Annotated in this window: 431 protein-coding genes, 5 tRNA genes, 1 other RNA gene and 2 pseudogenes (1 of these 439 running past the window's edge); 210 read left to right on the top strand and 229 right to left on the bottom strand. The window is 37.6% G+C overall.

All coding sequences use genetic code 11. The features are described from left to right. Nucleotides 1–96: 96 nt before the first annotated feature. From ND811_RS02750 to ND811_RS02735, 4 genes are all read right to left on the bottom strand, one after another. Nucleotides 97–705 (bottom strand): beta-class carbonic anhydrase, encoded by a 609-nt coding sequence (locus ND811_RS02750; protein ID WP_265365510.1) that lies wholly within the window; start codon nt 703–705, stop codon nt 97–99. A 321-nt stretch (nt 706–1,026) separates the two neighbouring features. Beyond that, the gene (locus tag ND811_RS02745; RefSeq protein ID WP_265350475.1) at nt 1,027–2,103 is read right to left on the bottom strand and encodes an alkene reductase; all 1,077 of its coding nucleotides are present in this window, start codon (nt 2,101–2,103) and stop codon (nt 1,027–1,029) included. A 96-nt stretch (nt 2,104–2,199) separates the two neighbouring features. Continuing rightward, nucleotides 2,200–4,236 (bottom strand): 7TM diverse intracellular signaling domain-containing protein, encoded by a 2,037-nt coding sequence (locus ND811_RS02740; RefSeq protein ID WP_265350476.1) that lies wholly within the window; start codon nt 4,234–4,236, stop codon nt 2,200–2,202. Then, nucleotides 4,237–5,988, bottom strand: a complete 1,752-nt coding sequence (locus tag ND811_RS02735) for a hypothetical protein (protein WP_265350477.1) — start codon at nt 5,986–5,988, stop codon at nt 4,237–4,239. Between the two features lie 131 nt (nt 5,989–6,119). Here ND811_RS02735 and ND811_RS02730 point away from each other — a divergent pair, with 131 nt between their 5' ends. From ND811_RS02730 to ND811_RS02720, 3 genes are all read left to right on the top strand, one after another. Then, on the top strand, nt 6,120–7,388 hold the full coding sequence (locus ND811_RS02730; RefSeq protein ID WP_265350478.1) for a PAS domain-containing sensor histidine kinase: 1,269 nt from the start codon (nt 6,120–6,122) through the stop codon (nt 7,386–7,388). A gap of 75 nt (nt 7,389–7,463) precedes the next feature. Further along, nucleotides 7,464–8,603 (top strand): hypothetical protein, encoded by a 1,140-nt coding sequence (locus ND811_RS02725; protein WP_265350479.1) that lies wholly within the window; start codon nt 7,464–7,466, stop codon nt 8,601–8,603. 55 nt (nt 8,604–8,658) lie between these two features. Then, nucleotides 8,659–9,675, top strand: a complete 1,017-nt coding sequence (locus ND811_RS02720; protein ID WP_265350480.1) for a pirin family protein — start codon at nt 8,659–8,661, stop codon at nt 9,673–9,675. A gap of 25 nt (nt 9,676–9,700) precedes the next feature. Here ND811_RS02720 and ilvD read toward each other — a convergent pair whose 3' ends face one another. From ilvD to ND811_RS02700, 4 genes are all read right to left on the bottom strand, one after another. Further along, nucleotides 9,701–11,377, bottom strand: coding sequence for a dihydroxy-acid dehydratase (ilvD, locus tag ND811_RS02715; RefSeq protein WP_265350481.1), 1,677 nt, complete (start codon nt 11,375–11,377; stop codon nt 9,701–9,703). Nucleotides 11,378–11,446: 69 nt separating this feature from the next. Further along, nucleotides 11,447–12,094: a hypothetical protein gene (locus ND811_RS02710; RefSeq protein WP_265350482.1), complete on the bottom strand. Its 648-nt coding sequence runs from the start codon at nt 12,092–12,094 to the stop codon at nt 11,447–11,449. Beyond that, nucleotides 12,091–14,751 carry a TonB-dependent receptor plug domain-containing protein gene (locus ND811_RS02705; RefSeq protein ID WP_265350483.1) on the bottom strand — a complete coding sequence of 887 codons (2,661 nt, stop codon included), beginning with the start codon at nt 14,749–14,751 and terminating at the stop codon, nt 12,091–12,093. The genes ND811_RS02710 and ND811_RS02705 overlap by 4 nt, the downstream gene beginning before the upstream one ends. Continuing rightward, nucleotides 14,748–15,329, bottom strand: a complete 582-nt coding sequence (locus ND811_RS02700) for a TetR/AcrR family transcriptional regulator (RefSeq protein ID WP_265350484.1) — start codon at nt 15,327–15,329, stop codon at nt 14,748–14,750. Before ND811_RS02700 ends, ND811_RS02705 begins: the two co-directional genes overlap by 4 nt. Before the next feature lie 116 nt (nt 15,330–15,445). Here ND811_RS02700 and ND811_RS02695 point away from each other — a divergent pair, with 116 nt between their 5' ends. The 3 genes from ND811_RS02695 to ND811_RS02685 all read left to right on the top strand — a co-directional run bounded on the left by ND811_RS02695 (nt 15,446) and on the right by ND811_RS02685 (nt 18,317). Continuing rightward, a complete protein-coding gene (locus tag ND811_RS02695; protein WP_265350485.1) occupies nt 15,446–16,138 on the top strand; it encodes a nitroreductase in 693 nt (230 codons plus the stop codon). Between the two features lie 69 nt (nt 16,139–16,207). After that, nucleotides 16,208–16,810 (top strand): class I SAM-dependent methyltransferase, encoded by a 603-nt coding sequence (locus ND811_RS02690; RefSeq protein ID WP_265350486.1) that lies wholly within the window; start codon nt 16,208–16,210, stop codon nt 16,808–16,810. Nucleotides 16,811–16,877: 67 nt separating this feature from the next. After that, the gene (locus ND811_RS02685; protein WP_265350487.1) at nt 16,878–18,317 is read left to right on the top strand and encodes a M20/M25/M40 family metallo-hydrolase; all 1,440 of its coding nucleotides are present in this window, start codon (nt 16,878–16,880) and stop codon (nt 18,315–18,317) included. 101 nt (nt 18,318–18,418) lie between these two features. Here ND811_RS02685 and ND811_RS02680 read toward each other — a convergent pair whose 3' ends face one another. Next, nucleotides 18,419–18,916 (bottom strand): ankyrin repeat domain-containing protein, encoded by a 498-nt coding sequence (locus ND811_RS02680; RefSeq protein ID WP_265350488.1) that lies wholly within the window; start codon nt 18,914–18,916, stop codon nt 18,419–18,421. Between the two features lie 24 nt (nt 18,917–18,940). Between ND811_RS02680 and ND811_RS02675 the strand changes: the two genes are divergently transcribed. Next, nucleotides 18,941–19,771: a prohibitin family protein gene (locus tag ND811_RS02675; RefSeq protein WP_265350489.1), complete on the top strand. Its 831-nt coding sequence runs from the start codon at nt 18,941–18,943 to the stop codon at nt 19,769–19,771. Between the two features lie 187 nt (nt 19,772–19,958). Here ND811_RS02675 and ND811_RS02670 read toward each other — a convergent pair whose 3' ends face one another. The 6 genes from ND811_RS02670 to ND811_RS02645 all read right to left on the bottom strand — a co-directional run bounded on the left by ND811_RS02670 (nt 19,959) and on the right by ND811_RS02645 (nt 27,576). Next, entirely contained in the window at nt 19,959–22,934 is a 2,976-nt protein-coding gene (locus ND811_RS02670; protein ID WP_265350490.1) for a TonB-dependent receptor, read from the bottom strand. Between the two features lie 107 nt (nt 22,935–23,041). Next, nucleotides 23,042–23,446, bottom strand: a complete 405-nt coding sequence (locus tag ND811_RS02665; protein WP_265365509.1) for a hypothetical protein — start codon at nt 23,444–23,446, stop codon at nt 23,042–23,044. 239 nt (nt 23,447–23,685) lie between these two features. Then, complete coding sequence (locus tag ND811_RS02660) at nt 23,686–24,957, bottom strand: hypothetical protein (protein WP_265350492.1); 1,272 nt, start codon at nt 24,955–24,957, stop codon at nt 23,686–23,688. Nucleotides 24,958–25,117: 160 nt separating this feature from the next. Continuing rightward, nucleotides 25,118–25,375 (bottom strand): hypothetical protein, encoded by a 258-nt coding sequence (locus tag ND811_RS02655; RefSeq protein WP_238735193.1) that lies wholly within the window; start codon nt 25,373–25,375, stop codon nt 25,118–25,120. Nucleotides 25,376–25,422: 47 nt separating this feature from the next. Continuing rightward, nucleotides 25,423–26,445 carry an endolytic transglycosylase MltG gene (mltG, locus tag ND811_RS02650; RefSeq protein ID WP_265350493.1) on the bottom strand — a complete coding sequence of 341 codons (1,023 nt, stop codon included), beginning with the start codon at nt 26,443–26,445 and terminating at the stop codon, nt 25,423–25,425. Nucleotides 26,446–26,490: 45 nt separating this feature from the next. After that, a complete protein-coding gene (locus ND811_RS02645; protein ID WP_265350494.1) occupies nt 26,491–27,576 on the bottom strand; it encodes a UDP-N-acetylmuramate dehydrogenase in 1,086 nt (361 codons plus the stop codon). Nucleotides 27,577–27,626: 50 nt separating this feature from the next. Between ND811_RS02645 and ND811_RS02640 the strand changes: the two genes are divergently transcribed. Next, nucleotides 27,627–27,989 (top strand): Spx/MgsR family RNA polymerase-binding regulatory protein, encoded by a 363-nt coding sequence (locus ND811_RS02640; protein ID WP_265350495.1) that lies wholly within the window; start codon nt 27,627–27,629, stop codon nt 27,987–27,989. A 169-nt stretch (nt 27,990–28,158) separates the two neighbouring features. Here the strand turns inward: ND811_RS02640 and ND811_RS02635 are convergent, their stop codons facing one another. The 16 genes from ND811_RS02635 to ND811_RS02560 form a co-directional block, all read right to left on the bottom strand. Next, nucleotides 28,159–31,374 (bottom strand): efflux RND transporter permease subunit, encoded by a 3,216-nt coding sequence (locus ND811_RS02635; protein ID WP_265350496.1) that lies wholly within the window; start codon nt 31,372–31,374, stop codon nt 28,159–28,161. A gap of 108 nt (nt 31,375–31,482) precedes the next feature. Next, nucleotides 31,483–32,364 (bottom strand): transglutaminase family protein, encoded by an 882-nt coding sequence (locus ND811_RS02630; RefSeq protein ID WP_265350497.1) that lies wholly within the window; start codon nt 32,362–32,364, stop codon nt 31,483–31,485. Beyond that, nucleotides 32,357–34,891, bottom strand: coding sequence for a circularly permuted type 2 ATP-grasp protein (locus tag ND811_RS02625; RefSeq protein WP_265350498.1), 2,535 nt, complete (start codon nt 34,889–34,891; stop codon nt 32,357–32,359). Before ND811_RS02625 ends, ND811_RS02630 begins: the two co-directional genes overlap by 8 nt. Beyond that, nucleotides 34,892–38,149: a transglutaminase family protein gene (locus tag ND811_RS02620; RefSeq protein ID WP_265350499.1), complete on the bottom strand. Its 3,258-nt coding sequence runs from the start codon at nt 38,147–38,149 to the stop codon at nt 34,892–34,894. 2 nt (nt 38,150–38,151) lie between these two features. Then, nucleotides 38,152–39,120, bottom strand: coding sequence for an alpha-E domain-containing protein (locus ND811_RS02615; protein ID WP_265350500.1), 969 nt, complete (start codon nt 39,118–39,120; stop codon nt 38,152–38,154). A gap of 9 nt (nt 39,121–39,129) precedes the next feature. After that, complete coding sequence (locus ND811_RS02610) at nt 39,130–40,554, bottom strand: circularly permuted type 2 ATP-grasp protein (protein ID WP_265350501.1); 1,425 nt, start codon at nt 40,552–40,554, stop codon at nt 39,130–39,132. Nucleotides 40,555–40,737: 183 nt separating this feature from the next. Next, a complete protein-coding gene (locus ND811_RS02605) occupies nt 40,738–41,481 on the bottom strand; it encodes an SDR family NAD(P)-dependent oxidoreductase (protein WP_265350502.1) in 744 nt (247 codons plus the stop codon). A gap of 21 nt (nt 41,482–41,502) precedes the next feature. After that, on the bottom strand, nt 41,503–42,069 hold the full coding sequence (locus tag ND811_RS02600) for a YqgE/AlgH family protein (RefSeq protein ID WP_265350503.1): 567 nt from the start codon (nt 42,067–42,069) through the stop codon (nt 41,503–41,505). After that, complete coding sequence (locus tag ND811_RS02595) at nt 42,069–43,031, bottom strand: Gfo/Idh/MocA family protein (RefSeq protein ID WP_265350504.1); 963 nt, start codon at nt 43,029–43,031, stop codon at nt 42,069–42,071. The genes ND811_RS02600 and ND811_RS02595 overlap by 1 nt, the downstream gene beginning before the upstream one ends. 24 nt (nt 43,032–43,055) lie before the next feature. Further along, nucleotides 43,056–44,183, bottom strand: coding sequence for a molecular chaperone DnaJ (gene dnaJ / locus ND811_RS02590; RefSeq protein WP_265350505.1), 1,128 nt, complete (start codon nt 44,181–44,183; stop codon nt 43,056–43,058). A gap of 22 nt (nt 44,184–44,205) precedes the next feature. After that, nucleotides 44,206–46,140 (bottom strand): molecular chaperone DnaK, encoded by a 1,935-nt coding sequence (gene dnaK / locus ND811_RS02585; protein WP_265350506.1) that lies wholly within the window; start codon nt 46,138–46,140, stop codon nt 44,206–44,208. A 22-nt stretch (nt 46,141–46,162) separates the two neighbouring features. Further along, nucleotides 46,163–46,735 (bottom strand): nucleotide exchange factor GrpE, encoded by a 573-nt coding sequence (grpE, locus tag ND811_RS02580; RefSeq protein ID WP_135745272.1) that lies wholly within the window; start codon nt 46,733–46,735, stop codon nt 46,163–46,165. Nucleotides 46,736–46,746: 11 nt separating this feature from the next. Then, a complete protein-coding gene (gene hrcA, locus ND811_RS02575) occupies nt 46,747–47,778 on the bottom strand; it encodes a heat-inducible transcriptional repressor HrcA (RefSeq protein WP_135745271.1) in 1,032 nt (343 codons plus the stop codon). Between the two features lie 147 nt (nt 47,779–47,925). Beyond that, nucleotides 47,926–48,843, bottom strand: coding sequence for a sensor domain-containing diguanylate cyclase (locus tag ND811_RS02570; RefSeq protein ID WP_265350507.1), 918 nt, complete (start codon nt 48,841–48,843; stop codon nt 47,926–47,928). Then, nucleotides 48,836–50,071: a glycoside hydrolase family 172 protein gene (locus ND811_RS02565; protein WP_265350508.1), complete on the bottom strand. Its 1,236-nt coding sequence runs from the start codon at nt 50,069–50,071 to the stop codon at nt 48,836–48,838. Before ND811_RS02565 ends, ND811_RS02570 begins: the two co-directional genes overlap by 8 nt. An 88-nt stretch (nt 50,072–50,159) precedes the next feature. Further along, nucleotides 50,160–50,642: a hypothetical protein gene (locus ND811_RS02560; protein WP_265350509.1), complete on the bottom strand. Its 483-nt coding sequence runs from the start codon at nt 50,640–50,642 to the stop codon at nt 50,160–50,162. A 38-nt stretch (nt 50,643–50,680) separates the two neighbouring features. Between ND811_RS02560 and ND811_RS02555 the strand changes: the two genes are divergently transcribed. The 6 genes from ND811_RS02555 to ND811_RS02530 all read left to right on the top strand — a co-directional run bounded on the left by ND811_RS02555 (nt 50,681) and on the right by ND811_RS02530 (nt 61,195). Next, entirely contained in the window at nt 50,681–53,233 is a 2,553-nt protein-coding gene (locus tag ND811_RS02555; protein ID WP_265350510.1) for a [protein-PII] uridylyltransferase family protein, read from the top strand. A 1-nt stretch (nt 53,234) separates the two neighbouring features. Continuing rightward, entirely contained in the window at nt 53,235–54,863 is a 1,629-nt protein-coding gene (locus ND811_RS02550; RefSeq protein ID WP_265350511.1) for a glycoside hydrolase family 13 protein, read from the top strand. A 126-nt stretch (nt 54,864–54,989) separates the two neighbouring features. Then, the gene (locus ND811_RS02545) at nt 54,990–55,343 is read left to right on the top strand and encodes a hypothetical protein (RefSeq protein ID WP_265350512.1); all 354 of its coding nucleotides are present in this window, start codon (nt 54,990–54,992) and stop codon (nt 55,341–55,343) included. A 35-nt stretch (nt 55,344–55,378) separates the two neighbouring features. Then, nucleotides 55,379–56,554 carry an efflux RND transporter periplasmic adaptor subunit gene (locus ND811_RS02540; RefSeq protein WP_265350513.1) on the top strand — a complete coding sequence of 392 codons (1,176 nt, stop codon included), beginning with the start codon at nt 55,379–55,381 and terminating at the stop codon, nt 56,552–56,554. A gap of 11 nt (nt 56,555–56,565) precedes the next feature. Further along, nucleotides 56,566–59,766 carry an efflux RND transporter permease subunit gene (locus ND811_RS02535; RefSeq protein ID WP_265350514.1) on the top strand — a complete coding sequence of 1,067 codons (3,201 nt, stop codon included), beginning with the start codon at nt 56,566–56,568 and terminating at the stop codon, nt 59,764–59,766. Nucleotide 59,767: 1 nt separating this feature from the next. Continuing rightward, nucleotides 59,768–61,195, top strand: coding sequence for a TolC family protein (locus tag ND811_RS02530; protein ID WP_265350515.1), 1,428 nt, complete (start codon nt 59,768–59,770; stop codon nt 61,193–61,195). A gap of 256 nt (nt 61,196–61,451) precedes the next feature. Here ND811_RS02530 and ND811_RS02525 read toward each other — a convergent pair whose 3' ends face one another. From ND811_RS02525 to aroC, 10 genes and pseudogenes are all read right to left on the bottom strand, one after another. Beyond that, nucleotides 61,452–61,889, bottom strand: coding sequence for a hypothetical protein (locus ND811_RS02525; RefSeq protein ID WP_265350516.1), 438 nt, complete (start codon nt 61,887–61,889; stop codon nt 61,452–61,454). Between the two features lie 25 nt (nt 61,890–61,914). Continuing rightward, nucleotides 61,915–62,373, bottom strand: coding sequence for a hypothetical protein (locus tag ND811_RS02520; protein ID WP_265350517.1), 459 nt, complete (start codon nt 62,371–62,373; stop codon nt 61,915–61,917). Between the two features lie 99 nt (nt 62,374–62,472). After that, nucleotides 62,473–62,808, bottom strand: coding sequence for a Zn-ribbon domain-containing OB-fold protein (locus tag ND811_RS02515; RefSeq protein WP_265350518.1), 336 nt, complete (start codon nt 62,806–62,808; stop codon nt 62,473–62,475). Nucleotides 62,809–62,971: 163 nt separating this feature from the next. After that, nucleotides 62,972–63,244, bottom strand: a pseudogene (locus ND811_RS02510) (antitoxin). A gap of 590 nt (nt 63,245–63,834) precedes the next feature. After that, on the bottom strand, nt 63,835–65,049 hold the full coding sequence (locus ND811_RS02505) for an acetyl-CoA C-acetyltransferase (protein ID WP_265350519.1): 1,215 nt from the start codon (nt 65,047–65,049) through the stop codon (nt 63,835–63,837). A 71-nt stretch (nt 65,050–65,120) separates the two neighbouring features. Then, complete coding sequence (locus ND811_RS02500) at nt 65,121–66,098, bottom strand: hypothetical protein (protein WP_322113437.1); 978 nt, start codon at nt 66,096–66,098, stop codon at nt 65,121–65,123. Nucleotides 66,099–66,294: 196 nt separating this feature from the next. Further along, nucleotides 66,295–66,822 carry a NuoI/complex I 23 kDa subunit family protein gene (locus tag ND811_RS02495; protein WP_265350521.1) on the bottom strand — a complete coding sequence of 176 codons (528 nt, stop codon included), beginning with the start codon at nt 66,820–66,822 and terminating at the stop codon, nt 66,295–66,297. After that, a complete protein-coding gene (locus ND811_RS02490) occupies nt 66,809–68,257 on the bottom strand; it encodes an NADH-quinone oxidoreductase subunit G (RefSeq protein WP_265350522.1) in 1,449 nt (482 codons plus the stop codon). Before ND811_RS02490 ends, ND811_RS02495 begins: the two co-directional genes overlap by 14 nt. A 53-nt stretch (nt 68,258–68,310) precedes the next feature. After that, nucleotides 68,311–69,051 carry a response regulator gene (locus ND811_RS02485; RefSeq protein ID WP_265350523.1) on the bottom strand — a complete coding sequence of 247 codons (741 nt, stop codon included), beginning with the start codon at nt 69,049–69,051 and terminating at the stop codon, nt 68,311–68,313. Between the two features lie 16 nt (nt 69,052–69,067). Beyond that, nucleotides 69,068–70,204 carry a chorismate synthase gene (gene aroC, locus ND811_RS02480; protein WP_265350524.1) on the bottom strand — a complete coding sequence of 379 codons (1,137 nt, stop codon included), beginning with the start codon at nt 70,202–70,204 and terminating at the stop codon, nt 69,068–69,070. Here aroC and ND811_RS02475 point away from each other — a divergent pair. The 4 genes from ND811_RS02475 to ND811_RS02460 are packed head-to-tail and all read left to right on the top strand — an operon-like array spanning nt 70,195 to nt 72,981. Next, entirely contained in the window at nt 70,195–70,761 is a 567-nt protein-coding gene (locus ND811_RS02475; RefSeq protein WP_265350525.1) for an LIC_10042 family TonB-like protein, read from the top strand. The two genes, aroC and ND811_RS02475, sit on opposite strands and share 10 nt — an antisense overlap. Then, nucleotides 70,748–71,287 carry a UpxY family transcription antiterminator gene (locus ND811_RS02470; protein WP_265350526.1) on the top strand — a complete coding sequence of 180 codons (540 nt, stop codon included), beginning with the start codon at nt 70,748–70,750 and terminating at the stop codon, nt 71,285–71,287. Before ND811_RS02475 ends, ND811_RS02470 begins: the two co-directional genes overlap by 14 nt. Then, nucleotides 71,284–72,258: a KpsF/GutQ family sugar-phosphate isomerase gene (locus ND811_RS02465; RefSeq protein ID WP_265350527.1), complete on the top strand. Its 975-nt coding sequence runs from the start codon at nt 71,284–71,286 to the stop codon at nt 72,256–72,258. The genes ND811_RS02470 and ND811_RS02465 overlap by 4 nt, the downstream gene beginning before the upstream one ends. A gap of 6 nt (nt 72,259–72,264) precedes the next feature. Further along, complete coding sequence (locus ND811_RS02460) at nt 72,265–72,981, top strand: type I 3-dehydroquinate dehydratase (protein ID WP_265350528.1); 717 nt, start codon at nt 72,265–72,267, stop codon at nt 72,979–72,981. Nucleotides 72,982–73,062: 81 nt separating this feature from the next. Here ND811_RS02460 and ND811_RS02455 read toward each other — a convergent pair whose 3' ends face one another. The 3 genes from ND811_RS02455 to ND811_RS02445 are packed head-to-tail and all read right to left on the bottom strand — an operon-like array spanning nt 73,063 to nt 76,809. Further along, nucleotides 73,063–74,640, bottom strand: a complete 1,578-nt coding sequence (locus tag ND811_RS02455; RefSeq protein WP_265350529.1) for a tetratricopeptide repeat protein — start codon at nt 74,638–74,640, stop codon at nt 73,063–73,065. Between the two features lie 44 nt (nt 74,641–74,684). Further along, nucleotides 74,685–76,292, bottom strand: coding sequence for a GMC family oxidoreductase N-terminal domain-containing protein (locus tag ND811_RS02450; protein ID WP_265350530.1), 1,608 nt, complete (start codon nt 76,290–76,292; stop codon nt 74,685–74,687). 10 nt (nt 76,293–76,302) lie between these two features. Beyond that, a complete protein-coding gene (locus ND811_RS02445) occupies nt 76,303–76,809 on the bottom strand; it encodes a hypothetical protein (RefSeq protein ID WP_265350531.1) in 507 nt (168 codons plus the stop codon). On the opposite strand from ND811_RS02445, the gene ND811_RS02440 reads away from it, so the two are divergent. The 4 genes from ND811_RS02440 to ND811_RS02425 are packed head-to-tail and all read left to right on the top strand — an operon-like array spanning nt 76,751 to nt 81,524. Next, nucleotides 76,751–78,175: a peptidoglycan recognition protein family protein gene (locus tag ND811_RS02440; protein WP_322113427.1), complete on the top strand. Its 1,425-nt coding sequence runs from the start codon at nt 76,751–76,753 to the stop codon at nt 78,173–78,175. The two genes, ND811_RS02445 and ND811_RS02440, sit on opposite strands and share 59 nt — an antisense overlap. Nucleotides 78,176–78,198: 23 nt before the next feature. Further along, a complete protein-coding gene (pepN, locus tag ND811_RS02435; protein ID WP_265350533.1) occupies nt 78,199–80,841 on the top strand; it encodes an aminopeptidase N in 2,643 nt (880 codons plus the stop codon). Between the two features lie 9 nt (nt 80,842–80,850). Beyond that, nucleotides 80,851–81,174 carry a TRL-like family protein gene (locus ND811_RS02430; RefSeq protein WP_265350534.1) on the top strand — a complete coding sequence of 108 codons (324 nt, stop codon included), beginning with the start codon at nt 80,851–80,853 and terminating at the stop codon, nt 81,172–81,174. Then, nucleotides 81,171–81,524 carry a TRL domain-containing protein gene (locus ND811_RS02425; RefSeq protein ID WP_265350535.1) on the top strand — a complete coding sequence of 118 codons (354 nt, stop codon included), beginning with the start codon at nt 81,171–81,173 and terminating at the stop codon, nt 81,522–81,524. Before ND811_RS02430 ends, ND811_RS02425 begins: the two co-directional genes overlap by 4 nt. Here ND811_RS02425 and ND811_RS02420 read toward each other — a convergent pair. Then, nucleotides 81,521–82,474, bottom strand: a complete 954-nt coding sequence (locus ND811_RS02420; protein WP_265350536.1) for a glycerophosphodiester phosphodiesterase — start codon at nt 82,472–82,474, stop codon at nt 81,521–81,523. The two genes, ND811_RS02425 and ND811_RS02420, sit on opposite strands and share 4 nt — an antisense overlap. Before the next feature lie 387 nt (nt 82,475–82,861). Between ND811_RS02420 and ND811_RS02415 the strand changes: the two genes are divergently transcribed. Further along, nucleotides 82,862–83,356, top strand: coding sequence for a helix-turn-helix domain-containing protein (locus ND811_RS02415; RefSeq protein WP_265350537.1), 495 nt, complete (start codon nt 82,862–82,864; stop codon nt 83,354–83,356). 57 nt (nt 83,357–83,413) lie between these two features. On the opposite strand, the gene fliG is transcribed toward ND811_RS02415, so the two are convergent. Further along, nucleotides 83,414–84,427 (bottom strand): flagellar motor switch protein FliG, encoded by a 1,014-nt coding sequence (gene fliG, locus ND811_RS02410; RefSeq protein WP_004785217.1) that lies wholly within the window; start codon nt 84,425–84,427, stop codon nt 83,414–83,416. Between the two features lie 210 nt (nt 84,428–84,637). On the opposite strand from fliG, the gene ND811_RS02405 reads away from it, so the two are divergent. The 3 genes from ND811_RS02405 (at nt 84,638) to ND811_RS02395 (ending at nt 86,555) form a co-directional block, all read left to right on the top strand. Further along, complete coding sequence (locus ND811_RS02405) at nt 84,638–85,213, top strand: TetR/AcrR family transcriptional regulator (RefSeq protein ID WP_265350538.1); 576 nt, start codon at nt 84,638–84,640, stop codon at nt 85,211–85,213. Nucleotides 85,214–85,233: 20 nt separating this feature from the next. Then, nucleotides 85,234–86,202: an MBL fold metallo-hydrolase gene (locus ND811_RS02400; RefSeq protein ID WP_265350539.1), complete on the top strand. Its 969-nt coding sequence runs from the start codon at nt 85,234–85,236 to the stop codon at nt 86,200–86,202. A gap of 68 nt (nt 86,203–86,270) precedes the next feature. Further along, complete coding sequence (locus ND811_RS02395) at nt 86,271–86,555, top strand: hypothetical protein (RefSeq protein ID WP_265350540.1); 285 nt, start codon at nt 86,271–86,273, stop codon at nt 86,553–86,555. A 61-nt stretch (nt 86,556–86,616) separates the two neighbouring features. On the opposite strand, the gene ND811_RS02390 is transcribed toward ND811_RS02395, so the two are convergent. Beyond that, nucleotides 86,617–87,228 (bottom strand): hypothetical protein, encoded by a 612-nt coding sequence (locus tag ND811_RS02390; RefSeq protein ID WP_265350541.1) that lies wholly within the window; start codon nt 87,226–87,228, stop codon nt 86,617–86,619. Here ND811_RS02390 and ND811_RS02385 point away from each other — a divergent pair. Beyond that, nucleotides 87,227–88,282: a hypothetical protein gene (locus tag ND811_RS02385; RefSeq protein WP_265350542.1), complete on the top strand. Its 1,056-nt coding sequence runs from the start codon at nt 87,227–87,229 to the stop codon at nt 88,280–88,282. The genes ND811_RS02390 and ND811_RS02385 overlap by 2 nt on opposite strands. Here ND811_RS02385 and ND811_RS02380 read toward each other — a convergent pair. Beyond that, nucleotides 88,247–89,215 (bottom strand): M23 family metallopeptidase, encoded by a 969-nt coding sequence (locus ND811_RS02380; RefSeq protein ID WP_265350543.1) that lies wholly within the window; start codon nt 89,213–89,215, stop codon nt 88,247–88,249. The genes ND811_RS02385 and ND811_RS02380 overlap by 36 nt on opposite strands. A 15-nt stretch (nt 89,216–89,230) precedes the next feature. Then, nucleotides 89,231–91,687 carry a sensor domain-containing protein gene (locus ND811_RS02375; protein ID WP_265350544.1) on the bottom strand — a complete coding sequence of 819 codons (2,457 nt, stop codon included), beginning with the start codon at nt 91,685–91,687 and terminating at the stop codon, nt 89,231–89,233. 238 nt (nt 91,688–91,925) lie between these two features. Here ND811_RS02375 and ND811_RS02370 point away from each other — a divergent pair, with 238 nt between their 5' ends. Genes ND811_RS02370 through ND811_RS02355 form a run of 4 tightly spaced genes read left to right on the top strand, consistent with a single transcriptional unit; the run spans nt 91,926 to nt 95,949 of the window. After that, nucleotides 91,926–92,474 carry a hypothetical protein gene (locus tag ND811_RS02370; protein WP_265350545.1) on the top strand — a complete coding sequence of 183 codons (549 nt, stop codon included), beginning with the start codon at nt 91,926–91,928 and terminating at the stop codon, nt 92,472–92,474. 19 nt (nt 92,475–92,493) lie between these two features. Continuing rightward, on the top strand, nt 92,494–93,153 hold the full coding sequence (locus ND811_RS02365; RefSeq protein WP_265350546.1) for an HmuY family protein: 660 nt from the start codon (nt 92,494–92,496) through the stop codon (nt 93,151–93,153). Continuing rightward, nucleotides 93,153–95,330 (top strand): TonB-dependent receptor plug domain-containing protein, encoded by a 2,178-nt coding sequence (locus ND811_RS02360; protein WP_265350547.1) that lies wholly within the window; start codon nt 93,153–93,155, stop codon nt 95,328–95,330. The genes ND811_RS02365 and ND811_RS02360 overlap by 1 nt, the downstream gene beginning before the upstream one ends. Further along, nucleotides 95,305–95,949 (top strand): hypothetical protein, encoded by a 645-nt coding sequence (locus ND811_RS02355; protein ID WP_265350548.1) that lies wholly within the window; start codon nt 95,305–95,307, stop codon nt 95,947–95,949. Before ND811_RS02360 ends, ND811_RS02355 begins: the two co-directional genes overlap by 26 nt. Before the next feature lie 2 nt (nt 95,950–95,951). Here ND811_RS02355 and ND811_RS02350 read toward each other — a convergent pair whose 3' ends face one another. Together ND811_RS02350 and ND811_RS02345 are read right to left on the bottom strand one after the other, a co-directional pair. Then, a complete protein-coding gene (locus tag ND811_RS02350; protein ID WP_265350549.1) occupies nt 95,952–96,476 on the bottom strand; it encodes a DUF3015 domain-containing protein in 525 nt (174 codons plus the stop codon). A gap of 13 nt (nt 96,477–96,489) precedes the next feature. Then, entirely contained in the window at nt 96,490–96,711 is a 222-nt protein-coding gene (locus tag ND811_RS02345; RefSeq protein ID WP_265350550.1) for a hypothetical protein, read from the bottom strand. Between the two features lie 188 nt (nt 96,712–96,899). On the opposite strand from ND811_RS02345, the gene ND811_RS02340 reads away from it, so the two are divergent. Both ND811_RS02340 and ND811_RS02335 read left to right on the top strand, forming a co-directional pair. Continuing rightward, nucleotides 96,900–97,823: an FAD-binding oxidoreductase gene (locus tag ND811_RS02340; RefSeq protein ID WP_265350551.1), complete on the top strand. Its 924-nt coding sequence runs from the start codon at nt 96,900–96,902 to the stop codon at nt 97,821–97,823. A 1-nt stretch (nt 97,824) separates the two neighbouring features. Continuing rightward, entirely contained in the window at nt 97,825–98,046 is a 222-nt protein-coding gene (locus tag ND811_RS02335) for a transcriptional coactivator p15/PC4 family protein (protein ID WP_265350552.1), read from the top strand. Nucleotides 98,047–98,051: 5 nt separating this feature from the next. Here ND811_RS02335 and ND811_RS02330 read toward each other — a convergent pair whose 3' ends face one another. After that, entirely contained in the window at nt 98,052–99,704 is a 1,653-nt protein-coding gene (locus tag ND811_RS02330; protein ID WP_265350553.1) for an anti-sigma factor antagonist, read from the bottom strand. A gap of 71 nt (nt 99,705–99,775) precedes the next feature. On the opposite strand from ND811_RS02330, the gene ND811_RS02325 reads away from it, so the two are divergent. From ND811_RS02325 to ND811_RS02285, 9 genes are read left to right on the top strand one after another with little or no spacing between them, the layout of a single operon-like run. Then, nucleotides 99,776–100,486 (top strand): 7-carboxy-7-deazaguanine synthase QueE, encoded by a 711-nt coding sequence (locus ND811_RS02325; protein WP_265350554.1) that lies wholly within the window; start codon nt 99,776–99,778, stop codon nt 100,484–100,486. Beyond that, a complete protein-coding gene (locus ND811_RS02320; protein ID WP_265350555.1) occupies nt 100,486–103,329 on the top strand; it encodes a DEAD/DEAH box helicase in 2,844 nt (947 codons plus the stop codon). Before ND811_RS02325 ends, ND811_RS02320 begins: the two co-directional genes overlap by 1 nt. A gap of 38 nt (nt 103,330–103,367) precedes the next feature. Next, the gene (locus tag ND811_RS02315) at nt 103,368–104,633 is read left to right on the top strand and encodes a dicarboxylate/amino acid:cation symporter (RefSeq protein WP_265350556.1); all 1,266 of its coding nucleotides are present in this window, start codon (nt 103,368–103,370) and stop codon (nt 104,631–104,633) included. Next, nucleotides 104,620–105,471, top strand: coding sequence for an SGNH/GDSL hydrolase family protein (locus ND811_RS02310; RefSeq protein ID WP_265350557.1), 852 nt, complete (start codon nt 104,620–104,622; stop codon nt 105,469–105,471). Before ND811_RS02315 ends, ND811_RS02310 begins: the two co-directional genes overlap by 14 nt. A 1-nt stretch (nt 105,472) precedes the next feature. After that, on the top strand, nt 105,473–106,291 hold the full coding sequence (locus tag ND811_RS02305) for a hypothetical protein (protein ID WP_265350558.1): 819 nt from the start codon (nt 105,473–105,475) through the stop codon (nt 106,289–106,291). A gap of 25 nt (nt 106,292–106,316) precedes the next feature. Next, nucleotides 106,317–106,610, top strand: coding sequence for a TRL domain-containing protein (locus ND811_RS02300; RefSeq protein ID WP_265350559.1), 294 nt, complete (start codon nt 106,317–106,319; stop codon nt 106,608–106,610). Next, on the top strand, nt 106,607–106,852 hold the full coding sequence (locus ND811_RS02295) for a hypothetical protein (RefSeq protein WP_265350560.1): 246 nt from the start codon (nt 106,607–106,609) through the stop codon (nt 106,850–106,852). The genes ND811_RS02300 and ND811_RS02295 overlap by 4 nt, the downstream gene beginning before the upstream one ends. After that, a complete protein-coding gene (locus ND811_RS02290; RefSeq protein WP_265350561.1) occupies nt 106,788–107,177 on the top strand; it encodes a TRL-like family protein in 390 nt (129 codons plus the stop codon). The genes ND811_RS02295 and ND811_RS02290 overlap by 65 nt, the downstream gene beginning before the upstream one ends. A gap of 20 nt (nt 107,178–107,197) precedes the next feature. Further along, the gene (locus ND811_RS02285) at nt 107,198–107,620 is read left to right on the top strand and encodes an Ig-like domain-containing domain (protein ID WP_265350562.1); all 423 of its coding nucleotides are present in this window, start codon (nt 107,198–107,200) and stop codon (nt 107,618–107,620) included. A gap of 162 nt (nt 107,621–107,782) precedes the next feature. Here the strand turns inward: ND811_RS02285 and ND811_RS02280 are convergent, their stop codons facing one another. Then, nucleotides 107,783–109,930 (bottom strand): sodium-translocating pyrophosphatase, encoded by a 2,148-nt coding sequence (locus ND811_RS02280; protein WP_265350563.1) that lies wholly within the window; start codon nt 109,928–109,930, stop codon nt 107,783–107,785. Between the two features lie 70 nt (nt 109,931–110,000). Here ND811_RS02280 and ND811_RS02275 point away from each other — a divergent pair, with 70 nt between their 5' ends. Next, nucleotides 110,001–111,170, top strand: a complete 1,170-nt coding sequence (locus ND811_RS02275) for a tetratricopeptide repeat protein (protein ID WP_322113428.1) — start codon at nt 110,001–110,003, stop codon at nt 111,168–111,170. A 5-nt stretch (nt 111,171–111,175) separates the two neighbouring features. Here ND811_RS02275 and acs read toward each other — a convergent pair whose 3' ends face one another. Continuing rightward, the gene (gene acs, locus ND811_RS02270) at nt 111,176–113,140 is read right to left on the bottom strand and encodes an acetate--CoA ligase (protein WP_265350565.1); all 1,965 of its coding nucleotides are present in this window, start codon (nt 113,138–113,140) and stop codon (nt 111,176–111,178) included. Between the two features lie 83 nt (nt 113,141–113,223). Then, entirely contained in the window at nt 113,224–113,775 is a 552-nt protein-coding gene (gene folE, locus ND811_RS02265) for a GTP cyclohydrolase I FolE (protein WP_004787276.1), read from the bottom strand. Between the two features lie 151 nt (nt 113,776–113,926). On the opposite strand from folE, the gene ND811_RS02260 reads away from it, so the two are divergent. The 6 genes from ND811_RS02260 to ND811_RS02235 all read left to right on the top strand — a co-directional run bounded on the left by ND811_RS02260 (nt 113,927) and on the right by ND811_RS02235 (nt 117,901). Next, nucleotides 113,927–115,036 carry a glycosyltransferase family 4 protein gene (locus ND811_RS02260; RefSeq protein ID WP_265350566.1) on the top strand — a complete coding sequence of 370 codons (1,110 nt, stop codon included), beginning with the start codon at nt 113,927–113,929 and terminating at the stop codon, nt 115,034–115,036. Between the two features lie 102 nt (nt 115,037–115,138). After that, complete coding sequence (locus ND811_RS02255; RefSeq protein ID WP_004786795.1) at nt 115,139–115,330, top strand: (2Fe-2S)-binding protein; 192 nt, start codon at nt 115,139–115,141, stop codon at nt 115,328–115,330. Further along, entirely contained in the window at nt 115,308–115,781 is a 474-nt protein-coding gene (locus tag ND811_RS02250) for a WbuC family cupin fold metalloprotein (RefSeq protein ID WP_265350567.1), read from the top strand. The genes ND811_RS02255 and ND811_RS02250 overlap by 23 nt, the downstream gene beginning before the upstream one ends. Further along, nucleotides 115,778–116,794 carry a CE1 family esterase gene (locus tag ND811_RS02245; protein ID WP_265350568.1) on the top strand — a complete coding sequence of 339 codons (1,017 nt, stop codon included), beginning with the start codon at nt 115,778–115,780 and terminating at the stop codon, nt 116,792–116,794. The genes ND811_RS02250 and ND811_RS02245 overlap by 4 nt, the downstream gene beginning before the upstream one ends. Then, a complete protein-coding gene (locus ND811_RS02240) occupies nt 116,775–117,653 on the top strand; it encodes an alpha/beta fold hydrolase (RefSeq protein ID WP_265350569.1) in 879 nt (292 codons plus the stop codon). The genes ND811_RS02245 and ND811_RS02240 overlap by 20 nt, the downstream gene beginning before the upstream one ends. 47 nt (nt 117,654–117,700) lie before the next feature. Beyond that, complete coding sequence (locus ND811_RS02235) at nt 117,701–117,901, top strand: YgaP family membrane protein (protein ID WP_265350570.1); 201 nt, start codon at nt 117,701–117,703, stop codon at nt 117,899–117,901. A 57-nt stretch (nt 117,902–117,958) separates the two neighbouring features. On the opposite strand, the gene ND811_RS02230 is transcribed toward ND811_RS02235, so the two are convergent. Then, on the bottom strand, nt 117,959–119,074 hold the full coding sequence (locus ND811_RS02230; RefSeq protein ID WP_265350571.1) for a class I SAM-dependent RNA methyltransferase: 1,116 nt from the start codon (nt 119,072–119,074) through the stop codon (nt 117,959–117,961). A gap of 70 nt (nt 119,075–119,144) precedes the next feature. On the opposite strand from ND811_RS02230, the gene ND811_RS02225 reads away from it, so the two are divergent. The 8 genes from ND811_RS02225 (at nt 119,145) to recR (ending at nt 123,071) form a co-directional block, all read left to right on the top strand. Next, nucleotides 119,145–119,228, top strand: a tRNA-Ser gene (locus ND811_RS02225). A 7-nt stretch (nt 119,229–119,235) separates the two neighbouring features. Beyond that, nucleotides 119,236–119,322 (top strand) — tRNA-Ser (locus tag ND811_RS02220). 392 nt (nt 119,323–119,714) lie between these two features. Next, nucleotides 119,715–119,788: transfer RNA gene (locus tag ND811_RS02215), tRNA-Arg, on the top strand. A gap of 1 nt (nt 119,789) precedes the next feature. Beyond that, a complete protein-coding gene (locus tag ND811_RS02210) occupies nt 119,790–120,230 on the top strand; it encodes a nucleoside deaminase (protein ID WP_265350572.1) in 441 nt (146 codons plus the stop codon). 45 nt (nt 120,231–120,275) lie between these two features. Then, nucleotides 120,276–120,362: transfer RNA gene (locus tag ND811_RS02205), tRNA-Ser, on the top strand. 228 nt (nt 120,363–120,590) lie between these two features. Continuing rightward, nucleotides 120,591–122,099: a DNA polymerase III subunit gamma/tau gene (gene dnaX / locus ND811_RS02200; RefSeq protein WP_265350573.1), complete on the top strand. Its 1,509-nt coding sequence runs from the start codon at nt 120,591–120,593 to the stop codon at nt 122,097–122,099. A 20-nt stretch (nt 122,100–122,119) separates the two neighbouring features. After that, nucleotides 122,120–122,485, top strand: a complete 366-nt coding sequence (locus ND811_RS02195) for a YbaB/EbfC family nucleoid-associated protein (protein WP_265350974.1) — start codon at nt 122,120–122,122, stop codon at nt 122,483–122,485. Continuing rightward, the gene (recR, locus tag ND811_RS02190; RefSeq protein WP_265350574.1) at nt 122,406–123,071 is read left to right on the top strand and encodes a recombination mediator RecR; all 666 of its coding nucleotides are present in this window, start codon (nt 122,406–122,408) and stop codon (nt 123,069–123,071) included. The genes ND811_RS02195 and recR overlap by 80 nt, the downstream gene beginning before the upstream one ends. A 95-nt stretch (nt 123,072–123,166) precedes the next feature. On the opposite strand, the gene ND811_RS02185 is transcribed toward recR, so the two are convergent. Genes ND811_RS02185 through ND811_RS02165 form a run of 5 tightly spaced genes read right to left on the bottom strand, consistent with a single transcriptional unit; the run spans nt 123,167 to nt 129,291 of the window. Next, nucleotides 123,167–124,717 (bottom strand): alginate export family protein, encoded by a 1,551-nt coding sequence (locus ND811_RS02185; RefSeq protein WP_265350575.1) that lies wholly within the window; start codon nt 124,715–124,717, stop codon nt 123,167–123,169. A gap of 5 nt (nt 124,718–124,722) precedes the next feature. After that, nucleotides 124,723–125,580 (bottom strand): substrate-binding periplasmic protein, encoded by an 858-nt coding sequence (locus tag ND811_RS02180; RefSeq protein WP_265350576.1) that lies wholly within the window; start codon nt 125,578–125,580, stop codon nt 124,723–124,725. 42 nt (nt 125,581–125,622) lie between these two features. Beyond that, nucleotides 125,623–127,203: an OmpA family protein gene (locus ND811_RS02175; RefSeq protein WP_265350577.1), complete on the bottom strand. Its 1,581-nt coding sequence runs from the start codon at nt 127,201–127,203 to the stop codon at nt 125,623–125,625. Nucleotides 127,204–127,232: 29 nt separating this feature from the next. After that, nucleotides 127,233–128,489, bottom strand: a complete 1,257-nt coding sequence (gene serS / locus ND811_RS02170) for a serine--tRNA ligase (RefSeq protein ID WP_265350578.1) — start codon at nt 128,487–128,489, stop codon at nt 127,233–127,235. Next, entirely contained in the window at nt 128,482–129,291 is an 810-nt protein-coding gene (locus ND811_RS02165; RefSeq protein ID WP_265350579.1) for a TatD family hydrolase, read from the bottom strand. The genes serS and ND811_RS02165 overlap by 8 nt, the downstream gene beginning before the upstream one ends. Nucleotides 129,292–129,397: 106 nt before the next feature. Here ND811_RS02165 and ND811_RS02160 point away from each other — a divergent pair, with 106 nt between their 5' ends. Genes ND811_RS02160 through ND811_RS02145 form a run of 4 tightly spaced genes read left to right on the top strand, consistent with a single transcriptional unit; the run spans nt 129,398 to nt 133,050 of the window. Continuing rightward, a complete protein-coding gene (locus ND811_RS02160) occupies nt 129,398–130,387 on the top strand; it encodes a M23 family metallopeptidase (protein WP_265350580.1) in 990 nt (329 codons plus the stop codon). Further along, nucleotides 130,387–130,740 (top strand): bactofilin family protein, encoded by a 354-nt coding sequence (locus tag ND811_RS02155; RefSeq protein WP_002972551.1) that lies wholly within the window; start codon nt 130,387–130,389, stop codon nt 130,738–130,740. Before ND811_RS02160 ends, ND811_RS02155 begins: the two co-directional genes overlap by 1 nt. 8 nt (nt 130,741–130,748) lie before the next feature. Continuing rightward, nucleotides 130,749–131,219: a YaaR family protein gene (locus tag ND811_RS02150; RefSeq protein ID WP_265350581.1), complete on the top strand. Its 471-nt coding sequence runs from the start codon at nt 130,749–130,751 to the stop codon at nt 131,217–131,219. 4 nt (nt 131,220–131,223) lie between these two features. Continuing rightward, nucleotides 131,224–133,050, top strand: a complete 1,827-nt coding sequence (locus tag ND811_RS02145) for an ABC transporter transmembrane domain-containing protein (protein WP_265350582.1) — start codon at nt 131,224–131,226, stop codon at nt 133,048–133,050. On the opposite strand, the gene ND811_RS02140 is transcribed toward ND811_RS02145, so the two are convergent. From ND811_RS02140 to ND811_RS02130, 3 genes are read right to left on the bottom strand one after another with little or no spacing between them, the layout of a single operon-like run. Next, entirely contained in the window at nt 133,024–133,920 is an 897-nt protein-coding gene (locus tag ND811_RS02140; protein WP_265350583.1) for a ParB/RepB/Spo0J family partition protein, read from the bottom strand. The genes ND811_RS02145 and ND811_RS02140 overlap by 27 nt on opposite strands. A gap of 4 nt (nt 133,921–133,924) precedes the next feature. Continuing rightward, nucleotides 133,925–134,686 (bottom strand): ParA family protein, encoded by a 762-nt coding sequence (locus tag ND811_RS02135; RefSeq protein WP_004786472.1) that lies wholly within the window; start codon nt 134,684–134,686, stop codon nt 133,925–133,927. Continuing rightward, nucleotides 134,679–135,422 (bottom strand): RsmG family class I SAM-dependent methyltransferase, encoded by a 744-nt coding sequence (locus ND811_RS02130; protein ID WP_265350584.1) that lies wholly within the window; start codon nt 135,420–135,422, stop codon nt 134,679–134,681. Before ND811_RS02130 ends, ND811_RS02135 begins: the two co-directional genes overlap by 8 nt. A 58-nt stretch (nt 135,423–135,480) precedes the next feature. Here ND811_RS02130 and ND811_RS02125 point away from each other — a divergent pair, with 58 nt between their 5' ends. Further along, complete coding sequence (locus ND811_RS02125; RefSeq protein ID WP_265350585.1) at nt 135,481–136,206, top strand: hypothetical protein; 726 nt, start codon at nt 135,481–135,483, stop codon at nt 136,204–136,206. A gap of 330 nt (nt 136,207–136,536) precedes the next feature. On the opposite strand, the gene mnmG is transcribed toward ND811_RS02125, so the two are convergent. Then, nucleotides 136,537–138,411, bottom strand: coding sequence for a tRNA uridine-5-carboxymethylaminomethyl(34) synthesis enzyme MnmG (mnmG, locus tag ND811_RS02120; RefSeq protein ID WP_265350586.1), 1,875 nt, complete (start codon nt 138,409–138,411; stop codon nt 136,537–136,539). 169 nt (nt 138,412–138,580) lie between these two features. Here mnmG and ND811_RS02115 point away from each other — a divergent pair, with 169 nt between their 5' ends. From ND811_RS02115 to ND811_RS02070, 10 genes are all read left to right on the top strand, one after another. Further along, a complete protein-coding gene (locus ND811_RS02115; RefSeq protein ID WP_135745196.1) occupies nt 138,581–139,504 on the top strand; it encodes a branched-chain amino acid transaminase in 924 nt (307 codons plus the stop codon). Nucleotides 139,505–139,510: 6 nt separating this feature from the next. Further along, on the top strand, nt 139,511–140,443 hold the full coding sequence (locus tag ND811_RS02110) for a hypothetical protein (RefSeq protein WP_135745195.1): 933 nt from the start codon (nt 139,511–139,513) through the stop codon (nt 140,441–140,443). A gap of 217 nt (nt 140,444–140,660) precedes the next feature. After that, nucleotides 140,661–141,986 carry a chromosomal replication initiator protein DnaA gene (gene dnaA / locus ND811_RS02105; protein WP_265350587.1) on the top strand — a complete coding sequence of 442 codons (1,326 nt, stop codon included), beginning with the start codon at nt 140,661–140,663 and terminating at the stop codon, nt 141,984–141,986. A gap of 246 nt (nt 141,987–142,232) precedes the next feature. After that, entirely contained in the window at nt 142,233–143,351 is a 1,119-nt protein-coding gene (gene dnaN, locus ND811_RS02100) for a DNA polymerase III subunit beta (protein WP_004786738.1), read from the top strand. After that, a complete protein-coding gene (recF, locus tag ND811_RS02095; RefSeq protein WP_265350588.1) occupies nt 143,351–144,454 on the top strand; it encodes a DNA replication/repair protein RecF in 1,104 nt (367 codons plus the stop codon). Before dnaN ends, recF begins: the two co-directional genes overlap by 1 nt. Beyond that, complete coding sequence (locus ND811_RS02090) at nt 144,451–144,774, top strand: DciA family protein (RefSeq protein WP_265350589.1); 324 nt, start codon at nt 144,451–144,453, stop codon at nt 144,772–144,774. Before recF ends, ND811_RS02090 begins: the two co-directional genes overlap by 4 nt. Before the next feature lie 78 nt (nt 144,775–144,852). Beyond that, nucleotides 144,853–146,772: a DNA topoisomerase (ATP-hydrolyzing) subunit B gene (gene gyrB / locus ND811_RS02085; RefSeq protein ID WP_265350590.1), complete on the top strand. Its 1,920-nt coding sequence runs from the start codon at nt 144,853–144,855 to the stop codon at nt 146,770–146,772. Nucleotides 146,773–146,791: 19 nt separating this feature from the next. Continuing rightward, complete coding sequence (gyrA, locus tag ND811_RS02080; protein ID WP_265350591.1) at nt 146,792–149,317, top strand: DNA gyrase subunit A; 2,526 nt, start codon at nt 146,792–146,794, stop codon at nt 149,315–149,317. A 9-nt stretch (nt 149,318–149,326) separates the two neighbouring features. After that, nucleotides 149,327–150,340: a tRNA dihydrouridine synthase gene (locus ND811_RS02075; protein ID WP_265350592.1), complete on the top strand. Its 1,014-nt coding sequence runs from the start codon at nt 149,327–149,329 to the stop codon at nt 150,338–150,340. An 11-nt stretch (nt 150,341–150,351) separates the two neighbouring features. Then, nucleotides 150,352–150,735, top strand: coding sequence for a PilZ domain-containing protein (locus tag ND811_RS02070; RefSeq protein ID WP_265350593.1), 384 nt, complete (start codon nt 150,352–150,354; stop codon nt 150,733–150,735). A 71-nt stretch (nt 150,736–150,806) separates the two neighbouring features. On the opposite strand, the gene ND811_RS02065 is transcribed toward ND811_RS02070, so the two are convergent. Then, on the bottom strand, nt 150,807–151,388 hold the full coding sequence (locus ND811_RS02065) for a lipoprotein LipL21 (RefSeq protein WP_135745187.1): 582 nt from the start codon (nt 151,386–151,388) through the stop codon (nt 150,807–150,809). Between the two features lie 129 nt (nt 151,389–151,517). Here ND811_RS02065 and ND811_RS02060 point away from each other — a divergent pair, with 129 nt between their 5' ends. Together ND811_RS02060 and ND811_RS02055 are read left to right on the top strand one after the other, a co-directional pair. Continuing rightward, nucleotides 151,518–153,095, top strand: coding sequence for an LIC10012 family protein (locus ND811_RS02060; protein ID WP_322113429.1), 1,578 nt, complete (start codon nt 151,518–151,520; stop codon nt 153,093–153,095). Then, nucleotides 153,076–153,963: a helix-turn-helix domain-containing protein gene (locus ND811_RS02055; protein ID WP_265350595.1), complete on the top strand. Its 888-nt coding sequence runs from the start codon at nt 153,076–153,078 to the stop codon at nt 153,961–153,963. The genes ND811_RS02060 and ND811_RS02055 overlap by 20 nt, the downstream gene beginning before the upstream one ends. Here ND811_RS02055 and holA read toward each other — a convergent pair. Continuing rightward, on the bottom strand, nt 153,942–155,051 hold the full coding sequence (gene holA / locus ND811_RS02050; RefSeq protein ID WP_265350596.1) for a DNA polymerase III subunit delta: 1,110 nt from the start codon (nt 155,049–155,051) through the stop codon (nt 153,942–153,944). The two genes, ND811_RS02055 and holA, sit on opposite strands and share 22 nt — an antisense overlap. A 51-nt stretch (nt 155,052–155,102) precedes the next feature. Between holA and ND811_RS02045 the strand changes: the two genes are divergently transcribed. After that, nucleotides 155,103–155,333: a hypothetical protein gene (locus ND811_RS02045; RefSeq protein ID WP_265350597.1), complete on the top strand. Its 231-nt coding sequence runs from the start codon at nt 155,103–155,105 to the stop codon at nt 155,331–155,333. Here ND811_RS02045 and ND811_RS02040 read toward each other — a convergent pair. Further along, entirely contained in the window at nt 155,317–155,892 is a 576-nt protein-coding gene (locus tag ND811_RS02040) for a Maf family protein (RefSeq protein WP_265350598.1), read from the bottom strand. The two genes, ND811_RS02045 and ND811_RS02040, sit on opposite strands and share 17 nt — an antisense overlap. Before the next feature lie 39 nt (nt 155,893–155,931). On the opposite strand from ND811_RS02040, the gene ND811_RS02035 reads away from it, so the two are divergent. The 3 genes from ND811_RS02035 to ND811_RS02025 are packed head-to-tail and all read left to right on the top strand — an operon-like array spanning nt 155,932 to nt 157,553. Then, nucleotides 155,932–156,174, top strand: coding sequence for a hypothetical protein (locus tag ND811_RS02035; RefSeq protein WP_265377407.1), 243 nt, complete (start codon nt 155,932–155,934; stop codon nt 156,172–156,174). Beyond that, on the top strand, nt 156,171–156,908 hold the full coding sequence (locus ND811_RS02030; protein WP_265350600.1) for an SDR family NAD(P)-dependent oxidoreductase: 738 nt from the start codon (nt 156,171–156,173) through the stop codon (nt 156,906–156,908). The genes ND811_RS02035 and ND811_RS02030 overlap by 4 nt, the downstream gene beginning before the upstream one ends. Before the next feature lie 18 nt (nt 156,909–156,926). Further along, the gene (locus ND811_RS02025; protein ID WP_265350601.1) at nt 156,927–157,553 is read left to right on the top strand and encodes an L-threonylcarbamoyladenylate synthase; all 627 of its coding nucleotides are present in this window, start codon (nt 156,927–156,929) and stop codon (nt 157,551–157,553) included. Between the two features lie 117 nt (nt 157,554–157,670). On the opposite strand, the gene ND811_RS02020 is transcribed toward ND811_RS02025, so the two are convergent. Further along, on the bottom strand, nt 157,671–158,738 hold the full coding sequence (locus ND811_RS02020; protein ID WP_265350602.1) for a CapA family protein: 1,068 nt from the start codon (nt 158,736–158,738) through the stop codon (nt 157,671–157,673). Between ND811_RS02020 and ND811_RS02015 the strand changes: the two genes are divergently transcribed. Continuing rightward, complete coding sequence (locus ND811_RS02015; protein WP_265350603.1) at nt 158,719–160,425, top strand: alkaline phosphatase family protein; 1,707 nt, start codon at nt 158,719–158,721, stop codon at nt 160,423–160,425. The genes ND811_RS02020 and ND811_RS02015 overlap by 20 nt on opposite strands. A gap of 20 nt (nt 160,426–160,445) precedes the next feature. On the opposite strand, the gene ND811_RS02010 is transcribed toward ND811_RS02015, so the two are convergent. Genes ND811_RS02010 through hslO form a run of 4 tightly spaced genes read right to left on the bottom strand, consistent with a single transcriptional unit; the run spans nt 160,446 to nt 164,662 of the window. After that, nucleotides 160,446–162,638 carry a ribonuclease R family protein gene (locus tag ND811_RS02010; protein WP_265350604.1) on the bottom strand — a complete coding sequence of 731 codons (2,193 nt, stop codon included), beginning with the start codon at nt 162,636–162,638 and terminating at the stop codon, nt 160,446–160,448. 4 nt (nt 162,639–162,642) lie between these two features. Beyond that, nucleotides 162,643–163,314 carry a tRNA (adenosine(37)-N6)-threonylcarbamoyltransferase complex dimerization subunit type 1 TsaB gene (tsaB, locus tag ND811_RS02005; RefSeq protein ID WP_265350605.1) on the bottom strand — a complete coding sequence of 224 codons (672 nt, stop codon included), beginning with the start codon at nt 163,312–163,314 and terminating at the stop codon, nt 162,643–162,645. Next, nucleotides 163,311–163,769, bottom strand: a complete 459-nt coding sequence (gene tsaE / locus ND811_RS02000) for a tRNA (adenosine(37)-N6)-threonylcarbamoyltransferase complex ATPase subunit type 1 TsaE (RefSeq protein ID WP_265350606.1) — start codon at nt 163,767–163,769, stop codon at nt 163,311–163,313. Before tsaE ends, tsaB begins: the two co-directional genes overlap by 4 nt. Then, the gene (hslO, locus tag ND811_RS01995; RefSeq protein ID WP_265350607.1) at nt 163,766–164,662 is read right to left on the bottom strand and encodes an Hsp33 family molecular chaperone HslO; all 897 of its coding nucleotides are present in this window, start codon (nt 164,660–164,662) and stop codon (nt 163,766–163,768) included. Before hslO ends, tsaE begins: the two co-directional genes overlap by 4 nt. 33 nt (nt 164,663–164,695) lie before the next feature. Between hslO and ND811_RS01990 the strand changes: the two genes are divergently transcribed. The 6 genes from ND811_RS01990 (at nt 164,696) to ND811_RS01965 (ending at nt 171,290) form a co-directional block, all read left to right on the top strand. Continuing rightward, nucleotides 164,696–166,678, top strand: a complete 1,983-nt coding sequence (locus tag ND811_RS01990) for a beta-galactosidase (RefSeq protein WP_265350608.1) — start codon at nt 164,696–164,698, stop codon at nt 166,676–166,678. A 24-nt stretch (nt 166,679–166,702) separates the two neighbouring features. Further along, entirely contained in the window at nt 166,703–167,593 is an 891-nt protein-coding gene (locus ND811_RS01985) for an LIC_10030 family protein (protein ID WP_265350609.1), read from the top strand. An 11-nt stretch (nt 167,594–167,604) separates the two neighbouring features. Beyond that, entirely contained in the window at nt 167,605–168,447 is an 843-nt protein-coding gene (locus tag ND811_RS01980; protein ID WP_135572680.1) for an inositol monophosphatase family protein, read from the top strand. Between the two features lie 108 nt (nt 168,448–168,555). Next, nucleotides 168,556–169,131, top strand: a complete 576-nt coding sequence (locus ND811_RS01975; RefSeq protein ID WP_004787680.1) for a superoxide dismutase — start codon at nt 168,556–168,558, stop codon at nt 169,129–169,131. A 110-nt stretch (nt 169,132–169,241) separates the two neighbouring features. Next, nucleotides 169,242–170,624 (top strand): anthranilate synthase component I family protein, encoded by a 1,383-nt coding sequence (locus tag ND811_RS01970; RefSeq protein ID WP_265350610.1) that lies wholly within the window; start codon nt 169,242–169,244, stop codon nt 170,622–170,624. Between the two features lie 60 nt (nt 170,625–170,684). Continuing rightward, nucleotides 170,685–171,290 carry an anthranilate synthase component II gene (locus tag ND811_RS01965; RefSeq protein ID WP_265350611.1) on the top strand — a complete coding sequence of 202 codons (606 nt, stop codon included), beginning with the start codon at nt 170,685–170,687 and terminating at the stop codon, nt 171,288–171,290. Nucleotides 171,291–171,354: 64 nt separating this feature from the next. On the opposite strand, the gene ND811_RS01960 is transcribed toward ND811_RS01965, so the two are convergent. Then, the gene (locus tag ND811_RS01960) at nt 171,355–172,578 is read right to left on the bottom strand and encodes an LIC10025 family lipoprotein (protein ID WP_265350975.1); all 1,224 of its coding nucleotides are present in this window, start codon (nt 172,576–172,578) and stop codon (nt 171,355–171,357) included. Continuing rightward, on the bottom strand, nt 172,553–173,050 hold the full coding sequence (locus ND811_RS01955) for a hypothetical protein (RefSeq protein WP_265350612.1): 498 nt from the start codon (nt 173,048–173,050) through the stop codon (nt 172,553–172,555). Before ND811_RS01955 ends, ND811_RS01960 begins: the two co-directional genes overlap by 26 nt. On the opposite strand from ND811_RS01955, the gene ND811_RS01950 reads away from it, so the two are divergent. After that, a complete protein-coding gene (locus ND811_RS01950) occupies nt 173,028–173,894 on the top strand; it encodes an SHOCT domain-containing protein (protein ID WP_265361107.1) in 867 nt (288 codons plus the stop codon). The genes ND811_RS01955 and ND811_RS01950 overlap by 23 nt on opposite strands. On the opposite strand, the gene cysE is transcribed toward ND811_RS01950, so the two are convergent. Next, nucleotides 173,891–174,607, bottom strand: coding sequence for a serine O-acetyltransferase (gene cysE, locus ND811_RS01945; protein WP_265350614.1), 717 nt, complete (start codon nt 174,605–174,607; stop codon nt 173,891–173,893). The genes ND811_RS01950 and cysE overlap by 4 nt on opposite strands. Nucleotides 174,608–174,965: 358 nt before the next feature. Here cysE and ND811_RS01940 point away from each other — a divergent pair, with 358 nt between their 5' ends. The 3 genes from ND811_RS01940 to ND811_RS01930 are packed head-to-tail and all read left to right on the top strand — an operon-like array spanning nt 174,966 to nt 178,067. Next, nucleotides 174,966–175,892, top strand: coding sequence for a site-2 protease family protein (locus ND811_RS01940; protein WP_265350615.1), 927 nt, complete (start codon nt 174,966–174,968; stop codon nt 175,890–175,892). Beyond that, a complete protein-coding gene (locus tag ND811_RS01935) occupies nt 175,892–177,292 on the top strand; it encodes an NHL repeat-containing protein (protein WP_265350616.1) in 1,401 nt (466 codons plus the stop codon). Before ND811_RS01940 ends, ND811_RS01935 begins: the two co-directional genes overlap by 1 nt. A 55-nt stretch (nt 177,293–177,347) precedes the next feature. Next, nucleotides 177,348–178,067, top strand: coding sequence for a hypothetical protein (locus ND811_RS01930; RefSeq protein WP_265350617.1), 720 nt, complete (start codon nt 177,348–177,350; stop codon nt 178,065–178,067). A 5-nt stretch (nt 178,068–178,072) separates the two neighbouring features. On the opposite strand, the gene ND811_RS01925 is transcribed toward ND811_RS01930, so the two are convergent. Next, entirely contained in the window at nt 178,073–179,266 is a 1,194-nt protein-coding gene (locus ND811_RS01925) for a DegT/DnrJ/EryC1/StrS family aminotransferase (RefSeq protein WP_265350976.1), read from the bottom strand. A 156-nt stretch (nt 179,267–179,422) separates the two neighbouring features. Here ND811_RS01925 and add point away from each other — a divergent pair, with 156 nt between their 5' ends. Further along, nucleotides 179,423–180,775 carry an adenosine deaminase gene (add, locus tag ND811_RS01920; RefSeq protein WP_265350618.1) on the top strand — a complete coding sequence of 451 codons (1,353 nt, stop codon included), beginning with the start codon at nt 179,423–179,425 and terminating at the stop codon, nt 180,773–180,775. Between the two features lie 38 nt (nt 180,776–180,813). Here add and ND811_RS01915 read toward each other — a convergent pair whose 3' ends face one another. From ND811_RS01915 to ND811_RS01895, 5 genes are all read right to left on the bottom strand, one after another. Beyond that, on the bottom strand, nt 180,814–181,479 hold the full coding sequence (locus ND811_RS01915; protein WP_265350619.1) for a YdcF family protein: 666 nt from the start codon (nt 181,477–181,479) through the stop codon (nt 180,814–180,816). Between the two features lie 10 nt (nt 181,480–181,489). After that, nucleotides 181,490–182,005 carry a VOC family protein gene (locus ND811_RS01910; protein WP_265350620.1) on the bottom strand — a complete coding sequence of 172 codons (516 nt, stop codon included), beginning with the start codon at nt 182,003–182,005 and terminating at the stop codon, nt 181,490–181,492. 191 nt (nt 182,006–182,196) lie between these two features. Further along, nucleotides 182,197–182,559, bottom strand: a complete 363-nt coding sequence (locus tag ND811_RS01905) for a nuclear transport factor 2 family protein (RefSeq protein ID WP_265350621.1) — start codon at nt 182,557–182,559, stop codon at nt 182,197–182,199. 60 nt (nt 182,560–182,619) lie between these two features. Further along, nucleotides 182,620–183,216, bottom strand: coding sequence for a YdcF family protein (locus ND811_RS01900; RefSeq protein ID WP_265350622.1), 597 nt, complete (start codon nt 183,214–183,216; stop codon nt 182,620–182,622). Between the two features lie 29 nt (nt 183,217–183,245). Next, nucleotides 183,246–183,656, bottom strand: a complete 411-nt coding sequence (locus tag ND811_RS01895; RefSeq protein WP_265350623.1) for an ester cyclase — start codon at nt 183,654–183,656, stop codon at nt 183,246–183,248. 163 nt (nt 183,657–183,819) lie between these two features. On the opposite strand from ND811_RS01895, the gene ygiD reads away from it, so the two are divergent. Continuing rightward, nucleotides 183,820–184,647 (top strand): 4,5-DOPA-extradiol-dioxygenase, encoded by an 828-nt coding sequence (ygiD, locus tag ND811_RS01890; RefSeq protein WP_265350624.1) that lies wholly within the window; start codon nt 183,820–183,822, stop codon nt 184,645–184,647. A 31-nt stretch (nt 184,648–184,678) separates the two neighbouring features. Continuing rightward, complete coding sequence (locus ND811_RS01885) at nt 184,679–185,338, top strand: alpha/beta hydrolase (protein WP_265350625.1); 660 nt, start codon at nt 184,679–184,681, stop codon at nt 185,336–185,338. A 459-nt stretch (nt 185,339–185,797) separates the two neighbouring features. On the opposite strand, the gene purB is transcribed toward ND811_RS01885, so the two are convergent. Then, nucleotides 185,798–187,102 (bottom strand): adenylosuccinate lyase, encoded by a 1,305-nt coding sequence (gene purB / locus ND811_RS01880; protein ID WP_135740240.1) that lies wholly within the window; start codon nt 187,100–187,102, stop codon nt 185,798–185,800. 108 nt (nt 187,103–187,210) lie between these two features. Between purB and ND811_RS01875 the strand changes: the two genes are divergently transcribed. After that, nucleotides 187,211–187,978: a glucose 1-dehydrogenase gene (locus ND811_RS01875; RefSeq protein WP_265350626.1), complete on the top strand. Its 768-nt coding sequence runs from the start codon at nt 187,211–187,213 to the stop codon at nt 187,976–187,978. Here ND811_RS01875 and ND811_RS01870 read toward each other — a convergent pair. The 4 genes from ND811_RS01870 to ND811_RS01855 form a co-directional block, all read right to left on the bottom strand. After that, complete coding sequence (locus ND811_RS01870) at nt 187,965–189,929, bottom strand: M23 family metallopeptidase (protein ID WP_265350627.1); 1,965 nt, start codon at nt 189,927–189,929, stop codon at nt 187,965–187,967. The genes ND811_RS01875 and ND811_RS01870 overlap by 14 nt on opposite strands. An 89-nt stretch (nt 189,930–190,018) precedes the next feature. After that, the gene (locus ND811_RS01865) at nt 190,019–190,801 is read right to left on the bottom strand and encodes an enoyl-CoA hydratase/isomerase family protein (protein ID WP_265350628.1); all 783 of its coding nucleotides are present in this window, start codon (nt 190,799–190,801) and stop codon (nt 190,019–190,021) included. Nucleotides 190,802–190,831: 30 nt separating this feature from the next. Then, complete coding sequence (locus ND811_RS01860) at nt 190,832–191,788, bottom strand: response regulator (RefSeq protein ID WP_265350629.1); 957 nt, start codon at nt 191,786–191,788, stop codon at nt 190,832–190,834. An 8-nt stretch (nt 191,789–191,796) separates the two neighbouring features. Beyond that, nucleotides 191,797–193,146 (bottom strand): EAL domain-containing protein, encoded by a 1,350-nt coding sequence (locus tag ND811_RS01855; RefSeq protein ID WP_135745156.1) that lies wholly within the window; start codon nt 193,144–193,146, stop codon nt 191,797–191,799. A gap of 88 nt (nt 193,147–193,234) precedes the next feature. Between ND811_RS01855 and ND811_RS01850 the strand changes: the two genes are divergently transcribed. Continuing rightward, the gene (locus ND811_RS01850) at nt 193,235–193,480 is read left to right on the top strand and encodes a GlsB/YeaQ/YmgE family stress response membrane protein (protein ID WP_100743621.1); all 246 of its coding nucleotides are present in this window, start codon (nt 193,235–193,237) and stop codon (nt 193,478–193,480) included. Nucleotides 193,481–193,586: 106 nt separating this feature from the next. Here the strand turns inward: ND811_RS01850 and ND811_RS01845 are convergent, their stop codons facing one another. Continuing rightward, nucleotides 193,587–194,330, bottom strand: coding sequence for a YebC/PmpR family DNA-binding transcriptional regulator (locus tag ND811_RS01845; RefSeq protein ID WP_135745155.1), 744 nt, complete (start codon nt 194,328–194,330; stop codon nt 193,587–193,589). A 123-nt stretch (nt 194,331–194,453) separates the two neighbouring features. On the opposite strand from ND811_RS01845, the gene ND811_RS01840 reads away from it, so the two are divergent. Genes ND811_RS01840 through ND811_RS01825 form a run of 4 tightly spaced genes read left to right on the top strand, consistent with a single transcriptional unit; the run spans nt 194,454 to nt 198,535 of the window. After that, nucleotides 194,454–195,620: an acyl-CoA dehydrogenase family protein gene (locus ND811_RS01840; RefSeq protein ID WP_135745154.1), complete on the top strand. Its 1,167-nt coding sequence runs from the start codon at nt 194,454–194,456 to the stop codon at nt 195,618–195,620. Between the two features lie 55 nt (nt 195,621–195,675). Beyond that, on the top strand, nt 195,676–196,245 hold the full coding sequence (locus ND811_RS01835; RefSeq protein ID WP_265350630.1) for an anthranilate synthase component II: 570 nt from the start codon (nt 195,676–195,678) through the stop codon (nt 196,243–196,245). Further along, nucleotides 196,242–198,137, top strand: a complete 1,896-nt coding sequence (locus ND811_RS01830) for an ABC transporter ATP-binding protein (protein ID WP_265350631.1) — start codon at nt 196,242–196,244, stop codon at nt 198,135–198,137. The genes ND811_RS01835 and ND811_RS01830 overlap by 4 nt, the downstream gene beginning before the upstream one ends. Next, nucleotides 198,134–198,535, top strand: coding sequence for a response regulator (locus tag ND811_RS01825; protein WP_265350632.1), 402 nt, complete (start codon nt 198,134–198,136; stop codon nt 198,533–198,535). Before ND811_RS01830 ends, ND811_RS01825 begins: the two co-directional genes overlap by 4 nt. On the opposite strand, the gene ND811_RS01820 is transcribed toward ND811_RS01825, so the two are convergent. Next, entirely contained in the window at nt 198,522–200,399 is a 1,878-nt protein-coding gene (locus ND811_RS01820) for a HEAT repeat domain-containing protein (RefSeq protein ID WP_238734948.1), read from the bottom strand. The two genes, ND811_RS01825 and ND811_RS01820, sit on opposite strands and share 14 nt — an antisense overlap. Nucleotides 200,400–200,542: 143 nt before the next feature. On the opposite strand from ND811_RS01820, the gene hflX reads away from it, so the two are divergent. Further along, nucleotides 200,543–202,105, top strand: a complete 1,563-nt coding sequence (hflX, locus tag ND811_RS01815; protein WP_265350633.1) for a GTPase HflX — start codon at nt 200,543–200,545, stop codon at nt 202,103–202,105. Here the strand turns inward: hflX and ND811_RS01810 are convergent. Both ND811_RS01810 and ND811_RS01805 read right to left on the bottom strand, forming a co-directional pair. Continuing rightward, entirely contained in the window at nt 202,092–202,460 is a 369-nt protein-coding gene (locus ND811_RS01810) for an STAS domain-containing protein (protein ID WP_265350634.1), read from the bottom strand. The genes hflX and ND811_RS01810 overlap by 14 nt on opposite strands. 6 nt (nt 202,461–202,466) lie before the next feature. Continuing rightward, entirely contained in the window at nt 202,467–203,750 is a 1,284-nt protein-coding gene (locus tag ND811_RS01805; RefSeq protein ID WP_265350635.1) for a homoserine dehydrogenase, read from the bottom strand. Nucleotides 203,751–203,894: 144 nt separating this feature from the next. Here ND811_RS01805 and ND811_RS01800 point away from each other — a divergent pair, with 144 nt between their 5' ends. Further along, nucleotides 203,895–204,542 carry a hypothetical protein gene (locus tag ND811_RS01800; protein ID WP_265350636.1) on the top strand — a complete coding sequence of 216 codons (648 nt, stop codon included), beginning with the start codon at nt 203,895–203,897 and terminating at the stop codon, nt 204,540–204,542. A gap of 3 nt (nt 204,543–204,545) precedes the next feature. Here the strand turns inward: ND811_RS01800 and ND811_RS01795 are convergent, their stop codons facing one another. Beyond that, nucleotides 204,546–205,157: a hypothetical protein gene (locus tag ND811_RS01795; RefSeq protein ID WP_265350637.1), complete on the bottom strand. Its 612-nt coding sequence runs from the start codon at nt 205,155–205,157 to the stop codon at nt 204,546–204,548. 93 nt (nt 205,158–205,250) lie between these two features. Between ND811_RS01795 and ND811_RS01790 the strand changes: the two genes are divergently transcribed. Beyond that, entirely contained in the window at nt 205,251–206,519 is a 1,269-nt protein-coding gene (locus ND811_RS01790; RefSeq protein ID WP_265350638.1) for a formylglycine-generating enzyme family protein, read from the top strand. A 1-nt stretch (nt 206,520) separates the two neighbouring features. Here ND811_RS01790 and ND811_RS01785 read toward each other — a convergent pair whose 3' ends face one another. From ND811_RS01785 to ND811_RS01775, 3 genes are read right to left on the bottom strand one after another with little or no spacing between them, the layout of a single operon-like run. Then, nucleotides 206,521–206,982 (bottom strand): MarR family winged helix-turn-helix transcriptional regulator, encoded by a 462-nt coding sequence (locus ND811_RS01785; protein WP_265350639.1) that lies wholly within the window; start codon nt 206,980–206,982, stop codon nt 206,521–206,523. A gap of 37 nt (nt 206,983–207,019) precedes the next feature. Further along, the gene (locus ND811_RS01780; protein ID WP_265350640.1) at nt 207,020–208,606 is read right to left on the bottom strand and encodes a phytoene desaturase family protein; all 1,587 of its coding nucleotides are present in this window, start codon (nt 208,604–208,606) and stop codon (nt 207,020–207,022) included. Then, nucleotides 208,606–210,039 (bottom strand): DUF4139 domain-containing protein, encoded by a 1,434-nt coding sequence (locus ND811_RS01775; RefSeq protein ID WP_265350641.1) that lies wholly within the window; start codon nt 210,037–210,039, stop codon nt 208,606–208,608. The genes ND811_RS01780 and ND811_RS01775 overlap by 1 nt, the downstream gene beginning before the upstream one ends. Before the next feature lie 92 nt (nt 210,040–210,131). Here ND811_RS01775 and mtnP point away from each other — a divergent pair, with 92 nt between their 5' ends. Further along, nucleotides 210,132–210,995, top strand: coding sequence for an S-methyl-5'-thioadenosine phosphorylase (gene mtnP, locus ND811_RS01770; RefSeq protein ID WP_004786461.1), 864 nt, complete (start codon nt 210,132–210,134; stop codon nt 210,993–210,995). On the opposite strand, the gene ND811_RS01765 is transcribed toward mtnP, so the two are convergent. After that, nucleotides 210,992–211,384: an STAS domain-containing protein gene (locus tag ND811_RS01765; RefSeq protein WP_265350642.1), complete on the bottom strand. Its 393-nt coding sequence runs from the start codon at nt 211,382–211,384 to the stop codon at nt 210,992–210,994. The two genes, mtnP and ND811_RS01765, sit on opposite strands and share 4 nt — an antisense overlap. Next, entirely contained in the window at nt 211,381–212,550 is a 1,170-nt protein-coding gene (gene galK, locus ND811_RS01760; RefSeq protein ID WP_265350977.1) for a galactokinase, read from the bottom strand. The genes ND811_RS01765 and galK overlap by 4 nt, the downstream gene beginning before the upstream one ends. A 43-nt stretch (nt 212,551–212,593) precedes the next feature. Here galK and ND811_RS01755 point away from each other — a divergent pair, with 43 nt between their 5' ends. Then, nucleotides 212,594–213,937, top strand: a complete 1,344-nt coding sequence (locus tag ND811_RS01755) for a glucose-6-phosphate isomerase (RefSeq protein ID WP_265350643.1) — start codon at nt 212,594–212,596, stop codon at nt 213,935–213,937. Here the strand turns inward: ND811_RS01755 and ND811_RS01750 are convergent. Genes ND811_RS01750 through ND811_RS01735 form a run of 4 tightly spaced genes read right to left on the bottom strand, consistent with a single transcriptional unit; the run spans nt 213,923 to nt 218,926 of the window. Beyond that, a complete protein-coding gene (locus ND811_RS01750) occupies nt 213,923–214,645 on the bottom strand; it encodes an NTP transferase domain-containing protein (protein WP_265350644.1) in 723 nt (240 codons plus the stop codon). The two genes, ND811_RS01755 and ND811_RS01750, sit on opposite strands and share 15 nt — an antisense overlap. After that, nucleotides 214,642–215,625 (bottom strand): phosphotransferase, encoded by a 984-nt coding sequence (locus ND811_RS01745; RefSeq protein WP_265350645.1) that lies wholly within the window; start codon nt 215,623–215,625, stop codon nt 214,642–214,644. Before ND811_RS01745 ends, ND811_RS01750 begins: the two co-directional genes overlap by 4 nt. A 6-nt stretch (nt 215,626–215,631) precedes the next feature. Continuing rightward, nucleotides 215,632–217,143 (bottom strand): hybrid sensor histidine kinase/response regulator, encoded by a 1,512-nt coding sequence (locus tag ND811_RS01740; protein WP_265350646.1) that lies wholly within the window; start codon nt 217,141–217,143, stop codon nt 215,632–215,634. Beyond that, entirely contained in the window at nt 217,136–218,926 is a 1,791-nt protein-coding gene (locus tag ND811_RS01735; RefSeq protein ID WP_265350647.1) for an ATP-binding protein, read from the bottom strand. Before ND811_RS01735 ends, ND811_RS01740 begins: the two co-directional genes overlap by 8 nt. Nucleotides 218,927–218,987: 61 nt before the next feature. Between ND811_RS01735 and ND811_RS01730 the strand changes: the two genes are divergently transcribed. Beyond that, nucleotides 218,988–219,797: an alpha/beta fold hydrolase gene (locus tag ND811_RS01730; RefSeq protein WP_265350648.1), complete on the top strand. Its 810-nt coding sequence runs from the start codon at nt 218,988–218,990 to the stop codon at nt 219,795–219,797. Here ND811_RS01730 and ND811_RS01725 read toward each other — a convergent pair whose 3' ends face one another. Continuing rightward, nucleotides 219,798–220,031: a ferredoxin gene (locus tag ND811_RS01725; RefSeq protein ID WP_265350649.1), complete on the bottom strand. Its 234-nt coding sequence runs from the start codon at nt 220,029–220,031 to the stop codon at nt 219,798–219,800. Between the two features lie 49 nt (nt 220,032–220,080). On the opposite strand from ND811_RS01725, the gene ND811_RS01720 reads away from it, so the two are divergent. Continuing rightward, nucleotides 220,081–220,446 carry a response regulator gene (locus tag ND811_RS01720; RefSeq protein ID WP_265350650.1) on the top strand — a complete coding sequence of 122 codons (366 nt, stop codon included), beginning with the start codon at nt 220,081–220,083 and terminating at the stop codon, nt 220,444–220,446. A gap of 11 nt (nt 220,447–220,457) precedes the next feature. On the opposite strand, the gene ND811_RS01715 is transcribed toward ND811_RS01720, so the two are convergent. Genes ND811_RS01715 through ND811_RS01690 form a run of 6 tightly spaced genes read right to left on the bottom strand, consistent with a single transcriptional unit; the run spans nt 220,458 to nt 226,456 of the window. Next, nucleotides 220,458–221,225 (bottom strand): TlyA family RNA methyltransferase, encoded by a 768-nt coding sequence (locus tag ND811_RS01715; protein WP_265350651.1) that lies wholly within the window; start codon nt 221,223–221,225, stop codon nt 220,458–220,460. After that, nucleotides 221,206–222,129 (bottom strand): polyprenyl synthetase family protein, encoded by a 924-nt coding sequence (locus tag ND811_RS01710; RefSeq protein WP_265350652.1) that lies wholly within the window; start codon nt 222,127–222,129, stop codon nt 221,206–221,208. The genes ND811_RS01715 and ND811_RS01710 overlap by 20 nt, the downstream gene beginning before the upstream one ends. A gap of 52 nt (nt 222,130–222,181) precedes the next feature. Then, entirely contained in the window at nt 222,182–222,595 is a 414-nt protein-coding gene (locus tag ND811_RS01705) for a nucleoside-diphosphate kinase (RefSeq protein ID WP_265350653.1), read from the bottom strand. Nucleotides 222,596–222,637: 42 nt separating this feature from the next. Beyond that, on the bottom strand, nt 222,638–224,746 hold the full coding sequence (locus ND811_RS01700; protein WP_265350654.1) for a cation:proton antiporter domain-containing protein: 2,109 nt from the start codon (nt 224,744–224,746) through the stop codon (nt 222,638–222,640). Nucleotides 224,747–224,763: 17 nt separating this feature from the next. Further along, complete coding sequence (gene coaD, locus ND811_RS01695; protein WP_135745128.1) at nt 224,764–225,246, bottom strand: pantetheine-phosphate adenylyltransferase; 483 nt, start codon at nt 225,244–225,246, stop codon at nt 224,764–224,766. A 1-nt stretch (nt 225,247) separates the two neighbouring features. Next, nucleotides 225,248–226,456: an argininosuccinate synthase gene (locus tag ND811_RS01690; RefSeq protein ID WP_265350655.1), complete on the bottom strand. Its 1,209-nt coding sequence runs from the start codon at nt 226,454–226,456 to the stop codon at nt 225,248–225,250. Nucleotides 226,457–226,537: 81 nt separating this feature from the next. Here ND811_RS01690 and ND811_RS01685 point away from each other — a divergent pair, with 81 nt between their 5' ends. From ND811_RS01685 to ND811_RS01675, 3 genes are read left to right on the top strand one after another with little or no spacing between them, the layout of a single operon-like run. Then, entirely contained in the window at nt 226,538–227,686 is a 1,149-nt protein-coding gene (locus ND811_RS01685; RefSeq protein ID WP_265350656.1) for a nitrilase-related carbon-nitrogen hydrolase, read from the top strand. After that, nucleotides 227,670–228,197, top strand: a complete 528-nt coding sequence (locus ND811_RS01680) for a hypothetical protein (RefSeq protein WP_265350657.1) — start codon at nt 227,670–227,672, stop codon at nt 228,195–228,197. The genes ND811_RS01685 and ND811_RS01680 overlap by 17 nt, the downstream gene beginning before the upstream one ends. Before the next feature lies 1 nt (nt 228,198). Continuing rightward, the gene (locus ND811_RS01675; RefSeq protein WP_265350658.1) at nt 228,199–229,752 is read left to right on the top strand and encodes an FAD-dependent oxidoreductase; all 1,554 of its coding nucleotides are present in this window, start codon (nt 228,199–228,201) and stop codon (nt 229,750–229,752) included. Here ND811_RS01675 and rlmD read toward each other — a convergent pair. Both rlmD and ND811_RS01665 read right to left on the bottom strand, forming a co-directional pair. Next, nucleotides 229,745–230,941 carry a 23S rRNA (uracil(1939)-C(5))-methyltransferase RlmD gene (gene rlmD, locus ND811_RS01670; RefSeq protein WP_265350659.1) on the bottom strand — a complete coding sequence of 399 codons (1,197 nt, stop codon included), beginning with the start codon at nt 230,939–230,941 and terminating at the stop codon, nt 229,745–229,747. The genes ND811_RS01675 and rlmD overlap by 8 nt on opposite strands. After that, nucleotides 230,941–232,011 (bottom strand): quinone-dependent dihydroorotate dehydrogenase, encoded by a 1,071-nt coding sequence (locus ND811_RS01665; protein WP_265350660.1) that lies wholly within the window; start codon nt 232,009–232,011, stop codon nt 230,941–230,943. Before ND811_RS01665 ends, rlmD begins: the two co-directional genes overlap by 1 nt. A gap of 100 nt (nt 232,012–232,111) precedes the next feature. Between ND811_RS01665 and ND811_RS01660 the strand changes: the two genes are divergently transcribed. Further along, complete coding sequence (locus ND811_RS01660) at nt 232,112–233,728, top strand: sensor histidine kinase (protein ID WP_265350661.1); 1,617 nt, start codon at nt 232,112–232,114, stop codon at nt 233,726–233,728. Continuing rightward, nucleotides 233,725–234,654: a response regulator gene (locus tag ND811_RS01655; protein WP_265350662.1), complete on the top strand. Its 930-nt coding sequence runs from the start codon at nt 233,725–233,727 to the stop codon at nt 234,652–234,654. The genes ND811_RS01660 and ND811_RS01655 overlap by 4 nt, the downstream gene beginning before the upstream one ends. Before the next feature lie 7 nt (nt 234,655–234,661). On the opposite strand, the gene ND811_RS01650 is transcribed toward ND811_RS01655, so the two are convergent. After that, complete coding sequence (locus tag ND811_RS01650; protein ID WP_265350663.1) at nt 234,662–235,303, bottom strand: HAD family hydrolase; 642 nt, start codon at nt 235,301–235,303, stop codon at nt 234,662–234,664. Beyond that, a complete protein-coding gene (locus tag ND811_RS01645; protein ID WP_265350664.1) occupies nt 235,293–236,006 on the bottom strand; it encodes an RluA family pseudouridine synthase in 714 nt (237 codons plus the stop codon). Before ND811_RS01645 ends, ND811_RS01650 begins: the two co-directional genes overlap by 11 nt. A gap of 179 nt (nt 236,007–236,185) precedes the next feature. Here ND811_RS01645 and ND811_RS01640 point away from each other — a divergent pair, with 179 nt between their 5' ends. Beyond that, a complete protein-coding gene (locus tag ND811_RS01640; protein WP_265350665.1) occupies nt 236,186–237,388 on the top strand; it encodes an EAL domain-containing protein in 1,203 nt (400 codons plus the stop codon). 9 nt (nt 237,389–237,397) lie between these two features. On the opposite strand, the gene ND811_RS01635 is transcribed toward ND811_RS01640, so the two are convergent. Next, a complete protein-coding gene (locus ND811_RS01635) occupies nt 237,398–237,976 on the bottom strand; it encodes a TetR/AcrR family transcriptional regulator (RefSeq protein WP_265350666.1) in 579 nt (192 codons plus the stop codon). A 124-nt stretch (nt 237,977–238,100) separates the two neighbouring features. Between ND811_RS01635 and ND811_RS01630 the strand changes: the two genes are divergently transcribed. The 10 genes from ND811_RS01630 to ND811_RS01585 are packed head-to-tail and all read left to right on the top strand — an operon-like array spanning nt 238,101 to nt 249,628. Then, nucleotides 238,101–238,712, top strand: coding sequence for a hypothetical protein (locus ND811_RS01630; protein ID WP_265350667.1), 612 nt, complete (start codon nt 238,101–238,103; stop codon nt 238,710–238,712). Continuing rightward, nucleotides 238,705–240,246 (top strand): GMC family oxidoreductase, encoded by a 1,542-nt coding sequence (locus tag ND811_RS01625; RefSeq protein ID WP_265350668.1) that lies wholly within the window; start codon nt 238,705–238,707, stop codon nt 240,244–240,246. The genes ND811_RS01630 and ND811_RS01625 overlap by 8 nt, the downstream gene beginning before the upstream one ends. 4 nt (nt 240,247–240,250) lie before the next feature. Next, nucleotides 240,251–241,132 carry a bile acid:sodium symporter gene (locus ND811_RS01620; RefSeq protein WP_265350669.1) on the top strand — a complete coding sequence of 294 codons (882 nt, stop codon included), beginning with the start codon at nt 240,251–240,253 and terminating at the stop codon, nt 241,130–241,132. Continuing rightward, nucleotides 241,027–242,256 carry an acyl-CoA dehydrogenase family protein gene (locus tag ND811_RS01615; protein ID WP_265350670.1) on the top strand — a complete coding sequence of 410 codons (1,230 nt, stop codon included), beginning with the start codon at nt 241,027–241,029 and terminating at the stop codon, nt 242,254–242,256. Before ND811_RS01620 ends, ND811_RS01615 begins: the two co-directional genes overlap by 106 nt. Before the next feature lies 1 nt (nt 242,257). After that, nucleotides 242,258–243,220 carry an NAD-dependent epimerase/dehydratase family protein gene (locus ND811_RS01610; protein ID WP_265350671.1) on the top strand — a complete coding sequence of 321 codons (963 nt, stop codon included), beginning with the start codon at nt 242,258–242,260 and terminating at the stop codon, nt 243,218–243,220. 22 nt (nt 243,221–243,242) lie between these two features. Next, a complete protein-coding gene (locus ND811_RS01605) occupies nt 243,243–244,073 on the top strand; it encodes an SDR family NAD(P)-dependent oxidoreductase (protein WP_265350672.1) in 831 nt (276 codons plus the stop codon). 8 nt (nt 244,074–244,081) lie between these two features. Beyond that, nucleotides 244,082–246,007: an AMP-dependent synthetase/ligase gene (locus ND811_RS01600; protein WP_265350673.1), complete on the top strand. Its 1,926-nt coding sequence runs from the start codon at nt 244,082–244,084 to the stop codon at nt 246,005–246,007. A gap of 11 nt (nt 246,008–246,018) precedes the next feature. Continuing rightward, nucleotides 246,019–246,804: an enoyl-CoA hydratase/isomerase family protein gene (locus ND811_RS01595; protein ID WP_265350674.1), complete on the top strand. Its 786-nt coding sequence runs from the start codon at nt 246,019–246,021 to the stop codon at nt 246,802–246,804. Nucleotides 246,805–246,806: 2 nt separating this feature from the next. Continuing rightward, nucleotides 246,807–248,369 (top strand): methyl-accepting chemotaxis protein, encoded by a 1,563-nt coding sequence (locus tag ND811_RS01590; RefSeq protein ID WP_265350675.1) that lies wholly within the window; start codon nt 246,807–246,809, stop codon nt 248,367–248,369. A gap of 29 nt (nt 248,370–248,398) precedes the next feature. Beyond that, on the top strand, nt 248,399–249,628 hold the full coding sequence (locus tag ND811_RS01585; RefSeq protein ID WP_265350676.1) for a DUF2804 domain-containing protein: 1,230 nt from the start codon (nt 248,399–248,401) through the stop codon (nt 249,626–249,628). A gap of 1 nt (nt 249,629) precedes the next feature. Here the strand turns inward: ND811_RS01585 and ND811_RS01580 are convergent, their stop codons facing one another. The 8 genes and pseudogenes from ND811_RS01580 to ND811_RS01540 all read right to left on the bottom strand — a co-directional run bounded on the left by ND811_RS01580 (nt 249,630) and on the right by ND811_RS01540 (nt 259,803). Next, the gene (locus ND811_RS01580; RefSeq protein ID WP_265350677.1) at nt 249,630–250,829 is read right to left on the bottom strand and encodes an MFS transporter; all 1,200 of its coding nucleotides are present in this window, start codon (nt 250,827–250,829) and stop codon (nt 249,630–249,632) included. Further along, nucleotides 250,826–252,607 carry a Vgb family protein gene (locus ND811_RS01575; protein WP_265350678.1) on the bottom strand — a complete coding sequence of 594 codons (1,782 nt, stop codon included), beginning with the start codon at nt 252,605–252,607 and terminating at the stop codon, nt 250,826–250,828. The genes ND811_RS01580 and ND811_RS01575 overlap by 4 nt, the downstream gene beginning before the upstream one ends. After that, entirely contained in the window at nt 252,597–253,562 is a 966-nt protein-coding gene (locus tag ND811_RS01570; RefSeq protein WP_265350679.1) for an NAD-dependent epimerase/dehydratase family protein, read from the bottom strand. The genes ND811_RS01575 and ND811_RS01570 overlap by 11 nt, the downstream gene beginning before the upstream one ends. Nucleotide 253,563: 1 nt before the next feature. Next, nucleotides 253,564–254,457, bottom strand: a complete 894-nt coding sequence (locus ND811_RS01565) for a bile acid:sodium symporter family protein (RefSeq protein ID WP_265350680.1) — start codon at nt 254,455–254,457, stop codon at nt 253,564–253,566. Between the two features lie 274 nt (nt 254,458–254,731). After that, the gene (locus tag ND811_RS01560; RefSeq protein ID WP_265350681.1) at nt 254,732–255,205 is read right to left on the bottom strand and encodes an LA_3150 family lipoprotein; all 474 of its coding nucleotides are present in this window, start codon (nt 255,203–255,205) and stop codon (nt 254,732–254,734) included. A 12-nt stretch (nt 255,206–255,217) separates the two neighbouring features. After that, complete coding sequence (locus tag ND811_RS01555; protein WP_265350682.1) at nt 255,218–256,918, bottom strand: porin; 1,701 nt, start codon at nt 256,916–256,918, stop codon at nt 255,218–255,220. A 365-nt stretch (nt 256,919–257,283) separates the two neighbouring features. Continuing rightward, nucleotides 257,284–259,274 (bottom strand): annotated as a pseudogene (locus tag ND811_RS01550) (methyl-accepting chemotaxis protein). 118 nt (nt 259,275–259,392) lie between these two features. Next, nucleotides 259,393–259,803: a DUF3052 domain-containing protein gene (locus ND811_RS01540; protein WP_265350685.1), complete on the bottom strand. Its 411-nt coding sequence runs from the start codon at nt 259,801–259,803 to the stop codon at nt 259,393–259,395. A gap of 295 nt (nt 259,804–260,098) precedes the next feature. On the opposite strand from ND811_RS01540, the gene ND811_RS01535 reads away from it, so the two are divergent. Next, nucleotides 260,099–261,664 (top strand): methyl-accepting chemotaxis protein, encoded by a 1,566-nt coding sequence (locus tag ND811_RS01535; RefSeq protein ID WP_265350686.1) that lies wholly within the window; start codon nt 260,099–260,101, stop codon nt 261,662–261,664. Between the two features lie 99 nt (nt 261,665–261,763). Here ND811_RS01535 and ND811_RS01530 read toward each other — a convergent pair whose 3' ends face one another. Both ND811_RS01530 and ND811_RS01525 read right to left on the bottom strand, forming a co-directional pair. Beyond that, a complete protein-coding gene (locus ND811_RS01530) occupies nt 261,764–262,630 on the bottom strand; it encodes an alpha/beta hydrolase (protein WP_265350687.1) in 867 nt (288 codons plus the stop codon). A 42-nt stretch (nt 262,631–262,672) separates the two neighbouring features. Further along, on the bottom strand, nt 262,673–263,269 hold the full coding sequence (locus ND811_RS01525) for a TetR/AcrR family transcriptional regulator (RefSeq protein WP_265350688.1): 597 nt from the start codon (nt 263,267–263,269) through the stop codon (nt 262,673–262,675). 245 nt (nt 263,270–263,514) lie between these two features. On the opposite strand from ND811_RS01525, the gene ND811_RS19565 reads away from it, so the two are divergent. Then, nucleotides 263,515–264,831 (top strand): AAA family ATPase, encoded by a 1,317-nt coding sequence (locus tag ND811_RS19565; protein ID WP_322113430.1) that lies wholly within the window; start codon nt 263,515–263,517, stop codon nt 264,829–264,831. 91 nt (nt 264,832–264,922) lie between these two features. Then, nucleotides 264,923–265,501 carry an LURP-one-related family protein gene (locus ND811_RS01510; protein WP_265350689.1) on the top strand — a complete coding sequence of 193 codons (579 nt, stop codon included), beginning with the start codon at nt 264,923–264,925 and terminating at the stop codon, nt 265,499–265,501. A gap of 30 nt (nt 265,502–265,531) precedes the next feature. Here the strand turns inward: ND811_RS01510 and ND811_RS01505 are convergent, their stop codons facing one another. Next, nucleotides 265,532–266,032, bottom strand: coding sequence for a DUF1579 domain-containing protein (locus tag ND811_RS01505; protein ID WP_265350690.1), 501 nt, complete (start codon nt 266,030–266,032; stop codon nt 265,532–265,534). Between the two features lie 47 nt (nt 266,033–266,079). Then, a complete protein-coding gene (locus ND811_RS01500) occupies nt 266,080–266,631 on the bottom strand; it encodes a dihydrofolate reductase family protein (protein WP_265350691.1) in 552 nt (183 codons plus the stop codon). Between the two features lie 378 nt (nt 266,632–267,009). On the opposite strand from ND811_RS01500, the gene ND811_RS01495 reads away from it, so the two are divergent. Then, nucleotides 267,010–267,486 (top strand): GyrI-like domain-containing protein, encoded by a 477-nt coding sequence (locus ND811_RS01495; protein WP_265350692.1) that lies wholly within the window; start codon nt 267,010–267,012, stop codon nt 267,484–267,486. Between the two features lie 147 nt (nt 267,487–267,633). Next, on the top strand, nt 267,634–268,302 hold the full coding sequence (locus tag ND811_RS01490; RefSeq protein WP_265350693.1) for a DUF1554 domain-containing protein: 669 nt from the start codon (nt 267,634–267,636) through the stop codon (nt 268,300–268,302). Nucleotides 268,303–268,384: 82 nt separating this feature from the next. Here ND811_RS01490 and ND811_RS01485 read toward each other — a convergent pair whose 3' ends face one another. From ND811_RS01485 to bufA2, 3 genes are read right to left on the bottom strand one after another with little or no spacing between them, the layout of a single operon-like run. Then, nucleotides 268,385–269,149 (bottom strand): HvfC/BufC family peptide modification chaperone, encoded by a 765-nt coding sequence (locus ND811_RS01485; RefSeq protein ID WP_265350694.1) that lies wholly within the window; start codon nt 269,147–269,149, stop codon nt 268,385–268,387. Next, nucleotides 269,115–269,975, bottom strand: coding sequence for an MNIO family bufferin maturase (gene bufB, locus ND811_RS01480; protein ID WP_265350695.1), 861 nt, complete (start codon nt 269,973–269,975; stop codon nt 269,115–269,117). The genes ND811_RS01485 and bufB overlap by 35 nt, the downstream gene beginning before the upstream one ends. A gap of 5 nt (nt 269,976–269,980) precedes the next feature. Beyond that, on the bottom strand, nt 269,981–270,235 hold the full coding sequence (gene bufA2 / locus ND811_RS01475) for a BufA2 family periplasmic bufferin-type metallophore (protein WP_265350696.1): 255 nt from the start codon (nt 270,233–270,235) through the stop codon (nt 269,981–269,983). A 125-nt stretch (nt 270,236–270,360) separates the two neighbouring features. Between bufA2 and ND811_RS01470 the strand changes: the two genes are divergently transcribed. Next, nucleotides 270,361–270,918, top strand: a complete 558-nt coding sequence (locus ND811_RS01470; protein WP_265350697.1) for a sigma-70 family RNA polymerase sigma factor — start codon at nt 270,361–270,363, stop codon at nt 270,916–270,918. After that, nucleotides 270,915–271,559 (top strand): NrsF family protein, encoded by a 645-nt coding sequence (locus ND811_RS01465; protein ID WP_265350698.1) that lies wholly within the window; start codon nt 270,915–270,917, stop codon nt 271,557–271,559. Before ND811_RS01470 ends, ND811_RS01465 begins: the two co-directional genes overlap by 4 nt. A 374-nt stretch (nt 271,560–271,933) precedes the next feature. On the opposite strand, the gene ssrA is transcribed toward ND811_RS01465, so the two are convergent. Beyond that, nucleotides 271,934–272,283: a transfer-messenger RNA gene (gene ssrA / locus ND811_RS01460) on the bottom strand. Nucleotides 272,284–272,380: 97 nt separating this feature from the next. Here ssrA and ND811_RS01455 point away from each other — a divergent pair. The 4 genes from ND811_RS01455 to ND811_RS01440 are packed head-to-tail and all read left to right on the top strand — an operon-like array spanning nt 272,381 to nt 275,562. After that, complete coding sequence (locus tag ND811_RS01455) at nt 272,381–273,523, top strand: LIC13341 family surface-exposed protein (protein ID WP_265350699.1); 1,143 nt, start codon at nt 272,381–272,383, stop codon at nt 273,521–273,523. Nucleotides 273,524–273,529: 6 nt separating this feature from the next. Then, a complete protein-coding gene (locus tag ND811_RS01450; protein WP_265350700.1) occupies nt 273,530–274,183 on the top strand; it encodes an FFLEELY motif protein in 654 nt (217 codons plus the stop codon). Further along, nucleotides 274,180–274,917: an OmpA/MotB family protein gene (locus ND811_RS01445; RefSeq protein ID WP_265350701.1), complete on the top strand. Its 738-nt coding sequence runs from the start codon at nt 274,180–274,182 to the stop codon at nt 274,915–274,917. Before ND811_RS01450 ends, ND811_RS01445 begins: the two co-directional genes overlap by 4 nt. Nucleotides 274,918–274,941: 24 nt before the next feature. Continuing rightward, nucleotides 274,942–275,562: an LA_2478/LA_2722/LA_4182 family protein gene (locus ND811_RS01440; protein ID WP_265350702.1), complete on the top strand. Its 621-nt coding sequence runs from the start codon at nt 274,942–274,944 to the stop codon at nt 275,560–275,562. 286 nt (nt 275,563–275,848) lie between these two features. Here ND811_RS01440 and ND811_RS01435 read toward each other — a convergent pair whose 3' ends face one another. The 3 genes from ND811_RS01435 to ND811_RS01425 all read right to left on the bottom strand — a co-directional run bounded on the left by ND811_RS01435 (nt 275,849) and on the right by ND811_RS01425 (nt 278,047). Further along, the gene (locus tag ND811_RS01435; RefSeq protein WP_265350703.1) at nt 275,849–276,316 is read right to left on the bottom strand and encodes a hypothetical protein; all 468 of its coding nucleotides are present in this window, start codon (nt 276,314–276,316) and stop codon (nt 275,849–275,851) included. Beyond that, a complete protein-coding gene (locus ND811_RS01430) occupies nt 276,313–276,933 on the bottom strand; it encodes a hypothetical protein (RefSeq protein ID WP_265350704.1) in 621 nt (206 codons plus the stop codon). Before ND811_RS01430 ends, ND811_RS01435 begins: the two co-directional genes overlap by 4 nt. Before the next feature lie 397 nt (nt 276,934–277,330). After that, entirely contained in the window at nt 277,331–278,047 is a 717-nt protein-coding gene (locus ND811_RS01425) for an MIP/aquaporin family protein (RefSeq protein WP_265350705.1), read from the bottom strand. A 134-nt stretch (nt 278,048–278,181) separates the two neighbouring features. On the opposite strand from ND811_RS01425, the gene ND811_RS01420 reads away from it, so the two are divergent. After that, nucleotides 278,182–279,483 (top strand): malic enzyme-like NAD(P)-binding protein, encoded by a 1,302-nt coding sequence (locus tag ND811_RS01420; RefSeq protein WP_265350706.1) that lies wholly within the window; start codon nt 278,182–278,184, stop codon nt 279,481–279,483. Between the two features lie 141 nt (nt 279,484–279,624). On the opposite strand, the gene ND811_RS01415 is transcribed toward ND811_RS01420, so the two are convergent. Further along, nucleotides 279,625–280,074 (bottom strand): DoxX family protein, encoded by a 450-nt coding sequence (locus tag ND811_RS01415; RefSeq protein WP_004786447.1) that lies wholly within the window; start codon nt 280,072–280,074, stop codon nt 279,625–279,627. Nucleotides 280,075–280,148: 74 nt separating this feature from the next. After that, the gene (locus ND811_RS01410) at nt 280,149–281,027 is read right to left on the bottom strand and encodes an AraC family transcriptional regulator (protein ID WP_265350707.1); all 879 of its coding nucleotides are present in this window, start codon (nt 281,025–281,027) and stop codon (nt 280,149–280,151) included. Nucleotides 281,028–281,186: 159 nt separating this feature from the next. Here ND811_RS01410 and ND811_RS01405 point away from each other — a divergent pair, with 159 nt between their 5' ends. From ND811_RS01405 to ND811_RS01395, 3 genes are all read left to right on the top strand, one after another. Beyond that, nucleotides 281,187–281,558 carry a phasin-related domain-containing protein gene (locus ND811_RS01405; RefSeq protein ID WP_004785689.1) on the top strand — a complete coding sequence of 124 codons (372 nt, stop codon included), beginning with the start codon at nt 281,187–281,189 and terminating at the stop codon, nt 281,556–281,558. 200 nt (nt 281,559–281,758) lie between these two features. Beyond that, the gene (locus ND811_RS01400; RefSeq protein ID WP_265350708.1) at nt 281,759–282,595 is read left to right on the top strand and encodes an LBF_0142 family lipoprotein; all 837 of its coding nucleotides are present in this window, start codon (nt 281,759–281,761) and stop codon (nt 282,593–282,595) included. A gap of 48 nt (nt 282,596–282,643) precedes the next feature. Continuing rightward, on the top strand, nt 282,644–283,339 hold the full coding sequence (locus tag ND811_RS01395; protein WP_265350709.1) for a hypothetical protein: 696 nt from the start codon (nt 282,644–282,646) through the stop codon (nt 283,337–283,339). Between the two features lie 97 nt (nt 283,340–283,436). Here the strand turns inward: ND811_RS01395 and ND811_RS01390 are convergent, their stop codons facing one another. Together ND811_RS01390 and ND811_RS01385 are read right to left on the bottom strand one after the other, a co-directional pair. Next, nucleotides 283,437–283,823: a PIN domain-containing protein gene (locus tag ND811_RS01390; RefSeq protein ID WP_265350710.1), complete on the bottom strand. Its 387-nt coding sequence runs from the start codon at nt 283,821–283,823 to the stop codon at nt 283,437–283,439. Next, entirely contained in the window at nt 283,820–284,011 is a 192-nt protein-coding gene (locus ND811_RS01385) for a type II toxin-antitoxin system VapB family antitoxin (RefSeq protein ID WP_135745073.1), read from the bottom strand. Before ND811_RS01385 ends, ND811_RS01390 begins: the two co-directional genes overlap by 4 nt. A 231-nt stretch (nt 284,012–284,242) precedes the next feature. Here ND811_RS01385 and ND811_RS01380 point away from each other — a divergent pair, with 231 nt between their 5' ends. Together ND811_RS01380 and ND811_RS01375 are read left to right on the top strand one after the other, a co-directional pair. After that, nucleotides 284,243–284,482, top strand: coding sequence for an AbrB/MazE/SpoVT family DNA-binding domain-containing protein (locus ND811_RS01380; RefSeq protein WP_100719865.1), 240 nt, complete (start codon nt 284,243–284,245; stop codon nt 284,480–284,482). Beyond that, on the top strand, nt 284,479–284,874 hold the full coding sequence (locus tag ND811_RS01375; RefSeq protein ID WP_135634820.1) for a type II toxin-antitoxin system death-on-curing family toxin: 396 nt from the start codon (nt 284,479–284,481) through the stop codon (nt 284,872–284,874). The genes ND811_RS01380 and ND811_RS01375 overlap by 4 nt, the downstream gene beginning before the upstream one ends. A 169-nt stretch (nt 284,875–285,043) precedes the next feature. Here the strand turns inward: ND811_RS01375 and ND811_RS01370 are convergent, their stop codons facing one another. The 9 genes from ND811_RS01370 to ND811_RS01330 form a co-directional block, all read right to left on the bottom strand. Then, nucleotides 285,044–285,640, bottom strand: a complete 597-nt coding sequence (locus ND811_RS01370) for an energy transducer TonB (protein WP_135572450.1) — start codon at nt 285,638–285,640, stop codon at nt 285,044–285,046. A gap of 1 nt (nt 285,641) precedes the next feature. Next, nucleotides 285,642–286,064, bottom strand: a complete 423-nt coding sequence (locus ND811_RS01365; protein WP_015677138.1) for an ExbD/TolR family protein — start codon at nt 286,062–286,064, stop codon at nt 285,642–285,644. 1 nt (nt 286,065) lies between these two features. Next, nucleotides 286,066–286,485, bottom strand: coding sequence for an ExbD/TolR family protein (locus tag ND811_RS01360; RefSeq protein WP_004787714.1), 420 nt, complete (start codon nt 286,483–286,485; stop codon nt 286,066–286,068). A 20-nt stretch (nt 286,486–286,505) separates the two neighbouring features. Continuing rightward, complete coding sequence (locus tag ND811_RS01355) at nt 286,506–287,345, bottom strand: MotA/TolQ/ExbB proton channel family protein (protein ID WP_135745070.1); 840 nt, start codon at nt 287,343–287,345, stop codon at nt 286,506–286,508. Between the two features lie 85 nt (nt 287,346–287,430). Continuing rightward, nucleotides 287,431–288,207, bottom strand: coding sequence for a cobalamin-binding protein (locus tag ND811_RS01350; RefSeq protein ID WP_265350711.1), 777 nt, complete (start codon nt 288,205–288,207; stop codon nt 287,431–287,433). Nucleotides 288,208–288,209: 2 nt separating this feature from the next. Continuing rightward, nucleotides 288,210–288,905, bottom strand: a complete 696-nt coding sequence (locus ND811_RS01345; protein WP_265350712.1) for a potassium channel family protein — start codon at nt 288,903–288,905, stop codon at nt 288,210–288,212. Between the two features lie 7 nt (nt 288,906–288,912). Further along, entirely contained in the window at nt 288,913–290,730 is a 1,818-nt protein-coding gene (locus ND811_RS01340; protein ID WP_322113431.1) for a TrkH family potassium uptake protein, read from the bottom strand. After that, nucleotides 290,727–291,413, bottom strand: coding sequence for a hypothetical protein (locus ND811_RS01335; protein WP_265350714.1), 687 nt, complete (start codon nt 291,411–291,413; stop codon nt 290,727–290,729). Before ND811_RS01335 ends, ND811_RS01340 begins: the two co-directional genes overlap by 4 nt. 30 nt (nt 291,414–291,443) lie before the next feature. Next, entirely contained in the window at nt 291,444–292,754 is a 1,311-nt protein-coding gene (locus tag ND811_RS01330; protein ID WP_265350715.1) for an amidohydrolase family protein, read from the bottom strand. Nucleotides 292,755–292,810: 56 nt separating this feature from the next. On the opposite strand from ND811_RS01330, the gene ND811_RS01325 reads away from it, so the two are divergent. After that, complete coding sequence (locus ND811_RS01325) at nt 292,811–294,127, top strand: MATE family efflux transporter (RefSeq protein WP_265350716.1); 1,317 nt, start codon at nt 292,811–292,813, stop codon at nt 294,125–294,127. 15 nt (nt 294,128–294,142) lie between these two features. Beyond that, nucleotides 294,143–295,894, top strand: a complete 1,752-nt coding sequence (locus ND811_RS01320; protein ID WP_004785586.1) for a patatin-like phospholipase family protein — start codon at nt 294,143–294,145, stop codon at nt 295,892–295,894. A 17-nt stretch (nt 295,895–295,911) separates the two neighbouring features. Here ND811_RS01320 and ND811_RS01315 read toward each other — a convergent pair whose 3' ends face one another. The 5 genes from ND811_RS01315 to ND811_RS01295 all read right to left on the bottom strand — a co-directional run bounded on the left by ND811_RS01315 (nt 295,912) and on the right by ND811_RS01295 (nt 299,382). Then, nucleotides 295,912–296,367: a PIN domain-containing protein gene (locus tag ND811_RS01315; protein WP_265350717.1), complete on the bottom strand. Its 456-nt coding sequence runs from the start codon at nt 296,365–296,367 to the stop codon at nt 295,912–295,914. Then, nucleotides 296,357–296,575 (bottom strand): antitoxin, encoded by a 219-nt coding sequence (locus ND811_RS01310; RefSeq protein ID WP_265350718.1) that lies wholly within the window; start codon nt 296,573–296,575, stop codon nt 296,357–296,359. Before ND811_RS01310 ends, ND811_RS01315 begins: the two co-directional genes overlap by 11 nt. Nucleotides 296,576–296,768: 193 nt before the next feature. Then, complete coding sequence (locus tag ND811_RS01305) at nt 296,769–297,764, bottom strand: SPFH domain-containing protein (RefSeq protein WP_265350719.1); 996 nt, start codon at nt 297,762–297,764, stop codon at nt 296,769–296,771. A gap of 15 nt (nt 297,765–297,779) precedes the next feature. After that, nucleotides 297,780–298,310, bottom strand: a complete 531-nt coding sequence (locus ND811_RS01300) for an LIMLP_15305 family protein (protein WP_265350720.1) — start codon at nt 298,308–298,310, stop codon at nt 297,780–297,782. Between the two features lies 1 nt (nt 298,311). Next, a complete protein-coding gene (locus ND811_RS01295) occupies nt 298,312–299,382 on the bottom strand; it encodes a zinc ribbon domain-containing protein (RefSeq protein ID WP_322113432.1) in 1,071 nt (356 codons plus the stop codon). A gap of 76 nt (nt 299,383–299,458) precedes the next feature. On the opposite strand from ND811_RS01295, the gene ND811_RS01290 reads away from it, so the two are divergent. Continuing rightward, entirely contained in the window at nt 299,459–301,306 is a 1,848-nt protein-coding gene (locus ND811_RS01290) for a DUF1553 domain-containing protein (RefSeq protein ID WP_265350722.1), read from the top strand. A gap of 9 nt (nt 301,307–301,315) precedes the next feature. After that, nucleotides 301,316–302,602, top strand: a complete 1,287-nt coding sequence (locus tag ND811_RS01285) for a DUF1501 domain-containing protein (RefSeq protein ID WP_265350723.1) — start codon at nt 301,316–301,318, stop codon at nt 302,600–302,602. Here ND811_RS01285 and ND811_RS01280 read toward each other — a convergent pair. Together ND811_RS01280 and ND811_RS01275 are read right to left on the bottom strand one after the other, a co-directional pair. After that, nucleotides 302,599–303,126: a hypothetical protein gene (locus tag ND811_RS01280; RefSeq protein ID WP_265350724.1), complete on the bottom strand. Its 528-nt coding sequence runs from the start codon at nt 303,124–303,126 to the stop codon at nt 302,599–302,601. The genes ND811_RS01285 and ND811_RS01280 overlap by 4 nt on opposite strands. Nucleotide 303,127: 1 nt before the next feature. Continuing rightward, a complete protein-coding gene (locus ND811_RS01275; protein WP_265365506.1) occupies nt 303,128–304,438 on the bottom strand; it encodes a porin in 1,311 nt (436 codons plus the stop codon). Nucleotides 304,439–304,584: 146 nt separating this feature from the next. Here ND811_RS01275 and gmd point away from each other — a divergent pair, with 146 nt between their 5' ends. Beyond that, nucleotides 304,585–305,601, top strand: a complete 1,017-nt coding sequence (gene gmd / locus ND811_RS01270) for a GDP-mannose 4,6-dehydratase (RefSeq protein WP_265350726.1) — start codon at nt 304,585–304,587, stop codon at nt 305,599–305,601. Between the two features lie 291 nt (nt 305,602–305,892). Here gmd and ND811_RS01265 read toward each other — a convergent pair whose 3' ends face one another. From ND811_RS01265 to ND811_RS01240, 6 genes are all read right to left on the bottom strand, one after another. After that, a complete protein-coding gene (locus ND811_RS01265) occupies nt 305,893–306,198 on the bottom strand; it encodes an STAS domain-containing protein (protein ID WP_002972217.1) in 306 nt (101 codons plus the stop codon). Nucleotides 306,199–306,246: 48 nt separating this feature from the next. Beyond that, nucleotides 306,247–307,458 carry a Crp/Fnr family transcriptional regulator gene (locus tag ND811_RS01260; RefSeq protein WP_135745053.1) on the bottom strand — a complete coding sequence of 404 codons (1,212 nt, stop codon included), beginning with the start codon at nt 307,456–307,458 and terminating at the stop codon, nt 306,247–306,249. Between the two features lie 78 nt (nt 307,459–307,536). Further along, nucleotides 307,537–308,067, bottom strand: a complete 531-nt coding sequence (locus ND811_RS01255; protein ID WP_265350727.1) for a tetratricopeptide repeat protein — start codon at nt 308,065–308,067, stop codon at nt 307,537–307,539. 29 nt (nt 308,068–308,096) lie between these two features. Further along, entirely contained in the window at nt 308,097–309,170 is a 1,074-nt protein-coding gene (locus ND811_RS01250; protein WP_265350728.1) for a vWA domain-containing protein, read from the bottom strand. Nucleotides 309,171–309,202: 32 nt separating this feature from the next. Continuing rightward, entirely contained in the window at nt 309,203–309,826 is a 624-nt protein-coding gene (locus ND811_RS01245) for an NUDIX hydrolase (RefSeq protein WP_407658856.1), read from the bottom strand. Continuing rightward, nucleotides 309,823–311,043 carry a ribonuclease D gene (locus tag ND811_RS01240; protein WP_265350730.1) on the bottom strand — a complete coding sequence of 407 codons (1,221 nt, stop codon included), beginning with the start codon at nt 311,041–311,043 and terminating at the stop codon, nt 309,823–309,825. The genes ND811_RS01245 and ND811_RS01240 overlap by 4 nt, the downstream gene beginning before the upstream one ends. A 41-nt stretch (nt 311,044–311,084) precedes the next feature. Here ND811_RS01240 and purF point away from each other — a divergent pair, with 41 nt between their 5' ends. The 5 genes from purF to ND811_RS01215 all read left to right on the top strand — a co-directional run bounded on the left by purF (nt 311,085) and on the right by ND811_RS01215 (nt 316,512). Further along, the gene (gene purF, locus ND811_RS01235; protein WP_265350731.1) at nt 311,085–312,512 is read left to right on the top strand and encodes an amidophosphoribosyltransferase; all 1,428 of its coding nucleotides are present in this window, start codon (nt 311,085–311,087) and stop codon (nt 312,510–312,512) included. Next, entirely contained in the window at nt 312,512–312,886 is a 375-nt protein-coding gene (gene queD, locus ND811_RS01230; protein WP_265350732.1) for a 6-carboxytetrahydropterin synthase QueD, read from the top strand. The genes purF and queD overlap by 1 nt, the downstream gene beginning before the upstream one ends. Then, nucleotides 312,887–313,642, top strand: a complete 756-nt coding sequence (gene queC / locus ND811_RS01225) for a 7-cyano-7-deazaguanine synthase QueC (protein ID WP_265350733.1) — start codon at nt 312,887–312,889, stop codon at nt 313,640–313,642. Nucleotides 313,643–313,658: 16 nt separating this feature from the next. Continuing rightward, a complete protein-coding gene (locus ND811_RS01220; protein WP_265350734.1) occupies nt 313,659–315,080 on the top strand; it encodes an SBBP repeat-containing protein in 1,422 nt (473 codons plus the stop codon). A 127-nt stretch (nt 315,081–315,207) separates the two neighbouring features. Further along, nucleotides 315,208–316,512, top strand: a complete 1,305-nt coding sequence (locus ND811_RS01215; RefSeq protein WP_265350735.1) for an SBBP repeat-containing protein — start codon at nt 315,208–315,210, stop codon at nt 316,510–316,512. Between the two features lie 246 nt (nt 316,513–316,758). On the opposite strand, the gene ND811_RS01210 is transcribed toward ND811_RS01215, so the two are convergent. From ND811_RS01210 to ND811_RS01200, 3 genes are all read right to left on the bottom strand, one after another. Beyond that, nucleotides 316,759–317,406 carry an NAD(P)-dependent oxidoreductase gene (locus ND811_RS01210; RefSeq protein ID WP_265350736.1) on the bottom strand — a complete coding sequence of 216 codons (648 nt, stop codon included), beginning with the start codon at nt 317,404–317,406 and terminating at the stop codon, nt 316,759–316,761. A gap of 69 nt (nt 317,407–317,475) precedes the next feature. Further along, on the bottom strand, nt 317,476–317,925 hold the full coding sequence (locus ND811_RS01205; RefSeq protein WP_265350737.1) for an Rrf2 family transcriptional regulator: 450 nt from the start codon (nt 317,923–317,925) through the stop codon (nt 317,476–317,478). 58 nt (nt 317,926–317,983) lie between these two features. Next, complete coding sequence (locus ND811_RS01200; protein ID WP_265350738.1) at nt 317,984–319,711, bottom strand: hypothetical protein; 1,728 nt, start codon at nt 319,709–319,711, stop codon at nt 317,984–317,986. 175 nt (nt 319,712–319,886) lie between these two features. On the opposite strand from ND811_RS01200, the gene ND811_RS01195 reads away from it, so the two are divergent. Genes ND811_RS01195 through ND811_RS01185 form a run of 3 tightly spaced genes read left to right on the top strand, consistent with a single transcriptional unit; the run spans nt 319,887 to nt 322,257 of the window. Next, the gene (locus ND811_RS01195; RefSeq protein ID WP_265350739.1) at nt 319,887–320,177 is read left to right on the top strand and encodes an NAD(P) transhydrogenase subunit alpha part 2; all 291 of its coding nucleotides are present in this window, start codon (nt 319,887–319,889) and stop codon (nt 320,175–320,177) included. Continuing rightward, on the top strand, nt 320,177–321,574 hold the full coding sequence (locus ND811_RS01190) for an NAD(P)(+) transhydrogenase (Re/Si-specific) subunit beta (protein WP_265350740.1): 1,398 nt from the start codon (nt 320,177–320,179) through the stop codon (nt 321,572–321,574). Before ND811_RS01195 ends, ND811_RS01190 begins: the two co-directional genes overlap by 1 nt. Before the next feature lie 11 nt (nt 321,575–321,585). Then, nucleotides 321,586–322,257: a response regulator transcription factor gene (locus ND811_RS01185; RefSeq protein WP_135609247.1), complete on the top strand. Its 672-nt coding sequence runs from the start codon at nt 321,586–321,588 to the stop codon at nt 322,255–322,257. Between the two features lies 1 nt (nt 322,258). Here the strand turns inward: ND811_RS01185 and ND811_RS01180 are convergent, their stop codons facing one another. Genes ND811_RS01180 through ND811_RS01160 form a run of 5 tightly spaced genes read right to left on the bottom strand, consistent with a single transcriptional unit; the run spans nt 322,259 to nt 328,676 of the window. Further along, nucleotides 322,259–323,272, bottom strand: a complete 1,014-nt coding sequence (locus ND811_RS01180; protein ID WP_265350741.1) for a tetratricopeptide repeat protein — start codon at nt 323,270–323,272, stop codon at nt 322,259–322,261. After that, entirely contained in the window at nt 323,262–324,872 is a 1,611-nt protein-coding gene (locus tag ND811_RS01175; RefSeq protein ID WP_265350742.1) for a cytidylyltransferase domain-containing protein, read from the bottom strand. The genes ND811_RS01180 and ND811_RS01175 overlap by 11 nt, the downstream gene beginning before the upstream one ends. After that, entirely contained in the window at nt 324,847–326,397 is a 1,551-nt protein-coding gene (locus tag ND811_RS01170) for a spiro-SPASM protein (protein ID WP_265350743.1), read from the bottom strand. The genes ND811_RS01175 and ND811_RS01170 overlap by 26 nt, the downstream gene beginning before the upstream one ends. Further along, entirely contained in the window at nt 326,397–327,449 is a 1,053-nt protein-coding gene (locus ND811_RS01165; RefSeq protein ID WP_265350744.1) for a putative peptidyl-prolyl cis-trans isomerase, read from the bottom strand. Before ND811_RS01165 ends, ND811_RS01170 begins: the two co-directional genes overlap by 1 nt. Before the next feature lie 12 nt (nt 327,450–327,461). Next, entirely contained in the window at nt 327,462–328,676 is a 1,215-nt protein-coding gene (locus ND811_RS01160) for an aspartate kinase (protein WP_265350745.1), read from the bottom strand. Between the two features lie 104 nt (nt 328,677–328,780). Here ND811_RS01160 and ND811_RS01155 point away from each other — a divergent pair, with 104 nt between their 5' ends. After that, the gene (locus ND811_RS01155; protein WP_265350746.1) at nt 328,781–329,713 is read left to right on the top strand and encodes an acyl-CoA desaturase; all 933 of its coding nucleotides are present in this window, start codon (nt 328,781–328,783) and stop codon (nt 329,711–329,713) included. Nucleotides 329,714–329,717: 4 nt separating this feature from the next. Here ND811_RS01155 and ND811_RS01150 read toward each other — a convergent pair whose 3' ends face one another. The 4 genes from ND811_RS01150 to ND811_RS01135 are packed head-to-tail and all read right to left on the bottom strand — an operon-like array spanning nt 329,718 to nt 332,035. Next, nucleotides 329,718–330,227, bottom strand: coding sequence for a hypothetical protein (locus tag ND811_RS01150; RefSeq protein ID WP_265350747.1), 510 nt, complete (start codon nt 330,225–330,227; stop codon nt 329,718–329,720). Nucleotides 330,228–330,229: 2 nt separating this feature from the next. After that, on the bottom strand, nt 330,230–330,538 hold the full coding sequence (locus ND811_RS01145; RefSeq protein WP_265350748.1) for an LIC13255 family lipoprotein: 309 nt from the start codon (nt 330,536–330,538) through the stop codon (nt 330,230–330,232). Next, nucleotides 330,535–331,065 (bottom strand): hypothetical protein, encoded by a 531-nt coding sequence (locus ND811_RS01140; RefSeq protein WP_265350749.1) that lies wholly within the window; start codon nt 331,063–331,065, stop codon nt 330,535–330,537. The genes ND811_RS01145 and ND811_RS01140 overlap by 4 nt, the downstream gene beginning before the upstream one ends. Continuing rightward, nucleotides 331,055–332,035, bottom strand: a complete 981-nt coding sequence (locus ND811_RS01135; protein WP_265350750.1) for a zinc-binding dehydrogenase — start codon at nt 332,033–332,035, stop codon at nt 331,055–331,057. The genes ND811_RS01140 and ND811_RS01135 overlap by 11 nt, the downstream gene beginning before the upstream one ends. Before the next feature lie 70 nt (nt 332,036–332,105). Here ND811_RS01135 and ND811_RS01130 point away from each other — a divergent pair, with 70 nt between their 5' ends. The 7 genes from ND811_RS01130 to kdsB are packed head-to-tail and all read left to right on the top strand — an operon-like array spanning nt 332,106 to nt 337,125. Beyond that, nucleotides 332,106–332,900, top strand: coding sequence for an MlaD family protein (locus ND811_RS01130; RefSeq protein WP_265350751.1), 795 nt, complete (start codon nt 332,106–332,108; stop codon nt 332,898–332,900). Continuing rightward, nucleotides 332,900–333,979 (top strand): glycosyltransferase, encoded by a 1,080-nt coding sequence (locus ND811_RS01125; protein ID WP_020776274.1) that lies wholly within the window; start codon nt 332,900–332,902, stop codon nt 333,977–333,979. The genes ND811_RS01130 and ND811_RS01125 overlap by 1 nt, the downstream gene beginning before the upstream one ends. A 21-nt stretch (nt 333,980–334,000) precedes the next feature. Next, nucleotides 334,001–334,219, top strand: coding sequence for a flagellar FlbD family protein (locus ND811_RS01120; RefSeq protein ID WP_265350752.1), 219 nt, complete (start codon nt 334,001–334,003; stop codon nt 334,217–334,219). A 3-nt stretch (nt 334,220–334,222) separates the two neighbouring features. Then, the gene (locus tag ND811_RS01115) at nt 334,223–335,005 is read left to right on the top strand and encodes a motility protein A (protein WP_004784282.1); all 783 of its coding nucleotides are present in this window, start codon (nt 334,223–334,225) and stop codon (nt 335,003–335,005) included. Nucleotides 335,006–335,015: 10 nt separating this feature from the next. Next, nucleotides 335,016–335,849: a flagellar motor protein MotB gene (gene motB / locus ND811_RS01110; protein ID WP_265350753.1), complete on the top strand. Its 834-nt coding sequence runs from the start codon at nt 335,016–335,018 to the stop codon at nt 335,847–335,849. A 1-nt stretch (nt 335,850) separates the two neighbouring features. Beyond that, a complete protein-coding gene (locus ND811_RS01105) occupies nt 335,851–336,378 on the top strand; it encodes a flagellar basal body-associated FliL family protein (RefSeq protein ID WP_004786009.1) in 528 nt (175 codons plus the stop codon). A gap of 6 nt (nt 336,379–336,384) precedes the next feature. Further along, complete coding sequence (kdsB, locus tag ND811_RS01100) at nt 336,385–337,125, top strand: 3-deoxy-manno-octulosonate cytidylyltransferase (protein WP_265350754.1); 741 nt, start codon at nt 336,385–336,387, stop codon at nt 337,123–337,125. Between the two features lie 130 nt (nt 337,126–337,255). On the opposite strand, the gene ND811_RS01095 is transcribed toward kdsB, so the two are convergent. The 4 genes from ND811_RS01095 to ND811_RS01080 form a co-directional block, all read right to left on the bottom strand. Continuing rightward, a complete protein-coding gene (locus tag ND811_RS01095; RefSeq protein ID WP_265350755.1) occupies nt 337,256–338,962 on the bottom strand; it encodes a cation:proton antiporter in 1,707 nt (568 codons plus the stop codon). A gap of 77 nt (nt 338,963–339,039) precedes the next feature. Next, entirely contained in the window at nt 339,040–340,536 is a 1,497-nt protein-coding gene (locus tag ND811_RS01090) for a TolC family protein (RefSeq protein WP_265350756.1), read from the bottom strand. Beyond that, on the bottom strand, nt 340,533–341,870 hold the full coding sequence (locus tag ND811_RS01085; RefSeq protein ID WP_322113438.1) for an HlyD family secretion protein: 1,338 nt from the start codon (nt 341,868–341,870) through the stop codon (nt 340,533–340,535). Before ND811_RS01085 ends, ND811_RS01090 begins: the two co-directional genes overlap by 4 nt. 21 nt (nt 341,871–341,891) lie before the next feature. Then, complete coding sequence (locus ND811_RS01080; protein ID WP_265350758.1) at nt 341,892–344,120, bottom strand: ABC transporter transmembrane domain-containing protein; 2,229 nt, start codon at nt 344,118–344,120, stop codon at nt 341,892–341,894. 77 nt (nt 344,121–344,197) lie between these two features. On the opposite strand from ND811_RS01080, the gene ND811_RS01075 reads away from it, so the two are divergent. Both ND811_RS01075 and ND811_RS01070 read left to right on the top strand, forming a co-directional pair. Next, nucleotides 344,198–344,803, top strand: a complete 606-nt coding sequence (locus tag ND811_RS01075) for a YceI family protein (RefSeq protein WP_265350759.1) — start codon at nt 344,198–344,200, stop codon at nt 344,801–344,803. Nucleotides 344,804–345,574: 771 nt separating this feature from the next. Continuing rightward, nucleotides 345,575–345,940, top strand: a complete 366-nt coding sequence (locus ND811_RS01070) for a hypothetical protein (RefSeq protein WP_265350760.1) — start codon at nt 345,575–345,577, stop codon at nt 345,938–345,940. 928 nt (nt 345,941–346,868) lie between these two features. Here ND811_RS01070 and ligA read toward each other — a convergent pair. Continuing rightward, on the bottom strand, nt 346,869–348,875 hold the full coding sequence (ligA, locus tag ND811_RS01065) for an NAD-dependent DNA ligase LigA (RefSeq protein ID WP_265350761.1): 2,007 nt from the start codon (nt 348,873–348,875) through the stop codon (nt 346,869–346,871). Then, nucleotides 348,876–349,889, bottom strand: coding sequence for a M23 family metallopeptidase (locus ND811_RS01060; protein ID WP_265350762.1), 1,014 nt, complete (start codon nt 349,887–349,889; stop codon nt 348,876–348,878). On the opposite strand from ND811_RS01060, the gene ND811_RS01055 reads away from it, so the two are divergent. Further along, nucleotides 349,888–350,625: a SanA/YdcF family protein gene (locus ND811_RS01055; RefSeq protein WP_265350763.1), complete on the top strand. Its 738-nt coding sequence runs from the start codon at nt 349,888–349,890 to the stop codon at nt 350,623–350,625. The two genes, ND811_RS01060 and ND811_RS01055, sit on opposite strands and share 2 nt — an antisense overlap. 165 nt (nt 350,626–350,790) lie before the next feature. Further along, entirely contained in the window at nt 350,791–351,336 is a 546-nt protein-coding gene (locus ND811_RS01050) for a YceI family protein (protein ID WP_265350764.1), read from the top strand. 43 nt (nt 351,337–351,379) lie between these two features. Here the strand turns inward: ND811_RS01050 and ND811_RS01045 are convergent, their stop codons facing one another. After that, nucleotides 351,380–352,252, bottom strand: a complete 873-nt coding sequence (locus ND811_RS01045) for a molecular chaperone DnaJ (protein ID WP_265350765.1) — start codon at nt 352,250–352,252, stop codon at nt 351,380–351,382. An 81-nt stretch (nt 352,253–352,333) separates the two neighbouring features. On the opposite strand from ND811_RS01045, the gene ND811_RS01040 reads away from it, so the two are divergent. From ND811_RS01040 to ND811_RS01025, 4 genes are read left to right on the top strand one after another with little or no spacing between them, the layout of a single operon-like run. Beyond that, nucleotides 352,334–354,049, top strand: coding sequence for an acyl-CoA dehydrogenase family protein (locus ND811_RS01040; RefSeq protein WP_265350766.1), 1,716 nt, complete (start codon nt 352,334–352,336; stop codon nt 354,047–354,049). A gap of 45 nt (nt 354,050–354,094) precedes the next feature. Next, nucleotides 354,095–354,961, top strand: coding sequence for an AEC family transporter (locus tag ND811_RS01035; RefSeq protein WP_265350767.1), 867 nt, complete (start codon nt 354,095–354,097; stop codon nt 354,959–354,961). Beyond that, on the top strand, nt 354,958–355,851 hold the full coding sequence (locus ND811_RS01030; protein ID WP_265350768.1) for a DMT family transporter: 894 nt from the start codon (nt 354,958–354,960) through the stop codon (nt 355,849–355,851). Before ND811_RS01035 ends, ND811_RS01030 begins: the two co-directional genes overlap by 4 nt. After that, nucleotides 355,848–356,330, top strand: a complete 483-nt coding sequence (locus tag ND811_RS01025) for a DUF4442 domain-containing protein (protein WP_265350769.1) — start codon at nt 355,848–355,850, stop codon at nt 356,328–356,330. The genes ND811_RS01030 and ND811_RS01025 overlap by 4 nt, the downstream gene beginning before the upstream one ends. A 54-nt stretch (nt 356,331–356,384) precedes the next feature. On the opposite strand, the gene ND811_RS01020 is transcribed toward ND811_RS01025, so the two are convergent. After that, nucleotides 356,385–358,805, bottom strand: coding sequence for a 1-acyl-sn-glycerol-3-phosphate acyltransferase (locus ND811_RS01020; protein ID WP_265350770.1), 2,421 nt, complete (start codon nt 358,803–358,805; stop codon nt 356,385–356,387). Nucleotides 358,806–358,912: 107 nt separating this feature from the next. Between ND811_RS01020 and ND811_RS01015 the strand changes: the two genes are divergently transcribed. From ND811_RS01015 to ND811_RS00995, 5 genes are all read left to right on the top strand, one after another. After that, complete coding sequence (locus tag ND811_RS01015; RefSeq protein ID WP_265350771.1) at nt 358,913–360,298, top strand: SLC13 family permease; 1,386 nt, start codon at nt 358,913–358,915, stop codon at nt 360,296–360,298. A gap of 120 nt (nt 360,299–360,418) precedes the next feature. Then, entirely contained in the window at nt 360,419–360,919 is a 501-nt protein-coding gene (locus ND811_RS01010; protein WP_265350772.1) for a hypothetical protein, read from the top strand. Between the two features lie 8 nt (nt 360,920–360,927). Further along, on the top strand, nt 360,928–361,770 hold the full coding sequence (locus tag ND811_RS01005) for a CAP domain-containing protein (protein ID WP_265350773.1): 843 nt from the start codon (nt 360,928–360,930) through the stop codon (nt 361,768–361,770). Between the two features lie 117 nt (nt 361,771–361,887). Beyond that, nucleotides 361,888–363,921 (top strand): PAS domain S-box protein, encoded by a 2,034-nt coding sequence (locus tag ND811_RS01000; RefSeq protein WP_265350774.1) that lies wholly within the window; start codon nt 361,888–361,890, stop codon nt 363,919–363,921. Continuing rightward, the gene (locus ND811_RS00995) at nt 363,918–364,313 is read left to right on the top strand and encodes a response regulator (protein ID WP_265350775.1); all 396 of its coding nucleotides are present in this window, start codon (nt 363,918–363,920) and stop codon (nt 364,311–364,313) included. Before ND811_RS01000 ends, ND811_RS00995 begins: the two co-directional genes overlap by 4 nt. A gap of 6 nt (nt 364,314–364,319) precedes the next feature. Here the strand turns inward: ND811_RS00995 and ND811_RS00990 are convergent, their stop codons facing one another. The 10 genes from ND811_RS00990 to ND811_RS00945 form a co-directional block, all read right to left on the bottom strand. Continuing rightward, on the bottom strand, nt 364,320–364,775 hold the full coding sequence (locus ND811_RS00990; protein ID WP_265350776.1) for an EVE domain-containing protein: 456 nt from the start codon (nt 364,773–364,775) through the stop codon (nt 364,320–364,322). A gap of 9 nt (nt 364,776–364,784) precedes the next feature. Continuing rightward, nucleotides 364,785–366,737 carry an ATP-dependent zinc metalloprotease FtsH gene (gene ftsH / locus ND811_RS00985; protein WP_265350777.1) on the bottom strand — a complete coding sequence of 651 codons (1,953 nt, stop codon included), beginning with the start codon at nt 366,735–366,737 and terminating at the stop codon, nt 364,785–364,787. A 29-nt stretch (nt 366,738–366,766) separates the two neighbouring features. Then, the gene (pth, locus tag ND811_RS00980; protein ID WP_265350778.1) at nt 366,767–367,330 is read right to left on the bottom strand and encodes an aminoacyl-tRNA hydrolase; all 564 of its coding nucleotides are present in this window, start codon (nt 367,328–367,330) and stop codon (nt 366,767–366,769) included. 18 nt (nt 367,331–367,348) lie between these two features. Then, complete coding sequence (locus ND811_RS00975) at nt 367,349–367,981, bottom strand: 50S ribosomal protein L25/general stress protein Ctc (RefSeq protein ID WP_265350779.1); 633 nt, start codon at nt 367,979–367,981, stop codon at nt 367,349–367,351. 17 nt (nt 367,982–367,998) lie between these two features. Further along, entirely contained in the window at nt 367,999–368,940 is a 942-nt protein-coding gene (locus ND811_RS00970) for a ribose-phosphate pyrophosphokinase (protein WP_265350780.1), read from the bottom strand. After that, complete coding sequence (locus ND811_RS00965) at nt 368,937–369,698, bottom strand: sugar phosphate nucleotidyltransferase (RefSeq protein WP_265350781.1); 762 nt, start codon at nt 369,696–369,698, stop codon at nt 368,937–368,939. The genes ND811_RS00970 and ND811_RS00965 overlap by 4 nt, the downstream gene beginning before the upstream one ends. Before the next feature lie 27 nt (nt 369,699–369,725). Next, nucleotides 369,726–369,801 (bottom strand) — tRNA-Gln (locus ND811_RS00960). 4 nt (nt 369,802–369,805) lie between these two features. After that, nucleotides 369,806–370,717, bottom strand: a complete 912-nt coding sequence (locus ND811_RS00955; RefSeq protein ID WP_265350782.1) for a 4-(cytidine 5'-diphospho)-2-C-methyl-D-erythritol kinase — start codon at nt 370,715–370,717, stop codon at nt 369,806–369,808. 9 nt (nt 370,718–370,726) lie between these two features. Then, complete coding sequence (locus ND811_RS00950) at nt 370,727–371,680, bottom strand: WYL domain-containing protein (RefSeq protein WP_265350783.1); 954 nt, start codon at nt 371,678–371,680, stop codon at nt 370,727–370,729. Then, entirely contained in the window at nt 371,680–372,852 is a 1,173-nt protein-coding gene (locus ND811_RS00945; RefSeq protein WP_265350784.1) for an ACP S-malonyltransferase, read from the bottom strand. The genes ND811_RS00950 and ND811_RS00945 overlap by 1 nt, the downstream gene beginning before the upstream one ends. Nucleotides 372,853–373,364: 512 nt before the next feature. Here ND811_RS00945 and ND811_RS00940 point away from each other — a divergent pair. Further along, nucleotides 373,365–374,957, top strand: coding sequence for a sodium:solute symporter family protein (locus ND811_RS00940; protein ID WP_265350785.1), 1,593 nt, complete (start codon nt 373,365–373,367; stop codon nt 374,955–374,957). Nucleotides 374,958–375,036: 79 nt separating this feature from the next. Further along, the gene (locus tag ND811_RS00935) at nt 375,037–375,348 is read left to right on the top strand and encodes a hypothetical protein (RefSeq protein WP_265350786.1); all 312 of its coding nucleotides are present in this window, start codon (nt 375,037–375,039) and stop codon (nt 375,346–375,348) included. Between the two features lie 23 nt (nt 375,349–375,371). Here the strand turns inward: ND811_RS00935 and ND811_RS00930 are convergent, their stop codons facing one another. The 5 genes from ND811_RS00930 to ND811_RS00910 form a co-directional block, all read right to left on the bottom strand. Then, nucleotides 375,372–376,151, bottom strand: a complete 780-nt coding sequence (locus ND811_RS00930) for a M23 family metallopeptidase (protein ID WP_265350787.1) — start codon at nt 376,149–376,151, stop codon at nt 375,372–375,374. Next, complete coding sequence (locus ND811_RS00925) at nt 376,096–377,526, bottom strand: flavin-containing monooxygenase (protein WP_265350788.1); 1,431 nt, start codon at nt 377,524–377,526, stop codon at nt 376,096–376,098. Before ND811_RS00925 ends, ND811_RS00930 begins: the two co-directional genes overlap by 56 nt. 125 nt (nt 377,527–377,651) lie before the next feature. After that, nucleotides 377,652–378,230, bottom strand: coding sequence for a hypothetical protein (locus tag ND811_RS00920; protein ID WP_265350789.1), 579 nt, complete (start codon nt 378,228–378,230; stop codon nt 377,652–377,654). Nucleotides 378,231–378,262: 32 nt separating this feature from the next. Then, nucleotides 378,263–378,709: a thioredoxin family protein gene (locus ND811_RS00915; protein WP_265350790.1), complete on the bottom strand. Its 447-nt coding sequence runs from the start codon at nt 378,707–378,709 to the stop codon at nt 378,263–378,265. 31 nt (nt 378,710–378,740) lie between these two features. Then, nucleotides 378,741–378,890: a hypothetical protein gene (locus ND811_RS00910; RefSeq protein ID WP_002972862.1), complete on the bottom strand. Its 150-nt coding sequence runs from the start codon at nt 378,888–378,890 to the stop codon at nt 378,741–378,743. 116 nt (nt 378,891–379,006) lie between these two features. Here ND811_RS00910 and ND811_RS00905 point away from each other — a divergent pair, with 116 nt between their 5' ends. From ND811_RS00905 to ND811_RS00880, 6 genes are all read left to right on the top strand, one after another. Then, entirely contained in the window at nt 379,007–381,691 is a 2,685-nt protein-coding gene (locus ND811_RS00905; RefSeq protein ID WP_265350791.1) for a valine--tRNA ligase, read from the top strand. Continuing rightward, on the top strand, nt 381,681–382,958 hold the full coding sequence (gene purD, locus ND811_RS00900) for a phosphoribosylamine--glycine ligase (protein WP_265350792.1): 1,278 nt from the start codon (nt 381,681–381,683) through the stop codon (nt 382,956–382,958). Before ND811_RS00905 ends, purD begins: the two co-directional genes overlap by 11 nt. Further along, on the top strand, nt 382,958–383,797 hold the full coding sequence (locus ND811_RS00895; RefSeq protein WP_265350793.1) for a hypothetical protein: 840 nt from the start codon (nt 382,958–382,960) through the stop codon (nt 383,795–383,797). Before purD ends, ND811_RS00895 begins: the two co-directional genes overlap by 1 nt. Nucleotides 383,798–383,822: 25 nt before the next feature. Further along, the gene (prfB, locus tag ND811_RS00890) at nt 383,823–384,950 is read left to right on the top strand and encodes a peptide chain release factor 2 (RefSeq protein ID WP_265350794.1); all 1,128 of its coding nucleotides are present in this window, start codon (nt 383,823–383,825) and stop codon (nt 384,948–384,950) included. A 4-nt stretch (nt 384,951–384,954) separates the two neighbouring features. After that, entirely contained in the window at nt 384,955–386,451 is a 1,497-nt protein-coding gene (locus ND811_RS00885) for a sigma 54-interacting transcriptional regulator (RefSeq protein WP_265350795.1), read from the top strand. Nucleotides 386,452–386,513: 62 nt separating this feature from the next. After that, nucleotides 386,514–387,569 carry an OmpA family protein gene (locus ND811_RS00880; protein WP_265350796.1) on the top strand — a complete coding sequence of 352 codons (1,056 nt, stop codon included), beginning with the start codon at nt 386,514–386,516 and terminating at the stop codon, nt 387,567–387,569. 9 nt (nt 387,570–387,578) lie between these two features. On the opposite strand, the gene ND811_RS00875 is transcribed toward ND811_RS00880, so the two are convergent. From ND811_RS00875 to lepB, 3 genes are read right to left on the bottom strand one after another with little or no spacing between them, the layout of a single operon-like run. Further along, nucleotides 387,579–389,483 carry a motility associated factor glycosyltransferase family protein gene (locus ND811_RS00875; RefSeq protein ID WP_265350797.1) on the bottom strand — a complete coding sequence of 635 codons (1,905 nt, stop codon included), beginning with the start codon at nt 389,481–389,483 and terminating at the stop codon, nt 387,579–387,581. After that, on the bottom strand, nt 389,484–391,295 hold the full coding sequence (locus ND811_RS00870; protein WP_265350798.1) for a penicillin-binding protein: 1,812 nt from the start codon (nt 391,293–391,295) through the stop codon (nt 389,484–389,486). 2 nt (nt 391,296–391,297) lie between these two features. Continuing rightward, a complete protein-coding gene (lepB, locus tag ND811_RS00865; protein ID WP_265350799.1) occupies nt 391,298–391,897 on the bottom strand; it encodes a signal peptidase I in 600 nt (199 codons plus the stop codon). A gap of 95 nt (nt 391,898–391,992) precedes the next feature. Between lepB and thrC the strand changes: the two genes are divergently transcribed. From thrC to ND811_RS00850, 3 genes are read left to right on the top strand one after another with little or no spacing between them, the layout of a single operon-like run. After that, on the top strand, nt 391,993–393,339 hold the full coding sequence (gene thrC / locus ND811_RS00860; protein WP_265350800.1) for a threonine synthase: 1,347 nt from the start codon (nt 391,993–391,995) through the stop codon (nt 393,337–393,339). A 53-nt stretch (nt 393,340–393,392) separates the two neighbouring features. Further along, a complete protein-coding gene (locus ND811_RS00855) occupies nt 393,393–394,103 on the top strand; it encodes a hypothetical protein (protein WP_265350801.1) in 711 nt (236 codons plus the stop codon). Next, entirely contained in the window at nt 394,103–395,263 is a 1,161-nt protein-coding gene (locus ND811_RS00850) for an LIC10486 family protein (RefSeq protein ID WP_265350802.1), read from the top strand. The genes ND811_RS00855 and ND811_RS00850 overlap by 1 nt, the downstream gene beginning before the upstream one ends. 4 nt (nt 395,264–395,267) lie before the next feature. Here the strand turns inward: ND811_RS00850 and leuS are convergent, their stop codons facing one another. Next, nucleotides 395,268–397,871 (bottom strand): leucine--tRNA ligase, encoded by a 2,604-nt coding sequence (leuS, locus tag ND811_RS00845; RefSeq protein ID WP_265350803.1) that lies wholly within the window; start codon nt 397,869–397,871, stop codon nt 395,268–395,270. 552 nt (nt 397,872–398,423) lie between these two features. Here leuS and ND811_RS00840 point away from each other — a divergent pair. Both ND811_RS00840 and ND811_RS00835 read left to right on the top strand, forming a co-directional pair. Continuing rightward, on the top strand, nt 398,424–399,200 hold the full coding sequence (locus ND811_RS00840) for an ABC transporter ATP-binding protein (RefSeq protein ID WP_265350804.1): 777 nt from the start codon (nt 398,424–398,426) through the stop codon (nt 399,198–399,200). After that, nucleotides 399,197–401,740 (top strand): ABC transporter permease, encoded by a 2,544-nt coding sequence (locus ND811_RS00835; RefSeq protein ID WP_265350805.1) that lies wholly within the window; start codon nt 399,197–399,199, stop codon nt 401,738–401,740. The genes ND811_RS00840 and ND811_RS00835 overlap by 4 nt, the downstream gene beginning before the upstream one ends. A 167-nt stretch (nt 401,741–401,907) precedes the next feature. Here ND811_RS00835 and fcpA read toward each other — a convergent pair whose 3' ends face one another. Beyond that, on the bottom strand, nt 401,908–402,810 hold the full coding sequence (gene fcpA / locus ND811_RS00830; RefSeq protein WP_265350806.1) for a flagellar coiling protein FcpA: 903 nt from the start codon (nt 402,808–402,810) through the stop codon (nt 401,908–401,910). Nucleotides 402,811–403,043: 233 nt separating this feature from the next. Here fcpA and ND811_RS00825 point away from each other — a divergent pair, with 233 nt between their 5' ends. Genes ND811_RS00825 through panB form a run of 3 tightly spaced genes read left to right on the top strand, consistent with a single transcriptional unit; the run spans nt 403,044 to nt 405,166 of the window. After that, nucleotides 403,044–403,907: an ATP-binding protein gene (locus ND811_RS00825; RefSeq protein ID WP_265350807.1), complete on the top strand. Its 864-nt coding sequence runs from the start codon at nt 403,044–403,046 to the stop codon at nt 403,905–403,907. 4 nt (nt 403,908–403,911) lie between these two features. Continuing rightward, nucleotides 403,912–404,385 carry a 2-amino-4-hydroxy-6-hydroxymethyldihydropteridine diphosphokinase gene (gene folK, locus ND811_RS00820; protein WP_265350808.1) on the top strand — a complete coding sequence of 158 codons (474 nt, stop codon included), beginning with the start codon at nt 403,912–403,914 and terminating at the stop codon, nt 404,383–404,385. Then, a complete protein-coding gene (panB, locus tag ND811_RS00815; RefSeq protein WP_265350809.1) occupies nt 404,360–405,166 on the top strand; it encodes a 3-methyl-2-oxobutanoate hydroxymethyltransferase in 807 nt (268 codons plus the stop codon). Before folK ends, panB begins: the two co-directional genes overlap by 26 nt. Nucleotides 405,167–405,169: 3 nt before the next feature. Here the strand turns inward: panB and ND811_RS00810 are convergent, their stop codons facing one another. Genes ND811_RS00810 through ND811_RS00795 form a run of 4 tightly spaced genes read right to left on the bottom strand, consistent with a single transcriptional unit; the run spans nt 405,170 to nt 408,713 of the window. Beyond that, nucleotides 405,170–406,219, bottom strand: coding sequence for a 3-deoxy-7-phosphoheptulonate synthase (locus ND811_RS00810; RefSeq protein WP_265350810.1), 1,050 nt, complete (start codon nt 406,217–406,219; stop codon nt 405,170–405,172). A gap of 2 nt (nt 406,220–406,221) precedes the next feature. Beyond that, nucleotides 406,222–406,563: a rhodanese-like domain-containing protein gene (locus ND811_RS00805; RefSeq protein ID WP_265350811.1), complete on the bottom strand. Its 342-nt coding sequence runs from the start codon at nt 406,561–406,563 to the stop codon at nt 406,222–406,224. After that, a complete protein-coding gene (locus tag ND811_RS00800) occupies nt 406,563–408,503 on the bottom strand; it encodes an ABC-F family ATP-binding cassette domain-containing protein (protein ID WP_265350812.1) in 1,941 nt (646 codons plus the stop codon). The genes ND811_RS00805 and ND811_RS00800 overlap by 1 nt, the downstream gene beginning before the upstream one ends. Before the next feature lie 48 nt (nt 408,504–408,551). After that, complete coding sequence (locus ND811_RS00795; RefSeq protein ID WP_004786402.1) at nt 408,552–408,713, bottom strand: hypothetical protein; 162 nt, start codon at nt 408,711–408,713, stop codon at nt 408,552–408,554. A 110-nt stretch (nt 408,714–408,823) separates the two neighbouring features. Between ND811_RS00795 and ND811_RS00790 the strand changes: the two genes are divergently transcribed. After that, a complete protein-coding gene (locus ND811_RS00790) occupies nt 408,824–409,660 on the top strand; it encodes a YihY/virulence factor BrkB family protein (RefSeq protein ID WP_265350813.1) in 837 nt (278 codons plus the stop codon). Here ND811_RS00790 and ND811_RS00785 read toward each other — a convergent pair. Beyond that, the gene (locus tag ND811_RS00785; RefSeq protein ID WP_265350814.1) at nt 409,645–410,058 is read right to left on the bottom strand and encodes a hypothetical protein; all 414 of its coding nucleotides are present in this window, start codon (nt 410,056–410,058) and stop codon (nt 409,645–409,647) included. The two genes, ND811_RS00790 and ND811_RS00785, sit on opposite strands and share 16 nt — an antisense overlap. A 150-nt stretch (nt 410,059–410,208) precedes the next feature. Here ND811_RS00785 and ND811_RS00780 point away from each other — a divergent pair, with 150 nt between their 5' ends. Genes ND811_RS00780 through ND811_RS00765 form a run of 4 tightly spaced genes read left to right on the top strand, consistent with a single transcriptional unit; the run spans nt 410,209 to nt 413,036 of the window. Further along, a complete protein-coding gene (locus ND811_RS00780) occupies nt 410,209–410,649 on the top strand; it encodes a hypothetical protein (RefSeq protein ID WP_265350815.1) in 441 nt (146 codons plus the stop codon). Next, a complete protein-coding gene (locus tag ND811_RS00775; protein WP_265350816.1) occupies nt 410,630–411,202 on the top strand; it encodes an LIC12231 family lipoprotein in 573 nt (190 codons plus the stop codon). Before ND811_RS00780 ends, ND811_RS00775 begins: the two co-directional genes overlap by 20 nt. Before the next feature lie 5 nt (nt 411,203–411,207). Then, a complete protein-coding gene (locus ND811_RS00770) occupies nt 411,208–412,182 on the top strand; it encodes a sulfite exporter TauE/SafE family protein (protein ID WP_265350817.1) in 975 nt (324 codons plus the stop codon). 53 nt (nt 412,183–412,235) lie between these two features. Continuing rightward, nucleotides 412,236–413,036 (top strand): EAL domain-containing protein, encoded by an 801-nt coding sequence (locus ND811_RS00765; RefSeq protein ID WP_265350818.1) that lies wholly within the window; start codon nt 412,236–412,238, stop codon nt 413,034–413,036. Here the strand turns inward: ND811_RS00765 and ND811_RS00760 are convergent. Together ND811_RS00760 and ND811_RS00755 are read right to left on the bottom strand one after the other, a co-directional pair. Next, nucleotides 413,033–413,704, bottom strand: coding sequence for a hypothetical protein (locus ND811_RS00760; protein WP_265350819.1), 672 nt, complete (start codon nt 413,702–413,704; stop codon nt 413,033–413,035). The two genes, ND811_RS00765 and ND811_RS00760, sit on opposite strands and share 4 nt — an antisense overlap. Before the next feature lie 71 nt (nt 413,705–413,775). Then, the gene (locus tag ND811_RS00755; protein ID WP_265350820.1) at nt 413,776–414,216 is read right to left on the bottom strand and encodes a hypothetical protein; all 441 of its coding nucleotides are present in this window, start codon (nt 414,214–414,216) and stop codon (nt 413,776–413,778) included. Nucleotides 414,217–414,268: 52 nt separating this feature from the next. Here ND811_RS00755 and ND811_RS00750 point away from each other — a divergent pair, with 52 nt between their 5' ends. Then, nucleotides 414,269–414,943: a DsbA family oxidoreductase gene (locus tag ND811_RS00750; protein ID WP_265350821.1), complete on the top strand. Its 675-nt coding sequence runs from the start codon at nt 414,269–414,271 to the stop codon at nt 414,941–414,943. A 63-nt stretch (nt 414,944–415,006) separates the two neighbouring features. After that, the gene (locus ND811_RS00745) at nt 415,007–418,093 is read left to right on the top strand and encodes an efflux RND transporter permease subunit (protein ID WP_265350822.1); all 3,087 of its coding nucleotides are present in this window, start codon (nt 415,007–415,009) and stop codon (nt 418,091–418,093) included. 8 nt (nt 418,094–418,101) lie between these two features. On the opposite strand, the gene ND811_RS00740 is transcribed toward ND811_RS00745, so the two are convergent. Next, nucleotides 418,102–419,133, bottom strand: a complete 1,032-nt coding sequence (locus tag ND811_RS00740) for a DUF2804 domain-containing protein (protein WP_265350823.1) — start codon at nt 419,131–419,133, stop codon at nt 418,102–418,104. 132 nt (nt 419,134–419,265) lie between these two features. Between ND811_RS00740 and ND811_RS00735 the strand changes: the two genes are divergently transcribed. Both ND811_RS00735 and ND811_RS00730 read left to right on the top strand, forming a co-directional pair. Beyond that, on the top strand, nt 419,266–421,014 hold the full coding sequence (locus tag ND811_RS00735) for a GMC oxidoreductase (RefSeq protein ID WP_265350824.1): 1,749 nt from the start codon (nt 419,266–419,268) through the stop codon (nt 421,012–421,014). 5 nt (nt 421,015–421,019) lie between these two features. After that, entirely contained in the window at nt 421,020–421,931 is a 912-nt protein-coding gene (locus ND811_RS00730) for an ankyrin repeat domain-containing protein (RefSeq protein WP_265350825.1), read from the top strand. A 38-nt stretch (nt 421,932–421,969) separates the two neighbouring features. On the opposite strand, the gene ND811_RS00725 is transcribed toward ND811_RS00730, so the two are convergent. From ND811_RS00725 to rpmH, 8 genes are all read right to left on the bottom strand, one after another. Then, nucleotides 421,970–423,601 (bottom strand): hypothetical protein, encoded by a 1,632-nt coding sequence (locus ND811_RS00725; protein WP_265350826.1) that lies wholly within the window; start codon nt 423,599–423,601, stop codon nt 421,970–421,972. Nucleotides 423,602–423,664: 63 nt separating this feature from the next. Continuing rightward, a complete protein-coding gene (locus ND811_RS00720) occupies nt 423,665–423,916 on the bottom strand; it encodes a hypothetical protein (protein WP_265350827.1) in 252 nt (83 codons plus the stop codon). An 80-nt stretch (nt 423,917–423,996) separates the two neighbouring features. After that, on the bottom strand, nt 423,997–425,382 hold the full coding sequence (mnmE, locus tag ND811_RS00715; RefSeq protein WP_265350828.1) for a tRNA uridine-5-carboxymethylaminomethyl(34) synthesis GTPase MnmE: 1,386 nt from the start codon (nt 425,380–425,382) through the stop codon (nt 423,997–423,999). Beyond that, nucleotides 425,375–426,106, bottom strand: coding sequence for an RNA-binding cell elongation regulator Jag/EloR (jag, locus tag ND811_RS00710; protein WP_135610591.1), 732 nt, complete (start codon nt 426,104–426,106; stop codon nt 425,375–425,377). The genes mnmE and jag overlap by 8 nt, the downstream gene beginning before the upstream one ends. 28 nt (nt 426,107–426,134) lie before the next feature. Next, the gene (gene yidC, locus ND811_RS00705; protein WP_265350829.1) at nt 426,135–428,072 is read right to left on the bottom strand and encodes a membrane protein insertase YidC; all 1,938 of its coding nucleotides are present in this window, start codon (nt 428,070–428,072) and stop codon (nt 426,135–426,137) included. Nucleotides 428,073–428,075: 3 nt separating this feature from the next. Further along, on the bottom strand, nt 428,076–428,303 hold the full coding sequence (yidD, locus tag ND811_RS00700; protein WP_020776531.1) for a membrane protein insertion efficiency factor YidD: 228 nt from the start codon (nt 428,301–428,303) through the stop codon (nt 428,076–428,078). Continuing rightward, complete coding sequence (locus ND811_RS00695; protein ID WP_265350830.1) at nt 428,300–428,560, bottom strand: ribonuclease P protein component; 261 nt, start codon at nt 428,558–428,560, stop codon at nt 428,300–428,302. Before ND811_RS00695 ends, yidD begins: the two co-directional genes overlap by 4 nt. 71 nt (nt 428,561–428,631) lie before the next feature. Next, entirely contained in the window at nt 428,632–428,793 is a 162-nt protein-coding gene (rpmH, locus tag ND811_RS00690; protein WP_135635095.1) for a 50S ribosomal protein L34, read from the bottom strand. Nucleotides 428,794–429,035: 242 nt separating this feature from the next. Between rpmH and ND811_RS00685 the strand changes: the two genes are divergently transcribed. Continuing rightward, nucleotides 429,036–430,232, top strand: a complete 1,197-nt coding sequence (locus ND811_RS00685; RefSeq protein ID WP_265350831.1) for an MltA domain-containing protein — start codon at nt 429,036–429,038, stop codon at nt 430,230–430,232. Nucleotides 430,233–430,294: 62 nt separating this feature from the next. Here the strand turns inward: ND811_RS00685 and ND811_RS00680 are convergent, their stop codons facing one another. Then, nucleotides 430,295–430,951 (bottom strand): TetR/AcrR family transcriptional regulator, encoded by a 657-nt coding sequence (locus tag ND811_RS00680; RefSeq protein ID WP_265350832.1) that lies wholly within the window; start codon nt 430,949–430,951, stop codon nt 430,295–430,297. A 128-nt stretch (nt 430,952–431,079) separates the two neighbouring features. On the opposite strand from ND811_RS00680, the gene ND811_RS00675 reads away from it, so the two are divergent. After that, complete coding sequence (locus ND811_RS00675; protein ID WP_265350833.1) at nt 431,080–431,736, top strand: DAPG hydrolase family protein; 657 nt, start codon at nt 431,080–431,082, stop codon at nt 431,734–431,736. A gap of 10 nt (nt 431,737–431,746) precedes the next feature. Here the strand turns inward: ND811_RS00675 and ND811_RS00670 are convergent, their stop codons facing one another. Both ND811_RS00670 and ND811_RS00665 read right to left on the bottom strand, forming a co-directional pair. Further along, a complete protein-coding gene (locus ND811_RS00670; RefSeq protein WP_265350834.1) occupies nt 431,747–432,673 on the bottom strand; it encodes a cation diffusion facilitator family transporter in 927 nt (308 codons plus the stop codon). Between the two features lie 82 nt (nt 432,674–432,755). Next, nucleotides 432,756–434,648, bottom strand: coding sequence for a putative bifunctional diguanylate cyclase/phosphodiesterase (locus ND811_RS00665; RefSeq protein ID WP_265377410.1), 1,893 nt, complete (start codon nt 434,646–434,648; stop codon nt 432,756–432,758). Nucleotides 434,649–434,735: 87 nt separating this feature from the next. Here ND811_RS00665 and ND811_RS00660 point away from each other — a divergent pair, with 87 nt between their 5' ends. Further along, on the top strand, nt 434,736–435,245 hold the full coding sequence (locus ND811_RS00660) for an acyl-CoA thioesterase (protein ID WP_265350978.1): 510 nt from the start codon (nt 434,736–434,738) through the stop codon (nt 435,243–435,245). Between the two features lie 215 nt (nt 435,246–435,460). On the opposite strand, the gene ND811_RS00655 is transcribed toward ND811_RS00660, so the two are convergent. The 8 genes from ND811_RS00655 to ND811_RS00620 all read right to left on the bottom strand — a co-directional run bounded on the left by ND811_RS00655 (nt 435,461) and on the right by ND811_RS00620 (nt 447,514). Next, the gene (locus tag ND811_RS00655; protein ID WP_265350836.1) at nt 435,461–435,790 is read right to left on the bottom strand and encodes a DUF1330 domain-containing protein; all 330 of its coding nucleotides are present in this window, start codon (nt 435,788–435,790) and stop codon (nt 435,461–435,463) included. A gap of 69 nt (nt 435,791–435,859) precedes the next feature. Beyond that, nucleotides 435,860–437,086: an MFS transporter gene (locus ND811_RS00650; RefSeq protein WP_265350837.1), complete on the bottom strand. Its 1,227-nt coding sequence runs from the start codon at nt 437,084–437,086 to the stop codon at nt 435,860–435,862. Nucleotides 437,087–437,132: 46 nt separating this feature from the next. Further along, nucleotides 437,133–437,690 carry a gamma carbonic anhydrase family protein gene (locus ND811_RS00645; protein ID WP_407658862.1) on the bottom strand — a complete coding sequence of 186 codons (558 nt, stop codon included), beginning with the start codon at nt 437,688–437,690 and terminating at the stop codon, nt 437,133–437,135. A gap of 25 nt (nt 437,691–437,715) precedes the next feature. Continuing rightward, a complete protein-coding gene (locus ND811_RS00640) occupies nt 437,716–439,677 on the bottom strand; it encodes a 7TM diverse intracellular signaling domain-containing protein (protein ID WP_265350839.1) in 1,962 nt (653 codons plus the stop codon). Between the two features lie 47 nt (nt 439,678–439,724). Continuing rightward, complete coding sequence (pheT, locus tag ND811_RS00635; protein WP_265350840.1) at nt 439,725–442,124, bottom strand: phenylalanine--tRNA ligase subunit beta; 2,400 nt, start codon at nt 442,122–442,124, stop codon at nt 439,725–439,727. Between the two features lie 42 nt (nt 442,125–442,166). Next, nucleotides 442,167–444,251, bottom strand: coding sequence for a sensor domain-containing protein (locus tag ND811_RS00630; RefSeq protein WP_265350841.1), 2,085 nt, complete (start codon nt 444,249–444,251; stop codon nt 442,167–442,169). Further along, nucleotides 444,241–445,485, bottom strand: coding sequence for an amidohydrolase family protein (locus ND811_RS00625; RefSeq protein ID WP_238734667.1), 1,245 nt, complete (start codon nt 445,483–445,485; stop codon nt 444,241–444,243). Before ND811_RS00625 ends, ND811_RS00630 begins: the two co-directional genes overlap by 11 nt. Before the next feature lie 121 nt (nt 445,486–445,606). Then, nucleotides 445,607–447,514, bottom strand: coding sequence for a RecQ family ATP-dependent DNA helicase (locus ND811_RS00620; protein ID WP_265350842.1), 1,908 nt, complete (start codon nt 447,512–447,514; stop codon nt 445,607–445,609). Between the two features lie 59 nt (nt 447,515–447,573). Between ND811_RS00620 and ND811_RS00615 the strand changes: the two genes are divergently transcribed. The 7 genes from ND811_RS00615 (at nt 447,574) to ftsZ (ending at nt 456,115) form a co-directional block, all read left to right on the top strand. Continuing rightward, the gene (locus ND811_RS00615) at nt 447,574–449,130 is read left to right on the top strand and encodes an MBOAT family O-acyltransferase (RefSeq protein ID WP_265350843.1); all 1,557 of its coding nucleotides are present in this window, start codon (nt 447,574–447,576) and stop codon (nt 449,128–449,130) included. After that, nucleotides 449,120–450,397, top strand: coding sequence for a DUF1574 family protein (locus tag ND811_RS00610; RefSeq protein WP_265350844.1), 1,278 nt, complete (start codon nt 449,120–449,122; stop codon nt 450,395–450,397). The genes ND811_RS00615 and ND811_RS00610 overlap by 11 nt, the downstream gene beginning before the upstream one ends. Before the next feature lie 59 nt (nt 450,398–450,456). After that, nucleotides 450,457–452,166, top strand: coding sequence for a caspase family protein (locus ND811_RS00605; RefSeq protein ID WP_265350845.1), 1,710 nt, complete (start codon nt 450,457–450,459; stop codon nt 452,164–452,166). A 296-nt stretch (nt 452,167–452,462) separates the two neighbouring features. Continuing rightward, nucleotides 452,463–452,828: an LIC_10421 family protein gene (locus ND811_RS00600; RefSeq protein ID WP_135744940.1), complete on the top strand. Its 366-nt coding sequence runs from the start codon at nt 452,463–452,465 to the stop codon at nt 452,826–452,828. A gap of 114 nt (nt 452,829–452,942) precedes the next feature. After that, a complete protein-coding gene (locus ND811_RS00595) occupies nt 452,943–453,674 on the top strand; it encodes a cell division protein FtsQ/DivIB (protein WP_265350846.1) in 732 nt (243 codons plus the stop codon). A gap of 1 nt (nt 453,675) precedes the next feature. Next, a complete protein-coding gene (gene ftsA / locus ND811_RS00590) occupies nt 453,676–454,914 on the top strand; it encodes a cell division protein FtsA (protein ID WP_135744938.1) in 1,239 nt (412 codons plus the stop codon). Nucleotides 454,915–454,924: 10 nt separating this feature from the next. Beyond that, nucleotides 454,925–456,115, top strand: a complete 1,191-nt coding sequence (ftsZ, locus tag ND811_RS00585; protein WP_265350847.1) for a cell division protein FtsZ — start codon at nt 454,925–454,927, stop codon at nt 456,113–456,115. A 37-nt stretch (nt 456,116–456,152) separates the two neighbouring features. Here the strand turns inward: ftsZ and ND811_RS00580 are convergent, their stop codons facing one another. Genes ND811_RS00580 through ND811_RS00570 form a run of 3 tightly spaced genes read right to left on the bottom strand, consistent with a single transcriptional unit; the run spans nt 456,153 to nt 458,950 of the window. Next, entirely contained in the window at nt 456,153–457,559 is a 1,407-nt protein-coding gene (locus ND811_RS00580) for a COG3014 family protein (protein ID WP_265350848.1), read from the bottom strand. Nucleotides 457,560–457,577: 18 nt separating this feature from the next. Continuing rightward, the gene (locus ND811_RS00575) at nt 457,578–458,156 is read right to left on the bottom strand and encodes a penicillin-binding protein activator LpoB (RefSeq protein WP_100741693.1); all 579 of its coding nucleotides are present in this window, start codon (nt 458,154–458,156) and stop codon (nt 457,578–457,580) included. 35 nt (nt 458,157–458,191) lie between these two features. Next, nucleotides 458,192–458,950, bottom strand: coding sequence for a hypothetical protein (locus ND811_RS00570; protein ID WP_265350849.1), 759 nt, complete (start codon nt 458,948–458,950; stop codon nt 458,192–458,194). On the opposite strand from ND811_RS00570, the gene ND811_RS00565 reads away from it, so the two are divergent. Genes ND811_RS00565 through ispF form a run of 3 tightly spaced genes read left to right on the top strand, consistent with a single transcriptional unit; the run spans nt 458,925 to nt 460,922 of the window. After that, nucleotides 458,925–459,425 (top strand): hypothetical protein, encoded by a 501-nt coding sequence (locus ND811_RS00565; protein WP_265350850.1) that lies wholly within the window; start codon nt 458,925–458,927, stop codon nt 459,423–459,425. The genes ND811_RS00570 and ND811_RS00565 overlap by 26 nt on opposite strands. Nucleotides 459,426–459,444: 19 nt before the next feature. Next, a complete protein-coding gene (nadA, locus tag ND811_RS00560) occupies nt 459,445–460,431 on the top strand; it encodes a quinolinate synthase NadA (RefSeq protein ID WP_265350851.1) in 987 nt (328 codons plus the stop codon). 5 nt (nt 460,432–460,436) lie between these two features. Next, nucleotides 460,437–460,922 carry a 2-C-methyl-D-erythritol 2,4-cyclodiphosphate synthase gene (gene ispF, locus ND811_RS00555; RefSeq protein ID WP_265350852.1) on the top strand — a complete coding sequence of 162 codons (486 nt, stop codon included), beginning with the start codon at nt 460,437–460,439 and terminating at the stop codon, nt 460,920–460,922. Between the two features lie 5 nt (nt 460,923–460,927). Here ispF and ND811_RS00550 read toward each other — a convergent pair whose 3' ends face one another. Next, nucleotides 460,928–461,373: the 3' portion of a hypothetical protein gene (locus ND811_RS00550; protein ID WP_265350853.1), read on the bottom strand. 10 nt of this gene lie beyond the right edge of the window; only the last 446 of its 456 coding nucleotides appear in the window; its start codon lies beyond the right edge, outside the window; the stop codon is at nt 460,928–460,930.

Raw genomic sequence — 461,373 nt, 5'->3', positions numbered from 1 at the left:
TTGGTTTATCTCTTTTTCTTCATTAGTGATAAACCAACTTTCTATTAGGTAAGATTACTAAAGATTCTTATAAAACAAAGATCTATAGGAATTTGATTATGATGCTCTTCCAATTTTGCTAGCTTCAGGAACTTCTACGAGTCTCCCTGTTTTTACATCATAATAATATCCATACACTGGAATGTCTTTAGGAATCAATGGATGGTTTCGAATTCTTTTTACATCATCGATTACACTTTGTTCTAAATTTTCAAAGGTGAGGAAAGGAATGAACTTTGCTTCTTCCGAACCACCAGACTCTTCCACATTCCGCCAGCCGTTTGAATCAATGGTTGCTGTTTTTAAACTTTTAGAAAGAAGATTACGAATGATCGGATCAGTGAAAAGTTGCATCCCGCAATCAGAGTGATGGATTACAAAAAATTCTTTGGTTCCTAGCAGTTTATAAGAGATCACGAGCGAACGGATGGCATCATCGCTAGCACGACCGCCTGCGTTACGAATCACATGAGCATCCCCTTCTGCTAAACCTGCATATTTAGCAGGATCGAGTCTAGCATCCATACAGGTTAGGATGGTAAAACTTCTCGCGGGAGGAAGAGCCAATTCTCCTTTTTTACCAAAATCCGATGCATATTTTTCATTGGCGACGATGACTTCTTTATGGACTTTACTTGATTCTTGTTGTATGAGTGTATTTGACATAATAGATAAAAAATCCACTATAACAGAAATGACAAGAAAACCATCCTTCGGTTGTCTATTTCCTTTCAAATCCTGTGCATTGCATTTAACAAATGACTAAAAGATTGGAAATCGATTTAGCTCAAGTTACCAATTTTGGTTTAGGGATTCAATCCTGTGCCAGGGATCCGAAGGGCTTGGTCACCTACCAACGCTAGGTGGTAGGTGACGGGAGCGATTGCGGACCCCGTAGGAGCCCGGTCATTGCTACTAATAAATCTTAATTTTAGTAAACATTGAGGCACCAAAAAAAATGGTGACTAAAATATTTTCTAACAATAGTTAGCTTGACAATGGATAATCAGTATACCCTTTTTCACCAGGAGTATAAAGAGTGGTTTGGTCAAAGGAAGCTAAAGGAATGTTCTTTTGGAACCGAGTGACAAGATCGGGATTGGCTAGGAATGGTTTGCCAAAAGCAACAAGATCGGCAATCCCAGAACTCAGGTCTTTTTCGGCGCGCTCAACATCATATCCTCCACTGAGAATAAGAGTTCCTTTGAACGCTTTTCGGATATTCTCAACTGTCTTTGGTTCTACTTTTGGTGCACCCATTGAAGAATGATCCACCAAATGAACGTAAACAATTCCTATTTCATTTAGTTTTTCAGCTAACAAAGAATATTCGTCATGTGTTTCTGGAAAAGGAAAAAGATCATTAAAAGCACCGTAAGGAGATAAACGAATTGCTGTTTTATCTTTACCTATCGCATCACTGACTGCTTTCGTTACTTCTATAATGAATCGAATACGGTTTTCGATAGATCCACCATATTCATCGGTTCTTTGGTTTGAAGTGGGATGTAAAAACTGTTCCAATAAATATCCGTTGGCTGCGTGTAATTCGACTCCATCAAAACCAGCCTTAATTGCATTTTTAGATGCATTAACGAATTCTTCTTTGGTTTGTTTTAATTCTTCTTTGGACATTTCCTTCGGTGTAGGATGATCTTTCATTCCTTCTGTATCTGTCCACATTTGGCCCTTTGCAAGGATTGCTGATGGTCCCAAAACTTTTGCACCTTTTGGTAAATTCAGTTCGTGTCCGATACGGCCGGTGTGCATCAATTGCACAAAAATTTTGCTTCCTTTGGCATGGACTTTATCAGTTACTTTTTTCCAAGCTTTGGTTTGTTCTTCCGAAAAAATTCCAGGAATTCTCGCATAACCAAGACCATTCGGGGAAGGTGAAGTTCCCTCAGTTACAATAAGTCCTGCTTCTGCCCTTTGTTCATAATACGCAGCAACAATTTCACCTGGCACGTTGTCTATGGAACGGGAACGGGTCATGGGAGCCATCACCACTTTATTTTTTAAGGTAAGATTTCCTAATTTCGCTTCTGAAAATAATGATTTCACAAGGTTCTCCAATTAATTTACTTTTGAAAAATAGACTACAATATGAAACGATTTGATGTTATATTTATTTGATATTAAACTATTTTAGAAAAAAATTTAAAAATCAATTCCAAGGATCGTCAGGTCGTCCTGGCGATCCTGATCATTTAGAAAGCTTTGTAGCGTTTTTAACAGGTAATCCTCTACTTCGGCAAGACTCAGATTTCGAGTGTTTTGGAACAAGTGGTAGAGTGATTCCTCTCCAAATTCCTCCTCTTTTGAGTTAAATGCCTCAAAAACTCCATCGGTGAACACAAAGAGCCGGTCGTTTGGTCCGAAAGTAAGCTCGGATTGACCGTAATGAATTTGTTTTTTCAGCCCGATCATCTTACCAGTTTTTGTTAACAACTGGATTTGGTCATTTTGCAGAAGCACTGCTGCGGGGTGACCTGCGGATGCATATTGAATTTTTTTCTCCTGAAGGTCTATGTCTATAATCATTGCGGTGAGAAGGCTATTGAGAGAAACAAAGTTATCCATAAATTCTTCATTAAAAATTTCCATTACCTTCGAAGGAGGTAATTCAAAAGTTTTAACATTATCGTACAATCCTTTGGTTGCCATAGAGATCATCGCTGCCTGTACTCCGTGGCCGGTGGCATCGGCAATGAGCACTCTATACTTCGATTCTTTTAATAGTGAAATGTCTAAAAAATCTCCTCCTACTTCAGATACTGGAAGATAACGATATTCTAAATTCAAATCTTTGATTAGTTTAGAATCGGTAATGAGAGAATTTTCCTGAATTTTTTTGGCAACGAAGAGATCTCTTTTCATTGCATTTAATGTTTTGTTTAATTTATCAGTTCGTTCTTTTACCTTTACCTCTAAATCTAGATTGGATTTTTCTAAATTGAATTTAATTTGTGCTTCCGCTGCTTCTTTTTCTTTGATGATCATATTGTATCTATCTGCTAAAGCAAAAGCCAATAACATCATTTCGGCTGCCGATCCGTATTGTGGTCCATCTATTGTAAATGAATTAGTTGGAATTAATCCTAATGCTCGTAATGTCGAAACAATCAAAGCTAAAAACAAAAAAGAAAATGATAATAAGAAAAAATAAGCAATTCTTTCTTTCTTAAAAGAACATATTATACCAACGAGTAATATCCAAAAAGAAGTTAAGGTATGGCTTAAGACTATGCCTTTAACAAAGGAATCAAAGGATAAAATATAGCAAATTGGAAAGATGATTTGCAAAATGATAAAACCTAAACTGATTCGGTCGAACCTAGGAATTAGTTGTTTGGTATTTAACAACCTTCGCATAAAAATTAAAAACAAAACCAAAACAATAGAAATAAACAAATTTACTGAATATTGATCCATCCAAGGAGAGTTTGGCCAAAAATATTCCGAGGATATACCATTATGCGAAGCAATGGTAAAAGCTGTGCTTAACACCACTAAAACATATAAGAAATAATTAGAATCTTTTAGTATAAAAAATAAAAATAAATTAAAAAGAACCATAGCCAAAGCAATTCCAAAATACAATGCTTGGATGACATGGTCATTGATTTCATATCTATCATACAAATTAGTATTCCAAAGTTGAATGGGAATGTTTATAGAATTGGGTGATTCTACTTTAAGATACACCGTGGCATCGGTATTTTCTGGGAACAAAATAGGAAAAACAAAAAAACGACTTTGGTAGGGACGCTCCGACATAGGAACAGAATAACCAGATTTTAACTTTTTAATCTCCCTAGAACTTTGAAAATATAAATCTAATGTTTTTAACCTTGGATAAGAAATAACAAATGTTACCTCTTTTGCAGAAGGTTCTGGATTTTTTAATTGGACCTTTAACCAATATGTAGATTTTGAATACGAAAAGTTAAATGCCTCTTTCGAGGAAGAAACTTTAACAAATTTGTTTTTAAAATCGGTAGCACGAATTGAATCAAAATCCAATTGGTTCGAAAGGTCTTCATAAACTAAGATGGATTTAGCAAGATAAATTGGTGAGTGATCGATATTTTGGATATCAATGGTTTCAGAAACGACTTCTTCTGCAGAAATCGGAAAAATTCCAAAAACCAAAAAGGTTAGAATAACAAACCATGTTTTTGTTTTCCTTTTCATCTATAATGAATCATCCTCAGCAAATAAATCGATAGCAAACATTTGATTATGCTCTGAGAAGATACAAATACCATCAAAACTTACTGACAAACCTTTCGGCTCAGTAAGTATTTTTTGGGCTAAGATTTCTCCTTTTGGTGTCAGTAAAAGTAATTCTGTTTGGATTTTATTACTATAATCATCATGAAAGGAAAGAAGCACGATTGTGTGTTTTCCATCAAATGTAAATACGGATAAAACTTCCGACGAAATCGATTTTTCCAATAGAACATTTCCCGAAAAATCAATCATATAAATTCCTGAAAAATCATTTGTGATAATGATTCTATCTTCCGTTACGATGGTCGGAGTTTTGGTTATTCCGAAAGAATGTGGGCCAAGTGTATCTGTCGCTGTAAAGGGAAAATTCTTAATGATTTCCATTTCGGAATTCAAAAGAAGGGATCCATCAAAAGAAAATGATAAATAAATGCCTCCCGGAAATTCTACCGGTAAAGAAGCCAACTCACGAACCAAAGATATCCCTGATTCTGTTGTTTGTTTCAATGTTTTTTTCTCACCAGTATTTGCGGATTCTATAATGGCATAATAATAGTACATTTGGAACTGTGAATCTATAAAAACTGGATGGTAAGACGATAAGTATTGAAAAATAATTGCACCAGATGAATTGATTCCCAAAATTCCTTTTAAGGTATGAAAGAGAATATTTTCAGATTCGGATTTGAAAGCTTTTCCCGAAAAAATTTCACCTGCTGGCATTTTAATCGTTTTGTTTAATTTTCCTGATTTCAAATCATAAACTTGAATTTTCGTTTGATACGGAAGAAACAATAGATCATCAAATATCGTAAAATTGAAGTTATGCGAAATTCTATTTTCGGAAACATCTCGCTCTTCTGTGGAAAGAACTTCATAACAGTTAAATGCAAGTGGGAGTGAAAGGATAAGATTTCCAAATAAATCATAAATACAAAGAGTATTTGGTCTATTTAGTTTTGGATAATATTCAGATCCCTTTTGATAACCTTGGTAAGAACAAAGATAGCCCGATTGGTAAAAAAGAATTGGGATTGATAATCCTTCTAAAAAGGGTTTACGGATAGAAATTTTCCAAAGGATTTTTTGATCGGTTAGGTCATAGGACTGCAAAAAGAACTTATCTTTTTTTGAAGTAATAAAGGCAAATTGTTCCTTAGCAATAAACTCAGAAACAACTACAAATTCATCTTCCTCCAATGTTAAAAGTAAATTGGCAGAAGATGGAAATCCTTGTTTTTGAATTGTTTGGAATTCTAATGGAAAGTGTTTTTGAAACCATTGGAGAAGCCATCTTTTAACGTTCGCTGGTAGACTAGGTTCTCTTTCGTAGTATAAAGTTTTAAGTTCTTCCGATTTTGTTTCTTTTAGAATCTCTAAAACTTCTTCAAAAAAACTATAAGGAAAGGATAAATCCTTATTTTTTAGGATTCCAGAAATAGACGGATTACGGATTAATTCAGAACGATGATCATCAATTAGCAGAGCGGTTTGTTCATAAAACTCTGGATAGGTGGACCTTGGATCTCCGGTCCCACGTGTTTTAATCCACCAAATGCTGTGACAGTCTTTACATTCATAAATTTCAGTAAACGGATTCAGGGAATTTCCCACGATGTCTTCTGTAGGAAAGATATGAGTTTGCCTTTCATCCACTACCGGCTCTAATCGGGAAAAATGGGAAGTTCCTTTCTGACAAAATAAACAAGACATATAGTTTCGGGAGTTCAGATTTATATAGGAAAACTACTTAAGTCAAGTCCGTTTCTAATCATTCTAAATCGGCCAATCCATTCACTAAGTTCTTGGCATTTTTTTCGAAAATTATATTCTAAGATTAATCCATGTCACTTAAACCAAAGTCATATGAATCCTTACTGGCTGACCTAAAACGTTTGGAAAAAGAAAATCAAACGTTAAGACAAACCCGTGACGACATTGCCAATAAACAGTCAGATCTAATTCATGCACTCCAGTTCACTCAGTTTTCTATTGACACCATATCCGAAGCAATCGTTTGGCTTGATGAAGATGGAAATTACGTTTTTGTAAATGATGCCGCTTGCAAAAATTATGGATATACCAAAGATGAATTACTTTCGATGCAAATGTTTCAAGTCGATCCTTTGTTTAGTAAAGAACGATGGAATGCACATTGGCAAGAAATTTTAGATCGCAAATCTTTCACAATAGAAACAATTAATAAGAGAAAAGATGGGACTCCTGTACCCATTGAAGTAACCGTAAATTTAGTAGAATATGAAGGTAAACAATACAACTGTGCTATTATACGCGACATTACCGAACAAAAATTATCCGAAGAAAAACTAAAACAATCTGCTATCCGCTTAGCCGAACTCAATGCCACAAAGGATAAATTTTTTTCAATTATCGCTCATGACTTACGGGGCCCTCTAGGAACACAAAGGGAATTCACCAAAATCCTTAATGAAAAAGATTCGAAATTTTCGGACATAGAAAGGACTACTAATCTGAAGATGTTGGAAGAATCTTCCGACCAAGTGTATTCTTTATTGGAAAATTTATTGGATTGGGCTAGATCTCAAACCGGAAATATTATTTTTAAACCAACTTCTATTCCGTTCTTCGATCTCGTTCAAAGAGTGATAGACTTATTAAAACTTTCAGCTAACAAAAAAGATGTGACCATAATAAATCAAATCCCAAAAGATAAAATAATTTTTGGCGATTTATTTATGATTGAAACCGTACTAAGAAATTTAATTTCTAATGCCATCAAATATAGTAAGACTGAATCCGAAGTGACCGTAGGAATTCTAAAGTTCGATTACGATGAACATCCAAAAACTAAATTAGAAGATAAAAATTTACATTTTACTTCGCCGACGGATTCCACAGTTTTCTTTGTAAAAGATACAGGAATCGGAATGGAAAAGGATCAGATTAAAAATCTCTTTCGATTAGATAAAAAATTTTCAACGAAAGGTACTGCAGAAGAATCTGGAACTGGACTTGGACTCATTCTATGCAAGGAATTTATTGATAAACACCAAGGCAACATTTGGGTAGAAAGTAAACCCGGATTCGGTTCTACTTTTTTTATCAGATTAGGACAAAACACAATTTCTTGACTAATATCCTTTACTTCATCCAAAGATTTTATTTTTTTTAAGAATCAGTTTTATATCATTCGTATATAAATTTATATGTTACGATTTGGTAAAAAAATATTTCTTTGTTTTGTAGTATTCGCATATCCTATTTTTGCACAGAATCAAACGAATGAACCAGAAGTTAATCCCGAAGTGTCGAAACAATCAGGCACATCATTACGTTCAAGGCTTAAAGTCTTGGAACTTGCAGGTGAGTTTTTACAAACACCTTCGGAAGGTGGCCCACAGTCTGTCTCTAGTATTTTAAATTCCGCACGCGTTGCTGCCAGTTTTGCAAATACAAATACAGCAAACAATATAAACCCACCAGGGATCATTACTGAAAGTGCGGAATCAAGACCAACTTCGACTGTATCGCCAAGGATCAAGTATTCACACCAAATCTCAGAAGACTTTTTTATTGGATTTGTTTATGCAAAAGGAGAACACTACAACGATACAAGGACCAGTTTTAGTACCAATGGACTTTATTTAAATGACCGGGTGCGTTCGGGAGTCAATGAAGTTGGTTTTAGAATTGGGGTAGGACCTTTAAACTATTTAACCAATACAAGCTCCAATGAATTCAGTTTTTCCTATTCTGAATTATCTTCCAGAGGGCCATTCCAATCGTTTCAATTGAAATTTCCGTATTTAAGAACAGGCGAACAATCAGTAACAGAAGGTTATGCACTTTCCACTGGAACAGTCGAATTCAAAACTAAAAATTATGGAATGAGTTTTGGATTTGTTGCCTCTTTAACCGATTGGCTCAACTTATATATGATAGGTGATCTAACCGTTTTTGCTGGACAACTAAAACTTGCCTCTTATGGAATCGAAACCTCGTCCACAGGAACTTTGGATTCGAACAAACAATTAGTTTTTAGTACACCGGTCAGTAAAACAGATTTAACTATGTTTCAATCCAAAGAAGGATTAACCCGCGGACTTGGAGGTGCTTCCCTAACGTATGAATTAGGACTTGTTTGGAAGTTTTTTGAGACCTTTGGTTTAAAGTATGGAGGATTCTACCAAATATCTTCCTTCAGTATCTCCGAAGTGAGTGGATACAATTGGGGGCCGGGCAAAACACCTGTTGAACTTAGTTCCGTTCCAAACATCAATTCTTCCCAAAGTGCCAAGGAATTTGGATCATTCGGTGCGAATGTTTCTATTGTAAAAAACTTTTGAATCTTATCTGATGTCTTATTAGTAGCGGTACAATTCGCGAAATTAGGACAATTTGATGAAACACAAATCCATATTATACGCCCAAAAACTCGATTTCCAATGGCCAACATCAGATCCGTTTTTGTTTTGTGTTCACCACGAAGATTTTTATCCCAAAGGAAATGGAAAGTTTGGCCCGGAAGCTTCCTTACAAGGTAGACAAATTGGCCAGGACTTTGCAGGTAAAGATGGTTGGAGAATGTACCACGGGGAAACCATTCCTGGATTTCCAGGTCATCCACACCGTGGGTTTGAAACAGTCACTGTGGTTCAAAGAGGTCTGGTTGACCATGCCGATTCCCAAGGGGCTGCAGGAAGGTATGGAGATGGGGATGTACAGTGGATGACAGCAGGGGCTGGCATCCAACATTCCGAAATGTTTCCTTTGGTGAATGAATCGAGTGAAAATACTTTGGAACTTTTTCAGATTTGGTTAAATCTTCCTGCTAAAAATAAATTTGTGGATCCCCATTTCAAAATGTTTTGGAACGAAGACATTCCTGTGAAAGTCTTAAACGATGCCTCTGGCAATAAAATAAAAATCAAAACAGTCGCAGGATCTTTGTTTGGCGAAACACCGCTAGATCCTCCACCAGACTCTTGGGCAGGAGATCCAAAAAATGAAGTAGGAATTTATATTTTAGATATAGATCCTGGAGTCAGTTATGTACTTCCTGGTAGTTCCCCAGGTAACAATAGAAATTTATATTACTTTCGTGGAGAAGGCCTTGTCATCGATGAGGTGGTGGTTCCAGGAAAACATATGTACAATCTCAAATCAGATGTATCTATAGAATTAAAAAACGGATCGGAAGCGGCCCGTATTTTGATTTTAGAAGGAAAACCCATTGCAGAACCTGTGGTGCAGTATGGACCCTTTGTGATGAACAAACAAGAAGAGATCCAACAAGCATTTGATGACTATCGTAAAACACAGTTTGGCGGCTGGCCTTGGGATTCTTATGATCCGGTTCATGTCGGCAAAGGTAGATTTGCCAGACATGCCGACGGCAAAGAAGAAATTCCTACTTAAAAGAGTAGGAATTTCCATAAAGCGCCTAACGGTCTGTTAGGCAACCAGTACTTGCGTCTTTTACCATCTGAATGTACTTCCAAAGATATCCAGTGGTAATGCGGTAAGGTGGTTTTTTCCAGGCCGCTCTTCTTTTTTCTATTTCTTCTGGCGATACGATTAACTCAAGTTTGTTGGTTCGCGCATCAATGAGGATTTTATCTCCATCTTGGACAAAAGCGATTTCGCCTCCTTCCATTGCTTCCGGGGTGATATGACCTACTACAAATCCATGACTTCCACCGGAAAACCTACCATCGGTAATGAGAGCTACATTATCGCCAAGACCTGCTCCAATGATAGCTGAAGTGGGTTTTAACATTTCCGGCATTCCTGGGCCACCTTTCGGGCCTACATAGCGAATCACAACCACGTGACCTGGTTTGACTTTTCCATCGCGAATCCCAGCATTGGCTTCTACTTCCGAATCAAAGCAGATGGCTTTTCCTTCAAACATCTCCCCTTCATGACCTGTGATTTTTGCCACAGCCCCTTTTTTGGCGATATTGCCATAAAGAACCTGGATATGACCTTCTTTTTTAATGGGATTACTGACTGGGCGAAGTAAGTCTTGGTCACTCGGAAGATCAGGAAGACCTTCTAAGTTTTCTGCAATGGTTTTCCCTGTTACAGTCAAACAAGATCCGTCAATGAGACCCTCGCGTAACATAAATTTCATGATTGCAGGTGTTCCTCCAATGGCATGAAGGTCTTCCATAAGATACTTTCCACTTGGTTTCATATCCGCAAGGAGTGGAGTTGTATCGGTTACTTTTTGAATTTGTTCCAAATCGAGTGGAATACCCATTGTCCTTGCAATGGCGATCATATGCAAAGCTGCGTTAGTCGAGCCGCCCAGAATGGTAACCACACGAAGAGCATTTAAAATAGATTTAGGAGTGATGATGTCAGAAGGTTTGATATCTTTTTCTAAAAGATTGTACATATACTTTCCAATATTCATACATTCTTTCTTTTTTTCTTCACTGCGCGCAGGAGAAGAAGAACTATAAGGCAAACTCATTCCCATGACTTCAATGGCCGTTGCCATAGTGTTTGCGGTGTACATTCCCCCACATGCTCCAGGGCCCGGGCAAGAATTTTTGATCACTTCTTTAAAATCATCTTCTGTGATTTTGCCGTTAATTTTTTTTCCATAAGCTTCAAAGGCAGATACAATATTTAATTTTTCACCTTTGTAGTTTCCACCATTGATGGTACCACCATAAACCATAATGGATGGACGATTGAGTCTTGCCATTGCCATGATGGCGCCTGGCAAATTTTTATCGCAACCGGCAGTAAAGAGAATTCCATCATAATAATGAGCACCGGCAATGGTTTCAATGGAATCAGCTATGATCTCTCTAGATGGTAATGAATAACGCATCCCATCATTTCCATTGGTAATTCCATCACTCACACCAATCGTATTAAATAATAAACCCACCATTTGTTTCGTATCTAAGACACTTTTCTTTTGTAAGGCCGATAGAGTGGTTAAGTGCATGTTACAAGGATTTCCATCAAACCCCGTGCTTCCAATTCCTATGAATGGCTTGTTTAAATCTTCATAAGGAACTCCTGATCCAATGATCATGGCTTGTGAAGCTGGGAGGGATTCATCTTGGGTAAGAGTGCGGCTGTAACGATTCAAAGTCATAAAATTCAATTTCCTTTGGATTAAAGACAAAATGACAGATGGCGAGGTTTAGGAAAGCGGATTTTGAATTTAGGGAGGATTGATTTCGACCAAGATTTTATTTTCAAGATTTCCTTGTGCGAGATCTTTTTCCCAATCCTTAAACTCTAAATTCAAACAGCTGTTAGCGCGATCACGGTTTACTTGGGGAAGAAATCCATTGTTTGCGATGGTTTTTGCAGCTTTGGCAATTTTCCCACGCACAGATTCTAACCATTGGATTTCAGAAAAATTCGCTAATCTTTTTCCGCTAGATACCTGGAATCCTTCAAACTCACAAGAATCTACAACACGGAAACTAAACCGAGATTTTAGAATCTCTGTCTCATTTGCCGTTGTTACTTTCAAAACTAGTATCCCTGATTGGAGGATGGATTCTTGGCAATCGGTGGTCCTATTTTGAATGGTTCTCATTTCATTTAACATGACATTTAATTCATTTTGTGTAAGAACCAGTTGGTTAACCGAACAGACTCCTAGTGGCCGCCTGCTGCAGAATTGATTGTTGTTTGCCAGTGTAGAATCTGTTTTAATACAATTTCCCGATTGCCTGACCAAGTACAAAGTTGTCAGGAACAAAGTTTGTTTGTATTCTTCTTTATTCTCTTTTTCGACTCCACTTTCAAAACAAGAGGCAAATAAAAGTATTAAATAAAAACTAACAACGATTCTTTTCAAAATCTCACCTCGATACCGATATTCACAAGAGGAATGATCGCCATTTTTCCATTAGGTGTTTGCGAAACGATGTAGGGAGAATTGACTGTATCATATGTCGGTGCGGGGTTTTGGTTTCTTTGGAAGTTTTTTGTATTATCAAAGTCAAAACCCGCTTGGTTCCTTCGGCCATAAAAATTAACAAATTCAATATAGGTATTCACATATCCCCAAGAATAGTTTTCAATTCGATCGATCCGCAAATCAAACTGATGGAATGGCAAAAACCTGTCGCTGTTATAATTTCCAGAATAATTCGGAAAATATAAATTTACTCCGAAAGTGGCCGCTTGGTTTGCCCGTGTAGCACTCGTAATAGGAGTGTATGGAGTTCCAGAAAAATACCGAAACCTTCCACCCACCATCCATTCTGGATTAAACTTATAACCAAATACAATATTTAAAATATGAGTCCTGTCTAAATCATAAAGTTGTTCTTTGTCATTATTATAAATTACTTCTAAATTGTTATCATCGTAATAATTGATATAGTTGGTTCCTAATTTAGTTTGTGCAAGTAGCGTTCTTGAATTATTGAGTAAGGTTCTAGTCCTAGATTCATCACTATTTAACCTGGACTGGTTATTGATTCGTTTGGTGATAGAATTTGTGTACGAAATCCAACCAAATAGTCCCGATTGTTCTCTAGGATCTTTTGTTTTTTTAATAAAAATTTCAACACCTTCCGAATGCCCATAACCTGCGTTGGAATAATTTAAGTTTTTAGGTGTGACCGGATTTGCGAGAACTTTGGCTGTTTCATTTACAAATACACGAGGGTCATTGTTCAATGCATACGGATCTACAATATAAGCATCAGGAACTATAATGTTTTGGAAGATATTACGAAATCCTTCAATTTTGATTTGCCAGTGGTTTGCCAATTCTTGGCTAACACCAATTGAATTGTGTTCCGCTCGTTCCATAAACAAATTAGGATTCCCTGACTTGGATGAGAGTGCTTCGATTGATACTGGTGCATTATAATGAATTCCATGCCCGGCCATAATTCCAGTTTTTGTGGATTCAAAAAGATAACCACCCGTGAGCCTAGGTGCCAAATTGGTTTCGTTACTACCCGAATATTGATCGACCCGTGCACCAGGTGTTAGGCGAAAACCAGCATATTTAAAAGGAAGTTCCGCATAAGCAGATTTTTCCTGATACCGAATTCTATCTCCATCAATTACGGATCGAAATGCTGCATTCGAATTTAAGAGATCATTGAATATATTATAAAATAGTCGGTTATAGGAGGAAATATTTTCTCCCTTTAGAGTCGTCTCTCGAAAGCGACCTTGTACACCGGCTTCCAACTTGAGATGTTCTTCCCAAACTTCCCATTCAAAGGCATTGTGGATATAGGTAATGGTGTCAGAAGTTCGGTTCTGTAATCCAAAAATATTTTCTGCCGTCAGTGGATTGGTAAACCTGAGTTCAAAAAATTCGTTAAAAGAGGTGCGAGAATAAGAAATAGTATTTCGAAACGTTTTGCCTTTCCATACATAACGAATCGCATCGGTACGAAACATACGATCAAGGCCTGTGGGTGGTCTTGGATCTCCTCCTCCTCTTTCTAAATCTGCTTGGGCTTTCGTGTATGCTTGTCGATCTCTAGTTCCAAAAGTTTGTACTGTCAATCTATGTTCGCTGTTAATGTCCCAAATGAGTTTCCATTGATAGTCTTGGTATTCAGCAAATTTTGCATCTTCAGGAATTCCTTGGGGATAAGCTTGCAATAGAACTAGGTTAGGATAATTTTTACGGCCAGAACTGATCATGGCAAGTCCTGGTAGGATTTTGGACTGGTTATAGATATCTGATAAAAATAAATTAGTATTGATGACAGTTTTATTTTCATCGACCCTATCTGTGCCTTCAATAGCAATGATTCCACCATTCGCATAACCATATTTAGCTGGAAATGCTCCCGAAAATACATCAAAAGACTTAATTAGGTTATTATTTAAAACAGAAGATTGATTTCCCAAATGGAATGGATAGGGAAGAGGAAATCCATCAAAGTAATATTGGTTTTGTCTTGTGCCTCCTCCTCGTAAAGAAAGGTCCCCTCTTTCACTATTACTATATGGATTTCCTGTCAGTAAATTAGAGCCAATGTTGGTAAAGACAGACGGTAATATTCCAACGGGTGCCCCAATCACAACGCCAGGAACCGTTTGGAGTGCCTTTAAGGAATCACCAGATACTCCTGGAAGGCGTTTGATTTCCTCTTGGACAAGACCATACCGAGAAAGGGGAGTTTTATCCCTCTCTCCACTTACCAAAATTCCAGCTAAGTTGGATTCAGATATAGTGACAAGGATCACCTGACCTTTAAAACGGACCTCTCGAAAAACTGATTCAGTTTTTTCTGCCGTAGATATTTTTATTTCATAATATCCTGGTTCGGGAAATCGAAGTTTGGCGATTCCTTCCTCATTTGATATTGCACTTGATTTTCCTTTTTTTGAAATGACTACGGCATTGGTTACTGGTTTTCCAGAATTTGATTTTACAATTTGAAATATAACTTCTATATTTCCTTCTGCATAACTTGGCGAAACCCAAACAAAAGTTAGAAGAATGATTAATAACTGTAATCCATTTTGTTTCATTTAAAATTTGGTATTAAACATTCTGCAATACGATATAGTTCATCCAATGATCTTTTATCATCAAGCAAACGGTATCCTTGCAAAACCCCCTCATAAACAAAAAATAGATGTTTGGCGAGTAATCGACAATCGACTTTAGAATTAAAGTGACCGTTTTGAGCCGACTCTTCCAAATACTCCGCTAAACAATCGATAGTTCTATTGGCAATTTCTTCAATTTCTTTCCTAATTTCCAATTCATTTGCTGTAATTTGAGCGCGGAAATTTGCCATCCCACATCCATAAAGTTGCGATTCCCTCGCTTCTCTCGAAAGGATACGCACCCAAGCTTTGATAAAATCCAATGGTTTTGGATTTCTTTTCATCAAAGATTTAAGTAATGTTAAATTTTCTTCAGAATAGATCCGAAGCACTTCCTTACCCAAAATTTCTTTGGAAGAAAAATGCTGGTAAAGACTTGCTTTTACCGTTTTGGCCTCTTCTACAATTTGATTGAGGCCGGTCTCTGAATATCCCTGTTTTAAAAATAAATTACGGCTGACTTGGAGAAGTCTGACTCGGGTTGGTTCCTTTTTCATATCTCCTCCAAAATCCTTAAATTACAAATTCAGGCAAATAATATACCAACTGGTATGTATGAAAAATTCTTGCCAATACATACCGACTGGTATGTATGTGTTTTAGGAGAATTCAAATGAACTCTGAATCGATTTCCATTCATGAAAAAGCTGCCTCTATCACAGAAGCATTAGTAACCAGGCATAGTATCCGAGAATACACGTCTCAACCTATTCCCGAAGAAGTCCTGAAACGAATTTTCGAAAAAGCCTTACGTTCCCCCAGTTGGAAAAACTCTCAACCTTGGAAGGTTCATATTGCGAGTGGAGATAAAAAAGACCATTTAGCAGAAGCGCTTACAAAAGCAGCAATGGAGTCTACTCCACGGCCAGAAACCAGTTGGCCAGAATCTTACCCAAGTGATGCTAAAAAACGAATGTTTGATTTAGGTATGAAAATTTATGCAGTCGCAGGAATTGATAGAAAAGACAAAGAAGCAAGAGACAAGTTTATGCTTCGAAACTTTGAATTCTTTGGAGCTCCGACTGCCATCTTTATCACATCTAAGTTCGATCTAAACTTTTTTGTTGGCATTGATTTAGGATGTTTTCTCCAATCTGTTTTGTTGTTAGCCAGAGAGGAAGGTTTAGGCACCTGCCCTCAAGCAGCCCTTGGTGCCTTTCCCGATGTAGTAAGAAGTGCTCTTCAGTTACCCAAAGAGGAAAAAGTGATTTTGGGATTGAGCATGGGATATCCAAATCCAGATTCAGAGCTCAATAGGTTTCACACTCCAAGAGAATCCGCAAAAGATTTACTGCATTTCTATTGAAAAAGGATTTCTGATTCTGAAAATTTAGTATATGCTGATCTAACTAAAAAAATCAAACAGCAGGTCAGTATGTATTCTAAAACTTTTTGGAATGAACGTTATGCGAGCGAAGAATATGTCTACGGAAAAGATCCAAATGATTTTTTACGTACTCGTTTACCAAATTTAAAAAAAGGAAGAATCCTTTTTCCTTGTGAAGGTGAAGGACGAAATGCTGTTTTTGCTGCAGGTCTTGGTTGGGATGTTTTTGCATTTGATCAATCAGAATCTGGAAAAGAAAAGGCAACTGCCCTTGCTAAAGAAAAAAACGTAAGTTTTCATTATGAAATTTCAGATGCTTTGAATTATCCTTATGCTCCTGATCAAATGGATATGGTTGCTTTGATTTACTGCCATTTTCATAAATCAATTCGCACTACCATTCACAGGAATTGTGTTCGCACATTGAAACCTGGTGGTATATTGTTACTGGAAGCATTTTCGCCTGACCAATTGCAATATACATCAGGTGGTCCCAAAGATCCTGATATGCTCTACCATTTAAAAGATTTACGGATGGATTTTTCAGAAATGAGTGTTGAATATGAAGAAGCCTTGGAGATTGAACTGAATGAAAGTCCGTTCCATAGAGGAAAGGCCGCCATTGTGAGATTGGTTTTACGAAAAATTTAACTCAGTTTTTTCTTTCAAGTTTGGAAATCCATGATTCTCTTCTTTTCGGAAGAAGGGGAAAAGTTTCATGAAATTTTTCATTTCGTTTTTAATGGGGATCGGTTTCTTATTACAATGTTCGTTCGGTCAAAAAGTTAAATATGCAGAACTGAAACAATCTTACCCGAAAGTAAATTGGGAAGCCCGTAGAACCGAGGCTGTCAAACTTTTGTCTGATCTTCTAAAGATCCCTTCCGTACGGGGAAACGAAATCCAAGTGGCAAAATACATCCAAGGAATCCTTACCAAAGAAGAAATCCCTTCTCGTTTTGTCTATGATCCCAAATACCCCACACGACCCAATTTAATTGCGGAATTACCAGCCACGGTTCCCAATCCAGAGCCAGGAATTATCCTAGCAAACCATTTGGATACAGTCGAATTTGATCCTCGTGAATGGAAAATGGCACCTCTTTCCGGCACTGTAAACGATGGGCGAGTTTGGGGACGAGGTGCTATAGATATGAAAGGAATGGCGGTTATGGAATTACTTGCCTTTCTGGAAATCAAACGATCAGGAATTCCAAGAACCAGAAAAATTATGTATTTGGCATTGGCCGATGAAGAATCTGGATCGGAGTTAGGTGGAAAGTATATGACTTCCAAACAAAAACAAGTTTTTGAGGGATATGAATATGCCATCAATGAAGGCGGAGTCGCCACAAGGGACATTGTAATTCCTGGTTCCACAATCTTTAACATTCAATATGCGGAAAAAGGAAATATTTGGTTAAGAGCAAAAATTAAGGGAACCAGTGGACACGGGTCTTCTCCCCCTACACAATATCCAGCTTTATCCTTAATTCAATTTTTTAATGAAGTGAGAGAACTCGAATCTGATATTCGTATCACAGAAGAAACTGATGCGTTCTTTTACCAACTAGGAACAATCAGTTCTTTTCCAAAATCATTCTTTTTGAAAAATGCAAGAAACCCAATCATTAAACCTTTGTTACATGGAACCATACGAAGCAATCGCCACCTGACTGCCATGACTACGAATACAAAGTCTATTACAGGATTTCGCACCACAGAAGGTGAAGGTGGAGAGAATGTCATAGCAGGCGAAGCTTCAGGAAGATTGGACATTCGCACTCTACCTGGTGTCAATATTGAGGAATTTGCCAATCAGGTAAAAACCATCGCTGCCAAATACAATGCTGAGATTACATTTACTGATATCAATCCTACAGATGTATCACCCATCAATACTCGCTTTTTTAGCACCTTGGCAGCGGTTTCCGTAAATAAATTTCCAAATAGTACGGTAACTCCCTTTCTTTCACCTGGAAAAACTGATAATTCCTATTTAAGACGTGTAGGGATCAAAGCATACGGTCTGATTCCTGCAGTTCTCAAGTCGGAAGACATTGATGGAATGCATGGAAAAAATGAAAATATGACAGTTGATAATTTGGAACTTGGGACTAAGATCCTTTTTGAGACCTTGGTGGAAATGAATCGGTAGAAAAACTTAACTTGTCCATACAACTTCAGTTGCGAAATAGCAGCTGAAGTCGAAGGTCAGAGTAATGGGGAAATTCTAGTAAACCAAATCGTTTCATCTAATTATTTTTTCAAAGAACTTAAATATTGTAAGATTCCCTCTTCTCCTCGTTCGTCAGCAAGTTCGGAAAGACTTACTCCACCGACGGTTTTCACTTTGGTTTCTGCACCAGCTTTTACTAAGAGTTTTACTAAATCCAAATTTCCACGATACACCGCGCGGTAGAGTGCGGTTTCTCCTGTCGTATTACGTAGGTTGACATTAGCACCTTTTTCGATTAAGAACTTTGCCATGTCTAAATCCTCTTCGTCAGCGGCTTTGATAAGAGGGGAATTGCCTAAGGAGTCCTTAGCATTGATCGAAATTCCCTCAGCCAAAAGTTCTTTTACTAATTCTAAGTTTCCTTTTTCTACAGCGAGGAAAAGCCGATGTTCTCGGCTCATTGGGGATTTGACAACGGTTTCATCCTCCATACAGAATACACCAAAATGGACGATTGCCAAAAAAATGATAAAGAACTTCACAGGAATAAAAAATCGACTGGATAGAAATGGTAACATCTGTTTTAGTCTAATGGTTTAACTATGAAACGTCGATCCATTTTTCCAAACAGTTTCCAGTTCCTTGTTTTTTTGGGTGTGAGCCTTTCTTCATTTGTATCTTGTTTGTCTATCATCAGTCCAGGAGAGGTAGGACTCATGTGGAGACCCTATAGCACAGGACTTAGCCAGAAACCTCTGGAATCCAGGGTGCAAACTTACATGCCTTGGAATAGCGTATACGTATACTCCATCCAATGGACGAGTCACCAAGAAAAGGTAGAAGTATTAACTCGAGATGATTTAACCATCACCGTTAGTGCAGCGATCATCATCCGACCGATCCAAAATGAAATCTACGAACTAGAAATGGAGATTGGCAGAGATTATTATGAAAAGGTAGTTAAACCTCAGTTTCGAACTGCAATACGAAATATTTTATCTGCTTACAATATGGTTTCGATTTCCAAAGAAACACCTAACGTTTCTGCACAGATCAAAAAATCTCTTGCAGAGAAACTAAAAGACAAACATGTCGAAATCGATGATGTCATTATTGATGATGTGGAGTATAGCCCTTCCATTTTAAAAGCGATTGAAAGTAAACTCACCAAACAACAAGAACAAGAACAAATGAAGTTCGAAATCAATATTGCAAAACGAGACGCTGAAATCCAACAGATCTCGGCAGATGGTAGAGCCAAGGCCGTACTCATTGAAGCGGAAGCACAAGCCAAAGCGCAACGAATGATTTCTGAATCCTTAACACCAAAATACATTCAATTGAAAGCGATGGAGAATCCGAATAATAAATTGATATTTGTTCCAAACGGAAAAGATGGATTACCGATTATCGTAAATCCAGAGGGGAAATAGGGCGTAACCCCGCAGATGCGGGGTTTGGTGGCTGGAATTAAAATATATAATTTCAAAAGGTTCATAAATAAAAAGCCCCACCTTTTGGGTAGGGCTTTTAGGAAAAAATTTGTTTAAGAATGTTTAAAACTTATAACTAGCTGACATAGAGAAAGAAACCCCGCAAAAGCGAGGTTAGAAGAAAAACTTAGAAAAATTTATAAGTTGCCGCTACTGTGAAAGTTACACCCATTCTATATGAATAGAAGAGTAAATCTTCTCCAGTAAGTTCACTTCTTTGGTATACTTTAAATCTAGTATCAAAAATATTTTTAGCTGCAGCTTTGAAATCTAATCGATCATCATGTTTAAATGTATACACGATATCCGTCAAACCCACACCTTTTTCAATAGCATCGGGATTTCCATCTGTTCCCACGGAGTAGATTCGGTCTCCGAAGAAATTATAATAAACACCCAATGTTTGATTCTTTTTCGAAGTTAAGAAATAATCAAATTTCAAATTAAAGACATAGTCAGATTGACCTTGCAATCGCCGAGAAATATTTGTTGGGTCATAAGTTGCAGTCTGATTTAGTCTATCAACTATACCAGCCCTAATAAAAGTAATATTTTCCCAAGGAATTACTTGAACATGTGACTTAATTAAGAACACATTTGTTTCTACTCTGAACTTATCAAAAAATTCTTTCCTATAATCGAATTCGACTCCTTCAATAGTTGCTTCCTTTGCATTTGTATAAGAAAAATTAAAACTAATCCCACCAGCTCGTGGTAAGCCCACCATTTCAATCGGGTTAGACATATGCTTATAAAACGCGCCAATCCCGAAATAATCTGTATTAGTTATATAATATTCATACCTTACATCATAATTATGAATATAACTACGTCTTAGATTCGGGTTACCAAAAATACGGTCTGCGCCAAAATAAGGGGTAAATCCAAAAGGAGATAATTCTCTTAAATCTGGTCTAGTCAATGTCTGAGTATAACCAAATCTAAGATTCATATCTTTGTGCATTTCCCAAACCATATTGGCAGAAGGAAGTCGATCTTGGTTTCTGAGAACACCTATTCCGTTATTGTCTTGGTTACATACATTTGATCGGATTAGTGCTACTCTAACATCTTCATTTTGAATGTCGCAGCCATAATCTACGTTTGAAAGTGACGCGGTATCTCGCGTTCTGAAAGTTTTTACTTTTTGAAATGAATCCTCAAACCGAACACCACCAACAAATCTTAATTTTGGCATAAGTGGCATATCCACTTGCGCAAATTGTGCATGGAGTTTTTGTTCGGCGTCGTAGGCATTTTGTTCGATTTGCCGCTCTGAGAATGTTTTATTGGCGACACCAGTTGAATTACGAATGTACTGAGTAGGATTATAACCAATTTCTCCTGGAACTGGCCAATAATCAGCGGTCTGTGTACCAATATTTGATTTATTTCCAAATTCCCTAAAAGAAAAACTTTTGAAACGATCTAAGGCCATTCCACCGACTTTCAATTCGGACTTCAATCCATTCCATTGTTCGAACGGTATTGTGTACTTCAAATTTGCCTGACGAACTGTATCTTCTGATGTTGAGAAAAAACGAGTACCATCAGGATTGTTACCTAATTTGAAATATGGTTCTGTAAAATTTGCTGGGTTAGCCCTTCTCCAAACTTGTTGAGTTAAATTTGGTTCGTCTCTATTTGCCAAAGCATACGCAAGATTCCATTCAATTTTATGAGGCCTTGCCATACTTCCAAATTGGAGAGCATGATCTCCTCCGAGCACTGTATTGAATAATCCTCTAGAAGTAACCATTCCTGTTTGAGAAATAAAATCAAAGCTATCAATGAAATTTTGCCCAAATGAATCTCTTACCATCGTATCGGAAGCAATAGTATACAAATTCTTTAAATATATTTGTTGTCCTTTTGTTAATTCATAACTGAGGTTCAAATTTGTTGCAAAATTTGTATCTTTATTGTATATTTTTGAGTCTTGGGTTTGGATCGATTGCAGATAGGTAGTTTCTTTTAATTCAACTCCACCAATGTTGTTTCTTATGTAACGTCCTGATTTTTCATCTTTAAATCTATATTCCTCACTTTTCATCACTCCGAAAAGTATACCCAATCTTTGTCCCGATTCAGTTAATTTGAAAGTATTACCAACAGAAAAGTTAACATTTTTATCATAACCAGCTTTTCCCGTATCTGGTGTCCATTGTTGATTAAAAGATGTGGCGGCTAAATTAACAAAATCCGGTGGCAAACCACCAAAACGATTACCAGGCTCTAACGGCATAGTGGATGGAAGTGAATTTACAATACCAGGAAGTTTATAATCTGAATTAGGACGACCTAAAAAATCAACTGCGTCCAGGGTTTTAAACTCTTTTCCAGTTGTATTCATATTTCGACCGATACCAAGGCCAGCACTCATTTGAAAAGAATCTGGGTATTCTTGCGTTTCAATTTTAACAAGTCCTCCTGAAAATTCCGCAGGATCTTCGGGTACAAAAGTTTTTAGGACTCTAATATTTTTAATCATCGTAGAAGGAAATATATCGAGGGGAACTACCCTTTTATCAGGTTCTGTGGAAGGAATTAACACTTCGTTTAAAACTGTATTTGAATACCTCTCTCCTAACCCACGAACAAATACATACTTCCCTCCGACGAGTGTAATACCTGTTACCCTTCTAACAACATCTCCTGCATTCGAGTCAGGGCTTTTTTTAATTGCCTCTTGAGATATTCCATCAGAAACTCCAGCTGATTTTCTTTGCAAAGCCAACATGGCTGACTCCGTGTTATTGAGAGACCTATCTTTTACTTCGACGGTCTCTAATGTTTGAGCACCAAAGGTTACATTGACTGATTGGTTTTTACCTGCTGACACAGTAATATTACGTCTTTGGGGGCCATAACCATACATTTGAAATTCTACGTCATAAGATCCTGGAGGTAATGCTAAGGAATACTTGCCGTCAAAATCCGTTTTTGCGAATTTTTTCTCTGAGCGGACTACGATCGTAGCTCCAAAAACTGCTTCCCCATTTTCAGAATCGATAATGACACCACTGATTGAGCCAGTGGCCTGGGCAGTTAGAGTTGTAGAAATTAAAATAGTACCCAGCAAAAAAGTGATAAAATGTTTCATAAATGAATCTCTGAGGAGAGAATTATTTATGAGGTCTGTAGGTAAATTTAAAGAGGAATCAATTCCATTACATGAAGTTTAATTTTATGTTACGAAATTGTAATAATTCAAGGAGAGATAATTGCCACTTTAAAACGCCCATTCAATTCAATTACACTTTTAATTTCCGTAATTTCAATTTCACCTCCCTCTGTTTTTAACGTAATTAAACCTACTTTATGAAAATTTGCCTTACCATATGGTTTTACACTTTTCGTAAAAATTTTTAAACTTTTGAAGTCAGACTTTTTGATTTTCAAGTTGGAAAGTTTTTGAATCGCTAGATTTTCAAAGGAATGAATCAATTTGTCATAATCCTCTAATGGTGTTACATCTAACGATGTCCCACTTCCATATATATTTGGATATAGGATAAAATCCTTTTCTTTTTGACTCAAAATTGATTTGAGATTGGAATGATTTTTTTTCTGAATACAAACTTCATCTAGCATATTAATAACTGCTTCATTCAAAGTCTTAAATCCAGAAAGTTCCGTGTTTAAGGTTCTCCTAAATTCAATAGTCTTTTTGCTTTCAACTAATCGAGGGTTTGTTTCTGATTTTGGAAAATCTGAATGTTTCGCAGATTCCTTTTTACAATGAACATTGAAAAGAATACTAGTAATGATGAATATAATTGATAATTGGTTCATAAATAAAAAGACTCTGGTAATCTACCAGAGTCTCAAGTGAAATAATTGTCCTTTGGTTACTATTTACTTCTGTAAACAGTCCAACCGTCCCACCATTTTCCTTCTGCAACCGATCCACCACCGAGGGAACCATCGCCGAAAGAAGTTGTGAAATCAGGTTTATCACCAGTTCCGCAATTAGCTATACTTCCAATGGAAACAACTGGAACTGAAGTTAACTCTGCGTTGTCGACCATTGCACCACAAACGGTCAAGGAACCCTTTCCGGCTTGGCCTTTAATATTTGTCCAAGAACCTGTGGCTCCGGCTGTTGTGCATTCAAAGTTTGCAGTTGGATAACCGTAAACTAATCCACTAGAAAAATTTCCTGTATGTCGGTCTCTCACTGTTAAACCTTTACTTCCAGCAATCTCTTGCCCTATGGAAGTAAATTTTGAAATTGTCGGATTAGAAGGAGTTCCTGGATTTCCAGCAGCAGCGTTACCATCTAACTCAAATCCTCTGGGGTCAGACGAAAATGTTCCACCACAAGAAGTTGGATATTTAGCTCCTATTAGGTGAGTGAGTGATCCTTGGAATCCTTCGTCCACATCAAAGTCATCATCCAGTCCACCAGTTACCATTAAATGAGTTGCATTTATATTTCCACCCCAGTATTCAAATCCATCATCTAATGGTCTGTGAATTTGAACATAATCGTAACTACTATCTTGGGTAACCGCATAGCTTGAAACTCCATTCAGCTCATCACCCGGTGCCACTTCGTTTCCAGCAAATTCAACTACTACATATTTTAACTTTGCAACACCATTTAATGTCCCAGGATAAGTCTGCTTAGTGGTACCTTCAGTTTTAGTATTACCACCGTTGGCAATAACGTTACTATTACCTATAACAACAATCCCACCCCAATCGCCGGGTGCTCTTTGACCAACAACGGACGCCGAAGTGAAACAAATTGGTTGTGAAGCAGTTCCTTCCGCTTTTAAAGTTCCGCCCTCAAAAATGAAAAGAGAAGATCCTCTTTCACCGTAGATCACGGATTTTGGTAAAACCGTTAAGGAACCGCCATTAGTTACGTTCACAGTCCCTTTTAAGATGGCTGAACCGCTAACAGTCACCGCAGTAGAAATAGTTCCTTGAAGCACTTGCGTGGGAGCAGGAACACCAACACCGTCACAAAGGTCAGAACCAGCAATTCCTTGGTTTGCAAATAACAATGCAGCAAGTAAAAGTGTGTCATCTTTCTTTTCTTTCGTACAATTGACTGCTATTACACCCATCATTGCAATGAGAGCCAACACCAGGCCTTTATTGATAATTTTTTTCATTTGAAATCCTCTTTCGAAAAACTCGAATTTGTTTCGCTAGCGGGCCTTCCCGAAAGGGATTCGCAAAACTTCTCCCTCTAGCTAGAGGTAAATATGCATCTTATTTGTTACAGTGGAATGACAAGCTGGTGAAGGTTCTATGAAGGTTTGGTTAAAGACGTTATTTCTTGATTCGATTTAAAATTTTTACTAAGTTACTTTTAATACGTCGAATTTGGTCTGAAGTTAGTTGGAGTTCTCCATTCTCAGCTTTTTCTATAACTAATTCTGCTTTTGTGATAAACGTTACGGCCTCTTCGTCGATAGCTTCTTTACGTTTTTGTTTTTCTCGGTAGGCATCTAAGGCCTTTTGCACATCCAAAAGTTCCTTAGAAATCCCACCTATTGCAATATTGAGTTCAACTATGTTTTCATCCATTAGTTAGATAACCAAATCCATAACAAAACTAAAATGAGATTTATACTTTATTGATATAAAACATCTATAAATTTCTTTTTTGCCTCTAAATGTTCCTTGAAAGTGGAAGAAAAATAGTGAGAGCCATCAGGTTTTAAAAGGAAAAACAACTTATCCGATTTCATTGGTTTGAAAGCTGCTTCTAACGCTGGTAAGCCTGGATTTGAAATTGGTCCCGGTGGCCATCCACCATTGATATAAGTATTGTATGGCGATACAATCTTAAGGTCAGATTCAAATAGCCTTTTTTTAGGTTTATCAAATAGATATTGAATTGTAGCGCAAGATTCTAAATTAATATTTTTTTCAATTCGAGTTAAGAATACACCTGCCATCATAGGTCTTTCTTCTTTTCTCACAGCTTCTCTTTCCACTATGGAAGCCAGGACTACTCTAAAATGAAGATCCGCAGGTTTAATATCTTTTGCCTCGGGAATGGTTTCTATTTTTTTATAGAAACGTTTGATCATCATTTCAGTGATTCGTTCCAAAGGATAATTCAAAGGAACCGAATAGGTTTCAGGAAATAAATAACCTTCTAAAGTTTTTGCAGGAATGTTATATTTTGTAAGCAAAGCAGGACTTTGTGCTACTTTCAAAAATTCTTCTCGTGAAATAGCGAGTTTCTTTGAAACCAATAAATCTCCAATCTGACGATTGTTATATCCTTCTGGCACGGTGAAAGTAATTAGTTTTACTTTTCCAGAAATGATAACGTCTAGAATTTTACGAGAACTCATACCGTCATTGATGTCATAGACACCTTGTTTAATTTTGTTTCCGGCCCTCGTGAATTTCATTAGGTAATTGAAATATACCGATGACTTAATCATACCTGCAGCAGCTAACTCACGTACCACACTCGATGAAGGTTCACCTGGATCAATAATCAGTTCGTATTTATTTTGACCATCGCCGACGGCTCCTCCTTTAATTTCATCAACTACGAAAAAACCAATCAAGGCCAAAACTAATAGTAAGGAAATACTTAATCCCGATAAAACCAGGTATTTTTTAAGTTTCGAGTTCATTTCATCCCCATTCTCTTTGTAATATCGACAATTACCAAATCTTTTTTATGGTATTAGGACAGGTTCCATTTCCAATCGAACAAAAAATGTTTCTAATACGCGCTGTCTAACAGATTCTGCCATCTCCAGGAGTGCTGAAGTTGAACCCTCTATATTGATTAGACCTAAACAATGTTTATCTGAGATACCGACCCCGCCAGGATATTTGGTACCTTTTTGAATACCGGAGTTTTCGATTAGCCAAGCCGCCGAGAGTTTTTTATACCCTGGTGATTCCGAATATATTGGCGGATTTTCAAAACCCTGTTTTTTGGCATTTTCTAAGAATTGTTCGGCTTCAGAATCCGAAAGGATAGGATTTGTGAAAAAAGATCCCGCAGAACGAGTGTTTGGATCATTTTTATCTAGTACCATTGACTTTTTTTTTCTAAGTTGGATTACCAAATTTCTAACCATTTCCATTTGTTGGATTCTTGATTCTTGATTAGATTTTTCATTTTTAAAATTAAGTGGGTTAGCTTTTTCCCATGCATACAGCAGTTCCGGATAACGTAAACAGGGTGGTGCGGATTTGGAAAATTGAAATGTAACCGATATTACAATAAAGTCTTTATAGATACCGGATTTAAACTCACTATTTCGATAGCGAAATAGACAATTTTTATTACTGATGGTTATGATCTCACCGGAAGATTTCATACACTCTACTTCTAAAATTGAATCTTTGACTTCTTGACCGTAAGCTCCAATATTTTGAATCGGGGAGGCACCTACAGAGCCAGGGATTCCAGACAGGCACTCAATTCCAGCTAATCCCTGTTTTACTGAAAAATCCACAAATTCGTCCCAAATTACGCCAGCACCAACTTGAAAGATGCTATAATCATCGTTTGAATCTAGACAACGTATGCCAGGGATTTGCATTTTCATAATAACCCCAGGGAATCCAGAATCCCGAAATATTGTATTCGATCCACCACCTAAAATACAAAAAGGTAAATTTCCTTTTTTGCAAAAATCTAAGCTTTGCGTAAGATCTTCGATTGTCTTTATAGAAATGAAGTACTTCGCCTCGCCACCCAATTGCAAAGTTGTGTGCGGTGCCAAGCGAACATTATTTTGGACAAACATAATCCCAATAAAAAGTTTCCGCAAAAATCGTAAGTAAGAAAATCAGTCTTATGAGTCGCTCCAACCCTAAAGTTTACGAATATTCCGGATGTAGTACCTGCCGCAATGCCCTTAAATATTTAAAATCAAAAAAAGTGGATTTTCAACAAGTCCCTATCCGAGACAATCCCCCTTCGGTCATAGAACTCAAGAAAGCAAAACAATACTTAGGTGATATTAAAAAACTTTTTAATACATCAGGAAAAGATTATCGTGAAGGAAATTGGAAAGAAAAATTAACCACATTCACGGAAGATCAAATTTATAAAGAGCTTTCTAACAACGGTAATTTGGTGAAACGGCCATTTGTTGTAGGCGATGGTTGGTATTTAGTAGGATTTAAAGAAGAAGAATGGAAGGAAAAAATAGGGTAAAGTAGGAAACTGCGAATATTAGTATCCCCGCCCGATAGAGGGAGGGGAACTGAACCCGCCTCCCAATGCATTCCTCTTACCACATGGGGGCAAAATCACAATCGATTTCTTGAAAAGCCCTTTTTTTTGAATCAAAAGTTCATATTTCTAACCAGTCCCTAAACTAGTTTCACTTTTTATTCCGTGGAGTTTTTGGATGTAATTCTAATTCTTCATCATCTTCTCCAATATCGATTTGAATTAGTTTAGAACTTCGACTGATTCGATTTTGTTCTTTCACCAATTTTCTTTTTTCATCCAATTTCAACAGAGATTCCATAACAAAAGGTAAAACTAATCTTGAGAGCGCAGTGGCAACTAACACACCAAAGATGACAACTGTAGCAAGAGGTCTTTGCACTTCTGCCCCTGCCATAGTTGATAAGGCCATTGGCAAAAAACCAATCGCTGCGATAAACTCTGTAGTGAGAACGGGACGTAATGATAGAATTCCTGCTGTAACAACTGCTTTCTCAACATTGGCTCCTGTTTTAATCTCATCCTTTAAAGTCGAAGCATACACCACTCCGTTCAAAACGGCTATCCCACTCACTGCAATAAAACCAACTGCAGCTGGAATACTAAATGGAAGTCCACGGATTAATAAACCTAATATACCTCCTGCCGCTGCAAGAGGTACTACAGAAAACACGCCCAAAGCATAATACACACTTTCAAAAGCGACGATTAACATAAAAAATATGATTGCTAGAGCTACTGGAACAACTATCACGAGCCGATCACGTGCTCGTTGAAAATTATCAAACTGACCGCCCCATTCAATTTCATAACCTTCCGGCAATGTATTTTGAATGGATTCTGTTTTCTTTTTGGCCTCATTGATATACCCAACGAGATCGCGCCCTCGAATATTTACTTCTACAAAAATTCTTCTTCTTAACCCTTCTCGATAAATAGCTGAAGCAGAATCTAGAATTTCAATATCAGCTACTTGCGCAAGTGGAACTGTAGTGCCTCGAGAAGTCATGATAGGGATATTTCGAACTGTATCGATGTCTTTAGCCTGTAAATCTAATCTCAAAACCAAATCATATCGCCTAGCACCTTCAAATATTTTACCTGCAGTTGAACCAACTCTCATCATTTCAACAGTTCGCAAAATTTCAGAGGCGGTAACTCCATAACGAGCCATGTGATCATAGTTAGTATTTATCTGTAACATTGGAAGGCCTAATAACCGTTGTACCCGTATATCTCCTGTTCCTTCTATTTTTGTCAGAATAGTGGCCATCTTATCTGCTTGCGTTTTTAATATTTGCAGGTCACCACCATAAATTTTTAGAACCACATCTGCTTTCGAACCAGTAAGCAGTGCATTCACCCGATTTTCAATGGGTTGTGACATGCTAAAATATGTGGATGGGATCGAAGATATTAATTTGTCTTTCAAAACATTCATTAACGCTTCTCGCGAACTTGCATTGACCCAATTTTTTTTTGGTGAAAGTTTTACCATTACAGAAGTTTCTTCAGTACCCAAAGGCTCTGCTGCAGACTCTCCCCGACCAACACGAGATACCACACTTGATATTTCAGGAAATGGTTTTAAAACTCTTTCAATTTCTTTGTTTAAATCTTTGGAATAATCAATTGCAGTAGATGGCAGACGCTTCGCATCAATTTCAATTTCTCCTTCATCAATTCTTGGTAAGAATTCCGAACCAAGAAAAGTTCCCAAAAAAAATGACCCGATGACTAAAACCAAAGAGAATAATAAAATCTTTTGTTTTCTTTGGCTCCCCCAGCTCAGAAGTAGAACATATTGTTTTTCAATTTTCTCCCAAGCATGGGCCTTATGAATAAAAGGTCTTTTATAAAAAATAGCAAGACTTGCAGGAAATACTGTAATAGAAAATACAAGTGCACTAGCAAGAGCTAAAGCAACGGTGATTGCCATTGGACGAAACATTCGTCCTTCTACCCCTTCAAGAACCATCAAGGGTAAATAAACTAACATAATAATAGCGACTGAAAATGCTGCGGCTTTAGCTACTTTTTGACTTCTTTCTAGAATGATTTCATCGGTAATTTTTTTTATTTCATCTTCATTCATCGGCCGGTTAAATCTTTTTCTACCTATATAAAAACCTGCCAAAACAGATTCTAACATTACGATGGAACCATCCACTAACAATCCAAAATCCAAAGCTCCTAATGACATTAAATTTCCAACAACACCAATATATTTCATAAATATAACAGCTATTAGCATAGAAACTGGAATTGCTAAAGCAACAAGTATACCTCCTTTAGCAGTTCCAAGAGTTAATATTAAAGCAAAAAAAACTAAAACGGCACCTTCTGTTAAATTAATAAAAACTGTTTTTAAAGCACGATTGATAAACTCAGACCTGTCATAAAATGCTTCGATTTTCATTCCTTCAGGAAGTGTTGAGCGAATCTCTTCTATTCTTTGTTTAACATCTCCAACAACTTTACGAGAGTTTTGACCGAGGAGCATAATGACTGTTGCTGCAACCACTTCTTTTCCATTCTTTGTTGCAATTCCAAAACGTAATGCTGGACCCTCTTTTACCGTTGCTATTTGACCAAGCAAAAGTGGAATTCCATCGTTTGCAGTTCTTACTGCGACTCTTTTGATTTCGTCAATTCCTTCGAACTGACCTTCGCCTCTAATCACAAGTTGTTCATAGTCTTTTTGAACATATCCTCCACCTGTGTTAAAGTTTGCAGTTTTTAGATTATCTAATATTTCAGATATAGTTAAATTATGTACCTGTAATCTTTTAGGATCGATTAATATCTGGTATTGTTTAAGAGAACCACCTAGAGTATTTACTTCGATGACTCCAGGGACACTTTTTATTTTTTTAGAAAGATCCCAATCAATATAACTGCGTAACTCTGTTTCATCATGCTTTTCTGATGTTAAAATAAATTCATAAATATCACCCAAAGCAGTAGCTACAGGAGCTAATTCAGGTTTTCCATATTCAGGAGGGATTTCCGCATCTACTAACTTCAATCGTTCGTTCACGATTTGTCTTGCAAACCAAATATCTGTTCCATCTTCAAAGATTACAGAGACAGAACTTACGCCTGCACGAGAGATGGATCTAATTTCCGTTGCACCAGGAATTCCATTTAATTTTAATTCAATGGGATAGGTAATAAACTGCTCCACCTCAAAGGGTGTCAAGGCTGGCGAAGATGTAACGGCCGTAACCTGAACATTTGTAACATCAGGTACAGCGTCAATAGGTAAATGAAAGGCATTGATGATTCCGACCAAACAAAAAATCAAAGTTACACCCATAACCTTAAATTTATTTTTGATTGAAAATGCTACAATGGATTCTATCATAAAGTTTACCTTATGATAGAATATCACAGCTGGTTTTTCTGGCTAGTGAAACTTATGAAGATTTAAATTCTAATCCTAATTGGATAAATCACTTAAAATCACAATGATTCATATTGGTTCGCGAATCACATCTACTTCCACTTTCAACTTATGTTTTCCGCCTCCAAATAAAATTCCTTTTAAGGGGGAAACATCAGCATAATCTCGACCAACCGCTGTGATAATATATTCCTCAGTTATGATTTTTCCATTTGTTGGATCAAAATCCAACCATCCAAAAATAGGGCAATAAACAGAAACCCATGCATGTGTTGCATCACTTCCTTGTAACTTTTGCATACCAGGTGGAGGTAACGTTTCTAAATATCCACTTACGTAACGAGTTGGAATTCGTAGAGAACGTAATGCTGCTATCATTAAATGAGAAAAATCTTGGCATACACCTTTTCTCTCATTAAGGACTTGATAAATAGGAGTATTAATACTAGTTGCTTTTGGGTCATATTGAAATGTCTGATAGATATACGTAGTCATCTCTAAAGCAGCGACAAAAACAGGTTTTCCATCAGTAAAAAACATACGAGCAAACTCTGAATAACTTTCTTTAGCTGCAATAAACGCTGAAGGTTGAATATATTCAATTGACAAAAGATCAGCATCTAATGTTGATTCATGAATCAATGAGTATATATTTTCCCAAGGAGTCGATTTAGATAAATCAATTCCAAGTGACTGGTGGGTTCTTACTGTCGATTCAACTATTACTTCTAAAGAACGATGAGGATCCTCTACTGAAAATAAAAAAACTTGGTTCCCAAAATAATCTCTTCGAAAGGAAGATACCACGGGTTTAGGATTTACGGTGACGTGTGTTCTAAAACAATCTTGATGCGATGATGTCAAAGGATACATATGAGCCATATTATGGCAATAGGCAACAGTATCTTCATAACTATATTTAGTTTTGTGAATTACTTTAAAATCAGCCATTGCCATCTCCGATTCTAGTTTGTTCTTCCGTATAATTGAAATACCGTGAAGAAAGAGATTCGGACAATAGTTTTAAATAAGTATGTAACTCCTCCAGCCAAATGGAAACGGACTCTAATGGATTTTCACTCGCAAAAAATAGGGAAATATCTTTCATTTTAAAATGAGTGTATAGCTGAAGTGCGGCTCGATCTTCCGAATACACAGCCTTTTCGTCTTTCCCTGGTAAAAATTTTATATCTGAATTGATTTGTTCTAATTGATAAGCAAAAGACCGTGGATTTGTTGTATCAAATAAAAGAATATCTAATACCGATTCCTGATCTATTTTACCACTGTAACGTCTATTGTAAGTAAGTCGAATATCATTAATCCTTAAAAATGTTTCAAAAGAAGATTTGTCGCGAAAACTATCCCAACGAATCATACCTTGCAACATCAAAATCATATTAATTGATCTTTCTATGCGACGACCTAGATTTAAAAAATACCATCCAGCTTCTCGACTCATATTTTCAAAGGACAAACCAGTGAGTGATGACAGGTTTACTACTATTTTTTGCAAATAGTCGATAATTTGATCGTAAGATTCAATTTCATGATTAGTTTGATCTTCTAAATGTAAGAGTATCTTTTTCATATCTTCCGAAAGTCGATCCCTAACTGATTTAGAAGCAGTTACTAAACTTTTTAAATGAAATGCTAAACTTCCAACTATGTGACGATCTGTTGTCAAACGTTGCAGTTCTGGAAATGGATTTAAAAATAATTCACCAGCGTCATCACCAATAAATCCAGGATAACTGTTAGTAACATGAGTAACCAATTTTAAAGAATTTTCTAATGATTCTCTTTCATACCCATCTTCAACTTGTAAAATCTTATAAGTTGCTTCTCGTATGACGCGCGTTTGATTTTCCGATCTTTCTAAATATCTTGCTAACCAAAATAAGTTATCAGCAACACGACTGGGAACTCCTGCACTTTTTCTTGAAATTAAGACCTGATCGGATTTTGAAACTAATAGTGATTCTTCTTTTTGAGTTTCAGTTGCGAGAACCCAAAGATCTTTGCTCCAAGCTCCTCTTTGGCTTGTAATGAAAAAATCATCCAAAGAAGGAGAAACTCTCACGAGACCCCCTGCCATTGTTTGGTATCCTGATCCAGAGGAAGAAACAAATGTTCTCATGATTGCGCGACCTGGACGAAAACCATTATCACCAAGCACTGGAACGGTAGCAGAAGCAATCATTTCTTGCGCAATAAATCGATTTGGTAATAATTTCAATTTTTGCAGAAATGAATCCTTTCTTTCTCCACTAAGCTCAATAAATGTTACAGGTTTTTCCTCATCAGTACGAGATACTGTTTTAAAAACATATTTTTCTGGATTCTGAATTACGTATTGGAAGTGATCAGGTGTTCCCATCCAATAAGTAGGTGCCATTGGCAGAATCAAATCTTCGCCTAAATAAAAACGACATAGATCTGAGTAAAAAGGCAATAAAGCACGATTCTCCAAAAAACCAGTTCCAATAGGATTTGCAATCTTTACATGTCCAGAGCGAACTGATTCCAAAAGTCCAGGAACTCCCAAAAGAGAATCTCCTCTTAGTTCCAATGGATCCATAAAATCATCATCTACTCTTCGCAAAATCAAATCTATTTGTTGCAAACCTTCCACAGTCTTCATATAGACTTTATTTTTTCTAACCGTTAAATCTTCGCCTTGGACAAGAGTATAACCTAAATAACCAGCAAGATATGCATGCTCAAAATAAGTTTCATTGGATGGACCTGGAGTCAAAAGAACTATGACTGGTTCTCGCCCAGTAACACCTGCAAGTTGAGTCAATGATTTTCGAAGAGAACGAAAGTAAACAGCAACACGGTGAACCATTGCATCGCGGTACATACTTGGGAAAATTCGAGACAATACAATTCTATTTTCTAATGAATACCCTGAGCCGGATGGTGCTTGTACTCGATCATTTAAAACGTAAAAATTTCCATCAGCAGCTCTGATTAAATCGCAAACAAAAAATAGAAGGGCAGGATTTTTTGTTAGAAAATGATTGGAATCATACATTCCATCACAAGCGCGCAAAAAAGAAGATTCATTAAATAAAATTTCGGGAGGAATTTTTTTTTCGTATAACAGACGTCTTTTGGAGTATACATCTCTGACAAGGGCATCTAGTAAATCGGCTCGTTGGTTTAATCCTCTTTCTAAGACACGCCACTCTTCACTTTCCATTACCAAAGGAAATAAATCTAAATCCCAAGGTCTTTCCTTAGCTTCTGGTGAGTCTGATTGGTATAAATTATAAGTAACACCATTTTCTCTAAGGATCCGATCTGTATCACGCCTACGGTTCAATAACTCCGCAGGTCCTAATTCTTGGAATGACTTAACTAAGAACTTATATTTGTTCCGGATTTGACCTTCTGCATCGTAGAGCTCATCATAAACTCCAGGGATGGTTCTATAATTTCCGATTAAATGAAAAGGGTCTTGAGTCATCATCTATTTGAATGTTACCATCCTAAGATCCAATGTTGATGGGAAGGCTTTATTTTCTAAACGAACTGGTGGTAGACTTTTTCCTATTTTGTGCCCATGAGTCCAAAAGCGGGAAATCCTTCTTGATTCAGCTTCATATCCATTGATAGGGATCGTTTGATATGACAATCCTCCCGGATGTGAAACATGATATGTGCAGCCACCCAGTGCTCTATGATTCCAAGTGTCATAAACATCAAACACTAATGATTGCTGTGCAGGGAGTTGTGGATGTAAAGTAAAAACAGGCGACCATGCTTTAAACCGAACCCCAGCAACAAATTCATTTTGTACCGATGTTGGTTGTAGTGGAACTTCGTAACCATTGCAACTTAATCGATATCGCTCTAGATGAAATCCTTTTACTTTGACTTGCACTCTCTCTGTTGCAGAATCTACTCCGCGTGAAGTTCCCTGTGCAGTATTTTCTTCACCAAGTACATTCCAAGGTTCTAAGGCCATTCGTAATTCAATTTCCATACCATCCAAATAACAAATACCATATTGAGGGAATCTGAATTCAAAAAATGGATCAAAGTCTTTTGACAAGAATCCAAAACCACTATTTTGCAAATCTTGAATCACTTCTTTAAAATCACGATAAACAAAGTATGGTAACATAAATCTATCATGTAATTCAGTATTCCAATTAATGGGATTACCATAATAAGGTTCTTCCCAGAATTTACAAATAATGGCCATCATAAATGCTTGTTGGATAACACTCATCTGATAATGGGGAGGCATTTCAAACGCACGCATTTCAATTAACCCCAAACGGCCGGTAGATGAGCCAGGGTCAAATAGTTTGTCGATGGATATTTCTGTCCGATGTGTATTTCCAGTAATATCAATTAAAATATTTCTTAAAATTCTATCTAACATCCAAGGCGGTGTGTGCCTACTAGAATCTATTTGTTGGAATGCTATTTTTAATTCGTGTAATGAATCATTTCTTGCTTCATCGATTCGCGGTGATTGAGAAGTAGGTCCTATAAACATTCCAGAAAAAAGATAAGAAAGTCCGGGATGATTTTGCCAATATGCCACCAAACTTCGTAAAAGTGAAGGTTTTCTTAAAAATGGGCTATCAGTAACAGTAGCACCACCTAACGTGATATGATTTCCTCCACCGGTTCCCGAGTGACGACCGTCGATTAAAAATTTCTCTGCTGTTAACCGAAGTTGGTAGGCCTCGTCATACAAAACTTTTGTTTTTTCTACGATTTCTCCAAAAGAAGTAGAAGGATGAAAGTTTACCTCGATCACGCCGGGATCTGGTGTAATTTTGAAACGATTTAATCTTGAGTCATATGGGGCTTCATAACCTTCCAATACAATTGGTATATCCGTTTCAAGAGCCGTTTGTTCGATCGCATAAATGAGTCTGAGCCAACCTTCGAGTGATTGAATTGGAGGTAAAAATACTCTAATATTTCCATTTCTTGGTTCTACACAGAGTGCAGTTCTTGTATGCAAACCACCAATCGAATAACTATAGTTCGTTGAAAATAATTGCGATTGACTCAATTCCTTTGCTTTTGGCAAGGAAGGTTTGGCAGCGGCCGGATCCTCTGGGTAAGGATAATACGATTTTCCACCTAATGAATGCAAAGGAAGCCTGAGTCCAATTGGTGAATCGCCAGGAATTAAAAACATCTTGCCGCGTCTAAAAGTCCATTCATCTGTTATCCAAGAATGACTGAACGCATCATAATCAAGTGGGATTGTATAACCTACTTCACGATGTATACCAGAATCGATCACCTTTAAAACTCGTTCTCGTTCCATTCTATCATAGGTATTTAAACCATCTAACATTAATTCTACTTCACTTGGCAAATTTGCTTCTTGCCAAAGATAATATAAATTATCCTCATAAGCTGAATGAATTGATTTGGATGGTATGTTTAAATGAATTCCAAGAATACTTATAAATCTTCTTGCATCATCTGTAGTTGCAGAACCAGTATAACGATCATCTGCTAATAAATATGGGTGGGTCCAGATAGGTTCACCATCTTTTCGCCAATAAGAAATCATCGCCCAACGAGGAATCGGTTCACCAGGATACCATTTTCCTTGGCTGTATTGAAGTATACCTCCCGGAGCAAAGTGTTTTCCTAAGCGCTTTATAAGTTGTTCTGATTTAGAATATTTTTCAAATCCTAAAGCATCAAAATTCCATTCCGGAGCTTCCCGATTTTCTGTGGATACAAAAGTAGGTTCTCCACCAATGGTAAGTCTTATATCATTTTTTCTAATTCGTTTGTCAATGGAATCGCCTAATCGAACGATGCGATCCCATTCTTCGTCCTGGTATGGTAAGGTAACACGTGGTGTTTCCAAAACTCTTTCTACGTTCATGTGGAAAGAAAATTCGGTTTTGGCTTTCTCTGCAAAACCTTGAATTGGGCCCGCAGACTCTGGCTCTGGAGTTGCGGCAAGAGGAATATGACCCTCACCAGCAAAAAGACCGGAAGTCGGATCAAGTCCTACCCAACCAGCACCGGGAATATATACCTCTGCCCATGCATGTAAATCCGTAAAATCAGATTCAGTACCCGATGGACCATCGAGAGATTTTACGTCCGCTTTTAATTGTATCAAATATCCTGATACAAATCTGGCTGCAAGACCCATATGTCTCAAAATTTGAACTAACAAATAAGCGGAATCTCTACAAGAACCCATACGCGATGATAGTGTAAATTCGGTCGTTTGGATTCCAGGTTCCATTCTGATCACATAACCAATGTCAGAGTAAACTTTTGCATTGAGTGCAACCAAAAATTCTACAATTCTTCTTGGTTCTACATTGATCGTTTTGAGGTACGATGTGAGAAGTTTTCCAGGTTTTTTAACTTTTAAATATGGTGTTAATTCTTTTTTTAAAATTTTATCATAAGTAAATGGAAACTTCTCTGCATACTCTTCCACAAAAAAATCAAATGGATTGATAACTTTTAAGTCGGTAACCAAATCTACAGCTACTTGTAGTATATTTGTTTTTTCCGGAAAAACTAAACGAGCTAAATAATTGCCAAATGGATCTTGCTGCCAATTAAGAAACTTCTGTTCAGGCAGAATATTCAGTGAATAAGAAACGATGTGATTCTTAGTATGTGGTGCAGGTCTTAATCTAATTACATGCGGAGAGAGCCGAATTGACTTATCATATTGATAAGTTGTAATATGGGAAAGTGCTACTCGTATACTCATAGTTAGTTTGTAAAAAAACGTTCCACAATTTTGGAACCTATATGATTAAGCTCTATTTGAATATCATCCAAATATTCATGTAGACCTTTATCAAAAATGGAATTGATATTTTCTGATCGCAGACGATTCAAATAAACTGTAGTTGCATCTTGCGCTAAATTCCTAGGTAAACCTTCCTTAATTCCAGAGATTTTTTCCAAAGCCTCTTGCATCTCTTGAATACAAAAGAAAATGGATCTAGGAAAGGTTTCATCTAGAATTAAAAACTCAGCAATATCTTTAGGATTGACTCGTTTGTATTTTTGATTATACATCTCATGTGCTGATGCTGATTTTAACAAAGACAACCACTGCAGTAAGTCTAAAGTAGAGCCTACATCATGAACAGAAGGTAGAAGAATGAAATACTTCATATCTAGAATTCTCGTAGTTTTATCCGCACGTTCTAAAAATCTTCCAAGCAAAGAAAAATTCCAGACTTCGTCATGTGAGATGGTAGCATCGGAACATCCATAAAAACTTTGGCAACTTTTACGAACTGTACTCAAAAATTCAGAAAACCCCATAGAAAGTGTGTCTCCATGTAGATCAGCACTTTCCAAATGCACTTTTCGATAATCTTTCACAAAGAGGTAAAACTCATTTAACACTTCCCACATGGAAGTAGAAATATTTTCGCGAATCGTACGAGCATTCTCCCTTGCTCTTGACAAACATTGAAAAATTGAATTGGGATTTTCCTCATCAAAAGTCATAAAACGTATGACGTTGACAGGACTCGGGCTAGAATACCTTTTCTCAAACAATTCAATGTCACCAGTTGTATGAACAAGCGGTAACCATTGGTTAGGAACCTCTTCATTCAAATCCAAAGACAACTGATGATTCACATCAATAAACCTCGAGTAGTTTTCTGCTCTCTCGATATATCGATTCATCCAAAAAACTGATTCAGCAACTCGGCTTAACATATAAATACCTTATCCTAGGACCCAGGTGTCTTTTGAACCGCCTCCCTGGGATGAATTGACCACAAGTGATCCTTTACGAAGAGCAACACGAGTTAACCCACCTGGCATCACATAAATGTCTTTGCCGTACAAAATGAACGGTCGTAAGTCAACGTGTCTTGATTCGATTTTATCAGCTATAAGCGTAGGAACCGTAGAAAGATTCAATACAGGTTGAGCAATATAATTTCTAGGATCTGCTTTAACCAGTTCTTTAAAATCTTCTTGTTCTTGTTTACTTGCCTTGGGTCCTATGATCATTCCATATCCACCAGCACCATTGGCCGCCTTTACTACCAAATTATGAATATTATCCAAAACATATTTTAAGTCGGCTTCTTCAGAACAAAGATATGTAGGAACATTTGGTATGATCGGATCTTCACCTAAGTAGTATTTTATGATCTTAGGAACATAAGAATAAATCACTTTATCATCTGCGACTCCTGTTCCTGGAGCATTGGCAAGTGCCACATTTCCTCTTTTGAATGCTTCAAAGATTCCCTTTACACCGAGCAAAGAGTCAGGTCTAAATGTAGATTGATCCATGAAAGTATCATCGATTCTTCGATAAATCACATCCACCTTACGGAGACCCTTTGTTGTTTTCATAAATACTTTATGATTTTCAACAACGAGATCTGATCCTTCAACAAGATACACACCCATCTTTTGCGCTAAAAAGCTGTGTTCATAATAAGCTGAATTAAAAACACCAGGAGTCCATACGGCAATCACCGGATCTACCACATCAGTCAAATTTTCCAACATAGATCTTAGGTGATATGGATAATCATAAACTTGGCGAATATTTAACTTTTCAAAAAGTTCAGGGAAGGTTCGTTTCATTACCTCACGATTTTCCAATACGTAAGATACACCGGAAGGACAACGTAAATTGTCTTCTAACACATAAAAGGCGCCTGCACCATCTCGAACCAAATCTGTCCCAGTGATATGAATCCAAATATCCTTTGGCGGTTTTAATCCAATACATTGTTTGAGATATCCAGAACTTGACTCAATCAATTCGCGAGGAATGATTTTATCTTTTAGAATCTTACCTTCCCCATAAATATCAGTTAAAAATAAATTGAGAGCTTGGATTCTTTGTTTCAGTCCTTTTTCCAAACTGATCCATTCTTCGCTTGGAACTATACGGGGAATGACATCAAAAGGCATAATCCTTTCTTGTTCCCCACCATCACCATACAAAGTAAAGGTGATTCCGAGCGACATGAGAGCTCTCTCGGCAGAACTGCTACGTTTTACGAGTTCGATCCCACCTAAACTTTCCATTTTAGTTTTTACAAAATCATAACTTTTGCGCGGATAACCTTCGTTAGAAAACATCTCATCGTAAATATTTTTGGCACTATAGTCGGCGATAAACATGGGAATACCCTCTGCTTACTTAGTTAGCAATATTTGTACCAAATGGAAAATATGACCGAAAAGGATGGATAGCAAAGCAATCCGACATAAGTCAGAAATGTGTCGTTTTTTTTCTGTATATAAAATGAGCAGTGGGAAAATTCAGAGGGGCGAGTGTTTACAAAGAGTACGAAATGACTAGTTTTAAGTAGATGGATTCCCATCATTGGTAGAAATTTTTTTCTTTTTCTCCTGTTTCAGGCGAAAACCGTAAGCTAAAGTTCGAAAAAAAGATAAAAAGGGGAAAATTTTGAGAAAAAACCGATTCCCCCATTGTGAAAAATGCTCAAATCTTTTCTTTTTCGGGCGCACCACTGAACTCAATACCGACCTTGCCACCCTCTTTGGGTCAGATTGTTTTGGGTCGAGAGCGATGACTCGAGAAAACCGAAACTCTCTACCCACCTGTTTCCGAAAGGAATCCCAAAAATAATCGAATGCAGATTTTGACGATCCATACAATCCAAATCCCGGTGTTGGGCCTTTTGTTAAATCAGAACTAACAACAATAATATGGAGACCCACTGAAATCAGATTAGTCAATCGTTGAACAGTTCGAATAGGAGCAAGAGTGTTCGAGTGAAATAATGATTTTAGTTTATTCCAATCATCATTCTCATCTTCAGCATAACTAATTTGTTCTGAGTTTAGAATGAATACATCAATTTTGTCTAAGGTTTCAATTGCGGATTCTATCAGCCTTTCCATTTGATCAGGCTTCGATGGATCAATTTTATATTTTTGAAGATTGGGATGATTAGGAATTTCTTCTGGATTGACATCACCAACCACAACGAGTGCACCTTCAGTAAGTAACATCGGTAAAAGTTCTTTTCCAACAGGGGAAGAACCTGAACTAAGAACAATCTTTTTTGATGAAAGTTTCATATAGGTGCCAGATAAAGTGGATCAATTGAGAGATGGATCTTTTGTGTGGTCAACAAAGTATTTGTAAATTCCACCTTTGTTACGAAGGGCATCTCGCCAGATTACTTCAGGATCATCTTCTCGAAAGACAATGGAATCATCTACTTGATCAGAGACTACCCAAGATAACCTCTCAAATTCACTTTCTAATTGTCCTGCTGACCAGCCGGCATATCCTTGCAAAACACGAAATTGAATCTGATCAGAAGATAAAACTTCAATCATTGTATCAAAACTTCGTGCCATATAGATTCCTGGAACAATTTCTACACCCGGATCTTCTGTTTGTTTTCCATTATGAAGAATAGACACAAACATATTATCAACAGGACCACCGGAAAACACCTGTTTGCTGGAATGTACAGTTTCTGGAAGATTTTTAATCAATGATTCCATTGTTTGATCAGTTGGTTTGTTTAAAACCAGACCAAAAGCCCCGTCGTCGTCATGATCTACCATAAGGACAACGGATTTATGAAAAAAATCCTGAATCACACTAGAATTGGAAATGAGTAACTTTCCTCGAGTTGAATCAGGATGATCTGTCATTATTTTTTGCCGTGAATCTCTTCCAAGATACGATATGCAACTTCTAATGTTTTAATATCGGAATCACCTTTTACCATCGGCTCGGATTCTCCTTTGATACATTTAACGAAGTGCTCATGTTCTTGTTTCAGTGGATTATCTTTATGAACAAAGATTTTTTCCACAATAGATTCTTGTCTATATTTGATTTCTCCACTGCCTAGTTGCGTTGTTGAACTTGCTTGTCTATGTAACTCAATCTCTTGATTGGTAAAATCCAAAAATACATAGGAATCTTTTTGAGAAATATTTAGAGTTCTTATTTTTGCTTGGGAGGAACGTGATGCATTGAGTGATGCGACACAACCGTTTGCAAATTTTAAAACCACACTAGCAATATCTTCGTGATTAGAAACAACGGAAGACCCAACAGCTTTCACTTCCTTCACGTCAGACTTCACTAGGTTCAATACGATATCGATATCATGAATCATCATATCGAGAACCACACCAACATCAGTGATACGACTATTGTAAGGTGCAATCCTTCTAGATTCAATGAGGATTGGGTGTTCGGCAATTTTACCTAACTCTAAAACAGCACCATTAAATCTTTCCACATGACCAACTTGCAAAATCAAATTGTTTTGTTTTGCTAAGTTTACGAGTTCTTTCGCTTCTTCCACTGTTTGAGAAATTGGTTTTTCAACCAAAACATGTTTTTTCTCAGTAAGCGCCTGTTTTGCGATTTTATGATGTAAGAAAGTTGGCGCTGCAATGATGATTGCATCCGTTTCTTTCAATAAATCTTCTATCGTACCAAATGCTTTTGTTTTGTGTTTTTCAGCAATTTGTGTGGCACGTTCTGCGTTGGCATCAAATATCCCGATGAGCTCAGCATCGGATAATTGTTTAGCCACGTTTACGTGGTACTGACCCATGTGGCCAGTACCGATGACTCCGAGTCGGACTTTTTTATCCATAGATGCTCTCAATAATCCAAAACTTCAGCGGAAAAACAACTTCGATTTTCCGCCGCTGCCAACCTTTTCGCCGGACTCACGGGCAAATTCTTCCAGTAGCTCTCTTTGTTTTTTAGAAAGTTTCTTAGGAATTTCGACTTTTATGATCACATGTTGGTCCCCTTTTCCATAAGAACCAAGGTATGGAATTCCATGTCCTTTCAATCGGAAGATCTGTCCGCTTTCTGTACCTTCAGGAATTTTTAAGTTAATCGTTTTTCCATCAATCGAAGGCACTTCAATTTCACCACCGAGGCAAGCCATCGATAAAGAAATCGTTTTTTGAACAATTAAATCGTTTCCTTGGCGTTCAAAGGTTGGGTGTTTTTTGATATGAGTGACAACATATAAATCGCCACTTGGACCACCATTGGGACCAGATTCCCCTTCCCCAGAAACCTTAAGTCGGCTACCAGATTCAACACCTGCAGGAATTTTAATATGAATAGTTCGTCTTTTCTCTGTTAGTCCCTCACCCTTACAAGTTTTACAAGGATTGGAAATAACTTTTCCTTTTCCCTTACAACGTGGACAAGTTGTTGTTACACTAAAAAATCCTTGGGTTCTTCTTACTTGGCCTGTTCCCGAACAATCAGGACAAACTGTTGGGGATGATCCTTTCGATGCTCCCGATCCAGAACAATCCACACAAGTTTCCAGTCGTGGGATTTCTATTTTGTATTCTTTACCTAAGGCCGCATCTTCTAAACTAACTTCTAAATTATAACGGAGATCCGATCCCCTTTGAGGACCGGACCTTCTTCCACCACCGCGGCTACCGCCACCACCTCCGCCTCCGAAAAATTCACTGAAGATGTCGCCGAAGTCGCCAAAGATATCAGAGAAGTCTGTATAAGCTCCCGCTCCGTATCCTCCACCGGCTCCAGCATTTACTCCTGCTTTACCGAACTGATCGTATGCCGCACGTTTTTGTGCGTCACGTAACACTTCATAGGCTTCCGTTGCCTCTTTGAATTTTTCTTCCGCTTCTTTATCTCCCTTATTTTTATCAGGGTGATATTTGATGGCTAACTTACGATAGGCGCTCTTGATCTCATCATCAGAGGCACCTTTCGAAACGCCTAATACTTCGTAGTAACCACGGTCGCTCATAGTTTTACTTCTTTTTCTCTATTTATTTTTTATCTTCATCAACTACGGTATAATCCGCATCAACGACCTTTTCGCCACCGGCAGAAGACTCACTTGCACCTTGACCTGCAGCACCTGCTTGGTCCGCACCCGGAGCTCCTGCTTCAGGGCCAGCTTGTGAATAAATCTTTTGTCCAATTTGCATTGCGACTTCTTGGATAGAATCACGAGAAGCTTTCATTCTTTCTACGTCACCAGATTCCATAGCTTCACGGCCGCGTTTGATTTCGTCCTGTGCTCTTTGTTTTTCTGATTCGTCGAGTTTGTCAGCAGATTCACCAACGGTTTTTTCTAATTGGTAAACAATGGCTTCCAATTCGTTTTTAGTATCAGCAGCTTCGCGAAGTTTTTTATCTTCTTCCGCATGAGCTTCTGCATCTTTTACCATCTTTTTGATTTCTTCTTCAGAGAGTCCCGAAGAAGATTCAATACGAATCTTTTGTTCTTTTCCTGTTCCTAAATCTTTCGCAGATACATGGACAATACCGTTTGCGTCGATATCAAATGTTACTTCGATTTGAGGTACTCCTCTTGGTGCCGATGGAATTCCCACTAAGTCAAAACGACCAAGTGTTCTATTGGCACTAGCCATCTCACGTTCCCCTTGTAATACATGAACCGAAACTGTTGTTTGGCTGTCGGCAGCAGTAGAGAACACTTGTGACTTTCTTGTAGGAATGGTTGTGTTTCTTTCGATGAGTTTTGTCATCACACCACCAAGAGTCTCAATCCCAAGAGATAATGGAGTTACATCGAGTAACAATACATCTGTCACATCACCGGCAAGAACTCCCCCTTGGATGGCAGCACCAACAGCTACTACTTCATCAGGGTTTACCGATTTGTTTGGTTCTTTACCAAAAATTTCTTTTACAAGAGCTTGCACCGCAGGGATACGAATGGATCCACCCACAAGGATGACTTCATCGATTTCGCTCGCACTTAATCCTGCATCTTTTAATGCATTTAAACAAGGAATACGAGTCCTTTCTACAAGAGATCTTGTAATCTCATCAAACTTTGCTTTGGTGAGTGTCATATCCAAGTGTTTTGGACCAGAAGCATCCGCTGTGATGAATGGAAGGTTGATTTGAGTGGAAGAGGTCCCAGACAACTCGATTTTAGCTTTTTCAGCTGCTTCTTTCAAACGTTGTACTGTGTTTTTATCTCCAGAAATATCAATCCCTGTTTGTTTTTTGAATTCATCGATCATCCATTGCATGACAACGTTATCAAAGTCGTCACCACCAAGATGAGTGTCCCCATTTGTGGATTTTACTTCAAAAACTCCGTCACCAAGTTCGAGGATAGAAACGTCAAAAGTTCCACCACCTAAGTCATATACGGCGATCTTTGCACTGGTTTTTTTCTTATCAAAACCATAAGCAAGAGCTGCTGCAGTTGGTTCGTTGATGATACGTTCTACTTCAAGCCCTGCAATGCGACCTGCGTCTTTTGTTGCTTGTCTTTGTTCGTCATTGAAGTAAGCAGGAACAGTTACGACTGCTTTTTTTACTTCGTGGCCTAGAAAGTCTTCTGCAGTTTTCTTCATTTTTTGAAGAACACGAGCCGCAATTTCTTGTGGAGTGAATTCACCAGAAACGGTTTCAAATTTCACACCATCATTTCCAGCACGGATCACTTTGTAAGATACCATCTTTGCTTCGTCACCAGCTTCGTTAAAACGACGGCCGATAAAACGTTTCGCAGAACGAATTGTATTTACCGCGTTTGTGATCGCTTGGTTTTTTGCAAATTGACCCACAATGGTTTCACCCTTTGCGGTAAAAGCAACAATCGAAGGAGTGGTTCTTGCCCCTTCAGAGTTTTGAATGACAACAGGATCTCCACCTTCCATAACCGCCACACAAGAGTTAGTGGTTCCTAAATCGATACCTATAATTTTTTCCTTAGACATAAACTTCTCCTTCTTACTAATATTAACTTTGTGGTTTCCCCACTTTTACACGTGCAGGACGAATCGATTGTTTGTTTTCACCTTCTTCATGGTAATAACCAGCTTGGTAAGTTTCCACTACAGTCTCTTCCGTAAACTCTGCACTTTCCTCAGAAGCAATTGCTTCCATAAGCATTGGATCAAACGGCATTCCTTTCGGATCTAATCGTTTGATTCCTTCTTTTTCCAATACGGAATAAAATTCCTTTTGAACCATTATGATTCCTTCTACGAAAGCCATTACTTCGGGTGTTTGGTTCGGAACATTAGAAACACGTTCCAAATTGTCCAAAGCACCTGTCAGTCCTTCCGCAAACTTTTTGATAGATTCTTTTCTAGCATTTAACAAGTCGTTTGCGGTTCTACGTTTGTAGTTTTGAAATTCCGCACGTTCTCTTAACCAAGAATCTTTTAAAGTTTCGATTTCCTTTTTAGCGTTATCGAGTTCTTTCTCAGCACCTTCTACCGCTTGTTCAATGGCTTCATCCGAGATGGCCTGTCCTTCTTCGACCGACACATTTTGTTCATCTACGGACCCGTTTGTTTCTTCTGCCATTTTTCCTCCTACTATCTACTCAATTTCGTTATCATTTCTGAAACTAACTTTGAAGTGAATTCAATCAAAGGTAATGCCTTGTTGTAATTCATCCTCTGAGGACCAATGATTCCCATAGAACCGATCCTCTTTTCACCCATGCGGTAATTAGTTGCGATGATGGTTACACCACCTAACTTTTCATTACCATCTTTTCCTATAATGGTATAAACACCATCCATAGGAACATAATCGCTAAAAAAGTCTTTGAGGAACTGTTTTTCATCAAATAGATGCAGGATGTTTTCTAATTGTTCCTCTTCATCCTTAAAGTTTTCATAAAGGTTTTTCAATCCATCGATATATAAATTATCTACAGATTGGTTATCTGCTCCCATTGCTCTCGCAATTGATGGTGCAAATAAAGAAAATCCTTCCGGACCTTCCTTTTTCAACATCATCTGAGGGATCAGATTACTTTGAATTTCATGAACATCAAAACCTTTGACGTTATCATTCAAATATCTTGAAATTTGGTACAAAGTCTCTTGAGAGATGTGGTAATCGAAAAATATATTCCGATTGAGCACAGTACCCGACCGCATCACAAGGATCATAAGAACTTCTCCACCATTTACATGGATGAGTTCAATATGTTTGAGTGTGTCAAGAGACCCTTCAGGTCCTAGAACCACACTCGCTGACTGCGAAAGGGAAGCTAAAACTTTGGATGTTGCGATAAGAACTTGGTCCAATCGAAATTGCATCCGAAGATACTCTTCCTGGATTCTTTGTTTCTCCCGCATGGTTAACTCAAATAAAGTCACCAAACTATCTACATACAAACGGTAACCACGTTCTGTGGGAACGCGCCCACCCGAAGTATGTCTTGCCACAATAAAACCCATCTCTTCTAGTTCTGCGAGGCAGGACCGAATGGTAGCGGGTGAGACTCCGATATCGTATTTTTCAGAAAGGGTTTTGGATCCGACCGGTTTGTTGTCCGATACAAATTCTTCAACCAGAGCTTTCAAAATAGATCGATGTCTAGGGGATAGATCCATTTCCTTCTTAGCACTTCCTTTAGCACTCTGATGATTAGAGTGCTAATCTATGCTTAAAGTTTACGGATTTGCGTTTTTTTCGTCAAGCAGGAAGAAGATTAGAGCCTGGAATTTTAGCAGAGTTTGCAAGAATCTGCTAAAATTATGTCACACCGGATAAACTTGGATGCGATTTCTGCCGTGGTTCTTGGCTTGGTAGAGGGCTATGTCCGCCAACTTCAAAATTTCCTCAGGTTTTTGGAGAGGGTGCACCTTGGTGTAACCAATGCTTAGGGTGATATTGAGGTAATAGTTATCAAAAATAAAAAAACGATGGTTTTCTACGGATTCGCGAAGTCGATCTAGGACAATAGTCGCCCCCTCTGTAGTTGTGTCGGGAAGGATACAACCAAACTCCTCTCCCCCAATCCTTCCCACTGTGTCTTCTTCCCGGAGACAATCTACAAAGATATTGGCCATTTTTTTGAGAACCAAATCTCCAATGTCATGACCATAGGTATCGTTGATGACTTTAAAATGATCGATGTCAAGAACTGCCAGAACCGATTCCCGATTGCGTCGTTTGACCGTAGCGACTGTCTTTTGTAAACTTTCGGAAAAGGAACGCCGGTTCGGTAACATGGTAAGTTCATCCATATAAGCCAAACGTTTCAAACTATTGATTAGAACATTTTTTTGTTCCTCCAACCTTCTACGTTCGCGAACGTCACGAATGATGGCCGCATAATACATTTCATGATCATTGCGAATGGTGAAGGCGCGGATCTCTACGGGAATGGTTCCTTTGGGTTTGGTGACAAGCTCCAGTTCTTTTAAAAATCCAGCTATATAATGTGAATCCTTAGAACTAACAAAGGTTTCTATTGAGTTTTGTTCTCCTTTTTCATTTGGAGGAAAAAGAAAGGAAAATGTTTTTTGATATAATTCGTCTTTGGAATAACCAGTTAACGATTGTAATGCTAAATTGCTAAATAGTATTTTACTATCTGTATCTAAAACGACGATAGCATCGATGGATTGTGAGACAATTTCTCTCGCAAACACATCTGTATTGATCTCACTCATGACCCCAAATTTCCCCATAACCTTTTTCGCTTCGGAATGAATCCCGCCACTTGTGGATATGACGAAAATTAATTTCCGGTTTGTTGGTTCGGAATTCTTTTTTCGGCAAAACCTTCATTGGTTTTGGATTCAGACCTTGATACCAATAAGCGACAGAGATTAAATCTAAGGTCAAGGAATTTGCATGTCCATGTTCCAATAAGAATAGGAAATTTTTTTCAAAACGAATAGGGGATTCCACCCAAAACCGATACAAATGGGTTCTCCCCAACCAACCGACTGAATCAGATACGCGCGGATATCCGAAATAGGGATGCATAAAGATTTCTTTTGGTGACCAAGCTGTGTTAAAAACATCTTCGGTTCCTGTTCCCTTTAGATTGGCTTCTGTTTGGTTTCCATCAATGAAAATCAAATCATCCCCTTCTCCATACCAAAGCGGTGTGGGAGAATCCACATACAAATTGAGTCCAATAAACTGTCCTTTGCCTTCTGTTTCGAGGACTGAGAAGTAATTTTCTTTTTTAAAAACAGTTTTTTCTGTTTCGCCGAGAAGAGCCCACTCGTTTTCTTTCCCATTCGTTGTATTAGGTTTTGTTGTATTTCGATTCCACTGCGCATGGAAACGCAAATTGGAATTTAAGGGTTCTTTCCACTCTTCGTAATCAATATAAAAATAGAAATTACTGATATCTTCCTCAGATTCATTTTCAATTTCTATCTTTGCCCCCGATTCAAAAGGCATAGGAAAGTAGGAATTCATAGATTTACCTTTTTTAGGTGCCGCCACAAGTGGTGCGGAATTCATTATATATTCTTCTCCCCAACCTTGTCCAAAAAATTCACCTAACGGAACTTCTACGGAAGGATGAGGATGATTGTCCCAATACATACGAATCACAGCATTTTTTCTGGCCATTGCATCTTTACTGGCAAGGGTCATCCAAATATGTTTGATCACTCCTCTTGTTTTGATCTCTGCGATGGTGACAGTTTTTTTCTTTGGAATTTTAATAAAGTCATCATTACCGTTTGTGGGGTCTGTACTCGAAATTCTTTGGTTACGATATGTTTTTTCCCTCCAAAGAGAAGACTCCCATCCATCTGCAAACATAGTGTTGGCAGTTAGGTAAAAGATTCCGATAAAGAAAATTAAAATTCGTTTTTTGCAAATACAAAGTAATTTTTTAGTTAAAGCATTTAAAAATGAAAGATGATGAATGTTCATAAGATAAGTTCTCGTATTCATTTATGGTTTTTATAATTTTATATTTCAGAATATCATTTTATTTTTTATTTTGATGACGTTTGCCATTCTATGTGGTTTGTTTCCCGCGGTTCACTAATGTAAGAAAAATCCCAGCTTGCACAAGTGACTGCAAAAAGATTTCGAAAACCACATAAAGATGGATGGAGAGAGAAATTTCTGGAATCAAAAATACCATTCCTTCCAAACTACCGACAGCCGGAGAGATTGAAGCAAGACCTCCCAATACCGTCCTCATCCAAACAAGAACAAACATCTGTTTGCCGAAGGTCTGCAAACGAAACCAATCCCAAATCACAATCAAAAAACATACTATCAAGATAGCTTGGATGAGCAGCGCCGGAAACAACCAAGTCATTGCCCTGGACCAAGCAGCACCATCGTTTGCTGTAATGAGAAACAAGGGAAAAACTGCATTTTGCCCTTCATAATAATCTTTCATTACTAATTGGAAATATGGGATGGAAACCAGTAGATAGGCAGAAAGATGGCTGAAAATAAACTGAATTGTGATTTTAATCTTCGGATTCATGTTAAAGTTGTCCAATAAGGTAGGAATCCCATCTTAACATGATGAAATCAGAACTCAAGGCAAAACTACAACGGACATTTCCAAAAGCCAAAACTGTTTCCTCTGGAAGGCTTTTTACACGCCAATTGAGTAACCTCGTCGATGAGTCGATCCGCACCCTTTTTAACGAGATATCCGAAGGGATCCCTTTAAAAGATCATCTATGTGTGATCGCCGTTGGTGGATATGGTAGGCGAGAACTTGCTCCCTACTCTGACATTGATTTACTTTACCTACATGATGGAAAACTTTCGGACAAAGTATTAAGCGAAATCATTTCAAAAATTAACACATTCTTATACAACAATGAAAAGGAAGTAGGACATTCTTGTCGGACCATCAAGGAATCATTTAAATACTTAGATCAAATCGAAACTTTTCATGCAGTGCTTGATTCTCGCTTTCTTATAGGTTCAGAGATTCTATTTCAAAAATACAAATCTGAATTTTTAGCAAAAATTCCAGAGAAAACCATCAAAACGTTTAATGACTGGAAACTCACTTATCTTCGAGAACGAATCATCAATTCTTATAATCCCATTTTACTTTCTGAACCAAATATCAAAACAGATCCCTTGGGACTTCGTGATATCCAACATATGTATTGGATTGAAAAAACAAATCCACTGGCTGATTCCGCAGATGGAGGCATTTTTGATTTTTATTTAATCGGCGATAGTTTAACTCTATTATCCGCTTATGATTTTTTACTTTTAACTAGATCAGCACTCCATATTATCAGCGGACGAAAAAATGATCGTTTGGATTTGGGTTTACAGGGAGAAGTAGCTGAATTTTTGGGATTCGGTCAAAAAAACGAAATCAAAACTCTCGAATCCTTTATGAGCCAATTTTACAAGGCGCAAAAGGAAGTGTATTTTTATATTGGAACTTATTTAGACGAAAAAACCAATCGAAACAAAAAACGAATTCAAAGAGAATTGTCAAATCCTGAAAGTTTATATGACGATATTATACTTTTTTTCGCAGAATCACAGTTAAACGAAGAGGAACCTTCCCGAATTGATTTAAATGAAATTAGATTTGCATCCCATTTTATTGATGATGATTTTAAAAATCAAAAATCTGTTTTAGATACATTTCTTGGAATGTTAAGGCAGAAAAAAAGAATTGGGCATACACTCACACTGATGCATGAATGTAATATTTTGGGAAAATTAATTCCTGAATTTGGCGCCTGTACAAACTTTCCCCTCTTCAGCTATCATCATCAGTATACAGTAGATGAACATACCCTTTTAATCCTAAGAGAGTTAGATGTTCTTATTGCGGATTTATGGGAAGATAGACAAGTCCAAGAGATTTTCAATGAATGCGATCATATTGAAATTCTGGCTCTTGCCATTCTAATCCACGATGCCGGGAAGGTAAAAGAAGGGGATCATAGTCAATACGGTGCTGAACTTGCCTTGATCATTGCAGAAAGATTTCGACTCTCTGAAGAAGATACAGAACTTTTAAGGTTTTTAGTGGCTGAACATATTGTAATGTCAGAGCTTTCTTCCAAAAGAGATATTTATGACCCAAAACTTATCTCTACTTTCGCAAAACAATTTTCTAGCGAAAACACATTGCGTTTGTTATACATTCTAACTATCATAGATACAAAGTCAGTCGGTCAAGGAGTTCTAACTAACTGGAAAAAAGAAATCCTACATTTTCTTTTTATATCCACTCTTACCTATTTACAAAAAAAAGAGAACATTTCAGATACCCAAGAACGAATAGAATCTACTTTAGAAACTTATTTAATCGAAAAAGAAGGATTAACAACCGAACAATCTGAACGAATTGTCGACTTTGGTATGAAAATAAAACCTTCTTCCTATTTGAATTATAATACTCCGAGAAGAGTATTCCAACATTTTAGCTTACTTTATGAATGGAAAAACTCAGGATTAGCTTTCCGAATGTTTGCGGAAAGAGAACCCGCTTTCGTTACTTTATCCATTTTTGCAAACTCCGATAAACAAATGTTACTCTATTTGTCAGGAACCATTTCTTCTTTGGGCCTTAGTTTGGTTGGACTACGACTTTTTCGGACTGAGGAAGACTGGCTCATTCTCCAAGCACAAATTACTGATGAATATGGCAGCGGAGATATTGCAGAACAACAAATTGCAGATATTGAATCCACATTGGCAGACTGTATCGAAGGAAAAATCAATATCGAAGATTTAGCATCCACTACTAATATTTGGAAAACTTTGCCACAAATTCCTGATGGAATGGTAGAAGAATTAGTAAAATTTGCTAATGACCTTTCAGAATCTTATTCGGTTTTAGAAGTAAGAGTTCCAGATTCCATTGGACTTGTGTATCGCATTCTCAAAACATTACTCGACTTTGAACTTGAAGTCATTTTTGTTAGGATCTCTACCAGCGCAGATTTTGCTTACGACTCTTTTCATATACAAACAAAGAATGGGAAAAAAATCGAAGATGCAGGACTATTGTTGGCAATTAAAGAAAAAATACTCTCTGTTGCTCGAGTCAAAGAAAACCAAGGAATCATGGAGATAAGTTTTTAATATGGCATGGTGGAAAGAAGCAGTTATCTATCAAATTTACCCACGTAGTTTTCAAGATTCCAATGGGGACGGAATTGGTGACTTAGAAGGTATCATCCAGAGATTGGATTACCTTGCAGGTTCCAAAGATTCTCTTGGAATTGATGCTATTTGGTTATCACCAGTGTATCCTTCTCCAATGTTCGATTTTGGGTATGATATTTCTGACTATGAAGAAATTGATCCAGTGTATGGTGACATTCAAACCTTCAAACGATTGTTAAAGGAAGCACACAAACGTGGTATCCGAATCATTATGGATCTTGTGGTTAACCATACATCCCACCTCCATCCTTGGTTTGTCGAATCTAGATCTTCTGTGAATAGCCCCAAAAGAGATTGGTACATTTGGAAAGAACCAAATCACAATGGGCCACCAAACAATTGGCTTGGTGCCTTTGGCGGCTCTGGTTGGGAATATGACAAAAGAACAGGTGAATATTATTTCCATTCTTTCCTCAAAGAACAGCCTGACCTCAATTGGCGTAACCCTGATGTAGAAGATGCGATATTTAGAATGATGAAGTATTGGCTAGATATGGGTGTCGATGGTTTTAGATTAGATGTGGTAAACTTATATGTAAAAGACGAATTTTTAAGAAACAACGCGTCTTACTTTATGAAAGGACCAAGGCCATACGATAAACAAGTTCATGCTTATGATCGCGATCGTCCAGAAATGCATGGAATCCTACGGCGCATGAGAAAACTTTTAGATTCTTATGACGAAAAACGTATGTTTGTTGGTGAGATCATGCAAGATTTCCCTGGAAACGTTTTACTTCCAGCGACATACTGCGGTCGTAATGATGAGTTGCATCTTGCGTTCAATTTTATGTTTTTATTCTCTCCTTGGAAGGCAAAACGATTTTATCAAATTGTAAAAGATTTTGAATCAGCATTAGGTGAGGATAATTGGCCAAACTATACGCTATCCAATCATGATTTTCCTCGGCATATCACAAGGTATGAGAAAGGCACTGACACCATTGCAAGAGCTAGACTTGCAGCCTGCATGATGTTAACTCTGAGAGGAACCCCATTTTTATATTATGGTGAAGAGATTGGTATGAAACGCCAAAAAGTCCCATACAATAAAATCCAGGACCCGGTGGGAAAAAGATATTGGCCATTCCATCCTGGTCGGGATCCAGAACGAATTCCTATGCCTTGGAATGGTTCTGAAACCACAGGATTTACTACTGGAAAAGCATGGCTCCCTTTGTACGCAGAAAAAAATGCAGTAAATGTAGAAAAACAAATGGAAGATCCAAATTCCCTTTTTTTCACATATAAAAAGTTAATCCAAATCAGAAAGGATAGAAAATCTTTAAGAAAAGGAAAACTAAAGATCCTTTTAAGCTCCGACAAACAAGTATTATACTACAGAAGGAGAGCTGGAAAAGAAGAGACATATATATTCTTAAATTTTTCATCAAAACCCATCAGCGTTTCTTATCCAAGAAAGTGGATATTAAATGAAATTCTATTCAGCTCAGCAAACAGAACTTCTTCTTTTGAACTTGAAAAAGAGTTGGACACCGGTGGATTACTTTTGTTGCCAAATGAAGCGATAATTTTTGGAAAATAGTCTTTTTTAACCAAAAAATAAAAGAATCACCTTCCTATATTCTAAAATTGGAATAGAATTTAGAATTATTTTAAACTGTTGACAATTCTTCTTTCAGGATTTCGCTGGCAGTAGATGGGTCGAGGTATGAAAAAGACTGTGATTAGCAAACTAGCAGTTTTACTGTTCTCATTGATATTCGTCAGTACTAACACTGAAGGATATTCAGCAAACCTTACCACTGACATAAAAACTAATTCATACAATACCTCTAGTATTTATGATTTTAACTTTTTCATTAACAACATCTCCGAACCGACTGAAGAGGAAGCAGAATTAGATTCCTTCCATCAAAAACAGATTCTATCGGCTTTAACGTCATATATTTCTTTTCCTATTGAAATTTTTTCTGAATCGTTAACTTTCCAACTACAAAAACCAAATTTTAACGAAAGTTTAGAAAAACCAAAAACCCGCGCTCCTCCTCTCTTTTTCATCTAACATCTTTTCCCGTTAATGGTGCATCAAGGCACCAAATGATCTTAGATCTAAATCATTTGTTTCAACATCCGATTGGACAAAGTGAGGATACCATGAAATTTTCTTTTGGCCTTAAAAGCCCATTTTCTCAAAAACTATCTGTACTAATTACCTATACTATTTTACTGAATTTATTCCTAGTGAATTGTCATTCAAACAATCATGAAGAAAAAAATTCTCTGACTGCTGCCTATCCTTGGAAACAAGATGTAACGATAGAAAAAAATTATGTAGCTCAGGTAAAAGCGATCCAACGGATTGAAATCAGAGCCTTCGAAAAAGGATACTTAACCAACATTTATATGGATGAAGGTAAGGTAGTAAAAAAGGGGCAAAAACTTTTCCAAGTAATGCCTATGCTTGTAAATGCTCAATACGAAAAAGCAAAAGCAGAGTATGAATCAACTTCAATCGAATACGAAAATACAGAAAAACTATTTAAAGAAAATGTAGTTTCTCAAACAGAATTATCTTTAATCAAAGCTAGACTGAAAAAAAATAAAGCAACAATGGATTTGGCTCAAATTCACCTTAACTTAGCGACTGTTACAGCACCATTTACTGGAATTACTGATCGTTTTCAAGTTCGTTTAGGAAGTCTAGTAGAAGAAGGGACACTATTAACAACTATCTCCGATATTTCTAAACTATGGGTTTACTTTAATGTATCTGAAAAAGATTATCTGAATTTTACAAGCGATAGGAAATCAGGTGACAAACCATTAAAAGTAAAATTTCTAATGGCGAATAACCAACTTTTCAAATACGAAGGAATCGCTGATACAATCGAAGGAGAATTCGACAGCGAAACAGGAACCATTCCATTTCGGGCCACATTTCCAAACCCAGATCGACTTTTACGTCATGGAGAAACTGGAAATGTTGTTGTTCATGAAAAACTAAAAGATGCTTTGATCATTCCTCAAAAAGCTACCTTTGAAGTTCTAGACAAACATTATGTTTATATTGTTAACCTTAAAGGTAAAATCAAAGCTACTGAAATCAAAATAGCAAATGAAATACCTCATTTATTTGTAGTTGAATCAGGGATTTCAGAAAACGATATCATCCTTCTTGAAGGACTTGGTAAAGTCCATGATGATGATGTTATTAAATACAAAGTAGAATCACGTGAAAACATAATAAAAAGTTTTGATTTAGCGGCTCACTAGGAGAATCATTTATGTTTACAAAATTTCTCCAAAGACCAGTACTTGCCATCGTCTTATCCGTGTTAATTGTCTTTGTTGGATTGATTTCTATCAAAAACATTCCTGTATCGCAATTTCCTGAAATTGCACCACCAAGGGTCACCATTACCTTGTCCTTTCCTGGAGCCAGTGCACAAGTATTGGTACAATCTACGATCACTACTCTTGAACAAGCCATCAATGGTGTTGCCGGTATGCGTTACATGATTTCCTCATCAACAAGTTCAGGTGATGCCATCATTCAAGTATTATTTGATCCAGGTACTAACCCAAATGATGCCTTAGTACAAGTAAAAACAAGAGTAGATCAAATGATGTATCGCGTTCCAGAGTTGGTTCGACTTGAGGGAATTTTTGTTCAACCAGTACAACCGAGTATGTTGTTGTATGTAAACTTATATAGTAAAGATCCCAATGCGAGCGAGAAGTTTCTTTATAACTATGCTACAGTCTTCTTACTTCCTGAATTAAAACGCATTCATGGAATAGGGCAAGCAAAGATATTAGGAACAAGGCAATACGCGATGCGAGTGTGGTTAAATCCTGATAGAATGCGTGCCTACAACGTAACAACAGCAGAAGTGATGAAAGCTATTGAAAACCAAAGTATCATCGCAAGACCAGGCCGACTTGGACAAAGTTCAGGAAAACAAGCGCAATCACTAGAATATACTCTTACCTATGAAGGCTGGTACAACGAACCCGGACAATATGAAAACATCATCATTCGAGCAAAAACCGGGGGAGAAGTTTTATACTTAAAAGATATTTCTAAAGTAGAACTTGATAGTGAATTTTATAATATTTATTCCGACGTTGATGGCCACCCTGCTGCTGCCATCATGTTCAAACAAACAGAAGGAAGTAACGCAAAGGAAGTTATCGAAGATATTAAATCAAAATTAGAAGAACTGAAAAAAACATTTCCTCCACAAATGGATTATAAACTCAGTTACGATGTATCTAGCTTTATAGATGCAGCCATTGAAAAAGTAATTCATACTCTTGTCGAAGCATTCGTACTTGTTGCCATCGTAGTATTTATCTTTCTCGGAGATTGGCGTTCTACACTGATTCCCATCATAGCAGTACCGGTATCCTTAATTGGAGCGTTTTCTTTTATGTTGGCTCTAGGGCTTACTATCAACTTAATCACACTATTTGCTATGGTACTTGCCATCGGTATCGTTGTGGATGATGCCATTGTTGTTGTTGAAGCTGTTCACGCAAAAATGACAGAAAACCATCTAAGTGTTTATTTATCAGTAAAAAATGTTTTGGGTGAAATCAGCGGAGCTGTGATCGCGATCACACTTCTAATGACAGCAGTTTTTGTTCCTGTTACTTTTTTGTCTGGTCCTGTGGGAGTTTTTTACAGGCAATTCGCAATCACAATGGCAACCTCAATTGTCTTATCTGGATTTGTAGCTTTAACACTTACTCCGGTATTAACGGCAATGATATTAAAGCCTCACGTACATAATAAAAAGACACACAATCCAATTGATATATTCTTAAATAAATTCAATTATTACTTTGAGCAGCTAACTGAAAAATATGTAAAACTAATGCATCGTTTTTCTGGATCAAGAGTATTTGTTGTCTCTATCCTACTTAGTTTCACAGCTGGATTTTTATTTTTATCACAAATAGTTCCGGCAGGATTTGTTCCAGGAGAAGACCAGGGTATGATTTATGCAGTTATACAAACACCACCTGGATCTACCATTGAAAAAACCAATGATGTCGCACGCAAACTTCAAGATGTAGCATTAAAAATTGAAGGAGTCGACTCCGTAGCCTCACTTGCTGGATATGAAATTTTAACGGAAGGAGAAGGTTCCAATGCAGGTACATGTCTGATAAGTTTAAAAGATTGGTCAGATCGAAAAAATTCAGTTCACGATGTAATGGAAGAACTCGAACACAAAACCAAAAACTTCGGTGCAATCATAGAATTTTTTGAACCACCCGCAGTACCAGGGTTTGGTGCCGCCGGAGGAGTTATGTTTAGATTGTTAGATAAAACCAATAGTGGAGATTATACGGCCTTTGATAAAATTCATGAAGAATTTATGGCTGAACTTAGAAAAAGAAAAGAATTAACAGGACTATTTTCTTTTTATTCAGCTAAGTTTCCACAACTTGAAGTAAAATTGGATCGAAAGCTAGCTATGCAAAAAGGAGTCAATATAGGCGAAGCTATGGATAATCTGGATATCCTCGTTGGTAGCACTTACGAACAGGGCTTCATTCGCTTTAATCAATTTTTTAAAGTATATGTTCAATCACTTCCAGAGTTTCGCAGATTGCCGTCTGATATTTTAAAACTATTCACACCAAATGATAAAGGAGAAATGGTTCCCTATTCTGCATTTTTATCTCTGGAACAAAAACAAGGTGCCAATGAGATTACTAGATATAATGCTTATACATCATCAGTTATTAACGTACTTCCAAGCGAAGGTTATACAACCGGCGATGCCATTCAGGGAATCAGAGAAGCCGCAAAAAATCTTCCCTCAGGATTTGAAGTAGGTTGGGAGGGTCTTTCTTATGACGAGGCAGCAAGAGGGAATGAAGCTATCTTTATTTTTTTGGCAGTGATCATCTTTGTTTATCTCGTACTCTCTGCACAATATGAAAGTTTCATCATTCCCTTTTCTGTAATTCTTTCTCTCCCTCCAGGGATATTCGGAACTTTCTTTCTATTAAAATTGTTGGGACTTGCCAATGATATCTATGCTCAAATTGGAATGATTATGTTGATCGGCCTTCTCGGAAAAAATGCGGTATTAATTGTTGAATTTGCAAGGCAAAGGCAAGAGGCAGGATTAACAGTTTTTGATGCTGCAATTGAAGGTGCGAAAGCAAGATTTCGTCCCATTTTAATGACTTCATTTGCTTTCGTTGCAGGTTTATTGCCTCTCGTTTTTGCCACTGGTCCAGGAGCAATTGCCAATCATACTATCGGAGCTTGCGCGTTAGGTGGGATGTTATTCGGAACTATCTTTGGAGTAGTAATTGTTCCAGGTTTATATATTATCTTCGGAAATATTGCAAAAGGAAAAACCTTAATTTATCGAGAAGACAATATGCCGCTCTCTGAATCTGAATCTACTTACATCAAAGCCGAATCGGAAAGAAAAAAAATTAAGAAAGGAAATAAATAAGATGAAACGAATCATTTTGCCTATCTTGTTCTTATTAAATTTTTCCTGTATTCCTGCCCTTCTCCAAAGAGATAAAGAGGATTTAAAATTACCTGAAGAATTTTTAAATTGGGAAACTTCGGAGAAATCTGAAAAGTTAGTAAATCAAATCTGGAAAGAATTTTTCAAAGAACAACAGTTAGTTGATTTAATCGAAATTGCGATAGAAAATAACCAGGAACTAGCTATTCTGGAACAGGAAATCAATATTTCTAATAATGAAGTTTTTGCGAGACAAGGGGAATACCTTCCTAAACTTTCAATTCAAGCTGACGGTGGAAGCGAACAAAAAGAAAGGTTTAGTACACCGAATGCCAATTCCCCAACTCTCTTTGCCCACGGTGGTCTTGTAATGAGTTGGGAGATTGATATTTGGAAAAAACTTAGGAACGCAACTAAATCAGCTTATCTACGTTATTTGGCAGGAATTGAAGGAAAACGATATGTAGTTACTAACCTGGTAGCTGAAATAACTGATACCTATTTTGAACTGATCGCATTGGACAATCAACTCACTTTAGTAGAAAACTATATCGATGTATTATCCAAAGTTAAAGACATTGTCGTTCTTCAAAGAGAAGCAGGACGAACAACATCGTTGGCCGTAAAACGTTTTGAGGCAGAGGTTTCAAAAAATTTAGCTCGAAAATACGATATAGTCCAACGCATTGCAATTACAGAAAACCGATTGAATTTTTTGTTAGGAAGATTTCCTGAAAAAATAGCAAGAAAATCCGAAGATTTTTTGGATATCTCATTACCTGAAATTCAAAAATCAGTGCCTGTTGATCTATTAGAAAATCGACCAGACATCAAACAAGCAACACTCATTTTAGAATCAAGAAAATTGGATGTCGAAGTTGCAAGAGCTCGATTTTATCCTTCACTTATGATAGATGGAAATATTGGATATGAAGCCTTTAATTCAAAACACTTTAAAGGTACCCCAGTATCCTTAGCATACGGATTAGGTGGTGGAATCATCGCACCTCTTATTAATAGAAAAGCAATTGAAGCAAACTACGCGACTGCAAATAATATGCAAATTCAAGCTATATACAATTATGAAGTATCACTCTTAAAAGCTTTTACGGAAGTCACCAATCAAATTGTAAAAATTAAAAACTTAAATCAAAAATTTGAAGCAAAAACAAAACAAGTTTTAAATTTAAAAGAATCTGTTGAAATTTCTAACATTCTGTTTAAAGCCGGACGAATTGATTACATTGACGTTCTATTTACACAACGCGACTTCTTAGAAGCTCAAATTGAAGTATATGAATTAAAATACAGCTTATTAGAATCTAACATTGGTTTGTATAAAGCACTTGGCGGCGGATGGAGAGGTCAAAAGGAACCAGAAGGCGAAAGAAAAACGAGCAACTTCTAAGGTTGCATCGTTTCTGAAAGTAGTAGTTCTGTAATTTTCAAGTGGGGCGCCTCGAATGGTTCGAGGTTTCCCAATCTCAAAGTATAATGACCCCGCTTTTCGCTCCAATCTTTCCAATCTGATTCCAATAACAAAAATGAATTTTATACGGAAAGGATTTCCGCTTCGATCGGTGGCGCAGGGATTCAAAATTATATTATTGAATTCTAATATTTAGTTATAACAATTATTCAGATTTTTTTGATTTCAACCTATATTAAATTTTTAGAGAAGTAATATAATAATCTTCTTCTTCGAATCCTCGATATTTCGATTGATTATTGACAAAGTAACATTCAGCAAGTCCGTTAGGTCTTTTACATAAGATTTCTAATTTGATATTAATCTTATATTTTTCATTTATTACTGGCAACAGAAAGGTATTTTCATAAATATTTTGTTCAGGGTAAGTGTATACATCTTCAAAAGCAAAGGAAAAAGTAGATTCACTTGTAGTAAATTTTCTACCTAAAGCAAAATAGGTTAACCCATACGTTTTAAAATCAGTAATCCAAAGACCCCCTCCTATCCCCACATAAGAATGTAAAAAAAGGACCCGATTGTTTTCCAAAAAATAGATCTTAAAACTCGGTAATCTGTTTTGATCGACATGATCTTTTAGATCATATAGGTCATAAAAAGTTAGGACTTTCAAAAGTTTTGTCTTTTGAAATAATGGATCAACCTTGCATTGATTTTCTTTTGTGATACAGCAATGCTTTCTTTAAACAAACGATGAGTTTGGTTTTAGAAAGTTTTTGATTCGTTTTTAAATATAACGCTCTTCTTCCATCACAATTCAGTTCTGGAAATTCGATAGCAATCTCTTTGGCAATGGTGGTTTTACAATTAAAGTAGAGTGCAAATTCCGAATCGTCTACCTTCCCAATTCGAATGGTAGAACCAGATTTTGTTTTAGGCGTTAAAAAACTTGGCTCCGCCCATTTCAAACATTCCTCAATTTCACCAATGCGTTCATCTGATTCCGACAATTCATAAATCAAAGTTCGAATTTCCATAAACTTATCAAACATTACGGGTGTTAAATTAAAATAATAGGATGATACTTGTTCCGATGGAAGAGGATATTTTAGTTTGGAACTAGAATTTGATTTGCTTTTATATTTAGAGGTTGCCAATTTTTAACTTTGATAATTCGGTTTCAAAATGAAAAAGTCATTTAGTTTTCGATTTTAAATTGGATTTTGGGACCTGATGAAACTAGGTATGAGAAAAATCTAATATTGAAATACGGGACCAATTTTTTCATCCGTACCTTTAAAACGGACTTTATCTCCAATTTTCACTGCATTGAAATCAGTAACACCTTCAATTACCGTTGTCAATTTTACATTTTCTTCTGTTTGTACAATCGCCAGAACATAAGGGGCACGAGTTGCCATATGACCAAACCCAACATACACAACAGTAAACGAATGGATGGTTCCATTTTGTTTTAAGTCCACTTTTTGTATGGATTCACTGCCACAGGAAGGACAACCCACCAACACTTCTGCTACTTTGAAGTTACATTGATTACAAATTGTGCCAGTGAATGTTTGTGTTACGCTCATAGTACATTTCTCATATTGGGCAGATTTAATTGCAATACGTTTATAATGCCTGCAGATCCGCTCCTGACGCTCGTTTGTATCCGGAAAGGAAGTATCAGCCCTGTCAAATATCCTGTTGGGGCAGAGGTTCGAAGGAGGTCTGATAGCATTGGCTACTTAAGCATTACTGTTCTTTAAGTTTCCCAGTAACATATTGATGCAAAATACTTGAAACTAGAGTTTGATATGGAATCCCTATTTCAAGGGCCTTTGTTTTTAATAATTGAATATCTTTTCCCGCAATTCTAATATTCATTCTTTTGTCTTTGGCTAAAGTATTTTTTGCAGCAATTTTAAACTTATTTAAATAGCTTTTCTTATTTGAAACAGACTTCTATTCATATCTTTCAAAAGATAATTCTAATTCTTTTTCTTCATCGGTAAGTTTAAGTTTCATGTGTGTTCACCTCTGGAAAATAAAGCTTAGTGTGTTTTCGTGAAGGGTATGCAGGTTTGAAAAAGAATGAATTTTCGTTTTCGATTACTAATCTTTCGAAGGATATATTACGCTGAACACTGAGTAGTTTATTTTTTTCATTATCCCAATCAAAGATCACATTTATAATTATTGACCTATGTGTGCCTCTTATCAATACACTATTTTTTGATATACATTCAGATTTTTACCACATGTAACATAATGGTATGATATATGTATTACGCATAATCGCCACCGGAAATCTAAATTCCAGTGATCAGATATGATATACGAATTTGTAACCTCTGGATATTCTGTTTTCATCAATCTTAGGTGTGTTATACGCAATGCACATAATTCTCCCCCCCCCTCCCGCAGATCGCAGGTTATCCCAACTTACCCCAATCGGGAGGTATGATATACGAATTTCGTTTAAATCCCCGCGGGCCGCGGCTATTGTTATTAATTTCTTCGGGTAGAAAAGATATGTGGTGAGTTATAAACGAAACACGTTTAAACCCCGCTGTTACAGGATCCAAACGTGTTATGTAAATTCTTAAAGTCTTATCTTACTTCAATCTTTCGATGATGGTTGCGATACCCATACCGCCACCGATACAAAGAGTAATCAGTCCGTAACGAAGGTCTCTTCTTTCCAACTCGTCTAGAACGGTTCCGGTAAGAATCGCACCTGTTGCACCGAGTGGGTGTCCAAGAGCAATTGCTCCACCGTTTACATTGATTTTGGATTCATCAATTCCGAGTGTTTTCTTTACATATAACACTACAGATGCGAATGCTTCGTTGATTTCCCAAAGATCAATATCCTTTACACTAAGACCAGCTTGTTTCAAAGCTTTTTGCGAAGCAGAAACAGGACCAGTTAACATGATTGTTGGATCTTCACCAGTTGCTACTGTCGCAAGAATTTTTGCGCGTGGTTTCAAACCATACTTTTTTAAACCCTCATCATTGGTAACTAAAATCGCAGCAGCACCATCAACAATACCAGAAGAGTTTCCGAGTGTGTGGATATGGTTAATTTTTGTTACTTCTGGATAAGAACGTAATGCAATCGCATCCAACTCTTTTTCACCAATGGTTTTGAAAACAGGACCAAGACTAGAAAGGAATGCATAGTCAGATTCCAAACGTGGGTTTTCTTCTTCAGTCACAACAGTTCCATCATCCAAAGTAATTGGGATTACAGATTTTTTGAAGTGACCATTTTGAATGGCTGCGTGTGCTTTTTGTTGTGAAGATTCAGCAAAACGATCTGCTTCTTCACGAGAAATATCATACTTAGTTGCGATTAGGTCGGCAGAAATTCCTTGTGGAACTAGATTGTAGTAAGAAGCAATTTTATCGTTACCAACGTTAAAATCACGTCCCATCATATCATCACCCATTTTCACACGGCTCATGGATTCAACTCCACCACCGATTCCAAGTTCCATCGCACCAGATCCAACGTGGTTTGCTACGTTGTTAAGGGCTTGTAATCCAGATCCACAAAAACGGTTTACTGTATAACCTGGAACATCTTTTGGCCAATGAGCAGCCATAACCGCATAACGCGCGATACATGCAGCTTGGTCAGCAACTTGGGATACACAACCCATTACAACTTCTTCAACCGTTTTTGGATCGATTCCCGTACGTGATTGGATGGCTTTTAATGTGGCAGCAGCTAATTCTTGTGGGTGGACGGATGCAAGTGTCCCGCGTTTTTTGCCCTTTCCTCTCGGAGTTCGGACAGCATCAATAATATAGGAATTCCCCATGGGTTTACCTCTCTCTGGGTGTTCTAGGAAAAACGTACAGAGTTCGTCTCACAAGAAAAGTAAAAAAATCATCATTTCGTCATAGTTTTCATGAATTTGTGACGGTAGTAGATCATTTTCGCTCGAATTTGGCACCCAAATCCCGAAATCATCGAATCCAACCGATCTGCTTTGCTTTCATTTCGTTCTTCGGCGATGCGAATGTACCGGTAGTTGGGTTCGATGGCTTCAGAAAATTCCCTTTTGTTCCAGTCCACGTAACGCCAGGCGCTGAAACTATGGTTCACTCCGACCTTTTCATCGATGGTTCCGATGAGTTGAAATTTGGTTTCACAGGGAGTTCGAAAGAAAATGTAACGATTAAAAAAATATAAAATACTGCGATGCGGGTTTGCATCCAATACCGATTGGAAATGGTCTCGCATTTCCTCCACAGTATAAAACAAATCTGGCCCCGAATTAGTACTTCGAAAGATCACTGGTGAAAATTCATTCGGTGTATATAATTTTGTTAAAATTCGGATATAAGATGGATCATCCAAACGATACGGAATTTCATTAAAAGCAAAAGGGAAGGGATCTCGTTCCGTTAAATGAATTTCGATATAGCGTGTATGATCGTATTCGGGGTCATTAATATCTGTTGCGACTATTTTGTTAATGTACCTGCTAAGAAACTGATCTTCATACAAATCTCGAACGGTGACCGCACCTTCTTCATACAAAATCGCACTTCCAAAATCAATAAAGCTAGCACCATCTAACAAACGACCAATGGATCCATATTTATGGTGTAAAATCCGATTTCGAAAGATTGAACGTAAAATCAAATTATGATCATAAAGTCTTTTACGACCAGATCTTTGTTCTACGACGGTGTTTTTAGTTTTTTTGACTTTATAATAATGAATATGGTTAGCAAGACCAAATCTTAGCTTTTCAAATGCATGGTTTTCCAATACCCTTCTTTCATCTTCTTCGTTTTCTATAATGGTAGTTTCTGCAAAAAGGGAAGATTGAAAATGGAATGGGACTATCCAAACCAACACACAAAGTAAGAATCTAAAACTAATGACTGCAACAAATTGATTTAAAAAATTTAGAACTGAAAATCTAAAAATAAATTTTTGAATCAAAAAGTGTAAATTCACAAATGTATTAACTTATTTGTACAGAAAATAAAAAACCCGGTTTCGTCATTAAACAACAAAAACCGGGAGATCAAATAGAATCGAAAAAATAAATTTAGACCCTTTGGCCGAGAATGGGACCGCCAGTTTTTTCCATCATTCTTTCTTTCGTTAAAAACAAATCCTCACGGTTGTCTGCCGCCATTTCACCAGTTCCATCTAGGTAGATCGCACCCTTAGGACAAGCTTCCTCACATAAACCACAGAAGATACAACGCAGTAAGTTGATTTCAAACTTCTTTGCATATTTATCTTCTGGATGAAGGTGTTGGCGTTCCGACGGAACTTCTGCCGCCTCAATATGAATGGCATTGGCAGGACAAATCCACATACAACAAAAACAAGCAGTACATCTTTCCCTACCTTTTTCATCTCGTTTCATCGAGTGCATACCGCGAAACCGAGTCGAATACTGTCTCTTTTTATCAGGATACTCGATGGTCACTTGTTTGTTGAAAAAAGCTACCTTAACGAAATGTTTCAATGTAATCCAAAGACCCTTGCCAATGGACCAAAAATAAAACTTCTCATACCAAGAAAACTGGTGTTTTTTGGCGACGTTGACTACATTAACGGTTCCCAACGGATGCCTCCACTTTTTCAGTCAGTTTTTGGAAGATCAATTCCGCAACACCAGCTGCATTTAACAATCCTTTGATTGGATTCATCGATTGCTCAAAGTTTTGTCTGAGGCCGTTTTTATTGGTAAAACTGCCTGCAGATTCTGCAAAAATTTGAATTGGCACCGCCAAACTTGCGTTTTTTGTTGCTTCAGTCAAATTAGTATCAAAAGAAATTACCTTTGATGGATCGATTCCTTCCGGGATCGATTCTTTCAATACAAATACTAAATCAATAGCGCCAGATTTCACTGCATTAACAATCCCTGAGATACCTGAAGTTGTGGTGATTCCCAAATCAACAGCTCCCTTTGTATTAGGATGGTTGTCTTTTGTGAGTAAAAAATCTACTTGTTCGGTTTCTTTATTTTGTGCATCGGTTACACGAGATTCCCATTGGATGGATTTACCGCCTAACTCACGTGCGATCAAATCAAAACTCTTTTTCAATGATTCTAATGTTTCATTGGACTCATGAGCACCACCGAGTACTGCAATTGATTTGGCTGATTTCATGCGGTCTGCGATTTTTGAAATGACCTCTTTCGATGTAGATGGTTTTCCAGCATCTAAATAACTATGTAGACGATTTTCATTCATCCAATCCAAATCGAATCTTCCCTTGTCGCAAAGGAAAAACATACCTTGGTCATAGTTTTCACGAACCATATAACGATACATTTTGTTATCTCTTACGTTCGTTGTCACATTACAACCAGTAGAACATCCATGACAGACTGATTTATGCGATTTGTACCACCAAACCCGAGACTTAAACAATGTTTTATTATTAAGGAGGGCTCCCACTGGACAAATATCTGCCAATGCCCCTTGGTAATTATGATCTATTGGTTCTGATTTCGCAAGACCGATGATGGAATGATTTCCTCGTTCAAAAAGTCCGAGATTGGACTGTCCGACCTTTTCCTCTTCAAACCTTACACAACGATAACAAACAATACAACGATTATGATTGATGATGAGATTAGTCCCAATCTCTTCTTGAGGGATATTTCGTTTTTCAAATTCAAATCTCGAATGTCCAGAACCAGAACCAAATGCATTGTCTTGCAATCGACATTCTCCAGCTTTATCACAAACAGGACAATCTAACGGATGATTTGCGAGTAAAAATTCCATAGTTCCTGCTCGAGCTTCTTTGACTCGGTCAGACTTGGTAATGATCCCCATTCCTTCTTTTACAGGAGTATTACAGGCTGCTTGTAAACGAGGAACACCTTCAATTTCAATGAGACACATGCGGCACATACCGACGATGCTTAATGCTGGATGGTAACAGAAGTAAGGGATTTCGACTCCGACTTCTTTTGTGGCGTCGATGAGGTTTTTCTTTTCGTCGACTTCGTATTCGACTCCGTCTATCTTTATCTTAACCAAAGAACAGGCCCCCTACGTTTGATTAGACCTTATCATTAGTTTTTGTCAAACCTTCATTTTGAAATTATATTTACCTCGGAAAGATAAGAGTAAGGTTGCAGATCCACGACATTGTCGTTGAAGAATTCCGAATCCAAAAACAGAGAACTGGCACGGATATTGGTCTGTTTGAGAATTTTGGCGATGAGATCATCCAAAATTTGTAAGGCTCTTACTTCATAAAAAAAGATCTTATCGAGATTCATTCTCAAATTGGTGAAAGAAGCACGGCCTCCCAAAGTCAACATGAACCGATCAAAGATCTCATCCTGGGCTTTTTTTCCAGGGCAACCCTGAATTTCCAAAAGCATCTGAGAAATGGACAATTCGGAAACAGAGATCTTTAACGGATGCTGTTTTTTATCAAAAATGTTTTCTGGTTTGAGTTGCAAAACCTGTGCAATTTTTTCTAGAAGAGCTTGGTTTGCGATCGGTTTTAAGAGATAGGCCGTGACATGACTTAATGCTGCCCGTCTCACTTGTTCCTTTTCACCAACAGCAGTTAACATGATGACGGGCGTCATCTTTAACATCTCTTTTCCTTTTTCCAAAAAACTGATCCCATCCAGATAAGGCATATTGACATCGCTAATCACCAAATCAAAACTACTGTTTCTAATTTTAGTAAGTCCAGACATGCCATCCACAACATGAGTGACATCAAAGTTATACCTTTCTAAAGTATGTAGTAGTAATTTAGCACTACTTTCATCATCTTCAAGAAGTAGGATCTTATAAACTTTGGGTCGATTCATTTGTATCAGGATTCCTTTATTGTTCTGGTATAGAATCTAAATTAGCATATTTCATAAACCATTTTGGTTGTAAGGCTCTTTGGTAAAGATATGCATCAACTAACACAAGATTTACCACGGCTTCCACAATGGGAACTGCTCTTGGTAAAACACAAGCATCATGGCGACCCTTAGCTTTTAAAACAGTTTCTTCTTTTTTATCGTTAATGGTTTTTTGCTCTATTTTAATGGTAGAAGTTGGTTTGAATGCCGCACGTAAAATCAAATCCATTCCATTGGAAATTCCACCTTGGATTCCTCCGGAATTGTTGGTTCTGGTTTTTACTTTTCCCGTTCCTGGTTCTATATAAAACTCATCGTTGTGAACTCTTCCTGTTTGGCGAGTACCGGAAAATCCTGAACCCACTTCAAATCCTTTACAGGCAGAAATCGACAATATCGCTTTGGCTAAATCTGCATCCAATTTATCATAAACAGGATCCCCTAAACCGGGGGGGAGATTTCGAACAGCAATCTTCACTACGCCACCAACAGAATCACCTTCGTCTCGAAGTTTGCGAATGAGCGTTTCCATTGCATCATTGGACGATTGTTTTGGACATCTTGTTGGAAAATTATCTACAAAATCTCGTGAAGTAGGATATTCGGATTCACTAATATTGGAATCAATTGTACCTATAGAGTCCACCCAACCAACTGTTGTGATCCCTAATTCACGCTCTAAGATGACACGGGCCAAACCTGCTGCTGCCACCCTTCCGATCGTTTCTCGAACGGAAGACCGACCTCCTCCCACATGGGCACGATGTCCGTACTTTTCTGAATATGTATAATCTGCATGAGAAGGCCGAAAGACATGTGCCATCTCATCATAGTCACTACCTATAGTATTCTGGTTATTCACCTTCATCAGAATAGGACTTCCAGTTGTTTTTCCTTGGAAAACACCTGACTCAACGACCATCCGATCTTTTTCATCCCTTGGAGTCGTTAGATCATTTTGGCCTGGCCTCCGCCGTGTTAAATCTTTTTGGATTTCTTCTTCTGGAAATGGAAGGCCAGCAGGAATTCCATCCACAACCACACCAACGGAAGTTCCGTGGGACTCACCAAACGTAGATACTCGAAAAATTTTTCCCCAACTTGAAGGCATATACGGACAATGAAAATGGAGATTGCATTCTCTCCAATAAAGTTTTTCATGTTCTTGGAATGCACATTCTCTTTGAAGGCCAGAAATACAAGGCGCTAATCGTCAGTTTTGGATTTCACCTTTTGTTATTATTGACTTTATTTGCTTATAGCTTCCAAGGGGACATAGATTCGACATATTTCAATTTAAAAGAAGGTGGAGCAATTTCGACCATTCAGTTGCAATTTTCATCTGGAATCGGTAAATCCCAATCCACTTCCTCGTCCAACCATTCCCAAGATGACGGAACCAAAACCGTCGAAGACGAAATCTCCGAATTCCAAAATTGTCTCAGTTATCCACCCCTTGCCTTAGAGCAAAAACTTGAAGATGTTTGTGTTTACAAACTTTCCGTAAGAGAAGATGGTACTCTGGAAAAAATTGCAGTGGTCACCGCGTGTAGGTATGCCGTCTTTGATTTACAGGTGCGTCGACAACTAGCCGATTGGCACTTTCAATATTCCAAAGGTAAAGAATTTGTTCTACCCATTAGGTTCCGTTTAGATGTCCGAGACTAATCCCTCCATAGAAGAAAGTGCTTGGTACATTGTGTACACAAAACCCAGAGCAGAAAAAAAACTCAGTGAACTTTTAACCAAGTACCACTTGGAAAACTATGTTCCTATCCGCAAAGAAAGAAAAAAATGGACTGATCGATTTAAATGGATCCACGTTCCCATCCTTCCCTCGTATATTTTTGTAAAAATAGTATTCTGGAGAGATAAAAATAAAGTCCTCCAATTACCGGGTTCCCACCATTTTGTATTTCATAAAGGCCAACCAGCAACCGTGACTCAAAACGATTTGGATTTATTAGAAGAGGGCCTACAAAAGTATGCTGATAGTTTGAAGGTTAGTCCTGAATCCGTATTGGAAAAAGGGAAAATGATACGCATCATCAGCGGAGCACTAAAAGACAAAACTATGGAAATCTTAAAAGTTAAAAATAAAACCTTAGTGGTCCTAAGGATTCCAGGTGTCGAAACTGCGTTTTCTTATGAAATCAAAGTAGATGATTTGGCCTGGGAGGAATTACTTGTATGAAAGGAAAAGATACACTATCTATCGTAAAACAAGCACTTGATGATGAAATTTCATCTCTAATTCATTTTAGAGACCAATTGGATCCTTCTGTAAAAGATTGTATCGATTTAATTTTAAAATCAAAAGGGAAAGTGATTGTAACAGGTGTTGGTAAATCTGGTGACATTGCCAAAAAGATTTCTCATACACTTTCATCCACCGGAACCTCGGCTTATTTTTTACATCCAACAGATGCGTCGCATGGTGATTCTGGAATTGTTGGTCCAGACGATGTAGTGCTTGCCATTGGGAAAAGTGGCGAATCGGAAGAACTTAACTACATTCTCCCAACACTTCGCAAAATCGGTGCAAAAATTGTTGGAATCACTGCTAACGCCAAATCAAAGTTAGCCTCCCTTTCGGATATTGTTATCATCACGCCAGTATTAAAAGAAGCCTGTCCTCTAGATTTGGCTCCCACATCAAGTACAACCATTGCTCTCGTTTTAGGGGATGCCATAGCAGTGGCACTTATGGAGTTAAAAAATTTCCAGGCTAATGATTTTGCTTTATACCACCCAGCCGGTAGGCTTGGAAAACGACTTTCGCTATATTTATCTGATGTTATGCGAAAGGGTGAAAGAAACGCATCGATTCCAATTGATGCAAATCTCGAAGCCATTCTTAAAGAAATCACAGAAAAAGGAATTGGAGCCACAGGTGTCGTAGACTCTAATTCAAAACTGATCGGCCTCATCACTGACTATGACATTCGAAAATACCTAACAAAAAACACTCTATTACCTACTGTCACTGCCAAAGATATGATGAACTCAAATCCAAGCAGTTTCCGACCGGAAGAAAAAGCCTATGATGTTTTAATCAAAATGGAAAGCAGAGAGAGACCAATTTCAGTTGCTCCCGTTGTAGATGATAAAGGTGTATTTGTAGGTATGATTTCTCTACACGACTTATTACAAAAAGGACTTTAAATCATTATGCCAGAATCTTATAAAATCATAGCTTCCGTTGGTGAAGATGATCTTCGCCATTTACAAAAAAAAGATGTAAAAGAGATCGATGTAATCGAAGTCCGATTGGATCTTTTTTCCAGAAACTACATCCAAAAGGAGATGAAAAAAAAGCTAAAAGCCTTAGGTCTTCCAGTGCTTTTTACCTACAGAAGGGCGGAAGATAGTAGTGTTCGTTCTTATGTAAAACTATTTCATGAAGATGTAGAAGGAATTTTAAAAGACTTTAACGATAACGCAAATTATTTGGATATTGAATTAAATCGCGAAGACACCATTTTTAAGAATTACGAAAATTTAAACTATAGAATCATTTATTCCTACCATTCGTTTAAAAAGTCCATCCTTGCCAATGAAATGACTAATTTCATAAACAAAGCAAAACCAGTGAAAAAGAAAAATCCAATTTTCAAGTTTGCAATCACACCAGAAGACATTGAAGAAACAGCGGACTTTTTAAATGATATCAAACTATTATCGAAATCAAATACAATGATTGGAATTTGTATGGGTGAACTTGGGCTTATCTCTCGCGTTTTTGGAGATAAATTTAACTCTTCTTTCACCTATATGACATTAGGTGAACCAAAAGCACCCGGCCAAATCTCCGTTGATACCTTTAAAAAACTCAGGGCTGATTTGTTTAAAGGTCCAAGTTTAACAAAGGAACCAAAGGAAGATTAAAGGTTTTTACCTCGGAAGATAATTTCCGAGGTATGTAGTTTTTTTGAAATTTTTTACTTATCTCTACAGAGTTGATTATGATTAGTTTTGAGAGCTTAGAGTTCCTGCTTTTGTCTTAATGAACTCACGAAAGTTTACGTCTTTCCAGACATCTTTAAAATCTTTCTCTAAGGACTCTGAAACCCAATATTCAGGTTTTAAATCGGCAGCTAATTTAAACTGCTCCTTTGTTTTAGAAAGATCTCCCTTCTTAGAGTAACATCTAGCAAGTAAGTAATGGCCCGAAGAGGAACCAGTCACTTTTTGTAAAATAACAATCGCCAAGTCCACTTTACCTGCATAAAAATAGTTTCTTCCACGATAGAATAAAAATTCCCGAGTTTCTGCTTTCAATGGATCTTTTTCTAGAACAGAAAAATACGTTTCCGCTTTGTCAAAAGCATTGGTCTCAGTGTAACGCCGAGCTAATTTAATAAAACCTACTTGGTATTTCTCAGGAGTTTGACTTAAATCAGGAAATTTAGAATCGATAAATTCAGAATACTTAACAAAACTTGTTTCAAACTTTTTGGTTCTTTTGCCAGCTTCAAACATACAAACAAAACGAAACATATGTGATTCCACTTGGTTGGGATTGAGAGAAAGAGCTTTGTCAGCTGATGAAATACAATTTTCCCAATCTGATTTTTGTTCGTATAACCGCGCCAAAGCCAAGAGAGGCGGATCTTTTTGCAATTGTTTGTATGCTTGTTGAAAGGATGATTCTGCTTTTTCCAACTCAGCTAACTTCTGATAAGCGATACCTTCATTTAAATAAACATAATACAAAAATACATTTGTATCTTTCGAAAATGGATTTTTTTTGGCACGTTCGAAAGATTCAATGGCAGATTTAGGATCATCTTGTCTAAGTTTAACAATTCCCAGTTTATAATGGTATCTGGATCGACTTGGATTTTTTTCAATGAGAGTTTTAAGATTGGTTTCGGCTAGATCATATTTTTTTTCTTCTAATAATGCTAAAGCATACTCCCAACGTACATCTTCTAAATTTGGTTGGTTTGTTAACACCTGCTCATAATAAGAGCTTGGTTTTGTAGTTTCCTGGCCTTCCGAAACATCTTCTTGTTTTTTAACTGTATCTTTCTTTGCGTCAGATTGTTTAGGTTCGGTATGTTTCGGTTCTTGTTTTTGTGGTTGGGAATATGAATGCGAAGAGGAAGGATTTCCTTTGTTACCAACTGCGCGATTATATATCTTTTGCACTTCTTCGTTTTTTGGATCATACTTTAAATAACGTGAAGAATATGTTGCTGATAAATTCCAGTCTTGGTGGTAATTAAAAAAAAGTGCGAGTTTTAAAAGGACCGTTTTTCTTTGGTCCTTGTCCAGATCCAATTCGACAGCTCTTCTAAAGTTTTGAATGGATTTAGGATAATCTTTTTTATATTCATAGATATATCCCAAATACATATACGCTTCCCCATCTTGCGGGTGTGAGTCGGCGTGTTTTGTAAATTTTTTAATCGCTTCGCCATATGCTTTTTTCGAAAAAGCTTTTTTGCCTTCCTTCATCGCATCGCTGTCAATAGCAAAGACTGTAGTGTGAAGGATTACAAAGAACAATACAAAGGAAAGATATTTCCGCACGGATTCCAAACTAGTTAGAACCCGTGGGATTGAAAGGGATTTTTGGAAAAAAGTTAGATCTTCGTTCTTTCTTCTTTTTGTGAGGCCAAATTTCTCGAAGCTCTGAGAACGATACTCATCGTCGTTATTTGTGGATTCACCGAAAGTCCCGTAGGATAAACTGAGGCATCCATGACAAATATGTTTTTATGACCATAAATTTCCAAATTTAAATCAACTGCGCCTTTTTCTGGATCATTTGCTGACTGGATGGAACCATGCGGATGTGCAGAACCAACGGATAAATCTCCAGGTTTAGTACTTTCTTTCAGAATCCAGTCAAAGTTATCATTTCCTGTTACTTTATAGGGCTCTGTAAATCTAGTGAAAGGAAAAATTAATTCTTTAGCACCGGCAGCCACGGTTAATTCCGCGAGGGTCTTCAATCCCCTTAGCATGTTAAGACCATCTGTAGGTGTTAGTTCAAAATAAACCTTTCTTCTTCCCAAACTATATTTTACGCTGGCATTGGCTTCTCCGTCTGCCCCATCGCGAACAAGAACAATTCCTGCATTGTATTTGGTAAAATCCTTCATAACATCAAACTGTTGTTTGCCGTAAAAAGGAACAAGAGAAGAAGCGAGTGTAGGTCTATATGGGGCAGCTTCCAACCAATAACCGTAACCAGTTCCATTTTGATTATGACCATCTTTGATCACAATGGATTGCGGAGGACCATGAAACATTTTGATTTCAGAATCAAACTTACCAAAAATCGTAGAGGTTGGATGGACTTTTAAGTTTCTACCTACCCAACCATTTCCGATTCCACTTCTTTGTAAAAGGGCCGGACCTTCAATCGCACCTGCGCTAACAATCACAACAGGAGCTTTGATTTCCATCATTTCGATGACCTCAGAGGGAGCGGTTTCATACGCATCGGGTGTGAACTCTGCAATGACAGTTTTGATTTTGCCTTCTTTAATTTTTGCAGCTCTCATATTGGAAATGACTGTGGCCCCAGCTTCAATCGCATCCGGGATCCAAGTCAAAAATGCCGATTGTTTTGCATTGATAGGACATCCAAGTCCACAACGTCCAAGTCCGATACAACCACGGTTATTGTTACGAAGTACTTGTGGAGTAAGTCCTATTTTTTTTCCGCCAACACGCAACACATTGTTATTAGCATTTACTAATTGATCAGGTACTTCGTGTACACCTAATCGTTCATGAACTTCCGAAATATAAAGGTCCATTTCTTCTCTTGAATATCCTTGCCATCCAAATCGTTCACTCCATTCATTGGTTACGTAGTCCGGAGGATACAAAGAAGTTTGCCAATTGACCGTTGTTGAACCACCAATCGACTTCCCTTGTAAAATAGATAATGTTTGTTCTTCTGTTACGATAAAACCCGCATCACGATACAATCTCGCCTGAGAAATGAATTCATCAGAATTAAATTGAGCTGGAGTGAAATAACTTCCTTCTTCAATGAGTACAACCTTCCAACCGTTCCTCGCAAGTTCGCTCGCCGCAACTGCCCCTCCAGCACCAGATCCAATGACTACAACATCAGCATCTAGTTCCCATTTTCCATTTTGAATTTTATGTTCTTTAATAATCTCTGCATGTTTTTTTGGAGTTATGATTTTTTGGTTTGAATGAGGAATTCCCATATAGCCTGCCTTATTGGATATAACCGACAAATTTTTGATATTCTTTGTCAGAACTTAAAAGGAAAAAAGAAATTTGCCTAAGAATAGCGTAAACACCCCGCTTGAGTCCTAGGGAAGAATGTTTCCATTCATGTAATCTTTTGATACGTTCTTCCATCGGTAGTTTGACAATTGGAGTAAAAGAAAAATCCAATGCCATTGCTGCTAAAATCGAAGAAGGAACAGTAGCTAACAACTGTATAACGCTTTCCGTTTCGATGGGATACGGATGTCCATATACGTAATTATCTAAAGCAAGTCCAAGATCAAAATTCGGAATGGGGTTGTCTTGGAGGAAGACTTCTTGCAAGCTACGAAAACTATGGTATTGTTCTGGAGAAATTCCCCGAAGAGGGGGAGTATTAAGACCGGGACCACAGTTCACTCCATGAATCGAAACTGCAGTAAGGGCAAAACATTTGAGAGAAAACTTTAAGAAACGATTTCGCGATAGTATAAAGGGTGTGTACGGCTCCAAGTCTCTTTTCCTTGCTATGATTTTGAACCCATTGTGTCAGAATCTTTTAAAATTATCACTCATTTTCCTTATTTCCACAGGATGTATTGGTATTTTTCGAAAGGCTCCCGATTATCCTTCGATACGTATTGAAGGTTTGGTATCTTATAACGAACTAGAGTCGATTAAGAATGTAAAATGGAGTTCGCTTTCCAAAGTACGGGATCCAAAATCTGTTTCAGCACTCATCCTCCACAATTCGGGAAAACGAAAATTACCTGAGTTTATAAAACTTTCCGTCGCCAACCAATTTATGTTTCACATTTACGTGGACTCGGATGGAAATATTTTCGGCGATCCTAATTTTCTAAACGAGGAATGGTCTGCCGCACCAGGTATTGATTTAGAATCCATTCACATTGTCTATGAAGGCACCCAGGAAACTCTGTATAACAATCGCAAACAGCGTGGTGTCCTAAACCAAGTGATTTCATATTTGGCAGACGAACTAAACATTCCCAAAACCAATTACGACATCATTTCGAAACGAGGAATTTTCACTCACAACCAAACCAAACGTCGATTTGGTGGATTTGTAGATTTTTCGCCTTGCGGAAGTGAGTTAGCTCTTAAACAGATTCTCTCAGAAATCGATGGTAAATTTTATGAAGAAGATGATTGGAAAGACCGGTTTGTTACTGGTTGGGTATTAAAAAAAGAGAATAAGGATATTTTAAAGGACACCTTCAAACCAACCAATGGTAGAGGAATTACTAAACCAGAAAAGATTGCCATATCACGCATTGAGAAAGACGATAAAGGTTATCCACCAGAAGAATATAGAGTTAAATACACCTTCCGTGGAAAAATCAAACCAAGTTGTGTAGTTTTACATTATACTGCAATTTCAGATTATTTTAAATCCCTTCGCACATTAGAAGCAAGAAACCTAACCGCTTCTATCATGATTGACAATAATGGAAAAGCTTACCAACTTCTAGATGTTTTGGAAGACAGAGCTGCAGCGGCTACTGGAACTAACGACAATTGTATTCAAATCGAAATTGTAGCAAAAGATACTGAAGAACTTTTAAAGCAACCAGAACAAATCCAAACGGTTAAAGAACTTGTGACAGAACTCACTACCAAATATAAGATTCCACTCTCCAATGAAAAACTAGAGGATTTATCTGGCGTTTTTAGTCATACCCAAGCCAAAAAAAAATGGGGCGGTTCCATTTTTCTGAACGCAAAAGACTTTGATCCAGGCGAAGAGTATATGGAAATGATTTTAAATTCCATTGGTGGTAAATACTATAGTGAACCAGAATGGAAAAACAGAAAGTCTATCGACTGGGCCATTTTATATCGTAACTTTCAACCTTAATGAGACGGAGAAACAGAACTTCTATGAAACAATTTCTACAATTTTTTTCCTTATTTGTCTTTCTTTTAGTTTTAGATTGCCGTCTCAAAAAACCAGTCTATCACCTAACTCAATCCGAAGCAGAAACTCGATTCGAAATTTTAGAGGACATACATTATGAGTTAGATGTCCATCTCAGTCCGAAAGAAACTTTTGAAGGAAAAGTTAAAATTAGTTTTTTTGGGAAAAAACTCCGAGACCTACGATTGGATTATTATGAAGGAAAAATCAAAAATATCATTCTTAATGACGTAGATCTTACTAATCTTCCTTACGAAAATGGTCATATCCAATTACCAGCAAACAATCTAATGATTGGAAATAACACTCTCACTGTTTTGTTTGAAACACCTTTTGCAAAAACTGGAAACGGTCTTCATAAGTTCACTGATCCAGATGATAAAGAAGTATATTTATATTCACAATTTGAAGCGTTCCATGCGAACAAAATGTTCCCTTGTTTTGATCAACCTGATTTAAAAGCTACTTTCAAACTAAATGTGACAGTGCCAAAAAATTGGAAGGTTATTTCGACAACACTTCCCAATTCACAATCTAAAGGGCAGAATCCAGACGAAATTACTTTTTCCTTTCCTGAATCAGCAAAAATTTCCACTTATGTTTTTTCTCTCCATGCAGGTCCGTATAAAGTTTGGGAAGATAAATATGAAAACATCCCTCTAAGATTATTTGTTAGAAAATCACTCGCTAAATATGTAGATCCTAAAGATTGGTTTGCCTTTACCAAAGAAGGATTTGCCTTTTTTAATTCTTATTTTGGAATTCCTTATCCATTTTTGAAATATGATCAAATTATTGTTCCCGAGTTTAACTTCGGAGCAATGGAAAATGTTGGTGCAGTCACTTTTTCTGAGCGATTTGTTTCAAGGTCACCAATGACAAGATCCCAAAGAGAAAATCTTTCTGATGTGGTTTTGCACGAAATGGCACATATGTGGTTTGGAAATCTTGTTACCATGCGTTGGTGGAACGGATTATGGCTTAACGAAAGTTTTGCGACCTACATGGCAAGTTTAGCCCAGGCAAAAAATTCCGAATTCAAAGAAACTTGGATCAGTTTTTTTGAAAAAATGAAACAATGGGCTTATGATGAAGATAGTTACATTACGAATCACCCTGTAGAGGCGAAAGTCTCCGATACAGAAGAAGCCTTTACTCAATTTGATGGAATCACCTACGGAAAAGGAGCTTCAGTTCTCAAACAATTGGTTTATTTTATAGGAGAGGATGCATTTAGACAAGGTGTTCAAAATTACCTTCGTAAATATTCTTATTCAAACTCAACACTCTCTGACTTTTTAAAAGAGTTGGAATTTGCAAGTGGATTCCCCATGAAAAAATGGTCGAAAGATTGGTTAGAAACCAAAGGAACCAACCAAGTAGAGTTAACAACCATTTGCGCTGATAACCAATTCTATTGGAAAATTGTTCAATCTGCTCCTGGATCAGAAAACAAACTGCGAGATCACAAAACGATCTTAGGACTCTACTTTTTCGATAAACCGAACAAACAATTGTCCTTTGAAGAGTTTCCTATTGTTTATTCTGGCCGCTCTACAAATGCCATTTTTCCTTTAAAAACCTGCCCCAATTTCAGTTTTATTAATGCCGAAGACCATGACTTTGCGATCTGGAAGTGGACGGAACCAAACAAAGAAAACTTAGAATATGTTTTAGAATTCGATACAGATCCAATGAGAAAACTCATTTTATGGACTGATTATTTTAGACAAGTGCAACTTGCAAACATCACATTTGATGAATTCAAAGACGCAGCAGTTCGTTTATATCCAACCGAGACTGATATCAAAATCAAACGTTGGATTTTATCTCGATTGGCTGGAGACAATGGTTCCACATATGTTACAAGTAGGTTCTGGTTTCCTGAAGAAAAACGGATTCAGGATTTGGATAATTTACAAAATTTTTTATGGGAAGAACTAAATAAAGCAAAGCCTGGAAGCGATGAACAAAGATACCTATTTGTTTCACTCATTGACTCAACTTATACAGCTGCATCAAAAAAAAGATTGTATGACTTTTTAGAAAACAAACTCTCCATAGGCGGCTTAAAAATCGACCAAGACCTACGCTGGAATCTCATCATCAAATTAAGTTCCTTAGAATCGAATAGAACCCAAATCCAAAATCTGATTGAACGCGAGAAAAAAGCCGATCCATCTAGTCGAGGAGTCAATTCTAGTTTGGCAGCAGAAGGAGCAGAACCCAATCGTTCTGTAAAAGAAAAATGGATTCAAGTCCTACTCAACCCGAAGTCGAGTCAGTATTCCTCCTCTACTCTTCGCGTAGTTTCCTATTCCTTGTTTCCTGAATATCAAAAAGACATCCAACTCACCTTCCTAGATTCTTATTTAGATGCTTTGGACAAATTTAATAATGGAGAAGATGAAAACTATTTAGATGCTTTTGCTAAAAGCTTAGCTCCAGACTTTTGCACTGACGAAACATTACTCATTCTAAAAAAGTTTACTGGTAACCATCCGCGTTTGCCAGTTCCTGTGAAAAAAACTCTTTTGAAACAAATTGATACAGAAAAAAAATGCATTCAAATGAAAAACAAACATAAAGATCTCATAAACAAATAAGGATTTTTTTTGAGTCGGCATTTTATTCTATCTATACTATTTGTTTTGTTCTCGAATTTGTTTTTCGGAAATTGTGCCTCACCAGGTTTTGGACCTAGGGGTTTAATCTACACAAAAACAAAAATCGGAATTTTTGGAACAGGTGAATCTTCCAAAAGAAGAGCTACATCTTGCGTACACTCTGTACTTGGACTTCTTTCTTTTGGAAATGCCTCCTTAGAATTTTTAAAGTCGAGATCAAAAATCCAAAATGTCACAGAAACCAATTGGACCACCTTTGCCATTTTAGGTGTCTATGCAAACCTTTGTGTAGAAATATCAGGAAACGAATGAAAAATAATTGCCAATTAATACCGAGATCATTCGCATTTTCTGTTGCTGTTTTTATTTGTCTCTCAATCACACATTGTGTTAATTTAGGACAACCACAAGGGCTTGGGCCTACAGGTATTTTGTATGCATCTTATTCTTTAGGTTTATCAGAACGTAACTTACCAAAACTTCCTTTAAAAAAAGGCAAGGCTTGCGTCAAACGATATGGTTTTTTGTTTACTTCTGGTGATGCCAGCATTAGCGAAGCTGCTAACGCTTCTGGAATTGTGGATATTTACAGAATCGAAAAAGAGGCAACGAATTACCTCTCTCTCTATTCTTCCCTTTGTACGGTAGTTTGGGGAATCTAAGGTTCTTTGCGAACAACGCTATCCAATAAATCTGGATAATCAGAAATAATACCATCCACCCCGCAAGAAACAAGTCTTCTCACTTCTTTTTCTGTATTGACTGTCCAAGGAATCACCAACATTGATTTGTTATGTGATTCTTTCACAAATTTGGGTGTTACATATAGAAAGTAGGGAGAAATAATATCAGCCTGTTTTTCTTTGGCCGCCGATAAAATTGTTTCTCTATACCCATTTCCAAAACCAATCGTCATTAAAAAACCTTGAAAGTAGGTTGGAACAAATAAAGCACTAGTTTTAATTTTTGGATTCTTTGCTTTCGAAACTACTAGAGTGCGAAGGTCAAAGGATTGGATGGTGGACTTTTCCACTACTTTATACTTCTCAATGATTTGAATGAGTTTTTCAGTATGTTCTTTTACTAAACTATCGGGTGCGGAACCATCGTCTGGAAATTTTGTTTCAATATTGAACTCGTAAACTTCTTTAGATTTTTTTTCCGCAAGTTTTACCTTTTCGAAAAACTCTTCTAAGGAAAGAAGTTTGGTACCGGGCACAGGAACTTGTTTTGGAAAGTTTGGATTCTTTTTTGATCCGCAATCATAAGATTGTAATTCAGCTAAGGTAAGTTCATAAAGTGAAGTTTTTTTTATCTCTGTGCCATCTGCATTTTGGCAAATCACCGGATTTGTATCGGAATCATGGTGGATGACCACCCGTTTGTCTTTGGTAAGAACCGTATCAAGTTCCAACGTTACCATTTTATATTTGATTGCTTCCTCAAACGCTGGCCAAGTATTCTCTGGTTTTAATCCTCGTGCCCCGCGATGGCCTTGTAAATCAATCACCTTACGCAAACGGTTGGGTGGTTCCACTGTGGCACAGTTGGTAAAATAAAGTGTAAAACAAATTAAGAATAAACTAATTCTAAATGTTTGGGTTTTCTTCATCAATGGTTTCCTTTCTAACGGATTCCATCGTAGACATTCTTTCTGATTAGAAAGAAATTTTTATGGTTCCCTCTAAAAAGAAAACTGGCTTCTTCCAAGTCAATTCAGGGAAATACCTGTAAGTCGTAGTTCTTCTCATCACAAAACACGGAAAAATAAAGAAATCAAACGGGGAAATAAGAAAAGGCTGGAAAAAACGAGTACACCACCTAGGCTAACCCCGGTGGTGGACTCCAGAAAGGAAATTTAGCGTAATTTGAGCCTAACGGTTCATTCCCTCTGCAAGTCAAACCTATCCATGCGAATCTTATTCCTTCAGAACGTTCAAAACGTTTTTTGGGCCATTTCAGACCGTTATTAACGGAATTTTAGAATTTTTTTTAAAACATGGAAAAAGTAAATCACTTCAGAAACTACCGCGAACGACGAAAACTCACAAGAATTGAACTATCAGAAAAATTAAATATTCCTCGCTCTGCTGTGGAACTCCTGGAAACCGAAGATTGGATCCGGTCCAAGTTTGATTATGTGGTTTTGGTCTCCAAAGAATTGGGACTGTCACTCATCGATCTCATCCGCCAAGAATTTGATTACGACTTGGAAAAAGAATTTTTTAACGAAGAAGAATTTGAAGAGATAGTGGCTCGTTATGCCAACGCAAGGGTCACATTAATTCTCTCCGAATTAAAACTATTTTGCAGTAACGCAAAAGTGAGATTAGATGATTTTGATATTACTGAGTTTTCTTTTTCTATGGGAAATCTTCATAAGCTCATCACTCTAAATCAAAAATTAGAACGTGGCGAAATTTCTCCAAAAGATGCTCTCATTGAATTTCCACCAAAATGGGGAAAATTCAGCAAACGAAATAAAGAGACTTAAAAAAAGTTTAGATTAAAATGATCAACAAGTGCTACTAAACGGAAAGGAACCTGTGGTTTACACCACAAGTTCGTCTTCTCCCGCACGAGCCACAACGATCTCGCCCGCTTCTTCCAGTTTACGAATGATGTTTACAATCTTCTGCTGTGCATCTTCCACGTCTTTCAAACGAACAGGACCCATAAAGTCCATATCCTCACGAAGTAAGTTCGCGGCACGTTTCGACATGTTTTTAAAGATTTTATCTTGTACTTCAGAATCCACAGACTTAAGTGCTTTCGCCAAATCCGTGTTATCCACTTCACGCATTACCTTTTGAATGGCTCGGTCATCAAGTAAAACGATATCTTCGAATACGAACATCCGTTTTTTGATCTCTTCTGCAAGTTCTGGGTCTTCTTCTTCCAAAGCTTCAATAATGGTTTTTTCTGTTCCCCGGTCGACAAGGTTTAGAATTTCGACCACAGAATCAATACCCCCAGCAGAGGTATAATCCTCAGAAGCAAGAGTGGAGAGTTTACGTTCTAACACCCGTTCTACCTCGCGAAGTACGTCCGGTGATACACGGTCCATCGTTGCAATTCGTTTGGCCACTTCCGCTTGAATTTGATGCGGTAAGTTGGAAAGGATGTTGGATGCTTTTTGCGGATCCAAATAAGAAAGAATAAGAGCGATGGTCTGCGGATGTTCCCCTTGGATAAAGTTTAGAAGGTGGGCCGGGTCTGTTCTACGAATAAAGTCGAATGGCCTTACTTGCAGTGACGAAGTGAGTCGATTGATGATATCGATGGCTTTCTGATTACCGAGAGCTTTTTCGAGAAGGCCACGGGCAAAGTCGATACCACCATTGGTGATAAATTCTTGGGCCATCATGAGTTCATTGAACTCAACAAGCACCTTTTCTTTGTCTTCCGGAGTGATTTTATCTAAACGAGCAATTTCGAACGTAATCTGTTCGATCTCGTCTTCCCGCAAATGTTTGAAGATTTCGGAGGCCACTTCGTTTCCAACCGCAACCAAAAAGATGGCGGCCTTTTGTCTTCCTGTAAGCGATGGCTTCTTATTGATCATACTTCGTCCCGAAATCCGTACTACTAAGTTTATCGGCGAAGTCTTAAAAAAACAATGAGATTTATTCCGTTAGAAAAACGTTAGAGTCAATCTCTGCGACCAAATTTCGGTTTTCCTACCTCTTCCTCCCAAACATTGAAATTTCAGAGGACCTTTCCCATGAAAATTTTTTATGTTGACCGGTCTATTATTTTTTGAACCGATGGGTTTGTGGGTAAAAAAGGTTTAGAAACCAAACAGAAAATGATCGAAGTCATGTCTGGACTCTTGGAAGAAACTGGGTATGAAGCAACAGGGCTTATGGAGCTTGGGAAAGAAACAGATACACCGAAAGGTTCTCTCTACTTCCACTTTCCCGGTGGAAAAGATGAACTCACTAACCTTGCACTTCTCCATTCTGGCGATCAATTGAATTTGTTTTTCCAATCAGTCCTCTCCGAAACAGAATCTCCGATTCAGGCCATTAAACAGGTGTTTCATGCTCTGGAAGAACGAATTGTTTCCAGTGATTACAAAAAAGGATGTCCCATAGCAATCACAGCAATGGAAACGGCAAAGTCGAATCATTCTGTTTCAGAAACATGCAAACAGATATATTCACTCTGGTTAAAAACATTTGAAACATATCTTGTAGGAAAGGGATATACCCCACGCATCGCAAAAAATCTTTCTCTATCGTTACTCTCATTATGGGAAGGAGCTTTGTTACTTGCTAAACTACAAAAATCACCAGAGCCGCTACGTGTGGCCGCAAAAACTGCTGAATTACTTTTCAAACCAAACTAAACTTAGATAGGAAAATTAAAATGAGACTTTCATCCAAAACAAAAATAATTTTATCAATCAGCGTACCTTCTATAATTATTTTTTTTCTATATTTCCTTGGATATCCGAAGGAAGAAATTCTTTCCTACTCCGCTGAAGAAAAAATAATTTCTTCTCTCATTCCAAAGCCGATGGGAAAATCAAATTTGGTTTTTTCGATTCTAAAAACAGGAGAAGCCAAAACCTTAGAAGGATTTGTCATTGAAGGTGGGTCTGTATTCAAAACAGTCACGGTAGCCCATTCCGCTTTTTATATCCAACATCCAAAAGGAAATTTTTTATTTGATACGGGGCTCGGATCCAAAGTAAAAGAACAGTTTCAAGTTTTTCCTTTGTATTTAAAACTTTTAATGGATTACAAACCAATGCTAACAGCATACGAACAATTGGATTCCAATGGTGTTGTCCCAAATTCCATTCAAGATGTATTTTTTTCCCATCTTCATTGGGATCATGCAAGTGGATTAAAAGATTTTCCTACAGCAAAAATTCACAGTTTACCAGATGAGTTGAACCACCCTAAAATAGAATTAGGATACATTCCTTCTCAGTTTGATGGGGATTCTGTGAATTGGAGTTATTTGGAGTTCAAAAATAAACCTTATGCATCTTATGCGAAGAGTTTAGATTGGTATGGTGATGGAACAGTAGTTTTTGTTCCTATGAAAGGGCATAGTGAAGGGTCGGTGGGTTTATTTCTACATACAGCAAATGGAGATACCTTCTTTCTCACTGGTGATATAGTTTGGCGAAGGGACGGTTTTAAAGAAAAAAAACACAAACCAAGAGGGGCAAGATGGATTGTTGATTTTGACACAAAAAGTCTTGGTGAAGAGATCGCTCGTGTTAATGATTTAATTCAAAACAATCCAACATTACAAATCATTCCGGCTCATGATCATGATGTTCAAAGTGCTCTTGGTTTTTATCCAAAAGTTGTAGGAAAGTAAGGATTCACTTGTTCTATCGATCCGAACGAAATGAATGAGATAACTCTTGAGAGGTTTTGAAATTAAATATGAACATCCTATTTCTCGATTTTTTTCTATGGCTTCTTTCCTTAGCGAGTTTAGTTATTTATTTCGCTAAAAAAGTGAATCTTTTTCTTTTATACGGAATTGTTTTTTTAGCTTTACTTTCCCTTTTCCGATTGGGTTGGATTTTTTTTATGATTACTTATAGAAGGAAAAAGGAAATTTCCTTTTATATCATTTCGATGATTTCTTTAGTGATGAACGGAACCAATCTAAGTTTTTTATTGTTTTTATTTCTTTTAACTTTAGGTTTTACTGGTACTCACTAGCTAGCCTGAATATTCTTATCTGGGTTCTAGATTGATTCGTCTTCGTCTAACCGGCAGAAACTTAGTTTTCTTCTAGATTTCTGATCCCTGCCACTTGTTCTTTCAAAAGTAAAGACTTGATTCCTTGGATAGACTGTTCCAAACGTTCCATTTCTTCTAACAAACCGCTCCGATTTTCTTCAATTTTTCCATGATACAAATGGGCTTTCCCTACCAACTGATGGTAATCCAAAGAAAGTTGATGTAGGGCAGAGTCCCATTGAATCGGTGCGATTCTTCTTTTTTTCCAATAGATTTTTTTTCCAAGGCTATAGATCCACTGAATGAGGCCGAATGCATGTAGAGGAAAAAGGATATAGAGGGAAACAAGGACCACTCTTCCGTAAGAAACTTCTTTCGAAAACAAACCCCAGAAATAGATCCAAAGTGCAGAAAGCAACAAAATGGCTAAGGTAAGGTTGGCCTTGGGAGTTTTAGGAGAAACTGAATTGAAAATGGAAAGGAGGATGACAGAAAAGATCAGTAGAAGGAGAACTTCCCAAGGGACTAAAGTAAAAAATAAATCCCAAAACTTTTGAAAATTCTCCCAACTGGTTTTGATCTGGTTGATGGTAGTTTGGATTTCTAAAATTTGGTTTTGGATTTTTTGAAAGAAGTCTGTAATCGCCGACATGTTGCAAATACTATCTAAAATCAAAAATCATGCAAGTGGTTTCTTTGCCAAATTTTTGGCTCCCAAAACCCCAAGAAATTTACTCATACTCTACTCCATCATTGCCATTCCGTTTTTCATTTACCATGAATCTCACCTGCCCTGGCACTATATCTTTGCACTCTGTATTGTATCCCTAGTTGTAGGTTTGTTCATCACCTACGTTAGTTTATATATTATCCAACGTTATTGGGTAGAAACGTTTCATCCTTTTATTGAGTTAGGTGTTGTTCTTGTTTTTATCTTTGCACTTTGGCTTGCTGAAGTTTTGGTATTTGAGGCGGGGACTGTATTTTTATTTTTGCTCGTAGCCATTGCTTTTCTCATTCGTGTATTACACCTCGCTGAATATGCACGACTACTCTTGGCAGCCTGTCTTATCGCAAGTAATGCATTGATTGCTTTTAAAGCATTGCAAGGGGCAGAAGTTTTATCTGCATATCTTCTTTTCAAAAACAAATACCAAATAGAAGAAAAGGATCTAAATCATTGGGAAATTACAGATAACAATCAATATTGGAATGAGGAATTGCAGTTTGGATTCACACTTCCTGAAGGATTTTACTTTTTCAAACCTGAAGACTTAACAATGGAAAATAAAACAGGGGCAGGTCAAATTGCGGGACTTCTTGCATTCAGTGATCACGATGCAGAACGTTACCCTTTTGTTCGAATTTTCTATTTTCCTGACTATCTTGGTTTTCAAGAAAATCAAGCTGTGGCCGAATTTTCGGAATTTTTAAAAATACAAGTCAGCAAAGGAGACATTGAAGATATACAAGAAATCCAACAAAAAGAATTGGAACCTTTTATTCTCACTTCTAAATTTTGGACTTTCTATGACCTACTACGACCCCGTTATGCGAAGACAGGATTTATCCTTGTCGATACACCAAATCACGATAAACTTCTTTTACATATAACTGAAAATTTGGAAAAAGGAGAAATTCACGAACAGGGTATTCGTGAATTTTTATCTTCAATTCGATTCGGGAATCGATTGCAAAGCAATTAAGGAAAGTGGATCTACCAAAACGTCATTTACCTTAGCACCCAGATGGAGGTGAGGACCCGTTGACATCCCAGTAGAACCTATAGTTCCAATTTCTTGACCTTGTTTTACAACGTCGCCAACCTTAACTTTAATTTCATCTTGATGCATATAAAATGAAAATATTTTATTACCGTGGTCAACGATTGTAAAATTTCCTTCATAGTAAGCTTTTCGTGCTAATACGACAACACCATCTTGAATGGCATAAACAGGTGTACCTGTTTTTCCACGAAAGTCCACACCACCATGTGGCCGGCCTTGTTTGTTATTATAGTCTCGCCTAACATAAAATTTGCTTGTTATGAAGATTTTTTCTAATGGATTTTTAAAATTCCCATTAAATTGTAAACGGCTTTGTTTAGAAAAAGCGGCTTCTTTTGCAGTTTTACATTCTTGAATAAAATCCAAAGTTTCTTTGGGAAGTTCTTTGGTAACGAATTTCTCATCCACTTTGATTTGTTGGTTTTTTTTGATTACTTGGAATTTAGTTGGTTCTAAAATAATTTGATATTGTTTTTGGCCACGTTTAACAAAAAAGATTTTTGATACGATTTCAAGGGTCATAGCACCCGCAGGTGTATCTGGAGAGATCGGTAAAAAAGCAACCATACTCTTTTCCCATTTTGTAAGGATCACATCCTTTCCAAGCCAACTAACTTTGTAAGATTCATTAATCCATTTTTTATCTTTTGGGGTCAATCGTAGGAAAATGACTTCGCCTCTTCCAAAACGTCTTGCTTCCATTAATAACGAAAAATTCTTTTCCTCTTTTTTTACAAAGTAATTGGAAGAGGTAACCTTTGTGGGAGGTTTTTTTTTGACCTCACGAGATTCGGCAGGAACGGCAGGTACAAAAGATAAAATAAGAATCAATAAAGACAAAAATCGTATCATCAATATTTAATTCGGCTATTTTGCTTTAGCAGATTCGTTAAATTTTCTAAGAAAAACAACAAATTCGTCAGCCGCTAGTGGTTTGCTATAAAGGTATCCTTGGATCATATGACAGCCTAAATCGTGAAGTAAATCTCTTTGAGCTGTATTTTCAACTCCTTCTGCAATCACTTCCATACCTAATGAATGAGCCATATTAATAATAGCCTTACAAATGGCTCTATCATCTTCATTCAATTCCAAATCGATCACAAACGATCTGTCGATTTTGAGAACATCTGCATTAATTTTTTTAAGATAACTCAATGAACTATAACCTGTCCCAAAATCATCAATGGAAACTTTGATTCCAAGCCCAGACAAATACTCGAATGCCTCGATACTTTTTTCTGGATTTTCCATAATGGAACTTTCTGTTAATTCCAGTTCAATTTCTTCAGGATCAATATTGTATTGTAGAATGGTAGACTGAACACGATGTGACCAGCTAGCTCGCGCTAGTTGCTTGCCGCTTACATTAATACTAACCGGGAATGCTGGAAGATTTTGTTCCTTCCATTGTTTTTTAAGTCGGCAAGCCTCTTCTAAAACCCAATCACCGATCCTTTCAATGATGCCTGAGTCTTCAGCAACAGGAATGAATTCTACAGGAGGAACCCATCCTCTTTCTGGATGTTTCCAACGTATGAGTGCCTCAGCTCCACAAACTTGATTTGTAAGAGTAGAAATCTTTGGTTGGAAAAAAAGCAACAATTCATCGTTCTGAATGGCTTTTCTAAGAGAATTTTCAATGTATAATCTTTTTTCTGAACGAAGGATTAGTTCGTTAGTATAAAATTTATAATTATTTCTACCTAGTTCCTTTGCTTTGTACATAGCCATGTCGGAATTCTTTAAAAGTTCAGAGGAAGAAACTCCATCATTAGGAGAAAGAGCTATACCCATACTAATCGTTGTAAAAAGGTCACGTCCCATGATATGAAATGGTTGGCTAAGGATATCGAGAATTTTTTGTGCAAACTCAGCTGCCGCACTTTTATTTGCTACATCTACTTTTAAAATAGCAAACTCATCACCACCAAATCGTGCAACTGTGTCCACTTCCGTCATAACACGTTTGAGTCTTGCCCCAACCATTTGCAAAAGGATATCTCCCTTAGTGTGCCCCAAACTATCATTGATGAATTTAAAGTTATCAATATCAAAAAAGTAAAATGCAAGTAAGGTTTCTGTTGATTTATGATTCTTTAAAGCTTGGTTTGCATGATCGATAAACAATGTCCTATTAGAAAGACCAGTGAGTGCATCATAATAAGCTAAGTAAGTAATTCTTTCTTCTGATAGTTTTCTTTCTGTAATATCCACCCCAAAACTAATAAACCGTTTTTGCTTGGTTTCTGTATCATCAATGGGAATGTATTTTCTTAATAAATAGGTTATTTTATCGCTACTATCCTGTATAAGTTCTTCAAATTCTACGATTTGGTTTTCTTTTGCCGCAATTTCTAAATATTTTTTGCGTTTTTCATGGAAATCAGTAGGCAAATCTAATTTTTCCGCTAACTCTAAATCTGTTTTTTTATATAACCATTTTCGAATTTCTTTATTCGATAAAAAAACTGGGTTAGTATATTCGTATTGAAAATTTGAATTTAACACAGCAATATCAGAGTCTAGGTTATCTAAAATAAACTCATAAAATGCTTTTTGATTTTTTACCTGTTCTTGGGATCGTTTCCTTTCCGTAATGTCGCGAAAGGTTGCCCAAATTGCCATTTTTCCATTTACCGGAAACAAACGAAAAGAGGACTCCGTAGGAATCAAATGTCCAGACTTAGTTCTCAGTGCAGTGCTTTCAATTAGGTTCCCTTGAAATTCTTCATCTTCATCGACTTCCACAGGTGGCATAAAAAAGGAAAACTCTTTACCAATGATTTCTTCTAAAGGGTATTCCAATACAACTACAGCTTGTTTATTCGCATTGATGATCTGTTTTGTATTCGGATCAATCTGCATCAAAACATCTAGTGACTCTTCGAAAACATTTTGAAGGACGATTACCTTTTCTCTAATTTCATCAAATGCGATGGATCGATTCATATCTTCAATCAATCGCTCAGCAAAATTGAGTACTAAATCTAGGATGCCGACAGAATACGTTTTCTCTGAGAGGTGCAAGTATGTAGGATGAGCAGCTTTTGCCAATTCATTGGGAGTTAGAGAGTCAATCGAAAGCAAAATATATGGTGATTCAGGAAACTCTTCAAAAATAAACTTCTGCTTTTCTAAAACTTTAGGATCATTCCAAAATAGAAAGACTGCTGATTCCTTAATAGATCCGGGTTTAATGTCCAATATAGAATGGAAACTATGAACATTACAAGATTCTATATTCGTTATGTCCCGTAGTATGCGATTATAAAAATCATGATCAAACTCTTCTACATAGATGGTGATTTGTTTGAGTGACATGACCTTGGCATAGTAGACGAAAAATCCTTTTCCTTACAATTGATTTTTTCTAGGATCCATTTGTAAGTGATATTGAATCAAGGCGGAAGTTGGGAATGCGAAAATCTCCTAAACTTTGCCGGTACCGATCGAATCTGTCATGATTCTGTCAGTGAAATTAAAAAAATCAGCTATTTAATAAAATGAATTTGATTCTCATTACCAGTCTTTAAGCCTGGATAAAAATGACCGAGGTTCTATGAAATCCCTTCAAAATAAGACAAAATTATTAATCCTTTTGAGTTTGGTGGCTGGACTTTCCCTTCAGTGCGAAAAAAAAGAAAATAACGACAAAGACCTTCTTACTTTAGTGGCTGTTGGCTCCCTTTTTAATATGGCTGGTGATTGTTCTGTTGCCGCCGCCGGTAAATCACTCAATACTTGGACAACAACTTCTGGAGTTGGTTCTGGCACCATTTCTAAAACAAGCAGTGTTCCTGTTGCTGGTCATCCAACTGCCGTATTAAAATATGCAAGTACAGGTGCTGTAAAATTTACTTTAACTGGAAAGTCAGAAGTGATTGTTTACGGTTCTGGATCCTGCCCACTCGATGCAACAAAAGTAATCAAAACGTTAACAACTGGTGGAAATCTCGCTGTTGATAATTCTTTTGAGAATGCCTACAAACTCGATGGAGTAGGAACTATCGATATCACTGCACCAAACAATCAATCTGGTGTATATATTTTAATCTATGCAATACCACGCAATGGACAATCTGCAGAGATTACTTACAAAATAGAATAGGCTGATTCATTTTTAAAGTATGCGAAGGATTTATATTTGTCTAATTGCAGTCGGATTCTTTTTTTGTGCCCGTCAGGAAAAAGCCCTGACGGACCAAGAAATTTTAGTCAACCAATTGATTGTCAATGCAATCAATGCTGGAAATCCCAATGCACTTGACAAAATTGTTTTCTCCCGTTTACAAGCTGACGGGAGTTACCTCACACGCATCAACGCCAGTAATTTAGATTTTTATATTTATTTCTATTTTGAAGGAAATAAACAAATTCCCTTATCTGAAAAAGATAAGTTAACCTGGGATATTGCATTTAACCGATATAAGGTGGCAACCAATTCAGGGGAAACCAATCGTTCGGGTCTTGGTGGAGCCTGTAAAAGTAATACTACAGATTTTGGAGTTGCTAGTTCTACTTCTGCCGCAAGCCAAGGATGTAATTCCTTCACCATAGACAGCGCTTCTACCACACAAGGAATCGGCGGAGCAGGTGCCGTTTATGTCGGAAACGCTCTAATGACTGAATGGTATAATTATACAATTGGAAATTTAACACCGAAGTCAGATATCTACCTGATTCGTTCTGGAACGGGTTCTTCTATTTATGCAGTCCATATTGAAAACTATTATAGTGATGCGGGAACTTCTGGTTATCCGACCATCCGATGGAAAAAACTTCCCTAATGTATTTATTTAATCCGTTCCTTTTGCCAATCCTTTGTCTTTTTTTATTGTTTATTGGAGAAGTTCATTCTCAAAGCAAACCACGTGAAAACGGAAAGAATACTAAAACCGTTGAAAAAACACCAACGGCTCCTTCAACTCCTGTAGAAACGGATACAACCAATCCGAATCCTCAAAACGGAGAAACTCCAACTTCTATTACAACCACACCCCAAGAAGGAAATAAAGAAGAGAATCCACAGGAAGAAGACCGTTTTAAAGATTTAGATAATAAAAATGGGATTGTAGTCACAGGTTCTCGTGGGGAACGAAGACTCAAAGATTCAGCTGTTGCTACAGAAGTGATTTCTCGCAAACGAATTGAACAAACTGGAGCACGTAACTTAGGTGAGGTGCTTGATACACAACTGGGAATCAACGTAACTCCTTTTTTTGGGGGATCTCAGGTTCAAATGTTAGGGTTGGATTCAAAATACGTTTTATTTCTAGTAGATGGACAACGGGTCGCTGGACGACTAAACAACACTATAGACCTAACACGATTTAAAGTTCAGAACATTGAGCGAATTGAAATCGTAAAAGGAAGTTCCTCTTCATTATATGGAGCCGATGCCATTGGTGGTGTGATCAATATCATCACTAAACAAGCTGAAAAACCAGAACATTACCAGTTCCGAACTTCCTATGGAAATGGAAGGCAAACCAATTTCGGAAGCCAAGGCGAAAAGAATATGATCGCCGATGTAGGTTTCAAAAATGATTTTGTCGCTTCCAATTTTTTTGGTGGCTTCAATCAATCTGCTGCTTATGACTTAGATCCCAAAACTCCTGCAACCACTGGAAACGCATTCCAAGATGCCAACGTGGGTGGAAACATGACCTTCAATCCTGACGGTCAGTTTAAAGTAAAAACCGGAATTAATTATCTAAATCGCAACCAGGCTGGAATTGACTCTAGATCTAATGGCGGTGTTTTTGATAGAACTAACTTAACAAACGATTTTCTTGGATTAGGTGCACTAGAATACACATACGGAAAACGTAATATGGTTTCCTTACGTGGAAATTTTTCTCGTTGGGAAAATCATTATAAATTGGACCAACGAAATTCAAATGAGCTGGATGTAAAAGAATTCACAAACGAATTTTCTTCCCAAGGTGTAGCTCAAATTGATCACGAAATCAATAAAGACCACATGGTGACTGCCGGGGTCGAGTCTTATTCGGAAGAATTACAATCGGATCGATTACAAAGAAGAAATGCTTATCGAACTAGAAGGGCAGCCTTTATTCAAGATGAATGGATTATTTGGCGCCAAGGGTTTGTTTGGCGACTCGTTCCAGGCGTTCGTCACGATGTGGACTCACAGTTTGGCGGTCAAACCACTCCCAAAATCGCAACAAAAGTTGATATCACGAGTGATCTTGTCTTTCGCGCTAGTTATGGTAAAGGTTTTAGACCACCTTCTTTTAGAGAATTATACTTACGTTTTGAGAATCCTGGGGTTGGTTATGTTGTCGATGGGAATGATAAACTGAGACCTGAAAAGTCAACCACCGTTAACGCGGACATCGAATACACTCCTTATAAATTTTGGACCCTTTCCCTCAGTGTCTTCCGAAATGACATCACAGATCTCATCCAATATAGTTTTGGAACAAGGACTAGTGAATTTGCAAACTTCCAATTAAAGAACGTACAACGTGCTTATACAAGAGGGGTAGAAGCAGGATCCAGGGTTCGATTTCTAAAATACTTTGCACTGGAATTAGGTTACAACCAAACCGATACAAGAGACCTAACGACCGATAGACCCCTAGAAGGAAGAGCCCTCCACCAAGGAACAATGAACTTTTTTGTAAACGCACCGGGTGGCTGGGAATTTGCTCTTCGTGCCAAACGTTTAGACAAACGGCCGTTTTATAGTACAACAAACGACTTCACGGCTGGATCAAGCACTGCCCTGATTGACCAACAAACGAAGAGTGTAGAAGAAAATAACAAAGTTGTCTATGGAAAACCTTTCACCTTACTCAATGTTAGAATGGAGAAAAAATTCTTTGAAGGAAGGATGTCTCTGTTTTTAGGAGTAGACAACGTCCTGGACCAATACGAGCTTACTTACAATCCTATTCGGCCCAGGTTTTACTATGGTGGACTCCAAGCCACTTTCTGAACTTTATTCTGTTAAAACAATTTTTGCAATACTTGTTCTTTATTGTGTTTTTAGCACGAAATTGTACTCCGATGAATCCAAGTTAAACGTAAAACAAATCAAAGTTTTAAAAGAATCTTTTTCCTATTTGGAATCGTTAGAACCAAAACGAATCAAAATCGACAAATCTACTTACAATCGCCTCTCTCAGTTTGAATCCATTTTTAAATTTAGTTTTTCCGGGAAAAAACTTTCTCGTTGGATACAATCACGAATCAACAAATATTCATACGGTTCCACCGGTGATTACATCGCAATGTACCAAGATGGTGAAGTATTACTGGGTCGCGCGTTCTTTAGTTTGAATCGATTGGATCGGGTCTTAGTACTGTTACACGAAGCAAGACATGCGGACGGCAAAAATTATGGGCACGTAATTTGTCCGGAAAATTTTCAATTTTTAAACCCTCGTGATTGGAAAATCCATCCCGCAGGAAAAAAAGGATGTGATTCCACTTCAGATGGTGGTTACGGAATTACAGCGGCTTTTCTCTTTGAATTAGGAGCTTATGGCTATCTGAACCAAACAGAAGCTGCTCATCGTTATAATTCAGAAATATCCCGAGTCATTCGAGACTAATTCTAATAGATACAAGCCTGTTTCAGTTCGGGATTTTCTGCGATTTTTGCTTTTAGTCGAGATAAAATAATTTTGGAGCGAACTTTAGACTCTTCATCTTTTGTGGGTTCAAAAATATAAGAATGTTTTTCTTTCATCAATTTTCCTAACTCATAACTATGAGTAGGGCAACCTAACAAAGAAGCTATGGCTCGAATTCTTTCACCGGTACCCCGAGTGGTTTCTAATTCCAAAGGTTCTTCATTATAAGTCACAAATACTTCTTGAGCTCGGTCAGCACGAACAATTCCATCCGTAGTACAGTTAGAAGTTCCCGAAGTAATTCCAAATGTTTGAGATGATAAACTAACATTTGTTGTCGCAGCCAATACTTGCCCGATATCATTTTTCCAGACGGAAACCATAGACCCAAGACCACAACCAGCCATTCCATACGGTTCTGCAGAAACTGTACGAGTAACTGAAACTAAAAATAAACTAACTATTGTCAGTTGGAGTATAAAAAATGGAATGCCGAATCTTAACATAAGACCTCGAAAATTAGATAGAAAATAAAGAATCGGAATTACGGTCTACTTGAGGAAGTCGATTCCCATAAGCTAAAATTTCTCCCGTCATGGAGAGAACGGCCCAAGTTTTTTCTTCTTTTACTTTGGTTTGCATAGATTGGAGCATTGTATTGGTGAAGGTCTCCAATTTTTGATGAAGTACGGTATTGGGAACTGGTGACTGTTTCTTTTCTTGTGCTTCAGTGGATCTCATGCAAATTGTTTTCCCGGTTGTCTTTAAGATCGGCGGGAGGGCCGGAATGACTAAAGTTTAAAAACTCCAAAAAAGGAGTCAAGAAGAGACATAATTCCGAGGAGGAAAAATGGAAACTCCAACTTCTCCTTTTCCCGAACGATCGGAATGCCAAACTTGACCAAAAACCACCTGTTACGAGGACGACTTTGCTTACCCCTCAAATCAATTTGTTTAAAAAATCCAATCCCCTACAAGCCCAAGTTTTGGCGAATACCCGTTTGACTCCCGAACCAGGCAAGGGAAAACGCCCAATGAAAGAGGGCGATTCTGCAGTACACCGAATCACCATTGCTATCGACCATAATACTTATCCTTACATGATCGGACAAAGTGCTGGTATCATTCCCCCCGGTGTTGATCCAGAAAAAGAAGCGAAAGGATTGGCTGACCCGTCCTATACGGTTCGTTTGTATTCCATCGCTTCACCATCCTTTAGTTTTGGTCAAACAAAGGACAATATTGAATTCGTAGTAAAAAGAGACAATGTCTACGACGAAAATGGGAATCTACTTCATAAAGGCGTATGTTCCAATTATCTTTGCGACTTAAAGCCAGGTGACACAGTCACAATGACTGGTCCCGCAGGTAAAAAATTCTTACTCCCACAAACCGACTTTTCAGGTGATATTTTCTTTTTTGCAACAGGAACAGGAATCAGTCCTTTTTTTGGAATGGTGGAAGAACTCCTTGTCCAAAAATTAATTTCATTCCAGGGAAATGTATGGTTAATCTATGGAGCACCTTATTCTGACGAAATAGTTCTTCGCGATTATTTTGAAGATATGGCGAAAAACCATTCCAACTTTCATTTCATAACAGCAATTAGCCGAGAGGAGAAAAATTCCTTCGACGGTGGAAAGATGTACATTACTCATCGAGCAAAAGAAAATGCACAGTCTATTAAAAATGCTGTCAATGGAAACGGTAAGTTTTATATTTGTGGCGGTCCAAAGGGAATGGAAAAAGGAGTCATACAAGAAATTATTTCTGCTTGCGGAACTGATCTTTCTTACGACGAATTCAAAAAACACCTAGAGGAAAAAGAACAACTTTTTGTAGAGACGTACTAAAATGGCAAAAACAGGAATCATTCGAGACATCGACAAAGGTCGCGGGGAAGTCATCCGTGTAGAAATCTCCGAATACAAAGGCCAAACTTTTTTTAATATTCGAGTTTGGTATACAGATCCCAACGGAGAACTCAAACCCACTCAAAAAGGTATCGCCATTGCTCCGGCTTTGGTAGGTGATTTAAAAGAAGCAATCGAAGAAGCAAAACGTTGGTTGGCTTAAGCCAACTATTTGTTTTTATCTCCTTCGTTCGCATAAATAATCCTCTTTAAAATTTCATTAGCAGAGGAAACATTTTCAGCAACACGGATGTGGTTGTACAACCGAGTGATTTCGAAAATTTTTTTTACCGAGTCATGAATGTTTGCAACCACTAGTTCACCGCCTCTTCTCCGAAGCCAACCAACAATCTGAATCACCATTCCAATCGCCGAAGAATCAATATGCGATGTTTTTGAAAAATCGAAAATTACATATCGAAACCCTTCCGAGATTTTTTGTTCCATAAAAAGTTTAATCTCAGGGCATTTATACAAATCGATATCACCATTGGCTTTGTATTCCAAAATTTCATCATGGACAACCACATCTTTTAAATCCAACTTTTCCGGACCTTTCATCATAATCTGTGAATTCATAAAAAGATGTTTGGATAAATCATCTGATTTAGTTGTAATTTTTGTATCCAAAACCTGGAGACGATTAAGTAGAGAACCCAATGCATTTGGTGCAAAGTGTAAATTATTTTTGATATCTTGAATCAGTCCGAATAATAATGCTTTGGCGTCTTCCACATGACCGCGTTTGATAAAATCGGAAATTTCCTTCATTCCTGTGGTCGCATTAGCTACCAATATTTCCACTAAAACATCAGGATCTTGTTTCCCTTTATTATTTCCTTTAGGAAAATGAAATGAATCTTTTACAGACTCTAAGGCATTCTGTTGCAATAAATTATAGTAAGTTAGGTTCAATTCACAAAAAGGGGAATCTGTTTGATTTACGCGATCATCAATTTCAAGTCGCAAAACTAAATTACGAATGTCATCGGCTCTTAAATCACCTAACTGTAGATTGATTTTTTGCCTGGATATAGTTTTGGCATCACCGAGAAATTCATCGAATTCTTCCAATATCTGATGAGAAGTTTCTGACAAAACTTGTTTCAGACGAACACCAGGAGCAAATTGTAACTCCACATCAATGGCTTGTGCATACAATGCCCCAATGTCACCAAATTCATCAAAGAAAATATCGGAAGCGTTTTCTGGATTGTCTATATAATGAAAATTTCCGCCACCGGCTTTCGCTATTTCCACTAATATCTCTTCATTAAAATCATTACCCACACCAATGGTTGTCGTAGTAATTCCCATTGCTAAATGATCCGATGCTATTTTTACTAATGCTTCTTTTTCTTTAATACCAGATGTTGGATTTCCATCGGTTAACAATAAAACTCGTTTATAAGCATTTGGAATCTTAGATTGATTTACACTTTTTAAGGCAGAGAGCCATCCTCCGCTTAAGTTTGTAGAAGTGGCTACTTGAATATTTCTAATTTTATCCGTAACAGAAATCTTTTCTGTTAGTTGAGTGACTGGTTGGATTAATTGAACATCGGCCGAATAAGCAATGATGGTTACGGCATCATGTCTTGTTAACCAGTTGACTAAAGCACAAGAAGCATCAATCACTGATTCCATTTTTTCACCCTTCATGGACCAACTCTTATCCACTGCAAGCCCAATAACCAAGGGTTTACGTTCTGCAATTTTTGGATTCGCTGGTGTACGAAACCGAAGCAACAAATGATTTTCTTGTAGCTCTTTTTCTTGGATCAGTGGATATTCCAATTTCGCTACTACATACATGACCATAAGATCAAATTCTGAATAAATGTTTTCGCAAGAACAATTTACTTTATTCTGACCTGGAAGGAATCATCAAAATGTTTGGAAAAATTCACGAAATCTATTCTTCTATTTCTGGCGAAGGAATTTCACAAGGTATCCCAACAGTTTTTATTCGTTTTGCCGGATGTTCCTTACGTTGTGGCAAAACGGAATCAAGAGCATTATGGTGTGACACAGCTTATGCCCTAGGTCCAAACCTTGGCGAAGAAAAAAGTTTAGATTCAATTTGGTTAGAGCTGGAAGCTTTAGATCCACATCATGGATACCAAGTCCTGCTCACAGGAGGTGAACCCTTAGAGGGAAAAAACCGAGATCTATCCATAACAATTGCCAATAAAATCTACAAACATAGAACTGCTGCTGGTTTGCCTTATCCAGCTTCAAGAGTAGAAACCAATGGCAGCGAAAAACTCACTGAAGATGCATTTTTTATTTTCACTATGGACTACAAACTTCCCGGTTCGGGTATGGAAGACCGAATGGATTTGGAAAATTTCCGGATTCTAGAAAAGAGACATAATTCACTTGACGAAATCAAGTTTGTTGTGCGAGATAGAATCGACTTTGATAGAAGTATCGAAGTCATTCGCGAACAAAAAATACAGACAAATATATTGTACTCGCCCGTCCACGGTGAAGTGGATGCCAAAGAACTGGTCGAATGGATTAAAGTTGACAATCCACCTAAGTGTCGTTTGTCGCTTCAAATTCACAAAGTACTTTGGGGAAATCAGAAAGGAGTTTGATGGAAATCCCTACTCAATTAAGTTTAGATTTTGAAACTACTGTTGAACCAAAACAAACAAATGAATACGGATTCCTCATCGACGAACCGGAGTTAGGTCTTGCAAAGGTCATAAAAGAGACTGCTACTTCTGTAGAACTGTTTTTTGAATCAAAAGAGATTTTTAGAACCGTCAATAAATCTAACAAACATTTAAAATTTTTAAATCAGTATCCACAATCACTTCGTGAATGGGAAGAATTTCCCAAAGCAATGGACTTGGCACTTGATGCAAGCCAACTCAAACTTACTTATAATTTTAACAAATTATCTTCACTTTCTAATTCGAGAACTCGTTTACTTCCCCATCAAATTGAGTCTACCTTCATAGTTGCCAATAGTTTAAAACCAAGGTTTATTTTAGCGGATGAAGTGGGACTTGGAAAAACCATTGAAGCTGGTCTTGCAGTAAAGGAACTTATGTTTCGACGTGGGCTCAAACGAGTGCTTGTGGTGGCACCATCTCCTCTCCTTGTGCAATGGCAACAGGAGATGAAAAACAAATTCAATGAAGAATTTGCCATTGTTCGTCGAAGAAATTTCGTAACAAACGGCCCCGATCATTGGCGAAATTTCAATAAAATTATTACATCAATCGATTTTATTAAAAATCCTAGATATGCAGAAGAAATCCTTGGTACCAAATGGGACATTGTTGTCTTTGATGAAGCACATAGACTCAGGCGCGATTATTCCAAAATCACTCGTGGGTATTTGTTTGCTGAAAAAATTGCCAGAAAAACGGAATGCCTCCTCCTTCTCACAGCGACACCATTTCGAGGAAAACTAGAAGAACTTTTTTATCTGATGCACTTGGTGGATCCAAATATTCTCGGACCATATCATACCTTTGTAAACGACTATGTCGTTGGTCAAAAAGGCGATCTAAAAGAAAAAATATCCAAAGTTCTTCTTCGTCGTCGTAAAGTGGAAGTCGGTGGATTTACGAAACGATTTGCAAAAACAGTTCGTATCGACCTTTCTCCCATTGAACGTGCGTTCTATGACGAAACTACAGAGTATGTAAAAAGAGAATACAATATGGCAATGGGGACCAAAAACCGTGCCATTGGATTTGTGATGGTGGTATTCCAAAAACTCTTAGATTCTTCTGTCATTGCACTTCTCTCTGCCTTACAAAAAAGAAAATTTATGTTGGAATCTAAATTCCATTACATGAAAGAACATGAAACCACATTAGATGATTGGGATTTAGATGAGACGGAAGGTGTTGAAGACTTTATTTCTGAATTAGAAGATGAGGAAATGTCTAGTTTCCAAAGAATCAAACGAGAGTTATTCACTCTTAACCGCCTCATCCATTTGGGAAAACAAATCAAAGAAGACAAAAAAACTCAAAAATTAAAAGAAACTCTCTATCGTTTAAAAAAAGAAGGCCATAAAAAATTCATTATCTTCACTCAGTTTAGAACTACACAAGACCATTTACAATCAGTTCTAGAACCAGACTTTAAGGTTTCTCCTTTCCACGGCTCTCTTAGTATGGATGAAAAAGAAGTCGCTATCCAAAAATTTAAAGAAGACTATGAGATCTTAATTTGTACAGAAGCAGGAGGGGAAGGTCGTAACCTACAATTTGCTAACATACTATTTAATTATGACCTACCTTGGAGTCCGCTGAAAATTGAACAACGTATTGGAAGGATCCATCGTTTTGGTCAAAAGGACAATGTTTATATCTTTAACTTTGCTTCCAAAGATACAGTAGCGGAAAGGATATTAGAAGTACTGACCAATAAAATACGTTTGTTTGAAGAATCTATTGGTGCTTCTGATGATTTACTTGGAACGATTGAAGAGGAACTTGATTTCAACTCAAGTCTTATGAAATTTGTAACAGGAACCAAAACCAAAGAAGAATTAGAAACTGAATTTGATCTTAGAATCCAAGTGGCTCAAAAAGGATTTGAAAAACTCAACGCTCTTGTAACACCCAAAGTTTTAGATTTTAATTTAAAAGACTATTACGATCATACACTTGAAGAGAGAGAATGGAATAATAGTCATTTGGAAGAAGTCGTTGCTCAAGGTTCAAAATTTTTCCCATCCTACCTTCCAGGAACCTTAACCTCGGTTGGTAAAGGTTCTTACGAATATAAAAATACTGAAGGAAAAGTTAGAAAAGCGACTTTTGATTCGGACCTCGCCCTAACCAATGATTCATTGGAATTTCTTGCTTTTGGACATCCCTTTGTTGAAAAGGTTACAGAGTTACTCACACAAAGCGATATCGGTCGCAAAAAAAAGTATCTACTCTCTGACCAACTTGGACAAAAAATATTATTCGTTTTCCAAGTCGAATTTGACTTTTCTCTAAAACGTAAAGATCTGTTTTTCATAGAATATGACTTAAAGAAAAAGAAAGCTGTTGTACTTACTGAAATGCCGACGGAATGGATTGAAGCAAAGTCTTACGTTCCAGAGAAAGAAGTTTCCCTTTCAAAACTGGAAGAAGCATTTATTTATTGTTATCCGATTGTTGAGACAGAAGCAGAAACTAAAAAAGAAACTTTACGAAAAGAAACATTGTCAATTTTTCAAAAAGAAGAATACAAAGTTGAACTTTCTCACCAAAAAACGATTCGCCAGCTAGAAGAAAAATTAATGCGCCAAGAGGCAGCTTACAAATGGGACAATCGTCCTGAAAAAAAAGCAGTTCTCCATAAAACTATGAAAGAAATCCAACGCGCTAAGGACGAATACACAATTGAAATTCGAAAAATTAAAAATGGCGCAACGATTTTCCATAGAATTCGACTTTTCCAAACATACATCAGTATTTAATTCATTTACAGAGAAGTTCAAAATCATAGAATTTGGGAATGTTCTTTCCTAAAATTCCATTCTGGGTTCAAATTTTCGCATCTTTGTTGTTAGGTTTGTTATTTGGAATCTTATTAAACCCAGAAACAGGATTCATATCAGCAATCTCTTTAAAACCCTATTTATTATGGATGAAACTTCCTGGAGATATCTTCTTAAATTTGCTCCAGATGATTATGATTCCTTTGGTGATTGTCTCCATCGCACTCGGTGTATCTAGTTTAAGAAATCTAAAGGATCTTTGGAACCTTGGAAGCAAAACACTTATCTATTTTATTTTTACAACTGTAGTTTCAGTGAGTATTGGAATTTCGTTAGCATTGGTGATTAAACCAGGAAACCAAATCCAAAATCAAACAGTGGAAGCAAACTCAACTATCTCGAATTCCAATCTAAATCAAAACGTAGAATCTGTGCCTGAAATTATCGCAAATATCATTCCGAAAAATCTAGTGAATGTTTGGTCCAAACAACAAATGTTGTCTGTTGTTTTCTTAGGAATGATATTGGGAATTTTTTTTCTGACTTCAAGAGAATCTGGATCAGCTTTAAAAGCATTTTGTCATTCATTGGAAAGTTTTTGTTTATGGGTGGTTGCAACAGCAATGAAAATAGCACCACTAGCTGTTTTAGGTCTGATGAGTTATGCAATGGTTCAAATTGGCTTTTCTTTGTTATTTGGTTTGGTCTCGTACATTGGTACAGTGATTTTCGGTCTTTTTTGTATTCTCATTTTCTATTCGATTTTGATTTTTATCCTTACGAGAAAGAATCCGATTCGCTTTTTGAATCAGGTTCGCGAAATTCCATTGCTTGGCTTTTCAACCTCGAGTTCTAGCTCAGTTCTTCCGTATTCCTTAAAACTTGCAAAAGAAAAATTGAAATTAAAAGAAACTGTGGCCGACTTTGTACTTCCTCTTGGTGCAACAATCAATATGGATGGAACAGCCTTATACCAAGCAGTTGCGACCGTTTTTTTAAGTCAGGTTTATCAGGTTAATTTATCAACAATAGACTTGTTTTTGTTAGCTGGAACCGTTACGGCTGCCTCTATTGGAACGGCTGCAACACCTGGCGTCGGACTCGTTATATTAACATCGATCTTATATACATTTCATATTCCCATCGAGGGTATCACTATCCTTTTTGGAGTTGACCGCTTTTTAGATATGTGTAGAACTTCAGTAAATCTAACCGGCGATTTATCCTGCGCGTTTATCATGGACCATATCTGGAAGGAAACAAACACCAATGAAAAAAATTAAATACACAATTTTGTTCGGAATATTGGCATGCCTCATTCATTGTGATACAAAAAAAGATTACTTTGACGATGTTGGAGCCAATTTACTTTGCACCACATATGCAATCTGCAATGGGGAAACACCGGCAAAAACTGGTATAATAGGTGATAGTTGGACAGATCTACTTCTTGGATTTCCAGCGGTAGAAACTTTGAGGCCTCAGTTGGAAAACCGGTTTCATTATAAGTTTGTTGGCGCAACCCTCGGCGGAAAAACCTTGCAACAGGTTGTGGACGAAGGTCTCCAATTTCAAGTGATAGACCAAGGTGGTGCCGACATGAAGGTCATTATCTTATCTTTAGGTGGAAATGATATCCAAGCCAATCTTTCCGAATATATCGGTAAAGTGGAAACAGTCCAAGCACAAAGATTTGCAACCATCAAAGCCAACCTCAAAAAATTAGTCGCAACTGGGAATGCCTACAAAGTTTCTAGATTTGGTGGCCAACCTCTAAAGTGGATCATTCACGGTTATGACTATCCGAATCCATATATGGCACCTGTCATCGCCGGTGCAGATGAAGGATGCAAATCTAAGTTTGATAAAATTGGTCTGATCGTCCCTGATGCAGCTGTTTTTACAGCTTCACAATTGGATGCTTTCAACAACTTACTACTAGATACCATCCGGGAAGAACCCACACTTCTTTACACAGACTTGCGGAATACATTAGGTGGAAAACCATTTTCACGCGCAGAATTTATGTTAGATTGCATTCATGCAAATAACTTAGGATATACTTATCTAGCTGATAAGTTTGCAAGATTAATTTATCCAATCACCAATATAGGTTTTTAATATGAAAAATATAGTTATCATATACATCTTATTTCTTTCATTGGTTTCTTCTTTATATGCACAACCAACGACTAATACAGGATTCGCACATCCATTACAAATCGAACCTGTAGCTTTATATACAAAGATTAGAGGAAATATTGGTTACTGGCATAAGGACTTTAATGGAGTCAAAGAAATAAACAAGGATATTAATGTTGAGGGTGAATACAAATTTTCAGATTCGTTTTCTGTTATTTCTTCTGTTGGCCGAACAGACTATTCACAAACAGATACCGCCAGAGAAATCACTTGGGATCGCTGGAATGCGGGAATCAAATATGGAAAAGTTTATGAAAATGGATCATCCCAGTTTTTAATTGGGGCTGGTTTAAGACTCTACGATAAAAAGAGAAATGCTGAGTTTAGAGAAAGAGAAAATCCTGATTTTTACTTAGTTAGACCTAATTTTGGATTAGGTTACAAATACGGAATTTTTCAAATCATGTCTGAGTTTCGTTTTCAAACAGAAACTAACAGACACGGGAAAGAATCCAGTTTGCAGGAATTTAAACGTTACTACCAGGTAGGAATTGCTCCCTCTTTTTCCATCGCCGACTCCGTTCGAATATTTACAGAACTGGAATATAGAGAACCAATTGACCGAGTGGCGGATAAAAATTTAAGATATTTTAATTTTTATCCAGGTATTTCTATGAATACTGATAACTTTGGAACGTTTAGTTTTTCTCTTCTCTTAGGTATTCTGCCTAAAGAAGACAACGCAATGGATCGCGGAATTCGTTTTTCCTATTTCTACTTCTTTGATACAAACCAGTAGTATGAAAGGAAGTTTATTGATTTCAATGTGTTTCTTTTTTTTTCAATGTTTAAGTTTTCAAATTGGAAATCCTTCTGTTACTATTTTTCAAAATCAAGGACAAGAAGGATGGCATTCACCCGGAAAAGTGCCATTACCGACTGATACATTTGTAGAATCCTGTACTACGAATTACTTCGGTTTGGTAAGTCTTGGAAATGCTAGTTTTGAATATATATCTCGCAGATCTCAACTGAAAGAAATCCACAGCCTTGACCATTATTATAAAAAACAATATTTCTTTTTCCAAGAACTCTGTTTAAGAATCACCGGACGATGAAGCAAAACATTGACTCACTAACTGAATTTGCTAAGAAATTGAAAAGTGGACTCATTTATGAGGAAATCGAATTCAAACTAAAAGAATTTCATTCCAAAAAGATCAATGCATCTAACAAATCTCTGGATGCACTAACTGAAAAGATTCAAAAAAAAGAAGAACAGATCAAAAAACTCTATGACGACATTATCATTTTACAAAACAAACTTTCGCAGATTTTGGATAAGGAACTTAAAAAGTAATCACAGCTTTATAAAACCCCATTTATTTCCAAACCTCTGTTTTTTGAACATATTCCTATGTCTATCCTGTGCCAGTTCCGGGTTTGGAACCCAGGGACTTCTTTATGAAAACCAAAAGATTAGTATGATGGAAACTGGAACACCTGCTTCTAAAGAGGGTGTTGCTTGCGCTAAGTCTTACCTCGGCCTCCTGGCCCTAGGAGACGCCTCAGTCGAAGCTTCCCAAAAGAATGGAAATATTAGAGAAATTACGTCTATTGAACTAGAAACTTACAATTTCTTGGGGATTTACGCAAAACTCTGCGCAATTACCAAGGGTAATTAGTCGAAACTAAAATAGAAACCATGCCCACCTGGAAGAAATATCATATCCTAATTCTTGTTTTCTTTTCTTTCCTAGCATGTCTGCCAAAACCGAAACCATCGCTTTTGGGTGTATTGGTATTACCATTAGTAACTCAAACTTCGTCCAATTTTACGATTGAATCAACCATTCCAGCCAATGGTGCCACAGGTGTTTCCTTAAATCCCACCATCACAATCGTGATGACCCAAGCGGTAGAAACTACTTCCCTAAATACAAATATTAGTTGTTCCCCTTCTTGTCCCAGTTTAAATGGTGGAGCTTCCAACAGAACCATTACTCTAACACCAGCAAGTGCTTTGACAACGGGAACCACTTACACCATCACACTAAACCAAAACATCCAGTCGATCTTTGGGCTGACTCTCGGCACGAACACAAGTTTCAGTTTTACAACCCTATAAAAAAAGCCGACGTCTCCGCCAGCTTTCATTCATTTCCCTTACAGGAAAATTGAATCACTATTTTGGTTGAGACTTCTTTTCAGAAATCAAAATAAAATATTTCAAAAGGAAACTTCCCAAAAGAAGTCTCCTCTATCTGAAACTGAATTTATCTTAAATTTCTTATCTAAAGAAATTTAAAATGATTCCGCCTTTTGTCACAAAAAACTCAGCAAACACAAGTGATGTGATCGCCATTAGTTTGATGAGAATGTTGATGGCAGGACCAGAAGTATCCTTGAACGGATCACCGACAGTATCACCCACAACAGCAGCTTTGTGTTTTTCGGAACCTTTTCCACCTGCTGTTTTTTCGATGTATTTTTTAGCGTTGTCCCATGCTCCACCAGAGTTAGCGGACGAGATCGCAAGAACGACACCAGAAACAAGAGCACCAGCAAGAAGACCTGCAAGAGACTTCACACCAAACAAGTATCCGACAACGATTGGGCTAAGAAGAACGAGGAGGCCGGGAGGAATCATTTCACGAAGAGCAGCAGAAGTAGAAATATCTACACATTTTGCATACTCAGGTTTCGCTTTTCCTTCCATAAGACCAGGGATCTCTTTGAATTGGCGACGAACTTCTTTTACCATATCAAGAGCAGCCTTTCCTACAGATTTCATTGTCATTGCAGAAAATATAAATGGAAGCATGGCTCCAAATAGAAGACCACCAAAAACTAGTGGATCCAAAAGTTCGATAGAAGTTAGGTCAATTGCACCTTCTCCCAATTCCTTAGAAGCATTTTGTGTTCTGGTGATGAATGCTGCAAATAAGGCAAGGGAAGTAAGAGCAGCAGAACCGATCGCAAAACCTTTTCCTACAGCCGCAGTTGTATTTCCCGCTGCATCTAAGTTGTCAGTTCTGTCACGAACTTCTTTTCCAAGTTCCGCCATCTCAGCAATTCCTCCAGCGTTATCAGATACTGGACCGTAAGCATCGATCGTAAGACCAATGGCAATAGTGGAAATCATTCCAATCGCAGCGATTGCAATTCCATACATACCTGCAAGGATATTGGAAACAACAATCACAATCACAAGTAGAATCACAGGAACCACAGTTGATTTGTAACCAAGAGCAAGTCCGTAGATGATGTTCGTTGCAGCACCGGTATCACAAGCATCAGCCACTTCGCGCACAGGTTTGTAAGAATGAGAAGTATAAATCTCAGTGATCCATCCAATGAACATACCAGCAAACAAACCTAATGCGACAGATGTATATACATTCCACTTAGTGATGGTTTTGTCTCCGATTTGAAAACTATCGATCATAAAGATGTCAGTTGCAAAATATAGAGCACCGGCTACAATGAATGTAGAAATCCAAAGTTGGAGTTTTAGAGCTTTTTCTACGTTTCCACCTTCTTTCACACGGGCAAAGAAGGTAGTAATGAGGGAAGCCGGAATTCCAATGGCAGAAATTAATAGTGGATAGAGTAGGGCAGAGTTATTGTCAGCAAGAGCAGATGCTGTTGCACCAATCACAAGAGCCGCACAAGTTGCTTCCGCCGCAGAACCAAAAAGGTCAGCACCCATACCAGCAATATCACCAACGTTGTCTCCCACGTTATCAGCAATGGTTGCTGGGTTCCTTGGATCATCTTCCGGAATTCCTTTTTCTACCTTACCTACAAGGTCAGCACCAACGTCGGCAGCTTTGGTATAAATACCACCACCCACACGACCAAAAAGGGCTACGGAAGATCCACCAAGACCAAAACCAGCAAGTGATTCCATTAAGATATGTTTGGCAACACCTACGTTTGCTCCAGTGAATAAAAGAAAAAGTCCAATCATACCAAGAACAGCGAGACCAATCAGACCAAAACCCATTACGGCTCCAGAGTCATAAGCCACTCGGAAAGCTTTGGAAAGAGAAGTTTTTGCTGCCTCTGCAGTGCGAACGTTACCAGCAGTCGCAATTTTCATTCCAATAAAACCAGAAAGGCAAGAAATGAGGGCACCCGATACAAAAGCAACGGCAGTATAAATTCCTTCGTTGAATTCAGTTTTTGGGTTATCCAAAAGTAAATAGATGAGAACTGTCATGAAACTGATAAATAGCAAAATGACTCGGTATTCTCTGAGAAGGAAGGCCATAGCCCCTTCTGCGATCGCTGCGGAGATTTCTTTCAATTTAGCGGTTTCTTTTTCGCTACCGCCGCCTGCGCCCACTTGGATGCGAACCACCCGAGCCGCGTAGAAGATCGCCGTGACAATGGAAACTAGTGCCATGACGATGATGATTAACTCTACATTCATGAGATCCTCTTTGAGATTGTTTATTTGAATTTCTAAGATTATTTAGAAGATGACCGATGAGAATCCATAGATGATACTTCGGTCTAGGAGAATATGGCAATTTGGTGTTCTGGTAACAAGTCTATTTCTGGTTTCCAGTCCAAATTTAGCACAAACAGAGGTTCTGAACCCCGTTAAGGTTTTTTATGGATACGAAGATCTTTTGCGAATGGCCGAAGACAAAATTGTCCAAGAAACTCCCGCCAAAGCCTTCGATTTTCTCATCAAAGCCAAAGAATTAAATCCAGATCCGGACTTTCGGTACTATAATTTAGCAGCACGTGCCCATATGAAGCTTGGACAAATCTTCGATGGAATTCATGCCTATGAAGAATCGATCAAAAAGAAAAAAGACCAACTCGATTTGGTTCTTTACGTTGCTGATTTTTACGAAAAGGAAAGAAAACAAAAAGAAGCTTTGTTCTATACGAAATTGTATTTAGAACAAAAACCAAATGCAAAGTACAGGCTGTATACGGCCGCCATTTTATCCAGACAACTTGGATTGGAATCCGATTACGAATCCTATATCCAAATTTTAGAATCGGACAAAACTTTCGTTTCGGAAAAAGAGTCCTTACAAACAAGCCTTTTGAAAAATATCAAAAACAAAAAATGGAAAGAAGCAGATGATTTAAGTTTGCGATACTTAGTGTATTTTCCACGTGAAGAAACTATGTATGAAACCCTTATCTTGGCACGTAGAGGAAGAGATTCCGAACTTTTAGAACAAGCCTACCAATGGACAAGTACTGTTTTTTTAAATGAAACCAGATACTTCACGCGTTACGGAGTTTACCTCCAAGAAAAACAAAGATACCTCGAATCTTTATCCTTATTTCGAAGAGGATTTTACAATTTACTAAAATTTTATCCTGATTCGGATGCAGGAGAAATTTTATTTCTCATTCGTCAAAGTTATGCGAATCTTGGAAAAGATAGAGACACCCTAGCCATCGATTCCTTGGTAAAAGATTTTAAAAATCAAAACAAACTCACTGCCACCGATCTCGAAAACCACCAATACACTTACCGCAAAAATAGGGAATATTTACTATTTTGTATCTATTGGTTTTCCAAACGAGATGTGACAAAAGCAAACGATTACAGGAAAAAATTAAAAGATCGGGATATGGAATTTGAAGAGCAAGAATTCCTGCGGGTGATGGGAGTGTTTTCTGCCCTCCCGCAGGATCTTTAGAAATTTTAGCTGTGGAACTTTTTCTTATCGTCAATTAACGACTGTACGACGGATGGATCGGCAAGTGTGCTGATGTCTCCTAAAGTATCAAATTCGTTATTGGCAATCTTTCTTAAAATTCGGCGCATAATTTTCCCTGACCTTGTTTTAGGAAGTCCTGGGGCCCAGTGGATGACTTCTGGTCTTGCAATTTTACCGATCACTTTTTCTACCATAGCAATGAGTTCTTTTTTCAAAGCATCATTGGTAGTGACACCATGTTTTACTGTCACATAGGCATAAATCCCTTGGCCTTTGATATCGTGTGGAAATCCCACAACCGCAGCTTCGGCTACGGATTTATGTTCTACGAGTGCACTTTCCACTTCCGCAGAACCAATTCGGTGACCCGAAACATTTAAGACATCATCGACTCGTCCCGTGATGCGAAAGTATCCGTCCTTGTCTCTATTGGCACCATCACCTGTGAAGTAATACCCTTTGAATTGAGAAAAGTATGTATCAAAGAACCGTTTTGGATCCCCGTACACTCCTCGCATCATGGAAGGCCAAGGTTTAGCGATGCATAGGTTTCCCGAAATTTCCCCTTTTCCTTTGATCTCCACACCTTCATTGTCCACAAGAACTGGTAGGATTCCATAAAATGGCCAACTTGCCGATCCTGGTTTTTGAGGGATGGCTCCCGGAACTCCAGAGATCATAATGGAACCAGTTTCTGTTTGCCACCAAGTATCTACAATCGGGCATTTTGATTTACCAATATGGGTATGATACCACTCCCAAGCTTCTGGGTTAATGGGTTCACCCACGGAGCCAAGCAGTCGTAAAGAAGCTAAAGACCTTTTTTTGATGGGTTCGATTCCCTCTCGCATAAGAGCCCGGATGGCCGTTGGGGCTGTGTAAAATACTGTGACTTTGTATTTATCAATCACATCCCAAAACCTTCCTGCATCGGGGTAACTTGGCACTCCCTCAAACATCAGAGACGTGGCTCCATTCGACAATGGCCCATAGAGAATGTAACTGTGTCCCGTAATCCAACCAATATCTGCTGTACACCAATAAGTATCCGTGTCTTTATAATCGAAGATCGTCGCAAAAGTAAGATTGGCACCGAGTAGATACCCAGCCGTAGTATGAAGAACTCCTTTTGGTTTTCCCGTCGAACCAGAAGTATAAAGAAGGAAAAGTGGATCTTCCGAATCCATCACGACAGGAGGGCATTCTTTTTTGATGTCTGAATCTTTCATCAGGTAGTGGTACCAGTGGTCTCTACCTTCTTTCCAATTTAAATTTCCTTCATCGCCTGTTCGCTTAACAACAATTACATCTTTAACTTTGTATTTACTTTCATCTAGGGCGATATCTACATTTTTTTTGAGTTCCACTGGTTTACCACCGCGATACCCACCATCAGCAGTGATCACAATTGTGGGTTTACAATCTTCAATACGACCAAGGAGTGCTTCTGGTGAAAAACCACCAAACACCACTGAATGGACAGCACCTATGCGCGTACAAGCAAGCGTTGCAATGGCAAGTTCCGGAATCATGGGAAGATAAATGAGAACTCTATCTCCTTTTTTCACATGGAACTTTTTTAGAACGTTTGCAAAATGATTCACCTCGCGGTGGAGGTCATGATAAGTAAGAACTTTGGATTCGTCAGGGTTGTCCCCTTCCCAAATGAGAGCAGCTTTGTTTTTTAAAGGAGAATCTAAATGTCTGTCTAAACAATTATAAGAAACATTGAGTTTTCCACCGACAAACCATTCAGCTTTTGCCTTAGCAAAATCGTGTTTTAAAACTTTTGTCCATTTTTTAAACCATGTTAGGCGTTTTGCTTGTTCGGCCCAAAATTTTTCCGGTTTTTCTATGGACTCTTTGTATTTGGTTTTGTATTCTTTTAAGCTAACGTTCGCTAACTTTGCGAAGTCTTTGGACGGTGCCACGATTCTTTCTTTCGGCATAGATTCCCTCTAGAGAAAGAATGCTGAACTTTTTTTGAAAAAAGTCCAGCATGAATCTGAAAATTTGAATTTAAAAAATGAACTTAGTGGGAACCGGTTCGGATCAAATCCAAAAACTCACTCCGAGTAGTGGGATCTGTTTTGAATAGACCAAGTAGACTAGAGGTAAATAGTTCTGAATTTTGTTTTTCCACACCGCGCATCATCATACATAAATGTTTGGCCTTAATGACTACACCCACACCTAAAGGATCTAAGGTTTCTTGGATGGCTTGGGCGATTTGGTCAGTGAGACGTTCTTGGACCTGCAGACGACGTGCAAACACATCGACAATCCTTGGAATTTTACTAATTCCTATAATCTTTTTATTGGGAATATAAGCAACATGGGCTCTTCCATAAAAAGGAAGTAAATGATGTTCGCACAAGGAATACATCTCGATATCTCTTACCAAAACCATGCCGGTTGTGCTTTCTTCAAAGATCGCTCCATTCACAATTTGATTCAAATCAGCCTTATACCCACTGGTCAAAAAGTCATAAGCCTTTTTCACACGGTTGGGCGTTTTCACAAGACCCTCTCTTGAAGGATCTTCACCAATTTGTTTTAGGATTTCTTCGATTAAGTTTTCCATCCGATTCCTTTTTGAATGATAAGTTCCACCTATTCAACATCCCAAATTATGAATGCAGAATAATTACTACTAATTTGACTAGACTTGACTTTAAAGGAAAAGATACATTTCCTTTTTTTAAATTAATTCTAAAGGACATAATCAATTACGAATGCGGCTAAAAATTGGATACGATGCACGGATGATCGAAAATTCTGGGATTGGGATTCGGATCCAACATATTTTGAAATTTTGGCCCATTTCGAGGGAGAGTGCAGATTTGTTTATCTTTGGTGATCCCAAAGTTTTAAAAAAATACAATCTTCCCAATCACGCAGAAATCATTGAATACAAATCCAGTATTTATTCCCCAAAAGAATTTTTAGGTCATCGCCGGATGGGTGAAATGGATCTTTTGGACATCCCTCATTTTAATATTCCCTTTCCTTACATTTGTAAGTGTATCGTTACCATTCACGATCTCATTCCATATCATTTTAAGGCTGCTCATAGTTCTCTCATCAAACGAGTGTATTTGCAAGTTGTCTTTCGATGGATCAAATGGTTTGCTCGTAAAATCATTACGGTTTCGGAATACACCAAACAGGATTTGGTAAGAAGTTTTGGATATCGTAATGAGAATATTTCCGTTGTCTACAATGGCATCGACTTACAAAACTTTTCCAAACAGCCGTTAGCAAAAGTAACTCAATTTCTCAAAAAACATAAACTTCCAAAGTCCTATTTGTTTACGGTCGGAATAGGAAAATCACATAAGAATTTTCCGTTTCTATTAACCAATTTAGAAACACTTTGGGAAAAAAAGAAACTTTCCTTACCTTTGGTGGTGGGTGGTCTCAAAGGAGAAATCCCAGAAGAATTTTTGGAAATCCAAAAGAGATATCCTGATCGAATTTATTTTTTATCTCATCTACCTTATGCAGAACTTCCACTGGCTTACCAAGGTGCCAAAGTTTTTCTTTATCCTTCGTTAATGGAAGGATTTGGATTTCCCGTTTTGGAAGCACAAAGTGTAGGCACACCGGTTTTTTCCTCTAACGCCAGCGTTTTACCGGAAATTTTAGGAAATGCTTATGAATCCTTCGATCCGAAAGATTCCGATTCCTTCCAAACCAAACTACTCTCGCTACTAAAAGATTCCAAACGATTGAACACTCTCAAAAGTTTTGGGGAAAAGAATGCGGCCAAGTTCCAATGGAAAGCGGCCATCCAAACCCTCAAACACGTCTACGAACCTCTCCTCAAACCAAAAATTGAATGAAAATCTGAGATGGTTTTCTGGATTTCTTAGAAATTTGCGAAAATCCGTTAAAAAAAATTCTTGTCGTACCATTTACTAGGTTAGAGACTGATTCTCAGAACCATGATCAAGTGTCACTGTGCAGAAGTTTTCTTTGAATCTATCTTAAATGTTGTCAAAGAATCCAATCGCCCTATACTAGAAGTCGCCCGCGAGATGGGAGCGGCTGATACTTGTACGGCTTGTGTTCCGGATATGTTAGCCTTCATCGAGCAGGAATTGGAAGGTCAACTTGCAGGAAATACAAGTCATTGATTCCGACTTAATCGGAACTCTCATTACAAAAGCCCAAAACGCAGAAAGAAAACGTACCAATTTTAACTTCCACGAACAAAAGGAAGTGTACCAAAGGTTTCTAAACGTTCTCTCTAAAGATACATACATTCCACCTCACAGACATTTGTCGGATCCAAAACCGGAAACCTTCATCATTCTCGAAGGAGAAATTGGTTTTTTGATTTTTGATGAAAACGGTGATGTAAAGGAATCTCATAAACTTTCAGCCAATGGGCCAAAACGTGGGATAGATTTACAGCCGGGTGTTTGGCATAGTTTGGTTTGTTTGTCAGAAACAGCAGTCTGTTTCGAAGGAAAGTCCGGCCCTTACGACCCAACAGTAGATAAAGAATTTCATCCGAAGTATCCGCTGGAAGGTGACCCAAAGTGTATTGAAACCATCAGATCCTTTGAATCTTTATTTCTATGAAGCGGATTTTAAATCAGATTCAGTTATATCTACTTTTGATTATGGTTTCTTTTTCTTTTTTTTGTAAATCTTTACCTACCATTGTTCCGGTTAAAGAACACAAACTACAATCAATCTCTTCTGATGGATTATTACGTTCCTTTCGATATTACATCCCTAAACAAATGAAAGAAGATAAATTGCCGGTGGTGTTTTTATTACACGGAGGTGGTGGGAGTGGGGAGGGTATGATTTACCTCACTCGGATGTCAGAAAAAGCAGAAGAATATGGATTCATTGCAGTTTATCCAGATGGTTATGCAAACCGATGGAATGATGGAAGAAAAATTCCTCATTCTATCACAGACAAAAGGAACACAAAAGACGTAGATTTTTTCCGCGATATTGTTCGCTACTTGAATTCTGAGTATTCTATTGATTATAATCGTATTCATGCAGTGGGAATTTCCAATGGTGGATTTATGACTCAACGTTTGTTATGCGAAGCACCTGATCTATTTAGTTCAGGATATTCTGTGGCAGCAGTAACATCACGAGGTTTGAAAGAGATATGTTATCCTCCTCCGCAAAAATCGATGGGTTTCATTATGGGAATGTCAGATGATGTCGTTCCTTACCAAGGGGGAACTGTTTCAATCCCAGCAGATCCTAATAACCAATCGCAGAGAATTGCAGCAGGAGATGTTCTTTCCTATTTAGAATCATTGGAGTATTGGACGTCTAGTTTCTCCTGCAAAGAAGAAACAAAATCCACTAAAAGACATTTGAACAAATTCTGGAAGAGGGACATCCAATACACTAAATTCACAGATTGTTCATCTGACCAAATTGTAGAGGGTTATTTGATTCCTGGTGGCGGTCATATTTGGCCAAATGGTTTCTATTACCAAAATGAAAAACAATACGGATACTTAAGTAAGGACTTGGATACTAGAGAGATTGTGTTACAATTCTTTCGAACAACGTATAAAAAAGAAAAGTTGGTAAATAACAATGCACCATTCGGAAATTAGAAATTCATCCACTGTATTTACCACCTTAGAGACAGGAAAAGGAGAACCTGTTCTTTTCCTTCACGGATTTCCCGATAACCATAAAACCTTTGCTCCCATTATGGAATCCATTGGAAAAAAAGGATTTCAATGTATTGCGCCGGTTATGCGAGGATACGAACCATCCACTATTTCACATTCTCACAAATTACATGTCGTTGATTTGGTGCAAGACATCTTAGCTTGGATGGATGATCGTCGCTGGGAACAAGTGCATCTAGTTGGTCACAACTGGGGTGCAGTCATTGCCTATGCCGCCGGAATGTATTACCCGAATCGTATCAAATCCATCACAAGTCTCGGTGTACCCTTGCTTCGCACCTACCAAGATTCCTTTTTTTGGGCTCCCCAACAAACAATTCATTCATGGTATGTTTTATTATTCCAAATTCCCTTTTTAGCAGAACTTACAATCCGATCCAATGATTTTGCCCTAGTGGATTTTTTATGGAAGGATTGGTCACCTGGATATACCCCAAACCAAGATCACTTAGCAGAGATTAAATCTAATTTTCAAAATCCGGGAATTTTATCCTCTGCACTTGCCTATTACCGTAATTTAAACGATCTATTTACAGAATCGGGTAGAGAAAGCATATTAGGAATCTTAGATTCACAGATTAACGTTCCGACACAAATTCTCTATGGACTGAACGACGGTTGTTTTCATAAGAATCTATTCGAACACTTATTGGATGAAACAGACTTTCCTTGTGGGTTCCGCAAAATTGGTTTCGACCATGCAGGACATTTTGTACATTGGGAAAAGAGAGAAGAAGTGACTAAATTAATTTTAGAATGGTTACAAAAAAATAAATAAGTATCCATTCAATTTCCTTCGTCATACCTTCTCTAAGGAGATTGAATATGTTTCAAAATATGGGTCTTTATGACAGAATCATTCGAGTGGTCGTGGGTTTGGTATTAGGTGGTCTCTATTTGAGCGGAGTTGTAGAAGGAACAACAGCTTTGGTACTTCTCATTATCGGACTTGTGATGATTGCCACTTCCGCGATCGGATTTTGTCCCGCTTACCTTCCTTTTAAAATCACAACAAAAGAGAAATAACAACGCATTAAGTGTGCATATACAACTCACAAATTCAGATTTGTGAGTTGCTTGTTTTTATTTTTTTAAACTCACGAGTACTTCGTAATGTTGAGTTCTCGGAAAAAAATCAAATAAACCTACATATTCTAATCGATAGCCTATTTTTTCCAATCTCGTAATATCCCTCCTTAAAGTACTTGGATTACAGCTAGAGTAAACAATTTGTTTCGGAGAAAACAGAGAAGCTGATTCAATAATCCCTTCAGATAATCCAGCTCTCGGAGGATTCACAACCCAAATCGGATACTTTGCAGTATGTTTTGGTAGATGTTTTTGATACAAATCACTGACTTCATATTCAAACGGAAAGGCATGATTTGTTTTTGCATTTTCTTTTGCATAACGAATACTTTTTTCGTGAGATTCCATTCCATATAGCGACGCGATTTTTTCTCGAATGGTGATACCGATGGTTCCGCAACCGCAGAATAGTTCTAAAATTTGAGCAGAATCTGGTAAAAGTGATTTGATTTTATCCAGCCAAGGTTCTAACAAAAATCTGTTAATTTGAAAAAATCCTCGTTCGGGAACTATTAGTTTGGTATTAAAAATACTAATTTCGGTCTGGTCTCGTTCATAATTGACAACGGATTTGGAAGAAATTCTAAGTTGGATCAATTTTTGTTTAGCTACCGATTTTTTGATACCTTGCGGAACTGAATCCCATAACAGACGTTTATCGATAGTTTTGCAAACAAATTGAGATTCATTGACAACGCGGTGGCTATTTTTTGCAAAATAACCAATTTCTTTTCCATTAGATTGCCACTGCACATTGTTTCGGTACTCGTTTTCTGGCCCGGTCACAACCTCTAGATTCCCTTTCCATTCAGGAAACATGGCTTCTAAGAGTGATTTTTTGATTTGGATCTCATCTTTGTAGGAGATATGGCGGTAACTGCAACCGCCACATTCCATAAAAACGGAACAATCCGAAGGGATTCTCGATTTGGCTGGCTCGATCACCTCTGAAACGGTTCCAAACCATTCTTTTTTTCCGGTTTTATAAAGACTTATGTCTACTGTTTCACCGGGAATTCCACCCTCAACGAAGACAGCATGACCCTCATGGTGCGCCAAACTGAAACCACCATTCACCCACTTTTCTAGTTTTATTCGCAACTTTTCCATTCTCTAGAACCATTCATTGAATATTCATTTGACACTGCACTCGCATTTAACATAACGGATAGGTACTCTTGGAGAAGTGGCTGAGTGGTCTAAAGCAGCGGTCTTGAAAACCGTCGTGGTAATCCCACCGTGGGTTCGAATCCTACCTTCTCCGAGTCGCTGGAGACGTGCCTGAGTGGCCGAAAGGAGCGGTTTGCTAAACCGTCGTACGAGCAATCGTACCCAGGGTTCGAATCCCTGCGTCTCCGTTGTTACCGCCATGAATACCGCTCAATTCAAAGAAAAAATCCAAACCATCAGGACTTACTTACTTACTGATGAAGCTGCAAAGATTTTTGCAGCATTGCCTTTGTATTTTTCTTGGGTTCCTGTTTTTACTTGGAAAAAAAACATTCCTGATGCAGTAATCGTCTGTTTGTATTCTGCAGTTAATACTTGTTTGTTCTTACTAATCCTTTTGTTCGCACAAGTAATCTCCGTTTTACCCTTTGTTGGTCTTTATTTGGCCGCAACTATCCACTTAGTTTCCGTACTACTTTATCTGGGAATTTCTGGATTTTTGATTTACTCCTTCCGCTTGAAAAAAACCATAGAGATACCCGTTCTTTCGGACTGGGTAAAAATGCTTCAAGCATTCATTGCGCCCATAGCTCAACTGGATAGAGTATCTGACTACGGATCAGAAGGTTAGAGGTTCAAATCCTCTTGGGCGCGCGTGGAAGCTTTCGAATCATTTCTAGAGCGCTACCAAAAAGCCATTTCTAGCCATCCAGAAGAAATTCCCTCTTATTCAGAAATCATCACACGAGATGGAAATCTAGTTTCTGCTGCGTTTAATTCCGTCGAACAAACATTAAATCCTACAAAGCACAGCGAAATTTTGGCAATGGAAGAGGCTCTTTCGAAAACGGAAGGTCGATATCTTTCTAATCATATATTGATTACAGCTCTCGAACCATGTTTGCTTTGTGCTGGCGCCATTTTGCGGGTAAAAATTCCAGAAGTAGTTTATTTTGTTCCGGCAAAACCTGGTGAAGGAATTTCTTCTTATACTACCGAATCTATTTATCTATTAAATCATTTTCCCAAGTGCACCCTCATTCCAAAATCCCACATAAAATTTGAATTTCTTAGTTTTTTCAAAGAGAAAAGGTAGAATTCTTTTGAGCCTTTCTTTTTATGGAAGCCAGTAGAAGCCATTGGAGAGATGTCAGAGTGGTCTATTGTGCATGCTTGGAAAGCATGTGTGCCAAAAGCACCCCGGGTTCGAATCCCGGTCTCTCCGCCAGGTTCTACACCTATTTCCTTTCCAATCCTTAGTTCAATCTCCACTCTGAATTGAACTCATTGGAAATCTCTTCAAATCCTAACACTAGGTATCGTTAGCCTGGCTTCCCAGATTCAGAAAAAAATATCCATAAACCTTATAAATATTTCATTGCCTCCAACATACTAACTTCTAAGATCAAAGTGATTCACAAATTTTTATCTTCTATCTTTTGAAACACGGACTTACATGAGCGAAAACCACCAAGTACTCTTTCGAAAATACAGACCTCAATTCTTTCGCGATGTAATTTACCAAGACCTTGCTGTAGGTTCCTTACAAAACGCATTTAAATCAAAAAAAATAGGTCACGCTTATATTTTCATTGGCCCTCGTGGTGTTGGTAAAACGACCATTGCAAGAATTTTGGCCAAACGTTTAAATTGTGAACGCCCAGATGGAGTGGAGCCTTGTAACGAATGTACCTCTTGTTTAGAAATTACAAAAGGAAATTCAAATGATGTATTTGAAATAGATGCCGCTTCCAATAGCGGGGTGGATAATATCCGTGAGTTACGTGAAAATGTAAAATTTAATGCAATGGGTGGGAAGTACCGCGTTTATATTTTGGACGAGGTACATATGCTCAGTGGAGCTGCTTTTAATGCTCTCCTCAAAACTTTAGAAGAACCACCGGCTCATGTTGTATTTATTTTAGCAACGACAGAGTATCATAAAATTCCAGAAACAATCCTTTCACGCTGTCAAGACTTTCATTTTAGAAAAGTTCCCGTTACTGTTTTGCAAAACTATATAGAAACTCTTTGTGAAAAGGAAAGTTTAAAATACGATTCTGAAGGATTGTTCTGGATTGCAAAGAAGGGCGATGGTTCCGTTCGCGACACACTCTCTTTTATGGAACAAGCCGTTATTTTCACTGATGGCAATCTAACAGGCGCCAAACTTAGAAAAATGATTGGCTATCATGGAATTGATACCTTTACCGATTTTTTAAATCAAATATTAGATTCATCACAAAGTGCACAAATTTTCGAAACACTAGAGAATCTTTTCCAAGCAGGAATAGATCTCAGTAAGTTCGTTTGGGATTTTATCGAATTTTTAAATTCTCTTCTTCTCATCAAAGACAATTTAGCAGATAGAGAATCAATTAACATCCCACAAGAGGACTTACAAAAATTAAAACAAAACTATCGGGAACTGGATCGCGAAGTTTTGGTATTACTCGCTGAGCGGATTTTTTCCATACATGAAAAATTGAATTTAATGAAGCTACGAAGCTCCTACGAGATGAAAGTCTATTTAGAAATTCAATTTCGGAAATTGATTTTAGACAGAGAAAAACCAAGTGTTTCTGGACTTTTAGCAAAAATATCGGAACTCACCAAACTAGTACAAGGTGATATCTCTCATATCCCTGACAATTTAGAGACTCCCAAAAAAACAGTTACCTCTGCTGCTTCAGTTACACAAAAACAAGATATTGTAACAAACACGCAACCAGGATTAGCAAAAACCAGTTCGGAAAGACCTGTAGAGAATCGAGAACCGGAGACAAAACAGTCTTCACAGACAAAACCGAATTTGGATGTAGAGATAAAACAAATTTCAGAACCAAAACCAAATCCTCCGAAACCAACAACCACGAGTCCCTCTAGTCCGGAAGATATGGAAAAACTTTTGAAAGAAAAGTTTTCAGGGATGGAAGTTGATCCCAACCAATTCAAGAATTTATAAGTCCAAAGGTACGTATGGGAATTTTTGACCAAATGAAACAAATGCGAGAAGCGTTCTCGCAACTCGGCAACATCAAAGAAAAACAAGAAGAACTTTCAAAACGTCTCGCTCAGATTCGAGTCACTGCCTCTGCGGGTGCAGGTATGGTAGAAGTGACAGCATCGGCGGATGGAACACTCACTAATCTTATTATCAATCCTATTATGTTTAATGCAGATGATAAAAAGATGTTAGAAGATTTAATCCTCTCTGCCACCAATGAAGTGCAAAGAAAGGCGAAAGAAGCTATGGCACATGAAATGAAAAATGTTCTCGGATTTAATCCTAGCGACTTCGAAGGTGTATTTAACCAAATCCAAAAGGACGGAGGATTTCCTCCTGTCTGATCCGCAATTCCAAAAATTAATCCAATCCTTTTCTAGCCTTCCTGGAATTGGAAAAAAAAGTGCGACAAGAATCGGATTTCATATTTTACGAATGGATCCGTCCACCTTTCAAACTTGGTTGTCCAACATCGAAGAAGCAAAAGCCAAACTACGATTTTGCGATGAATGCGGAGGACTTACAGAAGATCCTATATGTTCCATTTGTTTGTCTGACAGAAGAGACAACGGAATTCTCTGTGTAGTAGAGCAACCAGAAGATATTTTCTTTATTGAAAATACCAAAGAGTATATTGGTAAGTACCATGTACTCAATGGAGCCATCTCTCCCTTAGATGGAATTGGTCCCGATCAACTACGAATTCGTCAGCTAATACAAAGATTAGAGGATGGGGGAATCAAGGAAGTTCTGATAGCTACTAATCCGACACTCGAAGGAGATGCAACAGCTTCTTATCTCTCAACTGTAATCAAACCAATGGAAATTAAAATCACAAGGATTGCTCATGGGATTACCATTGGTGGAACGCTAGAATATTCTGATCAATACACTTTGGGAAAAGCAATTAAATCAAGACTAACCCTTTAGGATTCGATTTATCGAAAAGATAGTTTCAGAGATTATCGATTAAAAATATTTAAAAAGATTATGACTTTAAATAACGAAACAGATTCGAAAAAAAACTAAAATCGATGTTCAAATACAATAAATCCTTCTCTAAGAACTCTTCCATATTTCGAATCAAGTAAAACAAATAAGGCATCACCAGCCACAAAATATCCAGATCGAAATATGATCTGAAAGTCCGCTGTTACGTTATAACGAATATTAAAATTATATTCCATTCCCATATAAGTGGATGTTCTATAACCGTTCCGTTCACTAAACTCTCGGTTAATTCGAATTTCAGGTGACTTAGTTGCCCATAATTGATAATAACCTAAAGTAAATTGATAAGGTCCAAAAGCGATAATGTTGGAATAAAACCCATATTCGTTTAATCCTGAAAAACTAGAACCATTGAATAATGCATAACCACCAGTAAAGTCAGTTGCGATGTTTGAAATAGAAAACCCCGGCGCTAAAGTTCTATATCCATTTCCTTTCAAATTTGCTTCATTTCCTTTTTCATCATAGCCTGGTCTTCCCGTTGTACCCAGAGCTATTAAATTGAAATTTAGTGATTCACTCCAACGGTAGGTAAATTGAAAATCATACATACCTCCTTTGATAAAATATCTTTGGGTGTTATTATAAATTGTAATATCATTGGTATCAGTAACTGCTCGTAATTTTTTTACAGTACCAGTATTAAAAATTCCATGCACAATAAATGAAAATTTTTGAAAATTAAACTCATTGTGCAATCCATACCATGCGAGCCTTGCTGTTTCATTATCCGATTTATCATTATCATCCAAAAAATACGCATAAACTTCATTCCGAATATTTCTAAAATACTCAAATTTCAGACGATTGTAATATATATTTGATGTTTGATAATTTTTATCGGCAAAACCGTTTTTATCAACATCCATAAAACTTTGATCACGAGCCCGTAAAACTCCACCTTCTAATGATAATCTTAAGAATTGGAAATTTTTTAAAATACTAACGCCTGTTCCAGTAGAAAACAAAACGCGGCCTTGTGCGGAACTAAAAAGTTGCTGTCCAACTTTTATAAATAATCCCGATTCTGGAATTCGAAAATTTAAATATAAAAAGTTTGTTTGGACGTTTACCGCGGCTGTTCTTCCTCTTTCGCCACCAGATCCAGGTCCAACTAAACCAGGATCAAAACCATCAGGTCCTGTTGCACGAAGGCCTTTTCCACCAAAGGGAATATCACCTACTTGCATACCCCAAATTCCTTCCACATATTTGTTTGCGGAAAAACTCATATTATATAAAAACCGAGAATCATAATAACTCACATCTTCTTTTCTACGAGAAATCTGACTTGGTAGTCCTTGTTGTCTTCTTTGCAAATCAGAGTGTATTGTTTCTTGTTCCTTTTCTTGGCGCTCCGCAGTTTCTTTTTCTAAATTAGTAATTGGAGTTACTGGAGTTTTCCTTTCTAATAGAACATCTCGCCCAACATTCGTAGCACGAACACGAAAAGAACCGTTAAAATTCATAGAAGATCTTTGTGATTCCTCTTCTTGTGCAATCAAAACACCGAAAGGAATTAATAGAAAAACTACAAAATAAAAAAACAAATTACGTAACGACATTGAATTTATTCTTTTTTGACCCACTGATTTGATTTAAAATATTTATTGATCAAACCTTGAATTTTTCCCGTACGTTTTAATTCTTTAATAAAGAAATTTAAGTTATAAAGAAATTCAATATCTCTTTTTGCTGTTGCCATACTAATATGGTCCTCTTGTACAACTCCCAAAATTGGTAGATAGTTTGCTCTCAATGAAGAATCTTTTTGCAATAGAGCTTGAATATAAAACGAGTCGGCTACAAAAGCATTTACATTGTTTTTCTTTAATTCATTAAGGGCTGCTTCGTTTGTAAAATACGAGAAGATCTGTGCTTTTGGGAATGCATCTCGTAAAAACAAATGGTTCGAACTGTTAGCTAGGACGGAATAAGAAATTCCTGTAATATTCGTTAGGTCATTTAAATTACGAAACAATTGGACAGTAACAATTTGGCCTTCAGGTTCTGGTGGAAGTGCTGTACGATTTACCAAAGCTGCCGGCGTAGAGATTAAATATGGATCAGTGAAATATACATCCTTAAATCGATTGATGGAAGATGATATCCCTGCCATAGCAATTTGTGTATCACCTTTCTCTAACATTCTTGCGTGTTGATCAAAAGTTCTGAGGGGAATGATTTTTAAATCTACATCTAAAAATTTTGCATATTCTTGCGCAAGTTCCACATCCAAGCCAGGAAAATTTGGATTTGGATTTTCGATATAAAAAGGATCGTAAAATTCATTTACGGAAACAGTCAAAGTTTTCGTCTTTTTAATTCTTTCCAAAACTTGACTAGATTCTCCAAAAATTGAAGTGGAGAGAAAAAATGCCCAAAGGGAAACAAACCCAATGTATTGGATTCTTAAAAGAGGTGACATCCCCATTACCTTTTCTTCGGAAATGGAAACGGCAAGGAAAAATTAAGGATCAACTAAGACAAATTCAGTACGCCTATTTTTTTTTGAGGAAATCTCATCCGTTCCTTGGACCATAGGTTGGGTAGGCCCTTTTCCTTCTGTTAAAAGTCGTTTTGGATCTATTCCTTTAGAGACTAAATATTGTTTAACGGAGTCTGCTCGTTCCTTCGAAAGAACCATGTTGTCTTCATATACTCCAGTTAAATCTGTATGCCCTATGATTTTCATTTTTTTGTCAGAATTTTCATGAAGATAATCAACTATGGCGTCCAAAGACAAAGATGATTCAGGTTTCAACACGGAAGAAGCTCTTTCGAAATATACAGAATCCAAAGAGATTTTTTTTAATTCTTCTAGTTTCTTTTGTACAATGTTTTCTTGTTTTGGGACAGATGCCGTGAAGAGATCAAACGACCTTCCTTCCACTCTTCTACAAAACAAAAATGTCTTTTTCACCTGCTGAAAAACTATATAAGCTTCGTCTTCACTCGAGTTAATGGAGGAACCTAAATTTTCAATATCTTTAAAAGATTCTCCCTCCATTCGAGCCATATACAAATCAAAACCTCCATAACCTCCAGGTCGATTAGAAGAAAAGAAAAGAATGCTTCCATCATCATTAAAGGCAGCAGCTATAGTCGCATAATTATCATTAATTGGAGATGGCAAAGGTTTAGGAGGAGACCATTTTCCTTCTTTGTATTGGCTAAAATATACCTTTGCAAGATTTGGTTTACCAAAGGGATATCTGGTAAAAAGTAAAGTATCTCCTAACAAATGAGGATTTTCTTCTATTTCCTCTGTATTGATAGGACTTGGTAATGCTACTGGGTTACTCCAATCTTTTCCATTCCAATTGGAAACATATAGGTCTCTTGAAATTCCGACTTTTCCATCAGGTAACATTACTTCAATGGATCCATCGCGATTAGATGATAAAAGAAGTGTTTTTCCATCGCGAGAAATAAAAGGACTTTGGTCATCAAAAGGTGAATTCAAAACATCAACCTCTTCTGGAAAATCCCAAGTCCCGTCCTTTTTTCGTTCTGATTTAAAAATTTCCGTATAACCTTTACTGGAACGTTTGGAATAAAAATATAACGATTTGGCATCGGGGGTCATTGTAGGACCAAATTCTTGGAATTCTGAATTGATGGGACCTTGGATGGGAGCCACAACCAAAATTGGTTCGTTACCTTGTGTTTGGCTATAAGCGGGATGGGAAAATATAACAAAAAAGGAAAGGAATAGAATTAGAGAACCTTGGGAAAATTTCAAATTCACAATATATTGAATGATCTTTTTTTTCCACTGAATGATACTTTCAGAAATATCGGCACTACGTATATTTCGCCAAATTAGATCATTAATATCAAACATACGGTAATGAGAATATCTGCAATTCGCATAACTCCCATTTATTGTTTTTTTTCTGTTGAACGTATAAACACCCGAACATGTTGGATATCTGTATCGCGTATAAATCCCCCCAACAGCGATAGGTGCCCTAAAATTAAGTCTATTAGTAGACAGAAGGTTTGGTTTAGGATTTGAAATATATTTTGGAAAAAAAGAATAGGGCATTTGACACCTCGGTCATCTGCCCTAAATTACTAACGAATGTAAGGTTTTAGTACATCCGGAATTTGGAAAGTTCCATCGGCTGATTGGTAATTTTCAATCACTGCTGCCAGTGTTCGACCGATCGCAAGACCGGAACCATTCAGAGTATGGACGAGCAGGTTTTTTCCTTCCTTTGACTTGTATCGAATTTTTCCTCGTCTTGCTTGATAGTCTTTGAAGTTAGAAACAGAGGAAATTTCCATAAAACGACCTAGTCCCGGCATCCAAACTTCAATATCGTAAGTTTTGGAGGAAGCACTCGACATATCCTTACTACAAAGTAACATCACGCGGTAGGGAAGTTTTAATTTTTGCAAAATGGATTCAGCATCTAGGAGCATCTTTTCATGTTCGGTTTGCGAAGTTTCTGGTTCGACAAACTTTACAAGTTCCACTTTTTGAAATTGGTGTACTCGCACAAGACCACGAGTATCACGACCGTAAGATCCAGCTTCTCTACGAAAACAAGATGTATGCGCACAAACCGAAATAGGTAATTCTTTTTCAGAAATGATTTCATCACGGTAATAATTAGTAAGAGGAACTTCAGCCGTTGGAATCAAGTTAAGTCCGTCTTTTTCCAATCGGTAAAAATCTTCTGCAAATTTGGGGAGTTGTCCCGTGGCCGTCATGGATTCATCATTCACAAGAACGGGAACCCACATCTCTTCATATCCATTCTCAGAAGTATGGGTATCGAGCATTAGATTCATTAGTGCTCTTTCCAGTTTGGCCCCAAGACCGCGGTAAGTATAAAATCTAGCACCAGAAAGTTTCACTCCTCGTTCAAAGTCGAAAATTCCCAGTTTTTCACCGATATCAAAATGCGTTTTAGGTTCAAAGGAAAGTTTCGGAACCTCACCCCACTGGCGAATCAAAACATTATCTTCTTCCGATTTACCCTCAGGAACACTTGAATCTAATAAATTCGGTAAACTTAAATTTAATTCGTGTAAAGATTCTTCTTCCTTTGTTAGTTCTTCTTCAATTGCTTTGATTCGATCACCAACCCCTTTCATCGAAGCAGAAATTTCAGTGATGTCTTTGCCTTGTGATTTCTGAATTCCAATTTCTTTAGAAACTCGATTCCTTTCTGCTCGAAGGTCTTCCACTTCCAATTTTAACTTTCTTTGTTTTTCAGAGACAGATTTAATTTTAGCTTCAATGTCTGTGGAGACAACGCCGCGTTTTTGTAAAGTGGAAAGTAACTCTTCAGGGTTTTGAACTATACGATTGATATCAAGCATGGTGATAAGCCTTTCTTTGTGTGAATTTTAATGAGTTTTGATAAATGCGATCTGCAACTTCTGCATTGCTTTCCGTTCGTAACGAAAACATTTTTTCAAGCACAAATGGCAAATGCGAGGAATCATTACGCTTTCCTCGATGAGGCATCGGTGATAAAAAGGGAGCATCTGTTTCAATTAGAATCGTTTCCAGTGGAATCTTACGAGCTGCATCTTGGATTTCAGTTGCAGATTTGAAAGTCACAATCCCAGAAAAGGAAACGTAATATCCTAAATCGACAAACTTTTTGGCAGCTTCATAATCATAAGTAAAACAATGAATCACACCAAAGGATTTTGATTTATATTCTTTCAACGCTTCATATGTATCTTCGAATGCGTCACGAGAATGAATCACAACAGGTAATTTATATTCTGAAGAAAATTCTAGAAACTTTCGCAACACTTCATTTTGCGCAAGTCGTGTACTAGCATCATGATAGAGATCGACACCAATCTCCCCGATCGCTGAAAATTTTGGATCGTTCATTCGAGATTTTGCTAGATCTAAAATTTGATCTGCATTCGGAAATTCATGTGTTTCTGTAGGATGACAACCGATGGAATAAAAAATCTCTAAATCATCTTTTGAATGAGTCTCTGAAAGACGAACTGCTTCGATAGAACTGGGTAAATCAATCCCAATTTGAACCAACCGGTCTACACCAGCCTTTCGGGATTTCGCCAGTGTCTCTTCAATCTCTTGGCCTTGTTCCCGAATTATGTCTAAGTGGCAATGAGTGTCAATGGTTGAATATCCCATAAATAGCAAGATTTGTAATTTCCACTGGATGAAAATGAAAATTCAATCGAAAGATATAGTGGGTACGATAAGTTTTGTTTAAATAGTCGAAGGCTTAAAAAAGAACGTGGAAGCAAAACAAAGACTACATCTAATTTTTTACCGGTTAAGGTATAAAGTCCAGGAATGGAAGCTTAAGTTATCCCAACGTTATGAGGATCTTGATAAAAAAGGTCGTGAACGTCTGACGATTATGGTCATTCCTCACACCGATCGCAAAACAATTAACTTCGTCATCTCCTATAAAGCTATTTCCATATTCATTGGAATTATGGTGATCCTCCTTGTCATCAGTGCTGTGAACGTTCTTTCACATAGTGGATCCATCCACCAACTCACGGAACTTAATTTAACAAACAAAGACTTTATCAGACAATCTTCCAAGATGAAAGAAGAGGTTAATTCTCTTCATGAAACCATCCAATACTATTACGAAAGGATTTCTAACCTTTATATCAAATTAGGTGGAGATCCTTCGCGCGTTTCCAAAGGAATGGGTGGACAAGCAGGACAGTTCCTGGCATTACAAGGAACTCCACAGTCCGACATCACAGATGAATCCTTTCGCATCAAAGAAGACATTCACAATTTAAAATTATCCTCGGAACTTTCTGAAGAGATTATCAAGCTCATCAAAAAAAGAAAGAGCATCATTCGTAACACTCCTTCCATTTGGCCAACGAAAGGATATGTATTGTTTCCATTTGGAAATTACATTTCTCCCGTCACTGGTAAAGAAGAAGTGAATCGAGGGTTGGACATTGGATCCTTCCCCGGTGCGGAAGTCATAGCCACTGCTCCCGGAATCGTATTCGATACAGGATACTCTCCAGCTACAGGTTATTACGTAAAATTATCTCACAAGTTTGGATGGAAAACAATCTATTCCAACCTGGATAGAATTCGAGTTAAGAAAAATGAAAAACTCTCCAAGGGTGACATCTTAGGCTATGTTGGAAAATCGCCAGAAAATCCGATTTACCATCTTCATTATGAAGTACATGTTGGTACCCAAGCGTTGAATCCGTTTTCGTTTCTCAACCAAATTCAAGAATAATGTCCAATCCATCTACAGAAGAAGAATTTTTAGTTAATAGCATCATTGGGGAAGGAGCCGAGTTCGTAGGCGAATTCAAATTCCCTGGACTCATTCGTATCGATGGAAAATTTCGAGGAGTCCTTGAAACTACCGGAAAGGTACTAATAGGAAAATCAGGTATCGTCGATACAGATATCAAAGCACGAGTGGTTGTTGCTGGTGGAGAAATTCGCGGTAATATTTATGCAACTGAACGAGTGACACTACTTTCTAGCTGTCGATTGGAAGGAGATATTGTCACTCCTCGCCTAATCGTAGAAGAAGGTGTAGTGTTTCACGGAAAATGCACAATTAATCCCACTCGTCACTAGGCGGGTTCATGATCATCCAAAACAACAACCCTAAGTCGGTATCCACTCAGGCGAAAAAGGGGTCAAAAGACAAACTAAGTAGCTCTCTTGGACCAGTTGATGAATCCAAACAAAGTTTTTTAGAAATCTTAGAATCCATTGTCCCCTCAGGAAAAGAAGAAACTAGAGAATTAAATGAACTTTGGAAAGATTTACCCGATTTGGAAAAGGAACTCATCAAAGATCCCAACCATAAAAATCTCGAATCCTATAAAAAACACATCAAACAAATCGCAGAACTGATACTTAAGAAAAACTACAAAGTCATGCAAGCCCCACAACGCGGACGAAATGACCAAAAAGACGTACGATATGTAAAGGTTGTGGATGAAAAATTGGATCTGCTTGCAAAAACCATGTTTTCACCCAACAACAGTGCATTCGTGATTTTGAAACAATTAGATGAAATTAGAGGTCTACTGATTGATCTAAAAGGATAATTCTTTGCAAACACCTGACCGACCTAAGTCAAAAAATCTCCGTGTCCTCTCTAAAACTTTTTCTTATTTAAAACCTTACAGGTTCCAAATGGCCCTCTCTTCTTTTGCCTTACTTTTTACGGCCGGGGTAACGTTGGGACTTGGACAAGGATTACGACATTTGGTCGATGCAGGATTTTCTGCGCGATCCAAACAAGAATTAGGTTACTCACTTGCCTTTATTATTTTAGTGGGAATCTTTCTTGCGATCGGAACTTACATTCGTCATTATACAGTTTCTTGGATCGGGGAAAGAGTGGCCTCTGACATTCGAAGAGACGTATTCAAACATATCATCTTCATCCATCCTAGCTTTTTCGAAGTTAATTCACCTGGTGAAATCCAATCACGAATCACAACCGATACTACACTTATCCAAACTGTCATTGGATCTTCCGCATCCATTGCCCTTCGTAATGTTTTGATGTTTGTTGGAGGGATCATTTTTCTTTTTATCACAAATGCAAAACTCACAATGATCGTTCTTTTGAGTGTTCCCTTCATTGTGTTTCCCATTTTGTTCTATGGAAAAAAAGTTAGAAATTTGTCTCGGACAACTCAGGACAAAATTGCAAGTATTGGAACTTATGTAAGTGAATCTCTTCTCAATATAAAAATCCTCCAGTCTTTTCATCACCAAGATGAGGACATTCAAAAATTTTCCAACACAGTTGAGGCAGCTTTCGATGTGGCTGTAGCTCGCATCAAACAAAGAGCTCTACTAATCGGAGCTGTCATTTTATTTATCCTAACAGGAATTAGTGTGATGCTTTGGATTGGTGGGACAGATGTACTCGAAGGAAAAATAACCGGCGGGGAACTTATCGCATTTTCCTTTTATGCAATCATGGTTGCCAATAGTGTCGGTGCTGTTTCCGAAGTTCTTGGTGATTTGCAAAGGGCAGCCGGTGCTACCGAACGATTGATGGAACTACTTTTATCCGAATCAGAAATTAAAGATCCAAAATTTCCAATGCCTATCACAGAAGTATTTCATTTAATGGATGGAAATGGATCACTTTCCTTTAATGTCTCTTCTAAACAAAAAGGACTAAAAATCAATTTAGAGCATTTAGAGTTTTCGTATCCATCAAGGCCTGAACATAAAGCCATTCGAGGGATCCACTTAGAAATTCCAGCAAACAAAACCACAGCTCTTGTTGGTCCATCCGGTGGTGGAAAAAGTACACTCTTTGAACTAATCCTCAGGTTCTACGATCCCACTTCAGGAAAGATTTTAATCGAAGGTGTAGACCTGAAAGATTTAACTTTAAAAGATTTGCGCTCTCTCATAGGATTTGTTCCGCAACAACCCATCCTCTTTAGTGGAACTTTGCGAGAGAATATTGCCTATGGAAAACCAAATGCAAGTTTTGAAGAAATTGAAAAAGCAGCAACAAGTGCCTATGTCACAGAATTTCTAAACCAACTTCCTGATGGATACGAAACCAATTTAGGACATTTAGGAACAAGACTCTCCGGCGGACAAAAACAAAGAATCGCCATTGCAAGGGCCATCCTCCGCAATCCAAGAATTCTTTTATTAGATGAAGCAACTTCTGCTCTCGATTCTGAATCAGAACAAATGATTAAGAGTGCTCTGGATTTTTTAGTGAAGGAAAGAACAACAATTATGATTGCTCATCGACTTTCCACGGTTGTGAAATCAGATCAAATTGTTGTGATTAAGGAAGGGGAGATTGAGTCCGTCGGAACCCATGACGAACTCATCAAAAAAAGCGAATTGTATGAACGATTGGCGAAATTACAATTTCACACCGAGCTGCTCTAAAATTCTTTCCATATCATTTAAGTTGGCGTAAGAAAAAACGATCTTACCTTTTCCACTCGTTTCATTGTGAGCCACTTCCACTTTGGAACTGAATTTGTTTCTGAGTTTGGATTCTAGTTTTACAATACTTGCATCTCGTTTATCAGCACCAAAAGAAGAGGACTTTGATTTTTTATCTGGATGTAATAGGTTAGAAACAAAGTTCTCTACCTCTCTGACATTCCAGCCTTCTGCGATCACTTTCTGACCCACTTCTAATTGTTTTTTGGGATCAGGAATGGAGAGAAGGGGACGAGCTTGACCTTCCGAAAGTTTCCCTTCTTTCACCAAATCTTGTAATAATTTAGGAAGTGAAAGAAGACGAATTAAGTTAGAAATGGTAGCTCTGTTTTTTCCCACTCGGGTCGCAAGGTCAGTTACCTTTAATCCACGTTTGTCGATGATTGCTTGGTAAGCCAAAGCCTCATCCATAGGATTTAGATTTTCTCTTTGGATATTTTCGATGAGCGCGAGTTCCATCATATCCGCTTCGGATAGATCACGAACTATTGCTGGAATTTTTGCAAAGCCAGCAAGTTTACATGCACGTAATCTTCTTTCTCCCGCTACCAAAAGAAATCCAGAACCCGAAGGATTTTTTTGTACAACGATTGGTTGGATCACTCCATGTTCTACAATCGTATTGGACAATTCTTGGATGGATACATCGGAGAATTGTTTTCTTGGTTGGTGTGGGTTTGGTAAAATTTCTGTGACTTTGATTTCTCGAAGACCGGTTTGTTCGTCTTTAGAAATCTCTACGTTGTTTTCATTTACTGGAATTAAATTCCCAAGACCTCTTCCTAAAACTTTACCTTTGCCGAGTGCCATAACTTTATGCCTTCCCTACAATTTCTTCCGCTAAACTTTTATAACTTTTTGCACCCACACCATCTGGATCATAGTAGTTGATCGGCTTTCCAAAAGAGGGTGCTTCTGATAATTTTACATTTCTTGGAATTACAGTTTCATAAACTTTCTCTTTGAAATAGTTACGAACATCTTCTGCAACTTGGTTTGCTAAGTTGGTTCGTTTGTCATACATAGTAAGGAGTACACCTTCGAGGGTAAGTGATGGATTCCATTGTGACTGTACAAGAGAAATGATACGCATTAATTGCGAAAGTCCCTCGAGTGCAAAGTACTCTGTTTGCAAAGTGATCATCACGGACTGAGAAGCACAAAGGGCATTGATCGTGAGAACACCAAGAGAAGGTGGACAATCAATTAAAATATAATCATAAGATTCTTTTACTGATGCCAAAGCATCTTTCAATTTGAATTCCTTTCTTTCCATTCCAAGAAAATCCACTTCCAATCCTGAGAGGTTGATGTTGGAAGGAATGATATCCAAATTGTTTACAAAAGTTTTTTGCACAGCTTCTCTCGCTGAAAGTTCACCAATCAAAACTTCATAAGTAGTTTTATTTAAAGACTGCACTTCCAACCCAAGACCAGAACCTGAGTTCCCTTGTGGATCGATATCAAGGAGCAAAACTTTTTTTCCCAAATCAACAAGATTGGATGCCAAATTGATCGCTGTTGTCGTTTTACCGACTCCACCTTTTTGATTACTGATCGAAACGATTTTACCCATTCTTGCTCTTAGTCTCCTTAACGATTTCTTTCCAGTCGCGGGGGAATCCCTTTTTAGGAAGGGAATTCTTTTGTAGTATTTTTATATGTCTCTTTCCCACAAACTCTAATTCGGGAATGGGAATTTCTTTTTTCATAAAGAAACCATTGTTGCTTAGGACCTCGGTTTCTTTTTCTAAATCTTGGTAGGGTTGTGCAAGAAAGGGACATAAGATTCCTTTATGTTTCACCATTCTCGTCGTTACTTCAGCGATGTATGGATAAGGAACCATCGCTCTCGAAGTCACTACATCAAAATTTGAATTAATTTCCTCTGTTCGAGCGTAGATAAACTCGACTCGTTTTTTCACTTTGGAAAGAGTTCCCGTTTCGATTTCTGCTTCGAGAAGTGCAAGTTTCCGTTTTTGAGAATCGACGAGAAAAACATGCGGCGCTTTTTTTAAAAGAGCAAAGAGAAATCCGGGAAGGCCGGGGCCTGTTCCTACATCCGCTAGGTTTGTTTCACGTGAAACATATCCGGTAATTTTCAGTTTCCAAACAAAGATCAAAGATTCTATAATATGTCTCTCGAGAATCTTCTCTGAATCATTTCGAGAAAAGAATCCACCTTTCTCGTTGTCTCGTTTCAGAAACTCATAAAAGTGTTTCACTAATTCCCAATCAAACTCTGGCTCCAACTTGGGAAACAAATCTGGGATGATGGATTGGATTTCTTCTTGGATGGTTTTTTCTGACATAATCGTATTATCGTTTTAATTGAATTCGCCGATGTCTCCTGTAGGAGAACTCTTTTCCATGATTCGAATCATTAGTTTTTTAATCATCCTTTCCTTTCCCATTTTAGGTTACACACCGGGCAAGTGGTCCCACAAAGATGCTTACCTATTTAAAAAAGTAAAAAAAGTTCCGAACAAAGAGATCGTCCGTAACGGCGAGGGTCAGGTTGTTTATGTCGCGGAATATGAATACAACAGTGACGGAAAATTAATCACCGAAACTTATTCTGATAAAGAGGGGAAGGGAGACGGAAAAACTACTTTCCGTTATACAGATGGTTTGCTCTCGAGCGAAGAAGTTTATGATAATGGCGGACACTTAGTTGAAAGAAAGGATTTCCAATTCAAAGGTCGAGCTCTGAAGAAAATGAATGTAAAAGATGGCGAAGGGAGATTACTGATTGTTTATTCGATTGAGAGTGATGGCGAAGGAAATGTTTTTGCTGCTGAAGGCAAAAACTTAGAAACCAAGGACAATGAATCTTTCCGATTTCAAATCGATCCTAAACGTCCGAATGTTCAAATTCAATATCTCACTGATGACAAAAAGAAAGGTCTTGGTGAAATCCATTTCAAGTTTGATACAAAAGGAAACTTAGTCGAAAGAGAATTCTTCCAAGGTGAGACTCGACGTGTGCACAAATTAAAATACAGGGCAGATGGAAGTTTGGAGTCCCATTCGTTTCACGTGAAACAAGGGGACAACTGGATCCTCGAAAAAACCCACGTGCTTGTCTACGATTAGATAGATTTTCAAAAAGATTGTAAGGATCGGTCTAGTAATCAAAGGTTCAAATTCGGTAATTTAAAAACAAAGAATATTAAGTATTGATCTTAAAAGACTCTCAAAGTAATTGAGCGAAAGGTTTATCTGGATTCAAAGTTTGATTTCAGATAGTTAAAAGTTCGGGTCATTAGTCTTTCAAAAATCTGCCTTTGAGATTCTATAATGCACCTCAAAAGCTTTTTAAATTGCGAAGATCGATTCGAAGAAATCCAAAAATAAAAAAAGCCAAGAAGGAATATCCCTCTTGGCTTTTTTTATTTTAAGGAAGGTTCGGCGTTTGTTTTTTAGTTATCGTCTATCCACCAAATGATAGAGCAGAAGATCCACATCGGAAGGATCCACACCTGATATATGAAGAGCATTTTCTAAATTCATAGGTCGATGTTTTTCTAACTTTACTACGGCTTCTGTTTTGAGTCCTTTCACACTAGCGTAATCAAAATCATTCGGAATCTGAAAGTTTAAAAACTTCTTACGGTATTCAATCGTTTCCAACTCTCGTTTTAGATAACCTTCGTATTTGATTTCCATCTCCAAAACTGCTTTTTCATCTTCATTTAAAATGGAGAGTTCAGAGACCATAGGCTCAATGTCTCCAATTTTGATATCAGATCGTTTCAAAAACGAAGCAACTGTGTGACCAAATTTATAATTGGTGATCTTCTTTTCTTCCAGGACCTTCGTAAGTTCGTCGGATGGTTTCATTGCCGTCACAAACATTTGTGTTTTGATTTTATCGATCCGAGCATAACGATCTTTCATTTCTCTAAAGAGTGACTCATCAACAAGTCCCATCTCATATCCATATTGCATCAGTCTTTGGTCAGCATTGTCTTGGCGAAGGAGTAGGCGATATTCGGCTCGGCTTGTGAACATTCGGTAAGGATCTTCCACACCTTTATAAACCAAATCATCCACAAGAACTCCGATGTAAGATTCACTTCGTTTGAAAAGAATCGGCTCTTCTTTTCTTACAGAACGAATCACATTATATGCAGCAACAAGTCCTTGTGCCGCCGCTTCTTCATAACCAGTGGTTCCATTGATTTGACCTGCATGATAAAGACCTTTTACTTTTTTAGTTTCGAGTGTTGGATTTAGTTCTGTCGGATCTACAAAATCATATTCGATAGCATAACCCGGACGCATGAGTTCTACTTCTTCCAAACCTTTGATACTTCGAAGAAACTTCCATTGCACTTCCTCAGGCAAACTTGTGGAAACTCCATTGAGATACATCTCGTTGGTTTCATATCCTTCCGGTTCGATAAAAATTTGGTGACGGTCTCTTTCTGCAAACCGAACCACCTTATCTTCAATTGAAGGACAATACCTTGGGCCAATACTTTTGATCTGACCCGAATACATCGGCGAGTATTCTAAATTTTGTTTGATGAGTTCATGAGTGGTGTCGTTGGTATAAGTGATATAACAAGGAATTTGTTTGCGATCGATTTTCTTTGTAGAAAAAGAAAAGGGGCGTGGGTTCTCATCACCATCTTGTACATCGAGTCCATCAAAGTTGATAGAATTTTTATGAACACGAGCAGGGGTTCCTGTCTTTAATCTTCCGAGTCGCAATTCAAAACGAGCCAGTGTATGTGAAAGTCCTTTGGTTGTAGGTTCCCCAATTCGACCTGATTCTTTTTGGTAAGTTCCAATATGAATCACACTCGAAAGAAAAGTTCCAGTGGTTAAGATCACATGATTTGTATAAAAAGTAAATCCACGACCAGTGACGACACCAGTCACCTGGTTTCCTTCCACGATCAAATCTTCTACGGTGTCTTGTCTGATAGATAGAGTTTTTAATTTTTCCAACTGATGTTTGATCATAAGTTGGTATTGTTTTTTCTCAGCTTGTGCACGCGGTGCCCAAACGGACGGACCTTTCGATGTGTTTAACATCTTAAATTGAATTCCCGTTTGATCAATCACCCGACCCATGAGTCCACCGAGTGCATCCACTTCTCGAACCATATGTCCTTTGGCAATTCCACCGATGGCTGGGTTACAACTCATCTGCCCGATGGTATCCAAGTTCATCGTGATAAGTAAAGTTTTGAGTCCAGCTTTGGCAGAGATATAAGCAGCTTCAGTTCCGGCGTGACCGGCTCCGACAACGATACAATCAAATTGGTTGGGATAAAAGGATGGATTCATATTATGTCTTCTTAGTGATTCAGTTCTTATAAAAAAGCGAGGGAGAGAGATTAGAGAATCTACTCCTTAGAACGATATCAAAATCATCGGCCTAAGCTTCGAGAGAAAAAAAGATAAAATTCATTTTCTAATTTTGAAACTCCAGAAGATTGGAGTGATAGGAATCTCAATGGCTCAGAATTCATTCCCTTATACATACTTCGAAGGAAAAATCGTTCCTTCCGAGGACGCAAAAGTCAGTGTCCAAACCCATGCATTACAATATGGGACAGGCGTCTTCGGTGGAATCCGTGGATACTACAACGAAGCTAAAAAAAATCTTTATGTCTTCCGATTGCCAGACCACTGCAAACGACTTGTGAACTCTACAAAGATCATGCAGTTGCAAATCCAAATCACACCGGAAGAGATCCAATCCATCATCTTGGATCTCCTTCGAAAAAATGAAGCCAAACAAAATGTATACTTAAGACCTTTCATTTATACTTCTGCCTTACAACTCTCACCAAGGTTCCATGATGTAAAAGCAGACATCACCATTTATGCATTGAAGTTGGATGATTACCTCGATACACAAAACGGACTAACCACTATGGTTTCCTCTTGGCAAAGATTTTCTGATAACCAAATTCCAACTCTTTCCAAAGTGAGTGGTGGGTATGTGAACTCAGCTCTTGCCAAATCAGAAGCCGTTCAAAATGGAATGGATGAAGCTATCTTTTTAGATGCGAGAGGATTTGTATCAGAAGGTTCTGCAGAAAATCTTTTTATTGTTCGTGATGGAGTGATTCATACACCAACCATTCCATCTTCAATTTTAGAAGGGATTACTCGTCGTAGTATCATTCAAATTGCAAAAGACCTAGGTTACCAAGTAATCGAAAGAGACATTGCACGTTCCGAACTTTATATCGCTGATGAATTATTTTTTTCGGGCACAGGTGTACAAGTGGCTTGGGTGAAAGAAGTGGATCGTCGTGTGATCGGTAATGGGAACATCGGACCCATCACTAAAAAAATCCAATCCATCTTTTTTGAAGCAGTTCGTGGAGAACAACCGAACTATATGAATTGGCTGACTCCGGTATACTAAAGACCAATGGCCGATGCTTTGTTTTCATTCGACCAAGTTTCAGGCCAAGATGTAGCACTGACTTATCTAAAATCTTTTTTAAAAGATAGGTCACGAATTCCTGGTTCTATTATTTTTTACGGACCCGATGGAGTGGGGAAGTGGACAGCAGCAGAAAGATTTGCAAGACAACTCCTTTGTTTAGAAGGAACCTCTTGTGGAGTTTGTGATTCCTGTCGCCAATTCATGAAAGGAGTCCATCCCGACTTCATTCAATTTCCCAGAAGAAAAAACATTGCCATCGGAAAAGAAAAAGATCCAGAAGACTTTACCATTCGTTGGTTGTTATCAGCTCGGATTCCATTCAAACCACATACTTCCGAATATCGTGTTGTATTATTTCCTGAAGCAAATCGAATTAATAACGAAGCAGAAACAACTCTTCTAAAAACTTTAGAAGAACCTCCACCTCATACAAAGTTCATTCTCATCGTTAACGATTTAAAAAACTTAAAACCAACCATAGTGTCTCGTTCGGTTTGTGTTCCCTTCAATTATCTCACACAAGATGAAATCAAAAAGATTCGTAGAAATGAAATGACCGAATCCAAACTTTACTATGGTGGATCCCTCAACCCTTTTGAAATCTCTGATGAGTTTTTGGAAGAGTGGCATGAGAATGTAAGAGAACATTGTCACGATTCGATTTTACTTTTTAAGTTGGAAAACTGGGTGCGTGACCAACTCGGAGAATTTCGATCTAATAAAGAAGGACTTACTGGAATAGATTTTTTAGAGATGATTTGTTTATTACTACTTTATGAGTACAGACAAAAAAACTTTGAAGCCAATGTAGGAAGGATCGAAGCCATCTTAGATTTTAAAATGAAACTGCATTATGAAATTCCTGCACTCGAGTATGTTCTTTTATCACAATTATTTTTAAGACTGGCGACTTAATTAAAAAATGATTTTAAACATCATTTGAATATTGATCTAAATAAAGAACACCTAACAAGAATTACTAGAACATATTCTGTCAAACCAATAAAGTGACATAATTTTTTTATCCGGTTCGACTATTTTTTCTAGTTTGGATCGTTTTCCGATTTTTCATTTGAATTCTACCTACTTGCTAAAAGTATAGTACCCGATTTCACATTTAGGGCGGGGAAACTTGGACAGACGTTGGGAAGAAATTTTAGAAGAAATATCGAAACAGATACCTCCCAAGTACTTTTCCAATTTCATTGCACCACTCAAATTCGAAAAATGGGACAACCAAGTGGTTCACTTGACGGCTCCATCGACGGGAATCAAACGCCACGTGGAAACGAAGTATACGACTTTCATTGAAGACGCCGTTTATCAAGTAGTAGGTGATCGTTTTCGAGTTTCTATTTTAGCGGAATCAGAAACCTCCGCACAAATATTTAAGGAAGTCATACAATCGAAATTTGATGAATCTGACTCGGACCTAAATCCAGAATTTATTTTTAGCAATTATATCACTTCTGATTCCAATCGCATAGCTTATACAGCTGCGAAAAGTGTGGCAGAACAACCAGGGAAATACAATCCACTATATATCTTTGGACCTGTTGGTGTGGGAAAAACTCATCTTCTACATGCCATCGGAAACGAGATCAAAAAAAAGGATCCTTGGAAGACCGTTCGGTATGTAAACAGTACCTCTTTTTTAAATGAATTTATTTTCACCGTTCGTCAAAATAACCGTGAGTCACTTGAATCTTTTAAAATTCGATACCAGTCTTACAATGTTCTCCTCTTTGATGACATTCAATTTCTGAATGGTGGGGCTGAAAAAACACAAGAGGAGTTTTTTGCACTCTTCAATTTTCTTTATGATAGAAAACGCCAAATCGTCATTGCATCCGATAGACCTAGTTACGAACTTCCGTTACACGAAAGGTTAAAATCTCGATTTGTACACGGTCTCCAAGCCGATATCAAGTCGCACGACTTGGCACTGCGAATCGAACTTTTGCGAGCCAATTTTTCTGAATTCAATATTCCTGCGAGTGACAAACTTTTGCAGTGGCTTGCTGAACGATTGGAAGGGGATTCCCGCGCTCTGATTGGAATCGTAAACGATTTAGTTTTATACAAAAAGGCCTATGAATACTTTTTACTCACGGAAGAGAAAATTCAGGAAATTGCCGAAGCACGTTTTCTTACGAATAAAAAACGAATTGGATTCAGCCCAGATATGGTCATTGATCTTGTCTGCGAAAGATCCAATGTCGCTCGCAAGGATTTGTTAGGGAAGAGTCGGAAAGCCGATTTCATCCCGCCTAGGCATTTGTGTATGCTCCTCCTTCATGATGTACTACATGTTCCGAAAGCACAAATTGGCAGAATTTTTTCGACCACACATTCGACCGTCATCCACGGAATCGATAAATTCAAAGAGCGTATGAAAACGGATCCACAATGGGAAGACCTGTTTCATACCATCAAACACAAGATAAGTTTCCAATAACCTGTGATTAATCCGACCATTACCTGTCGATAAACTGTCGATAGGACATAGTCAGTCCTTATTGTCCCTTAAGTTTTCCTGAACCTGTTCAAAGTGACATAAATATTGACAGTTGCAAAAAGGAAAAAACCTGACATAATTCAATAAAAATTGATGTTTCCAGGCTTTATCGACATACTGACAGAACCAACGGAAACGACATAATATATATAAAGATATATAATATAAATAAGAAGAAGAGGAAAAATGAAATTCACTGTCAATACTACAGAATTCCTAAAAGCAATCAACTCAGTGGATGGAGTCATCTCAGTTCGAGAGATTAAATCGGCTCTCTCCAATCTCAAAATCCAAACAGGTGAGAATGAAGTTTATCTTTCTGCTACCGATTTAGAGATCGCAATCAAAACTTCTGTTCCATCGACCATTGGAGAAAAGGGAACAGCATCTTTACCTGCGAAACAACTATCGAGTATTTTTAAAAACTTAAACTTTGATACAAGTTTACTCACAACGACAGACCAATCAGAAAACTCAGAGACAACCATCACTGATGCCAGTGGCAAGATGGACACTAAGTTTAAAGTCAATGGTATTGATTCAGAAGATATCAAAACAATTCCGAAAGTAGATGAGACAAGCGTTGTTGAATTTCCTTGCCAAACCATTCGTGAGATGTTTCGTAAAACTTCTTATGCTATGGCAATTGAAGAAACAAGGTTTGTATTCAATGGTTTATTTTTAAAACCAGACAATACAGATCTGATTGTTGTGGGAACCGATGGACGTCGTCTTTCTAAAATTGTTCGTAAGTTTCCAAAACAATTTCCATTCAAAAATGGTGTGATCATTCCTCATAAAGCGGTTCGTGAAATGCTTAAGATGATGGAAGGAAAGGAAACTGCTAAAATTGGATTTGTAGAAGAACAAATTTATGTTTCTTCTGGAAACGTAGAACTTCTTTTCAAATTGATTGATGGTAACTTTCCTGATTATGAACAAGTCATTCCAAAACAAACTTCAGAATCGGTTCGAGTTGTAAAAGCTGACTTTTTAACTTTTTTAAAACAAGCTCTCATTTCTGCGGAAGAACCTTCGAAACAAATTCGTTTGGCTTTTACTAAAGGAAATGTCAATATTAGCTCTTCCAATCCTGGAACGATGATGTTTGATCATAATATGCCAATTGAATACAATGGAGAAGCAATCACAATTGCCTTTAAAGGTGATTATTTGAGTGATGTGGTAAAAGCTGTGGATGATCCTGAGGTCATTTTAGAATTCACAACTTCAAGTGCACCGGTTCTGTTTAAAGATCCTTCCGATAGTGATTTTGTTTCTGTCATTATGCCAATGAAACTTTAATGTTTCTAAAGAAAATTTACATAAAGAATTTTCGGAATCACGAAGAAACACAGTTAACATTCAAATCACGTCTTATCTTTTTTATTGGAAACAATGGAGAAGGTAAGACAAACCTTCTCGAATCCATTTCTCTGTTATCCTATTTAAAAAGTTTTCGCGAATCGGACCAAAACCAACTCCTTCGGTGGGATACAAAAGATACCTTCATACGTGCTGAATTTGAATCTGAAGAGAATGATTATTTATTTGAATATGGAATTGAACATTCTTATTCCAAAAGAAAAAAACTAAAAGTTAACGGGGAAGAGTTTAAAAAAATCTCTGACTATGTAGGATACTTTCGTTCGATTGTGATGAGCCCACCAGACATCCTTATCATTGAAGATGGAAATGTGGAAAGAAGAAGATTTTTAGATGCGTTTATTTCTTCCACCAATCGTTATTATTTAAAACAACTCATTGAATATGATCGTCTCTTAAAACAACGAAATGCCGCTTTGAAAAAAGATAATTCTACAGATCGAGAAATTGGAATCTGGGATGAACCTATCATTGAACATGATGCGGAAATTCGTGAAATCAGAACCAAAACCATTGAAACCTTAGCCGGTTACTTTCATAAAAATTTACAACAGTTAAGTTCTGGGAAAGATCCTTTCTTTTTAACTTACAAACCGAATATCTCTTCGAAAGAAGAACATAGACAAAAACTCATCGATAATCTTCGAAAAGACAGAGCGATTGGTTATACTAGTTGTGGAAACCATAGAGATACGTTGCCAATTGGATTTGATGATAAAGATTTAAGTGGGTTTGGATCCCAAGGACAAAAACGAAGTGCGGTTATCGCTCTTAAAACGGCTTGTTTCCAAATGATCCGTGATACTACGGGAGAAGCTCCGGTTTTGCTTATTGATGATATTATCAGGGAACTGGACGTCAAACGAAGAGAATATTTTGTGAATCTTATTTCTGAATGTGGGCAGGCATTTTTTACTACGACAGACTTGGAAGGAATTCATGAGTATGTTGGAAACCTAACAGTTGATAAAGAAATCTATCAAGTAGAAGGTGGAAAAGTGAAGGTTTTTTTAGAAAAATGAAAAAAGTAGAACTCCACGAACTCTTCCAAAGTTTGGAAAAAATGGGTATGGACAGGGAAGCTGTCTTTCGGGATCAGATTCTAAAAACCCTACGACTTTGTTGGAATGATATTGTTGGTGATTATTTTGGAAAACAGAGTTTTCCAAAATCCATTGAAGGTAAAAAACTCACAGTTGTTTGTCGTCACTCTATGATTTCCCAGGAATTGGAGTTTCAAAAGGCAGAACTTTTAGCGAAAGTGAACTCAATTACCGACCCAGTTTTATTGGAAAAAATTCACTTTAAAACGGGAAACGAATTTCAAAATCCTAGGTCTTAAGTCACTTAAATCCCCCCGTTTTCACTTGCCCTTCGAGGGTCTTTCTAGGATACTTCCTATAGGGTATCTTATAAATTTATGTCCAACGAAACCGATCAAAACGCCTATTCAGCCTCGAAAATCAAGATCCTAGAGGGTCTAGAAGCGGTCCGGAAACGCCCCGGAATGTATATCGGAACCCAAGATGAGTCCGGCCTACATAAGATGGTTTATGAGGTTGTGGATAACTCTGTGGATGAGGCAATGGCTGGCCATTGTACTGAAATTGATGTCCGCATTTTACCAGACCATATCATTGAAGTTCGAGATAATGGTCGCGGAATTCCTACAGGAATTCATCCGGACAAGGGTAAGTCTACCATTGAAGTAGTATTAACGATCTTACATGCCGGTGGTAAGTTTGAAAACGATGCTTATAAAGTTTCTGGTGGATTGCACGGGGTAGGAGTATCCGTTGTAAACGCTCTTTCTACTTATTTAGAAGTGGAAGTCCACCAAGATGGAAAACTTCATTATCAAAAATACCAAGCCGGTGTACCTGTTGAAGATGTAAAAATTATAGGAGAAACAACTCACCGTGGAACAGTGGTTCGCTTTAAGGCAGACGACACCATTTTTACAACTGTCGATTTCTCATTTGATACCCTTTCGGCTAGATTTAGAGAAATCGCTTTTTTAAACAAAGGGCTTCTGATTCGTATTGAAGACCAAAGAAAAGACGAAGTTGCTAAACATGAATTTAAGTTTGATGGTGGAATTGTTTCCTTTGTGGAATATATTACTGAATCAAAACATCCTCTTCATAAAGTTTTACACTTTGTGGGCGAAAAAGAAAATGTTTGGGCGGAGATTGCCCTACAGTACTGTGATACCTATAGCGAAAATATTTTTTGTTTTACCAATGCCATCAATAACAACTTAGGTGGAACTCACTTAGAAGGATTTAGAACTGCTCTCACAAGAACTCTAAACGACCACTTAAAGAAAGACCAAATCCTTTTCAAAAAACAACCCAATGGTTTACAAGGGGATGATATCAAAGAAGGCCTTTGTGCTGTGATATCGATCAAAATCCCACAACCACAGTTTAACTCACAAACAAAAGAAAAATTAGTTAACGCAGAAGTAAAAGGTCTTATGCAAACCATCACAGGAGAAGGACTCAATCGATTTTTCGAAGAAAATCCTGCTGTGATCAAAAAGATTTTAGAGAAATGTATTTTAGCATCCAAAGCTAGAGAAGCAGCAAGACGTGCACGAGATTTAACAAGAAGAAAAACTGTTTTAGAAGGTGGTGGTCTTCCTGGTAAACTCGCAGACTGTTCTGAAAAAGATCCTGAACATTGTGAATTGTATCTTGTCGAGGGAGACTCGGCAGGTGGTTCCGCGAAACAAGGTCGGGACAGAAATACCCAAGCCATCCTTCCCTTAAAAGGTAAAATCTTAAACGTCGAAAAAGCACGTTTGGATAAAATTCTTTCGAATGAAGAAATTCGAACCCTAATCACAGTTATGGGAACAGGAATTGGTGATGATGAATTCAATGTTGAAAAACTTCGTTATAAAAAAATCATCATTATGACAGATGCGGATGTGGATGGATCGCATATCCGAACACTTCTATTAACATTCTTCTTCCGTTATATGAAACCAATCATTGAACAAGGATCTTTGTTTGTGGCACAACCACCTTTGTATCTTTTGAAGTTTGGAAGAGAGTCTGTCTATGTTTACTCTGATAGGGAAAAGGAAGAAATTCTTAAAGCAAGACCCAATGACAAAGTTGTAATCCAACGATACAAAGGACTTGGAGAGATGAATCCAGAACAACTTTGGGATACGACTATGGATCCAAAAGAACGGGTTATGTTACAAGTGAAGTTACAAGATTTTGTGGAAGCAGAAGATACATTCAATATTCTTATGGGTGATGAAGTATCTCCACGCCGTCGTTTCATAGAAGCGAATTCTTACAAAGTTGCAAATTTAGATCTTTAATTGGAATTAGGATAAAAAAATGACCGAACAAAACGGCCAAGAGAACGAATCAAATAAAACCTTAGCACTGAATCTTTCTGGTAGACCAGACGTAGCGGGTGCACTCAAAGCCGGTGTGCGGGTCATTCCGGTTGAAATTGAAGATCAAATGAAGGAAGCTTACCTTGATTATGCGATGAGTGTCATTGTAGGTCGAGCCCTTCCCGATGTTAGAGATGGATTAAAACCAGTTCATAGAAGAATTCTTCATGCGATGAATGAAAGAGCCTGGAGATCAGATCGTCCTTATGTAAAATCAGCGAAAATTGTTGGGGAAGTGATTGGTAACTATCACCCTCATGGTGACTCGGCAGTTTACGAAACTATGGTTCGAATGGCCCAAACTTTTTCAATGCGAGAGACTTTGATTGATGGGCAAGGAAACTTTGGATCTGTCGACGGTGATAACGCGGCAGCCTATCGTTATACGGAAGCAAAACTTACGAAACTTGCGGAAGAACTACTCAAAGACATCGAAAAAAATACTGTTAGCTTTTCGCCAAACTTTGATGATACAAGACAACAGCCGGATGTATTACCAGCTAATTTTCCAAATATTCTGGTAAACGGTTCCACAGGAATTGCAGTGGGTATGGCTACCAATATTCCACCGCATAACCTAAAAGAATCAGTAAATGCTGTTATTGCTCTCATTCAAAATCCGGATATCACACTTCCGGAACTCATGAAAATTCTTCCGGGACCTGATTTTCCAACTGGTGGAACGATCATTGGTGGCGAAGGTTTATACCAAGCCTACGCCACAGGAAAAGGTTCCATTCGCATTCGATCTAAAGTTGATATCATCGAAAACAACAAAGGTCGTGAGATCATTGTCATCAATGAAATTCCTTACCAAGTGAATAAGAAGAACTTACTCGAAAAAATCGGGGAGCTTGTGAATGAGAAAATCATTGAAGGGATTTCTGAAATTTTGGATCTTTCGGATAGAAAGGGAATTCGCGTTGAAATCCATGTTAAAAAAGATGCAAATGCGCAAGTCATCCTAAATCAACTTTTCAAACTCACACAACTACAAGTGAGTTATGGAATTACAATGCTTGCGATTTTAAATAATCGCCCAAAAATCTTTTCTTTAAAAGAAATTCTTAAATCCTATGCGGATCATAGAAACGAAGTTATTGTCAAACGAACTGAATTTGATTTAGACAAAGCACAGAAAAGAGCACATATCTTAGAAGGACTTCGCATTGCGCTTGATAACATCGATGAAGTCATTCGTATCATTCGTGCATCCAAAGATGTAAAAGAAGCACAAAGTTCCCTCATGGCAACGTTCTCACTTTCTGAAATCCAAGCGGATGCAATTTTGGAAATGCGTTTGCAACGCCTCACTTCCTTAGAAGTTCAAAAGATTATCGAAGAATTAGAACAAGTGCGACTTCTTATAGCTGACCTAGAAGACATTCTTGCCAAACCAGAACGAGTTAAATCTATCATTTGTGAGGAACTTGGAAAAGTTTCCCAGTCTTTTGGAAACAATCGTACAACAGAAATTAGTTTAGAATCTTTAGAATCCTCAACATTTAATGCAGAAGATTTGATAGCAGATGAAGAAGTTGTAGTTCAACTTTCTGAAGACATGTTTATCAAACGCCTTCCAATGGATACCTTCCGTCGCCAAAAACGAGGAGGAAAGGGAGTCCAAGGAATCTCCACAAAGAGAGAAGACTTTGTTAAAAAACTCAGTAGTGCCATGACTCATGATAACTTAATGCTCTTTTCCAATAAAGGTAGAGCATTCCTCATGAAAGTTTATGAGTTACCGATTGCTACAAAAGAAGCACGCGGAAAATCACTAAAAGCAGTTATTAACTTAAATGATGATGAAATCATTACTTCCTTATTCACTTTTAGAAATTTTGACGAATCGTATTTGCTTATGGTTACAAGAGATGGATTTGTGAAAAAAATTCAATTGGATGAATTTACCAATACTAAAAAATCCGGAATTATTGCGATCGGACTACGGGAAGGTGATGAACTCATCGACGTGATTGCCAATCCAAATAACTTTGATGTGTTTATCGGAAGTAAAAATGGACTAGCGATTCGAATGAATTTGAATGAACTTCGCTCGCAAGGTCGAACTGCATCTGGTGTGACTGCGATGAAGTTGGAAGAAGATGATGCCATTGCAGGGATTACAAAAGTAGAACCGGGAACCAATTTATTCTGCGTATCCGAAAATGGGTTTGGAAAACGAACTGATTTTGAAGAGTTCTCTACCAAAGGTCGTGGTGGTAAAGGGATGACCTATTTGAAGATTGGTGAAAAAAATGGACGGGCTGTAGGCATTGCATCTGTAAAAGAAGAAGATGAACTACTTGTTATCACTCAATCTGGAATGGCAATTCGTGTAGAAGTCAAAACAATATCTATGGTGGGTCGTTCTGCTATGGGTGTCAAAGTTGTAAATACCAAAGATGATGACTTCGTAAAAGACTTTGCTGTCGTAAGAGATTCGGAGTCCGATTCGGAATAAAGAGGGTTTATGATTACCATCGGCGGAGTGACAATCAAGGGTGATGTTGTTCTTTCTCCGATGGCTGGTATATCTGATAGTCCTTATAGACAAATCACAAGAAGATTTGGCTCGGCATTTGCTTATACAGAATTTGTTTCCACAGAACAACTGCTCATTGGTAATACAAAGTCATTGTATATGTTTCGTTATTTAGAAACAGAACGACCCATTTTTTTTCAAATCTTTGGATCGGATTTAGACACAGTAGTCAATGCCTCAGAAATTGCGGCTTCCAAAAATCCAGATGTGATTGATTTGAATATGGGATGTTCTGTGGCAAAAGTTTCCCACCACGGTTCAGGGGCAGGTCTTTTACGAAATGTTCGTTTGGCTGGTGCTATGATTGAAGGGATTCGAAAAAAAACCGGACTACCTGTCACAGCAAAAATTCGCCTTGGTTGGGATTCCAATTCCTTAAACTATTTAGAAACAGTCAAAGTATTAGAAGGATCAGGGGTCTCTGCCATTTCTGTTCATGGCAGAACTAAAGCGATGGCATATACTGGTTTTGCTGATTGGAATGCTATTGGTGAAATCAAATCCAAAGCGAATGTACCTATCTTTGGTAATGGGGATGTGGCCAGTTTTTCTGAAGCAATGTTTAAGAAAAAAAAATACGGTGTCGATCTTGTATTAATTGGTCGTAAAGCCATTGGAAATCCTTGGATTTTTTCTGAAAGGCCAAAGGAAGTGGTTGGCTGGTTAGAAATCAAAGCTGTCATTTTAGAACATTTAAATCTAATGTTAAATTTTTATCCTTCAGATGATGATTATGCTTTGGTACTTTTTCGAAAGCACTTCATACGATATATAGAGAATACTGGTTTCCCCGAAGATACAAAAAGAGAACTTCTGGCAATTACCAATGTAAACCAATTTATAGATAAATTAGAATCAGTACAAATGGATTCTAAGTTTTTGGAAACAAGCGAAATAAAAAACGAGAATATCAACTGTGAAACATTTGTTAGTCTCGCATAGAGGAAGTTAAAATGGCCGATTCAAAGCAGTCAATATTTTCAGATAGTTATAGTAAATACGTTGGGGCTAAACAAAAACGAAAAGATGCACGTGTAAAGTTAGACGTACCTTGCACTGTTGAACTTGTAAAATCAAGAAATACACCAGTATCAGGTCACCTTTCCGATTTAGGAACAGGAGGACTTGCTTTCCAAACGACTGCCATTTTTTATGAAGGTGACCAAGTAAGGGTTCATTTTTCTCTTCATCAAAATCCTTTAGAAATAATAGGAACTGTACATCGAACTGCAGGAAAAACTACTTCAGTAATCTTTCAACCTTTGACAGCATCACAACACAAGATTGTTCAAGAATTCATCCACAAACATTACTTTGATCCAAAACTAAAAAAGTAATTAGGGTATGGGCAAAAAAAAAGCCTCCCGAAATCAGGAGGCTTTTTGAAGTTAAAAGCTAAACAGTTAAATTATTGTGCTGCAGTTGCTTTTGCTTCTAGAGCTTTTTGTCCGCCCATATAACGCAAGTATCCAACACACTGACATTCTTCCCAAGTTTCAGGTTCGCCAACGTTTGCGCAAATTCCTGTTTCATTGTTAAGTGAACAGCAGTCGTAAACTCCAACACCTTTGATGGTACCTTTAGATTCAGAAACAATAACGGAACCTGTAGATTGGCCATCAGATACTCCAGAAGCTTGTTCTAAGTATTCACCTAAGATTTTTTTCAAACCATCACCAGCAACTTGAAGACGAGCTGCTTCACGGCAAGTGGATTGTTTCATTGCTACTGAATTTGCTTTGATAGCTTTGTCAGATGCACGTGCAGAAAATTTCATGTAAAGATAATCGAATTCTTTTTCTTTCCCTTTGCAATACTCAGCAGGGCTTTCACCACGTTTAGCAGCTGCCGCGTCAGGCGCACATGCCCAACCTTCAAAAATCCAACCATTTTTACCTACGGTCGTAGCGTCTCTTCTGCCTCCATCATTGGATCCGCAAGATACAACAAATGCGATTAGAGAGGCACATACGATAAGCGATTTCTTCATAAAGAATCTACTCCTTTTCCGAAGAATTTGATCCCATAAAAAACCCTTGTCAATCTTTTCTCAAAGAAAACGAATGATGCTTGTAGGATAAAGATTTACATTTTCCCTCAATAGACCGATTCTAATTTTATGTCTCGCCGACCCTTCCGTATAGCCCAAATATTGCTTTTAATTTTTATTGCATTCTCTCCTAAATTTTTGTTCGGGAAAGAAATTTCTATCCTACCTGCATATATTTCAGGCGAGGTCCCACCGGTTCTTGGCTCAAGACGTGAGGCTGGATTTGAGTTGTCCCGTCTTTCGCGACATTATTTAAAACGAAATTTTTTTACCGAAATAACAGATCCTAAACTAGTAGAAAATTATTTGAATGAATCGGATTGGAACGAAGAAGGAGAACTAAAAGACCAGGATCTATTTTCTTTCTGTACAGAGTGGGATTCTCATTTTGTAGTCCAAGATCAAATTGATTTTGGAAATCCCATCCTTGTTAAAACGATTATATTCAACTGCAAAAACCAATCAAAACAAACGATCCAATCCAAATTAATTTCCAACTTTGTCTTAGCTTATGAAAAACATAATGAAAAAAGTTTTCGTTTTTTACCTCCTCGGTTTTATGAAAAGAAAAACAAAATAACTCCTAATTATGAAATTAGTCTTTTTATCGATATTCATTCAGCATACGCATATTATAAAAAAGATATTCTGAAGAGTATGTCTTCCTTGTATGATCAGGACGGATTGTTTTTAGGTGTGACACTCGTAAAGAAAGATAAAATTATCACCATCCCACTGACAAAAGAACATATTGAAATCAAAAAATTGATGGAAGAAACAGGATGGCAAGGAAACAACCAGGCTGAGACAATTGTATCCGCCTTACAAGGTTTAAAGTCTAAAATTTCTTCTGGGAAAAAAGAATCGCGAAAACTTTTTTTACTTCTTTCTTCTGCAGTAAAGGATAAATCCGGATCGATCATCATGGCATTGAACGATTTACGGCAAATGGAAATTGAGCCAGTTCTACTAGTTCCCAACCATTCGGAATTAAGTACAATCCGAGAATTGCAAAGGATAGGCAAAGCAAGTAATAGCCGCGTTGTAGGAATTACAGAATACCAAAAAATTGGAACCTCGGAAGGCTATGAATTTCTTTATTTAAATCAATTTAACGTGTATTCGTCTATAGAGGAAATACCAATGCCATTTAATTGGAATCAAAACCAAATCAAAAAATATGATTCCTCTCTTGTTCGTGCTGCAGTCGATGTAGTTACACCTTACAATCTTTATCTTGCATATGAAAAAATTTCAGACAAACGTGTCCTGGAAAAAGAAGAAATTAAAACAGATTTGGAATACATTTTGCGAACAGAATCCAATACGGACCAAACGGAAAAAGACAGATTCCAAACAGTACTTGTAGAATCAAAAGGCGAAGCCATTTGGATTCAGTTACCTTATGATGTAGTGGTGACAAAAGGAAAAGAGTATTTGATTCAAACTACATTTCTTCTTGATCCTCTATCTACATGGGGGGTGAAAAATGCTCCTGCCGAAACCAACTTGTTAAAAATAAATACAACTTACCCAAAGACTCTTATGGTAAAGCCTTCACAGGCAAAAAAGTTTTTAGATTCAAACAAAATTAGAGAATTTAATGGTTATTTGCAAGGGACAGTGAGTGTCATCAAAAAGAAGTAAATCCATTTCGGAATGGATTTGTAATGGATCCGATATTCAAAAGATTCGCAATCAGTGGATCGAAACTTCTAATTCCAATTTGCCTATATTAATCATTGGGGAAGGTGGGGTAGGAAAAAGTTTTTGGATTCAAAGAAGTTTAGAACAAAGGAATATATCTCCGAGTCATTTAGTAAATTTTGATTTTTCCTATCCATTTGCATTTTCGGAGTCTTTAGAAAAAATCAAAACATCCAAACAAATTGTTACTATTCTGATTGATCGAATCACAAAGGCAAAACCAGAAGAAGTTTTGTTATTACAACAATGGTGGAAGTCAGAAAAATACGAAGAAAAATCAAAAGTATATTTGTATTGGGAAATTCATTCTGAGGAGCTTGAAATTCTAAATCAAAAGAATGTATATTCAGATTTTTATGATCAGTTGAAATCTTTTAGGTTTGAACTACCTAATTTAAAAAAAAGGATTTCTGAATTACCATTTTTTGTATCTCAGTTTTTAGAAGAGGCAAATACAGAGCTTGGTAAAAAAATTTCAGGAATCGAAGAAGAATTTTTCGTTTTCTTTAAGAACAAATCGTTCACCAAAAATTTTTCTGAACTACGCGACATGATCTTTGCATTGGTTGGATTTTCAACCGGCAAACAATTGTATTGGAAGCAGATCCCATCTCATTTTTTTGAGAACCATCTAAGCGAGTTGGAAGTGAAACCTGGAATCAGTTTGGAAAGTTATGAAAAAGAAATCATAAAAGCAAATTTGATTTATACAAAAGGAAACAGAGAAAAGGCTGCTAAACTACTAGGAATCTCTGAAAGGAATTTGTATCGGAAATTACATGAATATCATTTGGAAGATCTTTCTTGAAGTAAAGAAAAGAGATGCATAATTTTCTGTAAAAAATAATTCCTTCCTTCTTCGTCGCGAAGCCCTGATTTGAATTTGATATTCATTTCAATTACTTGGTCATAAAACAGATCCAAAATTTTATCTGTAAATAAAGCAGAGTCAGAAACCAATTGCCTTCTTACAAAATTTTTTCTCGCATCGGAATAACTTCCTGTTTTCAAAAGTTCATCCATGATGGGAATTGGTACTTCGCCATTGTGTCTTGCTCGAATGACTTTGATTTTACGAATTTCATCCAGTTTGTAACTGAGTCTGGTTAAGAAACTTAGAATTTCAGAGTTTTGATCATTGAACTTGGTAAACTCTTTAAAAAAATCAACCTTTCGTTTTTGAATCAAAGTTTCTACAAGTACATTGGTATTCAGTTCATTTTGACTAAAGAGAACTGAATTAACATCTTCGATTGTAAATTTGGAACGATGTAAGTATTGTTTGAGTTTTTTTACGCTTTTAAGGTAAGCTCCGACATTTGCAGGAATTCGATGAATGAATTCATCGGCTGCATTTGGTTCAAAGTGCACTTGTTCTTGGTCACAAACTTCTTTGAAAACTTTTGGATAATCACTCGGATATAAAAACTTGGTTTTGTAATAGTTTAAGGTACCTTGAAAGAGTTGGATTAAACTTTGAGGAATGTCTTTTCCATCGTAATGGACAATGAGAAAAATTTCATCAGAAACAGAGGTTATGTTTTTTCGAAAACCAGAAGCAAAGTCTTTCCATTCTTGTGTCGCCTTTGTATCGAGTATGGGTTTAAAAAGAGCAGCAGCTTGTTTGACAATGATAAGTTTTCTTGGATAAAACATATCAGGAGTGAAAAGTTCAGCAAAAAGTTTTGCCTGCTCTCCTGATTCAGATACGATCAGAATGATTTCGTATGCACCTGAAGATTTTGAAAGTGCTTCTTTGTAATGTTCGATGATGAGTTCAAATTCATAAGAATCCTCCCCTGTGTAGGCAAAAAATTGTGGGAGGTTACTTGTTTGAGTTTTGAATAGTTGGAAAAGAGAGCTAAATTCTCTCGCTTGCGATTTTTTTGTTTCCATTTTCGTGAATCCGGTCTAATCTTTCGATACGAACGAGGCGATATTCATAGTATGGAAATCTCAAGTAATGTGGCAAGAGTTTCAGGACTGGGCGAACCGTATATGTATGTGTCTCCCACATACAATACACAAGCGGTAGAGCAAGTGGAAGCAATCCAATCGCGTTCCTACCAGCCAAGATATGTTTCCGGAGAAACGGAAAAAAAAGCAGCTGAGGTACAAACTAGTCCAGAGGCAAAAGCGGCTTACAAACCTGGAAATTTAGTCAACCTCTACGCATAATAGACCCTTCCCAATAAGGCAACCACGCCGAAGAACGAGCTAAAAAACTTCGGAGGGGAAATCCCATCACATTTGTATATGATCCAAGTTTTGTCGCAACCGGCCCGTTTGTATCCTGAATTCCATAAGAACCTGCTTTATCAAAAGGTTGGCATCTTAAAATATAATCTCGAATTTCTACCTCATTCCAATCTTTAAATTCGATTCCGGTTTCCTCGTAAAAAAAATCAACCTTTGATCCTTTCTGCAAACCGGCTCCAGAAAATACGGAATGTTTTTTTCCCGACAGTGTTTTTAGGATCCGAACGGAATCTTCCAAGTCGACTGGCTTGTGTAAAATTTCTTTTTCAAAAACGACTATGGTATCAGCGGCCAAGTAGAGGTTGTTAGGGTCTTCATCGATTCCTAATTTTGAGTGAACCATTCGTTCTAAATACTGAAGCACCGGTTCGTCCTTCTTTTGAGATTCATCAATGTTTGATGGTTTCACCTGGAACAAAAATCCAAGATCGGTGAGTAATTGGATTCGTCTTGGTGACGTCGATTTGAGTATAAACAAATTCTTGCTATTCCTTACGGGATATTGTTTCATTTCATAATGATGAGTCCTCGACTTTTGGCTATTTTTTTATGTGCGATCGTTTTTGTTTTTGGATGTAAACGAGGTTTTTCCGAAGACATCCAAGATTGTAATCCCGTTGCGGATTATTACGAAAAAGGTACACACTACATAAGAAGAGATTTGGTTCGGGATGATAATACTTTAGATTATAAAAAACTTTTGGAAGACACAAAACCTCAAGCTAGCGATTGTTATCCTTCCAATCACGAGGTAAAATGAGTTTATTTGATGTAAAAGGAAAATCAATTTTGATCACTGGTGCCAGTCGAGGTATCGGCAAATCTTTAGCTCTTGGTTTTAGAGACGCTGGTGCCATTGTGTACGGGGCAGGTTCGCGACCTGAATCCATTGAATGGATGGCTAAAGAAGGAATCAATGGAGTAGTATTGGATGTTCGTAATGAAGGTGCGGCATTCGAAATCATTGGTCAAATCAAGGCAAAACATGGAAGACTTGATACACTAATTAACAACGCTGGAATTGCAACGAACACTCCTGCTTCTGGATTCAAAGAAGAGGAATTACAAAATATAGTTCAGACAAACTATGTGGGTGTTTTTCGCAATTGCCAAGCCTATTACAAACACCATAAAAAAGAAGGTGGAAACATCATCAATGTGGCTTCAGTTCTAGGAATGGTAGGAAGTAAACTGGCTTCTGTGTATTCCGGGACCAAGGGAGCAGTCATTACTTTATCGAAAGCCCTTGCTATTGAGTGGTGCAATAATGGTTATCGAGTGAATGTGATTTGTCCCGGTCTTATCGATACCGAAATGACCGATATGATTAAAGACAAAGAATTCATCATGAAACAAGTTCTTGCTGGAATTCCTATGGGACGACTTGGAAAACCAGAAGAATTACTAGGTGCGGCGATTTATTTAGCATCTGATTCTTCTTCTTATATGACGGGTCAGTGCCTTGTTCTCGATGGGGGACTCACAGCACAATAATCTCTGCTGTGAAAACGCATGATTCTATACCTCCATCCAGAAAATCCAGAAATCCGAAAGCTCAAACAAATTTCAGAAAGGTTGAAGGATGGAGCCGTTTATATTTTCCCTACGGATACTGTTTATGCGATCATTGCAGATGCACACTCCAAATTGGGTGTTGAGAAAATATACGCAATTCGTAAACTTCCCAAAGACAAACCACTTTCTTTGATGTGCAGAGATATTTCTATGGCATCGAATTTTATTGAGTATTTACCAAATTCAGCCTACCGTCTGATGAAACGAGTGACACCTGGTCCTTTTACCTTTGTTTTAAAGGCCAATAAAAATCTGCCAAAACCTTCTGTGGTGCATCATAAAGACAAACAAATTGGAATTCGGATTCCTGATCATATTTACCTTAGTGAACTCTTAAAAATCCATGATTCTCCTCTTACATCCACCTCTGCCTTTTGCGATGATGAGTTCATCATCGATATTGATGATTTGGAATCCATTTATGGTAACCAAGTGGACGGGATTGTGGATGGTGGGATTGTAAAAATGGAACTATCAACCATCTTACAAATTAATGATGATTCAATTGATTTGATTCGAGAAGGTAAGGGTTATGATCGTATTTCTGAAGAAATTTCTAGTTAGGATGAAAAATCTAAATTAATATCTAATCCCAAAACGATCTAACTAGGGATTGAAAATCCATTCAAATTTATAATCATTTCACATAGAAGTTTTATGAACTGAATGATTTATAATAAATTAAAAAGTAAGACCGGGAATTTTTTTAAGATGAGCTTCATAGCTAAACATTCTTTTTTCTAAATGTTTCGGGAGTTTGATTGGAATTTCTTTTTGCGCATATTTGGCTATTGGTATGATTTTATATCCGTGTGGATAGATCCAAACGGAATCTGTGCTTACATTTTTAATACGTTTTTGATTTTGTGAATTTATCTCTAATGAAAAAGATAAAATGATCCCACCATCGGTGTTTTCTCTATTTTGTGCGGACAAAAAATTTCCAAGGGAATAAGCAACCAGTCGATCCTCTCCATTCCTTTCATCCTGAAATTGATCGATTCTTTGTACTACGTGAGGATGCCCACCGATGATAATATCAGCACCAGCTTCGAAGCCAATCTGAACCCATTTGGTTTGAGACTTATCCGGTTTTTCTCCATACTCAGTTCCATAATGATACCAAAGTATGACAAAATGAATTCCACTTTCTTTGGCAAAACTCACATCTTCCCGAATTTGTTTTTCATTCAAAAGCCGAACGATTCGATCATTTTTAACAGGAATTCCATTTGTGGAATATGTATAATTATAAATCGCAATTTTTATCCCATTTACTTCGATAATAAAATCTTTTCGTTCTAGATAATCCGAATACGATTTGAAAGTTCCAATGGGAACCATTCCCATTTGATTTACGGAGTCAATAGTATAATCAATTCCAAAAGTTCCTTTATCCGCAGAATGATTGTTCGCTGTCGATAAAATATCAAATCCTGCTTTTTTGATCCCTGTTAAATAACCGATCGGTGATCCAAATTTAGGATATCCAGTAAACTCATTAGGATCATTTGTGATGGTTGTTTCTAAATTCCCTAATGTTAAATCAGCATCTTGTAATGAATTTGAAACGAATTCGAAACTGCTGCTAGAATCATATTCTTTTGTCTTTGAAAAATAATAAGAGGAGATTTGTGAGTTATGGCACATGAGATCACCCACAACTTTAATTCTCACTTGCCTAGTAAAGTAAACATCGGGAAGAGTGTAACAAGATAGGACGGGAACAGTGATAAATCCAAAAAACATAAAGCGAAATATTTTAGTCATAGTTGGTCTGTTTTTGGTTTTATCCAATTGTGGTTGGGAAAAGGATTATAAACGTGCAGCCTATTTATCGATGCAGCCCGATACAGATTTAATTTTAGCACCATTTCCATTCAATATTTTTGATAGAGAGGCGAGGGACGCAATCACTCTTTCGCATTATTCAAAAGAAGAGATTAAAAATATCTTAGAAGATCATGATTTATCCTGGGACGAGTTAAAGAACCAATGGCAATTGGATCACGAAGACGAACATTTTTCGAAAGAAGTTAACTACACTTCACATTATACTCAGTATTTTTACGATACAGAAATTCCGATTTGGATATACGGACCGAAATGGATCAGAAATGGGCAATACTCAGACGAAATTAACCAACAACATATTCCATCCATTTATGGAAAAATTTTAGATTTCAAATTTAAGAATACAATCGATGTCTCCTATCTGGAAAAAATATTCCAAAATCAAAATCTTAAGCCAGAAATCATCGTTACCATTGTTGTGGACCAAGGTGGAAGACAACTATACAAAGCACATAAAGGCGCTTATCCCTTTCTTGAAGATTTAAAAAATAACTCAGCTTACTTTAAAAAGGCAAAAGTAGCCCATTTGGAATCGCATACAGCTGTGGGTCATATGGCGATTGGAACCGGTGCTTTTCCTAAAGACTCAAAAATCTTTTCAAATGAAATTTATACATATGCAGATGGAAAAGTCCTCCACAGGCCCGTCTACCAAGGAAAAGACAAAGATTGGGATTTGAGCGAGATGCAAGTTCCCAGTTTTGCTGATGAATGGGATCTATCAAAGAATAATGAACCTGTTATTGTAAGCCAGTGTTATGCGGCAAGGGCAGCAGTTGGTATGGCAGGACATGGAAAACTTTTTTCCCATGTTAAAAAAGATTCAGCAACAAACCTACCCGACAATGATTTTGTTTATTGGCAAGACGTGAAAAATTTATCATGGTCAACCTATAACGATGCTTTCCTTGTTCCTAAATCAGTGCAAAAGTATAACTTGTACCAATTCTATTTGAACCATAAAAAAGACATCTCCACTCATTTTGATGCTAAAGATCCAATCGATTTAATCGCAAAAATCCACAACTTCCAAGGATCAGAATTTCAGGCAAAAATAGATGGTGCCCTCTTTCGAGATACAATTACAGAAACCATCATCAACACGAAAAAAGCAAATGATGGAATTACCGATCTTGCGTATGTAACCTTGAAGGCTACGGATGCAGTAGGGCATTTATATGGATGGGAATCAAAAGAAGCAGAGCAAGTTTTAAAGGCTACAGATAAGGAAATTCAAACTATATTCGAATTTCTAAAATCAAATTTTGGTGATCGCTTCATAATGGTAGTAACAGCTGACCACGGCGCTGCACCTATGCCGGAAATTTCCAACGGTCTTTTCTTAAGTCATGAACAATTTTTTTCCAATGTGAATGAGCTGCTTCCAGAGTCAGAAAGAACAAAACGTTCTCTTGTAAAATGGGTAGCTCATTCGCAACTATCTTTGGACAAAGATCTGATGCAAACCTATCAAATCAGTGAAGAAGCCATCATTCAAAAGATCATGGCCATCCAGGTAAATGATCGAAAGTTTTTTAGAAAGGTTTGGAAACGGGAAGAAATCCCGAATCTATCTTTATAAAATAGATTCAAGGATTTTGGTTATTTCTTTTTCACTGGGACTTCGTCTTTTTTGAAATCTTTTAATTTAAGAAAAACTTTGATCTCTTCAAAATCAATGCGATCAAGGCTCACTGTCACAGGATCACCGATAAAAAATATTTTGGAATATTTTTTCGAATAAAAAGAAAAATCATTTTTGATGACTACTTCAAATTCATCGGTGAATTCCGATTTATCCAAAACACCTTCCAAATTAGAAATATCCAATTCTACAAAAATCTGCGAAGGTCTGATCCCAACGATAAAACCTTTGAACTCTTTTATTCCTGTAGATTCTAAATAACGAAAAGATTTGATTTTTACAATGTCTCGTTCGGCATCTGCGGCTCTTCTTTCTTCTTCGGAACAATGAAGTCCCATTACCGCTATTTCATTTTCAGAATAGACCTTATCTGTTTCTAAAAGGGTAGCATGTAATACACGATGAACGATTAAATCGGGATAGCGCCTGATTGGTGATGTGAAATGACAATAGTCCTTAAACCCCAGGCCCCAGTGTCCAAGAGGATCCGATCCATAGTATGCCTGCATAAAACTACGTAAAAGTAAATAGTTAAAAATCTTACCTACAGATCCGTCTTCAATTTCTTTGACAGCTTTCATAATCTCAGGATAAGTTGTGTCTTTGATTTGGATATTGTATCCATTCAATTGAAGAAAATGATTGAGAGTCTCTAATTTTTCCTCATCCATTGCTTCGTGAATTCGGTGGAGGGAAGGGACTTTCTTTTTTCTTAAAAACTCATCTACCTTTAGATTGGCAGATAACATCAACTCTTCAATGAGAATATGACTTGTTAGGCGTTCACGATTCTCTATCCCAATGGGTTCTTTTCTTTCATTCCAAGTGATAGTTGTTTCGCGTAAATTCAAATCAATTCTACCCGCTTCCATTCTGCGTTTGCGAAGGGCTTCTGTGAATTGTGAAACTTGATACATCCAATTTTTTAGATCTTTAGCTTTAATTTCTTCTTCGGCCATCTCATAAGTGTATCTTGTGTTCACTTTGATCACAGATTTATAAAACTTAGCATTGTATATTTCACCTGTTTTACTTGCTTCCATCTCGACGGTGAAGGCAAGACGATTGGTATTGGCTACCAAACTGCAAAGATCTTCAGATAAAATGGGTGGCAACATAGGTACTACACGGTTTGCTAAATAAACAGAAGTAGCTCTTTCATACGCCTCTTTATCCAGAGGAGAATCTTTTTCTACATAGTAAGAAACATCTGCAATATGAATCCAAACGCGAAGTCTGTTCCCTTCATCGACAAAACTAATGGCATCATCGAAATCCTTTGCTGTAATTCCATCGATTGTTACCGCATATAAGTCTCGTAAGTCAGTTCTGCTATTCCAATCAGAAACTGTCTTTTCTGAAACTTCTTCAGTAAAGTCCAAAGGAATGAAGTCTGGATGCACCGGATCATAATTGTATTTCATTAAAATCCGTTGTAAATCAGCGTCTTCTTTTGTGTCCGATTCGAATCGGATAAAACTCACATCGTAAAGATTATCATGTGGAATCGCACCTTCTTTGAACTTTACGATTAATATATCGTTAACATTAATCGAATCAAAAGTATCTTTAAGGATGGATTTAACATGAATTACACCTTCCTTTCCTTCACCGAGCATATCCAAGAAACTTCCAAAAACAAATTTGTTTGTTTTTTCTTTAACTTTCATTCGGTAAAGAACACGGCCTCGTTTTAGGATGTTCGTGACTTCAGCTTCTAATCTGTCTTTTTTACCAACTCCCAATGGAATGACTTCAACCTTGTCACCCGTAATGGCTGAATTGGTCATTGGTCCTGGAATGAAAATTTCATTTTTAGAAGGGAGGGAAATAAATCCATCCCCTCTTCGAGAAATTGAAATTCTTCCTGTTAGGCGAAAGGGACTTGCAACGGTTAAGTATTTTTTATTCGGAATCAGCAATCCTTCTGCTTCTAACAAATTAAGAAGTTGATCGATTAAAAATTCGATTTCTTTTCTAGGAACTTTTTCTTTTCGTTTGAAGGATTTTACTTTCTTCGTTTTCGGATCTGGTCTTTTGAATTCACTTGATTCGGTAAATTTTTTTTTGATCTCTTGTCTAGTGATGTCCTTTCCAGATTTTTGATCCAGAAATTCTATGATTTTTCTTTGTATTTTATAGGTATCCATAAATTCATTTGTGATCTACGTAGGTCCCGCGAATGTAATTTGGCAGGAGAGATAAATAGTCGTTTTGGTTCGATTCTGTTTTGAAATATAGTTTCAAACTATACTGTAGTATAGACGATAGATTTAAGTTTGTCGCTTCAATTTTTGTGGCCGTTGGGGGATAAAACTTTGGTAAATTTCCAGTATAATACCAATTGTTAGGTGTCCATTCATTAGTAATTATTTTTGTTTCGATGATTTCGGGAATCAGATCCAAAGAGTCAGAAAAACCACTTTCCGATTTATATTTTGTGTAGTATTTTCCTTGTTTCCCATCTAAACAGAGTAGGGAATTTTCTGTTGCATCTTCTGTTCCTTTGATTCCTGCTAAATAAGCTTCTAAACTATCGACACCGAAGACTGGAATTTTCCATAATTGGGATAGGTCTCTCGCCGTAGTGACTGTTATACGAATGCCAGTAAATGAACCTGGTCCACTTGCTACAATAATAAGGTCTGGTTTATTTATTTTAGCTTTTTCTAGACCGGAGCGAATGTATTCTACTAACTTATAAGAAGATTCTTTTGGAGTTGTTTGTGTTTGTTCAGAGAGGATTTGTAATGAGGATTCTGACGAATAGTTTGCAATAAGAACCTGAATCCAGTCCTGGGTTGTGTCGAAGTAGAGGACTTTCATTGTAATTCCTCTTCCTTCCATTGCAAGGTGTAGGATCTAACCTCAATAGAATCTGTTTCAATTGATAAATAGATTCGATTAGTTTTTGGTAAATTAGGTTCCGCAATTTGCCACCATTCGATGGCAGACACACCTTCTTTTCCCCAGATTTCCTCAAATCCCAAATCTTCTAGTTCTTCTAAAACTCTAATTCGGTATAAATCAAAATGATACAAGCGAAAGTTAGGCGAATCGTAAATATTGTATAATGAAAAGGTAGGTGAATTGATAGAACTATTCGTGTCATAGTGACTAAACCATTCTCGAATAAAAGTTGTTTTGCCAGCACCCATTTCTCCAGAAATCAATATGACAGGGAATTTGTTTTTCTTTATAAATTGATCTACCAACTGGTCCAAACTTAGAAATACTGGGTTAAGTTCCGATTCTCTAAGAGAGAGAAAATTGGCTTTCATTGATTAAAGAATTTCTCCACGTCAAAAGAGTCGAACTGGTAAGCAGTCCTACAAAATTCGCAGGTAATTTCAATTTTTCCAAATTCATCGATGATAGAATCAGCCTCTTGTTTGCCAAGTGATGCAATGATATCCGCGACTTTATGTCTGGAACAATCGCATAAAAATTCAGGAGATTCTTTGCTTAAAACTTCCAACTCTGAACCTATTTCTGTTTGCAGCGCGGCTAACATTTCATCGATTCTAAGTGCCCAAAATGCTTCTTTTTGCACAAGAGGTTGGATTTTGGAAATTAAAAACTGAAAACTTTCCTCAGGTGCATCAGGCAGCGCTTCAAAAAACAAACCTTTTGCGGAAAAATCATTTCCAGGAAAATCAAAAGGGTAGACTTCCATTCCTACTATGGCCTTTATCTGTTCCGATTCGGTAAGGTATTTGATAAAATTCACTTCAAATGTGTCTTCCACCAAGTTTGTATAAGATTGGTATGTATCAGAATCAAAGTCCCAACGAATCACTTTCATAATCCCTTGGCCTAAAATGAATTCGTTGCGGATGTCTCCTTCCGCATGACTTGCGGAATAAGCGACAGACTTCATTTTACCATATCGATCACTATAAGCTAAGGCTTGTTTGTTGGAATCATCTTTCCATTGAATACTCACCTTTTGTTGGTTTTTTGTCATCTCTGCGAGAAATAACGCACCCATCATGGTTTTAGAAAGAAATACGGACATTTCTTTGTTTAGAGAATGTAGAAACATTGCTTCTTTAGCAGTTTCGGTGAGATCGACTAAAGTGAATCGATACTGGTGGGAGTTGGATATACCTAAAATAACTTGGTCAGACATTATTTGATTGAAAGTGCTGTTTTCTGATTCAGTCTGTGTCACAAGATAGATTCTGCAATCGCAAAAAGGAAAAATATGATCTTTGGCGCCTGTTATTACCCCGAACAATGGAACCCTGAGGATTGGGATGAAGACTTAAAAATCATGAAGGAAATGGGTCTTTCGTCAGTAAGACTCGCGGAATTCGCTTGGGGAATTATGGAACCGAAAGAGGGGAAGTTCGACTTTTCTTTGTTCGATGCAGTTTTGAAAAAACTCCAAGATCACGGAATGACAGCCATCCTAGGAACACCCACGGCTACCTTTCCACCGTGGTTATATAAAAAATTTCCAGAAATTGTTCAGGTATCCAAAGAAGGAATTATTAGAGGGATTGGGACTAGGCGCCAGGCTTGTTTCTCTTCCCCAGCTTATAAAAAAGCGACAGATCGAATTGTGACGGCTATGGCTAAACATTTTGGTAACCATCCAGCAGTTGTCGGATGGCAAATTGATAATGAGCCAGGCCATGAAGGATCCGACGTCGATTATTCTCCATTAGCATTAGAAAACTTTAGAATTTGGTTAAAGTCAAAATACAAAACTTTAGATTCGCTTAACAAACGTTGGGGGAATATATTTTGGGGGGTGATTTATACTGATTGGAAAGAAATTCCTTTGCCAGCAGCTCATGTGGCAAGTAACTTCAATCCAGCAATGATCCAAGATTATTACAGATTCCAATCAGATGAACTGGTTTCTTACATTCATTTCCAAGCAGAGATTTTAAGGAAGTATAGCAAAGGGAAACCACTAACAACAAACCTTTATCCTTCTCCTTTTTTACCAATCACTGATATGGAAAAGTTGTTTTCCAAACTGGACTATGTGTCTTGGGACAATTATCCTGTTTGGGGAAACCAACAGGAACCATACCCACATCCTTTGGTTACTGCCACACAACAATATTCGAGAGGTTTGAAAAATAAACCATACACTGTGATGGAACAATTTTCTGGTGTACAAGGCCATGATACTTTAGGTTATCTTCCACCACCGGGACAAATTGGACTTTGGCTCACGCAAGCCATTGTCAATGGTGCCAACCAAATCTATTTTTTTCGTTACCGAACGGCTCGGTTTGGTCAGGAACAACTTTGTTATGGAATTTTGGATCATGGAAAAAGAAAAACATCTAAATATTTTGAGTTAAAAAAGACTATTGAAGATATCAGTGAATTTGCAAACGATATTGCCGATTCGCCTTACAGAGCCGAGGTGGCAATTTTACATGATATTGAAAACTCACGTAATTACAAACACCAACCATTGAGTGATGGACTAAAATTTTCACCAGTTCCCTTTGCACAAGTAGGATACGATATTGAACTTGCTACTTGGTTTGCTGGCACAAATGTTCTTAATGTAAATGCTCATTCTCTTCCTATCAATGCAGACACTGACTGGTCGAATTACAAAGTTTTAACATTACCTCTTTATACAATGTTCGATCCATCCATTGTTGAAAAATTAAAAACTTATGTAGCTGGCGGAGGAACTTTGGTTCTCGGGTATAGGGCAGGAATCAAAGACAAAGACCATTGGATGGTAGAAGAACCGGTTCCAGGAGTGTTTGGAGAAATGGCTGGAGTGGAAGTGTTTCAGTTTGAAGCTCCGGCTATAGAGAAAGTAGGGATTCGGATGGGGATTTTACCACTTAAAGGTTCTAAGTTCTGTGAGATTTTAGAACCAGCAACGGCAAAAGTCATAGCAAGATATAAAGATTCAAAAAAATTTTACTCCGGTAAACCTGCGATAACTGTGAATACTTTTGGGAAAGGAAAGGTTTATTATGTGGGGACTTCTTTAACACCCGAAAGTTTTATCCTATTGTATAGAAAGATATTAAAGGGAGCAGGGGTATCCTTTGGATTTTTAGGTGCAACAATTGAACGCCATTACCGAGAGGGAAAACAATTCAATTATGAAATTACAATGAACCACTCTAACAGATATAAGTTGGCGGGACTTTCGATCTTAAAACCTTTTGGTTATAAAATCAAAAAAATTCCAAAATAGAACTTTGGTATTTTAATATAGAAAATGAAAATACAAGATTATAAATCAATAAACCGGATACTAAATGAAACGTCTGCTAAAAATAAACCAGGCGACATTTATGTGGATAATTTACACACACCTTACATACAGTTTCCTGAAAAATTTGTAATCTCAGGAACATCTGTCACTCAACCTGAGTTTGGTGATATAAAAGATTTTGTTCATACCATTTTAAAATATATTCCCGAAGCCATAGAAGGAACCTGTTTATTGCCAGAACCTAGGCCCAAACGGGAAACTGGAAAATTGTTTTTTGTTCGTCCCATGTTATTTGGCTCTTCTCGTTTTTTATATGTGTTTTCTGTTGATATGTTGTACTTGGGTGGAGCGGGGTCAGAAGAAATCAAAAAACCTGGCTCACAAAATATGACTCCATCCATCATTACAGATCGATTGTATTTTCAGACTAAAATCATCCATCTACATTCCACGAAAGAAGATGGGGAAAACATTACGGACTTTGAAGCAAAACGATTTCAGGGTGGTGTTTTTCGCGTTGAATCGGAAAGGGATGATTCCAAACCAATTCGAAAGTTTTCAGAGATTTTTGATGAAATTGATTTTTCAGATACTGAATCAAAAATTCGTGAAGAATTAGGAATTACTGCAGATGTTTGGAAATTAGGCAGAATTTATAGCCCGATTGGTATTGATTATTTGTCATTGTCCCTACGTTTTCTTATTCCAAGTTTACCAAAAACAATTCAGCAATTTCGAAATTTTTATCCTATATTAACCCAAACAGAATCTGGAATCCCAGATGAAACATTAAAAAAATACCATAAATACCTTTCGTCCTTTGACGTTGAAAGAACTCAGTCAAAGTCTGGTAATATTTTATGGAAAGTCCTACAAAAATCATCCGATAATTAAAAGCAGGTAGTATGGGCATATCTTCACCAACCATTAATTTCCCCGTAGATGAAACCATCAAACGGATTGAATACGTAAAAGCAAATGCGATGGGAATCATCCATGAAGCAAAAAAAATCCAACGGGAAGTGTCTGCGATTCGGTCAGAAACTGATGCAGATGAAAAAGAAAGAATTGATGCCGCCGATGGTAAGTTAGGTGATATTTTAATTCGCTTTTTACAAAAGTCTTTTCCAAAAGATGGAATTATTTGTGAGGACAAACCAACCATTGATGGTGGTGACTTTAAGTGGGTATTGGATCCGGTGGATGGATCTATGAATTTTGTTCGAGGCCTTCCTTTGTATGCAATTTCCTTTGGGTTAGAGCATAGGGAAACTCCTGTTGGTGGAGTGGTGATTGTACCTCCACAGGAATCTGTATACTCAGCTGTGCTTGGTGAGGGCGCATACAAAAATGGAGAACCCATTGTTACCTCCCGAATATCCGAATTAAATCGAGCTATCTTTTCACCCAATCTTCCCACAAAAAGAGCCCATATGATCCAAGAGATTATGGCTGATTTATCTGGATTTTTAACCTACGCAAGATCCTTTCGTAGGACTGGTTCTTTTGTTTTGGATGCTTGTTTTATCGCAGAAGGTGTGATGGATGCTATATGGGAAAAAACTGTAAAACATTGGGACGTTTCGGCCATTTCTGTGATTTTATCGGAAGCAGGTGGGAAATTGACGGACTTAAATGGAGTTCATTACTATACTGGTCTTCCTGAGTTAGTAGCTTCTAATGGAGTTTTACATTCAGAAATTTTAAATTTATTAAAGACTGTTCGTTCTACAGTCAGTCGAAATTAATAGAGGCGAACGATTAGAATTGTTCTACTTTTTTAGTTTACGGTTTGCTTTTGCGATCCATACTAGATACAAAATACAATTACACTTGAATCCATCAGGAGATCGATCATGGAACATAAACTCCCAGAACTTCCTTATGCAAAGGATGCCCTTCTTCCGCACATTTCACCTGAAACTTTAGAGTTTCACTATGGAAAACACCACCAAACTTACGTTACAAACCTCAACAACCTAATCAAAGGGACTGAGTTTGAAAATGCAACTCTTGAAGAAATTGTAAAAAAATCTTCTGGCGGAATTTTTAATAACGCCGCGCAAATTTGGAACCACACCTTCTATTGGCATTCCCTTTCCCCTAAAGGTGGCGGAGCTCCTACAGGTGCTGTTGCTGATTTAATCACAAAATCATTCGGATCCTTTGATGCGTTTAAAGAAAAGTTTTCCCAATCGGCCATTACTAACTTTGGATCAGGTTGGACCTGGCTTGTTAAAAAAGGTGATGGATTAGAAATCGTGAATACAAGCAATGCTGGTAGCCCTTTGAAAGATGGACTCCAATCTTTGTTAACGATCGATGTTTGGGAACATGCTTACTATATTGATTTCCGCAATGCCCGTCCAAAATACGTAGAAGCATTCTGGAATTTAGTGAACTGGGACTTTGCAAACCAAAACTTAAAATAAGAACGAATTTAAGAATCGCAGATCGAAAGGCAGGTTCCGGAATTCGGACCTGCCTTTTTTATTTCATTTAAAGATTCAAAATGAATCTTGGTACCTAATACAGAGTTTTTATGAGCCAAACACTTCCGAAAATCAAGATCCCCAAAAAACCCAATTACACTTCATTAACCTTGCCGGAAGGAATCGAGTTTTGGAAACTCTTTCGGGTCATTGAGGCAAAATACGAAAATTGTTTTTTGTTAGAATCAGCAGGAGACAACCAATACGATTCTCGTTACTCTGTGATTGGATTCCAACCTTCTCATCTCATTCTGGGAGAGCCAGGTACCTTAGAAATTGATGGAAAAAAATACTCTGTTGATAATCCATATTTTGCTTTAAGAGAGCTCACAGATTATAATTCGCTAAGCATTAGTTATGCGGGAGGATTTGTCGGTTATCTCGGTTATCAAAGTATGCAATTCTTTGAGCCAAAACTCAAACTAAAACCACATCCTGATTTTCCTGCGATGATTTTCGGATTGTATTTGGATGGTCTTATCTATGACAAATTTACAGGGGAACTCATTTATTTTGATAATGGAACAAATCGTATCAAAGAAGTGAATCAAATCTTAGAACATTTAGCAAAAGATAAATCTCAGAAACCACAAGCAAAGGTTTCTTTATTACAAGCTGGACTATCTAAGGAAGTGCACAAACAAATGGTGGAAGAAGCTTTAGAAGAAGTAAAAGCCGGAAACACCTTTCAGTGCCAAATTGGATTTGAAGAAATTTATAAAGTAGAAGGAAACCCCTTGGCAATTTATGAAACTCTTCGTGAAATTAATCCCTCTCCTCATATGTATTATGTGAAATTTGGAACTCGAGTGATTTTGGGTGCAAGTCCTGAATTACTATTTCGATTACGACAAGGAGAAATGGAATCTTTTCCTTTGGCAGGAACCACCAAACGAGGAGTTGATGCAAAAGAAGACACACTCCTTGCTCGAAAACTATTAACCGATCCGAAAGAAATCGCAGAGCACAATATGCTAATTGATCTCCACCGCAATGATGTGGGGCGAGTGGCAAAATTTGGTACTGTGAAAGTTCGTAGGCGTTTTGATGTGAAAAGATTCTCTCATGTGCAACATATCTCTAGTGAAGTGGTGGGAATTCTTTCTTCTAAAGAAGATATGTTTTCTGGACTTGCTTCTTCATTTCCAGCAGGAACTCTATCTGGAGCTCCTAAAATTGAATCGATGAAAATTATTGAACGAATTGAAAAATCACCTCGTGGCCCTTATGGTGGCGCCGTTGGAAGTTTTGGTTTGAATGGAGATTGTACTTTTGCCATTCCCATTCGTAGTTTTTTTGTAAATGGGAACAAAGGCTTTGTTCGAGCTTCGGGAGGAATTGTTTTTGATTCTAAGCCTGAAGATGAATACCAAGAAATTATCAATAAAATGGCATCAGTTAGAAAGGCTTTAGATTTACATAAAGCTCCTTAGTTTGTAACAAATAATAGGGCAAAACGAGTAGCTAAAAAACGAGGAGAAGCAGAAATCAAAATGAAAGTCCTTATCTTAGACAATTATGATTCTTTTACATTCAATCTTTACCAAATTGTAGGCGAAATCTTAGAAGAAAGAGAGAAACCTTTTCAATTGGATGTCATCCGAAATGATGAAAAACCTTTTGAATGGATTAAATCAGCTAACTATGATAAAATTATAATTTCACCTGGTCCCGGTCATCCAGCAGACCCCGCATATTTTGGAGTGAGTGCCGATATTCTTAAGGAACTTGGAAAAACAACTTCGGTGCTTGGAATTTGTCTTGGAATGCAAGGAATGGCAACGGTTTTCGGTGGGGAAGTGGTTCGCGCCAATGTAGCAATGCATGGGAAACTATCGCCCATTGAACATGATGGAAAAGGTGTTTTCTTTGGTTTAACTCAAGGAATAGAAATTATGCGTTATCATTCCTTAGTGGCAAAGGAATCCACTTTACCAACAGATCTGGAAATTACTGCTCGGGTTTCATCCGGGGAAGGGAAGGGCGAAATCATGGGCCTACGGCATAAAACTTTAAAAATTGAAGGGGTCCAGTTTCATCCCGAATCTTTTGGTTCGGAAGAGGGAAAGGACTTACTTCGGAACTTTATTAATTCTTAGTTAAGACCGTAAATTGGTTGTTCTTCGTTATGATTGCAATTTTTGATTTTCTCGAATGAATTTTTTATTTTAAATCTAACAACATAGCATCTTCCCAAGACGCAAAAAAATCAAAATCGTTACTTGCTTTTTGGGAATCATCTCCACCAAACAAAGAAAAACGTTTCCGTTTAATTTCATTGTATGTTGTGATCGTGTTGATTTGACCTCGTTCTGTTTTTCTGAACGTGGCATGAATTTGCGATCCGCCCCTTCCTTGTGTTCCTTGTATGAGTAGAATGAAAAATTCGTTAAAGTATTCATCCAGATTTCCTGGGATGAAAAAATTCACAAATCCTTGTGGAATGACATAAAAAAAGTTTCCATTAATTTCTTTTTTCCCAATTCGTACAAAATGTCCATCAAGCGTATCTGTTTGTTTCTCAAAGTTCGTTTTTAGTCTATATTCTAAGTTTTGAATTTTTACAGTGATTCCAAAAGATCTGATTTCAAAATCACCTAAAAAACGTATTTCTTTTGGTGAAAGAAAATAATCGGACGGGAGATTGACAGGAAAATGAAATTGGATCGTTTTTCCTTGGTTAGTAATTTTTAACTTATGCGTCGGGTTGAACTTGTCCCAAATTTCCAGATTTAACTTAGTTTTTTCTAAACGTGAACCTGTTCTTTGATAAAATCCTGGAAATTTTGTTTTTGTATCTTCATTGATTGTAAACTCTAGAGTATGCCATTCAGCATTTTCTGTTACATGGCACTGCATAGAGCTACATAGGAATTGTAAGTTCTGGGAGGTTGATTTTAAAGTCTGATACGCATTATGATCATTGATTGCAAAAACAAAATCATGGAACCATTTAAAAAAGTCTCTAGGTTGATAGCCATTTAGTTTGTGAATGATCTTTCTTTCGACCGTATAGATTTCTCGTTCCTCCCAAATTTTTGGAGTGAAAGTGACTTTTGCCATATAATCGTATTTTGGCGGGATTGTTTCGTTCCAATATAGATTCCAATTTTGTTGATTGTCTATGTTACCATAGAGGGAAAGGAAAGGATAACCTTCGGATGTTTTTTGTAATAATGTTTCGTTTTCTTCACTAAGACTGCCTGCCAGAGCAGAAAAATAAACTTCGTTTTTTGAAGTAGATTTAATGGAGCGTTGTAAGTGATCGTAACCTTTCCAAAACTCATAGTAATTTTGATTTTTTTGAAAACAATTCGAAATAGTAAAAACTACTATTATGAAGAATAAAGATTTTTGTAGGTTATATTTCTTTTTTAAGAATTCCATATATTTCTTGAATGAGGTTTTCATCCATTTCTTCCTGATAGGATGATGAAATCAATTTGCCTGATTTATTAAAAATTCGTAAATAGGATTCACCCTTGTTTAGACCAACTGTAAGATGTCCTTTACGATCTAAAAGAATACTTTCGTATTGTTTTGTTTTGGATTCTTCTAAATAATTTTCCACAAGTTTGTTTGTTTCTTGAAAATCTAAATAAAGGAGAAAGTGAACTTTGGAACTATCTTTCCATAGTAAATTTTGCATTTTCCAATATAGCTTTCGGCCTTGTTTTCTGCAAAGTTCTAAATCACGCAGGTAACATCCCATTAGAACAACAGGTTTTCCCTTAACGGAACTATCAGAATACGATTGCCCATATTGGTCCTTCATGTGAAATTGTGGCATGGACTGTGCCTCCCATTCTTCCTGAGATATGAATACCACTGCTAAAATGAATAATACTAATCGTGACACAGTTTTTTACCTATTTATAAATTCATTAACGGCAAGTGCAAAAATTTTCTGCGTTTTGATTCTGATTTTTTTTGTTTACGGATGTTCTAGTTTTTCCCGCAAAATCAAGTTGATCGATTCTTCAGCTTCCTTGGCGTTTTTCGAAGTAGAGGAAGAGGAATGGAAAAAAATTTTTCCTAGCGAAATTTCTTTACTTAAGGTTAACTCTAAAAATTTTAATGAACTAACCAATTTGTTAAAATCCATCCAATACAAACGTGGCGTTCTTGCTTACGAGGATTGGGATGTATTAGTGCCAGAATCCTACCTTCCTGAAATACAAAAGTTTGCAGAAAAAATTGTAAATAGTGAAGAACCAAAAGTATACCTTTGCATTTTTAAATTAGATGATATTCTTTCCCCAAATGTTAAAATATTAAAAACAAGTTTTTATATACTAAGTACAGAAAATGGGTTGGTATTGTTGTTTCATGAAATGAATACAAATATCACATTTCAAACGCAATATTCCTTTGAAGACTGGGTTCTTTTTCATCCCTCTTTAATTCAGCCTATTTACCGGCCAGAACTTTGGTTACGGGATCGGCAACAGACTAGTTTGTACAAAGACAAAAGTCGAAGTAAAAATGGAATCTATGGAAATATTATTATTTTTAATATTCCGGAATTGATGCCAAATCCTCCTCTTTTTCGTTATCCAAAAGAGGACGAAAATAATCCACCATTAGAACATTGGAAATCTGTTCCTGAAAAACTAAAGGCATTAGAAGAAATGCGAAAAAACAAACTCATTACTGATGAAGAATATGATCGTAAAAAAACGGAACTTTTAAAAGAATTTTAAATTCCGTCTCCGTGAATGAACTCTTGAATCAAACGATCGTTCTCTGGAGCCTCGTCAGATGCTTTTTCTAATAGCTGTTGTTTCTCATACAATTTGTTAATGAGTTGTTGTTGTGTTTCCACTTTTTCCAGTAAAACGGAAAAAACTTTAGCGATTGGATCTGGCATTTGGTTATGTTCTAACATTTGTTCTACGCTATCAGATGCTATGTCACCAGCTTTTACCACTTTTCCGGGAATTCCAACAACAGTACATCCTGCTGGAACATTTCTCATCACAACAGAACCGGCACCAACCCTGACATGATCTTCTACGATAATGTTTCCAAGCACTTTCGCTCCCGCTCCAATCACAACGTTTTTTCCAATAGTTGGATGGCGTTTGCCTGATTCCTTTCCAGTTCCACCGAGAGTCACTCCTTGGAAAATTAGGGAACCAGAACCAACAATGGCAGTCTCACCGATCACAACTCCAGAACCGTGGTCAATAAAAACACCGGGTGCAATTTTTGCTCCAGGGTGAATGTCAATGCCGGTCAAAAAACGGCTAATGTAATTCACTAGTCTCGGAATGATTGGTAGGCGAAGTTGATAAAGTAAATGCGCAAATTTATGAAGCCAAAGGGCGTGTAGACCGGGATAACAAAGGACTATTTCCAAATAGGATTTGGCCGCCGGGTCAAATTTTTTGATAATTTTGATATTTTCAAACATTGATTAGTTGGTTTTAAAATTACTATTTAGACAAGTCAACTTTTCCGAGAGTTGGGAAAGATTTAATGGAATCGGAGTTTGGAATGTGTACAGAAAATCCACTTGTTCAGTGGATTCAAAAGACCTAAATTTAGGAAGAATATTTTCCCTTCGTAAAGTTTACAAAAAAATTCAACTTTGACAATTCAACCGGAAATGACACAGATTTACCAAAGGCTCAGGAACTAAGATCTAATCTGAATCCAGTTCAGACTCAAAAGATTCGGCCAAATTTCAAATTTAGACAGGTTTATCATTGATTCTTTAACTAAGTAATTTATCCTTTCGAGTAGAAATAACTTTCTAGGTTGTTCCGACTTTGGAATCAAAAAAAACATTACATATCCTTTTATTCATTCTCACGTTTTTTACTTTAACTTACTCTGATATTTTTCTAAATCCTCAAGTGCCTCAAACATTAGAGAATTATAAATTGGTGTTTTTACAGAATTGGCCCTATTCGGTATCATTGTTATTCATTCTTTTTGCACATGAAATGGGACATTATTTGCCAGCTCGATTTTATGGAGTGAAAGCAACTTGGCCATTTTTTATTCCATTACCTGTGGGTCCTATCGGAACTATGGGGGCGGTCATTCAAATTAAACAGCAGATTCCAGATAAAAAAGTCCTATTCGATATTGGGATTGGTGGACCAACAGCTAGTTTAGTACTTTCGATGATTGCATGGTTAGTTGGTATTAGCCTATCGAAGGTAATAGAAATACCTCCTGGGTTTGATCGGTCGGGATTTTTATTTTTTGGAGACAGTCTTTTTACATATTTTACGAGTCAGTGGATTTTGGGACCTATCGATTTTGCCACAATGGACATACAAGCTCATCCCCTAGCTAAAGCGGGATGGGTAGGACTTTTGATTACGGCCGTAAATTTGTTACCGTTTGGACAATTGGATGGTGGTCATGTCATATATTCTATGTTTGGCGAAAATTATCGAAAATGGATTCACGGTTTATTCACACTATTCTTAATTTTTGCATTGATTCATTTTACCTGGTTACTTTGGGGTTTTATCATTTATTATGTGGTGAAAGTGGAACATCCTTTTATTCGTGATTCTGTTTCAGGAATAGGAAAATTTCGATTCTACTTTGGATCCATCATGTTAGTATCATTCCTAGTTATTTTTGTACCGAAACCAATAATCTTAGGATCTGAATTTGAAGAATCCTCATTATTGATGGATATTTTTCGTCTGATAACCAATAACATCGGGTTCAATTAATGATTCGCATTTTAATTTTTTTACTGATATTTATTTCGTCTGGTATTTTTGCTCAAGAGAGCAAAGAATATAAACTTTCCGATAAAGCATACGGACTTGCTTGGGATGGTGTTAATTTTTGGTATATCGATACCAATCGTCGAGCCATTATAAAAATTAATGAAATTGGTGAACAAGAGATTTTTAATTTAGGACTGGCTAATCTTCGTGGAATTAGTTTTGATACACGAGAAGGAAAACTACTTGTAGTAGCACCAAAACAAATTTTGAAATTGGATCCCAACTCGGGAGGCATTACAGACAAAATCCAGATCCCGCTCTCTAACGTTGCAGGAATTGCAAGTGTTGGTAATTATTATTATATCTTAGATTTGGATTCAGGGAAGGTTCAAATTTATGATCAATCTTCCTCACTCCTTATTGGAGGATTTTTTACTGACCGGACTAGGCCACGTGATATCTGTTATGGGAGAGATTCTTTATGGATTTCTGATTCAGCCGATAACAGTATTTATCGATACGACACAAAAACTGGCAAAATTACCGGTTCTATTAAAACAAATTTACGATCGATTCGCGGTGTATTGTTAAGCGGCTCAAAACTCTGGGTTGTTGACCGTGAAAATAAAGAAATTAAAAATATTCCATTTATAGAAACAGAACGTTTTATTGCATCTGGTGAAGAAGAATACAATTTAGAAGTATCACTAAAATTCAAATTGGATTCTGTTTCATTATCCAAGGCACAAATTGCCATCCTCCATCCTCCTTCTAATGAACAACAAAGAATACGTGCTGTTAAATTTACTGATGGTACTTACCAACCTTCCTTTATTCAAAGAAATCGAGTTCATTTAAAAAAACTTTCAATCGAAGATTTGCCGGGAGAACAAATTGTTAAGTATAAGTTTTCTTCTAAGAATCAATTTATCAAATATTATGTAACTGATGAATATTTAGATAAAGAAGCGACTTATCCAAATGATGTAACTCCTTTTTATGAGAAGTCTAATGAAGAATTGAAGTATTTACCTAGAGATTATTTAGACGCAATTTACCAAGCTCGTCAAACTAGTATTAGTCTAAATGATTTTAAGGACAAAATGAAAGAGATTAGTGTTCCTATCCAACCGTTTCGTATGATTCGTTTCGAAAAAGGAAAACCAAAAGCTATTCAAGATTCTGTATCAATTTTCCTTTTGAGTTACGGTTGGATTCCCATTGCTGATTTGGGGTTGGGAAGTAATACGGACAAACGATACTTTGAAAAAAAAGAAACAGATTTAATTTTATTTCAAAGTTTGAATTCCAAATCTTCCATTTCTCCTGTATACTTTCGTAAAGATGCAAATTCAGAATGGGAAAATTTACCTGCAGAAATTACTTATAAAATTAAGTAAACTAACAGTATTCTTTCTATTAGGTTGTTCTGGACTGAATCAAAAAATAGATTCGTTGTTCGTTGACAAAACTATAGAAAGAGAAACAAAATTTAAGGAATTAGTTGAGTCAACTTGGATTCAATTTCCGAAAATAGGGCTGTCTTGCGAAAAGGAAATTTCTTATCATAAGTTTTATTGTAAGATTCAGACAATAATAAGTCTTAAAAAACTTTCTGAATACCTAGGCATTCCTATTTTTGAATCTGGTCCACATACAAAATATTATTTAGAATTAAATTCACCAAATAATTTTGGGCATTACCATCCAGAGTTTCCAAAAAAGTTAAAAGCCTATCTTCTTCCTGCAAAAAACAATCAAACGTTATATACAATAACTCTCCCCATTTATGAGCATTCGATTCAAAACATTGCTCGTGAATTTTTTATTGTTTATCAGAAGTTAGATTCAAATCCGAAGTTTTTTAGAAAAGAGGCTGATCGTTATTTAATGTTAGTGGAAGAAAATAGATTAGACCCTTATTATTTGGATCGATTTATTTTGTTTTTATATCCAGCATTTACTGACAATGAAGATCCTGAAGAATCATCGCGTTTTATTTACAGAAAAGGTGATGAAACTATTGATGCTCAGGTAGTGAAAGAAATTGTTGGGTTTTGGATTCGCAGAAAAGCAGATGGAACAGATGTTGAATTTATCATAGGACTTGTTGATTTGTTAAAGTTATACGATCCGATTTTTTATCAAAACCGAACCGTAACAACTTCCAATTAATTTTATTATCCTAAAATTTCTTTTACAGCATCGATTACATCTTTTTCATCAGATTTTGTCATTCCAGCAAACAGAGGTAAAGATACTGATTTATCATACATCAGACAGGCATTTGGGTATTCTTTGCGATTGTAATGAAATGTTTTTTTATAATAAGGGTGTTCAAAGATAGGAATGAAATGAAGGCTTGTTCCAATATTTCTTTCTTTTAATTCTTCTACCAATGTATCGCGTCCTACTTTTGCAATTTTAGGATCGACTTCTATTCGATAGAGATGCCAACTATGAATTCCGTTTGGATCTTCTTTAGGAAGTTTAATACCTTTTAAGGAAGAGAATTCTTGATTGTAATGTTTTGCAATTTCTGTTCTACGTTCCCAAAATCCGTGGGACTCTTTTAGTTGCACAACACCTAAAGCAGCGGCAATGTCGGTCATGTTGTATTTATAGCCTGCATCAACTACTTCGTAGTACCAACCAGGTCTATTAAAAGCATCACGATTAATTCCATGAAGTCGCATTTTACGAATTCGTTCTGCAGCTTCTTTATGCGAAGTGGTAACCATCCCCCCTTCTCCCGTTGTGATTCCTTTTGTAGCATAAAAGCTAAAGACTGTAAAATCACCCCAAGTTCCGATCATTTTATTTTTATGTACTGCTGGAAATGCATGGGCTGCGTCTTCAATTACGTATAAATTGTATTCTTTCGCGATTTGGATCAGACCTTCCATATCACATGTATGGCCTGCTAAGTGGACGGGCATAATTGCCTTAATATGTTTTCCAGTTTTTTTACTTTTGAGTTCTTTACCATTCCATTTACATTTGTTATCTATGGTCTCTCGTAAAGATTCTGGCGTCATTAGATTGTGAATGGGATCAACATCAGTGAGAATTGGTTCGGCCCCGAAATAACAGATCACCTCTGTTGTTGCAGTAAAAGTAATGGAACTTGTGATTGCGGCGTCTTCCGAGGTAAGTCCGATCGCTTCTAAGGCTAAATGTAAGCCGGCAGTTGCTGAATTGACAGCGATGGTCTCTTTACAACCAACAAAATCTCCAAACTCCATCTCAAATTGTTTTACTTTGGGACCGGAAGTGACCCAACCAGACCGTAAAACTTGGGCAACTTCTTCAATTGCTTCCTCAGAAATTGATGGAAGTGCAAACGGTAAAAAGGTTTTGCGAGATGTGAGCATATTCATTTATACGACATAATTCAGAAAAAATTTCCAGTCTTTTCCGCCCCCAAACATCCTATCGACGGGATTTTTCAAAGCTAAATAGGGATTTTCACCTGGACTCTAAAAATCTACTTGTAGATACCCACTGATTAACTCATTCTTTCCTGGAACATGGAAGTTCCTTTTTCTGAGATTTTAAACCGTATTGCTGTCATTGATCGTGACATAGCAGAACTCAATCGCCTGAAAAGCCGGTTGCCAGCTGACAGGCCCTACTCTCCTACGATCCAACTTACTTTTGATAAACAAATCAATACGCTGTTAAACGAGCGGGTTTCCCTTATGGAACTCCCGATCCTCCATCCACCTCTTTGGTTACTTTCCAAGGAGGGGTTGGAACCATCCACAGAGGCGCCTCTCCTCAAAGAAAGAAAATCCTTACTTGCTGGGGATCTTTCTATTCCTCATCCGAATGAACAAGACGTCATTAACTTCATTCGAGAAATTCCAAAAACGGAAGTGCACCTTCATTTGGAAGCCTGCGTAAACAAAGAAACTTTAAAGTTCCTCTATAAAAAGAATGGAATTGAAGTCACCGAAAAGGAATTCGAAGATAAATATAATTTCAAAGATTTAAACGGATTCATCCAGGTATTTTTCTTCGTTCAAGGTGCGGTAAAAGAAGCTTCAGATCTTGGATATTTTATTGATAGTTTAGCCGATTATCTACGATCCAATAATATAGTTTATTGTGAGGCATTTTTTGCTCCTTCAAAATTCATCCAAAATGGATTAGATTTTGATGAAATGGTCGAAGTGATGGTTAATCGCATTCGTCAAATTGAAGTCAAGGATGGCATCACCATTCGATTGTTAGTTGACGTATCTCGTTCTTTCGGTCCGGAAAATGCTATGAACAATCTCAAACGAGTTTTGGGATTAAAACAAAAAGAAATCATCGGGATTGGACTTGGTGGTGCGGAACTTATGGGTCCAGCTAAAGATTATTCTGAAGTGTTTAAAGTTGCGCGTGAATCAGGTTTACGATGTGTCGCTCACTCAGGCGAAGATGATGGACCTTGGGCCATTTGGGATGCGGTAAATCTATGTAAGGCGGAAAGGATTGGACACGGAACTTCTGCGATCCAGGACCCAGAACTGGTTCGTTACATGAAAGAAAATAAAATTCCAATTGAGATTTGTGTAACCTCTAATGTGTTTACAGGGAAATACGTTCGCAAAGAACAAAACCATCCGGTTCGATATTATTACGACCAAGGTTTGATGTTATGTATTAATACGGATGATCCTGATATCTTCAATGTGAATCTTACTTATGAATTTTTTAAACTCTATCGTTTCTTAGATTTTTCTATCGCTGAAATTATTGATTTGGTAAGACAAGGTGTACTTTGCACTTTTCATCCAGAAAAAGATTCATTATGGAAGTCTATGGAAGAAAAGATAGATCAAATTAAATTAAAATACAATTTAGTTTCTGAGAAACAAGTTACAGCTGTTTAGTTTGAGTTCGATATAGTCCTCCAAAGATAAATTTTTAGTCACCGAATTAAATGTAAGTTGTATTCTCGAGAAACGAGATAATGGAAAGCATAAACAACCGACTCAGGGATAAATATTTCCGATTGAAAACCTAATTTGGGATAAGTAATGATTCGTTGTAAATCACCTACGATTTCGTTTATAATCATAAAAAGATTAATATGTGAATGAGGGGAATCCAACAAAGAATAATTGGGTGCAGCGACGATGAATTGTATATCTGACCATTGTTTGTCAAAAGCTAACCGAACTCTTAAGGTCATAGAAGGTTTTTGAATCGCAATGATGGAATTCGTCTCAACGTTTGTCGCGTTCAGCAAAGATTTGGAAAATTGAATGTTTTCTCCCGTATTGGTAGATTTATTTTCTATAATGATGTCTTTTGAGGGAATTCCTTCCTTGATAGCAAAATTAGCAAAAGAATCGGCTTCGGAATCCGGGAAGATATTTTTAGTAAAAAAATTTAGTCCGCCTGAAAACAGAATTCGATTAGCATAACCATTTTTGTAAAGGTCGGAAGCAAACTTAGCAATTCTTATGTCATGGCTACATAAGACAAAAATTAAATCTGCTTTCTTTAGATTATCTTTTTGTGTGAGAAAATCCCAAATGATTGAAGCAGATTCTAAATCCTTATCAGATATCTTTTTATGCGATAGTATCAATCTAATCCGATTAACTAACAGCTTCTTTTAATATCGCAATGTCAATTTTTTTCATCTTTAACATGGCTTGCGTAGCACGCTCTGCTTTTATCGGATCTTTGTGTGAAATTAGTTGTAAAAGAATTTTTGGGGTTACTTGCCAGTACATACCAAATTGATCTTGAAGCCAGCCACACATACTCTCTTTACCGCCATTGGCTAAAAGCGCATTCCAATAATAATCGACTTCTTTCTGAGTTTCGACACTGATCATAAAAGAAACTCCCCAAGTGAATTTAAATTCTGGCCCACCATTGTATGCGGTAAACTTTTGGCCGTTTAAAATGAACTCTCCTTGCATTGGATTGGCAGTAATGATTTTGGATTTTTTAAAAACCGAAGCGTAGAACTTTGCCACCTCTTCAATGTTTGCATTAAACATAAGAAAGGGTGTAATACTATGAGTTGGATTGGCCCGGTAATCTAACTTTTTTAGATTGGATTTTGTTTTGGTTACGTTATTTTTTTTCTTCTTCGGTGCTGCCATAATTTTCCCCTTACTAGAATTTATTAGGATATGGTTAGTTAATAAATTTCAGATCGAAAAATAAGAGATATTTGATTGTTTTCTAGAGGATTCTTCAACTCTTTATTATTTAGTTTGGAAGAAATTAACGGTTTCTTGTTGAATTAATCTCGTTTGGTTTGATTATTGAATTTGGTTCAAATAATTTCTGACTACTGGAACCTAGGTTCGCTGATCAAAAACCAGGCATTATATATTTTTTCGTTAGCTATTTCATAAATGGCTAATACTTCGATAGTTCCTTTTCCTTCTGGGAAATTTCGAGTAACCAATTCTTGATCAACAATTTTGCCGTTATATTGAGTTCTTGAGATTAATGTGGCAAAAAGATCTGGTTCTTGAAAACGGATCAAATGCCTTTCTTTGATTTGTTCAATTCCATCCGCTAACAAAGTATTTGGATGGAGATATATTTTTGCATTTTTGTCCCAACACTGCAGAAATAAATCAATATCTTTGTTATTGTAAGCTATAAGTTGTTTATCAATTAATTTTAAATTTGTTTCTTCATTCATAAGTGATTTTTATAAAAAGTAATATTTGAAAACTAGGTATAGTTTTGATATAAAATTATATTAGTGCTTAAAAATGGAGTTAATAACTATTACATAAGGTAATGCAACGGTCTCTCTAAAGATCGAATAGAAATCTCTGAATTCAAAATACCTAGCATAAGATGTTTTGACATTGAGAAAACCTACTTTTTTCACTAAGAATGCTGCCCTCGGGAGATGATAATACTGAGATATAATTAGAATTGGCTCCGCAAAATTAGATTTCAAAATTTCTTTCAAATTATCTGCAGATCTTTCTGTAGTGTAACCCAAATTATCTTCGACGATATGATCCGTCTCAATTCCTTGAGCGACTAAATATTCTTTCATTACTCTAGCCTCATCAAACCCTTCTTTTCCTATACCTCCAGAAACTATTATTTTTTGAATTAAATTTTCTTTATAAAGAGTAATGGCCCGATCTAATCTGGCTTGCAAGCGATCCGAGGGCTTTCCATTTAGTTCTACTTTATTACCAAGTACAAGAGCAAAACTTGATTTTAAGTCTTTTTCTTCTATTAGCCCATTATAAAGGATGAAACCAACAGAAATTAATAAATAGAAAGAGAATATCTTCGTTAATAGGATAAGTTTGACTTTGACTTGTTTTATCGACATGAATTTGTTATTGTTTTTAAATTTTAGCTTTAATTTGGTTTGGAAATCAGTGCTCCCAGAAATTCGGAATTATTCCATTCTTCTATGATAAAACCATTTTTAAATTTTGAAACAATCATTTCGTCCCACTGAATTGTTTTGCCTGTCTTTAAGTTTTTGTTATTTGAAGCTTTAATCTTTCCTCGTAAAGTTCTTTTCCATACTATAAATTCTTCTGTTTGAACTAGGAATTGAATTTTGACTATTTTCAAATTATCAAAAAAATTATGTAAATCCTTGGCCCACCTGATAATGATCTTGTGACCTTTATAATCCTTTTTTGAAGTATGGACAATGTATTCATTTGAAAAAACATCTTGGATCGATGTTGTATTGTGATTTGTAATTAGTTCCTTCAAAATGAACGAAATTTTTTCCCGATTTCCTAGATTTGCTTTCATAACCCAATTTTCTCCTTACCATATCCTGGGCAATTTGGTGTTGAAGTCCAAAGCAAGAAAAGAAGATTTTTCGTTTTCCATTTAGAGAATACATTGACAATAAATGATTTAATATCAAACTATCTAAATAGAGGAGTCGGGACGTCAAAATTCCGGAAACCAGATGAACTCAGCAGAAACTAAAGAGAATTCAAATTTTTTGGAAAATTCCACCAGCTTGCCTTCTTTATTTTTGGGGCATGGCAGCCCTATGAATGCGATCGAGGAGAATGAATTTGTGGAAGGAATACGAACTTTGAGTGAAACCTTCCCAAAACCAAATGCAATTCTTTGTATTTCCGCACATTGGGTCACAGATGGTACTTTCGTAACTGCAATGAAAAATCCTCCCACCATACATGACTTTGGTGGATTCCCAAAAGCATTATTCGATGTGCAATATCCTGCGCCTGGTAACCCAGAACTTGCAAAACTCATTCAATCTACTGTTAAATCTCAAAAAGTTCAATTGGATTATGAATGGGGTTTAGACCACGGAGCTTGGAGTGTCATCAAACATATTTACCCAAAAGCAGACGTCCCCGTTGTGCAACTCAGTATGGATTATAAAATTTCGCCGGAAGCCCATTTCCAATTGGCCAAAGAATTAACTTTCCTTAGGAACAAAGGGATACTCATCATTGCTAGTGGCAATATTGTACATAACTTGCGTATGGTGGCTTGGGATAGGTTAAATGAAGTATATGGATTTGATTGGGCCCTTGATGTGAATGAAAAGGTCAAACATTGGATTTTGGCAGGAGACAACGATTCACTGGTTCAAATCAGAAATCATGGTAAAGAATTTGAATGGGCTATACCTACAGCGGAACATTATTTACCTCTACTTTATACTTTAGGGACAAAATTGGATTCAGATTCAATTTCCTTTTTTAACGATAAACCAGTGGCTGGTGCTTTAACAATGACTTCTGTAAGGCTAAATTCCTAATCAAAAGATTAAAAAAGGTAAAGAGATTAAAATGGAAAAACCTCTAGAATTTTTAATTCGGAAACCAAAGGTATCACTGGAAAAACCGCCTCTTCTTCTCTTGCTACATGGTGTTGGAAGTAACGAGGAAGATTTGTTTTCATTATCCAATTTTCTACCGGATTCTTTCTTAGTTGTCTCACTACGAGGTCCTCTCAAGTTAGGTCCAGGTAGTTTCGGTTGGTACGAAGTATTATTTACGACAGGCCAACCTAAGATTAATTTAGAACAAGAAGCCGAAAGTAGAAAACTCTTACTTCAGTTTTTGGAATATCTAAAAATAAATTATCAATTTGATGAATCGAATGTTTGGATTGGTGGCTTTAGTCAAGGTGCTATCATGTCTTATTCGATTGGTTTATTACATCCAGAGAAAGTAAAAGGAATCATTGCACTGAGCGGAAGACTCTTAGAAGAAAACAAAATACAAGTGAAAGTCTCCGAAAAAATTCTGGATAAAAAAATATTTATATCTCACGGCACAAATGACCGAGTCTTGTCTGTTGAGTATGCTAGATCTGTGAAAGGATATTTAGAGTCTATCGGACTTCATCCTCATTATCAGGAATATGAAGAAGGCCATAGCATCAATCGTGAAATGTTAAAAGATCTAATCCAATGGTTGGAAGTGGAATTGGGAAATCATAACTAAAGATTCAAAGATTTAATTTTGAAATTTTCCCTGTAAGTGGAGCTCCTCTTTAAAACTTGTTAAGTCTATCTTTACATTGTATGTTTAGATGAGTTTGAACGCTATATGCGCATCTCGTTTAACCAACACCTATGAGGCGATACCCGCTAACTTTAGCGTATATTCGTAAAGACTGCGCGGTTAATTGCATTACGTTTATTGCCCACCACGAGAACAATAAACGAACCGTTTAACATTTATATACACAATAGTAACGACTATATGTAATGCGTTTAACACGCAGCTACCAACTTACTTTCCTTTGAAATCATAAAATCCAAAATCTAAATTATAGATGAGTTTAAAAAAAACCTATAGATCAAAGTAAATTGAGCTATAGGTTTCCATGTAAGTCGGTTAATAGTTGGATTGCTATTTGTTTCTGAACAAACGAACTATTAAACTCAAAAATTTAGAAATCTAATCAATAATCCCTAATCGTTTGAAGATCAGTGGGATTCTTTCCAGATAAGGTTTGATTTGGAAAATTTCATCCAGGTCACTATCTTTGAGGATGGCTGAACATCTTGGATCTTGTTTTAAAAGATCACGAAGATTTTTGGATTGGTCTGCCCAAACTGCCATTGCATTTTCTTGAACGATTAAATAGGCATCTTCACGAGTGATTCCACCTTTTTCGATCAACCATAACAACACTTTTTGAGAAAAGATAAGTCCGCGAGTTACGTTTAATGTACGTTCAGTGGCATCGGGATATACATGAAGGCCTTTTAAGACAAAGTTCATTTTTTCCAAAATGTAATCGAGAGCGATGGTGGAATCTGGAAGGACAATTCGTTCGGCAGATGAATGAGAAATATCTCTTTCATGCCAAAGACCCACATTTTGTAACCCAACGTTTACATTAGAACGAATCACTCGTGAGATCCCAGATATCCTTTCACATACTACAGGATTTCTTTTGTGAGGCATTGCTGAAGAACCTTTTTGGCCTTTAGCAAACGGTTCTTCAACTTCGCGGCCTTCCGTTTTTTGTAAAAGACGAATTTCTGTTGCCATGCGGTCCAAACTAGCAGCCACCACACCGAGTACTGACATATAAAAAGCATGACGGTCACGAGAAATCACTTGTGTTGCAATCGGGTCTACAGTTAATCCAAGTTTGGTTAAAACATATTCTTCAATTTCTAAATCGATATTGGAATAAGTTCCCACGGCCCCAGACAGTTTACCAACAGCAACTTGTGCACGTGCGTCTTTCATTCGTTCTAAGTTACGAGTCATCTCTGCATAGAAGAGAGCAAATTTAAGACCAAGAGTCATTGGTTCTGCATGAATTCCATGCGAACGTCCAATACAAGGAAGGTCTTTGTACTCTTTTGCTTTTTGTTTAGTCGTTTCTAAAAGGGTTTCGGTTCTTTGGATGAGAAGGTCCATCGCTTGGACCATTTGTACACAAAGTGCAGTGTCACCAACGTCGCTTGAAGTGAGTCCGAAGTGAACATGTCGGCCGGCTGGTCCTATATAAGAATTTAAGTTTGTTAAATAGGCGATGACGTCATGATGTACCTTCGATTCTATTTCTAGAATTTCATCTACATTGAATTTTGCCTTTTGTTTGATGGTTTCTAGGTCCTCTTTGGGGACTTCTCCACGGTTGGCACGGGCTTCGCAGGCATAGATTTCAATATCTGTCCAAATTTTAAATTTGTTCTCTAATTCCCAGATGGCAGAAATCTCTGGATGGCTATAACGATCGATCATAAGGGCAGTCTTTCATTAGAAACTTCTCTTTCAACTGGGAATTTTACGATTGCCGAACGATGTTCGAAATTCAAGTTTAGAATCTAGTAATAAATCCTAGGGGGGCATATGTCCAAAGAATTCGAAGGAAAAGTAGCACTGGTAACGGGAGCTGCCTCTCCCATTGGTTTGGGAAGAGCAATCGCAAACCGAATCGCATCGCATGGTGCAAGTTTGGTGCTTGTTGATTTGAATCAGGAAAAAATTGAAGAAGCTGCAAGAGAAGTAGAAGCAAAATTTGGTGTGAAGGCAATTGGTGTTGCTTGTAACGTAACAAAGCCAGAAGACTGTGATGCTGCCATCAGCAAAACAAAAGATGCTTTCGGTAAATTGGATTTTCTTGTGAACAATGCAGGAGTTTTGAAAGACAACCTTCTCATTCGTATGTCTGAACAAGAATATGACTTTGTAATGGATGTTAACTGTAAGGGAGTTTTCCTTATGACTAAATCCGCAAGTAAACTCATTCTAAAATCTGATTCTGGTCGGATCGTAAACATTTCCTCAGTTTCTGGATTAACAGGGCAACCAGGCCAAGCAAACTACTCTACTTCCAAAGCAGGAGTGATTGCTCTAACAAAAGTCTCTGCTCGTGAATTTTCTGGAAGAAACGTTCTAGTGAATGCAGTTTGCCCAGGTTATGTTCAAACAGAAATGACGGGAACTCTTTCTAAAGAAGTACAAGAAAAGTTAACGGATCCGGCTGTGATCCCACTCAAACGTCCGGGAAAACAAGAAGAGATCGCATCTGCAGTAAAGTTTTTCTTAAGTAACGATGCATCTTACATCACTGGAACTTACCTCCGTGTAGATGGTGGTGCTGCTATCGGGATGTAGATTTTTTATCCTTTGCCTTGGGTGCGATTGCGATTGGTTTAGCCGCCTTTTGCACCTTAGGCGAAGATGGTTTTGTTTTAGTTTCTTTAGAATTCTTTTTATCTTTTCCCAAATCTACGTTTTGATTTTCGTTAGGAAGTTTTTTCTTTTCTTCCGGAACAGGTGGAGCCTGTATTTCGTAATCATAACGAACTGTCGAACTCCAATTTCCAGCAAAATCTCGCACACTCGCAAGCACAGTATGTTTCCCTGGTTCATATAAAATTTCTGGTTCAAAGATTTCAAGTCGACCGTCTTTAGGAAAAAATTCCGCTTTGCCTGGAATTCCATCCACTGTGATGTCAAACCCGTCAGGCATAATTCCCGATCCAACATCAACTGCTTTTAGATACAAAGCAAAATCTTCTCTAGGATAAACGGTTTTACTCATCAACTCGTGTAAGTAGATTGTAGGAGGAGTTTGGTCTGAAAGAACCACAAACATTCCTGTCTTGCGTAATCTTACTTTGAAAAACTGGCCCCAAGAACTAAAAGAAGAACCATTGATTTTTTTAACATTTCCATCTGGTAAAACTTCATATAGGTCAGCTGAGTTAATATCTTTCGATTTTGGTACCTTTACATAAAGGTCATAACCTAAATTAAAATCCTTAAAATCAGGACCAATTTTATATACACTGGAAAGTTGGTTGAGCCCTTGTGTTTTGATTTGTATTTGTTCTTGGGCTTCAATTTCAAAAAATGCTTTGGAATACACAGCATTTACTGGAAAAAATAATTCCACTTTTGTATCTTTCGATTTGAAAGTCGTATAACGATCATAGTACACATTGTATTTCCATTCTTTAGTGACAATATGACTATAATCCCCTTGGTCTTTTAGAATATAAAAGGAAGCAAAAGACATCTGGCCACCCATACCAGTAGCTCGAATGGTAATCTCTTTTGGTTCACCCATTCTCATTTGTTCGCTATCGAGTAGGCCTTGTTCTCTTCCATTACTCCGCATTCCAAGAAGGTCATTCCCATCTCTTGTATGTAAATAATAGGAAAATGGGTTTCCATTAGGTTTACTTACAGAACTGTCATATAATAATACGTTTTTTCTTGTGTGTTCTTTTAGAATTTTCGATAGTTGGAAACCTTGTAAAACATTTTCACCAATTAACATATCTAAGGTGAAAATACCAAGACGATTACTATTTGATTTTTGGTGGATTGCAATTTGTATTCCCACTTTTCCCTGTATAAAGAGAGTAGGTGACTCGGATAACTCAAATCGGTTTCCACCTGTTTCATAAAAAGGAATTTCAACGGTTTCATTTCGGCCGTTAATAAAAGTTCGTGGTGTTTGTGGCGTAATCCGAAGTGCATTGAATACAATAGGTTCTGCCACGTTGTATCCTAATCCATAATGTACGGGATTATAATATACGTTGTCTTTAAAAAGTTCAAAGTGAAGGTGAGGTGGCCCCACTCCTGTGTCACCAGAAAATGCTATTGTTTCGCCAGCTTCTACCTCAACTGGTTCAGGAAGTGCTATATCAAAATCGGTTCTATCTTTGTATCTTTTTGCTTGTTTTGATTTTAAGATTTGTTTGATAACTTTTTGTGAAAATTTATGTAAATGACCGTACCGTGAAGTCATTCCATCATCGTGTTGGAGGAATAACGCATAACCTATGCTAGTCCATCTTCTTTGTACTCGTGTGATTTTTCCTTTTGCGGCAGCAACGATAGGAATACCAATCCTGCCACCTGTAGAAAAATCTTGGCCCATATGAAAATGACCTGTTCGAAATTCACCGAAGGTGCCGGTGATAGAATCATATCCTTTGACGGGCCAGACGTAGGGATTTTTTAAAACAAAACCTGGGGGAAAATCAGAGACAGATATTGCAGAAAGGGGAAAGAAAGAAAGTATAAGTACTAATACGAGAGAACGCAACATCAGATTTCACTATATTTTTCGGCTATTATGGTGAAAAGACTTATAAGAATCGAGGGGCCATTCTCATTTTCCCCTCGTTCTGTAAAAATTTATTTAAAAACGGGTCTACGTTTTTCCTTAAGGGCTGTCATTGCTTCGAGTAAATTATCAACAACACCTGGTTGTTCAAAGGATTTGATCGTGTCCTTTTTATACTGATCTAGGTGAGCTATCAGTGCACCATTCAAAGTATTTTTTGTAGCCCGGTAGGCAGCGGAAGGAACTTTCGACAGGGTCTCCAGTTTCTTTAATGCAAGTTTTCGAACCTCTTCGGGAGTTGGAGCCACTTCATCGATAAGACCAATTTTTTTGGCTTCGGCACCTTTGTAAGTGGTTCCTTCTAAACATACTTCTGCCCAATACCTTGGATCCACACACATTCGAATCCGATCGATAAAACTTCCAGGAAGCGGAAGACCCACATTGACTTCTGTAAAACCAATCCTTCCTTTTCCATCCAACATATATTTATAATCAGATGCAACCGTGATGACCGCACCACCACCCATGGCATGACCGGTGACTTCGGTAATGAGAGGTTTATCAAATTTAACTAACTCACCGAATAAAATAACAATGCCACCGACTTCATCGATGAGTTTGTCTCTACTGGTAGAAAGTAAGTTTTCTGCATCGAGTCCATTGCAAAAAAACTTAGGATTGTCTGTGGTTAAAATCACACCACGTTTGAAATTGTCGGACTTGATTTCATTTAAAATTTCACCGAGATCTCTCATGTTTTGACCGGTGAGTGAATTTTGTTCGTTCATTTGAAAGCGAATGATTTCGCCTTTGCCGTTGGGAATATCGATGACTTCTCGTTTGTAGTTCATTGGTTACTTCTTTTGTTTAATTTTTATCAATTATGGTTGGGGTGGAGATTGCGTTGAATCAGAGTTAGACGAAGTATCTGTCGATTCTGAAGAAGGATTTGAAATTTCTGGTTCGCTGGGTGGATTGATTGGAAGTTCAATTTTAACCTGGCTTAAAAGTGTAGGAGCTGGTGGAGGTTCTTTACCTGTTTCCTTAATAAACTTTTCCTTTTTTTCTTTTTTACGTTGTTCTTCTTTTTTCTGTTCTTCCATTTTTACATATTCTTCGAACTCGTTTGGCGCCATGAATACTAACATTTTTTCATCATCTGCTGCATGTTCAATAAAAGCACCCATGTGTCGACCAGCGATGAATACAACTTTTTCGTGATTTGAAAACAGTTTCATCACACGTTCGAAAACTTCTACTTCATCTTTTCCCAATTCGGGAACAACGCGAACATCAAAACAAATACGTTCAGACTGGATGGACTTTAAAAAATTAGGTGTGAATATTTTTTTGAATTCTGGAAAAACATATCGTTTGAGATTGGCACGGCATTGAAACAATACACGTCCATGTCCTCTATCTACAACAACAAATGACATATTGTCTCTTGTTTTAGATGATTCGCTAAACTTATATTCTTCAATATGTGAGTGGATTCGATCTAAGAGAGGTTGTTTGATTAATGGTTTAACCATATAATCTGTAAAACCAAGAGCTTTATGATTTGCTATGAAGTTGGTATCTTCTTTGGGAATCATAGCCAATATAGGAATGTTATGAGTGATCACATCGCGGCGAAGTTCCAAAACAAATTCTAATTCTTTTTTGTCTTTAAAGGACAGACCCATTAATATGATATCTGGATTAGAGGATTTCACATATTCTTGGACTGTTTGAGAAAACTTAGTGATAACAACTCGTTGGCGTAAACCAAGGAAGATATTTTCCAAATCCTGAGAGGAATTGGGATCGTTTTCAATCACCATGATGAAATGCATAATGAATTTTAAATTAAACCTTCTTCGGAAGCAACCCGAAACAAATTCCCAACTTTCTTTTGTTTTTCTGACAAAATTTTATCTGTCAATACTTCTTTCACAACATCTTCATGGATTGAATGCAGAACTTCAAAATCCCTTTTATAATCCGATACGGTCATTTTTCCAAATAGAATGTTTGCTTGGAATTGGTAAATTTGGTGTTCCATAAGAAATCGTAAAGTATCAAAATCCTCAACAGCTTCAGCAGTAATCACAGCCTCCCTGTTATCAGCTAGACGTTTACAATAATCAATAAATGCCAAGTTATCCAAAAATTTAATTTGGTCCTCTTCCATTTTGAATTTAAAACTAATAGGATCTAGTTTAAATTCTTTGATCATAATTCCTAGATCTAAAACGATTTGGTGGGACTGACTTTTTACCCCAAAGTCGTCTGCCGCAAAACTCATTCCATGTGAATAGAATGCATGACATACATCTTTTAATGGAAAGTGCGAATCATCATAAGGTTTTTCTACGAGTTCGAATCGTATGTTTTCAGGAAGTAGGTCTTTATTCTGGATGAGTTTTTTCAGTCGATCCACTCGGTCCATTTGCGAAAAAGTATCAATTAACGATTGAGGCGAAATATTGAATTTTAATAACCCTGGTGCCCCTTCACAAGCTATGATCAACTTTTCTAAAATCAAAAGTTCAATACGATTTATATCTTGGTCAGAAGGAATGTCATTGATCAAATCTTTATAACCGATATAGGCTCCACCACCTAGAAAAACTTCGCCGCCTTTCACAGAATAGGTTTTGTCTTTAGGGTTGAAGATGACAGTCGGTTGGATCATGGCTTCATGTACCGATCCAGAAATATAAGTATTGGCTTTATTGTAATATGTCCAACTCCAACGAACTAGGTTATCGTTTAGATTTTTTTCTGATGATTTATAAAGTTCGTTATAAATTTCCTCATCATCCGAGATGAAATTAGATTGAGTTCTAGAAACTCCAAAGTGAAAGGATGCAGTTTTATTCTGTAAACATTGTTGTTGGAATTTACCAACTGCATTTTCAATATTTGGGAATCGTTCGATATCCCATTCAAAAAGGGGAGAGATCCCCATAATCAAAATGTTTTGTTTTTCAATATGGTGAAATCCAAAAGTAATATCTTCCAAATCCATACAGTTATAAAACTCAGTTCGAAGTAGATCCAAAAAATCAGTAAGTTCGATACCAGTAATGTTTTCAAAGCGAATGAGGAAAAGAGGTTTCCCTTGGTTTTCTTGGATGAAATGTTTTTTGAATACATCCAAATCTTTCATACCAAAATAATAGGGACCTGTTAAAAGTTGATTTTTCAAATGTAGCCTGCGTATATGATTTGATTCTCAAACGACTTCTTGTAAATTTATGAGAATTCAAAAGAAAAGGCAACAAGGATAGTAACTTATGTTTAGTTTTATTTGGTTTTTACTGATTGGTCTTGCAGCAGGTTGGCTTGCTGGTCGTATTTTGCGTGGAAAAGGATTTGGGCTGATTGCCAATTTAGTGATCGGTGTTGTCGGTTCCTTTTTAGGAGGAATTGTATTTGGCCTATTAGGTTTTCGATCTTATGGTCTGATTGCGGAATTGATTGTGGCAGTCGTAGGTGCCATTTTACTTATCTTCATTGCAGGTATGATCAAAAAAAGATAAACCAAAAAACCGGTAACTTCGTAAGACAAAATATTTGTCTTACGATTTCAAACTTCACTTGAGACAGGGCGACATAATTTACCGTCCTGTCTTTTCAGGGAAAAATTTAATCTAGTTCGACACCTTCACCTAACTCAAAGTTGGAACTTACACCCTGCACGTCGTCATTGGCTTCTAGGTTATCAATTAACTTCATCACCTTTTCTGCGGTTTCTTTGTCGTTTACTTCGACAGTTGTCATCGCAATGTATTTAATTTCTGATTCTTCCATATTTAGGCCCTTTGTAGAAAGGGCAGATTGGACAGCTTCATATTCTGCAGGAGCTGTAATTACAACATACATTCCGTCATTCACTTGGATGTCTTCGGCACCAGCACCGAGTGCCAAATCAAACAACGCTTCTTCAGAAATTTGGTCTGCTTTTAGGGTGATTTGTCCTTTTCTTTCAAAAAAACGAGAAACGGCACCTGCATTGGCGAGGGAACCACCGAGTTTGGTTAGAATGCTTTTAATTTCAGGAGTTGTACGGGATTTTTTATCAGTAAGAACATCCACCATAATGGCAACACCACCAGGTGCGTAACATTCGTACAGACACTCTTCGTAGACCATACCTTCGAGTCCACCCGTACCTTTTTTGATGGCACGTTCAATGTTGTCTTTAGGCATATTGGCGGCTTTTGCTTTCGTGACAGCTAAGCGTAATCTTGGGTTTCCTTCTTGGTCTCCACCACCTTCTTTCGCTGCTACGGAAATTTCTTTGGCAATCCTTGTAAAGATGGCGCCTCTTTTGGCATCAATGGCTCCCTTTTTTCTTCGAATCGTCGCCCATTTCGAGTGTCCTGACATTGTTTTCTCCCAAGGCTAGGATTTTTGATTCAAAAGATTTTTCAACAGATTTAAGTCGCCCTAGTTTCTTGACTCAGAGAGAAAATTCCAAAGTACTGTAAAAAAACATCTATAAGGCATACCATGATCGACTTTTCTATCACCGATGAACAAAAAGCCCTACGCGACTTAGCGAAAGATTTCGCCAAAAATGAAATGATTCCCAAGGCGGAACACCATGACCACACAGGTGAATATCCGAAAGAAATTTTAAAGAAAGCTTTTGATGTAGGTCTTATGAATATGCATATCCCCGTGGAATACGGTGGGTCTGGCCTCGGTGTTTTGGATGAACTGATTGCTTCGGAAGAGTTATTTTACGGATGTTCTGGAATGGCCACAGCCATCCTAGCAAACAACTTGGCACTTGCGCCTGTATTGTTAGGTGCGGATGATTATGTGATGAAAAAATTCATCCAACCAATGACTGAAAATTTTACATTGGCTGCTTATGCAGTAACGGAGCCAGGAGCTGGTTCCGATGTGGCTGGAATTCGAACTACGGCAAAAAGAGTGGGTGACGAATACATCATCAACGGATCCAAAATGTGGATCACAAACGCAGGTCATGCAGATTGGTTTTTTGTTTTAGCAAAAACAGATCCAAATGCGGGTCACAAAGGTATGACAGGTTTCATCGTCGATGCCAAATCTCCAGGAATCATCGTTGGTAAAAAAGAAAAAAATATGGGACAACGTTGTTCCGACACTCGTGGTGTTACTTTTGAAGATGTAAAAGTTCCAAAAGAAAACATGATTGGAAAAGAAGGAGAAGGGTTCAAAATTGCGATGGGCGCTTTTGACCAAACTCGTCCTGCCGTGGCAATTGGAGCTGTCGGTGTGGCACGTGCGGCACTCGATCATTCTATCCGTTACGCAAACACTCGTAATGCGTTTGGGAAACCAATTTCTGTAAACCAAGGTGTTAGTTTTATGATCGCTGAAATGGCTCGTGACATCGAAGCAGGAAGACTCCTTTGTTGGCAATCAGCTTGGCTTATCGATAACAAATTCAGAAATACTTACCAAGCATCGATTGCAAAAGTATTTTGCGCTGATATGGCTATGCGTGTCACAACGGATGCAGTACAAATCTTTGGTGGTTACGGATTCAACGAAGAATACCCAGTAGAAAAATTGATGCGTGATGCAAAAATCTTCCAAATCTACGAAGGAACTTCACAAATCCAACGTGTGATCATTTCCAAATTTCTAAATGATGGTGTTGGGATCGAAACTCCCAACGCATAAAGATTGGATTTAGAGCAGGTGGGTTGGTTTTCAGTTCCACCTGTTCTCTCCTCGTATGTTCCTTCTCATCGACAACTACGATTCATTCACTTATATTCTGTACCAATACCTGAACCAAATCATACCAACAACTGTCATGCGGCATGATGAAGACCTACCTTTGGATCTACAAAAAAAATACAAAGCTGTTGTTTTGTCCCCTGGTCCCGGTCTTCCCAAAACGTCAGGAAAACTCATGTCCCATTTAGATTCTGTTTATCAGAAAATGCCGGTACTAGGAATATGTCTTGGCCACCAAGCGATTGGCGAAATTTTTGGAGCCAAATTGGAACAAACGCCTGAAGTATTCCACGGTCGACCTTCCGAAATCCTACATAACGGAGAAGGTGTCTTTAAAAATATCCCTAATGGTTTTTTAGCCAACCGGTATCATTCCTGGGCCGTCTCGAAAGTTTCTTTGCCAAGCGAATTGGAAGTGACAGCCGAAACAAAGGATGGAGTCATAATGGGAATTCGTCACAGAAAATGGAAAAAGGTCTTTGGGGTTCAGTTTCATCCTGAATCCATCCTCACGGAAAATGGGGAAACCTTACTCCGCAACTTCTATGAGGAAGTTATCCAATGAAATATTTTTTAAGACTATTGTCCTATTCTGTGCGCTACCGGGAACGATTTGTTTTGGGACTCGTGTTTGCACTTTTGACGGCCGTTTTAAATGGAATTTCTCTTACAGCACTCATTCCCCTATTCGATTCGTTAGGTGGTGATAAAAACAATCGTTTCCACCTAGATTTAACTCTTCCTGAAAAAACGATCCTTGTCCAAGAAGTTCTTTTGGGTGTTGATAGTTTGGATGGCTTGGAACGTATCAAACGTCTGATAATCTCTGCAAAACTTCAAATCAACGAATTCACAAAGGATATGGAACCCAAGGAAGTGGTTTGGGCAGTTTGTATCGCTGTATTCCCACTTTATCTTTTAAAACTGGGAACCTATCTTCTTTCTGTTTATTGTATCGCCACGGCTGGATATAAGGCCGTTCGAGACATTCGCCAGGAATTATTCCAGAAAGTCCAGAGGTTGCCTCTGACATATTTTTATAAGGAAAAAACAGGACTTATTATGAGTCGGGTTATCAATGATGCAGAGATTGTAGCAGCCGTTATTTCGAGTAACCTTCGTGATGCGGTCATTAACTTCTTTTACGTTTTAACTCATTTAATGATTCTGATTTATTTAAATTCAGAACTATTACTCCTGGCATGTCTCACTATTCCCGTAGTGATAATGCCTGTAACTTTGTTTACACGAAAAATTTCTTCCTCTACAGCAAGGTTCCAAGAAAAACTTGCTGATCTCAATAGCCATATCCAAGAATTCATTTCAGGAATTAAGGTCATCCGCACGTTTCGCCAAGAAAAACAAGACCTTAAAAAATTTGATAATATCAATTACAAGGTGTATCGAAGGACTTTCAAAGGCCAATTCTACTTACAAATGGCACCAAGTCTTGTCGAACTTACTTCATCCATCGTGGTGCTAGGTTACTTTGCTATGGGTGCCAAATTTATTTATTCAGGTAAGTTTACCCAAGGTGAGTTTATGGCCTTCCTTCTTACCTTGTTATTTTTGCTTCGTCCGCTTACCCAACTTTCACAAATGGTTGGAAAAATCACCCAAGCCAATTCTGCAGGGAAACGGATTTTTGAAATTATCGATCGTGATTCGGAAGTGGTTGAACATGGGGATGAGACAATTCTCGAAAAAATAGAGAAGGGGATTCAGTTTGACGACATTCATTTTTCTTATCCAGGAACAAACCAAGAAGTTTTAAAAGGAATCAACTTAGATATCAAACTGGGTGAAACTTATGCCTTTGTTGGAACCAGTGGTTCCGGCAAATCAACTATGATGGATTTGATTCCTCGTTTTTTTGATCCAACAGCTGGCAAAATTTTAATTGATGGAATGGACATTCGAAACTATTCCCTCAACTCTCTTCGTAAAAAAATTGGAATTGTAACTCAGGAAATTTTTCTCTTTCACGGAACGATTGCAGATAATATTGCTTATGGGACTGGTGCTGCGACCAGAAAAGAAGTGATTCGTGCGGCACGTCTTGCCAATGCCCATGATTTTATTACCAATATGGAAAATGGCTATGATACCGTCATTGGAGTACGTGGACTTGACCTGAGTGGAGGCCAAAGACAACGCCTTGTCATCGCCAGAGCACTATTACGCAATGCAGAAATTTTGATTTTAGATGAGGCTACCAGTGCCCTTGACGCCGAATCCGAAAGGTTGGTCAGCCGAGCTTTGGAGCGGCTCTTTAAAAATAGAACTACTTTTATCATAGCGCACCGCCTTTCCACAGTAAGGCGTGTGAAAAATATTGTTGTGATTGAAGAGGGCGAAATCAGGGAAAAAGGTGATCATGATTCGTTACTTGCCCAAAACGGAATTTATAAAAAATTATATGACAGCCAATTTGCAGAAGCGGAGATTCAGATATGAAAAGAGTTTTAATCGTTGATGATAATGACCGTTATGCGAACAATCTAAAATCATATTTTGATTCTAAAAATATATCCTCGGATCGTGCTGTGGATGCAAAGGAAGGATTAGCCCTTTTTACAAAAAATCCAAACTATGATATGATTGTTTCGGATGTGACTATGGAAACCCAAACATCAGGTCTCTGGATGATGCGCCAAATATACAAATCCGGTTATAAGGGAGTTCTTGTGATTGCTTCGACTGGATTTGATGTAATGGGTGTGATGCCGTTTTCTTCTCTATTTTTACCTTGGTTTTGTGGTCTTCATTGGATGATTCCGAAAGTTCCTCTCAAACAAGGGACGGTAGAATGGGTTCCCACCGCCCTTTCCAAAGGAAAATCTAATCCTTTCTAGGAACTTTGATTTCTTCAATTGGGTTGAAGAGATTGTTGTGTTTTCCTTTTTTCAAATTGGAATACTTTCCAGAATTTCCATCACTGCCAAGTTGTTTCACTTCAATGATATCTAGTTTCGGATAAAATACCCAACCTGTGACAAAGGCATCGCGTGCTCCCGGAAGTGTAGATTCCATTTTCACCTGGATGTATTTGTCAGTGAGAATGTCTTCCCCGATCCGCACGGCAAATTCCTTTTTAGTTTCAGAAAGAATTAAACCAATCTCTTTGTTTTTGATATAAGAAACAGGTCTCGAACGTTCGTTTGGTTCTGCCCGGAGGTAATCATCTTCAATGAGGATGATCGCATACTTACCAAATGCCTTACGACGAAGTAAGGATTCACCAATTCGTTTATTTATTTTTTCATCAGTCTGCGACTCATTCAATCGAATGAGAGCAAAGGTTGCAGATAAAGATGGATTTTTGCTAATTTCATCAATGGCAAGTAATGCCATGTTTGGTTCTTCCGAAACAAATTTTTCCAAAATTCTAAGACTTTCTCTACTTCCATGAATCGCAAGAGCTTCAAGACATGCTTCTTTAATATCTTGGTCATTCGATTTTAAAAACTTACTAAATACTTCGACATCAGCATCTAGTTTGTGATAGGCGAGACCGCGTAAGGCACCCGAAACAATCACCACATATTCTGAGGCGAGTCCTGTTGTAAGGATCATCTCACGTCCTGCTGGATCTTTTGTTTTTCCCAGACCTTCGTAACTCACAGCGATCACTTCTGGATCTTCTGCTTTGGTTCCGGCTATAAAATAAGAAAGGGAACGTTTATCTCCAATATCAGACAAAGCTTTATAGGCAGCAGGTCTTACTTGGTATCCGTCTTTATCGATGGCATTTTCTAAACTAACTCGGCCTGCCTTTAATCTACCAAGCGCCAGTGCAGCAGCAGCGCGCACACGAGGGATAGGATGAGTGGTTAAAATCTTTTCTAAGTTTTTTGGCTTTCGGTAGTATTCCCATTGGAAAACCTGAACCAACCCTTTACGAATTTGGTCTGTATACTCTCTGTCCTTTTTTTCTTCTTCGGAGAGAACTTCTTCTTCCTTTTTTACTGACTCATTGATTTGATCGGTAACTTTAGCTTTTCCTGTGACTTTTGCTTTGCGATTGAGTCGTTTGATAGAAATTTTAGATGGATTCTCTACTTTGTTAGGAATTATTTTTTCAATTTTTTTGGGAGTTTCCACTTCATTCGTTATAATGACTGGATCTTCCACTACTGGTTTTATATCTTTCTCAGCGATATCTTTGCCTTGGTTGTAGTTCCCTGAATCAGAACGTAAATGTCGAATCGCGTTTTGGATACCAATTGCTTTAGGACTGTTTTGTTTTAATAAATCTAGAATATTACCTAATTCATAACTGACACGACCAATGGCTGGGCCATCAAAATCATTGGGAACGCTATCAATGAGATCTTGGTTGGTTTGGATGAGTCCTGGCAGCTTGGCAATAACGACAGGCAAATCTTCTTCCAAATAGGCAGCCGCTTGCATTTCCTTATCTACTGGTTCGCCGACTGTTTTTTTGCTATCAGCACGAAGAGCTACATTTTCTCCAAACTCAAGTAAAGCAATGGCCTTATGTGCTTCTTGGATAAACTCATCATACTTACGGTTTTTAGTCACAGGGATTGTGACAGATTTTGATTTATGCGGGTCTAAATCCGAACCTTGGTATTCTTTATACTTTGGTGAAACGTCTGTTAATTGGTATGGTTTTGAGGTGGAACAACTGATCAACAGAACAAGGACCACCCATAAACTGCTCTTCCAAATTATGTCTTGACCCTTTTGAAACATCTGATAGCCTACTTCCATACTTTGAATATCGGATACGTACTATAAGTAAAATTAGCGGCAATCTAGCTGGTCTCAAGCCAAACCAGTTAAAAAAGTTAAAATCTCTCTCCGAAAGACGACTTCGGGAGGATTCTATCATTTCGATGGAGCTCGCAAGGCTCGTGGGCGAGATTTCCGTGGAAATTGGTAGGCAGGTAGGCCTTCTCATTGAGAGGACAGGTTATGTCACTCATTTGATTGTTGGGAACGACCATTCGATTGAAATTCCGCATTTGGATCGGTATCGTGTAGCTCATTCCCGACTTCGGGGCCTTAGGCTCTTTCACACTCATCTCAAAGAACACCCGTTAAACCAAGAAGATTTGATGGACCTTGTCCTCAATCGATTTGATTCCATTACCGCGGCTTGTGTAGGTTCTGATGGGATTCCCAAATTCTTTTTTTCTGCCTTTATCAATCCAGATCCTGATGCAAAGGAACCTTGGATCCTTTCTCCTAAACAATACCCTGGGCAATTGAAGTATGGATACTTGGAGCAGGTGGAAGCACTCGAATCTGAATTCACAAAAAAAACATCCAACCTAAAAGAATCACAAAAAGAAAACAGAGCTTTCCTTGTGGGTGTATATGATGTTCGAAAGATGAAACGTTCGCCAGAACATTCGATGGCGGAACTCAAAGAACTTTGTCGTACGGCCGGCATTCACGTTGTGGATACCTATATCCAAAAAAGAGATCCCGATCCTAAAACTGTTGTAGGAAAAGGTAAATTACAAGAAATCATTCTTACCTCTGTTCACAAAGACATTGAACATTTAATTTTTGATTTAGAACTCACTCCTTCACAGGCCAAAAAAATCTCAGATGCGAGTGATTTAAAAATCATTGATCGGACCCAACTTATTTTAGATATCTTTTCCAAAAATGCAAAATCAAGAGATGGAAAACTTCAGGTAGAACTTGCCCAACTCAAGTATTTAAAAAACCGACTTTCTGAATTGGATGACAATATGAGTCGCCTAACGGGTGGTATTGGAGGAAGAGGACCTGGGGAGACTAAGTTGGAAATTGGAAACAGACGGGTAGAAGAAAAAATCACTCGTTTGGAAAATGAACTAAAAGACCTCAAACGTCGTCGAGAGCTAAACCGAAAAGCTCGCTCTAGAAATGAAATCCCAATTGTAGGAATTGTTGGTTATACGAATGCCGGAAAGTCGACGCTTCTCAATGCCCTAACCAATTCGACTGTCATTGCCGAAGATAAATTATTTGCTACTTTAGATCCCACGACTCGCAGGATTCGTTTCCCTGAAGAAAGAGAAATCATCATTTCTGATACGGTAGGTTTTATTCACGACCTTCCTCCCGATCTTTCTCAAGCCTTTAAGGCAACTCTTGAGGAGTTGGGAGATGCAGATTTATTACTCCATGTGGTTGACTCAACAAATCAAAATTATGCGGAGCAAATGGAGGCAGTAGATACGATTCTCAATTCGCTACAATTAAACGAAATTCCTAGAATGGTGGTCTTTAATAAAGCAGATGGGTTGGATGAGGAAACTCGTCTTTCCTTTGAAAAGAATGAGGTACTCCTTGTTTCTGCTGTGACCCGCGAAGGTTTGTCTCATCTTTTGGATTTAATTGAAGACGAACTTTGGAAAAAAAAAGATCAGAACCCTAACTTGGTATCAATTACCAATTCGTAATGGCTTCTTGTTTGGTGTTAAAAATCTGAACCTGACGTGGCAAATCCATTAATCGAATCACGTTTTCCAGAAAATGATTGAGTCCCCCAATCATAATTTTTCCATGATTGCTCTCCACAGTTTTGATGATACCAATGAGTGTTGCCACCCCAATGCTATTGATATAATCTAATTTGGTAAGATCCAAAATAATATTATAAACAGAATCTCGAAAGATCACCGAAATATTTCGATTGATCTCGTATGCATTCGTGTTGGTGATCTGTCCCACAAAGGAAACAACCAGAACTCGTTCTCCTTTGATTTCGACGAATTCTGTTTTGAGATCCAGGGAGGGAAACTGTAAATCCGCCATAGCGATTTAAAGCTTTTCCAAAAGCCTTATGGCTACAGTTTTTTGTTTGATGATAGTCGACATGGTATCAATTTCCTGCAAAGATTTTTGAAATTCCCCTTCAGTTGCCGAGTGAGTGACTACAATGACGGACACAGGCTCTGAAGCGGACTCCTTCTGTTGGACGGATGCAATGGAAATATTATGACGGCCAAGTATCTGAGAAATTTCAGCAAGAACCCCAGGTTTGTCCACCGTGGAAAATCGTAGGTAGTAACGAACCATATTGTCCAGCTCTGGAAAGGCCTTTGCTTCAGGGAATAGGTTATTTTCCTTAGCGATCTCTTTACTTCCGAGTCTGGATGCATAGTAAATGATGTCGGAGAGAACCGCACTGGCAGTAGGCATTCCTCCAGCTCCTTTTCCAGTGATCATTCCCGAATCGGCTTCTTTCGTTTTATAAAAAACGGCATTGGATTCGTTCATTACATTTGCCAGTGGATGGTCGAGAGGAACAAGAGTGGGGTGGACTTTGGTGAGAACTCCCGCAGAACTTCGTTTAGAGATTCCTAATAGTTTAATTCGATACCCGAGTGAAAGGGCGGATTGAATGTCCAACGATTGTAAATCGGATATTCCTTTTACAGAAAGGGAAGCGAACGAAACGTACTCTCGAAACGCGAGACTTGCAAGCAAACTGATTTTATGACCTGCATCAATTCCTTCAACGTCGAAAGTTGGATCTGCTTCTGCAAAACCGAGTTCTTGCGCTTTTTTCAATGCAGTGGAATAATCCCAGGCTTCTTGTTCCATTTTAGTTAAAATAAAATTTGTGGTTCCGTTCAGGATTCCGCAAATGACTTCAAATTCACAAGAGGAGAGTCCATCTCGTAATGTACGGATGATGGGAATGGAACCTGCCACTGCCGCCTCATAACCAAGCTCAGCACCGGTTTGGGTAGCGATCGGATATAAATCCCGACCTTTTTCGGATAACAAGGCCTTATTGGCTGTAATGACAGTTTTGCCATTTTCTAATGCTGAACGAACCGCTTGGTAGGCTGTATCAGTTCCGCCTATCAATTCAACAATCATATCGATATCCGAACGATTTGTAACAGATAAGACGTCATCAGTTACTGGAACGTTCGTTTTACCTTGGAGTTTTCCCGGGCTACGAGTGGCTATGACCGTTAGCTGTAAGTTGATTCCATAATGATTTTGGATTTTTTCCCGGTTTTTATCCAAGAGTTGGAGTAAGCTAGTGCCGACAACTCCGGCACCCAATAGACCAATACGAACTTCTTTCATTTAGGATCACGATTTCGGAGTAGAAAAGGAAACACACTTAAAAAAATTTTAAAAAAAAACAAATTTGAGAAGAAGTTCTTCAGCTTTTTCTGATTTCATGTGATAACTATAATTAGAATTGTCTCGGCAATAAGGATTATCATTATGGCAACGAAAAAATCATCATCTGCCGCTAAGAAGAAGGCTGTTAAAAAAGCGGCTAAGAAAACAAATACGGTTAAGAAACAATCTACAAGAAACGAGAGCGCATCTCTATTCGGAAACGATGAGTCCGCACAAGTTTCTCTTCAATCCCCAGTATCTCATTCTGAGGGATCTTCTCAAACGAAAGAATCAGGAAACGGAGTATATCTATTTTTGGTTTTGGCCGGTGTACTTGCCATCGGGTACTTAGGATATGTGAAATACTTTAAAACAAAAGCACCTGCTCCTGTGGTAACAGCTTCTGTTCCTGCAGATGCACAAACCAAACCTGTGGCTGCAGAACCTGAGAAAAAAGTAGAAGAGGTCCCTGCAGAAGAATCTACTGCTGGATTCCTCGTGGATAAAGTAGCTTCCAAAAAATGGTCGGAAGCAGCTGCTTATTGTAAATCAGTAGGTGGAGTGGTTCCTTCTAAAGAAGATCTCGTAAAATTTGCAGCGACTGCACCAAAAGAGATCAAATCTAGCGAAGAGAAGTATTGGACGAAAACTGAAGTGGATAAGAAGTCTGGTTTGGCTTACCGTTTTTCTAACGGAAAAGCACCAAAAGTTGATAAAGCTACTTCTTTGAAAGTTCTTTGTAAAAATTAATCTCTAACGAGAATTCGATTGGATCGGGGCTAGAATTTCTCTTCTGATTTTGTCTGCAAGGTCAGAAGAAGCAAACATCTTCCCCGACACGTCCGTTAAATAAAAACTATCTTTGGCCCGGCCTGTTTCAAAGTCCGTTTCGATGGTGGCACTCCGAATGTTGATTTGGTTTTGCATTAAAATGCGAGATACATAATACAACAAACCTCGCCCAGCACTACTTTCCAAATACAAACAGGTTTCATTTCTTTCAGGAAGGTCGCTAAAAATAAACTCCGGTGTTTCACGGAAGAAAGTGGCAACTGCAGGTTCTTGGATTTGTAATTTCTCCAAAATTTCTTCAAACTTAGTATTCTTAGAAAATAAGGAATCCATCATCATTCCTAGTTTGAAAGCTGCCTGGGTGGTGTCGCCGCCATCTGCTTGTAAAATGAACGAATCGATTGTAAACTCGTGACCTTGTTCTATGACTGTGCTTAATTCCCCCGAAAGGATGTCCATTTTAAGAGCATAAATGATTGTGGCGATTCGGTGGAAGGTACCGATTTGGGTAGAATCCGTTTTGAGGGAAATGAGGATATTTTCCTTCTCTCGTTTGTACTGAAACTCGATCAATGTGATATTTCCCTTTCCACAGATTGTATACATGCACAGGAAATTTCAATCAAAAGGTTTCTGCAAAATACGCCGATGATGATAAAAGAAAGTATGAAAAAACTACTAATGATTCTATTCGTTTGGGGAATGATCATTTCACCCCTTGTTTCGCAAGAGGAAACTTCGGAAGAATCACCCTTTGCTACCACTAAAAAGAAAGTCCAACTATGGAAAGGAGAAGTGGTTGGAGTTTATAAAAATAGACTTTGGATTAAAGTTCGGATTTATCGCAACCAACGAATTTCTAAACTTTCTCTAACGGAAATTAAGTCTTTATTTGCTGAAACAAAGGAATTTCCTGTGTATCAAAAACTGACAGACCTAAAACAAGGAGTTCTTGTGGTTCGGGATACTGTTTGGGAAGAGAAACATATAAATAAAAAAAATCAATTCATTGAAGTAGTGTTAGTGGGTGATTACAAACCAGATCTAACTTCAAAAATGAAAGAAATCACCACTGATGCCTATATCTCTAGTTATATCGAAGAAGATTTTTTTACAGAGCCAGATGCATTCTTTAAAGGTAGATTTACTCCACCCAGGAAAACTGTTTTTCATCCCAAAGACAGAAAGGAGATGGTTTTAGTTTCAAGAGGTTTATTTTTATACGGTCAAGGAACTGACCCTTCTAGCGATAGTTTTAATCCTTATTTTTTGGAACCGAAACCTTCTAATTTAAAAGAGATCCCATCCTTTTATATTGATAAGTATGAAGTCACAAATGCAGAATATGCATATTTTCTAAAACAAACGAATTCCCCTAGTCCCCCACATTGGATTGGAGGAAAATACCCCGATGGAGAAGGGGATTATCCTGTTCTTCATCTTACTTACAGGGAAGTAGAACGATATGCGAGTTGGGTAGGAAAACGAATTCCTACGGAGTGGGAATGGGAAAAGGCCGCCCGTGGACCCGGTGTCATAGAATTTACCAACAGGGATGAAACCTTAGGTTATCAAATCATTGCCACTAAATATCCTTTTGGTGATGAATATGATTCTTTATATTGTAACACCAGAGAATCAAAAATTGGTAAAGCACAGTCTGTATTGGCACTATCCACTGAAGGTGCCAGTCCATATGGAGCTATCGGAATGTGTGGCAATGCACCGGAGTGGACATCCAGTGATTACCAGTTGTATCCAGGCCACCATATCAAAAACTTTTCATTTGGAAAAATCTACAAAGTAGTTCGTGGAGGTTCTTATGCGGACTCTGCGAAAAATTCTACAGCCAGTGCTAGATCTTACGGAGGGATTCCTAACCTATCCGAAGATAGGCGAGCGGGATTTCGATTGGTGATGGACTACCGAGACTAAATTATTTACAGAGGACGTCTGTTTTTTTTCCGAGTTTTTTGCAGATCTTTCCAAGAACTTCTTGTTCCTCAGGTGATAATACGGCAAATTCAGAAGTAATTCTTTTTACATGGTCAGGGAAAATCTGTTCGATGAGTTTTTTTCCTTCCGTTGTTAGGTGGACAGAGATAAACCGTCTGTCCTCCACACCGCGAACACGTTCTACTAGATTTCTTTTTTCCAAGTTATCGATGACAAGTGTGATGTTTCCCGTACTCTTAAGGATCTTATCCCCAAGATCCTTTTGGCAAAGGGGGCCTAAATGGTACAAAGTCTCTAAAACCCCAAATTGACTTTCTGAAATACTCCATTTGGTAAATTCAGAAATGAGTCGGGAAGACAGAGATTCAGCAGCACGTTTTAATTTAATAAATGCGTCGAGTGCCTGTACTTCTTTTTTAGTTCCTTTGAATTTTGTTCCCATTAATTTAATATCAAACTATCAAATCTTAAACCATTTGTCAACTGGTTTCTTGGCTCTTTTGGAAAAGTTCTTTCATAAGCCGAAGAGTTCCCGTAAGCCCTAAAACCACAGAAGAAGCTGCTACTCCGCCCATTAGGGCTCCCGCTACTCCTGGAGAGCAGGCATCCGCTCCCGTTAGGTAAAGATTTTTGATGGTTGTCCTCACACCTAACCATTCTTGTTTGAAGCGTTCCGGTGTACAGGAAAGTCCGTAAATGGAACCTTCTTTATGACCGGTAAAAAATTCCGTAGTGATGGGTGTGGAGAGTTCTGTGAATTCGATGAGATCCCTAAATCCAGGAAATCGTTTCTCTAAAAATTCTAACATCCCTTCGGTGATGGTTTCTTTGAGTTTTGTGTAGTCTTCTCCCCTTTTTTTCCAGGGTTCGTCTTTCCATTTGGCAAATAAGGAGTAGTCTGCAAAACTAATCGCTTCGGCAGTGTGGCCTTCTGCTTCAGGATTTTTTAAAGAAGGGAAGGAAAGATACATCATAGGAGGTTTTCCATCAGCCAAATCGTTTCTTTTCGCATAACAGCCATCATGGTTTATATCGGGAAAGATCCAATGGTTCTCTCCGTGAAAACCGAGTTTTGTCGGAGATTCTTTAAAACCAATATAGAGTGTAATGGATGTCGTTCCTTGGGTACTAAGAGTTTCCAAAGATTTTTGGAAAGAAGAGGAATATTCTTTTGGTAATAATTTGTTGTAGGTGGTATAAGCACCGGCATCGGAAACAATCACATCGGCAAAAAATTCTTGTTCGGAAAAAGTTTTTCCTTTTTGAACTTCTACTTTCACACCGACTGCTTTGTCTCCTTCCAAAATGATTTCCTTCACCGTATGGAGGATTTTTAAACTCCCACCGTTTTCTTCTACAATGGGTTCAATCGAATCTACGATTTTGGATGAACCGCCAATTGGAAAATAACCACCATTAAAGTAATGTGTGACGATCATCGAATGAATGGCAAAGGAAGACATAGAAGGTGGGAGTCCGTAGTCACCCCACTGTGAACAAAGAAGAGCTCTTAAATTCTCATCCCGAATATGAGTCTCCATATATTCTTTGGTGGTGATATAAGGAGTGGGGATGTGGTTTAAGTTTAAAAACTTGGCTGCTTTTTCAAATACTGATGGCAGAGCTTTGAGTGTAAAATGTCTTCCAAACCATTGGGTGAAGGTTTCGACATCTCGAAAGTATCTATCAATGGCTGCAGATTCTAAAGGAAATTTAAGTTTTAAGTCCGATACAAATCTTTCTTTTTCTCCATACACAGGAAAACTGAAATCAGGGTAATCGAAGATTTCGAACGGCTCTTGCATTTTGTTCCACTTCACACCTTTTCTTGTGATGGAATCAAATAGAGTTCGTAACATGGAACCTTCGCCTAAGTCCCCAATATAATGGATCCCCACATCCCATTCAAATTTTCCAAGTCGTTTGAAGGTATGTGTGAAACCGCCTAACTTAAAATGACGTTCCAAAACGAGTACTTTCTTTTTGGCAACTTGAGAAAGGATAGAGGCGGCCGTGAGGCCACCAATACCAGAGCCGATAATGATTACGTCATATTTATTTTCCATTAGTGATACTTAGTCTCTACGGTGTATTCTACGGTGACTGTTTCATTGGGTTTTAAAGGAACATCTGCATAAGCTCTCGTAGCGGATTCTTTTGTAAATTTATGAGAGGATTTTGTGATCGTCCAATCACCCCAAAGGCTTGCATAAAACCGAACTTCGATTTCTTCTTTTTTTCTATTTCGAATTTCCGCCGAGTAAGTTGATTTATCTCCACGAGAAAGTTTGAAAACTTCGCTTGAGAGTCGTTTGCCGTTAGCCACTACATCAAAGGCTTGGCCTGTTCGAATTTTAACTTCTTCATTTTCTGGAGTGTGATCGATTGTATCTTCTCCCAGAAGTTGTTGTCTTCCTTTGGAATCTGCTTTGAAAACACGAATGGTTCCTTGTGGTAAGGGGCGACCTAAATTGTTTTTCTTCGCATTTTTGAAGATATACTTGATAGTTGCGTTATTGAAGTTTTTTTCATTCCCTTCATACATAGGAAGGTTTTCAAAAACAAAATACTTTTTGATTTCAATTCCTTCTGATTGAAAGAGTTGCACTTGTTTGGTTTGATTATAACCAATATTAGTTGGCTGATCCAAAGTGTATAAATAATACTCTGACAAATTTTCTTGGTTGAATTCTGGTGCTGCAACGGATTCAGAATACTCTTTCATCATCGTTTTTTTCACAGCGCGAGGTTGCATTGCATAGGTGTTGGATTGGTTGGAGATTAAATTTACTTTTCCTGCCACAAGTTGCAAAGTCGCGTTCTTAAATTCAGCGCCTGAGTTGTTATTCAAAGTCACCCAAGAGTTAAGACCACAGAGATTTTCCTCTTTATCTAGAACGAGGATGTAATCAGCCGACCAACCAAGTCCATTTGTTTGGTAAGAAACTTCTAAGGTTTGTTCCTTTTCTACATCGTTTTTCAGTTTCCAGACGAGTGTGGGTTTCGCAAAAAGATTTTCAGGAATGGTGGGGACGGTTACTCGTCCATTATATCCAAGCGAAATTTCATCGCCAATTTTATACACAGGGTTTCCGTTATTAGAGATTAACGTCGCTTTGACAGATGTGGTTTTTTCTTTGGATTCATTGTAAAGGGTGACTTCCTTCCCGATGTATTTGTCCATCAAACGTTCTGGGGAAATTAAATCGTATTCGTAGTTTTGTTCAAACACTGTGAGTTTTTTAGGATCTTCACCTTTTACTCTTACTGTTTGCGGTATGATTTGAGAAGGAACATCTTCAAAACGTAAAGTTCGAATTCCTTTAGATAAATTCAATTGACGAGTTTCCCGAACAAGACCAATGCCCCCATTATAAATGGTTACACTGACTGATTTGCGGTCGGACTGGGTGGACATATCAAATGCGGAATCAGAGGTAATACCTGCTGTAAAAATCAGGAGCGTTAGAGCGGTGAAAGGTAATATTTTGGATTTCATGTATTCTCCCATGAGCATTCTACAGTCTTCGAATGTAAAAAACGAATGCAACCAAAATCGTTAGGGGAAAACTGCACTTTAAGAGGATTCATATGGCAAATGTAGTGAAAATCGGGGTCATTGGTGGAACTGGCCTATATTCAATTGATGGAATGGAAATTATCAAAGAAATCCATCCAGAAACTCCTTGGGGCAAACCATCAGACACAATCACCATTGGTCGTTTTAAAGGGAAAGAAATTGCGTTTTTGCCAAGACATGGAAAAGGACATTTTTTAAATCCAAGCGAAGTTCCGGCCAGAGCCAATATTGCCGCATTAAAACAGTTAGGCGTAGAAGAAATCATTGCATTTAGTTCTGTGGGAAGTTTACGCCAAGAAATAGCTCCTAGAGATTTTGTAATCCCTTCACAAATCATTGACCGCACCAAGGCACGACCATCCACTTTTTTCGAAAACGGAATGGTGGCTCATGCTCCTTTTGCTGATCCTTTTTCACCAGGACTTGGTAAAAAAGTAGAAGAGGCTGCAAAACAAATTGGTCTTCCGATTCATTCCAACAAAACACTAATTTGTATGGAAGGGCCTTTGTTTTCTACAAGAGCTGAATCTCATATGTACAGATCCTGGGGAGCTGATATCATCAACATGACTGTCCTTCCTGAAGCAAAACTAGCAAGAGAAGCAGAGATTCTTTACCAAATGGTTTGTATGTCAACCGACTACGATTGTTGGAAAGAAGATGAAGCCCATGTTACTTTGGAAATGGTGTTGGGTAACTTAAGTAAAAATGCAGAGACAGCGAAGTTGTTACTTTCGGCGCTCATTGATTTCTTAGGAAAGTCAGATGATACTAGTCTTGTGGGAAGCACAAAGTTTTCTTTGGTGACTGCTCCTGAAAAAAGAAATCAGGAACAAATTAACAAACTAAAATTTCTTTTTCCAACTTACTTTTAGTCTGAACTGATCGCTTGTTCCAAAGTCGGAAAAATTTGGAGCAGGCTTCTTAGTTTGGTTAATTCCAAAACATATCGTACTTTTTCTGAAGGGGATATGATTCGGATATAACCTTTTTGTTTCATTAATCTTGAATGAATCCCTAAACAAACTCCGAGTCCGGAACTATCTATATAACTGACTTGTTCAAAGTTTAAGAAAATGTAGTTGATTCCTTTTGAGATGAGAATTTCCAAATTCTCTTTCATGATTTGTGAATTATAGAGATTGATTTCTCCAGACAATTCAAAGTAAACAGCAGTTTCTGGGAGGGGGACAAATTTTTGATGGAGGACTTCCATTTTGAAGTCTCCACTTTCAACTGTGTAATCACTCCAGTTTTCGATCATATCAAAACTTCCTTAACTCCATCTGAAATTTGAAATTTATAGAAGTCTAGCGCAACGTTAAACTTTTGTTGATAACTTTTTTTCAGAACTTCTTCAATTTTAGAAAAATGGTCTTTGGTATCTAGTACGAGTACGCATCCACCAAAACCACCACCAATCATTCTTGCACCAGTGACGCTTAGACTCTGCAAAGAATCAACAATGAAATCAGTTTCGGGGCATGAGACTTCAAATTCTTTAGATAGGGACCAATGGGTTTCAAAAAGTGCTGATCCCACTTCTAAAAAATTGCCTGATTCTAAACCATCGATGACAACTTTTGTTCTTTCCCTTTCTGAAGTTACATGTTTAATTCTCTTTTGTTCTTCAATTGTTAGGTGGCAGTTTTCTAGTTCTGATTCCGTAAGATTTACATCGTACAATTGTATAAAATTTGGATACTTTGCTTTGATTTTTACCAATGCCGATTCACATTCCGATCTGCGTTTGTTATAGGCACTATCTTTCAAACTATGTTTAACATTTGAATTGATTAGGTAAAATTCGTATTTTCCTAAGTCGAAGTGATGATAAGAATACTTTAGAGTTTCAGTATTTAAGGAAATACAATCATCTTTTTTGCCTACAGCAATGATGAATTGGTCCATGATCCCACATTTGGTTCCCACGAAGTTGTTTTCTGCTCGTTGTCCTATAAGTGCAATCTCCTCTCGTGATAAAGTGAGTCCAAAGGTTTCTTTGATCGCATAACCAGTCACCACTTCAAAAGCGGCCGAGGATGATAGGCCTGAACCTTGTGGAATATTTCCATCAACTAATAAATCAAATCCTGGAACTGAATATCCCATTTTTTCAATTTCGAAAATGACTCCTGAGATATAGTCTGCCCAAGGTGATTTTGGATTTGGTTTGAGAGGCTTTATTAATTCTACAGTTTCATTATAAGTAACTGAGTATAAACGATAAGAGGAGGTTTCGTTTGGTCGGAGATAAACTTGTACAGCAAAATTTATGGCTGCAGGAAGGACAATTCCACCTAAATAATCAACATGTTCCCCAATTATATTGATTCTAGCTGGTGCTTGGAATAAACGAGGGGGTTGTTTTGTTTTTCCAAATATTGATTCAAATTGATTCAAATTTTCTTTACTTCTTAATGAATCCACTTCATCTTCCTTTCGTGCCATACTTTTTTCAAGGATCGTTGTTATGTCGAACGTAAAAATTTCTGACCGATTTGTTAAATCTTTTATCTCTGAAACTCTAATCCAGAAAGAATTGGATAACGCTGAGAAGGCAAGGCAAACTCTTCTTAAAAAAAGCGGGCAAGGAAGTGAATTTTTAGGTTGGGTGGATCTCCCTAGCAAAACGAATCCAGATGACCTTCAAATGATTCGAAAAGCAGCAGAAACAATTCAATCTCATTCGCAGTATTTGGTTGTTGTTGGAATTGGTGGAAGTTATCTCGGTGCTCGTGCTGTCATTGAGGCTTTAACACCTGAATTTAGTGCTCATGAAATTCATAAAAAATCTGTTAAAATTATTTATGCAGGACATCACTTGGATGCAGATTATCATTCTCGTTTATTGGCTTTTTTAGAAAACAAAGAATTTTCGGTGAATGTGATATCAAAATCAGGTACAACAACTGAACCTGCTATCGCCTTTCGCTTGTTACTCTCTCTTTTGGAAAGAAAATATGGTAGGGAGAATGTTAAAAACCGAGTCTTTGCAACGACAGACAAAGAAAAAGGAGCATTGAAGCAACTTGCCGACGAATACCAATTTCAAACTTTCATCATTCCCGATGATGTAGGTGGTCGTTTTTCCGTTTTTACTCCAGTGGGATTATTGCCGATTGCAGCTGCAGGTTTTAGCATCAATAAATTAATAGATGGAGCAAAGACGATGGAAGCAGAACTAAGGGAAAAGTCTGCTTCTGAAGGGAACATTGCGACCATATATGCTGCGATTCGAAATTCTCTATATGGAAAGGGCAAAAAAATCGAAATCCTTGTGAGTTATACTCCTGCTTTTTCATATCTTTCCGAATGGTGGAAACAGTTGTTTGGCGAAAGTGAAGGAAAAACTGGAAAAGGAATTTTTCCTGCTTCTGTTCAATTTACAACGGATCTTCATTCTATGGGACAGTACATTCAAGATGGTGAAAGGCAGTTGATGGAAACTACCATTAAAGTAGAGTCTCCCAAGCAAGATGTCTACTTAACTGAAAAGGCTGACGATAGAGATGGCTTAAATTATTTGGCCGGAAAAAAACTTTCGGAAGTCAATCAAAGTGCTATGCTTGGAACTCTCATTGCGCATAAAGATGGTGGAGTTCCTTGTTTGGAAATTGTTTTACCAACTTTAACTGAAGAAACCATTGGCGAACTTTTATATTTCTTTGAGTTTGCTTGTGGGGTATCCGGTTATATGTTAGGTGTAAATCCTTTTGATCAACCAGGCGTAGAAGATTATAAAAACAATATGTTTGCTTTGCTTGGCAAAAAGGGATATGAAAAAAGAAAACAGGAAATCTTAAGCCATATATGAAGATTTAAGGAAAACCTGAATTTTGGAAATCTCAGCACCGAAAATATCAGTTTTTACATAGGCTTCCCAAAGGTCCTTTGTACCTAAATCTAAAACTCTTCCGGAGAATATTTCTCCGGTAATCTCTCCTCGTTCTGCGCATTCTTTAAAAATATCAGAAAGATCATGGTAATTATTTTTTTCTAAATGAGAGAGACATTTCGGATTAAGAATGGCAAGACCTATATAATAGTATCCTCCATTTCCAAAGGTTAATTTTCCATTTTCATCGATACCAATTTTTGTATAACTTTGATTAGGAGGTGCAGGTAATAAATATAAATGAATTTTTGTATGATCTTTTAGTTCGGTTTTCGGTTTAAAACTTTGATCAGGAAAAAATAATGTATCTGGATTTATCAGTAAAATAGGTTCTTCGAAATACTTATCTGATAATCCAGTACGAATACCACCAGCTGTACCTAAGATTTCATTTTTTTCTTCTAAAATTGTAATTGGGAATTTTTTAAATCTTTTTAGATGATTTTTTATTTGATCACCTAAGTAATGTGTGTTGACCAAAACATTAGAAACTTTCCATAGATCGAGCAGATAAAGGCTATAATCGAGGAGAGTAATATCTTGGATTTTTAATAGCGGCTTTGGACAATTTTCTGTAAGACTACCCATCCTTTTTCCAAAACCTGCAGCTAAAACAAAGGCATTCATAAATTTTTAAAATCCTTATGGCGACTTAGTTCATCTCGTAAACTTCTAATAAAGATATACAAAGAGTCTGCAAACATTCCTAATTGAACGATTTCTTCCAGTTGGTTTAAACAAGTGATTATTGAAGGTTTGAACTTTTCTTTGCCGTGATCAGTGACCATTCGAAAGTAAGTTCCTAGAGCTTTGAAAGATCGCTGCAGAGCTTGGAGATAAAATGTATCGTTAAATTTTTTTGATTGATCCAGGTTCCTTTCTCGAAAAGATTTTAACATTAAAGAACGAAAATCCCTCGGTAATGGATAATACGCATCATATAAAATCGAAGTTAGATCATACTGCGGCACTCCCATCCTGGCATCTTGAAAATCAATTAATGAATAATCATTATTAGGTGAAATTAAAATATTTCTACAATGAAAATCTCTATGTGTTAAAACATTAATCGGATATTTGTTTAAATAACCAACTGTTTCTTCAATAAACGCTTTTGCTTCATTAGAAATTTTTGTTTTGATTTGGAATAATTTGCGAAAGTCTTCGAATTTTTCTATAGTTAGATTAGTTTCGAAACTTAGTTTTTCTGTATCGAATTTTCGATTTTTTACTAATGGCGGTGGATCTAAGCTTTGTAGTTTTAAAATTAAATCGATTAGGATTGGAAATTTTATTTTGTAATCATTCAGATTGTAGGAACTAAAATCATTCAGTCCTTCGAAACTCATAAACGTAAGTCCAAGTTTTCTATTTACGTCCAAAACTTTTGGAACATGGATTTCATTTGCATTAAGAAACTCAGAAATGACAATGAAATCTTCGTTTACGATAGTGTCTGCGCAGGCAACTTCTTCACTTCCGTTTTGTAATGTTATGTGAAAATATCGCCGTGTAGAAGCTTCTTCTTGTAAGGAAACAATTTTACAGTTTTTACCATATCTTGAAACTACTGCTTCGAGTTGTTCTGTGTTTAATTCAGGATTCACTTAGCACTATGATTCAGATACCTTTGGAAAAATAAAATGAAATTTAGATCCGTTTCCTTTTGCAGATTCAATTTCTAATCGAATGTCGAAATTATCCACAATTTGTTTCACAACAAACATTCCAAGGCCAGTTCCTTTTCCAAGTTCTTTAGTGGTGAAATAGGGTTCATAAATTTTATTTAAAGTTTCCGGCGACATACCTTCACCATCATCTGTAACAATTAGATGAGAATTTTTCTGATCCTGATAAGAAATGATTTCTATAGTGCCAATATTATTAGTAGCGTCCGCAGCATTAAGGAGAATATTTGAAAGTAACAATGCAAATTGATCCGAATTCATTTGTATTGGAATTTCTTCGAGTGAATTTTCCCATTTGATGTGGCAATATTTTAATTTTGCTGTTTCCTTAAATACTTGTAGAACCGAAGATATCTCTTTGTTTAAGTTTAGGATCTTCGATTGTTCATGATTTGATTTTAATGATTTTCCAAGTTGTAAGAGATTGGACGTTAGGGCTCTTAATTTTTCTGTTTGATTCAGTGTAACTTTTAGAGCTCGGTCCTTTAACATTGTATCTGCATTTTCTCGGGAGGCCATTTCCACAAAACCTTGGATTGCGGTTAGTGAATTATTAATTTCGTGTCCAATGCTTGCGGCCACGACGGATAAAAAGGCTCTTCTTTCTGAGTGAATGAGCTGTTCTACCATTGCCTTTTTTTGAGTAACATCTCTAATGACACCTGTGTAGTATGTATCTCCATCCAAACTATAGGAACAAATCGCAATATCGGCTAAAAAAGTGGAAGCATCTGAACGTAATAATGTTACATCGGATAGTTGAAGAGTGGATTTACTTTCTTCTTCATTTAGAACCTTAGCGACTTGGCTCATATATTTTTGCATTTTATTTTCAGTGAATAGGATTTTCACTGATTGACCAATCAGATCTAAGGGCGTTTTAAACCGAAACATTTCAAAACTTGCTTTATTTGCCGAAACAACAGTGAGTTTAGAATCAATAGTTATGACTGCATCGGATGTTGCATTTAATATCGCTGCATTTTGTCTGTTTAAATCTAAGTTTTGTGTGCGAAGTGCTTTTTCCAGTTTTTCCGATAACATCAATTTTTCTAAATCGGAATCTTTTTGATTTTTGAGTTCTAAGGCTCGTTTAACAACAGATAGAATTTGTGTTCTGTCAACAGGTTTGGATATATACTCGAATGCATGGTATCGAATTGCAGATTCCGCAGAAGAAAGATTGGGATTTCCTGTTATTAGGATAACAGGTAAGTTAATTTGTTTTTCAGCAATATATTTGGTGAAATCGATCCCAGACATTCCTGACATTAAAATATCTGAAATTGCAACCGAAAATGTTTCTCCAGATGATATTCTCTGGATCGCTTCAGAAGCAGATTCGGCGAGTTCAATTTGGTATCCTTCCCGGGATAATACTCGTTTTAAAGCGATTCGTATATCTTCTTCATCATCTACAATTAAAATCTTATCCATTTTCGTCCGTGTGAGCAGGGAGGTAAATTTCTACCTTGGTACCTGTTCCTTCCTTAGTTTTAATATAGATTTCGCCACCATGCTCAGCGATGATCTTTTTTGATATAGAAAGTCCTAGACCTGTACCCTGTTTATTACGCCTCGTTGTGAATAACGGTAAAAAAACCTTCTCTAAAGTATCATCATCAATTCCAGGGCCATTATCTTCGACAGAAAAAACAACCCATTCTTTTTTTTGGTTTTTTACTAAATCAATACCCAATTCGATTTTTGGGAATTGTCTTGCTGTTTCCATTTCAGAAAGTGCATTGATAGAGTTAACCACACAATTGATTAGTACTTGCTCTATCTCTTGCCATCGCACAAAGATGCCTGGCAAATTTGGTCCAGCGTGTCTTGTAAAGTTAATATTCTTCTTCCTGCAACTAACTTCGACTAATTCACTGGTTCGAACCAAAATATAATACGGAGAAACAATATCTCGATTAGGACTTTCCATTCTTCCCAGATCAAGTAAGGCCTTAACTAAATCACGAATTCGTAAATTAGCAGATTCGATTTTTTTTAAAATATTTCTGCGTTCATTTTGATCTGTCTCGTCTACAGTAATTAAGTCGTCCAAATATAATAATGCACTTTGTAATGGGTTATTGATTTCATGTGCTAGTCCGGCAGCAATTTCACCGATACTTGCAAATTTCATCGATTCAATCAGTTGTCGATCCTTTCTTTTTGCTTCGGTGATGTCTGAAAAAACCAACAAAATCTTTTTGTCGTTTGGATCGTATCTCCTAACAGGAATAAAGCGAATCTCGAAAGTTTTCTCTTCGCCAAGTAATCTATAATCAAATTCTGTAGTTTGGGAGTTTTGATTTTCAATTACAGAATTTAAAACTTCCATTAGTTTTGATTTCATTTTTTCATCAAAAAAATGGAAAATATCTTCGCCTACTTCAAAGGCAAAAACCTGAAACAGTAAAAACTTAAAAATGGGAGCAATCTCTAAAATTTTTGCATCTTTGTTTATAATCACAAAACCATTATTCATCGTAGCAAAGAAAGTTCTTAATTTATCTTCACCATATTTAATGATTCGTTCGGCATTTTGTAATTCAGAAAGGTCAAGTAAAAGAATTGTAATGCCATTTGGAATTCCTTGTTCTGTCGTGATAAAGCTTTGTAACTGAAAGGTGATCGAATTTTCAGTGGCGTGATCAACTTCCAAAAGAAACTTTGTATTCCTCTGAAAAATTTCATTCTTAAGATTTTCGGGTAAGATGAGAACATCAGATATTGAATGCGTTTGGATTTTGTTTGGTGATAATCTAAATAATTCTATAAAACGATTGTTCGCGTATCTTAAATTACCGGATAAATCAGTTTGGATGAACGGAATTTCTAAGTGATCAGCGATCGAAGGATGATCATCAGATTGTAATTGATTCCAGATTATAGTAATGGCATAAATTTCAGAATTTGAATCAAAGAAATCTGTTAATGAGGAATAATGAACAGAAACCGGAATCTTCTCTTCATTTTGTTTTTTTAGAAACCACTTGTAATCACTTTTGGATTGTGGGTGAGTATGAATTTCCGAAATTAGGAGATCAAAATCAAAGAATATGTTTTCTACATCCAAAGATTTTGAATTTTTTAGTTCCAGGCGTTCTACTGTAATTGGGTTGATATAAAGAATTTGTTTCGATTTAAGGTCGACGAAAACCAATCCTTTTTGGGAATGGGAGAGTAGCTGCGATAGTCTTTCAATTTTCGAATCCAACATTATGATTAAATACTTTTACCGAAGCCTTTTTCGAAACTATCAGTCCCAGAGACGTAAATCAATGAAAAATATGGGAGGGACTCCCTGTTTTGTTCCTATGGGTGGACATCGAATTTTCTATTGGAAATTTGGAAATGGTAATAAAAAACCCATAGTTTTTTTACATGGATTGCTTGATGAAAGCTTTGGTTTTCGCCGCGTCATTAAAGAATTGTTAAATGATGGTTTTCCTTTATATGTATTCGACTTGCCTGGATACGGAAAGAGTAAATTACCTTTAGTAAAATATCTCTATCAAATTGATGTTTGGGCAGACTTACTCCTTGAATGTTTTGAAAAATTAGATTTGAAAGATATTTGTTTAGTTGGTCATTCGATGGGAGGACTTACATCTCAACATTTAGTTTTACAAGATAGACAAAAAAGAGTGCAGAAACTAATTCTCTTAGCACCCGGTGGCATTCCTCATCCAGAACGTGAGAGAATGCGTAAGGTTCTTTTTCCTAAAACAGAAAAACAGGTAGTTTTATTACTTCGATATCTTTACGGAGAAGAATTTCCCGAACCTGGTTTTTTATTTCGCCACACACTTGTTACGATTTGGAATGATAAGCCAAACGAGTATTTACAAGAAAATACCTTACGGAGAGAAGATGAGATTTTCTTTGATTCTAAAATGAAGGGAATTAAAATTCCAACTTTGATTTTAGCCGGTGCAGAAGATGAAATTACTCCACCTTTTATGATGAAAAAAATTAACTCTTATATTAAAAAAAGCAAAATAGTATGGATTCCGAAAGTTAGGCATGCGATTCATCTGGAAAAGCCAGATGTAGTCGCAAGTAATATTAGGATATTCTATAATACTTAACTATTCTCCGTCATCGCCAATGGCGTCTACCGGGCACATTGCCATTGCTGCTTTTGCTTGTTTTTCTTCATTCGGTGTGGTTGGTTGTTTTTTTACATAAATATGACTTTCGTCTGAACTATATTCCAAAAGGTCAGGGGCCTCTTTTATGCAGTCGTTACAAGGAACACAGGTTTGGTCGACATAGTATTTTCCTGGTACATTTTCGGGTTGTTTGATACTTTTATCTGCCATATAGTATTTTTACTTTTTAACAGACCCCCCCTTATAAAATAAAGCATATATGACAAAAAAGAACATCCTCATCGTAGAGGATGAACCTTTCCTCGGACTGAATATCAAACAGAAAATCGAATCATTCGGTTTTCATGTGATAGCTGTTGTACCTTCCGGGGATGAGGCCTTTCAAATTGTTTCGGAGAAGGTTCCTGATCTCATACTAATGGATATAAATTTGGAAGGATCATTGGATGGGATTGATACTGCGGAATCTTTAAGAGAACAATTCTCGGTTCCAGTATTGTTTTTGACGGGTTTTTTAGATGATACTGCAAAACACAGAATTAACCAAAATCCATCTTATGCATATTTGATGAAACCGTTTACCACGGACCAACTAAAAGAAGCCGTATCGGGTTTTACAACTTAATTTTTTTAAATCTACTTTCTCCACTCCCAACGAATCAAAAATTCTCGATTTCCATCAGCACCCTGAATAGGGGATTCTGCGAGCCCTAAAAACTTTAATTTTGGATCTAAATTTTTGATCTTTCGCCAGATGGATCTAATCGTATAACCAATATGATGCGAATCTTTCAAAACTCCCTTTTCCAATTTTGAAGGATGAACTTCAAACTGAGGTTTGAATAAAGATATACCTTGCCAATCTATGTTGGAACTTGATTGAAAAAGAGAGATTAAGGATCCAAATACTGGAACAAGAGAAATAAAACTTAAATCCATAGTAATCCAAGTTTCAGGTGTTAAGGGTTGTAATTGAGAAATCGTAAGGTCTTTTAGATGTGTGCGATCAAACACAGTGACTTTGGGATCATTGGCAATTTTTTGTGCCAGTTGTCCATATCCTACATCGACAGCAACCACTCGGGAGGCACCTTTTTCCAATAGAACTTGGCAGAACCCTCCTGTAGAAGAACCCAAGTCTATACATGTTTTGTTTTGTACGTTTACAGAGGGAAAGGAAGAAAAAGCCCCTAGGAGTTTGTATGCCCCGCGAGACACATAGGTTTTGATTTTTTCTTTGGTGCGAACAATGTCTTTTGCAGAAAGGATCGTTCCAACTTTTGAAATTACCACATCATTGACAAGAACCGAACCAGAAAGAATTAAAGATTGCGCTAGTTTTCGATCGATCGCATAACCTTCGCGTACGAGGTATTCATCAAGTCTAATTTTTTCTTTCGGCAATGTATTTTGGTAATCCTAAAAAGAATTCATTATTCAAAGAAGTTACATTTGATACAAGAGATATTGCTTTAGTGACAGATTCGTCTCGTAACTTTTTAGCTGTTTCCATCCCATAAAGACTAGGATAAGTTAATTTACCTGCTTTCGCATCTTTTCCTGGTGTTTTTCCAAGTTCGGCAAGGTTTCCTTCTACATCCAAAATATCGTCTGTAATTTGAAATAATAACCCGATTTCTTTCGCATAACTAGAAATAACAGTTTCTCTTTCTATCCAATCCGGTCGTAACCGATTTCCTAAAAGGAAAGAGGCTTCAATCAGAGCTCCCGTTTTCTTTTCATGGATGGATGTAAGTTTGGATTCTTTACCCTTGGCACTCGGATTTTTTTCTTCTTCGATGTCTTCCATTTGTCCCAGGATCATTCCATTCATTCCCGCACCTCTATGAAGGATTTGGATGGAATCTCGGATGGCAGCGGAATCTGTATTTTCATATAAAGATAAGAGATAAAAACTTAAGGAATTGAGTGTGTCACCTGCAAGGATGGCAGTGGCTTCATCGAACTGGACATGACAGGTAGGCATCCCCCGACGTGTATCGTCGTCGTCCATTGCAGGTAAATCATCATGGATGAGTGAATAAGTATGTATGCATTCGACGGCAAGGGATGCTAAATAAACAGAGTGATGTTCTTTGGTATTGAGTATTTTTGGCAAATCGTTTGGATGAAAAAAAGAATTCAGGACAAAAATGGGTCGTATTCTTTTTCCACCAGCTTTGAGGCTATACAAACAAGCATCCGTTATGCGAGTTTGTGGTTGGAACAATTCTTTTGTATAAGATTCAAAAAACGAATCGAAGAGTTGTTTGGAGTTTGTTAAGATATCGGAAAGGGGAGTAGGCACTGGAAAAAAGATCGGTCCTATCTAAAGAACCGATCGATTGTTTGGTTCGAACTTAGTTAAGTTCATATCCTTTGAAGAAAAACGCAATTTCTTGAAGTGCGTTTGCAACAGAGTCAGAACCGTGAACCGCATTTGCTTCTTTGCTTTCTGCAAAAAGTGCGCGAATAGTTCCTGCTTTTGCTTCTTTCGGATCAGTAGCACCAATTACGTCTCTCCAATGAGATACTGCATTGTCTCTCTCAAGAGCACAAGCAACGATTGGACCAGAAGCCATGTAAGTGCAAAGGTCATTGTAGAATGGGCGAGCTGCGTGAACCGCGTAAAATTGTTTTGCGTCTTCGAGGCTGAGTTTTAGGAATTTCATTCCTAGGATTTTAAATCCTTCTTTTTCGATTCTTTGAAGGATGTCACCGATGTGTTTGTTTTTCACAGCATCAGGTTTAAGCATGATAAAAGTTCTTTCCATATCTCCAAAAGCTTGGAGAAACCGAAAAAAGCAATCGAATCTTTAAGTACCTAAAAAACGAACCAAAAGAAAAGAAGTTGGAAGAAGATCCATTTTCTCAAATCCCATTTCTTCCCAAACATTTAGATCGATAAGAATCATTGAATATCCAATAATTTTATTTAGGGCAATAGGGTAGGGATTGAGATCTGTTTCGGGTTGTACTAGGTCTTCCACCTTGATTTTGTTCGACTTCATTCCTTTGAGGGATGTTAGTTTTTGGGCAAATCCAAGGATGGGGTCCTTTTCCCCTTTGTAAAGGATGGCCACTTTTTCTATAGATTCTAAACCGTTGTCGATGAGAACACCCACAGTGGCTGGGCAATAGTTGAGAATTCCCTTAATTTTACCTCCCGTATAACTGCGAGAAAATAGAGGTTTTGCGGCACCAATGAGTAAAATGTCTGTATGTTTGATTTTGGCAAAATTGACAATTTCATAAGTGACATTGTCGGTGATACGGTATTCTGTTTGAACCTGAATGCCCATACTAGAGCCTGTTTGGCGAATCGCTTCAAAACTGGCATCGCGATAACGACGAATTTCTTCATTGGATAACGAGTCGTTTGGCGAAATATGAAGAGCGGTGATTTCCAAATTTTTCTTTTGGTTGCCGGAAAGTGAATATGCAAAACGAACTAGACTTTTTCCCATTTTTTCTTGGGCAAAAGCAACTAACACTCGCAATTTGCGATCAACAGGTTTTTCTGTAAGAACTCGTTTTTCCGATTTTGAGAAAAACTTTTGAATCCCATCTAATAGTGGCCCTGTGGAGAGGGTGGTGACAAGAGCCATTAACACAAAAACGGCAAAAATTTCGGGACTTAAAATTCCTAGATCATATCCAATATTGAGAACCACAAGTTCCATCAGACCGCGTGTATTCATAAGAGCACCGATAGAAAGTGCATCTTCCCAGTTGGATCCTGAAACTTTTGCAGCGAAAGCACTTCCTACAAATTTTCCAACAACAGCTACAAGGATGACGAGACCAAAAACCATCCAAAGGTGAGAACCGTTCAGTAGACCAATTTCTGTTCGGAGTCCTGTGATCACAAAGAAAATGGGAAGAAATAAAATGACAGCTATGTCTTCGATTTTTTCAGCAACGAGTTTTTTGAGATTTCCCTCAGCGGGCATCACAACACCAGCAAGAAACGCTCCAAACAGAGCATGAATTCCGATGACCTCTGTGGTGAGTGAGGATAGGAATAAAATCATTAAGATAAGAGCAACAGCAGTTCGTGTTAAGTTTTCTCTTGAAATATAGATAGATCCCAATCGTTTCAAAAAAGGTGCCACCAGATAAATCATCGTGAGAATATAAGCAAAGGACAATCCGATGGTAAAAAGCGCTGTATTGAGATTTCCGGCTTTAGAGATAGTGACAATGATCGCAAGTAAGATCCAGGCGGTCATATCGTCCGCTGCAGCGCAGGTAAGGACCATAGCACCAAGCGGAGTTCGTGTAAGATTTCTTTCCTGAAGGATTCTTGCAAGCACAGGAAAGGCGGTGATACTCATGGCAATTCCCATAAAGAGTGAAAACGATAAAAAACCTACGTTCTCAGGTGCATAATCTGTGTAAAAATAATAGGCCAATATCATACCCAAAAAGAAAGGAAAAATGATACTGGCGTGGCTAATGATAATGGCTGAATGTGCTTTGTTTTTAAGAACAGAGATATCAAGCTCCATCCCAATAATGAACATAAAAAGAACCAAACCAATTTGGCTAAGGGTTCCGAGAGTAGGGAGACTTGCTGGTGGAAATAAAAAACCCATCGTTTCAGGAAAGTAATATCCCAGTAAAGAAGGTCCGAGTAAAATCCCAGCAACAATCTCTCCCATCACAGAAGGTTGTTTGAGTTTTCGCGAGAAAACATAACCAACAAATCTAGCTGACCCACAAACAATGATAATTTGGAGAAAAAGAAGTGCTAATGGATGATGAAAACGATTGAAAAAATTTTCAGTATCTAGATGTTCATTGGTGACTGTCACAATATTTTTTGTGACTTCGAGTAGGGAACCTGCTTGTAGGAGAAAGTACCCTAGAGAACCAAAAAGGAGAATGGTGAATCCATAAAAAAGGGAAGAACGCGTTTTCATAGAATCCTCATTTTACCTTAAACGGAAAATTTTTTAGTAAGAGCTTCGCCCACAATGTCTGGAACTTGGTTGGATACGGCTCTTCCATGTCTTGCTACTTCTTTGACGATTGTGGAAGACACAAAAGAGTATTCATTGTCTGCCATCAAAAAATAAGTTTCGATCTCGGGTGCTAATTTTTTATTCATAAGAGAAATGGCATATTCGTAATCAAAATCTGTAACCGCCCGAAGCCCTCTTAAAATCACACGTGAGTTTTTTTCTTTGCAATAATCGACAGTTAGGCCTTCGAAGGAATCAATTTTGATTTTGTCCCAGCCTTTAAAAACCTTTCCGATCATTTCCACTCGTTCTTCCGGGGAAAACAAGGAAGTTTTTTTGGAGTTTATGGCAACCGCAATGATGATCTCTTCGAATAACGGATGAGCTCGCCGTATAATGTCGAGATGACCGTTGGTAAACGGATCAAAAGAGCCTGGATATACGGCGATATTTTTCATCTTATTTGTTTACCCTTGCCCATTCTTTCATAGGCAGTCCGTAAAGGTTGATAAAACCTTCTGCATCGTATTGGTTGTACAATTCTTCTTTTTCAAATGTAGAAAGTCCTGCATTGTAAAGGGACTTGTTGGATTTTCGTCCGACAACGGTGCAATTTCCTTTATACAATTTAATTCGAACGGTTCCGTTTACATACTTTTGCGTATAATCCATATAAACACGTAAAGCATTCATTTGGTTGGAATACCATTGGCCATTGTAGATATAACGAGCAAACTCTTGTGAGAGTTCATCTTTTTTGTGTTGGGTATCACGATCCAGTGTGATGGATTCTAAATCGCGGTGAGCGATATGAAGTATGGTTCCACCAGGAGTTTCGTACACTCCGCGAGATTTGATTCCCACAAGTCTGTTTTCTACGATGTCAACTCGGCCCACTCCGTTTTTCCCACCTAAATCATTTAAGGTTTCCATCACTTCGAGCGGATTTAGTTTTTTTCCATCGATGGCAACACAGTCCCCATTTTCAAAATCCAATTCTAAATAAGTTGGTTTGTCTGGTGCTTTTTCTGGAGATACGGTTAGGATAAACATATCTTCTTTTGGTTCGTTGTATGGATCTTCTAAAATTCCACCTTCAAAGGAAAGGTGCATTAAGTTTCTGTCCATACTATATGGTTTAGCAGCTGTTACAGGAACTGGAATTCCTTTTTTCTTTGCATATTCAATTAGTTCTTCTCGGCCACCAAAATTCCAAGTTCTCCAGGGTGCAATGATTTGTAAGTTAGGCGAAAGTGCTTTGAAAGTGAGTTCGAAACGAACTTGGTCGTTTCCTTTTCCTGTCGCTCCATGAGAAAAAGCATCAGCACCTTCTTTGGCGGCGACTTCTGCCATTGCTTTTGCAATAAGAGGACGCGCAAGAGATGTTCCGAGTAAATAACGCATTTCATAAATGGCATTTCCCCGAATCGCAGGGAAAATAAAGTCACGAGCGAATTCCAAACGTAGGTCTTGGATGTACACTTTGGATGCTCCGGTATTTTTTCCTTTTTCTTCTAGGCCAGTGAGTTCTTCTTTTTGACCAACATCAGCGCAAAAAGCAATGACTTCACAACCGTAGGTATCTTTTAACCAAGCCAGGATGACGGACGTATCGAGTCCTCCGGAGTAAGCGAGAACGATTTTTTTGGGAGCAGGTTTCTCTTTCATAGAATAAGGTCAAAATAAAAGAAAAAACCAAGAACACAATTAAATATTGTCTGAAACGAAATTGTGTAGTAGATTTGGTGGATGCGTTTTCCCGTTTCTTTTTCTCTTTTCGTAAGCATTTTCATTTTTACGATCCACTGCCAAAAGCAATTGGTTCCTCAAGAGGAAATCTCCCGATCCGTACCTAACCCAAAGATATACATCCAAAGAGAGGGAACAGCAAAACGGGGAAGTTTTGTGGGGATGGAACCGTACCTCAATCAATATAGTTATGCTACGGAAGATAGTTTTTATCTGGCTTTGCACCAATACTTCCAGATGGCAAAAGAAAACGAACTTCTTTATGTAGATCGTAGTATTATTGTTTTACCAGAATACATTGGAACTTGGCTTGTGGTGACTGCAGAGGATCAATCTATTTTTGCTACGAAAACAATCCAAGAAGCGATGGAGGTTTTAGTAAAACAAAACTTTGGTTCTTTCCTCTGGCATTATCTCTTTAGTAGTTCTTACTCAAGTGACACATTAAAAGAAACACTCTTTCGTATGAAAGCATGGCAAATGTCGGACAGATACCAATCTGTTTTTGCAAGACTTGCCAGAGAATACCGAGTATCCATTGTAGCCGGTTCGATTGTTTTACCTCACCCGAGAGTCATTGAAGGAAAAATCACACCTACCGATGGTCCTTTGGAAAATGTAAGTTTTTATTTTCATCCAGATGGTCGAGTAGACGACAAAATCGTAAGAAAGCTGTTTCCCATTACCGATGAAAAAGAATTCTTAAAAGAAGGTAAGTTGGATGAAAATCCAAGTTATCTTACTCCGCTCGGTAAATTATATACAATGATTTGTGCCGATTCTTGGTTTCCAGACGTATACAAAGAATTTAAAAAAACGGAATCGGAGCTACTGGCAATTCCTTCTTTTGTTTCACCGGCTGATGCTTGGACACACAAATGGCAAGGTTACAATGGTTATGCGAATCCAAAAGATGTAGATCCAAAAGATATTGGTTTAATTTCGGAAAGGTCGGCTTGGAAAAAATATGCGATGAATGGTCGTCTTAAAGATCCAAAGGTCAAAGCAGGAATCAATGTGTTTTTCCGAGGGGAAATTTGGGATCTTGCCGCCAGTGGCGATGCCTTTCTGTCATTATCTGGAAAATCTGTATTCAATCTTGTGAAAGAAGAAAAAAACCAAGGAAGAATCTATGTACTCTATCTCTAGAAAATCCTTTTTGGCCTTGTTACTTTTTTGTGCGGGCATTAAATCCAAAATTCGTTATTTTTATTTTAGTGATTCAGAAACTAAAACTGTAGGTGCTTTTTCGGAGGTAGTCCTTCCTGTCACCGAAAAGGGAATGCCAAGTTTAGAAGAAGCAAATGTTATGCGAAGATTGGATGAGGAATTGTACTTTGTATCAGAAGAGATCCAGGAAGATTTTCATTCGGCGGTAATGGTGTTAGAATACTTACCTATTTTTTATGGACATTTTAGTTTTTTCTCGAATCTTTCGCGGGAAAAACGGGAAGAACTTTTATCACTTTGGGCAGAGACAGATTCTGATATCGTCCGTGCCGTAGTGGGAAATTTAAAACTATTGGTCTGTTTAGTTTACTATGGCCACAAATCTACTTGGGAACAGATTTCTTATCCAGGCCCATTTGCCAATCCTCCTGAAAAATGGAGCGAGGCAAGAATCCACTATCAAAATTTGGTGAATGGGAAGGAAATCTAAAATGAAACCAGGAATGTATCGTGATTACAAAAGTTATGCGAATAAAGAAACCATCGTTGTTGATGTTGTGGTGATTGGTTCTGGTTGTGGTGGTTCTACGATGGCCTATGAACTTTCCAAAAAAGGAATTAAAGTGGCACTCATCGAACAAGGAGGAAATTATCACACAGGAACCTTTGACAACTATGAGCTGAATATGGGAGGGAAAGTTTCAGCAGAGAGAAATTTTCATACCACGGTAGATGGCGGGATCAACCTCGTGTATGGAAACAACTTAGGTGGAGCCTCCGTACACTACTGGGCAGACAGTTACCGTACTCCTGAAGATCGGTTATTATTATGGAATCGTAAATACGGAATGGAAAACCACCTACCGGAAGATTTACATTCTTATTGGGCGGAATTGGAATCTGACCTACATGTAACTCCCGCGGGAGAAGAATCCTATAACCCAATGAATCGACTTTTTCGAAGCGCCTCACAAAGATTAGGCTGGGACGGTCATGCCGTCCCACAAGCGCGGAAAAACTGTCAGAAGTCTGGGCACTGTATGCAAGGATGTATGTTTGGGGCCAAACAATCCCAACTTGTGACTCATATTCCAAGAGCCGTGCAATTAGGAACAGATGTGTATACCGACCTTCGTGCAGAAAAGTTAAACTATATTGGTCAGAAAGTTACCGGCCTAGAAGCTGTGGTGATTGACCGAAGGACACTCAGGCCAACGGCTACTAAAATCACTTTTTTATCAAAAGCTGTTTGTGTTTCTGCAGGTGGATTTGGCAGTTCAACTTTTTTACTTCGCAATGGTTTAAAAAAGAGATTACCGGCTCTCGGTGAGTTTCTAGCAATCAATCCTTCCCCCATGATACATGCATTATATGAAGAACCAATCATTCAATGGCGTAACATTCCTGCCGCTTATGGAGTAGAGGATTTTCGATTAGCCCGATACCAAAATGGAAAGTACAAAGAAGGCGGGTATATGCTAATGCCAAACCAATTACAACCAGCCACTCTTGCTGCCCTTATTCCTAGTTTTGGAAAGGACCATTTTTCTTATATGAAACAAATGGAACATTTGGGTGGAACTATTGGTTGGATTGATGATGTAGACGGTGAACTCGGCTCTATCGAAGTGGATTTTTTTGGTAAAAGAAAAATCAACTATCCTTTTGGAAAAGTCACCAAACAAATCTTTAGCGATCTCACTTACAAACAAATGAAGTTAAACTTTGAAGCTGGTGCCAAAGAAGTTTTTCTTGCAGGAATGAAACTTCGTAAATATTCAAAAATGCCTAAAAAAGAAGAAATTGATGCCCTCGCATGGAGACCAGCGGAATTTCCGATGGCAGCTCCCCACCCTGCGGGCGGGTGCCGGATGGGAAAATCGAGTGAAAATTCTGTGGTGAATTCTCGCCACCAAGTGCATGGATTTTTAAACTTATTTGTGGCAGATTCTTCCGTATTTCCTACGGGAGTCAGCGTGGATCCAAGTTTTACCATTATGGCTTTTAGTAAAAAAGCCTCCGGATTTGTAATGGATGTTATGTGAGACTTTTGTTTCTAAAAACGGCTACGGTTTCTACGTGGTCGGTTCTTGGAAACATATCCACTGGTTGCACCGAATTTAAGAAGTACTGTCTTGCCAGTAAATTTGTATCTTCTCGGAGACTAACAGGATCACAAGACACATAGACAATTTTTTTGAAACCCATTCCCAAAATGGTTTCTGCCACTTCGACCCCAAGGCCTGTGCGAGGTGGATCAAGCACTAAGGTATCATAGTTTTTTCCAAAAAGTGTTGGTAATACTTCAGCCACCCTTCCTTTGCGAAACCGTACATTATGTACTTTATTATATTTTACTGATTCTAGTGCGGTTTTGTGTGAGTTGGGATTTTCTTCAATTCCCATCACTTCTTTGCAGTTTCCGGCTATCCAAAACGAAATGGTACCAATTCCAGAATAAGCGTCTATGACTCGGGAATTTGGTTCGATTTCATCCAGAACCAAATTATACAAACTGGGAGTTTGGATAGGGTTTACTTGTAAAAAAGTGGAAAGACCTACACGAAACTTATGTTTTCCAAAATGTTCATGGATGTAAGGTCTACCCCATAACAGATGTTCTTCGCGACCAAGAGCCATAGTTGTATGTTTTGTATTGATGTTTTGGATGATTCCTACAATTTTTCCAAACTTTCCTGATTTCCCAATTCTGTTTTGGATGGCAGTGTGAAGTCTTTTGGATGCATCTTTGGCATGAGGAAGATCTTCTTTAGCCGTGACAATACCTAGAATGATTTCTCCTGTAGAAAAAGATTTTCTTGCCACAAGGTATTTCATCATTCCTCGTTTGGATTTTTCGTTATAAGGAAGTAGTCCTTCTCTTCTCGCCCATTGTTTGACGGCCAGTGCAATTTCGGTAAGACCTGGATCTTGGATTTGGCATTCGGTTTGGTCGAGGACAAATGTAGATTCTTTATTGAATAGACCTAAAGTGAGTAAGGTTTTGTTGGCAATGTTTCTACGCCCAAAAGGGAGTTGGATTTTGTGACGGTAGTATTCCGGTGAAGGACTAGGAACAATGGTTCGAAATTCTAAATGGCGATAAGTTTTAAAAAGTTCTTTGATGTTTTGTTCTTTTTTTCGAAGTTCTTTGGTGTAATCGATGTCTAGATAATTACAACCTCCACAGGTTCCGAAATGAGTGCAGATTTTTGTTCCTGGACTTGTTGTCATTATTTGTTTCCTGATCCTACAAGTTCAGAGATACTATTGAGTTTTTTTTCTTTTGCCACTTTGTCGAGATAAGAACAAATTTGGTAAGGAAGAAACGGTCCTTCATAAATGTAACCAGTGTAAATTTGAATCAGGTTGGCACCTGCCTCCATCATCCGTTTTGCTTTTTCCCCTGAATCAATTCCCCCTACACCTATGATGGGAATTTTACCTTGGAGAGTTTTGTAAGCAAGGGTAACAAAATGAAGGGATCTATCGAAGAGTGGACCTCCTGAGAGTCCTCCTTCCTCAGGATTTTTTTCACCGAGAACATCTTTATTGAGTGTCGTGTTGGTCAGAATGACTCCATTAATTTTATAATCCAAACATACTTTTAGATTTTCGATTAATTCCTCTTCGGTGAGATCGGGTGCAAATTTTAAATACAAAGGAATGGGAAACTTGTTATTGAATGCAGATTGGATTCCTTCGATGAGATCAATAAGCGTTTTTTTCGTTTGGAGGGAACGCAAACCTGGAGTGTTGGGAGAGCTGATATTGATCACAGCATAATCCCCATAGGGAACTAATTTCTGAAGCGTATATACATAGTCACCGACTGCATTTTCTAATTCTGTGACTTTGGATTTTCCCGCATTGATTCCCCGTACACCGGTCTTTTTTTGTTTTTTGATATTGGACTCGGCAATGTCGGCCCCAGGATTATTGAATCCCATTCGGTTGATAAGGGCTTTATGTTTGGGATAACGGAAGAGTCTAGGTTTGTCGTTGCCTGGTTGTCCTTTCGCAGTGATCGTTCCTACTTCGATAAATCCAAATCCCATATGAATCATTGTGGGAAAAAGCTCTGCTGTTTTGTCGAATCCTGCGGCAAGTCCTAATGGATTGGGGAAATGGATTCCCTGGATGGTTTGTTCCAGCCGTTTCGATTTGTATTCTAATATAGAAGATAGTGTCTTATGGAAAAAGGGGATCTTTTGCGAAAGTGAAAGGAACGTTGCTGCCAAATGGTGTGCAGATTCTGGGTCCAAGTGGAATAGGATTGGTTTGATCAGGTGATTGTAAAACAAGAGAGAACCTTAACGTTGATTCTTTTTTCGCACTCTTTTCTTACAATTTCTTTCCGAAAATAGCGTTCTTCTAGAGACTCATTATCAGGACCTTACGAAAATGGCACCAAATTCTTCATTTGCCCGTATTTGGCAGAATCCTTCCGACTTTCCGCCGGAAGCTGTACTTCGGGAATTGGAAAACCTACTTAGGTCCAATCCAGATTTTTGGCTCAAAATCAATCGAGATGGATTCATCGTAGATTATAAAACATCCAGGTTTGTCAATATTGGAGATAAACCGGAAACACTACTTGGCAAACATATCGATGTGGGCCTACCTCCATACTTACGTGAAATCACTGCAGAAGCGTTGGCATATTTATCTGAGAAAAAAAGCCAGGTCTTTTGGAAAGAATACTCCTACGGTATAGAACCAAACATTCGATATGTGGAAGTTCGGTTTGTAGTTCTCTATGAAGGATATATCATGTCCAATCATAGGGACATCACAGAAAGGAAACGATTGGAGAATGCGTTTTTAGAAAGTGAATCGAGATTCCTATCGATGGCACAAAATGCTGCTGATTCCATTATCATCATTAATGATGAAGGTATTATCCAGTTTTTTAACAAAACAGCAGAAAATACCTTTGGATATACACATGATGAAGTCATTGGAAAAAATGTTACGATGATCATTCCTGGTGAATATAAAGAAAAACATGATGAGTACTTAAGAAGATATAAAGCATCAGGGACGCAACATATCATCGGAGTGGGAAGAGAACTTGTGGCACAACGGAAGTCAGGTGAAATTTTTCCTTGTGAATTGTCCGTGGGTGAATTCAAAACTAAATCAGGGAAAATGTTTACTGGAATTTTACGAGATATTAGTCAAAGGAAAATCCAAGAACAAGAGTTATACCAATATAGAAATCATTTAGAGGAATTGGTAGAAAGCCAAACGATGGACTTAAAAATGTCCAAAAACATTGCGGAAGAAGCTTCCTATATGAAGTCTCTCTTTTTGGCTAACATCTCTCATGAACTAAAAACACCAATTCATGCCATTTTGAGTTATGCAGAATTAGGGGAAGAGAAGTCTGCATCAGTTGCCCCCGAAAAAATTAAAGAGTATTTTCAAATAATCGATTCGTCCGGTAAACGATTGTTAGGTTTGTTAGAAAATCTTTTAGATATTGCCAAATTAGAATCCGGCAAAATGCGCTATCTTTTTGAAAAAAATTGTCTGAAAGAAACGGCAAAGTTTGTGATCAACGAAATGCGAGTGATTTTGGAAAAAAGAGGGATCACGGTTGTTTTACTAGATAAGGAAGAACGCTGGGAAGCAGAGTTCGATTATGAAAGAATCCAACAGGTGATACGAAATATTCTCTCAAATGCACTAAAATTCATCCCAAATGACACTAATATTGAAATTAGTATGGTTCGAAGGGAATTTATTCCGAGAAAAACTCAGTCATATGTCAACGGTATCGGAATACAAATTCGTGATTTTGGACCAGGAATTCCTCCCGAAGACTTGGATAAAATTTTCGAAAAATTCATCCAATCCAAACAAGTGAAAGCTGGGACTAAAGGTACAGGCCTTGGTTTGTCTATTTCCAGAGAAATAGTCAATGACCACCACGGATTGTTGTATGCCGAGAACCATGAAACAAAAGGAGCAATTTTTACTATGTTAATTCCTTGTTCTCGTGAAGGACTCCGATGATTAACTTACTCGCTGTAGATGATGAAATGATCAATTTGATGATCATTGATGAATCTCTCTCTGATAAAGGTTTTAATGTTGTGAAAGCGAAGGATGGAGAAGAAGCATTTCAAATCCTTAGTGCAGATTCAACATTATTCCATGCAATTATCTTAGATCGACTCATGCCAAAAATGGATGGGATCGAACTCTTAAAAAAGATTAAACGTTCTGAAAAGTATAAGGATATTCCAGTTATCTTTCAAACAGCTATGAGTTCTGTGACAGATATGACAGAGGGATTGGATGCAGGTGCTTTTTATTATCTAACGAAACCGTATTCTCGAACTTTATTAGTTCGTATTGTCCAAACGGCTGTAGAACATTTTATTAAACTCCAACGTGCGAAGGAAGACCTTCATAAAGGTATGGGTGCTCTTCGACATATGATTACCGGTGAATTTCGCATTCGTTCTATTCGAGAGTCTCATGAGTTGGCACCGTTACTTGCAAACGCATGTCCAGATCCAGAACGTGTATTAACTGGTATTATGGAAATTTTAAATAATGCCATTGAACATGGAAACTTGGGTATATCTTATCAGGAAAAATCGGAACTTCATGATAACGATAAATTAATGGAAGAAATATTCAGACGGTTAGAAACTCCCGAATTTAAAGATAAATTTGTAAAAGTAACTTTTGAAAAAAACGAAGAACGAATTGAAATTCGAGTGTGTGACCAAGGAAAAGGTTTTGATTGGCAAAGGTATTTGTCTGTGGAAGCAATGACAAAGAATGCTTTTAAAACGCATGGCCGAGGGATATTTATGGCACGTAAATTATCTTTTGATGACCTTTCTTATACTGACGAAGGTAGAACGGCCGTCATTCGGATTGATTTATCCAATAAAAAGGGAAATTTACTTACCGACTTTCAAGAGTAATCTTTGTTTATAAAAGAAAAACCGATGGGTCTGTGAAGTCATGTATAATATGGTTTACGTGACTTTTTAGATCTGATTCCGTATGAGATGTGGCCACACCGATGATGGAACATCCTGCTGATTTTCCAGATTGTAAACCTGCGAGCGAGTCTTCAAATACAACACAATCTTTAGGATCTAGTTCTAAAGCTTTTGCACAAAGTACATAAACTTGTGGGTGAGGTTTTCCTTGGCTGACCATTGGTCCGTCTACAATCACATCAAAAAAATGTCTTAAAGACAAAGTATCAAGAGTGAAATTGACATTCATCGTAGGTGCAGAAGTTCCAAGAGCTATCTTAAGGTGATTGTTTTTTAAAAATTGCAGGTAATTCACAAGACCCGTATGTGGTTTCATTTCATTTTTATATAATTCTTGGTACCAACTTTCTTTTTCATCTCCATAAGTTTTGATTTCCTTCTCTGAAATATTTCCAAAAATCATTTTGAACAGATCTGTATTGGTTTTACCATTAAAAGTATCTCGATAGATTTCTGAATTGAGTGAAAAGTTATATTTTTTAGCGAATGCCATCCAAGCTTTGAAATGAAAGGAATGATTGTCTACAACCACACCATCCATATCAAAGATAAAACCTTTATGTTTCATTTAATTTCCTTTCGTATCCACCGACAAGTCCAGTAAAGTATGCAGGAATTTGTGTTTCAAATGTAAGAGATTCTTTGTTAAACGGATGAGTCAATTGTATAGAAAAAGAATGTAATGCCATTCTTGGATAAGATCTAGTATCGTTCCCATATTTTGTATCACCAACGATCGGATGTTTTTTATCTGATAAATGGACACGAATTTGATTTTTGCGACCAGTGAGTAATTCTATCTCTAATAACGAGTATAAAGGAGTTTCTTTTAGAACTTTGAATTTTGTTTTGGATAGTTTTCCTAACTCAGCATTGTCAGTAGAATAAACACGATGCGCCTTGGATTCTACAAGATAAGATTGGATGGTGCCTGCCTTTTCTTTCCACACTCCATGAGTCACTGCCAAATAAACTTTTTTTGTTTTGTCCCAAGAATCTTGGAGTGTTTGTTTTGCTGTTTCTGTTTTTGCAAAGATTAAAATGCCTGAAGTTTCTCGATCCAATCTATGTACGATAAAGATTCTATTTTTAGAACGTTCGCTCCCTTTTTTTACATAATCCATAAGAGCAGCATAAGCGGTTTTTGATTTCTCCGATTCGGTGGCGATCGTAAGGAGTCCGGCGGGTTTGTCTACAACAAGGATGTCCCTGTCTTCATATAATATGCTTAACCCTTTGGGTAAAAAGCGGGTGTTGGTCTTTTGTTTCATTCTTACTAAAATGGAAGCGGGGAATTCTTACCCCTCCTGGGAGTCTAAGAAAAAGTGCGGAAGGGGTCAAGACTTGTCTATTTCTCCTGAAATTCGGTGAAAAACTAGGTTTTCTCGAAGATTGGTTTAATTTATTGAATTTTATTCCGTTAAAACAGACGATGGTGGAAAGGAAACCTATGAATTTGGAATCTACAGTGGAACCTATACAGGCAAATCATTATGTCCCTTTACTTCAGCCTATTTTTTCCGTAGAGGAACAGACCGTTGTTGCTTACGAATCTTTAGGTCGTAAACGCGATGATTTAGGGAACTTAGATGCTGTCCCAGAGTTTACTGATCCTCATGTTTCGGCACTTCGAATGAGTATAATCGATCGGCAGTTACTTGGACTGGCACTCACTAAAATTCAATCCACAAAGGACCTTTTATTTGTAAACATGTCTCCCGACCAAGTGATTTTGGAATATGAAGAAAGCCGTTCGAATACATTACCGATTTCTGATTTAGTGAATAGTTATGGGATTCCTTTAAATAGAATTGTCATTGAAATTACGGAAAAATCTGGGAGTTACGGAACCGACGTTTTAGCTGCAGGGGTTGAACTTTTACGGGAACAAGGTTTCGGTATTGCTTTGGATGATGTTGGGTCCGAATCATCCAACTTAGAACGATTAGGTGCCATAAAGCCAGATATTATAAAAATTGATTTAAATTTATTAAAAAAATCTATCGAGAAAAGAGAATACCAATCCATCTTAGAATATTTGAAACAGATTTCTTTAAGTATAGGTTCACAATTACTTTTTGAAGGCATCGAAACGGAGGAAGAGTTGTATCGTGCCATTAGTTCAGGAGCAAGTCTGTTACAGGGATATTTTCTTGGAAGACCTTCAGAATTTAATCATGATAAACGTAGTATTTGTGACATAGTAGTTCCACACTTACAATTGTATCATGAAATGAAACGACGAGAAGTTGCTACTGAGATTGAATTTGAAAAACAAATAAAATCAAAACTGAATTCCATTAATTTAAAAACTATAAAGTTAGAAAATCGAGTGATTATTGATCCACACTCTTTTTTTAAACTAGATTCTCATATTAAAAGAGTTTATGTAACTGATTGGTTGGGTACTCAAGTGTCGCCTTATTACGAGCGCACTAGCGAAACAGGTTTTAGCGAAAATCTTTTATTGATTCAGAAAAACTGGTCTTATATGCCTTTCTTTTATAAACATGTGAAACAAGTTTTCAGAGATTCAGAAAATTGGCAAGTCAGTGATCCTTATTGGGACAAAGAACTAAAAAAGAATGTGATTGTGTTTTCCCGTGTTAACGAATTGGGATATTCTTTTTTTGTAGATTTAACTTTAGATTAAAAGTAGTCTTTAAGTTGGTAAACGAATTGCTATCCACATTAGCTCTTCTGATTCTTTTAAAAAAGCCGAATCTAATTTTATTTTCCCATTTCTAGATCCTTTTACCAAACCAACAAAAGCACCCCAAACAATTGCTATCAAAGCATCTGGTGGTAAGTTTCTGAGTATATTGCGATTGTTATGTGCAAATCGAGTTAAGAATTTCAAAAGCAACGCTCGTTTCTCAATGCTCTTTTTGTCCAGATAAGGAAGATTGTATTGCATTTCTAAAAAATCAAAAGCAAGTGGGTTTTCTCTTTGGAACTCGGCCATTGACTTCCAAATGCAGTGAAATTGTTCTCTTGGGTTTTCCTCTGCTGGAAAATCGGATTTGATTTTATTATATAGGCTTTCTTGCCATCGTTGAAATAAACTATTCACTAGTTCTTCCTTACTAGCAAAATACCGATAAATTGTCCCAGCAGCTACATTGGCTTTCTCTGCAATGAGTGGAACTGCCGTACCATCAAATCCTTTTGCAGTAAATAATTCCAATGCAGCGTTAAGGATTTCTTCGCTTTTATTTAGTTTTGACGACTTCTCAACCAATGATACTCACTTCCATCCAAACAGTTTGGATGTTTTGTTCCTTTTTCAATTGGGATCATTGAATCCCAAAATCCCTTTCGTTTCATTCTTTTTTTAAAAAAGTACTTGTAAAGTAAAAAAAGGAATGAATATTCATTCATTATTTTACGAGGGTGAATACGGATTTACGATGGCAATTTCGAGAAAAAATCTAATTTCTAGGCGAACGGTTGTCAAAACATCTGCTCTTGGCGCGGTATTCCTGTTTCTTTCTACATGGAAATGTAAACCATCCACAAACCAGGTGATTACCAGTAGGGGAATTAACTGCCATTTTTTAGATTCCGATGCTCAAGAAATCTTTGCTCATCTGAGCGAAGCACTAATTTTTCACTTTCTACCCAGCGAAGCTATAGAAAAAGAAAAGGTTATCAATGAAGTCATCCTTGGCATTGATTCTTATTTGAATTCTCTTCCTATTCATACTCAAGAAGAGATATTGGAAGCCATTCATTTCTTGAATTTAAGATTTGTTAGATGGTATTTGTTTGGATCTGGTTCCCATTGGGAATTAACGGATAGAACGGTCGTTATCAAAACGTTAAACCAATGGAAGATGTCGTATATCAGCTTATTTCGTTCATTATTCTTCTTTTTACAATCCATGATTACGATTGGATATTTTGATTCATCTTACTCATGGAAACATGTCGGATATCCAGGTCCAGAACATGCATTAGGATTACGTCATGGATAAATTAATTAATGTTTCATATCTAGAGAAGGATTTAGATTTAGAAGCGGATTTTGTTATCGTTGGATCAGGAGCTGGCGGTGGAACTAGTGCAGAGATTTTATCCAAAGCAGGATACAAAGTAATTATCGTTGAAGAAGGAAATTATGAAACGAGTAAAGACTTTGATCTAAAGGAGCTTTCTACCTTTAATCGCCTATACTTTGAAGGTGCAACTCGGCCAACAAAAGATAAAGCTTTTACCGTTGTACAAGGAAGGACGGTGGGTGGATCCACAGTGGTCAATTGGACTACTTGTATCAAAACGCCAAAGGAAACTTTAGAATATTGGCAAAATGATTTAGGTATTCCAGGTTATAGTTTGGAAGAATTAGAACCTTGGTTTGATATTGCATCAAAAAGGCTTTCCATTCATACATGGGAAGCTCATAACCAGAATAACAACTTACTCAGTTTAGGTGCAAAAAAGCTTGGATGGCGATATAGTGCGATTCCGCGTAATGTTAAAAATTGTCACATGTTAGGTTATTGTGGGTTGGGTTGTCCGGTTGATGCGAAGCAAAGCCAACTAGTGACTACAATTCCTGCGGCTCTAAAAGAAAAAACTACCTTGTTGTACAATACCAAGGCTGTTCGCTACGAATGGAGAGAGAATCAAATCGATCATTTGATTTGTTCTCCTTCAGTAATTCGTAAGAATGGAACACCAAAAATTAGATTGTTTGCAAAACATTTTATTACCAGTGCCGGAGCCATAAATTCTCCTGCTTTACTTCTGCGATCCAAACTCCCTGATCCGTATCAATTGATTGGGAAAAGAACTTTTGTACAATTGCATAACTATTCGGTAGCAGAAATGCCATCCCCTGTTTATGGATTTTTTGGAGCTCCCCAATCTGTGGCTTCTGATGAATTCTTATGGAAGAATGGGGTTACAGGAAGAGCTGGTTATAACATAGAAGCAGTGGGTGCACAACCAATTGTACTAATGAATTTACGCAAGTTAGTTGGCGAAGAGTTTGAGGCATATGTAAAAAGTTATCCTAACTTACACGTATTAGTGTCACAAATTAGGGATGGGTTTAATGAAGAAAGTCTTGGTGGAACGGTAAGTTTGAATGATGCGGGTTATCCGATACTCGATTATCCATTGAATGACTACCTGATCGATGGTATAAGAAGGTCGTATTTATCAATGGCGGAATGTCAGTTTGCTGCTGGAGCAAAGACTGTTGTTCCTGCAAACAATGCTGTGAATCCTTTTGCTTCCTGGATTGAGGCAAAAAGTGGAATTGAATCAATGACAATACAATCTCCAAACACTGTTGTAAATTCAACTCACCCGTTAGGTGGTAATCCGATGGGTAAAAATCCAAATACATCTGTCGTAGATGCATTCGGAAAATTTCACCATTTAAAAAACTTATCAGTAATCGACGGTTCTATTTTCCCAACAAGCCTTGGAGTAAATCCAAGTTTTACTATTTACGCAATTGCATCGAAACTTGCCACTCAATTGGCGAAAGAACTAAAGTAAAATCATGCTTACAAGAATCGAAGAAATATTATTTGCTTCTATGATTTTTTTTCTAATGGTTGCGATGGGTACAACCTTAACTTTAGAAAATTTTAAAAAAGCAGTTCATTCGAAAAAGCCATTATTGATTGGAATGTTGTCACAATTTGGATTTATGCCTTTAATTGCATTTGGATTAGCTAAAGGATTTGGACTTTCTCCATCATTTGCCATTGGTCTGATTTTAGTTGGATGTACTCCTGGTGGAACTACCTCAAATTTATTAACTTATTACGCAAAAGGTGATGTTGCACTTAGTATTAGCATGACCATTGCTTCTACAATTCTGGCGATAGTGATGATGCCATTTTTGTTTTGGTTGTATTGTTCTGGATTCAACGTTGATCAAATTCAAATTCCATATAAAAGCATTATAGGCTCAATTGTTGTTTTGATTTTTCCAGTTTTAATCGGAATCAAAATTAGATCAGCTAACATAAGGTTGGCGTTAAAAATTGAGAAAATTGGAAGTGTGTTAGGAATTCTTATGATTCTTTTTCTTTTGATCGTAATGGTTCCTAAAAATATTGAAATTCTTAAAGAAACTACTATCGCAATGTATGTTTCTGCCATTTTGATTACTGTTTTAGGTTATGTATTTGGTTATACTCTAAGCAAGTTATTTAATTTAACAATAAAGCAAAGTACAACAGTTTCTTTAGAAACTGGGATTCAAAATGGTCCTCTTACCATAGCGGTAATTTTACTCAGTTTTCCGCCTGTTTTGGTGAATGAGATTTTGTGGATGCCATTGTTATACGCATTATTCGTTCCTGTCACATCATCAATCGCCACTTTATTCTTTTATTTAAAATCGAAGAAAAACCAAAAGGAACAAGTAAAATGAATTTTTATTTTTCAGAGGAACAAAACAAATTACGGGAAGCTGTAGCGGCCTACGCAAAGATTGCTGGTGACGATCCTAGAAGAGAAATCGAAGAACGTGATAGTGAATTTTCATGGGACGTATTAAGTGCGTTAGGTGAAAGAGGTTGGACTGGTGTAATTGTCCCAGAGGAATACGGCGGAATGGGAAAAGGCGCATTAGAATATACAATAATTATGGAAGAAACTGCCAAAGAACTAGTTTATGGTCCTCAGAATTTAATACAAGCTCAGCAAGGTTTGTTAGCAGTGGGAACCGAAGAACAAAAACGAAAATGGTTACCAGAACTTGCGAAAGGAAAGATAATGGCTGCTCAAGCTATCTCTGAACCAGATGCAGGATCTTCTTTTCAAAATATTCAAACCACTGCTGTAAAAGATGGAAATGAATGGGTTTTAAATGGATTAAAAGTTCATATTAATTTGGGAAAAGAAGCTCAGCTAATGATGGTATTAGCAAAAACCGACAAAGGATTAACGGAGTTCTTGGTAGATAAAGATTCAAAAGGAATTCGTTATGAGAAACAAGATCCTATAGGATTACGATCTGCACCTATGTATGATGTACATTTTGAAGATTGTCGAATTCCTGCTGATAGTGTTTTAGGAAGAGAAGGTAGAGGAATTGAAACCTTCATGGCAATTTTTAAACTTAGTCGTCTTGGTGTTGCATCGCAACTAATTGGTATTGCTCGTGGCTGTTTAGATCATGCGGTGTCATTTACAAAATCTAGAAAGGTAGGTGAAAATAGAGTTTCTGATTTTCAAGGAATTCAATGGATTATCGCTAAGCTTACTTCTGAATTAGAGGCGGCAAAACTTGCTAGAAACCAAGCAGCTTGGTTACATGATCAAAAAGTAAATCACAATCTAGAAACTTCAATTGCAAAGTATCTTGCTGGTGTCGTTGCAGATGAAACAGTTAATAAAGCATTCACATTAACGGGTTCTCATGCTTGTTACAGAAATCGCCCCTATGATCGTTATGTGAGAGAGGTAAAATCCCTATTAGCGGGCGGTGGAAGCTCAGAAGTGATGTTAAACAATGTTGCTCGTGAAATATTAAGACCCTCTTATCACTATTAATATGAAATTTACAGCTACAACTTTAATTACAGGAGCGAATGGCTTTATTGGTTTTGAACTCCTGAAAGAACTTTCGAAAGACCCGAAGTTAAAAATTCGAGTAACTGATTTACGGAACGATCGAATTCAATCTTTAAAGAATCCAAATATTGAATTTTTTAAATCGGACATTCGTAAAGAAGAGGAACTTCGGCCTTTATTAGATGGAGTAGATCGAATCTTTCATGTGGCTGGGATTTGTAATTTAAGTACACCTTATGAAACTTTAAAACCTATCAATGTAAACGCTGTAGATAAAATCACAGATTTAGCATTAGAAAAAAAGGTAAAGGCATACATACACTTTAGTTCTTCGAGTGTATATGGGATATACAAAGGTAATCCATTTCAAGAAACGGATCTCTGTTTTCCTTTGGATTCTTATGGTAAAAGTAAATATGACGGCGAACAAATTGTAAATAATAAGATTCCAAAAGGACTTAAGGCAGTGATTTTAAGACCTTGTACAGTTTATGGTCCTGGTTGCAATGATGGGGCAGGAAAAGTATTTTCAAGACCAGGAAAAATTGCAGGTATTCCTGGAAATGGAAAACAAAGGTTAGCAAATATTAGGGTAGAGGACGTAGCGTCTGCTGCGATTTACTTATCGGAGAACGAATCTCTGTTTGGTGAAGTTTTTAATATAGCAGATGATAGCCATCCAAGTTTAGAAGATGCTTTAAGTTTAGCTGCAGAAGCGTTCGGTTCGAAGATTAATAAAATTCATATTCCTTTATCTTTCCTTAAGGTATTGGCAAAGTTAGAAGAACCTATTGCCAAATTGAGAGGGAAAATTCCTGATTTGGAATATGAAGCAATCAAATATCTATACAATGATTATTATATGGATAATCGTAAATTGAAATCAGTCGGTTATACTTTGAAATATCCTGATTTCGAAAATTCAATTTTAAGTATGAAATAATTTTAGAAAGGAGATAAGAAAAATGAGTAAAGTCATAGTAATTAGCGGAATAGCGCAAGGAATGGGTAGGGAAGTTTCCCTTATGTTAGCGGCCAAAGGGTACACCATTTGCGGATTTGATATTGAAAAAAAATATTTAGATAGTTTGGCTTCCGAATTAACTAAGTTAAATGCAAAATTTCATTTAGAACCAATAAGTATTACCGAGTCTGAAAAAATCGTTAAATTCAAAGATACCGTTTTAAAAAAATTCGGTAACGTGGAAACAGTCGTTTCCAATGTAGGGATAGGTTTTTTTGGTCCCTTTGAGGAAGTTGATCTGAACAAAGCCCTCCAATGTTTTGATATCAATGTCATCGGTTGTGCAAGACTTTTACAGGCTTTCCTTCCTTCTATGCGTATCGCTAAAAAAGGAAAACTGGTTGTAATGTCCTCCCTCGTGGGCCAAGTCCCTTTTCCATTTGAATCAATTTATTCGGCCACAAAATTTGCAATTGAGGGAATGGTATCTTCCTTACGTTACGAGGTAACTTCATTTGGCATTCAAGTGGCAATGATACAACCTGCGCAAGTATCCACTAACTTTGCAGCAAAAGCTCAAAAGTTACCTGAAAAGAATTCACCATATTATGATCGTTGTGTTCGCTTTATTGATAGAGATAATGATTTGATTCGAACAGCTACGAATCCTATTCAAGCGGCGGAAAAGATTGTAAAGGTTATCGTTTCTAATAAACCAAAGTTATTTAACCAAGTTGATTTTATGAGCACTTTCTTTTTGGGTCTCAATCGGTTTTTACCACAAAAACTAAAAGATAAAATTTTGTTAAACCATATGAATATAAATGTTTAGGAATGTATATGAAAGTTCCCAATTTAGAAAAAAGAACTCTTTATAACTTAGTACAAGAAGGAAGACGGCTATATGGTGATCTTCCAGTTCAAAGTTATAAAGATGGCAAAAAAATTTATTCTGATATTAGTTATAATGAATTTGTTTCTTCGGTGGAAAGTTTATCCAGGGGCCTACTTTACTTAAATGCAAACTCTGGAGATAGAATTGGGATTATAGCTGATGTAGGCCATCAATGGTTACAAGTAAGTATGGCGATTACAAATATTGGATGTGTGGATGTTCCCAGAGGAACGGATGCTACTTTCGACGATATTGCATATATTTTAGCTCATGCAAACTGTAAAATTGTCTTTATTGAAAACGAAAAAACATTTCTAAAGTTTTTGCCTGAATTAAAAAAATTAAAAATCGAAACTATTATTTTATTTGGGGAAAATCGAAGTGAAAATACTGAGTTAGGTTTTCCAATTTTAAATTTTTCTGAATTGAAGAGAGCTGGAGTTTCTATTAGTGATGATAAGTTTCATTCGAGAGGTAAAAAAATTCAGGAAGAAGATTTAGCTACCATCATTTATACTTCGGGTACAACAGGAAAACCAAAAGGTGTCATGTTAACACATGGAAGCATACTTTTCGAAATTCATTCTCTAGTAGCTGAATTTCGAAAAACAGGTGTAAGTGTTGGTGAAGGTGATGTAACATTGGGATTTCTTCCACCTTGGCACAGCGGCGAAAGAATTTTTGAAACAATTTGTTTTTATTCTGGTATCAAAATTGCTTTTACAACAGTCGCCGAGTTAGGAAAAGATTTAGCAAAAGCAAAACCAACGATTTTATTTACCGTTCCTCGTGTATGGGAAAGTTTTTATGATAAAATCAGGGATAGCATTAACAAAAGCAATATCTTCAAAAAGTACTTTTTGAAATTACTTGTTTGGAACTCCGTTAATTTTTCTATTTGTTATGACCTTGCCTTTGATAAAATTCCGAGGTTAAACTCACCAAAAACAAATATTCAATTTCTTTCTCAAGTTTTTCATTTTATAAAACTAGTGATGTATCTTCCCTTGCTTCCTATTTCAAAATTAATCTTATCAAAAATATTATCTGTATTAGGTGGTAGATTGCGTTATGCTTTTGCGGGTGCTGGAGCACTACAAGCTGAAGTAGATCGTTTTATGTATGCGATCGGAATGCCAATTTTAGAAGTCTACGGAATGACAGAAAATTCAGGTGTCTCCACTATAAGGCATTATAATGATTTTTCAGTGGGTAATGTTGGGAAACCTATTGAAGGAGTAACTATCAAACTCATTGATGAATATGGAAAAGAAATCACAAAACCTGGAATCAAGGGTGTAGCACTCCATCATGGATTTCATAATATGAAAGGCTACTATTTAGAGGAGGAAAAAACAAAAGCCGTTTTAACTGCTGATCGTTGGTTAAATTCAGGAGACTTACTTGTTTATACAGCTCAAGGTTCACTTAAGTTTGCTGGTAGAGCAAAAGATACAATTGTTCTCTCTGGCGGTGAAAATGTGGAACCAGAACCAATTGAGATTTGTTTAAAGCAAAGCGAGTATATAGAGCAAGCAGTTGTTGTAGGACAAGATAAAAAAACATTATCCGTTTTAATTCTCTTAAATCTTGAAAAAGTCCAATCCTACTTAAATTTACATTCAATATCTTTGGATTTGAATCACAGTATCTACAATGAAGAAGAAAATTTGCAAAAATTAATCAAAGAAGAAGTGAAGAAGTATATTTCAGATAAAAATGGATTCAAATCGTTCGAAAGAATTTCAAATATTTACATCTTACAAAATCCTTTTGTAGTGCATGATGAATTAACCCAAACACAAAAAGTTAAACGGAATAGAGTTCAAGAAAAGTATCACAATGAAATTGAATCTATGTATCGTAAATAGGGAGAATTTCAGTGCAAACTTATAAATCTTGGAATATAAGTATAGAAGATCGAATCGCAACAATTACATTGCAAACCAATGATTTGAATGTGATGAATATGGATTCTCTTTTTGAACTAAAGAAAATTAGTAAAGAACTGGATGAAAATCAAAATGTCTGGGTCATCATTTTGCAGGGTGCTGGAAAACATTTTTCTTCAGGTGTTAACATTGACATCTTAAACAAAGTGACTGAAATTAATTCTGAAGAATTTAAACATCACATGAGAGAAATGCAAAGTTGTTTTACAGCATTTGAAAATATCAAAAAGCCAACAATTGCCAAATTACAAGGATTTTGTATGGGTGGTGGTTTTATGTTGAGTTTATGCTGCGATTTTAGAATTGCTAGTGAAAAATCAGTATTTTCAATTCCGCTTGTTAAACTAGGTTTAACAGTACTTATGGGAACGAATCGGATTACTCGTAATGCTGGCGTGGCAGCAACAAATGAATTGGTTATGTTAGGTGAAAAATTTAACCCAGAAAAAGCATTACAACTTAACTTGGTCACTAAAGTAGTGTCTCCTGATAATTTGGAAGACTCTGTGAAACAATTTGCAAATAAGTTTAAATCTTTACCTCCTAAAACAATTTCTATTACGAAACAAATTATTCAACAGGGAGATAAAATTCCTTTAGACCAAAGTTTGGAATTAGAAATCGAATTACAATCTCAGATTTTAGATTCTTCAGATTTAAAAGAAGCTTTAGATAGTTTTACGAATCAGCGCAAACCTGTTTTTACTGGTAACTAACAATGAATATTGAGTCTCTCTGGCAGAATGGAAAAGTAACAGTCAATCGAATCAGAATGGTTCTCTTTTTTGTATTTTTCTCAGCTCTACTGGGAGCAAAAGATAGTATGCCCCAAACAATGTTTGCGATACACCTTTCGGGAACTTTGGTTATGGGTTTTTATGCGACTGTCTGTTATCTTTGGATAAAAATGGGAAATCCACCAAATTGGTTTCATAAATTAATTATCCTTTTAGATATAGGATTTCATTTGATCAATACATCTATTGACTGCAGTATGGGTCCATTAGAAGCAAAGTCTGCTTTAAATAACACTGCAGTGCTTCTCGTTGTGTATTTTTATTTAATATACTCTGGATTTCTAGGAAATCCTAATTTTGTATTGTTTAATGGATGTTTGGCGGGTGTGGGTGTATTTTTGTCGTACTTTATATCTATCTCTTATGGTGGACTAATTCCGACTGAAGATCCAACACTTTATATCCAACCAGGATATGTTGGAACTTCTGCTGAAATTATAAAAGGAATATTTATCATTGTAAGTGGCGTATTACTTTCAAGGCTTATTGCACTTTTGATTCAAATCAGCGATAAAGGAATAGAGAAAGCAAAAGAATCAGAGGATTTATTTCAAAAGTCAATCGTTCAAAAGAAAATGGTCCAAGGAGCAGCAATCAGCTTAGAATCTTCGATTCATAGTTGTGGAAACTATATTTCTAAAACGGCAGAAAGATTAGAATCCCAAGCTGCATCTCTAGAACAAGTTACAGCAATCAACACAGAACTGTTTTCTTCTTTTGAATCAAATGCTAAGATCATCAATGACCAAAATATTAAAATATCAGGTTTATTTTCTGGATCGAACGAGCTAGATCAATTAGTTAAAACGATCAGTGAGATCAATCAGGAATTAATTTTATTAGCGAATGAAAATAAAAAAGATATAAAAGAAATTGCAACGGTCTCTCATAGAACCAGTGAGTACTTAACTTCAATTAAATCCTCATTTGATAAAGTAGATGAAATCAATCAAATTGTCGCTGAAATCGGTGAGAAGACTAATCTACTTGCGTTGAATGCTTCGATTGAAGCGGCTCGTGCTGGGGATGTAGGCAAGGGATTTGCGGTTGTCGCGAGCGAAGTAAGCAAACTTGCCGACTTTACTGCGACAAATGCAAAAATAATTTCGGAAGTTGTAGGGAATTCTCGAAAGTTTATTTTTAACGCCGCAGATGTTTCCACCCAAACAGGGAAATTAACAACAAATCAAATTCAAAAATTAGAAATAACAACAGAGAAAGTTAGTTATATGCATGAGCTATTTGAAAAACAAAAGGGAATTATTTTTGATACTTTGGCTCGTTTGAATGAGATAAATGATTTATCTTCACAAATATCACTTAGTACGAAAGAGCAAATTTCGGGACAAACTGAAGTGAATAAAGGAATCCTATCCTTAGAAGATGAAGTGAGTCAAATATCGGATGCATCCAGAAACTTGGAGCAGTACGTAGAACAAATTAGATTTCAATCCCAAGAGTTATTGACTTTAAGCAACTCCTAGTATAAAATTTTGTTTTTTGGAGAACATTTATGTTTCAAATCAAATCACAACTGCTAATCTTTTTTGGAATTTTTCTCATAAGTTTTGGCATATTCAATTGTTCTAATACACCATTGGAACCAGACCAAATCGTTGACCAACACGGAAAAACCATCACGTTAATTCCAGAACCCGGACTTAATCGTACTGATCAAAAAGAAATCAAAAACCCAATCCCACTTTTATTAGCCGATGGAAAACTAAATGTTTCGGGTTGGGCTAGATACCCTTATTTTCAAATTGATGAATCCTTTATAAAGGCAGAGCCAAAACGATATAAACGTTGGGAACATTATACATTTTATAACGAAAAATTTGGTGGTGCCGTAACCATTACGGACATTGGAAATTTGGCAATGGGTAGCATTGAACTTTTAGAGTTCTCTACTGGCAAAGTTCTCTTTTCCAAAACTGAATTAGTAAGACCTGGTGAGATATTTTTTCCTACGAATACAATAGATCCAATCGAATTCAAAAAAGGGGATCAGTACATTCGTATTACTAAATTAAAAGGCAAAAGAGTCATAGAATATTCTATCAATGGCGATTCTAATTCTGCATTTATTAAAGGAAATTTAGAGTTGGAAGAAAAAGCTCCAGAGGCACTCGCTGTGATTACTCCTTTTTCTGAATCAACTTTTTTCTATGAATACAAAATGCCTAGTTTGCTTTGTAAAGGTTCTATCGAACATAACAATATCAGTTATGAATTTAGTGATAAGAGTTATGCAGTATTAGATTGGGGAAGAGGAACTTGGCCAGAAAAAAACAAATGGCTGTGGGCAGCGGGTGCAGGTCTAGTTGATGGTGAGTTACTTAGCTTAAATTTAGGTTATGGTTTTGGAATTCCAAACAATGCTACCGAGAATGGAATCGTTTATAAAGGAAAGGTTCATAAACTTGATAAAGTTACTTGGAAGTACGACGTAACAGATTATAAAAAACCTTGGAAGTTTATCAGTAACGAAGGACGTTTGGAACTCGAATTCACACCGGTTTACCTTTTACATTCAGACATTGACTTAATGGGAATGATTGGTTTCTTAAAACAATTATACCAAAACTTTACCTTCTCCGAAATATTGGAACTTCTTAAGACGGAAGCTTATTTAAATAAAGCATTTGGACATTACAACGGTTATGTTGTTTTGGACAATGGAACAAAATTAATTGTAAAAGATCTTGCTGGTTTTGCTGAGCAAATGTACCAGCAGTGGTAATTTACAACTTGTAGTTTCTTAGTGTTTCTAATCTGATTGTGCTTAAAATCACAATCAGAGTGAGGGTACCTCCAGCCGTGATGACAGCTGTGTCTATTGGCAAATTTACTAAAAGAAGTCCGGAAATGAGACCAGATAAAGCAGGTATTACCTGACTTGTGATTGTATATAAACTTACTAGTCTACCTCTATATTCTGTAGTCACTTCGGATTGTAAGATAGCAACGATTAAACTAATACTAGCACCGGCTCCAAATCCACTAAATAGTAAAAATAAAACAGATAGCCAAACAATATTACTAAACCCAATCCCTAAAAGCCCCAAACCACAAAATAACCCTGCTAAGAGTATCATTTTTCCGTAACCAATGTGTTTTGCAAGTTTCAACGAAACTCCTCCACCAATTAACAATGCAATGGCGAGTCCTCCCAAAAAAAATCCTCTTTCCAATTCTCCAAGTTGCAAAATCCCTTTGGCATACCGGGGCATCATTACTTGAACCGGACCCATCGAACAGTAAATGATAATCGAAAAAAGTAAAGTTTGTTTAAGGAGCGGATGATTTTTCGCATAAGAGACTCCACGCAGAATTCGATCCCAAGCAGAAGAAGATTTACCGAGACCGTCTGTTTGAATTCCTAAAAGGAGGACCATTGCTATAAAAAATAAACTAATTCCAGTTAAATGAACCATCTCCCAGGAATGAATTTTTCGACAAAAGGCAAGGATTGGCGGTGCCGCTCCAAATCCAAGCATGACAAGGATATTGAAAACTACTGCTAACTTTACTTGGCGGTCTCCGGCAAGTCTTCCTAGAAGGGACATACGTGCGGGAGCAAGAACTGACCAACCTATTCCTGCAAAAGCTGCGCCAAGTAAATAAATGATCACGGCTAATTCTCCTTCCATTCGAGAGGAAAGATGTAACAAACCAAGAGAAACTAAAAAGGATACATGGGCACCCTGTGCTAATTTTTGTGGCGAATAAGAATCACACCAAGCACCCGCAAACCAACCAAGAAAGAGAGGTACACCAAAACACAAACCAAAGCCGAAACCAGCAAGAGCATCTGCATTCCAAACATCTTGTGCATATAAAATGACACTATAGTTTGTTAGGTGTCCGGCCAAAAATCCCAAAAAGGAGGCAGCCAAAAATCTTACAATTTGTCCTTGGTTATAGTTTGTGATTGAATTCATTTTGATTGTTTAATTTCCATAAGTGTTGGTTGTCCATCTTCAATATGCCAACTTGGGAAGGCACCATTACAAGTGTAGGCTTTTCCATCTGGACCAAATTCTACATCTCTTGTAAAAGTAACTTTTCGACTCATCGGATACACTTTCCATTCTTCTGTTTTGATATCCATTGCCATAATATTGTCTGAGGAAGTACCATTCACCCAAACTAAATTTCTGGGTCTATCTACATTAAGAGAATAGGGAGTTTCTACTCCATCTACGGCAGTTGGTAAAGGATACATTTTAAATTTACCATCTTCTGGTGTGTACTTAGCAATGGAACCTTCAGGAAAAGCGGAAATCCAAATATGGTCGTCTTTATCAATTCTTAGGCGGCGTGGTCCTTGGAACGGAGTTTCGATTAATTTAAAACTATCATCTTTTGGATTGATGACACCAATTGTATCAGCGTGTAATCGAGTGAACCAAACTGTTCCATTGGGTGCGATATCAATTCCGTAAGGAAGAGGCATTCCACTCACTCGTTCATCCACAGGAAGTAGGTGCATTGGAAATCCCCAGTTCATCAACTTCACAATGAATCCACTGATCCATAAACTAAAACTTTCCTTTTTGGTTCTAGCAGGTAAGTCATAATTTTTAAATGAATTTTTTTTACGATCAAACATTCCTACTTGATTCGATAGAGCCAAAGTAAACCAAACTCGATCTTCGTCATCTATACGAACTGTGTGTGGATACAATCCATCTGCAAACATATGGTCAGTAAATTTTTTTGTAATTGGATCAAACTCTGTAATTCTTTTTTGTAAGGATGGAGTGATGAATATATGTCCATCCACTGGAGACTCTGCCAGGGAATGAAGTCCTACATAAGTTTCATGTTTTTGGAAAGAACGTAACCTTCCGGGAAGTAGACCTCCGAGTTCGTCTTCCGGCTGTTTTGGAACTTTATATACAACCGTTTTACCTGTGTTAGGATCAATTTCCCAAAGTCGGTCTTGAATATTATCACCCACGTATACAAGCCCTGTTTTTTTATGATACAAAAGATCATGCATTTGAGAAAAACTATCACCCATTGGCCATTCTCGGATCACAGCACCGTACAATTCTTTTCCCCAAGTACGGCCTGGTTTTACGCGTTCCGGATGTTTGAGTAGATCTACATAAGCGTTTGAGAGTATTGCTGGGAGTTTCTTTTTTGCTTTGCCATGTGGCCTTGCTCCATATCCCATCATTCGATTGATGATATCTTCCCAATCACCTTCTGAGAATGCCCGGCGCATAAAAAAACTTCCTTGTTGGTGGCAAAACCCACATTGTTCCATGTAAGTTTTTCTTAGGTCTTTATCTTCACCAAAATCTAATGCCGCAACCCAACTATTGGATGGGTATTGACTTACGAGAAGATTGATATCCATAACTTTCTCCATTCGAAAGGACTGGAAGGAACCAGAGGAAAAGGCCCTTAGGTTTTGATCTTTGTATCCAATTTTTCGTAAGCGAATGACTACAGAAGGTGCATAGGGAAAGGGAACTTGGATCTTTCCATTGGAATTAGTAAACATAGTCACTTCTGGCGTTATGGTAAATACTAAACCTTCTGGCGGATATCCATGATCATCTCTTGGGGGTACTTGTGGTTTTTCGGCTTTGACAGTAACCATAACAAGATCTAATGGTTTTCCGGAAGTATCTTTCACTTCGATCTCAATGGCAAATAACGGAACACAGACGATAAAAATGAATAAGAGGAAAATTCTAGTTTTCATGATAAGGAACTCCTTTAGCTTTTAAATATTGAATGAACGTTTCTTTGGATGTGAATTTTGGAATGTATCCAAATTCAGTTTTTAGCTTTTTGTTGGATAAGACGGGTCTGTATCTTAAAAAATCAATTTGATCAGGGCCATATTGTGTTAGGCGGAACATTCTTAAAAGAAAGAGAACTGACTGTAATAAAAACGCAGGAATTGCCAAATACGGTTTTCTGATCATAGAACTAATTTCTTTTAAAGTCATTGCTCCATCTCCCGCGAGATTGAACTGCCCCTCTTTTTTTTCTAAAATACCTTTAATGATGATTTGGATGACATCTTCATCCCAAATAAATACAAAAGGACTTAAATGTCCGAAAACACCCATAACGAATGGTTTGCGAAACATATCAGTGATTAGGTTATTTACGGTAGATCCTAAAATGGTTCCAGGTCTTAAAATCAGTTGTTTCAATCCAGGATGTTGGTTTCGATAACTAAGAAGAAGTTCTTCTACTTCTTTTTTGTGTCTAGAATAAACAAAGGCAGAATGACCACGGATGGGATCTGATTCTTCTATCCAATCTCGATTGTCTTTGTGATAGCCGTAGGCGGCTCCAGAACTTGTTATGATTATTTGTTCTGTTTTAGAAATTACAGCACCATCTAACACATTCCTTGTGCCTTCCACATCAATTTTAAATTGGATTTCTTCACTCATTCCTGGTGGTGGATTCAAAATGGAAGCTAAATGCACTATGGAATTAGGTTTCCATTTTTGAATCAGTGAAATCACTTCTTCTTTTTTAGTGATGTCCAAATTTTGAAATTCGACATTGGAAAAGTTTTCTAATCCCTTTAATGGTTTGATATCTGTTGTAAAAATTTTCCAATCTGGATAGGTTTTTGTTATATGTTGGATGAGCGAGGTGCCAATGTATCCAGCACCTCCGGTAATAAATACTCTCAACTTAATTTCCTTCGATAGGTGAAAACTTTCGCCAATACAAAACTAATAAAAGTCCTGAAACAATATGCCAAATTCCCCAAAATGCTGCCACCAAAGCCATGTTTGGTTCCGCTTGAAATTGTGTTAATATAAGCCCAAGTGCAAGACCTGAGTTTTGCATTCCCACTTCGATAGTAATGGCACGACGGTTGTAAGGGTCTTGGCGAAAAACTCTAGCGATTAGATTCCCGATGACAAGGGCCACTAAATTATGAAAAACAACAATCAGAAAAATGAATCCCATATTGTCTAAAAATACCTTCCAGTTTCCCCCAACGGCAACAAGGACAAACACAAGAAAAGCAAAGGAAGAAACCCTTTTGAAAAACGGAGTGATTTTATGTGCGGTCCCCGTTGCATAATTTCCAATTAACATTCCAAGAGTTAAGGGAATTAAAAGTAAAATAACTAAACCTTTGATGATGGCGATACTATCAATATGAAGTTCTCCCGTTCCAGAGATCAATGCCTGAGTGACTGGATTCAAATTTGCCGTAATCGTAAAGTTTAGTGGTAAAGTAATAATGGCAAAAGCACTAGAGACAGTTGTCATACTCACGGAGAGTGCTGTATTTCCGCGCGCTAAATGAGTGATGATATTGGATAAATTACCGCCAGGACTTGCGGCAACTAACAACATTCCTAACTCGATTCCTGCAGGCAAATCAAGTAATAGTGTAATCAGTAAAGTAATCCAGGGTAAAAAAATGGTCTGGCCAATAAGACCTGCTAGTACCGAGATCGGACGTTGTAATACTGCTTTAAAAGCTATAAACCTAAGTTCTAAGGCAACACCGAAGATCATTAGCGCCAAAACAAGGCCTAAAACGATTTGGTAGTCGTTATTATAATTCATTCTCATTCATTCCTAAAGAATTAAATAGATCCAATAAAGAACGCGAATTTGCATTCAGTATGTTCGCAAGACGATATCTTCTTCTATGGAAGATCCAATTCTATCTTTTTTTGAGGGAAATGAAAGTGAGAGCTAAGTTATTTCTGAACACTAACTTCTTTTCTTTATAGAACAATTTCTAAATGAAGTTAAGAACCTTACAAAATTCACAAAAGGATAGCGATTTTATCCTTTTGTGAAGGGAAGTTCGAATTAAATATTAGTTAAGAAACATTTAAAATCCAGATGCGTGAATTGCCGATTTCGTACACGGGTTGTTATTTGGATCACAAGTAAACATTTTAAATGTGAACAAATCATTTGGATTTGGTCTTTGTGATGTTGAACCAAAATTAGTTCCACTCGCAAATCCTAAATCTGAACAAGAAGAGGTAGAAACTGCATACTTTTTCACATTCGTATTAAGGGCACCACCAGCTCCACCGGGTGGAGTGTTGAAATAAGCTGTGGAATCAATATTTCCTCCGTTTAGTTGGAATGTATCATAACAAGTTCCTGTATAGGAGCCACCAAGATCGGCCACTTCCATTACCACTAAAGATTTATTTCGATCCGGCACATTGTTTAATAAATTGTTAATCACAAGTGAGGAAATTTCATCCCGATTCTGTTCTTTGGATTGGCAATTGCCAACAAAAATTAAAACAAAGACCATAAATAACAATCGTTTCATTTGATTTAGATTCATATAGAGTTCCTCTTAATTTGGTCTATAACTGTAAGCTTCAGGAGAAACAACTCCGGTCCAAAAGTTTGCCTGTAATTGTAGGTAAACTCTTCTATCATCAATCGGCATTGCATTTCCCGTGTTCGGATTCACATCAAACTGGTTGCCTAGGACTTGGTAATACAGTTGGGCTTTAAAATGATGTTTGTCACCGAACAAGTTCAATCCTGCCCAATACACTCGTAATGAGTCGGTTGGATCTATCCTTCCGTTTCGGTTAAAATCACCTTGTATGTATTCATACTTCAAAACTGGCATAATGTAGTATTTATCAAAAATGGGGATGTTATAACCAATCGTTCCATGATATCCAAATAAATCATTGGAAGCGGCACCACCAAATTTAGTATAGGCGCCCGATAGATAAAAACCCTTATAAGTGAAAGTACTATCATAAGTATGACCAATCAGTCCCATCTTAGGTCGACCTATTGTAGGAACAGAGTTTTGAACTAAAAAATTAGGGTATCCATTCGCATCTAAACTTCCACGATCGGGGTTGGAACCTTGTGCTGTTAACAATTGGATTCCACTTGTAGTTCCAGGTGTATATTCAGGAACATAGAGAGCAGGTGTGATTAAATTCTGTGTTTGTACGTAACCTGCACCCACAGACCATTTTAATTCACGTTGAAATATTTCTTCTCCTTCTTGCCAATTTACCATCTTTCCATCAGACTCTCGTTTTAGGCCACCAAACACATTCACTTGTGCCCTTGCATAATAAATAGGAGAAGTATTTACAGCACCGTATCGATTTGCGGTAGTTAGATCTTGCCTTCTTCCCGTTCCGTAATCTCCACCACCACCTTTTCCGTTACCAACCATCAGTGAAAGTTGTAAGTATCTTTCCCATTTATGATCAATTTCTTTGAGTGGAGTGGCTTGAAGCATGACACCGTTATCAAATTGAGGAATTGCATTCACAATCATACTGCGTTCTAATGTCACAAAATTGGCAGACGATTGTAGATACTCTCTACTAAATTGAGTTGGTAATTGCCCGAAAACAAATCGTAACCCACCATAAGGAATTTTTGCGTAAGCAAAGGCTTCGTGAATGTATCCACGATTGTCTTTCAATCTTGTATTTGTCACATAACTAGTAGTAGCTGGTTTTCCATTTGCATCCAAATAATTTAATGTGCTCGTGGTTTGAACCACATCAGGTCTGTTCAACATGTTTTCTAAACGAAGTTGGATGTTTGCACCCCACCAATCGTTTTCATATTGTGCCCCCAATCGTAACCTTCGGAAGTTCCAATCCACTGTATTAAAATCCCGATGTCCGTTATTAAAAAGAGAGTCTTGTGATCCTGAAACTCCTCGAAATTGCATCCGACCAGTAATCGTTAATTTTTCTTTGGCAGTATCATCAGGTCTATGAGCAAAAGCATCGGGCAGAGTGGTTGTATTTCCAGAAAGGGGGCGGTTGTACTCCACCTTCACTCGGTTGGCACCAGGTTTTGTAAAAATTTGACCCGATTCTGTATCTTCATAAAGATCTCGGTATACTTTCGCTTGTGGTTCTTTTGATTCTATTTTATGTTCTTTGGCTTCTGTTGGGTTTGTTCCCACCTGACCCACTTCCTTGGCTTGTGAAGGTTCTGGTTCGGCAGAAACAACCTTAACTAAGAGTAGGATGGCCAAAATAGCTTTTGAGATAGTCTTCATTCTTTTTGGTTACGACTGATTTGGATTTATTACAAACGGAAGGGACTCATCCGTTTCAATGTTTCAGTCTAGTTACAAACGTATTGAAGTACTGTTGGGATTGGATGACAGAAATGTTACGAAATGATTACAGGGGCCAGAAAGCCGTGCTTTTTGTACTTTTTTTTAACAAAAACCGGGTTTATTACAATAGAAAGGACGTTTTATTACAAGATCATCACGAATTGATTCGAATCAATCTGTGAATTGGTTATGGGATTTTTGGGGGGCGGATCCGCACTTTCGTGCGGACCGGGCTCTTCGCTGCAATCTTTCGCCCATGCGAAAGGATTTCCGCTGCGATCCCTTCCGCATAAAACGAGTCCTTATAATTGAAATTGGTCGCAGATGCCTTTTAACTTATCAGCGGTATTCGAAAGATTTTTCGCAGAGGAAGACATTTCTTCCGCCCCTGCTGCTGTATTGATGGTATGTTCGTTGATTTGGGTGATGACATCGGTAATTTCCCGGACCGCTCCTCTTTGTTCGTCCGCAGCAACTTTAATTTGGTCTGATTCCCCTTTGACTACCCCAGAGTTTTCAAGTACTGATTGGTTGATTTCAGCTTGGGATCCCATGATCGTATAAAGAGAATCCATTGCCCGTGAAACATGATTGATATTTTTAATGATCTCCTGGATGAGGGAGGTAGAGGATTGGATGCTTTTGGCACCCCCGTCTAACTCCTTAGCATTTTTGCCAATCATTTCAGAAATGGATTTGATCGAAGACGCTGTGCGAATGGAAAGTTTGGAAATTTCTTCTGCAACGACAGCAAATCCTCTTCCCGCATCTCCAGCACGAGCGGCTTCAATGGCTGCATTGAGAGCCAAAAGTTGTGTTTGGTCAGAAATTTCATTGATGATGGCAATGATCGCTTTCATCTCATCAGATGACTTCAATATGTTATTGATCATGTCATTCATACCGGTTAGTGACTGTTCTCCTTCTTTTGCTTGGTTGGAGATGGATTTCATTTGGTTCAGGGTATGATTGATTTCATCTGCTACTTGTTTTACGCTATTTGCTAACTCTTGGATTTTAACTTGGAACTGTGAAATGTTATTGTGTTGGATATCAATCGAACCAGTAATGTTTTCCATACTGGCTGACATTTCTTCTACAGTCGCAGACATCTCTTCGGTAGAAGCTGCTGTTGCTTGAGCTCCTCCCGAAAAACTATCAGCACTTGATGAAAGTTCTCCTGCACTGGAAGCAAGTTCTTGGGAGATAAATTGAATCTCTGATATTATTTTTCTCAGACTAACTAAAAAGGAATTTGTGTCCCCACTTAATTCACCAATCTCATCATCATGCGTAATTTTTAAAGATTGGCTAAGGTCTCCCGTAGACATTTTTTTAAACAAATCTCTAAGACCAGTGATAGGTTTTAATCTTTGCGTGATGAGTTTCGAAAGAGCAACGATCGACATTACTAAAATCACAATGGCAAATATTCCAATTTTTAACAACATATCATGAACGACACTTAGAATCTCACCTTTGGATGCAATGGTCGCTAAACGAATATTATATTGTGATATATCATACACTGTTGCTATTTTTTCTTTACCGAAAAAATACTCCATATGTTCTTCAGATTTTAGATCGAGTAACTTTTTACCCCAATCGAGTTTTTGAAGATCCAAATTTAAGATTAATGCTTTGTCCGGATGTCCAATGACTTGTCCTTCTCTATCAGTGATCGCAATAAAACCTTCCTTTCCAATTTTGACATCCTTTACAACTTCATCGGTAAGATGATTGAGAGAAATTGCAAAGGCAAAGATTGCAACAACTTGGTTTCCTTGCAATACAGGCATGGTTAGCAGTGTAACTGGTTCTTGTGTGATGGGAGAGCGTGCCACCTTACTTAAATGAGGTTTTCCTTCTAGGGCATTATTGATGTTTTCATCGAAACCAGTATTGGACCACCGAAATCCTATGGAATGGCCACTTGCATCGGAAAAAACCTTGGTGTTAGATTCTGCAGTGGATAAAAAAACATTTTCATAAATGCCGTATTTTTTGCTAATATTGGCGAGGACTTGATCCAGAAATTTACGATCCTTTTTGATACATCGTTCTGCAAATTCAGGGTTAGTGGCATTTAACTCTGCCAAAAGGAATTGATCGTTAAAAAATTCTGAATCTGCCTTCCAGAGATCCTGGCAACATTTTTCATTTCGCCGATATAGGCGTTCACAATATAAGTTTTTCCAATGATGTAAGCAAAGGAGGAGATTCCTAAGGTTAGTACCATAATCGCGGCAACACTTAGGACAACGATTACAGTCTTTAGGCTACTAAATTTCATTTTTACCAATCCAAACAAAAACAAATAGAATCATATGTCATAATGGTTGGTATAGATTTGTCAAACCACATATTAGAAACTTTATGGACGTTTCGTACGAATCCTAACAAATCAATGTTTATCGATTCTCTTTTCTGATCACCAATTTCAATCCTGACCAAATCTCATCCACGGCACAGACTTTTATGTCCACAAGCCCTAATTCTAAAGCAAAATCCCGTATGAGATTCTCATTCATATCAGAAGAGATTTTTGAGGTTTTTTTAGGCCATGAGATCCAAATCATTCCTGTTGGTTTGATCAAATCCATTAGTTTTGGTAATTTTTTGTGGTATTCATCGGAGGAAGTCGTAAAGAAATGAATCAGATCTAAACCTCTCTTTGGTTTGTCTAGGATTTGAATTTCTTTTGGAAAAGTGCCCCAGGTTATGGTAAAGTCTTTGGAGGGAAGATTGATAAAGTGAAGGACCATTTTTTCTTTGATACCTAATTTTTCAACCAGTGGTTTTCCTGAATAACCAGCAGACATAAACTCACCTATAACTTCTGTAATCTTAGAATCACATCGGCAAAATAGTGTTAGCTTTTAATCGTAAAAACGGAAGATTCATCAGCCAGAAAAATTTATTGGATCCTTTCCAAATTTTTTGTTTTAGAATAAAAACTAATAGACATATTCATTGTTCTCTATAAAAAAACTGAATTTCTTACAAAAAATAGAAACTTTCGGATCATTTCTGTAGATTTTATCCGTCGGTGATTAAGTACAATAAGATATTGACCCAATCACCGATCTGGTAATTTCAATCAATAGAGGGTATTTAGTGTTAACGATCGCAGATCTTTGGAAACAAGGGAAAATCATCATCAACAGAATCAGATTCGGTTTGGTTCTTTTATTCTTTCTTGCCATGATAGGGGCAAAAGACGAGTTCCAACCAAAGATGTTTTTGATCCACATGATCGGTACCTGCACAATGGCTTTTTATTGTGCTGTTGCATATTTTTTAGAAAGAAAATCAAATCCTCCCACTTGGTTTCACAAGTCATTGATTTTATTAGATACTTTAGTCCTTGGTGGAACGATCATCATGGACTGTACCTTAAGTTTAAATGAAGCGCAGGCGGCCCTTGCCAATGCAGCTGTATATTTTATTTACTTCTTTAATGCTATCTATTCGGGTTTTTTGGGTGACCGAAAGTTTGTTTTATTAAACTCATTTATTGGTTCCGCAACTTCTGCCATTGCTTTATATTGTGCCGTCACGATTGGAGGAATCAAACTTTCTGTTGATCCCGAACTTTCTCGCCAAATGGGATATGTCGGAATGGCCGGGGAAGTTCTCAAACCTGTTTTTATAATGATTGCAGGTTATATTGTTAGTTTACTAGTCCAACTCCTAACAAAAATTAGCTCTCTTGCTGAAATCAAGGCGGACGAAGCCGAACTTTTATTAAACCAAACCAAAGAAAGAAATAAAATCTCCGCCAATGCGGCCGTAAAACTAGAAAGTTCGATTACTAACTTCAGTAACTTTGTTTCGCAAACTTCCGTGAAACTTGAATCGCAAGCTGCTTCCTTAGAAGAAATAACAGCAGTTATTTCTGAGCTCTCCAGCTCTTTTGAATCGAATGGATCTTCCATTGAAGAACAAAACAATAAGGTCCAAGGTATGGTCTCAGATACAGAAATTCTAAAAGAAACGGTAGATAAAATTTTAGTTCAAAGTGAACGACTTGTAGAAATAGCTGAGATCAATAAAAAAGAAAGTATGTCTGTAACAGAGGTAGCGGATCAAACGGCAACCCATTTGGAATCCATCCAATCATCTTTTGACCAAGTAAACGAAATCAACAATATTGTTGCAGAAATTGGAGAAAAGACAAACTTACTGGCGTTAAATGCTTCTATCGAAGCCGCGAGGGCTGGGGACGTTGGAAAAGGTTTTGCCGTTGTGGCAAACGAAGTAAGTAAATTGGCGGAGTTTACAAAAAATAACGTAAAACGAATTTCTATCGTTGTAAAAAGTTCCAAAGATATCATAACCAATGCAAGAAACGCCTCTAAAGAAACAGGAGAATTGGCAAAATCTCAAATCGATCGATTGAACCAAACTTTGGTCGAAATTCAAGACATGAACCGATTGTATGTTGAACAAAGAAATACTTTATCGGCCACTCTAACAGAACTTGGTAAAATTCGAGAACTATCTAAACAAATTTCAGAATCCACTAAAGAACAGTTACTTGGTCAGAAAGAAGCATCAAAAGGGATTGTACAACTAGAAATGGAAGTCAACGAAATCAGTCGTGCCTCCAAAGACCTAGAAGAACATATAGTAATGATCAAAGATGAAGCTAATAAATTGGCGTCTATGAGCCAAAGTTAGTTTTATATTTAGAAACTGCCATTCCATCTATTGAAAACTAACTAAAATTCTTTTTAGTTAGTTTTTCTTATTTGATATAAGTTTGATAGATGCAAGAACCTAGATATTAATCCCTTTTAAAAAACTTATGATTTCATCTTTTACACTCTCGGTGCGCAAAATCATTTTGTGACCAAGACCTTTTGTTTTTACTAACTTAGAATTTTTCCATGCCCTAGAAACTGCAAGCCCCATTGTAAATGGAATTTCCAAATCATCTTCATCGTGAATCACAAGTAGGGAGTTATCAAATTTTGGTCCTGCTTTTTCTAAATCCAAACTGCTAAGAGGTTGTTTGACCTTTCGTTCCAACACGTCTCTCATCGATTCACTTTCTTTTTCTGTTAGCTGATAGTATGTATTAAAACTTTCCCTTAATATTTCTAATCGCAAAGGTGGTGCAATATAAACTAACTTATTGGCAATAACACCTAATTCTTGTGCCACGGTCGCAACAGCACCACCAAAAGAATGTGTAATGATAACTTCTGGATTTCCAATTTCTTCTACGAGTTTATGCACTATCTTTGCGGATAAAACAATATTGGAATACCTTCCAGAGGAAAATCCATGACCTGGCAAATCAATTCCGATGACATTATAACCTTCTTCCAAGAGCGCAGGCACAATTCGTGAAAAATTCCCTGTATGACCATTCCAACCATGAATGAGAAGGACTGTTTCTTTTTCACCTTTCCAGTGAAAGTATTGGATTCGGTGTTCCTTTACTTGAATCTCTTTTTGTTTTGCAAGAGCTAAGACATCCATTTCTTTTCTGGAAGGTTTTTGTTTTTGCGTGGATAAAAAATAGGCTGCGGCCACATAACCAAAGAAAATGGGTCTTCTTCTGGCAAAGGCCCATTTTTCTTCCATAGTCACTGGGTAAACTCTATTTAAAGTACGAACGATCGTGCTATTATTTTCCATTATTTAATCCTCTTTTTATATAAATCCTGACTTAATTCCTTTTCAAATATTGTTTTGGTGTCTTTTGATTAAATCGTTAAAGCTTTGTTTGGTTCTTTTTTCAGAGTTTTTATCTTCCAAGAGTCGGTTATAAAAATGGAAACCTAAGATCAATCCCCAAATCTCTTGCACCATTTTGTCTACATTTGTATTCGCATCTAACTCTAAGGTGTCTTTAGCACCTTGAACAAATTGTTTTAATGTCTTTTGCCAACTAAGTTGTGTTTTTTTCAAATGATCTCTTACCACACCGGGCCTGTCGTCAAATTCGGAACTGGAAGACAAAAACAAACACCCTCCGGGTAGGCTATCTGTATTGGCCCAAGATAACCACATTTGGAATGCAGTTTTTAATCTACTTAACCCTGGTTTGGTTTTTAGTGCAGGATATACAACATTTCTGCGAAAGAGTTCGCTTCCCACCCGTAGAACTTCAATTTGGAGATTTTCTTTGGAAGCAAATTTACCAAAGAGCCCACTTTTGGACATTCCCAATTCATCGGCAAGAGAACCAATGGTAAGCCCTTCCAATCCTTGGATGCTTGCCATCTGGACTGCTTTGTCCAAAATCATTGATTTTGTGTCCTCGCCTTTGCCCATAAATTAAAGTACGATCGTTCGTTAAATTAAGTAAAGTACTTTTTCTGATTTGGGCGCCATAAATTGACTTTATTCATTCGATGGTTGCGACGACATTCTGTCCCTGCGAATGGCAAGTGGAATTAATTTTTTTGTTTTTATTGAACTGAAGGTTTCGATAATAAGGAAGATCAGTAAAATTTGATCTTCTAAAGAATCCAATTATTTTCTTAGCAGATAGATAGAGATATGTTACCGGAGATACAATGGCAGCAAAAAAAGAAACTGAGTTTCCTTCCATTATTCGTTTTTTAAAACAAAATGGACGTGAATCAGAAGTAGAAACTAGATTAGTTCTCCCATTAATCAAACATTTAGGTTATCAAAGAGAAGATTTTAAAGACAAAGTAACTTTAAAAAAATCAGGGGAGGCGGATTTTGTTTGTTATGTGGATCAAAATCCATACTTAGCCATTGAAGTAAAATCCAATGCAGTCAATTTATCTGATCCTTCTGCCAAAACATACATAGATGCGAAGTTTCAGTTATTTGACTATATGAATACTGATGATTTACAAAAAGTGCAGTTTGGTTTACTGATCAATGGTAAAAATGCACAAGTCTTTCACCGTAAAAATAAAGTAATTTTTCCACTGACTGAAATTCTAAATTTGGAAGAGGGAACAGACAAAATCATTTCACTTCTCAAAAAACTTTTAAAAAGACCTACAAGTTATGAAGATAAAAAGAGGCCTCTCATCGTTGCGATTTATAACAATAAGGGTGGAGTCGGTAAAACAGTTACTACTGGTAACTTTGCCGGTGTACTTTCTGAAAAAGGCAAAAATGTTTTACTCATTGATTTAGATCCACAACAGAGAGACCTAACAGATTCCTTTAAACTTGAAGTTAAAAAAACAGACACACCGACAAGTGTCTTTGACATTTTGTTAGGGAAAGAAATTAAGGGAAGTATCAATACCATTAGAATCAGGAAAAATCTTCACATCATCAAGGGAGACGAACGATTTGATAGTGCTGCTCATGCTACAAAAGCAATCACACAAACAATGGTGAAGAAATTTCGTAAACTTCTCGATGCCTTTGGTGAAAAAGGAAATTTTGATTACATACTGATCGATTGTCCAACGAATTGGAGTTTCTTTAGTAAAATTGGAGTATCAGTTTCCGATACTGTATTAATTCCAGTAAATTACCAAGCTGCACAGGCAATTCATAATGCAGTGCAAGTATTAGAAAAATTTATTCCAGAAGTTTGGTTGGATAGAAAAGGCAATGGACCGGAAGTTTTACCAATTCTTTTTAATAATGCATATACAGATCCGACGAGCAAAAAACATTTTGATAGCGTAAGACGGGATGAAATACGTAAACTAACAAAAGACAAGTGGTTTGCAAAACTATTTGATGAGGCTATCGAAATTAAACACCATCACGAGATTTCTACATCACTTTTTTTGCATATTGATGAAACTGGACCTGCACCATACACATTAAAGAATAAACAGTCAAAAGTATTCAAAGAATATGAAGAGGTTTTAAGTCAAATTTTTGGTATTTAAACCAAATATGATGGATTTTTTTACGCTGAGATACTTTTCATTGGGATGTTTTTAACTTGAGTTTGCCAAGAATTTGATAAAATCAATTACTATGCAACAGTTCACATTTAACAAATATTTTGCAAAAAAAAGTTTTTTGAAACTCTTTGGTGGTGAAATTCGTATCTATAATGAAAATAAAAACAACCTTCTTTTTTTTGTAAAACAGAAAGCTTTTAAATTAAAAGAAGACATTACGGTTTATGCAGATGAAACAAAAACAAAAGAACTCTTAAAAATAAAAGCACGCAGTGTTATCGATTTTTCAGCGATTTACGATGTTGTGGATGTTTCCTCGAACGAACGTATTGGATCCCTTCGTAGAAAAGGTTTCAAATCAATACTAAAAGATTCTTGGGAAATTTTAGATCCAAGGGACCAAGTGATAGGTTCTATTGATGAAGATAGTATGTTGAAAGCAATGCTTCGTAGGTTTTTAACTAATTTAATTCCACAAACCTTTTTCATTACTGTAAACAAGAATCAGGTGGGAGTTTTAAAACAAACTTTTAATCCTTTTGTTCCTCAATTCAATATAGATTTTTCAGCTGATACAGCAAAAATTCTAGATCGAAGAATGGGCATTGCGATTGTGATTTTGTTACAAATCATTGAAGGTAGACAAGAATAGTTTTTGGATTAGAGATTCAAAATACACTCCTCATCCTACTCTCTTATAAAATGTTTCAGTTGCTTTTGCTTCTTCGCCGTCTGGTGAGATATTAAAAGCTGTTAGGGAAAATTCCTTATCACTGAGGAATTGAATCTCAGTTCGCCAACCCCAGAGGGTTTCCCCATATTCAGGGTTCCCATAAGATCCAGTCATAAAGAAACCGTTTCCTTTTACATCTCCACTCGATAACATGATTTGTGTTCCCATATGAAAACTATCAATCCAAGAGCTTGTGTATCTTTGGTAAGGAATATCAAATCCAATGATCATCTTACCTTCGAAGGGTTTACCTTCTAGGCTGCTGTGGTAATCCAGAGAAATAAACCGACCGCCGAACAAACTAGTGATGGTGACTTCCGAAGCCGATTCATCTGCTAAAACATCTTTTTCAAACCAGGTCTTTGTATTCCCTTTCCAGTGGCCAACGAGTTGTTGTAATTGTTTATGTGCACCTTCTTGTAAAGATGTCTCTAATTTGTTTGTTGTCATTGTAATATTTCCTTTTGGTTCCTTGTTCGTTAAATGAATTTGTAAGTTTATGGTATATAAGTAAGAATGACACCACCAGTTGAGAGTGGTTTTGTTTCGATGAGTTTTAATTCTTGGTTTGGAATTCCATCTAGGAAAAGATGTCTTCCTTTTCCTAAAAAAATAGGTGCAATGCAGATACGATATTCATCAAATAAACCTGCCTTCATGAATGAACCAGAGAGGATCCCACTTCCAAAGACAAACATATCCCCGCTTCCTTCTTTTTTTAATTTAGAAACTTCGCCAACAGCATCTTTGGTGATGGTGGTATTTTTCCAGTCGGCATTCATTAGAGTGGTGGAACAGGCTAGTTTTGGGAGTTCGTTCATAAATTTGGCAACTTCTCCCTCGTCTTCGGGAGCGCTGGTCCAATAATCAGCCATACCTTGGTAAGTTTTGGCACCAAATACAAGCATGTCGGCAGAGCGAAGTTGGGTTAGACTAAACTCTTCGAGTTCTTTTCCCCAAATTAGTCCATGAAAACTTAAGTCCCAGTTTTTTTCCCCTTCGAAGTAACCGTCCAATGTGATCACATTCCACATAATTAGTTTTCTCATGAGACTGTCTCCTATCCAAAAAGAAATACCAAACGTATCTTATTGAGAGAACAGATTCTTTATTTTCATCAAGAGATTTATTTTTTAAATATAGTTTGTTTTGCGTTAAGGATATGGAGGGCTTGGTCACCTGACATCGTTAGATGGCAGGTGACGGGAGCGTTAGCGGACCCCGGAGGAGCCTGGCCCTTTTCAGTTAGAAATCATTCTTTTTTGAATTGAATTGGGAACGCCCAATTTAACAAAATTCTCGCAACGGGTTTAAGTCCGATTCAATTTCAAAAACAGTAACGACTTCTAGAAGCAAGAAAACTTTTTACCTACAGTGGTTTATAATTAAGTTGTAGCCAGATATAATTATCATTTTATGTTATGTGTATGAATTCAGAAATAATACAAGTTGATCAAAAAACGATTGTTGGAATGAAATTAGAAATGTCTCTTTTGGAGAATCAAACGCCAGGCTTGTGGCAAAAATTTATGCCAAAATTAAATTCTATTTCAAATCGATTGGACAATCATTTAATTTCAATGACGATTTATCCTTCTGATTATTTTCAAAATTTTAATCCATCTAACCGGTTTAAGAAATGGGCAGGCATCGAGGTAAGTAAAGCGGCGACTTTATTCGATGAATTGGAAATCATAAAAATTCCATCAGGTCTTTATGTTCGATTTTTGTATCAAGGTTTACCAAGTCAGGCTGGTCCCTTTTACCAATCGATATTTCAAGAATGGCTACCAAAATCAGGATATAAGTTGGACAACCGGCCGCATTTTGAATTGATGGGAGACAAATACAAAAACAATGACCCTAGTTCGGAAGAGATGATTTATATACCGGTAATGAAGTGACTTAAAAAGAGGCTGTTTAAAAAGCCTGTCATCGTTAGATGGTTGGGTTAACATTGGCCCGCTTTGTGATTCAATCAAATGAACGGGATTTTGATAATAATACAATTTCTTGGTTGATCTAGAATGAAATTCTTCTAAAATTCGGAAATGCGATTCTGGATTTCGTTTAGCCTTTTTGTATTTCTGCATTGCACGCATCCAAAACTAGACAACCAAAGCGAATTTGGAACCGAATCTTTTTGGGAAAATCAGTTTCTCCTTTGTCTTACTGGTAAAATTTCTGACTGCCGAGAAACTGCCGTTCCGGTTTGCAAGAATTGTCGATTTTTTTCCACAAGTACAACCTATACAGGGGCACGTGGTGGAATCTCTGGTGCAGATGCCATTTGTATGAACGATCCTAAAAAACCAACTAGTCCTGCAAGAGCCGTTTTTAAAGCCTTTCTAGCGGACGATGTGAACCGTATTGCATGTATTTCAAGCGATTGTTTAACGGGAGGGGCTTCCGAAAATAAAAATTGGATTTTAAAACCTAACACTTCTTACTATAGAGCAGTGGATGGTGGGAATTTCGCTATAACAAATAGCGCAGGGATTTTCACTGCACATTTGCAACATGCGGAAAGTCCGACGATAACAACGCCAATCTTAACAGGTTTCAGTACAGGTTGGACCAGCGTGACGAATCATTGCAATCGTTGGTCGGATGGAACTGGCACATCAAACGCAGGCGTTGCCGCGAATAGTGTTAGCTTGCCCAACCCCTCCATAGGGAATTGCAGTAGTGCTTCCATAATTTTTTGTGTGGAACAGTAGACAATTTAATTCCAGAGGATTTAAGCCATATTCCTTCTAGAATTTTTTTAACCAGAATCATAATGACCAACTAACTTGTATTTCAAGGTTTTTTAAAAATATTTTTTACGATTCCCGAGGCAGATATTCTTCCGAAAACGGTGGATATGATCTCTGGATTCAAATGGAAATGAGTATTAGTTTTTTCCAGAGAAATTCCGATAGAATTGCCTTTATGCAGTAAGTCGATAAAATAAAATTCAACAGCATCGAGTGACAGCACATAAATATTCGAATTTTGTTTATATAGGAGTAAATATTCCTGGTTTTGGGTTTTGTTAAGATCTGGTTGGAGTTTAGAATATCTGTTTTTCCATATTGAATAAACTGAAAATTGATTATGAATTAGTTTTACTGTTTCTCCGAATTCGAAAACTGTATTTTCCAATTCAATGTGATTTTGGAGATTCGTAAAATCAAAACTTTTGTGTTCTTTTTTATGAAAACTGTCAGTAAATTCTAATTCAAATTCAGCTAAATCTTTTAGAAAAGGCAATTCAGGAAATGATTCTACCAGAAAGTTGGGAAATGTTTTACCGTAGTCAGATAAATCATAAGATATATGATGATTTTTATTGATATAATTTTCTATAGTAATGTCGAATGTCTGATCGCCTAATACGAATAATAATGAACCGAAATTATCATACATAACTTCTTTCATACGGAATAAATAAGCCTGTTTATAAACAGATGTTACCTCTGAGATAGACAAATTACCACATGGGGTGATTTGATTTTGAAACGGAAAATCTACATTGTACAATATGCTTTCAGAGTACAAACTCTGTAGTTCGTTTAGTTTCATTTTTGTTCCCACTTTTGGTGATCATTCGTAATTTGTTCAATTCTTCCTGTAATGTATGAAACTCAGGAACATTCTCATCCCATTCAATCATCATTGGGATATTTTTTGGAAGGAAGTCCAAAGATTTCTCTAATAGATTCCAAACTTCTGGATGCACTGGCTCTGCGTGAGTATCAAATAGAAAATTACCCATATCAGTAAACCCAGCTAAATGAATTTGAGCTATGCTGTTTTTAGGGATTGTTTTGATGAAATCTAATGGGTCGAATTGAAAGTTTTTTGCATTTACATAAATATTATTTATGTCCAAAAGAATTAAGCACCCTGTCTTTTCAGTTAGTGATTTTAAGAATTCCGCTTCGTTCATTGTGGAGGATGTATAACTAAAGTATGCTGAGATATTTTCGATTGCAATTTTCCTTTGCAGTTCATTTTGAACATAATCAATATTATTTGCGATGATTTCTAAGGATTCTTCGTGGAAAGGAATTGGAATTAACTCATGTAATCTGGTTCCGTTCCAATCATTCCATGCCAAATGATCCGATACGAGAAATGGATCTACTCTTTTGATTAGTCGTTTTAAATTAAATAGGTAATTTGAATCGATCTTTTTGGAACTTCCCAACGACATACCAACACTGTGGCATGCGATGGGATAATCTATACGAATGGATTCTAATACAGACATAGGTCGTCCTTCAGTGTTCATATAATTTTCACTGATTACTTCAAACCAATCTATGTCTGTATTTGGTTTCTCTATTAGGTAAGGATAATGCTCTCGCCTGAGACCAATACCGAATAAAGACTTATGATTATCCAATTATTTTACGTCTTAACGAATTTTCCGCCTTTTTCGGCACATTCTTTTTCAGACGTTCCTTTCCATCCTTGTCCTTTGCATGAATTTTTGCCTGCACAAGTATGTCCTTTGCCTCCGCAATCTCCGTGACCTTTGCAAGCATTGATACCGTGACATTCACCCTCTGCTTTTTCCGCCATTTGGGTTTTTGCACTCATACAAGATGTGAAAGTAAGTCCAGCGATTGCGGCACCTAAAAGTATCCCTGATTTGTAATTCATAATAAACTCCTCATTTGATTTGTATTTTCTTTCGTCTGAAAGTTGGAAAAGTTACATCTGCGAAAAAAAAATGTTATTTATAATTAAATTGATTTATGAAGAGAACATTCGATAGTTGAGGAGTGTTGAAACAATCCACGAATAGGATATCATCGGATGAATTATCCGGTTTGATGCGTTCTGCCCAAGAGGGAGATTCATTATCTTATCAGAAATTGTTGGAAGAAATTTGTGTAATTCTTAGACCACGATTAGCAGTAAAAATTTTTGATTCAGATGACAGAGAAGATGTGCTTCAGGAAATCTTAATAGCGGTCCATCTCTCTAAACATACTTTTCTACCTGAAAAATCTTTTTTACCGTGGTTGTCTACAATTGCAAATTATAAGATCATTGATTATATTCGAAAAAAGGAACGTAAGAAAAAAAGAGAATTCATCTTGTCCAATGAGTATTTGCCAGAGAAACAAAAAATAACTTTAGAAGATGACTCGAAAGAACGTATTGACGAAATTTTGGCTCATCTTTCAGAAAAACAGCGATTGATATTTCGGTTGCTTAAATTGGAGAAAATGTCTATTGCTGAAACTGCGAAAATTTTGTCCATGTCCCGGTCCGCAGTGAAAACGGCAGCACATAGAATTTATAAAATCATTCGACTTCGTCCAGGAGGCAATTTATGAAAACTGAAGAATTAATTGATATCCTTACACAAGATAACAAAAAAATATCACCTCTAAAAAGTCCAGGGCATCGGTTTCTGGTTTGGACTTTAATTTCATTATTAAGTATGTTTGTGATTTTGTTTTTTTCGATTATCATTCGAGGGCAATATCATATTCCGCAAGTTTGGGAATCCAATCTTGCTTTAATCGCAGTTTTTCTTTCTTGTGGCATTGTTTTATTTAAAAGAAACATTCCGGGTCAACAGTCAAGATATGACTATCTAATTCACAATATAATTCTTGTTATTTGGTTCTGTTTTTTAGTTTTTTCCGTTTCAACTACAGACAGGGGCTTATTTTCGTCTCTTTCTGAAGAGTTGAAAAACCACGGTTTGACTTGTGTTGAATTGATTCTTCTGATCACAATGATTCCTCTGGTTCTATTAAATTTTTATTTAAAAAATGGATTTGTCGAACCTTCTGTTTTATATCAATTATCAGTTTATGTTTTACCTTTTGCATTTGCTCAAATTGGAATTTCATTTTTATGTCCTAACGAAACTTCCACTCATATCCTTGCTTGGCATAATTTAGCTCTAATTCCATTTTATAGTCTTATTTCATTTTTGGGCTTTAAACTGATTCAAATTAAAGATTAAAATTCTTAAAAAAATATGACACCTATTGATGAAAGATAATGATTCTGAGAATTTATCAACTTTTCATATTCTTTAGCATCACAATGTGAAGTTACGCGAAAAGCGTGACAGAGAGGAATGTGTCGTAGGCAAGGCGAACGCGAGAAGCGAGTGCCGAAACTTTGGAGACGCCGGGAGTCGGCTTCCACGGTTCTCCCATCCAGGTCGAACACGTTCCAGCCCGTCCCGCTCGAGGTCTCAGGCATCCTGCCTTCGACAGAAACAGCTTCACGCTCCTTATGGGTCGCTACTGTTTCTGACTCTCGCGGTCGTTCGACTCCCGTCGTAAATTATTTGTTAAATGAGAATAAATTGAATTTTAGAGGTATGAAATCTTGGAGACGCCGGGAGTCGAACCCGGGTCCTATCATCCTCAAATGCAGCTTCTACACGTTTAGTTTGCAAATAAATTTCGGAAAGACTTACCCTACAAACGGGGGACTCATTCCTATCCTACTTAAAGTTCAATCCGGTTCGAAGCGGGCGACAAATCCGAAAGGTCCTTAGAGAGGTGTCGGTTTCTTGGCCACCTAAGGAAACAGCCAGTGAAACCGTAGAGCTTAAAATTAAGCTGCTAGAGCAAATTCGTTATTTGCAGTTATTGTTTTGAAGGTTTTTAAGAGGTCCCTCACCCCTACGTGCCACTGAATCCAAGCCAACAACAGTCGAAACCAATGTCGTCCCCAATTCTTAATACTTAGACGAGTAAAACACAGGACTGAGAAAGGAAAAGCAAAAAAGGTTGAATTGGAGTTTTACTGTGCTGGAATGAAAGAATTCATATGAAATTATCCATTTTATTTCGAATTTCAGTCACTTTACTTTTTGCATCCTTTTCTTTCATATCCTGTTCACAAAAGGAAGTTCCTTCTGATTCCGAAATTCGACAAGCCGTCTATGGGGCTGATCAAGATAAGCCAGTTCGCGTTTTAGGCCAGAAACAGATCAATTTGGATGAAACTCCCGAAATGGAAACTTTAGTTTTGTTCCAATCAGGAACAAGTGAGGTCCTTGCCGCTTTTCGAAAGGATGGATCGAGTTGGGCATTTCTTTGGAAATTGGAATTCTTTTTACAGAACTTAGGCCCGATGTTTTATGATGCAAAACTTAATTCTTGGGTTTCAGGCACAGTACAGGGAAAAGAGAAAGTCACCTTTGCAGGGGATTGTATTCGAAGGATTGTAATTGCTGAGCTCCCAGGTGATAGTTTTAATTCAGTTTTTGTGGAAGTTTTGGCCGAAGAACCACCGTTAGGTTTGTTTTCCGTCCCAATGGGGTACCGAAAAGGAAAAAAAATTTGGGACGGATTTCAACTCAAAGAACACGAAGAATTAAAAAGAAGTAAACGTGTAGATTTTGAATACAATAACAAAGACAAATCCTTTCGAATCTTTCCAACAAATCCGAATTATTCTCAGGAATTTGTTTTTAATGGTTGGGAGATGATTCCAAACCTTCCCATGCAACCGGTTCCATCTTTTGTATCTTTAGAAGTGACGCCAAAATTTGAGTTTGGGAAAGAATCGCTTGTAACTTTACAACTAAAGAATCGTGGAAACTATGTTAGTTTAACATACTTATCTTTATCTTTCCCTGAAGCTAGCAATGTTCGATTGGCTGGTGAAACCCAAGGGGTTCGGCTATATAAAAAGGGGGATATTGTTTTTAATATTGTTCAAAACAAAAAAATACCTGCCGAATATTCATTACTAGAGGTTACAAAAGAAGGATGGGCAAATAACTTTCGTTATGGTATAAAATTCTATTACACACCAAAAGAGTCTGTAACACCAAAAATTTTATTTCGTTCTACATATAAATTTTATCATGAAATTGTTTCGATTCCTAATCAGTTCTCTATTGCGCCTTTCGAACGTGACCAACAAGGATTCCCTTCTTATCTTTTGGAAGCACCTGCAAACTAACAAAAAATGAAACACCAACTAACGAAAGAAGTCTCACTTGCTAGAAGGGAAATTGTTCGTGTTCAAGTAGATCGATTTCATCTCTTCTATTATGATTTTTTTCATCGTAGTGAAACTATAGAGATGGCTAAATTTTTTTTTGAAACTGTTTATAACTTAGATGGCAAAGAGGAATGGGAATCCTTAGCGTTCTCCACTTATGAAAAAGTAAAAAACATGATGAAAGAAGGAACTAAGGAAAGTGTAGAACGACTCATTGAATTAAATTCAATCACTGACGAACTGGACATTCAAATGGCAGAACTCCTGCTTTCGAAAGGTTGGGAATTGGGAAAAGAAATTTCCCAAGAGCAGTATTTTGCTTTGTTTTGCGAACTAGATAGAAAGGAAACACGGAAAAAACAATTAGAAATTGTACTATTTAACCTCAAAAAATTCTATGAGTTGGCACATAAACCAGTTAGTGCTTATATTATCAAACCGGCGGCAATGATGGCAAGATTACTTGGAGTTTATCCATTGTTTAAAAAAGTAGAACAAGGATACTATGCTACATTGCCAGTACGCCAAGATCTATTTAATGAGTTTTATGCCAAAGTTCAGGAAAAAGAATGGGATTTTTTACATAAAGCATTTCCAACACTCAAAGAGGAAATATGAGACGACGTTCTAGATTTGTATCCAAAGAAGAAGAACATATAGAAGCCCATGATCGTTGGCTCTTAACTTATGCCGATATGATTACGTTGTTACTAGGGCTTTTTATCATATTATATGCAATAAGTAAGGTTGATGCCAATCGATTAACAGAAGTAGCAAAAGATATCAAACGAGGATTTGGATTAAATGTTAGTTCTGTGGGAGCCCTTTTGGATGGCGGATCGGGAATTTTAGAAGATGATACAATGGAACCGAAGTCACAAGTGTTTCGGCTTTGGGAACGAATTGGATTTGCATTAAAGACTCTACGTGAAAAAGCTAAATTAAAATTAGGACTTGCGGAAACAGAAGAACTCAAATTAACTTTTGCTGGTTCTGATTTGGCTTCGGATGACATATTAAAATCAGATCCTGATCTTAAGTTTGCATTTGAACAATTAGCAATCTTATCGAAAGGTATGGACATAGATATTGTGGTTCGCGTGCAAATTCCTTATGAATCACAAATTGACAAATCTAAATTCCAAAACTCATGGGACTATCATTCTCACAGAGCGTCTCTACTTGCAGAAAAATTGGTAAATGAATATGGAATTCCTAAAGAACAGGTTTCTGTTCAGGGTTATGCCATGTTCCAAAAATCAAAAGACTCTGATACTCCAGAAAAAAAAGCAAAAGAAGAGAGAATCGAAATTTTGATACGGAAAAAAGAAACATCTGAAACTGGAAAATAATCAAGGAGAAAACCAAAAGAACTTATGAACTTACTAAATATATTTTTTATAAATTCGAGCAGAGTTAAACGTCATACAAATAACAAGCGGAGTTATGGGGAAGGAAATATACGAAATGCAGATAAAACCTCCCAGGTCATTGTTGTAGCTATACGAAATGCGTTTAAATCCCAGGTAATCACGGATGATAAACGAATTGGGATTAAAAACCGACCGGTAAAATACCTTCCTAAATCAAATTTGAAAAACGCAATGTTACCCTTCTTGTCTATCTTTGTTTTGATGGTTGCAGTTTCTTGTAAAAAAGACAAAGGGATTGTGAATGTAGAATGGCAAAATGAATCTTTAGGTCTGACAGCGGAGATTTGTGCAAAATATAGAGAATGTGCAGATAAAGAATGGAAATCGATTCCAGAGAATCTTAAAAAGTTTACTGAAGGAAGATTAGATGAAACTCAATGCCAAAAACGATTTCGGGAAAGTAACGCTTACAAACTAATGGGAGCAGATCCATTAGCGATTCAAACTGCGTATAAGGATTGTCACAAACAAATTTTGCAATTCAGTTGTAAGGATTTACAAGAAGGAAAGATTGAAACAGTTTCATCTTGCGAAGTGTTTCAGAAGATCCAGAGCGGAGATTAGATAATTTTAAATTTAGCTCAGTATTCGGGAAGTATAATGCTTTTTTTTCATCTCTGAAAAGATTTATTAACAGCATAGGCCATCCGCGACTAGAGATAATATTCTTATCTATAACTTTGGGAGAATTTTGAACAATAGCACCTAGTTCTTCTAGTTGTTTTTGTCTGACACTTTTGTTGTTTTGTCTCCATCGACTAGGTTCCAACCGATGACATCGATGAAAACACTGGCTTCAAAAGATTCGAAACCTTTTGCTAGCAGGAGTCATACTTTTTTCATATTCTAATCATCTACTTTGATTTTTACCGGACGTTATCTTTAAAGATTCGAAAGATACCATTTTAAATGGTGTTTGTCCATCAATCGTACCATCTACTTCAGCAATTAGAACAGGACGTTTTGTAATCCGGAGGTCAATCATCAAAATTCCTTCCACTTGGTAATCGTTTCCTGAGGCTCCATCATCGACAATATAAGCAAAAGGAACCACTCCTTCGCGTAGTTCTGGTGCAAATATTTCATCGTCACCATTATCGATAATGTATTTACCTAGAACATTCTCTTCTTCAATGTCACCGAATCGATCATAGAAATCGATTCTTTTGTTTTTACTCATATGAAACCAATCGAAAAGACGAATGTTCTTTTGATTTTTTTTTTGACCTTCAAACGGTATGGTTACATTTGCCGATTTGCCAAAAAGATTTTTATGTTTTCCGATGACTTGATTGAGTATAACTTCGTATTGATTCATAGATGACTTTTTTCAATAGGACTGTTTGTTCCCTTTGTGTTTGATTCAATGTAGATACTGTTTAAGATGAGAAACGAATGCATCAGAATGTCCTGCCATTCTTCCTCTGGAAATTTAGGATGATAGATTAGGTTCATTGAAACTCTGTAAGTTTCGTTGCTATCTTTCATATAATAAAAAGCGTTTATCTTTGTTCCCAGTAATTCCCCTGGCCCCATTAGTATCTTTGTTTTGTCTGTTTTAAATGTAAGGAGTTCGACCCATTTGTTTACTTCGTATGGTGGATTGCCAAAATCAGTAGCCCTTGATTCTTCTACCAATGTATCAAAGGATTTGATTGATTCAGGTATGACTGAAACAGCAATGAGTAGGGAAAAACATTCCTTTTCTTGGATGCAGTCTGCTTTAAAGAAAGTGATTGGAAACTTTTCTTTCATGTGAATGGAGTCAGATCGTTTTGCTGCTTGGGGAACGAAGATGGACATGGCTTTTATTTTTTGTGCTTCAGTAGTAGAGAAGTTGATTCCACGAAAAGTATCTAAAGTTTCTGATTCTGTAGCGAAAATCGTGAGGATGGGGAAGGTTACGAGGCAAAGAAGGATTAATTTATGTTTCATGGTCCTATATAGTTTTCCGTTAGGTTAAATGTAATATCTTGTTTTATGAATATTCTAATTGATTCGTTAACTTTATTATTGATTCAAAGTTTCTTATATCTTGAAACAATCGAATATCTGTTGTTAATCATTAATTTTCTAAAATAAACCAGGTCAATATTTTTCTGATGTATATATATTGATTAATGAAAGTTTATTTTTCAATAATTTTAGATTTGTTCGAAGTTGGATGGGAATTATGGGGATGGTAATTGTTGTGAGGAGTTGGAAAAGCAATTTCACATTAGGTAATGTGTAAGTTTGGATAAGATTTCTGTTTTGAATTTTACATTTGTATAAGATTGGATTTTCTGAATTTGAAATTCCAATCTTATTGATTATAAACAACTTACGCCCGTTACCCTATCCCCCACCTGATCACAACTGCCGCAAGCCCACCACCCACTAACGGAATCACCACGGGAAGCCATGCATACTTCCAATTGGAATTTCCTTTGTTGGGGATGGGCAATAACCAATGAGCGATCCTTGGTCCTAAGTCGCGTGCAGGGTTAATCGCATAACCAGTAGTGCCGCCCATAGAAAGTCCAATGGCCCAGACAAGAAGAGCCACAAATCCGGTTCCCACAACACCTGTGGCCCCACCGTTAAACGGAGAAAAGATTGCATGGATTCCAAGGATGAGAAGAAAGGTCCCAAGTCCTTCGCTGATGACATTGGAGGTAGTGTGTTTGATGGCCGGTGATGTGGAGAAAACGGCTAGAATGGTTCCAGAATCTTTGGTTTCTTTCCAATGGGGAAGGTAGTGTAAATACACGAGGGTGGCTCCTAGCGCACCACCTGCGACCTGGGCTAGGCTATAGGGGAGAAAGCTGGAAAAATCACCCGACTGGATACAAGCAGAAAGTGTGACAGCGGGATTCAAATGGGCACCAGGACTTCCCAAGGCCTTTGCCACCAAAACACCGAAACAGACCGCAAGAGCCCATGCTGTGGTGATTGTGATCCATCCCCCGTCTTTTGCCTTTGACTTTTCTAATAAAACACCGGCAACTACACCGTCACCAAGTAGAATGAGAACAGCAGTTCCAAAAAATTCTCCAACTAGTTCCAAATTTGCCCCCTATGGCTTTTCGTAAGGTCTTTATCTAAAGGGACATAGAACTTCCATCAACCTTTTTTGAAAGGCTATTCCTCCAATTTATTCTAGGATTTTCCATTGAATCATAAATCATGGGAAAATAGACCATGAAAAATAGCGCACTTGAGTATCACTCTAGGTTTCCAAAAGGAAAAACCAAAGTAGTTCCGACAAAACCAACGGAGAACAGTTACGACCTGTCCTTGGCCTACTCACCGGGAGTCGCTTACCCTTGCCTCGAAATAGAAAAACAACCTGATCTTGTTTATGAATACACAAACCGAGGAAACTTAGTCGGAATCATCACCAATGGAACTGCCATTTTAGGTCTTGGAAATATTGGAGCTTCCGCTGGAAAACCAGTGATGGAAGGAAAGGCAGTTTTATTCAAAAAATTTGCCGGTATTGATGTCTTTGATATTGAAATTAATGAAACAGATCCTGAAAAATTCATCACAATTGTAAAGGCCCTCGAACCAACGTTTGGTGGAATCAATTTAGAGGACATCCGTGCGCCGGAATGTTTTCATATAGAAAAAACATTAGATGAAAGTATGAAGATTCCTGTTTTTCATGATGACCAACATGGAACTGCGATCATTTCAACTGCGGCTCTACTCAATTCATTAGAGATCACCGGTAAAAAAGCTGGTAACATAAAAGTTGTGATCAACGGAGCAGGGGCTGCTGCCATTTCGATTGCTGAGATGTTAACACATATCGGGGTTAAACATGAATCCATTTATATGTTGGATTCTCGTGGTGTTATCAATCACAAACGAATTAACTTACATGAAACGAAGTTACCTTTTGTCCGCAAAACCGATGCAGAAACATTAGAAGATATTTTTCCTGGAACGGATTTATTTATTGGAGTGTCCGTTGCCAATGTTGTAACAGAAGCAATGGTCAAAACGATGGCTGAGAAACCCATTATGTTTGCTCTTGCCAATCCCGATCCAGAAATTCCTTATCCAGATGCAAAACGTGCAAGGCCAGACCTCATTATGGCAACGGGTCGCAGTGATTATCATAACCAAGTCAACAACGTACTTGGATTTCCATTTATCTTTCGTGGGGCTTTAGATGTTCGTGCAAAAGTAGTCAATATGGAAATGAAGTTGGCTGCGGCGTATGCATTAAGTGAACTCACTAAACTTCCGGTTCCAATCGAAGTTTCTGAAGCTTATAACGAAAAAGAAATTCGATTTGGCGCTGATTATATCATTCCAAAACCTTTGGACTCAAGAGTTCTTTACCATGTGGCACCTGCGGTGGCAGAAGCTGCTGTCAAAACAGGTGTGAACCAAGTTGAGTATCCAGGCCGAGAAGCTTATGTAAAGTTTTTGGAATCGATCATGGCCCAACAACAAGAGCCAATCAGCGCGTTAGAAATCCTTACCGACTAAATCCAACAAAATACAACTATCCATTCTTGCGAGGGGACGGTTGTATTTTGATTTTGTATTCCAGCCAGTTTTAATTCTGTTTTAACTCAGTTAATACTCATGGTAATATCTAAATCTGACGGACACAGGTACCTAGTGAATTTAGTTGGAATGAACTTTGTTCGCAATCCAACTATCAAGTGCTAGTTGGCCTCCGCCGGCGACCATCAAAATCAAAGCAATTCCAATGGCTAAGATATGGTATTCAAATCCCTCACCGGCTTGTTGGTTGAACCAGTTCATAAAAAAACCATTTTTTCTCACATAAACCGCAGCTCCCAACATGGTAAGGGCAATTCCAAATGAAGAAAGTCTTGTGAAGAGTCCAAAAATGAGTCCAAGTGCCCCAAAGGATTCTGCTACAATGACTAAAAATCCAATGGCATAGGGGATTCCTTCCGATTTAAAAAAATCCAAAGTGGCAGCAAATCCATACCCTCCAAACCATCCGCATAACTTTTGCAATCCGTGTGGCAAAATCACAAAACCTAAAACCAGTCTGAGTAAGGTAAAAAACCAACTTGTTTCTGTGTAGAATAACTTTTCTAACATTTATATATCCTTTTCTAAGTGTTGGTTCTATCTTATGGAAAAAGAGAAGTTGGTAAATGGAGAGAATCTGATTTTTATGGTAGTTTTCGTTTCAAACGTCTAAAATTTTCCGGTGAGTTGTCGGTATGATTTTTAAAAAATTTACTAAAATAGGAATTATCTTCGAAACCTAAAGTCAAAGCAATTTGGTTTATATTCAAATCAGAATGTAGTAACAGCCGTTTGATTTCCAAAACCAACCTTTCTTGGATAATTGATTTTGCCGATTTTCCATATTTTTTTTGGCAGAGTTGGTTTAAATTTCCAGAAGAAGTCCCAATTTGTTTTGCATAATACGAAGTTGTTTTTTGGTCTTTGAAATGATTTTCTAATAAACGAAAGAAATCCGATAACTTGGAATCGACGGTTACTTTGTCCGTAAAAGATGTATTAAATTCTTTCAGTGATTGTTGCAAAACCAACTGAATCAAAAGATAGATCATGGAAGAATTGGGATTTGATTTTGAATTTTTTTCGGCGAGTAATCTTTCAAAATCATTTTTAAATTGGTCTCCATCTTGGATGGTGAGTTTAGAAATTTCATTTCCCAATTGGAAAAAAGGATAGTTTTGAAAGCTGGTAACTTGCCCGCCATGTTCGGAGAGGTAATCAGGATAAATCTTTAAGGCAAAACCTTTTACTGGTTTGGAAAAAGTCCAGGAATGCACTTGGCCCGGCCTTAAGAAAAAAAGACTATTGTTTGTAATCGAATGGGTATGGAAATCGATGGAGTGGGTTCCTTCTCCTTCCGTAAAAAAGAATAACGCATAATAAGAATGTCTATGGGAACTATCAAAGTCCTGGAATTCATTTGGCAATTCTTCCAAACGACCAACGTAGAAATAAGGATTTTTGTCATCCTCATGAACATCTGTTAAATGGATCATGGGAATGTTTTTGATTTCAGTCTGCATTTTGTTTGGAGAATTTTCTAGAATTGAATCGCAAAAGAGACTACGAAAAAAATCTAAAAAAAATCGATTTTCCCCTAGAAAAAGTACTTGTCTAAATTTGTGCAACGCACATAACTGTGTTGTGCAATGCACAAATAGGTGAAAACCAGGAGCTAAATTATGGAAAAACAAATCATGGACATTCTTAACGCAGGAATCGGACTTTTCCAATCGGGAAAAGAAGGTCTTGAAAAAGCAAAAACTCAGTTGGAAACAACTTACAATGAATTAGTATCCAAAGGTGCTTTGGACAATACGGAAGATTCTGTAAAAATTCGCCAATCCGTTGACAAAATCCTAACAGACATTAAAGAATTCTCTAGTGTTGCTGGAAAAAACTACGACGAAACTCGTTCTAAAATCGTAGAAAACTACAACAAAATCGCTGAAGAAATCAAAGCGAAAATGCCTGAAGGAAAAATCGAATCGGTAAAAGCAAAAATCAATGAAGTTGCGGAATCTATCAAAAAAACAGGTGCTGCAAAAGCATAAGTATCATTTAAAAAGAGAGGGTCGGGACTCCGACCTTTCCTCTCTCTTTCTTCATTGTTTTAAGTCTTCATTCTACATTTATCTAATTTCTCATTTGATTCTTTTAAAATTCGATAACCTATCAATCTCTGCTTAAGTTCAGTTGAACTGGTTTACTTTCCCTATTGACAGAGGACCGTTTTTGCTTCATTCTGGAATCAATGTTTCGTTACCATGTTTTACTCATTTCTATTTCTTTATTTTTTATTTCTTGTTCTTTGGCCGACCTACGCCCCCCCACCTTACAAAAAGAAGGCTTCAATCCTGACTTAAAAAAGAAAGGATTGTCGATTATTACAAACCCACCGGTGAAAGAACTCACACCGGGTGATTGGAAAGGATACAAACAAATTCAATTTGTATTGAAGGATGTTTGGCATTCTAAGTTTGTTCGATTTTTTACGCCGATCAAAGAATCGGAACAAAGACTTCGCGTGTATTTGGATTTTGAGAAAGATGCAATGGAAGTGGAATTCCTTGGTGGTGAAAAAAAAGGTCTTATCCTTGGCCTTGTTAAAAAAGATACTTATCAAATTGCCGCTGATACAGGAAAAGTTTTTACTGGTGACGATGAAGTTCGAGTTTACTTAGAATCCCTTCGTTTGTATCTAACACTACCTTGGCGACTGACAGAATACCCCATCATCCAATATGCAGGTCCAACTCAAAAATTAGGCCAAGACTATGAAGTGGTATATTTTACATCTGTTCAGGTGAATGCCACTCCCGATACAGACCAATACGTTGGTTACTTTGAAAAAACAAGTGGTGCCTTAGAATGGATGGAGTTTACTTACCGCGAACTTTTTAGTTTTTATAAAGGTGTGATCAAATACGGATACTATGAAGTTTGGAACGACAAACAATACCCCAGACGAATCAGTATTTTAGATCGTTTTGAAGATCCTGATTTTGTTCATGAAATCCGAATCGAAAAAATCGAAATTCCAAAACAACCAATGGAAGAAGAAGACAAGGTATTGGAATTACCGGAATAGAGTATGAACAGTATGTGGATTAAGCAAAAATATACTTGGTAACTAGAATTGAGTAATGAGAATATTGAACACGATGGAATAACTTCATTAAGAATCTTCTTAGGAAAAAGTAAAATCATTAGTGCAAAAATTAATGAAGGAGAAAAGGATTTATCTTGGGACGGGCATTTAAATTTCTTCAAAAAGCCTTACCATAATGGTAAAAAAAAATTATTATTCGGAAGAATTCCGATTCAAGTCAAGTGTTCAAATCGGGACTATAAAGAAACAGAAAAATTTTCACTAGAAAAGGCAGATTTAAATAATTATTTAAATGATGGTGGCATATTATTTATAAAATCAATATATAGAGAAATTACTGAATATAAAATATATGTAAAGCTACTCTTACCACTTAATATTAAAGAAATATTGTCAAAATCCCCTGCGGATAAGGATACAGTTTCTGTTGAATTGAAACTGGTACGTAATATTGAAGAATTTGAAACGTATTGTAAACATTTTCTAGAAAATCAACCATTACAAAGAAATTTAAAAAACTATTTAAATATAAATGAATTAAAAAATAAAAATACAAAGCTAATTGTAAAAACAATACAACGAAAGGGGAATGAAATTGAATATCTTTCCCTCGCAGAGCTAATAAATGAAGAATTAAACAAATTTTTTGATACGTTATCTGTAGAAGAGCAGAAGATTTTTAAATCTTGGCCAATATGGAATTTACGTAAGTTTCATAATTAGAATAATTTTTTATTTCACCTTTCTTTGCTGGTGTTTATTTGTAAATAGTTAGAGGATTTCGGTAACCAACATAAGTTAAAATAGTCCATTAATATTACTAATATAAATTCAGTTTGATGAACTTACTCATGAGTTTAAAATGTTTATCTAAGGTAAATAAAGTAGCATGGTTTTGAATTATGTTTTGAGCAATGATTAAATCTGGTATTCCTACATGGTTGATACCATTTCGGATAATTAAAGTTTGATAATCTATCAGTTGTTTCCAATCTATATTCAATTCAAGACATTCAATTGACTCTAAAATTTGGATCAATTGAGTTTGTTTTTTTAATTTAAGAAGGGGAACCAACTCCGCTAATATGAGTTCATTAACATAAATATTTCCACTATCTATGAGTAAATCGACTTGTGATGAAATTTTTGTATTAGAATTTCTAAAGTATTCAATCCAAATGGATGAGTCTAAAACAACTTGGCTCATCTTTTCCGTATAGTATTGAGATCGATAGTAAGATCAATGGCCCCTTTGTAATTTTTCAAGTTTTTTAGTTTTTCTTTTCTAATTAATGTTTGCAGGCCTTCTTTGATTACATCCGTTTTTGTTTTTAAATGGGTCAGTTTCATTGCTTCACGAACTAATTCTTCTGGGATATCGATAGTTGTTCTCATGATATGCATAAAGTAGTCCTTTTTTATGCATAAGTCAAGTTTTCTTAGAGAGATAAAGGTAACGAGAATGTGGAGAGGAATGTTTGCCAGGTGAATTTGACAGTAGAAAAATGAAATCAAGTATTATTAGCCCCCCTCGGTTGCGTTAAATTTTCAAGAAAAGCTATACCCAAAATTTCAAAACCTAGAAAATTCGATTGAATTTCCAAAGTTATTACTTATGTTATAACTATGGAAAGTTCTGCGGTCAAAAAAACTACGATTCGAGCGATTGGAAATTCATCAGGGGCAACGATCCCAAAAGCACTTCTTGAGAAATATAATTTTCATGAAGGAGACACTGTCTTTCTTGTCGAAACTGAAAACGGTATTCTTTTGTCTCCCTATGATCCAGACTTTGAATCAGCTATGGAATTTTATCAGGATGCTTCTAAGAAATATAGAAATGCGCTTAAAGAATTAGCGAAATGAAACGGGAACCTAAGTGGTTAAATAGAAAAATTGCAGAGGCGATTCATTTAGATCAAATCAAACAACACGGAGGTTCTTTGGGAATTCGAGATATCGGTTTACTGGAATCAGCTCTGGACCGACCAAAGAATCAATGGCATTACAAACCTGAGTCTACTATTTTTGAACTTACGGCTTCCCTTGGAATCGGTGTCGCTAAAAATCATCCCTTTATGGATGGAAACAAGAGAACGTCGTTTCTTTTGATGTATGTATTTTTAGCTTCTAACGGATTCATTATAGATACATCAGAGGAAGATGTTGTGAATGTTATGTTAAAAGTAGCAGATGGTTCTATCAAAGAAGATGAGTTGGCTAAGTGGTTGAAACATTCATCTAAATCAAATCAATAGGATACACGAATTCTTTTTTTATACGATGTTGATAGATCAAAAGATAATGAGGAAATTATTAGGATCATTTCTTCCAGCGAAAGGGATCGTAGCGGAAATCCTGCTTGCAGATTGCAGCGGAGAGCCCGGTCCACCACCGTTTGGTGGTGGATTCGCCACAAAGATAATTTTAATTTAATGTAAATCGAATCGGAACAAGCACCTTCACGGTGATGGCTTTTCCTTCAAGGATCGATGGAGAAAATCTTTTTCTTCGGTAAACTTTGACGGCTTCTTCTTCAAGACCGCCACCTAACTGTTTTCCTACGGAACGAACTCGTAACACTTCGCCAGTATTTCCAATGATCACTTCCAAAGTCATAGTTCCTGTCACACCAAGTGCTTTTGCCTCAGATGTATATTCAGGGCGAACGTTAGGTGATAAATCCACTGGAGAAGTGGCTCCCGAAACGATGGGATCAGAAGCTCCAGCAATGCGTGGGTCTTCTTTTTTCTCTTCTTTTTCTTTGTCGGTTAAATCAAAATCACCATCTGTTGGTTTGGAATCGGTAGATGGTTCTTGGATTTGGACATTGTCGATGAAAGCAACTTCTTCTACAAGGTCATCCAAACTATCGGTTTCCAAATGAGGAGTGAACCAAAAGAGAATGATGATGGCTTGGAGAAAGGCAGAAATGGCGAGACCAGTTTCGATTCTGTATCTATCAATGAACCTATGGATTCTTTCGCGTTTGGATCTTTTTTGTGTAACAACTGTTCCGTTCACGTTACTTTCCTTTTAACCCGCCACCTTGAGTGGTCTTGGTAACGAGAGAAACCTTTAAGGCTCCAATCTCTCGGAGAGTTTCGAATACATTGTCCAACTCTTCATACGTTAAATCTTGATCTGCATGGATCAAAACTTTTAAGTCAGGTGTAGTGGAAATTTTAGCTCTGATTTCACTCATTGCTTCGTTAAGTTCCATCTTCACTGAGTTGAAATAGACAGTTCTTTTTTCATCAGCAGTTAGATAAAGATTGGCTATCTTTTTGTTTAACTGTTCTCCACCAGGAACATCTGGTAGATTGATGGGAAGGTCTGGATCCGAATCTAATACGGAGGTTACCATAAAGAACACGAGGAGTAAGAAGGCAATGTCTGCCATCGAACTTACGGGAACTGAAGGTGCGACTCTCTTTCTTCGTAACATATTATTTCTTCTTTCTCACTGAGATTTTTTCAAATCCACGAAGTTGAACTGCGGATAAGGCATCCAACATCTTTGCATATTTGGTATCACCGGTTGTAACAATGAGCGCTAGTTTGTTTTTAAGATCCGGGATTTCCATTTGGTTTAGGTCATCACGAAATTCTTTTAAACTAGAATATTCTTTGGTTCCGAATGCTGGGTTACGCATTTTGTATCTGTCTTGTGTTACCAAAATTTCATATACGTTCTTACGTAAAAAAGGCTGAGGTTCGGATTGTTTGCGAGGAAGAGAAATGTTAAGTCCTTCCTTTACAAAGAATACAGCAGTTACCATAAAAAATACCAAGAGTAGAAAGGCAATATCCGACATGGATGCTGCCGATATCTCCTCTAGTTCTTGTTTTTTCTTTAACTTAATCATGGTTAGTTAGTTTCCGCTCTTTACGCTCTTTTTCCGGCTTTGAGTTTTAAGTATTCTTTATAGATTTTGTTTGCAGCTTCTTCTACTTCAGAAGTAAAGAATGCAACTCGGCCTTGTAAGTATTGGTAGAATGTCATGGCAGGAATCGCAACGATAAGACCAGCAGCTGTTGTGATAAGCGCTTCTTTGATACCACCAGCAACCACTTTCGCGTTCACTTGGTCAGCGTTTGCAATCGCATCGAATGCGTTGATCATACCTGATACAGTTCCAAGAAATCCAACAAGTGGAGCAATCGTTGAGACTGCAGAAAGAACAGTAAGACCTTTTTCGAGAAGAGTCATCACTTCACCAGCTTCTCTTTCGATACCAGCTGCAAAAATCTCTGGATCGTTTTGAGAAACTTCCATACCATTTTTTAATACATCAGTGATTTTTTGGCCTTCGTTTGCTTTTAAGAATTCTTCAATTCCATTCATTCCAGAAGCATCAATGGCATCTTGTAAATCTTGGTTGTATCCTTTTCTGATTAGTTTTGCTGTGAAGAAAAAGTACATTCTTTCTAAGATCACACCAAATCCTACGATAGAAGAAAGGAGTAGTGGCCACATTGACCATCCACCTGTCACAAACAATTTAACGAGTCCGATTTCAGATTCTTGTTGTGGTGCTTCCGCAGGAGCTTCTGCTACAGGAGCCGGAGTTTCTGCTGGTGCTTCTGTGGTTTGTGTGGATTCAGTCGTTGGTGCCGCAGGTGCTGCCTGTGCTTCGATTTTTTCTGCAAGAGTAAAGATTGTGATAAGTAAGGTCACAAAAGACAAAGCGATTTTTTTCTTTGTCAGGTTACATGAAAAGTTCATGAATGTCTCCATATCTAATTGATATGTTTCAAATCTAGAATATCCTTGTTACATTTAGATTACAGAGCAATGACAAAGAAGGAAATTAGAGGGAGGAGAAGATCTCTTTTAGCTTTGGAATTCCTTCTAAAAACAAAGCTGGCCCTGGTTGTAATATTATGCTTGGGTCTAACTCAAAGATTCTATTGGATTTTAAGAAGTTTGTTGATTGCCATTCGGGTTTGTTACGCACCCAGTCCCAATCCATTGCTTTCCCACACCAAGAACCAACATAGACATCTGGATTGGCAGTTGCTACATCTTCGGCCGTGATGATTCTGTCTTTTGCGAGTTTTTTCTCTTTTAAGTGGGAAAAACAGTCTATTCCACCGGCCAGTTCGATTGCTTCGCTCACCCATTGGATGCCAGTGATCATGGGTTCATCCCATTCTTGAAAAAAAACTTTGGGTTTGTAGGATTTGGAAGTATTCACCTGTTTCCAAAGGTTGATCTGACTTTTCCATTCTTCGATAAGAGAGTTTGTTTTTTCTACTTGGCCCACAAGGTTTCCGAGTATTTGCATATTGGATAAAATTTCTCTGATCGATCTTTGGTTAAAGATCAGAACATTTAACCCTCGTTCAATGAGATCTTTTGCGAGTTGCGATTGGATGTCAGAAAAACCAATGACGAGGTCTGGTTCGAGAGCTGTAATTTTTTTTAAGTTCCCACTGATAAAGGCAGAAACTTTGGTTTTTTCTTCCTTTGCCTTTGGTGGCCGTTCTGTATAAACCGAGATTCCTACAATGCGTTTTTCTTCGCCCAAAAGATACAACATCTCTGTTGGTTCTTCGGTGAGACAAATGATTCGTTCTGGACCCATACTTATGTTTCCAGAAAACGAGCCAGATCTGTTTGAGATCCAAAAAGAACAATGATATCATCTTCTTTGAGAATTGTATTCCCGTGTGGAATACCTAAAATTTTTTCTGATTTGGAATCAGAAGCACGTTTGGTATCTTTGTTTATGGTCGGTCGTTTGATGGTGATGACATTGATATTGTATTTATGACGTAAGTCTGCATCAGCGATGGTTTGGTTGATATAACGTTTGGGAACAGCGACTTCTACCACACTGTATTCATCCGAGATTAAAAAACTGGAACGCATTCCAGAAAAAGATAAGGTTTCGGCCATACTTCTTGCTGCTTTTTCTTCTGGGTTAAACAAATCTTTGATTCCAAGAAGTGCCAAAACCTTCATTTGTAATTCTGTTTGGTAACGGGCATAAATATTTTTAACACCACATTTTTTCAAACTTTCAGCACAAATGATAGAGGTTTCAAAATCATCGGCAAGAGCTATGACCGCATAATCCACATCTGCAATTCCTTGGGATCGTAATGCATGTTCGTCAGTGGCATCTAATGTAACCGCAATGGTAACATAATCTTTTATCGAATCGATGATCATTGGGTCCTTATCAATGGCAATGACTTCATGTCCATCATCAAATAGATAATGTACAAATAACTTTCCAAAACTTCCAATTCCAATGACTGCTATTTTTTTTCTTTGCATACGAAGTTCAACCTACAACCACATATTCTTTCGGATATTCATACGAGATACGATTTACTTTTTTGGAGAGCGCGACAAGTAAGGTCAAAATTCCGACTCTACCCACAAACATTACTGTACAAATGATAATTTTACCTGAATCACTCAAATGAGGAGTGAGACCACGAGTAAGACCTACTGTTCCAAAGGCTGAAACTACTTCATAACATAAATCAATGAAATTTGCATTTTCAGTAATCAATAAACCAAAAATGGCAACAAAAATTACGAATAAAGATAATACAATGGTAGCACTAGCTCTCGCAATAGACGAATTAGCAATTGTTCGGTGGTTTATTTCCATCCTATCTTTTCCACGAATTTCGTTGGTTATGTTTATAAGAGAGATGGCAATTGTTGTGGTTTTGATTCCTCCTCCTGTAGAAATAGGGGAAGCTCCTACCCACATTAAAAAGAAAGAAATGAAGGTAATGGGAAATCCCATTTGGCTTAAGTCTAAAGTATTAAACCCAGCGGTTCTTGTGGTGACAGAATAAAACAAGGAATGAAAAATCTGTTCCGAAGTGGTAAGACCTTTTAAACTGGAATTCTGTTCTAAAAAATAATAAGAAATCCAACCAAATAACAAAAGACAGCCGGTCGTCCAAAATACCAATTTGGAGGTAACAGACCACCGAAACTTAAAATCAAAAGGATTAGAAAGTCTTGTGCGAATTTGAAATAATACGGGAAACCCGAGTCCACCGATTACTATCAGAAGCATAATCACCGATAAAAAACCTTCTGATCTTTGAAAGGCTTCGGTTGTCAGTCCGTTCGGTAACAAACTAAAACCAGCATTACAAAATGCAGAAATTGAATGAAAGATTGAATAATAAATTTTTTCAGAAAGGACAATAGGAAAGTTTTCTGGGAAACTATAAAATAAAAATACAGCACCGATGGATTCAATCACAAGAGTTTGGATTGTAATTTGTTTTAAAATTTCTTTAGCGCGACCCATAGTTTCTTCAGAAAGAAGGTCTTTGATCATCATCGTATCACTTACGGATACTTTTCCGGCAAGAAAGATGGAAAAAAAACTAGTTAGAGTCATAAGCCCCAGCCCCCCCACTTGAATGAGAAGTAATACAATCAATTGTCCGGTCAAAGTGAAACTTGAACTTAAATCGACTGTTGAAAGGCCTGTGACACAAGTGGCACTGATGGTTGTGAATACAATGTCAATAGAAGGAACACTTCCATTGGTTGATTTTGGAAAATGTAAAAAACAAACTCCGAGTAAAATGATAAAAGCAAAAGAAGAAACAAATACGATGGAAGGATTTAATTTTCGGGAATCATGATTTCTGGAAAGTCGATAAAAATGAGCCAAGTTAGAAAATAAAAATAAAACTTGGTTTGCTGATAAAAAGATCAGAGTGGTATCATCTCCCGAAATATGGTATGACTTAAGTATAGAAACTATATTTTTTTCATAAATAAACTCTAAGCCTAACATCAGTAATATGATAAGTTCTATTTTGTGGATGGATACGTATTCTCTCCATCTTTTGTTTGTAAAAATTAAATGGATGGATTCGTATAAAATAAAAAAAGTTACAAGAGTTCGAATCGAAAGTGTTACGTATTCTTTCCAACTTTCTGGATAATAAAATCCAAAATCTAAAATTAAAATCGTAACAGATAAAAACCCAAAGAATATATAAAACATTCTTCCCAGCCAACGGAAATGCTCTATATAAAGTTTTCGAATTTCGAATCTTTGGATTTGTAGATAATGAAAAAATCGTGATAGGAAAACGAAGATTCGTTTGAGTTTCAAGGGAAAACTTCAGCCAATTGTTTTTTCTTTTCTCGATGTTCTTCTAATCTTTGTCTGTCTGCATAAGCATTTACACCAGAAAGACCAGTAGAACCACCAATCATGATAATACTTCCTGCTAATGTTTTTTCAATAGCAAATGCTGAAGCAACGGCCGCAGAAGCACCCAAGGCAAATGGTAAGGTCAAAAAGAAAATGATATACGCTCTTCGGAATTTTGTTTCTTCGTAAACTGCATCTTCATCAAACTCTTCTTTTTGTTTCTTCTTTAACTCTTGTTTGACTCTACTTTTTTGTAATTGGTTTTGAAGTGCTTGTTCGTTGATTTCCCCGGTGAGTGGGTTGATCGGTAAATTTTGTGAACCTGTTAGATTGTAGGGATTTGCGGCGTTTTGACTGGAGTTGGACGTGGTTCTGGAATTCATTAAGGCACCAGCACCGGGAATTGACTCAATCCCAGTGTATTGGGTCTTTACATTTTTCGGAGTGGCAAGGGCTGGGGTTTCAAATTTCGGAGGAAGGGTCACTTCCGGTAAAATATTAGATTCGGGATCGGATTTTGGAAGATTTCTTAGATCGTAGTTATTTGTGTCGTAAAAACCTTCTTTGGTTTGTCCAAAAAGAGGTCCCATTGCCAAAGAGAAGACAATCATGGGCACAAAAACTTGGGAAAAAATCCGCATACTTTCCAGTTTACCTAATCTCTGTCAGGGTCAATCCAATTCACGCCCTGAAAGTTTGGTCGATCTATAGGAAAAAGACTTTTCCCGGATAGTTTCCAAATCTTTTTCGGACACTCCGGCAGTATGGGCATGACCATATTCCTCGGGCATTGTGGTTCCAAATAATCCGGGGTCATCGGATCCTATGGTAAGTTTGATATCGTTTTGCAGAAATCTTGTGATGGGGTGATCGATATGCGACTCCAACATTCCAATGTATAAATTGGAAGAGGGACAACATTCAATCACAGCTTCGGTTTTTGCTATCTTAGACATAACATAGTTTTGAAAGGTATGGAGGTACTGAGACTGTTTTGCATCAAACTGGATTTTTGATAGTTCTGAATCGGGTTTGGTTTTTAATTCCTTTCGTTTCAGTTCGAGTTCTTCTTTGGGATAAAAACTTCCAAAGGAGGAAATTTCATCATAAGATTCCAATTCACATTCGATTTGGTCTTTGGCTTCTGATACTAGTTCTGTTCTTTCTTCACCCAAAAAATAATCAGAATCAATTCCGAGGGCCAAGGCATGTCCAAGGCGATGCGCACCATTCAATGCGGATTCCAAAACCCACCGGACTGCAGAGAAGGGAGTTTTGTCTCGGAAACTTTCTCCTACATGATATAGAATCGACAATGCAGTGTTAGGTTCTGCTTGGTTGTCTTTAATTACGGATTGGAAAAAAGATTTTTTATCTTTTGGCGGATGGCCTTCTTCGATATGACAGAAATCGATTCCTACAAGTCCTTCTCGGATGACAGATTCTTTTTCCATCCAATTTTTCATCCAGTCATAATGCCTTTCAAAATTGATATCTCTATGTAGAGACATCACTAGTTTTGATTGGATGGTTTTTCCTTCTTTTTTTGCTGAATTTTCTCCTTTAGAAAGTCCTTCCAAACATGCCATTAGTTTACTATAAAAACTTTCTTTTGGTTCTTCTTTCCCAAACATCAAACGATATTCAGCGTAACTGATATCTTCCAAACTATTAGATAACACAACATCATGTGTCACTTCTGTAATTTCTCTTTCATCAAACTTAACTAGTGCGATGATGAGATTGAACTTAGCTTGGAAATGTAAAAAAGGAGCCTTTTCTCGAAAGTGATAGAGTTTGGAAAATTCTTTTATGTCAGCATAATCTTCAAAAAAAGTGGAAGGCCGAATTTTTAACCCATAAGCTTTTTCATAAGAATCTAAATAGAGATGCCATCTAGGTTCTGTGTTATTTTTTCCAATTCGATACAAAGTTTCAGGGGGTAAACATCCATAAAGGTGGTTGTGTAGATCGCAATACATATAAGAATGACAAAACTATGCTTCACAAAATTAGACGCATCTTGAAGCCAACTCGATTGAATCAGAAAATTCTTGGATTAGCAATCCCTGTTTTTTTTGGAATGATCAGTTATACAGCCATTATGGTGGCAGATACTGCTATGGTAGGGAAACTCGGTGAGGTTCCTCTTGCCGCAGTTGGATTTGGTGGGATGGTTTATTTTTCCATCTTCGCCTTTCTTATGGGCGGATCAATGGCCGTACAAATCATCGTAGCACGTCGATTTGGCGAAAAAAATGACAAAGGAGTCGGAATCACTCTAGTTAACTCCGTATATTTGTCCTTAGTTTTAGGATCTCTTTTGTCCTATTTCGGATTCCTTTATGCTCCAGAGTTTATGGGTTGGATCGGAGATGATCCGCAAGTGATCGAAGTGGCTGGCGTATATCTTTCCTATCGATTCTTAGGAACAGTTCTCTTTTTTGTTGGGTTCGCCTTACGTGGATTTTTTGACGGGATTGGAATTGTGCAGGTGGGGATGATATCTTCCATTTTAGCCGCAGTTACCAATATCTTTTTTAACTGGTTACTCATCTTTGGAAACTGGGGTTTCCCAGCTTGGGGAGTGAAGGGTGCGGCCATTGCCTCTAGTTTGTCTTCGGTTCCTGCACTTCTCATTGTGGTGTTTTATTTTTTTCGAAAAGATGTGATCAAGTACTTTCAGTATCAAATTTTTACTCCAAGTTTTGAAATCATCAAAGAACTTTGTATGGTTGGATTTGCTCCTGCTGTGGAAGGAACACTCGTAAACTTTGCCTTTTCTGGATTTTATAAAATTGCAGGGATGATTAGCACAACTACTCTTGCTTCTGCTAGTGTTGTATTAACATGTCTTAGTTTGTCATTTATGCCGGGATTTTCTTTTGGGATTGCAGCCACTACCATTCTCGGCCAATCAATGGGACAAGGAAAACTTCGATTGGCTTATGAAGGTACCATGCGGTCTGCCACTTTTTCTGCCATAGTTATGGGAAGCATGGGACTCTTTTTTATCATTGCAGGGCCTTGGCTCATTGGACTTTTTACAGATGTTCCCGCCGTTGCAAAGGTAGCATATCCTGCACTTTGTATCGTGGCCCTCATCCAAGTGGGAGATGCATATCATATGGTGATTGGTTCTGCGCTTCGTAGTGCAGGGATGATGTACTATGTAATGTTTGTTTATCTCATTGTATCATTCATCATCATGTTGCCTTTGGCCTATTTATTCGGGATTGTCCTAGCGTGGGGTAATTTTGGAATATGGTCTGCGTTTTTTATTTGGATTTTACTCATGGCAGTGATTTTTGTCAGAAAATTTCGTAAGAAGGAATGGGTGAACATACGAATTTAATAGAACGAGGGGAAAATGAAACGAACAGAATTAGAGCGACAGGCCATACAAAACTTTTTAAAGTCTGTGGATTTGTTCAAAAAACTTCCCCCTGCAGTTCTGTTAAGACTGGCAAACAATGTCCAAGAAAAATTAATTCGAAGCCACGAAGCACTTTATTATAAAGGAGAGTCTTCGGAATCGATTTATATTGTTCGGTATGGAGAAATCCTTCTCGAGAATGTGGCCGGCCAAGGTCATGTATATGTGGGTTCGGGTCAGGTTTTGGCCGAGAACTCACTCATCTCCAGTTCTAACCACTCTACTTCCGCCATCGCTGTCATCGATTCCCTTGTTTATGTTTTGAATGGAAAACTGTTTTTACAATTGGCATCCCAAGAAAAGGTATTTGCGCAAAACATCATCCAGATGATGGGCTCTCGAATGCGAGAGAACTTAGATCGACCTAGCCATAAAGATACTTTTTCCGGATTACGAAGGTTATGTGTTCATGTTCCCTTAGAACCCGAATACCATTTTGGTGAAAAAGTAAAAACCTTTTTAGATGAGTATGGTGAGGTCACCAAAAAATTATCATCAGCCATTCCCATTTCCACTTTCAAAGGAATGGACCCAACAAAAATTTCAGAATACTTAACTAATCTTAGAAGTAAAACCCCTTTACTTCATATTTATTTTGATGAATCCACTTCCAGGATGGATTTACATTATCTTGTAGTACAATCTGACTTTATTGTATTTTGGGAAGATGAACCGGAAAAGTTTTACAAAGAAAAAGAAGAAATCATCAATTTTTGGAAAACTCGAATCCGAAACTTTGAAGGCCGTGCCATTCGTATGATGGAAAGTGGTGTTCGTAAAAGTTACCTTCCCCAAGACCAATCACTCAAAACTTTTTATCAAAAAGATACGTTAGCCAGATACCTTGTGGCAAAAACGAGAGGTTTGGCGTTAGGTGGTGGTGGAGCCAGAGCGCTGGCGCATGTTGGTTTGTTAAAAGTTTTACATAGAGAAGGAATTCATTTTGATTTTGTTTCCGGTGCATCGATGGGAGCTGTGATTGCGGCTTTGTATGCGAGAAAAAATTCACCGGTAGAAATCGAAGAGATGATTAAAAATTTCTTCGGTGGATTGGAAAGTGCCTTCGATCCAACGATTCCGGTTGTTGCCTTTTTTAAAGGTGCCAGAATGAAACGAATGTTAAAGAAAGGGTTTGGTGACCAAAGAATTGAAGAATTGCCTCTCCCTTTTGCCACTTCCGCAGTAGATTTACAAACAGGAAAAGAACATATCTTTGACCAAGGACCTATTACAGAAGCACTCACCAGTGCGATGAGTTTGCCTGGTGCCTTTCCTCCTTACAGACTTGGAGAAAAATTACTCGTGGATGGAGGGATGATCAATAACGTTCCGGAAAACCTCATTCGCTCTAAAGGTGCAGATGTTGTGATGGGAATCAATGTTTCTCCTTTGCAAGAAATTGTTCCGGTCAAACTTTTTGAAGATCGTAACACAACAGAAAAAGGATTCTTTCGTTATATTTGGGATACTTTAAAATATCCTCCGATTTTGCAGATCATGACAAGAACCATAACCTTGGAAGGAAGAGAGATCACACGCCTAAAACGACCTAAAATGGATCTTTTTGTACATTTTCATTTGGAAGAATTTCAGTTATTTGATTTTGCTCGTTACCAAGAAATCATCGATAAAGGGGAACAGGAAGCAGAAGCGAACCTAGCAGAGATCAAACAATTGTTTTCTTAAACATCGAAATTTGGGAATTATAGAATAGATTTTAGTAATTTTGCATTCAGTTTATTGAACGGATTGATGATTTTTAATCTGTTAATTTTTGTGCCATCATTAAAGTCTTCAGAAAATAAATAATCGCAATCGAGTTCTATAGCCGCCAAAACAATCAAAGAATCATAATAAGATAATTGATTCTTCTCTCTTAATTTCAGAGCATTTTTGTAAAATTCAGTTGTTGGGAAAAAAGAACAAATTGGATCTAAGATTTTTTCTATGAAACTTGAAATATCCTGACCTTTCATTGGTGGTTGTCCTTTTGTAAGCATTACATTGCTAAATTCTTGGATGACTTGGTAACTTATAGAAAATCTATCAGATTTAAAAGAAGCTTTTATGATATTTGAAGAGATTTCCTTTTTTTCAAAATCCTTAGGTGAAAAGAAGTAAATAAATACATTCGTATCGATGAAGATTTTACCTTTCATTGGCTTCTTCACGAGTTATTTTTCGGTTTATCTTCACATATTCAAATTTTTTCAAATACACATCTAAATCAAAATCTTTTGGCTCAGATTCAGAATAAGCGCGGAGCCATTCATTAAAAATGTCATTTAGTGACCTTTTTTGTTTACTTGCTTTTAAACGAGCTTTTTCAATCGCCCTTTCGTCAGCTCTAAAAGTAATACTTTTCATATTTACTATTTTACACGATTTTCGTGCAATTTGTCAAATTGAAAATTGGTTATTTTTTTTACAGTTACCAATTTCAGATTAATTCTCTATTTCTCTCATTATTTTCTTCCAATCTCCACCTAAAGAAAGTTAGATTCTTTCTCGAGATGGAGTATTTTTTCGGGATGCGAAAGTTTGCTATTGAACCTTCGCATTACAATGAAGAAAGGATTTCCTTTTTTTTGGCTTCAAACTCTTCTGCGTTGATTAGTCCCTGGTCGAGTAGCCCTTTTAGTTTTGCAATCCTAGTTGCAGGATCATTTGCTGCCGGTGCTGCTCCCCCTTGGCCCCCACCTTGGTTCATCATATTACCCATCATCTGTCCAATATTCATCCCCATTCCCATGCCCATCCCGGCACCCATCGCTCCGCCACCTTGGCCTTCGTTTTCAGCAGCAGCTTGTCCAATATCGAACATTTTCTTTTGTTGGTATTTATCGCCTAACATATCGATTTCGAATTTATCGGTGATGATTTTTTGGATTCGTTGGTAGTTTGGATCGTTCTGGTCAAAGTTCACCGAAGATACGTTAAATTCAGTTAAATCAATTCCATATTTTTCAAATTCAGGAGCCAGTTTGACCCTTCCTGCCGTAGAACTTTCATCTCTGAATTTATTGATCTCCACCACGGATGTGTTGTTGTTTAAAATAACTTCTGAAATAAAATCACCGATCCCACGTACAATATTTGGTTTTAAAAATTCATCAATGGATTCGTTCGTAGTTCGATTCCCACCTTTCACTACATTGAGTAAAAAGGACCTCGAATCTTTGATTCGAAATTTATAATCACCAAAAGCACGAATGTTTAATACAATTTTGTATTTGGGATCTTCCAAGGGAATGGGAGTGTTTGTCCCCCATTTCATCGCAAAAATGGCTTTGTTCACATAATAAACTTCAGCTGTGAAGGGAGTTTTTCCACCAAACGGAAGGTTGACGAGAGCTTCTAAAATAGGAATATTTCCTGTTTTTAAAGTATGGGTTCCAGGCCCAAAGGTATCCAAAGCCTTTCCTTCTTTAAAAAAGATGGCTTCCTGGTTTTCATCCACTACCAGTTGTCCTGCGGTACTGATTTCATCGGATGGATATTTCCAAACGATTTCGTTGGGACTTCCTTCAAATTTTATTCTATCGATTAGTGCCATGGTTATTTCCTTATTTTATAATTTTAAAAAGATTGAGTTTCTTGATTCAAATTGTGTTTCGAAATCTAACAGTAATTTGTTGATAGATTCAATTGCCGCTTCTGGGTTTGCGGCAAAAGAACTGGGAAGGGTATCCAAAATTTCTTTTTGTATGTTACCCACTTTTTCCAACATCGAAAAGTCATGGTTTAGTAATTTTTCCATTTCTTCTGCAGTGGCTTTGACCCCAGTGCCAAGTCCATTGAGTCCATACCCAGCAGAACTCACCTTCATAATGATTTTGTCTAGAAGTGTTGTCGCCGGATTTGTTTTTCCGATGTTTTGGATTTGGGCCTTAGCTACAAAACCTTCTTCCAATTTACGAAAACTTTCCTTAAAAGAATTTAGAATTCCTCCCAGTTCTTTTCGGATGAGAAGATCGGTTTTTTCAAACTCTTGGTTGGCAAGAGCTTCTTCAAATAGTTTAGTTTCTTTTAAAAACTTACGAATGGGATCTTGTTCGTTCTTAAAACGTTCTAATGTTGTTTTTAACCAAGTTTGGTCCATTTTATTCCTCTATTGCGCTTCCTTCTAACGTCTGTATGGTGTCACAAGTGATGTAGTTAAAGATGACACTTTTTTCTGTTTGGTAAAGTGCTTTGGTTGGGAGAGATTTCCATTTTGCATAATCAAAATCGCAATCATGTTTTTCTCCTTTGGTTTCTCCGCTGGACTCTGTGAAATGAATTATATATTTTTCTTCCTTGGGTCCTAATCGTTCACAACCAATGTTTGTGGTAGCACATTCTCGAATTTGGGGAGTGGGCCAATAGGGTTCTTGTGTGGTTCCAAATCCTTTGGCAATTGCGTTGCGGTCAAAGGCCCATTTATCGATGCGGTAACTGCAGTGGTCATCATAAACGGGCTCTTGTCTATATTTGGTGGTACAACTTTCACTTTCTGAAAAGGTTCCGTCTCCACGATCTGAACGAACTGTATGACAATCTTCTCCATCAGGAATGCTGTTATAACTTCTGATTTTGCGACTTCTGGACACACTATACGCACCCATAGGCATGGAATCACACCATTCGGATTCCGAAACTGGTTTGAATTGGTCGATGGCAATGGTGCGAGACCATTCATGATGGGTGATTTGTAGTTCTACTTTTTCAGTCCATAAAACACCGAGGCAAACAAAACCAATCCCACCGAAAACAATGGTTCCAAGTAACCACAAAACCCACTTTGGAGTTTTGGGATGTGGTTTGACAAAGTCAGAATTGGGAAATGCTAAATCTTCTTTTGCTTTTTGAACAGAGTCTTCCGTGAGACCGTCTTGGTCGGAACGAAGTTTGACATTTTGTGCACCATCTAGGGAACCCCCGCAGTTTCCGCAGAACGTGGCTTTGGCTCCATTGGGGGTTTGGCAAAAAGGGCAAACCTTATCAACTCCATAATAGATATGGTCTTGGACAGCAACTTTGTCTGCATCGTTTGGAAAGTATCGACGACTTGGATCTTGTGTGGCACCACAATTGGGACAATGCCTATGTGTTTTACCGAGTAATTTTTTTGACCCGCAAAATTCGCAGTCCCAAAGCATTTCATAGATTCTTTCTTCTGCCATCGCAACCAAGGTTTATCTGCAAAAAATTGACTTTTGCAAGAAAAATATTTTCAATTCGTAAAATCCCACGTAGAATCTTTCCAACATGAGATTGGTACTAAATCTAGTTCTTAAGTTTCGCTATTTCCTTGTTTCTTTTGTCATTCTGATCCTCTCTCTCGGATATGTTCAGTCTCGATCAAAACAGAATGCAGTTCACCCACTTGATAGTTTGTATTTGAAATTATCACCTAATATAGTTAAGGTGGATAAAAAAATCACCTTTCGAAGACTCTCTCTTCATTTGCGAGGTGTGATTCCCAGTGTCACCGAATGGAAAGAGTTGGATTCACTTCCCTCCGATTCTAAAGACCAAAATTTAGAATCCTTTGTGGTTCGTTTTTTAAAACAACCCGAGTTTGCCGAATACTGGGGTACCAAGTTTACTTCCATGTTACGTGACAAATCCAAAGGACGTAAAATTCCTACAGGTGCGTTTTTTGAATACATTGCAGGATCCATTCACAAAAACAAACCCTATGACCAATTGGTACAAGAAATGTTAACATCGACCGGCAATGTAAAAGAATCACCGGCTACTATGTTTTACATTCGTGATGGAGCAGATCCATTACAAACGGCAGAGTATGTGGGAAGGTTGTTTTATGCAAAACGAGTGGCTTGTGCTAGATGCCATGACCATCCATACATCTCAGATTTTACTAGAAGGGATTATTATGCTCTTGCAGCTTTTTTTAGCCAACAGTTCTATCGCGATGGATCTTGGGAAGTGGATCGATATGGAAAAACATTGAGTTATGTTCCCAGAGAATTAGAAGTGCATCTTCCAATGGAAGATCAAAAAAACCTCCAAGACAAAAACAATGAATGGAACAGAGACAATTGGAACAAATGGACCGACGAACAACGAAAAGATTACCAAAAGAAACACGAAGTAGAGTATGCCACCCTTTTCTACCAACCAAAACTGGGTCTTCGTTTTCCTCATACCGATGATGCCCCCGGTGGTGATTTGGTAAGGCCAAAGTTTTTGGATGGAAAGGAGGCCAAATTAAAACCCGGTGAGGATCGTAGGAAAGTTTTTGCTGAGTGGTTAACAAATAAATCCAATGATCGGTTTCGAAAAGTAATCATCAACCGAGTGTGGACGGAACTTATGGGTTGGAGTTTTTTCACTCCCCTCGATGATTGGAATGAAGACACTGTAGTGACTGGAGAAGAGATCTTAAACCATTTGGATTCTTACTTTTTGGCAAATCAATTAAAACTAAAAGAACTCATTTTATACATTGTCACTTCCAATGCTTACAATCGTTCCCAGACAAAAAGTCCAAACGAACAAGACCCTATTCAGTATTTTACGCCGAAACGATTGGACAGTGACCAACTCCTGAACTCTCTTATACGAGTCTCTGATTCCCAAAGGATCAGTAACATTCGGGAAAGGAATTTATCTTGGCTTTCGGGTCTAATGGATCAAAAACCCTATGATTTGACTGGTACAGGTTCGGTTCGTATCCCTCAGGACAACTTAAAAGAATTCTCGAATGCTTCCGAGGTGGAAAGACCTGCACCTTACCATACCATTTTATCAGTTTTTGGATCTGGTCCACGGGTGGATATTTCGGATGATATCTCAGAACTTACCATTGAACAAATGTTAACCCTAATGAATGGTCGTGTGGTTGGAAAACTAATTTGGGATTTTGGGAATAAAGAGTCTTTGGTGAAACAAGAGTTTGACCAAATAAAATCAATGAATTTGGTTATCTCTAATCTTTATTTTCGACTTTTAGGTCGAGAGCCAAGTGTTGGAGAAAAGGAAAAGATAAAATCACTCATGTCAAAACCGGATAGTGTTTTTGACAAAGACCTACTCCAAGACATTCTCTGGGCTCTTATCAATAGCCAAGAGTTCCAACATATCAATTAAGGAATCAAAATGGATCGCAAAGAATTTCTAAAAAAATCAATTCTCAGTTTAGGACTCAGTCCCTTTTTATTTTCTTCAAGTCCGTTTGGTAGTTTAGGTGCGGAAGAAGAAGAGGAGTCAATTGCACTTCCTTCCAAAGTAAAGTCAGTTATCTTTATTGAGATGATGGGAGGGATGAGCCATGTAGATACATTAGATCCCAAACCGAATAGTGCGTTTGGAAAAGTAAGTTCTAGTATTTCAGGATTATCTGTCTTAGAACCTTTTTCTCTTACCGCCAAACAACTGCATTCAATTGGCATCATTCGCTCTACATGGAGTGAAGAAGGAGATCATGGGTTTGCACAAATGTTACTGGGTACAGGGTATCGAATGACAGAAGCTATGGGCTTTCCCGACATCCCTCATTTCGGTGCAGTGATTGCCTATGCAAAAAAATCAAAAGTCAAATCTTCCTACTTTCCAAGTTATGTTACGATTGGTGGCCGTGGTGGGAAAAATGGAAATTCAGGATTTTTAGGAATCGATTATTCTGGTTACCATGTTGGGAATGTGGATGAACCCATCCAACATTTGAATCCTTCCTATGGAAAATTTGCAGAAGATCGAATTCTTCGAAGAAAAGATTTGGTTTCTTTTATGAATGAGGAATTTTCTAAAACCTATCCCACAAAGGAATCCAAACATTGGAAAAATATGCTCGTGGCAGCAGAAGAGTTTCGAAATTCCAAAAACATCGATAGTTTTCGCATTAGTTTGGAAGATGAAAAAACAAGAGCAAGATACGGAACCACATGGCAAGGGAAGGCTATGTTACTGGCGAAACGACTCGCGGCACAGGAAGTTCCCTTCATTCATATCTCTATTGGAGGTTGGGACACACATACAGGCAACAAAGCACAAGTGACAAAAATTATGAAAGAAACAGATATGGGAATTGCTTCTTTATTAGAAGACTTAAACAATACCGGTCTCATTAAACAAACGTTATTTGTTCTTTCTAGTGAATTCGGAAGAACTCCCGATGTAGGATCGAGAGACGGTCGTGACCATCATCCGAAAGTTTGGTCTACATTGCTCGGAGGAGGTCCCTTTACCAAAGGTTTTGTGTTAGGTGAAACCGATGAAACTGGATCCAAACCTGTAAATCCCAAAGAAGCTTTACATGTGAGAGATCTTATCGCTACTATTTACCAAGCAGCGGGAGTCAATCCCGATGGTTCACTCACCAATTCTTTTGGTCGTCCGTTTCTTTTGACCACGAAAAAAGCCAAAGTCTATGAAGGTTTGTTTTAGTTTTTTTGCGCTTTATCAATACAAAGATAGCCGTTTGTCAGAATCGTATCAAGAGAAGTTGATTTGTCGCCTGGATTCAAATAGGTTTCTGAAAATAAGGAACCTGATCCAAAACTTTGACAGTTGGCGATGGCAGTATCTTTCGTATCATTTGGTTTTGCATATACCACTGTAGTGACTTTGGTTGTATCTCCGTTTGGTTGGTAACGACAAACTCCCACTAAGTTTTGAATAGAACATTTAGACGAAGACTTTGTATATCCAAGTTGACAAGAGATTTCTTCTTTAATTAAGGCATATTGTTCTGTGCAAGATGGCGAATCGTTAGAAGAAGCGGAACAGGAACCTAAAAATTGGAAATTCCCACTAAATCCAGTTTTTCCAGCATTCAAACTAGCTAAATACAACGTTTGTAGGCATTTATTTTGTGTTTCCTTTATTTTATCTTCGCGTTGTGCTTTACATTGTTCTAAAGTTACAGCTAACAAAAGTATTGTGATAAAGATTTTTATAAATTGGCTCATTTTAATAAAATACCTGTATTTGAGTTCGAACCACGTGGTCTCCTTCTGCTGCCGTAGGAGTGCCTGTGTAATAGAAATAGTCCGTTTGCCATTTTAAATTATGTTCTGCAAAGTAATATGATAGTGCTCCTCCCACTTCACGGGAATACTTCAAACTAGGATCTGTCTCTCCCAAGGGTCGAAATTCACCAAATCGAAAACTAAGTTCATATTGATTTGTAAAAAGGTATCCCAATTGTACAAAGTGTCCTTGCCCACTTCTAGAATATTCTCTGGAGAGTGAGGTATTTACAGTTTTTTCCACATAAGCTGTGTTTGCTCTTCGCCATAACCATTCATATTGAAAAGAAAAACCCATCCATTTGAAATAAATATCCCCCGCAGCATGGCTATAATTGAATTTTGCAAAACTATATTCAACACCATGTGTACTAAGAGACCTGTCAGAATTTTTATTGTAAGCACCAGAAACACCGAGAGATAATTTTGGTTCTTTGTATCTTGCAAAATCACTTTCTGATAACCAATCATTATCAGAACCGGATTTTGACATTCCACCGAAAGGAGAAAATATAAATCTGGCAACAGTAAGCACACCGGGGGTTTGTCTCTCCACACGGTTTCTTCCTTGTCCACCGAAGACGCCAAGGTAATAAGCAAACATACGTTTGCTGCCAAAAAGATCTTCTGAAAAAAGATAAGTTCCTACATCTCGGTCTAAATTAAATTCTGCTGTGACAGAAGACCTATCTACCGTTTGTAAGGCACTGGATGAATTCCAACGTTGTCTGCTGAAGGGAACTTTCATTTGACCAAAAGCGATTTTTACATCACGATACTGGTTGTACACAATGTTCGCATCACGCAGGGTATTTCGTCTTTGGCTTTCCATATCTCGCTCTGCAAAACCCATTTGTAAGTTCACAAGCCATGTATCATTGAATAATCCTGCTTTTAACTGTAATCTGGTTCGCCTTACAAGAAAGTTTGTTGTGTCTTGTGATGGATCTAATTGAAAACTTTGGTTTCCTTGGACTTGTGATCTAAATCTTAATTGGATGTTGTGTTTGCCGTCTGAGGAGGTGGCACGAATTCCTTTTCCAAGTCCAGTTTCCCAATTCGATTTGTTTTCCGGTGTTGTTGTTTGTGCCGTAAGGGTTTGGGGTGACGAGGAATTCGGTGAATTTGCCGGATTGGAACTTGTTTCCACTTTCGCTTCCGGTTTTTCCTCCGCATCGATACTTAGAGATAAAAAAGATAGGAAACTTAAGAGGAAAATGGCACGAAATTGATTACGAAATGGGTTTAGCATGGCTCTCATTTTTGTAATAATTGTCACAATTTGAAAAAAGGAACAAAAGGCAAAAGAAAACAGACCTACTTTTTGGTAATATTTACTCTTTCTGTCCCATTTTTCCTTTTCTTACCAAAGAAATTTAAAATACTGATCCCTGATCTATGAAAAAAGCACTCATCACCGGAATCACAGGCCAAGACGGGTCCTATCTGGCAGAACTCCTCTTACAAAAAGGATATGAGGTCCACGGAATCGTTCGTAGAACGAGCCTTTTCAATCGCAATCGCATTGAACACCTGCATGGAAACCCTAACCTCCACCTTCATTACGGAGACATGACAGATTCCTCGAACCTAAACCGAATCTTAGAAAAAATCCAACCTTCAGAAATCTATAACTTGGCAGCGCAATCCCACGTACAAGTTTCCTTCGAGGTTCCTGAATACACAGCAGAAGTAGACGCTGTAGGAACATTACGAATTTTAGATGCCATCAAACAAACGGGAATCAATTCCCGATTTTACCAAGCCTCTACATCGGAACTTTACGGCCTTGTCCAAGAAGTTCCACAAACAGAAAAAACGCCATTTTACCCGCGTTCGCCTTATGCAGTCGCTAAACTCTATGCTTATTGGGCTGTTGTGAATTATAGAGAAGCGTACGATTTGCACGCATCTAACGGTATTTTATTCAATCATGAATCTCCAAGACGCGGGGAAACCTTTGTAACTAGAAAAATCACACTTGGTGTTTCTGCTGTGAAAGCGGGAAAACTTCCCTTTATCACTATGGGAAATATTGATTCTAAACGTGATTGGGGTTATGCTCCTGATTACGTAGAAATGATGTGGATGATGTTACAACAAGATAAAGCAGATGATTATGTTGTAGCAACCAACGAAACACATACAGTTCGAGAGTTTATCGAAGAGTCATATAAAATTGCAGGTTACGAAGTAGTTTGGGAAGGCAAAGAAGACAAGGAAGTAGGTAAGGATAAAAAAACTGGCCAAGTTCTTGTCAAAATTGATCCAAAATACTATAGACCGACTGAAGTTGAACTTCTAATTGGCAATCCGGAAAAAGCAAAACGTCAGTTAGGTTGGGAACCAAAAGTTAAGTTTAAAGAATTAGTCCAAATCATGATGAAAGCTGATTTGAAAGACCAAGGTTTTTAAAGATGATGGCCTTCCCTTTGTAATTCGGGAAGGAGCCATTTTACAAAATACATTTTAATATTCCCTTTGTGTTTTGCCGGAACCTTAAAAAAGGGATAATGGCAAAAAGTAAAAATCTGAGGGAGCTGGACCATCTACTTGGAAAATGGTGTGGGAGGTTATGTGAAAATTACTAGCGGAAAGTGCAAACACTGCACTCATCGCATAACACACTTTCCCACCTCCGAGATTTAGAGCTGGATTTTCGTTAGATAGGAAATTAGAATTTTGAAATGAAAAACTTAAATTGGTTTAAAGGCCAAAAAATTGATCCAACATCAATTTTTTCAAAGTTTCTTTTAATTTTTCTTGGATATTGACAATTTTCACTGTCATCTTTTTTTCATCTGCTTTGTTTTTGAATGATAATAAACGAGAAATTCCAAGGGAACTCACAATCACTACCTTCTCCAAATCCAAATAGATTTCTTGGACGTTCTTTTCTAGGATCTCCGCTAGAATTTCCCGTAATTCAGGTGCATTTCCATCGAGAATTTGATCCATAAAACGAACTCGGATCGTATTTCCCTTTTCTTCAACTAGTATCTTATCGCTCATATTTCCGTGGCCTCTAACATAAGTCAGGAGAAAAATGCTGGCAAGAAGTTATTTCAGCTTCTTTAGCTTATTCTCCATGTTAGCCTTTTTATGATAGAATTGGACGAGTTTTTCTAGCTCTGCCATGTCCGAACAAACAATTTTTCCCATATCCATTCGAATAAATTTATTATTTTTCATGATATCGGAAATGATCAGTTCGTCTTTTGGATCGGTAAGACCCACCATTTTGAGAAGGTCTTTGGTTCCGATTTCAAAATTATATGCTTGTTTGGGGGCAACTTTGATCCGATTCTTTTCGGCCAAGGTCATGAGAGTATCAACGATACGGCCTTGAGGGTCTTTTAAAAGTAAGTTTGCTAATTGTTTGTAGGCAATCCAAATCCTCTCTGAAAGTAGAGTGATGAGCCTTGTCGCAAGTTGCGGTTGTGCTTTCACCATTCCTTCAAAGTTCGCTTTGTTGATAGCAAGAAGTTCAACGTCGCCAGCAGCCACTGCTGAGGCGGAGCGAGGTTTGTTATCAAGGATGGCCATCTCCCCAAAAATATCTCCAGCTTGAAGAACTGCGAGCATCACTTCGTTTTGGTTTACAATTTTAGAAATTTTTACCTTTCCACTCTGTAAGATAAATAGTTCCTTACCCGGTTCGTGCTCACAAAAGATCATTTCGCTATCTTTGTAGTTACGATTGAATTTCGTATAATCAATCGGAGGAGATTGGAATGGTTGGTTCATGGTTTGCAATCGCAGCTTTGCCTGCGGTACAAATTGACCATTAGGAAGATGTTTTAGATAACTTTGATATGCGAAAGTTGCATGTGAAGAATTCTGTTGTTGGAAATAGTATTCACCAATTTTGAAAAGTTCGTTTGGATCTTCTTCGACTGCATTACGAAAAGAAAGCCTTGTAATTGTGGTATCAAATTGTCGTAACTTCATCGAGAAGAAACGAATGATATTCATTGCAACTGCCGTAGACTTTTGGATTAGAGTTCCAAACTGGTCATAACTAACTGAAATCAAAGATACGTTGGTAAGTGAAGTGGCTGATTCAATTTGTGGGTGTTGACTCATTGCCGCAACCACACCAAAGAAGTCACCAGGTCCTAAAACTTGGTTGGGATCCTCTCCCACAACAGCAGTCTCGCGTGTGACACGTACCTTCCCTTCTCGGATGATATAGAAATTGTTCGCATCCTTTTTCCCCTCTACAATGATGTAGGAGTTTGCTGGGAAAGTAACCATTTGAAAAAACGACATTCTTAAATCTCTGAACCCTTTTTGCTCAACGTGCCTAGTTTATTATCGGAGATCCCTAGGGCAATATTTTCGTAAAAATTACTTATTTTTACTCTCTCCCAGAATTTCCATCTGAGTCAGTTCTAATTCCGCTTCTTGAGCAATTTTGCTGGAATACGTATTTTTAATAATGTCCTGAAAAATCTGATAGGCTTTGTCTTCCCGGCCCATACGGACAAAGGCTTTTCCTGAAATTAAATAGGATTCTAGGCCTTCTTCTGTATTGGGAAATTCTTTATATGTTTTTAGTTCATTTTCGGCAAGGGCTAAAATATCTCCCGTCATACGATAGTTGGAACTTAAAACCTTTCGGACATCTCTTGTTTTGGGATGGCCCGGGTAAAGTAAGAGAAAACTCTTACAAGATTCTACCGATTGGTAATGATTTCTATCTTCCAGAAATTCTTTGGCTTTTTGGTATAGAAGATCACCTTGTTTGGTGCGTTCACTGGCAAAAATTTGACTGATGGATCGTTCTGCGGCTAGGGGAAAAAATCCCAAAGAGATAAGGATTCCCAAAGCGAAAAAAGCCTGTTTGCAATAATACCAAACTGTAGAATTCTGTCTCATTACTTTCAGTTTCGGTTGAAACCTGGGTTCTACTGAACGGGTTTTTCTTCCGAAAGGGCAAGAATTTTCGGAATTCCTGTTAGATCCCATAATTCTGCCGAGGCTCGCATTCGTTTTCCTCCAGGCAATCGAAAGATCCATTGGCCTTTTCCATCGGAACCTGATTTGAATTCGATTTGGTGTTTGGTAAGGTCACCCATCCTTCGTTCTCGCAAGGGTGGAATGGGAAAACTTCTATGTTTTTCTTCCTCTGGATAAAGATACAATTGGATCATATAAGAAGTGTTGGTTTGGCCGGTGAATTCATAATTTAGAATGAAACCTGGTTCGGATCCATCTTCATAAGGAAGGATATTTAAAATTTTGATTTGGTTTTGAGAATTTACGGAAGGGATTGTATTAGAAATGGTTTGTCCTGCGACAACTGTTGGCTCCAATTCAGAAGAAAAAAAGATCCGTTTAAAGGATGAATCATAGTCCTCTGGACGTTTTAAAGAATAATAATGTCCATCTCCAAGAACTGAAAGCCTTTTTAGATCCTCTTCTCCTTGCGGATCAATATCTATCCCTAGGATCTGCAAACGAAATTTTTTTCCAGAATTCTTCAATTGATACAGAACGGCTTTGGGATCTCCATCACAACTTTCCACACCATCAGAGATAAAAATAATTTCTGTTTCCTGTACATCATTCAAAAGAAATTCACCGACCACACTTAACGTTTGTGCAATCGGAGTGGAGCCTGCGGGAACAATATTGGAAATTTTTTGACTCACAACAGAGGCAGCACCGCGTTGGATGGGGTGATATAACCTGGCAGAAGAACAACCAGGGATTCGGTTCCCGTAAGCCACAAGACCCACACTCACATCTTTGGGAAGGCCACCGAGAACTTGTAAAAGTTTTTCTTTAGCAATGGCCATTCGTGTTTTCCCATCCCATTTTTCTGTCATAGATCCACTGGCATCTAAAATAAAAACATATCTTTTGTTAGGTTGTGATTGCGCGCTAATAGGAAAATCGAAAAGAAAAAACAAAATACTGCAAACAACGGTATAAAACCGGATCCAGGATTGTTCTTGGTATTTATTTTTTTTCCGCACCTGTACACCATCGGCGAAAATGCAAAGAGACCTTAGAGGGATTTGGGATCTAAAAAAGGTGGTTTTAAGAGATTTGGTTTTACGAGTAGGGGAGTCCTGTTGAAAGAAGAATACTCTCTTAAGAATCGCAAAATCATTTCACAAGTGGCTCCCCAAAGTAGACTATCGCCCAAATCAAAATAATATGCAAAGTGATCCCGACCTGGGATTTGAATGGCATAAAAAGGTTTGGCCCAAAGATCAGAAAAGGGGAGAAGAATGACCCTGTCCACTTCCTCTGAATTGTGATGAAAGGTTAAATCACCTTCGTAACTGGCTAAAAACGGGGTAATATGAAAACCGGTTCTTGTATGAAGTCCCTCTAGTTTTCCGAGAACCTTTAGGGTGGAACGTTTGACTCCCATCTCTTCTTCCCATTCCCGGAGGGCGGTGATGAGGAGATTGGGATCTTCTTTTTCTTTCACTCCACCTGGAAATGAAATTTGGCCTGGATGAGATTTTAGATGTTTGGAACGTTCTGTAAGAATGATTCCTTCTGCTATATCCTTCGATCCGAATAAAGGAAAAATAACTCCTGACTTTACTTCCGTTGTGTCAGGAATTTCATCGAAGTCCCTTGAAAGTTTTTCTACAAAGGACTGATAGGGTAACATCAACCCTCGTCTTTCGAGTTTTGGTTTTGTTTTTTCCTACGTTTGGCAACAAATGCTTCTTTGGAACGAATGGCCACCAAACGGTTGATCATTGAATCAAAAGGAAGTCCTTGGATGGCAGCAAGTAAACTAGGCCCGTAGTTTTGTACTTTCCAATCAGAAAACACATGAAGGGCTTTTAGTTCTTCTAAACTTTTTGGTGCGGCACGTAAAATGACTATGAGTTGTTTATTGGATGGCAGAAGTGAGTGCTCCATTCGTCTAGCACGCATAATACGAAGTCGCCATTTTTTAGCATTTTCAAATTTGTGATTTTCTTCTTCGTTTAGGTCTTCCCCATGACGTTTGGATAACTCAGAGGTATCAATGGGATCACTATATTCTGCTATTAAAAGTTTGTAGATTTCTGTTCCGTCTTTTTTACCAAACCAATCAATACATTTTTCTTCGTTTGGTTGTTCTTTGACTGCTTGTGATAACCTGTCGTTATTAAAAACTCGAAAACTTGCTTTGTTGATTCGTTTTGCTTTTTCATCTCGGTAACGAAGTAGTTCTAAGATTTTCCTTCGTTCCAGCGGAGTGAAATTAAGTATGTCTGGAAACTTTCCTAGAGAAAAACCTTCTCCTTCTTTGGCTACATACTCTTCAGATGCAATGAATTCAAATTCAGATTTAGCCTCATCGTAGAGACCTCTACGTTTGAGTTCTTCTTCCATTTTCAACCAAATGGATTCTAAATAAGCGGTATCGAGGGCTGCGTATTTTAGCTGTTGTTTTTGGAGGGGACGAATTTCCCAATTAGACTTCTGTTCTACTTTGGAAAGTGTAACTTTATGATAATGTTCGACAACATGGGATAATGAACTTTGTTCTAAAGATAACAACCGAGAACTAATCATTGTATCGGCTGTGTTCACAAACTTAAACCCAAAATCTCTTTTTAAGGCTTTGATATCATCTTGTGCCGAATGAAAAATTTTCAGAATGTTCGGATCTTCAAACAAAGGACCCAAAGCTGACAAATTTGTGATCTTTAGAGGGTCAATCAGGTAGTTTTTGCCATTAGAATTGATCTGAATGAGGCAAACTTTGGGGTAGTACGTGTAATAACCGGAGGACTCGGTGTCGATCGACATGATTTTGGACTGTCTGAGATTGATCAGAGCTAAATCCAAAGCTTTTGCTGTATCAACGAGAATATAGTTGGAATTGATTTGCATCTAATTGGGATTTTGGAAATACTGCAATTGTCATTCTAACAATGATTCTCCAATCTGACAAACCAAAAGAAGAATGTGCCATATACGGCATCTACAATAGCAAGGAAGCTGCTAATTTTACCTACCTAGGTTTGTACTCGATGCAACACCGTGGCCAGGAGTCCAGTGGGATCGTCTCAACGGATGGTTCCCACTTATACCGGTATGCCAATATGGGCCTTGTGGCAAATATCTTCACTCAACCGAAGATCAAAGAGCTCATTGGCGATGCGGCCATTGGTCACAACCGGTATTCCACAACCGGGGCGAGTTTTCTCAGGAATGCCCAGCCTATACGTGTGGAATCCCACCTTGGTCCTGTGGCTCTTGCCCACAATGGAAACCTAGTCAACTCGTGGGACATTCGCAATCGTTTGGAACGGGACGGATCTATTTTCCAAACCACCATCGATTCGGAAGTCATTGTCCACCTTATGGCAAAAAGCCATAAAACAGATCTTCTTGAAGCCCTCTGTGAATCCCTGGCCCAAGTTCGGGGTGCCTATTCTCTGTTAGTTTTAACTCCTAGATATCTGATTGCTGTGCGAGATCCCAATGGTTTCCGCCCACTTGTGATGGGGAAACGTTCGGATGGGGCCATCGTGTTTGCATCTGAAACTTGCGCTTTCGATATCACGGATACCGAATATGTAAGAGACGTAGAACCGGGAGAGATGGTTGTTATTGATCATACCGGAATGCGGTCTCTTTATCCATTCCCAAAAGCAAAACCAAGTCTTTGTATTTTTGAATATATTTACTTCGCAAGACCTGATTCTTACATTTTTGAAGAGTCAGTTTATAAAGTTAGAAAATCTCTCGGTCGCCAACTAGCTCGTGTTATGCCAGTGGAGGCAGATGTAATCATTCCAGTTCCTGATTCTGCCAATATTGCAGCTCTTGGTTACAGCGAAGAGTCAGGGATTCCTTACCAAAGCGGACTCATTCGTTCTCATTACATTGGTCGTACGTTCATTGAACCGGATCAGAAAATTCGGGACTTTGGTGCGAAAATCAAATACAATGTGGTGAAAGAAGTAGTGAACGGAAAACGAGTGGTGATTATCGACGACTCGGTGATGCGCGGAACCACAAGCCGTAAAATCATCAAAATGATTCGTAATGCAGGTGCTAAAGAAATCCATTTTCGAGTTTCGGCACCGCCAACAGTCGCACCTTGTTACTACGGAATTGACATTCCAACACATAAGGAACTCATTGCGTCCACACATACCATTGAAGAAATTCAAAAGTATCTTCGTGTGGATTCCCTGGCTTATTTAACATTGGATACAATGCACAAAGCAGTGGAAGGACATAAGGGTGGTGGGTTTTGCGATGCGTGTTTTACGTCCAATTATCCTGTGGAATTTCAAGACCATGCTGGAAACCAAAAGTCCCTATTTACGGAATATGCGACGGAAGAGTAATGGAAGAGCTTGAACTTTCCAAAACCTTTGGTTTTGAAGCCGCCCATTTTTTACCCAATGTGCCCGAAGGCCATAAATGCAAAAGAATGCATGGCCATAGTTTTCGTTTTGCTGTGTATCTCAAAGGGGAAATAGATCCTCATACGGGTTGGATTATGGATTTTGGTGAATTAAAATCCATCGTAAAACCAATCTTAGATGAACATTTAGATCATTATGTATTAAATGAGGTTCCAGGATTAGAAAATCCTACGAGCGAAAACATTGCGGTATGGCTCTGGAACCAATTGAAACCAAAACTTCCATTACTTGATAAAATTACTTTGTACGAAACTTGCACTAGCTCCTGTGTTTATAGAGGGCCAAAAAGTTAAATGGTTTCCGTTTCGGATTCCTCTCTTAAACCCAAATCCGAAAAAAAAGGTGCCGTTGTACTTTTGTCAGGTGGACTCGATTCAACCACATGTTTGTATTTTGCAGCCAAAGAATTTGGTTATCCCAAAAACAAAAAATTACCAATACTCGCTTTATCTTTTGATTATTCTCAAAAACATAAAATTGAACTGATCAAAAGTAAAAAAATCGCGAAAACTCTCGGAATCAAACATGTGATCCAAAAATTGGATCCTGGATTTTTTTTAGGAAGTTCTCTCACCGAAAAAAAAATTAAAGTGAGAAAGAACGCAAAATCCTTGTTTAGTGGGATCGAAGAAGAAATTCCTAATACCTATGTCCCTGGTCGCAATATTTTATTTCTTTCCTTTGCCTTGTCACTCGCGGAAGGTCATGGGTATGATTCCATTTATATTGGAGTCAATGCACTTGATTATTCTGGATATCCCGATTGCCGGCCTGAATTTATCGAATCCTTTCAAAAGATGGCAAATCTTGGGACAAAAAAAGGGGTGAGTGGGGATGGTGATTCCATTCAAATCAAAACTCCACTTTTGCATTTAGGTAAAAAAGAAATTATTGAACTCGGAATCGAAGTAGACGCACCACTCCACCTAACGCATTCTTGTTATGATCCTGTGTTTGGGAAACCTTGTGGCAAATGTGATTCTTGCATTTTAAGAGCAAAAGGATTTTTGGAAGCTGGAATTTTAGACCCAGCTTTATCATTTCGATAAATTTTGAAAGGGTTCTATGAAAATTCGAATACTGTTTTTTTTCTTTATCCTTCTCCTATCTTTTCAATGTAAACTAAGTAATCTCAATAATCCGTCTGACTCCCAGTCAAAAGCTTACTTGGAAACAGCATTGTGGAATTGCGTATATAGACTAGTTCCATGTTATGAAATTACACAACAAAACAAAGGCATTAAACAATGGACTAGATTGTTAGGTGGCACTTCGTCTGTTGCAACTAATTCTTTCGCTTCTGCAACAGATTTCGATGGGAATAACTATATCGCTGGTAAAGTGGATGGAGCCCTGCCTGGACAAACGAAAGTATCTTCTGGTTTTAATACGGATTTATTTCTTGCAAAATACAACTCATTAGGAGACCTCCAGTGGGTTCGACAATTGGGTTCTTTAAGTAATTATGGTTCGGATCTGCAGTCAATTCATGTAGATTCCTTTGGTGATATTATTGTGACAGGACTAACCCAAGGTTCTTTTGGAGAATATACTTCAACAGAATATGGTTTAGTTTTATTAAAGTATTCTCCATCAGGAGAAAAACTTTGGACAAAAATATTTTATGGACATTCAGGATTAGTGACTGCCGGTGTGGGAGTCACTTCTGATTTACAAGGGAATATTTATGTTACCGGACATACTGAATTAACAAATATTAACGGAGAAATCGCTAATGGAATTTATAATCTGATTCTATTTAAGTATGATCGAACAGGGAATTTGTTATGGACTCGGATTTTAGCTGAGACTTCAGGAAGTTTGATTTACGGATACAAAATTACCTACGATCGTTTCTCTAACCAACTTTTTGTGAGTGGTCATGCCACGGGACCTGGAACTTTTTTAGGCCAAACCATCGGAAATACTCAGGGAAGTTTTATCGCTGCTTTTCGCGATGATGGCGTAAATACTTGGGCAAACATTGTCGGTCAGGCAGGAACAAGTGTTTTTGCGCGAGGAATAGCTTCCGATAAAAGAGGATCCATTTACTTAACTGGTGAATTGAGTGGATTGCCGATTGATGGGCAAACTTTTTCTGGTGCAACTGCTGAGATCCTTATAAAATACAAAGTGGGCGGAGTTAGAGAATGGACAAAGCTACGAGGAGCCGGCATAGGAACAACCACTACTTCTCGGGGTGTTTATGCCGACAATGCTGGGAACGTATATACAACTGGTTGGACAACTGGGAATCTATCGGGTGTTAGTTTGAATGGAGCGCAGGATGTTTATTTGTCTAAATATCATTTTAATGGAAACTTAGAATGGACAAGACTATCTGGAAGCCCATCTGTTACTTTAGATGGGATGGCTTTGTCTTCAGACCGTTATGGAACCATCTTTCTGACAGGTGGGACAACGGGAAACTTTGATGGCCAAATAAAAACAGGTGCAAAAGATGCATTTGTCATTCAATATAAATAATTTCCATAGTTAGAACTTTTTTATGCAAATGCGATTCTTTTTATACCTAACGATTTTGGCTTTTAGCTTATGTAAACCTTTGTCATTGAACAACCCCGCAGATCCGCGCTCCAATTCCTTTTGGAAAATGGAATTATTACGCTGTTTACTTGGGGAAATTGACTGTATTGAAATCCCTCAGGACAACCAAGGGATCAAACAATGGACAAAGTTTTTAGGTGCCACAGGTGGTGTTCTAACAGCCGGGCAATCCACTGCCACTGATCGTTCTGGAAACGTATATTTAGTGGGAACTACGACAGGCTCCCTTGCTGGACAACCAAAAATATCTCCAAGTTCTTATAATGATATCTTAATAGCAAAATTTGATAGTAATGGAAATCTTTTGTGGGTTCGTCAAGTGGGTAGTACAGGCATTGCTTCCACTTATGCCGAAGTGGCACATTTTGATAAGTGGGGTGATTTGTATATCGTCGGTTCTTCCGGTGGTCCATTCAATGAATATTCAGGAAATGGTGCAGGAAGTTTACTTCTCAAAGTGCATCCCTCTGGACTTGTACTCTGGACAAGAATTTTCCCAACGGGAAGTGAAACATTAGGATCGGGAGTCACTACGGATACTGATGGAAATGTTTATATCACTGGCAATACCGAAGAACAAGTCATCAACGGAGAAACTGCTCTTGGCGGAAGAAATACTTTTATCTTTAAGTATAGTCGCGGCGGGGATTATATTTGGACAAGGCTTATTGATAATGGTGGGCCAAGTTCCTATGGGCAACAGATGCAATATGATTCGTATTCGAAAAGTATCTTAATCGCAGGACAGGTAGGTGGCACTGGAACTTTTTTCGGAAATTCATTGCCCGGTGGATTGATGGATTCCTATTTACTTTCCTTAAGCACGAATGGAAACATTCAATGGGTTCGACTCCTGGGAGTTTCAGGTGGGACTACTAGTGCAAGAGCTATATCTGTGGATCAAAAAGGATCAGTGTATATTACAGGAGATGCGAATGCAGATATTGATGGCCAAACAAAGTCAGGATCTATCGTTCAATTTTTAACTCGATACAAGGTTTCTGGAGAAAAAGTTTGGACACGTCTGCTTGGCGGAGGAGGTTCCAGTAACACTTTTTCTTACGGTATTTACGCCGATAATGCATCTCATATTTATACAGTTGGAAGTAGTACTGGAAATTTACCTGGTTTTAGTTTGGTCGGAACGCAAGATTCCTATCTCTCTAAATACGATGCAAATGGAAATCTGATTTGGATTCGTATTTCGGGAAATAGTAGTTCCACTATTTATGGAAGGGGAATTTCCTCTGATAAGTACGGAACTTTATATGTGTCTGGATCTACTGATGGAAGTTTTGATGGCCAAATCAAACAAGGAACAAACGATGCTTTTTTAAGTAAGTATCAATAGGTTCAAAGAAAAATTACAATTATGCATATTTTAAATATGAAAACTTAGGAGATACATACATTCTATTTAGTTCGTTATCTAATAGTTTATTTTATGAAAATAGTAAACTCTCAAATGGTAAAGAGATCATGAGAGGATTTTATATTTCAGCGTCAACGGTCTTTTAACAAATCACCGATTGAATTAAAAATACATTCGTAACCGTTTGTTGCAATGCGGTACGAATGTATTTTAAGTTTATTTGAACTAATAACCGACTGTAAATCGACTTTTTATATGATTTCTATCTTCAAGTTCATCTACAAAAGCTTTTACTAAGTCGGCCAGGGAAATACGGCTCTGTCCATTGGAGTCAACCAGTAGAGACTCTTTAGAGACCCGATACTTACCTGTTTTTGGTCCTTCTGGATCAATGACTGCTGAAGGAGAAAGAAAGGTCCATTCTAAGTCATTTTCTGATCGTAAGTGGTTTAGAATTTGTCTGGCACCATCTGCACCGGCAAAATATTCTTTTGGAAACTCAGGAGTGTCAATCAATTGTAATCCAGGTTGTACTTCTAATGATCCTGCACCACCCATAACAATGATTCTTTTGACTCCAGCTTTTTTTGTAGCGTTGAGAATCGACAAAGAACCCTTTATCATGTTATCTCGAATATTGGGATCTGTCCAACCTGGATTGTAAGAATCTAAAACAGCATCTGAACCTGCTATGATTTTTGCCAAACCATCTGTATCAAAGATATCTCCTTTGATTTTCTTTAAGTTTGGGTGTTCCAGTTTTAGTTTATTCGGATCCCGCAGAATTGCCGTCACCTGGTATCCTTTGTTTAAACTTTCATCTAAAGTTTTACTACCGATAAAACCTGTGGCTCCGATTAATGTAATTTTCATTTTTATCTCCTATTAATTGTTTTGTTGTAACTTACATTATTACATCTTTAATCAAAAAAATTTTAACACCTAAGCTTGTTTTTTAAATAATCCTTTCTTTTTGAATTCTGTCCTTTGGCGAATCTCTGAACTAACATCAGATAAATTGTATTTTGAAAGTTTATCTTCCATAGCTTTTTGTGTTTCCTCTAGAATTCCCGTAAGAGTGTTTTGAATATTTTTTCCGATAGGGCAATTTGGATTTGGATTTTCATGTAAAAGAAACAAGGCATCTTCATTTTCAGTAGCTTTATATATATCAAGTAAGTTGATCTCCCGTGCGGGTTTTGATAAAGTAGATCCTTTGATGCCTCGACGAGCATAGATGATGCCTGCTTTCTTTAGTTTTCCAAGTAACAAACGAATGATTGCTGGATTAGTGCCCACAGAACTTGCAATCTCTTCGGACGAAGCTTCCCCATTCATTTCCAAAATAGTTAAAATATGTATGGCAACAGAGTACCGACTCGGGATAGACATAAAGACTACTTGTAACTACAATTGTTACAGGTGGTTTTTATCGCAAGTTTTAAACTCTTTACCGTCGCCATTTACTCGGTTTGGAAAAATTTTTGGTTCTACCCGGTTTGATATGAAACTTAGAACTATTCATTTTGGGCGGATTGAACCGAGCATTGTTGAATTTAAAACGTCCTGGTTTGATATCTAGTTTGCTCCTCGGAATATGAGTTCTTTCTTTTAAAATAGAAAATAGTCCACCTAAATCAATTTGACCCGATTCACCTCCAACGGAACCGCCGCCTGCTAATTCTTCCTCATTTTCCTCCTCCTCATCATCTTCTTCATCATTATTATTATTATTATTATCTTCATCGGTGTCGTTTTCAGACTTTTTCTTTCCATCGTTCATTGCTATATCTAAGTCAAGAGGTTTTGGTTCGATATATTTGGATTGGAAAGTTATCTGTGAATAAAAATCTAAAATGTTTGATTCGGATAACTTTGATAAGTTTCCAAGATTTGTATCGTTAGGAAAACTCCGAGATAATAGAAAAATTTGGCTTTGTGATTTAAAACAAGAAAATACAAAATATTCTTTTTTGAACTGATCGTTCCCAGGTTCTGGCTTCGCAATTTCTAAAGTAAAGGTGTAGGTGCCATCTCGGTATTCGGGTGTGTACATTTCATGAAGGATTGCTGACTTTGGATAGTTTTTCTTAACTTTATCCAAAAGACTTGTTGTGATAAATGTCTTTAACGTTTTTTCAAGCCCCTCAGTAATTATGTCTGAATTTATTTTTGAATTCACATTGATGACTTGAATTTTGTAAAGGCCGCGGATGGGGTCATAGAAACTAACATTTTGTTTACCATCACGAATCACGGCATATCGTGTATCCACTGGGATTTGTGTTTTAAAAAAATCTGAACCGGAGGAATACATGTTACCAATAATATCACCATATACAGGATTCAAATGTTTGATGGGTAAAGGTTGGCTATATTTATTTTCGATCGCCGATAAAAATTGGTCTTTTGCATGATCTACAAAACGATAATCTTTGTTATAATTTTCTACTTCATTAAAAAAATTAAATGTAGGTAAGAGAAGCCAGGTAAGAACTCTTCTGTAACCAAACTTATACGTAATGGAGGTGGGTTTCAATTCAAAGGCGTTTCGTTTATAAACAGTGAAGTAATGATTTTCGTAATTTGCAGTTGGAAGAATCCCAAGTGTGATTAAAAACAAAACGACGTTGTAATTGTCTTTTTCCTTTTTGGTATAATGCAACTGATAATATGTGTCGCAATTTTCAAATTCTAAGAAACTAAGTAAAATATCTTCGTTTGTAACAAAGTATGTATCAGCATCTGCTATTTCGGCGTATTTGATTAGAGTTTTTTTATAATGAGTGTCAATGGGAAGATTTTGAATTTGTTTAAACCGTTCAAATGTCTTATCTGAACGAATGGATTTTAATTCTTTCAAATAAGGCCAGGATTTTGGAACTCCATAAATATGTTTGATATGTTTTGTATTGGAGTTTTTAAGATTTAAATTGGTTCGAATGTTTTCTATGAATTGAGTATCAATCATGGAATTCAATTTAGTTGAGGATTCATTTGAAAGTTCCTGCTCTTGAAACTTGATACTAGAAATAAAACAAGCAGTGCCTGAATCTGCCAGTACACTTTCTGCTTCTGAAATCGGCATTTCTTTAGCCTCATTTTTGGAAACCCGAGTATGATACCAACTTACCTGGCAATTGAAAAGAAGGATAAGGAAAATAAAAAAGAATTTCATCTGGAAACTACCAATGAGCGTAGTGGCTTCGCGGGTTTTGTCAAAACAAAGTAGAAACCTGACTGAAATTGCCTTAGAATCCTGTTTCTTTTATGAATTCAGAACACTTCGTGAGTAAAATTCCTGAAAATTTTGTTTCCAAAATGGCCATTTTTTCCATAACTACTACTAGTTTATGGAAATATTTGTTACAGCCGTCACGATTTTCGTCCTCGCGATCTTCGTGGGATTTGAAATCATCACAAAAATCCCTCCCATCCTCCACACCCCTCTTATGTCGGGTTCCAACGCCATTTCCGGCATTACCTTGATTGGTGCGCTTTATGCTGCCGGGATCCAAGAGAGCAATATGACCAAAATTTTGGGACTCCTCTCTGTTATTTTTGCTACAATCAACGTAGTAGGTGGGTTTCTTGTGACTCACAGAATGCTCGGAATGTTTAAGAAGAAGGATACACCAAAATAATGGAATTGATTAGCATCCTTAACCTTTCTTACTTAGTTGCTTCCATCCTTTTTATCGTTGGAATCAAACAGTTGGCACATCCGAAAACTGCAACCAGAGGAAATTTACTCGGTGCTTTGGGTATGCTCATTGCAGTGGTTGCGACCCTCTTTGACCAAGCCATCTTAACGTATGATTGGATTCTTGTTGGGGTCCTTATCGGATCACTCATCGGAATCATTTTGGCGATCAAAATCCAAATGACTGCTATGCCACAACTTGTTGCCGTTCTCAATGGATTTGGCGGAATTGCTTCTGTATTTGTAGCAGGTGCTGCCTTACAACTTTCTATTCCCAAGTATGCATTTGCAGTCAACTATCAAGAGATTGTTTCCATTGTATTCTCTGCCATTGTTGGTGGGATTACCTTCTCAGGAAGTTTTATCGCCTTCGGTAAGTTACAAGGTTTTATTACTGAAAAAGCGGTTCGTTATCCTGGCGACCAACTTGTTAAAATTTTAGTTGGTCTTACTGCTGTTGGACTTGGTGTATATGGATGTCTAGTTCCAACCGATGAATCCATTTATTGGATTCTTAGTGGTGTGAGTTTACTTCTTGGTATTTTCCTTGTGATTCCCATTGGTGGAGCCGACATGCCAGTTGTGATCTCTCTTCTTAACTCTTATTCAGGGATTGCCGCATCTGCAACAGGATTTGTTCTTAATAATAATGTTCTTATTATTTCTGGATCTCTTGTAGGTGCTTCTGGAATTATTCTAACACAAATCATGTGTAAAGCGATGAATCGTAGTTTGACGAATGTACTCTTCGGTGGATTCGGGGCTGTCGCTACAGAAATGAAAGATGATGGCGATTTTTACTCAGGTAAAGTCAAATCGACAAGTGCTGAAGAAGTGGCAATGTTGTTAGATGTCGCACGAAGTGTAGTGATTGTCCCTGGTTATGGTATGGCTGTAGCGCAAGCGCAACACACGGTACGTGACTTATACCAACTTTTAACCGCACGCGGTATTGATGTCACATTTGCAATCCATCCAGTCGCAGGTCGTATGCCTGGTCACATGAACGTTTTACTTGCAGAAGCAGATATTCCTTATGATCGATTGAAAGAGATGGACGAGATCAATAGTACTTTCGAAAATGTTGATGTTGTGATAGTCAATGGGGCGAATGACGTGACAAACCCTCTTGCAAAAACGGATCCAAAGTCACCAATTGCTGGTATGCCTATTTTGGATGTTGGAAATGCTAAGACAGTTGTTGTGATCAAACGTTCCCTTAGTCCAGGATTTGCAGGAGTGCCTAACCCACTCTTCATTGCTGACAACTGTTTGATGTTGTTTGGCGATGGTAAAAAAGCAACACAAGAGATGATCACAGCTTTAAAAGAATCTTAGAGCCGGAAAATATGAAGAAACAAGTCTATATCGTTGATGACCACCCTCTTGTAGTAGATGCACTACAAAACCTAATTGCTAAATCGGAAGATTTAGAGTGCATCGGGAGTGCGGATAACATTGAAACATCATTTAATGATATAGAAAAACTGCAGCCAAGTTTGGTATTGATTGATATCCAACTCAAACAAAACCAGAATGGTTTGCAGTTGCTCAAACGTCTTAGAACAACTTTTCCTAATATTGCCGTCATCATCATCAGTATGTTGACGGACGATACCTTTGTAGATCGTGCCTTTAAATTGGGTGCTATGGGTTATGTTTTTAAAGAAGATACAACCACTCAAATTGTAGAAGCCATCCACACTGTGCTTAAGGGAGATTATTTTGTCAGTTCTTCGCAAGCCACTCGTCTGCTCGGACATTTGTACAGAGCTTCTCAAAAAGACGAAAAAGATCCTATCGACAGATTGTCCAATCGTGAATTGGAAGTGTTTCTCATGATTGGGGAAGGAATGCCGGTCAAAGAAATTGCTGCCAATATGGGTCTTGCTCCTTCCACCATTGAAACTTTACGTTCCCGTATTAAATCCAAACTCAGCATCACTGAGAACGAAAAACTCATTCGAGTGGCTGTGGAATGGAAATACACCCAAGCCAAAACGGATATCGTCGTTTCGTAATTTAATACCTAAGTTTAAAATAGTGATAGAGTAAATCTTTTCCCTCTCGGGAAGAGAGTAACATTCTATAAGCTTCTGCAATTTTAGATTCGTTTTGAGATTGTTTCTGGATGAAATGAAAGAAGTCGTTGGCTCTTTCATCATAACCTAAATTTAAAAGTAAGTTTAAATAAAAACTTTGGTCATACTCATCAGCAAACGGTGAATAGGCGATTGGACGAAGTAGGTTTTCAGCGTCTTTCCACTTACGAATTTCAAAATAACATCGTGCATATATTTTTTTTTCTCTCCATCCGAGGACTCTTTGGTTTTTTAAATAAGTAAGAGATTTTTTCGGATCTTTTTCGGTTAAATAGACCACGCGGCCCATTAAATGGGATGCTTGGATGTGTTTTGGATCTTGTTCTAGAATGGTGGAAAGTTCAACTTTGGCTTTTTCCGTTTCATTTAGTTCTAAATAGGTTTTTGCTAAAATGAGTTTTGCTTCATTGTAGTTTGCTTTGTATTCTAAAGATTTGTTTAAAGATACAATGGCATTGTTGTAATCTTTTAATATAAAATAAGCAAGACCTAAGTTGTAATGATAAAAAGGATTGTATGGGGAAATTTGATTGGTTTCGATCCAAGTATCTTTTGCCTCGGACCAACTATCTTCCTGAGCATAGATCATACCGAGTAAAAAACTTGCGGCCTCATGGTTTGGTTCTTTTTTGAGAGCTTTGTTTAAACTTTCTTTTGCCTCCTGCCATTCCATTCTAGAGTATAACAAACTTCCATTTAAATAATCATACTCAGGATAGGATTTATAAACATCGGATTGGATTTTTTTCCATTCCGTGTCTGCTAAAAGAAATCTTCCATAACGAAGTGCATTGATGATATTGCGACTGACTTTTTCTAATTCAATTTTTGCATTGATTTCGATGGTTTCTTTATCTTCTGTTTGAGTCAATATAGGATTTGTGAAGAGTAAGAGAAGAATAGCGAAGAATAAAATTTGTATTTTAGCTTTCATAAATTGATTCTAACCATTTCAATATTTTTAAGTGAGCATCGCGAACTAATTTTGTTTTTGGATTAGGAAAAAGGTTGGGAAATTGTTTATAATCTTTTAATTCAGATAAAGAACCTAAATAGGGAATTCCTAATTTTTCTTCTGCAAATTTTCCTAAGGATTCATGTATTGGTGTGATTCCAATCAAACAAACTTTTTTTCCATATCCAATAGATTCCATCATTGTTTGGCCAAAGTAAGTAAGAACCAATTCAGATTTTTGAATTTGTTTTAAAAATTCGATATAGGAAATTCTGGAAATAAAATTTACATTTTGGTTTATGGGAGGTGTTCCTCCAATGCGAACCACTGAATCGATATTAACTATTGTTTCAGCTGTATTTGAATTTAGAAATTGCAACAGATACCTATCGATTAGTTCCGATTCTTCTTTTCCTAAACTACCAGCATATACAAGAACTTGTCCAGGAATGGTTTTTTGGTTCCAATCCAATTCAGATAAGGGAGAATTAAAATACGAAATAGGATCTCCCTGATGGATCGGTATCATTGGATTTGGTAGAAAAAAACTAGAATTGGATTTGTTTGGCAAATGATGGAGATTATCTATATAAAATAAATTGTGTAAGGGAAATTCATTTTCTCTTATATCTAGAATCTGTGGTAGATCTCTAGATTCGAGGTCTGGTTTGTCAGAGAGTATTATATCATATCCATTCATCTCCAAAAATACAGACAAAGATTTACATCGTTCATAGTGTCCACTTCCAAAGAGGGAAGGTTCTCCATAAACAATTCGTACTTGTTTGGATTTTCGGCCTTCTTTGGGTAAGGGAAAAGTCACTTGTTCTACAGAAGCATTGACTAAAAAAAATTCTGGTTGGTCTTTTGCCAACTGAATCACTTCTTTGGCCCCAAAGAATGGATCTTTGGTTCCTAATTTTTCCCACAAAGAACAAACGAGTTCATAGTCTTTGGATTCATCGACTGTGATGCGAAGGGTACTTGGATTTATATCTACGAAATGATTGAGATGCGGCGCTGACAATCGGATTTGTTTATGGATTTCTGGGTGTTCTTTGATATGAAGAGAAACATGCTCCGTATGTCGTTCGGGTATTGGACCTTTAGCATCTAACAAAAGAGAATTTGCTGAAAAACATTCTACTCCCATTCCCAATGGCAATCCAACCATAGATAGACTATAATATGGATCAGAAATATAAGTGATTGCTTCATACAAATATCGGATGGATTCTAAATCAATAAATGGATTATCTCCCGTTAGGCGAAAAATATGTTTCGCTTTGAAATGAAGACAAGCTTTTCGGAATCTATCTCGAACGTCAGATTCCGATCCAACAAAATATTGGTAGTTTTTGTTTTGCAAAAATTCAATGAGTTCTCTATCACCTTCGGGAACTAAAAAAACAATCTGTTCTTTGGGAAAAATAGTGGAAAGGCGATTGTGGATATGATCAAGGACTGAAGTATTTGATTCCTCTGGGATGGACTTTAAAATTTTTTTCGGAAAGCGAGTGGAGCCTAGTCTTGCCTGAATGAAGGCAAAACAATCACGCGTTGAAAGTATACCACTCATCACAATTCAAACAAGGGGCAGGAATTTTATCATGTTCGCCATGAAAGCTATGTTTAAAAAATTCTAAACCTTTTTGCCAAACGACTCCGAGAGATTCTTTATATAAATTTCCAACCACTTCCGATTGATTCTGTTTGCAAATGGCAACTTTTCCATCTACTGAAACAGATAAATCTCGCGCCAAATGCCAACAAAAATCTCTATGAATAGGAGTAAGATCGCTTACCCGACGTTCAATGAGTTTGTTTGCAAATGTATTGTATTTTTGTAGAATCACATTGATTCCTTTTTTCTCAAAGAAAGTAAAATAAGGATCAATTTCTTCTTCTACTTCCTTCATCTTTATCATCTGCACATGTAACGATTGATTGGGAAGTGATTGCGATAGTAAATCAATCGTACCAAGCACTTTTTCCAGTTCTGACTTTCCATATAAGGATTTGTAAACATCTGGTTGTAATGTCGTTACATTTACGATGACACAAAGTTTTTCTTTTTCCGAAGGATTTAAACTTTCTATTAAGGACAACAGGGATTCTGTATTTCTGTAGAGAGCTGTTTCAATAATCAGTTCTGAAAGCGTTTTTAATTTTAAAATTTCTAAAACTACGTTTTTAAAATCAGGATGGAGAAGAGGTTCCCCATTTCCCGTTAAACTGATGGTAATGGGCGATAAAAGTTCTGAATTAAGTTTGTGTATGGTGGATTTTACATCCTCTAAAGAAACAAAACTTCCATCATTTTCTAAATCGACAAATTCGCGCGGACAAAATGTACACTTAAGCTCACAACCTTTATAAATTTCCCATTCCAAATAAGTAGGGCCACTACGAAATAGCTGAGGGTTTTCTTTTAATATGGAGAGGAGATTTTCATAAGTTAAATCTTTTCCAAAAGGCAATAGCCCTTGGATGAGAGTTAACGAACGAAAAGAGGAGAGTCGAAAATCCAAACGAAGCTGTCGAAGGTCCGGTGCTTTATAAAAAATATCTACATCATATTGGTTGATATTTTTTATAAAAAAAGAATGGATGTCGGTGGTCAGTACGTCTGGTAAAGAAGTTAGAAATTCCCGAGTGATGATCGTCGGTGTAAGTCCTGGTGGTAAGTTTTCCGAATAGGAATACTGACTAAAAAAGTTTTTATGGCGATTCCAAGCTTTCTCCGTTAGTTCAGTATCCAATAGAGGAGAAATGCCAGTGAAATAAAGGAAACAAACCTCATCCCAATCTGGATCTTTGAATTTTGATTCAGGCAATAGTTTGCCTAATCTGAGTAAAAAATCATATTCCTTTGAAACATCTTCATGGAGAATGATCCGATTTTTTAACGAAGTGGAATTTAACTTTTGTAAAAGCGATGTGTTGGAATTGATATGAATTGGTATTTCAGGAAAAACTTTCGAGAGGCGATTTGTAAATTCTTCCCATAATTCTATTTTAAAATTTTGATCTAAAAATTGAATTGATTGGTTGTCTAAGTAAACTACCGCAAAACTTGGATTATATTCCTTTCTATTCATCATTAATCTGTATTGTATTTTTCTTCCGGATTATTGATGTTATGTTCTTTGATATAAATGGGATCAAAAATTGAAATAGAAGTCGCCTTTCTTGTAGTGGATACCCATTCTTCAAATGAAGTTTGTTCCTTTTCTCGAAATAAAAATCCTTGTATTCCTTTTCTAACGGCATCAAGAGGAGTGGGTCTCATTCCTTCCACAAAAACCAAACAGTATCTTTTGCGATCATCTCGGAATACTTCAGATATCTTACCCTGACCACCAACTTGTGCCAATACAGAAGCAGTGGTTGGTTGAGTTTTGTACAATTCAAAAGTGGGAACCCAATTGACGAGTCCCCCATTCAAACGATATCTAGATTCGTTTCTTGGACCAGATGCAACCAACTTAAAAAAAGAAGGATCTTTTAAAGATTTATTTCGAATCTCTGTGAGTTCGTTGAAAATTCTTGTCTCTTCATCAATGGAAGAATTCGCAGGAGAAAAAACAATTTCTCGAAACTTGAATTCCGAACCTACTTTCGCCTTATTTTTGTTATACCAAGATTGCACTTCTTGTTCGGAAGGTAAGGGCGGACTTACCTTAATCTGTAGAAGTTGTCCTTTTTTAATTTGGTAAGGTAAATCTTCCAACCATACTTCGTAAGGTAAGTTAAACTGTGATTGAACCGACTTTTTGAATTGTTCTAGGTCGGTAATCCCCTGTGCTTCCATTCGTTTCTGGATTTCTGCTTCGATTCGTTTTTCGTTTACCTGAACGGATTCCTCATCTGCAACATTGTCTACGACGGCTCTATCAATTAAAAAATCGATGACTTGGGCATGCAGAGATCCTTTTTTACGGTAATTTGGAAAAAAGCGGGATAGATTTTTATAACGCTCTACACCTTCTTCATAATCCAAACTAGAAATAGACCTTGGGCCAACAATGGCTAAAACAGAATTTAAAGACTCGTAAGAACTTAAACTTGGGTTAGGGGCAAATAGAGGACTAAAGACAAAAACCGATGCAAAAAACAAAACGAAAATTCGAGACATTCGTGATCCTTTTTGCATACGGTCGTAAAATTATCCGATGAACGTAGTGTGTAAAGCCTTTACTGCATCTTCCGATTGGTTTTGTTTGATGACACAAGAAATTTTAATTTCGGAAGTAGAGATCATTTCGATATTGATGTTTTTTTCCGCAAGGGATTGGAACATCTTCGCTGCCACACCCACATGAGATTTCATACCCACACCAACCGCAGATACGATTGAGATGTTTTCATCAATTTCAGCTTTTCCATTTCCATGATCTTTTGCATACGCATCAATGATTGGCTTCGCAGCAGAAATGTCTTTTTTGGCAATAGTAAAGGAAATGGTATTAATCCCATCTCTTGGCGATGATTGAACAATCACATCCACGATTACATCTTTATCTGACAACTGAGTGAATAACTCTGCTGCAATCCCTGGTTTGTCTTTTACATCGGCAATGGTTACTCGAGCTTGGTCACCTTTGGCAGTCACTCCACTCACTTTCATTTTTTCCATAATTTTGTCCTCACTCATCACTAAAGTTCCCGGTTTATCGTGGAAACTGGATCGTACGTGGATGACCACGTTATAATTCATACCTAATTCAACACTTCGAGAGTGAAGGACTCCAGCACCAAGGCTTGCAAGTTCCAACATTTCTTCGTAAGTGATTTGTTTGTGCATCTTAGCAGTAGGAATTTTTCTTGGGTCAGCAGTGTAAACACCATCAACGTCGGTATAAATTTCACATTCATCAGCACCAAGAGCGGCGGCAAGAGCTACGGCAGAAGTATCACTTCCTCCGCGTCCCAAAGTGACAATATTTTCGTCTTTATCAATTCCTTGGAAACCGGCAACAATCACCACCTTTCCTTTGTTAAATGCTTCATCAATACGAGATCGATCAATCATTTCAATCTTTCCATTCGAGAAGTTTCCATCAGTTAAGATTTTTAATTGTGAACCAGTGAAGGATTGAGCCGGAACTCCGAGTTCATTCAGAGCAATGGCAAGAAGAGCAATCGAGACTTGTTCACCCGTGGAAAGCAGCATATCCATTTCTCGTTTGGGAGGGTTTTTGGAAATTTGGTCAGCCAGGTCGACGAGTTCGTCTGTAGTATGTCCCATTGCAGAAACTACAACGGCAACTTTTTGGCCTTCGTCGTGGTAACGTTTAATACGTTTGGCCACATTTTGGATTTTAGTGGTGTCACCAACGGAGGTTCCACCGTATTTTTGGACAACGATTTTCGATGACATGGGTATATGGACAGGGTGCTATAAGCAAATCGGGAATCAAGTAGAATGAATTTTTTTGCAACCAAACGTAAATTGGGGACGCCAATAGGTATAGGTTTATTTGCATGAATTCTTCTTCTACCGTTGAGCCAGTTGTCAAAGAACAGGCTCCTCTTCTTTTTCTTATTTTGTTCTTTTTAGTCCAGGTTACCGTCCTTACCGTTTTCACCGTGCCCTTTTCTTGGTCTCTTGTCTGGTTAGCTCTGGGATCCTACTTCCTTAGGATGTTTGGAATCACTGCGGCCTACCATCGTTATTTTTCCCATGCCTCCTTCAAAACTTCTCGAGTTTTCCAATTTATATTGGCTTGGATTGGGGCAATGTCTATGCAGAAAGGACCCATTTGGTGGGCGGCACACCACAGAAACCACCATAAATATTCCGACACAGAAAAAGACATACATTCTCCAAGTCGGAAGGGATTTTGGTACTCCCATATGTTATGGTTTCTCAGGAACGATTATAACGATTATGAAGTAAAACTCATTCCCGATTTTTATAAATATCCTGAGCTTCGTTTTTTAGATCGTAATCACTGGATACCACCACTCTCTTATGCCATCTTACTATATCTAGTAGGCGGATGGGCATGGCTTGTTTATGGTTATGCGGTTTCTACTTTCTTTTTGGGACATGCCACATGGACCATCAATTCTCTTTCTCATGTGTATGGTTCTGTCCGGTACGATTCACGCGATACAAGTAAAAACAATTTCTGGCTTGCCCTTCTTACGATGGGAGAAGGTTGGCATAACAACCACCACTACTACTGTTCTTCCGCTAACCAAGGGTTCTATTGGTATGAAGTGGATGTTTCATATTATATTTTAAAAGTACTTAGTTGGTTTGGAATTGTTTGGGACTTAAAAAAGCCGCCTAAAAAAGTTTTGGATGAAGGAATCATGCGTGATCGTGAACAGAAAGAATCAAAACGTTTGTTACGAGAGACAAAACGCAATGCAAAGTTAAAAAATAAAGTGGGTGTTCTTTCTACTTAAAAGGTTACACTCCCAATCGTTTACGAATGTCAGCCGGGATACTTTGGATGGAATCATATCTTTTTTTCTTTCCACCCGGCAAGGATACATAGTAAAATCCATTGATCATTTCTAAAAAATAATCCTCTCCTTTTTCACCAAGAGATCTATTATCTAATTCTTTGACCATTTTTTGATATTTGGAAGGAAGAAGGTTCCAGTTCATATAATTAGTAACAACACTTTGATCATTGACAGTATAGGCACCGTCTTGGTGTAAAATTTTAATTCCGTTGTAGTCGAAAATTTCCATAACCTTGAGGTTGGTATCTTTTGATGGTTTGGAATCTTTTTTGGGTTTGCCTGCAGTTTGGTTTTTCGGATCATCTGATCCAACCCCAGATTTTGATTTTGAGTTTATTGGTGTTTCTTTTTTCCTAAGTTTACCAAAAAGTAATAGAAAAATGCCAGCAAACGCTAGTGATGCGAATAAAAGAATTTCTGTAGTGGATAAATCAAATAAATATCTCCACATAACTATTTAAAACTCGTTCCAATATTTTTACAGGAACCGGGAACATATCCTTCTGTATTCCATGTAACACAATCGATGAGTTCAATAGCTCTAAAACATAGTTTTAAATCATCTATTTTCACTCTTCCGAGTAAAAGTGCTCCCGGCAATTTGTTCGTTCCACAAGCAGAATTTTTTAATGCATAGGTTTCAAAAATCTTTTGATTTCCTTCTTGTCCGGAATAAAACAAATCATCCCGATTTTGGATGCAATGGATAGATAATCCGCAAAAGACGAAAAAGATCCCAATCTTAGAGAGAGATAATTTCATTTTTTGAGTTTGATCCGGGAGACTTCTCTTACGGGAATCGGAAGTTTTCCAAAAGCGCTATCCACATGAACAGTACCATAAATTTCAAACTCTGCATCTTCTCCTCGTCTTGCTGCATCTGACAGTTGTTTTGCTAATAAAAGAAGTTTTGGAAGAATGGACCCTTTTTGTTCGGGGACAAGTTTCAAAACAACCAAAGTTTCAGAGTTTGGTTCTACTTCGTGTGGTGTTTCATTTTGGAGTTTTCCAATGTATTCTTTTCCTTGGGGAGTTACAAGTTCAATCTCCAAATCAAACTGATAGATAGAGACTTTAGTATTGTTTGGATTTGTCACTGAAACCTGCGGATATAAATCCACTAAAGGAATCAAAGGAAATTTTGGATTTGGCTTTAGGTCTACACGAACATCCACCAAATCAAACTTACATGCTTTTAAGCTTTCTAAATTCTTTTTCGTATCACTCAAACAATGAGTGAAGACAAACAATGAAAGAGCTAAAGAGATAAATGAATATTTACGGACCAAATACTACCTTCCCTTCGGTCATATGTTGTTTGTAAAATTCCAAACCTTCTTTGTATTCTTCAAACTTGAATCGTTTGTTGATTTTAGTTTGGAAAACGGTTTTTAAAAATTTTTGAGCTTCTTTGGCTTGTTTTTGAAATTCTTCTAAACCAATTTCATAAATCCATGAGGACAACCAAAACCCTTCAATTTTCTTATTTTGGAATAACATAATTCCCGCATTCACAGCAAATGGTTTTTCTGATAATGCCCCGTAACATACAATTTTAGACCCATAAGGCATACATTCCACAAGTGACTGTGCCGTTTCCCCTGCTACTGCATCAATGGCGTAAGTAGCATTTAGTTTTTTCGAAATTTTGAATAAGTCTTTTTGGTAGTTGGGAGAAGTGGAGTTTAGAATGTTTTCTGCACCAATTTCTAAAAGGTTATCTTCTTGTTCTTTCTTTCGCACAACATTGATTAAAGGGATACCACGTTCCTTACAAAGTCGAACTACCATTTTGCCTAAAGCACTAGCTGCAGCGGTTTGGATCATGGCGGGATGACCTTCTTTCGAACATTTGGATACCATCGCCCAAGCAGTCATTGGGTTTACAAAAAAACTAGATCCTTCGTCAAGGCTCACTCCATCCACTAACGGCAAACAGTTGTCCTCCGTCGTGATCATGTATTCGGCCCAAGTCCCATCGTTTTGTGGGGCAACACAGGACACATTCATTCCCACTTTTAATGTTTTGATGGCACTTCCCACTGCGTCGATGGTTCCACTGGCTTCGAACCCTGCGGATACTGGTGCTTTTTTTTTGAATCCATAGAGTCCACGAATGAACATCAGATCAGAAGGATTGATCGGAGAAAGGTGGATTTTGATCCTGACTTCGTTCTCTTTCGGTGTGGGAATTTCCTTTTCGCGGAGTTCCAATTGAGGATCTGATTCGTCGTATTTTAGGATGGTGACTGCTTTCATCTTCTCCCATTTGGTCATTTAAAATCTGCTTGCCAACTCTTTCTTTGGAAGGAAGAATTTTAAGTCTCCCGTGAAATCAAAAAAGATATCAAAAGAAGCCCTAACAGGAATCATTTTTTTTTCTATTTTGGTCTTTGCTTTTTTCACTACAGTCATTGAGCCGGATCGTCCCGCCAAAAAATATCCGTATCGGTTATCTTTATTTTATTCTCGCATTGATGGAATCAAGGAAGGAACCGAGGTTCGAATTTTAGGAATTCAAAAAGGTTATGTTGCACATATTGATTCTCGACCACTGATGGATGTACCCGATCGCCGATTCCTCGACCATAACATGGATCATGCGATCGAACTACATATTGCATTGGAAGATCCTTTAACTCTTTGGGATAATTATGAAGTGGATTTTCAAACCATCACATTGTTTTCTGAAAGGATCATCAATATCAATCCAGGAAGTTCCGATGGAAAACGTCCTTTTTTTAAACCCACATTTCGTGAGGGTGAAAAAAGTCCTGACTATTTACCGTCTGCTCGTTATTTTGATGATTTTTTCAAAGCCACTTCCGTGACGATGGAAGAAAATCGGGCAGACCTCAGACAAATCACATTGGATTTTCGTTCTATCTCCGATAAATTAAATCAAACAGAAGGCACAATTCCCAAATTAATTGGCAGTACAGAAATGTACGATGAACTTCTTGCTACTGTCAAAGACGCAGAAACGATTGGAAAAGAAGGAAGGCGTTATATGGAAAGTTCCAGGAATTTAGAGAACACCATGCCGATTCCATTTTTGATCACAGCATCGTATTACGGACGTACAACGCCAATTACGGGAAGAAGGATTGGACCACAAGAATAATGAAAGTTGCAATTATACATGATTGGCTCACCGGTATGCGCGGTGGTGAAATCGTACTCGATAGTTTATTAAAAGCATTTCCAGAAGCGGATTTATTTACTCTTTTTTATTCCAAAGGGAAACTAAACGAAAGGATTGAAAATCGAAAGATCACAACGGCATTCACAAACAATCTTCCTTTCAAAGAAAAGTATTATCGTTATTATTTACCAGTTTTCCCCACTGCGATTGAATCATTGGATTTAAAAGGGTATGATGTGGTGATTAGCTCTTCTCACTGTGTGGCCAAAGGAGTCATCCCTCATCCCGATACCTTCCATTTAAGTTATATCCATAGCCCTATGCGGTATGTTTGGGATATGTATTATGATTATTTTCCCGGCAGAAAGGGATTTAAATTTTTTCTTTTACAATCCATTGCCAATTACCTTCGTACTTGGGATGCCGCTTCTTCTAACCGTGTGGATTATTTTACATGTAACTCGCATTTTGTGGGAAGGCGTATCCAAAAGTATTACCGTCGTGATTATAAAATTGTGTATCCACCCTGTTTACCTCAAGACTTCCGAGTACACGATGTTTCCAAAGATGATTATTATCTGATGGTTTCCGCATTTGCTCCTTATAAAAAAATTGACCTAGCCATTGAAGCCTTTCGAGAAAATGGAAAACCTCTGATCCTTGTAGGTGGGGGCCAAGAAGAGGGGAAACTTGTCAAAAACCTTCCCAAAAATATCCTTTGGAAAAAGGGACTCCCGCGCACAGAGGTAATCGAACTCTATAAGAAGGCCCGTGGGTTTATTTTTCCGGGAATGGAAGATTTCGGGATCACTCCTGTCGAATCGCAGGCTTATGCCACTCCCGTCATTGCCTATGGGAAGGGAGGTGCTTTGGAGTCAGTCAAGGAAGACCGAACGGGGGTATTTTTCAAAGAACAGACGGTAAAATCCTTAAACGAGGCCATCCAAAGGGCAGAAAAGATCCATTTCAAACGCGGAGATTTCCAAAATTCCATCAACAGGTTTACAGAAGAAAAATTCGTAAGCGAAATTCGAAAGGTAGTCGATAGACATAAATAGAAATCTCTGAAGGGGGATCTCTTGGTCATTTTACATCGACTCAAAGGTGCGGAATTTGTTCTCAATGCAGATTTGATTGAGACCATCGAAGCAAATCCGGATACGATCATCACTCTTGTGAATGAGAAAAAATTCATTGTACAAGAGCCTGTTGCGGAAGTTGTGGAAAAGGTAATCGCTTACCAAACAAGAATCCACAATCTCCCTCGAGTCACTGAAAGAAGACCTGAGGAAACATAAGAAATGGATATAGCTACAGTCATTGGTTTGGCCCTAGGAGCGGCCTTGATGTTACTTGGGGTTGTCTCGGGGGGGCTTGCACTCACCGACCTTATCGACATTCCCTCGGTGATGATTACATTTGGAGGGGCCGCTGCCGCTACGATCATTTCCTTTCCTTGGACATCTACCATTGGAGTGGGAGCTGTTACTAAAAAAGCCTTCCAAAATCCTCCCTCAGATTTACCTGGACTCATCACGACATTAGTTAGCTTTTCTGAAAAAGCTCGTCGTGAAGGTTTACTTGCCTTAGAAGATGATATCAACGAACTACCAGAAGAATTTTTAAAGAAGGGAATCCAACTCGTAGTGGATGGAACAGATCCCGAACTGGTTCGAAATATTATGGAAACCGAAATTGGGAACACCGCCACAAGGCATGCTTATGGTCGTTCTTGGTGGGATGCTTACGCTGGTTTTGCGCCAGGGTTCGGGATGTTAGGGACCCTTGTGGGTCTTGTGGGGATGTTAAAGAACCTAGGTGGTGGGGATGCGAGTGCCATCGGACAAGGTATGGCGACAGCTCTTATTACGACATTATACGGATCACTTGCACAGAACTTGTTTGCAGCACCGATTGTGAGAAAACTCACCAGACGATCAGAAGATGAACTTGTAATCAAACAAGTGATGGTGGAAGGAACTTTATCGATTCAATCTGGGGACAACCCAAGGATTGTAAAAGAGAAATTGGCGAGTTTCTTAACTCCTGCAGAACGAACTGCACTGAAAGACGACGGAGACTAATATTTAAATCATGGCGTCTAAAAAAGAAAAATGTCCTGAGTGTATCCAAAAAGTTCCCGAGTTCATGGCGACTTACGGGGACATGGTGACACTTCTCCTTTGTTTCTTTATCCTTTTGTATACAACTGGGAAAACAGATGCAAAGGAGATGCAGATCATTTTATCTGCGTTCAAATCCACTACGGGATTTTTCACGGGGGGACAAACGCTATCTAAAGGGTCTTTGGAAGAGATGGGAATGCAAATTGAGTCGCTTCCTTCCCAAGTGGTAGGACGTAACCTTTCTAAATCTAAAAAAGATGCCCAAGAAGTTTTTAAACCAGAAGTAGAAGCAGGAAAAGTTCGAATTTCGGAAAACGAAAGAGGGCTTGTGATTTCTCTTGTGGGTGCTGATTATTTTTATCCTGGATCTGCCATCCTAACGCCTGCCATTCGAGAGACTTTGCGAAAAGCAGCAGGGCTTATCAAAGGACTCGAACGATTTGTCCGAGTGGAAGGGCATAGTGATGACGATGCGGTCAATCCTGTGAGTCGCCCTGGTCGTGAAGAACGTGAATATATTAATAACTGGGATTTGGCGGGAGCAAGAGCAGTGAATGCTACCGTTTTTATGATCAATTCAGAAGAAATTGAACCTAGTTGGTTCCAGGCGGTTAGCTTTGGATCCTATAGACCTCTTGTATTGGAGAATGAAGGCACACCGGAAGCAAAAGCTTTCAATCGAAGGGTAGATATCATTATCCTGACTGAAAAGTCTACCAAACGAGGACCAGGGGAAAGTAAATACGGACTACCTGACACTCGTTTGCCGAATACTGAAACAAATGTAGAAGGAGAATTTTAACATGGGTGACCGTGAAGTAGATGAAGAAGAAGGTGGGTTAGCCGAAGGTAGTACCGCCTCCACAGGGATGTCCCCCATTGTAAAATGGTTATTGTACATTGCTGCGGCCATTTTTGGGATTATCATTGTAACCGTTATATCAATGTTTGTTGCTCAAAAAACGGCAACTAGTGTATTTAAACAACAAAAGAATATCTCTCTTGTGAAAGCTCCCCCTCCTTTGGAAGTTTACACATTTCAGGAGGAATTTAGAGTGAATACTTCTGATGTTGGTGAATCACACTTTGTTAAGTTAAAGATGTCTCTTGGATTTGAATCTGGACAACCAGCACTTTCTGCGGAACTGGCAGCACGTGTGGCTCAAATGCAAAACATCATTAACCTTGTCATTGCACGGAAAACTAAAGACGATTTAAAATCCATTACCAACCAATTGGATTTACGTGAGGAAATCAAAGCCCACTTAAATCATATTTTGACCAATGGAAAAATCAAAGAGGTTTACTTTACCGAGTTCTTGGTAAACTAGGACTATATGTCCGACCAAATCCTCGGTGTGATCCCCGCGAGATTCGCGAGCACAAGATTCCCTGGAAAACCACTGGCCCTCATTGGCACAAAACCAATGATCCAGTGGACCTACCACCATGCTTCCCTTTCTAAATCAATCCACCGTTTGGTGGTGGCAACCGATGACAAAAGAATTCATGATGTGGTTTTGTCTTTCGGTGGAGAGTCCGTACTCACAAGTCCCCATCACCCAACCGGCACGGATCGAATCATTGAAGTTGCAGAAAAATTTCCAAACTACGGAATCATAGTAAACATCCAAGGCGATGAACCAGGGATGGAACCAAACCTCATTGATGGGGTATTGTCATTAAAAACCAAACATAGAAATTGGGAAATGACCACGGCCGCTGTTCCCTTTTCACCTTCTGAAGACCCAAAAGATCCTAACAAAGTAAAGGTGGTCTTTGACAGAAATGCACGTGCCAATTATTTTTCCCGTTCTCCGATCCCCGCTTCTTATAAAGGAGAAGCAAGTTACCACAGGCATTTAGGAATTTATGCTTACGAAAGAGAATTTTTAATGAAATACAATCATTTGCCTGACTCCGATTGGGAAACGGTTGAATCATTAGAACAACTTCGCGCTTTGCAAAATGGATCGACCATTGGAGTTTACCTTTCTGATAAAGCCAACTTGGGAGTAGATTCACCTGCTGATTTAGAAGTGGTGATTCGAGATTTTAAAGAGAAGGGTTTGATTTAGAAATTCCTATGTTCTGTCGCCGGCAATTGGTTACCGGCTTTAGAATGAAGAATTTTCCTTTTTCCAATTTACATTTCAAATTTCCTAGAGACAATTTTTTTTCCATGTAATTTCTTGAATGCGAAAGGAATCAAACTTCTCTTTCGTTATTTCTCATTCCTCGAGAGATATAGTCATACAAAAATTCTCCGGTAATCACACCAGGGATAATCACTTTTTGAGCTCCATCGGCAACCAACTTTTTCGCTTCTCCTGGTTCATCACTTGTTAAAATGATTTTTGCATTTGGTGCCAGTTTGCTAAGAGTGGAGAGCAAACGATTGTTATTTGTTCCTTTTAAAAAAGAATCAGAAATGGTACAAATGACCATCGAAGCATCGTGAAGCCCAATATGCGATAATGAATCGGGGTGGGCAAGGTCTGCATAGGCCCATTGAAAACCTTTGTTTGTGAGTTCGTCTTTGAAGGCTGGATTGTAGTCAGCAATGATGATTCGTTTGATAAGCGAAGGAGATAAGTCTTCCAAGTATTCCACAAAGGCACGAGCGATTCGAAAATAGCCAAGGACAATGATGTCACGTACCATCCCGTCACCATGTCCTCCATGCCCCCCGTGACTTGATTTATCTTCCCCCGATTCTTCTGCTTGGTCAGAGATACCAACACGAGCGAGAATTCTTTCGAACGTTGCAGCAATGTTATGGTTAAACATAATGATATATGTGGAAAGAACCGATGCAATGATGGTTGAAGTTAAAATTACAGCTTGCAGTTTCGGAGTGATGTGTTCGAATCCAGCACCTAACGCCAAAATGACGAGTGAGAATTCTGAAATCTGAGCGAGGTTGAGGGCAGTTAGGAATCCATTTCGAACCCCTTTGTTGAGTTTGATGATCACTGGTGCGATAGTAATCATCCTTACAAATAACATAAGAACGATGATGGCGGTAGATAATCCGATCACTTCTAAACTTGGAAGCGGAACCTTTAGACCAAGTGCCACAAAGAAGAGGGTAACAAAGAAGTCACGAATTCCAATCAGTTTAGAGATAACATCGGCACCATAAGGGAAGGCGGCGATACTCATACCGGCAACGAGTGCACCCATTTCCTTGGAAAGTCCAGCTTCTCCTGCAATCCCACAAACAAGAAAACACCACATAATTGAAGTTAGAAGGATGAGTTCCGGGCTACTGGCACAAGCTTTGTATAACTTGGCTAAAACATAACGGCTGACACTAAAACTAAAAGCAATGAGTAAAACAATGATTCCAACAGAAGTTAGAATTTTTAGAATTTCGGGATTATTTAAGTTGGGTTGGACACCCATAAACAAAATCGCCCAAATGTCCTGGAAAACTAATACTCCAACGGTAAGTTTTCCTGATAGAGTGTTGATCTCCACCTTATCTTGCAATAATTTAACAACGATTAAAGTGGAGCTAAGAGATAGGGCAACTGCAATATAAAGAAGGTCAAACTTTTCTGAACCAATAGAAAGTCCAAAAAAAGGAAACACGGAATATACAAAAGCAACGGATAGTGTGAATTGGAGGATCCCCAAAGTAAACATGGCCTTTCCCATTTTTGCAAGTTCGGCCAAATTGATTTCTAATCCGATGATGAAAAGTAGTAGGATGAGTCCGATTTCGGAAATGAGTTCAATACTAGCTTCGTTCGTTACATATCCAAATCCCATTTCCTTCCCGAGCAGGGCTCCACCAATAATATAACCTAAAATTAACGGTTGTTTGAGTACTCTTGCGATGTGACTTAAGACTGTTGCGAAAATAATACTAAGACCAATGTCTTGTAATAGTGACTCTTCCCCGTGCATAGATACCTTCTTTAGGGAAAAGTTTAGAGATTCATTGAGTTGTGAAAGTCGTTTTTTTTTCTGAACAATAAAACAAACTAAGGAAAAGGCGAAATTTGCAAAACAGAAGCAGTTGCTGCTTGGAAATGGGCAATAGCTACATGATGATCGTACAATGCCTTAATTTCTCGCACCGCGGCTTCGGCACTAGTCTGTTCGCGAATATTCACAAATAGAAGTGTAGAGTCACCGAGTGCAAAACGTTCCCTCTCCATCTCTTCTAACTTTCTTGCAAGTTCGACTTCATTTTGAGTAACACTTACGCGTTTTGCCGAAGCAATCACCTCTGAAATCGCATCTTGCACTTCTGTTTTGATTTTATCTTTGGAGAATTGTAGTTCTTGGTCCAGTTGGGCGATTTTTGCTTCGGCAGCCCCAATCATCCCTCTTGGGCGTTTAGTTTGGATGGGCAAGTTGAGAACAACAGAGGCCTCTAGTTCCGGTTTTGCTCTCGTAACAGAACCTGGTCCAAAGTCTTGGGAACCGGCTACTACCAAGTCTACTTGCGGTTTCAAAGCATTAAAACCCATATCTTGATCGACACGAACTTTATCTCGTTTGAATTCATAGTCTTGTAATTCCGGTCTATATTTCCAAGCAAGTTTGATACTTTTTTCCAATTCGACTTTTTTATAATCGATGGGCTTAGGAAATCCAATCGGTAACCTGTGCGTTGTGGGAAGGATTAAATTTCCATCGGGAGCTCGTAAGAATAAAGACAAATCGATGGCAGCTTTTTGCATCTCTCGTTCTGCAGAAACAAATTGGGATTCTCTTTGTAAAATGGCACGGTCGTTTTCCGTACCTTCCATTTTCGGAATGTCACCTAACTTAATGCGTTCGGAAATTTGATTTTGGCGGTTCTTTGCGATTTCTAACAAGTCTTTGGTGACTAAATATTCTTGGCCACTGGCCACCCATTTCCAGTAACGTTTCGTTGCTTCTTTGATGACTTCGATTTTTAATTTTTGTATGGATAATTCTGCAAGCCTTCGGTCAAGGTCAGCTTTTTTGATATCTGCTCGGTTTTTATCAATCTCACGATTGCGCATCAGGGGAAAGATGGCACCCGCCCGAATCTCTCCATGATCGTTAGTTTCTCTTTTCCCATCATAAACAGGAAAAGTTCCCCGACCAATTCGATAACCTGCAAAAAAAGAAGTTCCCCCTAGCGGAGTTGGTTTTTCAAAAACAGCATCGGCGGCATTGTTTGTATAATAACCAAAAGGTTTTGTGGTTCCCATTGATTTAAATTGCAAGTCAAAGGCACCTTCAGCTGCAAGGTAGTTGTATTCTGCCTCTGATAAAAGTTTTTCTGCTGCAAGAACAAGTGGATAAGATTTTTCAACAGATTTTAAAAGTTCTTCTAAAGTGAGAACTCCTGGTTGTTGGTTGATATAATCCTGAGAATAAATATTTGGGCCATGTAAAGATTCGAAGGGGTCCCGCGTAGGATCTGCTTCCAGTACAAAGGAAAAAAACATACCAAATGGACAAAGGAATGCAAATAGAGATTTTTTTAGTTGTGAGATCATTTGACCTTATCCCCACTTCCAGTTTCATCTAACAGATATTTCATTTCTGGATCATCCATTGGTAGATTTGGTGGAAAATCATTAAACCTTCTCCATAGTTCATAACCGACACTCACACGATTGAGAAAAATCCAACCTTTCGCTCTGACTCCTTGTCTGAGAAAACGACTGGTTGGCCACTTACGATCCTCTCGATCTGGAATGACAAGGACTCGGAAATTTCCTGAGCCATTGTCAGTGATGTCTACCAGTTTGACAATTCCACCAAAAGTTCCTACGGCAGTTTCCGGCCAGCCACTGATTTGTAACACTGGATAACCTTGGAATTGTAAGCGAACCTTTCTTCCCTCACCAACTAACGGAATATCATTGCCTGAGATAAAAAGTTCCACTGCTTTGTCTTCTGCATCGGGTACAAGGATGGCAACCCCGTCTCCTTCTTTGACTTGTTGTGTGTCTGGGTTTACCAAAATTCGCATAATGGTTCCATCCCTCGGTGCAAATATTTCTTGTGTTTCTTGTCTAGATAATCTTGCTTCCAACTTGGGTAGGTCTTCCAATACTCGTGCTACTTCTGATTGTGCTGCTGCCAAGGAAGCCTTGGCATCATTGATGGAAGCTTCCGCATCTTGTGCAACCTTTCCCGTGTCACTGTACAATGCTCGTTCTTCTTTGATGGCTGCATCGTAAGCCGCTTTGGCCCTATCTAATCCTGTTTCTGCATTGGTATGTTCTAGTTCGGCCAACTCTAACGTTCGTTTGGAGGTAAGTCCTTTTTCCCATAATTGTTTTTGGCGATCCAAGTTGAGATTGGCGGTTTTTAAAGCAGCCTTTGCAGCATCTACTGCTTGTTCGCTGGCACGAACTCGATCTTTTGCCATCATCCTTCTTGAGTCTGCAGCATCAACAGCACTTCCACGGGAGGAACGTAAACTAATGATCCTTGAACGAATGTTATCTTCTCTAGATCTTGCTGCCTCTAGTCGTTGTAAAAGTGCGTTTTTTTCCTCCCGAATTCGATTGATAAAGTTGGGATCATTATCGGAGATATCAATGATAGGATCACCTTTTCTGACACGAGTCCCTTCGTGTACATGCCATTTCACAACACGTCCACTGATGGGAGATTCAATGACTTGTTGTCGATCTAAGGGTGCGTAAGCTACAACTCTTCCAAACCCCATAGTAGTTTGTTGCCAAGGTACATAGAGAAGGATAATGACACTTAAGAAAAAAATAAAGGTGAGAATATAGGCGAGACTCTGAGCGGGCAAAGCAGTTTGCACCAGCCGATAGGATGGCAGATTTTTTCTAAGTTTCCATTTTTGAGACATATCAGTTTTCATATTCCAACCTTAAGGATTTGCTTTTAAGGAATGGGAGTCGTTTTCCAATCGTAATATTTGGTCCATTTGCGAAAGGACTGTTGGGGATTTGGAAACAATTAAGAGTGTCCACTCCCTATTTTTTTGCAATAAAACTTTGAGGCATGACGTTAGAAGAGTCGGTGGCAAAAGATCTAAATTTCCATCAATTAACAACAGTTTTGGTTTCCCAATTACCGCTCTGGCAACAGAAATAACAGTCGTTTGGATTGTATCAAAAGGATGCCCAAATGTTAGAAGTGGGGTATGGATTCCATTTGGCAAAGATTGTATGGTTTCCCAAATACCTAGTTCTTCTAAAAGTTTTCTAATTTCGATTAAAGATATTTCTTCTCGTCCCACTCGAATGTTCTCAAGAATACTTCCTTCGAAGATTTCATTGCCTCGAATGAGAAAAGTAACGGAATGAATTTGTTCTTTGGAAACTTCGTGAATATTTTGGTGATCGTATTCCACAATCCCAGATGTTGGTGTTCGCATTCCACAGATCAAATCTAATAAAATATGCGCATCATACGGTGTATTAGAAGAAATTCCAACAGATTTACCAGCTGTTATCTTTAAATCAAATTGATTAAAAATCTTGTGACCATTTGTAAGTGAATAATGGATTCCAGAAAGTTGGACTTGGATAGGACCATTTGGAATCTCAAATTCGACAGTTTTTATGGGGATAGTTGGTAAATGAAATACTGAATTTATTTTGTCAACGGCTGCAATTAAGCTATAAAAACTATCTAATTGTTTACCGAACTTGGATATGTCGCTAAGCACTTTGGCAATCACAAGTTCAGCGGCTACTAATTGACCGATAGTGAGTTGTCTGTGAATTACTAAATAACCACCTAATCCAAGTACAATGGCACTTGCCAACGCTTGGATTCCTACAAGACCAATGATTTGGCGGATATAGTTAAAAAAATATTTTTTCCGTGCATACAAATAATCACGAATGAAGGAATCTGCTTTGTCCAGAGCAAAGTTTGAACCAAATGTCGAATGAAATAAGGCAGAGTGTCTAGATATTTCTTCCAACCAAGCTGCTACCTTGTATTTCTCTTTTGAAATTTTGATATAGTTTTCTGCTGCAGGTTTTCCGAGGCGATAAGTAACCCAATATCCACCAATGAATAAAATAAGAAATGAGAAAACAATGAAAATAGGATGGTAAAAAGAAATTAAAATGAAACCAATGACTGTTGTTAAGATAACGGAAAGTCCATCAACTAACAAGGAGTGAATGGACTTTTGAATTGTCATTGTATCAAAAAAACGATTCACAAGTTCTGGATTGTGGTGTTTGTCTAAGACATCTTGTCGAATTTTTGGAAATTTTACTGCAAATTCAGTAGCAATTCTTACGAATACACGCCTTTGTAAGATTTCCACAACGTAAATTTGGATGGTTTGCATAGCACCCGCAAATCCAAGAAAAAATACAACTAACAATGTTAATATGATAACTGGCTGCAGTAAAACTCCAAATGCTACTATGTTGACAAGTGAAGAGGTAGCAACAGGTACTACTAAAGATAAAATTCCTATACCAATTCCATAAATAAATACAATCCAAACATCTTTTGATTCCATTCGTATCAAATGAGAAATTTGTTTTAAAGCATTCTTTACTGCAGAAAAGGAATTTATTAATTCTTTGTTTGTCGAAAAAGGGAATATAGGTTCTGCTATGATCCAGTCCACAGAATCTTTGTTTGATTTGATTCCCATAAACTTGATTAGTTCTTTTTCTGAATACCATTCTCCTTCGTTATCAAACCCATGAAGTGGTTTCACGAGATAGGCAGAAGTTTGGTAACTAGTGATCGCGTAAAATTCTGCTAAGTTTTGGTCTTCGTTAAATACTCTAAAAACAAATGGTGAATTTTGGGTGATATAAGCTCTTATGTCTTGTAAAGTTTTTTGGACGAGATTGAGTCTGATTTGGTACTGATGGGAAGCGGCAAAAAGAAAGTCATAGAAATTTTGATTAGAAAGTAATTTATATTTACTTCGGAGGGAACGAAATCCGTCTATTATTTGGCTTGGAACAGATTGGATATGTAAGGACTCAGATAAAAAATCCAAAATGGACTTAGCCAAATCCTCATGGGAAGAAAGCCTCTGATCATGGATTTCTTCCTTAGCTTTGAAGAGTTGGTTCTTTAAGTGAAATACGAAAAGACTCAAAAATTTTAACATATGAATAGTAATGCGATCCTTAGACTGCACTTGACAAAACTTTGTTCTAGATTTTCTAATTTCAACAAGAGGTTTCTATGAAAATTTTTAATTCCACTTTGGTACTAATCGCACTCTGTTTATCCTTCGAACTGATCGCACAAGAAAACTGTACGTATGAGTATGACCCCGCCCAAACCTCCCTAGAATGGACAGCGTTCAAATTTGCAGAAAAAACAGGTGTTAAAGGTAAGTTTGATTCTATCAAGGTGATTGGAAAACAAAAGGACAAAACAAAGTTAGGTGCTGTGAAATCGCTTCAGTTTCAAATTGATGTTTCGTCGGTCAATTCTGGAGTACCTGATCGTGATGGAAAAATTAAAAAATTCTTTTTTAGATCAGTGAAAGGGAATGGCAAAATCTCCGGTAATTTTTCTGATATTGCTTCCGGGGACACAGGCACTGCAAAATTGAATTTACGATATGGAAATTCTAAAACCTCAATACCTGTCAATTTTGTTTGGAAAGATGAGATTGTCGAAGTGACTGGGACGGTAGATGTTGTTAGCCTCGGTCTTCAAACTGGATTGAATCAACTGAATGCAGAATGTAACGATTTACACAAAGGATCTGATGGTGTAAGCAAACTTTGGCCGACTGTTGATGTTAAAGTTGTCTCTACTTTAAAGAAAGTTTGTAAATAAAATTTTAATCCAAATCGTTTGAAGAAACTTTCTTGGCGATTTGGATAGGGTGTATTGTATTTCGGCAATTAAGTTTGGTTCATAATCCTTGAGCCTAGCCAATTACTCGGTCTACAACGATATATAAAAATGGAATCACTACAAGAACCAGTATGTATGGACAAGCGGGGCGACTACCGGGTATACTCAATGTAGGTGAACCTTATATGAATACACAAGTAATCTTTGGACTAACGAGCGCAAGCGACAACAGAAACCGCCGGTCAGCTGATTAATAATGGTTCAAGTTCTTCTAAAAAAAAATACTGGAGCTTGCAATCTAAATATGTCTTGTAAAAAGCAATAAAACATTACATTCTTCGTTCATATTTCAGGAAACGGAAGCATTGAATTTACTTTTAGTAGTTTTTGAACATTATCGGAAAAAGAGAAAAGATTTTTCCTTCGACCATTTTAAAATGCAAGTTGATCCTTTTTTCAAGTATTGGATGGTGATTTTTTTGTTTCAGCTGGTTATATTAAGTTACGTGATATCACCAAGCATAATATATTCTTATTTTCTGACTCAAGGGACAACTTTTTTGCAATTTTTTTCCATAACTTCAATAAGAGGGATTATCCGTATTTTTATTGCCTTTGGCTATATATATATATTACCATTTATCTGGACAATGCAGGTAGAAATTATTGAATCTATCCGAAGGAGGATACATGGCTCTTGGTAAATCAAAAACTATCTTATTGATTCTTTTTTTAGTTTTTTAATTTGGCGTGTCTTTCATTTTACTGAACAAAACTTTCAACAATCCCCAAATTGGAAGATTAGAAACACCTATAGAAATCTTAGACTTTGCGGTAGATAACATCAATGCAAAAGTGCCAATGCTGCTAGATGAATCCACTCGCTTAGATTATGAAACTTCCACTACAAATTTAGAGCTAATTTATAATTATACAATGATTTCCGGTGATCCGTTCGAAATTAAAAAAAAGTGGATTAATCTTATGGAACCCACAATAAGAAAGAAAATTTCAACAAATAGTGATTTGAAAATTTTTAGTGACAATGGCATTGTAATTATCTATTCATATTTTGATAACGATGGTCGTGAAATTGCTAAGATAAAAATGAATTAAGCCTGAGCCTCGCCGAAACTATAATCTTGAACAAAATGTTCGCTAAGTTAGACGCTAGTTGCAAATTGGAATGACTTAGGAGACAAAAACCAAACAGAACTTATTGAATTCTTATTCAAAACAAAGACGTTACTCTAAAAATCATTGATTGATCAATCACGAGGGTATAAGGAATCCTTCTCTTATATGTAAGAGATTCTTATGTAAAGAATATAAATCGAAGCAAGTAAAGCCTAAAAGAGAATCTAACTTTCTTAAGCGCTCTTCTTCCAGATATCTGTGGTAAATTTCACCTAACACAGGAGTGGATTCTAATTTACAATTTCCATCTCTTGGTTTGTGAAGAATGGGTGAGGGGACGGGGGTTTGGTGGCGGTTAATTGCAACTCGGATAACCTGAGAACAGGCGAGCGATAAACGCAATACAAATAGTCGGCAATATTTTCTGCGTTTATCTGAAATTCGTATAAATGCATAGTTATCTATTGCTACACATTTGGTTTATAGCTCCATAGGAAATTGATGATGGTATACCATTAACACAGACGTATCTTTTTAGAATTTTCTTAGCTTATCCCAAACCCCCGTGCCAGCGATAGTAGCGGAAATCCTTTCCATAAACTTTATATTTTGATTCACGAATAGATTGGAAAGATTGGAGCGGATAGCGCGGTCGGTATTAGGATCGAATATGATTCACCTAACGGATTCGAGGCGCCCAGAAAATGATCAGTTCATTCTTTTCTAAATCAAGACTTCTCCACTATTGTGGAGGATATTGAGGCTGCTGTTAATTGTAACTCGGATAACGTACGAACTGTCCGGTGATAAATGTATTGCGCATAACCGCCATTTTCTCTGCGTTTATTTGTAGTGTGTATAAAAACTCATCAAACTTGTTGTTAGTGTTACAAATAAAGTTTTCCCATTATGACAATGGGATCCCTTCTCTTTTCAATAACTTTAAAAATTCGGATTCTGAAACTAAAGTCACTCCGAGTTCGGTAGCTTTTTCCAGTTTGGAACCGGCACCGGGACCATACAGTAAGTGAGTGGTTTTCGAAGAAACGCCAGAAACTTTTTTCCCCCCATGTTTGGTGATGAGGTCCATTGCTATATCTCGAGGTTGGAAATTTTCGAAACTCCCTGTCACACACCAACTTTGACCAACAAACGGTTGTATATCGCTTTTTTCTGTTTCGTCTGCTTGGAATTTAAGACCAAGTTTGGTGAGAGTGCTAACGAGTTTTAAGGTTTCTTTGTCTTGTAAGTGAGTGAGTAAGGCTTCAATGGTACGTGGACCAATGCCATGAATGGAGGTTAGTTCTTCTTCTGCATTTTTCGACTTGGAAAGAGTGACAAGTTTTTCCCAAGAGTCAAATCCATTTTCAATAAGGATTTCTGTAACCTTAGGTCCAACTTCGTTTAGCCCAATCGAAGGTAAGGTAAACCGAAAATCTTTTTCTTTAGATTTTTCGATGGCATCAAAAATAATTTTTACCGATTTTTCGCCGAAACCATCTAACTCTAGTATGGCGTCTTTGTATTTATTTAATGTGTATAAATCAGGAATGTCTTTGACCCAACCTTTTTCAAAGAAAATTTGAATTTGTTTTTCGCCGAGCCCTTCGATATTCATTTGTTTTTTGGAACAAAAGAAAATGAGTTGGTTTAATTTGCGTTCTGGACAATTTCGATTGGTGCAGAAAAAATCAACAGAGTCGTCTACCTTTGTTAATTTTGTTTTGCAAGCAGGACATTCTTTTGGTAATACAAAAACGGATTTTGGGGGAACTGTAACTTTTTCGACAGCAGGAATGATCTCTCCGCGTTTGGAGATTAATACTTTTGCACCTATCCCTGCACCTAATTGATCGATATAGTCTTGGTTGTGTAAGGTGGCGTATGTGACAGTAGTGCCTGCGAGCGAGATGGGAATGACTTTTGCTCTCGGTGTGATTTTTCCTGTTCGTCCGATAGCAAAATCGATTTCTTCAATGGTGGTTTCTTTGAGTAAAGCGTCAAACTTGAAGGCACGGGCCCAACGTGGGGACTGGCTTGTTTCACCCAAACTTTCCCGGAGGTTGAGGTCATCTAATTTGATCACTAGGCCATCCACAGGGAATGGCATTTTATCTTTTTTCTTTTTAAATGTTTCTATTTCTTTGATTAAGTTTTTTCCTTTGATGATCGTAGTATCAGGTGCAAGGGGAAACTTTTCTTTTTTTAAAAGAGAAATTACATCTTTATGTTTGTTGATTCCATTTCTGGAAGAAAAAAAATACGCATCATAAACATATATTCTTAACGGACGTTTGGCGACATCAAGTGGATCTTTTTGTTTGATAGATCCCGCAGCCAAGTTCCTTGGATTAGCAAACTTACCGCCATATTCCTCATTGAATTCTTCAAAATCAGTGAAGGTCATAAATATTTCTCCTCGGACCGAAAGGTTCAAGGGTTCAGAAAGTGTTTGCGGTATAGATTCGATGGTTTTGACATTTTCGGTGACAATGTCTCCAATGCCACCAGAACCTCTTGTCACACAATAAGTGAGTTTTCCATTTTCATAATATAACAAGATGGAAGCACCGTCGATTTTCCATTCTAAGGAGTAGAGTTCATCGAGACCTGTTTTTTCTAACCATTCGGAAAGTTCTGTTTCATTGTATGTATTCTCTAATGATAAAACTGGAACTTTGTGTTTGAATTTACTAAATTGTGGAGAGAGATCTGATCCAACTTGTTGGGTAGGAGATGATTCTTTCACCAAATCCGGGTTTGCTTTTTCTAAAGATTGTAATTCTTTGACTAAAAGATCAAACTCTTTGTCCGAAATTTTAGGTGTATTTTTTTTATAGTAGAGATCGTTATGTTTTTGGATCTCTTTGCGAAGTTCGGAAACTCTTTTGGCAGGATTATCTTTCTTAGCCAATCAGTAAACTCCTGCCTGCATATATTGTTCGGGATCTGTTTTTCCTTCCTCGGAAATGAATATTTCATAATGTAAATGTGGGCCGGTTACGTTTCCTGTGGCTCCCACTTCGGCAATTTGTTCGCCAGCTTTGACTTCTTGTCCGGTTCTTACATAAATTCTTGAGCAGTGGCCATATAACGTACTAAAGCCGAAGTCATGTTGGATGATGACATGGTGTCCATATCCAACATTGGAGTAAGTAACTCGAACGACACGTCCCGGTGCAGAAGCATAAATGGGAGTACCGGTTGCATTTGCCATGTCCAAACCATCATGGTATTCCCAATAACCAGTGGTAGGTGACTTTCTCATTCCAAAGGGTGATGTTAAATTATAGGAATACATTGGGTTAAATAGTGGTGTCCTGGATAAAATATCGGATCGTTGGTATAAAAATTGGTAATTTGCTTCCACCAATCGTTGGTATTGATCCATTCTATGTTTAAGTTGACGGAAGTCATAAATTTCGCTTAAATATTTTCGACCGACATCTAATTGTTTGTCTTCTTTTTCTTCTTTTTGAAGCGAATCTATAGCAGAAGTTTCAATCCAATCTTCGGTAGGAATTTTTAAAAGTTCATCGTCTTGTCCATCGATCAAAGTAAAAAGTTCTAACATGTTTTCATTCAGTTTAGAATACTCTTCTTTCATCTCTTCTAATTGGTTTGCATGATTGATATAAGTATCGAAATAAGTTCCGTAAATTTTGGAGAGTTGGTTGATTTGTGTTTGGGTATTACTGGATCGAACTATCCCAAAGATGGCAAGGCTCAAAAGTCCAATCGTTAAGGCCAAAAAAAATAGAATGGTAAAATGAGAAATTTGAAAGTGGAAAGAACTATCATATCCGTGAGGAATGACGAGAATGGTCATCCGTTGATGACCTTTTTCTTTCACCTTATCAATCTGTTTCTTGATTTTCGGATTGTCCTGTGAAAAAACAGACGTAATCTCTTTAATTTTTTTCTTCATGACGAACCGCGCGACCTACATAAATAAGACGCTCCAATTCCTCTCAAGGGTCAAGTGGAAATCCCTATTTCTTGGGTTTGCTTTGATTTTGGGAGTTCTGGTTTTTGTCGCATTGGCAACCAATTTGCGATTTTGGTATGTTTACCAAACCTCAGTTCATTCGAACCAAGTGATGGAAATCCCTGAAGCAGAAGTGGCCATCGTTCCTGGCGCCGCTGTTTATGGAAAAACTCCTTCTCCCATTCTTATGGACCGGCTGGAATGCGGATTGAATTTATATAACGCAGGTCGAGTCAAAAAGATCTTACTTTCAGGGGACAATGGTAAGTCGGATTACAACGAACTTCGACCCATGTTGGAGTATATGTTAAACCACAAAGTAAAACCAGATGATATTTTTGTGGACCATGCTGGATTTCGGACACTGGATACTTTGATTCGCGCCAAGGAAGTCTTTCTTGTAAAAAATGCAATCTTTGTTAGCCAATCATTCTTTTTACCTAGAGCCATATATTTGGGTAAAGAGTTAGATTTAGAGTTATATGGTTATGAATGTAATCTAAGAACTTATAAAAAAGAAACGTATTATTCATTTCGAGAATTTTCGGCAAGAATCCTTGCCTGGTGGGACATCCAGTGGGACACTCCTCCAAAATATTTAGGAAAACCATATCCAATCCAAGGAAGTGGTATATCTACTTGGAAAGGTTCCATACCTGTTTCTTCACCTAAGTAGTATTATTCCTTTTTACTTATTCTAAGTTTCAGAATAGAAGAAGTTTTTTTGTGTCGTATGACTTTTTTTAGCCAGAAGATGGCTACTTTTTCTATATATTTTTTCGCGCTATGTTTATAGCATTACTTGTCATTACATTTTGAAGTTAAGAAAAGGAATGGTTCTATGAAAAAGAAGATAGTTTGTTTGGCAGTTTTGTTTTTTGGAGCAAATATTTTTGCAGCGGAAGTAACAAAAAAGAATATTGAATTCTTTGTAGAACATACCACAAAAAATGTAACGGGCGTTTGTAATGAAATTCAAATGGACCCACCGAACATCCAAGTTTCGGGAAATCATTACATTCTAAAATCTCCCTTTGGAATCAAAATCCCGGTTTTGAAAATTGTTTCTGGAGATGCAAATCGGGATTCCCATATCCAAGAAATTTTGGGTTATCCAGATTCACCTAACATCCTTGTAAAAATTGAATCGGTAGAACCAGGTAATGAACAAACTTACAGAATTAAAGGCAAATTAACCATTCATGGAAATACTAAAGGTTTTTCCACTGATGCTACAGTAAGCCTTGTGAATCCAAATTCCATTCAAGTGAATGGATCACTTGTCGTTAAGTTTTCCGAATATGAATTAGAAAACCCATCTCTTCTTTTTATGAAGGCCAAAGATGAGATTCGTGTTAAGTATCATTTTGAGATTCAATTGAAATAAGGAGATACACTTTTTGATTTTTTCACTTAAATGAAGTTAGGTTTCATCTTCCAATCAACTCTACCAAACGGTTGTATTTTAATATGATTCGTTTGGTCATCTCTTCTCCCTTTTTATTGATATCAGGGTGGTATTTTTTTAAAAGTTCTTTGAATTTCTTTTTAACATCGGTGATGCCGGCACCGGGTTCCAAATCAAAAAAAGCAAGTAAGTCTTTGACTTCATCAGAAACCGTTTTTACAATTTTCTTCTTTTTCTTTTTTGTCTCTCGAAATCTACCATATAACTCATAATAGGTTCTGTCTCTGAATTCTCGAGTGATGTCTCGGAAGTTGAGAATCTTTGTTGGGATTAGGCTTTTTAAGTATTCATATAAAAATTCTTCGGCGCCGAATTCCGGATGAATTTCGAATTTTTCTAAAAATTGATGGATGGAACGTCTGACAAAAAAATCAATTTCGAATTTATCCATCAAATAGGAATCCACAGCGTCATCGTAATCTATTGTAGCTGCGGTCAGAAGTAATAAAAGTTCCTTGTCTAATTTATGATTGGCTATTGTTTTTTGGATCAGAGTTTTGTAAGATTCACGAAGTTCATATAATGGACGTTCACTAAAAAAAATACCGCCTCTCAAGAACTCTTCTGCAACTTCGTCCAACTCTAAATTCCATGCTAGGAAATCAACGAGAAGGTCTCCGTCCACTTCATGGAATCCACCGGAAAGTGTCATTTGTGGTTTAGATGTTTTGAACTGATAAACCTTACGCAGGCATTCTTCCTTTCTGATTTCTAAAAGTTCAGAAAGTCGGTCGTACGATAAAAACCACTGCATGGACTCAGAAACATTCTGCAACTCGAAGATCACATCATGCAGGATTTGTTTGGATTTTTTCGCTTCTAACCTTTGGACCATACAGAATCGACTCTAGAACCAATTTCAAACCGGGGCGACTTTTTTGCTAGTGAATCCTATTCCTTTTTTTGAACTGGAAGAATGAACCACCATATTTCAGAACATCCATCTTTACAGCCGTTCGATATTTCCGAATACAAAGGAGTTCGAGGTAAAAATTTTTATGATATGGACCCCGCCTTACAACGAATGGTTCATCGGTACTCAGAGAATTTTAACCCTGACCATAAAAAGGCTATGGAAGAACATATACGGAAATACGGGGAGCTTGTGGGCGGAATTTTGGATGAACTCACTGAAGAGTGCCATAAGGAAGGAAAGTATGGTGAGGTTGTTAAGTTTGACAGAACGGGAAAACGAATCGATTTTATAAAGTACTCAGAAGAACAAAAATTAGCACGAAAAATTTCCTATGATCATGGTGTTGTCAATTTAGATTTTCACCCTGATTGGAAATATGGTTTTCCACATATTCATCGTTATGCGCTGACATATTTAATGAATATGAATGGAGAAGGTGGTGTTGCTTGTCCTTTGGCAATGACCGATGGAATCATCTTAGCACTAAAAAAAATTGGAACAGACGAACAAAAGAAAAAATATCTTCCTCTTGTTGCAGGAAAAGGAAGTTCTTCTCATTTTATGGCCGGACAATATGTCACGGAAAGAGTGGGTGGAAGTAATGTTTCTGCCAATCGGACCATTGCTAAAAAACTTCAAAACGGCAAATGGGAGTTAACCGGTGAAAAATGGTTTTGTTCTAACCCAGGAGATATTTGGGTCACAACTGCAAAGATGGAAGGAACGAATACCGTCGGTATGTTCCTTGTTCCTAGGATCAAAGAAAATGGTGAGTTAAATGGACACCATATCTTACGTAAAAAAGATATTATTGGTTCTCGGGGAAAACTCACTGTAGAAATTATTTATGATAAGGTGGAAGCAGAAGAGTTTGGTCGTCCTGGTCATGGACTTGTGAACCTCATTCGTTACATTATCAAAACCTCTCGTTTGCATGTGGGTCTTGGTTCTAGTGGAAATGCAAGAAGATCAGTGATGGAAGCATCTGAATATGCAAAGTTTAGAACCGCTTATGGAAAAAAGATTTTAGAATTTCCTTCTTTTACAAAGACCTTAGCAGAAATGCAAATTTTACAAACAGGAAATTGTTTTGTGAATTTCCGGTCTGTCCATTTAGCAGAAAAAGATCATGATGCTGCAGAGATCACTGTTCCATTAATGAAATATAAATCTTCATCACAGGCAAGTTATATCACACAAAAAGCCATCCTTACTCTAGGAGGAAATGGAATTATTGGAGATTTTTCTCCTCTACCACGTCTTCACAATGATTCCATCATCAATGAAACTTGGGAAGGAACTCATCTGATCATCACAGATCATTGTTTACATGCCTTACAAAAACCAAAGGTTTATATTGCCTTCCAATCTTTGTTGGATGAACTAACGAATTCTGCTGGTAACCAACCGGAATTAAAAAATGCATACGAAGTTTTTCAAACCAAACGAAAGGAATTGGAACATTGCATCAAAAATGAGTCAAAAGATTGGAAGGATATGAATCGTGTTTACATTGCAGATGTAACCTATCAAGTATTTCTACTGGCTGAATTTTTAGAACAAGCAGTACATGACATTACGAATAAATTACCCACAAAGTATTTACATTTTGTAAATGGTTATGCAGAGATGGTAAAAGATGGTTTGGAAGCACCGAGACAAAAAGACGGAGTTTTCTTCGATCCTAAAGCAATGGAGACCTTTCTTTCCTTTTAAAGTATGGAGAATTTTTTACTACTAGGAATTTGTTTTGGATTGGGGTTGTTTTTTCGAAGACTCCCTCAATTTCCAGAATCTACACCAAAGGTTTTAAACGGATTTATCTTGTTTATTTCCTTACCTTCCTTGGTTTTTTATCATGTCCATGAATTGAAAGTAGATGCCACTTCTCTTTTGCCTTCTTCTATGCCTTGGGTGGTATTTGGTATCGCAGTTGTTTTTTTTCTTGGAATGTACAAACTAAAGTTTTTAAAGTTCCATACTGCCGTCTGTTTGGTGTTAACTGCTGGACTAGGAAATACATCATTTGTTGGATTCCCATTACTCGAAACTTATTTGGGCAAAGAATCTTTGGGTTACGGAATTTTAGCAGACCAACTTGGAACTTTTATGGTTTTAAGTTTTCCTGGAATCATTTTGGCTTCTATTGCTATGGATGGAAAGTGGAACTTAATCACACTAGTAAAAAGAGTTTTGGGATTTGCTCCCGTCTATGCGTTGTTTATTGCAATTGTCACTAGGCAATTTCAATATCCTGAAGCCTTAAAACTTGTTTTACTACGTTTGGGTGACACTCTCACTCCGCTTGCTCTTGTATCAGTTGGTTTTATGTTGGATTTACGAACCATTGCAGGTCATGGCAGAGTTTTGGCAATGGGACTTGGATTTAAACTCATCCTTGCACCAATTTTTGTGTATTGGATTTATTCTCCATTAAAAGATGATTCATTATTATTTCAAACTATTGTTTTGGAATCTGCTATGGCCCCTATGGTCACTTCTACAGTTATCACAATTGAAAAAAATATTTCTCCCCATTTAGCAAGCCTTATGTTGGGAATTGGAATTCCTATTTCCTTTGGCACCACATACGTTCTCAACTTTTTGTTGAAAGGAAACTATATTTGAACTTAAAATTTTTACTCTTACTAATCATTGCGATGGTCTCTTGGGGAATCTCTTGGCCCATCGGTAAAATGATCGCTGGAACTGTTCCCGTTTCGGTGTTAGTATTTTGGCGGTTTCTTGCCACTTTTCTTTCTGTGATTCCACTCCTTGTTGTAATGAAAATTCCCTTTTTACTGAAAACAGGAAAGGATTACTGGAATGTTCTCGTCGGCGGTATCATTTATACTTTTTACAATCAGTTCTTTTTTATGGGTTTAAAAAATGGACTTCCAGGAGCAGGAGGAGTTCTAGTCACAACCCTCAATCCTATTGTTACTTTTTTTATTGTTGTGCTTGTTCAAAAGAAACGAATTTCCAAACGCCAAGTGATCGGTTTGTTTTTTGGATTTATAGGTGGGCTTGTGATTTTACAAGTTTGGAAGATCAGTATCAATTATTTATTGTTATCTGGTAATTTATTCTTTTTGTTATGTTCTTTTGTTTGGGCTACACTTTCACTCAATAGCCAATCCACAGGAAAATCAATGTCTCCGTTGACCTACAGTTTTTATGTTTATGCTGTGGGATCTATCATTGAACTTCTATTTTGTTTTAATGATCCGAGTTTTTGGAAAGTATGGGACGAAGGGTTTTCCTTTTGGGCTTCCATCTTTTATTTAACTGTGATCTCTACTACTTTTGGAACCACTGTTTATTTTTATGCAGCAACTAGACTTGGTTCTGAAATTGCGAGTAGTTTTATCTTTATTGTCCCTCTTTCTGCCTATCTTAGTAGTTATTTGATTTTGAATGAAGTGATACAAATTCCCGTCATCATTGGTGGAGGTTTGGCTATCCTTGCTGTGTATTTAATTAATTCAAAACAAAAGAGGAAGGAACCAAATCTTTGAAGAACATTACATCTTGGAGAAAAAGATTTAAAATCTGGTTATATAACTTTTATCCACCTTATGTAGGAGCTGGAATCCGTATCAAAGAAATTGCTCCCGATTTTTCGTATTTTCGTTCTGAAATGAATTTGCGTTTCTATAATAAAAATTATGTGGGAGTTCATTTTGGTGGATCTTTGTATTCCATGTGTGATCCTTTTTTTATGTTAATCCTTTTGGAAAGATTAGGATCCGATTATATTGTTTGGGACAAGGCAGGTAATATGATCTTTGTAAAACCGGGAATGGGTAAGGTGATTGCCGAATTTCGAATTCCAGATTCCGAAATCCAAAGAATCAAGGAAGAAATCGAAATTAAGAAAAAAGGCGATTATCTTTTTACCACCGATGTCAAAAACGAAGCGGGTGAGGTGATTGCGATTTTGGAAAAAACGGTTTATATCCGTAAACGGGGAAGGCTCCCCGTTCAGAATGGTTAAGGATAAAAATAAGTAAATCGATAGGTTTCTTGATTCTTATTTTATCCTGTTGTACTAGTATTTTTTATCTTCATCTTCCGGAATCATACTCGCATAATACAGAAGCAAAGCATCGTTTTTGGAATGTACCACTCGGTTAGATTCTTCAATCATCTTACGTTTCTCTAGAATCTTTTTACCTTTTTCCCAAACTTCTTCAGGATCTTTGATTAGGTAATTTCCTTCATGGCGAGAAATGAAATCTTCGACTAACATCTTACTTTGCGAAACTTCGACAGAAAAATCATTCTCCGCTAAAATTTTGGCAACAATTTGATTCGGTAAAATTTTATGATACTGTTTCCAACCTTTTGTGATGCGGTAACTAAGCTCCAGTGTTGGATCTTCTGTGTGTGCATATTCAGAGATAGGAATTGGATCACAAAACTCTACATATACATTAGAACGTTTTGCAAGAAATCCTGCAATTCCTAACTCTTCTGGTATATTGCAGAATTGGTTATCTTCAGGAACGGTTTCATAGGATACAGAGATTGGTACGATGACTATCTCTGTTCCTGAACTGCGGAACGCATTTACGGCAGTCGTTAAAAGCCCCGTTTTTACCGGAACAATTCCTCCGGTTCTCGAACGAGTTCCTTCTGGATAAACGAGAGATGGAATCCCTTGTTCTAACATCACTTGTGAATAAAGAGTCAGGCATTCCAAATACAAACTGTTTCGTGTTCGTTCACGATCCACTGCATAAGCACCGAGTGACTTTAACATCCATTCCCAAAAAGGATTGGACATCAAATTGATGCCGGCCGCATAACGAGGAACAGGTAGACCTAAGTGAAATAATGAATAAGCAACTTCCACAGAGTCGAGATGAGATCTATGAGTAGGTGCATACAGTAAATTGTATTTAGAAGACAGTGCCTTCACCACTTCTGTTTTCCCCCCCACATGAGGGATCATCGATCCTTTTAGAAACCCACCAGAAAAAAGCCGAATGGGGGCAACAAACCTGAGGACAGATTCTCGCACGGTAGGGCTATAGTTGTCCGCAATCTCTGTGACATAGAATCGAACGAGCTCTTTAACGAGTGTATTTTCTTCATCTTTTTGGCAATTTTGGAACCTTTGCCAAATTTCAAGTTCTGATGCAAACTTAACCTCATCCAACTTTTGTTTTTTACGAGTGGCTTTAGTAAGTCTTTTTTGTGTGGATTCAATAACCGCAGAAGATTGTTTTTTAACACGACCAACAGTACCTGGAACATTGCTGATATGTTTGATAATTCGATCTACAAGCAAATTTTGAAAATCGATTCCAGAGGTTAAGTTGAGTCCTACTTTCTTTTGAACCACCAATGGGATATTTTTTGATTCTGTTTTTTTACCACAAATCAAATCGACCAAAGCATCTGGTGGTTGTTTTCGTGTGAGAACATCAAATAGAGTTCTGTGTAGTGTAAAGGGCAGACGAATTTCATTTGCTAGTTCAATCAGTATGCTTAGGGCATACGTACCTTCCACGTTATCATGCCATTTAGTAGATTCTCTTTCGATAAAGGATCTTGGTGCAAAGAAAATTTCGATACGATCTTTGATGCTGAGTTTTTCGCCACCTGATAAAAGTTCGCCGACAATTTTTTGTCCAAACCCACGGTTCCTACTTTTATTACTTGTTGCAGTGGTAATAAAATCGGCAAGTCCTGATCTTCCCATCACAGTGTCTGGTCTTGCACCATAACGCATGGCAAGATCCCTTACTTCTTGAAATCCTACCGATAAGATTTCCCCAAGTAAGTTCGAGCCGTACCGGGGAAGAAGAGAAACAATCCCACTGGCAATTGCCATTGGGTTTTTGGCAACTCCTACAATTTCCATTCCCACAACATCATCGGTAACAGATGTATTAATAAAATTAGAAGAGAGGACCTCCGCAAGAAAGTCCGATGTTTCTTTTTCATAGGATCCTATGTTAAAAAAACTAAACTTCTCATCCAAAATTTCTCCAATTAGGGAAGGGCCATTGACTACAGCAACCGATGCGTTAGTAAAATTTCTTTCCTTTAAATAATTTTGTAAATATTGTGAATAAGTACTGTAGCCTGTTTTTTTTCTATTTTTAGAATCCAATATTCCTTTGGTTAAAAAAGAAAAAACATAACTGTTGTTTGGTTCTAAAACTTCCAAAAGAGCATGGACGCTATCCAGAAAAGAACGGGAAGGAACAGCAATATGGAAAACCCAATCATCTCTTCCAAATGAATCCAAACTGGAAACAATATCAATATGATCGGGAAGATCCACTGTCTTTCCCATAATTTCTGTTTGGCGGCGTTTCTTAAGAACTTCTACAAATTCTTTGTCAGGAATCCAGAGAGTGATAGGATCAAACTTTTGTGCCAGTAAGGAAGCCATAATAATACCCATTGGGCCACTTCCGAGAACTGCATGTTTTAAGTCGTTATAGGCTATTTGCATAAAAAATTAACAATACGAATCGAAGAGAAATCTCACTTTTTTTGTTTGCTTGAAACGATTCGAGTCTATCGAAAAGGTATCAGGAGAGTGTAAATCGTCAAGTCACAATGATTCGAGCTGGTATTGTATTTTTAAGTCTGTCCATAATTCCGGCCCTATTTGGCTGGTATCAAATGTGGCTTGGTCTTTCTGGTCCGCAAGAGGTCAATTTGGCGATTGCTCTCGTAGTTTCCTTTCTTTGGGTGACAGAACTTTTTCCACTCTACGTTACGGGTTTTTTAGTTCTATTTTTGGAACTTGTTTGGTTACTTCCGACTTGGGGACCGGGAGCACCAAAAACGATTACTTTTCTTTCCTGTTATTTTTCAGAGACCATTTTACTTTTCTTAGGTGGATTTGTGATTTCTTCAGCAATCACCTTTTATGGTTTAGATTCTTCGATTGCTAGGTTTGTGATCCAAAAAACAAAAGGTTCAGCCTTTTTACTGGTTCTTTCCTTAGGTTTTGCTACCGCATTTTTGTCCTGTTTTATGAATAATACTGCCACAGCAGCCATGATGCTCGGACTTGTTTCTTCTATGATGAAGTCTTTGGAAGAGAGTAATCCTTTACGAAAATCACTCCTTTTTATGGTTCCATTTTCTGCAAACTTGGGTGGGATCGGGACACCCGTCGGAACACTTCCCAATGTAATCGGGATTGGTTACCTACAAGAAAGAGGGTTAGAATTTGGATTTTTAAATTGGATGGGATTTGCGTTTCCAGTATTTATCCTTTCTGTTTTGGCACTTGCTATACTTTTGTACATTGTGTACTTAAAAAAAGATAAATCGAGGAATTCCGTTTTTGCGATTCAAGTATCCAATGTTGATGATTCTCTTTCCAAACGAAACCGATCCATTGCATTGGGAATTATTTTGATTACGATTTTAGGTTGGATCACCTCTGATTGGCATGGAATATCCAATGGAACCGTCGCCTTATTGCCTGTGATTATATTTTTTGGCTTTCGGCTTTTGGACTTAAAGGAATTCCGAAATCTATCTTGGGATGTTTTAATTCTGATGGGTGGGGGGATTGCACTTGGGAAGGCCTTTGAAGAAACGGGCCTTGCAAAACATTTTGTCGAAGTTTTTATGTTAGGTGATTCTGGTCAATTCGGTCTATTTTTATTCTTTTCTATCCTCTCTCTCGGGCTTTCTTGTTTCTTAAGTAATACAAGCGTAGCCAATTTAGTTTTGCCCATTACTATGGGACTGCCTACTCATTTGATTCTACCCGCGGCCATTGGTGCTACCATCGGAGCTTCCCTTGCTATGCCGCTACCTGTTTCGACGCCACCCAATGCTTTGGCATTTAGTTATGGCGGAATTAGAAGTTTAGAGATGCTAAAGGTGGGTGGAATCATATCTGTGATCGCTTGGACCTTTTTTGTGTCGATCGGTGGGTTTATGTTACATATATTAGGGATTGTCGATTTTTCTAAGTTTTAAAAAAAAGACTTTTCCTCTTACAAACTTCCATTACTCTACTTTCGAATTATGCGATGTATTCGGTCTTTTCAATTTTTCTCCGTATTAGTACCATTTTTTCTTTTCTCCTGTTACAATTACATGAGTGAAGACGTTCCTATCATCACAAGGCCAGAATTCAAACAACCAATTGCGATTCTTACCATCAAGGTTTCCACTCCAGAAAACGATAAAACCAAAAGAGAAATTACGGCCATATATACAAAGTATCTAATGGAAACCGGTAATTTTGGCCGAGTGTTATCAGATGGAGTAAAAGCCAATCATCATATCGATTTATATACGAGTGAAGTAAATGAGTATGAACATTTTTGGGTATCTTCCATTTCCACCTTATTTATGTTAGGCACAGCGGGTCTTTTGCCATCTATCTATTCAAAAGAAAGGGTTTTACAAGCAGATTTTTATCTTAATGATAAGCTCGTCGGTCGAGAGAAATATAGGCAAAAACATTCCACCTTATTTGGGGTTCCATTCATGTTCATTTGGGAAACCGGAATTAAGGAAGCTAAGACAATTCAATTCAATAAAGAAAAAAATCTAATTCACAATGTAGTTCAAGATTATAATCGTTACTTATAGGAGACTTTATGAACTTTTTTGCACATTTAAAATTATTCAGAATTCAATGGAAATGGTTACTTTTGTTTTTCGTTTTAAGTATATTTACCTTTGCTTGTAAAACTCCTGAAGTCAAAAAAGCTCCTGTCGTTGAAGTGAAAAAGCCGGAACCAGTGGAAAAGGTTGTAGAGGCACAAGATCCTAATTTAGCATTTTTAGAAAGCATCGAAGATGGAAGGGAATTACCGGATTCAGACAAATGGAAAGTTGAACAATACGATGCATTTACTGAAGAAACATTTCCTTCTTACGCACCGGCAAATGCTAATATAGATTTTTCAAAAGTGGATTATCCATTGTTAAATGCGGCTATTTTTTATGTAACTTCGAAAGAAAGAAAATCACTGGGCCTTCGTCCATTCAAGTACTCTGAAAAATGTGAACAGGCTGCTTTTGGACATGCTCAGGATATGGTTACTTATGATTTTTTTTCCCACACAAGTACAGTTAACGGAAAAGAAACCTTAAGAGATCGTTTGGACTTGGTGGGAATTTCGGATACGTACTCGGCTGAAAATATCATCAGTTCCTTTGGAATCCAGTACCAAGGTGGTCGTGCCGTGTTTACTCCAATGCAAAATGGAGGCCCATTTTTTAGTTATACGAAAGCAGGGACTCCAATACCTAACCATACATACTTAAGTTTGGCAAAATCAGTCGTTGAAACTTGGTTTAATTCACCAAGCCATAGAAAAAACATTCTAAATCCAGAATTTACTTATATGGGTGCGGGCACTTTTTTTTACAAAGATAAAAAATTTTATGATATAGATAAAGTAAAAGCGGTTCAAGTATTTACAGCAAAACCCTAATGCATTTTTTTCCCATTAATCAATAGACAAAAATAAACATACAAAAATGGGAATTAAAAAAAGGTTAGAAGATAATGAACCTAAAGTTCTTTAGTTTGGAAAAAGGAAGATGTCTTTTTGGAAATCAGCGAATATGATTTTTTAATAAAACTTGCGGCAAAGTTATTCGAATCTAAATATTCGCAGATTGCATCTTTTGACCAAAACGGAATCATTCTCAATGTGAATTTTGGAATTCCAAAGAATCAAACAGTCGATTTAGTCTCCATTTCTTCAGAAGTTTTAGAATTAGCAAAGGACCTAGTTGTTATAGAAGACTTCTCTAAAGATCAAAGTGTAAAAAAAAATTCACCTGCCAAACTAGAGTTTAACTTAGCATTTTTTATTGGTATCCCTTTCTTTCATGAAGATGGATCATTATCTGCTTTTATCTCTGTATTGGATGACAAACCTAAAGAAGTTAGTTCCCAACAAATTGAACTGTTTCGTGAGTTAACTCAAAGAGTAAAGACCTTACTTTATGAAAAAGATAATTATGGAATTGTACAAACTAATGAATTGATTTTATTCGGAAATAACTCAAGTGAAAAACCGTTATCTGTTTTCGGAACAGAACAGGCCATCAATGAAATCAAAAAAATGGAAAAAAGTCTTCGGATCAGTGAAGATGCATTCCGAGAAAATTTTGATAATGCTGCGATTGGAATGGCACTTTTGGATGAAACAGGTAGATGGCTAAAAGTAAACAAAAGGGTTTGTGATATCTTGGGTTACTCTGAGTTAGAGTTTATGAATCTCACGTTTCAAGACATTACTCACCCTGAAGATTTAAATGCAGATTTAAGTTACCTTAAAGAACTTGTAGAGGAAAAAAGAAAATTTTACCAAATGGAAAAACGATACTTTCGGAAAAATGGAAGTATCGTTTACGCAATTTTAGCCGTTTCTATGGTAAAAAACGAAGATGGAAAGGTTTTATATTTCATATCTCAAATTGTAGATGTTACTGAACAGAAGTTAGTTGAACAGAAATTAAAACAGGCTTTAGCAAAAAACCAGGCAATTTTAGACGCTAGTACACTGGTTTCAATTATTAGCACAGATAAAGAAGGTTTGATTACCGGATTCAATTATGGTGCAGAAAAGATGTTAGGTTACAGTGCCAATGAATTGATAGGTAAACATACTCCCAAAATTTTACATATTGAAAGTGAAATAGAGGAAAAAACAAAATCACTATCAAAAGAATTTAAGCTGCCCATTGAAGGTTTTGAAATATTCATTTATAATGCAAAAATTGAAAAACCAGTTACTTCAGAATGGACTTATAAAAGAAAAGATGGATCGACTTTTCCTGTTTTATTGTCAGTCACTGCATTAAAACAAAATGATCAAATTGCTGGTTATCTTGGCATTGCAGTTGATATCTCCGAATTAAAAAAAGCAGAAGCTGAAATTCAATCTTTGCTAGATATTACTAACGAACAAAACAATCGATTGAAAAATTTCACAAACATTGTGTCGCATAATTTGAGTTCACATAGTTTTGGAATTAGCGGAATGATGGAAATTTTACAAAATTCCTACCCTGAGTATTTCCAAAATGAAATGATGCAGTTATTATTGGGAGCCACAGAAAATCTAAAACGTACTATAGAAGATTTAACTGCGGTGATTAAAGTAAATCTAACTCAAGAAAATTATGAATTTGTAGATATAGTTAGTATAATTCAAAAAAATGTTCAAAGTTTGGCCTTACAAATTTTAGAATCGAAACTAAAAATTGAAATTGATCTTCCAATTCAATTATTTGTTCGAAGTATCCCTGCTTATTTGGATAGCATAGTGCTAAATTTGATTACTAACGCCATAAAGTACAAATCGTACGATCGAGATAGTTACTTAAAAATCGCAAGTTTGATAAAAGAAAAATCCATTGCCATTCAGTTTGAGGACAATGGTCAGGGAATTGACCTAAAGAAACATGGTGACAAATTATTTGGAATGTATAAAACCTTTCATCAAAACAAAGAAGCAAGAGGAGTTGGTTTATTTATTTCAAAAAACCAAATAGAGACTATGGGAGGAAAAATTGAGGTTGAAAGTACAGTAGGAGTGGGTACAAAATTTACTGTAATTTTTACCGTATGAACAAAATTAATTTAGCCTGTGTTGTAGAAGATGATCCAATCCATCTTTTTTTAACTAAACAAGTCATTTCACTTTCCGGACTAGTTAAACATACTTTGGTGTGCCAAAATGGAAAAGAAGCCTATGAAATGCTTTCTTCACGGATTGACTTAAAAGAAAGTTTGCCAGAACTTATATTATTAGATTTGAATATGCCTATTTGGGATGGTTGGCAATTTTTGGATGAATTTACTTCGATTCCGGTAAATCAAAAAATAACCATTTACATAGTTACAAGTTCGTCTAGCGAAGAGGATTTAATAAGAGCCGAAAAGTATAACTTGAGAGGAAATTATATCGTTAAACCCATCACGATCGACAAACTAAGGGAGATTATTTACGAAATGAATTAAACTAATTTAATTTGCCATTTTCACAACAATATCAAATTCTTTTTTGGTTACAGGTTGAATTGACAACCGCGATCCTTTTTGTGTTACCACCATTTTCTCAAGTCCTTTAGTGTTACGGAGTGTATCCAAGGGAATTAAATCCTTAAACTTTGTATGTGGTTTTAAGTGGACTCCGAACCATCTTGGTTCCGTACCTTTGAGTTTGGGATCAAAGTATTTGTGGTTTGGATCAAATTGATAAGGATCTGGTGTTGCTTCTTTTGCTACTTCTGCGATTCCAACAATCCCTGGCGGATCAAGTCTGCTATGATAAAATAAAACCAAGTCACCTAACTTCACTTCATCGCGAAGATAATTACGTGCTTGGTAGTTTCTCACACCTTCCCAATAAGAGAGTTTTTCTCTTATTAGGTCGTCGATTGAAAATACATCTGGTTCTGTTTTAAAGAGCCAATATTTCATCGAAGTTTATCAGGTAGAATAAGCAGGTTTTGTTGTGGAAGACCCTTTGCCTTTTTTTGATCCGAGTCCCGATTTGGAATCGGAAAATTTATCAAACGAAGGTTGTACGATATCAGTTAATTCCTGTGCATCGATGGTTTCTTTTGCAAGCAGAGCTTTGGCAATCGCATCCAACTTTTTTTGGTTTTTCTTCACTAAATCACGACCTTTGTCGAGACAAGTTTGGATGATACGTTTGACTTCTTGGTCAATCATTGCCGCAAATTCTTCGGAGTAAGGTTTGCTGGTATGTCCGTAATCCCTTCCCATAAAAGGAGAGGTTTCGCCAGAACCGTAATGGATGGTTCCGAGTTTTTCAGACATACCCCATTCACAAACCATACGACGAGCAATATTGGTTGCTTGTTGGATGTCATTAGAAGAACCATTGGATGGATCACCAAAGATTAGCTCTTCGGCAATGTATCCACCCATAGACATTACAATTCTGTCCAAACAATAGTTTTTACGATAGGAATGCCTGTCTTCCACAGGAAGGGATTGGGTAAGGCCAAGGGCTCGACCACGAGGGATAATGGTGACTTTATGAACGGGTTCTGTATACGGTAGTAAAGTGCCAAGAAGGGCGTGTCCTGCTTCATGGTAAGCGGTCATTTCCTTCTCTTTGTCAGAGATAAACATGGACTTACGTTCTGGTCCCATCATCACTTTATCACGAGCTTCTTCCAATTCTTCTTGGGTCACACGTTTTTTGTTGCGACGTGCGGCAAGAAGGGCTGCTTCGTTGATGAGGTTAGCAAGGTCAGCTCCTGTAAATCCAGGGGTTCCGCGAGCAATAGAGTTTAGAGAGATATCAGAGACTAATGGAACTTTTTTAGCATGAACTGCTAAAATCTCTTCACGACCTTTTAGATCTGGAAGGTCCACAATTACTTGTCTGTCAAAACGACCTGGACGAAGGAGGGCTGGGTCAAGAACATCAGCGCGGTTTGTTGCCGCCATCACAATGACACCTTCGTTCATTTCAAATCCGTCCATCTCAACTAACATCTGATTGAGGGTTTGTTCTCTTTCGTCATGTCCACCACCGAGTCCCGCACCACGGAGACGACCGACTGCATCAATCTCATCAATAAAGATGATACAAGGTGCATTCTTTTTTCCTTGGTCAAATAGATCACGAACTCGCGATGCTCCCACACCCACAAACATCTCTACGAAGTCAGATCCAGATATAGAAAAGAAAGGAACTCCTGCTTCTCCCGCAACAGCTTTCGCAAGTAAGGTTTTACCAGTTCCTGGAGGACCCACGAGTAGAACTCCTTTCGGAATTCTTGCACCAATGGCTTGGAATTTTTTTGGATCTTTTAAGAATTCAATAATTTCAAGTAATTCAACTTTCGCTTCTTCACATCCAGCAACATCGTTAAAGGTTACTTTCACTTTTGGATCCACATTCATCTTGGCACGAGACTTTCCAAAGGTAAACGCTTTGTTACCAGATGCTTGGAGTTGGCGCATCATAATGAACCAAATGATACCAAGAGCAAATAACCAAGGAATGATGCCAGAAACAACACTCCAAAACTTATTTTCTTCTGTAGATTTAGCAGTAAAACTGAGGCGTGACTTACGAAGTTTTGTCACCAAATCATCGTTCACTTGTGCTACATTGGTTTTGAAGAGTTTGGGTTTGTTGTCCTTACTATTTTCTGGAATGTACCAACCTTCAATGATTTCTCGATCAATGATGATTTGTTGTTTTGTGGAGGATTCCTTTCCATCTTTGGTAGTAATTTTCCCAATTGGTTTTTTCCCTTCAATGGGTTCTACCATATTCAAAAAATCGGAATAACTGATTTCGTCGGGTTTACCGGCGAAGTCCTGACCTTTATAAACCGTTGCCAAAATGACAAGGAATACGAGCAAAAATAGAAATACGGTTTTGATGTTTTTATTCATGTAAAGACTTCTCGATGATTAGACTGAAATCAAAGGTGATATTTCTGAATCACTTCGTCAATATCTCCCATAGATATGGATCGAATCGCCGCTTCGGCGTCATTGATGATCTGTATCAAACTCAGGTTCTCTAGTGGCTCAAAATCTTCACGTAAAAATTCTTCTCTTTTTTTAGGATCGAAGCTTGAATTAAGAACGCCGATCCGAATTCGTATAAAATTAGGCGAACGTAATGAGACAGAAACCGAGTTGACCCCAGGGTTGCCATCGTTTTCCCCACCTTTGGTGACCACAATTTGGCCGAGTTCTAACCCGACGTCCTCATGAATGACAACGATGTCTTTAACCTGGATTTTTAAAAAGGAAGCAATATAGAGAACCGACTCACCGGAGAGGTCACTAAAGGTTTGTGGTTTGAGTAAAACCACTTCATCCCCTTCGAAGTCACCGCGACCAATGAGCGATTTTTTCTTTTTAGTTTTGATTTCGATGCCAATATTGTTCGCAATGACATCGAGAATCTTAAAACCAATGTTAGATCGATTGTTGTTATATTTATCGCCAGGATTTCCTAGCCCTACAATTAACTTCATTGGTTCTTAAAGTAGTTCTTACTTCTTAGCCGCTTTTTTAGCCGCTGGTTTGCCTTTAGCGTCAGCTTCTGCTTTTTCTGCGCGTTCTGCTGCTAAGATCGCTTTTGTTTTACTACAAGAAGCAACAATCGGATCACCATTCACAAGAATTTCCCAAGATGCTGGATGAGGTAACTCGGAAACTTTAATCATATTCCCGATGTCCAATCCGCTTACATCTAAAGTGATTACGTCAGTTAAGTCTTCTGGAGTTGATTTCACTTTGATTTCGTGAACTAAATGTTCGAACTGTCCACCTGCTTTAGAACCTTTTGCAACACCAGTTGTTTTGATGGCCACAGTTGTAAGGATCTTTTTACCAGGAGTTACTTTAAAGAAGTCGATATGGCGGATTTGGCCAGTGTGCGGAAATCTTTGGATTTCTTTTACGAAAACTCTTTCCGTTTTTCCATCAAGTTCGAGGTCAATTAGAGTTGCCTTACGGATACCTGAGTCGATGAGTCTTTGGATTTCTTTTTCGACAACACTTGCCGATCTTGCTTCACCGTTTCCGATGATGTTTGCCGGTACTAAACCTTCCACACGCATTCTTCTTGCAGGACCTTTTCCTTTAGAAGTTCTTGTTTGTGCTTTGATACTGATTTTTTCCATGATTATGTTCCTTAAAGTTATGAAAACAGACTTGAGATTGATTCTTCGTTATGAATCCGCTCGATGGCTTTAGCAAAGAGTGGGGCGATGGAGAGCGTTTTCAAGTGATTTATTTTTTTGGTCTCCGGAATGGCGATAGAATTTGAGAGCACAATTTGTTTGAAGTTGGCTTCATTCAATTTTGCTGGTGCTTCACCAGAAAGAACTCCGTGAGAGGCACAACATAATACCGATTTTGCACCATTTTGGTAAAGAGCGGTGGCCGCTTTGGCAATCGTTCCACCGGTATCAATCATATCATCGAGTAATAAACAGTTTTTATCTTTGATTTCACCAATGACATGCATCACCACAGATTCGTTAGCTTTCGGTCTACGTTTGTCAATAATGGCAAGAGATCCGTTTACTTTTTTTCCAAAGTTACGGGCTCTTTCCGCTCCACCGGAATCTGGAGATACAATCACAAGGTCTTCCATACCGAGCGAGTTGATGTACTCAGCAAGAACCGGAGAAAAATACAAATGATCAACGGGAATTCGAAAGAATCCTTGGATTTGATCCGCATGTAGATCCATAGTAAGAACACGGTCAGGACCTACTGTTTCAATTAAATCCGCAACCATACGAGCAGAAATGGGAACCCGTGGTTCTACCTTTCTATCTTGGCGTCCGTAACCATAATAAGGAATGACGGCAGTGATTCTACGAGCAGAGGCTCTTCTTGCGGCATCAATGATGAGTAAAAGTTCCATCAAACTGTCGTTTGCTGGAAAGCTAATGGATTGCACTACGAATACATCTCGGCCACGAACGTTTTCTTCGATTTTTACGGAACTTTCTCCATCAGAAAATCTTTTTACCGAAATTTGGCCGTTCGGAATGTTCAGGTGTTTACAAATTTCCTCTGCAAGAGGTCTGTTTGCATTTCCCGAAAATACAACTACTTCGCTGGGATTCATACTCCAACCAACCCTTTATCTATATATTGTTTTGCAAGAGCCAAATCATCAGGAGAATTAATTCCGTGGCTTTCCAAAGCATTTGCCAAAGTTTTTGCTCCCACTTTTTTTCCCAAAGATCTGAAAATTTTAATCACATCCGTGAGGTAATATTCTTTTTGAGCATTGTCGTTGCCGATTTGTTTTAAGGCAGTAAACAAATCTTCTGTATTAAAACAGTATGTTCCAGTGTTCACTTCGTTCACGGCTTTTTCTTCGGGACTTGCATCTTTCTCTTCTACAATTCGCAAAAGGCTACCGTCATCGGAAGAACGAATGATACGACCATAACCCGTTGGGTTTTCCATCTTAGCCGAAAGAACCGTTGCAGAATATCCATTGGCTTTATGATGTTCTATAAGTTCGGAAAATGATTTTGCAGAAATAAGAGGAGCATCACCACAAGCTACAATCGTATAGCCAGTATACGGCAGTAACTGTTTTTCTGCAGATATAACAGCATGACCTGTTCCTAATTGTTCTGTCTGTTCTGCAAATTCCACACCAGAAAATGATTTTGCGATATCTGTAACGACATCTTTGCGGTAACCGACAACTACGACCTTTCGCTTTATGCCGGCAGATTCGATATTGCGAAGAACGTGAATTAAAAGTGGTGATTCGTTCAGTACAACCGCAACCTTGGGAAGCTCACTCTTCATTCGAGTTCCTTTCCCCGCCGCCAAAATAACAGCAGTTACAGTATTATGTAGGTTCATCGTTCGTTCTATCGGATCTTTTAAAACTGGCTGGCCTGCTAGGATTCGAACCTAGGGAATGGCGATACCAAAAACCGCTGCCTTACCGCTTGGCTACAGGCCAGTTTCTAAAAAGAGAACGTTCGAAATTCCATATCAGGAAATCGATTGGAGACAATAGGTAGGGCTTCGTCTCTTTCTCTACCTGTTGGATAAATGCCGTAAAAGCAAGAACCTGAACCTGATAGAGAAGCATAGACAGCTCCCGACTCATAGAACCCTAATTTCAATTCCTTTAGTAAGGGTTGGGTCTGAAAAGCGATTTTTTCAAACTCGTTCTCGAGCCTGTTTTGCAGGTATGCCCAATCCCCGACCTGAAGACTTCGAATTAAATCCTCTGCCAGAGATTTCCATACTTGGGAACCATAGGGTTTTTGTAAACTTTTTTGAAGGCCTGCGTACATAGAAGCAGTAGAAAGTCCAAAGGGTGGGATGGCTAAAATTCCCTTCCCTTGGGCAACGGAAATGGGCTCGAGCACCTCACCAATCCCACTCACAAAACAAGGGGTTGATTGGAGAAAAAAAGGGACATCCGCACCGATGGACTTTGCCAGAGGGATTTCCTCTTCTTGGGAAAGATGGGTCCAAGGATAGATTTCCTTTAGGAAAAGGCCGGCATTGCTGCTTCCTCCACCAATTCCCCCTTCTGGCGGTAGGTATTTTTGTAGAAAGATGGAGATCGAAACAGGTTCACGAAGCTGAGAAGATAATTTTTGGAAGGCTTTGTAGAGAATGTTTTTTGTAAAATCCCCTCTTTCCGATACTTCTTCAAACTTTGAATGCCTATACCCGTGAAGGTAATTTTCTGAAACCAAGTGTATTTCCGAATCAGGAGAGTTTGTCTTAGCAGTGATTTGGATTTTCATAGGATCCCCAAAACTGATAGGGACAAAAACACTGCGGATTTCGTGGAGACCATCTTCCCGTTTATAGGGAATCATTAAACCAATGTTAATCTTTCCCTTTGCAATGTTATCCATGAAAAAATCCTAAGACAGAGGGGAAAGGTTTTGTTTCGATGGTGCAATGGATTGTAAATGAAACAGAATCGAATCCTTAATCTCTTTCGGTTCAGACACAAGGACAGAAGTTCCATACCCTAAAATAGTTTGGATAAACCAATTTTGGTCTCGGATCTGTGCTTTGAATTCGCGATACAAAGTGTCTCCAATTTGTTTTTGGTTACCCGTAGTTTGTAGTTTGAGTTTTAATCCTAAATGGTAAGATGCGGAATCAGTAATCCATAACTTCGCAAAGTCATTGTTTTCTGCGTCACCACCAAATAGTTGTTTAAATCCATTTAAAAAATCTTCTGCGGTGTCGGGAAGGGTTGGGTATTCTGTATCGGTAATAGTAATGTCTAAAATATGATCCAATCGAAAAGATCTAAAACCTTTCTTAGAAAGATCATACGCCAAAAGATAGGAATCGTTTTCTTCCCACAGCAACCAAGGAGCTAAGGTTCTTGTTTCTTTTTCCTTTGTATCTCTTTTCCAGTAAACAATGGTTAGAGTTTTTTTCTCGTTAATCGCATTAATGATGGTTTCTTTTGTTCTTTGATAAGGTGACCAGTCACCTGAAGGAATGACTGAATCAATTTTACTTAAAACAGAACGGTTGAGTTCGGACCCATCTTTTTTTTGTGACACCAAGAGAGATCTAAGAAATGACCATTCTTTCGGAGAGAGTGGGAGGGCGGAATCAACAGCAACAGGGAGTCGGATTTTTACCTTCTCCCCGTCAAAATCTAAATCAACAGCATCGGTTGGTGAATAAGGATACATCTCAATCATATACAGTTCCCCCAAATCTTTTTTGAGGGCTGCGATTGATTTGTGACCCGTTACGCTTTGAATCTCTTCTAATCCAAGACCTTCTGGATGGGAAGCCAGAAGGCGGATTAAATTTAACTTGGAAGCGGCCCGGGCAGTGGATGGATTCATTATGCTTCTAGAATTACTTTTAGTTCCTTTGCGTTAGATGCACATAATGATTGTTTTTCGATATTTTTTGCTTTTAGGTGTCCACCAGTGAGTCTTTGGCTCACAACACTTGGTCCAAAGTCGATGATTGTGTTGATGGCACTATCATTGAAGATAGGAGCAATCGCCAAATCCCAGTAAAGTGGTTCAATGAGGACCATCTTAAAAAGGATGTCACGAAGGTTTCCATCTTTTTGTAAGTTGTGACCATCATAAATGCTGTATACAGGAACTTTCAGATCAGCACCAGTGTATGGAAATGGAACCACAGATGCATCTTCTGCATTGAATTTATCAAGTGAAGTTTCCATAAATGGGCAATGGAAAGGTGCTGTTGTTTTCAAATATACAAACTTAAATTTCTTTTCGTCCATTTCTGCTTTCCATTGTTTACGGAATGCAAGAAGTGAAGAAGGAAGTGCTGAAAGTATCATAGAATCCGGAGTGTTGTAAAGGGAAATGAAAACTGTGTCTTGGCCTTTGAGTCCAAGAGAATCATTTGTTTTTTTTACTCTTTCTTCTAATTCATCTTTTGTGTAACCAATCACTGCAACCATTGGTGCTGGATTTTTATCACCATTGGCTTCATTTTCTTTTACTACTTCTTCTGAGACTACAAAGTTAGGATAAACTTTTTGTCCGTTAAATCCTAAATAAAAAACAAATCTTAAAAAATCAGAATATGCATTTAGGAAATCAGCTCCGTCTTTTCCTAGACCAACAAGGGCAGAGGCAATCACCCCTTGGCTATGTCCACTGGCAGCACCCGTTGCTTTGATCAGTTCTGCAGTAGGATAACCACGTTTCGAAACCAAAACGTAATTAGCAATTTGAGTCATAAAAATTCCCGGTACAGAAATTGGTGCGCGAGCTAAATAATCTTCTGATGGAGCGGCATCTGGATTTTCAATCCAAGATTTGAAATCAAATCCTTCATTGAGGAGGGGGCTTTTGCCATCACGAGCGGCAATTTCTGCAATGGTTTTGAAACTGGTTTCGAAAAATTCTTTAAGTTCTGGTTCTGCGTATAATTTTACGAGTTCTTTTAGATATGGTGAACCCTGTCCTCCAAATTGAAGGAAAAATTTCTGTGAATTTTGGAGGGTGGCAGTAAGGAGTTTGGCCGATGTCATTTAATCTTCCTGAGATATGATTTTTCTGTTACCGTACAGATTTGACCTCCCAGAACAAGGAGAAAATTCGAGGAAGGAACCTTCGAAAGAGGGGGTGCTGGCTTTAAGATATTTGGTCCGGTGTGAGATAGCGAAGGAAAATGGGAAACCGCTTTTCAAAAAACGGTTCTCTCCATCATCCGTGTCCTAATTAAGCGGCTTTGCTTTGTTCGAGATTGGATTTAATGCGTTCGTGGTCTAGAGCAAGAAGGACGGTATTCTCGAAATAGGTAGAAAAATCGATTCTTCCTGACGAATAGTCTTCGTGGAGAAGGGCTAAAAGAAGATAGAACATAGATCCTCCTGGTGGTTCCGAATCTATCAATGTGACATAATTCGAAAAGTCTTTTTCGATGAAAGAGTTACTTTGAGTGTCGACTTGTCTGGAATTTTTTGAAGGAAAATAATCTCGAAAGGATGGGATTCGGGATTTCCTCTTTACAAAGTTCCCATTTCTCGTTTCTTACGAGCTTATGTTTGTAACCCTTGCTCCCATTGATTATCTGATCCTTTTGGTTTTTGTAGGATTTATGGTTGTAATCGGGGTTCTTTTAAAGAAATCCATGAACCAATCGAGCGACTTTCTTCTTGCGGGTCGAATGATTCCTAGCTGGATTACGGGAATCGCGTTTATTTCTGCGAATATTTCTGCCCTTGAACTTTTAGGAATGAGTGCCAGTGGAGCGGAATACGGGTTTTTGACTTTTCATTTCTACTACTTAGGAGCCATTCCGGGAATGATTTTCCTTGGGATCTTTATGATGACTTTCTATTATTCCTCAAAGATCAGGAGTGTTCCCGAATATTTACGTTATCGTTTTAATCGGCCGGCTCATTTGCTGAATTCACTGATCACTTTACTCTCCCTTGCTCTCGGTTCAGGAATTTATCTTTATTCTTTGTCTTTAGTATTCGAAACGATGTTTGGCTGGAATCCACATCTCTCTATTTTGTTTAGTGCGGGCATTGTTTTGATTTATACATACTTTGGGGGACTCAGTTCTTCTATTTATACAGAAGTAATGCAATTTTTTTTAACGGTCCTAGGTTTGTGTCCTATTGTGATTATCGGTTTGACAAGGTTAGGTGGTTGGGATGGGCTTATGCAAAAAATTCCTAATTCACACAAACATATGTGGTTGGGACTTGTGAATGGACAGAATGAACTCGGTTGGGATTTGTTAAGCGTTACGGTTGGACTTGGATTTGTATTGTCGTTTTCTTATTGGACTTGTGGATTTACAGAAGTGCAAAGAGCGATGGCTGCAAAAGATTTTAGGGCAGCAAGAAGGACACCACTTATAGGAGCTGTGTTCAAATTGTTTTTACCGTTTTTAACCGTAATCCCTGGGTTAATTGCACTAACAGAATTTTCAAATGAAATGAATGGAGAGTATAATAAAAGTTTTTTAATTTTGTTAAAGAACTTTTATCCTTCGGGAATGTTGGGTCTTGGGACTACAGCACTCCTTGCTGCTTTTATGGCAGGTATGTCCAGTTCCATAACCGCAATGAATACTATATTTACTTATGATATTTATCAAACATACATTAACAAAGATAAAAAAGACGAAGATTATTTAAAAATTGGAAAACGATCTACTATGTTTGCGATCTTTTTTGCGATTTTTGCATCTTATATTGCCATGCAGTTTGAGAATATTATGAATTATATTCAGTTACTATTTTCCTTTTTTAGTGCTCCGCTTATTTCCATATTTTTATTAGGAATGTTTTGGCGCAGAGCTTCGGGTTGGAGTGCATTTTATGGAATGTTACTCGGTACAGGAACTGGGTTAGTTCATTTTCTTTTATATTCATTGGAAGTTCTTTATTACAAATCGGATATGGTTTCTAATTTTTATGGTGCCATTTATTCAGGTTTGGTCTGTTTTTTAGTTATGCTTATCGTAAGTTATATTGAGAAAGAGGATACGACTAAAGATTTAACCGGATTGATTTATTCCAAAAGAGATAAATCGAATGATTTTTGGGATCCAAGGATTTTAGCCTGGGGTGTTGGACTCATTGTTCTTCTAGCCGGTTTTAATATCTATTTTGCATAAAGATTTATAAGAACGTAATAAAATAGTAATTGAATGAGAGTATCAATTTACTATGTTTGTTGCAGTATATACCAAGCCTATGAAGCCAAATCATTACACAGAAATTCCAGCTACCTTCGAAGTTCAATTGGAACATCTCAAGGATTATGATTCCAAAAAACATATCAGTGCCAGGGGAATTATGTTTTTTCACCCTTATGAGATTGAGGTGCCGTCCATAATGAAAATTTCCTTAAAAATGATTTCTATGACTGGTTCTGTTGACTTTCTTGTGAAAACGTTAAAGTGTCAAAAAGTAGAGAATGAGCCTTTATATGAAATCCATTGTAATTTTTATGACACAAATGCCGAAAAAGAAGACGAAGTGTTGGGTTTTATCAGTAGTTTTTAAATTCGTAAATTAAGAACCATTGATTAAAGGGTTCCACCTTTTTCCAGTAGATACTGAAAACTCTCTTCAGAAAAGGATTTATCCTTCGGCCCGTACTGCATAAGCCATCTTGTTGGTGGCAAAAAGCCATCAGTTTTCAGGGCGTATCCCCCACCTAACGGTCTACCAATTTGGGAACGAAGTTCGAAGTGTAAATGTGCGGGATAATTTCCTCCAGCATCTCCAATGGTTCCAATCCATTCTGTTTTTTTTACCAACTGCCCAGGTTCAACGTCAATGGTATGCAGGTGAGCATAGACAGTTTCAAGAAACCAAAATTTACCGTTTCCGACATTGTGATAGTGAACGATCCGAACCACTTTTCCCCAACCACCACCGTAATCAGCGATTTCAGAAACCACTCCGTTTCCAAAAGAATACACAGGGGCCGCATAATCACTATCACCACCTGTGATGGCATTCCAATCTTCTCCTAAATGTTTTCTGCCGCCAAACTTTCCATTTTCGGCTCCAAACTTTTGGGCTAAATAATATCCTTCTGCATACTTTCCACCCACTGGAAATTCAAAGTCAGTGGCTTGAAAACTTGGGTATCGTTTGAGAATAGGAAATGGATCGGTGGAGCGAATTTCACCTGATGATTCCATCCATCCAAAGAGTGGGTTTCCTTGGTAAGTGTAACCTTTGGAGACACAACCTGTCCCAAGGAGCGCAAGACAGATTGTGAGAAAAAAGGGATAAAAATGGTTATCTGCTGGAAACCAGTTTCTTTTTAGAAGATCTCGAAGATTTAGAAGAATCATGACGTCCTTCCGAAATCAATTCTGCGCGTGCTTCGATTGGCAAATGGTTTCCTAGTTTCGCAGATCTTTTTTTACCAGTTACCATTTCTTCTTTCATCTCATAAAGGAAAGAATCGTAATCCACTTGGATGGTGTGGCGTGTGCTACTCACATATCTTTTTTGCATTTTTGTTTGGTCACGTTTGATGGCTTTTTCCATATCCTCTTTAGAAGGTAATAGATAATTCCCTGTTAGATATTGAGCGATCCATTTCCCTTGGCATTCCGCAAGCGGCATTATGGCACCTAACGGTTGCATAAGACCCACAAAAAACAAGTTATTGATTCCCGGTTTGATCATTTTGTAATAAAGGGGAATGTAGTTATTCGGTGCTGATAAAAAATCTTCATCAAAAAATGGAAACTTGATATTGTATCCGGTGCAATAAATAAGGACATCTGCCTCTTCTGCTGTTCCATCAGCAAAGGCTATTTTTTTGCCACGCAATTCTGTAATGACAGGTTTTGGTTTGATATCACCTCGACCAAGTCTTACAAGCAAATCTTGAGAGATAGTAGGGTGGGCAGATCCAAATTTATGATCTGGTTTTGGTAAACCAAAATCTTCCATTTTTCCTACACCAAAGCGAATGAGTAAGTGAGCGAGTGTTTGTTGGATAAAAAACGGAACCCAGTGCGGTGTATATTCTGTTAGTTTGTCTAATGGTTTTCCAAATAGATAGTTCGGGATAACATAAGCTCCACGCCTTGCAGACAAAAACACTTTTTTAGCAACACCGGGCCTTGAAAGTTCTACAGAAATATCCATCGCACTATTTCCCATTCCAAGAACTACGACATTCTTTCCTTCACAGTTAACTGGTGTTTTGGGGTCCACATAAGAGTGAGAATGAATGACTTGACCTGAAAATTTTCCAGGGAAGGCGGGATCCGGCCAACGTTCACTCCAATGGTGTCCATTGGCAACAACTAACGCATCATAGTATTTTACAGGTCCTTTTTCAGGAGTGATTTTCCAAAGTCCGTCTTCGGTTCGTTCCGCTTTTTTGATTCCATTTTTGAATTGGATGTGTTTGCGAAGTCCGAAATGATCGACATAGGATAAAAAGTAATTTTGAATGGGTTCGTGATTGGGATAATCTGGGTAATTTTTGGGCATTGGATAATCGCGGTATTCCATACGATCCCGATGGGTGTTGATATGAAGAGATTTGTAAATATTACTGAGACCATTGTCATTTTTGTAACGCCAGTTACCGCCAACATCACTTCCTTTTTCGTAACAATCAAAAGGAATTCCATTTTCTTTAAGTGATTTAATGACGGTGATTCCGGAGGAACCTGCCCCGATCACACAAACTTTAGGAAGTGCCATAGTTATACTCTCGCAACTAAAGATAGACTCAGGGAGAGATTCTTACTATGCAGAACTCCTTTATCAAGACGATTTTACATTTTTAAGTAAAAAAAGAGTTATTTTGATATATATATATTCAATGTTTAGCGATCAGATTTTGAAGTTTTTTCTTGGGTCTCCAAAAAAGAACGAATCTCTGCTTCTGCATTGGAGATTTGGATCTTCGTAATTTTCCCTGATTTCAATTGAATCAGAGTTAAAGATCCTTTGGTTCTTGGAAATGGGTCTGCAATTTTTTCTTCTTTCACCAAACGAAGAGTATATGGATAAGATTTCATTTTTGGCAAAGCAACAAACTTAGTGATGAGTGTTGGCATTCTATGAATGTCTGATATTAACACTGCTTGTTTGGATTCCAAATATCCTTTTCCTTCTTTCTCTAAAATCGGATGGATGATTTTACTCGCATCCATATCAGCAATAAAAATTACCTTTGTGGTTTCCGCTGGAATGGGACTTGGTTCTTCCCATTGGTTTGTAAAATTGATTTCTGGAAGTGGGTTACCAACAACAAGAGGAGGAGTGGCCTGTTCTTCTGCCGAAAGAGAAAGTGCGAAAAGAAAAATTGGATAAACTAAAAGTAAGCGAATGGAAGTCTGGAAGATTGAATTGGGTTTTATGTTCATTACAAATTTGGATTTTGAGATATGGAATTGGTTCATTAAACTATCTAGTTGTAATAGACAACTTTCTCCTAAAGACGATATAAATATTCTAAAACTTGTTCTTTTGTCATCTTACTGGCGTTAGAGAATTCTCCACCTTTTGTCGACGTGAGAATTTTTCCTGTAGGTTCAATGACAACCAAAGCGGGAATTCCGTTTTGAATAGGATCTCCCAGTTTTTCATTTAGACTTAGGTTTTTATCGAAGCGGCCCACATCCACTTTTAAGATTAAAAAATTTTGAGTAAGTAATGCTTTAGGTTCTGGTTCGCGAAAAATTCTATCCAACGCTCGGCAATCGGGACACCAATCAGCTCCAAAGACTACGATGAGTTTTCGGTTTGAGTCTTTGGCAATGGCCAAACTTTCCTCGTATTGAGAAAGTATTATGTCACTTTGTTTTGAACAATCAGAAAAGCTGAAGAAGGAAGATCCTAGGAAAAAGAGAGAAAAGAGGAATTGAAACTTGCGTTCCATAAAAGTAAGCGGAAGAAACCTTCCGCATGCCTTATTTCTTAGCGATTTCTTTTAGGATTTCTTGTCTTTTTTTATCTTTATCGATATGGGAAAGAGACAACCAATCGCGTTTCAATTGTTTTTCTGAAACACCTTTGAAGGTTGCATATTTACCGAGAATTTTTGCTGTTTTTGCGTTCATGCCAACCAGATTCTTTTGCCTCTCCTTTCTGTCAATGCGAACCTTGGTTGCTGTTTCATCCTTGACCCCTAAACTCTTTACGAAACATAGTAAAGTGCAAGAAATCCAAAGACCCTATGAAATCACAGCTACCTGACCGTTACGATCCCGAATCTGTAGAGCCCAAATGGATAAAAACTTGGGAAGAGAAACAAACCTTCGCCCCTGACTCTTCTCGCAAAGAAACTTTTTCGATCGTCATTCCTCCACCAAATGTGACTGGGAATTTACACATTGGACATGCACTCAATCATACCATCCAAGACATCATCATTCGTATCGAACGTAAAAAAGGTAAAAATGTAGTTTGGGTTCCAGGGATGGATCACGCTGGTATCGCAACACAAGTGGTTGTGGAACGTGAATTAGGAAAAGAAGGAAAAACTAGAACTGATTTTACTCGCGAAGAATTTATAAAAAAAGTTTGGGAATGGAAAGCACATTCTGGTGGAATGATCGCCAAACAACAACGGTTACTTGGTGAATCGGTAGATTGGTCACGCGAAAGATTTACCTTTGATGAAGGACTTTCCAAAGCGGTAATCAAAGTATTCCGTAGTTTGTATGATGAAGGTTTGATTTATCGTGGGGAACGAATCATCAACTGGTGTCCCGTTACCAAAACAGCCATCTCTGACATTGAAGTTGAGTATAAAGAAAAACAAGGCAAACTCTATCATATCAAATATCCGAAAGCAGAATTTAAATCGAAAGATCCAAAAACTCTGTCCAAAGGGGAATACATCGTTGTGGCGACCACAAGACCAGAAACGATGTTTGGTGACGTGGCAGTTTGTGCTCATCCAGATGATGCACGTTATGCGACATTAAAAGACAAGTTTGTCTATTTACCAATATCAGGAAAAGAAATTCCTGTTTTGTTTGATTCCTTTGTAGATAAAGAATTTGGTTCGGGTCTAGTGAAAATCACCCCTGCTCATGACATCAATGACTATGAAGCAGGACTTCGATTGAAGTTAACTCCAGTCAATATTATGAACTTGGATGGAACTTTAAATGAACAAACTGGCAAATACAATGGACTCGACCGATTTGAAGCTCGCAAACGAGTTGTGGAAGAACTTGAAACAAATGGTTATATTGAAAAAATAGAAACTCATATCCATAGTGTGGGCCACAACCAAAGGGGTGGAGCGGTCATTGAACCGTTGTTATCTACTCAGTGGTTTGTGAAAATTGAATCCCTCGCTAAACCTGCCATTGAAGTTGTGAAATCAGGTAAGGTTCAATTCCAACCAAAGATGTGGGAAAAAACATACTTTGAGTGGATGGAAAATATCCGTGATTGGTGTATTTCTCGCCAACTTTGGTGGGGTCATCGCATTCCGGCTTATTATGCACCAAACGGAGAAATGGTGGTTGCCGAATCAGTTGAAGAAGCAGTATCTCTATTTTCCAAAAAAGGAATTTCTGTTACCAAAGAGACTATCAAACAAGATGAAGACGTTTTAGATACTTGGTTTTCGTCAGGACTTTGGCCATTTACAGTTTTCGGTTGGCCTGAAAATTCGGAAGATCTTAAAAAATATTATCCTACCTCTGTATTAGTTACTGGATTTGATATCATTTTCTTCTGGGTTGCTCGGATGATTATGAACGGCCTCAAATTTATGGGTGATGTTCCTTTTCATAAGGTTCTCATTCATGGACTCGTTCGTGATAAGGATGGTAAGAAGTTTAGTAAGTCATTGGGGAATGTAGTAGATCCTTTAGATATGATGAGTAAATACGGAACAGATTCGTTTCGATTTTTCCTCGCTGCTGTTTTACCTGAAGGAAAAGATATTCTTTTCGACGAATCAAGGTTAGATGGTTACAGGTCTTTCTGTAACAAAATTTGGAATTCGAGCCGGTTTATTTTTATGAACCTACCGGAAGAGTTCACAGCCAAAGAACCAGAAATCAATTCATTAGAAGATACAGACCTTTGGATTTTGAATGAGTTTGATCGGATGTTAGGAAAATATGAAAAAGCTTATTCCGGTTATCTATTTTTCGAAATGGCAAATGCTGTTTATGATTTTGTTTGGGGATCGTTCTGTGATTGGTATTTGGAATTAACCAAAGCACGTGTTTATGGCAATGTAACACCGGAATCACAAGAAAAAGCTCGCCTTGTGCTTGTGAGTGTTTTGAAAAAATCACTCGGACTTCTTCATCCGTTTATGCCATTCATCACAGAAGAAATTCATTCTTTACTAGAACCTACGGAACTTGCGAAGACTGATTTTCCGAAACCTTACGGAGTTTCTGATTCGGCACCGGCTGTGGTTCGAATGGAACTTGTGCGAGAAATCATCACAAAGATTCGAAATATGAGAGCAGAACTCGGAGTCAAACCTGAGAAAAAATGTAAGGTCATCATCAAGTGCAATCATAAAGAATTAAAAGAGATGATGGAAAGAGAAATCAAATCTATCCTTCAACTTTCCAAAGCTGAAAGTTTAGAATTTTTAGATTCTTATGAAGCAAAAAATACGGATTCAGTAGGTGCATTTTCCATTGGAGAGATTTTTCTTCCTTTGGAAGGTATTTTTGATTTTGAAAAAGAAAAACAACGATTGGAAAAAGAGAAAAAACAAATCCAATTGGAAATGGAAAAGTTGGAAAATAAAATCAACAATCCATCTTTCTTAGAAAAAGCAAAACCAGATGTCGTAGAAAAAGAAAGAGAAAAGTATAATACTTGGAAAGAGAAACTAGAAAGTACGGTAAGGGCTCTAGAAAAAATTGGAACATAAATTTAAAGTTTTACTCATTGGAAGTGGCGGAAGAGAACATGCGTTAGCGGATGCTATCTCTAAATCGAAATCATTGGAATCACTTCGGGTATTTCCAGGGAACGGTGGTTTTTCGAAAGATATATTATTAGATCCAAAAGAGATATCCATCACTGATAAATCTAAGTTTTTTGATTATTTAAAATCTTCGGGAACAAACCTAGTTGTAGTTGGCCCAGAAGATCCCCTTGTGAATGGACTTTCGGATTGGTGTGCAGAGATTGGAATCCCTTGTTTTGGGCCTTCCGCTTATTGTGCACAAGTAGAAGGAAGTAAACATTTTGCAAAAGAAATGATGAAACGAGCCAAAGTTCCGACGGCTTCTTTTGCCGTGTTCACAGACCATGAATCTGCTTGGAGTTATGCACAAAAAGAAATTTTACCTTTAGTGGTCAAAGCGGATGGTCTCGCTGCGGGAAAAGGTGTCACTGTTGCCTTTGAAATGAAAGAAGTCAAACAGGCGTTAGATGAAATTTTCTTAGAATCAAAGTTTGGTGAAAGTGGAAATAAAGTAGTTTTAGAATCCTTTTTAGAAGGGGAAGAAGCGTCCCTTTTTGTGATTACCGATGGAGAAAGGTATATGTGCCTTCCTGCAGCCCAGGACCACAAACGTGCCTATGATGGAGACATTGGTCCAAATACCGGTGGAATGGGAGCTTATGCGCCGGCTCCGATTGTAACAGATTCGGTTCTTTCCAAGGTAAAGGAACTCGTCATTGAACCAATGTTAAGCGAGTTTAAGGCTGCTGGCCATCCTTACAAAGGACTTCTTTATGTTGGGTTGATGATAACCAAAGAAGGAAATCCGAATGTAGTGGAATTTAACTGTCGATTTGGAGATCCAGAGACGCAGTGTGTCTTGCGTTTGTTAGATGAAGATATTTTGCCGATTTTTTATGCATCTGCAGTGGGAAATCTTCCGGAAAGAAATCTAAAACTAAAAGAGGGATCTTCTGCGATTGTGGTGCTTGCGGCCAAAGGGTATCCGGATTCGCCCGCAAAAGGTATGCCTTTGGAGATTCCACCAAACGAAGGGAATGTGGTCGTTTATCATGCTGGAACTAAAAACCAAGATGGCAAAATTTTAGCAAATGGCGGTCGAATCCTCGGAATCACTTCTTGTGGAAGTTCCTTAAAAGATGCCATTAATGATTGTTATGCGTTTCTCGGAAAAATCAAAGCTCCGGATACTTTTTATAGAAAAGATATAGGAAGACGTGCTCTCTAATGCCATTTAGTATCTCTGGAAATTTTAAAAATTGTGAACGTACAAGCCTTCGCAATTTTGAAAAACATCTAGGGATCATTTTGTCCGAAAACCAAACCCAACTCCAACAACATTTGATGATTCGTCGTGCTCTTCAAAACTTAAGTGGATCTGTGAGTGTCCTTTCAGGACTCAGTCGTCAGGAGTTGTTATCTTTTATTTTTATCCTCACTCAATTTGGTGATATCATTCGTTCAGAAACACCACCGGAATACCTTCAATTGGAATCCATTCCTTATGTGATTGAATGGGCAAAAGGCCATTATATGATCCCGATGGAAATTTTAGAACATTTGGCTCATGAACGAATCTTTAAAGACCAAGGGTATTTGTTTGCACTCATTCCTGCTTTATCGATTAAAGAAAAAAAATCTTGGATCCGTTGGATCGGTGTGGATTTTGAAAAGGGTGGAGATCGGGATTTAAATTTTGAAATTTATTCCCAGTGCCGTGTTTTACAAAAACCATTTCTTGGTAAGTCACTTGTCCAAGAATCAGAAATTCGTTTGGAACAAATTTGGCCTAGAGGTAAAAACGAATACATAGACTGGTTTTATAAAGGTCTTTCTACTTTTTATTATTCCTTGGAAGAGATGAGCAGAAAAGAAAAAGATCCTTTTTTACTTCATGTCATCGAACTCATAAAATCAGGTAAATTCATTCTCAAACGTTTGCCTGATACTTACGGAAAAGAATCAAGTTATTCTCTAGTCGGAACTGTGGAAGGAAACACTCCACAACTGAGGGAAACGACTTTCCAGTGGGAAGTGGAACGACTTCGCAAAGATTCTTTATTTTAAAACTTCCACTTCGGATTTACGCATTATGGATAGATCACTAAAAGACTTAAAAAAACAAACATCAGAAATGATTGAAACCTTCCAATCCTATTGGACAGCTCAAAATTTCCAGGAAGACTACGACCGTTTATCCTCACTCATCGAAAAAGCAAACGACCCCAAATTATGGGATTCACCTGACCAAGCAAAAACAGTCACTCAAAAACGAAATGAGTTACAACTAAAGTTAGATCCTTGGTTGGATTTAAAAAAGGAACTGAGTGATTTTCCTGATTTGATCGAACTCACTTCGGAAGAAATGGGTGAGGCTGGATTAAAATCTTTAAACGATGATTTTGATCGTATGTTTGAGACATTTGAAAACTTGCAAATGTTAGATGCACTTGCTGGGAAAGATGATGGTAAAGCCGCTTTTATCAATATCCATCCTGGTGCCGGTGGAACAGAGTCCCAAGACTGGGCCGATATGTTATTGCGAATGTACACAAGGTTTTGTGAACAAAAAGGATATCGTGCAGAGCTTGTCGATTACCAACCGGGTGAAACTGCTGGAATCAAAAATGCCACACTGTACATCCAAGGGGATCATCCATTTGGATATTTAAAATGTGAATCGGGAGTGCATCGTCTCGTTCGGATCTCACCTTTTGATTCTAACAAAAGAAGACATACTTCCTTTGCTTCTGTGTATGTAACACCGGAAGTGGATGATGACATCCAAGTGAATATCGAAGAAAAGGACCTTCGTGTGGATGTTTATCGTTCCTCTGGTGCTGGGGGACAGCACGTCAATACAACAGACTCTGCTGTGCGAATCACACACATTCCTACAGGTGTTGTGGTTTCTTGCCAGATGGAAAGATCGCAAATCAAAAACCGTGACACCGCAATGAAAATGTTACGTGCACGTTTGTATGAAATGGAAAAACAAAAAGCCGAAGAAGAAAATGCAAAAAAAGCGGGCGAAAAACGTGATATCTCTTGGGGATCACAAATTCGAAGTTATGTGTTCCATCCTTATAATTTGGTAAAAGACCACAGAACCGATTTTGAAACCGGAAACGTTCATGCAGTAATGGATGGTGACTTGGAAGATTTTATTATTGCTTACTTAAAATACCTGACAAACCAAAAGGCAAACGCAAAAGTTTAACCAAATGTCTGTAAAACAGGATATTTCCGGTACTTTAAGGAAAATCCAAAAAGAAATTCAACAACTTCCGAATATTACGGATCGTTTGAATTTCATTTTGGATATGACTCTAACTTTGTTTGGAGCCTCAACCGGTAGTATTTCCATTATGGACCAGGAAGAAAAAGTCCTCACCATTGTTGCGGCCAAAGGTATGGATTGGGAGAAAAAAATCGCCGCCAAACTTCCGTTTAACTTGGGAGTCACTGGTCGAGCGGCATCCACTAGAGAAATCATCTATGTTCCCGATGTGACTTTAGATAAAGATTATGTAAAACTCATTGAAACCGTTCGTTCGGAACTTGCCATCCCTCTGTTGACTAGAGATTCAACCGTCGGAGTTTTAAACTTAGAATCCGATAAGGTAAATTTTTTCTCGCCCGATATTATTAACCAAGCCACGTTATTTGCCTCTCAGTTAACTATTGTGATTCTTGAAGAACGAATTGCGAAAGAAGCCTTTGAAAAATCCAAAAGAGAAGAAGATCCCGTTGAAGAAATTCTTGGTTATGATCCGAGTATTTTGTTTTTAAAACATAGGATTCGTCAGGTGGGCCCCTCTGATACGTCTGTGATGATCATTGGAGAAGAAGGTGCTGGTAAAAAACTTGTCGCTAAGGCTTTGCATTATATTTCTCAAAGAAAAAATGGTCCATTTCTCACTGTAGATTGTTCGGGTTTAAGTTATGAATTATTAGATGCAGAGTTATTTGGTTCCCAAAGTGGAAAAATTTTCAATCCGGGTAAATTAGAACAGGCTAACGGTGGTTCGCTTTACATTGAATCCATTGGGGATTTACCAACTAATTTGCAAACAAGACTATTTCATACCTTAAGAGATAAAACTATGCCTAATCCTTCTCTTAAAAAGAAGGATGAAGTTCTAAATATCAGAATTTTTACTGGTAGCAAAAGAGATTTGTTGGAAGATATCCAGAAAGAAACTTTTTCTATGGATTTGTATTACCGCCTAGCAGAAGTTCCGCTTAGAGTGCCGCCACTAAGAGAACGAAGAGGGGATGTCCCACTTTTAGCTCACCATTTTTTATACCAATACAACAAACAATATGGAAGGAGTAAAACATTCTCTACTGAGGCATTAAAAGCACTCACAGGTATGCCTTGGAGTGGCAATGTAAGGCAATTACAAAGTGTGATTCAGTATGCAGTACTTGTTCCACCGGAAGCAGTTTTGGAACCACATTCCTTTTTGCAAGATGGGAAACGAGAAACAGAGGTTCCGGCGAAGGTTCAGAGTTTTGCTTTGGGAACAGAAATTTTATCTCCTTCGGAAAATTTATCTTTGAACATTGCCATCGAACGATTGGAGGCAATTTGGATCAAGGAGGCCTTTCAACGCGTCTCCACTCAGGAAGAGGCAGCCAAACTTTTGGGAATTAGCCGTGGTTCTTTGCAATATAAGATTAAAAATAACCAATTTCTGGACGGATTCAACACCTAAAGTCCAGAAAAGAATGGATAGATTGGCCAACCCTGTCGATATGATTACTAAGGAGCTTTCACGTGGCAGATAGTTATTACCGTACCATCAGTGGTAAACATTATGATAATGAATTGTTAGAAATCGTTGAGAAAGCCACCAAACGTAGCAAAGCTCCAATTGGCAAAAACATTGCGAAAACTTTATTTGATGCCATCAAAGATGGTGGCGATTATACAGATGTTGAAAAACGAACTGTAAAATACATACGAGATAATTTTAAATTTAATCCTGAAGCAGATGAATTCCTTCGTTCTGAAATCCGTAAATGGGCTGCTAAAATTTCGGTTCCAGCAGCAAAGAAAAAATCATCGGCTAAATCATCTGCAAAAAAAGAATCTGCAAAAAAACGAAGTTCAGTTCGTTCTGCTAAGGCTTCTGATGAAGGTTTCACTCCTTATGTAGAAAGTTATGAATTTGGTGAATCTTCTCGAGAGGAAATCGCACCAACACCAGAATACAATGAGTTAGTTGCGCTGAATAAATTTCAAATCACACCAAGACAAAATCGTATCGGAAGAATTGTTTTACTTGGTTTAATAGCAGTATTTTTTATCGTTCTTATCATTTTTGGTATACGTAGCTGCAATCGTAGTTCAAATTCATCGCAAAATACAATCACAAGTCAAAACTCAAATCTTTCTCAAGATGCAGGATCTCGCTCTTTAGAACGAGTGGAGTTATCCCAAGGTAAAGTATCGTCTCGCTTTGAATCCAGAGCTTCTGCCATTCGTTATATCAATGACTTACAAATTCGTTTCATCAAACAAAGTATGCAAACAGAAGATGGTGCCAGTGATAAAATCGCAACCTTAGCGGAAGCATTAAAGGCATACCCTGGGATCCGTGTTCGAGTAAAAGGACATACCTGTTTTATTGGTGAGATGGATGAAAACAAAATTCTATCCGACGAACGAGCAAAATTTATTTTTGATGAACTAGTGAAAAATGGCGTCAGTTCAACCCAGCTTGACTATCGCGGGTTTGGTGAAACAGCAGAAATTGAATCAAATTCTACAGAAGCTGGTCGAATCAAAAACCGAAGAGTTGATTTTACAGTTTTATCGGTTACCGAATAACAGAATTAATTACAACATTCGATAGAGTGATTTTGTGAGCATCCGTTTGGTAGACTGAACGGATGAATATAATCCTTCATACAACAATAAAGACTTTTTTGCCACTGCAAGCCTTGGATTTTCTTTTTCTTCCAAAGTTAGGTTGTCGTCATAACCTTCTGTAATGGTTAAAATAACTCTTTGGATTCCCAAACTTAATATTTCATTTAATCCTTTTTTTCCAGACACCTGTTCATCGATTGAATCCATTTGTTTGATGTCTTCTGAAAAAGTTTTTGGATTGATTTGGTTTAATTTGATTTGGTTGTAAATTCTTTGTGAAACAGTAAGACCTCTTTTAATAATTGTGACAAATTCCGACAATGCTTCCGTTGTGGACTTAATTTCTGAAACCAACAGTTTCTCTTGAAAAAAAGAATGTTCCGCTTTTAATTTGGAATCGATTTTATGACAAACCGCATCGACTAAAATCCTTTGTTTTTCAACTTCTTGTTTATCACTTGAGAACTCTTTTGAAAACTCAGAATGGGGAATTCCTTCTAGTTTGGCACCAAACTTAGTGAGATTGGTCCAAGGATTATCTTTGGCATGGTCTTCGAACCATTTTTTAAAGATTAACATCTTTTCATTGGTGATATAGGTTTCTTCCAAATTCCCTGTGACTTTTTTCTGGGGTAAGGCAAACAGTTGTTTGTAGTTATGTTTTTCTCGGCGAAACTTTCTTGATTCTAAATAGTTCAATCGTTCTTCGAGGACCGCCCCTTTGGAGTGTGCAAGACCCTTCGTAAAACTCAAATCTTGACCTACTAAAAAAACAGAACTTGCACCCATAAGAGTCGCAAGGCTTGCTGCGTTGGTGGAAACGGACCCACCAAAAGGAACAGATCCAATTTCGCCGCCACCAGTTCTTTCTAGTAATCCAATCAAAGGAAAGGGAGAAGAGGTCACAAAACCTTTGCTTGGTCCTTTTTCTAATCGTAAACTTAAATAAGTGGATGTGGGATCAAAAATGAGAATTCCGTTTCCAGAATAATCTTCTAGGTATTGGCTATTTAAGGCCTGCGGGTCGACAGAAAAAATCAAATCGGGATCTATACCAAAAGACGTGAGGATGGGTAGGGCCGTATCTACCGCGAGGAGAAGAAACTGGTTTCTATACTTTGTTAAATCGGGTATGGATTCGGAAAGACTTGGTCCGGCCCCGCATACAACAATAGAAATTCCTTCAGCAATTCCAAATAGATCGGAAACGGGACGAAACTTAGATAATTCAGGAAGGTTGTAACAAATATTTTTGGCCCAAATTTTTTCAAACCTGGTGAGAGTCGCTAGGTTCACATCTTTTTTGTGAAACATCTGTTCGGCGGTATGACGGAGTTTTAAATAATCAGATTCTCTCCATTGCCAAGACCCCCTGTGAGGAACAAAACTAATGGGATGCGTTCCCTTCCCTTTGACTGCATCGGAGAGTTGGTCTTCTAATTTTTCTCCTGTGATAAGGATTAACTTACCATCTAAGAGTGGTTTGGAAAAATCAAATATTTGAAATGCTTCCCTAATAAAAAATAAATGTGGCTCCATCCAAATGATATTTACTTTTTCTCTTTCTAAGAGATAAGGAAGGATATAACCAAGGCCTGCACCAAACAAAAGATAAATACGGTCACTTCCATCATGAGGAAGTTCGGTGGCAAATCGTTCGGCTTCTTTTTTGGGATCAAACCGACTATGGATCCAAACACCTTCTAATTCTAACGTAAGATCTCCCGTTTTTGATTTTGTTAGTTGGTAAGAAGGTATCTTTTTGGAATCTATAGAATTCGGAAATGCAGATTTTTGATTTTGATTCTGAATTAGTTCTGCTAACTGAGAAGGTAGAGCAGCTAGATTTTTTTCTAAAAACGTTTCGTTCACTTAAGGTTCCAAAATAATTTTTATGGAAGTATTAGTTGGAAGAGAAGATCCCGCTTTTGGTTCCTGGGATTTCACAAATCCAGAACCTTCTATTTTATATTCTTGCTGTAGTTGTTTTAAAATTTGAATGGTTTCAGAAGCTGTAAATCCGGTTAGGTCAGGCATTACTTTGGGATCGAGTTTAAAGATTTTATTTTTTTCTCCTTTCAATCGATACACAAGTGCCTTCTCACTTTTTTCCACAATAGGTATGATACTTTCTACCACCTCACGAAAGACAGGTGCTGCGATTCCACCACCAGTATGGGATTCTCCACCAGGTTCATCAAAAACAATGAGACCTACATACTTAGGTTTCTCAGCAGGAAAAAAACCTAAGAAACTTGCCGTAAAAAGACCGGCTTGGTAACCCGCACCTGCTTTTGCCTTTTGTGAAGTACCTGTTTTTCCAGCGATAAAGTAGTTTTCTAAATACGCTTTTTTCCCTGTTCCTTGTGAAACGGCTTTTCCCATCGCATTTAATGTTTTTTTAGCAGCCCCTTCTTTAATTCCAAGTAGTTCATTTTTGATCGAAAATTCATGAACCAGTTCTCCATAAGAATTGGTGATTTGAGACACAACGGAAGGTTCAAATAAAATCCCGCCATTTACAACGGCAGCAGCAGCGGTGATGAGTTGGATGGGTGTGACGGAAAGTCCTTGGCCTATGGATAAAAAGTAAGGAGTACTTTTATTCCATTTGTTTAAGGGAGGCAAGTATCCCTTGGCTTCGTGGATGGAAAAGTTTGTTCGTTTTCCAAATTTAAATTTTTCCATATAATTATAGTAAGTTGCTTCATCAATTTTTTGGGCAGCTTTGATGATTCCAACGTTACAAGAGTATTGTAAAATTTCATCTAAATTGACATGACCATGATTGTCAGTGCAACGAATGATGGTTTTTCCAATTTCAATATAACCGGGGCAATGGAATCTTTCTCCTGGAAGGATTTTTCCTTCATTAAGTAACATAAGGGCTATGAAAATTTTCATTGTCGATCCCGGTTCGTAAACATGACGAATTGACCAATTGGTATGAGATTCCAAAGGAAAATCTTGAAAATGGTTGGGATCAAAATTGGGGAAAGATGCCATAGCCAAAATTTTTCCCGTTTCCGTATCCATAATCATACCGATTCCATGTTTGGAAGCAGTTTGGATAAAAGCCTTTTGTAATGATTTTTCCAATCGGTATTGAATAATACTATCGATTGTTAGGTGTATATTGTTTCCTTTACTTGATTCTGCATCGGGAGTGGATAATAACTCCAAATTGAATAACATCTCAAGGCCTGAGAGTGCTTTGTCGTCATCATAACCAGTAAATCCAAGTAAACTTGCGGCCAAACTTCCTTGTGGATAAATTCGTTTGTATTCTTTTTCAACGCGAACACCAGGAAGAGACAAAGCTTTGATTTTTTCGGCTTTTGAAAGTTCAATTTCTCTTTTTAATAGAAAATAATTTTGTTTTTCCCTTATGGTTTCGATGAGTTTGTTTGGAGTGATCCCAAGAATAGGGCCTAACTCTTGTGCAGTGAGATCTGGGTCATAAATATTTGTTGGGTCAATTCCAACCGTTGCGGACTCACGAGAAATTGCCAATTCAATCCCTCGTCTGTCGTAAATGGTTCCCCGTTGGACATACTTACTCGATTTTAAATTGATGATATTATCGTTAAAATAAGTAAGATAAATGACCCGAAAGAGTAAAATCACAAAAAGGGAGAGGATAAAAAGAATAATATACTTAAAACGTTGTTTGTATTCTGTCATCGTTAGAAATAAAAGATCACTTTGCCTTTGATTTTCTCAACAGGGACAAGTCCGAACGACCGAGAGTCTGTCGAATATTGTCTGTTGTCTCCTAGAAGTAGATAATAACCTGGAGGTATTCTTCCTTGTTTGTCCATAGCAAGAAATGGTGAGTTATGGCGATTGAGAAATATCGAAGTGCTTGGTTCACTTGTATAGGTTCCTTTCGGAAGATAGTTTTCTAACAACTCTTTGGAATCAATTAAGACTCTTCCAGATTCAATGGAATAAAATTCCCCTGGTAAACCAATCACTCGTTTGACGACTAATTCATCTTCTTGGCTGACAAATAAAACCAAATCTAATTTATCGATTTTGGGATCTGTATAAAGGAGTGGTGTTCCAAAAAATTTGGCAGAAATTGCATATCCACCTTTCCAAACAAAAACCACCGACCCATGTTCTAAGGTTGGGTACATGGAATTTCCTTGGATGGAATAAATTTGGAATAAAAAGATACGCATAAATAAGAGGAAACAGAGAAAGAAAAAGATGAGAAGGCTACGACGAGTGTAACGTTTGAATTTGACCCAGAGGCGGGAGACTTTAGTTTCTGTTTCCATATCCATCAAAAAACGATAAAAATCATTCGTGCATTTTTCCCCTTTCTCAAGAATGGAAAAGGAACTTTCCGTAAATCTGAAGCCTAGAGAAGTCTATGTCACTTACAAAATATCAATTCCGAGCGCAGTTTCGATGTACCAACGAATCTTGTCGCAAAACCTATCCCCTCCACCAAGTGATTTATTCCTGCGAGTCTTGCGGGGAACTTTTGAATGTCGAACATGATATAGACAGCCTCAAACAGGTTTCGGCAAAAGATTGGAAGTCAGAGTTTGAAACTCGGTTCCGTTCTAGCCAGTTTCCGAATGCTTCGGGGGTTTGGGGGAAAAAGGAATGGGTCCTGCCGGGAATTCAGGATCAAAATATCATCACATCCGGGGAAGGAACCACCCATTTGTATGATGCTTCCCGATTTGCTAAGGATTTGGGACTCGGAAGCCTTCATGTCAAACAATGCGGAGTTTCGCATACAGGCTCTTTTAAAGATTTAGGAATGACGGTTCTTGTGAGCCAGGTCAAACAAATGATCGCGGACGGAGTACCCATCCAAGCAGTCGCCTGTGCTTCGACTGGAGATACCTCTGCGGCTCTTGCTTCCTATGCGGCCAAGGCAGGAATTCCTTCTATTATTTTATTGCCAGCTAACAAAGTATCAACGGCTCAGCTCATCCAACCAGTGTCCAATGGGGCTCTTGTGTTGGCACTCGAAACGGACTTTGATGGTTGTATGGCAGTGGTGAAAGAACTCACCAAAGAAAAATCGATTTATCTTGCAAACTCAATGAATTCACTGCGAATCGAAGGGCAAAAAACCATTTCGATTGAGATTACTCAACAGTTAGGTTGGGAAGTTCCTGATTGGATTGTGATTCCTGGTGGCAATTTAGGAAATGTTTCTGCTCTTGGTATGGGATTTGAGATGATGTTGGAACTTGGACTCATCAATAAATTACCAAGAATTATTTTGGCTCAGGCAAAAAATGCAAGTCCTCTATATGAATCGTTTAAGAAAGGTTTTGCGGACTTCTCTCCTGTGACTGCAGAAAAAACTTTAGCCTCTGCGATCCAAATCGGTGATCCTGTTTCTGTAAAAAAAGCCATTCGTGTTTTAAAGAAATTCAACGGTGTTGTGGAAGTGGCTTCGGAAGAGGAGTTGGCCAATGCAGCTGCTCGTGGTGATTTGTATGGACTTTATAATGATCCGCATACAGGAGTAGCACTTGCCGCACTTTTGAAATCAGTGGAATCAGGTGTGGTGGGGAAAGGTGAGTCAGTGGTTGTGATTTCCACTGCAAATGGACTCAAGTTCACTGAATTTAAACTCGCCTTTCATGAAGGGAAAATCCCTAACATTGATGAGAAACTAAAAAACAGAATCCAATCTTGCAAACCGAACTTAAGTGGAGTGATGGAAATCCTAGGTAAACAACTGAAGAAATGATAATTCGCTAGACAAATCCCCTACATGTTGGCAAATTTTTTCAGTTTACCGGTATGTCCCAAGAGATCCAACTAACTCCTCAGTTTTGCGCCTCTGTGGATCATGCTGTGGAGTTTGGGAAAAAGATTTCGATGATCACTTATGTGATGGGGGATATTGGCGAAGCCAAGCTGAAGTACATTCTGACTCGTATTTTGGGTTCTCTCGGTTGTGAAGATTTGATGGAACTTTTTTATACAGCCGCTAAGGAACTCATTGTGAATTCTACCAAGGCGGCAATCAAACGAATCATTTTCGAAGAACTTAAACTCAACATTCAAAATTTGAAAGATTATGAAGAGGGAATGAAATTTTTTAAGTCCAGCTTAAATGAACGAAAGTTTCCATCCTATAAAAAGAAAATGAAGGAATCTGGGCTCTTTGTAAAGATCACTTGCATTTACAAAAAGGATAAAATCGACCTGGAAGTAAGAAATAATTTCCCATTATTGCCAGTAGAAGCGGAACGAGTAAAAGAAAAGTTTATAAATGCGAAAAAATATGATAATCTATTTGAGTTCTTTATGGAACACGGAGATAGTACGGAAGGTGCAGGAATGGGAATCACAATGGTAGAAATATTATTGTCTCAGTCTGGCTTCGATCGTCGATTGCTCTCTATATATTCATCAGAAAGGAAAAAGGAAACAGTAGCGCGTGTGGAAGTAAATTTAAGTGGGTTATCTAAATCTGCTGAGACACATGAACAATTGTTTATAGAATAATGTCCGAATTAAACTCAAAAGCCGAACAACTCAAACGACAAGCAGACTTAATGGGTCTGACCAGAGAAGCCGTATTTACGGATGAACAAGCCAAAGAAGTTCTTCAAGGTAAAATTACAGATGGTTATCTCGTAAAAGTAAAAATCGACTTGGACAGTTTGAACGGAATGGTTCTCATTCTAGTTTCATCCATTCGAAAACATATCATGGAACTATATGCTGTTGTGGGAACTTCTCCTACTTTTCGAAGGATTCGAACCTTCGCAGACCATGTACAGATTTCCACAGACTTGGGGGATATTGGAAAGTCCGGTGGTTATGATCCGGCGATTTCTGAAAACATTGGTCGAGCGGTTCATAGGGCTTTCACCAAAGAGAAGTTAGAGGAACTTCTTCCTCTCTGGCAAAAAAAAGATCCTTCTCATATTTCCGAACTTTTAGAAAACCCGATTCTTATGGCAACTAAAGGAAGAAATATTAAACTCCAAGCAGAGGTAGATAAACTATCAACTGCAAAGTTTCGATATGAAAATCCGATGAAAGGGGTGATTTTACCCATTCCTAAACCAGATGATGAAGCCGCCACTGCTCAAGATACTTCTATTCCAGGAATCTCCACCGAACCAGCAAAAGGTGAGTTATCTTCCCTCGAACGTCAAATCGCTCAATACCGAACCTCTTTTCCAAAAGAATTGAATATGAAAACGGTGATATCTCCTATCAACGGTGTGGAGTTTGATAATTTAGTAGAAGGTATGGAAATTTTATTCCGTGTCCCTACTGAAACTCCAGAAGGCCTAACGAATGCCCAAATCCTTGGTTTAATTGATGAAGAAGGAAAAATTTCAAAAGATCCAGTTGTTGGAAAATTTTTAGGAATTGCTGGAAGCAAAACAGAATATCATATTTTTGCGGAAGGACCGAACCAATATTTGCTTCATTCTGTGGAAGAACATCCTGTAAAAGTGGCCATTCCAAAGCCGGCAGGTATGACAGGTGGAACCAGTAAAGGTTCCGCAGCACAAAATACTAAGAAAAAAGGTGGAAGCGCGCAGGCTCAAGAGTCCAAGTCTTCTGGCACCAACTTGTTTATGTTAATGGGGGCTTTTGTAACGATTGTCCTTCTGGGAGTGTTGCTATTTGTGATGGTGATCTTGTAAAAGATCACCCAGCCACAACAATATTAACGAGTTTGCCCTTCACATAAATTTCTTTTTTGATTTCTTTCCCTTCCCAAAATGGTTTAGCTTTTTCAACTTCCTTGGCAAGAGCCAAAACTTCTTTTTCTTCGATGTCTCTTGGAGCCAGAAATTCCCCACGCATTTTACCATTCACTTGGATCACAATTGTGATATTGGCATCCACCAAATACTTATCATCCCATTTTGGATATGGATGATAAGTTAGAGATTCTTTATATCCAAGTTTTTCCCAAAGTTCTTCTGCTAAATGAGGGGCAAAGGGAGAAAGAGCTAGAACAAATGTCTCTAAAACTTTTTTTGGTTTTCTTGGATTACTTGTGAATTCATTCACAAAAATCATCATTTGCGAGACTGCTGTGTTGAATGAGAAGTGATCAATATCGTCCTTTACTTTTTTAATCGTACGATGAAGGGTTTTGAGTTCTGCTTCATTAGGTTCGATATCCTCTATAAAGAAGGATTCATTTTCACCTGAATGGAATAGTCTCCATACTCGATTTAAAAATCGAAACACTCCATCCACACCGTTTTTACTCCAAGGTTTGGACATCTCAAACGGTCCCATAAACATTTCAAAAAGTCTTAACGTATCGGCACCATATTCTGAAACAACATCATCTGGATTGACAACATTGCCTCTTGACTTAGACATTTTACCTTTGTCTTCGCCGAGGATAAGACCTTGGTGGACTAATTTTTTAAATGGTTCTGGGGAAGAGACATGACCTAAATCAAACAGGATTTTATGCCAAAACCTAGAGTATAGCAAGTGTAATACAGCATGTTCTGCCCCACCCACATAGACTTCCACAGGCATCCATGCTTTTTCAAGTTCTGGATCAATGAGTTTGTCGTTATTTCTTGGGTCAATGTAACGAAGGTAATAATAACAAGATCCAGCCCACTGAGGCATAGTATTGGTTTCTCTTTTACCCACTTCACCCGTTATAGGATCTGTATAAACAAGCCAATCCTTAGCTAAGGCAAGAGGGGATTCACCCGTACCAGAAGGTTTGAATTCTTCTAGGTCAGGTAAGACTAAAGGAAGTTCTGCATCGGAAAGTGCTTTCGGTGTTCCATCAGGAAAGTGAACCAGAGGGATGGGTTCTCCCCAATAACGTTGTCTTGCAAAAAGCCAATCACGTAGTTTAAATTGGACTTTTTTACGACCAATGCCTTTTCCTTCGGCCCAAGTGGACATGGTTTGAAAAGCATCTTTATAAGATTTACCATCTAACTTAACTTCTGCGGAAGAGGAATTGATACAAACAGAATCTTTCGAATCAAAAGCAAGGTTTGGTTCCATCTTTCCGTCGATAACTTGTTTGATCGGAAGTTGGAACTTTACAGCAAAATCATAGTCTCTTTGGTCATGGGCAGGAACGGCCATAATAGCACCGGTCCCATAAGAGATTAAAACATAATCGGATATGTAAATCGGAACCTTAACAGAAGGATCAGTTGGCAAACTAGCATAGGATCCCGTAAAAACTCCGGTTTTATCTTTATTTAATTCAGTTCGTTCTAAATCACTTTTTAAAGAACAATCTTTTTGGTATTTTTCGACAGCAGATTTTTGTTCTGCCGTAGTAAGCTCTGCCACAAGCGGATGTTCCGGGGCAAGGACAAGGTAAGTGGCACCAAAAATAGTATCTGGTCTTGTTGTATAAACAGTGATGTCTTTTGATACAGAAGGAACGTAGAAACTGAGCTCTAATCCCTCTGATTTTCCAATCCAGTTTCTTTGCATTTCCAAAGTGGATGTGGGCCATTCACAAAGAGAAAGATCGTTTAGCAAACGTTCGGCGTAGGCCGTGATGCGCATCATATATTGGCGCATGGGTTTTCTTTCTACAGAATACCCTTTAGAGGTCCATTCTTCTACTTCTTCATTGGCAAGGACGGTTCCAAGAGCTTCACACCAGTTGACTGGTATATTGGCCTCATACACCAATCGAAAATGCGATAAAATGTCTTCTTTTTCTTTGCGTGACTTTGCCTTCCAATCGGCAGCAGAGAATTGAATTCCTTTAGGGAGTTCCTTTCCTTCAAAAAATACAGAACCTTCCGATTCCAATGTTTTGATGAGCTCTGCAATTGGGAGGGCTTTGTTTAATTTCCTGTCAAAGTAGGAATTGTAGATTTGAAGGAAAATCCACTGGGTCCAACGGTAATAATCGGGATGAGTGGTGGAGATTTCTCTTTCCCAGTCATAAGAAAGCCCAAGACTTTTGATTTGGCGACGGAAAGTATCAATATTGTTCTTTGTTGTCGTACGCGGGTGGATACCCGTCGTCATTGCATATCGTTCTGCAGGTAAACCAAAGGCGTCCCAACCCATAGGATGGAGCACTTCAAATCCTTCCATTCGTTTGAGTCTGGAAATAATGTCGGTAGCTGTGTATCCTTCAGGGTGGCCTACGTGCAGGCCAGCGCCACTTGGGTAAGGAAACATGTCTAAACAATAGTATTTAGGTTTGGTTGAGTGTGAGTTTGTGCGAAAGGTCTGGTGGTCGTCCCAGTGTTTTTGCCATTTTTGTTCAATATCTTGGAATGGATAATTCATCGACTAACGTAGAGAAAGTGTAGTAATTCTACTTTCTCACGGAGTCGATGATTTTTACAAGCTTTTTGAAACTCTTCGAGAGACAAACTTTACAGAGATTGTATTGGTAAAGGTTTGTGACGGATCCACATTCCGCACAAGGTTTAAGATTGTTGATTTTCACATTCATAAAGTCTGCAGTATTAATCTTTGTATTGCATTCGAGCATTCTATATTTACCTGTATGAGTCCGCTTATCGACAGTGCTGTTCATAACTTCCCGAAATTCCCAAAAATGAGGGTCGGGCAAACACTACGATGAAGTTACTTTATATGAAACATGCCCTTTGGGGTCAAAAAAAATTAGGATGTACGCTCAAAAAGATAAGTAAAAATTTGTCAGAATTTTTTCTAATCGGTGCAATATAGTTGGAACGAAAATGAAAATAAAAAAAATATAACTGTTATGGAAAAAACTGAAAAATCGTTGTTAGGCGATATTTTTTCTGATAAATGCCCGTTATTAGTCATATATATTTTGTTAGGCGATAGAATCTTTGGGGGAAAAACCTAGTGTTGGAATTTAAAAATGTGTTCAAATCATTTCACAATGAATCGGAAACGATTGATGTGTTGAAAAATATTTCATTTCGCATTGAAACAGGTGAATTTGTAGCGATTATTGGCCCATCTGGATCAGGGAAATCAACGCTTCTTGGTGTAGCAGCCGGTCTAGATAAACCAGATACAGGGGTTGTGGCACTGGATGGAATTGACTTAACGAAGGAAAATGAATCTAATTTAGCTGATTTGCGTGCAGATCAGATTGGTTTTATCTTTCAAAACTTTCAATTACTTCCTGGTCTCAATGCCATTGAGAATGTTGGCATTCCATTATACTTAAAATCGTCACTATCTGAAACAGAGATTTTAAAAAAATCAGAAAAAATTTTAGAATCCGTATCTATGTCTCACAGAGCTACCCACTTCCCAAAACAGTTGTCAGGTGGAGAGGAACAAAGAATTGCTATCGCCAGAAGTTTTGTGAATGATCCTAAGATTATTTTTGCCGATGAACCGACTGCTAATTTGGATTTTAAAAATAGTAAAACTGTTTTAGATCTTTTGTTGTACAGAAACAAAGAACAAGGAACTACTCTTGTTGTGGTCACACATGATCCTGATGTGGCAAAATTGGCTGATCGTGTTTTAGAGATGAAAGATGGGGAAATTATTTCGGATTTATGGAATAGGAAAAAATCTAGTCCTAGTTCATCCAAAAAACTAACTGCCAAAAAGACCACCAAACAAAAGAAAACGAGCGCTATGTCTAAGCAGGTCAGTCGATGAAAGTTTCTTTATTTCGTTTTTATCTAAAACGGGAGCTCTTTTCTCGGTTTCGGTATTCACTTCTCATTGTAGTCTCCATTACTCTCGGTGTGGGTTCTGTGATTGGGATCCATTCTTACAAAGACAATACGGCAAATGCCATTAAAAAAGAGGCAAAATCGATTATGGGGGCCGATATTGCCCTCCAATCCCCCCAAGAAATCACAAAAACAGCAGAAACATTGGTGGAAACAAGCCTTCCGAAAGGTTCAGAAACCAGCGCTTCCATCCAGTTTTTATCCATGATTTCCAACGAATCGGGGGAGGAAAACTCACTTAGTTTTATCAAAGCGGTGGAGACCAATTATCCTTTTTATGGGGAAATGAAAACCGAACCAGAAGCCGCTTATCGCAATTTACAACCAAACCAGGTTTTACTTGATAAGTCTCTTGTGGAAAATCTCAAACTAAAAATCGGCGATCGTGTTCGTTTGGGTGATAGTTTGCTCGTGTTAGCTGGCGTTGTGGTGAAAGAACCAGGCGCTGTTGGTTCGTTTGTAGGTTCAGCTCCTGGTTCCATCATTCGAAAAGATACTGCCAACAAGACAGGGCTTGTGCAACGAGGAAGTCGCATTCGTTATACCATTTATGCGAAATTTCCAGAAACTGTAGATAGTTTGGGTTGGAAGGATAAAGAGTTTGAAGCACTCATCAAAGAAGATTTAACCATTTATCATAATACGGAAGTCAATTCCGGCTCCCAACAGTTTATCAAAAACACATTTGATTATATGGCACTTTTGGCTTTGGCAGGATTTTTTTTAGGAGCCATTTCTGTTTATACTGCAGTCAGAACCAGATTGATAGAAAAGAGAAACGAAATTGCAATCTTGATGTGTCTTGGTGCTAAACCAAATGCTATTTTACTTTTAGTTTTTGCAGAGATTTTAATTTTATCCATCCTTGGAACAACTCTTGGACTGATTCTTGGTTATGGGATTCAGTCCATTTTACCAGATATCAGCGGACTGATGTCAGTAGAATCTGGTATTGTCTTTGGCCTTTCTTTTTCATCTCTCCTTTGGAGTTTGGTGTTGGGAGTTGTGTTACCACTCCTTATCTCCATTCCTCTTGTATTAGAAACAAGATCAGTTAAACCACTTGCAGCATTAAAAGAAGTAGAATCACAAACCAGTGGAAATTTATCCACATCCAAATGGCAATTCGGATCCTTTCTTTTGATTTATATTCTATTTACAAGTCTTGCTATCCTCGAAACAGAAAGTATCTTTAAAGGAATTCTCTTTACACTGGTTTTATTAACTTTGCCGGTCCTTGTGTACGGATTGTACGTTTTTCTTGGACTTCTTATCACAAAAATTTCTAAATGGGGATGGTTATCGAAAGAATGGAGCCTTGTGACCAAAAAAGTCACCCGTAAGTCTGGTGCCCTTCGACTTTCTATTATCGGACTTGGATCAGCGCTCTTTATCCTCACCTTATCACTGATTTTGCAAGAGAGTTTACTGGAACTTAGTGGGGCACGTGAGATTGAGCGTAGACCTAATCTATTTCTTTTGGACATCAGAGAAACACAAAAGGACGACTTACTCAAAACGATTCGTTCATTTCCTGTGGAGAAACAATATTTGGCTCCTGTGATTGGGGCTCGTCTTTCCAAAGTGAATGGCGAACCGATCAAAAAAGAAGATACCATCAAAAATGCAATGGATCGGAATTGGCGCGCTACTGCAAGAACCAGGGAATACTTTTTATCCTACAGAGATGAGTTGTATGACACGGAAGAGGTAACAAAAGGTGCCTGGTGGGAGGAATCAGGGCGAAATGAAATCTCAGTCGAAAGGGATTTTGCAGGTTATTTACAGGCGGGAGTGGGTGACGAGTTGACTTTTAATGTCCAGGGCCGGGAAGTTTCTGGAAAAATATCTAACTTACGTTCGGTGAACTGGGCGGATATGAAACCAAATTTTGTGGTACTTTTTTCTAAGGGAATTTTGGAGAAAGCACCTAGGTTTTATATCATTTCCTTACTGATTGATTCTAGTGAAAACAGATACCAATTACAAAAGGTCATCGTAAATCAGTTTCCGAATATCACCGTGATTGATACGGAAAAAACCATTCAAGCCTTTATGGGAATTTTGGAGAAGGTCACTCAGATGATGGCTCTTATGACTGCTTTTATTTTGGCAGCTTCCTTTGTGCTTGTATTTACTACCTTATATGCAAGCCAATCGGAAAGGAAACGGGAATTTGCTTTGTTACGAGTGATTGGGGCAAACAGTCGTTTTATGGTAAAACATTTCTTACGTGAAGCTCTACTTGTTTCTGTGATTTCATTTTTATTGGGACTAGTTTATTCCGTTGTTTCCAATGAGGTACTGAACCGATCAGTATTGGAGCTTCGCAGTGTGTATCCTTATGGACAACTCACTCTAGTGTTTGTTGGAATTTGTTTTGTGACGGTGAGTTTGTATGCACTCGGGCTCTTTAGTTTCTTTCGAATGCCAACAAAGACAGTGTTAAAAGAAATCAAATGATTTGAAGAATTAGTTTCGTGACTTAGTATAGTTTCATGCTTTTTTAGTTCAATTGAAATGGATTCATGAGAACTTAAAAGTTAGGGAGTTTTATTTCCTTTGAAGTAAAAACAAAAAAGCCCGGAGTTTTAAACCGGGCTTTCTCATTGAAAGAGATATTTTCGGGATTATTGTGCTACCGAAATAACCTCATCTCGGTTGATCACGTTAACAATATGTTTGTATTCAGGAGAATCCTTTCCATATTTTAACTCGGTTGCACGTAATAAGTGAACGTTCTTTTTGTAACGATACTTGAAGAGCATATCATCTGGACCTTTTGTCTTTTTGATCATGTTTTCTTCAAAGCTATAGGCACTTGCAAGATACTTGTGAGCAGGATATTCTTTCTCGTTATCATCGATTTCGATGTAAAGTTCAAGAATTGGGATGGTTTGAGGAAGATTTTGAAGGTCATACTCGGCCATTACCCATGAACGGTAAACATCAGAAAGAAGTCTTTTGAACTCTGGTCTTTCTCTTAAGTCAGGGTTTTTGATTTCATCAAGGTGGTTGATCGATTTAGAAAAGTAGTTAAGAGCTTCTTGTTTCGCTTTCATTTTTTCACGGTAAACAATACGTTCTTCTCTAGATTTACGATCTACTTTTTGCCAGTACCATTTTTCATCTAAGCGTTTCTTTTCCGCTTCTTCTTTGCGGAACTGCTCCACCCAATCTCTATTTTTCATAATGGTATTTACACCGGATTGGTAGTTAGAAAGAGCCAAACGGAATTGGTTGTTTGCGAAAGTTTTAGAAAGTTGGTGTAACTCTTGGAAAGTTTTGTTATACCCTTTATAGTCAGGATTCTTCCAAAGAGATTCCTGTTCCATAATTTCTTTCTTTCTCTTCTTTTGGTCTTCTGTGAGTTCGGCATCGTCGTTTTCAGGAACGAGCTCGCCTTTGAGAAGTTCGTCGACTTGGTCTTTAGCCGCTTGGCTTTCTTGAGCGTTAGCAGGCTGAGTTTGTGCGAAAAGCACACTAAAGCCGGACACCAGTTGGAGAATAAGGAGATACTTAATAATCTTCATAGTCGTGTGACCCTTTTGTCTCTTTCAATATTTTGAAAAAATAGGTTTATCTATTTCTTCAATGAAAGTATCGGAATGGCAAGAGTCAATAATAACGAATTAATGCGGAAAAAAACCTAATTGTTAACTTTTTCTTCTGATTCCCTTCGTATTAAAGGGACATAAGTCTCGAATCACCTAAAAAATCTCATTCCTTGACAGCTTAGAGAATTCGAGAAGATTGCTCCTTGGAGATGAATTTATCCGAAATTACTTCCATCCGAGACGGAAATCCTCAGTGTAAAACCTGTGGCGGGGTCGGAATTACCTTAGCCGAACATGTCCGGGGCTCGCGTTCTGGAGCTTTGGTTCTTTGCCATTGTATCGGTAGTGACTGTAACACTTGTGAGGCGAAAGGGCAAGCTCCCTTTATGACTTTTGACAGGAAATTGGACAAAATGCTCCCTTGTGTTTGTCATAATGCCAGGTTTTCCCTTCGCAACTGGGAGAATTTGGTCGAAAAGGCCAACATTCCTGCGAGGTATCGTTTCCAATTTTTGTCCACAATCGACATTGGAGATACAGCAAGCGACCCCGATATGTCTTTTATCATTGCTCATGATTGGGCAAACGAACTAGTTCATAAATTTAAAAATGCAGATTTTTCTCCGCAAGGTTTTTACCTTTGGGGTGGGACTGGTTCTGGGAAAACACTCCTTGCTTGTGTGATCTTAAACGAACTGATCTTTCGTTATGGGATTACTTGTAAGTATGCTAAGGTGAATAAAGACTTTTTGTCTGCCATCCGAGATACTTACCAGTCTGATAGCGAGACACATGGTCAAGAACGTTCCATTGAAAGGGAATTTGCCAACGTGGATGTCCTTGTGATTGATGACTTTGGAGTCCAAAAGGAATCTGAGTTCAACAATCGAAAGTTATACGATCTCATAGATAGTCGTTATGAACAAGAAAAGCTGACACTTCTTACTTCAAACCATTCTTTATTGGAGTGGCGTGATCGTGGGCAAGGTCGTATTTATTCTCGGCTCATGGAAATGACCAAAGAAATTGAACTCAAGTGTCCGGATTACCGCACTAAGTTTGTAAAGAGGTAAGATCATGAAGTATTCCAATATTGCCTTTTTGTCTCTGGGTTCGAACATCGGTGACAGGCACCATTTTATGGACCAGGCAATTTGGGAAATTTCTACCTTACCTGAAGTGCAAATTTTAAAACAATCGGAAAGATTGGAAACGGCTCCACTCGAGAATACCAACCAACCTTATTTTTTAAATCAAATCCTAAAGGTAATGGTTTCTTCTGCCTTCACACTTCCTTGTTTACTTGATTCTTTGCAAGCAATTGAAGATAAACTGGGACGTAAACGTAGGTCTTGGAAAGGACCAAGAGAAATCGACATCGATATTCTTACCTACGAAGCAGTCATAATGAAAACAGATTATTTACATCTGCCTCACCATTCGCTATATTCGAGACCATTCATAAAACAGTTGTTAACTGATATGGGAGAAATTGGAGTCTATGCACTCTTTTTGGAATTAAACCATGAAAAACATTATTCTACAGTATAAAAAAAAATACGATGCGGGAGAACCAATCTCTGTCATCACTTGTTACGACTATACCTTTGCGACTCTCTTTAACCGAACCGAAATCGATTGTATTCTTGTAGGTGATTCGCTTGGAATGGTAATCCAAGGAAATCATTCCACACTTCCTGTAACTCTGGATGAAATCATCTACCATACAAAAGCGGTTTGTAAAGGGGCTCCTGACAAAACCATTGTTGCTGATTTACCATTTTTATCATACCAAACATCCATTGAAGAAGGGATTCGTTCTGCAGGCCGTGTTTTAAAAGAAACCAATGCTTCTTGTGTCAAACTAGAAGGGGATTCCGATTTTATCATCGAACTCACACGCCGAATGACAGAATCGGGAATTCCGGTGTTTGCTCATTTAGGCCTCACACCGCAGTCTGTTCACACTCTTGGGGGACACCGTGTCCAAGGAAAAACGGAAGCCGCCCGCTCCAAAATGGTTCGCAAAGCCAGAGAAATTGCGGAAGCAGGCGCCTTTGCTTTGTTACTCGAGATGGTTCCGGAATCCTTAGGAAAAGAAATCACAGAATCCATTCGGATTCCCACCATTGGGATTGGTGCCGGAAAATACACTTCGGGCCAGGTACTTGTGATGCAAGATCTACTGGGCCTCAATGAAGACTTTCATCCTAAGTTTTTAAAGAAGTTTGGGAATCTCAGTGGGCCAGTGAAGGATGCGGTGAATTTATACCACCGCGAAGTTTCGAAACGTGAGTATCCGTCGGAAGCTCACGTTTTTTCTGATACTTAAAACCTATTTTCTTTTTTTTGCCGCTTCTGCCAATCTTTCGAACATAGGAACTGTTGTTTCCCAAGAAACACAAGCATCTGTGATGGACTGGCCATAAGTCAAAGGTTTGGCATCGATGGATTGGTTTCCTTCTTTGAGATGACTTTCGATCATGACGCCTAAAATATGTTTACTGCCTTTGGCAAATTGTTCTGCCACGGCCTCAATCACAGCTGGTTGTTTTCGAAAATCTTTTTGGCTATTTCCGTGTGAACAATCGATCATTACTTTGGATGGTAGGCCTGCTTTTTCAATTTGTGCACCTACTTCATTGACAGATGCTTCATCAAAATTAGGTCCTTTGTTTCCACCGCGTAAAATCACATGGGTGTCACTGTTTCCCGCTGTACGAAAGATAGCGCTGCTTCCTTGATTGGTGACAGAAAGAAAATGGTGGCTAGAACTTGCGGAACGAATGGCATCTACGGCAATCTGAACATTCCCATCCGTTCCATTTTTAAATCCAATAGGTGCAGAAAGTCCCGATGCCAATTCACGGTGGACTTGGCTTTCTGTGGTTCTGGCACCAATCGCACCCCAAGCCACTAAGTCAGCAATGTACTGCGGGGAAATTACATCTAAAAATTCCGTTCCGCAAGGGATTCCCATATTATTTAGGTCTAACAATAGTTTGCGGGCAAGTTGGAGACCTTTGTTGATATGAAAAGATCCGTCTAAATCGGGATCATTGATAAGGCCTTTCCAACCCACTGTGGTTCTTGGTTTTTCAAAATAAACTCGCATCACGATGAGAAGTTCGTTTTTAAACTCCTCAATTTTTGGTTTGAGTTTGGATGCATATTCCATCACAGCACCAATGTCATGGACAGAACATGGACCTACGACAACTAACATACGTTTATTGTCTTTTCCGTGGATAATATCAGAAATTTCACTTCTGGTGCGTACAACGACGTCTGATGCTGCATCGGTTAATGGCAGTTCTTCCATGATGACCGACGGTGGGATGAGGCTATGTTGTTCTAATATTCTTAAATTGGCTGTTGGTTTCATAATTAATACTTTTGCATGGATGGATCGACTAAATCGGAATACGCTAAAGTTCCTCCGGCTACGTTTTTGTAGGACTTAAATCCTGCTTGGGCCAAAATTCCGCAGGCCATTCCTGACCTTCCGCCAGAGCGGCAATAGACTAAAATCTCTTTGTCAATTTGGCTTTTTAATTCGTCGATTCGGGCAGCAAGTTCACTTACAGGAATGAGTTTGTCTGTACCGGGAACCAGGGCAATTTGTTGTTCGTTCGGATTTCTTACATCCAATACAAAAAAATCATCCTTTCCTTCTGCACGTGCATCCAGACGTTTTTTAAAACTGACTACATCGATTTCCGGTACCATTATGTCACTCCGCCCATTTCCTCTAGTTCTATCGTTACATCCTCCCAACGTTTCGTAAGGAGGGCAATCTCTCTTTTAATATCGTTATAAGTGTCCATTTCCAACTGAAAACTTCTGTTTTTAAAGAACTCTGGATCCTGTAAAAGTTCCTCTTTGTCCTTTTTATTTTTTTCCAGTCTCTCAATTTGGACTTCCAGATCAGAAATTTCTTTCTCTAATTTTTTTCGTTTGTTTTTGCTGGCTTGTGGATTGGCTTTTTTTTCATCAAATTTAGATTTGCCGGTGGTATTTTGTGCCTGAGATTCTGGTTCGTCTTCTTTGTGAAACTTGAGGTAATCATCAAAACTGCAATTTAGGTTTTGTAACACTCCACCAGAGAGTTGGAAGGTGCGGTTACAAAGTCCCTTCATAAAATCGGGATCATGGCTAATGATGAGAAGGCTTCCAGGAAAATCAATCAGTGCTCGTTTGACTGCTTCCCGAATCACAATGTCCAGATGGTTAGTGGGTTCATCTAAAAATAGGCAATTGGTGGGGTGGTTGACAAGAAGGGCCAAACGAAGACGGCTCTGCTCTCCACCTGATAGGTGTTTTACGGATTTAAAAACCCCATCTCCTGGAAATGCAAAATGTCCAAGTAGGGTTCTTGCCCTTTCTTCGCTAAGCTCAGGGTATTTTTTGATTACGGTTTCGACAAGGTTTAGGCTTTCATCCAGGTCTTCTCCATGTGTTTGGGAAAAGTATCCTAGTTTGGTTTTCGGACCATAATAGAGAGAACCAGAATCCAACTTGTGTCTCTCCAAAAGACAACGCATAAGGGTAGATTTACCTGCACCATTCGGTCCAACTAACGCCACTTTGTCGCCAGCGGAAATTTCGATTTCTGCATTTTCAAAGATCTGTTTTTTTATACCCGTGTTTTTATCTGGATAAGAAAAGGAGGCATTTTCTAAGCGAAGGATGATATTACTGGAAGGAACAAATTGGAATTGGTAGTCTGGTTTTTGGTTCCAAAAAGACTCTTCTGGATTTTCTAACTTGTCTCTTTTTTCCAATCGTTTGATGACGGATTGGACCTGTCTTGCTTTTGTTGCTTGGGCTCGAAATCGTTCCACCCATTCCATTCGAGATTTTAGGTAATTTTCTTCTTTTTGAAATTGGGCTTTTAGTTGTTCCTGGATTTCATTTTTAGCTTCAAAAAATTCTTCCAAACTTCCTTGGAATTCAAAAATTCCATGAGGATTGATTTCAATGATGGTATCAACCGTTTGGTTTAAAAATTCTGGATCGTGAGTCACAAGAACAAAGGCTTGGTTTTGGGATACTAAAAAGTCAGCTAACCAAGATTTGGTTTTATCATCCAAATGGTTTGTTGGTTCATCTAGAAGTAATAAATTATGTGGGTTGAGAAGCGCTATGGCAAGCCCAATCCGGTGGTGGTAACCCGGAGAAAATTCTTTGGTTTTTCGAAGGAAGTCAGCGGTAGAAAATCCAAGTCCAGAAAGAATTTTTTTGGCCCTTGCTTCGAGACCGTGTAAGTCATGTAAGTGGGCAAACTCTTCTAAATCACTTTGTTCGAGAAGGAGTTCTTCAAAAGCAGGGTCTTCGTGATTTATCGTTTCAAATTTGGATTCGATGAGTTTTCGTTTTCCGTCATACTCGGCATAGAGTTTGTTTTCATCGAGGACTGTGTCGATAACGGATGTTTCTGGGTTAAATTCAGGAATCTGTTGGAAAAGGGAAAGGACTGTATTTTTGGAACGAATGACTTCCCCAGATTCTGGTTTCATTTTTCCGGCGGCCATTTGGAAAAGCGTGGTTTTTCCTGAACCATTGGGTCCGACAATCGCTACGCGGCAACCGGGTTTGATATGCCAGTTGAATCCCTCAAAGAGCACTTTAGGGCCGAAATGTTGGTGGATTTGGATGAATTGGATCAAAGCGCTATGAAAACCCGCCGTAAGGCGGGGATTTAGGAGGGACTAACCTTATTTTTTGGCTAGAAGTTCCTCTTTTCTTTCGCGAAGGTGTTTCACATAAAGGCTAGATTCGCCGTTCATTGTTTCCACTGACTTTTTGATGGCCGCATCAATTTCGGCAACAGTCATTTTCGCGATTTTTTTGTTCTTCTTTTCTTTTTCTTCTGACATGGAAGTTTTCCCCTTTTAGGTACGTCACTGAGATTCTTCCAGGGTTTCCGCGCTAAATCAGACTGCAAGAAAAATAAGACAAAAATACTGACAAGTTGCAAACTGACCGCATGAAACGACTCCGACGATTTTTCAGCGAAGTTTATTTGTATGACGTTCACGGACTTGCTTCGGAACTTTCTTTTACTTTTCTTCTCACTCTTTTCCCGCTTCTCGTAGTTTTTGTAACTTTACTCGGACTATTGCAGGACCCAAAAACAATCAATTTGATGACTGATCAAATTGGGAAATTTTTACCGGCTCCCATTTTCCAACCCATCGACAAAAGTGTAGAAAATTTAACAAGGGTTAAAAGTTATAATGTAATCGCACTCAGCATTGCGATATCCTTTTTTTCGAGTTTAACGATATTTGGAACCATATCCAAGGCTCTAAGGTTTATCTCTAGAGATGAGACAAAGGTTGGGTTTTTTGCTTCGCAGTGGATCAACTTTCGTTTACTTGTAATCTCTCTTGTTTTACTTGTTTTGTATTTTTATTTAACTTTTGGGATGGTACACGCAGAAAGGTATTTGTTCCAAAAGTTTCGATTCGGATTTTTTCGTAATAATCCTTATCTTTCTGTTTCTCTCATTATTTTACCCTATAGCATTGGATTATTTACATTTTATTATGCTTATATTACTAAAGCAAAAACTACTTTAAAGGAAAATTTACCTGGTGCCATTTTTGCATCTCTTTTGGTTCTTGGAATGAGTTTTGGATTTCAGTTTTATTTAAAAATGAAAAACGTCGGCGTAAATTATTCCTTAGCTTATGATTTGATTTCCAAAATGGTTGTACTTATGTTATACACCTATATCAACTCTACTTTTTTTATTTGGGGATTTTTATGGAACCAAGTTCTTGCGGATGATCGAAACAAAAAGTCTCAATCTAAAAAATAATCAGGCTCTAGAATCCTTGGACAAAAGGAAATAATGATTCCGAAGTAATGTCGAGCAAGGGAAAAGAATAACCACTCTCCACCAGAGGAAAGAATATCGTCCGCATCTAGATCCGTGTAACCTTTTTTATGAAACAATTGGTCTAAACTCCAGTTCTCTTCACCGGGAATGACTTGGACTTTCAGATGGGCATAGAATTTGTTTTCTTGGTGATGATAACGAAAAACCAATGCCCTTCCACCTAACGGATTCCTGATGGTAAAGGTAAGCCATGAGGGAAAATCATTATCTGGTTCCGAACTTAAGTGGTAAAGTTCCCAACCTACATCCTTAGCGCTCCCAAAAAATTCATGAAAGCTGGATGTAAAAGCAGATTGGTATTCGGCAGTGATTCCCATTTCTTTTTAGATAGAATTAAAATATCGTATATATTGTAAATTCTATCTGTCTTTTACATTCTAAGATTTAAATGGTTTTTTACAAAGAAAAACAAATTCCAGTTTCCTTAAGAATGAGATCCAATAGGATGGGGTCTTGAGGTTTGTAATATGATAGAAACCATCAATATCAATTGGCCGAGTGGAGCTATCGATCCGGTCATCCATTGCCCGGCTTGCGGTAGTTTGGTCTTAAGCCCTTTAGAAGAAGAAGGGCCAGGTTGCCACCACATCCAGTTTATCATTGATAGCGAATCTGGTGAATTTAACTACATCACAGAACCTTTTGATGAAATTTTAAAAGAATTTCGCAAACCCGATGTAGAAGAATTTGATGAGTGGGACGCTACAGAAGTTTTTATAGAAGAAGCAGAATCGAATACGTTTTATGTGATGAATCTAATTTTACCTAGCAATGTTTCGATAGAAGACGATCCCGTTTGTTTACGAATTGGATTTGAACTTTTTTTTACTGAAGACCAAGAAGAATTATACGAAGAATTAGAAAGAAGACATGATGAGGAAGGTTTACATGACCACAGCCAGAACTAGAATTTTTAAAATCGGATTACTTTTCCCTTTGTTTATTGTTTTAACTAATTGTTTGATCAGTTATAAAGATCATCCCAAAATTCTTCCTCTTCCTGCAGAAGAAAAAACAAACGATGCTAACTTTGTTTATGTGTTGCCAACCTTTCCTCAAATGAATTTGGGTGGAAGAGAAGCTTTAAAAAACTATTTCCAAAACAAAACCCGTTTTAAAAACACAGTGGAAGGTGTGGATGTACCTAAATCTGGTTATTTAGTAAATGTAAAAGTGAATTACCGTTCACCTTCCCCAGAAGCAACAGTGTTTCTTGGAATTTCGACTTTGACTGCTACTTTACTTCCTGCTTGGTCCACACAAGACGGATACGATGTACAATATCTTCTCTATAAAGATGGAAAGAAAGTGGGAACTTATGAATATCATATTTTTAGAAATTATGCCCAGTGGCTACTCTTCATCCCAATTTCCTGGTACAACTTTGAAACAGCAACAGAACGAGAAGTATTTGAAAGAATGACATTCAAATTCTTTGAGGATGCCAAGGAACATTTTTAAAATCATTGGATCTCAATTTTCAAATTTATAATGATTTTGTCTGGGGATTTTGGCCCGGGATCATTGTTGTCTTTGGAGTTGGGTTTTTTGTAGGTTATTTGGCATCTTTTTTGGGACTCGGGGGTGGATTTATTTACACTCCCTTCTTTCATAGTTTCTTCCATTTAACGGCCGTTCAAGCCGTTGCCGTTTCACTGGCGCAAATGCCTGTGTCCTCTCTTTCAGGACTTTTTGTTTATTACAAAAATAACAAAATTCGTTGGAAACAGGGGTTATTGCTCCTTTGTACATCAATTCCATCAGCACAGTTTACCGCTTACAAGTTTGGAAGGTTTGAAGATACGGAACTCGGCAAACAATTGTATTATGGAATTCCATTGTCAGAGTTTATTTATCTAATTGTATTTACTGTTTTTTTAGGAATTTTAGCTGTTTATAATTTGATCGTAGCCTTAAGAAGAAGGAGGAAATACTTTCAGTCTCTAGAGGTTCAGTCACAAATTTTAAATCCATCGCCTTCTTTTGATTCTCTCTCCTCTAGTTCAAAATCAATTGAACCAATTCAATCGAAAACTAACGAAAACCAGGAGGAATCGTTTACCTACTCTTCCAAATCCGTAGCAATCGTTCTTCTTACGGGAATTTTTTTTGGTTTGTTTTCATCTTTATTTGGAATTGGCGGTGGATTTCTTGCCGTTCCCTTGTTTGTGTATTACTTTCGCATGAGTCCTGTGGAAGCAGTGGCGACTTCATTTTTAGGAATCTTTCTTACATCCTTTGGAACGAGTGTGCTATTTTTTATGCAAGGGAAGTTGCATTTGGAATTGGCAATCATTGGAAGTTTTGGTGGAATTTTTGGAGCAAGGATCGGTTCTTTAAAAGCAGTGAATGCAAAACCTTATAGCATTCTCCTTGTTACCGCTATCTTTCAATTTTTGGTAGTGGTTTGGTATGTTCTGGGAAAACTTCCAAAATTCTAATTGCCATTTTTTGTTTTCAATTATAGATTTCGTCTAAGTCATATAACGGCATTATGAAATTAAAATTTCCCGAAGACCAACTAGTTACGACAAAGGAAGGTAAGGTTCCTAAATTATATAGTTGTGCGGAATGCCGTAATGGTGCTGGCCTAGATTTTTCATTTACTATGGCCTTTCAACCCATTGTTGATTGGAACCAAAAAACCATTTATTCCCATGAAGCACTGGTCCGTGGCATAAAAGGGGAATCTGCCTATTCGATTCTTTCCAAAGTAAATTCCAACAACAGATATCAGTTTGATCAATCTTGTCGGATCAAGGCAATCCAACTCGCAAGTCAAATCGGCATTCCCTCTTATTTGAATATTAACTTTTTGCCAAACGCAGTCTACCAACCGGAGACTTGTATTCGTGCGACTCTTGAAGCAAGTAAGGAATATCAATTTCCGTTGAATCGACTGGTCTTTGAATTAACGGAAGGGGAAGAAGTCCAAGATCATGATCATATCATTAATATTTTTAAAACTTATCAACAATATGGATTTTTGACAGCGATCGATGATTTTGGCTCCGGATATTCAGGACTCAATTTACTCGCAAAATTCCAACCTGATCTAATTAAGTTAGATATGGAACTGATCCGCAACATTCATATGAATTCTGTGGCTCAAAAATTAACAAAAGCCATTGCGAATGTCTGTCAGGAAATAGGAATTACCGTGATTGCTGAAGGTGTTGAGACGATCAGTGAATTGAATGTTTTGGTGGATATGGGAATTTACCTTTACCAAGGTTATTTGTTTTCTAAACCAGCTTTTGAATCTGCTGGTGAAGTGATCTTTCCTACTCTCTAAATCAAAAAACTTTCTAATTCACGTCTTGGAGCATCATATTCATAGGAACTCCTTCCCATCCTTGCAATTAATTGGATTTGTTCTTTTGACTTTAACCCAAGAATCGTTTTTAGTTGTTTGGTGAACTCTCTACTTTCAGGATAATCTTCTACCGCTTGGTTCATTGTATGGAATGCAATTTTTCTTACGGCACAGGCTAAACTTATGCGCATAAAATCTCTTCCAGTTTCTATCCAAGTTCGTTCATCATCTGCGCCTTCTGTAGTTAGTAAAACAAGAGCTTTCGAAGAATATACTTGGTTTTGGAACATTTGAATTCCTGCTTCTTTAGCAGATACGGAATGCCATTTATCTTTTGATAAATCCACAAAGAAAGTTTTTGCAAGCCAGAGTTTCATTCCTGAAAGTCCATTTCCTTCCAATGTTAGCCCATCTCGTTTTTGGTAGATATCTTGTTTCGAAATTCGAAACCATTTTCGATTCAGTTCGTTAGATTCCGTACGATTTGTTTCCATAGAAAAGGCAGAATCTAAAATGGGAAGAATCGATTCTAGTTGTTTTGGGTCATTTATGAAGAGTAACTTATGTTTAGTGGGACCCATTAACATTTTTAAGTCTTCTATTTCCTCTTTTGAAATAAAATCTCCAGAATATACTGATCGATTCATCCTCCGGTTCGGAACACCGGCAAATAAAAAGTCATGAACACATTTTGTTTTTGGGAAAATTTCAAATTTTGCTACTGGTAAAGTGGAAAAGGATTTTGAGTTAGGTTTGCCTTTGGGAAAGTATGAGATTTTGTATCAAACATAAGTTTGTCGGCCGTTGAATGTGCGAGTTCTAAAAAACAGCCCTGTGTATGGAAAAATTGCCTGTTGATGGAATCGATTTCTGGAAGTTGTTTTTCTATGTCGCCAAAAAGTAAGAATCCCGAATCCGAAACCTTCTTTATTTTCCAAGGTTGAGAATTGTGAGAATTGGGTGCTAGGAGAGCTGTGACAAGGATCTGATCTAATGGTTTAGTAAAACCGAGAGACTCCGCAAATTTGAGGGGATCTTGTCTATGGAGAGTTGCATCTGTAGCACTATAAGCGTATAAATCTTTTTGCAACGAGGAAAGCGAAAGCAAAGCGCCTGAGGCAAAACTGTTCCATAAAAATCTTTTTCTTGTGAGCTTCATTATTTTTCCATTTATGGTTCTAGACCTCAATTGAATAGGAGTCTAATATAAAATGTCAACCAACTCTGAACCTTTTTCTATTGATATCGTCTCTGATGTAGCTTGTCCCTGGTGTTATGTCGGAAAAAAGAAACTAGAGCTGGCCCTCCAAACAGTAGGCAACAAAATTGATCCGCAAGTTCGATGGAGACCATTCCAACTTTCTCCAGAAATTCCTGAGTCTGGGATTGACTATAAAGAACACCTAACACAAAAATTCGGAAGTTTGGATCGTTTGGACGGAGCGTGGCAAAGATTAACAGAAATTGGAAAAGCGGTAGGAATCCCCTTTCGATTTGAAGCCATCCCTAAAGCGACAAACACTTTGGTATTACACGCCCTTGTTGCTGGACTTTCGACTTTAGAAGAACAAGCGAAACTTGTAGATTTGTTTTTTGCTGCTAACTTTACTGAGGGCAAAGATCTTACTGACAAGCAAGTGATTTGGCAAGTTGCCGAACCAATTTATAAAGATCGCGCTAAGTTTGATGCCATTTTTGAAAATCCAGAGCTAAAAGAAAACATAAGACAAGAAATATCCTATTACCATCAAAATGGAATCAGCGGTGTCCCTTATTTTATTATTGGTGGAAAGTATGCAGTGAGTGGTGCGCAAGATTCCGCTGTATTTGTAGAAGTCATTGAGACTGTTTTAAAAGAACGCGAATCAGAAAAACCTAGTCAATGAATTAACGTTTCATCTTGACCCAACATTTCAGATTCTTAGATTGATTCTAATTACAACATATTTATGAAAAAAATTATTCATTTCTTCGTCTATAAACCATTAGTTGCCAATTTAGTTTTTATCTTTTTATTCCTTGCAGGAATGATCTCAGTCCTATCGATGAAACGAGAAGCATTCCCTAGAGTCAATTTTCGTCAAGTGCGAGTTCTTACTGTGTATCCTGGAGCAAGCCCTGTTGATGTGGAAAAAAAAGTAACCATTCCCATTGAAGAGAAGTTACGCGAAGTAGAAGGTTTAGATTCGGTTCGTTCTATTTCTCGTAATTCTGAATCCGATATTAGTATCAAAATTGATTTAGAACACAATAACCCTGATGGTGTTGTGAACGATATCAGGCGTGCTGTAGATCGAGTCACCAATTTACCGATACAAGTCAAAGATCGTCCGATTGTTACAGAACAAAAGAGTTCCAACTTTCCCGTATTAGAGATGGCGATACACGGTGCTATGAATGAGATGGAACTCCAAGAAATGGGTCGATTCATAGAAGATGAAATGCGCAAAGTTTCAGGTGTTTCGCGGGTGGATGCCTTTGGTAAAAGAAAAGAAGAGTGGCGTATTCGTGTTGATCCTGAATTAAAAAAGCGTTATACGCTCGGATTTTCTGATATTATCAATGCCATTTCGAAAAGAAATATTAGTGTTCCTGCTGGATCTTTTTTACGACCGATCACTCAGGATATACGTGTAACTGGGGAAATTAATGAAATCAATGATATTAAAAATATTCCTATTCGTTCTAATGAAACAGGAAATACAATTCTCTTATCCCAAGTTGCGAATGTAAAAGACACATACGAAAGGCCAAGGGTTATTGCGATTGTAAACGGAGAACCAGCTTATGTTCTACAAATTATTAAAAAGGACAGTGCTGACATCATCCGAACAGTAGAGGCAATTCAGGAAAGAATTAATGAATTAAGAAAACAAATACCAGCTAATATTCAATTTACGGAATTGAATAATGAAGGAGCTCGTGCCATCAAACGGTTGGATGTGGTAATTACCAATTCTTTGCAGGGTTTGTTTTTGGTAGTTGTGGTTCTGATTCTCTTTTTTAGTCTTAAAGATGCCCTACTAACGAGTTTATCTTTACCACTGACTTTATTCGCAACAACGATTGCGTTCCCAATCTTCGATGTATCTTTCAATTTAGTATCGATGCTTGGGATTATTATTTCTTTGGGGATGCTCGTAGATAATAGTATCATCATATCCGAAAATATCTACAAACACAGGTCCAGAAAAATGGATTCAAAAGAAGCTGCAGTTCTTGGTGCAAGCGAACTGTTTGTTCCGATCATTGGTTCCTATCTAACAACTGTTGCGGCTTTTTTACCAATGGCATTTATGTCAGGAATTATGGGAAAATTTATTTGGCAAATTCCATTTATGGTCATTGTTGCTTTGACATTATCTTTGTTTGAATCTTTTTTGTTACTTCCTGTTCGGTATGCACAGTTTACTTCGCATGAAGTTAAAAAACGATCTAAACATCGAGATAAATTTAGATCTATTTTAGACAATGGTTTTGAATCTTTAAAATCCGCATTCACACGTTTCATTACTAGAGTTGTCAAACGTCCTTTTATCGCTTTAGGTTCTATATTAATCGTATTTTTATCATCTTGTGGACTTGTGGGTCTCATGAATTTTAATCTATTTCCGAAAGAGGGAATCGATTATGTTTTAGTGCGTGCTGAATTTCCTCCCGACTTTTCTTCTCAAGAGACCGCAAAACAACTGCAATACTTCCAACCAATATTGGATAAAATTCCAAAAGATGAAGTGCAAAGTATTATTTTGAAAATTGGAATCCAACAGACTGATCCTACCGATCCATTAACTCGGATAGGCGAGCAGTTGGGAATGGCACAAATTATTCTTGTTCCTGAAACAGAAAGGAAACGCACCGCTCAGGAAATTTTTGGTGAATTGGAGCCGGATTTAAAAAAACTTCCAAATGCAGTTTCTGTGATGGTTGATTTGGTTGTAAACGGACCTCCTATTGGTGCTGCTGTAACGGTTGCCATTGAAGGTCGGGATTATAAAATCCTGAAACAAATTTCCAACGAGATGCAAGATTTTCTTAGAAAACAAGAAGGTGTCATCAATATCAACGATGATTACAAACCGGGTAGAGAAGAAATTCAAATTCGAGTTAAGGATACAGCTTCCGCCATCACTGGAATTGATACGGAAATTACAGCCTATTATGTTCGAACGGCAATGGAAGGACTTGAAGCGTCTAACTTGCGCAAGGGTAAGGATGAAGTAAAAATTGTCATTCAAAATGATGATAGATTTCGGGATGGACTGGAAGATTTAGATTCGATTCAAATTTCAAATAAATTTGGCCTTCTAACACCGATTACTGCCGTGACAACTAAAACTACGGTTCAGGGAATAGAGGCTTTGTATCATAATGATTATGAGAAAGCCATTACTGTTCTTGCCGATGTAAATGAAGCAATCACAAGTTCCTCAATCGTGAATGGGAAAATTGTAGATGAATTCGGAAACATCGGTAAAAAATATCCAGGTTATAAAATTAAATTTAGAGGGGAACAAGAAGAGACAGCTAAATCAATGGTATCTCTTTTGGTGGCAGGTGTGCTCGCCTTTTTTGGTATTTTTGCCATCCTTGCCATCATCTTTAATAGCATTAAAAAACCCATTCTCATCTTACTTTCCATTCCATTGGGTTTTGTGGGTGTTGTGTTTGGATTTTTGATTTCGGGAAAGGCATTAAGTTTTTTAGCCATGATTGGAATCATTGGTCTTGCGGGAGTGATTGTGAATGCGTCTATAGTTCTTGTAGATACAATTCAAGAATTCCAGGCAAAAGGGGAAGGATTGTATGAGTCTCTCATCACTGCTTCTTCTGAAAGATTTCGTCCGATTTTAGTGACAACACTCACAACTATGGCTGGTATGATTCCTACTGCTTATGCGATAGGTGGATCGGATCCACTTCTCATTCCGATGACACTATCTTTGGCATGGGGACTTGGATTTGGAACTTTTGGATCTCTCCTCTTTATCCCCGCCAGTTTTTCAGCTTATTACAAACTAAAGAAACGAAGTTAAAGTTTCTTTTAGTAATGGTTCAGAACATCTTCGGCAAAACCGAGGATGTTTTCGAGTTTTAGTTTTTTCCCATCATCCAAAACAACGGTTCCATTAAACTTCCCAAAAACTTGGTGTTGGACTGTTTTGATTACTAAAAAATTCATATAGGAATTTCTATCCACTATGGGTGTAAAATCCAAATCTAAACGATTGTTATTCGAAGTGAATTTCCAGGGAGCCATATAGTTTTTGGTATCGATGATAAACTTTACTTCGTCTAGTTTATGAATTTTTCCATCGTAAAAGATAACGTTTTCAGATGCAGGACTTCTATCAGTAAAACCATATCCTAAATTGAGGCCAAAAGGTTTTCCATTTAACCATGTGGATACGGAACCCCAATACCACCTATTTTTATAAGTCCATACGCCACGTCCCCAATCTAATGCACCAAAATCTTTTTTGGAATCAAATTGGTAAGTAACATTACCTACCTGCACTTGGCCCGATGCTGGCATACAATTGATTTTTGTATTATAATAGAATGCCTTTCTATTTTCTTTCCAAGAGGTAGCAATATTCATCGAATCCATTTTTGGTTCGCTTAGTTCGATTTTACCTTGGATTCCTTTTCCTCCATCGGGAGCTTCAAATGATTTTGATTCAAATTGTAAAATTCTTTTTCCTTCCATCATCTCAAAACGGATTCGCAGTTTTTTATCTTCAAACTGAACGATTCCACTATGGTTCACTCGCGGAAATCCGGTTTTACCCAAAGGCAGTACAGAGAGAGTATCAATTTGTTTGAATGTCCCTTTTTTAAAGTCTAAAAAACAAATAGCAAATAATCCCGCATAACCTAAATCAGATGCCGTAATCGTAATTCCAAAATCCTTTGAAGGCGATAAAATGGAGTAATAATCCCATTCTTTGATTCTTAAGGCAGAGGCTGCTATGTTTTCGCGATTATAGATCCATAGAGGCGATCTTGCCCAACCTTCTTCAGTGAGGGTTCCGTCGTCTTTGAGTAGAGGGATTTGTTTTTTAATCTCAGGCATGAACCGATTTAAAAGGATTTATCACTTTCGGCTAGAAGTTTTTATCAGATTTGATAAGAGCGAATTGACAGAAATCGAATTCCTTTGCAGACTCGGTTTCGCTTACGCACCACAAACAAGGAAAAACGAACCATGAGTCCATCCATTCCAAAAGAACTAAATTATGATTATGACTTTATTATTGTAGGGTCTGGTTTTGGAGGTTCAGTTTCCGCATACCGGTTATCACAAAAGGGTTATAAAGTTTTAGTGATTGAATCAGGGAAAAGATGGAAATCAACCGACTTTCCAAAAACCAATTGGAGTGTTCGTAAGTATTTATGGATGCCAAAGTTAGGTTTTTATGGAATTCAAAGAATCAATTTACTCAATGATTTTTTACTCGTGAGCGGATCGGGTGTGGGTGGCGGTTCTTTAGTGTATGCATGTACCTTATATGTCCCATCTACAAAAGTTTTAAATTCTCCTTTGTATTCCCAGATGGGTGGAGAAAAAGCTCTATTACCATATTATGATGTTGCCAAACATATGCTTGGTGTAACCGAGAATCCACAACTTTGGGAACCGGATCAAATTTTGTTAGAAACTGCCAAAACCTTCGGCAAAGGAGATACATTCCGAAGAACCCCTGTGGGAATTTATTTTGGAAACAAAAAAGATCCCAAGGATCCATTTTTTGGAGGTGATGGTCCAGACCGTGATCCGTGTAACTTTTGTGGCGGATGTATGGTGGGTTGCCGTCATAATGCAAAAAACACTTTGGATAAAAATTATCTATTCTTAGCTGAAAAATTAGGGGCCGTTATTCTTCCAGAAACTAAAGTCACTTCTCTCATTCCGCTAAATGAAAAGGGAGTCCCCGATCCTGAGGCAAGTGGTGAGTTTGGTTATGAATTGGAAACGAATAGCACCACAGGTTGGTTTGGTTATCCAAAAAGAAAATTCCGCTCAAACCAAGTAGTATTGTCAGCCGGGGTTATGGGAACTGTTGGCCTACTTCTTAAGATGCAACAAGAAAACAAAATGATTCGTTTGTCAAATAAGTTAGGTGATACAGTTCGTACGAATAGTGAAACCGTATTACCGGTAACAGTATCTGAGAGTAAAGGTATTGATTACTCGCGTGGAATTGCGATCACATCTTCGGTCCATCCCGATGAAAATACTCATATTGAACCGGTTCGGTATTCTAAAGGATCTGATGTTTTTGGAATCCTCGCGAGTGTGATGATAGATGGTGGTGGTAAATTTCCAAGACCGCTCAAATTTTTTTGGACGATGCTTCGCCACCCAATTTATTTTTTAAAAGCACATAACCCAGTTGGATTTGCCAAAAATTCAATCATTTTACTTGTGATGCAAACGGTTGATAATAGCGTACGACTTGTACGAAAAAGGCGATTCATTTGGCCATTCCAAAGAACCATCACATCGGCTCTTTCAACAGGAGAACCAACACCCACCTACATTCCGATTGCGAATGCTTTTGCTCGGAAACTAGCAGAAATTGTTGGTGGGATTCCTCGCAGTTCTTTTAATGATACTCTCCTCAATGCACCTGTAACTGGCCATATCATGGGTGGTTGTATTGTCGCCGATTCACCTGAACGTGGTGTAATCGATATGGAAAACAAAGTGTTTGGCTATGAGAATCTACGTGTTTGTGATGCTTCGATGCTCACGGTGAACTTAGGTGTGAATCCCAGTTTGACCATCACAGCACTTTCCGAACGTGCGATGAGTTTTGTTCCTACCAAGGATAAAACAGCGATCCAATATTTATCTTTTGAAACAAAAAAGGGTTTTGATAAAATCCTCGGAACTTTCCCCAAAAAATCTCAGGTTAAAAAATCGACTTCTGTGAGGAAACGCGTATCATAACCTAAATGAGTTTGATAGACGTAGCCAAATCCGGCAGTATCGAAGATTGGGATGCAGAAATCGGTGCTGGTGCAGACCCAAATGAATTAGATTCTTATGGAACCAATGCTCTCTCCTGGATGTTAAAGATGGAGAGTAAAGAACTCTTTCGTCATGCCATACTGAATGGAGCAGATCCCTTGGCTCCTTATACCATTCCAGGCAACGTCATCTTTGATGTGGTGAGCCAAAATAAAGAATCCTTTCTACAAATCTTAGTAGATACTATTTCAGTTTGGAAAAACTCAAAGTATCTTCTCACAAGAGATAAAAATGGAAATACCATCTTTCATTTAGCAGTCCTTGAATCTGCCGAACCACTTTGGGAGGTTCTTGTTGGTTTATTAACTGAAGAGATTGTATCTTTACGAAACGAAGAAGGGAGATCGGTTTTTTTGGAAGCAATTGTAGAAGACCGTATGGAGATTGTTACAGGTTTTCTAAAAAAGTTTCCAGATGTGGTCCAACACAAGGATCGAGAAGGGAAAACAGCCCTCCATTTAGTTGCAGAGAGAAACTTACATGAGTTATGTTCTCTTCTTTTAGAAGAAGGAAATGTTTCATTAGAAACAAAAGACGAATTAGGAAATACTGCTTTGTTTTTATCCGCTTCGGCTGATGCTGTTGAATGTTTGACCGAACTTCTTCATGTTGGTGCCAATCCCTTTGTTTGGGGAGAAGATGAGGAATCGATCACCAGGTTACTCGACCGTGAAAAGTTTGGTCATTCATTTAAAACTTGGAAAGATTTTGTGATTCAAAAAGCAATCCTCGGTGCCGGGTATGTACGCCGAGAGGAAATGATCGATTACATTCGAAAAGAAAAACCTTTTAAACCCGAAGAGTTGTCCAAAGCAAAGTTAGTTGATCTGATCTGACGCTGAACTTATTTTTATTTTGATAAGATCAAATTTTGTTACTTTTGCGGAGTGGAATCGTTTCCTAAAAATTTAGGTCCATAGTTTCCTTCTCTGTCAGTATATGATCTCTCCGACTTGGGACTTTCAAAAGTATAATGTTGTTCTATATTGGTTTTAAAAGGAGCGTTCTCGGGAGATTCGCCGTATTGGTGTAACTCTCGAATCCGTAAATCGGATCTCGGGTGTTTTCCGAGTCTTCCCCGAAACTTAAAAAAGGATGATACCTTCGGATCTACCTTATGGTGGCCATCAGGATCTTTGTCAGCTGTTTGACCCACCCAACCTGGTTCTTCCCAGGCGACCAGCTTTTCGATTTTTTGTTTAACCATCTTACTGGCATCGACGTACCGAGTTGGCTCGGATAGGTATTCAGAATCTTTGTTCGTTAGAATTGATTTGTCTTTGATCCCTGAACCAATTTTGACATTCGTTAAGTCTTTTTCAGACAAATCTTTAGGAATGATGAGAATGGATTTTTCTGGATCGAAACTTGGAAACACATCCCAAGGATCAGATATATAATTAAACAACGCGTTTCCCGCATGTAATTTTACAGTATAACCACCATAAGCTGATGTTGGGTTTCCTCCATCTGATCCCATATTACCCTTTGCTACATAAAGAATGGGGTGGTTTTTTAATGAATTGATATTTCGAAAATCAGTATCGAGAAGGATATGATCATGACCTGTTAGTAAAATTCGTTTTGGTTTTCCTTCTTTTGAAACAAGAAGTGCATAAGATTCCAAATCCCCTTGGTGAATATTTCCGAACTTGGTAGGACCTTCATTCCAATCATACCAAATCCAATAAGAGACAACCATATCCCCATTTCCCACTTCATACCAATAGTTTTCATCATCTCTGAATCCAGGGAGAGCCTCTTTTGTTGTTCCCGATACGGTGGCATTAGCATATCGTACATGATAGTACAAATGAGTTTGTTTTTCAGTTTCTCTAAGGTCAGGAAATTCTACATAGTTCCAAGTGGTTTGGCCAAGGGATTTACGACGTATGTCTTTGTTCGGAAGTGTGTATTCTTTCGACTGAAAGTAGTTTGCATATTTTTCTATGTTAGTTGGTAAGTATTTTTTGTCTTTGTGAAAGACAAGGATCGGTGCAAATTGATAAGCTAACAATTCTTGTTTACGATTTGGAATCAGATTTTCTTGGCTAAGAAAAGTAAACTCATGAGTGATGTTTGGATTTTTAAGAAATGAATCTGTATTTTGAATCCAATGTGGATTGTGTCCTGGTGAATATTTTCCATGAATTTTTTCGATTCCGTCTAGGTGAATCGATAGGTGTGTCCACTGGTTCGGAACCACTTCTAAAAATGTCATTTGGTCTGTGGATGATTGAATAGGTTTTCCACCTTTATGCGTTTTTATAGATACTGGTGTATAACAGTCTTTAGCCTTAATATCGGGGCATAGAAAGAATTTGAGAGTGAAAGAAATTCTCTCTCCTTTTAATTCTTTAGGAATTGATTTGAGTTTAAATTGGAAACGTTTGGGAACTTGATTTGAAATTTCAGAAACTTTTTCACTGGAATTAGAGCAGAAACTAACAAGTGTAAGTATTGCGGTTAACGAAGTATAGGTGAAGATTTGTTTAATAGGTTTCATTTGATACCTTGGGGCAAAAAAAACCCCTGTTTCCAGGGGTTTTTTGCATTGAGAAAGATTAGATTACTCTGCGTCTTTCTTAGCTTTTTTCTCTTTTTTGGCTTTCTTAGCTTTTTTAGCCTTTTTCTCGCCATTTTTATTGTTTTTTTTCTCTTTTTTCTCACCGTCTTTGTTATTCATTTTTTCTTTTTTTGGTTTAACGGTTTCGGAAGCTTCCTCAGTTTGCATAGTTGGCTCTTCGTCTGCTTCTGTTTGAGCAAACAGACCAAAAGTGCTGAAAGAGAAAATAGAGAGAATCACAAGAATTTTTTTCATTTTTTACCTCGTATGGAATGTGGACTTATTAGATACTATTTGGGAGATTAGACAATCTCAAATTTTGAGATTTTTGTGAATTATTTACCAACACAAAACTTACTAAAAATTCTTCCCAAAATTTCTTCATTATCCACATGACCGTTGACTTCGCCAATTTCTTTGAGGGATGAATTGATTTCCTGGATATAAATTTCTGCAGGTGCGTTATCTTCCATCAACCGAATGGCTTCCGAAAGATTGGATTCAATTTTTTGAATATGAAATCTTTGTCTGTCTTCTAGTAAAACCACATCTTCTGAATTGTCGTTAGAGGTGAGTTTTGTTTTTAAGAGTTCTAATAAATGGGAAATCCCAATTTTTGTTTTGCAAGATATTTCTGTAATGTCCAACTTGAATTCATTTTGCAATTCTTCTAATTGGTTTCGGTTCCAATCTTTATGTTTTTCGTCGATTTTATTAGCAACAAGAATGGCACCGTGAAGTCTTTCTTTATGTTTCTGCAAAAACGAACTTTTGTCGAATGGTAAAGAAACATCTATCAAAAGAAGTTTTACATTGGCGCTATCGGCTTCTCTTTTGCTTCTTTCGATCCCCATCTGTTCTATGTTATCAGAAGTTTCTCGAATTCCCGCAGTGTCCACCAATCGAATCGGAATTCCATCTAAACTCAATTCTTCAGCAATATAGTCTCTCGTAGTTCCTGGAACGTCAGAGATTATGGATCGGTCTTTTCCAATGAGTAAGTTCATAAGGCTCGACTTACCAGTATTTGGTTCTCCAAATAACACAACAGTGGATTGCAAAATTAAAGTATCTGCACGTTCAGAATCCTTGATTAATTTTGTGCAAAGGTTCTTTAGAGAAATCATTCTATTTTTTCTTTCTTCTAAACTTTCAAAAGTTAAGTCTTCCGTAGAAAAATCAATTTCTGCTTCGCATTCAGCTTTGAGTGAAATGAGATCACTTCTGATTTTAGAACTTAATTTTGTGATTTCGCCAAATACGTTTTTTTGAGCTAATTCCAATTCGTATCGGGAGCGTGCTTCAATTAGCCGGCCGATGGCCTCTGCACCTGATAAATTAATTTTTCCATTCAGATAAGCTCTTTTGGTGAACTCACCTTTCTGTGCAGGTCTTGCTCCTTTATCAAAAAGAATTTGTAAGGCACGTTTGAGTAGAATCGGATTTCCATGTAAATGAAACTCGGCCAAATCTTCACCAGTGTATGAGTTAGGTGAAGGAAAATAAAAAAATACAATTTGATCTAATGGTTTTTCTGCATCGACAAAGTCGCAGAAAATAGCTGTACGTTTTTGATTTAAAATGAATTCTTCAGTGAGTGAAGATCCGTTTTTATGTAAAACGGCAAGGGCAATGGGCAATGCGGCAGAGCCCGATACCCGAAGGATGCCAATCGCTCCGGGACCTTGGGCGGTGGACAATGCCGCGATGGTATCAATCAAGATCTTCTTGGTCTACTCCGTCTGCAAAGTCTTCTACAGGAAGGCCTTTTTTAGAAGGATCTTCCAAATCTTTGTATTTATGTTTTTCTTTTGCAGAGATAACACGAACTCTTTTAAAAGTTCCGTTTCCTTCTGACCTTGTGAATACTCTTTCGTCATCTTGAATTGCCATGTGTACAATTCGTCTTTCGAAAGGATTCATTGGATCTAATAGTTTAGATCTTCCTGATTTGATCACGGATGCAGCTATAGATTTTGCCAATCGAATAAGAGATAACTCGCGTTTGTCGCGATAAGATTCAATATCCAATACAATTTTTCGGTTATGACGAATTTTTGGATCAACCATTAGGTTTAGTAGGAATTGAAGAGAATCTAAAGTGCCTCCTCTTTTTCCGATGATGAGTCCAGATTCTTTACTAGTAAGTTCGACATAGATTTTTCCATCTACATCACCCATTCCTACTACCTCAGCCGGAATTCCCATTTTTTTCAAAATAGTAATGATTACTCCGTGGATAATTTTTTCGGATGGGATATCGTTGTTTGCAACAAACGCACGTACAACGGCAGGTTTTTTTTGTGTGATTCCTAAAAATCCGGATTTCCCGGAATCAACTACTTCGAATCTTAAATCGCCTGGTTGGAGACGAAGTGTTTCGAGAGAATATTCTTCTGCCTCACTTTTCGTTTTTCCTTCGGCTTCGAAAATGTAATTATTCATCTGTAATCTTCCTTGTTAAACAATGATTTCATTTTTTCTTTTTGTTTTGGTTTCTGAATCCAGGTCGAGCTACCGTCGAAGCTTTGTTTGCTGGTTCTGGGCCATTATTTGTTGGCTTTTTGTCTTCTGATTTACCAAATTTATTCGTATACACTTGTTGTGCGATGGATAGAATATTTTGCATGGTCCAATACATTGTTACACCAGCAGGCATTGACCAGAAGAAATATAACATGATTACTGGCATCATGTACATCATCATCTTTTGGTTTGGATCAGTGGAAACAGTTGTCATTCTGGATTGAACTACTTGCGTTGCAACCATGATGAGAGGTAAAATGTTGATTCCAAGAGCTCCAATAAACGCTAACTTTGGAGTGGTGTAAACTGTATCTGGTTCACTTAAATCTTTAATCCATAAAAAAGGAGAGTTCCAAAGATCCACTGTATCAGAGAACGCAGTATATAGTGCGATGAAGATAGGAATTTGGATGAGCATAGGAAGGCAACCCGCCATCGGATTAGTTCCGTTCTTTTTGTATAACTCTACCGTTTTTTCTTGTTTGAGTTTAGGATCATCTGCGTACTTTTCATTGATAAGTTTGATTTGCGGAGATAACTCCTGCATCTTCTTCATCGATTCCGCCTGTTTTTTGTTTAGCGGATAAAAGGCTAATTTAAAGAGGATCGCAAAAATGACAATCGCCCAACCATAATTAGGTATCACTAAATAAATCTTTTTTAAGATCCAAACAATTCCGTTACGAAGCGGGGTTGTAATCCCTTGGTTAAAAGATTTGTCGAGAGAATCACTAAGGCCCGCAAACGCCGAGTCTTTGTTAATTTTTGGATCGAGTTTACTGTCACGGAATGCAGTCCCGTCAAGTTCTCGAACACCTACATACGCTGCATAATCTAAGTTTACTTCTTCACCTGGTCCGAGTTTCCAATTGTCATAAACAAGAAGGACTCCTGTTTCGTTTCCTTTTCGATTATCAAGAAGGACTCCTGCAGGGTTGTCATTCAGTGGGTCAATGACACCGATGAAGTAACGGCTTCCTGTTCCCACAAAATCCACTTTGTCATTAGAACCTTTTTTAATTTCGTACCGAGTGTCTTTTCCTTCGTTTGAACCAAAGAGGTTATCAAAAAAACCTTGTGTGCTGGTTCCATCGACGTGATCTTTAAAACTTCCATCCAAGTAGTAATAGCGGAAGTAGTGAGCATTGTCTCGGTCATTAAAATCTTCTTTTTTCTTTAATACCGGTCCAAGAGAACTAAAGGATCTAAAGTAAACATCAGATTTAGATGGAGAGATATTAATGGTTTCGTTTGATCTGTTCTTAAGTGTTAAATGGAATTTAAAATAGTTTTCAGAAGGAAAAAACTGGAATTTCTTTTGGATTGTGTATTTACCATCTAACGAAGGTGCTTCGAAAATCACAGTTTTTGTTTCTGCATTATAACTAGAACTAAAGTTCACCAAGTTATATGCTGAAAAAGGAATGGTATCTTTGTCTTCAATGATGTTGAAGTCAAAACCTTGGCCTCGTGTAAGTTCCACAGCTTTTTCTGTTTGGCCATCAAACTCAATTTGAAATTTAGGGTCTCTTGCAATGACAAACTCGGAACCATCTGGTTCTTTATGGTCTTTAATGTAATATTCTGTGATCCTTCCACCCAAACTGGAGAAATGAACAAGGAAAGAATCCGTTTTTAATGAGAAGGTTTTTACATCTTCTGGTTTTACTGGATTTAACTTTGTAGTTTCCGTTGTTGTTTTTTTGATTTCGGATTTTTGATCTGTTGTTTTTTCTGAGCCTTCCTTGTTGGAAGCCTCATCAGCGGTTTTTGGTTTCGGTGGTTGTGGTGGAAAGAAGAAATAGTTAATCCCCATCCATACTGCTAAACTGAGAAATAGCGCGAGGAATAAACGACCTTGTCTGTTAGTGGAATCATTTTGCATAAGTTAACTCTTGTTAAAGGATTTCGGTAAAGGATCATGTCCACCTTCATGGTAAGGGTGACATTTTGATATTCTGACTACACTAAGAACAAGTGCTTTATACCAAGGATAAGTTTCAAACGCTTGTTTGGCGTATTCAGAACAACTGGGGGTAAACCGGCAAGCCGGAGGCAATAGAGGGGACAGCAGTTTTTTGTAGAGGTAAATAAGAACCAAAAACAGCCGATTCATGGGAATTGTTTTAGTACCGAAAGGAAAAGCACCTCTCGATCTTCCTTAGATAGTTTCGCAAAATCTTTCTGAACGAGTAGGGCACAATCGTATCCTACAGGTATCGAAGAAAGATATTTCCTAACCAGCTCCCGGAGAATTCGTTTTGAATGGTTGCGAAGAACGGCTGTTTTGTGAGTTTTATCGGGGCAAAATAAAAAACTGGCAAACGGAAGGCCGTTTTTTCGGACAAGCCATCGCATGGGTGGCCTGCCCATTTTTCGATTCTGACGAAAAAGTTCCTGGATCCTGGTTTGGTCGCGAAGGGTCTCCGCTGGAAGCTCCTAAATTAGAACTTTCTCCCGATTTTTTCGTCGGAAACAGTCAATTTTGCGCGTCCTTTTCTTCTTCGTGCGGCAATCACATTTCTTCCGCCTGGGGTAGCCATTCTGGCTCGGAATCCGTGAGTTCTCACGCGTTTAATTTTACTCGGTTGGAATGTACGTTTCATGAAACACCTAATTAATCTATATATGATCGCAAAAATATGAGGTCTTTTGAAAGGTTTTTGGTACCCCCAGGGAAGTCAAGGGGAATTGGGAAAAATGATTGGACAGGGCCTTTCTTATGAGACATAAGGCAAAAACTTTCCTGAGAGATCACCATACATGTTGATTCCTTGAGTCCAAGTTATCATCCCTTCCTACCATTTAATGGTTTTCTGAATCGAAGTAGAGAAGATAACAAGATCCTATGGGCAATGGCAAAGTACTCACTAGAAGGATTGACTTAGCTTTTTGTCTGAGGATCAAATTTGCCGTAATTGTTTTGGGACTTAGTTTGTTTTCGACTGCCACTATGGATCTAAAGGCGGAACCCCAAAATAAGGAGAAAACCAATCGGTCTTTCGTTTTCAATTCTCAAACTTCTCGTTCCATTGAAAAAACTAACCCCGTAAAAGATATTTATTTGGAGGCCGCTTTAAGGGAATCGATTGGGTATTTCAAAAAGATTCCAAAAGATAACAAATTTTATTTTGGGCGAGAGGAGTATTCCACGGATCTGGTGCTTAAATCCTTAGAGGAACTAGAAAAAAAAATACAGGATAAATCGCATTTTGAAATTCAAAATGAAATCAAAAAACATTTTGAATTGAAGGAATTAAGTTCAGCGGAAGGACCCCCAACGATAACAGCTTATTATGAAGTACGAATTTATGGTAAAACTAAACCGGAAGGCGATTACCAATATCCTGTGTTGTCACCACCTAAATCGGATTCTCTTTCAGGTGAAAATCCAAAATTTTTTCCAAGAGATCGATGGAAAGATAAGACTACTTGGGAGAGATATTCTAAGCCAATCATTTTCCTACGATTGACAGATTTACATTTAGCGCAATTAGAAGGATCAGCTTTGGTTCAATCGGAAACAAAGGAAATGTTTCGGATCAATTATGCTGCAGATAACGGTAAGGATTATATTAGCCCTTCTGTTTTTCTTAAAGGGATATGCCCCAGTCTCAAACCTTATCATCTTTTCTCTTGTTTGCAGTCAAAACCCACGGAAGTAACAGATGCAATATTTAAAAATCCTAGATATATCTTTTTTGAAAGAGAAAATCTACCAAAGTCAAAACATAAGGATGTAAACGCGGTATTGGGTCCATTCGGGAGTCAAGGGATTCGTTTGATTTCATTTCGTTCTGTTGCTATGGATAAGGATGTTCCTTTGGGGTTTCCTGTTCTATTATCTTTTCAATCAAATGAATGGTCAGTAAACAATCATTTGGTGTTCGTCCATGACAGAGGTAATGCTATTACAGGTGTTGGGAGATTAGATTATTATTTAGGAAGCGAAAACGGAGTGGAAGAAGTTGCCAACAATCTATTAACCAAAGGAAAGGTAATTTTATTACTTCCTAAAAAAGAAAAAACGAACCGAAGTGATTAGATAAAGAAAACTAAACCAAAGAGAGATTCTAAAATTAAATTTTCCAAACAAGTTTGTATCGTTTACTTTTCATTTTCGATTCCTTGATAGAAAATAGAAAAAATGGATTCCATTTCATTGTCTGAATCTATAGGATACTTTGGTGCCAATACAAATTTAGTGATTAAAAAACTTGCGGCTAAACTAAAGGAAGCCCTCACAATTTGATTTGGATCTAAATCCTTTCTAATTTCATCTATTCCTTGAAAGTATTGGATGGCCTCTACGGAAGTATCATATAAGTTTATTTTCCAAAGATTCCCAAAGATCTCAGAAAATTCTTTTGAGAAAAGAAGGGCACCGAGAAGAAGTTTTAATTTTTGGGGCTCTTTTGCGACGGCAGCGTATCTCGCTTTTAAAATGGAAATATACCATTCTTTGAAGTTTGGTTTCAGGTTTTGTAATCTATCTTTGAGGTCTGACATATGGCCTGGAACAATCGTTGATAATAATAATCCAGATAGAACTCGTCTGTATAAATCACTCTTAGAAGGAAAATATTTAAAGAGAGTTCGTTCTGTTACATCTGCCCTTTTCGCTAATTCCGCAGTTGTAGCTCCGGCAAAGCCTAATTCTGCAAAAACTTCCTCTGCTGCTTCTACGATGTTTTTTTCTTTTTCTGATTGAGGGCTTTTATAAGAATCAAATTCGTTTTGTAATAACTTTAGAGTCAGTTTCATGGGTTCTCCCAAGTTCGATTGGAATCATTTTTTCAGGACGGCATAATTTTTCGATTGATTTTTTGTATAGTATTTACTTTACATTGAAATAGCGAAAGTATAGCATTTACTATACAATAGGAGTCGGAATGAAAAAGGTTCAATTGGGTTTACTTCCAAAGTTGGAAATTCAGTGGAATAGGAAATTGGTGGAATCGGCAGAATCAGGAAGGGAAGTGTTACCGGACGGGAGAGTAAAATACTGGATCAGGCATGATACAATCAAAGGAGTGCATCCAAAAATGTTGGTTTGGTGGTTCCAACATTTAGAAGGTGATATTGAATATGAAGGGAAAATTTATAATCGTTATCATGTTTGGCATCCTGAAGACCATGTACATGTCAGTTATGAAAAAAGAAAACCTGATGGGAGTGTAGGACCTGGGGCAGAACTTAGAATCGTAGAATACTTAGGAAGGAATAAAAACTATTTGGTAAACGTGGTAAGTCCTATTGAAAAATTAGATGAGGAAGGTTTCATTCATAATCCAAAACTGTATGGCTTTTTACCGATAGCAAGAATGGAATATAGTTTTAAGAAGACTGAGGGTGGAACTTGTTATGAAAATTGTTTGATCGTTGGTTGGAAGGGTCTTAGTTTTAAGTGGTTACGCCCCATCTTTGAGTTTTTGTTTTTTGACAAACAACATGGTTTTCATTGGATCAAACATAATATTGAAGAGGTGGGTCAGTTTGAAAGATTTTTACCACCTCTTTATAAGAAGGAAAATGAAAATTCCCGTTAAGTGAAAATTTTCATTTGGTATGGAGTTCGCATTGTTCAGCATCTGTTTCAAGTTCGATGGTTGTATGGATGATTTCAAATTCTAAAGCAACCTTTCTTATTTTTTCTTTGATCTCTGCGAACTCATTTAATTTTACATTTTTCTCAATTAATACATGTAAGGAAGCTACATGGTGGTTTCCATCCAAACTCCAAATTTTGATATCATGAATTGATTGAATGCCTTTGATTTTTTCCCAATGTTCGATAAGATGATGCCGATCGACTGATTCCGGCACTGCTTGTAACATCACAACCATAACTTGTTTGATATTACCATAAGCATTCCATAAAATCCAAAGTGCAATCCCTAAGGAAAGCAAAGGGTCAAACCAAGGAAATTGAAAATACATCATAACAACGCTACCAATAAGCACTGCAATCCAACCGAGTATATCTTCCAAAAAATGTAGAAACACTGCTTTTTCTGTTAATGACTTTCCGTGGTTGAGACGAATCATTGCAGCACCATTGACAATTACTCCAATGATGGCGAGCGCAAACATAACATCAGCTTTGGTCTCTTCAGGAGTGATAAATCTTTTGATTGATTCGATAATCATAAAGATGGAACCAACGGATAAAATGATTGAAATGATAAGTGCTCCGAGAATGGAAAATCGTTTGTAACCGTAGTCAAAATAATTGTCTTCCGGTTTTGTCGAAACTTTTTGTAGATACCAAACAAGCGCGAGAGATAAGGCATCACCAAAGTCATGGAAGGCATCGGAGATAATGGCGATGCTATTGGAAAAAAATCCCCCGATTAATTCTAGTATAGAGAAACTTAAGTTAAGCGCAAATGCCCAAGCCAAATTTTTAGACGAGGAAGTTGAATGAAGATGGTTATGATCGTGTGAGTGATGGTCGTGTTTAGAATGAGTATGACCTAGTCCCATACGGGATAGATTTTCAAATTTGTTTTTTCTCTGCAACTAAAGAAAGAAAAGAAATTAAACTGAAATTGTAAAATCGTTATCTTCAATCAAATAAAATCTGAGGTTTTGAATACAAATAACCTTGGACCACATGGCAAGTGGTTTGTTTTAGTCTTTGTAGTTGTTCTTCACTTTCGATTCCTTCCGCAATGGTTTTGAGTCCTAAGGAATCTGCTAAATGACAAATAGATTCTAAGAGTAGAAAATTTCTATCCGAACAGGCGATGTCATTCAAAAATGATTTATCAATTTTTAATTCATCAAATTGTATTTTTTGCATATAATGAAGAGAGGAATAACCCTTTCCAAAATCATCTAGCGAAACAGAAATTCCTTTTGATCTGAGTTCTGATACAATCTGTTGGATAGTCTCTATTTCATCTAAAAATACATCTTCTGTGATTTCGAAGATGAGATATTTGGGATCAATTTTGTGATCCATTAAATAATGAATAATGTATTCGTTGAAGTTGGGATATAAAAAGAATATTGGGGAGATGTTGATAGATATCTTAATTTGGTTTCCATATAAATCCAATAACTTCGGGATATGAGATATTACTTTTTCGAAAATACATTTCCCGAATGGAACAATTAACTCGGAATTGGTGATGATGGGTATAAATTCATCTGGAGCTACCTCTCCAAATTCAGGTAAACTCCACCTAGCAAGTGCTTCGAGTCCTACAGTTTTTTTGGAAGTGATATCGACCTTTTCTTGATAAGCGATTTTGAAGTTACTGTTATTGATTGCCTTCTCTAAATAGTTTTTTAATTTTTGTTCTCTTTCAATTTTTTGTTCCATCCCTGCTTGGAACCAAACTAATTTTGTTAAGATTCCATCCCTGGCCACATTCATAGCTATCGATAGTTTTCTAGTCATTTCGTCCAGATTTGTTGCATCATTTGGAAATTGGATTCCTGAAACTCGGTATTGTAACCTGTGACCAAGTCGTTCTGGAGTCAGCAATTCATTGTTATTGAGATCAAAATTTACAATGGCCTCTTCGATTTTTGATTTTGTAGAATTTTCAATCCAAAGAATAAATTCATCACCACCTAAACTAGCAACTAGAATGTCCGGTTTTTCATCCGTATATAACTTTAAAACACATCCAGTTAAAGTTAAAATTTGATCTCCAAATTCAATGCCATGTAGTGCATTGATTACTTTTAATCCTTTTAAATTGATTAAAAGAAGTAAGGATTCTGAAATACCGGAGTTGATTCTATTTTGAATTAGTTTATCAAATAAATGCCTGTTTGGTAAATGTGTAAGTGAATCGTAAAATGCTAATTTGTCGATGTGTTTTTGTGATTTTAATATTTTGCTTCTGGATTCCTTGAGATAAACTATATTTTTAATCAATTTGGAACGCAGTCTTTGGATTAAAAAACCGGTTAAGACTGAAAATAAAATTAAGCTAATAGAATTAAAAATCCATTCTCTAGGATTATTGTTTCGGATACCCAGGGAATCAGGAAAACGAAGCCAACCAATATAAATGATACCTCCGAATAAAGCAGGTAATAAAGATATTATGATAGAAGAAACCAAACTTACTATTGGTGGAAGAAATATATAAAAAGAAACAACCATAAATGTTAATGAGATTTCTGCGCTTCCAAGAAGTCCGCTGCGGACATAGGACAATACAGAGAGGAACACCGTTGCAGTGATTAAACTAAAAACACGAATGATTAGTGGTACTTTGTTCTTTAGTAAATATTCTAAAAATAGAATCCCGGAGAAACTAAGATCGACTGCGAAGAAAAGAAAATCCACCTCACCTTGCTGTGTTAGTAGGGGAAGAATGTGTAAGCTTGCGGCTATGGCAAATAAACCGGAAGCTGCTAAAAGAAATCGACGTAGTAACGGACTTGTATCTTTTTGGAATTTAGTCCAATAGACATATTTGTTTTTGTCTGCTACCATTGGTATATTATCAGACGAGAAGAACTCGTCCAGAATTCTTAAAAAAGCCTTTTCTTGGCAATTGGTCAAGAGGAAGATATCCTCATTGTGACGAATCTTAATTTATTACCTGCGAAGTCTCCACAGGAATCGGCTGTAGAAACAAGGCATATAGTACTTCCCAATGATGCCAATCATTACGGAACAGCGTTTGGTGGTGCCATTATGAGCTGGATTGATTTAATTGCCGCTATGTCAGCCCAAAGGCATTCAGGTCGCGAAGCAGTAACTGTTAGTATCGATCGCATCAATTTTATAACACCGATTCAAATCGGTGACCATGTGAATTTAAAGGCTATGGTAAATTATGTTGGAACCACTTCGATGGAAGTTGGTGTTCAGGTAAATCGCGAAAATCCTTATACGGGAGATATGGTCAGAGCCACTACCGCCTATTTGTCGTTTGTTGCATTGGATGAAAATAAAAAACCTTGTGCTGTTCCTCCTCTACGGTTAGAAACAGACTTGGAGAAACGTCGGTTTGCTGAAGGTAAACTCCGGATTGAAATGGCAAAGGATTTCGCGGCCAAAATCAAAGCCGGAAGGAAAATTATTTAACGATAGAAGTGGTTTTAGTTTTATTTGAATTTATATACAACCCACGTAGCCAAATAGGTTTCTAAAAGACTGAAAGGTATTGCATACAAAAGAATGTTAACTGGTAAAACTGCTAAATTCCAGATGACAACCCACATCAATAAAAATCCGACATACCAACTGAACATAAAGGTTTGTTTAAACTTTAGGTAGGTCATTATGACAATGAAAATTCTTTAGTTGGAATCAGAAAATCTTTCATATTCAGCAATCTGAGTAGTGCTTTCAACGGAAGGAACAAAATATTTTTCTCTTATTTTTTTATATTCAGGATCAGAAAAAAAACTGAGTTTCCTTTCTTTATTTTTGAAATAAATGAGAAACACTCGATTAATGGGATTTTTTGTTTCTGATTTTAATGTTTCCTGGATTTTGAAATCATACCGAAACCCGCCTTCGTATGTTTCTAATAAACTTTTCATTTCAGTTCTATATTTTGTGTAAAGATCATCGTCTTTTACCTGTAGGCCGACAATTGTTTCCAATGATAATAGTTCTTTTTCCATAGCTAAACTCACATAATTTAAGTTAAATATTCTTATTGAATCTACCAAAAACAAAGTTTTTGCAATGTTTCAAAGTAGGTTTTGTTCCACTTTCCGCTTTTTGGTTTGTATGTAATATACAGTAAAAATAGCAACAAAAACTAAAAATGGGACACTCACTAAATTGAGGGACAACCAACCAATTTTATGCTCCAAATAACCTGCGCTATAGGTAGAAAGAATTGCAAAAGAATATACGATTGTATCATTTACAGCTTGGATTGTGTTTTTTTCTGCGGGATGGTACTGTTCTACAAGTAAGTTCGTGCCACCTACATACATAAAATTCCAACCGATACCAAGTAGAATCAGAGCCACCGCAAAAGGTAAAAAGTCAGTTCCTTGCAGTGCGGCGAAACTTTCTAAACCCATGACAAAAATTCCCAGAAGAATCAAATAAGGAGCCGTCATTTTTCGCACCAATTGACCTGAGAAAAAAGAAGGAATGTACATCCCTAAAACATGCCATTGCAAAACTTTTGTTGAGGCAAACATTTCGTGGCCATGTGATTTCATTGCGACTGGAACTGCAGACATAAGCATAGCCATAAGTCCAAAACTAAAAGCAGTTGCTAAGATAGAGACCCACAGCCCCAAATTTTGGATATGATAAGAAAAGGGGCGAACCAATGACCTTGGTGAAGGATGATTGGTAGCTTGAGTGGTATTCGATATTTCTTTGTTAGGTGTAGGTAAAAATAAAATAAAGAAAAACTGTAAACTCAAACTAAAAATTAAAATTAAATAACATCCTAAATATAAGGAGTTTGGAAAAAGTTGCTTTCCCTGAAGTCCAGCCAAAGGACCTAAAAAAGCCGCAGGAATTCCTGCAATCAATATCCATGATAAAGCACTTGCCCTATCATGCGATGGAACCGATTCCATTGCGACAAATCGTAGATATTGTACAAATGCCTGATGAAATCCGTATAACAAATGTGCTATGGAAAAAAGGACAAAATTCCTATCATACATGGAATAGGAGGCTAGAATTGCACCACAAATACCAATTATGGTTCCAGTAATTAAACCAAATTTGCTCCCTTTCCATTTCATCAATCGAGAAGCAGGCACAAGACCGAGTAGAGTTCCTAAGATAACAAATGAAATTGGCAAAGATGCGGATTCTGGGGAAGGGGCAATCGTTTGTCCCGCAAGGGCCGAGACAGCCATAATCATCACAGTTCCAATTTGAAATACAGTCTGAGTGATGGAAAAAATCCCAAGAATTTGTAGTTTATCTATTATTTTTTTCATATAAAAAGTAAGCTTTAGAAAGTAGGAATTTTCCCCGATTAAAACGTTAGATACCTAACTTTTCTATGATTTGTTTGGCTTGCGATAAAAAATGAACTTCTTCTTCCTTTTGGAAGGGTACGAAGATATTTTTTTCATAACGAACCGATAGATGCGCATATTCAATACATCCCGCAACGGTTAATTCTGGCTTTGCTTTACCAGGAAAAATTTTGATATCGGAACCATTGGGGACCACAAGGGAACGGGGAGGAATTTTTTTTCCACCACGAATCATACACCCTGCGGCAATTTGAGAACCATCTCCAATCTCTGCATTATCGAGAATGATAGAACCGATGCCTACGAGAACACCTTTTCCAATTTTACAGCCATGAATCATTACATTATGACCAACTAATGTCCATTCACCGATTGAAATGGGACTTGTACTATCAGTGTGTAAAGTGGAATTGTCTTGGATATTTACATAACTTCCTAAATTGATTGTGTTCATATCAGCTCTAACGACAGCCCCTGGCCATAAAGATACGGAAGTTCCGAATTCGACCATACCAAAGGCAGTTGCTGCAGGGTGAATGAAGGGCTTAGCGAAAACAGGAATTTCTGAATAGGACATGGAATCAAATTCAACTTAGACTTTGAATTTCGCAACCGATAAATGTAATGTCGTCTTGTTTTGCATCACCTTCTGTAAATGAAGATAACTCACTCAGTACCTTGGCCATAGTATGATCTAAACTCATTTTTAGGTTCTCTTTTAAAATTTCATACAAACGATCTTCTCCAAAAAGTTCTTTTTCCTCGTTGAATTGTTCGAAAATTCCGTCGGTAAAAAGAAAAATACGATCACCTTCTTCGATTTGGTGTTCGATGAGTCTATATTGGGTATGATCCATAAGTCCAATTATTTTTCCAGTTCTTGGAAGGAGTTTTATATCGTAAATCCTTTGGTGAATCTGATCTGGATGACCTGCTGATGCATAAAACAGTAATTTGTTTTTTAAATCAATATCACAAACGGAACAAGTAAATATAGTTTGGATATTACTGTATTTGTTGATAAAGATTTGGTTCATATGAAATACTAAATCATCAGGATGATCATAAATCATTTTGAGAGATTCATATTCCGCTTTAATCGCCATTGTGATAAGGGCTGCTTGGATTCCATGACCTGTGGCATCTGCTACAAAAATACGATAATAGTCTGGTTTTACTTGTGTTAGGTCGTAAAAGTCTCCACCAACTTCTGACATTGATTGGTAGTAAGAATGAAAATGAATTCTTGGATCACTTGTTTTAATATCTGAGAACAAAGTTTTTTGGATTTTTTTTGCTACATTCAAATCTTTTTTAATCAAATTTAAAGATTCATCCAAAGTTTTTGTTCTTTCTCTTACTTTTTCTTCAAGAGTGACAAGAGCCTCTGCCTGAGTATTTGCCTTTTCTTCTTTTAATTCATTAATTTTGTTTGCAAGTGCTAAAGATAGAATGGCTGCTTCTAAAGTAGAACCAATTTGGTTTCCATAAATTGTAAATGCGTTTACAGGTAGTATTCCATTTTGCATCAATGTGTACATTAAAATTCCAAAGAGTAATGTTCCCCAGCCAATAAGAAACAAACGTGCTTGTTTATTACCTGTGCTGTAATTGACAATTGCCACAACAAGAACCGAAACTACGAAAACTTGAGCTATCAGATTTCCTAATCGAACTGCTATTCCGATGGGTAGATAAGAGTAAGGAATTAAAATATAAAATAGCACAATAACTTTTAAGGATTGAATCAAACGGTGAGACCAGGGATTCCATTCTCTAAGATTTAATGTTTGTTGTGCAAAAGTCCAACCGGATACCGCCGAACAAGTCACAATAATACTTCCAATCCGATTGTGAATTTCTGGATGATCTAAGGTGATTATTTGGTTTAAGATACCGTTTAAATACATCTGCAGCGTCAGATTGAAAAAAATGGAAATGGAATAAGAGATATATGCTGTTTCTTTGAGTATAAAAAAAATAAATAAGTTATAAATTACCATAATGAATATGGTTCCATAGAAAAAACCAAGTATGGTATTTTCTAAATTTTCTTTTAAATAAAATGTTTCTTTCGGGTAAAAACGGATCAAGTAACTAATATTAGAAGATGATTTAGTTTCTAATATTAATGTTTTTGTTTCATTTTCTTTCCAATCTAATTCGAAAGCAATCGATTTGGAAAAAGCATCCCAATGTGAATGAGCAATAAAATCACCACCTTCTTTGATTGGTTCTGGATTTCCTTCTTCATAAACTCGAACCATATCAAGGTGAGGGTTTCCTAAATCAAGTATTAGTTTGTTAAAGGCGGTGGGGTTATTTGCTTTGATACGAAGATAAACATGATCCGATTGAAAACCTAAACTTAGATTATTTTTAAAGATAGGTGTCCATCGAAGTTTTTGAAAATTAGTATCTAGATTTGCAGCAATCGCATAATCAATTTTTTGCGGCACAAAACTATCATCCGTAATGGATTTTTGGATTTCTAGTCGGGAACAAGACAAAAGTAGACCCGACAAAATAAGTGTTAGGAGTGTCCGCATAAACTCGGATGATTTCCCGATAAAAATCGGGATTTGTCAAAGCAAATTTATCTTAAGTTAAATCCGTTCTTTTTGGCCGCTTCGACAAGCGAGTCGGAAAGTTCCTTAAACCTTTCTTGTGTAAATGTTTTATCATAGGACATAAGCTGAAATCGATAAGTGACAGATTTTTTTCCTTCTCCTACAGAATCTCCTCTAAAGATTGTCTGAACAAACACGGATTTTAGTTCTGGAATTTTCATTGTTTTTACTAAGTCCGCAAAAGATTCCGTAGATTCCTTTTCGTTCATGAGTAAAGAAAGATCGAGTTGGCCTTGAGGAAAATTGGATGGCGGAACAAAATGTGAGATTCTTCCCAGTTTTTCCCAAATCTCAACTAACAATTCCATATTGATTTTGGATAGGATAGCACGACGTTTTAAGTCGTATTCATCAGCGTAACGAGTATGCAAAATCCCTAATTCTGCGATTTCTGCTTCTCCATAGGAAAGAATTAGTCCTGCATTCGGATGGAAATAATTCCTGGAAGTTTTAGACCACTGAAAATTCGGAAGATTTAAATACTGAAAGAGTTCCGAAATAGTTTCCCTTAATTGTAGAAATTCCAATTCCACTGCGGTTAGGTCATTTGGTTTGTTTTTGGAAAGAGATAGGATTGAGATCCAACGTCTTTCTTCTGCTAATTCGGGACCATTTTTTTCTTTGTGATAAGTCCGACCTAATTCAAACAAGTTAACTGAATCAAATCGGTCTTGGTTGAGTTTAGCTTGTTTGATTAATCCAGGATACAAACTGTTTCGTAGTAACGAGTGTTCGTCTGGCATTTCATTTGCAATTTTTAGCGATGAACTTTCATGTGCTTCTTCTAATTTTGCATCTGTCGGAGAAGCAAAAGAATAGTTATAAACTTCATTAAATCCGATTTCCAATGCTAGGAAGTTTTTAACCCTTCTTTCTAATTCACGCAATGGATTTCGAATGGGTGTTTCCACTGCCATTGAAAGCGCTTGTGTTTGGATGGATGCATATCCAATGGTCCTTCCAATTTCTTCCACAAGGTCTTCTGGAATGGTAACATCATAGTTCTGTCTATATTTAGGAACAAGAACTGATAATTCTTCTCCTTGGTTTGCAACAGTAAATCCTAACCGTTTTAAAATTTCTGTTACTTCTTCTTGGGATATGTTTTTTCCTAATTTATGGCGAAGGAAAGTGAGATTGGTTTTGATCGTAACAGATTTAGATTCGGTATGGTTGAATCCTTGTGGTTCAAATACTTTAATTTTTGGATTTCCGTTTTCTTTGAGCAATTGAACGGCACGTTTGATGACCGGCAAACAAGTAAAACTATCTAATCCTTTTTCATAACGAACCGCAGATTCTGTGCGGATATTAGTTTTACGAATGGTATAACGAACATCTTCTCTTTTGAAAACTGCTGATTCCATAACTATGTTTTTGGTAGAATCGATGACCGCAGAATCTTTTCCTCCCATAACACCTGCTAAAGCTACAGGATCTTTTCCATTTTGAATGAGGAGAAGATCTTTTTGTAATTTAGGAGTTGTATCATCTAATAAAGGGAAAGAGTCACCTTCTTTTGACTTCACAACAGAGAAAGTGGTAGATTGTAATCTATCGCGATCAAAAAAATGTGTAGGTTGTCCAAGTTCCAACAAAAGATAATTGGAAACATCCACTACATTATTAATAGAACGAATACCACATTTTTCAAGTCTTGATTTGATTTTTGGATTGGAAGGGGTTATGTTTACATCTTGAATGGAACAAACGTAATACGCATGTGCGTGATCTGTTGTGGTAACAGAAAGTCCGTCATTTCCTGATTCAAATTTAATATCTGCTCGGAAAGGAAAATCGTTTAATGGCAATCGAAGTTGGGATGCAAGCTCACGAGCAAATCCAAAATGATTCCAAAGGTCTGGCCTATGTGTAATGGATTTATTATCAATCGTGAGAATCGTATCTTCCCATAAAAATAGTTTACGCACAGAAATTCCGATTGTTGTGTTCTCTGGAAAAATCAAAACTCCAGAGGATTCTAAAGCTAATCCCAATTCTTTTTCAGAACAATACATGCCTTGCGAACGGACCCCTCTTAGTTCCGAATCTAAAATTTCTTTTCCATCTAATTTGGTTCCTGGTAGAGCCAAAGGAACGATGTCTCCGGCTTTTACATTCGTTGCTGCAGTGACAATTTGGTAATCTTTAGAACCATCTGTAGCAATGGTGGTTTGCAGTTTTTCTGCATTCGGATGTTTTTCCAGTGATTTGATTTTGACTGTGATAACTGAAGATAGGTGGACTTTAAATTCTTCCACATCATCAATTTCGCAAATGGATGTATTAATTTTTTCCAGAACCTTTTCGAATGGGACCTGGGAGAGCGGGGTAAATTCGTTTAACCAATCAACTGAAAGTTTCAAGTGAAATCCTTAATTGATAGAAACGGTGGGAAACCGAACGGGTCAATCCGAAATTCCAAGTTCTGTCCTCAGAAAATGAAGGCAATCCTCGGAAGTCATCGGTTTAGCAAAGAAAAACCCCTGAATCAGATCCACACCACTTTCTGCAAGTAAACTTACTTGTTCCTCCGTTTCCGCCCCTTCGGCGACTACAATTAAACCAAGGTTATGCGCTAGGTTGGAAACTGCATGAATGATGGTTTTTGAATCTTTGTCGGAAGTGATTTCAGACACAAACGAGCGGTCAATTTTTAAGGAAGAGATAGGTAGTTTTTTCAAATAACCCAAACTACTGTAGCCAGTTCCAAAGTCATCAATGGCAATTTTCGCACCTAGTTTCCGAATTTCTTGCATGGTCCGAACCGCTTCGTCAGCGTTTTCCATTACCGAACTTTCAGTAAGTTCCACTTCCAAGTCGTGTGGATCCACTTTAAAAAGTTTTAAATTTTCTGCGATGGTAGAAATCAATTTCTCGTGTTTGAACTGTTTGGTGGAGATATTTACAGCCATAGAAACATCGTTTATCCCTGCATCTTTCCAAATTCGCATAGTTTGGATGGCAGATTTAATCACCCATTCCCCGATGGCTAAAATCATTCCTGTTTCTTCAGAGATAGGAATAAATACGTTAGGAGAAATAAGTCCTCGTTCTGGATGACGCCAACGTATCAGAGCCTCAACACCCACTGGTTTTTTTGTATAAAGATCTATTTTAGGTTGGTACATCAAAGTAAATTGATTTTCGATGATGGCAATTCGCATTCGGTTTTCGATTTCTAATCGTTCCGCCACAACGGTTTGCAGTTCTTCCGTAAAAAATACATAACAGTTTTTACCTTGGGACTTAGCCAAGTTCAGTGCACTGTCTGCATTTTTTAAAAGTGTGTTGGAGTCTTTTCCATCTGTTGGATAAAGTGCGATCCCGATGGATATGTTTACAAAAATTCTTTCCCCATCAATCACAAAGGGATGTGTCATCGCATCTAAAATTGATTCAGAAATTACCGCAGCATCTCTTTCATTTGATAAATCGGGTAATACAACGGTGAATTCATCTCCACCTTGTCTACTAATCAAATCATAAACGCGAATGCTTTCTCTAATTCGGTAAGCAACTAATTTGATGATTTTATCACCGAAGTCATGGCCACGAGAATCATTGATGATTTTAAAGTTATCCAAATCAATCGCAAGAATTCCAACTAGATTTCCGTGTCTTCTTGCTTCTTCAAAAATAGGAAATAGTTTGTCGATAAGGGAATTACGATTTGGTAAGTTTGTTAGTTGGTCAAAAAAAGCCATATAGGCAATTTTTTCTTCTGCATGTCTTCTTTGTGTGATGTCGAGGAAGGCAACGGCAAGTCCAAAGTTTTCAAGTGGAATGGGAGTCGCTAAAATATCAAACCAAGTAATTTTATCTTCTTTGATGAGACCAATTTCCATATTTCGAATGACTTCTTTGTGACGAAGTGCACGCATAAGACTTGATTTACGTGGATAAATTTTATTTCCATTGGGTTGGATAAGAGTATACTTTCGAATGTTTAAAGTTCTGTTTAAAAGTTCTCCATCTTGAATGTTAAAATAATTTCTGGCTGTTTTGTTTGTTTCTACAATTTTACCTTTTTCATCGGTGATGGCAATGCCCATAGGTAAGTTATCAAAAATAGATTTGTACTTTTGTTGTTGGAGGAGGAACTCAAAAGATATATCTTTTTGAATGGTCACATCGCGATCAAAAGCTAAAATGATTTTTGATTCTCGTAATGGGATGAGTAACCAAATGATCCAAACTTCTTCCTTGGATTTTGTAACGAGCCTGTTTTCGAAATTTAAAATATTCGGATTCTCACCCAAACTATCAAAAGTATATTTTGTATTTTCTTTATCGTCTTCTTGTGTAAAATCAAGAATAGACTTACCGGCAATCTCTTTTGGAGAAAATTCAAGAAACTTGGCAAATCTTTCGGTAACGGAAATAAAAGTTCCCTCCCAATCCATGACTTGAAAACTGTTTGGATATTCGGCGAGGAGCGATTTAACTGTGAGTCCGGAGAGAATATTACTGCCTAATGGCTCATTTTGCATGTATTTCTTTGCCTAAAAAGTAAACTGCTTCGATAGATCCAGGAAATTGGAATCCTTCAAAGGGTGACCAACCGGACTTACTTTTAACCATTGATTTTTTAAATTCAACTGGTTTTTTTAAATTTAAGACAGAAAAATTCGCCGCATAACCTTGATTAATAATTCCAACACCCTTCCCAAATTTGTCGGGTAAGTAGGGTGCTACGAACTCTCCCGGATTTTTGGCGCAAATTTTTGCTACAGTAGTCATCGGAATGTTTAGTTTGAGTATCATATAGGTTACAAATAACCCATACGTATCCAGTTGGGAGATTCCACTTGTCCCTTTTTGTTTTTCTTCAATGGAGTGAGGGGCATGGTCTGTGGCTAAATAATCAATATGCCCATCCAAAATCCCACGGACCATTGCTTCTCGGTCTTCTTTACCACGAAGTGGTGGGTTCATTTGAAACCATTTGTGATTGGTTTCTGTTAACATATCTGTATCAAACATCAAATGAGTGGGTGTCACTTCACAAGTCACATTCACTCCTCTTTTTTTAGCTGCGACGATTTTTGAAAGACCATCCTTTGTAGAATAATGACAGAGTTTTCCTTTCAAATTGTATTTTTCGATTAAATACAAAGCAAAATCAGTAGCTACGGTTTCTGCTTCTTTGGGACGTCTTTTTTCATGTGTGGGTTGTGATTGGTTGGCCACGAGAATCTCTGGATCTTCACAATGAAAACTAATGTCTTGGCCTTCGTAGTGTTTGATCACTTCTTCTAAAGAAGCATTGTCATGAAAAAATAATTCTCCAATGGATGGGCCCATAAACACTTTATAGGGAACTTTTTTTTCCAAAGGTTTGGTATGAGGGCCAATGCCTGCATACAAGGTGATATGAATAGGAGCTTTTTTGGTGAGCGCTTGTTTGGCGGAGTATGACTCATCATCAATGGGAGGAACAGGATTGTTTGGCATATCAGCCACATGAATCACACCGCCGTTGATGGCAGCATTCCCCGCTGAAACAAAATCTTCTTTGTAAGTATGTTTTCCACTTACATCTTCTCTTGCATGGATGTGAATATCACCAAAACCGGGAAAAATCACCGAACCTTCAGAAAACTGATGTGCATCAGGATCAATACCTTCTCTCACTCCTGTGATGAGTCCAGTACTTGAATCAAATTCAATTGTACCTTCAAATTCCCTTTCATGAGTGACGATCTTTCCTGCAATTTTTTCCATTTTGCCCCTATGAATCTGCAGATTCTAAGAGTCATGGAAAGTTTCAAGGGAATTTACTTTGGATTCGAGAGTCTAGAACCCTGTTCGCAAGTTCCAAAGGTACGGAAAAAAAATTAGAATCTTAGTCCCACTTGGATAAGATTTCAATAATATCATTTCCGAACCGTTCTACTTTTGCTGGCCCCACACCTTTTGTGGCTTCTAGTTCCGAAAGGTTCCTAGGTTTTCTTTCGGCAATTCGTTTGAGGACAGGATTTTGAAATACCATAAACTTCTTCCATTTGAGTTGTCTGGCCTTACGATCTCGGTAGTTAATCAGTTCTTTTAAAATTTGAGAATTGAGTGTAGGTGGTTTTTTTAATTTCGATGGTGAAGAATTCGTATCATCAGAGTTAGATGATGTAGTTCGAGATTTAGTTTTTACAAAATTGGGTAAATAGAGTTTGGGGTATTTGGCTCCGGCCACCAAAACTTTTTTTTCTTCCACCCAAGTTTCTAATTTTGCGATCACTGCTTCTTCTGGAATTCCATCCAATTTTCCGTGGAAAGGATTTCTTTCCATCCTGTATCTTAGGACATCTTTTGTACGTTTGCCTACAAGAGTTTTGGCGATGATGGTTTTTCCAAATACGGCAGGATGTTCTTTTAAAAAATTCTGAATGGTTTCTTCTTCCCAATCAGAGAGAGGATAATCTCTTTTTTCATTTTTCTTTTGGACTTTGGCCGCTTCTGATTTTAAAAAATGAGAACGATGGAGGTTGGTTCCCACCTCAGTACAAATATCACAACTTCCACAAGGAGAAATGGTTTCCCCAAAGTAGGAACAAAGTTGAACCTGCCTACATTCTTCTTTGTTTGCATATTCCTTAATGTATTTGAGAAGAGTATCTCCCCCTTTGAAGTTTGTTTCTTTGGATAACATAAAGGCTTGTGTGGCCACATCACCGGCTTTAAAAAACAAAACACATTCCGAATCCAATCCATCTCTTCCTGCACGACCTGCTTCTTGGTAATAGGCTTCTAGAGAAGCAGGAACTTGGTAATGCACCACCAAACGAACATCAGGTTGATCCATCCCCATCCCAAAAGCATTGGTGGCCACAAGGATGGGCACTTTCCCAGAAGTATAGGCATTCTGAGTTCGTTCCCTGATTCCATCTGTTCGTCCAGCATGGTATTTCCCTACAGAAAAACCAAAGTCTTTTAGTAGATCGTACACTTCGTCAGTTTTTTTCCGAGTGGCACAGTAAACAATCGCACGACCTGGAAATTTTCTTCCATCCTTCCAGGGTTCTAATAGTTCGATGAGTCTATCGGCTTTGTCCCTTTCGGCTGCAGGATATTCCACACTGAATTTTAAATTGGGTCTATAAAAAGTAGAAAGAACCACGTTAGGAGATTTCATACCCAGTGCTGCTTGCACATCGGATTGGACTTTTGCAGTGGCTGTGGCTGTTAGCGCCAGGATAGGGAAATGGGGACGAGGGTGACGCTCCCGCAAAACGTGTATTTGGCGGTATTCGGGACGAAAGTCATGGCCCCATTGCGAAACACAGTGGGCTTCATCCACAACAAGAGCAAATAAATTTAGTTCTCGAAAGATACGAAGAAATCCATTGGAAAGTGCTCTTTCTGGAGAAACAAGAAGGACTCGAATTTCTCCTTTCACCGATTTAGCAAGGATGGTCATTTGTTCCACTTCATCTTGAGTGGAATTACAAAAAGCAGCAGGAATTCCTTTGGCAAGTAAACTCTCTGTTTGGTCTTTCATTAAGGCAATGAGTGGGGAAATAACTAGCGTTAGTTTGTCTTTTTGGATAGCAGCAGGAAGTTGGTAGATAAGAGATTTTCCAGCACCTGTAGGCAAAATTGCTAAAGTGTCTTCGCCATTCAAAACGGAACGAATGGCCTCTTCTTGGCCTGGGCGAAATTCCGAAAAACCGAATTTGGCTTTGAGTTCCGAATGTAGATCCAAGGTAACTCTCAAGATTTCTGCAAATCCGAACGGGTCAACGATAAGATTCCCCATTTTACCCTCATTTTTTCAATTTTACAGAATCAGCGTTCTGGAAATACTTACGAAGACCGATGCTTTTTAATACCTTTGTCTTTTTGTTATTCTTTGTGGTCGTGTATGCGATCTTCTTGGGATTCGGATGGTTTGCCGGAAAACAGAAATGGGCATACCGCGCACAAAACCTATGGTTACTTCTTGCATCGTATTTTTTTTATGGATGGTGGGAATGGTTTTTTCTCACACTCATACTCATTAGCACCATCATTGATTACTGTGCGGCCATTCTCATCGAAGGTTCAGAAAACCAAATTCGTCGGCGTCTCTATCTATCAGTTTCCATCGTAGCCAACTTGGGCCTACTTTTTACCATGAAGTACTACGATTTTTTCGCAGTGAACCTCATTGATTCATGGAACCAAATAGCTTTATGGTTGGGATCTACGGAAGCCACCAATTCCAATACCTATTTACTTAGAAATATCATCCTTCCTGTGGGAATTAGTTTTTATACCTTCCAAACCATGTCCTATACGATCGATGTGTTTCGCAGACAAATCAAAGCAGAAAGAGACTTTTTTGATTTTGCTTTGTTTGTGAATTATTTTCCACAACTGGTGGCAGGACCGATCGAAAGAGCACAGGACCTTCTGCCTCAATTAAAAAAACCAAAGTTTCCTACATGGGAGGGAGTACAGAAAGGACTGTATGACATTTTACTCGGATACTTTATGAAGGTGTATGTTGCTGATAATTTAGCAACTTATGTAGACCAAGTATTCCTTGCAGGTAAATCTTTATACACTCAAAATCCAGAAATCATTCAAACCTTAGATGGATCCCAAATTTTTGCTGGGGCCGTTTTATTTTTGCCTCAGATTTATTGTGACTTTGCAGGGTATTCCTTTATTGCTCTTGGGATCTCTCGACTTCTTGGTGTCACACTCACTGTAAATTTTGAAACTCCCGAATTTTCTAAAACGCCAACGGAATTTTGGAATCGATGGCATGTAACACTGAATAGATGGTTTCGGGATTATATTTATATTTCCTTAGGGGGAAGTAAATATGGAAAATTTGCACAATATAGAAACTTGTTTATTATCTTTTTCTTATCGGGACTTTGGCACGGAGCCAATTGGACCTTTATCACTTGGGGATGTTTGCAAGGTGTGTATACCATTGTCTATTTAGTAGGATTTGCTAAAAAGAAAGAAGAAAAAACAGAACCAGTATCTACTGAATCACCAACCTTAACAGATAAACTTTTCAGTATTCTTTCGGGGACATCTAGCCGGGTTTTGATTTATATGTTGGTTGCCTTTAGTGGAATTGCATTCCGTTCTTATGATGCACAAATGATGTTTCTTTATATGAAAAAATTTCTTTCTTTTTGGAATTGGGATCTTCATCCAAATAACAATATCAAAGATATGGTTGGAATTTTAGGTGAATACTTCCGTATCTTTATACCACTTTTGATTTTAGATGGGATTACCTATTTTAAAAAAGAAAGATATTGGATTTTTCAAATACATCCTTTGTTTCAAGCTTTCCTCTTGTCATTTATGGGTTTTCTCATTCTCACTCGTGGGATTTTTGGAAAGGAGGTAATTTACTTTGCGTTCTAAATTTTTAGGAATTGGTATTTCCCTCTTATTTTTTTTGATTTTGGAACTTGTGGTGCGATTTTTTGGAATCCATTATTTAGAACAACCCGAAATCTTTTTTGTGAACCTAAAGAAAAATTTTGTCGAATCGGGAAAGGGTAATGCCGACATCATCGTGTTAGGTGATTCCAGATCAATGGCCCTTGCTGGGTATCCAAAAGATTCCGAGACGGAATATTCTGTTTATAATCATAGTTTGCCTGCAATGGGCCCAAAATACTATCGTTTCTTTTTGGACAAATATTTAAAAAAGGGAAATACCAAACCAAAAATGGTTTTGTTTGCCGCATCACCTAAGTTATATTCTACGGGATATGGCCCTCCCCTTTATGATCCCGATGCTAAGTCGGTAAAAGAAAACGAATCCATTTCTGCTTATATGAAACGCCGGTGGAACGAAGGAATCGAAAAGAATTTTTTTCGGACACCCACTCCTAACAATATCATTAGTTACAGTGGAAAACAGGAAGATGCAAACCAAATCCTTTGGGAATTTTTTGGTCACAGATACCTCCACCAATTTACCTTTGCAGAACTTTCCGAACAATATTCTGGTGTGGAAAGGTTGTTTATTCTTTCCAAATCAGCACCATTGTTATACCAATCGTATCGGTTTCATGGAGCCATTCGCAACGCTCTAAGCCAAACCAATTGGAAAGTAGATAAAAACTATAAAGAAAAATCTCTCTTTTGTGAGTCGTGTGAAAATGTAGAAGCGGGACTTTGTAAACCGGCTTCTTCCCAATTAGAGGACAACCTTACGATCGAGGACCAAATCACTCGTCATTTCGGAAAGTATAATATTTCCAATCGATTGAAACCAGAACTTGTATTATTTTCCAAAGATATGATTCGAAAAGAATTGGATGAGGAATTAAAAAATCCAAAACCTTATGTCTATGAAAAACCAGACTTTATCGTTTTGAAAGAATTGATCGAATACACAAAAACACAAGGGATTGAATTTGGATTGGTTTATATGCCTTGGATTTTGGAAAAACAAGAATCTCAGGAATCCAAAGACCTACTTGCCGATTTAAAACTTTTTTTTAGAGAAAATCCAGAGGCCAAACTCTTTTTCTTTCCCGAATCTTCCTACCCCAGTGACCGGTTTGTAGATAATATTCATTACGACTGCCGGGGAGAAAAACGGGTAAACGAAGAATTTCGCAATTCGGTTCTTCCACAGGTGTTTCGTTTTTTGCATTCGAAAGAAAAATCCAATTGATTTCCGATTTCTGGTGAGGGAGAATAAGGCACTTCATCCGGATAAGAGGAAACCCAATCATGTTTTCGTTTCGAAACATATTTGTTTGTATTCTAACGGCCTATCTCATCGGATTACCGGTGTTTGGGCAGAACCGCTATGCGTTGTTTATTGGAACTAACTACAAAGGGAACAAAGCAAAAATCCCTGAGTTAAATCTTTGTGAAGCAGACGCAAATTTCTTAAAAGATAAAATCCAAAAGAAAGGGAACTTCAAGGATATCAAAGTCCTGTTAGGTTCTATGGTCACTCGCGACAACGTAAAAAATGCGATTTCCCAATTGGGTAAAGTTGTTGGAAAAGAAGATTCTGTATTTTTATATTTTTCCGGCCACGGAATGTATATGAAAGATGCGAAAGCAAAGAATGGAATGCGTAACTACCTCATTTGTTATGATCGCCCACATATTTCCGATGAAGAACTAAATGAATTTTTAACAGATATAAAATCCCAAAAAACCGTCCTTGTGATGGACTGTTGTTATTCAGGTGGGATTGCTAAAAAAGGGAAAAATACCCGAGGTGCAGCAGAGATTCCAATTGCCCAAGGAAATGATGGGGTGGTGCGCCAAAATGCGGAAGATTATTTCTTCCAAGACAAAGCGGTCATTTCTTCCTCCGACGATGACCAAACTTCCATTGAAGTAGGTGGGACCATCAACCACGGTATTTTTACTTATAACTTTGGAAATGCCTTAGAAAAAGCGGATCTCAATAACGATAGTGTTGTGACGGCTCTCGAAGCCTTCTTTGTGGCAAAAGAAGAAACCGTTAAAATGGCACGTCAGTTCAACCATGAGCAGACTCCCCAAGTTTCCGGAAATGCGGCGGGGATCTTTTTGTCTGGTTCTCCAAAACCACAAAATCCTCCACCAAAACCACCGAATGTTGTGATTAATGTTCCGATCACACCTGTGGAAACAACAACACCGAATAATAACAATACAACTCCCCCACCTGTAGCTCCTGAGCCGGAACCCACTCCTGCCAACGATACTACTGTGGTCATTCCCCCCATCACAGAAGTGGAACCACCGGCACCTCCTTCTATCACAACAGGAAGTATCCTCATTCGTACTTCTATCATCAAAGACAAGTCGTATGGGGGAGCGGCCACCAAGTCGCCTTACGACCTTCTCAACAAACAGGGAAAACTTAAATCATCTCCAACAGAAGACAAAGTCAGATCGATCAAAGTCCTTGTGGATGACCAGGAATATGTATCCCAAGTCACAACTGAGAAATCAAAAATTTGGGGATCCATTTCCAAAAACGGAACCTTAGTTCCGGGTGATATTTATAATGTGAAAATCGATAACCTACCAGCCGGTGTTCACCAAATCGAGATTCGGGCAGATAAATATCCCATTTACAAAACAGCAGCGGCTGTGATTCCGAAACAAACAGTCACAGTAGATGCAATCAATTCCATGGACGGATTTGGTGCCATTCGAGGACGAGTGTTTTACAAAACCTTAGACAACCCGATTGAAAAACACCCGATCTATATGCCGACTGTGGTTTCCACAAACCAAATCTTCAAAGTCACTACAGACAAAGATGGATACTTTTGGTTCACCAACTTAAAACCAGGAAAATATGAAATCCGGGCTAGTTTCATGGAAGAAATGAAATTAGAAAATTCGGAAATCCATGTGAAACCGGGGGAAGTGACCAATGTGGACATCATCCTCAATAAAAAATTGAGTTATACAAAGACCAAATACTAACCAAAAACCTTTCTTCTCCTCTGGGAAAGGTGGAAAAACCCTCTACGGAGGGTTTTTTTATTTTGGGAGAACCGTCTGAATTCCTGTTTAGAACCTGATTATGGACCCAAAAGATTAAATTTAATCCGGTTTTGATTAATATTAATCCAAATTTCTCTTTTTTTCCTTTTTTAAGACCTGATTGGGGAAATTCTTGGTAATTTCCGATTGAATTTAATCCCATTCAGAAGATTTTTAGAGTCATAGAATACAAATAGGGAATCGGAAAAAGAGGTTCCCACTCTAGAGAGGATCACATGAAAACAACAAAGATAATCGCAACAGGGATCTTGGCAATGGGACTTGCAACAGCAAACCTACACGCTTTGGATACAAGCGAAAGATTGGAGCTTTTGGAGTCTGCTATGATTGAACAAGCAACCACTCCTGCGCAAAAATCTGCCGTTTCGGAATACCTTGCGAACATCGCAAAAGAAAAAGTAGAGATGGCTCAGGCACTTCGTGACAGAGCAGGATCTACTAGAGGTGGTAAGGCTCTTAGCCAAATGAACGAGAAGAAAGAACTTCTTCGCCGTGCAGAAGCTCTTGAAAAAGACGCCAAAAAATACCAAACTATCTCTATGGATCTCCACGCAGCATCCATGCAGGTAGCACAAAACTAAGCAGCTCAAACTAAGGTTTGAGATTCGCGAGAAAGGTCAGGTTCGCCTGGCCTTTTTTTGTGCCTTCCTGATAAATGCTTTCCAAACAACCTAACTATGTGACATAATCAATATATGGTTGACACCCCCCAAGAAATCAAAGAAAAACGATTTGGGCCTGTGGTTCCGATTCTTTTAGTCTTTGTGGGCCTTTTGGCTTTGGGACTAATCTATCGTTGGGCAAGACCAGTGAAACCTGTGGAGCGTGTGGAATGGCAAGGTCTTGTGGCTCTGTCTCCTCCTCTGGTCTTTCAGTTTTTAGGAGTGGATCCAAAAGCCCCAAACATTGGGAATTGGAAGGATTGGGAGAAACAACTTTCGAATCATCCGAGGATTCGTAAGGTAAGAATCACCCGTGATCCCGACGGATTTTTGATGATCAACATACAGGAGAAAGTCGCCGAATTTGTCATACATGTAGGAAGTTCTCTGTATGAAGTGGATGAAAATCTGGAAATACTTTCCAGAGACCGAGTATTAGCCGATCATTTAATTGTGATTAGTGGACAGTTCACTGTTGGGGAAAACAAACTAGAAGGCAGACAGATTTTTGATATCACCAAAGAAATGCGACAGGCTCTTTCCTTATACCCAACACTCAAATCAAGAATTTCAGAACTTGTCTCTGAAAGTGATGGAAATTATACCTTGTATTTAAAATCACCTAACTCCATAAAAGTATACTTAGGTGATAAGTTAGAATTAAATATATTTCGTAAATTATATGCGTCCCTCGCATATATGGAATCGGAAGCTGTCAAAGCTGTTTCTATAGATTTACGAGGTGAGGACGCCGTTTACCATTAATATGAGTTATGATGACGCACCAATTATAACAGCTTTGGATTTAGGATCCTCACTTGTAAAAGTTGTCATTGGGCGGCTTCTCGGGGAACATGAAATCGAAATTATTGGTACCGGAGTGTATCCATCTGCTGGTATCAAAAATGGTTCTATCGTCAATATAGAAACTACCACAAAGTCCATCATAGAAGCGTTTGGTGATGCCGAACTTATGGCCGGCCAAGAAGTAAATACGGTTGTAGTGAATGTTTCCGGAAAATCCGTACATGGATTTAATGAAAAAGGAATTATTGCTGTGACTAACCGTGAACGGATTGTATCGGAAACAGATATTATGCGAGTCGTGGAAGCAGCACAAGCAGTTCATGTACCAAACGACCAACAAGTTATCCATGTCTTAACAAAAGAATTCAAAGTAGATGACCAAGTAAACATCAAAGATCCTATTGGGATGACGGGAGTTCGTTTAGAAGCAGAAGTACATATTGTATCTTGCGGAAACACTGCACTCAATAATATTGATCGTTGTGTAGAACAGGCAGGCCTTTTGCAAATGGACCGCGTTTTATCTAGCCTTGCTTCATCAGAAGCCATACTCACATCAGGTGAAAAAGATTTAGGAACCGCTGTCGTTGATATTGGGGCCGGAATTTGCGACATCATCATTTATGTAGATGGAGGAATCGCTTTTTCTTCCGTAGTTCCTTTTGGTGGGTTCCATATCACAAGTGATATTTCTATTGGTTTAAAAACCACGGTGGAAACGGCCGAAGTCATCAAAAAACGTTATGGCCACACAAGAATTGATATGGTAGATCCTACCGAAAAATTCGAAATTCCTTCCATTTCAGGAAGACCATCCCGTTCTGTTTTCCGTCAGGAACTCGTAGAAATTTTAGAACCTAGGGTTCGTGAAATTTTAGAAATGATTGATCATGAACTGGTGCGATCAGGATTTAAGTCTAGTTTGGCGGGAGGGGTCATCCTTACCGGTGGAACCTCTCTATTGCAAGGTATTGAAGCTACTGCTGAGGAAGTATTACGCCTGTCAGTGGGTCGTGCTAAACCTGCAGGGCTCAGTGGACTAGTCGATAAAATCTCATCCCCTGAATATGCAACCGCTGTTGGTCTTATAAAATATAGTTCAAAAATACAAAACTTAGAACAAAGAAACATGCACTCCGGATCTGATTCAGACGGTTGGATGAAGAAGGTTCGTCGTTGGATGGAGAATAATCTCTGAGGATATGTCCATGTTATACCTAGAAGAAGAAAAAACAAGCCCCGCCATTATCAAAGTTGTAGGTGTAGGTGGAGGCGGAATGAATGCCGTCACCCGTATGGTTCATTCCAAAATGACAGGTGTTGACTTTATAGTCATGAACACCGACGAACAAGTATTATTAAAATCACCTGTAGATGTAAAAATCCAATTAGGTAACAAAGTCACTCGTGGGATGGGTGCTGGTGGAGATCCAGAACTAGGAGAAAAGGCCGCTTTAGAAGACAAAGATCGGATTGTCTCTGCACTCAAAGGGGCAGATATGGTTTTTGTTACGGCTGGAATGGGTGGGGGAACTGGAACAGGTGCTGCTCCCATTATTGCAGCCATTGCCAAAGAAATGAAATGTTTGGTAGTGGGTGTGGTTACTGTACCTTTTTCCTTTGAAGGGAAACGTAGAGCAGAACTTGCAAAACAAGGAATTGACCAACTCCGTGCCAATGTAGACACACTCATCACCATTCGTAACGATTCTATCTTTCAAGTTGTGGATAAAAATACTCCTGTGGATATGGCGTTTCGAGTGATCGACGATATTCTGTTAAACGGTGTTCGTGGAATAAGTGATATCATCAACCATCCTGGAATCATCAATGTTGATTTTGCTGATGTAAAAACCATTATGAAAGACACTGGGGATGCGATTTTGGGAGTAGGGGAAGGTCGCGGAGAAACTCGGGTGAGTGAAGCTGTGGAACAAGCTATCAACAATACCTTGTTAGAAGATTCCAGCATCCAAGGGGCAAAATCTCTTCTGATCAACGTCACTGGTGGAAATGATCTTACCATTCATGAATGGAATGAAGTTTCGCAAATCATTACGGCCCAAGCAGATCCTGATGCGAATATCATCATTGGACTGAACGAAGACCAGTCTCTATCTGACCAAATCCGGGTCACTGTGATTGCGACTGGATTTAATAAAAAAGGAAAACAATACCAAAGAGAACAAAAGGTAGTAGGTTCAGAAGAATCTGTTTCTCCTATGGTATACATCCGAAAGTCGGAAGAAAAAGATTCTGGATTTGGAAAAGAACAAGATTCGGTTCGCAGCATTCGCCAATCTAATCGTGGATTTTCATCTCAGAAACAATCTTCCCCGTTTCAAAACTACGGAGAAGACTACGACATCCCTGCTTTTTTAAGAAGAAAGAACGACTAAACCAAGTTTTTTAAATTTCTAAACTTGGTTTTGTTAGTTAGTTCGTGTAGGAGCGCACGGAAACAAACAATGGTTTGTCGGCTTCGACAAGTAGTTTTTTAGGTGCGGCAGTGACCACAGAACCAGGAGATTCGACTTTAAAGTCATATTCTCCCGGTGCCAAAAGGATTCTTTTGATTTGGAAGTTTGCGGGGATGGTTCTCCAACAACGTAGGTCCGGAGCAATGGTTTGTGAAACTGCAAGGCCTGCAGCGGCACCCGCAGCCACTCGAATGAGTCCTGAAACTAAATCGTTATTTTTGTTTTTCCCACCAGATTCAATGGCTCTTGCCATCGCTTCCGAGGCAATCACTGCTGCCACAACTTTTAAAGCCAAAGAGGATAAGTTCTTGGTAATAAGAGTTTTATAACTTTCATTAAAGTTATTCATGGCTGTTTCAGAATAGTTATTCATGATATCCGAATAACCAACATCTACACCATTGATATAATATTTTTTAGGAAGAGAACCATTCGGATCTCTTTCTTTGTAAATAGGAATAGGATTTTCTGCAATGGAAAGTGCAGCAATAGCTCCCGCGAGAGAAGCACCTGCACCTTTTGCAGTTAAACCTATTTCAACGGCACCTCGTAAAGCAACAGCAAAGTATTCATCTTCCATGAGTTTTCCTCTGGACATTTTGATTGCTGACTTACCTGCTTCGTGGATGATGATTACCTCAGAGAGTTTTTCATTCTCTGGAGATGTTTTTTGCATAGAACGATTGTATGCTTGTAAACTAGCTCTACCTGCTGCATACCTTGATTGATCACCTGAATCTCCTTCTCTAACAGCTAACAAATATCTGTCGGCAATTAGGTTTTGGCTTTTCCCGATGATTTGTTCCATATTCTTATACTGAACTCTTGCGTCATTGTAACGGCCCAATTTTTCCGAAACATAGGCATCAATTAGGCGAGCAGCATTGTTTTGTCGATATTCTGGTGCTAAAAAACGCATTTCTTTTAATTCAAAGTCTAATCTTCGAAAATAAATTTTAGCGTTATTCATGTCACCTTGGAGAAGGTAATTGTTAGCAATATAGAACTTAATCATTACCCTTTCAAAGTCTTCTCCGGTATAATTAGATTCGTTATCAGACAAAATAAACGAAAGTCCAGACCGAGTCATACTGACTTTAATGTTGTCTGCAATGTCTTCTGCTTCTTTGAAAACTTTATTGGAAGTTACGTAATCCCCTTTGGTATGAAAAATCATACCGGCTTCCATTAAAAAAAGTAATTTATCTTTATTGGAAGAACCTTCATAAAGTTCTCTAATTTTGGGAATGGCAGAGTCATAATCTTGTCCATAATACGCGGACTCGGTTGCTTTGATGATTTTGTTATAATCACTGGCACAACCGAGAATGAAAAGAGAAAGAAAGAGAAATGTTTTTTTCATGAAATGACGGTTAGGGGGTTACCAACTAACCCCTTTATTTCCTCGAACAGCTAATTTACGATAGGATACTTTTTCAGACCAAACTGCGATTGTAGTTTCTACTTCTACAAGTTCGATGTTGATGGACTGCTCTACAATTTTTTCCCCGTTGGAAGTAAACATGTTTTCATTAATGTCACAACGAACAAAGAAGTTGGGAGACTTAAGTTTTCCAATGGAAAGTCTGTTGGAAGTGAGTCCGGACAAACTGAACTGAATCTCGTTGAGGGATTGTTCTCTTGTTTTGGTTCGAACTGTATAAATTTTACTTTTGATGAGTTTGGAAACAAAGGCATTGTCAAAAAGTTCTGTTTGGATTTGTTCCGAAGTATCGTTACGGGTAGGGAAGTGAGCAACAAAGACACCTTCTTCGTGTGGGTTCTCTTTGAAGTATTCCCCAATTTGACCTGCAAGTTTGTCTGCAGCTTTTACTAATTCCTGGCTAGTTAGCCCACCTGAGTCGGAAATATAATCATCAGCATTGTCGAGTCGTTTGGGACTGCTACTGCATTGGAATAAGAATCCTACTAAGAGAAAGGAGAAAAGAATTTGTTTCATAACCCCACTTATATGGGGGATACAATTAGGTCTTGTCAATTCCAAAAATCGGCTTTCAGTTCCTCTAATTTTGCATTGCGGTAAGAAGTTTTTTCCTCTTCGGACATTTCTAAAATTTCCCTGGAGTAAATTAGTTCTATTACTTGGCGAAGAAACGTAGGGCTTTCCCAAGATTGGATTTCCCATTTTTCATTTTGATAAAGTTCCTTCTTTTTTTTTAGAAAGATTCGTTTTCTTTCCCTGGAATAACTGTAGGGATTTTTCTGAACATAATCTTCCAGATAGGAGAGGAGGAAAACCGGAGGAGTGGTGGGATGTTTGGGAAAAATGAGATTGCGAATCATAAGAGGAAAAATTTGTTCAGACATACGATTCACGGCTGTTAGTTTTTCGTAGGAAGATAGATCCTCTCTTTGTTCCAACTCCAAACTTTTTTCCTTCCAATTCATAAAAGCAACGTACAAAGCGTAAAGAACATGGGCTCTTTCGTCGGGATAGGTTTCGAGTAAATATTCGTAGGTTTTATCTCTGTCTCCCTTCCAAAGATAGGATTCTTTTCCCCGAAGTGTTTCTAAAAAATCGCGTAAATCTTGTGGGTAACCGGGACCAATGAGAACCTCTGGACGATTTTGTAACCTCTGCCAGTAGACCTCAGATCGGGAGTCATAGGAGGATTGTTTTGGGTCTTCTTTGGTTTTTTTCAGAAAAAGGATATAGACAAGTCCACTCAAAAAGAGGGAAAGTAGAATCAGTATGAAAAGGAAAGTGATGGTTTTCTTTTTGTTAACAGGCATTGTCTTTGGGGCAAGCAGTTGTACAAAAAAATCGAAAAAAGATTCTAATGCGGAACTGCTAGCTTCGATCTTATCGCAAGGGACAGCTATTGATTCGGCTTGTCAAAGGTTTATTTCATCAGAAGCAAATTGTGTGGCAGCTCCAGATTCTAGTTCTGCCGTTTGTTCTGGACTTATTTCTAAAGTTAAGGGAGCGATCCTTCCGCAAGAATTAAATACTGATGCCATCGCGATTTTATACTTCGATTGTTTTACAAAAATAAATTTAACTTATAATGTAACAAAGGCATGTAACAAGAATTCTTTTAATTCCAATTCGGATTATCGCAAAGTCCAAAGAACAGGGAGTTCTCAAGCGGAAATTACATTCAGAGAAAATGTCAACAAATGTGGGTCTTTAGAAAATGAAGTTCCCCCTTCTGATTCCGGACTCAGTGAAACAAATACCATACTTAGTTCCGATCCGTTTCTATAAATTCATTTAGGAGTGCAATATGTCACTGGTAACTAAAGACCAATTGGTCCAAAAATTAAGCCCCATTTATCTTCCGCACGAAATTGAAGAACGTATTCTTCCGTTAGCCGAAGAAATCAATAAACTCAAAAAAGAAAAAAATGCTGTCATTTTGGGTCACAACTATATGACTCCCGATGTATTTTGGGGAGTTTCCGATATCATTGGGGATTCTTTATATCTTTCGAAAATGGCGAAGGAAACAAAAGCTGCCATGATTCTTTTTAATGGAGTTCATTTTATGGCAGAAACTGCCAAAATTTTATCTCCAGAAAAGAAAGTCCTGATTGCAGATCCCAAAGCGGGTTGTTCGTTAGCAGAGTCCATCACTCGAGACGACGTTAAAGCCCTAAAAGCCAAATACCCAGGGGTTCCTGTTGTAACTTATGTTAACTGTTCTGCGGAAGTAAAAGCAGAAACAGATGTTTGTTGTACTTCTGCGAATGCTTTGCAAATCGTAAATGCTGTGGAAGGAGATACTGTCATTTTTTTACCAGATGAATACTTGGCAGGAAATGTAAGAAACCAAACTTCCAAAACCATTATCTCACATCCAGGTCGATGTATGGTGCATGAAATGTATACACCTGAAGATATAAAATCCGCTAAGCGATTGTTCAGTGATGGACTTACTGTAATCACTCATCCAGAGTGTCATGAAGATGTGGTGAAAGAAGCCGATTTTTCAGGATCTACCTCGCAGATGGTGGATTTTATCAGACAAAGCAAAACAAACAAAATTATGCTTGTGACAGAATGTTCGATGGGAGATAACCTTCGTGCTGAATTTCCTGAAAAGGAATTTGTTTCTACATGTCAAACCTGCCCTCACATGAAAAAAATTACTTTGGAAAAAGTAAGAGATGCGCTTTTAAAAGAACAATTTGAAATCTTTTTAGATGAAGAAGTGATTCGTCTCGCACAAAAATCAGTCAATCGTATGTTAGAATTGAGTTATAAAAAGTAGGATCTATGTTTAGAATTGGAAACGGAATCGATTTTCATAAATTAATCCATGAACCATTTCGGCCTTTAGTTTTGGCTGGTGTAGAAGTGAAGTCGGAGTTTGCACTTCTTGGTCATAGCGATGCCGACGTAGTTTTACATGCTGTGGCTGATGCAATTCTTGGTGCTTTGGCTCTTGGTGATATTGGAGTTCATTTTCCTGATACAGATCCACAGTATCACAACATGAAATCCACGCGGATCATCGATAAATGTTTAGAACTGATAGCCGAGAAAAAATTCAAGTTAGTGAACGTGGATTGTACTTATGTGGGAGATCATCCCAAAATCAATCCGATTCGGGCAGAGCTGAATGCGTCTTTGGCAAGTATCACCAAACTACCGTTAGATTGCGTTTCCATCAAAGCAACTACATCCGAAGGAATGGGTTCCTTGGGACGCAGTGAAGGTGTGATGGTGATGGCTTCCGTTTTACTCGAAAGTACAAAATAAATTTCTTAAAATAGTTTTTGTTTTCCGGAAGCGATATGGTCTAGGTCTGCATCGCTAAAAAATAGAAAAAGAAGTTTGGAAACTAGATTGGGATTGGTTTCGATTTCCCACTTTCCATGGATACGAACGCCGTTCTGAATCGTTTCCAACTGGTAGGATTCCTTTAGAATCCGGTAGTGTTTGAAACCTTCTGCTGCAATTTGGAACTCTGGTTGGCCTTGTGTATTGGAAGAGATTGTAGTGCATTTTACCATTTCTCCCATAATTTTGGATTCCCAACTTTCACCTACTACAGGCAATCGAGAAACCTTGGGTTGGAAAGAGTCATAAAGAACTTTTTGTACAAGTTCCTGTTTGTTTGTGACGTCCCATGTCCTCTCTACTTGAGTTCCACTTTGTCGCAAGATTGCCACGGCAAAGACTAAAACAAAAACGCCAAAAACACGAAGAT

The sequence above is a fragment of the Leptospira soteropolitanensis genome (assembly GCF_026151655.1).
In the GTDB taxonomy this organism is placed as follows: domain Bacteria; phylum Spirochaetota; class Leptospiria; order Leptospirales; family Leptospiraceae; genus Leptospira_A; species Leptospira_A soteropolitanensis.
The sequence above is the reverse complement of the archived record's forward strand: the minus strand, read 5'-3'. Positions and strand labels throughout refer to the sequence as shown.

Bases quoted from the DNA above. Each gene is read 5' to 3' on its own strand.
- ND811_RS02615 (WP_265350500.1), bottom strand. From the start codon at position 39,120: ATGTTAAGCCGAGTTGCTGAATCAGTTTTTTGGATGAATCGATATATC.
- ND811_RS01155 (WP_265350746.1), top strand. From the start codon at position 328,781: ATGAATTCTTCTTCTACCGTTGAGCCAGTTGTCAAAGAACAGGCTCCT.
- ND811_RS02380 (WP_265350543.1), bottom strand. From the start codon at position 89,215: ATGATACGATTTTTGTCTTTATTGATTCTTATTTTATCTTTTGTACCT.
- ND811_RS01785 (WP_265350639.1), bottom strand. From the start codon at position 206,982: ATGGGAACAAAATTCAAAGGAACTAAAAAAGAAGTACAGGCACTCGAC.
- coaD (WP_135745128.1), bottom strand. From the start codon at position 225,246: ATGAAAAATATCGCCGTATATCCAGGCTCTTTTGATCCGTTTACCAAC.
- leuS (WP_265350803.1), bottom strand. From the start codon at position 397,871: ATGAATTATCCATTCCAAGATATTGAACAAAAATGGCAAAAACACTGG.
- ND811_RS02235 (WP_265350570.1), top strand. From the start codon at position 117,701: ATGTTTCAAAATATGGGTCTTTATGACAGAATCATTCGAGTGGTCGTG.
- ND811_RS01625 (WP_265350668.1), top strand. From the start codon at position 238,705: ATGGATAAATTAATTAATGTTTCATATCTAGAGAAGGATTTAGATTTA.
- ND811_RS02020 (WP_265350602.1), bottom strand. From the start codon at position 158,738: ATGTTTTTTGGATTTATCACTGTTCCCGTCCTATCTTGTTACACTCTT.
- pepN (WP_265350533.1), top strand. From the start codon at position 78,199: ATGAAACAATTTCTACAATTTTTTTCCTTATTTGTCTTTCTTTTAGTT.
- ND811_RS02690 (WP_265350486.1), top strand. From the start codon at position 16,208: ATGTATTCTAAAACTTTTTGGAATGAACGTTATGCGAGCGAAGAATAT.
- ND811_RS00625 (WP_238734667.1), bottom strand. From the start codon at position 445,485: ATGGAAAAAATTGCAGGAAAGATCGTCACTCATGAAAGGGAATTTGAA.
- ND811_RS02720 (WP_265350480.1), top strand. From the start codon at position 8,659: ATGAAACACAAATCCATATTATACGCCCAAAAACTCGATTTCCAATGG.
- rlmD (WP_265350659.1), bottom strand. From the start codon at position 230,941: ATGACAACAAGTCCAGGAACAAAAATCTGCACTCATTTCGGAACCTGT.
- ND811_RS00955 (WP_265350782.1), bottom strand. From the start codon at position 370,717: ATGGATAACATTGCAAAGGGAAAGATTAACATTGGTTTAATGATTCCC.
- nadA (WP_265350851.1), top strand. From the start codon at position 459,445: ATGTCACTGGTAACTAAAGACCAATTGGTCCAAAAATTAAGCCCCATT.
- motB (WP_265350753.1), top strand. From the start codon at position 335,016: ATGGCGTCTAAAAAAGAAAAATGTCCTGAGTGTATCCAAAAAGTTCCC.
- ND811_RS00665 (WP_265377410.1), bottom strand. From the start codon at position 434,648: ATGGTAGCAGACAAAAACAAATATGTCTATTGGACTAAATTCCAAAAA.
- ND811_RS00825 (WP_265350807.1), top strand. From the start codon at position 403,044: ATGAATTTATCCGAAATTACTTCCATCCGAGACGGAAATCCTCAGTGT.
- gyrA (WP_265350591.1), top strand. From the start codon at position 146,792: ATGACCGAACAAAACGGCCAAGAGAACGAATCAAATAAAACCTTAGCA.
- mtnP (WP_004786461.1), top strand. From the start codon at position 210,132: ATGGCAAATGTAGTGAAAATCGGGGTCATTGGTGGAACTGGCCTATAT.
- ND811_RS01115 (WP_004784282.1), top strand. From the start codon at position 334,223: ATGGATATAGCTACAGTCATTGGTTTGGCCCTAGGAGCGGCCTTGATG.
- cysE (WP_265350614.1), bottom strand. From the start codon at position 174,607: ATGTTTGAAAATATCAAAATTATCAAAAAATTTGACCCGGCGGCCAAA.
- ND811_RS00675 (WP_265350833.1), top strand. From the start codon at position 431,080: ATGAAAAAGGTTCAATTGGGTTTACTTCCAAAGTTGGAAATTCAGTGG.
- ND811_RS00630 (WP_265350841.1), bottom strand. From the start codon at position 444,251: ATGCAAAATGAGCCATTAGGCAGTAATATTCTCTCCGGACTCACAGTT.
- ND811_RS01630 (WP_265350667.1), top strand. From the start codon at position 238,101: ATGAATATTCATTCATTATTTTACGAGGGTGAATACGGATTTACGATG.
- ND811_RS02325 (WP_265350554.1), top strand. From the start codon at position 99,776: ATGTTTGGAAAAATTCACGAAATCTATTCTTCTATTTCTGGCGAAGGA.
- ND811_RS00975 (WP_265350779.1), bottom strand. From the start codon at position 367,981: ATGGAAAAAATCAGTATCAAAGCACAAACAAGAACTTCTAAAGGAAAA.
- ND811_RS01415 (WP_004786447.1), bottom strand. From the start codon at position 280,074: ATGTTAGAAAAGTTATTCTACACAGAAACAAGTTGGTTTTTTACCTTA.
- ND811_RS01900 (WP_265350622.1), bottom strand. From the start codon at position 183,216: ATGTCGATAAAACAAGTCAAAGTCAAACTTATCCTATTAACGAAGATA.
- ND811_RS01210 (WP_265350736.1), bottom strand. From the start codon at position 317,406: ATGAAAATTACATTAATCGGAGCCACAGGTTTTATCGGTAGTAAAACT.
- ND811_RS02655 (WP_238735193.1), bottom strand. From the start codon at position 25,375: ATGGATGAAAACATAGTTGAACTCAATATTGCAATAGGTGGGATTTCT.
- ND811_RS01685 (WP_265350656.1), top strand. From the start codon at position 226,538: ATGCGTTTTCCCGTTTCTTTTTCTCTTTTCGTAAGCATTTTCATTTTT.
- ND811_RS01060 (WP_265350762.1), bottom strand. From the start codon at position 349,889: ATGAAGAAAAAAATTAAAGAGATTACGTCTGTTTTTTCACAGGACAAT.
- ND811_RS02595 (WP_265350504.1), bottom strand. From the start codon at position 43,031: ATGGATAAAAAAGTCCGACTCGGAGTCATCGGTACTGGCCACATGGGT.
- ND811_RS01830 (WP_265350631.1), top strand. From the start codon at position 196,242: ATGAAATATTTTTTAAGACTATTGTCCTATTCTGTGCGCTACCGGGAA.
- ND811_RS02315 (WP_265350556.1), top strand. From the start codon at position 103,368: ATGTTCTTTCCTAAAATTCCATTCTGGGTTCAAATTTTCGCATCTTTG.
- ND811_RS02295 (WP_265350560.1), top strand. From the start codon at position 106,607: ATGAAGCAAAACATTGACTCACTAACTGAATTTGCTAAGAAATTGAAA.
- ND811_RS02600 (WP_265350503.1), bottom strand. From the start codon at position 42,069: ATGACAGATCATCCTGATTCAACTCGAGGAAAGTTACTCATTTCCAAT.
- ND811_RS02680 (WP_265350488.1), bottom strand. From the start codon at position 18,916: ATGTTACCATTTCTATCCAGTCGATTTTTTATTCCTGTGAAGTTCTTT.
- ND811_RS02125 (WP_265350585.1), top strand. From the start codon at position 135,481: ATGATTCGAATCATTAGTTTTTTAATCATCCTTTCCTTTCCCATTTTA.
- ND811_RS01280 (WP_265350724.1), bottom strand. From the start codon at position 303,126: ATGAGCCAATTTATAAAAATCTTTATCACAATACTTTTGTTAGCTGTA.
- ND811_RS02370 (WP_265350545.1), top strand. From the start codon at position 91,926: ATGAAATCCCTTCAAAATAAGACAAAATTATTAATCCTTTTGAGTTTG.
- ND811_RS00740 (WP_265350823.1), bottom strand. From the start codon at position 419,133: ATGCCTGAGATTAAAAAACAAATCCCTCTACTCAAAGACGACGGAACC.
- ND811_RS02305 (WP_265350558.1), top strand. From the start codon at position 105,473: ATGAAAAATATAGTTATCATATACATCTTATTTCTTTCATTGGTTTCT.
- ND811_RS00570 (WP_265350849.1), bottom strand. From the start codon at position 458,950: ATGCCTGTTAACAAAAAGAAAACCATCACTTTCCTTTTCATACTGATT.
- kdsB (WP_265350754.1), top strand. From the start codon at position 336,385: ATGTCCGACCAAATCCTCGGTGTGATCCCCGCGAGATTCGCGAGCACA.
- ND811_RS00765 (WP_265350818.1), top strand. From the start codon at position 412,236: ATGAAATTAAAATTTCCCGAAGACCAACTAGTTACGACAAAGGAAGGT.
- ND811_RS02320 (WP_265350555.1), top strand. From the start codon at position 100,486: ATGGAAATCCCTACTCAATTAAGTTTAGATTTTGAAACTACTGTTGAA.
- grpE (WP_135745272.1), bottom strand. From the start codon at position 46,735: ATGGCAGAAGAAACAAACGGGTCCGTAGATGAACAAAATGTGTCGGTC.
- ND811_RS00695 (WP_265350830.1), bottom strand. From the start codon at position 428,560: ATGGGCAGGCCACCCATGCGATGGCTTGTCCGAAAAAACGGCCTTCCG.
- aroC (WP_265350524.1), bottom strand. From the start codon at position 70,204: ATGCCTTCAAGTTGGGGAAAAATTTTTCGAGTATCTACGTTTGGTGAG.
- ND811_RS01500 (WP_265350691.1), bottom strand. From the start codon at position 266,631: ATGAGAAAACTAATTATGTGGAATGTGATCACATTGGACGGTTACTTC.
- ND811_RS00640 (WP_265350839.1), bottom strand. From the start codon at position 439,677: ATGCGGACACTCCTAACACTTATTTTGTCGGGTCTACTTTTGTCTTGT.
- ND811_RS00720 (WP_265350827.1), bottom strand. From the start codon at position 423,916: ATGAAAAAAATTCTTGTGATTCTCTCTATTTTCTCTTTCAGCACTTTT.
- ND811_RS01655 (WP_265350662.1), top strand. From the start codon at position 233,725: ATGATTAACTTACTCGCTGTAGATGATGAAATGATCAATTTGATGATC.
- ND811_RS01870 (WP_265350627.1), bottom strand. From the start codon at position 189,929: ATGTTGCGTTCTCTCGTATTAGTACTTATACTTTCTTTCTTTCCCCTT.
- ND811_RS02075 (WP_265350592.1), top strand. From the start codon at position 149,327: ATGATTACCATCGGCGGAGTGACAATCAAGGGTGATGTTGTTCTTTCT.
- ND811_RS02035 (WP_265377407.1), top strand. From the start codon at position 155,932: ATGATGAGTCCTCGACTTTTGGCTATTTTTTTATGTGCGATCGTTTTT.
- ND811_RS01835 (WP_265350630.1), top strand. From the start codon at position 195,676: ATGTTCCTTCTCATCGACAACTACGATTCATTCACTTATATTCTGTAC.
- ND811_RS01750 (WP_265350644.1), bottom strand. From the start codon at position 214,645: ATGAATGCCTTTGTTTTAGCTGCAGGTTTTGGAAAAAGGATGGGTAGT.
- ND811_RS02560 (WP_265350509.1), bottom strand. From the start codon at position 50,642: ATGAATCCGAAGATTAAAATCACAATTCAGTTTATTTTCAGCCATCTT.
- ND811_RS02620 (WP_265350499.1), bottom strand. From the start codon at position 38,149: ATGAGTATACGAGTAGCACTTTCCCATATTACAACTTATCAATATGAT.
- ND811_RS02555 (WP_265350510.1), top strand. From the start codon at position 50,681: ATGATGAAATCAGAACTCAAGGCAAAACTACAACGGACATTTCCAAAA.
- thrC (WP_265350800.1), top strand. From the start codon at position 391,993: ATGTCACTTACAAAATATCAATTCCGAGCGCAGTTTCGATGTACCAAC.
- purB (WP_135740240.1), bottom strand. From the start codon at position 187,102: ATGATCGATCGTTATAGCCATCCAGAGATTTCTGCCATCTGGGAATTA.
- ND811_RS00680 (WP_265350832.1), bottom strand. From the start codon at position 430,951: ATGAAACTGACTCTAAAGTTATTACAAAACGAATTTGATTCTTATAAA.
- ND811_RS01735 (WP_265350647.1), bottom strand. From the start codon at position 218,926: ATGTTGGATTCGAAAATTGAAAGACTATCGCAGCTACTCTCCCATTCC.
- ND811_RS01560 (WP_265350681.1), bottom strand. From the start codon at position 255,205: ATGAATCTAAATCAAATGAAACGATTGTTATTTATGGTCTTTGTTTTA.
- ND811_RS00725 (WP_265350826.1), bottom strand. From the start codon at position 423,601: ATGAAACCTATTAAACAAATCTTCACCTATACTTCGTTAACCGCAATA.
- ND811_RS01220 (WP_265350734.1), top strand. From the start codon at position 313,659: ATGAAAATTCGAATACTGTTTTTTTTCTTTATCCTTCTCCTATCTTTT.
- ND811_RS01690 (WP_265350655.1), bottom strand. From the start codon at position 226,456: ATGAAAGAGAAACCTGCTCCCAAAAAAATCGTTCTCGCTTACTCCGGA.
- ND811_RS01640 (WP_265350665.1), top strand. From the start codon at position 236,186: ATGAATTTGGAATCTACAGTGGAACCTATACAGGCAAATCATTATGTC.
- ND811_RS01935 (WP_265350616.1), top strand. From the start codon at position 175,892: ATGATTCGCATTTTAATTTTTTTACTGATATTTATTTCGTCTGGTATT.
- ND811_RS00945 (WP_265350784.1), bottom strand. From the start codon at position 372,852: ATGACATCGGCCAAACTCCTTACTGCCACCCTCCAAAATTCACAGAAA.
- ND811_RS02030 (WP_265350600.1), top strand. From the start codon at position 156,171: ATGAGTTTATTTGATGTAAAAGGAAAATCAATTTTGATCACTGGTGCC.
- ND811_RS01125 (WP_020776274.1), top strand. From the start codon at position 332,900: ATGAAAGTTGCAATTATACATGATTGGCTCACCGGTATGCGCGGTGGT.
- ND811_RS02730 (WP_265350478.1), top strand. From the start codon at position 6,120: ATGTCACTTAAACCAAAGTCATATGAATCCTTACTGGCTGACCTAAAA.
- ND811_RS00930 (WP_265350787.1), bottom strand. From the start codon at position 376,151: ATGATTCTTCTAAATCTTCGAGATCTTCTAAAAAGAAACTGGTTTCCA.
- ND811_RS01380 (WP_100719865.1), top strand. From the start codon at position 284,243: ATGGAAAGTTCTGCGGTCAAAAAAACTACGATTCGAGCGATTGGAAAT.
- ND811_RS02260 (WP_265350566.1), top strand. From the start codon at position 113,927: ATGCGGCTAAAAATTGGATACGATGCACGGATGATCGAAAATTCTGGG.
- ND811_RS02375 (WP_265350544.1), bottom strand. From the start codon at position 91,687: ATGTCACTCAAACAAATCACCATCTATGTAGAAGAGTTTGATCATGAT.
- ND811_RS00935 (WP_265350786.1), top strand. From the start codon at position 375,037: ATGAAGCCAAATCATTACACAGAAATTCCAGCTACCTTCGAAGTTCAA.
- ND811_RS01350 (WP_265350711.1), bottom strand. From the start codon at position 288,207: ATGGGTCCAGAACGAATCATTTGTCTCACCGAAGAACCAACAGAGATG.
- ND811_RS01090 (WP_265350756.1), bottom strand. From the start codon at position 340,536: ATGATCTCACAACTAAAAAAATCTCTATTTGCATTCCTTTGTCCATTT.
- ND811_RS01095 (WP_265350755.1), bottom strand. From the start codon at position 338,962: ATGCACGGGGAAGAGTCACTATTACAAGACATTGGTCTTAGTATTATT.
- ND811_RS02065 (WP_135745187.1), bottom strand. From the start codon at position 151,388: ATGAAGAAATCGCTTATCGTATGTGCCTCTCTAATCGCATTTGTTGTA.
- ND811_RS02605 (WP_265350502.1), bottom strand. From the start codon at position 41,481: ATGAAACTTTCATCAAAAAAGATTGTTCTTAGTTCAGGTTCTTCCCCT.
- ND811_RS02010 (WP_265350604.1), bottom strand. From the start codon at position 162,638: ATGGATACCTATAAAATACAAAGAAAAATCATAGAATTTCTGGATCAA.
- ND811_RS00600 (WP_135744940.1), top strand. From the start codon at position 452,463: ATGAAAACAACAAAGATAATCGCAACAGGGATCTTGGCAATGGGACTT.
- prfB (WP_265350794.1), top strand. From the start codon at position 383,823: ATGGATAGATCACTAAAAGACTTAAAAAAACAAACATCAGAAATGATT.
- tsaB (WP_265350605.1), bottom strand. From the start codon at position 163,314: ATGAAAGTCCTCTACTTCGACACAACCCAGGACTGGATTCAGGTTCTT.
- ND811_RS01450 (WP_265350700.1), top strand. From the start codon at position 273,530: ATGAAACACCAACTAACGAAAGAAGTCTCACTTGCTAGAAGGGAAATT.
- ND811_RS02640 (WP_265350495.1), top strand. From the start codon at position 27,627: ATGAGTCGCTCCAACCCTAAAGTTTACGAATATTCCGGATGTAGTACC.
- ND811_RS01315 (WP_265350717.1), bottom strand. From the start codon at position 296,367: ATGAAAGGTAAAATCTTCATCGATACGAATGTATTTATTTACTTCTTT.
- ND811_RS02180 (WP_265350576.1), bottom strand. From the start codon at position 125,580: ATGTCACCTCTTTTAAGAATCCAATACATTGGGTTTGTTTCCCTTTGG.
- ND811_RS01160 (WP_265350745.1), bottom strand. From the start codon at position 328,676: ATGTCATCGAAAATCGTTGTCCAAAAATACGGTGGAACCTCCGTTGGT.
- ND811_RS02465 (WP_265350527.1), top strand. From the start codon at position 71,284: ATGAAAGGAAAAGATACACTATCTATCGTAAAACAAGCACTTGATGAT.
- ND811_RS01180 (WP_265350741.1), bottom strand. From the start codon at position 323,272: ATGAAAGCTAAAATACAAATTTTATTCTTCGCTATTCTTCTCTTACTC.
- ND811_RS01265 (WP_002972217.1), bottom strand. From the start codon at position 306,198: ATGAGCGATAAGATACTAGTTGAAGAAAAGGGAAATACGATCCGAGTT.
- ND811_RS01895 (WP_265350623.1), bottom strand. From the start codon at position 183,656: ATGAAAGCAAATCTAGGAAATCGGGAAAAAATTTCGTTCATTTTGAAG.
- ND811_RS01320 (WP_004785586.1), top strand. From the start codon at position 294,143: ATGAAACGAACAGAATTAGAGCGACAGGCCATACAAAACTTTTTAAAG.
- ND811_RS01445 (WP_265350701.1), top strand. From the start codon at position 274,180: ATGAGACGACGTTCTAGATTTGTATCCAAAGAAGAAGAACATATAGAA.
- ND811_RS00940 (WP_265350785.1), top strand. From the start codon at position 373,365: ATGTTTGTAACCCTTGCTCCCATTGATTATCTGATCCTTTTGGTTTTT.
- ND811_RS02335 (WP_265350552.1), top strand. From the start codon at position 97,825: ATGGCAAAAACAGGAATCATTCGAGACATCGACAAAGGTCGCGGGGAA.
- ND811_RS01010 (WP_265350772.1), top strand. From the start codon at position 360,419: ATGAGTGAAGACGTTCCTATCATCACAAGGCCAGAATTCAAACAACCA.
- ND811_RS01705 (WP_265350653.1), bottom strand. From the start codon at position 222,595: ATGGAAAGAACTTTTATCATGCTTAAACCTGATGCTGTGAAAAACAAA.
- ND811_RS01680 (WP_265350657.1), top strand. From the start codon at position 227,670: ATGTACTCTATCTCTAGAAAATCCTTTTTGGCCTTGTTACTTTTTTGT.
- ND811_RS01330 (WP_265350715.1), bottom strand. From the start codon at position 292,754: ATGTATTGCGATCTACACAACCACCTTTATGGATGTTTACCCCCTGAA.
- ND811_RS01305 (WP_265350719.1), bottom strand. From the start codon at position 297,764: ATGGCACTAATCGATAGAATAAAATTTGAAGGAAGTCCCAACGAAATC.
- ND811_RS02365 (WP_265350546.1), top strand. From the start codon at position 92,494: ATGCGAAGGATTTATATTTGTCTAATTGCAGTCGGATTCTTTTTTTGT.
- gmd (WP_265350726.1), top strand. From the start codon at position 304,585: ATGAAAAAAGCACTCATCACCGGAATCACAGGCCAAGACGGGTCCTAT.
- ND811_RS00615 (WP_265350843.1), top strand. From the start codon at position 447,574: ATGCTTTTTAATACCTTTGTCTTTTTGTTATTCTTTGTGGTCGTGTAT.
- ND811_RS00655 (WP_265350836.1), bottom strand. From the start codon at position 435,790: ATGGAAAAAGAACTATTATCATTGGAAACAATTGTCGGCCTACAGGTA.
- ND811_RS00785 (WP_265350814.1), bottom strand. From the start codon at position 410,058: ATGGGAATCACTGCCGAATACCAATCTGCTTTTACATCCAGCTTTCAT.
- ND811_RS01950 (WP_265361107.1), top strand. From the start codon at position 173,028: ATGAATAATACTAATCGTGACACAGTTTTTTACCTATTTATAAATTCA.
- ND811_RS02670 (WP_265350490.1), bottom strand. From the start codon at position 22,934: ATGAAACATTTTATCACTTTTTTGCTGGGTACTATTTTAATTTCTACA.
- ND811_RS01790 (WP_265350638.1), top strand. From the start codon at position 205,251: ATGAAAAAACTACTAATGATTCTATTCGTTTGGGGAATGATCATTTCA.
- ND811_RS02150 (WP_265350581.1), top strand. From the start codon at position 130,749: ATGATCATCCAAAACAACAACCCTAAGTCGGTATCCACTCAGGCGAAA.
- ND811_RS01765 (WP_265350642.1), bottom strand. From the start codon at position 211,384: ATGATCGAAAACTGGAGTGATTACACAGTTGAAAGTGGAGACTTCAAA.
- ND811_RS01910 (WP_265350620.1), bottom strand. From the start codon at position 182,005: ATGGCAGCACCGAAGAAGAAAAAAAATAACGTAACCAAAACAAAATCC.
- ND811_RS01190 (WP_265350740.1), top strand. From the start codon at position 320,177: ATGGAATTGATTAGCATCCTTAACCTTTCTTACTTAGTTGCTTCCATC.
- ND811_RS01165 (WP_265350744.1), bottom strand. From the start codon at position 327,449: ATGCAAAAAGGATCACGAATGTCTCGAATTTTCGTTTTGTTTTTTGCA.
- ND811_RS01135 (WP_265350750.1), bottom strand. From the start codon at position 332,035: ATGAAAGCAGTCACCATCCTAAAATACGACGAATCAGATCCTCAATTG.
- bufA2 (WP_265350696.1), bottom strand. From the start codon at position 270,235: ATGAATTACAAATCAGGGATACTTTTAGGTGCCGCAATCGCTGGACTT.
- ND811_RS02450 (WP_265350530.1), bottom strand. From the start codon at position 76,292: ATGGGAATTCCTCATTCAAACCAAAAAATCATAACTCCAAAAAAACAT.
- ND811_RS02115 (WP_135745196.1), top strand. From the start codon at position 138,581: ATGGCTCAGAATTCATTCCCTTATACATACTTCGAAGGAAAAATCGTT.
- ND811_RS00885 (WP_265350795.1), top strand. From the start codon at position 384,955: ATGTCTGTAAAACAGGATATTTCCGGTACTTTAAGGAAAATCCAAAAA.
- ND811_RS00990 (WP_265350776.1), bottom strand. From the start codon at position 364,775: ATGAAATATTGGCTCTTTAAAACAGAACCAGATGTATTTTCAATCGAC.
- fliG (WP_004785217.1), bottom strand. From the start codon at position 84,427: ATGATCAATAAGAAGCCATCGCTTACAGGAAGACAAAAGGCCGCCATC.
- ND811_RS02635 (WP_265350496.1), bottom strand. From the start codon at position 31,374: ATGATAGAATCCATTGTAGCATTTTCAATCAAAAATAAATTTAAGGTT.
- ND811_RS01105 (WP_004786009.1), top strand. From the start codon at position 335,851: ATGGGTGACCGTGAAGTAGATGAAGAAGAAGGTGGGTTAGCCGAAGGT.
- ND811_RS02285 (WP_265350562.1), top strand. From the start codon at position 107,198: ATGCCCACCTGGAAGAAATATCATATCCTAATTCTTGTTTTCTTTTCT.
- ND811_RS02630 (WP_265350497.1), bottom strand. From the start codon at position 32,364: ATGGCTGATTTTAAAGTAATTCACAAAACTAAATATAGTTATGAAGAT.
- dnaK (WP_265350506.1), bottom strand. From the start codon at position 46,140: ATGTCTAAGGAAAAAATTATAGGTATCGATTTAGGAACCACTAACTCT.
- mltG (WP_265350493.1), bottom strand. From the start codon at position 26,445: ATGAACTCGAAACTTAAAAAATACCTGGTTTTATCGGGATTAAGTATT.
- ND811_RS01850 (WP_100743621.1), top strand. From the start codon at position 193,235: ATGTTTAGTTTTATTTGGTTTTTACTGATTGGTCTTGCAGCAGGTTGG.
- ND811_RS01660 (WP_265350661.1), top strand. From the start codon at position 232,112: ATGGCACCAAATTCTTCATTTGCCCGTATTTGGCAGAATCCTTCCGAC.
- ND811_RS00895 (WP_265350793.1), top strand. From the start codon at position 382,958: ATGCCATTTAGTATCTCTGGAAATTTTAAAAATTGTGAACGTACAAGC.
- ND811_RS01005 (WP_265350773.1), top strand. From the start codon at position 360,928: ATGAACTTTTTTGCACATTTAAAATTATTCAGAATTCAATGGAAATGG.
- ND811_RS02330 (WP_265350553.1), bottom strand. From the start codon at position 99,704: ATGGTCATGTATGTAGTAGCGAAATTGGAATATCCACTGATCCAAGAA.
- ND811_RS02470 (WP_265350526.1), top strand. From the start codon at position 70,748: ATGTCCGAGACTAATCCCTCCATAGAAGAAAGTGCTTGGTACATTGTG.
- ND811_RS01335 (WP_265350714.1), bottom strand. From the start codon at position 291,413: ATGCGGATTTTTTCCCAAGTTTTTGTGCCCATGATTGTCTTCTCTTTG.
- ftsH (WP_265350777.1), bottom strand. From the start codon at position 366,737: ATGAATAAAAACATCAAAACCGTATTTCTATTTTTGCTCGTATTCCTT.
- ND811_RS02130 (WP_265350584.1), bottom strand. From the start codon at position 135,422: ATGTCAGAAAAAACCATCCAAGAAGAAATCCAATCCATCATCCCAGAT.
- serS (WP_265350578.1), bottom strand. From the start codon at position 128,489: ATGCTTGATATCAATCGTATAGTTCAAAACCCTGAAGAGTTACTTTCC.
- ND811_RS02185 (WP_265350575.1), bottom strand. From the start codon at position 124,717: ATGTCGTTACGTAATTTGTTTTTTTATTTTGTAGTTTTTCTATTAATT.
- ND811_RS00795 (WP_004786402.1), bottom strand. From the start codon at position 408,713: ATGTCAGAAGAAAAAGAAAAGAAGAACAAAAAAATCGCGAAAATGACT.
- ND811_RS01840 (WP_135745154.1), top strand. From the start codon at position 194,454: ATGATCGACTTTTCTATCACCGATGAACAAAAAGCCCTACGCGACTTA.
- ND811_RS00755 (WP_265350820.1), bottom strand. From the start codon at position 414,216: ATGAAGCTCACAAGAAAAAGATTTTTATGGAACAGTTTTGCCTCAGGC.
- ND811_RS01905 (WP_265350621.1), bottom strand. From the start codon at position 182,559: ATGAATGAAGAAACAAATTTAAAATTAATTGATAAACAACTTATAGCT.
- ND811_RS02460 (WP_265350528.1), top strand. From the start codon at position 72,265: ATGCCAGAATCTTATAAAATCATAGCTTCCGTTGGTGAAGATGATCTT.
- ND811_RS01435 (WP_265350703.1), bottom strand. From the start codon at position 276,316: ATGAATCAATACGAAGTTATACTCAATCAAGTCATCGGAAAACATAAA.
- ND811_RS00850 (WP_265350802.1), top strand. From the start codon at position 394,103: ATGTCCGAATTAAACTCAAAAGCCGAACAACTCAAACGACAAGCAGAC.
- ND811_RS01260 (WP_135745053.1), bottom strand. From the start codon at position 307,458: ATGTCGTTTTTTCAAATGGTTACTTTCCCAGCAAACTCCTACATCATT.
- ND811_RS01045 (WP_265350765.1), bottom strand. From the start codon at position 352,252: ATGGTCCAAAGGTTAGAAGCGAAAAAATCCAAACAAATCCTGCATGAT.
- ND811_RS02705 (WP_265350483.1), bottom strand. From the start codon at position 14,751: ATGAAACAAAATGGATTACAGTTATTAATCATTCTTCTAACTTTTGTT.
- ND811_RS01620 (WP_265350669.1), top strand. From the start codon at position 240,251: ATGCTTACAAGAATCGAAGAAATATTATTTGCTTCTATGATTTTTTTT.
- ND811_RS01740 (WP_265350646.1), bottom strand. From the start codon at position 217,143: ATGGATAAGATTTTAATTGTAGATGATGAAGAAGATATACGAATCGCT.
- ND811_RS02400 (WP_265350539.1), top strand. From the start codon at position 85,234: ATGAGACTTTCATCCAAAACAAAAATAATTTTATCAATCAGCGTACCT.
- ND811_RS02565 (WP_265350508.1), bottom strand. From the start codon at position 50,071: ATGAACATTCATCATCTTTCATTTTTAAATGCTTTAACTAAAAAATTA.
- ND811_RS02735 (WP_265350477.1), bottom strand. From the start codon at position 5,988: ATGTCTTGTTTATTTTGTCAGAAAGGAACTTCCCATTTTTCCCGATTA.
- rpmH (WP_135635095.1), bottom strand. From the start codon at position 428,793: ATGAAACGTACATTCCAACCGAGTAAAATTAAACGCGTGAGAACTCAC.
- ND811_RS01300 (WP_265350720.1), bottom strand. From the start codon at position 298,310: ATGGACCAAACTTGGTTAAAAACAACATTAGAACGTTTTAAGAACGAA.
- ND811_RS02110 (WP_135745195.1), top strand. From the start codon at position 139,511: ATGGCCGATGCTTTGTTTTCATTCGACCAAGTTTCAGGCCAAGATGTA.
- ND811_RS02570 (WP_265350507.1), bottom strand. From the start codon at position 48,843: ATGAGTGAGATCAATACAGATGTGTTTGCGAGAGAAATTGTCTCACAA.
- ND811_RS02550 (WP_265350511.1), top strand. From the start codon at position 53,235: ATGGCATGGTGGAAAGAAGCAGTTATCTATCAAATTTACCCACGTAGT.
- ND811_RS02420 (WP_265350536.1), bottom strand. From the start codon at position 82,474: ATGAAGAAAACCCAAACATTTAGAATTAGTTTATTCTTAATTTGTTTT.
- ND811_RS00855 (WP_265350801.1), top strand. From the start codon at position 393,393: ATGTCCCAAGAGATCCAACTAACTCCTCAGTTTTGCGCCTCTGTGGAT.
- ND811_RS01175 (WP_265350742.1), bottom strand. From the start codon at position 324,872: ATGAGTGGTATACTTTCAACGCGTGATTGTTTTGCCTTCATTCAGGCA.
- ND811_RS01490 (WP_265350693.1), top strand. From the start codon at position 267,634: ATGCGATTCTGGATTTCGTTTAGCCTTTTTGTATTTCTGCATTGCACG.
- ND811_RS00920 (WP_265350789.1), bottom strand. From the start codon at position 378,230: ATGAACCAATTCCATATCTCAAAATCCAAATTTGTAATGAACATAAAA.
- ND811_RS00915 (WP_265350790.1), bottom strand. From the start codon at position 378,709: ATGGAACGCAAGTTTCAATTCCTCTTTTCTCTCTTTTTCCTAGGATCT.
- ND811_RS01355 (WP_135745070.1), bottom strand. From the start codon at position 287,345: ATGAACTTTTCATGTAACCTGACAAAGAAAAAAATCGCTTTGTCTTTT.
- ND811_RS01505 (WP_265350690.1), bottom strand. From the start codon at position 266,032: ATGACAACAAACAAATTAGAGACATCTTTACAAGAAGGTGCACATAAA.
- ND811_RS01200 (WP_265350738.1), bottom strand. From the start codon at position 319,711: ATGAAATTCTTTTTTATTTTCCTTATCCTTCTTTTCAATTGCCAGGTA.
- ND811_RS02240 (WP_265350569.1), top strand. From the start codon at position 116,775: ATGCACCATTCGGAAATTAGAAATTCATCCACTGTATTTACCACCTTA.
- ND811_RS01020 (WP_265350770.1), bottom strand. From the start codon at position 358,805: ATGCAAATAGCCTATAACGACTTAAAACATGCAGTTCTCGGAAGTGGC.
- ND811_RS00605 (WP_265350845.1), top strand. From the start codon at position 450,457: ATGTTTTCGTTTCGAAACATATTTGTTTGTATTCTAACGGCCTATCTC.
- folE (WP_004787276.1), bottom strand. From the start codon at position 113,775: ATGGAAAACTTAATCGAAGAAATCCTAAAACAAATTGGTGAAGATCCT.
- ND811_RS01440 (WP_265350702.1), top strand. From the start codon at position 274,942: ATGAACTTACTAAATATATTTTTTATAAATTCGAGCAGAGTTAAACGT.
- ND811_RS01420 (WP_265350706.1), top strand. From the start codon at position 278,182: ATGAAAAATAGCGCACTTGAGTATCACTCTAGGTTTCCAAAAGGAAAA.
- ND811_RS02280 (WP_265350563.1), bottom strand. From the start codon at position 109,930: ATGAATGTAGAGTTAATCATCATCGTCATGGCACTAGTTTCCATTGTC.
- folK (WP_265350808.1), top strand. From the start codon at position 403,912: ATGAAGTATTCCAATATTGCCTTTTTGTCTCTGGGTTCGAACATCGGT.
- ND811_RS01530 (WP_265350687.1), bottom strand. From the start codon at position 262,630: ATGGAAAATAATAGCACGATCGTTCGTACTTTAAATAGAGTTTACCCA.
- ND811_RS00835 (WP_265350805.1), top strand. From the start codon at position 399,197: ATGAAAGTTTCTTTATTTCGTTTTTATCTAAAACGGGAGCTCTTTTCT.
- ND811_RS00790 (WP_265350813.1), top strand. From the start codon at position 408,824: ATGAAACGACTCCGACGATTTTTCAGCGAAGTTTATTTGTATGACGTT.
- ND811_RS00775 (WP_265350816.1), top strand. From the start codon at position 410,630: ATGACCACAGCCAGAACTAGAATTTTTAAAATCGGATTACTTTTCCCT.
- ND811_RS02155 (WP_002972551.1), top strand. From the start codon at position 130,387: ATGTCCAATCCATCTACAGAAGAAGAATTTTTAGTTAATAGCATCATT.
- ND811_RS01405 (WP_004785689.1), top strand. From the start codon at position 281,187: ATGGAAAAACAAATCATGGACATTCTTAACGCAGGAATCGGACTTTTC.
- ND811_RS19565 (WP_322113430.1), top strand. From the start codon at position 263,515: ATGGCAGCAAAAAAAGAAACTGAGTTTCCTTCCATTATTCGTTTTTTA.
- ND811_RS02545 (WP_265350512.1), top strand. From the start codon at position 54,990: ATGAAAAAGACTGTGATTAGCAAACTAGCAGTTTTACTGTTCTCATTG.
- ND811_RS01385 (WP_135745073.1), bottom strand. From the start codon at position 284,011: ATGAGAACAACTATCGATATCCCAGAAGAATTAGTTCGTGAAGCAATG.
- ND811_RS01375 (WP_135634820.1), top strand. From the start codon at position 284,479: ATGAAACGGGAACCTAAGTGGTTAAATAGAAAAATTGCAGAGGCGATT.
- jag (WP_135610591.1), bottom strand. From the start codon at position 426,106: ATGAATAATTACATTTTCGAAGCCGAAGGAAAAACGAAAAGTGAGGCA.
- lepB (WP_265350799.1), bottom strand. From the start codon at position 391,897: ATGGAAACAGAAACTAAAGTCTCCCGCCTCTGGGTCAAATTCAAACGT.
- add (WP_265350618.1), top strand. From the start codon at position 179,423: ATGGAAGTTCCTTTTTCTGAGATTTTAAACCGTATTGCTGTCATTGAT.
- ND811_RS00805 (WP_265350811.1), bottom strand. From the start codon at position 406,563: ATGGTACCGGAAATCGATGTAGTCAGTTTTAAAAAACGTCTGGATGCA.
- ND811_RS00750 (WP_265350821.1), top strand. From the start codon at position 414,269: ATGTCAACCAACTCTGAACCTTTTTCTATTGATATCGTCTCTGATGTA.
- ND811_RS01575 (WP_265350678.1), bottom strand. From the start codon at position 252,607: ATGAAAACTAGAATTTTCCTCTTATTCATTTTTATCGTCTGTGTTCCG.
- hrcA (WP_135745271.1), bottom strand. From the start codon at position 47,778: ATGGATCTATCCCCTAGACATCGATCTATTTTGAAAGCTCTGGTTGAA.
- ND811_RS00995 (WP_265350775.1), top strand. From the start codon at position 363,918: ATGAACAAAATTAATTTAGCCTGTGTTGTAGAAGATGATCCAATCCAT.
- ND811_RS00745 (WP_265350822.1), top strand. From the start codon at position 415,007: ATGAAAAAAATTATTCATTTCTTCGTCTATAAACCATTAGTTGCCAAT.
- recF (WP_265350588.1), top strand. From the start codon at position 143,351: ATGTTTCTAAAGAAAATTTACATAAAGAATTTTCGGAATCACGAAGAA.
- ND811_RS00620 (WP_265350842.1), bottom strand. From the start codon at position 447,514: ATGGGGAATCTTATCGTTGACCCGTTCGGATTTGCAGAAATCTTGAGA.
- ND811_RS01610 (WP_265350671.1), top strand. From the start codon at position 242,258: ATGAAATTTACAGCTACAACTTTAATTACAGGAGCGAATGGCTTTATT.
- ND811_RS02740 (WP_265350476.1), bottom strand. From the start codon at position 4,236: ATGAAAAGGAAAACAAAAACATGGTTTGTTATTCTAACCTTTTTGGTT.
- ND811_RS01865 (WP_265350628.1), bottom strand. From the start codon at position 190,801: ATGAACTACAAACGAGAAGTCATCGATATTCCCAACGGCAAAGGCGAA.
- ND811_RS01975 (WP_004787680.1), top strand. From the start codon at position 168,556: ATGGAACATAAACTCCCAGAACTTCCTTATGCAAAGGATGCCCTTCTT.
- ND811_RS02645 (WP_265350494.1), bottom strand. From the start codon at position 27,576: ATGTTTGTCCAAAATAATGTTCGCTTGGCACCGCACACAACTTTGCAA.
- ND811_RS02355 (WP_265350548.1), top strand. From the start codon at position 95,305: ATGGTGGACTCCAAGCCACTTTCTGAACTTTATTCTGTTAAAACAATT.
- ND811_RS02725 (WP_265350479.1), top strand. From the start codon at position 7,464: ATGTTACGATTTGGTAAAAAAATATTTCTTTGTTTTGTAGTATTCGCA.
- ND811_RS01055 (WP_265350763.1), top strand. From the start codon at position 349,888: ATGACGAACCGCGCGACCTACATAAATAAGACGCTCCAATTCCTCTCA.
- ND811_RS02425 (WP_265350535.1), top strand. From the start codon at position 81,171: ATGAAAAATAATTGCCAATTAATACCGAGATCATTCGCATTTTCTGTT.
- ND811_RS01275 (WP_265365506.1), bottom strand. From the start codon at position 304,438: ATGCTAAACCCATTTCGTAATCAATTTCGTGCCATTTTCCTCTTAAGT.
- ND811_RS01805 (WP_265350635.1), bottom strand. From the start codon at position 203,750: ATGAAAGAAGTTCGTATTGGTCTATTGGGTGCCGGAGTTGTCGGCACT.
- ND811_RS01700 (WP_265350654.1), bottom strand. From the start codon at position 224,746: ATGAAAACGCGTTCTTCCCTTTTTTATGGATTCACCATTCTCCTTTTT.
- ND811_RS02165 (WP_265350579.1), bottom strand. From the start codon at position 129,291: ATGGGATATTCAACCATTGACACTCATTGCCACTTAGACATAATTCGG.
- ND811_RS00685 (WP_265350831.1), top strand. From the start codon at position 429,036: ATGGGCAATGGCAAAGTACTCACTAGAAGGATTGACTTAGCTTTTTGT.
- ND811_RS00780 (WP_265350815.1), top strand. From the start codon at position 410,209: ATGATAGAAACCATCAATATCAATTGGCCGAGTGGAGCTATCGATCCG.
- ND811_RS01215 (WP_265350735.1), top strand. From the start codon at position 315,208: ATGGAATTATTACGCTGTTTACTTGGGGAAATTGACTGTATTGAAATC.
- ND811_RS02345 (WP_265350550.1), bottom strand. From the start codon at position 96,711: ATGAGATCCACTGAAGCACAAGAAAAGAAACAGTCACCAGTTCCCAAT.
- ND811_RS01675 (WP_265350658.1), top strand. From the start codon at position 228,199: ATGAAACCAGGAATGTATCGTGATTACAAAAGTTATGCGAATAAAGAA.
- ND811_RS02255 (WP_004786795.1), top strand. From the start codon at position 115,139: ATGATCAAGTGTCACTGTGCAGAAGTTTTCTTTGAATCTATCTTAAAT.
- queD (WP_265350732.1), top strand. From the start codon at position 312,512: ATGGAAGAGCTTGAACTTTCCAAAACCTTTGGTTTTGAAGCCGCCCAT.
- ND811_RS01990 (WP_265350608.1), top strand. From the start codon at position 164,696: ATGATCTTTGGCGCCTGTTATTACCCCGAACAATGGAACCCTGAGGAT.
- ND811_RS01150 (WP_265350747.1), bottom strand. From the start codon at position 330,227: ATGTGGAGATATTTATTTGATTTATCCACTACAGAAATTCTTTTATTC.
- ND811_RS00910 (WP_002972862.1), bottom strand. From the start codon at position 378,890: ATGAACGCAAAAACAGCAAAAATTCTCGGTAAATATGCAACCTTCAAA.
- ND811_RS02070 (WP_265350593.1), top strand. From the start codon at position 150,352: ATGGCCGATTCAAAGCAGTCAATATTTTCAGATAGTTATAGTAAATAC.
- ND811_RS02300 (WP_265350559.1), top strand. From the start codon at position 106,317: ATGTGTTTCTTTTTTTTTCAATGTTTAAGTTTTCAAATTGGAAATCCT.
- ND811_RS01205 (WP_265350737.1), bottom strand. From the start codon at position 317,925: ATGTCTATCCCGAGTCGGTACTCTGTTGCCATACATATTTTAACTATT.
- ftsA (WP_135744938.1), top strand. From the start codon at position 453,676: ATGAGTTATGATGACGCACCAATTATAACAGCTTTGGATTTAGGATCC.
- ftsZ (WP_265350847.1), top strand. From the start codon at position 454,925: ATGTTATACCTAGAAGAAGAAAAAACAAGCCCCGCCATTATCAAAGTT.
- ND811_RS01650 (WP_265350663.1), bottom strand. From the start codon at position 235,303: ATGAAACATAAAGGTTTTATCTTTGATATGGATGGTGTGGTTGTAGAC.
- ND811_RS02230 (WP_265350571.1), bottom strand. From the start codon at position 119,074: ATGGAAAAGTTGCGAATAAAACTAGAAAAGTGGGTGAATGGTGGTTTC.
- ND811_RS00730 (WP_265350825.1), top strand. From the start codon at position 421,020: ATGAGTTTGATAGACGTAGCCAAATCCGGCAGTATCGAAGATTGGGAT.
- ispF (WP_265350852.1), top strand. From the start codon at position 460,437: ATGTTTAGAATTGGAAACGGAATCGATTTTCATAAATTAATCCATGAA.
- ND811_RS01365 (WP_015677138.1), bottom strand. From the start codon at position 286,064: ATGTTACGAAGAAAGAGAGTCGCACCTTCAGTTCCCGTAAGTTCGATG.
- ND811_RS01780 (WP_265350640.1), bottom strand. From the start codon at position 208,606: ATGGAAAATAAATATGACGTAATCATTATCGGCTCTGGTATTGGTGGC.
- ND811_RS01360 (WP_004787714.1), bottom strand. From the start codon at position 286,485: ATGATTAAGTTAAAGAAAAAACAAGAACTAGAGGAGATATCGGCAGCA.
- fcpA (WP_265350806.1), bottom strand. From the start codon at position 402,810: ATGAAGATTATTAAGTATCTCCTTATTCTCCAACTGGTGTCCGGCTTT.
- ND811_RS01580 (WP_265350677.1), bottom strand. From the start codon at position 250,829: ATGAATTCAATCACAAACTATAACCAAGGACAAATTGTAAGATTTTTG.
- gyrB (WP_265350590.1), top strand. From the start codon at position 144,853: ATGTCCAACGAAACCGATCAAAACGCCTATTCAGCCTCGAAAATCAAG.
- ND811_RS01540 (WP_265350685.1), bottom strand. From the start codon at position 259,803: ATGTCTGCTGGTTATTCAGGAAAACCACTGGTTGAAAAATTAGGTATC.
- yidC (WP_265350829.1), bottom strand. From the start codon at position 428,072: ATGCAAAATGATTCCACTAACAGACAAGGTCGTTTATTCCTCGCGCTA.
- ND811_RS01285 (WP_265350723.1), top strand. From the start codon at position 301,316: ATGGATCGCAAAGAATTTCTAAAAAAATCAATTCTCAGTTTAGGACTC.
- ND811_RS02390 (WP_265350541.1), bottom strand. From the start codon at position 87,228: ATGTCGGCGATTACAGACTTCTTTCAAAAAATCCAAAACCAAATTTTA.
- ND811_RS00650 (WP_265350837.1), bottom strand. From the start codon at position 437,086: ATGAAAAAAATAATAGATAAACTACAAATTCTTGGGATTTTTTCCATC.
- ND811_RS01725 (WP_265350649.1), bottom strand. From the start codon at position 220,031: ATGGCAGATAAAAGTATCAAACAACCCGAAAATGTACCAGGAAAATAC.
- ND811_RS00965 (WP_265350781.1), bottom strand. From the start codon at position 369,698: ATGAACCTACATAATACTGTAACTGCTGTTATTTTGGCGGCGGGGAAA.
- ND811_RS01585 (WP_265350676.1), top strand. From the start codon at position 248,399: ATGTTTCAAATCAAATCACAACTGCTAATCTTTTTTGGAATTTTTCTC.
- ND811_RS01800 (WP_265350636.1), top strand. From the start codon at position 203,895: ATGGCAACGAAAAAATCATCATCTGCCGCTAAGAAGAAGGCTGTTAAA.
- purF (WP_265350731.1), top strand. From the start codon at position 311,085: ATGATTCTCCAATCTGACAAACCAAAAGAAGAATGTGCCATATACGGC.
- ND811_RS00870 (WP_265350798.1), bottom strand. From the start codon at position 391,295: ATGACAGAATACAAACAACGTTTTAAGTATATTATTCTTTTTATCCTC.
- ND811_RS02540 (WP_265350513.1), top strand. From the start codon at position 55,379: ATGATCTTAGATCTAAATCATTTGTTTCAACATCCGATTGGACAAAGT.
- ND811_RS01565 (WP_265350680.1), bottom strand. From the start codon at position 254,457: ATGAATTATAATAACGACTACCAAATCGTTTTAGGCCTTGTTTTGGCG.
- recR (WP_265350574.1), top strand. From the start codon at position 122,406: ATGTTCTCGGATTTAATCCTAGCGACTTCGAAGGTGTATTTAACCAAA.
- ND811_RS01185 (WP_135609247.1), top strand. From the start codon at position 321,586: ATGAAGAAACAAGTCTATATCGTTGATGACCACCCTCTTGTAGTAGAT.
- ND811_RS02415 (WP_265350537.1), top strand. From the start codon at position 82,862: ATGGAAAAAGTAAATCACTTCAGAAACTACCGCGAACGACGAAAACTC.
- ND811_RS02175 (WP_265350577.1), bottom strand. From the start codon at position 127,203: ATGCCCTATTCTTTTTTTCCAAAATATATTTCAAATCCTAAACCAAAC.
- ND811_RS02700 (WP_265350484.1), bottom strand. From the start codon at position 15,329: ATGAAAAAGGAACCAACCCGAGTCAGACTTCTCCAAGTCAGCCGTAAT.
- ND811_RS01720 (WP_265350650.1), top strand. From the start codon at position 220,081: ATGACAAAAAAGAACATCCTCATCGTAGAGGATGAACCTTTCCTCGGA.
- queC (WP_265350733.1), top strand. From the start codon at position 312,887: ATGGTTTCCGTTTCGGATTCCTCTCTTAAACCCAAATCCGAAAAAAAA.
- ND811_RS01400 (WP_265350708.1), top strand. From the start codon at position 281,759: ATGTTTCGTTACCATGTTTTACTCATTTCTATTTCTTTATTTTTTATT.
- ND811_RS01170 (WP_265350743.1), bottom strand. From the start codon at position 326,397: ATGATGAATAGAAAGGAATATAATCCAAGTTTTGCGGTAGTTTACTTA.
- ND811_RS01465 (WP_265350698.1), top strand. From the start codon at position 270,915: ATGAAAACTGAAGAATTAATTGATATCCTTACACAAGATAACAAAAAA.
- ND811_RS01455 (WP_265350699.1), top strand. From the start codon at position 272,381: ATGAAATTATCCATTTTATTTCGAATTTCAGTCACTTTACTTTTTGCA.
- ND811_RS01410 (WP_265350707.1), bottom strand. From the start codon at position 281,027: ATGCAGACTGAAATCAAAAACATTCCCATGATCCATTTAACAGATGTT.
- ilvD (WP_265350481.1), bottom strand. From the start codon at position 11,377: ATGACTTTGAATCGTTACAGCCGCACTCTTACCCAAGATGAATCCCTC.
- ND811_RS02045 (WP_265350597.1), top strand. From the start codon at position 155,103: ATGGAAATCTCAAGTAATGTGGCAAGAGTTTCAGGACTGGGCGAACCG.
- ND811_RS02090 (WP_265350589.1), top strand. From the start codon at position 144,451: ATGAAAAAAGTAGAACTCCACGAACTCTTCCAAAGTTTGGAAAAAATG.
- ND811_RS01965 (WP_265350611.1), top strand. From the start codon at position 170,685: ATGAAAGTCCTTATCTTAGACAATTATGATTCTTTTACATTCAATCTT.
- holA (WP_265350596.1), bottom strand. From the start codon at position 155,051: ATGGAAACAAAAAAATCGCAAGCGAGAGAATTTAGCTCTCTTTTCCAA.
- ND811_RS01820 (WP_238734948.1), bottom strand. From the start codon at position 200,399: ATGTTTCAAAAGGGTCAAGACATAATTTGGAAGAGCAGTTTATGGGTG.
- ND811_RS01080 (WP_265350758.1), bottom strand. From the start codon at position 344,120: ATGTTAAAATTTTTGAGTCTTTTCGTATTTCACTTAAAGAACCAACTC.
- ND811_RS01390 (WP_265350710.1), bottom strand. From the start codon at position 283,823: ATGAGCCAAGTTGTTTTAGACTCATCCATTTGGATTGAATACTTTAGA.
- dnaN (WP_004786738.1), top strand. From the start codon at position 142,233: ATGAAATTCACTGTCAATACTACAGAATTCCTAAAAGCAATCAACTCA.
- ND811_RS01970 (WP_265350610.1), top strand. From the start codon at position 169,242: ATGAGCCAAACACTTCCGAAAATCAAGATCCCCAAAAAACCCAATTAC.
- ND811_RS01430 (WP_265350704.1), bottom strand. From the start codon at position 276,933: ATGAAACATAAATTAATCCTTCTTTGCCTCGTAACCTTCCCCATCCTC.
- ND811_RS01555 (WP_265350682.1), bottom strand. From the start codon at position 256,918: ATGAAGACTATCTCAAAAGCTATTTTGGCCATCCTACTCTTAGTTAAG.
- ND811_RS02750 (WP_265365510.1), bottom strand. From the start codon at position 705: ATGTCAAATACACTCATACAACAAGAATCAAGTAAAGTCCATAAAGAA.
- ND811_RS02385 (WP_265350542.1), top strand. From the start codon at position 87,227: ATGTTGCAAATACTATCTAAAATCAAAAATCATGCAAGTGGTTTCTTT.
- ND811_RS01145 (WP_265350748.1), bottom strand. From the start codon at position 330,538: ATGAAATTATCTCTCTCTAAGATTGGGATCTTTTTCGTCTTTTGCGGA.
- ND811_RS00565 (WP_265350850.1), top strand. From the start codon at position 458,925: ATGGTTTTCTTTTTGTTAACAGGCATTGTCTTTGGGGCAAGCAGTTGT.
- dnaJ (WP_265350505.1), bottom strand. From the start codon at position 44,183: ATGAGCGACCGTGGTTACTACGAAGTATTAGGCGTTTCGAAAGGTGCC.
- ND811_RS02025 (WP_265350601.1), top strand. From the start codon at position 156,927: ATGATTCTATACCTCCATCCAGAAAATCCAGAAATCCGAAAGCTCAAA.
- ND811_RS01240 (WP_265350730.1), bottom strand. From the start codon at position 311,043: ATGCAAATCAATTCCAACTATATTCTCGTTGATACAGCAAAAGCTTTG.
- ND811_RS01875 (WP_265350626.1), top strand. From the start codon at position 187,211: ATGTCCAAAGAATTCGAAGGAAAAGTAGCACTGGTAACGGGAGCTGCC.
- ND811_RS02140 (WP_265350583.1), bottom strand. From the start codon at position 133,920: ATGGCACTCGGCAAAGGTAAAGTTTTAGGAAGAGGTCTTGGGAATTTA.
- ND811_RS01755 (WP_265350643.1), top strand. From the start codon at position 212,594: ATGTCGAACGTAAAAATTTCTGACCGATTTGTTAAATCTTTTATCTCT.
- ND811_RS01290 (WP_265350722.1), top strand. From the start codon at position 299,459: ATGAGATTGGTACTAAATCTAGTTCTTAAGTTTCGCTATTTCCTTGTT.
- tsaE (WP_265350606.1), bottom strand. From the start codon at position 163,769: ATGAAAGCCAATTTTCTCTCTCTTAGAGAATCGGAACTTAACCCAGTA.
- ND811_RS01050 (WP_265350764.1), top strand. From the start codon at position 350,791: ATGAAAAAGAAGATAGTTTGTTTGGCAGTTTTGTTTTTTGGAGCAAAT.
- ND811_RS02695 (WP_265350485.1), top strand. From the start codon at position 15,446: ATGAACTCTGAATCGATTTCCATTCATGAAAAAGCTGCCTCTATCACA.
- ND811_RS01600 (WP_265350673.1), top strand. From the start codon at position 244,082: ATGAAAGTTCCCAATTTAGAAAAAAGAACTCTTTATAACTTAGTACAA.
- ND811_RS00580 (WP_265350848.1), bottom strand. From the start codon at position 457,559: ATGAAAAAAACATTTCTCTTTCTTTCTCTTTTCATTCTCGGTTGTGCC.
- ND811_RS02625 (WP_265350498.1), bottom strand. From the start codon at position 34,891: ATGATGACTCAAGACCCTTTTCATTTAATCGGAAATTATAGAACCATC.
- yidD (WP_020776531.1), bottom strand. From the start codon at position 428,303: ATGAATCGGCTGTTTTTGGTTCTTATTTACCTCTACAAAAAACTGCTG.
- ND811_RS02310 (WP_265350557.1), top strand. From the start codon at position 104,620: ATGAAAAAAATTAAATACACAATTTTGTTCGGAATATTGGCATGCCTC.
- ND811_RS00575 (WP_100741693.1), bottom strand. From the start codon at position 458,156: ATGAAACAAATTCTTTTCTCCTTTCTCTTAGTAGGATTCTTATTCCAA.
- ND811_RS02350 (WP_265350549.1), bottom strand. From the start codon at position 96,476: ATGTTAAGATTCGGCATTCCATTTTTTATACTCCAACTGACAATAGTT.
- ND811_RS02530 (WP_265350515.1), top strand. From the start codon at position 59,768: ATGAAACGAATCATTTTGCCTATCTTGTTCTTATTAAATTTTTCCTGT.
- ND811_RS01590 (WP_265350675.1), top strand. From the start codon at position 246,807: ATGAATATTGAGTCTCTCTGGCAGAATGGAAAAGTAACAGTCAATCGA.
- ND811_RS01825 (WP_265350632.1), top strand. From the start codon at position 198,134: ATGAAAAGAGTTTTAATCGTTGATGATAATGACCGTTATGCGAACAAT.
- ND811_RS02610 (WP_265350501.1), bottom strand. From the start codon at position 40,554: ATGTTTATCGCCGACTATAGTGCCAAAAATATTTACGATGAGATGTTT.
- ND811_RS00595 (WP_265350846.1), top strand. From the start codon at position 452,943: ATGGTTGACACCCCCCAAGAAATCAAAGAAAAACGATTTGGGCCTGTG.
- dnaX (WP_265350573.1), top strand. From the start codon at position 120,591: ATGAGCGAAAACCACCAAGTACTCTTTCGAAAATACAGACCTCAATTC.
- ND811_RS01860 (WP_265350629.1), bottom strand. From the start codon at position 191,788: ATGCATTTCATCATGGTGATTGAAAACGATCCCAATTCCTCTCAGGAT.
- ND811_RS02395 (WP_265350540.1), top strand. From the start codon at position 86,271: ATGAACATCCTATTTCTCGATTTTTTTCTATGGCTTCTTTCCTTAGCG.
- ND811_RS02515 (WP_265350518.1), bottom strand. From the start codon at position 62,808: ATGAGCGTAACACAAACATTCACTGGCACAATTTGTAATCAATGTAAC.
- panB (WP_265350809.1), top strand. From the start codon at position 404,360: ATGAAAAACATTATTCTACAGTATAAAAAAAAATACGATGCGGGAGAA.
- ND811_RS02360 (WP_265350547.1), top strand. From the start codon at position 93,153: ATGTATTTATTTAATCCGTTCCTTTTGCCAATCCTTTGTCTTTTTTTA.
- ND811_RS01985 (WP_265350609.1), top strand. From the start codon at position 166,703: ATGAAAATACAAGATTATAAATCAATAAACCGGATACTAAATGAAACG.
- ND811_RS00925 (WP_265350788.1), bottom strand. From the start codon at position 377,526: ATGGCACTTCCTAAAGTTTGTGTGATCGGGGCAGGTTCCTCCGGAATC.
- ND811_RS00970 (WP_265350780.1), bottom strand. From the start codon at position 368,940: ATGAATCCCAGCGAAGTAGTTGTATTTTCGGGAAATGCAAACAGACCT.
- ND811_RS01075 (WP_265350759.1), top strand. From the start codon at position 344,198: ATGAAAATTTTTAATTCCACTTTGGTACTAATCGCACTCTGTTTATCC.
- ND811_RS01925 (WP_265350976.1), bottom strand. From the start codon at position 179,266: ATGCTCACATCTCGCAAAACCTTTTTACCGTTTGCACTTCCATCAATT.
- ND811_RS01345 (WP_265350712.1), bottom strand. From the start codon at position 288,905: ATGCAAAGAAAAAAAATAGCAGTCATTGGAATTGGAAGTTTTGGAAAG.
- ND811_RS01510 (WP_265350689.1), top strand. From the start codon at position 264,923: ATGCAACAGTTCACATTTAACAAATATTTTGCAAAAAAAAGTTTTTTG.
- ND811_RS01085 (WP_322113438.1), bottom strand. From the start codon at position 341,870: ATGTCTCAAAAATGGAAACTTAGAAAAAATCTGCCATCCTATCGGCTG.
- ND811_RS01810 (WP_265350634.1), bottom strand. From the start codon at position 202,460: ATGGCGGATTTACAGTTTCCCTCCCTGGATCTCAAAACAGAATTCGTC.
- ND811_RS01605 (WP_265350672.1), top strand. From the start codon at position 243,243: ATGAGTAAAGTCATAGTAATTAGCGGAATAGCGCAAGGAATGGGTAGG.
- ND811_RS00905 (WP_265350791.1), top strand. From the start codon at position 379,007: ATGAAATCACAGCTACCTGACCGTTACGATCCCGAATCTGTAGAGCCC.
- ND811_RS02505 (WP_265350519.1), bottom strand. From the start codon at position 65,049: ATGGGGAATTCCTATATTATTGATGCTGTCCGAACTCCGAGAGGAAAG.
- ND811_RS01885 (WP_265350625.1), top strand. From the start codon at position 184,679: ATGGAAAAACCTCTAGAATTTTTAATTCGGAAACCAAAGGTATCACTG.
- ND811_RS02685 (WP_265350487.1), top strand. From the start codon at position 16,878: ATGAAATTTTTCATTTCGTTTTTAATGGGGATCGGTTTCTTATTACAA.
- ND811_RS01645 (WP_265350664.1), bottom strand. From the start codon at position 236,006: ATGAAACAAAAGACCAACACCCGCTTTTTACCCAAAGGGTTAAGCATA.
- ND811_RS01195 (WP_265350739.1), top strand. From the start codon at position 319,887: ATGGAAATATTTGTTACAGCCGTCACGATTTTCGTCCTCGCGATCTTC.
- ND811_RS01255 (WP_265350727.1), bottom strand. From the start codon at position 308,067: ATGAGACAGAATTCTACAGTTTGGTATTATTGCAAACAGGCTTTTTTC.
- ND811_RS00810 (WP_265350810.1), bottom strand. From the start codon at position 406,219: ATGAAACCAACAGCCAATTTAAGAATATTAGAACAACATAGCCTCATC.
- mnmG (WP_265350586.1), bottom strand. From the start codon at position 138,411: ATGAATCCATCCTTTTATCCCAACCAATTTGATTGTATCGTTGTCGGA.
- ND811_RS01040 (WP_265350766.1), top strand. From the start codon at position 352,334: ATGAACCACCATATTTCAGAACATCCATCTTTACAGCCGTTCGATATT.
- ND811_RS02245 (WP_265350568.1), top strand. From the start codon at position 115,778: ATGAAGCGGATTTTAAATCAGATTCAGTTATATCTACTTTTGATTATG.
- ND811_RS01525 (WP_265350688.1), bottom strand. From the start codon at position 263,269: ATGGGCAAAGGCGAGGACACAAAATCAATGATTTTGGACAAAGCAGTC.
- ND811_RS01960 (WP_265350975.1), bottom strand. From the start codon at position 172,578: ATGGAATTCTTAAAAAAGAAATATAACCTACAAAAATCTTTATTCTTC.
- ND811_RS02660 (WP_265350492.1), bottom strand. From the start codon at position 24,957: ATGAAAAAAATTATCAATAAAGGCCTGGTGTTGGCTCTCATTGCAATG.
- ND811_RS02290 (WP_265350561.1), top strand. From the start codon at position 106,788: ATGACGACATTATCATTTTACAAAACAAACTTTCGCAGATTTTGGATA.
- ND811_RS01980 (WP_135572680.1), top strand. From the start codon at position 167,605: ATGGGCATATCTTCACCAACCATTAATTTCCCCGTAGATGAAACCATC.
- ND811_RS00670 (WP_265350834.1), bottom strand. From the start codon at position 432,673: ATGGGACTAGGTCATACTCATTCTAAACACGACCATCACTCACACGAT.
- ND811_RS02275 (WP_322113428.1), top strand. From the start codon at position 110,001: ATGATACTTCGGTCTAGGAGAATATGGCAATTTGGTGTTCTGGTAACA.
- ND811_RS01015 (WP_265350771.1), top strand. From the start codon at position 358,913: ATGATTCGAGCTGGTATTGTATTTTTAAGTCTGTCCATAATTCCGGCC.
- ND811_RS01485 (WP_265350694.1), bottom strand. From the start codon at position 269,149: ATGAAACTAAACGAACTACAGAGTTTGTACTCTGAAAGCATATTGTAC.
- ND811_RS01775 (WP_265350641.1), bottom strand. From the start codon at position 210,039: ATGAAATCCAAAATATTACCTTTCACCGCTCTAACGCTCCTGATTTTT.
- acs (WP_265350565.1), bottom strand. From the start codon at position 113,140: ATGCCGAAAGAAAGAATCGTGGCACCGTCCAAAGACTTCGCAAAGTTA.
- ND811_RS02485 (WP_265350523.1), bottom strand. From the start codon at position 69,051: ATGAATCGACCCAAAGTTTATAAGATCCTACTTCTTGAAGATGATGAA.
- ND811_RS01730 (WP_265350648.1), top strand. From the start codon at position 218,988: ATGAAAAATATGGGAGGGACTCCCTGTTTTGTTCCTATGGGTGGACAT.
- ND811_RS02535 (WP_265350514.1), top strand. From the start codon at position 56,566: ATGTTTACAAAATTTCTCCAAAGACCAGTACTTGCCATCGTCTTATCC.
- ND811_RS00735 (WP_265350824.1), top strand. From the start codon at position 419,266: ATGAGTCCATCCATTCCAAAAGAACTAAATTATGATTATGACTTTATT.
- ND811_RS01845 (WP_135745155.1), bottom strand. From the start codon at position 194,330: ATGTCAGGACACTCGAAATGGGCGACGATTCGAAGAAAAAAGGGAGCC.
- ND811_RS02135 (WP_004786472.1), bottom strand. From the start codon at position 134,686: ATGGGTAAAATCGTTTCGATCAGTAATCAAAAAGGTGGAGTCGGTAAA.
- ygiD (WP_265350624.1), top strand. From the start codon at position 183,820: ATGAACTCAGCAGAAACTAAAGAGAATTCAAATTTTTTGGAAAATTCC.
- ND811_RS00760 (WP_265350819.1), bottom strand. From the start codon at position 413,704: ATGAATCGATCAGTATATTCTGGAGATTTTATTTCAAAAGAGGAAATA.
- ND811_RS02675 (WP_265350489.1), top strand. From the start codon at position 18,941: ATGAAACGTCGATCCATTTTTCCAAACAGTTTCCAGTTCCTTGTTTTT.
- pth (WP_265350778.1), bottom strand. From the start codon at position 367,330: ATGAAGTTAATTGTAGGGCTAGGAAATCCTGGCGATAAATATAACAAC.
- ND811_RS01495 (WP_265350692.1), top strand. From the start codon at position 267,010: ATGAATTCAGAAATAATACAAGTTGATCAAAAAACGATTGTTGGAATG.
- ND811_RS02060 (WP_322113429.1), top strand. From the start codon at position 151,518: ATGTCTCGCCGACCCTTCCGTATAGCCCAAATATTGCTTTTAATTTTT.
- ND811_RS00950 (WP_265350783.1), bottom strand. From the start codon at position 371,680: ATGAATCCATCCACTGCCCGGGCCGCTTCCAAGTTAAATTTAATCCGC.
- hflX (WP_265350633.1), top strand. From the start codon at position 200,543: ATGGAGCTCGCAAGGCTCGTGGGCGAGATTTCCGTGGAAATTGGTAGG.
- ND811_RS01310 (WP_265350718.1), bottom strand. From the start codon at position 296,575: ATGAAAAGTATTACTTTTAGAGCTGACGAAAGGGCGATTGAAAAAGCT.